Genomic DNA, 461373 nt, shown 5'->3' on the forward strand with positions numbered 1-461373 from the left:
GCCTCCCAGAACCGCTCCCGCACCCAATCTGCCAACCCGCCGCCCGGCGGTACACCACGACCACGAAACCCCGTCTGCAAACCCATAAAAGCAACACCCTTCGAATCACGGTGTTGCAGCCACCACTTGAGTCTGAGCCGCTGCGCGAGTACGAACCCGCACACTCGCGCTCAGAACCTGTGTCGGTACTCGCGCAGCGGCACCCGGCCGTCGGCCGCCAGGACACCTTCGGCGCGCAGTCGTTCCAGCTGACGGGTGGCCAGATGCGGGGCCGGTCGACCCGACGCGGTGATCACGCGGTGCCAGGGCAGATCCGACGAATCCGTGCGCATGATCCAGCCGACGATCCGCGGGCTGGAAAGACCTGCCGCATCGGCGATGTCGCCGTACGTCGACACCCGCCCCGCCGGGATCGCAGCGACCAGCCCGCGCACTGTCTCCACCTGTTCCTCGGTCACCGCGGGCATGGCTACCCCAGCCGTTCCCGGATCAGCGCGGCCGTGTCGGCCGGCTTCGCCACCGGCACCATGTGATCGCAATCCCAGTCCAGCAGCGTGAAATCCGCACCCAGATGCGCGGCCAGCCCGTCGATCAACGCTTCCCGCGCGTACGGTGGGTCGGTGCGGGTCGCGCGCACCAAAGCGGTGGGGGTTCCCTTGCGCGGCAGGGCAACCGGCCTGGCGAGTTCGCTCCAGTAGGCCATCATCGCCGGGATGCTGATGCGCCAGCCCCAGCGACCGCCGGGCAGCTCGACCAGATGCTCGTCGAGTTCACGCTCCAACTCGGCGGGCTCGACCTCACCCCACGAACCGTTGACCTTCTCGTCGCGTGCCTCGCCACGGTCCGGGTAATCCGGCGAGGCCATCATGTTGTCGGCGATGTCGCGCATCCATTCCCCGTCGAGCTCGACCGCCGGATCCAACAACACCAGCCCACTGACGAGATCGGGGTGAGCGGCCGCCAGATTCAGTGCGACGGCACCGCCGAACGAATGCCCCACGACGAGCGTCGGGCCGTCCAGCAGGCCCGACAGCGCCGCCACATTCGCGTCCAGCGTCCACGGCGCGGCCCACGACGACCGGCCATGCCCGATCAGATCGGGTGCGACGATCGAGAATTCGGCCAGGTGCCGGGTTGCCAGCGTCTTCCAGCGCCGGCCATGACCGGTCAACCCGTGAACGAGCAAGGCCTGTGGAGACCCCGGCGGGCCGAAACGGTGTATGTGCAAAACATCGGCTGACACCCTGTCGATGCTAGATAGCCGCTACTTGTCGGTCCCTTCTGGTGTCATCCTTTCCATGACCGCACAACACGTCGAGTCCGTATCGCCGGCGGGCACTGCCCTGCTCGAATCGGGGCGCAGCGGTGTGGTGCGCCTGCTCGGCGGGCCCGGCACCGGCAAGAGCTCGCTGTTGCTGAGCACCGCTGTCGAGCACATCGTGGCGGGCACCGACCCGGAATCGGTTCTGCTGTTGACCGGTTCGGCCCGGCTGCGCACGGCCGCACGCGCCGCCATCACAGCACGACTGCTGGGCGCGGGCGAACAGGGCGTCGTGCGTGAGCCGCTGGTCCGCACGGTGCACTCGTACGCGTTCGCGGTGCTGCGGCTGGCCGCACAGCGCAACGGCGATCCGCCGCCCCGGTTGATCACGAGTGCCGAGCAGGACGGCATCATCCGCGAGCTGCTGGCCGGTGATCTCGAGGACGGCCCGAACTCGCCGGTCGGCTGGCCCGAGCAGCTGTGGCCCGCGCTGAGCACGGCGGGCTTCGCCACCGAGCTGCGCGACCTGATGGCGCGGTGCACCGAGCGCGGGGTGGATCCGATTGCCCTGCAACGCCTCGGCCGTGCCGCTCGGCGGCCGGAATGGCTGGCCGCGGGCCGGTTCGCCCAAGCCTACGAGCAGATCATGCTGCTGCGCTCCGCGGTGGGAATGGCCGCCCCTCAGGCCACCGTGCCCGCCTTGGGAGCCGCCGAGCTCGTCGGCGCCGCCTTGGAGGCGCTGGGCACCGACGCCGAGCTGCTGTCCGCCGAACGTGCCCGCATCAAGCTGCTGTTGGTCGACGACGCGCAGCACCTCGATCCACAGGCCGCCCTTCTCGTTCGGGTTCTGGCGGCAGGCGCCGGCCTCACCGTCATCGCAGGCGACCCCGACCAATCCGTATTCGGTTACCGCGGTGCCGATCCGGTGCTGTTGCGCGACGACACCCACCCGGCCATCACCCTCACCGAATCGCACCGCTGCGCGCCCGCGATCGCGTCGGCCATCTCCGGGCTCGCGCAGCGGTTGCCCGGTGTCGGCGCCACCCGGGCACTGACCGGAAACCCAGAAACCGATGGCACGGTGAGCATGCGGCTGGCCGCGTCCCCGCATGCCGAAGGCGCGCTGATCGCCGATGCCCTGCGCCGTGCGCATCTGGTCGACGGGGTGCCCTGGTCGCAGATGGCCGTCATCGTCCGATCGGTACCGCGTGCCGGCGCCTCGCTCGCGCGTGCCCTGACCGCGGCGGGAGTGCCCGTGCAGGAACGGGCCACCGGTGTGCCGCTCGCGCATCAGCCCGCCGTCGCGGCGATGCTGACGGTGCTCAGCGCCACCGCGGCAGGCGGCCTGGACGCCGACGGCGCGCTGAATCTGCTCACCGGGCCCATCGGCCGGGTCGATCCGGTGACGCTGCGCCAACTGCGCCGGGCGCTGCGGCGCGCCGACGGCTCAACGCCGCCAAAGGATTTCGGCCAGTTGCTGATCGAGGCGATCGATGCCGATCCGGACGGGTTGTCGGCCGAGCTGCTGCGGCCGTTGCGGCGGCTGCGTTCGGTACTGACCGCCGCACGCCGCAGCGCGGCCGACGGCGCCGATCCTCGGTTCACACTGTGGCAGGCCTGGCACGCAAGTGGATTGCAGCGTCGGTGGCTGGCGGCCAGTGAGCGCGGGGGAAGTACGGCCGTGCAGGCCGATCGCGACCTGGACGCGGTGACAGCCCTGTTCGACGTCACCGACCAGTACGTGAACCGGACCGCGGGGGCCTCGCTGGGCGGCTTGGTCGACCACGTGACACGTCTCGGCGCTCCGGCAGGTGACGACACGCGTCAGGACTATGCGGTCGCGGTCCTCAGTGCGCACGCCGCGCTCGGCGGCGAGTGGGAGTTCGTGGTCATCGCCGGTGTGCAGGAAGGATTGTGGCCCAACACCGTTCCCCGCGGCGGCGTGCTCGGCACCCAGCACCTGGTGGATGTGCTCGACGGAGTGGCGACGCCGGCGGATCGCGCGGTGTCGACGCGGGCGCCGCTGCTGGCCGAGGAGCGGCGACTGCTGATGGCGGCGATGGGCCGCGCCCGCAGCCGCCTGTTGGTCACCGCGGTCGACAGCGACGCCGGTGACGAATCCTTGCTGCCCTCGCCGTTCTGCACCGAATTGGCCGAGCTGGCCACCGAGCCGGTGCCCCAGCCGCCGTTGATCGCGCCCCGCGTGCTGGCGCCCTCGGCGCTGGTCGGCCGGCTGCGGGCGGTGGTCTGCGCTCCCGCAGGCGCGGTCGACGACGATTCGCGGGCCTGCGCGGCAACACAATTGGCCCGGCTGGCCGCAGCGGGCGTGCCCGGCGCCGACCCGGCCCAATGGCACGCGATGACTCCGCTGTCCACCGAGGAGCCGTTGTGGTCGGAAACGGATGGCGCGGTCGCGCCCGTTGTCTCGCTGTCGCCGTCGACGTTGCAGATGCTCACCGACTGCCCGTTGCGCTGGCTGCTCGAACGTCATGGCGGCAGCGACGGCCGCGATGTGCGGTCCACGGTGGGGTCACTGTTGCACGCGCTCGTCGCCGACTCGCACAAAACCGAGAGTCAACTGGTCAACGAGCTCGAAAAGGTATGGAGCCAGCTGCCTTACGAGGCGCAGTGGTATTCGGACAACGAGCTGGAGCGCCACCGCGCGATGCTCGAGACGTTCACCCGCTGGCGCGCCGAGACCCGGCGTGAGCTCACCGAGGTCGGCACCGAGATCGACGTCGACGGTGTCATCGTCGAGCCGGAGGATGGCGCGCCCGGAGTCCGGGTGCGGGGCCGGCTCGATCGCCTCGAACGCGACGAGGCGGGTCGGCTCGTGGTGGTCGATCTCAAGACCGGCAAGAGCCCGGTGACCAAGGACGACGCGCAGAGTCATGCGCAGCTGGCCATGTATCAGCTCGCCGTGGCAGCCGGGCTGCTATCCGACGGGGACGAGCCGGGCGGTGGGCGATTGGTCTACCTCGGTAAGGCCGGTGCCGCCGGCGCGACCGAACGTGAGCAGGACCCGATGGCACCCGCGACCCGGACCGAGTGGTTGGAGTCGGTACGGCAGGCGGCTTCCGCGACGGCGGGCCCGCAGTTCCTCGCGCGCGTCAACGACGGCTGCTCGAACTGCCCGGTGCGGTCGAGCTGCCCGGCACAATCTGGGGAAGGACGGTCATGACCGCTGCGATCTCCGCGCCGGCCGGCGCTCGGTACAGCCCGGCCGAATTGTCCAAAGCGCTGGGCCTTTTCCCGCCCACCGACGAGCAGGCCGCCGTGATCGCCGCGCCGCCAGGCCCGCTCGTGGTGATCGCCGGTGCCGGGGCAGGCAAGACCGAGACGATGGCGGCGCGCGTCGTCTGGCTGGTCGCCAACGGGTTCGCCACGCCGTCGCAGGTGCTCGGCCTGACGTTCACGCGCAAGGCGGCGGGGCAGTTGCTGCGCCGGGTCCGGACGCGGCTGGCCCGGCTGGCCGGCGCGGGGCTGGCGCCGGTGTCCGGCGTCGCCGACGAAGCCGCTGAGTCCGTGACAGTCGGCACCTACCATGCGTTCGCCGGCACGCTGCTGCGCGAGCACGGCCTGCTGTTGCCGGTCGAGCCGGATACCCGCCTACTGAGCGAGACCGAGCTGTGGCAGCTGGCCTTCGAGGTGGTGTGCGCACATCCGGGCGAGCTCGCCACCGACAAGACTCCCGCGGCGGTCACGGCGATGGTGTTGCGGCTGGCCGGCGCGCTGGCAGAGCATCTGGTCGACACCGACCAGCTCCGCGACACGCACGTCGAACTCGAACGGCTCGTGCACACCCTTCCCGCCGGGCCGTACCAGCGCGACCGCGGGCCGAGCCAGTGGCTGCTGAAGATGTTGGCCACTCAGACCGAACGCACCGAGCTGGTGCCGTTGATCGACGCTCTGCATGAGCGGATGCGCGCCGACAAGGTGATGGATTTCGGGATGCAGATGGCGGCCGCGGCCCAGCTGGCGGCGCGATTCCCGCAGGTCGGCGAGCAGCTGCGCGAGCGTTACCGGGTGGTGCTGCTCGATGAATACCAGGACACCGGTCACGCCCAGCGGGTGGCGTTGTCGGCCCTGTTCGGCGGCGGGGCCGACGACGGCTTGGCGCTGACTGCCGTGGGCGATCCGATCCAGTCGATCTACGGCTGGCGCGGTGCGTCGGCGACGAATCTGCCGCGGTTCACCACCGATTTCCCGTACTCCGACGGCACCCCCGCGCCCACGCTCGAACTGCGTACGAGTTGGCGCAATCCGCCGAGCACTCTGCATGTGGCGAACGCGGTGTCGGCCGAGGCGCGGCAGCGCTCGGTCGCGGTGCGCGCGCTGCTGCCCCGTCCCGACGCCGACCCGGGCACGATCCGGTGTGCGCTGCTGTCCGACGTTGTGTCCGAACGTGATTGGGTGGCCGACCACCTGGCGCGGATCTATCACGACGCCACCGGTCGCGGCGTCGCCGCGCCGACCGCGGCGGTGTTGGTGCGGCGCAACGCCGACGCCGCGCCGATGGCTGCTGCGCTCACCGCTCGCGGCGTGCCGGTCGAGGTGGTCGGCGTGGCGGGCCTCTTGGCGGTGCCCGAGGTCGCCGATCTGGTGGCCATGCTGCGGCTCGTGGCAGATCCGACTGCGGGGTCGGCCGTCATGCGTGTTCTCACCGGACCGCGGTGGCGGTTCGGAGCCCGCGACATCGCGGCGTTGTGGCGGCGCGCGGTCGAACTCGACGACCGGCAGGCGGGGGAGCTGAGCACCGCCGACATCGTCGCGCAGGCCGCGCCCGACGCCGACGCGGCCTGCCTGGCCGATGCGATCTGCGATCCCGGTGCGCCCGAACAGTATTCGGCCACCGGTTATCAGCGCATCGTGGCGCTGAGCCGGGAGCTGACCATACTGCGCGCGCACCTGAGCCATCCGCTGCCCGAACTGGTCGCCGAGGTTCGACGGGTCCTCGGCCTCGACGCCGAAGCGCGCGCGGCCCGGCCCGTGACGTCGGGATGGGCCGGCACCGAGCACCTCGACCGGTTCGGCGATCTGGTGGCGGATTTCGCCAGCAGGCCCAGCGCTTCGGTGCTGGCATTGCTGGCCTATCTGGACGCCGCGATGGAGGTGGAGAACGGTCTGGCCCCCGCCGAACTGACCGTCTCGCACGACCGCGTGCAGATCCTCACCGTGCACGCCGCCAAAGGGCTCGAGTGGCAAGTGGTCGCGGTGCCGCACCTGAGTGGCCGGGTGTTTCCGTCGACGGCGCAGGCCCGGACGTGGCTGACCGATGCCGCGGATCTGCCGCCGCTGCTGCGCGGGGACCGGGCAACAGTCTCCGAGATCGGTGTGCCGGTACTCGACACCTCGGACGTCAACGACCGGAAGATCTTGTCGGACAAGATTTCCGATCACAAGCGCAGTCTCGATCAGCGTCGCGTCGACGAGGAGCGCCGGCTGCTCTATGTCGCGATCACCCGCGCCGAGGACACCCTGCTGCTGTCGGGTCATCACTGGGGTGCGACCGAGAGCAAGCCCCGCGGGCCCTCGGAGTTCCTGTGCGAGCTCAAGGCCATCATCGACGAGGCCGCCGCCGAAGGGCTGCCGTGCGGCGAGATCGAGCACTGGGCGGCCGATCCGGCAGCCGGTGAGCAGAACCCGTTGCGCGACAAGGCTGTCGAAGCGATGTGGCCGGCCGTGGCCGCCAATGGCGCGGATGTCGGCGGCGGCGCCGAGCTGGTGACCCGCGCGATGGCCGGTGACCTCGAGTCAGGCGCCGACCGCGAAGACTGGGCCGCCGACGTCGACGCGTTGCTGGCCGAGCGCGACCGCGGGCCGCAGTCCGTCGTGGCGGAACTGCCCGGTCAACTGTCGGTCAGCACCCTGGTCGAGCTGAGCCGTGACCCCAAGGCGGCGCGGGAGCGGCTACGTCGGCGGCTACCCCAACGGCCCGATCCGCACGCCTTGCTGGGCACCGCATTCCACGAGTGGGTGCAGCGGTTCTTCCACGCCGAGCGGTTGTTCGACCTCGACGATCTACCGGGCGCGGTGGACAGCGACAGCGGACGGGCGTGCGCCGAGGACCTCGCCGATCTGCAGGACGCGTTCGTCAAGTCTCGCTGGGCGGCGCGCACACCGGTCGAGGTGGAGGTTCCGTTCGACATGGTGATCGGGGAGACCCGCAAGACCATCGTGCGCGGCCGCATCGATGCCGTGTTCACCGAGCCCGACGGCACCACGACGGTGGTGGACTGGAAGACCGGCGAACCTCCGGCCACTCCAGAAGCGATGGCACAGGCCGCTATTCAGCTCGCGGTGTACCGGCTGGCATGGGCCGCGCTGCGGGGTTGCCCGCCGGAATCGGTGCGGGCGGCGTTCCACTACGTGCGTTCCGGCCAGACCGTCAGTCCCGACTCGCTGCCCGGCCCGGACGAACTGGAGGCACTGTTGGCCGAGCAGCCGGAGTAGGTCCGCTCAGGAGTTGCGATAGACCTTGAGTGCCGTGGTGATCATCGGGATCTGCAGCGGCAGCCGGGCGATCGCGCCGATGCGCATCGGCCACGGCTTGTCCCACCACAGCCGCACCATGTTGACGTTGCCCGGGAACACCGCGACGAACAGGGCCACGGCGGCCAGCGCCCCCAGTCGGCGAGTGCGTGGCGCGGCCAGCAGTGCACCCGTGGCCAGTTCGCCGACGCCCGAGGCGTACGTGTAGAACCGGGCACTGCCGGGCAGCTCGGCCGGGATGATGGAGTCGAACGGTTTTGGTGCGACGAAGTGCAGAACTCCCATGCCGAGCAGAAGCCCGGAGAGTCGGCGCGCGGTCGGTGCCACGGAGATCTGCTGAGGCGAAGGTGCGGTCATGGTTACATTGTGGCGTGCGTCTGCTCGGACCGATCCCGGCGCTATCCGGGTCCTGGGTGAATAGTTCGCGTGGCTAAAGGCAGGCTGCGGCGCCGGCTCGCCGCCATCGACCCCAACCTGACCTCGCGGCCGGACGCCGCGCTCGTCGACGTGCTGCGGATTCCCGAGCCGTTCGTCAGCCCGGGGCGCAAGATCGCGATGCGTGTCATGTATGCGCTGGGGGCGCTGTTCGCCGCCGTCTTGATCGTCTACCTCGACCGGCACGGCTACCGCGACATCGAAAGCGCGCCGGACGAGAACAACCCGCTGTCGTTCCTGGACTGCCTCTACTACGCGACCGTGTCGCTGTCGACGACCGGCTACGGCGACATCACGCCCTACACCGAGTCGGCGCGGCTGGTCAACGTCCTCGTGATCACGCCGCTGCGGGTGGCTTTCCTGATCGTCCTCATCGGTACCACGGTGGAAACGCTGACCACCCAGTCGCGGCAGGCGCTGAAGATCCAGCGATGGAGGAGCAGAGTGCGTAACCACACCGTCGTCATCGGATACGGCACCAAGGGCCGCACCGCGGTCGCCGCCATGGTCGGTGACGAGGTTGCGCCGGCCGACATCGTCGTCGTCGACGAAAGCCTTTCTGCGCTGGAACGCGCCCGCAGCGCCGGACTGGTCACCGTGCACGGAGACGCCACCAAGTCCGACATCCTGCGGTTGGCCAGTGCCCAGCACGCGAAGGCGATCATCGTCGCGACCGACGACGATGCGAGCGCCGTCCTGGTGACGCTGACCGCGCGCGAACTCGCCCCGAAAGCCAAGATCATCGCCGCGGCGCGCGAAGCCGAGAACCAGCATCTGCTCAGACAGTCCGGCGCCGATTCCACCGTGGTGTCCTCCGAGACGGCCGGCCGCCTGCTGGGTATCGCGACCCAGACGCCCAGCGTGGTGGAGATGATGGAAGATCTGCTGACGCCCGACGCCGGGTTCGCCATCGCCGAACGTGAGGTCAGCCCGAAGGAGGAGGGCGGCTCACCGCGGCACCTGCACGACATCGTGCTCGGCGTGGTCCGCGAAGGCCGCCTGGTCCGGGTCGACGCGCCGGAGGTGGATGCCTTGGAGGCTGGGGACCGGTTGCTCTACATCCGCAGTGCGGACGCCGAACGATGACCGATCGCCGGTCTTTCAGTCTCCGTAACGTCCCGCTGTTGTCCCGCATCGGTGCTGACCGCGCCGACACCGTGCGCACCGATGTCGACGCCGCATTGGCCGGTTGGCCGGATGCGCTGCTCCTGCGGGTGGACCGGCGCAATCAGGTGCTGATCTCGGGAGGGCGGGTGGTGCTGGGCAAGGCGATTGCCTACGCCGAGAAGCCGCCTGAGAACGCGGTGTTCCTGGGTCGCCTCTATGACGGCCCGCACGTGTGGGCGGTGCGTGCCGCGCTCGAAGGGCCCGAGGACCCCAGCGAGGAAACCCAGGTGTTGGATCTGCGCCGTGCCGGTCAGGTTTTCGACGACACGAGCGCTCAGCTCGTGGCAACCGCAACTGCCCTGCTCAACTGGCATGACCATGCGCGCTTCAGCCCTGTCGACGGCGCGGTGACCAAGCCGGCGCGGAGCGGCTGGGCGCGAGTCAACCCCGACAACGGTCACGAGGAATTTCCCCGCATCGACGCGGCCGTGATCTGTTTGGTGCACGACGGTCATGACCGGGCGGTGCTTGCCCGTCAAGCGGTGTGGCCGGAGCGGCTGTTTTCGATCCTGGCCGGTTTCGTGGAGGCGGGCGAGTCCTTCGAGACGTGCGTGCAGCGCGAGATCGCGGAGGAGATCGGGCTGACGGTCACCGATGTGCAGTACCTGGGCAGTCAGCCGTGGCCGTTCCCGCGTTCGCTGATGGTCGGGTTCCACGCGATCGGCGACCCGGAGCAGCCATTCTCCTTCAACGACGGCGAGATCGCCGAGGCTGAGTGGTTCACGCGCGCCGAGATCCGCGAGGCACTCGACCACGGCGACTGGAACAGTGAGTCGCCGTCACGGTTTCTGCTGCCCGGATCGATCTCCATCGCACGCGAGATCATCGAATCCTGGGCTGCCCTCGACTGACCGCACGGTCTACGGCTCGGCGAGCGCGACCTCCCTCAACAGGCGCCGGGCCTGGTCGTGATTGATGTTGAGTCGACTCGACACCACCTCGACCCAAGACCGAGCGCCCAGCGCTGCAGGTGTCGTGAGCGCCTTCAGCCGGGCAATGGCTTGGACCTTGGCTGCATGTGCCTCTTTGACCCGACGGTCGTAGTAGGCGATGCCTTCGCGTAATTGCTCGTCACTGAGTGACGACAACGAAGCGCTGTCGTAATCGCGCCATTGGAAATCCATCATGCATCGAACATTAGTTCGATGGACCGACAAGTTGGTCGATGTGACGGGGCGACTTAGCCCAGCTTCGCTTTGACCTGCTTGATGCTCGGGTTGGTCAGCGTCGACCCGTCGGCGAACTTCACGGTCGGCACGACGTGGTTTCCGCCGTTCACCGAACCCACGAATTCCGCTGCACTCGGATCGGCCTCGATGTCGATCTCGGTGTAGGGAATGCCTTCGGCCTTCAGCGCGGTCTTGAGCCGCGAGCAGTAGCCGCACCACGTCGTGGTGTACATGGTCAGCGCCGTGGATGAAGCAGTCATAGTCCTGACAACGTAACCGAATGCCCGGGTATGCCGGTATCCGCGGTCAACCGGTCTGCCGTGCCGACCACTGCCGGGCCTGGTCGGTCAAGATCGCGGTCAGCTCGTCGCGACGTGAGGAAATCTCCTCGTGCGTCGAGATGATGCCCACGGCCGCGACGGTCTTGTCGTTTTCGCGCACGGCGATGGAAATGCCGTCGCCGTGCTCGGAAGCATTGGGCGCCGCGCAGACTCCCGTCTGCTCGATCTGTGGCAGCGTCGCGAAGAAGCGGTCGATCAGCGGCCGCTCGGCGTCCTCCACGCCCCTCAGGTAGGCCCACTGATCACGCTTGTCCATGCCGGCGAGCAGGACCCAGCCCGCCGAGGTGCGGATCAGCGACCGCTGCACATAGTTCTCGGCGAGGTAGGCGAACCGTGGGTCCGATGAGCAGTAGTCGACGTAAAAGATGTTGGGGCCGACGGCAATCGACAGCACGGTCGTCAGCCCGGACCGCTCGTGGATGTGCGACAGATCGGTGTGGGTGACGGTCGACACCGGTTGGCGTCCCGCCATGCGATTGAGCAGATATGGGGCGCTGCCGAGCACGTATCGGCGGTTGTGCTCGTCGAGGTAGCCGGTCGCGACGAGTCCGTTGACCAGTCCCTGCACTGAGCTGACCGGTGCGCCAAGCTTTTTGGCGATCTCGCTCAGTGTGGTACCGCCGTGGGCGCGCGCCGCGAACTCCAGGATCTCTGCGACCCGGTCGACGGTGCGATGCCTCGCACGGGGTTTCGCGTCGGATGGCTGTGTCACGGGCGGTCCTCTCGCTGGTGCCACAATCGTACTGTCTATGTATATACGTAAAATAATCCGCTATTGCGTAAATCTCCGCCAACTGCGATAGTTTCCGTGCCGCCCGTCACAGCGAAAGGACCTTTCGATGCACATCACACCCGGCGCTCTGGCAGGTCTGCGGGTGATCGATCTGACGACGGTGATCATGGGTCCGTTCGCGACGGCGACGCTCGCGGACCTCGGTGCCGAGGTCATCAAGGTGGAAAACCTCGACGGCGACATGAGTCGCGACATCGGTGCCCGCCGGCACGAGGGCATGGGTGCGCTCACGATGAATCTGCAGCGCAACAAACGCAGCATCGCCGTCGATCTCGGTAGTGCCGAAGGCCGGCGGATTCTCGATGACCTGGTGCGCGATGCCGATGTGCTCGTGACCAATCTGCGACCCCGCTCACGCGACAAACTCGGCATCACCTACGAACGGATGTCCGCGCTCAACCCCGGCCTCATCCTGTGCACGGCGCAGGCGTACGGATCGCAGACGGCCTACCGCGACTATCCCGCCTACGACGACATCGTCCAGGCCGCATCGGGCGCCGCGAAACTGTCCGAACTCGTCGATGGCGCTCCGCGGTACGCGCCCTATGTCATCGCCGATAAGGTGGTCGCGCTCTACATCGTCATCGCCGTGCTCGCGGCTGCGATGGAGAAGAAGGTCACCGGCCTGGGCCAGGCAGTCGATGTGCCCATGGTCGACGCGATGATCGGGTTCAACCTGGTCGAGCATCTCGGCGGGCATACGTTTGCTCCCGCCGAGGCGGACTTCGGCTGGACGAGAGTACTGACACCCGAGCGCGTCCCGCACCGAACGGCCGACGGCTGGATCTGCATCATGCCGTACTCCGCACAGAACTGGCGCGACTTCTTCACCGCGGCCGGCCGCCCTGACCTGGTCGACCACCCGCGCTACGCCACGGTCGACGACCGGCACCGTCACATGGGCGAACTGCTCACGGCGGTCCGCGAAGCCGCCCCGAGCAGGACGACCGGGGAATGGCTGAAAATCTGCGAAGCACACGGCATCCCGGCGTCCGATCTGCTCGACCTCGCCGATGCCCACAACGACGACTACGTCACGGGTCAGGAACTGCTCGCCAAGCACACACACCCCACCGAGGGGGACTACTACGCCACGCGGACGCCGTTCGCGATGTCGCGCACCCCGGTGCGGTTGCGGCGACACGCCCCACTGCTCGGCCAGGACACCGCCGAAATCCTCGGCGGCCTCGGCTATCCGGAGGCCGAGATCGCCGCGCTTCTCGATGCCGGCGTCGTGAAAGCCACTTCAACGGTCGCATCGACGGCGACCCAGGGAACGGAGTGAACATGACCAGACTCGTGCCACCGGTGGCCGGTGATCCGCACGACTTGGACGAATTGCGGCTCGAAGTGCGGCAATTCGTCACCGAGCAGCAGCGGTCCGGCAAGATCGGACGTTACGCCGACAGCTGGCTGACGGGCTGGGACGAGGACTTCAGCCGGGCACTGGCCGCGCGGGGCTGGCTCGGCATGACCGTGCCGATCGAATACGGCGGTCACGGCCGAAGCCATCAGGAACGGTTCGTCGTCACCGAGGAACTCCTGGCCGCCGGTGCGCCCGTGGGCGCCCACTGGATCGCCGACCGCCAGATCGTGCCGTCGTTGCTGAAGTACGGCACCGAGGTGCAGAAGCGAAAGTTCCTGCCTGCCATCGCCAAAGGTGAATGCTACTTCGGCATCGGCATGAGTGAGCCGGACTCCGGGTCGGACCTCGCCAGCGTGCGAACCAAGGCCGTGCAGACCGACGGCGGCTGGCAGCTCACCGGCACCAAGGTGTGGACCTCGGGCGCACACCTGGCCCACGCGTTCATCTGCCTGGCCCGCACCGCGCCCGTCGACCCCGCACACCGCCACGACGGACTGAGCCAGTTCATCGTCGACTTGCGCGCGCCCGGCGTCGACATCCGCCCCATCATCTCGATGAACGGCAAGCACCATTTCAACGAGGTCATCCTCGACGACACGTTCGTGCCCGACGACATGGTGTTCGGCACGATCGGCAACGGTTGGCAACAGGTGACGTCGGAGCTCAGCTTCGAACGCAGTGGCCCGGAACGCTTTCTGTCGACGTTTCCGTTGCTGGCCGACGTCGCGGGGCACATGGCCGATGGAACTCTGGCCCGGCACACCGATCTGGGTCGCTACGTGGCACGCATCGCCGGGCTTCATCAGATGTCGATCGCGGTCGCCGGCGCGTTGGAGCGCCATGAACCCGCCGATACCGCCGCTGCAGTCGTGAAGGTGCTCGGTACTTCCACCGAGGGCGACATCGCCGATTTCGCCGACCTGCTCGGTGAGACCGACGACGACGCGTACAACGTCATGCTCGCCGATGCCGTGGTTCAACGGCCCGGGTTCACGCTGCGCGGCGGTACCAACGAGATTTTGCGTGGTGTGATCGCGCGGGGATTGGGGTTGCGCTGATGAGCGCTTGCGCGAAGAAGAGAGGGCGCTGATGAAGAGCGTTGACGCCGAACTGGTCAACATGATGTCTGCGGTGTTCGCCACTCACCGCGAGCGGTACGAACCCGGGCACGGCCTGGACGAATTGTGGGGTCAGTTGAGCGAACTCGGCCTCGTGCGGCTGACCGGATCGGAGGAGTCCGGCGGGAGCGGGGCCGGCTGGCCCGAAGCTGCCGAGTTGTTGCGTGCCGCGGCGTGGCACGGCGTGAGTGCCCCGTTGGCCGAACACGATCTGCTGGCCTGCTGGCTGTTGGAGACGGCCGGTCTGCCGGTGGATGATTCGCGGCGGACGGCGTGCGTGCTCGACGACGGCAGCGCCCGCGGCGTGCCGTGGGCATCGACTGCCGAGCGGCTCGTCATCGTCTGGCACGACGGAGCGTCCTATCGCGTCGAAGATGTGGCAGCCGATTCGGTGTCGGTCAACAGCGGCGAAAACGGTGCGGGTGAACCGCGAGATGAGGTCCGTGTCGACACCGCGGGTCTCACCGGTACGCCCCTGCCTGACAACGTGATCCGGCAGTGGCATCTGCGCGCGGCGTTGGTTCGTGCGATCCAGGTGTGTGCGGTGCTCGACCGGATCTTGGAGTCGTCGGTCGCCCACGCGATCGAGCGCACTCAGTTCGGCAGGCCGCTGGCGAAGTTTCAGGCCGTGCAGAACCTCGTCGCCGACATCGCCGCCGAAGCGGCTCTGGCGCGTGCGGCCACCGACGGCGCCCTGGCCGAGGCGCTGCGCAGCGACTGGGGTTCGCCGAACCTGGAGTTCCTTGTCGCCGTTGCTCGTTCGTGTGCAGGGCACGCCGCATCGGTGGTTGTGCGCAACGCGCATCAGGTGCACGGCGCCATCGGCACCACCCGCGAACACCGCCTGCACGAGTTCACCAAACCCGCACTGTCCTGGCGTTCGGAGTACGGCTCCGTACAGCACTGGGACGACAAGCTGACCGATTTCGCCACTGCCGCCGGCGCCGAGGGGCTGTGGGCCCTGACGACCGCGACCGCAGCCCGCCAGTAAGGACATCAGCATGACGACTCACACCGAGCCGCAGCACTCACGCGGCTACTACCTGCGGATGGTGATCGCAGGTTCGATCGGCAACATGATCGAGTGGTACGACTGGTTCGTCTACACCACGTTCGCGATCTACTTCGCCGGACAATTCTTTCCCAAGGGCGACACCACGGCGCAATTGCTCAACACCGCAGCGATTTTCGCGGTGGGCTTCCTGGCTCGCCCACTCGGCGGCTGGCTGCTGGGACGGTTGAGCGACCGCAGCGGCCGCAAGGCCGGTCTGACCATCACCGTCACGATGATGTCGTTCAGCGCGCTTCTCATCGCGGTCGCGCCGAGCCATGCCACTGCCGGGTATGTGGGCGCGGCAATGCTGCTCATCGCCCGTATCCTGCAGGGCCTTTCGGTCGGCGGCGAGTATGCGACATCGGCGGCCTACCTCACCGAGGTGTCGAAGAAGGGCTGGCGGGGCCTGGGCGCCAGTTTCCAGTACATCTCGGTCACGCTCGGTCAGATCGCCGGTGTGCTGCTGCTGGTGATCCTGCAGTTCGTCCTCACCGACGAACAGCTCAACGACTGGGGTTGGCGCATCCCGTTCGTCATCGGCGCGGTCGCCGCCGTCGCCGTGTTCTACCTGCGCCGCGGTATGCACGAGACCGATGCGTACTCGACTGTGGAGCAACAGGATTCGCGCAACCGCCGCGGCACCCTGGCCGAGGTGTGGAAACACCGCAAGGCTGCGTTCCTGGTGCTGACGCTCACGCTCGGCGGTTCGGTCGCCTATTACACCTACACCACCTACCTGTCGAGCTATCTGGTTAACAGCGTCGGACTGTCGAAGGAGGACGCGGCGCGCGTCAACTTCATCGCGCTTGTGGTGTTCCTGTTCCTGCTGCCGCTCGGCGGCTACATCTCCGACAAGGTCGGCCGCAGGCCGGTGCTCATCTTCTTCGGCCTGGGCACCACGTTGTTCACCTACCCGATCCTGCAGGGCATGCAGAACCAGCCGACCTGGTTGTGGTGTCTGGCCTACACGCTGCTGGGTCTGCTGTTCGTCGCCGGGTATTCGTCGGTCAACGCGGTGGTCAAAGCGGAGCTGTTCCCGACCGAGGTCCGCACCGTCGGCGTCGCGATCCCGTACAACATCGCCCAGGCGGTGTTCGGCGGGACGGCGTCCTACGTCGCCCTCGCACTGCGCGACGCCGGCCACGAACCCTGGTTCTTCGTCTACGTCTCGGTCTGCGCGGCCATCTCGCTCGTGACCTACTTGGTGATGCGCGAGACCCGTGACGTCGAACTGATCGCCGAGCCCTCGAAATCCACTGCCTCCGAGGCCCGGTCCTCGGCCAAAGTCTAGAAAGTCACACGATGTCTGATCTGGAGTACACCGTCGCCGACCAGGTCGGCACGATCCTGCTGAACCGTCCGCACCGCAAGAACGCCTTCACCCTCGACATGCTCGACCGGTGGGCCGAGGCGTTGCGCTCGGCACGCACCGATCCGGATGTGCGCGTCGTGCTGGTCACCGGCGCCGGCGGTGCGTTCTGTTCGGGCGTGGATCTCGACGACTTCGCTGAGATCACCACAACTCTCGGCCGTCAGCAGGTGCTGCAGGACCGGGTGCACCGGGTGGCGGCGGCCGCCCTCGACCTCGACAAGCCCCTGATCGCCGCGGTGGACGGCGTCGCGGTCGGCGCAGGCATGGACATGGCGCTGGCCTGCGATCTGCGATTGGCCTCGACCCGGGCCCGGTTTTCGGAAGGCTACGTGCGGGTCGGCCTGATTCCCGGCGACGGCGGCGCGCATCTGCTGCCGCGCATCGTGGGGCAAGCCCGCGCGCTGGAGTTGCTGTGGACCGGACGTTTTGTCGAGGCCGATGAAGCCCTGTCGCTCGGCCTGGTGTTGTCGCTACACAGCCCGGCCGACTTCCCGGCCGCGGTCGATGACCTGTGCCGCCGACTGGCCGCCGGACCACCGGTGGCGATCCGCGCCATCAAACGCTTGGTGCGCAGCGGCGAGCGCGTCGACTTCCTCACCTCGCTGTCGATGGTGGCTGCCGAGCAGGCCGTCGTGCAGTCCACCGCGGATTCCGCCGAAGCGGTTGCCGCGTTCCTGGAGAAGCGCAAGCCGGTGTTCACCGGCCGCTGACTGGGTCCTACCGGGACCGGATTCCCGATTGAGTGGCGCACGCCACATTGGGGTTAGGCATTCGGCATGCGTGGAACCCAGGGGGTCAGTTACCGAAGGGGACGCACACATGACTGAGGACAGCAAGGCTGACCAGGCACGCAAAGGTTTCATCGACTCGGTCAAGGGAACCGCGAAAGAGGTCGTCGGTGCCGTGACCGGAAACGACTCACTGACCGCGGAAGGCCAGCTGGAAAAGGCCGAAGCCAAGGAACGCAGGGAAGCCAGCCGGATCGAGGCGGTCGCGGACGCCGAGGCCAAGCAGGCGCAGGCGGAGGCCGAGCAAGCCAGGACAGACGCCGCCCGTGAGCGGATTGCGGCCAAAACCGAGGCTGCGGCCGCCGAGTACGCCGCGCAGGCCGAGAAGGTCGCGCAGAAGCAGGCCGCCGAGCGTGCCGCGCATCGCGATGCCGAACGCGAGAAGTCGCGGGCCGATGTCGAGGCACAGCGTGACGTGGAGCAGGCCAAGGCCGAGGAGCGGTTGGACGTCGCAGCGGCCCGCGAAGAAGTCGTCGAGGCGGTCGAAGACCATCAGGACGCCGTCAAGGAATCGGCAAGCGCCCGAGCGGAAGCCGACCGCAAGCGGCGGGCAGCCGAGAAATTGACCGACGAAGCCGACCTGCCCTGAGGCCTGGCGGGAACCCGACAATCAGGAGTGACAAGTGAGAATCACCGAAGTTCCTATCGCGGTGCTGCGATTCCAGTACCAACTCGCCCGGCTGCCGCTCCAGTTCATCGAGGATCAGGTGGTCACTCGCATGGACTCCGAAGCGCCCGCCCGACTCTTCTACGAGCGCTCACTCGGCATGCTCGATGTCACGGTCGGCGGCGCGCTGGGAGCGCCGGAGCTGGAGAAGCGGGGCGCGGCACTGATCGAGCGCAGCGATGCGCTTCGCCAGGCAGCTCAACTCGATGCCGAGGCGACCGCGAACGTCGAACAGGCGGATGCCGATGTCAAGAGCGCCCGCACGCGCGCGAAAGACGAACAGGAACAGGCCCGCAAGGACAAGGAGCAGGCGGTCAAAGAGGCACGCTCCACCGCGCTCCAGAAGAAGACCGCCGCGACCGAAGCCGCCCAGAAGCGCACTGCCGCCGCCAAGAAGCGGGCCGACGAAGTCGCTGCCAAGCGCACCCAAGCCGCCGAGACCGCCAAACAGCAGGAGGAGGCGGTGATTCGCGCAGCCGAGCAGGCCGAGACCATGGTCGCGCGAGCCAAGGCCAACGATGCGCAGGACAAGCGCGCCGACGCAGCGGCCAAGCGGGCGCGTGCCGACGACATGGACGACCTGGCCGACGCCGAGAAGCAGAAGCGTCAGGAAGAACGGGCGACCGACTGACGCCCCGCGTTGTCGACCACCGGCGACCGAATATCGTCGGTGGTCACAGCGAGGAGGCGCCTGATGAGTTCGACGAAGCTGACGGCCGAAGAAGAGACCATCGTCAAGACGGTCCACAATTTCGTGGAGAAGCAGGTCAAGCCGGTCGTTCGGGAACTTGAGCACGCCAACACCTATCCCGAAGAGCTGATCGAGACCATGAAGGAGATCGGTGTCTTCGGGCTCGCGATCCCGGAGCCCTACGGTTTTGGCGCGGTGTCGATGCCGTGCTACGTGCAGGTCGCCGAGGAGTTGGCGCGCGGCTGGATGAGTTTGGCCGGCGCGATGGGCGGCCATACCGTGGTGTCGAAGTTGTTGCTGCTGTTCGGCACCGAGGACCAGAAGCAGAAGTATCTGCCGCGGATGGCGACCGGTGAACTGCGCGCCACGATGGCGCTCACCGAACCCGGCGGCGGATCGGACCTGCAGGCGATGCGGACCGTGGCACGCCGCGGGAACGAAGCCGGGGACGGCTATGTCATCAACGGCAGCAAGACCTGGATCTCGAATGCCCGTCGCTCGGATCTCGTTGCGCTGCTGTGCAAAACGGATCCCGACGCGCATCCTCCCCACAAGGGCGTGTCGATCCTCCTGGTCGAGAAGGTGCCGGGCTTCGAGATCTCGAAGGACCTGCCCAAGCTCGGCTACAAGGGCGTCGAGAGCTGCGAGCTGAACTTCACCGACTGCCACGTGCCTGCGGATGCGTTGTTGGGCACCGAAGAGGGCCGGGGGTTCGCGCAGATGATGAAGGGACTCGAGGTGGGCCGGTTGCAGGTGGCTGCCCGCGCCACCGGGGTGGCGCGGGCGGCATTCGAGGACGCGCTGCGCTACGCGCAGGACCGGGAAAGCTTCGGCAAGCCCATCTGGCAGCACCAGTCGGTGGGAAACCTGTTGGCGGACATGGGAACCAAGCTCTATGCCGCCCGGTCGCTGCTGTTGAGCGCCGCCGAGAAGTTCGACGCAGGCGAGCGCTGCGACATGGAGGCAGGCATGGCCAAGCTGTTCGCGTCCGAGACGGCGATGCAGATCGCGCTCGACGCCGTGCGGGTGCACGGCGGCTACGGCTACTCGACCGAATACGACGTGGAGCGGTACTTCCGGGACGCGCCCCTGATGATCGTCGGCGAGGGGACCAACGAGATTCAGCGCAACGTCATCGCCAAGCAGTTGGTCGCGCGCGGCGGTCTCGACATCTACTGACGGTCCCGGGTGAGCAGTGCGCGCGTGCGGGCGGGCGCGGTCGCGGGCAGGTCGGCGAGGATGTCGGCAAGGGTGACGCCGTCGAGGCTCGCGCGCCACGCCTGGTGAGCGTCGGCCATTTTGACCGCGAGAATGCACGTGTGCCGGCACCAGCTGGCAGGCAGTGCGCCGCGGCCCTGTTTGCGGATCTCGCGGCATTCGTACGGCGCTGACGCCCCGTCGACCGCCTCGACGATCTGTAGCAGCGTGATGTCGGAGGCCGCCCGGCCGAGCCGAAATCCGCCGCGCGGACCCGTCGTCGCGGCGAGCACGCCCGCGCGGGTCAGCGCCTGCAACTGCTTGGCCAGATAGGCCGCCGGAAGATCGAAGTACTCGGCGAGATCGGCCGCCGACGCGGTCGCGCCCGGCTCCAGCTGCGCCAGCGATGTCGCGCAATGCAGCGCCCACTCCGTGGCTACGGGAAGTTTCACAGCCCGTATTCTATTACAGCTATTAAGGATCTCTATTGTCCGAGATAACGACCGAAGGAGTGATCATGCGAATCGCAGTTGCGGGAGCGACCGGAAACATCGGCGCCCGGGTGGTGAGGGCCCTGGAAGCATCGGGCCACGACGTCGTGCCCATCAGCCGTGCCCGCGGCGTCGACCTGACGACGGGCGACGGCCTCGACGCCGCGTTGGCCGGTGTGCAAGCTGTCGTCGACGCCATCAGCGCCCCGCCCACCGACCGGGACAGCACTGTGGACTACCTCGGCACGGCCACCGCGAACCTGCTCGCCGCCGAGGAGCGCGCGGGCGTCGGGCATCACGTCCTGTTGTCGATCGTCGGTATTCACGCGATCGAGGGCAATCCGCACTACGCGGGTAAGCGCGAGCAGGAGCGGCTCATCGAGGCCGGCCCGGTGCCGTGGACGATCGTGCCCGCGACGCAGTTCCACGATTTCGCCGAGATGGTGGTGGGCTGGACCGCACAGGACGGCCCCGATGGCGTCACCGCCCCGATCGCCCCTCTTCTCGTTCAGCCGATCGACCCCGATGACGTCGCCGCGGTCCTGGCCGAGGTCGCCACCGGCGCGCCGCAGGGCCGGTACGCCGACGTCGCCGGTCCGCAGACACAGGATCTCGTCGACATGGCGCGCCGCACGTTGGCTGCGCGCGGGCGTGACGTCACGCTCGTGCCGACGTGGTCGGCCGTGTTCGGCCTGGACATGTCCGGCAACGCGTTGCTGCCCGGGGACGGCGCGCGCATCGCCCCGACTACGTTCGACGAGTGGTTGGCGCGGCTGTAGAACGGCACGGCGGGCCGCGATGTCGGCCGCCCCTGCCATGATGGGAGCCATGCCGTTGGAGGCTCCTCCCTCAACCCTGAGCGATCTGGACGATGAGCAGCGGGAGGCGGTGCTGGCTGCCCGTGGCCCGGTGTGCGTGCTGGCCGGGGCGGGTACCGGCAAGACCCGCACGATCACCCGCCGGATCGCCCATCTGGTTGCGGCCGGGCATGTCGCCGCCAGCCAGGTGCTGGCGGTGACCTTCACCGCGCGCGCGGCCGGTGAGATGCGGGGTCGGCTGCGTGTGCTCGGCCAGGAATCCGGGGTCGGCACCGGGGCCGTGCAGGCGGTGACGTTTCACGCCGCCGCGCGGCGCCAGCTGCAGTACTTCTGGCCGCGGCTCGTCGGCGATATCGGCTGGGAGTTGCTCGACAGCAAGTTCTCCGTCGTCGCCCAGGCGGCCAGCCGGTCCGGGATGCAGCCGAGCACCGATGACGTGCGCGACCTCGCGGGCGAAATCGAATGGGCCAAGGCGTCTTTGATCACGCCGGAGGCATACGGCGCGGCCGTCGCGAAGGCCGGCCGCGACATTCCGTTCGACGCCGCGAGAGTCGCGGCGGTCTACGCCGACTACGAGGCGCTCAAGGCCCGCCGTGACGGATCGGCCCTGCTGGATTTCGATGACCTGCTGCTGCACACCGCCGCGGCCATCGAGAACGACCCCGCGGTCGCGCAGGAGTTCCGCGACCGCTATCGCTGCTTCGTCGTCGACGAGTATCAGGACGTCACCCCGTTACAGCAGCGGGTGCTCGACGCCTGGTTGGGGGACCGGGACGATCTCACCGTCGTCGGCGACGCCAACCAGACCATCTACTCGTTCACCGGGGCCACGCCGCGCTACCTCCTCGACTTCTCCCGGCGGTTCCCCGACGCCGCCGTCGTGCGGCTGGAACGTGACTACCGCTCCACCCCTCAGGTGGTGTCGCTGGCCAACCGGGTGATCGCGGCGGCGCGTGGCCGGATGGCCGGAAGCAAGCTGCATCTGGTGGGGCAGCGTGATCCAGGCCCGGTGCCGACGTTCTCCGAGTACTCCGACGAGGTGGCCGAAGCCAACGCGGTGGCCAAGGCGATCAAGAAGCTGATCGAATCCGGTACGGCCCCGGCCGAGATCGCGGTCCTGTACCGGATCAACGCGCAGTCCGAGGTGTATGAGGAGGCGCTGACCGAGGCAGGCATCGCGTTCCAGGTGCGTGGCGGGGAAGGGTTCTTCAGCCGTCAGGAGATCCGCCAGGCGCTCGTCGCGCTACAGCGCAACGCCGATCGGGAGGCCGGTCCGGCGGAGCTGCCCGCTCTCGTGCGCGAGCTCCTGGAGCCGTTGGGACTGACGGCCGAACCACCGTCGGGCACGCGCGCCCGCGAACGCTGGGAAGCCCTGACCGCGCTGGCGGAATTGGTCGACGAAGAGGTCGCGGTGCGGCCCGACCTCGACCTGCGCGCGCTCGTCGCCGAACTGCGTCAGCGCGCCGACGCCCGGCATCCACCCGTCGTGCAGGGCGTGACGCTGGCCTCGCTGCACGCGGCGAAGGGGCTGGAGTGGGACGCGGTGTTCCTCGTCGGCCTGGCCGACGGCACGCTGCCGATCTCGCACGCACTCGCGCACGGCCCCGACAGCGAGCCGGTCGAGGAGGAGCGCAGGCTGCTCTACGTCGGTGTCACGCGGGCGCGCGTGCATCTGGCGCTGAGCTGGGCCTTGGCACGCACCCCTGGCGGGCGGCAAGGGCGTCGCCCTTCGCGGTTCCTCAACGGCATCGCACCGCAGACGCAGGGGTCGAAGTCGACCGGGCCCGACCGGCCCCGTCGTCAGCGCGGCCCCGCTCCGCGCTGTCGGGTGTGCAACGCGACGCTGACCACGCCATCGGCGATCATGCTGCGGCGGTGCGAGACCTGCCCGGCCAATCTCGATGAGCAGCTGCTCGCCGAACTCAAGGACTGGCGCCTGCGCGTCTCCAAGGAGATGAAGGTGCCCGCGTTCGTGGTGTTCACCGACAACACGCTGATCGCCATCGCCGAAACACTGCCGACCGACGACGCGGCCCTCGTCGCCATCCCCGGTATCGGCGCCCGAAAACTCGAGCAGTACGGCCAGGACGTACTGGAGTTGGTCAAAGCCCGCCAGGAATCGTAAAGATCGTGCCAAAACCGCAGGTAGAAAATAGGTTGTGCGATCCGGCTGTTAGGCTTTAGCCTCAAGATCACACTCAGGCGACGAGACGGAAGGAGGGTGCCCGCAATCATGGATATCAACATCACGTTCAGCGGTGTAGCGGTTGCAGGCATGCCGGCGTCCTTCCGTGCGGTTGAAACCGTCGCCAAAGCGGCTTACTTCGTGCCGCAGAGGCTCGCCGAGCACCCCACCGCACATGCCGCTGGCGCTGGATGGCCGGCCGCTGCTGCCGTTGCACCGCAGCGCAAGCGCCGCCCCGCCGCCGCGAACCGCGCGTCCGTGGATTGGAGCCCTCTTTAGGTAGAGCTCCATCACCCGCCGAAATGGCCACGGACCCGCAGTCAACCCGGATCCGTGGCCATATTTGTCGGTAACCCCGAGAAACCTGGTCGCAGATCCAACAACTTCTCCGACAAACAACGACCAGGAAGTAGGGGGACAAGCACATGTCCATTGCGATGAGCGCTCCGGGGATGAGCGTCGCGCCGGTGACATGCGAAGAGCGGCTGCCGGCGGTGCCGTGCCACATCGGTGATCCGGATCTGTGGTTCGCCGAAAGCCCCGTCGAACTCGAGCGCGCGAAGGCGCTGTGCACGGATTGCCCGATCCGGCGCGAATGCCTGTCTGCCGCGCTGGAACGGCAGGAGCCGTGGGGTGTTTGGGGCGGCGAGATCCTCGACCGCGGCACCATCGTGGCGCGCAAGCGGCCGCGTGGGCGTCCGCGTAAGGTCGCGGCGGCCTGACACCGGTAACGGCGCCGGGTGCGGATACGCACCCGGCGCCGTTTCGTGCGTTCACCCGATACCGGCGATACGGGCGACGGTCAGTGCGGCGGTGAGCCGTAACAGGTCGCGGGGACGCGAAATTCGCAGTCCGGTCAGTTCTTCGAGCCGATGGATTCGCTGCTGAACCGTGTTGGGATGCAGGTGAAGAACAGCCGCGGCGGCCCGGCGGTCGAGATTGTGATCGAGCAGGATGCGCGCGGTTCGCAGCAGCTCCGTCGACCGGTCACGGTCGTAGTCCAGGGCCGAACCCAGTACCGCAGAGGCGAATTCGCGCAGCCGCCGCGGATCGTCCAGTTGCAGCAGCAGATGTTCGATCGCGACGTCCTGCAGGTCGATGACACGGGAACCGCCGTCGTCTGCGGCGAGCCCGAGCACCCCGCGCAACGTGCGGTAGACGCCGGGAAGCTCGCCAGGTTCGGCCGCGGGCGCGACGGCGGCGATCGTGCGTTCGATACTTCCTGTGGCGGTGAGGGTTTCGACGAGCCGGGCCGCGGCATCGTCGGTGTGGAGTCCGGCCGAGTGTGCATCACGCGGCCAGACGAGAATCAGATCCCCGCGATAGATCGCCGCGAGCGGCCGTGGCGTCACCTGGGCGATGAGCCGGTCCGCAGCGGCGAGCATCCGTTCGGTGGCCGGCCTGCCCGCGGATGCCCGCGCATCGACGCACCGCAGTCCCAGTAGCAGGTGCTCGCCGGAGAGGTCCCAGCCGAGCCGGCGGGCCCGGTCGAGCAACCCGTCGATATCGGTGCCGTCCGAACTGAGCAGATCGGCCACGAGCGATCCCCGAAGTCGTTGCTCCACTTCGGCTGCCGTGCGTGCGCGCAACAGTTCGAGCGCCGCGACCACCGCGGTGTGCTCGATCGCCCGCACATCGAGCCCGCTGAGGACGTGGCGCTGTGCGTCGACGTGAATGTGGGCCACGACGGCGCCGTCGAGGACGACACCGGCCACCGTGGTGTCGTCGATGCCGACGACCTGGCCGCGTACGAGGTCGTCGGACGCGGGAGTGCTGGGACTCGGCCCCGCCCAGCCTGCCGCGGCGAGCGTTTCCCGGTAGACGTCTGTGATGAGCACGGCCCGTCCGAGCAACTCGGCGAGGGCCTGCGCGACGCCCGTGAGACCCTCGCCCCGCAGCGCGGTCGCCGTCAGCAACTCGTGCACCTCCTGGGCGCGGCGCAGCTCGCGGATCGTGTTCTGCTCGCTGGCGCGCAGCTGCGCGGTGCCCAGCGCGATCGCAACCTGGGTCGCCAGTGTCGTCACGAGACTGATCTCGGCCGCATCGAATCGATGCGGCAACGCGTGATAGCCGTTGAGTGCTCCGACGACGTGACCTGCGCGCCGCAGCGGAACCGAGATCAATGCGCGGTAGCCCTGTTCGTGTGCGACACCGCCCCACGCGAAGCCGGGATAGGCCTCGATGTCCTCGATCGCGACGACGTCGCCGGTCCGGTAGGCGATGCTCGTCGGTGCCTCGTCATCGCCGCGGACGTCGAGCAGGATGGGCCGATCCGCGTTCACCTGGGCGATGTATTCGGCCGAGAGCCCGTGTGAGCCGACGATCGTGAGGGCGCGGCCGCTGGCATCCGGGAGGAACGCCGCGCAGAAGTCGTATCCGAGCAATGTGCACGCCGTGCGCGTGACGCGGTCGAGCAGATCGGCGACCGGTTCGTCGCTTCCGACGGCCTCGCCGATGCTGGCCAGCGCGTCGAGCCAACGCTCCAGGGGCGGGCCGACTGGCGATGTTTCAGCAGACACAACGGACAGCATAAGAGTGTGTGGCCAGACATTGTCGGTGGTTGCGTTTTCCCGGATCGTTGGGGTGCGACGGTGACAGCCGTCACAGACGGTGATCAAGGAGGTTCTCCGTTGCGAAACCCACTACGCGGCCGACGGCTCCGGTCCGTGCTCGCATGGGGACTGGCGGCAGTGACGGTGGCGGGCACCGCCGGCTGCGCAGCCGGCCTCGGCGGCCCGGCCTCGTCACGCGCCGCGCAAGACGGCGTCATCCGCTTCACGTTCGCGCCCGATCCGGTCTGGGACTACATGAACGACACCGGGCTGCTCGAGGAGTTCGAGCAGCAGAACGGCGTGCGGATCGAGACGAGCGCGACATGGGACGAGTTCGGCCTGTTCGCCGGCGGCCACGCCGACATCATCTCGTCAGCGTCGTTCGAGGTGCCCGGCCTCGAGGAGCAGACCGAGCGCGACACCGTGGTGATCGGGCGCTACAACTCCGAGCGCAGCCGAATCCTGGTGCGCGCAGACGATCCCGCGCAATCGCTCGCCGATCTGAAAGGCAAACGACTCGGGGTGTTCACCACGGTGTCGGGCACGCTGGTGTGGAGCGCCCTCGTCAAGGAACTGCACGATCTCGATCTGCGCAGTGGGGGAGGCGATTTCGACCTCGTCGTGGCCGATATCCAGAACCTGTCGAACCTGTTGGCGCGCGGCGAGATCGACGCGTGCATCTGCTACCCGGATCTGTCCGCACGCGAACTGAGAGAGCAGACCGTGCGCCCGCTCTACGACGGGAAATCCTCGGCCGAGTTGTTCGCCGAAACGAACGCGCCCGGCCACGACGGCCCGATGGGCAACGTTTTCGTCGCGCGACGCGACTGGGTCGAGAACCACCCCCGCGAGGTGTCGGAGTTCCTCGATCTGTGGAACCGCGGGCTGGCCGAATGGCGCGCGCACCGCGACGAGATCATCGAACGCTACCCGCAGCATTTCGCCGTCGAATCGCCTGTCGACATCGCGTTCATGAAAGATTATGTCGCCCAGCACGACTGGGTGGTCGACGATGTCCGATTCGACGAGCAGTGGGCCACCGACGAGAGTTCGATCTTCGACCTGATGCGCAAGACCGGGGTCATCGGTGACGACGTCAAGGACCCGGACTTCCTGCCGACCGAAGGAGTCGACAAGTGACCCAATCATCGACCATCGCCCCACCCGAACCCGAGTCGGCCGCGCCAGCCCGAACCCGGAAGCCGTCTGTCGCCGGCGGGTCGCGTGGGCCGGCCCGGTGGATGACCTCGCTCATCTCGCTGGCGGCGGCGGTCTGCGCCTGGGCCGCGGTCGCCGCCTGGATCGACGACCCCATCGTGCCCTCGCCGGGCGAGGTGTTCGGCCGCGTCGTCGCGATCACGATGTCGGGGGAGGCGGTCACCAACTTCGCTTCCAGCATCGGCAAGATCGCCGTCGGATTCGCGCTGGCCATGATCGGCGGCCTGGTCGTCGGATTCCTCATGGGCCGAAGCTCGTTCATGACCTCGTACTTCTCGTTGCCGTTGTTCGTCATCGGCAACATGCCCGGGCTGACGTACGCGGTGTTCGGCCTGCTGATCTTCGGCGTCGGCGCGACCGGGCCGATCGTCGTGTCCGCGCTCGTGGCGCTGCCGTTCATCGCGATGAACGTCGCCGAGGGTGTGCGGTCGGTGGACGGCAAGCTGCTCGACATGTGCCGCGCGTTCGAACGCAACCGGTGGGACATCGCGCGCCACCTCTACCTGCCAGCCCTGGTGACGTTCGTATTCGCCGGTGTGCGTTACGGATTCGCGATGGCCTGGAAGGTCGAGGCGCTCACCGAGGTGTTCGGCGCGCGCGACGGTGTCGGCTTCATGATCCGCCGCGCCTACCAGGAGTTCCAGGTCGACGACATGCTGGCCTGGACCATGCTGTTCATCGTCGCGATGATCCTCATCGAACGCGCACTGGCCCATCTGGAGAACCGGTTCTTCGCCTGGCGGAAGGAAATCGCATGACCACCAGCGCACTGCCGGTACAGTTCCGGCGCCGGGTCAAAGCCCACACCTCGTCAGCGATCGCCGTGCTGGCCGCGGTGGCCACGCTCGTCGCCGGATGGCAGGTCGCCGTCGTCGTCGGCAACCGGGTTCCGTCCCCGGCCGACACCCTCGACCGGTTGGCCGCCGAGCAGGCGGCAGGTCAGCTGTGGCACCAACTCGCCATCAGCACCAACAGATTTCTGCTCGGCCTGGCGCTCGCCCTCGTCGTCGGTGCGGCGCTCGGCGTACTGATGGGATTGTCGCGGTTGGCCGATCTCGCCTTCTCCGACCTCACGATGGCCGGGTTGGCGATCCCCGCGGTGATCTGGGCGCTGTTGACCACCATGTGGTTCGGATTCGGTTGGCTCACACCGGTTACCACGGTTTTCCTGTCCGGCTTGCCGTTCGTCGTCGTCAACATCGCCAAGGCGACCCGTGCGGTGCCTGCCGATCTGGTGCTCATGGCGCGCGCATTCGGGGTGCCGCGGGTGCAGGTGCTGCGGCAGGTCGTGGCGCCCGCCGTCGCCGGCTCCAGTGTGGCGGCCGTGCGGTTCGCGATCATGAGCGCCTGGAACGGGCTGCTGTTGGCCGAGTGGTTCGGCTCCACGTCCGGCGTGGGCTGGCGCTCGCGCTACTGGTACGACGCCAACCAACTCGACGGTTTCTTCGCGTGGGTGCTCGTATTCGTGCTGCTGCTCGTCATCGCCGATCAGCTGATCCTCGGCCCGCTCGAGCGCTACGTCACCCGCTGGCGCTCGGCCTGATCCCTTCCCAACGAAAGCGAGACATCACATGGCATCCATCGAAGTTCGCAGCCTGGTCAAGGATTTCCATGACCGGCACGGCCATCGCACCTGCGTGCTCAACGGTATCGACCTGACCATCTCCGGCGAGACCTTCGTATCGGTCGTCGGGCCGTCCGGCAGCGGCAAGACCACGCTGCTCAACATCGTCTCCGGCATCGAGACCCACACGTCGGGATCGGTCCGTTTGCGCTCGGGCGAGCGGGATGCCCGCGTCGGGTACGTGTTCCAGGATCCGCGACTGCTGCCGTGGCGCACCGTCATGGGCAACCTCGGATTCGTCCAGCGCGAGCGCGACGGCTGGGAGCAGCGTGCGCAGCACTACCTCGACCTGGTCGGCCTCGGTCACGTCGGTGAGCGTTATCCCGCACAGCTTTCCGGCGGGCAGCAACAGCGCATCGGCATCGCCAGGGCCTTCTCCGTCGAGCCCGATGTGCTGTTGATGGACGAACCGTTCAGCCACCTCGACGCCATGACCTCGCGCACGCTGCGCGAGCACCTGGAACGGATCTGGCTGGAGACGCGCCGCACGGTCATGTTCGTGACCCACGACGTGACCGAGGCCGTGCAGCTCTCCGACCGGATCGTGGTGCTGGCCCCCGGTGGACGGATCCACGAGATCATCGAGGTCGACCTGCCCCGGCCGCGACGCGCATCCGACCCGGCGGTGGCGGTGCTGCAAGCCGAAGTGCTCGCCCGCTTCGAGGCACTGGAGGTCGCGGCATGAGCGTCGACGTGCACGCACACTGGCTGCCCGAGGAGCTGTTCTCACTGCCTCCCGGCTCACCGGTTCCGCCGTTGAACGGCCGTGACGGGCAACTGCATCTGGGTGACCTGCCGTTGTCCATCGAGACCGCGGCGATGAGCGACGCCGACCGCGTGCTCGCCGACACCGATGCGGCCGGGCTCGCGTCGCGGGTGCTGTCGGCGCCGCCGTTCGCGTTCCCGGTGGCCGACGCGGCCGGTGTGGCCGAATACGTCGGGTCGTTCAACGAGCACCTGGCGCGCGTGTGCCGCGACAGCGATGGCCGGCTGCTCGGGCTCGGCCTGGTGTCGCTGCACGATCCCGCCGCGGCGGCCGCACAGATGGATACGATCAAACGTTCGGAGTTGTTGCGCGGCATCGCCGTACCACCGCTCTTGGGTGCGACGACGTTCGATGCCGGACCGCTGCGCGAGGTGGTCGAGATCGCGGCCGACCGCGGACTGGCCGTGCTGGTGCACCCGATGCAGCTGCCGCGACCGGAGTGGTCGTCGTACTACCTGGCGAACCTGATCGGCAATCCGACCGAGACGGCAACCGCGGCAGCGGCATTGGTGCTCGGCGGCGTCCTCGACAAGCTGCCCGACCTTCGCATCTGCCTGTTGCACGGCGGTGGCTGCGCACCGGCGCTGCTCGGCCGCTGGCAGCACGGTTGGCAGCAGCGGGCCGATGTGCGCAGCGGCGGCGGCCGTCCGCCGGCCGAGGGCTTCGCCGGATTGTGGTTCGACACCCTGACCCATGACGGGCCGACGCTGGAACTGCTACGGGCACATGCCGATCCGGACCATCTGATGTGCGGCAGCGATTACCCGTTCGACATGGGTGTGGCCCGTCCGCTGGAACTTCCGCGCGCCGCAGGGCTCACCGACGACCTGCTGGCACGCAACGCACGCCGATTCCTCGGCCTCGACGAAGGAGAGACACATGCCTGAGCACATCGACCGCGGCTCGACCCGGCAGGACTGGAGTGGGCACCGCGCCCTGGTCATCGGCGGTTCGATCGGTGGCCTGACGACGGCATTGTTGTTGCGCCGCCTGGGCTTTGACGTGTCGGTGTTCGAACGGACCCCCACCGCACTCGAGCACCGCGGCGGCGGCATCGTCCTGCAGCCAGACACGTTGCGCTGGTTCGCCGAGTGCAGCACACAGCATCCCGAACAGGTCAGCACGGCCACCGAATACGTCCAGTATCTCGACGCTGCCAATGGTGTGCTCCATCGCGCGGCGGCCCCGTGGCGCTACACGTCGTGGGGCACGTTCTACCGGGCCCTGCTCGCCGACTTCGGAACAGCCGACTATCACCTCGGCGAATATGCCGCCGGATTCGACGAAGATGCCGACGGCGTCGAGGTGCGCTTCGCGTCCGGTCGCCGCGAGCGCGGTGACCTCGTCGTGTTCGCCGACGGCATCACCTCGCCGAGCCGGCGGCGAATCTCACCCGGCACCGATCTGGTGTACTCCGGCTACGTGGGCTGGCGCGGCACCGTGCCGGAATCCGAGGTGTCACGCGAAACCTTTGAGCTGATGCGTGATTCGATCACCTACAGCGTCGCGCCCCACACGCACATCGTCATCTACCCGATCCCGTCCCACGACGGTGGCCTCGCGGTCGGCGAGCGGTTGCTCAACTACGTCTGGTATCGCAATGTCGCCGAAGGTCACGAGCTCGACGAACTGATGACCGACACCCGCGGATTTCCCACCAAGGTGTCACTTCACGCGGGCCAGGTTCAGGATCGCTTCGTCGGCGAAATGCGCTCGGCAGCAACAGAGTTGCTGGCTCCGGCGGCGGCCGAGGTCGTCAACCGCACCGAGCAGCCGTACCTGCAGGCGGTATACGACGCCGGCGTCGACCGGATGGCGTTGGGCCGAGTCGCGCTGATCGGCGATGCTGCCAGTGCCGCGCGGCCCCATGCGGCGGCCGGCACGGCGAAGGCAGCGGCCAATGCGTGGGCGTTGTTCGACGCACTCGCCGACTCCGGTGACATCGCCGAGGCGCTCGCGAAATGGGAGCCGGGACAACTCGAACTCGGGCAACGGCTCCTGCGTCGGGTCAAGGACATGGGCACCCGGTCACAGGTCTCGTGCACCTGGACGCCCGGCGACCCGGATCTGCGGTTCGGCCTGTACGGGCCGGGCCGGTAACAACGAAAGGACGAAAAGTTGACCAGCACACACGAATACCTGACCGACGCGCCACTCGCGGGCACCCTCGTGGCCACCGACTTCGAGGGCTGGACACCCGAGCTGCGGGCCGAGTTCGACACCCACGCCCACGACGGGCATGTCGGGTCACGGCTGCTCAGCCAGAACGAACGCGTGCGAGTGTGGGAGATCCGGCTGGCACCGGGGGAGCGGTTCCACGCCCACCGCCATGTGCTCGACTACTTCTGGACCGCGGTCAACGCCGGCCGCAGCCGTCAACACACCGCCGACGGCACCACCCGCGAAGTGTCCTACGCCGCCGGTGAAACCCGCCACTTCCACTTCGTCGAGGGCGAATTCCTCCTCCACGACATCGAGAACGTCGGGTCAGACGATTTGGTGTTCACCACCGTCGAGCATCTCGACTCAGCCAATCGTCCGCTGTCGCTGTAGGTTTCGCTCGGCTGCGGGCGCCTGCGCGCCGTTGGCGTGCGTGCCGGGGTCTGGTTTGCCCGCCATTGTCACGCTGGAGTGGCTCGGGTGGCCGGGTGTCACTCTGGTGTGACAACGGCGGGTGTGCCGGGGTGTTGTGTGGTGTGCCCGCTGCCGTTTGTCACGCTGGAGTGGCTCGGGTGGTCGGGTGTCACTCTGGCGTGACAGTGGCGGGTGTGCCGGGGTGTTGTGTGGTGTGCTCGCTGCTGTTTGTCACGCTGGAGTGGCTCGGGTGGTCGGGTGTCACTCTGGCGTGACAGTGGCGGGTGTGCCGGGGTGTTGTGTGGTGTGCTCGCTGCTGTTTGTCACGCTGGAGTGGCTCGGGTGGTCGGGTGTCACTCTGGCGTGACAGTGGCGGGTGTGCCGGGGTGTTGTGTGGTGTGCTCGCTGCTGTTTGTCACGCTGGAGTGGCTCGGGTGGTCGGGTGTCACTCTGGCGTGACAGTGGCGGGTGTGCCGGGGTGTTGTGTGGTGTGCTCGCTGCTGTTTGTCACGCTGGAGTGGCTCGGGGGGTCGGGTGTCACTCTGGCGTGACAGTGGCGGGTGTGCCGGGGTGTTGTGTGGTGTGCTCGCTGCTGTTTGTCACGCTGGAGTGGCTCGGGTGGTCGGGTGTCACTCTGGCGTGACAGTGGCGGGTGTGCCGGGGTGTTGTGTGGTGTGCTCGCTGCTGTTTGTCACGCTGGAGTGGCTCGGGTGGCCGGGTGTTACTCTGGCGTGACAATCGCGGGCCAGCCGAGCAACCGCAGCCAAGCGCAAGCACGCAAGCAAAACGCAAGCACACCAGGCAGGCGCGCAAAGACCAGCTAGGCCGCTTCCTCGGCGAAGCCCGGAACCAATTCTGTGGCAATGGCTTTCACTGGCACATGGGCGTCTAGTTGGCAGCAGATCGCGATCGTCGATGCGATCACGCGCAATGGGATCGCGAGGTTGGGCGGCAGATCGAGTTGGCGGGCCATCTTGATCTGGGCGACCGAGTTGTCCATCTGGCCGGCGGCCATCCGCTGGATCCACCGGCGGGTGTAGTGGAAGACGTCGACCTCGATGGGTTCGACGTACTGGCGCAGCATGTCGTCGACTTCCTGCACCGAAACCTGTTGGCCCTTCTGGATGAAGCCGGCGCCTTCCATGACCGGGATCAGCTGGTCGTAGTCCTTGTCGCGGGCCAGCCGGATCGTCAAGCCGAGCGAGGGCGGGAATCCGCCGGGCAACGGTGCGACGGCGCCGAAGTCGATGACGCCCATGCGGCCGTCGGGCAGCAGCATGAAATTGCCGGGATGCGCGTCGCCGTGCATCATGTCGAGCCGCGCCGGCGCCCCGAAGGTGAGTTCGGTGAGGCGCGTGCCCATCAGATCGCGCTGTTCGGGCGTGCCCTCGCGGATGATCACGGACATCGGGATGCCGTCCATCCATTCGGCGATAACGACTTTCGGCGCGCTCGCGATGACGGCGGGGACGGCGAAGTGCGGGTCGTTGCGATAGGCCTTGGCGAACGCACGCTGGTTGTCGGCTTCCAGCCGGTAGTCCAGCTCCATCTCGGTGCGTTCGATGAGCTCGTCGACCACGCCTTGGATGTCGGCGCCGGGCGCGAGTTGCTTGAACACGCCGACGAGCCGCTGGATGGTCTTGAGGTCGGCGCGCAATGCCTCGTCCGCACCGGGGTACTGGATCTTGACGGCGACCTCGCGGCCGTCCGACCAGATGCCCTTGTGCACCTGGCCGATGCTGGCCGAGGCCACCGGAGTGTCGTCGAACGAGGTGAACCGGTCACGCCACTTGGTGCCCAGCTGCGCGTCGAGGACGCGATGCACCTTGGCCGCCGGCAGCGGGGGAGCGTCTTTCTGCAGTTTGGTGAGTGCCTCGCGATACGGTTTGCCGTATTGCTCGGGGATGGCGGCTTCCATCACTGACAGCGCCTGGCCCACCTTCATGGCGCCGCCCTTGAGCTCGCCCAGAACGGTGAACAATTGCTGAGCGGCCTTGTCCATCAGCTCAGCGGTGACTTCATCCTTGGACTTGCCGGTCAGGCGTTTGCCGAAGCCCAACGCGGCGCGGCCGGCCATGCCGACGGGCAGGCTAGCCAGCTTCGCATTTCGGGCGACGCTTCCCCGTTTGATGTCAGACACCAGACCATCATCCACGACTCGGCTGAACGGCCCACAACCAACTGGCAACATTCGTTTTCAACAGGGGCACTCCGGATGCCGTGACCAGCGGCGCGCGACGATCGAGTAGCCGTCGGCGTCGAGTTCGAGCGTGGTGTTCAGGGTCGGCGGCGGATCGGTTGCGGGCGCGGCGGCGTCGCCGACGGCGCGAATCACGAGATCGACCTGACGCAGCGCGAGCGCGGCGGTGGCCAGGAGAGTGGCGCGGTTCGCGCTGCCAACCGCCCCGCGCAACTGTGCGGCGACCGCGGGCCAGGCCGCGTCTTTGTCGCTGCGGTGCAGGTCAGCGCATTGCAGGCAGCTGGTCACGCCGGGCAGGACCAGTGGACCGACGAGTCCGGCGCCATCCCGTACCCGGACGGGAAGGTGTGCGACGCCGGTGCGGTGCAGCTCGCGCACCACGCGCGGTTCGGTGATCAGGTAGTCGGCCAGCACCACCAGATCGGTCTGATCGGGGACCGCCGCCGCGTGTGGCTGGGCGCTGCGCCGGACTCTGGCGCCCGAGCAGCGCAACGCACTGGCCATCAGCTCCGACAGCGGTCCTCGGCCGTGGATGCGAATCGATGCCGTGCGCGCCGGGGGTGCAGGAGGGACGGTGAGCAGCGCCGCTGCGGCGAGCGCGGCGATCACCTCGTCGAGCGCTGCGCTGTCAGGAAAGCCGAACTGCGCTGCCGCAGTGGTCAAGTCGTCCCGGCTGATCCCGGCCTGCAGTGCCCGCAGCAGGGCGGCGAGCTGGCTTTGCGTCGTTCCTGCCGGTGGGTGCACGAGCACCGCGCGCCGCGGATCCCAGCCGATCTGAACTGCGCCGTCGGGCCGCAGCAATACCGGCTTGTCCGCCGCCAACACATAGCGCGCCGTCATGCGACGACTCTGCCATGTCCAGCGGGTGTGGCGATTCAGTTATCCACAGGCACAAGTCGGCGTCAGTTGTCGGGCTTGTCTTCGCCCTTTTCCGGGCCCTCGTCAGGGCCCTTGCCCTGTTCCTTCTCCAGGTCGGCCAGGCCCTGTTCGAAAGCCTGCTCCAAGGCGCTGTCGATGCCGCTCGTGTCGCCGCCGACCATCCGGTCGATGAATCCGGCGGGTTCGTCGAGATCGGACGAGTTCGGCAGCAGGTCGGGGTGTTGCCACACGCCGTCGCGGGCATCGGAGCCGACGGCCTCGGTCAGCCGTTCCCACAAGGCAGCGGCTTCCCGCATCTTGCGGGGGCGCAGTTCGAGGCCGACGAGCGTGGCGAAGGTCTGTTCGGCCGGGCCGCCGGTCGCACGGCGCCGCCGCAGGGTCTCCGACAGTGCCGACGTGCCGGGGATGCGGTCGCCGAGTGCAGCGCTGACGACGGTCTGCACCCAGCCCTCGATGAGCGCGAGCAGAGTTTCGAGCCGCTCCAGCGCGGCCTCCTGCTCGGGTGTGGCCTTCGGCTCGAAGATGCCCTGGTTGAGCAGCTGCTCCATCTCCGACGGATCGCTCAGCGACGCTGGGTTGAACCCGCGGGCGAAGTCCTCGATGCCCGACATGTCGACCTTCATGCCCTTGGCGAACGCCTCGACGGCACCGAGGAGCTGGCTCGACAGCCACGGCACGTGGCTGAACAGCCGGTGGTGGGCGGCTTCGCGAGCGGCCAGGAATGTCAGGATCTCGCTGCGTGGGCGTTCGAGCCCCTCGGCCAGCGATTCGACCGCTTCCGGCATCAGCGCGGCCACGCCCTTGGGTCCCAAGGGAAGCCCGATGTCGGTGGAGGTCAACACTTCTCGCGACAACTTGCCCAACGCCTGCCCGAGCTGCGAGCCGAACGCCATGCCGCCCATCTGCGACATCATGGCCAGCAGCGGCCCCGCCATGCTCCTGGCTTCCTCGGGCAGCGCCGAGGCCCAGACCGCCGAAATCTGCTCGGCCACCGGATCACACAACCGCTTCCAGGTCTCCAGCGTGTTGTCGAGCCAGTCGCTGGGCGTCCAGGCCACGGCCTTCGTCGTACCCTCGGGCAACGGCGTCACCCCGTCGAGCCACGTCTCGGCCAACCGGACGGCGTCGGCCACCGCGCCACGGGTCTTCTCCGGCACCGGCGCCACGAAGCCGATCGAGCTCGACGCCAACTGCCGGGCCAGGTCGTAGTTCACCGGCCCCGACTTGCCGCCGGCCATCGCGCCGCCCGCGCCGCTGAACATCTCGCCGAGCTTGGTGAAGATCTGGCCGAGGTCGCCCATGTTGAAGTTGCCCCCGGCCGTGCCGAAGCCGAACGGATCCGACCCCGGACCAGGTCCGGGATTGGTCGGGCCGGACCCCGAATCGGGGTCCTTTTTGGGCTTGTCTTTGTCGGGGTCATCCCCGGCGGAGAAGCCGAAGGGCAGGTCAGCCATACCCTCAACGGTACTCATGCCGGGGTGTCCGCGTGCCCGTGCGGGTCACGCTCTAAGTGAACCTGTAACCGCAGGCTTTACTGTGGGCGGCGTGAACAGGCGGATTTTGACGCTGCTGGTCGCGCTGGTGCCCCTCGTGGCGTTCGGCGTGCTGCTGTCGGTGGTGAAGGTTCCCTTCGTGTCGCTGGGGCCCGGTCCGACGTTCGACACCCTCGGCGAGGTCGAAGGCAAGCAGGTGGTCGACATCGAGGGGCCGGACGCGAATGTCCACCCCACGACGGGGCATCTGAACATGACGACGGTGTCGCAGCGCGACGGTCTGACGCTGGGGCAGGCGCTCACGCTGTGGATGTCGGGTCGCGAGCAGCTGGTCCCGCGCGACCTCGTCTATCCGCCGGACAAGTCCAAGGACGAGATCGACGAGGAGAACACCGCCGATTTCAAGAGCTCCGAGGATAGTGCCGAATACGCCGCACTGTCCTTCCTGAAGTACCCGATGGCGGTGACGGTGCAGGGCGTCACCGATCCCGGGCCGTCGGCGGGCAAGCTGCACGACGGTGACGCGATCGACGGAGTCAACGGCAAGCCCGTCGCCAACCTCGACGAATTCCAGGCCATCCTCAAGGCCACCAAGCCGGGCGACACGCTCGTCATCGACTACCGCCGCAAGAACGCCCCGGCCGGTGTCGCCACCATCACGCTCGGCGACAACCCCGACCGTGACTACGGCTATCTGGGCATCGGGGTGCTCGACGCGCCATGGGCGCCGTTCGACATCGACTTCAACTTGGCCAACATCGGCGGGCCGTCGGCGGGCCTCATGTTCAGCCTGGCCGTTGTCGACAAGCTGACCACCGGCGATCTCAACGACGGCAAGTTCGTCGCGGGCACCGGAACCATCACCGGGGACGGCAAGGTCGGGTCGATCGGCGGCATCACCCACAAGATGCTCGCCGCCAGGGAGGCCGGCGCCACGGTGTTTCTGGTGCCCGCCGACAACTGCACGGAGGCCCGTTCGGCACCGCAGGACGGGCTGGAGTTGGTGAAGGTGGAAACCCTCACCGGAGCCGTCGACGCCTTGCACACGCTTTCCGCTGGTGGCGAACCTCCTCGCTGCTGAGCCGCATGTCGTCGGCACATGACTAGAGTTGTAGAAAATCGGTCGGGCCGCATGGGGCTCGTCACGTTTCGAAGAATCTGAGACTGGAGTTGACGAGTGGGTATGCGGCCCGCGGCAAGGATGCCGAAGCTGACGCGACGTAGCCGGATTCTCATCGGCCTGGCACTGGTCGCGGTGCTGCTGTTGCTCATCGGGCCGAGGTTCATCGACACCTATGTCGACTGGCTGTGGTTCGGCGAGCTCGGGTACCGGTCGGTGTTCACCACCGTCCTGGCCACCCGGATCATCGTGTTCCTCGTGGTGTCGGTGCTGATCGGCGCGATCGTCTTCGCCGGCCTGGCCCTGGCCTACCGGACCCGTCCGGTCTTCGTGCCGACGGCAGGCCCCAACGACCCGGTGGCCCGCTACCGCACCACCGTGATGGCGCGGCTGCGGCTGTTCGGCATCGGCATTCCGGTCTTCATCGGGCTGCTCGCCGGCATCGTCGCGCAGAGCTACTGGGTGCGCATCCAGCTGTTCCTGCACGGCGGCGATTTCGGCGTCACCGATCCGCAGTTCGGCAAGGACCTCGGCTTCTATGCATTCGATCTGCCGTTCTACCGGCTGGTGCTGAGCTACCTGTTCGTGGCGACGTTCCTGGCGTTCGTCGCGAACCTGCTGGGCCACTACCTGTTCGGCGGCATCCGGCTGACCGGTCGCACCGGTGCGCTCAGCCGCGCCGCGCGCATCCAGCTCATCAGCCTGGTCGGCACGCTCATCCTGCTCAAGGCGTTCGCCTACTGGCTGGACCGCTACGAGCTGCTCAGCAACACCCGCGCGGCCAAGCCGTTCACCGGTGCCGGCTACACCGACATCAATGCCGTGCTGCCGGCCAAGCTCATCATGCTGGCCATCGCGGTGATCTGTGCGGTGGCGGTGTTCTCGGCAATCGTGCTGCGGGATCTGCGGATTCCGGCGATCGGCGTGGCGCTGCTGCTGCTGAGCTCGCTCGTGGTGGGTGCGGGCTGGCCGCTGATCGTCGAGCAGTTCAGCGTCAAGCCCAACGCCGCGCAGAAGGAGAGCGAGTACATCAGTCGCAGCATCGCGGCGACCAGGCAGGCGTACGGGCTGACCGACGAGACCGTGACGTATCGCAACTACGAGAGCAGCGGTCAGACGACGGCGGCCCAGGTCGCCGCCGACCGGGCGACCACGTCGAACATCCGGCTGCTCGACCCGACGATCGTCAGCCCCGCCTTCACACAGTTCCAGCAGGGCAAGAACTTCTACTTCTTCCCCGACCAGCTGGCGATGGACCGCTATGTCGGCCCGGACGGCAATCTGCGTGACTTCGTGGTCGCGGCCCGTGAGCTCAACCCGGACCGGTTGATCGACAACCAGCGCGACTGGATCAACCGCCACACCGTCTACACCCACGGCAACGGCTTCATCGCCTCGCCGGCCAACACGGTGCGCGGAATCGCCAACGACCCCAACCAGAACGGCGGCTACCCCGAGTTCCTGGCCAGCGTGGTTGGCGCCAACGGCAGTGTCGTGTCGCCCGGCCCGGCCCCGCTCGATCAGCCGCGGGTCTACTTCGGCCCGGTCATCGCGAACACGCCCGCCGACTACGCGATCGTCGGCAAGAACGGCGATGTCGACCGCGAGTACGACTACGAGACCAACACCGAGACCAAGAACTACACCTACACCGGCAGCGGCGGTGTGCCGATCGGCAACTGGCTGACGCGCAGCGTCTTCGCCGCGAAGTTCGCCGAACGGAACTTCTTGTTCTCCAACGTGATCGGCGAGAACAGCAAGATCCTGTTCAACCGTGACCCGGCCGAGCGCGTCGAGGCGGTGGCGCCGTGGCTGACCACCGACACGAGCGTGTACCCGGCGATCGTGAACAAGCGGATGGTGTGGATCGTCGACGGCTACACGACCCTCGACAACTATCCGTATTCGGAGTTGACCACGCTGTCGAGCGCGACGGCCGACTCCAACGAGGTCGCGGTCAACCGGCTCGCACCCGACAAGCAGGTTTCCTACATCCGCAACTCGGTGAAGGCCACCGTCGACGCCTACGACGGCACGGTCACGCTCTACGCCCAGGACGAGAACGATCCGGTGCTGCAGGCGTGGATGAAGGTGTTCCCCGACACCGTCAAGCCGAAGGCCGACATCTCCAAGGAGTTGCAGGACCACCTGCGTTACCCCGAGGACCTGTTCAAGGTGCAGCGGGCCCTGCTGGCCAAGTACCACGTGGACAACCCGATCACGTTCTTCTCGGCGCAGGACTTCTGGGACGTGCCGCTCGACCCGAACCCGACGGCAAGCAGCTTCCAGCCGCCGTACTACATCGTCGCGAGAGACCTTGCGAGCAACGATAATTCGTCGTCGTTCCAGTTGACCAGCGCACTCAACCGGTTCCAGCGTGACTTCCTGGCGGCCTATGTGAGTGCGAGCTCGGACCCGTCGACGTACGGCAAGCTCACCGTGTTGACAATTCCGGGCCAGGTCAACGGTCCGAAGTTGGCGTTCAACGCGATCAGCACCGACACCGCGGTCAGCCAGGACCTCGGTGTGATCGGCCGCGACAACCAGAACCGGATCCGGTGGGGCAACCTGCTCACGCTGCCGGTGGCCGACGGCGGTCTGCTCTACGTCGCGCCGGTGTACGCGTCGCCGGGCGCCAGTGATGCGGCCTCGTCGTACCCGCGCCTGATCCGCGTCGCGATGCTGTACAACGACCGAGTCGGATACGGCCCGACGGTCGGCGACGCGCTGACCGAGCTGTTCGGCCCTGGCGCCGCGGCCACCGCGACGAACGTCGCCCCGACCGACGGCCGGCCGCAGGCCGCACCGCAGCAGGCGCCGACCGACGGGCAGGCGCCCGCCGCGCAACCGCCTGCCGACCAGGACGGCAGGCCGGCCCAGGCCCCGCCGCCGGCAGCCGCGGTGCCACCGAGTGGTCCGGTGCAGCTCTCCGGGCCGAAAGCCGCGGCGCTGCAGGAAGTCCAGTCGGCGCTGACCGCCGCGCAGGAAGCACAGCGCAGCGGTGACTTCGCCGAGTACGGCGAGGCGTTGCAGCGCCTCGACGACGCGATGAAGAAGTTCGACAGCACGCGCTAACTTCGCACCGCGAGCGACCGTGTTTGTACGCCGACACTCCGTGTCCGGGCGTACAACCACGGTCGCTCGCGCGGCCGGACGCTGACATTTACGATGCCCCGGTGCACTATCGCGTGCTGGGGCCGTTGCAGGTGGTGCACGGAGGCTCGCCCGTCGACATCGGCGCGCCCAAACAGCGTGCCGTGCTGGCGATGCTCCTGCTTGCCGACGGCCGTGTCGTTTCCGTCGATCGCCTGATCGACGCCGTGTGGGGCGACGACCCACCGGCGAGCGCGACGGCCAGCTTGCAGGCCTACATCTCGAACCTTCGCCGGGCGCTGCGCGACGAAACGGCCGTATCGCCGATCGTGCGTCAACCCCCCGGCTACTTTCTCGACGTTCCGGCGGATGCCGTCGATCTCACGGTGTTCGCATCGGGGTGCGCGCAGGCCGCCGCGGCGGTGGAGGAGGCCCGCTGGGCCGACGCGCTGACCGCCGCCGACGACGCACTGGCGTTGTGGCGCGGCAACTTTCTCGACGACCTGCGGGATCAGGAGTGGGTTACCGAGGACGCCGCCCGTGCCGCCGAGATGCGCACCGAGTGTGTCGATCACCGCATCACCGCGTTGCTGGCGCTCGGGCGCGTACCCGCGGCGCTGGCCGCCGTCGTGGAGCTGCGCGCGGCCGAGCCGCTGTCCGACCGCGCCTGCTGGTTGCACATGCTGACGCTCTACCGGTCCGGCCGCGCTTCGGACGCGCTCGAATCCTATGGGCGCTACGCCCGACTGCTCGATGACGAACTCGGCCTCGCACCGGGAACGGAGGTACGCGCGCTGCAAACCGCGATTCTGCGCCAGGCACCGGAGTTGGCGGCGTGGCCGCGGTCTCCCGAATGGACCGGTGCGGGCGAGGTCCACACACCAGCGGGCCCGATGCCGCCGCCTCCGGCAACCGAGGTGCGGCGTGCGGTGATGATCGGGCGGGATCGCGAATTATCCGTGGCCGCAGACCTTCTCGCCGATGTCCGGGCGGGGGAGACCCGCTGGCTGGTGCTGTCCGGCCCGCCGGGTATCGGCAAGACCCGCCTGGCCGAGGAGATCGACGATCGGTTCGATGCCGGGGCGATCTGGGTGACGTGCCCCGACGAGCAGGCTCCGCCGTGGTGGCCGATGCGCCAACTGGTCCGCGGCCTGGGCGCTGATCCCGACGAGGTGCTGGAGGTACCGCCGCACGCCGACCCCGACACCGCGCGGTTCCGCGTCTATGAGCGCGTACAGACGCTGTTGGAACAGGCACGACGGCCGGTGGTCGTCGTGATCGACGATGTGCAATGGGCGGATTCGACGTCGGCGGCCTGTCTGGCCTACATCGCCGGTGCGCTGTGGGGACATCCGGTCGCGGTGCTGCTGACGGTCCGCGACGGCGAGCACAGCGCCGAGGTGTCCCGCCTGTTGGCGACGGTCGCCCGCGGCGAAGGCAATCGCCACCTCGTGCTGTCCTCGTTGTCGTCTGAAGACGTTGCCGCACTTGCCAATCAGATCGCCGAGGACGGAGTCGACGACGACGAGGCACACGTGCTGGCGGAACGGACCGGTGGAAACCCGTTCTTCGTCTCGGAGTACGCACGGCTACCGCGCGCCGAGCGCGGCGAGATACCGGTCGCGGTCAAGTCGGTGCTCGAGCGCCGACTCGCCGGACTCGACCCGGCCGTGCTCGGCGTGCTGCGCGTGGCCGCGATCATCGGTGACGCGATCGACGCCGACGCCGTTCCGGTGCTGGCGCAAGTGGCGGGTCTGGATTTCGACAGTCTCGCAGACCATCTCGACGCCGCAGCCGACGAACGCATCATCGTGAGTGCGCATTCGGGTGACGGCTATGCGTTCGCCCATGGGCTCCTACGCGAGCACCTTGTCGCCGACCTGCCGGCGCTCCGCCGCCAACGGTTACACGCGCAAGTGGCAAAGGTTCTGGCCGACAGCGCATCCGAGGATGCGGTGCCGCGGCGGGCTCAGCACCTGGTGGCCGCGCAGCCGTTGGCCGATCCGCAGGACGTGGTCGCAGCTTGCCGGCTGGCCGCCGAGCAGGCGACCGCGCGCTGGAGCTCGGACATCGCCGCCAACTGGTGGCAGGCCGCGCTGGACGCCTACGACCGGCTGCCCGCGACCTCACGCAGCGATACCGAGCGTGACGCGCTGACCGTGGCGATGCTGGAAGCGCATTCACGCGCCGGCCGTGGCCGGTTGGTGCTCGACACCGTGGAACGTCACCTTGCCGACGCGCTGCGCAGCGAGCGGGCCGAGACGGCGGGCCGGGTCGCGAGTGCGCTGCTGCGGGCCAGTGGGGGCTGGCCGTGGCTGGCTCCCGGCGATGATTCCGGCGCGCTGCTGGCGTTGCTGGAACGTGCGGCGCGGATGGCCGACGCGCATCCGGCCGCAGGCGCGCGTGTGCTCGCTGCGCTCGCCGTCGGTCTCTGCTACCACCCGGATCCGGCACTGGCCGCCGGGCACCTCGACCGGGCCGAGCAATTGGCCGACAGCACAGGCGATCCCGACATCATCGCCGATGTCGTGATGGGCCGCCTGATCACCTACTCCGGCGTGGCCTCCTTCAGCCGCCAGACGTTCGACTGGATCGCGCGGTTGAACTCCTTGCGCCACACCAGGTCCCGGGAGGACGCGGTGATCGCGCACTCGGTTGCGACGATGGCTGCCATGACGCTGGCCGACGTCTCGCTCGCCGAACACCATCTGCGAGCCGGCGTCGAGGGCAGTGAAGAACTGCAACTTCCCGTGCTGCGGGCCCAATTACGGTGGATGGAAGCAGTATTGGCGATGTGGCACGGCGACTTCGCCGAAGCGCAACGGCACCACGCGATCGCCGCGCACGTCCATGAGCAGACCGAGCTCTACGTCGCGGGTAGCGGGCTCGTCGCGGTCGTGACACTGCTGCGCGAACAGGGCGGACCGATCGGGCCGGGTTGGTCAGCCCTGCACGCCAGTAGCGAGACCGGCGGCCAGAGCATGGAGGCGCTCGTCCACACCGCGCTGCTCACGATCGACACCGGTTCACGCGCCGAGGCCGTCGCGCGGCTCGACGGCTGGCTCGCCGACGGGAATCGCGCCGAGGTGTGGACCACCCTCGGCCATCTGACCTGGCTCGCACATCTGGCGGCCGATCATGAACTGACTGAGTACGCGACGCCGCTGTTGGCCGCACTCGAACCGTTCATCGACTGCATCGCGGTGATCGGCCAGGTCGGCCTTGCCGGACCGGTTTCGTTGGCGACGGCGCGCCTGCACGCACTACAAGGCGACCGCGAGCGGGCACTGGCGGACCTGGCCCGGGCCGAGGACATCGGCCGCCGCCACGGCGGCAACCCCACACTGCTGCGGTGCGCGCTGTTGTCCTGCCAGCTCGACGACGATGGGCCGGCCCGCCGCGAGGCGGCACACACAGTCGCGCGCCAAGCCGAGGCACTCGGCATGCGCGGCATCGCCGCCCGCGCGCTGCTGATCACTTGACACCGCGAGCGACCGTGTCTGTACGCCGACACTCCGTGTCCGGGCGTACAAACCCGGTCGCTCGCGCGGCATCGGCTTGCCACATTCTTGAGCTCGGCGCCAAGGGAAAGCCAAGCGGGCCGAGCGATGCTGTGCGCAACTCGCCTGGACTGCTTGGAGGACATCCGATGACCCTGACCGACCTGCCGCACGACGGACTTGCCGACGCCCTCGGTGAACTGCGCACCCACGTCGCTGCACCCGTCGCGCTGCCCGGCGAAGCCGGCTACGAACGCGCCACCCCGTGGAACGTGGCCGCAGCCGTCGAGCCCGGCGCGGTCGTCCTGGCGACTTCCGCCTACGACATCGCCAACACCGTGCGCTTCGCGGCAGCGCGCGGCCTGCGGGTCGCCGTGCAGGCCACCGGCCACGGCGCTCTTGCCGTCACCCGCGACACCATTCTCGTCGTCACATCCGGAATGACCAGCTGCACAGTCGATCCGGCCACCCGCACCGCCCGAGTCGCGGCCGGCGCCAAATGGCAGCACGTGCTCGACGCGGCCGCGCCACACGGCCTCGCCGGATTGTGCGGATCCTCACCCAACGTCGGCGTCGTCGGATTCCTCACCGGCAGCGGGATCGGGCCTCTGGTCCGCACCGTCGGTGTGTCGTCGGACTACGTACGCTCCTTCGAGTTGGTCACCGGGAAGGGGCAATTGCTGCGCGCGACGCCCGACGAGAACGCCGAGCTGTTCTGGGGGCTGCGTGGTGGCAAGTCAACGCTCGGCATCGTCGCCGCGGTCGAGATCGACTTGCTGCCGATCCCCGAATTCTATGGCGGTGCACTCTATTTCGACGGCGCCGACGCGGCGGCCGTGCTACGGACGTGGAGCGGCTGGTCGGCCGCGTTGCCCGACTCGATCAACACATCCATGTGCCTGCAACAACTTCCGCCGCTGCCCGGTGTGCCCGAGCCGTTGTCCGGACGGTTGACCGTCGCGGTGCGCTACACGGCGGTTGGGGACTTCGCGCGCGCCGAGCGGCTGTTGGAGCCCATGCGCGCGGTCGCGACGCCTTTGCTGGATACCGTTGCCGTGCAACCCTATGCGGCCATCGGCGCCGTGCACGCCGACCCGGTCGATCCCATGCCGATCTACGAACATCAGACACTGCTGCGTGAGTTCAACGCTGATGCCGTCGACGTCATGTTGGCCGCGGCAGGCCCGGACACCGGATCCGTCCAGACGATCGTGGAAGTGAGAATGCTCGGCGGCGCTCTCACGCGTGAGCCCCGTCACCGCAGTGCCTTCTGCCACCGCGACGCCGCCTATGCGGTGACGATCATCGGTGTGCCCGTCCCACCCGTCGCCGACGAAGTCTGCGGGCAGGCGCAGGCCCTCGTGGCCGCACTCGCGCCATGGTCCACCGGCGGTCAGCTGCCGAACTTCGCGCCATCGCACGATGCGGGCCGGGCCGCACGCGTCTATGACGAGGACACTCGGCACTGGCTGGCCGCGCTCGCCGACCGTCACGACCCTGCGGGGGTGTTCCGGTGCGGCCAAGTCGTCCGGTTCATCGAGTGATTTCCGGGCAAAAACACCCACTGACCATACGATTTGGAGCACGCCACACGCCCCCGGTAACCTTGTGTTCACCGACGCGGGGTGGAGCAGCTCGGTAGCTCGCTGGGCTCATAACCCAGAGGTCGCAGGTTCGAATCCTGTCCCCGCTACTAGCGAGAATGGCCCTCGGACGAAAGTCCGAGGGCCATTTTCTATGGGCTGGTGAATGGATCTGTGAACATCACATCTCTCACTACTGGCTACCGACGTCGCCAATCCTAAAGTCCAGCAGCATCGCCGGATTCGATCCCGGGGCGAGCTTGTCGCGCTGGAAACTGCGGCGCAGTGCGGCACGCCTGGCCGGCTGACTCGATACCGCCGCCACGATTCGAAATCACGCAGCAGAAACCGGGAATACTTCTGGCGTCGAAAAGGGCGTCGTGCGCCGAATCCGGGGTCGTCGCAGACAGGTTGACGCGTTCTCTCGTTAGTATCTAGTGCCTGACCCGAGTGGTTGTCCGCAGCGCGGGCATCCACCGCTGACCTTCATTTCTCCCTCTTCGGACTCTGAGCCGGGCACGATCGCAACGAGTGCATTCATGCAGGCGTTGCCGTGCTGTTTCACTCGGTGCACAGGCGGTTGCTGCCTTGTCCATCCGACATAATGCATGAAGATGTGCCGCTTATCGATATCGCGGAGGGTAGTGGGGGTCGAAAAGCAGGCGATGTAGATGTGCTCGGGGTGATCGCGGCAGTCGATACGACAGCGTGAGCGCGCAAGCGGCAGCACATCGCCGTAATTGGTTTCGGCAAATGGGGTGATCTCGGGAAGTCGTGGAAGCGCTGTCAATGGGGCACGGTCCCAGACCCGAAGCGGGTCTGGACCGTTCGTGGATAGGTCCCGAATCAGGATGTCGACATGTTCCCGATTCTTGCCGGCACCTGGCGCTGTTCGTGAAAGGTACTGGGCGAGCGCGGCTTTGATCCTCGACTCCCACTCATTGTCCGTCGACTTTCTGCACCTGCAGGGAGTGTAGAACCGGGCGTCGGGTCCGTAGGACCCCTCGTAGGTAGCGACCCGCGTCTTGCAGAACCGACAGATGAGCCCTCGGACCTGGCGGCTGGCACGGGCTGTGTCGAGAACCATCGCGTGGCAATCAAGGCAGACCATGCACCGTCCATCGAGCACCCCGAGCAGCGTATCGAGTTGCTCGGGTCCGATACCGTACCTCGACGCCCTGTGCGCGCGTGTCCGCGGCGACGAATTTGCCAGACAGCCGCCGATGCACCAAGCATGATCGTGGCCTTCTGTCGTCGGCGGCGTCTGCATTTTTGTACGATATCGATCTCTTCCGACAACCCGGCTGAGCTGGAGAGAAACATGCTGGCCAGCTAATTGGGCAACCACTAGTCTCCGCCTCAATCGCTTCGCATCATCCCTCAGGTTGGACTACTCGAAGCGTGCTGGCCTTGACAGAGTGACTCCCCGAATGTCGTGTAAATGCACGAACGCATGGTCTCCGCTGAACTGTCGATAGAGCACCCCCACACGGCTCTCAGCTGGCGTGGTAAACGGGTGACGACTGGCGGGTGTGGTGCCCAAGGACGCGGGCGAGAAACGCTGGTTTGAACCGGGCGTTGGGGGTCGCTGATTTTCGTCAGACGCAGTTGGCGCGCCGTCATGTCGGAAATCAACGCCGCGCGCGTTGACGACTCGTGGCTCACAGTGCCGAATCGCGCTTTAGCGATGTTTACGATACCGATAGGCCCTGCTGCGCGGCTGCGACCGTGGTTCTGCCGTGGACTTGTCGACCGGATTACCGGCCAGATGCACCACCGGTACGTACCGTCAGGTGCTTATGAGTGTGGACTGGGCCGGGTTAGACCAACTAACTTTTGATCGCGTCGTCGAAGCGCTCGTGCGAGACCGGTTCGGTGCAGGTGTCCGCGCGGTCAACGGCAAGGGCGGCGATGAGGGCATCGACATCGAGATCCGGCTCGAATACGACATTGTCTGGATCCTGCAGCTCAAGTTCTATCCTGGCGGCTTCTCGTCGGAACATCGAAAGCGCCGCCGAGAGATCGCTAATTCCTACCACCGAGCTGAGCAACATCGTCCGGCGATCTGGTCGCTGGTTGTCCCAGAGTTGTGCACGCCGGGTGAACAGAAGTGGGTCACCGCTCTGAACGACGGGAAATCCTCACCGCACATCACGGTCATCGACCGGGATGATCTTGATGCCTGGTTGGGTGCGGCCCCACATATTGATCAGTGGGCACAACGCAACGTCAATTCCGAGTTGGAGCGTCTCGCCAAGATATTCGGCCAGGAGAAAGCCGCGATACTCGGCGGTGTGTCGGACGTATTGGCCCGCGTGCGCGACCTCGGCGGTGTCGTGAACTCCCTCGATCTGGATTGGGCCGTTGACTTCGCCCACCAGGGCGGTAGGAGTTCGGTCATTGTGCGGCCGCGCCACCCCGGTGCGCCGGTGACCAATCCGGTCACGTTCGCGGTGGAGGTCGGCGAACTGGACGCGGAGCTTGAGAGGGTGGTGATGAGCAACCTCGGATATGCGACATCAGAGACGGTGCATCTTCCGGCGGAGGTAGTCCGCTCGGTGCATATCTCTGGCGGCCCCTTTCAAGCTGGTGAATACCCGCCAGGTCCAGTACAGTTTGTCACCAGGCCAGGCGGCCCGGGGCGGGGAAAACAGCTGGAATTCAAAACCTTTCACGAAGGAAGCCTGGTCGGCACCTTCGAAGGAATCATCACCCACGCCGCGCCTGGCCCTATCGGCGGCACTATCGAAGCTGACTTCAGCGGCGGACATCTTAAGGCGCGTCTACGGCTCCCGCACCATGGCAACACCACAACGTTGAGCGACATGCCCGGACCGGGGTTTGAGATGGCGCTCGACTTCGACGCGCAGCCACCGAGTGTGGTCGCAGACGTGCTCTCCACAGCGCGCATGCTGCGGCTAGCCAGCCGTGTTGAGATCCGAGTGCAAGGTGCGCTCCTTACAGCCGTAAAGCCCACCTACACGCCCGATAGCGACGACGCCGAGATGATCGCTATTGAAGAGTTCGCCGGCGATCTCGCAGTGATCCAACGCCACACCAACAGCCACTTCACCATGCCAACGGAGATGCGGCCGGGTGAACGGGTCAAAGCGCGCGTGGCGCGGCTGCTGGCGGAAAACTACATCGTTGCGTCACCGCGGGCCCCGCGATTGACGCTCGAGATGAGCGGCGACGACACACCCGGCCTGCGAGAGATGTTGAGCCGGCCGCAGCAACCGATACTGTGGCCAGCGGGGCCGTTCACCGAAACCCTCGCTGGACGAGAATTACTGATCGGCGACGTGTACGTGGTGGGACGCCGAGCCGCCATCCTCAATGGCGCAGAAGCGATTGCGGCATTGGACTCTGGTACTGCCCAGGGGTTCAAGGTGATTCTGGAACCGGTCGACGAACCGTACTTCTATCTCACGCTCGCTAACGTCGATCAGACGCAGATCAACAGCCGGTACCTCGCTGCCTGGAGTCTCTACGGTATCGACCAGCCGGGTCTGCCTCCGGAACTCACTGATCCCAATGCGTGATGGACTGGTCGTGGGTAACGAATGCGGGGCTACTGTTGGACCCAGCCGGCGGTCGAGTCGTAGCGTCCGGACTATGGCCAAGATCGAGTCACGAAGCGACGTTCGCCGCAAGGTCCGCGAAGCGCAGACCAGAGCCCAACAAGAACGGCTGAAGCGGGAAACCCGACAACCGCGAGGACATGGTCGCGTTTCTGTTGGCCGAGCAGAAGTTGCAGGCCGTCGATGACTGGGAGACAGAGCACGTCGCCCAGGTGCGCGGTGAGGCCGAGCAGCGCCGTCACGAACAGCGCGTGGAAGGCGCAAAAGCCTTGGCGCGCATGAAGGGGCGGGAGAAACCATCAAAGACATCGCCGCACTGGGCGGCGTGCGGGAGAAATTGGTCCGCAGCTTCCTCAAACTGGCGGCTACGACGCCAGCGGTTCGGGAGGCCGCCGGCGTCGGTTCGCAGGCACTAGGTTTCGCCGATGGAAAGGCGGCTTCGCAAGTGCACCGCAAGCAGTGAGTGACCGGATCGAAGATGATGAGATGGTCGTGTAGTGCGACGTTTTCGGGATGACGTTCTATGACACATCGTGCTCGCCGAGCTCACGCTTGGGATAGCTGCCGGTTGCCGACTCAGCGGCCTAGGTGTGGCGTACGTCGATCAATCGCGTGAGCACGCTTCCATGCGAGCGTTGGAGCGGCCGGCGGACGAGCCGCGTTTTCGATTAACCGTAGATTGATCTGGTTCAATTTTCGGGTCGCGCGTTGACTGCAGACAACACCCAGGTGTTGTTGGAGCTTCTGTACTCCTGGCAGACGCCGTCGTAGTCGTCCGGAACGGTAATCCATTCGCCCTCCGCGGGGACTCGTCGCTTGACCACATGTCCGTCAACCACCATCGATAGTTCGAGTTGCCATAAGACAGCCTCAGCCGAGGCGGCGCCCGAGACTCGCAGGACGAGTGGCTGGTCGGAGCAGACGCTGAACAGCGGATCGATTCGGGTTTCTTTCGGGAAGTTGCTCGAGTCGATGCATCGCACGCGTTTTGTGTTCAGGTCGATTTCGAGTGAGATTGCGACGATTGGGCCGCCGAGCGCCTGCTTCAGTGCAATGCCGGACACTTGGTGTGCGATCCGCGTGTGTACGGCGATGCCATCGATCACCACAGAGGTGCCATGCTTTGGCTGGACTATGACGGAGAACTCGCCCACTCCGATGGGTAGAGCCCGATTGCGCTTGATCCATCGAGCGGCCGGTCTTGTGTTGTTGACGATCTCATCGGGCGATGGTGGCGAGCATTGCTTAACGTTAACGGCATGAGGAACGAACAGCGAGTACGTCGAGGATGACTGCTTCACGGTGATAGACACGCCGTAGTCGCGTGATGTCGTCCGATACAGGAATCCCGCGCCGGCGCCGAAGGCTTTGGCAGCCGCGAAAACTATCGATGGTTCCATCTTTCGACTGTAACGGTGTTGACGTCGCCAAATGGCTTCGGCGCTCAAAGTTGTCGAGCTCATGGCGACGAAAAATCAACCGGTTGCCCGGCATCGACCTCGGCCTGCGCCACCCAGCGCCGCACTGATTCCCTACCAACACCAACCTGACTTGCCACCGCCTCACAGACAGTGGTCAACGACGGATGCTCCTGCTGAATCTCTGCAACCAGCCGCACCGCCCGCTCACGCAGGGCAGGATCGATCTTCTTCGGTATGCCGTTCATCCTTCCGGACCAAAACAGCAGCGGCATCAAACCTCGGACGGTTAAGCCGCAGATGGCGTGTACAGGGCAGCCGATAGCGACGTGTTCGCGGCAAATCGCGTCGGTTTCTTGGTCGTGTTGTGCTCACGGGCGACCAGATATTGGGGCGCGGCCAGCGACGACACGACCAAGTCGGGGATGTGGCTTACGATCGCAGTATGCGGAGGTTGGGTGGAGTACGGAACCCGTTTCCCCCGGAAGCGGAGAGGGATCGAGTGCCCGGGCGGGAAGCGGAGCTGGCCGGCAGAGCCGGCGAGTTCGGGCCGCGGGGCCTGATTGTTCGGGACCCGTACGCCTCGCAGCTGCTCAACGGCGACAAGATCTGGGAAATCCGCGGCCGGCCGACCCAAATTCGGGGCCCGGTCGTCATCGTCAAGCAAGGTACCGGCAAGGCGTATGGGATTGCGAACCTGGTGCGTGTTCTGGGGCCTCTAGATCTCGATGATTTGGTGACCGCTGCGGAGGTTACCTCCGAGGAGCGCGACGAACTGCGACGCGACGGGCTTCCGTACAAGAAGACTTACGCGTACGTTTTCACCAACCCGCAATGGTTCGAGCATCCGATTTCTTACCGGCACCCGAACGGGGCGGTGACTTGGGTTCGACTGCCGGATTTGGATTTGGACGACGTTGAGTATGTTGCGCCTTCTGAGCGCGAGCTGGTCTGACTTTCTGGTCTCTCTGCTGGACGATCTCGCACCGCTGGGTTTCGCTGGGGAGCGGTCAGGAGAGCAGGTTTCGGTCACCCTCACTCAGCCGGCCACACTCGAAGAGAGCGCAACCTTTTGGGATCAAGCGCACCAGCATCGTCACCTCACGGTGATCACACAACACGCGGAGACGATTCTTGAGTTCGAGGCTCGCCACGCCGATGTCTTCGCTCAGATGAGGGTTTTTCAGCCCAGCGCTATTAGGCCGGTGTTGGAGATCGTTGACTTTTCCGACAGGCGACACCGTGCCATCGTGGAGTATCTCGGGTTATGCCAGTCGGTTATGTCGCGCCGACGTGTAGGACGACAGATGGGGTTGTTGGTCTGGGACCATGGGCAGACGGCGCATCGTCCGCTGATCGGCGCCGCGGTGTTGGCCAGCCCGCGCTACTCACAGCGCCTACGTGACGGGTACTTAGGGTGGGCGCCACATTATCCTAAGACCAGTGCGCGTCACGATCCGCACGAAACCAGCGTGCGGGAAGCCGGTCTCGGGCGGATGATGCAGCTGTCGATGGCGTATGCTCTGCCGCCCTATTCGCTGCTGTCTGGCTCGCGGCTGATTGCCATGGCGCCGTTCACCGACGTTGGGCAAGAGGCCTTCGCCGGTGCGTGCCGTCACGAGGAAGACCCGGACCTGGCCGCTGTGGTGACGACGACAGGCAAGGGACCAAGCGGATTTCCGTTCCGCAATCAGCGGATCGGCCAATTGTCGAATCGGACGATCGAGGCCGACAGCCAGGCACGCGGAGACGTCTTCGCCCACATTAGACCCTATGGGAGTTCGGCGTTGTATGCCTCGTTCGAGGACCTCGTATCGTCTGGGACCGTCCGCATGGCTTGCGACCTGATGAGAACCGAAGAGCCTAAGCAGTTCTCGTCAGCCAAACATGTTGAGCGGATGTCGATGTCGTATTGTCTGAAGCGCCTTAGTCTGTCCCGCGACATCTTCCGGGGCAATGAGATGGGCGTTCACATCGGCATGCTGGGCGCCGAAACCCGAGCGCATCTTGCTGATGGGACACCGCGGCCGCACGGCCAGCGCCCGCGTCTGGATTGGGACACCGTGGTGGCGGTCTGGACTCAGCGATTTCTTCCGGCCTCCGATGGCGTCGCCGAAGCCGCTGATGAGAAAGATCGGGTCCAGCACCTCGCCGCGCGGCGTCGACGCAACGCACGAGGAAAGAGTTGCCGACAGAGCGAGATCCTGTTGTCTAGCCAGCTGCCGCAGTGAGGAGTGTGCGGTGTTGGTGGTCGCCGGCTAGCCACCGTGAGGTCCGAGCTTGATCTTTCTCGTCCACATGAAGTAGCCGATTGCGACAACAATGACGCCGCTAATCCCGATGCCGATCTTGACCGGGTTCGACGCGGCGATGGTGGCGCCGACGAGCACGAGGGTGAGTCCGCCGAGGAGCAGCACGATTGCCGTGAGCATCCGGAGTACCGGTTTGTGGATATCCAGGCTCAATGTGCACATCGAGCCTGGCGGGTAGGACGTTCCCCGGCTCTGGCATTGGGTCTCCAGATGAAGCCCTGCGTAGCGGTGTCGGATGGCGAAGTCCGTTGTGATGGAGAAGTTCTCATGCATCGGAGCGTTCGGACGATAGTCCCTTGGATGTGCCGGGAGCTTGAGTAACGCGGCGTGGTCGTCATGGGGCACCAATGCGACCTTGGCGTCCCCGGGCACCTTTGGGGTCAGCCCTTCGGGCACGTAGGTTTGGACGGTCAAAGTGTAGGTATTGTCCTCCTGGAGCCGGTAGTCGCGATTCCAATCGGCGACCTTATCGCGCCTGTTGCGCGGGCGATCCCTAAGGGACACCGGTCTTTTGGTGTGCGCACCGCGTCTGACTTTTGCTTCGGTGATTTCTTGTACGCGCCAGAAGACGTCGTCAGCGAACTGGGTGGGCAGTTTGACCAGTTGGTCGACGACCTGCACCCAGCGGTCTTGGGTGTCGCTGATGAGACGCGGGGCCTGAGACACCACTGTGTCGGGGAGCAGTGACACCCAGTTGTATTGGGTCTCTCGGTCACCGAATGGAAGCGAGTTTGCGGCTTCGAGTGCCCGAACGAGTGCTTCCACTGCGGGTTCTGCGGGATCGATGAATCCTTTGACGGCGAGGCGGAAGCTGAAGGAGTCAGACTGCGGATCTAGTTGGTTACCGCGCTGGACCGCTTCGATAGTCGCCGATCGCGTGGGCACGAATACGCTGTCGTCCCAGGACAGCATCTCGTCGGGATCTCTTACGGATCCCTTTTGGAAACTGCGTTTCTGCCCATACATGAGTAGTGCGGGCAGAGGTAGCCGTGAGGGGTCTTCGGCGAGTTCATCGAACGTTCTCTCCGCACTTGGAGCGAACAGGCGCCGCGAATACTCGTAGGTGATGGCCGCCATTGGGGGCAGCGCCAGCACTTCGTGGACGTCGCCGTAGTAGCGCGCCTGGGTACTAGTGTCGAACACTACGAAGAACGGCGAAGGGTTGGCATTCGGCATAGTTATCTCCGATCGCAGCGCTGCTCGGACAAGTTCTACCAGGCAGGCATTCGGCACGAGCCGCTCATTGCCTATATCGGCCCTGTTATCTAACGGCCGGGTGCCCTCAGGTGCTGGCGTGCGGATATCCTGGGGATCGTGAGAGCCGACCGTTATGTGTCGCGGGTGGACCGCTTGCTGGCTTCGGCGGTGACGATTTTCCGGACGCTGCACTCACGTCGATCACCTTCGGCTAGTAAGCCCACATCCAGTCACGCCCGATGCGAGACTCTCGACGAACGATCTCTGCAATCTGTGGAGTCGTTACTTCAGCAAGGTTGAACCTGCCGAACGACAGACCACCACTCGTGGGATAGGTGTTGGTAATCCTTAACCCATCCGCCAGCGGTTGGAGCGTCGGATCATTGATAGCCAACTTAGACCACAGTGACCCGATGAAGTGAGTGAGAGGCGATAGCGGCTGCGGGTCGTCATACTTGTGCCGCATACCCGAGAGGACAAAGGCTTCCGTGCCAATCAGTTGGTGCACGAGCTGATCCGAATTCTTCAAGAGCTTCTCGGGTATTACGGACGTTGACCGACTCCAGTATCCGAGGTCTGCGATACACAGCATGTCCAGGCCTTCACGTGGAGCGTTCACCTTGTCGCGATCGCGCTCATTTAATAGATTCTTGATCTTCTCTTTCGGGTCGGGTGCGCTCTTCCATTCATGTGATTCGCCCAGTAGCCCGAAAAACACAGGCGGCGCTAAATGATGACGGACCGTCTGATCGCGTACCTTCATTCCGCGTCGGAGGACCATGCCATCCTCGTAAGCTTCATCGAGAGCTTTCCGGGTGATCGTGCGCTTGACGCTGAATGCCGCCGCTAGACCTGAGGCAAGGACGCTGGCTTTCTTCCGTAGGCCGCTCGGGTAGTGCGGGTAATAGACGACGAGATCCTGCTCCTTCGTGACCGCAGGTCCATCCTCGGTTTCGAGAAGTATGTATTTGCGCTTGCCGATCTCATATTGCGGCGGCAGCCAGTCGGCCAAGACTTCCTCCCAACGCGACTCGACTCGATGGCCTGCCTGCTGAATGTTTTTCGGCTGGCGAGCGAGGTCCTGCTCACGTTCGTACGACTCCACGATGGAGTTGTTCACGTCTTCAAGCCACTGATGATGCTCGTGATCCATCGGGCGATCGTAATTAGCAGTGCCGACAATCACTGATACAGACCAGTCCGAATTGAGCTCTTCGTGTAGCGGCCCAGCCTATGCTTCGCCCCTGCCTCGGCGTATGGCAAGTGAGACGTTCCGGCAGTAGCAGCGCGACCAGCGCATGGCCCCGTACATCGTTCCGATTAACCAGTTTGTCTCGGCGCTTCAAGACCCAGCTCAAGGTCGGCGGCTGCCGGAAGGTTATCCTGGCGCACGCCGGAACCGATGCGCTTGTGATCTAGGTGCTGGGCGATCCCGGGGCGGGGCCTCCCGAGACTCAGGGCTGGACGGGTTCAGGTACGCGCGTCGATAACGATGATCCGACGGCGCGGCGGCAGCTCGAACTGTTTGAGTAGTCCGGCACCTCGCTCCGCTGTGTTCTTCCCTTAACACCTACCCGTGGTACATCAACCGCGCGCCCAATGCAGCCGAGCGCGCTGCCGGTGGTGCGGTTGCTCAAGTTGGTCGAGCTGGCCCAGGACTGCCGCGTTGTGCTAGTGCAGGGCAAAGGCTGCCGATGTTGGCCACGGATCCTCAAGCCCAACCCAGGCTGAGCGCGATCGAAGGATCGAGGCAGCGGTCAGTATTCATCCCGGCCGGCGGGCACTGTGGGCCTCGTTGCCTGGGCCAACCGCCGTGCTGACTGCATGTGGCGTCTGTGCGGGGTGCCTGCCCTCCACAGGTTATGTAGCAATGAGCGCCGACCGCACTCCCTACGCACCCACCGCAGGGGTGTGAACGGTTTTGTGAAGGAAACGTGGCTGAACTCCTGAGATCGGGCCGTATCAGGTGAGACGGGTGAGAACCACGAACCGGCATCGACTTGCGGATACGAGAAGCTGAAGCGGCATGAGACAGCCACCGGCTAGGGTCATAACCCAGAGGTCGCAGGTTCGAATCCTGTCCCCGCTACTAGCGAGAATGGCCCTCGGACGAAAGTCCGGGGGCCATTTTCCATGGGCTGCGTACTCAACTCAGCGTGGGCGTACGCGCGACGCGCATAGAACCGCGTTGAGCCACAGGCCTATTCATCGGCACAAGAGCTACCGCGCCATCTCAAGCATGCCCGCGTCGAGGCTGACTCGCGGTTGGTACCCGAGATCTGCACGCGCTGCGCTGATGTCGTAGATGCGGTCGCGGCCCATGGTGGCGATGAGCCAGTTGGTGAGCGGCGGTGGCGTGCGTCGGCGGAGAAGGCGGGCAGTGCCGTCCATGATTGCTGCGAGCGGCGCGGCGATCGCGAGTGGGATGCTGCGGCTGCCGGCGATGTCGACGCCTTGCGTGTCGAGGAGTGCGGTGAAGAAGTCGCGGACCGGCATCGGGTTGCCGTCGGTGATGTAGTAGACGCCACCGTCGCGACCGCGCGTGAGCGACAGCACGACGGTGTCGGCGAGGTTGTCGACGTGGACGTAGTCCATGAGATGGCGGCCACCGTCGATCCACATCCATTGCCCTTTCTTGGCGGCCTCGACCGCGTCGGCGATCGTGGTGAGCCCCGAACCCCAGATGAAGGGCGGGCGCAGGATCACCAGGCTCATGCCCGGTGTAGTGACGCTGCGTAATGCGTTCTCGGTGGCGAGTTTGACGCGGCTGTAGGCGATGTTGGGTGTGCCGTTGTCGGTGTTCTCGTCGACCACGGTGGCGCGTTGGCTGCCGATGGAGACGCCCGCGGCGCTGATGAGTACGAACCGGGACACTCCGGCCTGTGCGGCCGCGGCGTGCAAGGCGACGGTCGGTTCGTGGTTGTCGGTGCGGAAACCGTCATCGGGCCCCCAGAACTCCATGCGGGCCGCGGCATGCACGACGGCCTCGACATCTCGCAAGCGATCGAGCCAAACCGCCGGGCTGCGACCGGACAGTTCGGCCAGGTCACCGCGTACGGGCTCGGCACCCGCATCGGTCACCGTCCGCGCGCTGGCAGTCGATCGGGCCAGCGCCAGGACGGTGTGACCCTCAGCCCGTAACTGGCGGATCACGTGTTGGCCCACGAAGCCGCTTCCGCCGGTCAGGAAGATACGCATGAAAGACTCCTCATCATCGATGGCGATGCATTCGCATAGATGTATCGAAACCAATACATCGATATAGATATATTGACGTGAATGCATCGACGCGTCAAGACATGCGCGAAGAAAGGTGCGAGATGGCAAAACAAACCGACGGCAAGAACATGGAGCCGTCGGCGGTCGAACTCGCCGACACGTTCGGCCGGGTCGCGAAGATCCTCGGCCGCAGGTTCGACGAGCGACTGGCCGAGGTCGGCGTGTCCGTCCCGCGGGCACGGGTACTTGCGGAGGTCGTGCGGCTGGGGCCCATCCGCGTCACCGATGTCGGTGCGGCAGTCGGCATCGCGCAAGGCACGGCCTCGACGCTGCTTGAGGCGCTCGTGCGTGATGGGCTCGTGGCGCGTTCCGAGGACTCCGCCGATCGGCGCGTAACAAAGATGGTCGCGACTCCGAAAGGCGTGCAGCAGGCAGAGTTATGGCTGCGGGCCTACGAGGCCGCCGCCGAGGAGTTGTTCGCGCCGCTTCCGCGATCCCGCTGGACCGAACTCGTCGACATCATGTCGCTCCTCAGCAGCCAGGACTGAGCGCCACTGCGCGAAAAACGATTTTCGGCCCCAAGGTTTCACACATACCCTGGGGAGCCGCGCAGACGAAGTCGGGGGAGTAGGGAGAGGTAATGACGACGGGCCCGAGCACGGGGGAGACGGTGACGTTGCAGCGTCCCCAGCCGAGCGCCAATGTGATCATCGCGCTGCTGGTCGGTTCGGCGTTCGTGATGATCCTCAACGAGACGATCATGAGCGTCGCGTTGCCTGCCCTGATCGTCGATCTCGACATTGCCGCCAGCACCGCGCAATGGCTGACGAGCGGCTTCCTGCTGACGATGGCCGTGGTGATCCCGATGTCGGGCTCGCTGCTGCAACGCTTTCCGGTGCGCGGCATCTACCTGACGTCGATGGGCTTGTTCTGCACCGGCACATTGGTGGCCGCGCTCGCGCCCGGTTTCGCGGTCCTGCTGGTGGGCCGGATCGTGCAGGCGTGCGGTACCGCCGTGATGGTGCCGTTGCTCATGACGACGGTCATGACGCTGATTCCCGCTGAACGGCGTGGGCAGACGATGGGCACCATTTCCATCGTCATCGCCGTCGCGCCGGCAATCGGGCCCACCTTGTCGGGGTTCATCCTCGGTTCGCTCAACTGGCGCTGGATGTTCTGGATCGTGCTGCCCATCGCGCTTGTGGCGCTGACGGCCGGCCTGACGTGGCTGCGTGTCGACGACGAGAAACAGGAGCCCACACCGATCGACGCCGTCTCGGTACCGTTGTCGGCGATTGCCTTCGCGGGCTTGGTGTTCGGGCTCTCGCTGATGGGTGAGTCAAGTCACGGCGAGCAGAGCGTACCCGCGTGGGTACCGATGACGGTGGGCGCCGTTGCGATGGTTCTGTTCGGCGCGCGGCAGGTGCAGTTGCAGCGACGTGATCGCGCGTTCCTCGACCTGCGCCCGTTCACCTACCGACGGTTCTCGGTGTCACTGGCGCTCGTGATTCTCGGCTTCATGGGTCTGTTCGGCGCGATCATCATGGTGCCGCTCTATGTCCAGGATGTGTTGGGGCAGAGCGCGTTGGCCGCAGGTCTGACGAGCCTGCCGGGCGGTGTGCTGATGGGGTTGGCCGGCCCGATCGTCGGCCGCGCCTATGACCGTCACGGTGCTCGGCTGCTCGTCGTGCCGGGTTCGGTGCTGTTGTGCGCGTCACTGTGGGGTTTCACGATCCTGTCGGCGGCGTCCCCGATCTGGGAACTGATCATCGTGCAGACGATCATGATGGTGGGCCTGTCGATGATGTTCACGCCGTTGATGACCGACGCGCTCGCCGTCCTGCCCGACCGGCTCTACTCGCACGGCAGCGCCATCCTGACGACGCTGCAACAGGTCGCAGGCGCAGCCGGTACGGCGTTGTTCGTGACGGTCATGACCAAGGCTTCGCAGTCCGGCGGAGCCCCGGATCTGCCTGGGGTGCATGCGGCTTTCCTGGTCGCGGCGATCATCAGCATCGCGGCCGTCATCGCGGCGTTCTTCACCGCGCCGCGCCCGAGCCCGGCCGGTGGTACGCCGACCCACTAGGAAAGAGGCGTTGTGCCCATCGGTTTGATCTCGGCGATCCCGCAGGAACTGGCTCACTTTCGCAGCGTGATGGGCGATGTCCGCGGTGAGGACATCGCTCACACGCGCTTCGAAACCGGGACGCTCGACGGCTGTGAGATCGTCCTCGCCGAGACGGGTATGGGCAAGGTCAACGCGGCCGTGGTCACGACCGTTCTGGCGCACCGGTTCGGTTGCCGCACAGTCGTTTTCTCCGGTGTCGCCGGCGGGTTGGATCCGCAGCTGCATGTCGGGGATGTGGTGATCGCGGACCGGCTCATCCAATACGACGCCGGCCTCATCGAGGACGAGCGGTTGCAGACCTACCAGCCCGGTCACGTGCCGTTCATCAACCCGACCGATCGTCTGGGTTACGACGTTGACAGCGCGGTGCTGGAGAAGGTCAAACAGGCGTTGCGTGGCCTTGAGCTGCCGCCGTTGTCGCGGCGTGCCGGCGGGCGCGGGAGAGCGGCCCAGCTCGTGTACGGCACCGTCCTGTCCGGTGACCAGTACCTGCACAGCGAGCCCACTCGTATACGGCTGCACGATGAATTCGGCGGGCGCGCAATCGAGATGGAGGGCGGTGCGGTGGCCCAGGTGTGTGAGGCGTTCGGGATCGGTTGGCTGGTGATCCGGGCACTGTCAGACCTCGCCGGCCAGGACTCTCAGTTCGAGTTCAACCAGTTCGCGGGTGAGGTGGCCGCCTCGTCGGCGATAGTGCTGCGCACACTGTTACCCGTGCTCTGATTCTGCCGACTCATCTCCAGTTCCAGACGGACATGTCGTCCGGCGGGTACTGCTGGCAGATGTCGGTGGTGTTGGCGGCGACGCCCTTGTTGTTGAAGAACAGCTTTGCCCAGTTGGGCCAGCGCCAGGCCATGCTCTCGTAGAACGCATTGGTGGCCGTGTTCTCGGAGTACTGGCGACGTCCGGCGTAGTCCAGCGAGAAGAACCAATGGATCCGGTCTCGGGCGCCTTGTTGATCGGCGGCAGGTTTGTTGTTGTAGTCGATCATGTAGCGCTCGTAGTAGACCGGTTCGACGTCGCGCGCGGCCGCCATGATCTGCTCGGCCGTGCACGGCGTCTTGAGGATCCGATTCGGAATCGGGTAATCGTCGGTGGCATCGGCCGACGCCACCCCGGGCGCCGCCGAAAGTGCCACCACCGCAGCCAGACCCGCGATCAGCCGCTTACCCACGAGCTGCCAGCTGTTCCAACACCACTCGCTTCTCCGGGCAGTAGTAGTTGACGGCAGTGCCGAGGAACTGCCACGCCTGCTCCGTGGTGCTGTCCTTGTCGAGTTGATCGGACACGAACTTCGCCGACTCATGGGCGTCGGCGTCGACACCCTGATACATCCGCTTGCACGTCAACTTCCCGATCCACGCGTTGTAATCCCTCGGCCCGTAGATCCCGTGGGTGTGCAACTCGTTGGCGAAGTCGGTGTCCGGGTCCGCATAGGCCGGTGCCGACAACGCCAGAGCCGTTGCTGCACAGGCGATCGCCGCTGCCGCAAGACGCTTCATCAGACGACCGCCTCCTGGGGATCGCGCTGGATCGGCTTCGGCCAGGGCTGTGGTACCGGCCGAGGCCGCACCCGCAGTGGCCACCAGAACCAGCGCCCGAGCAGTGCCGCCAGTGACGGTGTCATGAGCGAGCGCACCACGAGCGTGTCGAACAACAACCCGAGACCGATCGTCGTACCCACCTGGCCGATCACGATCAGATCGCTGACCGCCATGGACATCATGGTGAAGGCGAACACGAGACCGGCGGCCGTGACCACGGATCCGGTGCCGGCCATGGATCGGATGATCCCGGTGTGTAACCCGGCGTGGATCTCCTCCTTCATGCGGGACACCAGCAGCAGGTTGTAGTCCGCACCGACGGCCAGCAACACGATCACCGACATCGGCAACACCATCCAGTGCAACGGGATACCGATCAAGTGCTGCCAGATCAGGACCGAGAGGCCGAACGAAGCACCGAGGCTCAGTACAACGGTCCCGACGATGACGGCAGCGGCCGCGATCGCTCTGGTCAGCACAACCATGATGAGGAAGATGAGGACCAAAGAGGCGACCGCTGCGATGAGTAGGTCGTAGTCGGCACCCTGCTGCATGTCCTTGTACATGGCCGCAGTGCCGCCCACGTACACCGTCGACCCTTCAAGGGGAGTGCCCTTGATGGCGTCGGCGGCAGCGATCTTGAGCGGTTCGATATGCGCGGTGCCTTCTTCGGTCAGCGGATCGCCTTGGTGGAACACGGTGAACCGCACCGCATGTCCGTCTGGCGACAGGAACAGCTTGATACCGCGCTGGAAATCGGCCGTCCCGAAGGCTTCGGGCGGCAGATAGAAGAACTCGTCGTTGAGCGACGCGTCAAATGCCTGCCCCATCGCCGTCTGGTTGTTCTGGTTGGCGATGTTCTGATCCTGCTGGGCCTTTTGAGCCTGGTACTGGTTCAGCAAATACTGCTTCTGGTTCTTCATCGTCTGGATCATCGCCGGCATCACAGCCGCCATCTGAGGCGTCAGCTCTGCCATGCGGTGCAGATCCGGGACGATATCCGCGAAATCGTCTGACATCGTGCTGATGCCGTCCAGCGCGTCGAAGATCGACCGGAGCGAATGGCACATCGGGATGTCGAAGCAGTGCGGTTCCCAATAGAAGTAATTGCGCAGCGGGCGGAACTGATCGTCGAAATCGGCGAGGTGGTCACGCACCTCGTCAAGGTTCTGCGAGGTCTTGTCCATCTTGTCGGCCATGCTGCGGGTGACCTCTGCCAGCTGCAGTGTGATGCCGTAGAGCTTCTCCTGGGAGTCAATGGTCGTCTGCAGCTCGTTGGCCTGCTTGAGCGTGTTGTCCAGGACCTTCTGCTGGTAATCGTTGTTCATCAAAGTGCCTGTGCCGCTTTGGCTCATCGAGTAAGGCAGCGACGCGTGCTCGATGGGCTTGCCGTCCGGCCGGGTGATGGTCTGCACCTGGGCGATGCCGTGCACGCGGGCCATGGCCTTGGCGATCTTGTCGATCACCAGGAAATCAGCCGGGTTGCGCAGGTCATGGTCGGTCTCCACCATCACCAGTTCAGGGTTCATCTTGGCTTCGGAGAAGTGCCGCGTGGCCGCGGCCATGCCGACATTCGCCGGAATGTCGGCGGGCAGGAAGATCCGGTCGTTGTAGGTCGTGTGGTAACCCGGCAGCGTCAAAAGGCCGACGAGGGCAAGTACCACAGCCATGACCAGAACCGCACCGGGCCAACGGACCACGGCCGCACCGACCCGCCGCCAGCCGCGGGCCCGGTCCATGCGTTTGGGGTCGAGAACTTTGCCGAACCGGGTGACGATAGAGATGAGCGCGGGCCCCATCGTCAACGCCGCGGCAACCACGATGGCCATGCCGATCGACAACGGGATACCCATGGTCTGGAAGTACGGCAACCGGGTGAAGTGCAAGCACAGTGTGGCGCCGGCGATGGTCAGACCCGAGGCCAGCACGACATGCGCGGTGCCGTGGAACATCGTGTAGTAGGCCGATTCTTTGTCCTCGCCGATCCGGCGAGCCTCCTGATATCTGCCTATCAGGAAGATCGCGTAGTCGGTGGCCGCTGCGATCGCCAGCGTCACCACCATGTTGGTGGCGAACGTGGTGAGGCCGAACACATTGTGATAGCCCAGGAACGCGACGAGGCCGCGCGCTGAGGACAATCCGACCACCACCATGAAGAGCGTGATGACCACGGTGATGATGGACCGGTACACAACGAGCAACATCACGGTGATGACCGCGAAGGTCAGCATTTCGATCGTTCTCATGCTGGCATCGCCGACGGCATTCTGGTCCGTCGTCGTCGCGGCCGGGCCGGTGACGTAGGCCTTGACACCAGGGGGAGCCGGGGTGCTGTTGACAATATTGCGAACTGCTTCCACCGACTCGTTGGCCAGCGTCTCGCCCTGGTCGCCCGCGATGTACACCTGGACGTAGCTCGCCTTGCCGTCGATGCTCTGTGCGCCCGCGGCGGTCAGCGTGTCGCCCCAGAAATCCTGCACATGCTGAATGTGTTTGGTATCGGCACGCAGGGTCCGGACCATCTCGTCGTAGAACGCGTGGGCATCCGCGCCCAGCGGATTCTCGCCCTCCAGCACGATCATCACCGAGCTGCTGGTGTCGTACTCGTCGAACACCTTGCCGACGTGCTTGGTCGCGATGAGTGCGGGTGCGTCGTTGGGGCTCATCGACACCGCGCGCATCTTGCCGACTTCTTCGAGCTGTGGCACAACGGTGTTGAGCAGCCCAACGATGACCAGCCAGCCGAGGACGATCGGGATCGAGAAGGTGCGGATGAACCGCGGTAGCCAAGGCCGCGCCGAGTGGCGCGCCGGAGGAATGGAGTCGGTCGGGGTTTCGTCGGTGAACGTGCTCATGCGCGATCCGCCTTCGGGTCCTCGCTGATGCTCATGCGGCCTTCACCAAGCAATACGTCGCAGCGTTCACGCCGTGCGCCGTCCTTTCGTCTTTGACCTCGTCGTCGACGGTGACCCGGCAGCTGATCGAATCACCGTTGCCCTGCACCATGAGGTTGGGCTGTACGGACGGGATCGTCGTCTCCAATCGGAGGGTCCACGGCAAGCTGGCGGATTCGACTCGCTGCGGCAGGCCCTGTAGATCCATGTAATTGACGGTCGCTGTCGTGCCGGTGCCGAAAACCTCGTAGACGACAACCTTGGGATTGAACTTCTGTGCGGTATCGGCTCCCACCGGCGTCACCACTGCCCCATCTGAGCCGAACACCGACCGCAGGTTGCTCACGGCCACGGCGCCGATGGCGATGGCGACCACGATGAGAATCGGTAACCACGCGCGTTTGACTACGGCGTTCACGGATGCGTCCGTCTGTGCGAAGCGGCGCGGTGTCCGGAAATGGTTTTGCGCACAGGACGGCGCTCCGGGACGACGGTCACAGTCGAGCCTTTCCATATGGGTCCGCGGCCGGCCGGGACGGGACGTGTTAGCTAGGTAACCTAAACGGAAAAAGTGGATCGAGTCAATCCACTTATGATGATCATCACCTAAACTTGCGGGTCATGACCACCTATGAGCCTCAGCGCGCATTGCGAAAGGATGCGGAGCGCAACCGGCAGCGCGTGCTCGACGCCGCGCGCGAGCTGTTCGCCGAAAAGGGTCTCGAGGCGACGCTCAATGACGTGGCGCGTCACGCCAATGTCGGTGTGGGCACGGTGTACCGGCGATTCGCCACGAAGGAGGAACTGCTCGACGCGGTCTTCGAGGACGGTATCGACCAGGTTGTCGCCCTCGCGGAATCCGCTCTGGAGTACGAAGATTCGTGGGACGGGTTCGTGTGGTTCGTCGAGCACATGTGCGAACTGACGGCCACCGACCGCGGCCTGCGCGAGATGGTCTACAGCAAGGCCTACGGCGGCTGTGGGGTCGAGTCGTCGCGGCTGCGCCTCATCCCGCCGATCTCGAAACTGGTCGAACGCGCCCGCAATGATGGCCACCTGCGGCCCGATGTGGAACATACGGACATGCCGATCTTGGGCCTGCTGGCCGGCACTGTGAGCGAGTGGTCCGGCCACGTCAAACCCGAACTGTGGCGACGGTATGTCGCATTGTTGCTCGAAGGCATGCGCCGACGGGACGGGCAGCCTCGGCTGCAAGTCGAAGCACTCTGCGAGGAGCGGATGGAAGCCGCGATGCAGGGGTGGCGCCCCGCTGGGTGCCCGATGCAAAGCTGACGCACACAACCGCAGCGGCGATTTCGCCGTCTTCGCTTGACGCGGCTCGGCGAGCGTGTATGTTCAGTCGTGTTATTCCCATTTGGAAGTAACTGACTCGTCACGCCACGGAAGGTGCGACATGGCCCGCCATTGAAGCGCCTGTGGCACAAGCGGATTCAACGATTGTCGGTATCCGGTCCCATCCGCCCGAAGGAGCTCATCGTGCCGCCACCCACCGATGCCGAGTACTTCGACCTCGGCGACTTCACCCTCCAGAGCGGTTTCACGTTGCGCAACGCGCGCCTCGCGTACAAGACCTACGGCACGCTGAACGACGACAAGTCCAACGTGATCGTCTATCCCACTTGGTATTCGGGCTGGCACACGGACAACGAATGGTTGATCGGCACCGACAAGGCGCTCAACCCCGACGAGTGGTTCATCATCGTCCCCAACATGCTGGGAAACGGACTGTCGTCGTCGCCGTCGAACACTCCGGCACCATACGATCGGGCCCGCTTCCCGGCGGTGACGTTCCACGACCAGGTAGAGGCACAGCACAAGCTCGTCACCGAGAAGTTCGGGATATCCACGATCGCGCTCGTCACGGGATGGTCGATGGGTGCGGGCCAGACCTACCAGTGGGCGGTCAGCCACCCGGAGATGGTGCAACGCGCGGCACCGTTCTGTGGTTCGAGTATCACGGCGCCGCACAACAAGGTGTTCCTGGAATCGCTCATCTGCGCGCTCACCGCGGACGCCGCGTGGGCCGACGGCGATTACTCGCCGGAGTCGCTTCCCATCAAGGGTTTGCGGGCATTCGCTCGCGTGTACTCCGGCTGGGGATTCTCGCAGGCGTTCTACTGGGAAGAAACGTGGCGCGAGCTCGGCTTCACGTCATTCGACGACTTCCTCTACGGATTCTGGGAGAACTTCTTCCGCGACGGACGCGACCCCAACAATCTCATCGCGATGCTGCGCACCTGGCACAGCGGAAACGTCGGCAACACACCGGGTTTCGGCGGTGACGTCGAGAAAGCGCTGGCTTCGATCAAATGCCCGTTGCTGGCGATGCCTGCCGAGAAGGACCTGTACTTCCCGCCCGAGGACGAACAGTGGGCGAGCCAGTTCATCGCGCACGGTGAGGTACGGGTCATCCCCGGTGTCTGGGGCCACTTCGCCGGGGGCGGAGCGAACCCCGTCGACACAGCGTTCATCGATGCGGGCATCCGCGACCTGATGTCGAAGCCGGGTTATTCGCCCGCGGGCTGATTCGCATGGCCTGAGCCCATCTCAGGGCACAATCGACCACGTGCGAAAAGTCGTCGTCATCACCGGGGCAGGAAGCGGAATCGGACGGGCCACGGCGCGGGTGCTGCTGGACGCCGGCCACGATGTCGTCCTGGCCGGTCGGCGTGCCGACCGGTTGTCCGAAACAGCGCTGAACCGGCCCGACGCCCGGATAGTGCCGACCGACGTCACGGATGTCGGGTCGGTTGAGGCACTGTTCGCAGACGCGGTCGCGACATTCGGACGAGTCGATGTGTTGTTCAACAACGCCGGAGTGTTCGGGCCGTCGGCCTCCGTCGCGGACATCGACGATGAGCACTGGCACGCCACGTGGCGCACGAATGTCGATGGGGCGGTGTTCTGCGCGCGCGAGGCCGCACGGGTCATGGCGGGGCAGCTGCCGCGCGGTGGGCGGATCATCAACAACGGCTCGCTGTCGGCACACCGGCCCCGCCCGAACAGCTTGGCCTACACGGTCACCAAACACGCGATCAGCGGGCTGACCGCGTCGATGTTGTTGGATTTACGTGACATTGACATCTGCGTGACGCAGATCGACATCGGCAATGCCGCCACCGATATGACCGCAGGCTTCGGCAACCAGACCCGGCAAGCCGACGGAAGTCTCGCTGCGGAGCCGACTTTCGATGTCGAGCATGTCGCGCGCGCTGTCGCGCATCTCGTCGATCTGCCGTTGGAGGTGTCTGTCCCGTCGCTGACCGTGATGGCGCGGGCGATGCCGTACTTCGGCCGCGGCTGACGTGGGGGACGCGTGACTGCGCACTTCGTCGTCAACTGTTCGACGTTGTTCACCGATCTTCCGGTGCTGCGACGTCCGCAAGCCGCGCGCGACGCGGGCTTCGAAGCCATCGAGTTCTGGTGGCCGTTCGCCGATGCGGTACCTGGCGACACCGAGGTCGACGCGTTCGTGCGGGCAGTCTCAGACGCGGGGGTCACGCTCACGGCACTAAACTTCGCAGGCGGCGACATGGCGGCGGGGGAGCGGGGGTTGGTGTCAGATCCCCGACAGCGCAACGTGTTCCGCGACAACGTCGACACAGCGATCGGCATCGCGGAACGACTCGGCACCACGGCGTTCAACGCGCTCTACGGAAATCGCCTCGACGGCGTAGATCCACGTCAGCACGATGAGGTCGCCGTCGAAAACCTCGCGTACGCGGGCCGCGTGGCCGAACGCGTGGGCGCGGCCGTCTTGGTCGAACCCCTCAGCGGTGTCGCCGCCTACCCGCTGCGCACGGCCGCCGATGTCATCGCCGTGATCGATCGCGTCCGCGATGCCGAAGCAGTCACCACGCTGCGGCTCCTCGCGGACCTGTATCACCTGCACGTCAACGGCGACGACCTCGGCACCGTGATCGACAATTACATCCACCGCATCGGCCATGTTCAGATTGCCGACGCGCCCGGGCGTGGTGAACCGGGCTCCGGCAACATCGATTTCGCTGGACATCTCGCGCATCTGAAAAACCGTGGATATCGCGGAAACGTCAGCCTGGAGTACTTTGCCACCGGCCCGGATCCATTCGCGTGGCTACCACCGTCGCGGCGTGGCGCGAGTCCCTGGAGCTGAAACAGCCCTTTGAATGCATAGATGCAGTCCGTACGGTCGGGCATATGCATGTGTACAACCTGGCTTTCGAATGGACGGACACCAATCGACATTGGCTCATCGAAGTACCCGTGCGGATCGTCGCGTACATCGTCATCGCACTGATCGCGCGCTATGTGCTGCACCGGCTGATCGACCGGGCCACCACCGGCCGACCGCACAAGGCCGGCACGGCGCCCGACCAGGAGAAAACCAAGCCGCCGCTGCTGCGGCATTTACGCGATCGCACCCCGAAAGCGGCCAGCGGTCAGCGGATCGCCGAGCGACGCCAGCAGCGCGCGCAGACGATCGGATCCGTCCTCAAGTCGACGGTGTCGATCGTCCTGCTGGTCTGGGTCGTCCTGACGGTCCTCAACGTCCTCGGCGTCAACATCGCGCCGTTCATCGCGTCGGCCGGTGTGGTCGGGCTCGCGATCGGCTTCGGTGCGCAAAACCTCGTGCGTGATTTCGTCACCGGTGTATTCATGCTGCTCGAAGATCAGTACGGCGTCGGCGACAACGTCGACCTCGGCGACGCCGTGGGTGAGGTGCAGAGTGTCGGCCTGCGGATCACGACCGTCCGCGACATCGACGGCACGCTCTGGTACGTGCGCAACGGTGAGATCGCGCGCGTGGGGAACATGAGTCAGGAGTACGCCGTCGCGCGCATCGAGGTGCCGGTCGCGTTGACCGCTGACATCGATCGGGCCGAAGAGGTCGCAGTCGAGGCCGCCGAAGCCGCCATCGCCGACCCGTCGTTGGCCAACAAGGTGCTGGGCAAGCCCGAGATGCTCGGCGTGCAGGAACTGTCCCCCGACCTTCTCAAGTTGCGGATGACCGTGAAGACTAAGCCCAACGCGCAATGGGCGGTGCAGCGCAAGCTTCGCCGCGAGGTCTTACGGTCGTATGACGAGCACGGGATCGACCTGCCCTATCCCAGCGGGCGGTTCCAAGCCGTGGTCGGGGGATGACGGCACCCCGGAAAACAACAGAGCCGGGGCCTGTGGGCCACCGGCTCTGTAAGGCGAATCTGTCGCGTCAGCGACGAGCTTCCTCAAGCTCGTACCGCTGGGCCACTGCGATCAACTCTTCGCGGACCGTCGAGTCGGGCAGTGCGCTGATCCGTGCATACAGGCGCCGCCGATTGTTGGCACGCTTCATATTTGCGCGAAACTGCGCGAACGGCATTTCTTCTCACTCCTCGTAAAGCTCCCCGGATCGCGGGGAACCGTTTGATTCCATCGCCCACAGGCTGGGGGTCTCCCAAAATGTGGAACACTCCGATCCTCCTTGTTAATTCTGAGTAAAGCAACTTTCCCGATGTGAGTTTCACTACAGCACTTTGCGGTTCTGAAATCGCGTGCCATTTCGACTGTGTCGCCGCCACTTTCAGATTGAAATGTCGCGCAGGTCACTTACGATGACTATCGCATTACCGCACAACGCCATTCGACTGACCGAGGCCACTACTTCGCTGCGCGCACGGCATCCACGGCGGCCTGCACGCCGATGCCGGCGTCGATCATCGGCTCGGTCGACCGCAGTGTGCGGCACAACACGAACGCCCCCTCGAGAGCGGTCAGCGTGATCGCCGCCAAGCGCCGGCTCTGCTCGGAGGTGAGCTCAAGTTGCATGAACCAGTCCGCGAGCCGCGCCAGCCAGCTCTCGAACACCTCCGCGGCTTCAACGCGCAGCCGTTCGTTGGTGCTCGCCACTTCCAGGGCGATGGTCTCGATCGAACACGCCTCGCTGTAGTCCTGGGATTCCAGGAGCCGGCCCGCGTTCTCGAACAGCTGTGGGATGCCGTCGGCCGGGTCGGTCTGCGCGAGCTGTGCACTGACCAACTCGCCGTACCGCACCCCCTCGCACCGGATGACCTCAACGCTGATCGATTCCTTGCCGCCGGGGAAGTGGTGATAGATCGAACCGAAGGGCGCGCGGGAGGCCCTCGAGATCTGTTTGAGTCCGGTGGCTGCCATGCCCTGGCGCCGGTACAGCTCCGCCGTCGCTTCCAAGATCCGGTCGCGGGTCCCGATATCGGCCATGGCATCTGTCCTTGCGCGTGGTATCGGGACAGCATATCGTCAACTGAGTAGAACGATCTTTCTAGGAGCGTCGAATGCCCACGGTCGACCTGCCTGCGGGACCCGTCGCTTACGAAGACACCGGTGGTGACGGCCCCGTCCTCGTCTTCGGCCACGGCCTGCTCATGGACGGCAGGCAATGGCGCAAGGTCCTGCCGTTGCTTCCCGGGTACCGCTGCATTACCCCGACGCTTCCGATGGGGGCGCACACCACACCGATGAACGACGACGCGGTCCTGACCGAAGTCGGCATGGCCCACATCCTCGCCGACTTCCTCGACGCCCTCAGCCTCGACGACGTGACGCTGGTCCTCAACGACTGGGGCGGAGGGCAATTCGTGATCTCGGAAGGTCGCGACAAGAGGGTGGGCAAGCTGGTGCTCGCATCCTGCACGGCGTTCGACAACTACCCGCCCAAGCCGGCACGTCCGGCAGCGCTGCTGTGCCGTATGCCGGGCGGGGGATGGCTGCTGAGCAGAATGTTCGGCACGAAGTTCTTCCGGCGCAGCCGTCGGGCCTATGGCGCGATGAGCAAGAAGGGACTGCCCGACTCCCTGTACGACGACTGGTTCCGGCCCGCTGTCGAGAACCCGGCGATTCGCCGCGACCTCGTCAAGTTCGCGACCGGCGCCCCCTCGCGCCGCCGGCTGCTCGAAATGTCCGAGCAGATGCGGACATTCACCCGACCCGTGCTCGTCGTCTGGGCGCGCGAAGACCTGATGATGCCGCTTGAGCACGCGGACCGCCTGATGGCGCTCTATCCCGACGCCACCAAAATCGTCATCGACGACTCGTGGACGCTCGTTCCCGAGGATCAGCCCGAAGCGATGGCAAAAGCGTTGCGGGAGTTCGTACCGTGATCCGACTCCGGCCTCAGCGCGCGCCGCGGCGGAGTTGAGAATCCAACTGCCGCATCAACTCACCGACTCGGCCACCACCGTCCGGCGCGGGCGGGAAGCGGCGGAGGACGGCGACGACGGTCGGCGTCGCTCGCTTCGCCGCCTCATCGAGGTGAGCGGCACCGACGGCGGGATCCCCGCCCGTGACGAGTTCAGCCGCGCGTGCCGCGAATGCGCCTGCCCCGACAATGTGTTTCACTTGCGTGGCCTTCGCCAAGGGATGTAGGTAGGCGGCTCCGGCGGCGCACATCGCTGCCATCGCCGCTTCCCGCGCCGCGGCGTCGTCGGTCTCCTTGGCCGCGCGGAGTGCCGCCCATGCGGTATCGCGCAGCGCTTTCCCGCGGCGCCCGCCCCGCGCGAAATCCCACGCAGCCTCGATCGCCGCACGCGGGCGCGTGTCGTCGGGACGATCGGCCTGAAAGATCTCGAGGACGACCTCCGCGCAGCCGGCGGCGAACGCCGTAACCTCACGGAGGTCCGGCACGCTCAGGACGATATCGGTCGCGTCGGAGGTCATGACGCCATTGTGAGTCAATGCGAAACGGCCCAGGAGCGGACTCCGGGCCGTTTCGTCGGGCGACTTCGTCGGGCCTTACGCCGTCGGAACCTTGCGCGCCTCGGCCTTCTGTGGGATGGCATCGCTGAAGGGTGCGGTGCTGCGGTCGTGTAGCGGGTGAATCGTCATGTACACCAACCCGATTCCCACGACGACGACCGCAGACAACGCGACGATCCAGTTGTCGTACCACGGGGCGTCCGGGGTGCGGGGCCAGGCCATGTTGATCATCGCGGTGACGCCGTAGGCGAGGGCCGCGATGTTGACCGGCAGACCCCATTTGCCGAGCGTGTACTTGCCGCTGGGCACCCAGCCTTTGAGGCGGGCCCGCAGGGCGGCGAGCACCACCATCTGGAATCCGAGGTAGATGCCGAAGGCCGCGAAGCTGATGATCTTGGTGATCGCGTCGGTCGACACCTTCGAACCGATCACGATCACGGCCGGCACCAAAGCCGCGAGCAGCAGCGCATACGGCGGGACGTGGCGCGTTGCCGAGAACTTCTTGAGCAGCGAGCTGCCCATGATCATGCCGTCGCGGCCGTACGAGTAGGCCAGCCGGCTCGCCGCGGCCTGCAGGCTCATCGCGCAGGACAGGAACGAGATCAGCACGATGACGAGGATGACCTTGGAGCCCACCGGGCCGAACGCCTCGTTGAGCACGGTGCTCACCGGGTCGGTGTCCTCGCCGGCGATGACGGCGGGGATGTCGGCGACCGCCAGCACCAGGGCGAGACAGACGAAGGTCGCGGCGGCGCCACCGATGTAGATCGTGCGGCGCATGGCCTTGGGGATGAGACGTCCCGGATTGGGAACCTCTTCGGCGACATCGCCACAGGCCTCGAAACCGTAGTACTGGAAGACGCCGATCAGTGCCGCGGCGGCGAAGGCCCACAGGTAGTTACCGTCGCCACCGGCACCGAAGCTGTCGAACAGGACACCGAGGTTATGGTGGCGGTGGGCGATGAGCAGCCAGCCGCCCACGATCAGCGCGCCGATGATCTCGGCGCTGAAGCCGATAATCGCCGCTTTGGCAAGGACTTTCGTGCCCATGAAGTTGACGGCCGTGGCCAGTGCCAGCAGGGCGAGGGCGAATGCGATGGTGTTGTTCACGGTCGCTTCGAACCCGAATGTCGCGGCGATGAACGGGCCCGCGCCGTAGACCACGGAGGCGATGGTGACGAGCAGTGCCACCAGGTAGACCCAGCCGGTCATCCATGCGTATCGACGGCCCCACAGTCGCCGGGCCCACGGATACACGCCGCCCGCGACCGGGAACTGCGCGACGATCTCGCTGAAGATCAGTGCGACCAGCAGCTGGCCGACGCCGACGATGAGGAAGCTCCAGATCATCGGCGGTCCGCCGGTCGCCAAGGCGAACGCGAACAGCGTGTAGACGCCGACAACCGGGGACAAGTAGGTGAAGCCGAGCGAGAAGTTCGCCCACGGGCTCATGTCGCGCTTGAACTCCGACTTGTAGCCGAGAGCGTGCAGATGCGCGGCGTCGTCCTCATCGTGGTACGAGTAATACCCCTCGTCGGGGCGGTCTGGGCTGGAGGTTGACATCGCCCTACTTTCTTGGGTGATTGAGGTCACTGTAGTGAAGTAGTGCGAAAAACTACAGTCCTATTGTTTAACCGGCAACCGGAACGGCAGAATTTGTTCAAAATCGGGTAGATTGCCGACGACGGACCCTCCAGGGAGGGTGTTCGCGGAGGAGGAGCGCCGGTGTCGTCGTTGTCACCCCTCGTCGCGCCAGAGGCCCCGGTGGGCCGGGCCGACGAGATCGTGCAGCGCATCACCGAGGCGATCCATCTGGGGTTGCTCGACGACGGTGAGCGGCTGCCGGTCGAGGTCGACCTGGCCGCCCAGTTCGGTGTCGCACCCATGACCGTGCGGGAAGCGCTGGCCACTCTGCGCGAACAGGAGTTGGTCGAGACGCGGCGCGGACGCAGCGGTGGATCGTTCGTGCGGCGGCCCGCGGGCCCGCCTGTCGACCAGCTCGCCGCGCGGCTGTCTGCGATGAGTGCCTCGGACCTGCGTGATCTGTTCGACGAACACACCGCGATCGCCGGCCAGGCGGCCCGGCTCGCGGCCGAACGGGCGGCCCCGTATGTGGTGCGTCGGCTCTTCGCCTTCACCGATCAACTCGACTCGGCCACCACATTGGGCGACCGCATCCGCGCCGACAGCCGGTTTCACATCGAGGTGGCCGTGGCCTCCCAATCGGCACGGCTGGCGCGCCGGGAAGCCAACCTACAGGCCGAGGTGGCGGGCCTGATCTGGCTGCCGATCGGCCCGCCGATAGACGTCGGCGCCTATGTCGAGGAGCTGCACGCGATCGCCGCGGCGGTGGCCGCCGAGAACCCGCTCGAGGCGCGTCGCCTTGCCGAAGACCATGTGATGGGCCAGCTTCCGCGTCTGACTTCGGTCCATCTCGACCTGACGACCCAGGAATCCGCCGGATGATCGACGACACGCTGGCACACCGCCTCGCCGAGCAGGCATCGCAGCCCTTGGAGCCGATCTATGCGCTGCTCGGCCGCATCGCCGAGGTGGTCCTGCGCAGCCGCCCGCCCCGCGCCGCGCTGACCGAGGGCCACTTCAGTGGACTGCAGCGCATGCTCGCCGAGCTTCTGCAGGACGAGCGGGGCGTGTGGGGCATGGGTTTCATCGCGGCCCCGTTCGTCGTCGAAGGCCGTGAGCGCTATCTGGCCTGGTGGCAGCGACGCGACGACCGAGTGGCCCGCCTGCGCCTCAACTTCGACCCGACGAGCGTCGACGTCTACGACTACCTGCAGATGGACTGGTATCAGCTCGCGCTGCGAGGTCAGGCGCGCGTGGCCTACGGCCCCTATGTCGACTACAGCGGGTCGGACATGTACACGATCACCGCGACGATTCCGATCGTCGCCGACGACGGGACCTTCCTCGGGGTGGCGGGCGCTGATCTGGTGGTCGGCGACGTCGAACGCAAGCTGCTCGAGGTGCTGCGGCAGACGAGCGAGGACGCCGTCGTGATCAGCACCGAACGGCGGGTCATCGCCGCGAACACGCCCCGCTGGATCGTCGGTTCACGGCTTCCCGCCATGCCCACCGCGGGCCCGGCGGGCGATTCGTCGGCATTCCGCGAGGTGGCCGAGATGCCGTTGGGCATCGGCTGGGTTCTGGCGATCGCCTGGCCCGAAGCCCGCTGAGACGAGCGCTGAAACCGGCGGTGAACTCTTCGTAATCGGCACTTAACGACGAACTCGCATTCACCTATTGACATTAAGAATCTACTTCTAGAGTATTTAGTGACCATTCGGTCCCGAGATCTCGGAGGTAATCCCGATGTCGTCCACCACCCTCGGCCCCGTCCCCGTCTTCGACGTCGCCGATCCGGCGTTCTCCATCACGTCGGCCGAGGTGCACGAGGCCCGCGAGCAGAGCTGGTATGCCACCACCCCGTACGGCATCGCGGTGCTGCGCTACGAGCAGGTCAGCCGCCTGCTCAAACACCCGAAGCTGCGGCAGGGCAGCGTCGCCTGGCCTGCGCACAACGGCGTGACCGAGGGTCCGTTCGCCGAGTGGTTCGCCAGCTGGATCCTCAACAAAGAGGGCGAAGAGCACCACCGGCTGCGCCGGCTCATGAACCCCGCGTTCTCGCCCAAACTCATCGGTGGTCTGGTGCCGAGATTCCAGGCGCTGGCCAACGAGCTCATCGACAACTTCGCCGAGCCGGATCGCTGCGAATTCGTGAGCGAGTTCGCCGAACCGTATGCCGCTCGGGTGATCGCGATCATGCTCGGCATTCCCGAGGACGAGTGGCGGATCATCTCCACCGAATCGGTGACGATCGGGCTCGCGCTGGGCGTGACGCTGCGCGAGGACCTACCCAAGATCGAGGCCGCGTTGCAGCGGCTCTACACCTACTGTGACGCCCTCATCGCCGATCGCCGGAAGAACCCGCGCGACGACTTCGTCACCGCACTGGTCAACGCGTCACGCCCCGAAGACGGCAGGCTCAGTGACACCGAGTTGCGAGATGCCATGGTGCTCTTGATCTTCGGCGGATTCGACACGACCCGCAACCAGCTCGGCCTCGCGATGCAGACCTTCATGGCCAATCTGGAGCAGTGGCGGCTGCTCGCCGACCGGCCCGACCTCGGCGGCAAGGCCGTCGAGGAGGTCATGCGGGTCAACCCGACCGTTCGGTGGGTGACGCGAGAAGTGCTGGAAGACTTCGAGTACGAAGGCGCGATGCTCACGGCGGGCACCACCGTCCATCTCTACAGCGAGTCGGCAGGCACCGACCCCCGCGTGTTCGAGCCGGGCTTCGACATCACCGCTGAGCGTAAACCGCACTTCGGGTTCGGCGGCGGCGCCCATCACTGCCTCGGACACTTCGTGGCCCGCTCGGATATGAGCGAGGCCCTGCCCCTGCTGGCCCGCCGGCTGCGCGAACCCTATGAATTGCCCGGTGCCACCTGGTTGCCCGACTCGGGCAACACCGGGCCGATCCAGCTGCCCATCGGCTTCACCCCAGCCCCCTGACCGAACAGCACGAAAGGACTTTCCATGCGCGTCACCGTCGATCTCTCGCTCTGCCAGGACCATGGCCAGTGCGCCATCGCCGCCCCCGCCGTCTTCACGATGAACGACGACGGAAAGCTCGAATTCAACGGCAACCCCGATGATTCCGAGCGCGACTACGTCGAGGAAGCCGCGGACGTCTGCCCGGCCCAGGCCATCTTCATCGAGGACTGATGTCGGCCCCGCGTCACGTCGCCGTCGTCGGCGGCTCGCTGGCCGGCCTGCGGGCTGCCGAGCAACTGCGCGCGCTCGGCCACACCGGACCCATCACGGTGTTCTCCGCCGAGCAGCACTTTCCCTACAACCGCCCGCCGCTGTCGAAAGAGGCTCTCGCCAACCCTGATTCGGTGGCACCCGACGAGCTGGCCGGGCGTCTGGCCTTCCGCCGCCGGGCGAGTGTGGCCGACGTCGACTTCCGCTTCGGCGCGTACGTGCGGGGCGCCGACCTCGGCGCCCACACCATCACGGTCGACTCCGGCGAGACCGTGTCCTACGACGGGCTCGTGGTCGCGACCGGGTTGCGGCCGCGCCGGCTCACCGTGCCCGGCCCCGAGCGGGGACGCCACGTGCTGCGCACCGTCGAAGATTGCCTCGGCCTGCGCAATGCGTTGCTGGCCCACCGCCGTGTCGTCGTCGTCGGCGGCGGGTTCATCGGCTGCGAGGTGGCGGGAACCCTGAGCGCACTCGGACACCACGTGACCGTCGTCGAACCGGTCGGCCCACCGATGCAGCGCGTCCTGGGCACCGAACTGGCCACCGCGATCCAGCGCCACCACACCGCCAAGGGCATCGACTTCGTCATCGGAACCGGGGTTGCCGCGTTCACCGGCGACGAGGTTGTCACCGGCGTCGAACTCGGAACCGGCGAAACCTTGTCCGCCGACGTCGTGGTCGAGGCCGTCGGATCGGTCTGCAACGTCGAGTGGCTCGACGGCCATGGGCTCGACCTCAGCGACGGTGTCCTGACCGACAACCATCTCGCGGTCGTCGGGGCCGCCGATGCCGTCGCAGTCGGAGATCTCGCCCGCTTTCCCAACCCGCTCTTCGACGACGTGGCCCGCCGCGTCGAGCACTGGTCGATTCCGAGCGACACCGCCAAACGGGCCGCGGCGACCCTGTCCGGACGACTGGCCGGCGAGCCCGACGACACCACGCCGTTCGCACCCATTCCGGCGTTCTGGAGCGATCAGCTAGACCTGCGTCTGCAGAGCTACGGATCGCCCGCTCTCGCCGACGAAATCCGTTTCGACGAAGGCACTCTCGACGACATCACCGGCGGCGTCATCGCGACCTACCACCGCGACGACCGGCATGTCGGGACGATCGCCGTCAACCTCAGCCCCGCACGGTGCCGCGTGCTCCGTGAAGCCTTCACCGCCGTCGACGTGACGGCGTGAGAACTTCCGATCCCTTCCCAACAAAGAGGTGACCCGATGACTACGACACCACTCGACTCGCATCGCCAGACGAACGCCACCAGTCCCGATCTCGCCGCGGCCCTGGAGACGATCGCCGACCGCGGCGTGGAATTCGTGTATTTCCAGGCGATCACGATCACCGGCCGGGTGGTCGGCAAGGTCGCCCCGGCCCGGCACTTCGAACGGCTGGCGACCAAGGGCGTACAACAGCACCAGACCGCAGTCGCCAACCTGCAGGGCACCCGCGAGGGCGTGCTCCTCGCCGGCGGCGTGAACGCCCCCGAATACACCGCGGTCCCGGACCTGGAGACCTTCGCGGTGCTGCCCTGGGACACCACGTTCGCCCGGGTGTTCTGCCGGCTCTACGAGCCCGACCACCTGGCCGAGGGTACCGGCGCCGAATTCGCCTGCGACACCCGAGGTTTGCTGCGACGCATGCATACCGCGTTCATCGACCGCACCGGGCTGGAACTGCGCACCGGCTGCGAACCCGAGATGACATGGCAGGGCGAGGGTTTGGAGGCAAGCTTCCGGCCCGGATCGAGCCCGGCGTATCACATCGAGCACCTCGAGCGGAACCGGCCGATCGTCAAGAGGGTGATCGAGTACGCGCAGGCGCTCGGTCTGGACATGATCGAAGGCGACTACGAAGACGAGTTCCAGGTTGAGCTCAACTTCATGTACGACCGCGCCGATCTCACCGCCGACCGGCTGACTACCTACCGCCAGATCTGCAAGCAGGTGGCGCGCGAACTCGGTATCCACGCGAGCTTCATGCCCAAACCGGCCACCGGGATGATGGGCAACGGCTGCCACCACAACTTCAGCTTCTGGCGCGACGATGTCAACGTGCTCGCCGATCCGGGAGTCACCGAGCTGCACCTGTCCGAGATCGGCCGGCACGCACTCGGCGGACTGCTGGCGCACACGGCCGGCGCCATGCTCGTCAACGGTTCGACCGTCAACTCCTACAAGCGGTATTGGGACGCAGGGCAGTTCGCGCCGTCGCGGATCAACTGGGGACTGGACAACAAGACCTGCACGGTCCGGTTGTCGGCCAACGGCCGCCTTGAGTACAAGCTGCCCGACGCGAGTGTGAACCCCTACCTGTCGCACGCGGTGATCCTCGCGGCTTGCGAGGACGGGATGAAGAACGCCATCGACCCGGGACAGCCGACACAGGGCTCGTCATACGACACCACGCAGGACACACGGTTCCCCGCCCTGCCGCTGACGCTGGGTGAGGCCATCGATGCTTTCCGGGCCGACGAGGTGCTGACGCAGGCCTTCGGACCGAAGTTGTCGGATCTGCTCATCGACTTCCATGCCGATGAGTGGGCTCGATTCTGTGGATACGTCACTGATTGGGAGCGCGATATGTACTGGGATGACACGCCGTGAGCGCCACGCTGAGGCTGGCTTGCCTCGACGCCGAAGCACCGCCGCTGTTTTCGCTGTGGACGCCGGAGCACGGCCGCACGGGCTACGAACCCGGCGTCGCCGAAGCGCTGGGCGCCGAACTCGGCCGGCCCGTCGAGTGGGTACGGGTGCCGTGGGTCGACATGATCCCCGCCGTGCAACGCGGCGACGCCGACGCGGTGCTGTGCGGTCAGGGCATCACGGCCGACCGGCAGGCGCAGGTCGACTTCACCCGGCCGTATGCGATCTTCCACGAAGGGGTGTTGGTCCGGCGAGGTGCCGACATCCACACACCCGAGGATCTCGTGGGCCGCAAGGTCGCGGCGATCGAGAACAGCACCAACATGGCGCTCGTCGAAACCTTCACCGGCGCAGTGCCGGTGGCGTTCGGCCCCGGCTCCGACGACGTGTACGCCGACATGCTGGCCGCATTGCTCGCCAAGGACGTCGACGCGGTGGTCGACGACGACGTGGTGTTCGTCCCGCTCGGCACGACCCACCCCGACTACGAACTGGCCTTCACGGTGCAGACCGCCAACAAGTGGGGGATCGCGGTCGCCAAGGACCGGCCGGACACGTTGGCCGAACTCGACGGGGCACTCGGCCGGCTGATCGATTCGGGACGCCTGCACGAGGTATGGAAGGAATGGCTGCCGACCCTCGACTATCCGTTCGGCGGGTCGCAGTGATCAGACCGCTGGTCGCCGTCATCGGCCGGCGGGCCGTGCAGGTGCCGATCCTACGCTTCTCGGCAACCCTTGCCGCCGAAGCCATCTGTGAAGCGGTGTGGGCGGCGGGCGGCGAGCCCGTCGTCCTGCATGGCCCCGCCGCCGATCCGGTGGCCGAATTGCCGGTCCGCTTGGCGGCTTTCGACGGCGTTCTGCTTCCGGGCGGCGCCGACATCGAACCCGGCCGCTACGGGCAGGAACCCGCCGACGAGACGCACGATACGGTGGCGTTTCAGGACGACTTCGATCTCGGCGTCACCCGTGCCGTCATCGAACTCGACATGCCGACGCTGGCCATCTGCCGGGGTATGCAAGTGCTCAACGTCGCGCTCGGCGGCAGTCTCACGCAGCACGTGCGCGAAACGAACACCCCGCACCACAACGCTATTCACGACGTCGAGGTCGTGACGGGCTCGCGACTGCACGCCATCGTCGGTTGCGAGAGCATTGCGGTGTCGTCCTACCATCATCAGGCACTGGACCGATTGGGCACCGATTTGACGGTGACTGCCGTCGCCGCCGACGGCATCGTCGAGGCGGTCGAGCACCGGCGGTCCGACATCGTCGCGGTCCAGTGGCATCCCGAGGACCGAAATGCCACATCGGACACCGACGCCGCACTGTTCGCCGATCTGGTCGATCGTGCCCGCAAACGAAAGGAAACCAAGTGAGCAGCCCTCAGTCCGCGGCAGACCGGGTGAGCCGTCAAGACGTCACCCCGGATGTGGCGATGCCGCAGACGCCCCGTGCCCACGTGTGCGTGCTGGCCTCGCTCAACTTCCCGGACATCAGCGCCGAGGACGTCGCGCTCATCCGCCGGTTCACGCGCCTCGCATTGACAACGTTGATCGAGCTCGGCGCGTCGTACGAGCTGTGGGACACCACCGAAGCGCTCGGCAACCCTTCGGCTGCAGCAGAATTCGACGGTCTCCTGCTGCTGGGTGGGGGTGACATCGACGGTTCGTGCTACGGCGTCAGCACGCCGAACCCGAAGGCGTACGGTGTCGACGCGCGTGCCGACCGCGACGCGTTCGCCGCGATTGCCGCCGCGGAGGCCGCCGAACGTCCGATATTCGGAATCTGCCGAGGCTCGCAACTGCTCAATGTCGCGCGAGGCGGCACCATCATTCCCGACATCGTCGACTACAAACTGCATCACGGCGCACCCGGCGAACCCGAGTTCGTCGACGAGCCGATCGACATCGTTGCGGGCACGCGACTGGCGTCGATCCTCGATGCCGAGCGGATCACCGGGCGGTCCGGCCATCACCAGGCGGTCGACCGTTTGGGCGAAGGACTCGTCGTGGCCGCTCGCGCGTTGGACGGCATCGTCGAAGGCATCGAGGACCCATCGCGCTTCTACCTCGGCGTGCAGTGGCATCCCGAAGACGAATACGGACCGGAAGCCGACCGGCTGCGGTTGTTCAGTGCGTTCGTCTCCGCCGCGGAGCAGGCTCGGCAGGGGAGGGTGGCCGCGGTGGCTTCTGCGGCAGTGAGCGAGTAAGACTGCACCTGTGGCGATCACTGCACGGGACCTGGCTCAAGTCGAGAGCCTTGGCCTGTCGTTGGTCGCCGGAACGCGGGCCGCCGACCGCGAAATCTCCTGGGCGCACGCGATCGAGCTCGCCGACCCCACCCCGTACCTCGCGGGGGGCGAGCTCGTGATGACGACGGGTATCAACATCGGGGCTGACGCCGCTGCACAAGCCGAATACGTCGCGCGACTGGCAGCGGCAGGCACCGCTGCGCTCGCCGTCGACACGGGCACGACCTTCACCGATGTGCCGGCCGGTGTGCGCGCCGCCGGTGAACAGGCCGGCATCCCGGTGCTGAAGGTGCCCGCCTCGACACCGTTCATCGCGATCGCGCGGGTGGTGATCGATGCGCTCAAGGCCGACGAGCTGCGCTCGGTCCAACAGGTCGTCGACCACCAGGAAGTGCTCGCCCGCGCGACGTTGCGGGGCGGCATCCCCAGCGTGGTGAGTGCACTCGCGGACTGCTTGTCGGCGACCGTCGTCGTCGTCGACACCGACAACACCGTGCTGGCCGCCGCAGGCGCCGAACAGGAGCGGCTGATCGGGGTGCTGACCGAGTCGGTTCCACCGGGCCGCCGGCACGGCGGCTACGTGACCGCTGACGACGACGCCTTCGTCACGATCCAAAACCTCAGGGCCGCCCAACCGGTGCGCGGTCAGCTAGCGGTGCGGTCGGCGGGGCCGATGACCAACTCGGACCGCCTGCTCGTGGCGCACGCGGTGTCCCTCATCTCGATCGCGATCGAGAAGCCGGCACGAGTGAGCGACGCCGAACAACTGTTACGCACCGCGGTGACGCGTGAACTGTTGTGTGGCTCCGGGTCGGTGGACAGTGCGGTGTTGCGCTACTTCGGTTTTGAGCCGGACAGCGACGTCGTCGTGGCGGTGTTCAACAGCGTGGGGCCGGTCCTGGATGCCGAACAAGCGCTGGGTCGGCTGCTGAGCAGCTTCCTGATGGCGCCGATCGGCGACGAACTCGTGATCGTGCTGCCGGCCGACGGCAGCCGGCGCCGGTTTCTCAACATCATCTCCGACGACGAGTTGCCACCAGGCGGCGGAGCCAGCCTGCCCGTCCGGATCTCGGATGTCACTGTGGCTCTGGAGCAAGCGCGTCTCGCGGCGCGGTCGGGTTCCGGTTTCACCGAGTTCGGCGAATTAGGCGCCTACGGCGTGCTTCTCGGCGGCCGCAGTAGCGCCGAGCTCCGGGTGCTCGCGACTCCCGTGGAACCTCTCGTTGGTGACGAATTGGTCGATACGCTCGAGGCGTTCCTGCGGCGCAATGGCCAGGTCGAGGCCGCCGCATTGGATCTCGGGGTCCACCGGCACACCCTGCGCAATCGCCTGCGCCGCATCAGTGAGGTTTTGGGCGATGACCTCGAATCCGCGGACAGCCGGGCGCAACTCTGGTTGGCGCTCAAGGCGCGACGGCTGCTCGCGAGCCGGCGGTCCGGCTAGATCTGTCGGGTGAGCCCAGGCCCACCAGGTTCGGACCTCTTTGTGCTGCACTGTGACGAACGTGCAGGCTCTTGCGCCCGGAATGCGGCGACATCGCAACAGGCTGCACGCTCGTCACAGGAATCGGCCCAGCACATATCGACATCCCCGCAGGCGCCGTCTCCCCAGGACCTATCCCAGTGCAGGCGGCCCGCTGCGGTAAGTGACCGGAGTCGCCGACAACGTGACCGGGTTCGCCACCTGCGGGGTGGGCGAATCGGGCACCGACACCTCGGCCTCGATCCCGAGCTCACGGGCGAACGCGAACGCTTCGGCGAGGTCGTTGATCGGGCCCGCCGGCACGCCCACCGCGGTCAACACGGTGTACCAGTGGTCGGCGCCGTTGCTCTTCAACTCGGTTTCGATCAGCGCGCACAACGCATCGCGGTTCGCCACGCGTTGGGGATTCGACGAGAACCGGGGATCGTCGGCAAGCTCGGGGCTGCCGATGGCGGCGGCGAAAGCGCGGAACTGCTTGTCGTTTCCGACGGCGATCGCGATGGGCCGGTCGGCGGTGTCGAAGGTTTGGTAGGGCGCGATGCTGGGATGACGGTTACCCATGATCTGCGGCACCGCGCCTGCCCCGAGGTATCCCGAGGCCTGATTCACCATGGACGACAACAAGACCGACAACAGGTTGGTGTCGACGCGCTGCCCCTCGCCGGTGCGGTTGCGGTGGTTCAGCGCGGCCAGGATGCCGCTCAACGCGTGCAGGCCCGACAGGACATCCACCAGCGCCACACCGGTTTTGGTGGGATCGCCCGGTTCGGTGCCGGTCACGCTCATCAAACCGCCTACGGCCTGCACCAGCAGGTCATACCCGGGTAGGTCAGCACCGCCGTCGCGGCCGAATCCGGTGATCGAGCAGTAGATGACATCCGGACGGATCGCGCGGAGATCGTCGTACCCGAGCCCGAGTTTCTCCATGGTCCCCGGCCGGAAGTTCTCCACCACGATGTCGGCCCCGGCCACCAGGTCGCGGGCCCGGTGCACATCAGCCGGATCGGTCAGGTCCAGCACCAGAGATCGTTTGTTGCGGTTCACGGCGTTGAAATACGTTGCCACGCCGGCCGAATCGTATGGCGGTCCCCACTGGCGCGTGTCGTCGCCGACGCCGGGGCGTTCGACTTTGATGACCTCGGCGCCGAAGTCACCCAGCATCATCGTCGCGTACGGGCCCGCGAGCACCCGGCTGAAATCCACCACGACCACGCCGTCGAGCGCGCCAGTCATGCGCCTGCCTTTCCACCGCGCAGATACACCGTGGTGGTGTGGGTGAAGAACTCGCGAGCCGCGCCACCCTGTTCTTTCGGACCGAGCCCGCTCTTCTTCGCCCCGCCGAACGGGACGTGTGGATCAGCGCCCGCCGACTCGGAGTTGATGTGCAACACTCCGACGTCGATGTGGTCGACGGCCTGCAACGCCCGCGTGACGTCCTGGGTGAACACCGCTGCCGACAGCCCGAATTCGCTGTCGTTGGCCAAGGCGAACGCCTCATCGGCATCGCCGGCCCGTTTGACGGCGACTACGGGGCCGAACAGCTCCTCGGTCCAGACGTCCGCGGATGTGCCGTTGAGCTCGACGACCGTCGGAGGAATGAAGTAGCCCTCGGCGAGCGGACCGTCGGTGTAGGGCACACCGCCGGCCACCAGCGTGGCGCCCTGAGCGGCGGCGGTGTCGATGCCCGTCGAGATCGACTTGTGTGCGGAATCGTTGACGACGGGGCCCATCTGCGTCGCATCGTCGGTCGGGTCGCCGACGGTGAGCGCCCGCGCCCGCTCGGCCAGTACGGCCAGGAACCGGTCGGCGATCGCGTCGGTGACGATCAATCGCGATGTGGCCGTGCACTTCTGGCCCGTCGACCGGAACGCACCCAGCATCACCTGTTCGACGGCGAGGTCGAGGTCGGCGTCATCGAGCACCACCGCGGCGTTCTTGCCGCCCATCTCGGCCTGCACCGGGACACCGCGCGCGGCAGCGGCTGAGGCGATTTGGCGCCCGATTCCGGTGGACCCGGTGAAGGTGATGGCGTCGATGCCGGTGTGGCCGACGATCGCATCGCCGATGGCCGAGCCGCCGACGAGCAGGTTGAGCACGCCGGCAGGAAGCCCGGCGGCCGTCAGCGCCTCGGCAAGCCGCATCGCCAGCAGCGGAACGGTGCTCGCGGGCTTCCACACCACGGTGTTGCCGTACACCAGAGCAGGCGCGATCTTCCACGCCGGGATGGCGATGGGGAAGTTGAACGGCGTGATCACCCCGACGACACCAATGGGCTTGCGCGTCACCAGGATCTGTTCACCGGTCCGCGGTGAGGCGAAGATCTCGCCGGCCTGACGATCGCCCTCGTTGCCGTAGTAGCGCAGGATCTGCGCGGCCCGGCGGACTTCGCCCACGCCCTCGGCGCGCGTCTTGCCTTCCTCGGTTGCCAGCTCAAGACCCCACGCCTCGGCGTTGCGGTCGGCCACGTCAGCGGCGGCGAGCAGCACCGCGCCGCGCTGGTGGATCGGCGTGGCCGCCCACGCGGCGAACGCCTCGCCGGCGGCGGACACGGCCGCGTCGACATCGGATGCGACGGCGCCGGCGCCCTCGGCCACGACGATGCTGGGGCGGGCCGGGTTCAGGCTGCGCAGTTCACCGCCGCTGCCCGTCAACCACTCGCCGCCGATGAGGTGCTGGATCTGTGCGCTCATCAGTGCGTTCTCCTCTTCGCGCAAGCGCTCATCAGCGAAAGGCCGCCTGACCGGTCAGTGCCTTACCGATGGAGAGCAGATGCATCTCGCTCGTGCCCTCATAGGTCAGCACCGATTCCAGGTTGTTTGCGTGCCGCAGCGGCGAGTACTCCAACGTGATTCCGCTGCCGCCCAACAAGGTTCGGCATTCGCGGGCGATCGCGAGGGCTTCGCGGACATTGTTGAGCTTGCCCAGCGACACCTGCTCGGGACGCACACCTTCGGCATCCTTGATGCGGCCCAGGTGGATCGCGAGCAGCATGCCCTTGCCGAGCTCGACCGTCATGTTGGCGAGCTTCTCCTGCGAGAGCTGGAAACTCGACAGCGGCCGGTCGAACACCTCGCGGGACTGCGCGTAGGCGATCGCGGTTTCCAGGCTGTCGCGGGCCGCGCCGAGCGAGCCGAACACGATGCCGAAGCGGGCCTCGTTGAGGCAGGACAGCGGCGCGCTGAGCCCTTCGGCAAGCGGCAGCTGTGCCGATGCGGGCAGGCGGACGTTGTCGAGCACCAGCTCGGAGGTCACCGAAGCCCGCAGCGAGAGCTTGCGGTGGATCTCGTTGGCGGTGAATCCCGGAGTGTCGGTGGGGACGAGGAAACCCCGGATGCCGTCGTCGGTCTGCGCCCACACGGTCGCCACGTCGGCGAGATTGCCGTTGGTGATCCACATCTTGGTGCCGTTGAGCACCCAGTCGCTGCCGTCACGGCGAGCACGCGTACGCATGCCGGCCGGGTTGGAGCCGAAATCGGGCTCGGTCAGGCCGAAGCAGCCGATCGCGTCGCCGGTCGCCAGTCGGGGCAGCCATTCGTTCTTCTGCTCTTCGGATCCGTAGCGGTGGATCGAGAACATCGACAGCGAGCCCTGCACCGACACGAAACTGCGGAAACCGCTGTCACCGGCTTCGAGCTCCATGCAGGCCAGGCCGTAGCTGACGGCATTGGTGCCGGCGCAGCCGTAGCCCTCCAGATGCATGCCGAGGACGCCCAGCTTGCCGAATTCCTTGCCGAGTTCTTTTGGCAGCGTTGCCGATTCGAACCACTGCTCGACGTTGGGCTTGAGCTGGGTGTCGACGAACTTGCGGACCGTGGCGGCGATGTCGCGCTCGTCTTCGTCGAGCAGCCGGTCGGTGTCGAACAACTCGAGCGGCGCGTAGGTGGCCTTCTTGGCCGGTGCTGTTGTAGCGGTCATGGTCAACTCCTTGTCAGAGATTCGCAAAGCCGTCGCGTACGACCTCGAAGGCCTCGGCGAGCAGGTCGTCGGAAATGGTCAGCGGTGGCAGGAAGCGTAGGACATTGCCGAAAGTTCCTGCCGTCAAGGTCAATACCCCGTTGGCCTGGCAGTGCCGCGTAAGTGCGGCAACGGCCTCGCGGTTGGGTTCGCGCGTGCGGGGCTGCACCAGCTCGGCGGCGATCATGGCGCCGCGGCCACGGATGTCGCCGATGACGTCGGTGGTGGCGGCGATCTCGCGCAGTTGTCGGACCATCAGATCGCCGATCGCGCGGGCGCGCTCGATCAGACCGCCCGTCTCGATCTCCTCGAACACACCGAGTGCGGCGGCGCACGCGACCGGGTTGCCGCTGTAGGTGCCGCCGATGCCGCCCGCGTGTGCGGCGTCCATGATGTCGGCGCGGCCGGTGACCGCGGCCAGCGGCATACCGCCGGCCAGTCCCTTGGCCGTGGTGATCAGGTCGGGCACCAGGCCTTCGTGTTCGCAGGCGAACCAGGCGCCGGTGCGGGCGATGCCCGTCTGAACCTCGTCGGCGACAAGCAGGATCCCGCGGTCGCGGCAGAAGTCGGCCACCTTCGCGAGGAACCCTTCGGCCGGCACGATGAACCCGCCCTCGCCCTGGATGGGTTCGACCACAACGCAGGCGACGGCGTCGGCGCCGAGCTGGGCGTCGACGAGCTGGGTGAACTGGCTGAAGGCTTCGGCGGCGCAATTCTCGGGTCCCGACGGCCACCGGTACGGGTAGGCCATCGGTGCCCGGTACACCTCGGGGGCGAATGGCCCGAACCCGTGCTTGTACGGCTGGTTCTTGGCCGTCATGGTCATGGTCAGCAACGAGCGGCCGTGGAACGCATGGTCGAACACCACGACCGCTGGGCGGCCGGTGGCCGCGCGCGCGTATTTGACGGCGTTCTCGACAGCTTCGCTGCCGGTGTTGAACAGCGCGGTGCGCTTCTCGTGGTCACCCGGCGTGTGCCGGTTCAACGCCTCGGCGACCTCGATGTACGGCTCGTACGGGGTGGCCAGAAAGCACGTGTGGGTGTACTGCGCGAGCTGCGCGGCCGCCTTGGAGACGACGGCCGGCGCGGCATTGCCGACGGTGGTGACGGCGATGCCGCTGCCGAGGTCGATGAAGGAGTTGTCGTCCACGTCGACCACGACACCGCCGCCTGCCGCGGCCACGTACACCCCGGCCGCGCTCGCCAGCCCGGCCGGCAGTGCCGCTGCGCGGCGTTCGGCCAGTTCGAGCGAGCGGGGGCCGGGTATGTCGGTGCGGACGCGGCGCACTTGCTGCAGTGCGGGTCCGCCCACCAGAGACGCAGTCATGCGTCCAGGCTAGGCCCGCCTACCCGATCAGCCGATGGCCGATCCGTACAGCTCAGGAGTGAAGGCTGTCCAACCTGGCGATAGCGGGTCGGGTGCCACCCTTCGGCCAGACCGTCGAGCCCGGCTTACGAGCCTCGCGGCGGATGCCCCAAAGCGTGCCCTTGGTGACCGCCTCCTTGAGCGAGCCGGCGATGCGGCTGCCGATCCGGCCGCCGAGATAGATGTTGACCGGGCTGTCGTCTTTGCGGGTGAGCTGGAAATGCGCTGCTCGCCGGCCCAGGCCGACATTGGTGGCCATGTACGCCAGGCTGAGCAGGCCGGGCTCGACGCCGGCGATACGGCTGAGGACCGTGTCCGCAGCGGTGGCGGCCGTCGGACCTGCCGTATAGCAGCTCATCCGCAGCGGTTGTCCCGACGGGGCGACCGCGTCGCCTGCCGCCACGATGCGGTCGTCGTCGACGCTGGTCAGTGTTTCGTCGGTCAGCAGCCTGCCCAACGGGTCGGTGCGCAGCCCACTGCGCACGGCGAGATCGGGTACACCGAACCCCGCGGTCCACACCGTGACGGCGCTCGGCAGGTCGGTGCCGTCGGCAAGCACCACACTGTCGGGGCGCACCTCGGCCACCACGCCGGACTCGACCACACCGACACCGTGTTTGGTCAGCCAGTTGGCGACCGAGCGCCGGGCGGGTTCGGAGAACGACGGAGCGAGCTTGCCGCCGCAGGCCAGGATGACCTTGTGGCCCTGTTCGGCGAGTTCGGCCGCCGTCTCGATCCCGGTGAGGCCACCGCCGACGACGGTGATCCAGGCGTCCGGGCCCAGGTCGGCGATGGCGCTGCGAAGCCGGGCGGCGTGCTCCAATTCCGCTAGGGGATAAGCGAACTCGGCGGCGCCGGGAACCGTTGCCGGAGTGGCGCCCGTGCTGCCGACCGCGTAGACGAGGTAGTCGTAGGTGAGCGCGCGGCCCGAGGCCAGATGCACTGTCCGCGCGGACGCGTCGATACGGTCGGCGTTGTCGACCACCAGATCGACCCGGCGGCCCAGAAGCGCGCCGTAGTCGGCCGTGGCGTCGCCGGTGCCCGCGGCGAACTGGTGCAATCGCAGGCGCTGGACGAATCGCGGGCGCGGATTGACGAGCGTGATGTCGATATCGCTGTTCTGCTGCAGCCGGTTGGCCGCCAGTGTTCCGGCATAGCCACCGCCGATGACGACGACGTGCGTGCGGGCGTTCATGGTGTCTCCTGTCCTCACGGGTTTCGTGCACACCAGATGCCGCCCACCGCCGAACTGTGACACGGTGTGACGGGAGTCACTGTCATGTCTCGGCGGAGCGCACACACGGGTTACCGTGACTGCATGAGCGGCCAGCGAGTTCCCGGAGGCGTCGTGCACAACCTTCCCGCGGACCTGCGGGAGGCGCTGATCGGCAACGGCACGGCCCTGGCGGCGTGGAAGGACATCACGCCGCTCGCGCGCAACGAGTTCATCTGCTGGGTCGAAGACGCCAAGCAGCAGGCGACTCGTGAGCGCCGGATCCGGCGCACCCAGGAGGAATTGGAGGAGGGCATGCGCCGGCCGTGCTGCTGGCCCGGCTGCAAGCACCGCGAGCGCAACGGCCGCTAGCGGTCGACCGCGGCTCTCCGCCGCAGGATGTTCTCGGGCCACCAGAACCAGCGACCGGTAAGGGACGCGATGGCGGGGATGACATAGGAGCGCACGATCAGGGTGTCCAGGAAGAGGCCGATGCCGACGACGGTGCCGATCTGGGCGATGTTGTGGGCCGAACTGGCGAGCATGCCGAACATCGTGAGCCCGAAGACAAGTCCGGCGGTGGTGACGACGCCACCGGTGTTGACCATGGATCGGATGATGCCGGTTTTGATCCCCGCGGGAAGCTCTTCTTTGAAGCGCGCGACCAGCAGTAGGTTGTAATCGGCGCCGACGGCGACCAGGAACGTGAATGCTATCGGCGCGACCGACCAGTGCAGCGGATTGTCCAGCAGGTGCTGCCAGATGAGGATCGACAGCCCGAGCGCGGACAGATAAGCGATTGCCACCGTTGAGATCACGGTGATCGCCGCCACCAGACTGCGCAACAGGATCAGGATCACGCAGAACACGAACGCGAACGCGGCGACCACGCTGGTGGTGAAGTCCTCCTCGGTGAAGGCTTCCAGATTGAGCAGCGTGCCGCCGGGCCCGCCGACGCTCACGGTGCTGCCGGCCAGCGATGTGCCCTTCATCGCCTGCAGCGCAGTCGGAACCAGTTCGGCGGCCACGTCCATGGCTTCCCGGCTGAAGCCTTCCATCTCCGGTGTGACGATCATGCGGGTGACCTTGCCGTCGGCCGAGAAGAACAACGGCAGGGCGCGATGAAACAGCGGGCTTTCGAACGCCTGGCTCGGCAGGAAGAAGAACTCGTTCGGAGTGCCCTCGGCGAAGGTGTCACGAATTTCGTTGGTGAACTCGGTGATCTGCGAGATCTGGGGGATGAGCACACCGAGCGCGGCCTGCAACGGTGAGATCAGCTGTGTCAGCTGGTCGACGAACGATGTGAGGCTTCCGATCTGGGTCGACAACTGGGGCAGCGTCGACGATGCCGTGCGAGCGCCGTCGGCCAGTCCGGTGATCGGCGCGTTGATGCGGTCGACGTCGTCGAGGAGCGCGAACCCGGTGAGCACCGATTGGCACGGTGCCAGGGTTTGGCAATTGGGCAGCGAGCCGATGAACTGCCGTGCCGGTTCGGCCGTGCCGCGGATGTCAGCGAGTTTCGTTGTCACATCGGTGAGCTGTGACTGCAACTGCGCAGCACTGTCGTTGACCCGGTCGAAGCCTTGATTGGTGTCGGTCAACGCTTTTCGCGCGCCCGAGATCGTCCCGTTCAGCCGGCCGAGAAGTGCGCCGAGCGCGTTGAGATCGTCGAGCCGTTGCGTCAGCAGCGACGTGATCTGGTCGATGCGGTTGCCGATGTATCCGGCCTGATTGGGCAGGGTCGCCTGCTCCAGTGGTACGCCGAGCGGGCGGGTGATGCCTTGGACGTTGTCGATGCCGCGGATCTGCAGGATCGCGTTGGTGACCTTGGCCAGTGCGAGCAGATCGGCCGGGTTGCGCATGTCATGATCGGCTTCGATCAGAAACAGACTGGGCGCCATGATGTTCGGTGGAAAATGGCGGTCGGCCGCGGCGAACCCGAGGTTCGCCGGGGTGTCGCCGGGCTGCGTGATGCGCTCGTTGTAGCTGACACGCAGTGTGGGCACCAGCAGCATCAGCACGATGAGAACCGACATCGCACCCACCAGGACGGGGCCCGGCCAGCGGACGACCGTGGTGGCGATGCGCCGCCACCGCCGCAGCGACGGTTGAGGTTTGGGTTCGAAGAATCCCAGGCGGCTGCCGAGCGCGAGCAGGGCAGGGCCGAGCGTCAGGGCGGCGGCCAGTGTCGCCGCGATGCCGATCGTGCAGGGCAGACCCGCCGTGCTGAAAATCGCCAGGCGCGTCACGCACATGCACGCCGTCGCACCGGCGACCGTGATCCCGGAAGCCAGGATGATGTGCTGTGTGCCGCGCATCGCGGTGTAGTAGGCACTGGCCGGGTCTTCCCCGGCGCGACGGGCTTCTTGGTACCGGCCGAGCAGGAAGATGCCGTAATCGGTTCCGGCGCCGAGGACGATGACCAACAGCAGCGCGGACGCGAAGATGGACACGCCGATGATTCCGTGGTCGCCGAGGAATGCGACGAGTGGCCGCGCGACAGCGATGCCCATGCCCACGGTCAAGAGCGGAAGCGCCACGGTGATCGGTGAGCGGTAGACCCAGAACAGGATGATGGCGATCAAGGCGGCGCAGGTCACCATGATGATCAGAATCGAATCGTTGATCTCGACCAGTTCGTCGTTGACGATCGCCGACGGCCCGGTGACATGCACCTGGATGCCTGGCGGAGCGGGCATGCCGGCGATGGTGTCGCGCACCGCCTGCGTCGACTCCATGGCCAGCGCCGTGCCCATGTTCCCGGCCAGATTCACCAGCGTGTAGGCACTCTTGCCGTCAGCGCTCTCGTTGGCCGCCGCGAAGTCGGGCTCCGACCACAGGTCCAATGCCGACACGACGTGTTCGGTGTCGGCGGTGAGCGTGGCCAAGAGCTTGTCGTGATACTCGTGGGCCTGCGAGCCGAGCGGCTTGTCACCTTCCAGCAGCACGTAGACGAAGTTGTTGGTACCCGTCTGCCCGAAGTACTGGCCCATCTTCGAAATCGCCTGCACCGACGGGGCGTCGTCGGGCAGGAAGGACCGGGCGTGCTCCTTGATGACGGTTTCCAGTTGCGGTACCGCAAGATTCAGCGCCCCCGCAAGCGCGACCCAGCACACGATGACCGGGATCGCCAACACATAGAGCGCGTGGGCGAACCGGGGCCGTCCCGGTTCGCGGCGGAATCGATTGCGGTCGAACAGAAGTGCGAGTTCGTTGCGCACGTCGTCGATCTTCATGACACCAGCACCTGGCAGTTCACGGCTCCCGGTTGGGTTTCCGACTGACGCTGATCGCGCACCGCGCCGTCGATCACGATCCGGCAGGTCAGGCCGCCTGCCTCGGACTGCGCGATCACGCCGCCCGTCACAGTGAGGCTGCGGGTCTCCAACTGCAGTGTCCACGGCAGCGCCACGGTGGTGTTCCGGGCAAACCCGGACTCATCGAGATACGACACCGTCGTCGGCGCCCCGACGGGTCCTTGCACCTCGTAACTGATCACTTTCACCCGTGATTCGGCCATCGAGGCCGGGCGGCTCGAGTGACCGATGGCGAGATCGGGGATATGGCTCAACCTCAGGCTGGCGATGAACAAGCCGGTGGCGGCCAATACGAGCACGACCGTGATCGGCACCCATCGTTGTCGCATCGGCAAACCCCCAGCCGCCTCGCGTCAGTACAGCCTCCAGCTATACCGATCGGTCTACGTTTGTTTACGGCAAAGTAGTAGACCGATCGTGATAGTGTCAATGGGCTGTCGGGGGACGAACAAGAAGGGCTCCACCGTGGCCGTACGAGACCGCCTCATTGCCAGCGCTATTGGGTTGATGCGCCGGCATGGCGTCGCGGGCACCGGAATCTCCGAACTCATCGACCAAGCCGGCATCGCGCGCCGTTCGTTGTATCTGAACTTTCCGGGCGGCAAGGCCGAGCTGCTCGCCGAGGCGACCGCGGTGGCCGGCCACACCATCACGCAGACCGTCACCGCGCTGTCCGGGCACGGGCCGGTACGTGCCCTTCAGACGTTCATCCAGGGATGGCGTGACATGCTCGCCGACAGCGAATTCACCGCGGGCTGCCCGATTGTCGCAGCGGCGTTGGGGCGCACCGAAGCCCCCGAAGTGGCAGAAGCCTCGGGGCAGGTCTTCACCGAGTGGGAGCGCAAGCTCACCGACGAGTTCTGCGCCGCCGACATCGAACCGGCGACGGCCCAAGATCTCGCCACCACGACGCTCGCCGCCGTCGAAGGCGCCATCGTGATGGCGATCGCCACCCAGACGGTCACACCGCTCGATCGCGTCGGGCGGGTGCTCACGGAGTTGATCGGACAGCACGTCGACGTCAGATGACCGCGATGAGCGGTCCGGCCGCCGGGCCGCTGCGGTCGTTATGCTCTGTGCGGCGAAAGGCGCAGGAAACTTCACCGTGCAGACGACACAAACACATTCAGTTCCCACCCAGCCCATCGAGCGGACGAGACGCGACGACCTGACCGGTTTGGCCGGCGTCGCCGTGCTTTTGGTGGTCGTCTGCGGTGTCTGGTTCGGACGGGCGTCCAGTGGCATCGACGTGCTGCTGGTCCTCGCGGGATATGTGGTCGGGGACCGCGTGCTGCGCACCCTCGGCACTGCGCGTGCGGTCGGATTGCGCGACGACTTGGCCTGGGCGGCCCGAAGGCTTTTGCCCGCACTGGTTCTCGTGCTTGCGGTGTCCGCGGCGTTGACGGTGATCGTGCAACCGCAAACGCGTTGGGAGGCGTTCGCCGATCAGACCCTGGCGAGTCTGGGTTTCCACCAGAATTGGTTGTTGATCTGGACGGCAAGCGACTACCTGCAGGCCAGTGAGGCGGTAACGCCACTTCAGCACATGTGGATCGTGTCGCTCGCGGGGCAATTCGTGGTCTTCATGCTCGTACTCGCCGGGATGGTGACCCTCGCAACCGTACGGGCCGGTCACCGCCATCGGCGGAAACTCTTCGTGGCGGCAGCAGCTTCGGCGATGATCGCGTCGTTCGGCTACGCCGTTGTCGAGCACACGGGCGATCAGTTGACCGCCTACTACAGCACCCTCACCCGGGCATGGGAGCCGTTGGCCGGTGTCATGTCCGCGGCGGTTGCGTCGCGCATTCACTGGCCGCGCTCGCTGCGTGCGGTCACCGCGGCCGTCGGGTTGTCGGCAATTGTGTTGTGTGGCCTGCTGGTAAACGGAGCCGTGCCGTACCCGAGCATGTGGTCGCTGATATCGGTCGGTGCGACGGTGGTGATCAACCTCAGCGGCGCGCAGGGTGTCACGACGGCGAACGAATTCCTCGGCAGCCCAGCGTTGGTGGCATTGGGATGGCTGGCTTATCCGGCGTATCTGTGGCATTGGCCGTTGCTGATCTTCTGGCTCGCCCACACCAACAACGATGCCGTCGGACTCGTCGACGGCGGCGTCGTCATCGTGCTGACGGTCGTGGTGGCCTACCTGACCACGCGCCTGCGTCCGGCGAGGCTGCTCTCGGGCTCGTTGATCCTTCTCGCCGTCGTGGTGCTCGCCGGCCTGTCGATGGGCTGGCGCGGGCACGTCGCCCAAGCCCGCTCCAACGGCGTGGAGCTGACGACGTTGTCGGCGCGGGACTATCCGGGCGCACACGCGTTGCTCGACCAGCGCAGGGTTGCCAAGCTGCCGATGCGTCCCACTGCGTTGGAGGCGTCGGGCGACGTGCCGCCGTCCACCGTCGACGCATGTGTCACGGGATTCGACGGCTCGGATGTCGTCAGTTGCGTATACGGCAATCCCAAGGCGCACCGCACCATTGCGTTGGCCGGGGGATCGCATTCAGAGCATTGGCTCACCGCTCTGCACCTGATCGGGCGACAACACGGCTTCAAGGTGACGACGTATTTGAAGTTGGGCTGCCCGCTCACCACCAAGGAGGTGCCGCTCATCGCAGGGCCGTTCGAGCCCTACCCGTCGTGCCGGGCGTGGTCGGACAATGCGCTGGCGCGCATCATCGCCGACCGGCCGGACTATGTGTTCTTCACGACCACCCGGCCGATACTCAACGGCCCAGGCGATTACGTACCCGATTACTACCTCGGTATCTGGGATGAGTTGTCCGCCAACGGAATTCCCATGCTTGGGATACGGGATACACCGTGGATGCTGCGCGAGGGCATGTTCTTCTCGCCCGTCGACTGTCTGTCCGCGGGCGGCGACGCCGACACCTGCGGGTCGCCCCGCCAGGAAGCGCTGGCCGGCCGCAATCCCACACTGGATCACCTCGCCGACCATCCGTTGTTAAAGCCGCTCGACCTCAGTGACGCAGTCTGTCGCGAGGACATCTGCCGGGCCGTCGAGGGTAACGTGCTGATCTATCACGACGCCCACCACCTGTCCGCGACGTATGTGCGGACGCTCGCCGACGAACTCGCCCGTCAACTCTCGGACGCCACGAGGTGGTGGTGAGGGTGCCGCGCACCCGCGCCGGTTAGGGTTCGACCTTCCCCTGTGACGCACTGTGCCGAACGTGCAGGCTTTTGCGCTCAGCGATCGAGATCGCCACAACAGGTTGCACGTTCGCCACAGGAATCGCATCAGCGCATGCCCATGGATCGAACGCGGCCAACGAGCTTGTTTATATTGTGGGTGTGTGCTCATAATGTGAGTGAGCCGTAGATCACACCGCACTGTGTCAGTGATGTGACCCACCGGCTGGCAAGAGTCGATGTAGGGAGTTCGCCCATGTCACACACCGCAGTGTTGATCAATACCGCGGTCGCGATCCTCGCCGTTGTCGTGATGATCGTGAAGTTCAAGTTCAACCCCGTGGTATCGCTCGTGATCGGGTCCGCCTATCTCGGGTTGGCGGTCGGTCTCGGTGTCGAAAAGACCATCGAAGCCATCACGGTCGGATTCGGCGACATCATGGCCGAGGTCGGGTTGCTGATCGCCTTCGGTGTCCTCATGGGAGCGATCCTGCAGCAGACCGGAGCCATCGAGCGTCTCGTCGAGATGCTGCTGCGCCTGTTCGGCCCGAAGCGGATGCCGTATGCGATGTCGCTGACGATCGCAACCGCTCTGCAGTCGATCTTCCTCGACGTTCTCCTCGTCATCTCGGCGCCGCTGGCGCGCAACCTCGCCAAGCGCATCGGCAAGAACGGCACCGCACGGATGGCCGTGGCGATGGCGATCGGCCTGGAGTGCGGCATCGTTCTCACGGTTCCCGGGGTGGGCGCGCTCGCGCTGGCCGGACTGCTCGGTGTGCCGCTCGGCAAGATGCTGCTGTTCGGTGTGTGCCTCGTGATCCCGACGGTCGCGATCTCGGTGGCCATCATGTCGTTCCTGTTCAACCGCGGCTGGTGGGACGCCGACCGCGACGAGCAACCGTTCCTTGGTGATGAGCCGACCACCGACGAGGCCGGTGACACCGACGCCGACGCGACCGGCGGCGTGGCGGTCAAGACGACGACGACACCTCGCACGCAAACCCCGCTGCTCGTGTTGTTCGCCCCGATGCTCGCCGCGCTGGTCCTCATCGCGACCGGCGCGATCCTCGACGCGGCCGAAATCCACAATCCCATTGTCAAATTCGTGTCCTCGCCGGTCATCGCGCTGCTGATCGGTCTGGTCGGCACGAGTTTCGTCGGCCGTCACGCGCTGGGAGCCGAGCCGATCCAGAAGGCGATCGCGACGGGCTTCAAGGAGAGTGGGCAGATCCTCATCCTGACCGGTGTGGGTGGTTCGCTCGCCGCGACCATCAAGGCCGCCGGTCTCGGCGACATCCTCGGTGAGTACTTCACCGCCAGCACCGCGGCCCCGCTGTTGGTGGTGTGGGCGATCGCCGCGGCGCTGCACATCGCGGTCGGCTCGGTCACCATCTCGGCGATCACCTCGGCCGGGATCCTGGCCCCCGTCGCCCCGATCATCGGTCTGGACCCGGTGCTCATCGCGCTGGCCGCCGGTGCGGGCTCACTGTTCGCCGTCCACGTCACCAGCAACACGTTCTGGCTGCTGCAGTCGCTGATGGGGCAGTCCACCCGCGGTGCGCTCAAGACCGTGACGGTCGGCGTGTCGGTGGCCTCTGTCGTCGCGATCCTGCTGATCCTGCCGGCCAGCCTCCTGTTCTGATAGCTACGGAAAGACCATGACTGACAACGATATTCGAGTTATTCGCCCTCTCGCCGGTGTGCGGGTGCTCGAGCTGGGCAACTACATCGCCGCACCGACCGCGGGCCGGATGCTCGCCGATTTCGGAGCCGAGGTCATCAAGGTCGAACGCCCGGTCACCGGTGACGAGTTGCGCAACTGGAGGCTCTACGCCGGCACCACATCGATGCTGTACCGCACGATCAACCGCAACAAGAAGTCGATCGTCCTCGATCTGAAGACCGAGCAGGGCCGGGGCGTCGTGCTCGATCTGCTCAAGCGCTGCGATGTCCTGCTGGAGAACTTCCGGCCCGGCACGCTCGAGAAGTGGGGGCTCGGACCAGAACAACTCGATGAGGCGAATCCGAATCTGGTGATCACGCGCATCTCGGCGTTCGGCCAGACCGGTCCGCTCGCCCAGCGGCCCGGCTTCGCGGCCGTCGCCGAAGCCTACGGCGGGTTACGCGAACTGGTCGGCGATCCCGACCGCCCGCCGGTGCGCACCGGGGTGTCCATCGGTGACTCGATTGCAGGTATCTACGCCGCGTTCGGCACCGTCATGGCGCTCTTTCAGCGCGAGCGCACGACTGTGCCGCTGGAGCAACGCATCGTCGACGTCGCACTCAACGAGGCGATTCTGTCGGTGATGGAATCACTGGTCCCGGACTATCTGGCCTACGGCGTCAAGCGGCAGCGCGTCGGCGGTCGGATGGAGGGCATCGCACCGAGCAATGCCTACCCGTGCGCGGACGGCACCAGCATCATCGTCGCGGGCAACGGCGACGCGATCTACCAGCGTTACATGACCACGATCGGCCGCCCGGATCTCGCCGCCGATCCCGACTTGCAGACCAACGCCGGACGTTGGCAGCGTCGCGACGAACTCGACGCCGCGATCGCCGAATGGTCGAGCCGGCTCACGCGCGACGAAGCGCTCAAGCTGCTCGACGAGGCCGGGGTGCCGTCCGGGCCGATCTACACGGCCGCCGACATCTGCGACGACGAACAGTACGAGTCGCGAAACATGATCCAGCACTTCGAAGTCGACACCGGTGGCGCCGAACCGCAATCGGTCGGATTCCCCGGCATCGTGCCGGTCATCGGCGGCGCATCGCTGCCCATTCGCAGCGTGGGACCCGACCTCGGCGAGCATACCCACGAGGTGTTGTCGAACCTGCTGGGTCTCGACGACGATGAAATCGGAGCTCTCACATGACCATTCCGCAGCCCCGTTCATACACCCCGCAAGCCGAGCTGCGCGATGTGACGTTGCGCGACGGCCTGCAGCTGACCGCCAAGATGCTGCCCACCGAGCTCAAGGTCGAAGTCATCCGTGAGCTGCTGGCGATCGGCGTACCGGCTCTCGAGATCGGTTCGATGGCCCGGCCCGATCTCGTGCCGCCGCTCGCCGACACCCTCGACGTCGTGTCGGCGTTGACGCCAGAGGAACTGGACAAGTGCTGGATCTGGGTGGCCACCCCGAGGCACGTCGAGAAGGCGGCAGCGGCGGGTGCGCGTCACTTCCAGTACTGCTTTTCGGCATCGGACTCCCACAACAAGGCCAACATCGGCCGCAACACCGAGACCAGCGTCGCGGCGATGCCCGACGCCGTGCGCATCGCGTCCGAAGCGGGCGGCTCGATCCAGCTGTGCATCGCGACCGCGTTCACCTGCCCGTTCGAAGGGCTCATCGACCCACGGCGAGTGTGGGCGATCGCGGCGGACCCGCGCACCGACGGTGCGAGTGACGTCGTCGTGTGCGACACCATCGGCCAGGCCATCCCCACCCAGGTCGGCGATCTGATTCGCGGCCTGGCCACGTCGAATGCCGAGCGCCGCATCGTTTTTCACGGCCACGACACGTGGGGCCTCGGCGTGGCCAACAGCTTGGCGGCCATCGACGCCGGTGCGACGATGGTCGACGGCTCCCTCGGCGGCCTCGGCGGTTGCCCGTTCGCGCCGGGTGCCAGCGGCAACACGTCGAGTGAGGACCTGCTGTTCGCCTTACGGCCGCACTGGCTGACCCCGGATTCGTTGGCGTCGCTTGTGCGCCTGTCCGAGAAGGTCCTCGCCGAGATCGGTGAACCGAATCGGTCGAAGACCGCGCAGGGCGCGCGGTCGAGTGCCACCGCATTCCCGTGGGTCATCGGTGGGGCAGCCGCGGAGAGCACTGTCTGAACACCGCGTCCGGCACGAGCGGTTGGGTAGATTCACGGCATGGCCAAGGAAGACGTGGATTCGTCCGGCAAACAGCAGACCCTGTTGGTGCTGGCGAAGATCACCGAGATCCTCAATGCGTTCACCTTGGCACGGCCTGCGATGACCCTCGGGGAGATCCAACAGGCCACCGGGCTTCCGACCTCGACCGTTCAGCGCCTGGTCAGCAACATGGTCGCGCAGGGCATGCTGGACCGCATCGGCGACCAGATCCGCATCGGGATCCGGATGTCGTACTGGGCGGCCACCGCGCGCAAGGACGTCGACGTTCTGGCAGTGGTCAATCCGGTTCTGAAGGAAGTCCGCGACAAGACGGGCGAGACCGCATGCTTCTTCACGGTGGAGCAGAACTTCCGGGTGTGCGTCGCCGTCGCCGAAACCCATCACGCGCTTCGCCGGGACATGTACGTCGGCAAAGTCATTCCGCTGCACGTGGGTTCGGCCTCGCGCGTGCTGCTCGCGTGGGACCCCGACCTCGCCAGACGCATTCTGAGCGCACCCTTGGAGCCGATGACCGAAGGGACCGTCACGAGTGCCGACGAGCTGGCCGGTCTGATCGCGGCCACCCGGTCCGACGGCTACGCCATCACGGCGGGGGAGCGTGAGGACTCCGCGTCCGGACTGTCCGCGCCGGTATTCGACTCTGCGGGCGACATTCTCGGGGCGCTGACGGTGAGCGGTCCCACGGTCCGCATGCCACGCGAGCAATGCGAGGCCTGGGTCGACCTGGTGGTCGGCTATGCCGAGCAGATCACCAGGACGCTGGGTGGCCGGCCACCGCAGTGAACCGCTGATGGTTTTGTGCAATGCGGCACGGAATTCGAAGGCGCTCGATGAGCGCGTCTCCTACGGTCGTCACGCGTCCTGTGAAAAGGCGTCGAGGACGCGCTACCCGGTCGCCCGGTTGACCTCCGTGGTGTGACTGGGTTCTGCCCTCGGGCGGAGAGCACAAAGCGGCCCCGGATTTCTCCGGGGCCGCTTTGGTGTCGTGAGATGTGGGCGAAGCTCTACTCGACCACGAAGACGGGGATCAGTCGGTCGGTCTTCGTCTGGTATTCGGCGTAGGGCGGGTAGGCCTCGACAGCGAGCTTCCACCAGTGTTCGCGCTCGTCACCTTCGAGCTCACGGGCGGTCAGGTCCTTGGCGACCTTGTCGCCGTCCTGCACCGTCACGGTCGGGTTGGCCTTGACGTTGAAGTACCACGACGGGTGCTGGGGATCGCCACCCTTCGACGCGACCATGGCGTAGCGGCCGTTTTCCTCGACGCGCATCAGCGGTACATAGCGCTTCTTACCGGACTTCGCGCCCGTGGTGGTGAACAGGACGATGGGCCGGTCCAAAACCTCGACCCCGTCGGTGGTGCCCTGCTCCAAGATGCGTTCGGTCTGCTCGCGAACCCAATCGGTGGGGCTCAACTCGGCGTGTTCAGTCACGCATCGCGCAACACGCGCGACCCTCTCCATATTCCCTCCTGCACGCGCCCGGCCATTCGCACGTCGATGGCCAGCAAGACCAGGGCCAACACCGCCAACGCCGCGCCGATCCACGGCACGGCCGGGTATCCGAGACCCGCGGTCAGGGCGATCCCGGCCACCCACGGTCCGACGCTGATGCCGACGTTGAACGACGCCACGTTGCCGGCGGCGGTCAGCGTCGGAGCGGACGGCGCAAGCGCGAACACCCGCGAGTTGAGGGCGGGGTTGGTCCCGAAGCCCGCGAAGCCGAGCAGGCACGCGAGCGCGCTGACGGCGGTGACGTGGCGGGTGGTGAGTGCGAGTGCCACGAGCACAACCAGCAGGGTCGTGAAACCGGCCGCGAGCGTCGCGCGCGGCCAGCGGTCGGCCACCTGGCCACCCACCGCCATGCCGACGAGCGCGCCCAACCCGTACCCGAGCAATACGGCGGGCACCCACTGCGGCTGCAGCCCGCTCGTCGTGATCAGCATGGCGGCCAGGTAGGTGAATGTGCCGAGCAGCGCCGCCGTCGAGACCGCGGTCATGGCATAGGACAGCCACAGCCGCGGCACGGCGAGCCCGCGAAGCTCGTCGCCGATACGCGGTTCGGTGTCCGGGCGGGTGTCGGGCACCGCGGCGAGCACGGCGCCCGCGGCGACACAGGACAGTGCGGCCACCGCCCAGAACGCGCCGCGCCAACCGAGGTGCTGGCCGATCCAGGTGCCGGCGGGCAGACCGATGACCGTGGCGACCGTGAGCCCGCCGGCGACGATGCTCATGGCCCGGCCGCGTCGCTCGGCACCGACCAGTGCCATCGCGGTCCCGGCGCCGACCGCCCAGAACCCGGCGTACACGAACGCTGCGACGAACCGAGCGGTCATCAGCACCGCGTACGAACTGCTCAGGGCGCTGACGATGTGCGCGACGACGAAGATCGCCAGAAACGCGACCATCGCACGGCGGCGGGACCACCGCAGGGTGGCGATCGCGAGAACTGGTGCACCGACGAGCATTCCGAGCGCGAACACCGAAACCAGAAGGCCCGCCTGAGGAATCGTCACACCGAGGTCGGCTGACATCTCGGGCAGCAGGCCGGCGAGCATGAGTTCGCTTGTTCCCTGGGCGAAGATCGCCAGGCCGATGATCCAGATCGCGACCGGCATCAGAGCATCGACCCGCCGCTCGCGTCGATCCATTGGCCGGTGACCCATCGCGCGTCGTCGGACGCGAGGAAGGCGACGATGTCGGCGATGTCGTCGGGTCGAGCGACGCGGTTGAACGGAGACTGCGCCGCGACCGTCGCGCGGCCTTCCGGAGTGGCGAGCCGGGCCGCGTTCATGTCGGTGTCGGTACTTCCCGGGCCCACCGCGTTGACGGTGATGTTGCGGGCGGCGAGTTGTTTGGCCAGCGTCGCGGTGAACGAGTCGATCGCTGCCTTGCTCATCGCGTACGTCATCAATTCGGGTATGCGGGAACCGTGCGTGAAGCGCGTCGAGAGATTGACGATGCGGCCGTTGTCCCGAAGCCGCGTCAACCCGTGCTGGGTGACGAAGAACGGCGCTTTGGTGTTCACGGCGAAGATCTCGTCATAGGCGGGTTCGGCGACGTCGGTGAATGCGACCCGCCTGCCGAGGATTCCGGCGTTGTTCACCAGGATGTCCACGCCGTCGGCGTGCGCATCGAACGCGGACCACAGGGCAGCCGCGTCACCGGGGACACCGAGTTTGGCCTGCACCGCGAACGCGTCGCCGCCGCTGTCGATGATGTCTTGCACGGTCTGCTTCGCGGCGTCGGCGCTCGCGCCGTAGTGCACGCCGACCCGCGCGCCGTCGCGGGCCAGCCGCAAGGCGATCGCACGGCCGATCCCGCGGCTGGCACCCGTCACCAGTGCAGTTCTGCCAGTAAGAGCGGACACGCTGAATCCTTTCTTTAGCGAGTGATACAAAATTCGACGCTAGCACATTATCTAGCGACCGCTATAGAATGGCGGGCATGGCACCGGTGCGCGGGCGTCCCCGCTCTTTCGATCGCGATGCCGCCCTCGACAAGGCCATCCGGCTGTTCTGGGAGCGCGGTTTCGAGGCGACGTCGACGCGTGACCTCAGTAGCGCGCTCGGCGTCGGAATCCCCAGCATCTACGCGGCTTTCGGTGACAAGCAGCAGCTGTTCACCGAAGCCGTGGAGGTCTACGACACCCGTTACGGCGGATTCATCGAAGCCGCGCTGACCGAAGAACCGAGCGCGCGTTGGGCCGTCGCGCGGATCCTCACCGAGGCGCCCGGGCGCTATACCCGGCGCGGACTGCCGAGCGGGTGCCTCGTTGTGAGCGGCGACGACGGCACTGCCGACGAGGCGGTGAAAGCATGCCTGCGCCGCATCCGCCGCCAGAAAACGGACATGCTCGCCGACAAGATTCGCACCGACATCGCCGCCGGCGACCTACCTGACGACACCGATGCCCGAGCACTGGCGCAATACGTGATGACCACGCTCAGCGGTATCGCGCAGGCTGCGTCCGACGGCACGTCGCGGGCCATGCTCGACCGCGTCGCGGCGATCGCGCTGCGTGCCTTCCCATGACCCCTGCACCGCGAGCGACCGTGTCTGCCCGTAGACACGCCGCGAAATAGCGGTGTTTTGCGGTCGCTCGTCGGCGTGCGAGAACGTCAGCTCCGGTTGTAGATGCCGAGCGCGATCGTCAGCGCGGTTTCGTTGCACTGTTCGTCGGTCAACGGCAGATCGCCCATCATCGCCACGCTCCACGACATCGTCAGCAGAGCCTGGCGCGCATGGAACACCGCGAGGGGATCGTGGTCGGGTGCGGTCATCGCGTCCGCGACCGCGCGGAACTGATAGCGCAAGTCGGTACCGATGCCAAGCCGATTGAACGCGGCATAGTTCTCGTTCATGAATCGCGTCATGGCCCGACCGGTGCCGTGCAGCACCGCGCCGTAGCGGCGAAGGATCTCGCGGCCGGTGCGCTTGCCGGGCGGTTGGCCGGCGGCCCAGGACAAGATGTCGTCCACGCCGGTGCGCAGATCGTCCGACAGGCTCACCACGATGTCTTCCTTGGCGGAAAAGTGATAGTAGATCGCCGCTTTGGTGATGCCGAGTTGTTCGGCGATCTGCCGGATGGAGGTCTGGTCATAGCCATGGGTCGAGAACAGATCCAGCGCGACGGATCGGATCTTGTCTCGTGTGTCGGTGCGGCGACCCGCCACGGCCGGGCTCCCATCATTACTTGACGACCGGTCAGCAATGAGCCTAGCGTTGCGGCCAGGCGATCAATACTTACCGGCCGTCAAGTAATGACATGGACCAGGGGGACCCATGACAACGCGATCACTACCCGAGATCTTGAACGGCGCGCCGTTGACGGCTGTGGGCGTCGCGGTCATCAGGGCCAGAGAATCCGCGCGTGCCGACCGGCTGTACGACGATCCCTATGCGCGCCGGTTCGTCGAGGCGGCCGAACAGGCGTATCTGAGTCCCAATGCACCCGCGGGGGCGGCCGAGACCTGGGGGTCGGTGCTGCGCCTGGCCGATGTCATGTACGAGCCCCGCACCCTGGGGGTGCGGATCGCCGACGATGCGTTGCTGCAGGCGGCGGCCGAGGGTCGCACCCAGATCGTGCTGTTGGGTGCGGGTCTGGACACCCACGCATACCGGCTGTCCTGGCCGAGGGCTGTGCACCTCTTCGAAATCGATCTGCCGCAACTGTTCGCGTTCAAAGAGCAGGTGCTCGAAGGGATCCGGCCGGCGTGTGATCGACACGTCGTACCCGCAGATCTGGGCGGCAGCGAGTGGCCGAAAGTCCTTCTCGACAGTGGTTTTCAGCCGGAAGTCCCCACCCATTGGGTGGATCACGCGTTGATGACCCTGCCCACCGACGTGGCCCGGGCGGGGGTTCGCGCCGTGACCGAGCTCTCGGCTCCGGGTAGCCGGTATGGCTTTCCGGTCATGGCCGGTGCCGCGTTCCGCAACACCCTGCGGTCTGTGGCGGCCGAGGGCCTGTATCGGGATATGCCGAACACCGAGCGGGGACTTGGTGAGGATGCCCGGGAGTGGCTTGAGAGCATCGGTTGGACAACGTCTTTCAAATCCACAGCTGAACTGACCGAAGGATATCCGCGCCAGGTCGCTGCCGAAGACTCCGGCGGACACGTCGTCGCGACCCGGCGCGGATAACCGGTGACACCTCCACAGGACACCGGATGTCCTGTAGTGGATATGTCACACTGTCAGGCGTGGCACCGACGACTGCTGAGCAATCATGAGCGCACTGCTGCGTGCCGTGCGTCAACAGCGGGGGATGACGCTCGATGAACTGGCCGAGGCCACCGGCTTGACGAAGAGTTACCTGTCGAAGATCGAACGGCAGCGCTCCACACCGTCCATCGCCGTTGCGATGAAGGTCGCGCGGGTCCTCGAGGTCGACGTGGCTCAACTCTTCGCCGAGGACCCGGCCACCGCGACGTTGTCGGTAAACCGCGCCGACGAACGGCCGGACGCCCGTTACCACGCTGTCGCGTCCGCCATGCTCGGGAAAACGATGTCGCCGTTCATCGTTCGCCCGACACTCCGGTTCGCCGAGCATCCGCATCCAGCCCATGCCGGCCAGGAAATGGTCTTCGTGCACCGCGGGACAGTCGAATTGCGCTACGAGGACCAGCTGGTGACGCTCGAGGCCGGCGACAGCGCCTACTTCGACGCCTCCCGCCCGCACCAGCTGCGTCAACGGGGGAGTGCCCCGAGTGAGGTGCTGGTCGTGACTCACACGGAGTACCCCCGTAACCGCTGAATCCGGTCAGCAATTGAGGCTGACATGGACGGTGTGGATGGGCTCGAGGTCGGGCAAACCGTGGATCGTGACGGTCTTTGCCTGAGGGCGCACCGCACTGACTCGGCGGGCCGGTGCCGACCTTGTCAGGTGCTTCATCTCGGTTCTCCTCGTTGTTCGCATTGACAACGCAGGGGCGATGATAGGACACAAAGTGTCCTTCCGGTAGTCACCAACCTCCGGCGGACGGGTGCAGATCCGTCGGGTGGGAAACAATCTTGACTGAAGGACACAAAGTGTCCTAACGTCGGCGGTGTGTCACCGACCGCGAAATACTGGAAAGGGGCTCCCCATGACGAGCACACTTGGTGATTCGAAGCAGGTCTTGATGCAACGCGCCCTCGACGGACTAGCGAATCACATCGAGGACTCTGCGCTGACCATCCGGCAGAAACTTGCGCTGACGTGCCGGGCGCTGTTCGACGCCGGTCATGATTCAGGCCTGGCCGGTCAGATCACCGCGCGCGCCGAAGCGCCGGGAACCTATTACACGCAACGTCTCGGTCTTGGTTTCGACGAGATCACCGACGAGAACCTGCTGCTCGTCGACGAGGACCTCAATGTTCTCGACGGCAGCGGAATGGCCAACCCCGCCAACCGTTTCCATTCCTGGATCTATCGTGCCCGCCCGGACGTGCAATGCATCGTCCACACGCATCCGTTCCATGTGGCGGCGCTGTCGATGTTGGAGGTTCCGCTGAAGGTGTCGCAGATGGACATCGCCCCGCTCTACGACGACTGCGCGTTCCTCGCCGATTGGCCGGGTGTGCCCGTCGGCAACGAGGAAGGCGAGATCATCAGCGCGGCGCTGGGCGACAAGAAAGCCATTCTGCTGGCCCACCACGGACATGTGGTGGCAGGCGCGAGCGTCGAGGAGGCGTGCTCGCTGGCGATGCTGATCGAACGCGGCGCCAAACTGCAGCTCGCCGCGATGGCCGCAGGCACCGTGGCCGACCTTCCGCCCCGGCTGGCCCGCGAAGCCCACGACTGGACGCTTCGTCCCAAACGCAGCCAGGCCAACTTCGCCTACTACGCGCGGCGTGCCCTCGTCCGCCATCCCGACGCGATCACCAACTAGACCCGAGCCGAAAGAGAGAAGCAAATGTCCACGAACGAAATCCACGGCATCCTCGCCTATCCCGTCACGCCGTTCACCGCGGACAACGACGTCGACACCGGAAAACTGGCCGCACTCGTCGAACGCTTGGTGGCCGATGGCGCGCACGGGATCGTTCCGCTCGGCAGCACCGGCGAGTCCGCCTACCTCACCGAGGCCGAGTTCGACGCCGTCGTCGACACCACGATTGGCGTGGTGGGCCGTCGCGTGCCGGTCATCATCGGCGCGTCCGATCTGACCACCGCCAACACCATTCGTCGCGCACAGTATGCCGAGCGCGCCGGTGCCGACGCGGTGATGGTGGTGCCGATCTCGTACTGGAAGCTGTCGGAGCGTGAACTCCGTCAGCACTATGCGGCGATCGGCGCAGCCATCGGCATTCCCATCATGGTGTACAACAACCCGGCGACCAGCGGCATCGACATGAGCCCGGAACTGCTGGTGTCGATGTTCGACGACATCGACAACGTGACGATGGTCAAGGAGTCGACCGGAGATCTATCGCGCATGCAGCGGATCGCCGAGCTCAGCGACGGGCAGCTGCCGTTCTACAACGGCAACAACCCGTTGGCGCTCAAGGCATTCAACGCGGGGGCCAAGGGCTGGTGCACCGCGGCGCCGAACCTGCGCCCACAGCCCTGCCTCGACCTCTACGAGGCGGTCCGCGCCGGTGACGGCCCTCGTGCTGAAGCGTTGTACGAGGAGATGCGGCCGTTGCTGGAGTTCATCGTGGCCGGCGGGTTGCCGACGACGGTCAAAGCCGGCCTCGAGCTGCTCGGCCAAGGTATGGGCGATCCCCGCCCGCCGCTGCTCCCGCTCGACGTCGACAGCCGGGCACAACTCAGCCGTCTACTGACCACCGCGTAATCCGGACGGTTGGCCGGAGGAGAATTCGGTTCATGAGTCACCCGACCGCTTACCCGCAGGCTCGCACCGTCGCCGACTTCACCCACAACCTCCGTGAGGTCGGTGAGCGGATCGAGGCCGCGCTGCAACGGGCCGGCCGCGAGCCCGGCGACGTGCGGCTGTTGCCGGTGAGCAAGACGGTCGACGAGGATCGGCTGCGACTCGCGGCCGCCGCCGGGTGCACGATGTTCGGGGAGAACAAGGTGCAGGAGGCCAAACGCAAGTGGCGCAACCTGTCCGACCTCGACGTGCAGTGGTCGGTGATCGGCCACCTCCAGACCAACAAGGCCAAGGACGTCGCGGAGTTCGCCGCGGAGTTCCAGGCGCTCGACAACGCGCGGGCGGCGCAAGCCCTCGATCGGCGCCTGCAGACCCTGGGTCGCTCTCTCGACGTCTTTGTCCAGGTCAACACCTCGGGTGAGGACTCGAAATACGGCTTGGCGCCCGACGACGTGATCGGGTTCCTGCGGACACTGCCGAGCTACAGCGCGCTACGCGTTCGCGGGCTCATGACCATCGCCGTCTTGAGTTCCGATGTCGAGCGCATCCGGCCCTGCTTCGCATTACTGCGTAAGTTGCGCGATCACGCACGCGAACTCGACGTCGTCGGACCCGGCGAACTGTCGATGGGTATGTCCGGTGACTACGAGGTCGCGATCGAGGAAGGCGCGACGTGCGTGCGGGTCGGGCAGGCGATATTCGGCGCCCGCGCGACTCCGGACAGCCACTACTGGCCCACCAGCCAGTAGCACCGGACTCACCGCAGCTTCAGCACCACCTTGCCCTTGGCGGTCCGATTCTCAAGGGACGCAATGGCTTCGGCGGCCTGCTCCAGTGGATACACTTCGGGTTGCGGTGCCGCGACGGCTCCGGAGGCCAACAGCGGTTCGAGCTCGGCCCACTGCTCGGCGAGGTAGCCGGGATGCGAGAAGCTCCATGCACCCCAACCGGCACCGACCACGTCGACGTTGTTGAGCAGTAGGCGGTTGACCTTGACGGTGGGAATCTCACCACCGGTGAAGCCGACCACCAAGAGTCGCCCGCCGACCGCGAGCGAGCGCAGGGAATCGGTGAAGCGGTCACCGCCAACGGGGTCGAGGACGATGTCGACGCCCCGCCCACCGGTGAGTTCTTTGACCGCGTCGCGAAACCCGTCGGCCAGAACCACGTCGGAAGCTCCTGCGCTCCTGGCGATTTCCGCCTTCTCCTCGGTGGACACCACCGCGATGGTGCGTGACGCGCCCAGCGCGGGCGCCAGTCGCAGCGCGGAGGTGCCGATGCCACCGGCCGCGCCGTGCACCAAAACCGTCTCGCCCTGCGCGAGTCTGCCGCGGGTACGCAGCGCGAACTGCACCGTCAGGTCGTTGAACAGAATGCCCGCACCGGCCTCGAACGACACCGCATCGGGCAGCTTGAACACCCGATCGGCAGGTAGCGCAACCACTTCGGCCATCCCGCCGGACAACATCGTCAGACCGAGTACTCGGTCACCGGCCGCCACGTGCGCATCGGCCGGTGCGCTGCGCACCACGCCGGCGATCTCGGCGCCGGGGCTGAACGGCAACTCCGGCTTGTACTGGTAGAGCCCGCGGGTCAGCAGCGCGTCGGGAAACGCCACCCCGGCGGCGTGGACGTCGATGACGACGGCGTCGTCGCCTGCCGGCTCGTCCACGTCGGCCACCTGCACCGCATCGGGACCGTCGAGCCGGGTGATCAGTGCTGCACGCATGAGGGCCTTCCTGTTGTCGTCGTGCCACATTCTGCCCGGAACCGATTGTGACAGGTGTCAAGTTTGTCGCTTAACATCACCGGATGCTCACTGCCCGCGCCGCGGTCCTGCTCGACGCCGGAGCCGATCCGCAATTGACCGACGTGCAGATACGCCCGCCGGTCGAGGACGAAGTGCTCGTCAAGATCGATGCGGTGGGCATCTGCCACACCGACGTCAGTGTGGCTGCACGCTTCCGCAAGCTGCCGATGGTGTTCGGACACGAGGGAGCGGGGGCTGTCGTCGAGGTCGGCCCGAAGGCGCGGCGGCGGGTTGGCGAACGGGTGGTGCTGACCTTCGCGAGCTGCGGAGCCTGCGCGAACTGCGCCGCCGACCGTCCGGCCTACTGCGACCAGTCCACGGACCTCAACATGCGTGGCAGCCGCCGCGACGAGTCCAGCGCGCTGTGGCTGGACGGCGCACCGGTCGGCGGCGGCTTCTTCGGTCAGTCCAGTTTCGCCACGTACGCGATCGCCGGAAGCCGCAACGCCGTCGTCGTACCCGAATCGATCGATCCCGCGCTGGCCGCCCCGCTCGGCTGCAGTGTGCAGACCGGCGTCGGCGCGGTGCTCAACGTGCTCGCATCGCGACCCGAGGACGCGGTCGTCGTGTTCGGCGCTGGCGCGGTCGGCTTGTCGGCCGTCATGGGTGCCCGCATCGCGGGGTGCCGGGCCATCGTCGCGGTCGACCCCATCGAGCAACGGCGCGCGCTCGCAACAGAATTGGGCGCGACCGCCACCGTCGATCCGACCGCCACCGATGCTACGGCCGCGGTGCTCGAGTTGACGGGGGGAGCGGCGGGCGCCGTCGACACCACTGCGCGGCCCGACGTCATCGCGTCGGCCGTCGCGGTCTTGCGATCCCGCGGGACGCTGGCGCTGCTGGGCTTGGGCGCGCTGACCGCCGAGCTTCCCGTCGCCGTCATCATGGGCCGGGGCCTGACGGTGCGCGGGGTGGTGGAGGGCGACAGCGAGCCGCATACCTTCATCCCGCGGCTCGTCGATTTCTACCGAACTGGCGAACTGCCGCTCGACAAATTGGTCACGTCGTACCCCTTCGGCGACTTCGACCGGGTGTGGGCCGCTGCCAAGGCCGGTGAGGTGGTCAAACCAGTGTTGGTTACCGAGCGGTAGGATCGCACGACCAGGCAACGAAGCCGATGAACGGAGCATCCATGTCTCTTCCCCAGCTACCTTCCGGACGCACCGTCGAGGTGCGTGCCGTCGATGGGGTCAAGCTGCACGCAGAGGTATTCGGGCCGGAGGATGGCTATCCGATCGTGCTGGCACACGGCATCACGTGCGCCATCGAAGTCTGGGCTCATCAGATCGCCGACCTGGCCGGCGATTACCGGGTCATCGCCTATGACCACCGCGGGCACGGCCGCAGCGAGACGCCCCGCAGCCGCAACCGCTACAGCCTCAACCACCTGGCCGCCGACCTGGACGCGGTGCTCGACGCCACGCTGAATCCTGGCGAGCACGCTGTCATCGCCGGTCATTCGATGGGCGGGATCGCGATCACGTCGTGGTCGCAGCGCTACCCGAACCGTGTTCAGTCGTGCGCGGACGCCGTCGCCCTGATCAACACCAGCACCGGCGACCTGCTGCGCGACGTGCAGCTGGCCCAGGTGCCCGCCCGCCTGACGGCGACCCGGATCCGCACCGCCGGGACGGTGTTGCGGACATTCGGCAGCACCCGCATGCCGAAGATGGCCGAGGGGCCCAACAAGCGCTTCGTCGCGCAGCTCGCGGTCGGCCGGGACGCCGAGCCGTGGGTCGCCGACTTCGTCTACCAACTGTTCGCCGCGACACCGCCGGTCGGCCGCGGAGCCTGGACGCGCGTACTCGTCGACAACCTCGGCCCCAAGCACATCTCGCTACGCAACCTCACGGTGCCGACGCTCGTGATCGGCAGCGCGAAAGACCGGTTGCTGCCGATCAACGCGTCGCGGCGCATCGCCGCCGACGCCCCCAATCTGGCCGGGTTCGTCGAGTTGGGCGGCGGGCACTGCGCAATCCTCGAACGCCCCGACGACGTCAATGCTCAGTTGCGGTCACTGGCCGAGTCGGTGACGGCCACACAGCGGATCAGCTAGACAGCCGCTCGGCCACCTCGCCGGCCGCCCGGCGGCCGGAGCGCACGGCGCCGTCGAGGAATCCGGTCCAGGCGTCGGCGGTTTCCGTGCCCGCCCAATAGATGGCGTCGACGGGCCGGCGCAACCACTGCCCGTAGCGTGTCCATGACCCCGGCGGTACTGCCGCCGTCGGTCCGCCGGGTGCGAATTCTTCTGTGCCCCAACAATGATCGACGTAGTCGATGGGATTGAGCGCGGCGTCGCCGAACAAGGCGGCGAACCCGGCGAGTGCCTGCTCGCGGCGCTGCTCTGGCGGCAGCTCGTCGAACGACCGGGAGTCGGTGAAGCCGAGCAGGATGCCAGGGCCGTCGTCGCCGGGGCTGACATCGAACGTGATGAACACCGGACCCTCGTCGGAGAGCGCCTCGCCCGAACAGCCGTTGGCGCGCCAGTACGGGCGGTCATAGGCCGCGTACGCCTTGCTCAGGCTGCCCTGCGGCCAGTGCGCCGCCAACTTGTCATAGTGCTCGGGCAGCGGCGGGTCGAACTCGATACCCGAGCGGTGTTGCGGTGCGATCGCCACGATCACCGCCCGAGCGCTCACATGGCCGTCCGGGCAGCTGACCGCCACCGTCCCGTCGGCGAGCCGCTCGATTCGCTCGACGGGCGCCTTCAGCACGACGCGGTCGCCCAGCTCGTCGGCCATACGCACGGCGATCTGCTGAGTGCCCTCGGGGAACCGGTCCTGCTGCGCACCGCCCCTGACGTCGAGCAGCCGGTCCAGCCCACCGGCAGCCTTCACGTAGCGCACGGCGTGCAGCATCGACACCGCCTCCGGTTCGGCGCCCCACGTGACCCGCGACATGATGGCCATCAGGTTCCGCGTCGACGCGCTCGCATGCAGCGAGCGCAGCCACCGTTCCAAGCTGATCTTGTCGAGCTTGTGCGCCTGGGGGCCGCTCCATGGCTCGTCGACGCGGATACCGCGGCACAAGCGCTCGAACCGCCACTGGATGCGGGACACGTCGAGCAGTTCCAGGATCGACAGGCGCGGGATCGTGCTGCGGTAGGACCGCACCTTGCCGTGCCAGCGGATCAGGTTCTTGCCGCGGCTGTGGGTGGGGACGGTCTGGCAGCCGAGTTCGGCGGCGAGAGCCAGGACGGCATCCTGGGTCGGGCCGACGAACGTGCCGCCCATGTCCACCGGCACCCCGGCGACCGTGGCGGTCGACGAGCGGCCACCCACCCGGTCGCGGCCCTCGAGCACCACCACCTTGTGGCCGAGGCGGACCAATTCGCGGGCGGCCGAGAGCCCGGCGAAGCCTGCTCCCACGATGACGACATCGGCACTCGGTGGAATGCTCACGTGACTAGGCTCTCACGGCGTGAAGGTCATGACGGCGTTGTTCGGGCCGATGGATGCAATTGAGCGGGCGCAAGCCCTGCGCGAGGCCGGGGCGAGCGGGGTGTTCACGTTCGAAGGCCCGCACGATGTGTTCGCGCCGCTGACTCTGGCCGCCACGGTGGGTGGACTCGACCTCATGACCAATGTGGCAATCGCATTTCCGCGCAACCCGATTCATCTGGCACACCAGGCGATCGACCACCAGCTGCTGTCCGGCGGCCGGTTCACCCTCGGACTGGGCACGCAGATCCGCACGCAGATCGAGAAACGGTTCGGCGCCGACTTCGACCGGCCGGTGGCCAGAATGAGCGAACTCATCGGGGCGCTGCGAGCCATCTTCGCCGCATGGCAAACCGGCGAGCGGCTTGATTTCCGCGGCGAGTTCTACCGGCACACGCTCATGACGCCCACGTTCAGCCCCGGCGCCAACCCGTACGGTCCGCCACCGATCTACGTCGGTGCGCTCGGGCCTCGGCTCACCCGCGCCACCGCCGAGCTGGCCGACGGCCTGCTGGTGATGCCGTTCGGCTCCAAGCGGTTCTTGAACGAGGTGACGATGCCTGCGGTGCGTGCCGGCCTGGCCGCCGCGAACCGCGATCCGGACGCCTTCGCCGTCGTGCCGGAGATCATTGTGTCGGTCGGCGACGACCACGACGCGGCACGCCGGCTGCTGGCGTTCTACGGGTCCACCCCGGCGTATCGGCCGGTGCTCGACGTGCACGGCTGGGGTGAGTTGCAGCCCGAGTTGAACGCGCTGTCCAAGCAGGGCCGCTGGCTGGAGATGGGTTCGCTGATCGACGACAAGGTGCTGCACACCATCGCGGCATGCGGTAGCCCCGCCGAGATCGCCACACACATCGCCGATCGGGTCGCCGGTGTGTCGGACCGGATCTGTCTGTACCAGCCCGGTCCGATCGCGGTGGATTCGCTCGCGCAGATCGTTGACGCGCTGGCCACCTGAGCACCTAATGTGGTGGTACGCAGCGGGACCAAAGGAGGTTCGCCATGGGTGCCAACGAGCCGGGAGACCCGGAATATTCGGACGTGCTCATCGTCGGCGCGGGCATATCGGGATTGGGCGCGGCCTACCGCATCCACGAGAAATGCCCAGGGTTGACCTACACGCTGCTGGAACGCCGTGCACGCATCGGCGGCACCTGGGACCTGTTCCGCTATCCGGGCATTCGGTCCGACAGCGACATCTTCACGCTGAGTTACCCGTACGAGCCGTGGACCCGGCCCGAGAACGTGGCCGACGGCGCCGATATTCGCGAATACCTCACGCAGACAGCCCACAAGCACGGCATCGACCGTCATATCCGGTTCAACACCCATGTGCTGTCGGCGGATTGGGACTCGGCCACCGATACCTGGACCCTGCACACCGAACGGGACGGTGAAGCCAAGGACTACCGCGCGCGGTTCGTGTTCTTCGGTACCGGTTATTACAACTACGACGAGCCGTACACCCCGGAGTTCCCCGGCATCGAGAACTTCCGCGGCGACGTCGTGCACCCGCAGTTCTGGCCCGAGTCGCTGGACTACACCGGCAAGCGCGTCGTCGTCATCGGTAGCGGCGCCACGGCCATCAGCCTGATCCCGGCGCTCGCCAAACAGGCCGGGCACGTGACGATGCTGCAGCGTTCACCGACCTACATGATGTCGATGGCCCGGATCGACCTGATGGTGCAGGCCATCCGGAAAATATTGCCGCGCAGGCTGTCTCATCAAGTCGTGCGGTTCCGCAACGCGATGGTGCACGTGTTGATGTACTTCTTCTTCCGCAAGGCGCCCAAGGCGGGGCGGTGGCTGATCCGCAACCGGAACACGGCCGCGCTGCCGCCGGGTTACCCGGTCGACGTCCATTTCAAGCCGCGCTACAACCCCTGGGATCAGCGCATGTGCCTTGTCCTCGACGGCGACCTGTTCGAGCACATCAGCGACGGCCGTACCGAAGTGGTGACCGATCACATCGACCACGTCGACGCCGACGGCATCGTCCTCAAGTCCGGCAACCGCATCGACGCCGACGTGATCGTCACCGCCACCGGGCTGCAACTCCAGGCACTCGGCGGTATCGCACTGCGGGTCGACGGCACCGAGGTCAAGCCGACCGAACGGTTCGTTTACAAAGAATTCCTCCTCGAAGATGTCCCCAACATGGCGTGGTGCATCGGCTACACCAACGCGTCATGGACGCTGCGCGCCGACATGACGGCACGTGCGGTCGCGAAGCTGTTGGCGTACATGGGTTCTCACGGCTACACCCATGCCTACCCGCACAAGGGCGCGGTCCCCATGCCGGAGAAACGGACGTGGGACCTCGAGGCGGGCTACATCCAGCGATCCGAACATGCGTTGCCGCGCTCCGGAACCCGACGTCCATGGCACGTCCGCCACAACTACATTCTCGATGCCATCGACCACCGGTTCGACCGCATCGAGGAGTCGATGGTCTTCGGCCGCGCCCCCGCCGCGCAGTCCGTCGCCTAGTTTTTTCTGGGTGCTTGGCACCGCGGGTGCCTTGGGGCGTTGGCACCGCGAGCGACCGTGTTTGTACGCCGACACGCCGTGAATCCCCGACATTCAGCGGTCGCTCGTCACGGTATCCGGACCGTCAAGCCCGTCGCGAGAAGCTGTGTCGCAGAAAGCCCGAACGTCGTCTTGAACCGGTCGGCGAGGTGTGACGGGCTGGCGAAGCCCGCCGCGACGGCGGCAGTGGTGAGGTTCCGCCCGGCAGCGATCTCGGCGCCCGCCCGTAACAGCCGACTCCACAGCCGGTAGCGGCGCAGACTCGAACCGATCTCCTGCCGGAACAGATGCAGGAACCGCGATTCGGACAGTCCCACCGTCGCCGCCAGCTCGCGGGCCGACACATCAGCGGCAGGATCTTCGCGAATCTGCTTGGCGGCCACCTCAATACGTGGATCGATATCGTGCACCGCCGATGGCGCCGCCGTGTCCAACCAGCGCAGTGCGGCACGGTCGTCGTCCGGTGGTACCAGCAGCAGGTCCTCGGCCCGGTGGCCGACCCCAATGCCGTGATGCGTCGCGTCGAACTGCTGCCGGCACGATGCCGCGCGGTGTGAGGCTGGATCCAGGTAGCAGGACACGAGGGGTCCGGTCATCACGAGGTGATGGGTCAATCGCGGTGGGATCAGCACCGTCCGCGCGACGACCATCTCGCCATCGACAATCACCGTCAACGGCGCGTCGACGCCTACTGCCAGACACCACACCGATCCGGAGTGCGGTTCCAACCCCAGGCCGGGCCCGGAGTAAAGAGCCTGCCCCGGCCACAGCCACACCGCCGGATAGCAGGTTTGTGGAAGCGCTGACATGGATTCAGTCTGCATGCTGATCGGACAACTGATCAGGAGGCTACCGTGGTTGTCGCAGTGATCGTCGTCGGGGTGTTCTTCCTCGGCATGGGTGTGTACGCGTTGGCCGCTCCGCAGGCGATGCTGCGTCCGTTCGACTACACGCTCAAAACGGGGGCGTCTCGTGCGGAAGTGCGTGGTGTGTATGGCGGTTTCGGCCTCGCGATCTCGGCGGTGCTGGCCTATGCGGCCGCCACGCCGGGGGACATACGGACGGGGATCCTCGTTACCGTCGGCGCTGCCCTGGCCGGAATGGCAGTCGGCCGTAGCGTCTCGGCGATTTTCGATGAACGGACCGCGTTCTACCCCAACTGGTTCTACTGCTTGGTCGAGGTCGTCGGTGCGGCGGCCTTGTTCTGGGCGGCGTGATGGCTTGGGCGAGTGTGCTTAGGGCTTGGCGCGGTTGTCACGCCAGAGTGACGTGGGTGGTCGAGAGTCACGCTGGCGTGACAATGGGCGGGGGATAGGCCCGTCAAGCGTGTGCTTAGGGTGCAGTTGTCACGCCAGAGTGACGCGCGCGGTCGAGCGCCACGCTAGCGTGACAATCCGCGGAAAAGTGACAATCCGCGAAAACTTGCAATCACGCAGCTATGGCGCGACCGTCAACCAGTCGGCAAAACCTGACGGATCATGCCGCCCGAGCGCGCCATGCTCGAACAGCCCCCAACCCTCGGCCGGCGGAGTATCGCCTTCTGTGCACACCGCACGGCCGACATGGTCGATGACGCCGAACCCGGACCGGCCGATGATCGCCGGATCGTTCATGTCGTAGGTGAGTCGCTCGGTGAACTTCTCGCCCTTCCACACGCCGTGAATCCAGTCGGAGTCGCCGCCGTAGCCGCCGCCGACGTGAATCGGCACGGGCAGTTTGGATTCCACGTCGAACCGGACGGGCGAACCGTCGGCTGCGGTGGCGTCGATCGTGGCCCCGGTGGGAATACGAGTTCCCGACCGGTAGTGAATCTTGATGCGCGGCCAACCAAGCTGCTCGATACGGCCGTCCTTCCAGATCCTCGTGCAGTCGTTGAGCGATCGGAACCCGTTTGGCTCCTCCTGGATGATGATGACGATCGAGAACTCGTCGAACGCCATCGGCACGTACAGCCACCACATGCCCTCGAACGGTGGATCGGCGGGTCGGCCCGCGGGCTCGGCCTCACCGATCGGGCGGATGCCCCATGACCGGTCGCGTGATCCGATCCAGCTGGCGGGGTCGACGGCGATGCGCTCGCCGTCGATCGTCAAATGTCCGCTCCACGAACCAAATTGAGCGAACCGCTGAGCGTTCAGGGTGACTCGGTTACCCGAGCGCAGGATGTGCGGTTGTTCCTGGACGACGTCGAACAACCCGTTCCACGCGAAATCGGCCGAGATGCCCTCGGTCTCGTCGAGTGTGATACGCAGCTTGTGCAGCGGTTGCTCGACGTCGACGCGGTAGCCCATCACGTGCTGGTTGAGCCGGTCCTGGTCGATCGCATCGGACAGATGCACAGCGGTCTGGGTGTCGCCGCGGCGCACCAGCAGAAACGCATCCTTCACCCCGAGGTTCGGGTAATAGCCGATGCCCGTGATGACGAAGATGTCGCCGGTGCGGTCATGCGCGTTGAAGTATGAGCGGTCGTAGAAGTTCCGGTCGGACGAGCCTGGCCACGCGATCGGCTGCGGAACCTGGTGTACCGGAAACTCATCCATCGGCCCGAGCATCTAGGACTCCTCGATCAGTCGGCGCAGCAGAGACGCGTGGTAGAAGGTCGACTCGACGTCGTCGGGCTTTTCCATCTCGCCGAACCGCACCCTGCGGGCCGACGTTCGCATGAACACGCAACACCAGATCACCCCGGAGTAGATGTAGAACCACTTCAGGTCGCCGAGCCGGGCGCCGGTCAGTTCCTGGTAGGTGGCCCGCACATCGTCCTCGCGCATGACATCGGGCAGTCCGGGCAGCCCGGCCAAGCCGGACAGTTCCTGGAACACCATGTGCGCGAAGATGATCCAGGCCACGTCGAGTTCACGGGGGCCGACGGTGGCCATCTCCCAGTCCAGCACCGCGACCGGCCGGAAGTCGTCGTAGAGCACGTTGCCGATGCGTGAATCACCCCATGCCAGCACCGGTTCGGAGGCGGCGACGTCCTCCGGGAAGTGCTCTTGGAGCCATGCCAGCGCCTGTTCGACCAGCGGGGAACGCCCGATGTCGGGGACGGAGAACTCGTACCATTCCTTGAGCCAGCCGAAGTGCCGGTGCAGCGGGGTGTCGCCGGGCGGGTCCACTTCGGTGAGGAACCCGAACCGGTTCTGCGCGTCGGGAATCGAATGCAGCTTGGCCAGCACGGCTACAGTGCTGTCCTGAAGTTCGCGACGCCGTTCGGCCGGTGCGTCGAAGAACCAGTTGTCGCCGAACGTATAGGGCATCACGTCGGGCGGCACGACGCCGTCGACACGGTCCATGAGGAAGAACGGCGTCCCCAGCACCGCGCCGGTGGTCTCCAGCCAGCGCACCCGCGGGACCGGGACGTCGGTGAGTTCGGCGACCTGACGCATCAGCTCGAATTGGTGATCGAGCCGGTACGACGAGAACACCGGGACGTCCTCGTCGGTCGGTGCGACGCGCGCGACGAGGCGCTGCTCGACGGGTGAGCCGTCCTCGTCCCAGCGTGCGGTGAGCAGGATGGTCTCCGACGACATGCCGTTGGAATCCACCCCGCTCTCGACGGTGACCTGTGGGTTGGCCCCGCCGGGCAACACCGTCGAGAGCCAGTCCGCCAGAGCGACCGGCAGGGTGGTGACGTCGCGACTCGAATGCTGCAGGCGGCTGACATCTTCGACAGCCGGTTCATGTGCCATGCGATTCTTCCTTACGACCGCAATTACGATACTGTTAGTAGCGTTATGAAAGCAGAGCCATCAATCGTTGGCAAGACTGCCGGCGCAGGACGTCCCCGCGACCCACGTATCGACGCTGCCATATTGCGCGCCACCGCGGATCTGCTTGTGGAAATCGGTTATTCGAACGTCACGATGGGCGCCGTCGCGGAACGGGCCCAGACCACGAAGACAGCGCTGTACCGGCGCTGGTCGAGTAAGGCCGAGCTCGTCCATGAAGCGGTGTTCCCCGCCGCCCCGACCGCGCTTGCCACGCCCGCCGGCGACATCGCCGCCGACGTCCGCGCGATGATCGGCGCGGCTCGCGACGTGTTCACCAGCCCGGTGGTGCGCGCCGCGTTGCCCGGGTTGGTGGCCGACGTCGCCGCGGATGCGGATCTCAACGCCCGGGTGATGGGTCGGTTCACCGACATGTTCGCCGCCGTACGGGAGCGCATCGTTGACGGCATCGCACGCGGCGAGGTCCACGCCGACGTGGACCCTGATCGGCTGGTCGAGATCATCGGCGGGGCCACCATGCTGCGGATGCTGCTGTGGCCCGATCGGGACCTCGACGACGACTGGGTGGCGCAGACCGCGGCGATCGTGGTGCATGGCGTCACCAAGGGTTGACCTCAATCACTGTTCAGGTTTCACACTGGACGTGTGAACGCGAAAGATGAACAGGACATCAAGGCCGTCATCGCCGCGACCACCGATTTGTGGATCGCGCACGATATGGACCGGTGGGGTGAGTACTTCACCGACGACTCCGATTTCGTCGCGCACAGCGGGCGGTGGTGGACCTCGCGGGACGCCAACGTCGCCGGCCATAAAGACGTCCCGGAATCCGTTGTCGCACAAAAGCGCAACTACCGCCAGCAGGTCGTCTCGGTCGCCGACGTGGCGCCGGGTGCGGTGCTGGTACACACGCACTGGTCTTGGCCCGACCATGTGCAGCCCGGAGCGGATGCGCAGGACCGGTCCGGCATCATTACCTATGTAATGGTCAAGCGGAACGGCCAGTGGCTGATCCGCGCCGCCCACAACACCCGAGTGAGCCAGCCATGAATATCCAGCCCTTTCCGACAGATTGGCGTACTGCACTGGTCCTGGTGCCGCATCCCGACGACCCCGAATACGGAATCGGTGCGGCCGTGGCGAAATGGACGACTGAGGGCAAGTCCGTCCATTACGCGCTCGCATCACGCGGAGAGGCCGGTATCGCGGGAATGCCCGCCGAACAGGCCGGTCCGATACGCGAAGGTGAGCAGCGACGGTCCGCGGCGATCGTCGGGGTCGATGACGTGGTGTTCTGGGACTTCCCGGACAGCGCCATTCGCAACACTCCCGAACTGCGCGCCAAGATCGCCGAAACCATCACCGCGATCGCTCCCGATCTCGTCATCACCATTTACAGCGGGCCGAGTTGGGCTCCCGACGCACCCAACCAAAGCGATCACATCGAGTTCTCGCATGCCGTCGCGGCGGCTTTTGACAGCTTGGCCGCGCCGCCGCGGTGGCTGTTCGAGAACGGTCCGGAACCCACCCACGGCGAGGTGATCGACGACTATGTCGACGTCGCCGTGGATTCTCTTGCCGCGCACAAGGTTTACCTGGAGGTGCTCGACCCCGGCACACCCGTCATCGAGCAGGCACGTCGGCAGGTGGACATGTCGACACCGAAGAATTCCGAATTGGGCGGGCGCATCGCCGAGTTCATCCTCAAGCGACACCGCTGAGCGAACGTACGATCAGACGGTGCGTGCAGTCGTCTATCCCGAGGTCGGCGTGGTACCGGCAGTTGTCGACGTGGCCGACCCGGAGTGTGCCGACGATGGGGTGATCGTCGAGGTGGCGGCCACGGGGGTGTGCCGTTCGGATTGGCACGCCTGGCGCGGACACGATCCGGTGGAGTTGCCGATCATTCCCGGGCATGAATTCGCCGGTGTGATCGCGGCGGTGGGCGCCGACGTGTCCGGCTGGCAGGTCGGCGATCGGGTGACCACACCCTTCGTGCTCGGCTGCGGCCGCTGCGAATTCTGCCTCGCCGGTGACGCGCAGGTGTGTCCCGATCAGCTGCAGCCCGGTTTCACTCTGCCGGGCACGTTCGCGCAGCAGGTGGCGGTACCGCGTGCTCAGTTCAACCTCGTGCGCCTGCCCGACACCGTCTCGTTCGTCGCGGCAGCGTCGCTCGGGTGCCGGTTCGCCACGTCGTTCCGCGCGGTGGTGACACACGGACGGGTGCAGCCGGGGCAGTGGGTGGCGGTCCACGGCTGTGGCGGGGTTGGTTTGTCGGCGGTGATGATCGCGAAAGCGTTCGGAGCCAAGGTCATCGCGATTGACGTCAGCGCCGAGGCGCTGGCGATCGCTGGGCGCCTCGGCGCCGACGAGCTCGTCAATGGCGACGAAACCCCCGACACGGCAACCGAAATCGTGCGGCGAACCGGTGGCGTGCACATCGGGATCGATGCCGTCGGTCATCCCGCCCTCGCCGCGGCGTCGGTTTCCTCACTGCGCCGACGCGGCCGGCACATCCAGGTAGGCCTGCTGCTCGGAGCGGCCGCCCAGACCGCGTTCCCGATGGACCGGGTGATCGCGCAGGAGTTGGCGATCCTCGGATCGCACGGGATGCCTGCCGTCGACTATCCCGCGATGCTCGAACTCCTCGCGTCGGGTGCCCTGGATCCCGAGCAATTGGTGACACGCCGGATCGGACTCGACGGCGCCGGTGCTGCACTGGCGGATATGGACAACCCTGCCGGGCAGGGCATGACGATCATCGAACCGGGTGCTTAGCCGCCAATCTGGTTCCTGTTGCGTTGTGTGACGGCCCGGTACTGGTCGCCGAGTGCATCGAAGTCGCGTTTCTGGGCGCCGGCGATCTCCTGTTCGGCGGCCAGTGCGGGCGAGATGACGGGATCGGTGCCACGCACGTAGATCTCCTTGAGCCCGGCCATGATCGGACCGGGCACCTCCGCGATCTGACCGGCCAGTTCGAGGGCCCGATCCAGGAGTAGCGAGTGAGGAACCACCTCGGTCACCAGACCGAGGCGTTCGGCGCGCACCGCGTCGACAACCTCACCGGTCATCGACAGCCGGCGTGCCATCGCGGCCCCCACCACATGGGGAAGCCGAGCCGTCATACCGCCGCCCGGCAGGATGCCCACCCGAGCATGGGTGTCGGCGAACACGGCGCGCTCGGAGGCGATCAGGAAGTCACATCCCAACGCCATTTCCAGCCCGCCGGTGAACGTCGCACCGTTGATCGCCCCGATGATCGGTGTGCGCATCTGACCGGTCTTGGTGATGCAGTTGTGCGTCTGGAACCGCTCGAAATACTCGAGGCCGAGCGACTGCGCCTGCTTGAGGTCGATCCCCGCGCAGAAGGCGGGATCGGTTCCGGTCAAGACGACCGCCCGGACCGCCTCATCGGAATCGGCGGCGTCGAGCGCCATGTACAGCGCCTCGATCAACTCCGCGCCCAGCGCGTTACGCGCCTCCGGACGGTTCATCGTCACTACGCGGACGGCGCCGTGGTCGGCGGTCAGCAGGATGGTCATGGATCGAACGTAGCCCTCGGTCGCACGACCAGACGCTGAGGCACCCTGGATTGCGCATTCCCGGGTGCCTGCGCGTCTGCTCGCGCAGGGAAGGTTCAGCGCAGGAACGCCTCGGCGTTGTTGGCGAGGTCCAGCAATGGTTGTGGCAGTGCGCCGAGCACGAAGGTGACTGCCGCGGTGACGGTGACGACGGCGGTCGTGAGCCCGCTCGGCACCACCACCTCGGGTGCGTCGTCGGGCGGGTCGGTGAAGAACATCAACACGATCACCCGGACGTAGAAGTAGGCCGCGACCGCGCTGGCGATCACGCCGACGATCACCAACGGAATCGCCCCGCCTTCGCCCGCTGCCTTGAACACCGCGAACTTGCTGACGAATCCGCTCGTCAACGGGATACCGGCGAAGGCCAGCAGGAACAACGAAAACACTACGCCCACAAGAGGATAGCGGCGGCCCAGCCCCGCCCACGCCGACATCGCGGTCTCCTCGTCGCCGGCGGCGTTGCGCACGAGCCCCACCACCGCGAACGCGCCGAGTGTACTGAACCCGTAGGCGAACAGATAGAACAGCGTTGACGACACCCCGGCGGCATTGGCGGCGATCACGCCGGTGAGGATGAACCCCGAGTGCGCGACCGCCGAATACGCCAGCATGCGCTTCACGTCGTTCTGGGTGACCGCGGTGACGGTGCCGACCACCATGGTAAGGATCGCGATCGCCCACAGCACCGGCCGCCAATCGTCGCGTAGCTGGGGGAGCGCGACATAGAAGATACGCAGCATCGCGCCGAACGCCGCGATTTTGGTGGCGGCCGCCATGAACGCGGTGATCGCGGTGGGCGCTCCCTGGTACACGTCGGGTATCCACGAATGAAATGGCACCGCACCGACTTTGAACAACACCCCGACCAGCAGCAGACCCACGCCGATTAGCGCCAGCGGTGTGTTGCCGGCACCGGCATCGACCGCGTCGGCGATTCCGCCCAGGTCCAGCGTGCCCGAGTAGCCGTACAGCATCGCCGCGCCGTACAGGAAGAACGCCGACGAGAATGCGCCGAGCAGAAAGTATTTGAGCGCAGCTTCCTGTGACAGCAGCCGGCGCCGGCGGGCCAGCCCGCACAGCAGGTACAGCGGCAGCGACAGCACCTCGAGCGCGATGAACATGGTCAGCAGATCGTCGGCCGCCGGGAACAGCAGCATGCCGCCGATCGCGAACATGGTCAGCGGGAACACCTCGGTCTGCATCACACCGGTCTTGGTGGCGAGCTGCTCGGCGACGCTGCCGGCCACCGCCGAGGCCTGCGGCGTGAACCCGTCCAAACCTCGTGCACCGTCGGCTGTTTGGCTGACCTTCTCCCGTTCGGCGATCAGCAGGATTCCGAGAATGCCGACCAACGCGATCGTGCCTTGCAGAAACAGCGCAGGCGCGTCGAGCACGACCGCGCCCAGCACCGCCGGCTTGCCCGCCGTGCCGTGCAGGTCGCGGGCCACCAGCACCACGGCCACCACTGCCGCGACCAAGCCGCCCAGGGCGATGGTCACCTGGGCGGCGTAACGGGCTTGGCGGGGTGCGAACGCTTCGATGAGTACGCCGAGGACCGCCACGCCGAACACGATCAGCATGGGGGAGAGCAGGCCGTACTCGATGCTGGGTGTGACCATGTCTAGCGTCCCCCCTCTGCCACGGTCGGGGCACTCGGCGGTGGATCGGTCTCACCGATCGTGGTCATGGTGTGCTCGACGGCCGGGTTGATCACGTCGAGTGCGGGCTTGGGGTAGATGCCGAGCACGAGCAACAGGGCGATCAACGGTGCCACCACGACGAGTTCGCGCGGCACCAGATCGCGGATCCGATGCTCACCGTCCGCGAGGCCGTCGCGCACCGGGCCGGTCATCATCCGCTGATAAGTCCACAGAATGTAGACGGCCGAGAGTACGAGGGCTGTCGCGGCGAACACCGCGAGAACCGGATATCGCGTGAATGTCCCGATGAGAACCAGGAACTCGCTGATGAACGGCGCCAGCCCGGGCAGCGAGAGGGTGGCCAGGCCGGCGACCAGGAAGGTCCCGGCCAGCACCGGCGCCACTTTCTGGACTCCGCCGTAGGCGTCGATCAGGCGGGTGCCACGCCGGGACACGAGGAAACCAGCGATGAGGAACAGTGCGGCCGTGGATATTCCGTGGTTGACCATGTAGAGCGTCGAACCGGACTGTCCCTGACTGGTCATCACGAAGATCCCGAGGATGATGAACCCGAAATGCGATATCGACGTGTAGGCGATCAACCGCATGACGTCGACCTGACCGATCGCCAGGATTGCGCCGTACACGATGCCGATCACCGCCAACGTGATCACGACGGGACGGAAATATGTTGATGCGTCCGGGAACAACTGCAGGCAGTAGCGCAACATGCCGAACGTGCCGACCTTGTCCATGATCGCCATCATCAGCACCGCACTGGCCGGCGTGGCCTCCACTGCCGCGTCGGGCAGCCATCGGTGGAACGGCCACAGCGGTGCCTTGACCGCGAACGCGAACATGAAGCCGAGGAACAGGAAATTCGCGACGGCCGGGCTGATCACCATCTCACCGGATGAGACAGCCGCGACGATCTCGCGGAAGTCGAACGTCCCTGACGCGAACGCGTCGCTGCCCGCGGTCACCACGTACAGCCCGATCACCGCGGCCAGCATGACCAATCCACCGAACAGGTTGTACAGCAGGAACTTCACGGCCGCTCTGGACCGGTTCTCGCCGCCGAAGCCCCCGATCAGGAAGTACATCGGGATGAGCATCGCTTCGAAGAACACATAGAACAGCAGGATGTCCAGCGCGACCAGGGACATGAGCACCATGCCCTCGACGGCGAGCGTGAGTGCAAGGTAGGCCTGCACCGACCGGCCCGCCAACCCGGACTGCCCGGCGGCGTCGTTCCAGCCGGCGACGATCAGCAGCGGCACCAGGACGACGGTCAGCACGATCAGAGCCAGGGCGATGCCGTCGACCCCCAGGATGTACCCGGTCCCGAACGACGGTATCCAGCGGTGGGATTCGACGAACTGGTACTGCTCGCCGGCCGGATCGAAACCGACTGCGATCACGATGGTGAGGCCAAGGGCCGCCACCGAGATCGCCAGTGCGAGCCACTTGGCCAATGTCCGCTGGGCAGCAGGCAACAGCATGACGACTGCGGCTCCGATGGTCGGGGTCGCCCACAAGGCCGTCAGCCACGGGAAGGAATTCACCACAGTCGGACCGCCAGGATCGCCGCCACCACCAGGGCCGCGCCGCCGAGCATGGACAGCGCGTAACTTCGGGCGAACCCGGTCTGCAACTGCCGCAGGCCGTTCGAGGTTCGGCTCACCAGTGCGGCCAGCCCACCGGCGGCCCCGTCCACGCCCTTGTCGTCGACCACCACCATCGCCGCGGTCAAGGCCTGGCCACCCCGCATGAACACCGCCTCGTTGAATGCGTCGCCGTAGAGGTCGCGGCGCGCGGCCACGGTCAACTCCGAACCCTCCGGAATCTCGACCGGCACGGCCTGCTGCGCGTACATCCGGTAAGCCACGGCGATACCGATCGCCACGACTGCGAGCACCACGATGGTGACGACCCATACCGGGACCGCGTGATGGGCCTCGTGCGTGCCGACGACCGGTTCGAGCCAGTGCGACAGCGTGCCGCCGATGGCCAGTGCGCCACCTGAGACCACCGAGCCGATGGCCAGCAGGATCATTGGCCAAGTCATGACGGTAGGTGCCTCATGCGGATGTGCGCCGTCGGCCCAGCGCTTTTCACCGAAGAAGGTCATCAGCATGACGCGCGTCATGTAGAACGCCGTGATGCCCGCGCCCAATATGGCTGCACCGCCGAGGATTACGCCGCGGACACCGCCCGCACCCAGCGCGGCCTCGATGATGCCGTCTTTGGAGAAGAACCCGGCCAGCGGTGGCACGCCGATGATCGCGAGATATCCCAGGCCGAATGTCGCGAACGTTATCGGCAGGGCCTTGCGCAGGCCGCCGTAGCGGCGCATGTTGACCTCGTCGTCCATCGCGTGCATGACCGAGCCGGCGCCGAGGAACAGGCCGGCCTTGAAGAAGCCGTGCGTGAGCAGGTGCATGATCGCGAACGCGTATCCGGCCGGGCCGAGCCCGGCGGCGAGCACCATGTAGCCGATCTGGCTCATGGTCGAGGCGGCAAGGGCTTTCTTGATGTCGTCCTTCGCGCAGCCGATGATCGCGCCGAACAACAACGTGACCGCACCCACGAGCACGACGCCGGTCTGGGCCGCCGGCGCCAGATCGAAGATGGGCCCCGACCGCACGATCAGATAGACACCGGCTGTCACCATGGTGGCCGCGTGGATGAGCGCCGACACCGGTGTCGGACCTTCCATCGCGTCGCCGAGCCAGGACTGCAGCGGGACCTGGGCGGACTTGCCGCAGGCGCCGAGCAGCAGGAGCAGACCGATCGCGGTGAGTGTCGGTTCGGCGAGTGCCGGGGCGGATCCGAACACGGCGGCGAACGAGATCGAGCCGACGGAGGCGAACATGACCATCAGTGCGATGGCCAATCCCATATCGCCGACGCGGTTGACGATGAACGCCTTCTTGGCCGCGGTGGCGGCTGACGGCTTGTGCGACCAGAACCCGATCAGCAGGTAGGACGCCAGGCCGACACCTTCCCACCCGGCGTACAGGCCCAGGTAGTTGTCGGCGAGAACCAGCAGCAGCATGGCGGCGAGGAACAGGTTCAGATACGCGAAAAACCTTCTCCGGTCCGGATCGTGGGCCATGTAGCCGACCGAGTAGATGTGAATCAGCGAGCCCACCCCGGTGATCAACAGCACGAAACACATCGACAGTTCGTCGAGTTGCAGGCCGAAGTCGACCTGGAGGCCGGCCACCGGAACCCACGAGAACAGATTCTCGTGGACCGCGCGGTCCTCCCCGTGGCGCCCCAGCATGTCGACGAACAACAACGCGCCCACGACGAACGACGAGAGCGCGGCGGCGCAACCCAGCAGGTGCCCCCACCGGTCCGCGCGCCGGCCGGCCAGCAGCAGGATCGCTGCGCCCGTGATCGGCAGGTCGATCAGCAACCACACTGGAAGTGACATGGCGCCCTTAGTTCTTCAGCAGACTGGCGTCGTCGACCGAGGCCGACCGGCGGGTGCGGAAGATCGTCATGATGATGGCCAGGCCGATGACGACTTCGCACGCGGCGACCACCATGGTGAAGAACGCCACTACCTGACCGTCGAGGTGGCCGTGCATACGGGAGAATGCCACGAAGGCCAGGTTGGCCGCGTTGAGCATCAGCTCGACGCACATGAACATCACGATGGCGTTGCGCCGCAACAGAACCCCCGCCGCACCGATGGTGAACAGAAGCGCCGACAGATACAGGTAGTTGTCGGGATTCATCCTGGCATCACCCCTCCCCGTTCCTCGAATTGCTCATCGCCCGCTGCGGAAGGATCGAGCTGACCGATATCGCGGCGTCCGAACCGTCGGGCAGCCGCGCCGGGATGTCGACGGCATTGTGCCGCGCATAGACGCCGGGATTCGGCAACGGTGTCGGGTGTCCGCCGCCCTGGAATCGCTCGACGGCCAGCTCCCGCTGAGTTTTGCGGCGTTCGAAGCGCTCGCGGTGCGCGAGCACCATCGCCCCGAGTGCTGCGGTGATCAGCAGCGTGCTGGTCAACTCGAACGCCCACAGGTAGCGCGTGAAGATCAGTGCTGCCAGGCCTTCCACGTTGCCGCCGGCGTTGGCCTCGGCCAGGCCGGTGAACCCGGCGACCGAGACGTTGCCGATGCCCGCGATCAGGAGCACTCCGAAACCCACTCCGGCGGCCAGTGCCGCGACGCGCTGCCCGCGCAGGGTTTCCACGAGTGACTCCGACAGATCGACGCCGATGAGCATGAGCACGAACAAGAACAGCATCATGACGGCGCCGGTGTAGACGACGATCTGCACGACACCGAGGAACAGCGCGTCCTGGGCGATGTAGAGCACGGCGAGCACGATCATCGTGCACGCCAGAAACACCGCCGAGTACACGGCTTTCGGCGCGGCCACCACCCCGATCGCCCCGAGCACCGCGACCGCCCCGAGAATCCAGAACAGCACGGCCTCGGAGGTCGACGTGCGGGCCACACCGTCGACGGCGGCGAGCCGCGAAACATGCTCCGCCAGCAGCACCACCTCCGGCGTCATCGAACGTCCTCCGTGATCGGGGTGATCTTGCCCAGGTAGTAGTCGTCATCGGTGCTGCCGGGCGCCATCTCATGCGGCGGTGCCTGCATGCCCGGCTGCAGGGGAGCGAGCAGCTTGTCCTTGCCCCAGATCAGATCGGCCCGGTTGTCGTCGGCCATCTCGTATTCGTTGGTCATCGTCAACGCCCTGGTGGGGCAGGCTTCGATGCACAACCCGCAGCCGATGCAGCGCAGGTAGTTGATCTGGTACACCCGGCCGTAGCGTTCGCCGGGCGAAAAGCGTTCGCCCGCTGCGTTGTCGGCGCCTTCGACGAAGATCGCATCGGCCGGGCAGGCCCAGGCACACAATTCGCATCCGATGCACTTCTCCAGCCCATCGGGATATCGATTGAGCTGGTGGCGGCCGTGATAGCGCGGCGCGACCGGTCCGGGTTTCTCGGGATACTCCTCGGTGAGCGGCTTTTTGAACATCGAACCGAACGTCACCGCGAACCCAGCGAGCGCGTCGAGGAACTTAGGCATCAGCGGTCTCCTTGCTGGCAGCCGGCAGCGGTGGCACGGGATAGGCCCCCGAACTCTGCTGCGGCACCGGTTGAACAGTTCTGCGGCGCAGGGCTTTCCACAACGCCCAGGCAAGCACGACGATCGCGATCACGGCTGACGTGACCAGCCAGGTCGCCCAGTTGTGGTAGCCGTGTTCGCGCAGGCTGTGCGTGGTCGCGACGATCATGATCCAGGCCAGTGACACGGGTATGAGGACCTTCCAGCCCAGTGCCATGAACTGGTCGTAGCGCAGCCGGGGCAGTGTCGCGCGCAGCCAGATGTAGAAGAACATGAACGCCCACACCTTCGCGGTGAACCACAGCAGCGCCCACCAGCCGCTGTCGGCGCCGTCGATCATGTTGAATGGGAACGGTGCGTGCCACCCGCCGAGGAACATCGTCGTGGCGAGGGCCGAGACCGTGGTCATGTTGACGTACTCGGCGAGCATGAACATCGCGAACTTCAGCGACGAGTACTCGGTGTGGAATCCGCCGACGAGCTCACCCTCGGCTTCGGGCAGATCGAATGGGGCCCGGTTTGTTTCGCCGACCATCGACGTCACGTACACCAGGAATGACGGCAGCAGCAGGAAGACGAACCACGTACCGTCCTGCGCGGCGACGATGCCCGACGTCGACATCGTGCCCGCGTAGAGGAACACCGCGGCGAATGACAACGCCATCGCGATCTCATAGGAGATCACCTGCGCGCTCGAGCGCAGGCCGCCCAGCAGGGGATAGGTGGAGCCCGATGCCCAGCCGGCCAGCACGATGCCGTATACGCCGATCGAGGTGACCGCAAGGATGTAGAGCACCGCCACCGACAGGTCCGTCAACTGCAGCGGGGTGCGATGCCCGAACACCGACACCTCGCCGCCCATCGGGATGACCGCGAACGCCATGAACGCGGGGATCACCGAGATGACCGGGGCCAGTAGGTAAATGGGCTTGTCCACCCCGGCCGGGGTGAGGCCCTCTTTCAGCGCGAGCTTGATGCCGTCGGCCAGCGATTGGAGCAGGCCCCACGGGCCGACGCGGTTGGGGCCGGGCCGCATCTGCATGCGGCCCAGGACTTTACGTTCGATCAGAATCGCCGACAGCACCGTCAGGAGCAGGAACACGAAGATTGCGAGTGCTTTGGCGAGGATCAGCCACCACGGGTCGTGGCCGAACAGCGTCGGGTCCGGATGTGTCATGAGGTGGCCCGTCCGATCGATACCAGGGCGCCTGCCGTCACCCCGAGTTGGGCGTGCACGGCCGAGCCGGGGGAGTTCATCGGCAGCCACACCACGCGGTCGGCCATGTCGGTGATCGCCAGCGGCAGCGTGATCGCACCGCGGTCAGTGCTGACTGTCACCGGATCGCCATCGGCCGCGCCGATTTCGGCGGCGGTCGCCGCGGAGAGCCGCGCGACGGCCGGCCTGGCGGTTCCGGCCAGGTGCGGTTCACCGTCTTGCAGCCGGCCTGCGTCGAGCAGCATGCGCCAGCTGGCAAGTACCGCCTGACCGGGTCCGGGCTCGACCGGCTCGGCCGACGGCACCGTTGGTGCGGGTGCGCGCGCGCCGGTCCATGCCCCGAGACGGGTCAGTTCGGCGTCGGCGGCATCTGCGGTCGTGAGGCCGAGGTCGACGCCGATTTCGTCGGCGAGATAGTGCAGCACCCGCAGGTCCGGTATGGCGTTGGACTGCAGCGACGGCTTGAACGGCCGGAATCGGCCCTCCCAGTTGACGTATGCACCGGCCTTCTCCACCACCGGTGCGACGGGGAACACCACGTCGGCCAGATCGGTGACCGCGCTCTCGCGCAACTCGAGGCTCACCACGAACGGCGTCATGCGCAACGCGCTGAGTGCCAGCTCAGGATCGGGCAGATCGGCGATGTCGACGCCGCCGATCAGCAGGGCCGCGAGGTTGCCGTCGGCGGCTGCGGCGAGGATCTCGGCGCCGTCACGCCCTGGCGATCCCGGCAATTCTCCGGTGTTCCAGGCGTCGGCGGTCTGTGCGCGGGCGGTCGCATCGGCGACCGGACGGCCGCCGGGCAGCAGATTGGGCAGCGCACCGGCTTCCACTGCGCCACGCTCGCCGGCTCGCCGCGGAATCCACGCGAGCCGGGCACCGGTGCCGGCCGCAAGCCGCACGGCGGCGGACAACGCGCCCGGTGAGGTGGCCAGCCGTTCGCCGACGAGGATGACCGCACCCGGCCGGCGCAGCCGGTCGTCGTCGGCGAGGCTGTCCAGGGCCGCGGCTTCGCCGCCGGGCGCGGCGGGGATCAACGTGCCCGCCATCTTCGTCAGCCCGCGACTGGCGAACGGCGCCACCGACAGCACCCGAACCCCGTTCTTGCGGGCACCTTTGCGCAGCCGCAGGAACACGATCGGCGATTCTTCTTCGGGCTCGAAACCGGCAAGCAGCACCGTCGGCGCCTGTTCGAGTTCCGCGTAGCGCAGCGCCATCGCCGTACCGGCCACCTGCGCGGCCAGGAATTCGGCCTCCTCCGCGGAGTGCGGGCGCGAACGGAAGTCGATGTCGTTGGTGTTGAGCACCATCCGAGTGAATTTCGAGTACGCGTACGCATCCTGGACGGTGCACCGACCACCCACGAGCACGCCGGTGCTACCGGCCGCCGCGAGGAGTCCCGCTCCCGCCACACCGAGCGCTTCCGACCACGACGCCGGACGCAATGCCCCGTTGTCCCGCAGCAGCGGTGTGGTGATCCGATCGCCGACAGTCGCATAGGTGAAGGCCCAGCGGCCCTTGTCGCAGTTCCACTCCTCGTTGACCTCGGGATCGTCACCGGCCAACCGGCGCATGACTTTTCCACGCCGGTGGTCGGTGCGCTGCGCGCATCCCGACGCGCAGTGCTCGCACACGCTCGGACTCGAGACGAGGTCGAAGGGGCGGGCCCGGAACCGGTACGCGGTGCCGGTCAGTGCGCCCACGGGGCAGATCTGAACGGTGTTGCCGGAGAAATAAGACTGGAACGGCTCGCCGGGCGCGATGCCGACCTGCTGCAGCGCCCCTCGTTCGAGCAAGTCGATGAACGGATCGCCGGCGATCTGTGCCGAAAACCGCGTGCAGCGGGCGCACAGAACGCACCGCTCGCGGTCCAGCAGCACCTGGGACGAGATGTTGATCGGTTTGGGGAAGGTCCGTTTGACGTCTTCGAACCGGGTCTCCGGACGCCCGTTGGACATCGCCTGGTTCTGCAGCGGACATTCGCCGCCCTTGTCGCAGACCGGGCAGTCCAGGGGATGATTGATCAGCAGCAGCTCCATCACCCCGCGCTGCGCCTTGTCGGCGGCCTCGGAGCTGAACTGGGTGCGCACCACCATGTCCGGCATGACGGTGGTGGTGCACGACGCCATCGGTTTGCGCTGACCTTCGACCTCGACCAGGCACTGCCGGCACGCCCCGACCGGATCGAGAAGGGGGTGATCGCAGAACCGGGGAATCTGGACGCCCATCAGCTCGGCGGCGCGGATCACCAACGTGCCCTTGGGAACGCTGATCTCATGCCCGTCGATGGTCAGCGACACCATTTCCACCGGCGGGCTGTCCTTGGTCGGTTCGGCCAGCGTCATCGACGTGCCCCCTTTCCCTGCGCGAGAAGACGCGTGGGTACCCCTACCGGCGGCGTTTCGGGTACCTGCGTGTCTGCTCGCCGAATGAACATCTACACACCGACCTCTTCGGTCGCCATCAACGTCGAGGCGTGTGGATCGAATGGGCACCCGCCGCTCAGATGCGCCACGTATTCGTCGCGGAAGTGCTTGATGGACGACATGATCGGGCTCGCAGCGCCATCACCCAACGCGCAGAACGACTTGCCGAAGATCGTGTCGGAGATGTCCAGCAGCTTGTCGATGTCGGCCTCGGACGCTCCACCGATTCCCCGGTCGCTGCGCTCCTGCCCGCCGGACCCGTTCTCCAGCCGCGCATAGATCTGTGCGAGCCAGTAGGTGCCTTCGCGGCACGGCGTGCACTTGCCGCAGGATTCGTGCGCGTAGAACTGAGTCCAGCGGCGCACGGCCCGCACCACACACGTCGTCTCGTCGAAGATCTGTAATGCCTTGGTGCCCAGCATGGAACCCACCGACGCCATGCCTTCGTAATCCAGTGGCACGTCGAGATGTTCACCGGTCAGCAGCGGCGTCGAGGATCCGCCCGGTGTCCAGAACTTCAGGGTGTGTCCCGTTCGGATGCCACCGGCATAGCCGAGGAGTTCGCGCAGCGTGATGCCGAGCGGCGCCTCGTACTGTCCGGGCCGATTGACATGGCCCGACAGCGAATACAACGTGAAACCAGGGGATTTCTCCGATCCCATGGAGCGGAACCAGTCGACTCCGTTGACCAGGATGGGTGGGACGCTCGCGATGGATTCGACGTTGTTGACCACGGTCGGGCAGGCGTACAGGCCGGCGACGGCCGGGAACGGCGGCCGCAGACGAGGTTGTCCGCGCCGGCCTTCCAGGGAATCCAGCAGCGCGGTCTCCTCGCCGCAGATGTACGCGCCCGCGCCGGCGTGGACCGTCAGCTCCAGGTCGAACCCGGAATCGAGGATGTTCGAGCCGAGATACCCGGCGTCGTAGGCCTCGGCGACCGCGGCCTGCAGGCGCCGCAACACCGGAACCACCTCGCCGCGCACATAGATGAACGCGTGCTTGGCGCGGATCGCGTACGCCGCGATGATCACGCCCTCGATCAGGAAGTGCGGAGTGGTCAGCAGCAGCGGAATGTCTTTGCAGGTGCCGGGTTCGGACTCGTCGGCGTTGACCACCAGGTAATGCGGCTTCGCGCCGGCCCCTTCGTCGCCCTGGGGGATGAACGACCACTTCGTGCCGGTGGGGAATCCGGCGCCCCCACGGCCGCGCAGGCCGGAATCCTTCACGAGCGCGATCACATCGTCGGGTGCCATCGACAGGGCACGCTGCAACCCCTGATAGCCGTCGTGACGGCGGTAGGTGTCCAACGTCCACGGATCGGGTTCGTCCCAGAACCGGCTGAGTACCGGCGTCAGTGCGGTCATGAGCGCGAATCCGTTGCGTCCGGGTCGGTTTCGGTGGTGTTGGGCTCTGGCGGCACGGTCGCGGACGGCCCGGGCGCCGGCGCGTCCTGCGTGGCCTCCGCGGCCACCTGCTCGTCGTCGACGGTCTCCTCCGAGGACGCGGATGCGTTGCTGTCGGGTGCCGTCATGCCGCGTTCCCGCGCGACGCGCAGGCCCGCGAGTGTGGCATCGCCTGGCGCGCCGCCGGGTACGCGGGGGTCACCCAGCCCGGCCAGCGTGCGTGCGGTCTCGCGAAAGTTGCACAACGGCGCGCCGCGACTGGGTGCCGGTGCGTCACCGCTGCGCAGCCCGTCGACGAGATCGCGCGCCGACGAAGGAGTCTGGTTGTCGTAGAACTCCCAGTTGACCATCACGACCGGCGCGTAATCACAGGCGGCATTGCATTCGATGTGCTCGAGCGTGACCCGACCGTCGGCAGTCGTCTGTCCGGCGTGGATGTCCAGATGATCCTGCAGCGCGTCCAAAATCGCGTCGCCGCCCATGATCGCGCACAGCGTGTTGGTGCACACGCCGACGAGGTAATCGCCGGTAGGTGTGCGCCGGTACATCGAGTAGAACGTGGCCACCGCGGTGACCTCGGCCTCGGTCAGGCTCAATTGGTCGGCGCAGAAAGCGATTCCGGCGGGTGTCAGGTACCCGTCCTCGGCCTGCACGAGGTGCAGCAGGGGAAGCAGGGCTGATCGGGCATCAGGGTAGCGGGCGGTGATCTGCTCGGCGTCGGCGCGCAGGCGAGTCGTCACATCGTCGGGATATGCCACGGGCCCGTTGATCGGCGGGCCCGCTTCGTCGGGGCGCTGCCCCAGTTCCAGGAACACTTCTGTCACCTGTCAACCCCTCCCATGACCGGGTCGATCGACGCCACCGCCGCGATCGCGTCGGCCACCATGCCGCCTTCGCACATCGCCGCCACGGCTTGCAGGTTGGTGAACGACGGGTCGCGATAGTGCACCCGATACGGCCGGGTTCCGCCGTCGGAGACCATGTGCACCCCGAGCTCGCCACGCGGCGATTCCACCGCGACGTAGACCTGACCCGCCGGCACCCGGATGCCTTCGGTGACGAGTTTGAAGTGGTGTATCAGCCCCTCCATCGAGCGGCCCATGATCCGGGCGATGTGTTCGGGCGAGTTGCCCAAACCGTCCGGGCCGAGCTTGAGATCGGCAGGCCACGCCAGCTTCTTGTCGGTGATCATCACCGGTCCCGGGCCGAGCCGCTCCAACTTGTCCACGCACTGCTCGACGATCTTGAGCGACTCCCGCATTTCCTTCACACGAATGATGTAGCGGCCGTAGGAGTCACACCGGTCGTCGGTGATGACGTCGAATTCGTAGTTTTCGTAACCACAGTACGGTTGCGCCTTGCGCAGATCGTGTGGCAGGCCGGTGGATCGCAGCACCGGGCCCGTGATGCCGAGCGCGATGCAGCCGGTGAGGTCGAGGTAGCCCACGTCGACGGTGCGGGCCTTCCAGATGTAGTTCTCGTTGAGCAGATTCTCCAAGTCGCGCAGACGTTTCGGGAGCAGCTTGAGAAGGTCGCGTACCTGGCCGATCGCCTCGTCGGGCAGGTCGGCGGCCAGGCCGCCGGGCCGGATGTAGGCGTGGTTCATCCGCAACCCGGTGATGGTCTCGAAGACCCGCAGAATCTCCTCGCGTTCGCGGAAACCGTAGAACATCGCGCTCATCGCGCCGAGTTCCATCCCGCCGGTTGCCAATGCCACGAGGTGCGAGCTGATCCGGTTGAGCTCCATGAGCATCACGCGGATGACGCTGGCGCGCTCGGGGATGTCGTCGGTGATGCCGAGCAGCTTCTCGACCCCGAGGCAGTACGCGGTCTCGTTGAAAAACGGTGAGAGGTAATCCATCCGGGTGACGAACGTGACACCCTGGGTCCAGTTGCGGTATTCGAGGTTCTTCTCGATGCCGGTATGCAGATAGCCGATGCCACAACGGGCTTCGGTGATGATCTCGCCTTCGATTTCGAGGATCAGCCGGAGGACCCCGTGTGTCGACGGGTGCTGGGGGCCCATGTTGACGACGATCCGCTCGCCGGCCTGGGCGGCGGCGCTCGACCGGGCCGCGGCCACCACCTCGTCCCAGTCCGCGCCGCCCACGACGACGACTTTTTCTCCGCCCTCGGGCGGCATGGTTGAGGTGCTCATCAGTTGTAGGACCTCCGCTGATCTGGCGGTGGGATCTGGGCGCCGTGGTACTCCACCGGAATTCCGCCCAGCGGATAGTCTTTGCGCTGCGGATGGCCCACCCAGTCGTCGGGCATCTCGATGCGGGTCAGTGCCGGATGGCCGTCGAAGACGATGCCGAAGAAGTCGTAGGTCTCGCGTTCGTGCCAGTCGGTGGTGGGGTAGATCGCGTACAGCGACGGTATGTGCGGATCGGCGTCGGGTGCGGCGACTTCCAGCCTGATCCGCCGGTTGTGCGTGATCGACATCAGCGGATACACCGCATGGAGTTCGCGGCCGGTGTCGTCGGGATAGTGCACGCCGCTCACCCCGAGGCACAACTCGAAACGCAGGGCGGGATCGTCACGCAACACGCTTGCCACCGCGGGCAGTTGGACACGACTCACTTCGAGGGTCAACTCGTCGCGGTACACCACCACGCGCTCGATCGACACGGCGTAGCGTTCCTCGCCGAGGACCGCGGCCAGTTGGTCGACCACCTCGTCGAAGTAGCTGCCGTACGGCCGGGGAGAACTCCCCGGGAGGGCCACCGGACGGACGAGGCGTCCGTAGCCGGACGTGTCACCGGTGCCCTTGGCGCCGAACATGCCCCGCCGCACACCGATCACCTCGGGCGTGTCGCCGATCCCGTTCCGGATGCCGTTGGTGCCGTTGGAGGATTCGTTGGAGGTACTCACCGCAGCAACCCCTTGAGCTCGATGGTCGGGGTGACGGAGAGCGCGGCCTGTTCGGCTTCGCGGATGGCTTCCGCTCGGTTCACCCCGAGCGGCATCTGCTGAATCTTGTCGTGCAGCTTGAGAATTGCATGCAGCAGCATCTCCGGGCGGGGCGGGCAGCCGGGTAGGTAGATGTCCACCGGGACCACGTGGTCGACACCCTGGACTACCGCATAGTTGTTGAACATGCCGCCCGACGACGCGCACACACCCATCGCCAACACCCATTTCGGCTCGGCCATCTGGTCATAGATCTGCCGCAGTACCGGCGCCATCTTCTGGCTGACCCGGCCCGCGACGATCATGAGATCGGCCTGCCGCGGGGTGGCCGAGAACCGTTCCATGCCGAACCTGGCGATGTCGAACCGCGGCCCCGCCGTGGACATCATCTCGATCGCACAGCAGGCCAGGCCGAAAGTCGCGGGCCAAAGCGAGCCTTTGCGGACGTATCCGGCAACCGTCTCGACCGTCGACAGCAGGATCCCGCCGGGCAGCCGTTCCTCTAGTCCCAATTCAGGCCTCCTCGGCGCCAGACGTACGCGTACGCCACGAAGACTGTCAGCATGAACAACAGCATCTCCACCAGCGCGAACAGGCCGAGACTGTCGAACGCGACGGCCCACGGGTAGAGGAAGACGATCTCGATGTCGAACACGATGAACAACATCGCCGTGAGGTAGTAGCGGATCGGCATCCGTTGGCCGGTGGCCCCGGCCGCGCCGGCCGGCATCGGCTCGATACCGCATTCGTAGGCTTCGAGTTTGGCCCGGTTGTAGCGCCTGGGTCCGATGACGAGGGCGATCACCACGGACACGACGGCAAAGGCAGCCGCTATCGCTCCGAGAACCAGGATCGGCGTGTAGAGATTCATGCCTCGCGGTCGCTCCCTCGGTGGGCTGTCGATGTGAGCTAACCCACAGCCTAGCGAGGTTTGCGGCCCGTGCCACATATTTTGGTTAGTATCGTTTCATACCGCGGCAGCGCACAGCTGCGCCACAGCCGTGCCGTGAAGAACCAACGGCTACAGGGTAATTCGCTGGAATTACTGAACCGGGGCGCGCAACAGGCGCACGACCGCGTCGCCCAGCCGGATCGGATCGATCGGGTGGGGGACAGCGGCTTCGGCGCGCGACCAGCTCGCGAGCCAGGCATCGTCGGGACGTCCGGTGAGCACCAGGATGGGCGGGCACACGTCGAGTTCGTCCTTGAGTTGCTTGGCGACACCCATACCGCCGGCGGGTGTGGCTTCGCCGTCGAGGATCGCCAGGTCGAATCCGCCGGCGTCCATCTGCGAAATCACCATCGGCGCGGTGGCCACCTCGACGTAGGTGAGCTCCGGCAGATCGGGGTGGACGCGTTTGCCCAGCGCGAGTCGCACCTGTTCGCGGGTGCGTGGGTTGTCGCTGTACACAAGGATGCGCAGCGGCGCGGGGCCGGCCATGCCGCCGATGCTACTGCGTGCCGGGTCGGCGATCGGGCAACTCGCCGAATCCTGTTGCGCCGCTTCAGGCCCGGACGAATACCAACGTCGCTGACAGTGCGGTCGCCGGTCCGACCATGCCGAGCAGGTTGCCCGAAACGCCGAATTCGCCGCGGTCGACCGTGCACTGCCCGGCCAGTTGCACCGCGCCGTCGTCCAGAACCTGCACGCTGACCGGCAATTCGATCGGCCGCGTCGCACCCCGAACGGTCAATGTCGCTGCCAGCCGGGCATCGGCCGGACCCGACGGCTGCGCGTCGCTCACCTCGACGGTGATCTCCGGGTGATGGTCGACGTCGAAGAAATCGGCGGAGCGCAGGTGCTCGTCGCGCTTGCGGATTCCGGTTCGCAGCGACGCCGCGTTGATCACCACCCGGCCGCTCACCCCGCCGTTTGCCCGGCCTTCGCCGCGGAACTCGGCAAATCTGCCGGTCACGGTTGCCAAACCCCACATGGTCTTGTTGCGGAAGGTCACCGTGGACCGGTCAGGGGCCAGGGTCCAGTTGCCCGCACTGGCGGTGAGGATGTCCTGCAGCGTCGTCATGTTGCCTCCGTGGTGAACTCAGCCGAGCAGTGGTGCGATGTCCTTGGGGTCGAAGTACTCGTCGATGCGATGGATCAAACCGTCGGGTCTCACCTTGATCACGATGCAGACCCGCAGCGCGATCGACGCACCGTCGCGCCCGGTCGCGTGTACGACATGCTGCTGCACGAATCCACCGTCGAAAACCTGCCGGTCGAGCACCTCGTAGCGGCGCTCGGTGGTGGCGTCGATGAACCAGTCGATGACCCGCAGGGCGCGGGCGCGTTCGTTGTCGCTGCGGTCCCCGGAATGCCACACCGTGACATCGTCGGCCCACATCCCGGCGATCGTGGCGCGGTCGCTGCGTTCGATCGCGTCGAACAACCGATCGGCAACCTGGTCGATGGCCTCAGCGTCGGTAACGGGCATCAGTTCACCTTCCCCGGCTGGTGCTTGACCTCAAGCGACATTGAGGTTGAAGACTTGGTCCATGGATACGACACCGGCACTCTCCCTGTTCGATGAAGCGTACGAGTCCCGCACCGCCCCGTGGGTGATCGGCGAGCCGCAACCTGCGATCGTCGAACTGGAACGGCGCGGCTTGATCCGCGGCAAGGTGCTCGATGCGGGCTGCGGGACGGGTGAACACACGATGCTGCTGACGCGCCTCGGCTACGACGTGCTCGGCATCGACTTCTCGCCGCAGGCGATTGCTCAGGCTCGCGAGAACGCAGCTCAACGTGGCGTCGACGCCCGTTTTGCGGTTGCCGACGCGACGCGGTTGGATGCCGAGCCGGGTTACGACACGATCATCGACAGCGCGCTGTTCCACATTTTCGACGACACCGACCGGCCTGCGTATGTCGCGAGCTTGCACACGGCGTGCCGGCCCGGCGGGTATGTCCACGTGCTGGCACTGTCCGACGCCGGGCGCGGCTTCGGGCCCGAGGTCAGCGAGGACGTCATCCGCGGTGCGTTCGCCGACGGCTGGGAGCTCGAGGCGCTGGACACCACGACCTACCGCGGGGTGGTCGGCCCGGCCCAGACCGAGGCCATCGGTCTGCCGGCGGGCTCGCATGTCGACGAGCCCGCGTGGCTCGCGCGAGCACGCCGGCTTTGAGCGCTCAGGGCACGTCATAGCCCGGGTGTGCGGCCGCCAACCGCTGCCGTACCAGCACGCGTAGACATGCGGTGACGTCCTCGGCGCGGTCGTCGAGTTCGCCGGACCTGATGGCTGACGCGAGCGCAGCCTCGCCGGAAAAGCCGAGCTCAGCCAGGGCGGCATCGCAGTCGACCGGATCACCGGCGAGCAATTCGCGTTCGACCATGCGCAGCGCGTTGGCCGCGACACGGGCGTGGAAATTGACCGCTCCGCCGGTCTCGGCGCGGACCTCGGTCTCGAGGAACTCGGCCACCGCGGCGACGAGTTCGGCGGCCGTGGGCCGGCCGTATCGGTCACTCATGGCGCGCTCCCGTCCAGCAGGTCGAGCAGATCCCACTCCGTTTCGCAGACCCGGCGCCCGATGGTCGCCAACTCCACCGACCTGGTCTGGCCGCTGAGATGGCGTTCGGCCTGGTAACGGCAGATGATCCCCCAGCGCAGGGTCGCCTGCACGAGCCACCAGCGGATCGCAGCGCGGTCGAGCGGCATCCCGCCGGCCTCTTCGTAGGCGGTCAGGAAACTCTCGATGCTGCCGAGCCCGCCTGCGCCCATGGATTGCGGCGCCCCGAACCGCCATGCGCGGATGCAGAACCAGGCCAGGTCTTCGTACACCTCACCCAGGTGGACGAGCTCCCAGTCCAGTACCGCGGCCAAGTCGGAGCCCTCGACGATCAGATTGCCCATCCGGAAGTCGCCGTGGACCAACCGATGTGGTGACGGCGGCGGCCGGTTGGCCGCCAGCCAGCGAAACGCCCACTCGAAAGTCGCTGTGGTGTCGCCCATCTCGTCGAGCTGACCGCGCCACTGGGCCAGCTGGTCCTGTTCGGACAAACCGGGCAGCTCCGGTGGTTCTGCTCGGTGGATCGCGGTGAGGGCATGCGCGCATTGGGCGAGCAGCTCGGCGCGCCCGGCGTCGTCGAGCTGACGCTGGATGCGCCGCACGATCGTCTCCCCGGCGATGAAATCGCAGATGAGATACGGATTGCCCAGCGCGCCAGCCGAATTGTCGGCGACGAGGACATGGGGGACGGGTGCGCCTGCCGCAGCGGCTGCGCGCTGCGTGCCCGCCTCCAACTCCATGCCGGCGTGGATTTCGTCGGGCGGTCCGGTGCGCAGGATCAGCGCACGACGTACCGAGGACGTGACGGCATCGAACGACCACGTCGTGCGGCTGGCGCCGCCAGTGAGTTCACGCAGGTTCTCGACGGCCACGTCCGGGCCGAGCACCGGCGCGAGCACCTTGGCCAGCGCACCCGGCAGGTCGGTCACTTCGCGGCCTTGCCGAACCCGAAGAGCCGCTGCGCGACCCGGCGCATCTGGATCTCCTCGGCGCCCTCGGTGATCCGGTAGCGGCGATGATGGCGGTAGATGTGTTCGAACGGCTCATGGCGGCTGTAGCCGATGCCGCCGTGCACCTGCATCGCCCGGTCGGCCGCCTCGCACACCAACCGGTTGGCGCGGTAATTGGCCATCGACACCTTGTCCGACACTTCCATGTGGTGGTTGGCGTCCAGCTGGGCTGCGGCGTACCGCACGAGCAACCGCACCATCTGTGCTTCGGTCTGCAACTCGACAAGCGGCCACTGGACCGCCTGGTTGACCGCCAGTGGCTTGCCGAACACGACGCGGTCACCGGCGTAGGCGACGGCGCGGTCGATGCAGTACTGGGCGGCCCCCAGGCTGCTCGCGGCCTGGCGAATTCGGTTCTCGTGCAAGAAGGTCTGGCCGACCTCGAGCCCTCGGTCGACCTCGCCGAGCACCGCGTCGCCAGGAACCCGGACGTCCTTGAGCTCGACCTCGCCGTGGTCGGTGGGCATGTTGAACGTCCACCAGTAGAAGGGGACATTAAAGCCCGGCGCATCGGTCGGGACGAGGAACGCCGTGATTCCACGGGCCTGGCCCGGCTCACCGGACGTGCGCGCGAAGATGAGGTCGTGGGTAGCCCGGTGCACGCCGGTGTTCCAGCGCTTGGTGCCGTTGATGATCCAGCCGTCCCCGTCGGCCACCGCGGTGGTCTCCAGCCAGGTGGCATCCGAGCCGTGGCCGGGCTCGGTCAGCCCGAAGGCCATCGAGCGCTTGCCGGTCAGCATCGCCTCCACCCATTCGCTCTTCTGCGCTTCGGTGCCGAACCGGTCCATCATGATGACCTGTGGGAAGTTCCCGACGATCGACGACTCGTCCTGCAGATCGTTGTGCAGGCCAAGACCCTTGTGCGCGAGGTGTTCCCGGATCACCGCCATGTCGAGGTTGCTGCCGTCCCGGCCGCCGAACCGGGTGGGCAGCCCATACCGCAGCCAGCCCGCGGCGTCGGCGCGCCGACGCATCTCGTCGAGGAGGTCCTCCCACTCCCGCCGGGGTATGCCACCGTTCTCCCAGTCGGTGCGGGCGTATTCGCGCCGCTGGTCGAAGTACTGGATGTGTTCGCGTTCGAGCGGCTTGATCTCCGCCTCGATGAACGCGTCCATCTCCGTGAGCAGACCTGGAAGATGTTCTGGTAGAGCGAAATCCACGGTGGTCTCTCTTCCTGGCTTCAGAAGCCGTACAGGGTTTTCTTCCAGATCTTCGACAACGTGGTGATGGCCTCGGAGTCGGTGAGTTCGATGCCGAGCGTGGAGGGACCCACGAACACCGTGGTGAAGTTCTCGAACAGCAACGCGATCGCCGCCGCCACGTGTTGTGGATTCAGGTCTTTGGCGTGGCCGTGTTCCTGTGCGCGCTCGACCGACGCGGCGACGATGTCGATACCGAAGCGGCGGAACTCGTTCTGCACGTCGGCGAACCGTTGCTGGGTCGCGGCCAACTGCGCGACGGCGATCATGATGCCGATGTTCTGTTTGAAGATGTTCCAGTAGCCGGTGACGACGGCTGTGAAGAACTCGGTGTCGTCAGGGGAGTCCGGCAGGTGCAGGTTGAGTCCGGACGGTTCGACGACGTCGTGGAGGAACGATTCGGCGAGTGCCGCCAGCAGATCCTCTTTGTCGTCGAAATAGCGGTAGAACACCGCCGGGCTCTTGCCTGCCGCGGATGTGATGTCGGCGAGGGTCGTGCCGTGAAAGCCCCTTTCGGCGAACAGCTTCCGGGCGGCCAGCTCGATCGCCGAGCGGGTCTGGCGTCCCTTGGAACTCAGTTCACCGGCAGCCATGGCGGGTTCAGACCAGGATCCGGTCACCGGCGCGCAGTAGCGCGCTGGGTAGGTCGTGCCCGACGGCTCGCTGAGCCACCCGAGCCGCGTCGATGGCCGCGGTCAGGTCGACGTCGACACCGATGCCGCAGTCCCGCAACAGATACACCAGATCCTCGGTGGCGATGTTGCCGCTGGCTCCCGGCGCGAAGGGGCAGCCGCCCAGACCGCCCACCGATGCGTCCAGGCGGGTCACCCCGGCCTGTACCGCGGCGTAGGCACTCGCCAGGCCACAACCCCGGGTGTTGTGGAAGTGCGCGCCGAGCGGTGTCGCGCCCAGCAGCGGTGTGACGGCGGCGACGAGGTCGGTGACCCGTTTCGGCGTCGCGGTGCCGATGGTGTCGGCCACCGCGATGCGGTCGACGCCGAGATCGACGGCCGCGGAGACGATATCGAGCACGCGGTGCTGCGGCGTCGGGCCGTCGAACGGGCAGTCCCACGCGGTGGCGACGATGACTTCGATCGAGGCGTCACTGTCGTGCGCGATGCGCGTGACGTCGGCTATCGCGATGGTCGCCTCGGCAGTCGACCGCCCGACGTTGGCGCGACTGTGGCTGTCGGCCGCCGACACCACATACTCGATCGAGCTCAACCCCGCGGCGATCGCGCGTTTCGCACCGTTCGGGCTCGCCACGAGCGCCGAGAACTCCACGGCGGGGAACCGGTGCAGTTCTGCGGCCAGTTCTGCCGCGTCGGCCAGTGCGGGCACCTTCGACGGCGACACGAACGCCGTCGCCTCGATCTCCTTCACCCCCGCCGCGACGATAGCCTCGAGGATCTCGATCTTGGCGGCCAAGGGAATCGGATCCTCGATCTGCAGGCCGTCGCGCAGGCAGACCTCGCGGATGTCGACGTGGGCGGGCAGGTTCATCACAGCACCCCCTCGGCGCGTAGGGATTCGAGCTCGTCGGCGCTGCGCCCCAGCAGCCCGCGATACACCTCGTCGTTGTGCTGCCCCGGCCGGGCCGGACCCGCGTTGCGGATGCTGCCGGGTGATTCGGAGAGCACGGGGACGATGCCCGGACCCTTGACGGCCCGTTCGACGCGTTCGTCCCAGTGATCGGCGATCATGCCGCGGGCCTGCAGTTGCGGGTCGTCGACCACCTCGGCAACGGTGTTGATCGGGCCGCTGATCACCCCGGCCTCCGACAGCGTGGCGATGATCTCGCCGGGTTCGCGTTCGGCCGCCCAGGCGCCGATGATCTTGTCCAGCTCGTCCTGATTGCGGCCACGCGCAAGGTGATTGGCGAACCGCTCGTCGGTGGCCAGCTCCGGGCGGCCCATCGCCTCGCACAGCCGCCGGAAAACGGTGTCCTGGTTCGCCGCGATGACCACCCAGCTGCCGTTGGCGCTCTGGTAGATGTTCGACGGCGCGATACCCTCCAGCCGGGTGCCCGACGGACCGCGAACCACGCCACCGACGTCGTAGTCGGGGATGGTGGATTCCTGGATGGCCAAACATGATTCGGTCAGTGCGGTGTCGACGATCTGGCCCTCACCGGTGACGGTACGCCGGTAGAGCGCGGCCAGCGCACCCTGTGCGGCGAACATTCCGGCCAGGCTGTCACCCAACGACAAAGCAAGTCGCGGGGGAGGGCCGCCGGGAAAGCCGTTCATATGCCGCAGCCCGCTCGCGGCCTCGGCCACCGAGGCGTATCCGGCCTTGCCCGCGTCCGGTCCGGTCTGCCCGTAACCGGACACCCGAACCAGGATGATGCCCTTGTTCCGTTCCCGCAGAACGTCGTAGCCGAGGTTCCACTTCTCCAGCGTGCCGGGCCGGAAGTTCTCGACGATGATGTCGGAGCGCTCGACGAGGTCGAGGAAAATCTCGCGCCCCCGCGGAGCACGGAGATCGAGGGTGACGGCTTTTTTGTTGCGGGCGTGCACCGTCCAGAAGAAGTGATGCCCGTCGAGTTCGGCTTGACCCCAGGTGCGCAGTGGGTCAGGCGTTTTCGGCAGCTCGATCTTGATGACCTCGGCCCCCATGTCGCCGAGCAGCCGCCCGGCGAACGGCCCGGAGATCAGGGTGCCGAGTTCGATGACCCTGACCCCGTCCAGCGCTCCGGTGCTCACTGTGCCGAAACCCCGGGCGTCGCGGTTCCACCCGCCGATGAAAACCCGTGCCGGTGCAGCCAGTCGGTACAGACTTCGACGGCCTGGCGCAGCTTGTCGCGCTGGTCCGGCCCGGAGTAGTAGTGGTTGGCGCCGGGAATCTCGTGCATCTCCTTGTCCGGGTGTCCGATCGCCTCGTACAGGCGGCGGGTGTGGCTCGGCGTGCAGGCGTCATCGGCGAGATTGCCGATGACGAGAGCCGGAACCGCGATGTCCGGGCCTGCCTTGACCGCGTCGCCGTTCGCGTCGTCGTAGCTCCACTGCGAGAGCCAGCTGCGCAATGTGCAGAACCGCGCCAGTCCGACCGGGCTCATGTTCACCACCTGAGGATCGCCCAGATAGCAGGTTCCCGGGGTGCGTTCGTTCGGATCGACCGTCGGGTCGAGCCAGCGCGGGTCGGCCATCGTGCCGTGCACCACGAACGCGAACTCGTCATCGGGCCGGCCGGCTGCCTTGAGTTCGGCGAGTTTGTCCTTGACCCACTTGGTGATCCGCCGGTTCCGCGCGATCTGCGCCTGGTGATAGCGCTCCAGGAACTCTGGTGTGTAGGGGGGCTGGTTCGGGTTGTCGGGGTTGTAGAGGTCGAGCTCTGGGTCGCGTTTGGTCGGGTCGTTCTCATCGAGGATCGACGCGTCCATCCATTCGGTCATGGTGCCGTGTCTGCTGATGTGCGCGGCCAGCAACATGATCCCGTCGGCGGGGATCAAACCGAGCTTGGTCAGGTCGGGACCGTCGCCCGACGGGCTCGCCGTGACGGTCGGATGCTGCGCCTGTTGCTGATAGAACACCGAAAGTGAGCCGCCGCCGCTCCAGCCGGCGAGCACCACCTTCTCGTAGCCCAGGCGGTTCTTGGCGTCCTTGATGCATTCACCGAGATCCTCGACCACCTTTTCCATCAGCAACGCGGAGTCGGTTCCGCGGAACCGGCTGTTGCAGTAGATGACGTGATGTCCGGCGCGGGCCAGCGCGTTGATCATCGGCAGGTAGGCGCCGCCGCCGATCGGGTGCATGAACACGAGTACGGTGTCACTCGGCCTCGCCTTGGGCTTCAGCAGATAGCTTTCCAGGACCACCAGCTCGGCGACGCCGCCATAGACGTCACGCACGGACGAATTGTTCTGGTAGGCCACCAGATAGGGGATGCGGTCGTACTCGAATCTCACAGGCGCTTCGGTGGTGGTCATGTCTAGTGCTGCCCCAGATCGTTGGCCAGAATCTCAGCGGACGGGACGAGTCGACGGCGCGTGTCGATCGCGATCACCGACCAGTCCACCCGGTCATATTCGTCGAACTTGCGGCGAGCCCGCTCCCGCGCCTTCTCCGGTGCGCCGTGATGGACTCCTTGTGGCGCATGGGAAATCAGACCCGGCGGCATCGGGATGCCGTACAGCGAGCCGGCATGGAAGAACGCGATCTCGTCGTAGTCGACGTTGCGGTGATACCACGGAGTGCGTTCGGTGCCCGGCACACTTTCGGCGGGTTTGGGCAGAAAGTTCATCACGTACACCCCGGTTGCCTGCATGAACAGGTGCACCGTCGGCGGCAGGTGCACGCTTTCGGACGTGATGACGGTGTAGTCCTCGATGTTGAAGGTGAACGGGAAGTTGTCGCCGCGCCACCCTTCCACGTCGAGCGGATTATGTTGGTAGAACAGAGAAGTCGGGCCTCCTTCATGGATGAGCCGGACCTCGTACTCATCGCGGCCGTCGTCGTCGATCGGTGCCGGCTCGGGGATGGTGACCTGTGCGGGATCGAACGGGAAGTGGCGACCAAGAGTCCCGGCCGGCGGTACGCGGAAATCGTCGGTCGCCTGGATCATGAGCCACGTGGACTCCGCGTCGGGCACCTGGCGGAACGTGCAGGCCTTGGGGATGTACACCCAGTCGCCCTCGCGGTAGCGCAACGGCCCGAACTCGGTCTCGAGCAAGCCGGAACCCTTGTGAACGAACAGCAGCAGATCGCCGTCGACATAGCGGACGAAAAACGGCATCTCCTCGCCGCGTCGGCTCAGCAGCACCTGGCAGTCGGCGTTGGAGAACATCAGCAGTGGGCCGCCGTGAGCGTCGGTGCTGTCGCTGGGCTTGAGCTCACTGGACAGCACGTCGGTGGGGCGCAGAGGGCCCACGGTCCGGTAGGCGGTCGGATCGTTGCGGCGGTACATGTTCGCGGTGCGGCCGACGAATCCTCCGCGGCCGAGTTCGTCATCCTTGAGGCCGTCGAGATCAGCGTGTATTCGCTTGGGCGTCTTGCCTTTGCGGAGGTGAACGAAGGATTCCATGCCAGCTCCTGAGCATTTTCTGAGGGAGTTCACGGCGAAAACTGAAAGTGACTTTACTTTTTGTTTCGGTGCTGGGCAAGACTGTTTCGGGATTCGACTCTGGCGCGCTCGTGGCCCTCCGTCGGGCGTCGTACAGTGCTTCGCGCGAGAGATCCGACCCCGGCCGGCCGGTGTCCTACAGCAATCCGTGTGCGCGAAAGATCCGGTCATAGATCTCGCGGATCACGGGCTGCTTGCGCAGGTTGTAATCCATCACGTGGCCGCCGCCGGGCGCGGCGGATCGTTTGGCCTGCTCGTATCGCATCCGATCGTCGGGATGAATGCGCAGCCAGTCGCGAAACAACTTGTGCCGGATCGTCTCCGGGCAATCGGGCCCGAAGACGTGAAGATTCACCCGCGGATGGTCGAGACGCAGGCAGCGGTGCTCGTGCCAGCCGGGTTCGCGGATGGTCAGGCGATAGCCGACGGTCTGCAGCCTGGGGACGTATGCCTCTTCGTCGCGAGCGTCGGCGACTGTGAGATCGATGTCGATCACGTCCTTGGCGGCCAGGCCAGGAACCGCGGTCGAGCCGACGTGTTCGAGGTCGAGCAAGTCCGAGCCCATCGCCGCCCGGATGTCGGCCGCCAACGTGTCGTAGCGGGCCGGCCACTGCGGGTTGTACGGCACGAGTTCGATCAACTCGGGCGACGGTGGCCCCTCGACCCACGGGTTCTCGTCGGGGTCGGGATCGTGGTGGCGGGTGATCTGTTCAGGCGTTGGCACTCGATCGAGGCTATGCGATTCAAACCATGGCGATCGGGGAGATCTTCATGCCGACCGAGAGCGCGCCGGCGAGTTCGCGGCTGGTGTCGTAATCGAAGATCACGTGTCCGGAGAGCACACCGACGTCACGGCTGATCCGCTGCAGCGGATTGGCGAGGAAGTGTGCGCTTGCTCCGGACGACGCCAGCAGGAGCGCGATGACGGCTTTCGACTCGTGGACGATGTGGGCCGCGGCCAGTCGCGCCTGACCCCGGACGTCGCGTGACACCGGGTCGCCGGTCGCCAGGATGTCCTCGATCTGTCCGACGGTGTCGGCCAACAGCCCACGCAACGCCCGAAGTCGCACCCGCGCCTCGCCGAGATGTGCCTGGGCGGCCGGCTTGTCCTTCTGTTTCACCCCTTCGTATGCGATCACACGTTGGGCCAGTCGTTCGGCGTAGACGTCGGTGGCGCGTTCGGCACTACCGAGGGCGGGCATCGCCGCCAGCAGGGCGAGCGCGGGGACCATGGGCCAGCGGTAGGTGGCCGCATGGTGGATCTTCGCGCCGAGCGCGGTACCGGAATAGATGTCGACGACGCGTACGAGCCGGTGCTCGGGCACGAAGACGTCGGTGATGACCACATCGTTGGACCCGGTGGCCCGCATCCCGTCGGTGTGCCACACGTCCTCGACGCGGATCTCGGAGGCGGGCAGCAAGGCCAGAGCGGGATATATCGCGTCGTCCGGCCCGCACAGTGCGCCGACCATGATCCAGTTGGCGTTCATCACGCCCGTCGCCCACGACCATCGTCCGGTGAGACGTACGCCGCCGTCGGCGGGAACGCCGCGTCCGGTGGGTGCGAGCGGGGCCGGGGCCAGGAACGGCCGGGTCGCGTACGCCTCGGCCTGGGCCTGCTCGTCGAACAACGCCAGCATCCAGTTGTGCAGCGCGTAGAAGCCGATGGTCCACGCGCTCGACGCGCAGCCGTGCGCCATGCGCCGGACCGGGTCGAGGATGGCTCCGAAATCCGCCTGTTCCCCGCCATAGCGCGCGGGCACCAATAGATCAGTGAATCCGGACTCGGCGAGGTCGGTGACGGTCGCGTGGGGCAGCTGCCGTAGTTCCTCGGCTTCGCGGGCCCGATCGGCCAATCGCGCGACGAATTCATCCGTGATCGACGACGCCACGGAGGTGCTGGAGGTCATGGCCGGAACGTACCATACTTTTTAGTATGGTCAGGCGGCATACGTATTCGGCGACGATCGGATAACCCTCCGGACACCACTTGTGAACGGATCAGAATCGACGGTTCGGCGACAGCCGCGGCACGCTCGGCGAAGTATCGGCATTTCCCCAGGCAGCGGCCCTGCCGGCCGGGGGACGGCGGGTCGGCGCGCGCCTTTTGTTTTCGACAGATGCGCTGCTCGACGGCGCGCCGCGGGTTTTCCCTAATTGCAGCCCCATGATTTACTCATGGCGCAACAACTGAATTCTCTCGGTCCGCTCTTCCGAGGCACCGGCTCAGTCGAGCGGGCGCGACGCCGCAGTGAAACCATCGCTGCGGTGCCGCTGAATGATCGATGATCGCGCCTCAGGCGTAATGACCGGATGACGGATGGATTCGCAGTATGACCTTCATTGACAAGATTCGTGGCCGTTGGGCGCGCCGGATGACGGTGGCGGCCATGGCAGCCCTGCTGCTGCCTGGCTTGATCGGCGTTGTCGGCGGATCGGCGACCGCGGGAGCCTTCTCCCGCCCGGGTCTGCCGGTTGAGTACCTGATGGTCCCGTCGCCGTCGATGGGCCGCGACATCAAGGTTCAGTTCCAGAGCGGTGGGCCGGGTTCGCACGCGGTGTACCTGCTCGACGGCCTGCGGGCACAGGACGACTACAACGGCTGGGACATCAACACCAACGCCTTCGAGATGTTCCTCGACTCGGGCCTGTCGGTGGTCATGCCCGTCGGTGGCCAGTCGAGCTTCTACAGCGACTGGTACAACCAGGCGTGCGGCAAGGCCGGTTGCACCACGTACAAGTGGGAGACCTTCCTGACCAGCGAGCTGCCGAACTGGCTGGCCGCCAACCGCGACGTCGCAGCGACGGGTAACGCCGCTGTCGGCCTGTCGATGGCCGGCTCCGCCGCGCTGATCCTGGCGACCTACCACCCCGACCGGTTCATCTACGCCGGTTCGATGTCGGGCTTCCTGAACCCCTCCGAGGGCTGGTGGCCGTTCCTGATCAACATCTCCATGGGTGACGCCGGTGGCTACAAGGCCAACGACATGTGGGGCCGGACCGAAGACCCGAACAGCGCCTGGAAGCGCAACGACCCGATGCTGCAGATCCCGACGCTGGTGGCCAACAACACCCGCCTGTGGATCTACTGCGGTAACGGCCAGCCCAACGAGCTCGGCGGCGGCGACCTGCCTGCCACCTTCCTTGAGGGCCTGACCATCCGCACCAACATCACCTTCCGCGACAACTACATCGCCGCGGGCGGCAACAACGGCGTGTTCAACTTCCCGGATGCCGGTACCCACAACTGGGCGTACTGGGGTCAGCAGTTGCAGGCCATGGTTCCGGACCTGCAGCGGGTCCTGGGCTAACCTCACGCGATAACGAAATCGCCCAGAACACCAAGTGTTCTGGGCGATTTCGTTTGTGCGGAACTCTCAGAACCCGCCGGCCACCTTCACCACGGCACGGCCGGCATAGCGGCCGGCGCGCACCTCGTCGAGCACGCCCACCACGTCCTTGACGTCCACTTCGTGCGTGACGTCGTCGAGGTGGCGTGGCTTGAGCGGCCCGCCGAGCTGCTCCCACAGCGCCCGCCGCGGCCCGATCGGCATGAGCACCGAGTCGATCCCGAGAAGGGCGGCGCCGCGCAGGATGAACGGCATCACGGTCGTGTTGAGCGCCGCCCCGCCGGTGAGGCCGCTTGCCGCGACCGCGCCACCGTACTGCAGCGTGCTCAGCACGTCGGCCAGCGTCGCACCGCCCACGCAGTCCACCGCACCCGCCCACTGCGCCTTGCCCAGCGGCCGCGGTTTGGCGGCCGGATCGGCGGGCAGCCTGCCGATCACGTCCGCGGCCCCCAGCGCCCGCAACTCATCGGCCCGTTCGGCCTTACCTGTCGACGCCACGACGTGATAGCCCGCGGCGGCGAGCAAATCCACGCTCACCGAGCCGACGCCGCCCGTCGCGCCGGTCACCACTATCGGCCCGTCCTGCGGCGTGATGCCGCGGTCTGCCAGCGCCTGCACACTCATCGCCGCGGTGAACCCGGCGGTGCCGATGGCGGCGCCCTCGCGCGGGGTCAGGGCGCCCAACGCGACCACCTGATCGGCGGGGAGGCGGGCGTATTCGGCGTAGCCGCCGTGGTGGCCGGTGCCGATCTGGTAGCCGTGGGCGAGGACGAGGTCGCCGGGTTTGAACTCGCCGGAGTCCGAGGCCACCACCTCACCGGTCAGGTCGATACCCGGCACGATCGGATAATCGCGGACCACACCGCCATTCGGCGTCAGCGCCAGCGCGTCCTTGAAGTTGACGCTGGAATACAGCACCCGGACGGTCACCTCACCCGGGGGAAGATCCGACTCCTCCAGGGTCTCGACTGACGCGGTGATGCGGTCGTCGTCTTGCCGTGCGATGAGCGCCTGAAACGTGTCCATACCGCCCACCCTATTGGCCGAGCAGACGTGAAAGTACCCGGTTTCCATGGAAACCGGGCACCTCAGCGTCTGCTCGCGCAGAAGGAAGGACTACTTCAGTTCGGCCGAGGACAGGCCGAGCAGGCGGCGGGCGACCACCAGCTGCTGGATTTGCTGGGTGCCCTCGAAGATGTCGAGGATCTTGGAGTCGCGGGCCCACTTCTCCAGCAGGGTCTGCTCGGAATAGCCGGTGGTTCCGGCCATTTCGACGGCCTTGAGGGTGATGTCGCTGGCCACCCGGGCCGCCTTGGCCTTACCCATCGAGGCCTCTTTGGAGTTGGGGATGCTGTTGTCGGCCTGCCATGCCGAACGCACCGTCAACAGGTAGCCGGCCTCCCAGTCCGCTTCCATCCGAAGGAACTCCGCGGCCGCGGCGCTCTGCGCGTGTGCCGGCTTGTCGTAGGAGATCTCCACACCGGCGTCGGTGAGGATCGCGCGCAGATCCTCCAGTGCCGCGCGGGCGATGCCGACCGCCATGGCCGCCACGATCGGCCGGGTGTTGTCGAAGGTCTCCATGACCCCGGCAAAACCCTTCTCCACGTGGATCTCGGGATCGCCGAGCAGGTTGTCCTTGGGGATGCGGGCGTTCTCGAACCGGAGCACCGCGGTGTCCGAAGCCTTGATGCCGAGCTTGTGCTCGAGACGCTCGACGGTGACGCCGGGATGTTCGCGCGGCACGATGAACGACTTGATCGCCGCCCGGCCCAGCGACTTGTCCAGGGTCGCCCACACCACGATGTGAGTGGCCCGCGAACCGGCGGTGACGAAGATCTTCTCGCCGTTGATCACATACTCGTCGCCGTCGAGCACCGCGGTGGTGGACACCGCTGCCGAGTCGGAGCCGAAGCCCGGTTCGGTGATGGCCATCGCGGCCCAGACGTCCTTGCCGAGCCGTTCGAGCTGCTCGGGCGTCGCCACCGACGAGATCGCGGCATTGCCGAGACCCTGCCGCGGCACCGAGAGCAGCAGGGCCACATCGCCCCAACTGATCTCCAGCGCGTTCAGCAGCGCGGACATGTTGGCGCCGTTGACGGTTGTCTTGTTGCCGTGGCCGTTGGCGTCGTCGCGAAATGCCTCGGCACCCGCGAACGAGATGGTCTTGGCGCTCGAGATTCCCTCGAACAGGTTGGCCAGGGTGTCGAGCTCGACGGGGTAGGCGTGCTCGGCGAGGTCATACTTGCGCGAGATCGGGCGAAGCATCTCGGCGGCGCCCTGATGGCCCTTCTCGATGACTGCCTGGAGCTTGCGGGGCATTTCCAGATTGATTGCCATGATTCGTCTTTCGCTTAGAGGACCACGACACCCTCGGCGACGCCGATGGCCCGCAGATCGCGGTACCAGCGCTCGACCGGGTGTTCCTTGGTGTAACCGTGACCGCCGAGGAGCTGCACGCCGTCCAGGCCGATCTGCATGCCCTTGTCCGTGCCGAACTTGCGGGCCAGCGCGGCCTCACGGGCGAACGGGAGGCCCTGCTCGGCGCGTGCGGCGCCGCGCCAGGTGATCAGCCGCAGGCCGTCGAGCTCGATGGCGATGTTGGCCGTCATGAACGCCACCGACTGGCGGTGGGCGATGGGCTCGCCGAAAGCCTGGCGTTCCTTGATGTAGGGGATCACGTAGTCGAGCACCGCGTGCGAGGTGCCGACCGCCAGCGCGGCCCAGCCCAGCCGTGACAGGGCGATGGCCTCGGAGTAGTCCTGATCGGACGCGCCGTCCTCGCCAAGCCGGGCGCTGAGCGGCACGGCCACATTGTCGAGCTCGACCTGGCCGAGTGCGGCGGCCCGGATCCCCATGCTCGGATCGGCCTTGACGGTCAAGCCCGCAGACGAGGCCTCGACGATGAACAACGCCGGCTTGCCGTTGAGTTGTGCTGCCACGATGAACAATTCGGCGTCGGCGGCGGCGGGCACCAGTGACTTGACGCCGGACAGCCGGTAGCCGCTCGGGGTTCGGACCGCGGTGGTCTTGAGTGCGGTGGGATCGAACAGGGCGTGCGGCTCGGCGATCGCCACGCAGGCTTGCGGGACGTTCTCGCCTGCGAACTCCTTGAGGTAGGTGGCCTGCTGATCGGCGCTGCCCCAGTGGGTCAGGGCGGACGCGACGCCGCCGGGTGCGAGGATCGGCAGCGCCAGCCCCATGTCGCCGTATGCGAGCGCCTCGGCGACCAGGGCGTTCGTCACCGTGCTGCGGTGCTCGGCGATGCCGTCGAAGTCCTCGGGGACGTTGACGGCGGTGATGCCGAGCTCGGCGGCCTTGGCGATCAGATCCGCCGGGTAGGCCGCGGCGTCGTCGGCGTCGTGGGCGGCAGGCCGCAGGATCTCCTCGGCGAACTCGCTGACGGTCTCGACGATCATCTTCTGGTCGTCGTCAGGCGTCAGATCGAACAGGTCGGCACTGCCCGCCTTGAGCCTGGTGGGCTCCTTGCCGAGCCCCTGGATCTTCTTGAACTGCCGGGTCGACGCGCCCGCGACTGAAAATACCTGCTTCACACCGTATTTCAGGCCGCGGTTGAGCGGGTCGCGCAGTCCGTAGCGATCCAGGAACTCCTGGCCGACGATGGGGGTGATCAGCGCCAACCCGATGTCGGTCGCTGTCCGCTTGTGCTTTTGCAGGCCCACGGCGCTTTGCTGGCCGGAGCGGGTGGGACGAGTTGCAGAGCCGTTCTTGGACGGCAGGGTGTTGGTCATGTCAGCTGCCTCTGGTGGTAGTGGCGACGCTTCTGACCGTATCTTACTCCGGAGTAAGATACGGTGGCGCTGTTACCAACCTCACAACTACCGACTGACAACACGGTGAGACTGCGCACGGGGTCGTGATCCCCGCCGAACCACAGCCCGGTGCGCAGTTTGAACGCGAAAACCCGCGTCGGCCGTCAGTCGGCGGACAGCCTGTCCAGCACGGCGCCGTGCAGCAGACCGTTGGTGGCCAGCGCACTGCCGCCGTGCGGGCCCGCCTGGCCGTCCATGCTCGTGAACGTGCCGCCGGCCTCGCGGATCAGGATGTCGAGCGGCGCGATGTCCCACAGCTTCACCTCGGGTTCGCACGCGATATCGACCGCGCCCTCGGCCACCATGCAGTACGACCAGAAGTCGCCGTAGGCCCGAACCCGCCACACCGCGTCGGTCAGATCGACGAAGCGCTGCCGACGGTCCTCCCACCCGGTCGTCAGGTCCGAGTACGACAGGCTCGCCGATTCCAGATCCTTGACGCCGGACACCGTCAGTTTGCGGGTCACGCCGCCGAACGAGCCGAACGCGCCCTCGCCCTGCCCGGCCCACCACCGGCGCGCCAGGGCAGGCGCGCTCACCACGCCGACCACGGGAACTCCGTCGGCGATGAGCGCGATCAGCGTGCACCACACCGGGACCCCGCGCACGAAGTTCTTGGTGCCGTCGATCGGATCGATGACCCACTGCCGGCCGCTGAAAGTCGTTGTACCGCCGAACTCTTCGCCGAACACCGCATCGTCGGGACGCGTCGCGGCCAACGCCTCGCGCAGCGCTTCCTCGGCGCCGCGATCGGCATCGGTGACCGGTGTGAGATCGGGTTTGGTCTCGACATGCAGATCCATCGCACCGAACCGGTCCATGGTGAGTGCGTCGGCCTGATCGGCCAGGGCCAGTGCCAATGTCATGTCATCTGCGACGGTCGTCATGGGAGCAGTCCTACCATGGCGGGGTGTGGGAATTCGGCATGCTCGTGTTGCTCGTCGGTGCGCTCGTGTTGCTGCTCGCGCCTCGGATCATGCGGCGCCGCGGAATCGGCGGTGAACTGGCGAACGGCACCTTGCTGGTGACGGGGGTGAGCCCGCGGCCGGACGCGACGGGGGAGCAGTTCGTCACCATCACCGGCGTCATCAACGGGCCGACCGTCCGAGAGCACGTCGTGTATCAGCAGATGGCGGTCGACGTGAACGAATGGCCCACGATGGGCTCACTCTTCCCGGTGGTGTACTCGCCGAAAAACCCCGACAAGTGGGCGTTCGCGCCGGCGGACCCGCCACCGGCACCACACGAACCGCCGCCCGTCTGACCGCGGAACTGCATTCCCGGTCGTTACCGGCGCCGCGCAACAGCCGTGACGTCAGTGTGGGCGTTCAGCGGCGTTCAGCCGTGCCCGATCCGCAACAACTCCGCCACACTCGCGAGCTTCACGCGCGGCCGGCCCGTCGGCTCCCCGGCGGCCCGCTCGTGCGAATCGATGAGCTTCCAATGGTCGCCGGTGACGAGTTTGGGCTGACGTTCCAACAGCCACGCGACGAGTTTCTCGTCGTGGTCGGGCCCGAAGTCGCGTAGCTCGCGGGAGTGCAGATCGTCGAGCAAGGTGTTGACGGTGTCCTGCGAGTCCTTCTTGTTGCTGCCGATCACGCCCGACGGACCGCGCTTGATCCAGCCGACCACGTACTCGTTGGCGCTGCCGTCGACACGGCCGTCGGTGTGGGGGATGGTGCCCGACCGTTCGTCGAACGGCAGGCCCGGAGTGGGCACACCGCGGTAGCCGACCGCACGGACCACCAACTGGACCGGCAACTCTTCGCGGTCGCCGGTGTCCTTGGCGACCACTCGTCCGTCGGCGTCGCGCACAAGTTCGTTGCGGCCCAACACGATCGATTCGACTCGCCCGTCACCCCGCAGTTCGATCGGCGAGGTGCGGAACCGGAACACGATGCGCCGCTTGGCGCCTCGCGGTTCTTGTTCGGCATAGCCCCGCAACACTTTGATGTTCTGTTTGACGGTCTTGCCCGCCGCTTCGAGGTCTTCGTCGGTGATGTCGGCGAAGTCGGCGGGGTCGAGGATGACGTCGACGTCGTCGAGCCCGTCGAGATCGTGCAGCTCACGCAACTCCAGCGTCGTGAACGTGGCCTGCAGGGGCCCACGACGCCCGACGACGACGACCTCCTCCATGCCCTGGGCGCCCAACGACTCCAGGGCGTGGTCGGCGATGTCGGTGTTGGCCAGCGCCTTCGGATCACTCACGAGGATGCGGGCCACGTCGAGGGCGACGTTGCCGTTGCCCACGACGACCGCGCGACCGCCCGACAAGTTCGGTGCCATCTCACCGAAATGCGGGTGGGCGTTGTACCAGCCGACGAAATCGACGGCCGCGACGCTGCCCGGCAAGTCCTCGCCCGGTATCTTCAGTGCGCGATCGGACTGTGCGCCCACCGCGTACACCACGGCGTCGTACTGCTCGGCCAGTTCGGCGGCCTGCACGTGCTCGCCGACGGCGATGTTGCCGAAGAAGCGGAACCGGGGATCGGCCGCCGTCTTCTCGAACTGGGCGCTGATCGACTTGATCTTGGGATGGTCGGGCGCGACCCCGGACCGCACCAGACCCCACGGGGTCGGCAGCATCTCAAGCATGTCGACGCGCACATCTCGGTCGGCGTCAGGGGATTCGGCAAACTTCAGCAGTGATGCGGCAGCAAAGAAACCCGAAGGTCCTGAGCCGACGATCGCCACGTGGTATGGGCGCATCTTGGGCATGTAGTGCCTTACTCATCAACGACAATCGCTCGCCCTGCCACGCGCAAGGGGCCGTCGCGACGCGGCAGGGCCGGGTACACCCCGATGCTAAACGCGGAGGCGTCGCCCTGCCGCCGGTCGGGAAGAACTGCCTCGACCGGTACCCTGAACCGTTGTGGATCCAGACCGTCAAGCCGATATCGCCGCACTCGACACCACTCTGACAACGGTGGAGCGGGTGCTCGACGTGGATGGTCTGCGCGGCCGGATCGAGAGGCTCGAGGCCGAAGCGTCGGACCCGAACCTGTGGGACGACCAGACCCGCGCGCAGAAGGTGACCAGTGAGCTGTCGCATGCGCAGGGCGAACTGCGCCGCGTCGAGGACCTGCGCAGCCGGCTCGACGACCTCCCGGTGCTCTATGAGCTGGCATCGGAAGAAGGCGGTGCGGACGAGCTCGCCGAGGCCGACGCCGAGCGCAAGAAGCTGCGCGAGGACATCGAGGCGATGGAAGTGCGCACGCTGCTGTCGGGGGAGTACGACGAACGCGAAGCCGTTGTCACCATCCGATCGGGTGCCGGCGGCGTCGACGCCGCCGACTGGGCCGAGATGTTGATGCGCATGTACATCCGCTGGGCCGAACAGCACAAGTACCCGGTCGAGGTGTTCGATACGTCGTACGCCGAAGAAGCGGGCATCAAGAGCGCGACCTTCGCGGTGCACGCGCCGTTCGCCTACGGCACACTCTCGGTCGAGCAGGGCACCCACCGGCTGGTGCGGATCAGCCCGTTCGACAACCAGAGCCGCCGCCAGACGTCGTTCGCCGATGTCGAGGTACTGCCGGTGGTGGAGACCACCGACCACATCGACATCCCGGAAACCGACGTGCGTGTCGACGTGTACCGCTCGTCGGGTCCGGGCGGGCAGTCGGTCAACACCACCGACTCCGCTGTTCGACTCACCCACATCCCGACCGGTATCGTGGTGACCTGCCAGAACGAGAAGTCGCAGCTGCAGAACAAGGTCTCGGCGATGCGGGTTCTCCAAGCAAAGTTGCTGGAGCGCAAGCGCTTAGAAGAACGTGCAGAGCTCGACGCGTTGAAGGGCGACGGCGGCAGTTCCTGGGGCAACCAGATGCGCTCCTACGTTTTGCATCCGTACCAGATGGTGAAGGACTTGCGCACCGAGTTCGAGGTCGGCAACCCGGCAGCGGTACTCGACGGAGACATCGACGGATTCCTGGAGGCAGGGATCAGATGGCGCAACAGAAAAGATGACGATTAATACTCTGGCCTCCGACTGGGCCGCCACCACGCTCGCCTTCCCCATGGCCGAACGCTGGCACGACTTCTGGCACGGCGAGATCGGCGCCTGGATCCTGACCAAGGGTCTGCGGATCGCACTGCTGCTCATCGGTGCGTTGCTCGCCGCCCGCTTCATCAACTGGGCGGCGCAGCGGGTCGTGCGGCGCATCGACGCGGAGTATGAGGAAAGCGATCAGCTGGTGCGCTCGGAGAGCGCCAAGCACCGGCAAGCCCTCGCATCGGTGATCTCGTGGGTGTCGGTCGCGTTGTTGTTCGTCATCGTGCTGGTCGAGGTGACCGACGTGCTGGCGGTGCCGATCGCCTCACTGGTCGCGCCCGCGGCGGTGCTCGGCGCCGCCCTCGGTTTCGGTGCGCAACGCATCGTCCAGGATCTGCTCGCCGGGTTCTTCATCATCACCGAGAAGCAGTACGGCTTCGGTGACCTGGTCAGGTTGACGATCGGGGCGGCCAACGAAGCCGAGGGCACCGTCGAGGACGTCACTCTGCGCGTCACCAAGCTGCGCTCGTCCGAAGGGGAGATGTACACCGTCCCCAACGGCCAGATCGTCAAGGCACTGAACCTGTCCAAGGACTGGGCGCGGTCGGTCGTCGACATCCCGGTGCCGGTGGGCGCCGATCTCAACCTCGTCAACGACGTGCTCAACGAGGTCGCGGAGAAGGCCGCCGAGGACCGTGAGCTGTCGAAGCTGGTGTTGGACAAGCCGCAGCTGATGGGTGTCGAGAGCATCGGCGTCGACACCGTGAACCTGCGGATGGTCGCACGCACGCTGCCCGGCAAACAGTTCGAGGTGGGCAGGCGGCTGCGCGTGCGGGTCGTGCGGGCCCTGCGCCGGGCGGGCATCGTGACCGCGTCCGACGGTTCTGTCGCCGCCGCGGGCGACATCGTGCATCCGGTCGCCGTCGCCGAGGTGCAGAAAGCTGCACCACCGGCCGCGTCCGAGGAGCAGAAGAAGTGAAGTTCGACCTGAGTGCGGTCACCAACGGAGCCGCGCGCCTGTGGCGCAGCCGCCTCGGCAGGCTGCGGACGTCCACGCTCGTCCTGATCGTGGCGTTCGTCGCGCTGTCGTGGGTGCAGCAGAACTATGCGCCCAAGCCGGCGAGCACCGAGTCGCCCGCGACGCAGGTCGTTCCGCCCGGATTCGTGCCCGACCCGGATTACACGTGGGTGCCGCGCACGAACGTCGCGCCGCCGCGCACCACCACGTCGACGACGACTCCGACGACGACACCGGAAACCACCACGACGACCGAGGAGACACCCACCACGACGTCGCCGACGGAGACCACGAGCCCGACAAGCCCGACGACCACAACACCAGGGCCGCAGACCACGGTAGTCGACCCCGACGGACCCGGCCTGCTGCCGCCGATCACGCTGCCGGTTTTCCCTGGCCCCGCGCCGCAGACGCCCGCGGGCCAGCCGCAAATCGCCGACGAACCGGTGGCACCGGCAGCGCCGCGGTAGCTTGGCTCGCTCTATTAGTTCGCACCGCTACACTGGCGTGCCGTGATGATCACCCTCGACCACGTGACGAAGCAGTACAAGTCTTCGGCGCGCCCAGCACTCGACGATGTCTCGTTGAAGATCGACAAGGGTGAGTTCGTCTTCCTCATCGGCCCGTCGGGGTCGGGCAAGTCGACGTTCATGCGGCTGCTGCTGGCGGCCGAGCATCCGACGGCCGGCGACATCCGGGTGTCGAAGTTCCACGTCAACAAGCTGCGCGACCGGCACATCCCGAGCCTGCGTCAGGTGATCGGGTGTGTGTTCCAGGACTTCCGGTTGCTGCAGCAGAAGACGGTGTTCGAGAACGTGGCGTTCGCCCTCGAGGTGATCGGCAAGCGTTCCGACGTCATCAACCGGGTCGTGCCGGACGTGTTGGAGATGGTCGGCTTGTCCGGCAAGGCCAACCGCCTGCCCAGCGAGCTCTCCGGTGGTGAGCAGCAGCGTGTGGCGATCGCCCGGGCGTTCGTCAACCGCCCGCTCGTGCTGATCGCCGACGAGCCCACCGGCAACCTGGACCCCGAGACCAGCAAGGACATCATGGATCTGCTTGAGCGGATCAACCGCACCGGGACAACGGTGCTGATGGCCACCCACGACCATCACATCGTCGACTCCATGCGGCAGCGGGTCGTCGAACTCGAACTCGGCCGGCTGATTCGTGATGAGCAGCGCGGTGTCTACGGAATGGATCGCTAAGTGCGCTTCGGCTTTCTCGTCAATGAAGTTCTGACCGGGCTTCGTCGCAACGTCACCATGACGGTCGCGATGATCTTGACCACGGCGATCTCCATCGGCCTGTTCGGCGGTGGTCTGCTGGTGGTGCGGCTCGCCGACCAGTCGCGCGACATCTATCTGGACCGGGTCGAGAGTCAGGTGTTCCTGACCGACGACATCTCGGCCAACGACGCCACGTGCGACTCGGACGCGTGCAAGGCGCTGTACCGCGAGATCGACGACCGTGACGACGTGAGGTCGCTGCGGTTCCTCAACCGCGAGCAGGCCTACGACGATGCGATCAAGAAGTTCCCGCAGTACAAGGACGTCGCAGGCAAGGACGCGTTCCCGGCCTCGTTCATCGTCAAGCTGAATGACCCCGAGCAGCACGAGGCGTTCGACAAGGCGATGGTCGGGCAGCCCGGCGTGCTCAACGTGCTCAACCAGAAGGACCTGATCGACCGGTTGTTCGCGGTGCTCGACGGCCTCAGTAGCGCGGCGTTCGCCGTCGCGCTCGTGCAGGCGATCGGCGCGGTGCTGCTGATCGCCAACATGGTCCAAGTCGCGGCCTACACGCGCCGAACCGAGATCGGCATCATGCGGCTGGTCGGCGCGACCAGGTGGTACACCCAGCTACCGTTCCTCGTGGAGGCGATGCTCGCGGCCCTGATCGGTGTCGTCATCGCCGTCGTGGGATTGATCGTGGTGCGGGCGGTGTTCCTGGAGAAGGCGCTCGACCAGTTCTATCAAGCGAATCTGATCGCCAGAATCGACTACGCCGACATCCTCTATATCTCGCCGATACTGTTGTTCGTCGGCGTGGCAATGGCCGGTGTCACCGCGTATGTCACCCTGAGGCTTTACGTACGAAGGTAATTGTGACCAAGAAGTCCAGCCCCGCCGGCAACAAACAGATTGTGGCAAGCAATCGCAAGGCGCGGCACAACTACACCATTCTCGACACCTACGAGGCCGGCATCGCCCTGATGGGCACCGAGGTGAAGAGCCTGCGCGAGGGCCAGGCATCGCTCGCCGACGCGTTCGCGACCGTCGACGACGGCGAGATCTGGCTGCGCAATGTCCACATCGCCGAGTATCACCACGGCACCTGGACCAACCACGCGCCGCGGCGCAACCGCAAACTCCTGCTGCACCGCAAACAGATCGACAACCTCATCGGCAAAATCCGCGACGGCAACCTCACCTTGGTGCCGCTGTCGATGTACTTCTCCGACGGCAAGGTCAAGGTCGAGCTCGCGCTGGCCCGCGGTAAACAAGCCCACGACAAACGCCACGACATGGCCAAACGCGACGCCGAACGGGAAGTGATCCGCGAACTCGGCCGCCGCGCGAAAGGGATGTAACCCCGCCACCCCGCACCGCGAGCGACCGTGTCTGTACGCCGACACGCCGTCAATCCTCGGCATTTTGCGGTCACTCACCGGCCGCGAGCGACACGGAATAATCACTTGGCATTCCCGGTTGAGACTGGCGTACCATTGATTGTCCTGCCGAAAGTCGGCAGGGATGCGAGGGGCTGATCGGTTTCGACTTCGCGCATCGAATCAAGGGAAGCGTGCCGGTGCAGGCAAGAGACCACCGTAAGCGTCGTTGCAACCAATTAAGCGCCGATTCCAATCAGCGCGACTACGCCCTCGCTGCCTAAGCGACGGCTGGTCTGTCAGACCGGGAGCGCCCTCGGCCCGGACCCTGGCATCAGCTAGAGGGACCCACCCACGGGTTCGGTCGCGGAACCCGTGGGGACATCAAACAGCGACTGGGATCGTCATCTCGGCTTGTTCGCGTGACCGGGAGATCCGAGTAGAGGCATAGCGAACTGCGCACGGAGAAGCCTCGAGGACATGCCGTAGGACCCGGGTTCAATTCCCGGCAGCTCCACCGAGAAGATGCAGGTCAGGGACACAGTCCCTGATCTGTTTTCTTTTGTCCTCCCCGCCCGGTGCGGGGCAGGGCGAGACACCGCAAAGCATCCACAGCCATCGTTGCTGGAAACACGTTAGATTGAGACGTGTTTTCTCGCCGCTTACACAGCCCCCGGTCGGGCAGTACGCGGTCAAGTGGTCGCTGGGTCGGGCTTGGCGCTACTGCACTTTTCGCCGCGGGCATGCTGCTCGTGGCACCGAGCACGCCGCAGGCGTCTGCCGCCGACTGCGCCGACGCGGAGGTCATCTTCGCGCGCGGCACGGATGAGCCGCCGGGTCTCGGCCGTGTCGGCGCTGCCTTCGTCGATTCCCTGCGTAAGCAGACCGCCGGCATGGACATCGACACGTACGCGGTCGACTACAAGGCCGGCAAGCTGCAGCTGAGCGGTGGTGACGGCGCGAAAGACGCGATCTCCCACATCAAGTCCACGGTGTCGTCCTGCCCTGACACCAAGATCGTGTTGGGCGGCTACTCGCAGGGTGCGAGCGTGATCAACATCGTCGCCGGCAACCAACTGGGCGGCATCACGTGGGCCGATCCTCTTCCGGCCCAGTACGCGACCAACGTTGCGGCGGTCGCGACCTTCGGTGACGTGGCCACCCGCACGGGGGAATCGCTGGCGAGCCGAAGCACGCTGCTCAGCTCCAAGGCGATCGACCTGTGCAACCCCAATGACCCGATCTGCCACGCCGGTCCGGGCAACGAGTGGAGCGGACACACCGACGGGTACGTTCCCGTATACACCACCCAGGCAGCGGTTTTCGTTGCGGCCAAGTTGCTCGCCGGGTTCGGACAGACGCTGCCCGGGTATGGGCCGGACCTCGGGTACGGCCCGGCGAGCCCCGCGTACGGACCGCCGACGGGATACGGCCCCGGGACGCCGGGGTACGACCCGAACACGACGCTGCACGGCCCGCCGCCGGGGTACGTTCCGGAGACACCGGGATACGGCCTGCAGCCACCCGGGTCTGTCCCGTCGACAACCGCGCCTGCGACGCCGTCTCCGGAAGTCGGATTGGTCTCCGCGGTTCGCTGACGCGGCGGCCGCCGTCAAACAGCGGCAGAGGCGCGGACGACACAGGAAGTGATCGAACTGATCTCGGCGGAACGGGAATTCACGGCGTACGGCCCATCGCATTTGGTCGTGCTCGCAATATTCGCGATCGGCGCGGCGTTGCTGGTCTGGTTCGGACGTCGGCAGACCGATTCGCAAGCCCGGCTGTTCGGCCGCGTCCTGGCGGTGTTGATTGTCGTGGCGTTCGGCGTGGCGCTGGTCTACAAACTGATCCGGCCGAATCTCGAGACGTCGATACCGCTGCAGCTGTGCGATATCGCGGAACTTATGGCGGCCTATGCGTTGTGGTCGCGGCGGCAATGGGCGTTTGTGCTCACCTATTACTGGGGCCTCGTGCTGAGCTCGCAGGCGCTGCTCACACCGGACGTGGGCACGCCGGAGGAAGGTGCACCGGATTTCCCCCACCATCTGTTCCTGACGTTCTTCACGCTGCACGTCCTCGTCGTCTGGGCGGCCATCTATCTCACGTGGGGCAGGCGGATGCGCCCGACGTGGGTCCACTATCGCTTCGCGGTGGTCGTGACCCTGGCGTGGGTGGCCTTCACCTTCACGTTCAACGCCATCACCGGAACCAACTACGGCTACCTCAACAGAAAGCCACCAACGGCGTCCATCCTCGACGTGCTGGGCCCGTGGCCGATCTACCTGCTGAGCGAGGTCGCGGTCGTGCTCGTCGTGTGGGCGCTGATGACCTGGCCGTGGGAGCGGATGCGTCGGCACTCCGAGAAGAGTGCGACCGCGGTCTGAGCCCCTTTGGCTTTCTCAGCGCCAAGGCCACCCAAGCGTGGAACCATCGCAACGGTGACCGTGGTTCTTGCATTGCGTTGTGCCGACGGAGTCGTGATGGGCTCGGATGGCTCACCGACCCGGGCCGCGGCCTGAGCTATCCCGCGCAGAAGCTACATCCGTTGGGCAAGCGCGCGGCTTGGGGCGGCAGTGGGTCGCGCGCCGTCCTCTACGATCTGGAGCGCATTTTCAGCGCCGAGCCCGATGCCATCCTGGAGGCCGACGACGTCGGCCGGGCCCTACAGCAGCGCACCGTGCCGGTGCTCAAGCACCACTACGAGAACTTCATCGAAGACGTGCCCGCCGCGAAGTCCGCGGGCGCGACGCCGTCCACCTATGTGCTCGCGGCAGGCTTCACGGCCGACCGGCCTTTCATCGTCGATATCGACCCGCACGGTCTGATCGGGCATCACGAGGAGACCGGCTTTCAAGCCGTCGGTAGCGGAGCGCCGATGGCGCAGCAGGCGTACGCGCTGCTCGCGAACTTCCGGATGATCGAACGCGGCGTCGATTACGGCTTGGTCGCGGCTCTGCGGGTGCTCGATGCACTGGACGCGTCGTCGCCCAGTGTCGGCGGCCCTATGGACCTTTGCCGAATCACCGCCGACGAGGCCCGCCACCTCGATCCCGAAGCAATCAACGATGTCCGCGACCTGGTCGGCCGCTGGTTCAAGCTCGAGGAACACGCCCTCGACACGTTGTTCGACTGAACCACGATTCCCGTTTGCGCGGCCTGGGTATTCCAGCCACGTGCGGACCTTGCCGCACGTCGTGCGGTGGGGTTCATCATGGTGGGTTGGCTCGATCGACTGCAGCGGCGGAGCCGCGTCGCCGGCTTCCTGATCGCCGTCGTGTACAAGTACGTCGACGACCAAGGTAGCTACCTGGCCGCGCTCATCACGTATTACGCGTTCGTATCGCTGTTTCCGGCACTGCTGCTGCTGACCACCGTGTTGGGCGTCGTGCTGGTGGGCCGTCCCGATCTGCAGGAGCAGATCCTGCAATCGGCCGTCGCGCAATTCCCGGTCATAGGTGACCAACTCGGGCAACCCCAAGGGCTCAGTGGCGGGACGATCGGGGTGGTCATCGGCATCGCGGGCGCGCTGTACGGCGGTCTCGGCGTCGGGCAGGCCGTGCAGAACGCGATGGACACGCTGTGGGCGGTGCCGCGCAACAACAGACGCGATCCGATCCGGGCGCGGCTGCTCAGCTTCCTCCTGCTTCTGGTCCTCGGCACAGCGCTGATAGCGACGACGATTCTCGCGGCCGTCGGGCGCGCGTCGGCGTCGTTCGGAATCGCCGGACGCGTGGGCATCGTTGTGGTCTCGGTACTGATCAACGCCGGCGTGTGCCTCATCGTCTTCCGGTTCGCGACGGCAAGGACTGTGACGTTCCGGCAAGCCGCGCCGGGTGCCTTTCTGGCAGCGGTCATCTGGCAGCTTCTGCAGTGGTTCGGTGCCGTTTACGTCGCGCAGATCATCAAGACGTCGAGCGCCACCAACAGTGTGTTCGCACTTGTGCTCGGCCTGTTGGCGTTCCTGTACCTCGTCGCGACGACGTTGCTGCTGTGCGCCGAAGCGAATGTGGTGGCCGCCGACCACTTGTATCCACGTGCGCTGCTGACTCCGTTCACGGACAACGTGAAGCTGACCCGCGGTGACCGCAAGACTTACACAGGTCAGGCTAAAGCGCAGCGCGCCAAAGGGTTTCAGCGTATCGACGTCAGCTTCGACGATCGCCGGCCCAAAGACGGGGGAAGCTAGTCTTGCGCACGGCGAGCGCGGGCGCGGCGTTTGCCCTCGTGCATGGCGGCGACTCGGGCCACCGGGATGGTGTGGCCTTGTTTGATGAGATCGCTCGGCAGCCGCTGGGGCGCGGGCATCGAGTCCCACCACGACGGCCGGCCCGCCAGCGCGTCGAGCGCGGTGTGAACCGTGAAATCAGTTGGCTTGACGTGCTTTAATTCCGCCCACTCCACCGGGAACGAAACCGGCAGGCCTGGGCGCAGGCGGGGACTGTAGGCCGCGGCGACGGTCGCGCCACCGGACCGCGTCGAATCCACGAACACCTTTCCATGCCGGTCCTCGACGATGAATGCCGTTGTCGCGATGGACGGGTCGAGCGCCTCGGTCCGGGCGGCAAGTGCGCGGGTGGCCGCGGCGACGTCGTCGACGGGGGAGCCGGCGTCGATCGGCACGAACACATGCAAGCCGCGTGATCCGCTCGTCTTGACCGCGCCTGCCAAACCACAATCCGCGAGCGCCTGCCGCACCAGGTACGCGACGGCGACGACTCCGGAGAAGTCTCCTCCGGCAGGCGGGTCGAGATCGAGCACAAGATGAGTTGGCCGGTAGATGTCGTCGGCAAGGCCGAGCGCGGGGTGATATTCGACGGCGCGCTGATTGGCGAGCCACAGCAGTGTGCGTCGGTCGTTGCACACCGCGTAGTGGATCTCGCGTTTGGACGCCTCGGCCCAGATCGGAACTCGTGGCACCCACTCCGGGGTGTATTTCGGAATGTTCTTCTGAATGAAAGGTTTTTGCCCACGCAAGATTCTGAGCACCGTGAGTGGGCGGTCGGCGAGGACCGGCAGCAGATGCTCGGCGACGCCGTCCAGGTAATCCACCAGATCCCGCTTGGTGGCCCCGGCATCCGGCGCCAGCGGTTCGTCCAGATTCGTCAGGCTCACCCCGGCGCGCTGCTCTCCGACGCTCATGATGCAACCCTACGGATTCGAAACACCGCCGGGCACAGACCGATCTGGCGCCCAACGTTGGCTTGTGTGCGAGATTTCGCTGAAATGTCGCACACAAGCCAACGCTCGCGGGTCAACGCAGGCTCTTGATCGACAGCTGAAACTGCCCGCTTGCGAATGCAAATCGTGCGCAAGCGGGCAGTGCCCATATAGGCGTCGTGAACCCGCGCGCCGGCCACGGCAGTGCATGGTCACGCGCGGATAGCGTCCTGGATCAGGCGGTTACTTGTCTTTGCGTCCAGGGCGTGGCGGTGGCGGCGGCTGTGCCTTGGTGGTCGGCGAGAACTTGCCGCCCTTCTTCGGGTCGTACGTTCCTTTCTCGGCCATGGTGACCTCCTTTTCGTTCGACCAACTTCCACGCTAGCGAAGGATTCGAGACCCGGTTGCGGAACGGTTGATTGCACACGCGACACGCCGACCATGACTTATCCGGTTGCGACACGATCACGGATACATCTCTATCAATGCATCACTGGGCACAGCAGCCTCTTTGATCACTATCGTCACACCTGCTAACTGTTGACGTCTCTGCGGCGTCCCCTCTGGGAAGGTGTGACATGTCGCGACGTCCTCCACTCACCTCCAAGTCGGTGGCGACGGCGGCTGCCATCGGACTGACGGTCGCGATCGGCGTTGCCGCGCCGGCCGCCGCCGAACCGTGCACCGGTGCCGCCGCGGCGGTGCAACCGCCGGCGGCACCGAACGCCGCCGCCACCCCGGCCTTGCCCGGTGGTCTGCCGCGCGGACACCGGCCCGCCGGTGCGAACGAAGCAGCGCCGTTGCCCAGGCTGGGACAGCTGTCGCGGGCGCTACTCAATGCGCTGTCGCCGCGTTCCGCGCCGGTGCGCCAGCAAGCGCAAGTGCTACCGCCACAGCCGGTTCCGCAACCGCAGCCTGGCGTTCAGAACACTCAACCGGTGCCGAACGTCGCTCAGCCTGCGCCCAATCCGGCTCCCGCACCGCCATCGCCGCCCGGTACGACACTTGTCGGCTGGGTCACCGGACCGGAGAGCCCGAACGACACGGTCAAACGCTTCGCGATCACGGGCACCGATCTCGGGATCATGTGGGACAACGGCGATCCCAATGCCCATCAGGTACTGATGGCCTTCGGCGACACCTACGGGTATTGCAGTGTCCGCGGCCAGCAATGGCGCTACAACGTGCTCTTCCGCAGCCAGGACGGTGCGTTGTCGAAAACCATCAGCGTGCCCAACGGCGCTGCGGCCAACAAGTATTCGGGCTCGCCGGTGTGGGGTCCTGGCCTGTCCAAGCAGATCATCAACAGCACGAAGTGGGCGGCGACCGAGAAGGGGATCATTCCGACCGCCGGCGTCGCCGTCGGAACGACGCAGTACCTCAACTTCATGTCGATCAGGAACTGGGACAGCGACGGTCGGTGGACCACGAACTACTCGGCGATCGCCGTCTCCCCGGACAACGGTGAGAACTGGGGCGTCTATCCCGGTACGGTTCGCACGCCGGCGGACGGCAGCGTCGCGGGTGCGCGGTATGTGCGGGGCAACGAGAACTTCCAGCAGGGCGCGTTCCTGAAGCCGGGACCGGGTGATCCGTACCTCTATACGTTCGGGACACCTTCGGGGCGCGGCGGTGCGGCCTACATCGCGCGGGTGCTGCCAGGTTATGTGCCCGACTTGACGAAGTACGAGTACTTCAACGCTCCGTCGAACTCCTGGGTCCCTCGGGATCCAGGCGCTGCGACACCGGTGATACCGGGCCCAGTCAGTGAGATGTCGGCCCAGTACAACACGTATCTGAAGCAATACCTGGTGCTCTACGGCAACGGTGCCAACGACGTCGTGATGCGGACCGCGCCGACCCCGCAAGGCCCGTGGAGCCCTGAGCAACTGCTCATTCCGTCGTCGCAGTACCCGGGCGGGATCTACGCACCGTTCCTGCACCCGTGGTCGACCGGCAAGGAGCTGTACTACAACCTGTCGCTCTGGTCGGCCTACAACGTCATGTTGATGAAGACCGTCCTGCCTTGACGATTCGCTGACCGCGCAGCGACACGAGCAGGGCGTCGAGCCCGTATTCGAACACCGCGTCGTAGTCGGTCGGCGACTGCAGCGCTTCGACAAGTTCCTGATCGGGCCACTCCGCGGTCCACAAGGAAGGATCCTCTTCCTGGTGCGCGGGCCCGCGAACGGCCGAGAACTGCATGACCGCAGAGGAAATCACGTGCACCTCGACGGCGCGCAGCGCGAGCGCCGCATCGGTTCCCGAGATCCCGAGTTCGGCGAGCTGGGCCGCCAGACGTTGCTGGACCGGCAGGAACAACGTGGGTGTGCGGTCGCGTTCGTGGGCGAGTGCGAGAAGGTGCTGGCGTTCGATCAGCAACCTGCGCTGAGTTCTCGCGAGTGAGGCGATGCGCTCCAGCGGCCCGGTGCCGTCCATGGGCAGATTGGCCATCTCACCGAGCAGACGATCGACCAGGCTGTCGAACAGTTTGTCGCGTCCCCCGACATGCCAGTAGATCGACGTGACGGCAACGCCCAAGCGTTCGGCCAGGCCGCGCATCGAAAACCCGGCCACGCCATCGCGTTCGATGAGCACCGCGGCGGTGTCGAGGATGAGCTCGGCGTCGACGGTGTTCGGGCCGGCCTTCCGTTTTCCGCTCATGTACCCGTCCCGGTGGGGAGTGCGTCCTTCGGCGGTTGGAGATATCGCTCAAGGTTGCGGTGCACGTTGATGATTCGCCGTTCCTCGCCGGACAACACGAGGTGGGTGAAACCGGGCGCGGGGGAGTAGTAGCGCTCGGCCGGTATCAGGGTGGGCCGCTCGGGTGGGATGCCGATCGCGTCCTCGCGCCGAGGGCGAGCCGCCTGGCTGACGCTCTCATCGGTGTGCATCGCCATGGGAACTCCTCCATGAGATGGGATCAAAGTCGGCGCGGGCGTTCTGTAACGGTGTTACATTGCCACCGTAGCGGCCGGCAGGCATCCAAGGGAGTAAACGTGTTCGATCTGAAGATCACGGGCGGCACCGTCGTCGATGGCACCGGCGCCGACAGATTCACCGCTGACGTGGCACTCAAGGACGGAAAGATCGTCGAGGTCCGCCGTCGTGGCCCCGGCGACCCGCCGGTCGCGGGGGATGCCGTCGAAACGATCGACGCCACGGGCAAGATCGTCGCACCCGGATTCGTCGACATCCACACGCACTACGACGGCCAGGTCAGCTGGGACGACGTGCTCGAGCCGTCGAGCAACCACGGGGTGACCACGGTCGTCGCGGGCAACTGCGGCGTGGGCTTCGCACCCGTGCGCCCCGGGCAGGAGCAATGGCTCATCGAGTTGATGGAGGGTGTCGAGGACATCCCGGGTACCGCGTTGACCGAAGGCATCACCTGGGGTTGGGAGAGTTACGCCGAATACCTCGACGTGATCGGCAAGCGTGAACTCGCGGTCGACATCGGCAGCCAGATCGCGCACGGAACCGTGCGGGCCTATGCGATGGGGGAGCGCGGCGCACGCAACGAGCCCGCGACTCCGGAGGACATCGCGGCGATGAGCCGATTGGTCCGGGAGGCGGCCGAGGCCGGGGCGCTGGGCTTTTCGTCATCGCGCACGCTGGCCCATCGAGCGATGGACGGCGAGCCGGTGCCGGGAACGTTCGCCGCGGAAGAAGAACTGTTCGCCCTCGGCCGCGCGATGGCCGCCGGTGGCGGCGCGGTGTTCGAGCTCGCCCCTCAGGGCGCGGCGGGCGAGGACATCGTGGCGCCGAAGAAAGAACTGGAGTGGATGCAGCGCCTCGGCGCCGAGATCGACTGTGCGTTGAGCTTCGCGCTGATCCAGGTGGACGCCGATCCCAAGCTCTGGCGCGAGCAATTGGACATCTCGGCGGCGGCCCACGAGAAGGGTGCCCGCCTGCACCCGCAGGTGGCCGCCCGGCCGTTCGGGATGTTGCTCGGATTCCCCGGCCATCATGCGTTCACACATCGCCCGACCTACCGCAAGCTCAAGGCCGAATGCACTCGCGAGGAACTGGCAGCCCGCCTTGCCGAACCCGCCGTGCGCTCGGCGATCCTGTCCGAAGACGACCTGCCCATCGACCCGAATGTGTTGTTCGACGGGATGTTCGCGCTGGCGCAGTATTCGGCGGAGCGGTTGTACGCGCTCGGTGAGCCGCCCGACTACGAACCCACCGCCGAGCGCACCGTCGCGGCGATCGCACGTGAACGCGGCGAGGATGTCTTGGCGACGATGTACGACCTGATGCTGGAAGCAGATGCCGGGTCGATGTTGATGCTGCCGATGTTCAACTACGCCGACGGCAATCATGACGCGATCCGCGAGATGATGACCCACCCGGCGGCTGTGCTTGGGCTCTCCGACGGCGGCGCGCACTGCAGCATGATCTGCGACGCGTCCTATCCCACGTTCCTGCTGACACATTGGGCGCGGGACCGGCATCGCGGTGAGAAGTTGCCGCTGGAATACGTCATTCGCAAGCAATCCCACGACACCGCACAGCTTTTCGGCTTGTCCGACCGCGGCGTGATCGCCGTCGGGAAGAAGGCCGACGTCAACGTCATCGACTTGGACGCGCTGACATTGCACGCCCCGCGGATGGCCTATGACCTGCCTGCCGGGGGCCACCGGCTGGTCCAGGGCGCGTCCGGCTACGCCGCCACGATCGTCAACGGCGTCGTCACGCGCCGCGATGGCGCCGACACCGGCGCGCGACCGGGCCGGCTGGTGCGCGGAGCACGCTGAACGACATCGTCAACGTGTTCCTCCAAGGCGTCACCGCCCGCCATCGACCGGTTGAGCCAGGATCGCGCCACCCAGCCAGCGTCTGATGAAGCGCCGCAACTCATCTCGGGACCGGGACGACTCGTTCGGTGCGACGAAGAACGACATCATCACGCGTAGCGTGAACTCGACGAGTTCGCGTTGCGCCGACTCGTCATAGCCGTACTTGTCCCAGTCGACGTCGAATCGCGTCAGCATCCGCATGCCGAAGGTCTGGGCCTCATCGGACGCCAGATTGCCGGAATGCGAATGCAGGTAGGGCTCTGAGAGCAGAATTCCGAGATGAGGCGTTCGGGTGACTTCCTCCAGTGTGAAGACAACCCCTTCGGCCATTGCTTCCGCCGGATCGGTGATCCCGCGGACAGCCTCGGCGAGCCGGTCGAAGAATCCGTCGACCGAGGCCAGCGCGGCCGCATGCATGAGCGAATCGGCCGTGGGGAAGTAGCGGTACACCGTCTGCCGGATGACGCCGAGTGACGCGGCGACGTCGGCGATGCTGACGTCGGAGCCCGTCTCGGAGATCAGCTTGACCGCGGCATCGACGATGCGCGCGGTGGCCTCTTCGTCGCTGCTCGGTGGGCGCCCGTCCCACCCACGCCTACGCGCCACCGACCAGATCTCCTGCCAACGACATTGCTGCAGGATATCGCCCCGGCCGTTGACGATCGGCGTCTCGTGAAGTAATCATACAACCACTGCGAGTTTTGTATGATCACTTCGATCGAACGAAGGTGCTCGATGACAGACCTGATAGTGCGGAAGATGCGGTTCGCGTTCGCCGACCACCACGTCCCGTTCCTGTGGAACGAAACCAACCCGGCTTTTTCGAGCATGGCCAACGCGGTGTCATTCCTGGCCATCGCCTTCGAGAAGATGATCGGCCACATGATCACCGAGGCCATGCCGCACATCACCAACCCCGAGATCGCCGAGGAGGCACAGGCTTTCGTCCGGCAGGAGGGCCAGCATTCGATGGCCCACCGTCAGCACGCGAAGGGCCTCATCAAGAGCTATCCCGCGCTGAAAGAGACACTCGACGAGGTGACGCGCGCGTTCGACCACCTGACGGCCAACACGCCCCTGAAATACCGGCTGGCCTACACGGCCGATCTCGAGGCGACGTTCACGCCGGTGTTCAAACTGATGCTCGATCACGACGACACGCTGTTCGCTCCCGGGGACGACCGCGTTGCGTCGCTGTTCCTGTGGCATTTCGTCGAGGAGGTCGAGCATCGCAGCTCGGCATTGATCATCTACGACGCGGTGGTCGACGATCCGTGGTACCGCATGCGGGTGGCGCCGTCGATCTTCAAGCACGTGTGGGGCGCGCTACGGATCGCCTGTGAAGGCTTCAACCAGCATGTCCCGCTCGAGGAGCGCAAGATCGACGCACTGTCGATGTTCGGCATGCAGGCCAAGAAAAAGGCACTGATGCAACGACTTCCGTTCATCGATGTCGCCAACGACGGGCCGTTCGCCAATGCCTTCGGCCACCTGCCCGTCCGTGAGATGCTCACCGCGCTGAGCGGCGTCGTGCGCAGTCAGATCCCGGGCCACAACCCAGCCCACGAGAAACTGCCGGCGTTGGCCAACGAATGGTTCGCCCGTTACGAAGCCGGATATGAGGTCACCCAGTGGTACACCGCGGGGAAGAAGGACACCGCCAATGTCTGACCTGTGCACCCCGACGTTCGCCGATCTGGCAGCGCGACTTGGCTTTTCCTGTGACACCGCGGGCGGCCTCGTCGAGTTCCGCAACCCCTTCGGCCTGGAGAACTGGACGCTGCCCGTCCTGGAACTCACCGTGATCGTCGGGGCGGTGCTCGCCCTGGTCTATGCGATCACCAGGCTGCGCCGCCACAACGACCCGACCAACCTCGTGCTGTGGTTCGGCGCGATCGCATATTTGTTGATCATCGAACCGCCCCTGTACTTCCCGGGTGCGTTCGGCATCAGCGAGTACGTCGATACGATGTTCGCCCACAACGTGTTCACCGTCGACTTCCTCTGGGGCCGGCTGCCGCTCTACATCGTCGCGATCTATCCGATGATGGCGACCGTGGCGTTCGAGGTCGTCCGCACCCTGGGGGTTTTCCGGCGATACGGTGCGTTGGTGGGTGCGGTCTGTGTTGGATTCGTCCACCACGCGTTCTATGAGATCTTCGACCATCTGGGACCGCAATTGCGTTGGTGGGAGTGGACTTTGGACCACCCGATGAATCAGCCGTTCTTCGATTCGGTTCCGCTGCCCAGCGTTGTCGTGTTCGCCGCCCTGTGGCCGATGTCGCTGGCGTTCTGCGTGCAGATCTTTGTCGGCCGCTACGTGGACGAGGGCAAGACTTTCACCGGACCGCAGCTGCTGTGGCGGACGATCGTCGTCGGCGTGCTGGCATCGATCGGAACCGCGGTGCTTCCCATGCCCGCGACGATCGGCGCGGCTATCTCCGGCAGCACCGCGGTCGGCGGGTTCATCTACGCCGCCGAGCTCGTGGTGCTCAGCGTGGTGGCGATACCGGTCCTCATCAGGCAGTGGTCGGCGGTGCGTCACCAACCGACCGAGCCGTACTCGAACCCGCTCATTCTGCGCTATGCCGTTGTTTACCTGGGTGTCATGGCTGTCCTGTGGGTGACGGCCCTTCCGGCGTACTTCGGCGCCGTCGACGGTGTCACCGCCGACGGCGATCCGATCGGCAGCCTCTGGTACACCGTGGCGTGCCTGGTGATCGCGGGGTTGTCCATCGCGGCGGCGGCGACCGCAACCAACGCTGCCCGCCGAGACTGCGCAGAGATCGCAACTGTCGGCGAAAACGCGATCTGAGCGCAGGCTCGCGCGGATGGGGCACAATTGCGGAGGTGCCGACACCGCCGCAACGCCCAGGGCAGCCTGGCTGGCGCGGGCAGGGGCGTCCGCCGTCTGACCCGGCCACCCGGCGGTTGCCTCGTGCCGGCCGGCCGGAACCGCCCACCGAGCAACTCCGGGCGCGTTACCGGCCGCCCGACGCGGCGACAGAGAAGATCGCGCGGCCCCGCCCGCCCGAAGCGGCGACCGAGAAGATGACGCGGCCCGCCGCCTCACCTTTGCGAGGTGGTCAGCGCCGCAATCGGCAAACCATCATTCTCGTCGTCGTCATCGCGTTGGCCGCGGTGGTCGGCGGTCTGGCCGCCGCCGAACTGTACGCGCGGCACCGGGCAGGCAATCTCCTCGTCGCGGTGGCCGAGTGCGTGGTGCAGGATTCGGCGTCGGTGTCGTTCGGCGTGAACCCGCCTTTCCTCTGGCAGCACATCACCGGTCACTACACCAACATCTCGGTGGACACCGGAGGCGCGAGGGTTCAAGAAGCCGAGGGCATGACCGCCGACGTGACACTCGAAGACATCCGGCTGCAGGGTACGGCGGACTCCAAGGGCACCATCGGATCGCTCAACGCAACGCTGGCCTGGACGGCGGCCGGCATCAAAGACACTGTCGCCGCCAACCTGCCCGGCGTGGGCAGCCTGGTGACGGGGGTGAGCACGGACCCCGCCGCCGGCACCATAACCCTGGAGGCCGCAGGCGATACGCGAATCACCGCGCAGCCTGTCGTCGCCGACGGCGACCTCAACCTGCAGGTGCTCGACGTCACCGGTCCGTTCTCGAAAGAGACCGTGCAGACGGCGCTGAACGAACTGACCACAAAGCTCAACGACAACTACCCCCTCGGGATTCATGCTGACAGCGTCGCGGTCACCGATTCCGGCGTCGTCGGAAAGTTCTCCAGCCAGGATGCGAAGATCCCCAACGACGACTCCGAACCCTGCTTCGAGCGGCTCTGACCAGGCCGGGTGACCACCCGAAAATTGACGTTTCTGCAGACAAGTAGCGGGTATTCCGCCGTGCAGGAGGTCTGGAAATGCCTACGTGGAGTTGGATTGCAATAGCAGTGGTCGTCGCGATCATCGTCATCCTGGCGTTGATCGTCGCCGTGTCGATGAGCCGTCACAAACGGTCGGAGCGGCTGCGAGACCAGTTCGGTCCGGAGTACGAGCGCGCCGTCGACGCGACCGGTGACGAACGTGCCGCGGAAAAGGAGCTTCTTGCGCGTCAACGCAAGCGGAAGAAGCTCGACATCGTCGAGTTGAGCCCGGAGTCACGAGCGAGGTACGCCCAGGCCTGGGCGGCCACACAAGCCGGCTTCGTCGACAACCCGTCACGTGCGGTGGACGAAGCCGATCGGCTCGTGACCGAGGTGATGAACGAACGCGGTTATCCGGTAAACGATTTCGAACAACAAGCGGCCGACATCTCGGTCGATCATCCCAAGGTCGTCGAGCACTACCGGGCCGCACACATCCTGCAGATGGCGCAGGCGCAGGGTGACATCGGCACCGAGGCCCAACGGGAGGCGATCGTCCACTATCGAGCGCTTTTCGAACAGTTGCTGGGCGGCGCGGAGCAGGGTCTTCACGCCGACGAGCAGCGTCGTCCCGTCGCCGAGCAGCGTCACGATGTCCCGCCTGCCGACTCGCCGAAGGAGGCGCGCGCATGACCACCCACGAGCGGCCGATGTCGACCGCGCAACCGGGACTCCAGGACGCCGACGCCTCGGACGGCCAGGTCCGCGACACCGGCACGCCCGCACAGCCGGCCGGTGATCAGGTCCTGGAGGACAACACCTTGCTGTTCGCCGACGAACATCGCTCCGGACTACAGTCGCGCTGGGATGAAGTCCAGGCCGCATTCGTCGACGATCCGAAGCAGTGCGTTCAGAAGGCGGACAACCTGGTGGCCGAAGTGGTCGAGCAGCTCACCGCTAGCTTTGCCGACACGCGGTCGCACCTGGAGGCGCAATGGGCGCGTGGTGAGGACGCCTCGACGGAGGATCTTCGCCTGGCGCTCAAGCGGTATCGCGATTTCTTCCAGCGGTTGCTGTCGGTCTGAGGATTCGGCTAAAGGCTCTCGATGATGGCGTTCTTGATGGCCTCGGAGTTCGTGCCGAAGACCGCCTGAACGCTGTTGCCGACTTCGACGACGCCCGCGGCGCCGAGAGCCTTCAGCCGGTCTTGATCGACCTTGCTCTTGTCGGCGACTTCCATGCGCAGGCGCGTGATGCAGGCGTCGACGTTGACCAGGTTGTCGCGCCCCCCGAACGCCGCGATGATCTGCTCGGCCTGGGTTTCGGCGCGCGCGGGCGCGGTCAGCGTGCCGCCGGCGGTGACGGCCGTGGTCGACTCGTCGCCTTCGCCGAGGTTCGCCGCTTCGTCGGCCTCGAATTCCGATTCGGGTTCGCGTCCCGGTGTGCGCATGTTCCACTTCGTGATCGCGACGTAGAACAGCACGAAATAGACGACGAAGAACACCGCGCCCATCGCGATGAGCAGCCAGATGTTCTTCGCCGCGGGCGCCCCGCCGTAGAGCAACAGGTCGATGAGCCCGGCCGAGAACGAGAAGCCCAGATGGATGTCGAGCAGATACGCGATCGCGAGCGACAGTCCGGTGAGCACGGCGTGGATGACGTACAGCGGGAACGCCACGAACATGAACGCGAACTCCAGCGGTTCGGTGACGCCCGTGAGGAACGCGGTGAGTGCCGCGGCCGACAGGATGCCGACGGCGAGTTTGCGTTGCTTTCTGTTGGCGGCCAAGATCATCGCGAGCGCGGCCGCGGGCAACCCGAACATCAGCACGGGGTAGAAACCTGAGGTGAGAATGCCCGCGGTCGGGTCGCCTGCGGCGAACCGGGTGAGCTCGCCGGTGACGACCTCGCCGTCGGCGGTCTGGTAGTCGCCGTAGATGAACCACACGTACGAATTCGGAATGTGGTGCAGCCCCAGGGGAATCAGCATGCGGTTGGCGAAGCCGTACACAAACGCGCCCAATGCGCCGCTGCCGCCGATGAACTTGCCGAGCGCTGTCAGACCGGCATCGAAGATCGGGTAGAAGTAGCTCATCAGGAAGGCGATGAACAAGCTCGCCAGTGACACCACGATCGGGACGAACCTTCTGCCGCCGAAGAATCCGAGATACGACGGCAGCTGGATGGTGTGGTAGCGGTCGAACAGCCATGCGGTCAGCAGGCCGACGACGATGCCCGCGAACACGCTGTAGTTGATCAACGCCTGCTCGCCTGCCTTGTCCACCTCGCCCGCCAGCACGATCGGCGACATGGTCTCGAACACCGCATCCATTACGAGATAGCCCACGACGGCGGCCAGTGCGGTCGAACCGTCGGCCTTGCGCGCGAACCCGATCGCGACGCCGACGGCGAAGAGCAGCGGCAGGTTACTGAAGAGCGCGTCACCTGCCGCGCTCATCGCCTTGAAGAACGGGCCGATGACCGGTGACTCGATGCGGCCCAACAAGTCGGGCTGGCCGAGTCGCAGCAGGATGCCTGCGGCGGGCAACACCGCGATGGGCAGCATGAGGCTCTTGCCGAGCCGCTGCAGCTGGGCGAACCCCGGTATGCGCACCCGGGTGTTGGTCTGTGCGCCTTGCGGTTTCGTTGTGCTGTTCATCGCATCATCCCCCTTCCGGTCACGTATCGCGACCCGCCGCCCAAGCTGAGCGGAAGCTTAGACGAGAACATGCGCAGAAGAGGCGAAGTCCAGTCCATCGCGCTCGTATTGTTGAAACACGAGCAAAGGAGTCACGACCGTGAGCACAACCCAGGTATTGGCCCCCGTCGCCGGTCGGGCCGTCGCACTCGCCGATGTGGACGACCCCGTGTTCTCGGCGGGCATGGTGGGTTACGGCGCGGCGGTGGATCCTCCGCATGGGGTGGTCGACGCGGTGGCCCCGGTCAGCGGCAGGATCCTCAAACTGATGCCGCATGCGTACGTCGTGATGACGCCCGACAACGTGGGTGTGCTGGTCCATCTCGGCCTGGACACCGTGCAGCTCAACGGCGAGGGGTTCACCACCCGCCTGAGCCAGGGCGACGACGTCACCGCGGGCGATGTCGTCATCACTTATGACGTCGGCGCAGTCGTGGTCAAAGGCCTCAATCCGATCGTCCCGGTGGTGGTCATGGACGAACGCGAACCCGGCAACATCGTGCCATCGCGAGCGGTGGCCGCCGGGTCCGACATCGACTCCGGCACCGAACTTTTCGTCGCGAACAAGTAGATGGAAGTCATCATCCTCCCCGATGCCGAGCAGATCGGCACCGTCGCCGCGGATGCGATCGGCGCACTGCTCGGCCGCAAACCGAATGCGGTCCTCGGCTTGGCCACCGGATCTTCGCCGTTGGCCATCTACGACGAATTGGTGTCGCGCTACGACGCCGGGCTCATCTCATTCCGGCAGGCCCGGGGCTTCACCCTCGACGAATATGTCGGCCTGCCCGAAGATCATCCCGAGCGATACCGCAATGTCATCGACACCGTGTTCGTCTCGCGCGTCGACTTCGCGCCCGGCGCGGTTACCGGCCCCGACGGCCTGGCCGCGGACATACCCGCGGCCTGCGCGGCATTCGAGGAGGCGATCAACGACGCGGGCGGCGTCGACCTGCAGATCCTCGGGATCGGCACCGACGGACACATCGCGTTCAACGAACCGGGGTCCTCCCTCGGATCTCGTACCCGGATCAAAACACTGACCAGACAGACCCGACTCGACAACGCCCGGTTCTTCGACGGCGATCCCGGCAAGGTGCCCACGCACTGCTTGACGCAAGGGTTGGCCACGATCATGGCGGCCCGTCATCTGATCCTCGTGGCCACGGGCCGCAGCAAGGCAGAAGCCGTGCACCATCTGGTCGAGGGCGCGGTCAGCGCGATGTGGCCGGCGACCGTACTCCAACACCATCCGCACGTGACGGTGTTGCTCGACGATGCCGCGGCGCAGCGTCTGCAGCTCGTCGACTACTACCGCGAGACCTACCGCGCCAAGCCGGAATGGCAGGGCCTCTGAGTGCTGTTGACCGCTGACACCGTGCTCACCGGCACAGAACTGTTGCGGCCCGGGTGGATCGATGTCGCGCATGGCGTCGTGACGGCCACCGGCGTAGGCATCCCGCCGCGCGCGGCGGACCGACACCTCGGCGCGGTGACGGTGGTGCCGGGCTTCGTCGACACGCACGTCCACGGCGGGGGAGGAGGAAACTTCTCGGCGGCGTCGACCCGCGAAACGTCCGCTGCGGTGGACCTGCATCGTCGGCACGGCACGACGACACTCGTGGCGTCCTTGGTCACCGCCGCCCCCGACGAACTTCTGCGCCAGGTCACCCAATTGGCAGGAGACGTCCGCAACGGCCTGATCGATGGAATCCACCTGGAAGGTCCGTGGCTTTCGGTCAAACGGTGCGGCGCGCATCAACCCGCACTCATGCGGGATCCGGACCCGGCGGAGATCGATCGTGTGCTGACAGCGAGCGCCGGCACCATCCGGATGGTCACCATCGCGCCGGAACGCGATGGCGCACTCGCCGCGATCGCTCAGTTCATCGAGGCGGGTGCGGTGGCTGCGGTCGGCCACACCGAGGCGACATATGAACAGACACGGGCCGCCATCGCGGCAGGCGCGACCGTGGGTACGCACCTGTTCAACGCGATGCGTGCGATCGATCGCCGTGAGCCGGGCCCTGTCATCGCGCTGGTGGAGGACGAGCGGGTGACCGTCGAGGTAATCACCGACGGCGTGCACGTCGCCCCGGCGATTTACCGGCACATCACGCAAAGCGTTGGTGCGCAACGGCTGTCGATGATCACCGACGCGATGGCCGCGACCGGCATGTCCGACGGTGTCTACCGCCTCGGGCCGCTCGCGATCGACGTGGTGGCCGGGGTCGCGCGAGTTGCGGGAACCGACACGATCGCAGGCAGCACCGCGACGATGGACCAGCTGTTCCGATTCGCCGTCGCCCACTGTGGCCTCGCCGGAGACGAGGCGCTGATGTTGGCCGTGCGGCAGTCTTCGCTCAACCCGGCCCGAGCGCTGGGGCTGCCGGACGCCGGGCTCGTGCCGGGCAGCCCGGCCGATCTTGTGGTGTTGGACTCGGCCTTCACTGTCGTGGCGGTGCTGCGTCACGGCGCATGGGTGGTCGAGCCGACGGAGTAACCGCCCCGCGGAAGTGGTTTCGGCCGCAAGGATCCGGGATGCGGCAGCCCTAAAACACCGATACAAATATTTGCGGGAGCGTAAAGTCGGTCCGGCACAACGGGCTCACGTTGGGGGTTGCTGGTGTCGGGTTGGCCGTTCGTCGCGCGGGGAGTGGAACTCAGCGAGGCTTCGCTCGCGTTGCGTGATGGATCCCGTGGGGTCGTGCTCGCCGGGCCTGCCGGTGTGGGCAAGACCGCGCTCGCCCGCGCGCTCGCCGACGAACTGGAAGCCGACGGCTGCCCGACGCGCTTTGTTCTCGGCACCGAGACCGGACAGGCCGTGCCGTTCGGCGCCTTCCACCACGCGCTGAAGTTGTCCGATGCGCACGAACCGACGGTCATGCTCGCCGCGGCCCACCAAGCGCTGTCGTCCGAGCCGAACCTCGTCATCGTGGTCGATGACGCCCATCATCTCGACCCGTTGTCGGCGTTGCTCGTCCAGCAGCTCGCCGTGCACGGGTCGACGAAGTTGATCGTCACGATCCGTTCCGGTGAGACCCCGTCGGATGCGGTGACCGCGCTGTGGAAAGAACAGTTGCTGCTGCGGCTGGACATCGAACCGTTCACTCGGACCCAGACGGCTCAGCTGGTCTCGGCGGTCCTCGACGGCGAGGTCGACGACCGGGCCGTCGCAGAACTGCACCGGTTCTCGTCCGGCAGCCCGCTGTATCTGCGTGGCGTGCTCATGGCGGCAATCAGTGATGGCGTACTGGTGCGCGACCACAACCGCTGGCGGCTGCGTGGCGAGTTACGTCCCAGCGCAGATCTTCACGAGCTCGTGGCGACGCGCCTCGACGCGCTCGCCGACGACGAACGCGAGGTCGTGGAAGTGGTTTCGACGGCTGAGGTGGTCGACTGGGATGTTCTCCTCGGGATCTGCGGAGCCGACGCGCTCGCGCGTGCCGAGCGGCGGGGTGCGGTTCAGGTCACGACCGACGCCGCGCACACCCTGGTGCAACCGGGTCATCCGATCATCGGCGAGGTCACGAGGCGCCGCTGCCCGGTCGCGCGGGCGCGCCTGATCAACACGATTCTCGCCCAGCATCTTTCGGAACATCTGTGCACGACGGGTAAGGGTCCCGCCGCGGACGTGCGGGCCAGGATCCAACTGGCCCGGATCATGACCCGTGCCGACGTGCCCCCGGATACGTGCGCCATCACCGACGCCGCCGCCAGCGCTGTGACCATGTCGAATCTCGTTCTCGGCGAGGAACTTGCGCGGTTCTCGCTTGAGCACGGCGGCGGTGTGCACGCCGCCATCGTGCTCGCCGATGCGATCAGCTGGCAGGGCCGCGGCCAGGAGGCCGAAGACCTGCTGGCGCGATATGAGCCCGACCACGACGACGAGTTCACCGTGGCGCGGTGGGGCTGCCTGCGCGCGGCAAACCTGTTTTTCGGTTGCGGACGACTGGAGCCCGCCCGGTCGGTGCTGGCCGCCGTTCGCGAGCGGGTGCAGTCCGACCAGATGCTGAGCCTCGTCGTCTCGATGGAGGTGGCGTTCGCGTTCTTCTCCGGCGATATGCCCGCTGCCATTGCGCTCGGTGCGCAGGCACTGGAAACGGACATGTTGCCGCCCGCCACGTTGTGGGCCGCGCTCGCCACGGCGGGCGCGTTCGCGCTGTCCGGTCGGTTCGGTGAGGTGGCCGCTGCGGTGGCGGCCGGCGAGCGGGCGGCCGAGCAATGCGAATCCGGGCCACAGCGTTACTCGCTGGCCCTCGCCGACGTGCTCGCCGGCACCGGTTCGGGACAGCTGAGCAGCGCGCAACACGTCTGCGATCGGTATGCCGGCGCCGCGGCCGCTGCGCTGCAGGCCGATTCGATCGTGACCGCCCTGACCGGCAAGGTGGAACTGACGCGGGGACGCCTGCCGCAGGCTTGCGAGGTGTTGCAGGCATCGGTGTGGACGATGTCGGACGGACTTCCGCCGGGCTGGCTGATGCTCGTCGCCGCGTGGCTTGCGCAGGGCGAGGCGGCCCGCGGCAATGTCGACGCCGCCGCGGCCGCGCTCGCCCGAGCCGAAGCCGCCTACGGGCCGCAAGTCGACGTGTTCGTACCCGAACTGGAGCTGGCCCGCTCGTGGTTGGCGGCCGCGACCGGCGAGACCACGGTCGCCCAGCAGCACGCGCTGCGTGCCGCGCAGATCGCCGGCTCCGGCGGCATGCGCGCGGTCGAACTCACCGCATTGCACACTGCGCTGCGGTTCGGCGACCGGTCACACCATGCGCGGATTCAGCAGTTGGCCGAACAGCTGGACTGCCCGCTGGCCGACACCATCGCCGCGCACAGCCGCGGTCTGAGCGAGCACGACGGGGTGCTGCTCACCCAAGCCGCCGAGGAGTTCGAGCACCTCGGGGCGCTGATCCTTGCCGGTGACGCGGCTGCTCATGCCGCGCGCGAGCACGGCCGTGCGGGCCGTCGGGGCAGCGAGCTCGAAGCGGCGACCCGAGCGCACTGGCTGGCCAGTCAATGCGGGGCGGTCACGCCGGCACTTCGCTGTGCCGCCGATCCGTTGCCGCTCACCGACCGGGAATGGGAGATCGCCAATCTGGTCGGGGTCGGGCTGAGCAACCGGCAGATCGCCGACCGGCTGTGCCTGTCCGTCCGTACCGTGGACGGCCACCTCTACCGCATGTTCGCCAAGCTCGGCGTCGAGGACCGCGACCAACTGTCGCGGCTGGTGCGCTTCCGGCCGGCGACCTGATCAGCCGAGCTGCTCGCGCACCGCGGCGGCACTGTCGGCCGACAGTGCCGATTCGGCTGCCCCCTCGGCCTGTCGCCGGTCGACGCTCCGCACCGCTTCCTTGGTCGCGGGTATGGCCGGGGGAGTGACACTCAACGCGTCGACGCCGAGTCCGATGAGAAGCGTGGTGGCACGCTCGTCGGCGGCGAACTCACCGCACACCGACACCGACGCGTGTCCGGCCGCGCCGCGGCAGGTCGCGGCGATCAGGCGCAGCAGCCCCGGATCGAACGTGTCGCCGATGGTCGCGACGGCGTCGTTGTTGCGGTCGGCGGCCAGCGCGTACTGCGTCAGATCGTTCGTGCCGATGGACAGGAAGTCGACGTGGCGGGCGAATGCCGCGGATTTCAGTGCCGCGGCGGGCACTTCGACCATCATGCCCACCTGCAGCCCCGTCGGCGGTCGCGGCCCGGCACGCCGTACCGCCTCGTCGAGTGACCGGCGCGCGGCGAGCAGCTCGTCGAGCGTGCTGACCATCGGGAACATCACGCTCACCGGAGTCTGTTGTGCGAGCCGGGCCACGGCCAACAACTGGTCGGACAGCAGTTCAGGATGGGCCAGCGCGAGCCGGATGCCCCGCACGCCGAGGTAGGGGTTGAGCTCGGCCGGCGTGGGCAGGAACTCGAGAGGTTTGTCGCCGCCGACATCGAGGGTGCGCAGCGTAATACGCTTGCCGTCAAGCGATTCGGCGATCTTGCGGTATACCGCGAGTTGTTCGTCGACATCGGGTGCCTGCGCGCGCCCCAGGAACAGGAACTCGGTTCGGATCAGGCCTGCGAAGTCGGCGCCCTGGGATGCGGCGGCCCGCGCGTCGTCGACCGAGCCGATATTGGCGCCCACGCCGATGGTCACACCGTCGCGGGTGACCGCCGGTTCGGCTGCGCGGGCCCGGGCCTCGCGTTGACGCCGCGCCGATAGCGTGACCCTGGTCTGGAAGTCCTCGCGGACATCGTCGGCCGGGTCGACGATGAATTCGCCCCGGGTTCCGTCGACGGCGACAGTGGTCCCGTCCGGTATCGCGAGCACGCCGGGACCGGCTCCGACCACCACCGGAATCCCTTTGGCGCGCAGCAGGATCACGTTGTGGGCGTGTGGGCTGCCGAACGCCAGCAGGACCGCGGCGACGCGGTTCGGGTCGAGTTCGGCGGCCTCGGCCGGGGTGAGGTCGCTGGTCACCAACACACCGCTGGCCGAGGCCGAGCCTGCTGCGGTGCCCAGTATGGCGCGCAGCACCTGATCGCCGACCGCGCGGACATCCTCGGCCCTGGCCTGCTGATACGGGTCGGGCAGTGCGGCGAACTGCGCGGCCAGCTCGGACACTTCCGCCGACCAGGCGGCTGCGGCGTTGTGGCCCTTGTCGATTCGCTGCCGGGCACCGCCGAGCAGCGCGTCGTCGTCGAGCAGTAGTAGGTGAGCGTCGAATATTGATGCCTCGTCCTCGCCGACCTCACGTGCGGTCCTGGCCCGTAACGTGGTGATGGCGCGGCGCACCTCGGCGATTGCGGTGCCGAGCCGGCGCCATTCGACCGTCGGCTCCTCGCCAGGGGTGTCCGGGACCGAGATCGCGCCTGCGCGTGTGGAATACGCCGGGCCGATACCGAGGCCGGGTCCCGCGCCGATGGGCTCGTGCGACGTGGCGGGAGCCGGCGCCGATGGCGCGTCGGCCGTCGACTCGTCGAAGTTGCGGGCGGCCAGCGCGAGAATGTGGTCGAGGGCCTCGGCGGCCTGACTGCCCGACACGGCGATTTCGACCTCGTCACCGCAGCGCACCCCGAGCGTGGCGATCGCCGACAGGCTGCCGGCATCGACCCACGGTGACCCGGTGCGCTGGTTACGGATTCGGACGCGGGCATCGCGGCGTCGCACCTCACCCGCGAGCCGGGCGGCGGGGCGGGCGTGCAGCCCGTGCGGGTTGGCGACGACGAAGGTGCGCGTGAGCTCGTCGGCACCCGCGGCCATGTCGGTCGCCGGCGCCGGCGCTGCTTGACCGAGATGTGCGATCTTGCCTGCCAGCGCTCCGGACGCCTCGGCGGCGACCTCGGCTGCCGAGGCCCCGCCCGCCGCCGCGACCGCGGCCACCACCAAGCCCTCCACCAACGGTGCCGGGCAGAGCACGGTGCGGGCCCGGGCCTCGTCGTCGAGCAGTTCCAGTGCGAGTTCGGCAGACAGCACCGCGCTGCCGAGGTCCATCAGCACCACTGCGCCGTCACCGGTATCGGCGCCGGTCACGGCGTCGAGAATCTCGGCGGCATCGGTTCCGAACGTGGTCTCGTCAAGACCGGCCGCGACCGCGATGCGAATCTGCTTGCCGTGCAGCATTTCCTGCGCCAGTGCCACGGCAGCGCGGGCCAGCGGGCGGCTGTGGGATACGACGACCAGACCAACTGTCACGTCGCGCTCCCGCCTGCCACCGTGGCCGCGGCGGCGATCAGCAGCGCGGCCGATGTCGCCCCCGGGTCGACGTGTCCCACGCTGCGCTGCCCGAGGTAGCTCGCGCGCCCTTTGCGGGCGACCATCGATTCGGTGGCGTCCCTGCCCTTTTCGGCAGCTGCGGACGCGGCGGCCAGACCCTCTGCCAGGCTCGCGCCCGAGGACAGCGCAGCGTCCAGCGCGTCGAGCGCGGGCGCCAAGGCGTCGAACATGGTCTTGTCGCCGGCCTCAGCGCGTCCGCGCTGCACGACGCCGTCGACACCGGCTCGCAATGCCTTGGCGAAGTCTGCATCGCTCACCGCGTCACCGGAACCCAGTGCGGGTGCCATTCTCAGGAAGAACGTGCCGTAAAGCGGGCCACTGGCTCCGCCAACGGATTTCACGAGCGTCATGCCGACCTGCTTGCACAGGGCCGCCATGTCGGCCGGCGCCGACTCGTCGAAGGCCGCAATCACCGCTGTCATCCCGCGCTCCATGTTGATGCCATGGTCGGCATCGCCGATGGCCGCGTCGAGATCGCTGAGATTCTGTGCGTTGTCGGCGATGACCCGGGCGTATTCGCGGATCCATTCGGTGAGTGTGGTCAAATCCATGTCAGCATCCCTTCCGTAGCGCGGGCGTGTTCACCGGGTGATCCCACAGCCGCAGCAGCTCGTCGTCGGCCTTCAATACCGTCACCGAACAACCCGCCATGTCCAGGCTGGTGATGTAGGGGCCCACCAGGGAGCGTGCGATCCGGACCCCGGCTTTGTCCAGGATGGCCGCGAATTCCGAATACATGACGTACAACTCGATGAGCGGCGTTGCGCCCATGCTGTTGACGAACAAGATGACCCCGTCCTCCCCGGCGAAGTCGAGGTCGGCCAGGACGGGCTCGGCCATCAGTTCGGCGACCGCCCGCGCCGGTTGGATCGGCACTCGCTGACGGCCGGGTTCGCCGTGGATTCCGATGCCGACCTCGATCTCGGTTTCGGGAAGGTCGAAGGTGGGATGGCCGACCGCGGGCACGGTGCACGAGGTCAGGGCCACACCCATGCTGCGGGATGCGGCGTTGACCCGGCGCGCGACATCGGCGACCTCGGCCAGCGACCGGCCCTGCTCGGCGGCAGCGCCTGCGATCTTTTCGACCAGCACGGTCGCGCCGACGCCGCGCCGTCCGGCGGTGTAGGTGCTGTCCTGCACCGCGACATCGTCGTCGACGATCACCGACTCGACCGTGATGCCTTCCGCGGCAGCGAGTTCGGCGGCCATCTCGAAGTTCATCACGTCGCCGGTGTAGTTCTTGACGATGTGCAGTACCCCCGCGCCACTGTCGACGTTCTTCGTCGCCTCCAGCATCTGATCCGGCACCGGCGAGGTGAACACCTCACCGGCGCAGGCGGCGTCGAGCATGCCCGCGCCGACGAACCCGCCGTGGAGTGGCTCGTGCCCCGACCCGCCTCCCGAGATGAGGCCGACCTTGCCGGCCACCGGCGCAGCGCCGCGGTAGACGATGCGGTTGGCGTGGTCGATGCGCAGTTCCGGATGAGCAATGGCCATGCCGCGCAGGGCTTCACCGATCACGTCGGCGGGATCGTTGATGAGCTTTTTCATGGTGGGCGTCCTCAGGCTGCGGTGGTGGTCTGGGCGGGGGCGGGTGCGGCGGCCGGCGGGGCGTCGGCGCGGGTTCGGGAGATGGCGACGTAGGCTAGTGCCGCCAGGGCGCCGGCGAGGAATTCGGCGGCGAGGTATACGGGCAGTTGGTTCCACGACACCGAACCGCCTGCGATCTGTTGGACCAACATGGGGCCGAATGTGCGGGCAGGGTTGATCGAGGCGCCGGTGGTCGGTGCCACCGGGATGATCGCGGCGAACACCACGAGGCCGATCGCGACGCCGGCGAAGCCCGCGGTGGCCTTGCGGTGTATCACGCCGAAAACGGTGAACACGAGAATGAACGTACCCACGAACTCGGCGAAAAACGCCTGTACTGCGCTGATGTCGGCGGTGTAGGTCGCGATGCCGAGTCCGGCGTCACGGGCCGCAGTGCCGAGAACGCCGATGATCGCGGCCGCACCCGCGATCGCACCGAGCACTTGTGCGCCGATGTACGCCGGGACACGGGACCACGGGAACTGGCCGGTGACAGCGAGTCCGAGCGTGACAGCCGGGTTGATGTGATTGCCGGATATGTGTCCGAGCGCGTAGATCGTCGCCACCACGACCGTCGCGAAAGCGAACGAGATCATGCCCAGGTCGGCCATGGTGAACGGGGCATCGCCGTTGACGATGATCGTCGCAGGCACCGATCCGACCCCCACGAAGACCAAGAAGGCGGTTCCGAATGCCTCGGCCGCCAGTTTCTGGATTAACGAGGGTTCGTCCATGACGTTCTCCTGGAGTGTGAGTCGACCATCTCGGATGTCATTCGACAATGTCGAATGTGATCTGGAACATACGCTTATGCTTCGGTGAGCACAAGAGCCGAGTCGAAGGGGGCAGCGATGATCCAGGCGGTGGATCGTGCGCTCCGCATCCTCACGGTGCTGGGCGGCGGGCGGCGGATGAGCCTGGGCGAGATCGCCGCCGCGATCGAACTCGCGCCGTCGACCGTGCACGGCCTGGTGCGCACGCTGCTCGCGCACGGCATGGTCCAGCAGGAGCTCGACAGTGGCCGTTACCGGCTCGGCCCGGCGACGCTGCGGCTGGGCAACGTCTACCTGGACACGCTCGAACTCCGCTCGCGCGTGACGATTTGGGCTGAGAACCTCGCGCGGCGGACCGGCTGCGCGGTTCGGACCGGGGTACTGCTGTTCGACGAGGTCGTTGTCGTCGCCCACGAACCGCGACCGGACGGAACCCGGCAGATGCCGGAAGTCGGGATCGTCATACCGGCGCACGCGAGCGCGCTCGGCAAGGCCCTGCTCGCGTTCCAGGCGGAGCGGCCGCCGGTGACATCGCTGCGCAGCATGACGGGTGAGACCATGACCGATCCGGCGGCCTTGGCCGATCAGCTCGTGCAGGTGCGGGCGACGGGTATCGCCACCGAAGCCGAAGAAGCGGTGCTAGGCGAATGTTCGGCGGCCGCAGCGGTTTTCGACACGACCGCCGAGGCGGTCGGCGCGATCAGCTTGGTCGTGCCCGCCGCGCGGTGGCCGCTCGAACCCGACGCGCTCGACGCATTGCGCGATACCGCCCGCACCATCTCCCGGGAACTGGGCGCGCCGGTGTGGCCGCCGCGCCCTGACGCGCCGTAGGCCTACTCGGGTTCCTGGCTGCTCGAGCGACCGCCGACGTAGTCGAGCAGGCTCGGATCGATCGAGGTGAATCGGTCGACTTCTTCGCCGCCGTCACAGCGCAGGAGCGCGACGGTGAGGCCGTCTTTGGTTCGCGCGATCACCTGCCAGTGGCCCCCCGAGTCCTCCCAGCGCTGCAGATCGGCGACGCGATCTTCACTCATCCTTCTACGATGGCACGCCATGGGGGATGAGCGGCAGGTGCGATTGGCGCGGGTCTATGAACAGCCCGAACCCGGCGAGGGAACTCGGGTCCTGGCCGACCGCCTGTGGCCCCGTGGCATGCGGAAAACCGATCCGCGGGCCGGCACGTGGTTACCCGGTGTGGCACCCTCCACCGAACTTCGCCGCTGGTATGACCACACGCCGGAGCGGTTCGACGAGTTCGCCGAGCGCTATGCCGAGGAACTGTCGGCACCCGCGGGCGCCGCGCCACTGGAAGAGCTGCGGGAGATGCTGCGCGACGGGCCGGTCACGCTCGTGACGGCCACCCGCGAGCTCGAACTGAGTCACTTGACCGTGCTCGCCAAACTCCTGGTCTGACGCGTGACGGGCCGGAGGAAGGTAAACCTATCCTCACTGGCTACGGTAGGCTCGGCGCTCAAATGACCGAGATCGATGAGGCGCTTGAACCTGTTCTGAAGCGCGAGCTGACGGATATTGCCGATGCGGTGCGTGTTGTCCCGGCACCGCCCATACCGGTGGTGGCCGAGCCGTACGGCATTCGGCTGGCGGACGCGGACGCCGACGCCGAGATGGTGTCGGAGTGGATGAACCGCCCGCACCTGGTGGAGGCCTGGGAGTACGACTGGCCGCCGGAGCGTTGGCGGCGTTATCTGCAGGCGCAGCTCGATGGTGAATACTCGCGGCCGTTGATCGCGAGCTTCAAGGGCACACCCGCCGGCTACATCGAGGTTTATCGCGCCGCGAAAGATTCGATTGCGCCGCGCTACGACGCCGATCCGCACGACATCGGCGTGCATGCCGCGATCGCCGATCTGAATCTCGTGAACAAGGGCATCGCCCCGTTCCTGCTGCCCAAGGTTGTGGCCAGCGTGTTCGAGCTCGATCCGAACTGCAGGCGCATCATGTTCGATCCCGATCACCGCAACACCGGAGCGCGCCGCGTCTGCGAGTGGGCCGGTTGCACGTTCCTCGGCGAACACGACATGTCCAACCGGCGCATGGCGCTGTACGCGCTGCCGCGCACGCCGGCCTGACTCCCGGCGAACAGACGCGCAGGTACCCAAGAACGCTCGTTCTCGGGTACCTACGTGTCTGTTCGCCGAAGGGAACTCAGTCCTGCCCGAACTCGGCGTATCCCTCGTAGTCGGGTTTCATGGCCGCGGCCACCAACTCCCACAGCACTTCGTCGGTGCCGCCGCCAACCCGCGCCAACTTCATGTCGCGCCACCACTTGCCCAGCGGTGTCTCGTCGACGAGATAGCCCGAGCCGCCGAAGATGTGCATGCACTCGGAGAGCACCTCTTCGCCGAGCCGGGCCGCGGTGACCTTGATGGCTGCCGCGGCACGCAGGTCGAGCTTGCCGCCGGCGGCGATCCCGGCCAGCCCGTGGCGCAGCAGGTCCACCCGCGCCTGGAGGTCGGCCATCCGCATCCGCAGCGCCTGGTGCTCATACAGCGTGTGGCCGAACTGGCGCCGTTTCATCATGCGGGCCAAGGTGATTCCGAGGACGCGCTGTGCTCCGGCGGCCACCTGACCGGCGATCGACATGCGTTCGTGCGCCAAGCCCCACGAGATCGCAGCCAGCCCGGTGCCGGCCCGGGCCACGAGCGCGTCGGCGGGCACCCAGGTGTCGATGTGCACCGCGGCCGTGTCGAGGGGTCCGGCGCCGACTTTGCGGTACGGCGTCTGCACCTCGACCTGCGCGGTGGGGACGGCGATGACGACGACGTTGCCGTGCCGGCTGGTCGGATCGTGATCGACGCTGCGCGCCACCACCATGATGTGGTCGGCGATCGGTGACAGCGAGACGAACTTCTTGATGCCCTTGATCTCGAAACCGTCCCGGGCCGTGCGCACTTCGGTCTCGACGATCTGCAGATCGGAGCCGCCGGATTCTTCCGATGCGCCGATGCACAGCACCGCTTCGCCGCGGACAGCCTGCTCGCAGATGGTGCGCAGGTAGTCGTTCTTGCCGAAGCGGCGCAGGATCGAGATCGCCGAGTCGTGCAGGCTCACGCCGACGCCGATGCCCGCCGAACCGGTGCGGCCCAGTGAGAATGCGAGCTCGATCAGCTTGGCGACATCGGGTTGTTGACCGTCACCCCACTTCTCGGTGAACACGCCGTTGCGGCCGAGGTGTTCGATGAGTTGGCGCGGAAAGCGTTCGGTCTCTTCGGCTTCCGCGGTCCAGGCCTTGACCTGGTCGTCGAAGACCCGGTCGAGCAGATCGCGGTATTCGTCGATCGTGGTGGTGGCCGGTGTCCGTTCCGCTGTGGTCGGTGTTGTCGCGGTCATGACTTCACACTCTCCAGATGTTGTTTGACCTCCAGTCGGCGCAGCTTGCCCGAGGAGGTTCGTGGTAGTGAGCCGGGCGGTAGGAACACCACATCTGCCGGCACCACACCACATTCGGATGCCACCCGCTGCACCACTTCGCTGCGGGCGCCGGCCTCGTCGGTGCCGCGGAACTCCGCGGCGATCACCAGTCCCGGCCGTACGGCGCGCTCGTTGGTTCCCACGGCCACCACCGCGCCTTCGCGAACACCCTTCACCTGGGCGGCAATCCGCTCGATCTCGGTGGGGAAGATGTTGCGCCCGGCCACGGTGATCAGCTCCTTCTTCCGGCCGCAGATCACCAGCCCGCCATCGACGAAGTAGCCGAGGTCGCCCGTCGGGAACCAGTCGTCGCGGTTGAGTGGCGGCTCGCCCCGGTATCCCGACATCATCGAGGAGCCGCGGATCTCGAGTTCGCCCACCTCGCGGTCGGAGATGCCGGCGTTGTCGGCACTGGGCCGCAGCCGCATCTCCATGCCCGGGATGGCCTGCCCGAGGACCGCCAGCTGTTGCATGTTGGAACCGTTTTCCGTCTCGACCTTGATCTCGTCGATCTGAAGTCCGACACCGGGAACGGGAATCGTAACCGCGCAGTTGGATTCGGCAAGGCCGTAGGACGGGCACAGACTGCCCGGGTCGAAGCCGAATCGGGCCAGCTCGCTGCCGAACCGAGCCGTACCCTCACAGTCGACCGGCTCCCCGCCGTTGAGCGCGAACCGCAGCGACGAGAGATCGACGTCGACGAGCCGTCGCGTGTACTTGCCGATCAGGCCGTACGCCATGTTCGGTGCCGCGGTCAGCGTGGCCCGGCTTTCGGTCAGCCAATGCACCCAGCTGAACGGTGAGCCCGCGAACGCCGTCGTGGGTGCCTGCCATACCTCACAGCCCGCGAACACCCCGGTGAGGAGGAAGGTCAGGCCCATGTCGTGGTAAAGCGGCAACCACGAGCAGCCGACATCGTTGCGCGACAAGCTGATTCGTTCGCCGAGGCCGCGCAGGTTGGCCAGCACGGCGTCGGGAGCGATCTGCGCCGTGCGTGGCACTCCGGTCGAACCGGCGGTGCCCTGCAGGACCGCGAACTCGCTCGCCGGTGCACCGAGGTTCAGCGTGGACGAGCGCTTGTCGTGGGCGACCTCGGTGTCGTCGTGGATCACCAGTGTGGTTTCGCCGCCGCGCAGTTGTTCCAGATACTTGCCGTGGCTGAACACCGTGCCCACGCCGATGCCGGCGAGGCGGTTCAGCGTCGACTGTGCCCACTGGCCGGGATCCGAGCCGCGCACCGGTCCGGGCAGAATCGACAGCGCCGCACCGGATACCAGGGTGCCGATGATGGCGGCGATGGCTTCTACGGTCGGTTCGGCGACGACGCCGACGGCCGAGGACCCGTCCTGCCCGATCCGCTCTGCGACATTCTCCGCACGCGCGTACACCTGGCCCCACGGATGGCGGCTCCAGGTGCGGGCTTCGGAGTCGAAAACGACGAGATCGGCGCTGCTGGACGTCAGCGACTCCGCCAGTACTGCAGCCAGCGGGTTCACTGGTTACTCTGGGCGGCGGGCACTTTCGCCAGGATGGCGGCCTCCAGATCGCCCACGGTGTCGCAGCTCAGCAGGTCTTCTTCGGAAAGCGCCACGCCGAGCTTGTCTTCGATCGCCACCATGCCGACGGCGAATGCCACCGAGTCGAGGCCGACATCGTCGACGAGCCGCGAGTCCCGGGTCACCCTGCGGATGTCGACATTCATGTCGTCGCGCAAGATCTCGGTGAGGGCGGCGCTGATCGCTTCAGGGGATGTTGACTGCATGGGTTGGGACGGTACACCTGAAAGTAAAGTTAGGCTAGGCTTACATCAAGCTGTGAGGCTCCTGAAAGAATGCTGGGAACTCAGTAGTCGTATCGGCCGAGATCGGTGCTGCCGGAGCGGTATCCGGCATCGACCGTCGTCGCCGACGGAACCAATTCGGCGGTCACGAGGCCGTGATCGGCGGTGAGTGCGTCCACGATGTCGAACGTCGCGGCGATGCGGTCCGGGGTGTCCACCACGACCGTGGTCACCGGAACCTGGCGACCGAATTGAAACAACCTGTCGCCGTGAGGTTTCCCGTCACCGTTGAACCCCCAGACGCCACGCAACACGGTTGCGCCTCCGGCGGCGCCGGATTCCAACAGTCTGCGCACGATGGCCCGGTGGATGGGCACACCGCCGTGCAACGCGGTCTCGGACGTGTGGATCATGAGTTTCTGCCACCGCGCCCGGCCCTGCTTGTCTTGCCCCGGAAGCGCTTTCGGTCGACTCAATAGTTCGCCGTTGCTCTTGCACAGCTGCGCGCGTTCGACGGTGAACAGCGGCTCCGCCAACAGCTCGGCCAATTCTCCGAGCACCGCGGCAACCTGATCACCGGTCCCGATCGCGACGATCATCATCGGCACATCGGCGTTGGGGCTCAAGAATCGGGCGCGGCGCCGCTGTCCGTGCTCGGTGCCATCGACACCGAGGAACACGGTGGCACCGGCGAACCCGTGGCGATGCAGCACCGCGCAGACGGCGCGATATGCCGGCGTGCCCGCGACGCGGTGGTGGCGGCCGACATAGATGGTCAGTTTGGCCGTCTCGGGTACGGCCGCCGGTGATCCGGCGCTCACCAGGACAGCGCGCTCGAGGGTGATGAGCCCGCGGGGGACCATCTCGACTGCTCGGTCGGCCAGTGCCGAAATCTTGTCGGCGGTGTCGACCGCCGCGATCGCCACCGGCGGATCCTCGGACATGCTCAGCGTCTCGTCGCTGCGCAGCTGGCGGCGCGGACCGAAGCTGGCGATGCCGCGCAGCATGACACTGGTGGCGACGTCAGCCTCGCCGAACAGGTCGAGCAGTGCGTCGGCGGCGAACCGCCGCCCGTGGCGCTGCCGTTCGCCGAAGTAGGCGGTCAGCTTGAGGTGGTCTGCGCTCACAGCCGACCGCCCAACCACATGCCCAACCATGCAGCGGTCAGACCCAGTGCGACGCTGACCACGATGTTGGCGGCCGCGGGCCAGACTTGACGTTCCTCGGTGAGGCGCTGGGTTTCCAACATCCAAGTGGAGAACGTGGTGTACGAGCCGACGAAACCGGTGCCCACCAGGAGTGCGGTATGCGGGCTGAGCGCCAGCCCGGCGAGAAAACCGAGCAACAGCGCACCACTGATGTTCACGACGAGGGTGCCGAACGGGAAGCCGCGCTTGAGTCGCGTCGAGACGGCTCGGTCGATCAAGAACCGGCAGACCGCGCCGGCCCCACCGAGGAGCGCAACGCCGGTCCACACCAGTGCGGTTGTCATGCGCGCACACTCACCCGCCGCACCACGGCGGTGCCGATGACCACTGCGAGCAATCCTGCGACGATGCTGGCCGCCGTATAACCCGCGGCCAGCGCCCAATGCCCGTGTTCGATCATCGTTATGGTCTCGACCTGCATCGTCGAGAACGTGGTCAAACCGCCGCAGAAACCGGTGCCCAGCAGCGGCCTGCGGTAACTCGACACCGGCAGGCGTTCCAGCAGCCGGGTGGTGAAATAACCCAACAAAAATGCGCCGACGATGTTGACGCAGAACGTCGGCCACGGCCACCGGCCGGGATCGGGAGCCAGAAGCGTCTCAAGGCCGGCGCGGGCCAGCGTGCCCAGGGCGCCGCCGACGAACACGGCGGCAAGCTCTCGTGGGTCGTGGCCGAACATCCGAAACACGGAGTAAAAGTATGGCGGCAACTCGGCGACTGCCGCGCACCGACATTCGCCAGGGAGCAGAATCGAGATCATGGCTGCCAATCCACGAGCCGGACAACCGGCACAACCCGAGGATCTCATCGACGTCGCACAGGTGGTGACCGCCTATTACACCAAGCGACCCGACCCGGAGGACGTGGCGCAGCAGGTGGTGTTCGGCACGTCGGGGCATCGCGGTTCGAGCTTGGACGCGGCGTTCAACGAAGCTCACATCCTCGCCACCACACAGGCCATCGTCGAGTACCGCGCGGCGCAGGGCACCACCGGCCCGTTGTTCATCGGCCGCGACACCCATGCCTTGTCGGAGCCGGCGTGGGCGTCGGCGCTGGAGGTTCTCGCCGCCAACGACGTTGTGGCGATGATTGATTCGGCCGATCGCTACACGCCGACGCCTGCGGTCAGCCACGCGATTCTGACGTTCAACCGGGGCCGAGGCTCCGGCAGTACATCCTCCTCGCGTGCGGGCGACCTGGCTGATGGAATCGTCGTCACCCCGTCCCACAACCCGCCGCGCGACGGTGGGTTCAAGTACAACCCGCCCAACGGCGGGCCCGCCGACACCGATGCGACGGGCGCCATCGCCAAGCGGGCCAACGAGATTCTGCGTGACGGGCTCAAGCCGGTGAAACGCATGCCGCTGGCCCGTGCCCTGCAGACCGCGCAACGCCACGACTATCTCGACGCGTACGTCTCGGATCTGCCGAATGTCGTCGACCTGCATGCGATCCGTGCCGAGGGCATCCGGATCGGCGCCGACCCGCTCGGCGGGGCCAGCGTCGACTACTGGGGCGCGATCGCCGAACGGCACAACCTCGACCTCACCGTGGTCAATCCGCTCGTCGATGCGACGTGGCGGTTCATGACACTCGACACCGACGGCAAGATCCGGATGGACTGCAGCTCGCCGAATGCGATGGCCTCGCTGATCGCCAACCGGGAGAGCTATCAGATCGCCACCGGCAACGACGCCGACTCCGACCGGCACGGCATCGTCACGCCGGACGGCGGTCTGCTCAACCCGAACCATTACCTCGCCGTCGCGATCGACTATCTGTACACGCACCGGCCGAATTGGCCGGGCAGCACCGCGGTGGGCAAGACCGCGGTCAGCAGTTCGATCATCGACCGGGTGGTCGGCGGGCTGGAGCGAAAGCTCGTGGAGGTTCCGGTCGGGTTCAAGTGGTTCGTGGACGGGCTGATCTGCGGCAGCATCGGGTTCGGCGGCGAGGAGAGTGCCGGCGCGTCGTTCCTGCGCACCGACGGCTCGGTGTGGACCACCGACAAGGACGGCATCATCCTGGCGTTGCTGGCCTCGGAGATCCTCGCCGTCACCGGTTCGACGCCGTCGCAGCGCTACGCCGAACTCGCCGAACGCTACGGGGCGCCGACCTACGCCCGCATCGATGCGCCCGCCGACCGCGAGCAGAAGGCGCGGCTGGCCAAACTGTCGCCCGAGCAGGTGGCCGCCACCGAACTCGCCGGTGAGCCGATCACCGCGAAACTCACCGCCGCGCCCGGCAACGGCGCCGCGCTTGGCGGGCTGAAGGTGACGACCGAGAACGCGTGGTTTGCCGCCCGGCCGTCGGGCACCGAGGACGTCTACAAGATCTACGCCGAGTCGTTCCGCGGTGCCGACCATCTGGCAGAGGTGCAGCAGGCCGCCAAGGATGTGGTTAATACAGTCATCGGGTGAGTATTCAGCGAGAAGCGCAGCGGGATCGCGCGTGAGTTCCGTAGCGGAGGGTGACTGTTCCAGCCAGACCAAGCCGAACCTGCCCGGTGAAGTCTGGGTCCTGATCGTCGCGAATGCGGTGATCGCCCTCGGCTACGGTGTCGTCGCGCCGGTGCTGCCGTCCTACGCACGGCACTTCGGTGTCAGCATCAGCGCCGCGACCTTCGTCATCACCGCGTTCGCCCTGATGCGGCTGTGTTTCGCACCGGCGACCGGCATGCTGATCCAGCGCATGGGGGAGCGGCGGATCTACGTCAACGGGCTCGTCATCGTGGCCTTGTCCACCGGCGCCTGCGCCTTCGCACAGACCTATTGGCAGTTGCTGCTCTTCCGGTCGTTGGGCGGGATCGGCTCGACCATGTTCTTCATCTCGGCGCTCGGACTGATGATCCGGGTGAGTCCAGAAGACGCCCGTGGCCGCGTGGCCGGGATGTTCTCGTCGGCGTTTCTGGTCGGCTCGGTCGGCGGGCCGGTGCTCGGCAGCCTCACCGCAGGGCTCGGGCTGAGCGCGCCGTTCCTGATCTACGGCGCAGCCCTGCTCGTCGCGGCGGCCGTCGTGTTCATCAGCCTGCGTCACTCGTCGTTGGCCGCGCCCGACCCGGAGGAGGGCGACAAGGTCACGTTGCGCACCGCGCTGCGCAACCGGGCGTACCGCGCCGCGCTGCTGTCGAACTTCGCCACCGGATGGTCGGCTTTCGGCCTGCGGATCGCGCTCGTGCCGCTGTTCATCGCCGAGGTGTTCCACCGTGGTGCCGGCATGGCCGGGCTGGCCCTGGCCACGTTCGCGATCGGCAACGTGTCCGCCGTGATCCCTAGCGGCTACCTGTCCGACCGGGTGGGCCGGAAGATGCTGCTGATCGTCGGGCTCACGGCGGCGGGGATCTCGACGGTGCTCGTGGGCTTCACCGATGGTCTGACGCTGTTCCTCGTCAGCGCCTATATCGCGGGCTTCGCGACCGGCATCTTCACGTCGCCACAGCAGGCCGCGGTCGCCGACATCATCGGCAACAAGGCCCGCGGCGGCACGGCAGTCGCGACATTCCAGATGATGGCCGACGTCGGTTCGATCGGCGGTTCACTGCTCGTCGGCTTGATCGCGCAGTACCTCTCGTTCTCGTGGGCGTTCGTGATCAGCGGGGCGATCCTCCTCCTGGCCGCCCTGGGCTGGACATTTGCGCCCGAGACCCGCCCACGGCCGCCCGCGGAGCACACTCCGGCCCGCGCGCTCGGTCCAGAGGCCGGCGGCGAGGTCCCCTGACCAGCGATTTTGAACCAGGGGTAGCCGTGGTGTAACTTCGATGAGCACGACATCAGGGGCTATGGCGCAGCTGGTAGCGCACCACACTGGCAGTGTGGGGGTCAGGGGTTCGAGTCCCCTTAGCTCCACCCAAGAGACGACCATCGAACCCTTGATGGTCGAATATGTCCTCGGACGTAGGGATTCCTCGCCTGTGTGACGGCCTGGATCAGTGACGGTGGCGGTTTCGATGATCTCGAACAGTTCCGTGTGCTTGGCGCTGGCCATCGGTTGTTTTTCGGATGTGTCCAGGATGATGCGCTCGAAAAACGCCTGGTTGAAGTCACGACGGAGATTTCCGGGCGCCTGTGCGTACGCGGTAGCGCACTGGCTGATGATCCGTAGCACCTTCTCGATCATGGTCGCGTAGTCGATGGCAGCGGAGTTGAGTAGTGTCTGCTGCTGTTCGATCTGAGCTAGTTGTGAAGCGAGCGCGGTCTGCTTGTCGCGGGCGATGTCGCGCGGAACGGTACCGTCCATCGCCAGTTCGGCCCACTTGAGTCGCTCGCGCTTGATGTCGGCGACGCGACGTTGTAGCAGAGTCCGCTCTTGTGAGGATTGGGCGTCGTGCGCTGTCAGATCGTCGAGGAGGCCGGCCCGGATTGTCTCCAGGCTTGAGGCGGGGATTTTCGTGCCGGCCCACAACGACACGATGGCTGTTTCGACGCGTTCATCTGTCATGTAGGGGAGGTCGCAGCCGTTCTTGCGGTTGTGCCGGCCGCCGCAGAACCAGTAGGCGTATTTGCCGCCGTGCCTGCCCGTGGAGATGGCGTAGAGCAGTTTCGCGCCGCATCGACCGCAGTACAGTGAGCCGGCCAGGTAGTGCTGGCGCCGGTAGGACCGCTCACCGGATTGACGGTGTGCACTGAGGACCTGTTGCACGTGCTCGAATGTCGCTGTATCGATGAGAGGTTCGTGCTTGCCTGGGTATTCAACGCCTTCCCAGCTGACGTAGCCCAAGTAGTAGCGGTTGCGCAGGACGTTGTGCAGCTTGTTCGCCGGGAGCGGTCGCGCGGCTCGCTTCGCGGTCGAGCGTTGGCGCAGTCCCCGAGCTTCAAGTACGTCGGCGAGGTTGTACAAGCTCCAATCACCGGTGGCGTACTGCTCGAAGGCCCACACGATGTGTGGTGCGCGTTCTGGATCGGTACGCACGGTGCGGATTTCGTGGCCGTCGATGGTCTCGCGAACGTTGAGGTAGCCGATCGGTGCGACGGTGGGCGTGCCGCCGTTCTTCGCTTTCTGTCGCGCACCTTTGGCGACTTCGTTGGCGAGGTTTCGGCTGTAGAACTCGGCAATGCTTGACATGATGCCGTGGAGAAGTAGCCCACTCGGCGTTGTGTCGATGTTTTCCGTGACGCTGACAAGTGCGCATCCCGCGGCCTGGAGCGCAAGGTTGATTTGGACGTCGTCGGCGCGGTTTCGCGCCAGGCGGTCGACTTTGTGGACGATGACGTAGGTCGTTGGGTTGTGTGCGATGTGGGCCAACATGCGTTGCAGCGCCGGGCGTCCCACCGATCTTGCCGATTCGCCCGCGTCCACGAATTCTTCGATCACGGTCGCGCCCAACGATTCTGCCTTGCGCCGACAGGCATCTCGCTGCGCGGGGATAGAAAACCCTTCGGCTTCGTTGCCGCGCGTAGCTTGCTCGCGGGTACTCACCCGGAGGTATACGACCGCAGTTTTCACTGTGTCTCCTGTTCGTGGTCACTGGGATTGGGTAATACGCTGGTCTGATCGTCAGTTGTGGAGTGGGCCTACATCGACGCGTTCCGGTTGACGGCTATTCGTGACGGCTACGTAGCCAAGCAGGTGCGTGTTTGTGCGTGCTCGTAGTTGTGTGATTACAGAGGTCAGAGAGTGTCTGTCGCCTAGCATTTTTCTCCTCTTAAGCAGGGTGTCGAGGGTTCGAGCCCCTCCTGGCCCTCCAGAGATGATTGATGTACTGGTGACAACAGATTCGGCGATTGACGGCTGAATTTGACGGCTACGGCCACTGTCATCGGATGTAACGAGTAGCGCTTGACCAAGTCGGTCGAGCGCTGTTTGTTGTGTGGCGGTGTTGGCATGTTGGTAGATCTGCTGGGTTGTCGAGATGTGGGCGTGGCCGAGAATGAGTTGCGCATCGCGGGCGGGTGCGCCGAGGTCTTTGAGCAGGGTGGCGGTCATGTGCCGTAGATCGTGGACGCGTATGCGGCGCAGTCCAGCCCGTTCGCGAAGCGCGTGGAATGCCCGCACGAAGTTGCGCGGCCAGAGTGGCGAGCCGGCGGTCGTCGTCACCACCAGATTCCATGTGTTGGCTGCAGTGTTCTGTCGCGCTTGATGTCGTGCCAGCACCGTCCGCAGTATCGGTAGCAGTGGCAGGTCGCGCTTGCCCGCACTGGTTTTCACCGGACCGACCTGGAGCTGTCCGCCGATCTGTTGGAGTTGTTGGCGGATATGAATTTCGTTGCGGTCCCAGTCGACATCGCTCCATCGGAGGCCGAGCATTTCACCGCGGCGCAGTCCGAGGATCATCAGCAGGAGGTAGGCCGGGAACAAGGCGTCGTTTCTGGCTTGTGCGAGGAAGCGTGACGCTTCAGCGGCAGTCCAGGGTGTGCGGTCCTTTTTCTCCCACGCGGGGAGTTCGACCAAGCGAGCGACGTTGCGGGTGACCAATTCTTCGCGCATGGCGCGGGTGAGTGCGGCGCTCAGGACGGTTCGAGTGGCGCGCACCGTTCGAACCGAGTGGCCGTCGGCCAGTTGTCGGTTCAGGATCATTTGCAGTTCGGCGACGGATAGTCGCAGCAGCGGCTTCATGCCGAGTCGGGGTTTGAGGTGGTTTCTGATTACTGACTCGTAGAGTTCAATTGTCCTTGGTCGCAATGTGAGCGGTGCCACTTCGCGCATCCAGTAGTCAAGGTATGCCGCGATTGTCCATGATCGCTCCGGTACGGGCACGCCGCGCTGCGAGGTGGCCAGATATTCGTTCAACCGCGTGTGGGCTTCGCTTCGCGTTTTGCCGTAGACCCGTATGCGGCGGCGCCCACCGCTGGCGGTCGGCAGGTATGCGGCGCCTTCCCATCGCCCGTCTTTTCTCCGGTAGATGGTGCCTTCGCCGGTCGGTCGCCGCCCCGTCATGGGGCTTCTCCAGCGTGGCGCAGGGTGAGGACGAAGCGGTCGATTTCGGCGCGTGCGACAAAGCGGCGGCGGCCAATTGTCACGGTTGCGAGACTGCGTTGGTGGATAAGTCGGTAGAAACTCCAGCGGCTGATGCGAAGTTGGTTGCATGCTTCTGGGACCGTCAACAGTTCCTCGTGTCGATCCGTGAGTTCGAGTTGTGACAGGTAGTGCGCCAACTGCGTGTCGTCGAGTGCCTGGCCGTCAGCAAGTCGAAGTGCCGATTCGCCAAGAACCCGGAGGAGCCTGCGTGTTTGGGCGTCAATGCTGGCAGTGTCAGAGGGGCTACTGGCCCGGTGTTGCTTGATGTGGTCGGTGTTCATGCCGGCAGCGCTCCTTCCTCCGCTGAATCGCTGCGAGTATCTGGCGGAGGCAGTTCGACTTCGTTGTCGGCGATGAATGGGAGTGGTGCGGGCAGGTGGCGCAGGTGGTGGTGTTCGACGAGGCCGGTTTGTGTGAGTCGCCGACCGATGGTGGTTTCGCTGACTTGGAAGGTGTCGGCGAGTTCGCCGGTGGTGCGGATGCCGTTGTCCCACAGGGTCTTGAGGAAGGTGCGCGGGACGAGCAGGCAGTCGGCGAAGTAGTCGGCGACTTGTTCGGCTTGGGCGTCGGGGCTGGTGCGGCGGGTGCCGCGGTAGAGCATTGCTTGTCGGCCGTGGTCGATGATGTGTTTGAATTCGTGGGCCAGGGTGTAGCGGATGCGGGTCGGCGATTCGGCGCGTGAGAGCTGGATGACCCAGACTTGGCGGTTGGCGTCCCAGAAGCTGGCGCCCCAGAAGAGCTGGCCGATGTATTCGACGGTGATTTTGGGTAGGTCACTGATGATCTCGGTGGGGACGGGTCCGGCGGTGATGCCGTGTAGTTTGAGCAGCCGGTTGGCTTGGCGTTCGGCGATGCGCAGGGATTCGGCGAACGGTATGCGTCCGTGCGTGGGGATGAGGCTGCGCAGAGTGCCAAGCACGCTCCTGGTTGTTGGTTGTTGATGCTGATCCACGTACCCTCCTTCCACCCTGTGGGGTTGTTGTCTCGTTTGTTGTTCGGTTGTTATTCGTCTTCGCCGTCGATCGGTCCGGCGCGCTGGTCGAAGCTGATGCCGTAGCGCCGGGCGACGTCGGTGAAGTGGGCTTCGATCTCGTTGACCGCGGCTGGTGGCAGTTGGCGGTATTTGGTGCGCAGGTAGGGGCGCATGGTCGGCAGTTCCTGCGCGGCTACCCAGCCGGCGGCGGCGAACAGGTCGCTGGCCGGGATACCGAGCGCGTCACCGATGGCCTGCAGTGTCTCGGCCTTGGGGCTGACGGTCGTGCCGGTTTCGATGTGCCAGACCGTTGCGACGTCCAGACCGGCGCGCCGTGCCAGTTCGGCAACGCTGAGTCCCAATGCTTGCCGCTTGCGCATTACGATGTCAGTCAGGCGGGTGTGTTGTTTTGGTGTCATTTGCGTTGCCTCCGTTCATATTTCCCATTTTACGTCCGTTCATTGAATTGGTTCAATGCCAATTGACAATTTGACAACGTAAATCCATTGACGGACAAAGGATTTCCTTACCTCGCCGGTGGTCAAGTGCTGCTGTCGAACACCCAGATCCCGCCGCTGGGATCGGGCGTCACGTAGATGGCGCCGGATAGCGTCATGTCGCGGGCCATGGCGGCGGTGTCGATGCGGGCGTAGGGCTGTATGGCCTCGGGCAGTTTCTCCAGTTCCTCGGTGTAGCCGAGGTCGTCGGCGACCTGTTCGGCGTAGTCCTGGACGGAGTCGTAGTGGCCGAGGTAGGCCTCGGCGAAGTCGTCGAACCGTTCGGGTTCGGCTTCGTGGACATCGGCCCAGGCTGAGAATGCGTTGCCGTATTGGCGGATGCCGCGTGCGATGCGGGCGACCAGTTCGAGCGAGTCGTATTCGTGGATACGGCAGACGCCGAAGTCTTCGTAGTCGTGGATGGCGAATTCTTCGGCGTCGGGCTGGCGTGAGGTCGCCAGCATCGCTGCGACGTCGGCGTGCAGCTGGGCGGGGTCGCGGGCGGCGTCGATCCATCGGCCGTGCAGGACGCCGTTGTTGTAGTCGGCCAGGCTGGCGACGTAGATGGCCGGCGACGGCCGCGGTTCGCTGTCGTGTTCAGGCCCGGTGTCCGGCTCGTGGTCTGGATGCGGTGTGGGTGGTTGGTCATGCATGCTCACCTCCTTTCGTGGCATTGGTTGTTGTCGGCCCGGGCGGGAAACAGCGAGCGTGGTTGGCTCATGCTGTTCCCGTCCGGGGCCGATGTGAGCAGGCCCGGGTTGGGCGCTGCTAGGTGGCATCGCCTCCCTTCTGAGTGCGGCGGCTGGGCCGCGCTCCCTCGGCACCGCTGCTCGATGCGTCGGCATCGAACAGGGTGGCGATGGCCTGCTGGCGGGCCGCTGCTTCACGCTCGATTTCGGCGCGGGCGGCGGCTGCCCGGCTTTTGAGATCGGGATCGTCTTTGGCGCGAGCGATGTGCTCGGCAATGGCGATCTGAATCTCGTCGGTGATCGTGCCCTCGCGCAGCTGGGCAATGAAGCTCAGCTGCGCGTGCACGTCCGGCTTGAGCCGGATGCCAAGGGTTTTGACGCCCTTGACGGTGTCGTCCGGTGTGGACATAGCGACCTCCTCGGTGCGCTGCGGCCGGTAAACGCAGGCTGCGTTTACGGGTACGGCCGCATGACACCGACGAGGCCCCGCACTCATGCGGCAGCCTCCGCGTCCGTGGGCTGATGACGTGGGCGGGACCGGTTCTCGGCGATCCGCTGCCGGGCCAGGGCGGCGAAGTCGGGGTTGAGTTCGATGCCGAGCCAGTCGCGGCCGAGATTGTCGGCGGCGACGGCGGTGGTGCCGCTGCCAATGAACGGGTCGAGCACCAGCCCGGGCTCTGGGTCCGCGCGGCAGTCGCAGGTCGGGCCGAGCGCACCGCGTACCGCGGTGGCGCCGAGCGGGCGTACGAGGCGGCGGCGCCAGGGACGGCGGCAGGCGTGGCAGCGGGCTTCGGGGCAGCCAGCGGTGATGGCGCGGGTGGCGAGGGCCAGCGGGAAGGCGGCGTGGTGTCCGCGGTAGCCGGCGGTGGCCATGGTCCAGACGTCGCCGGGGTTTTTGCCCAGCGGGTGGCCGACGCGCCCGGCGGCTTTGAGTGCGTCGAGGCCGGTGGCGGTGTCGCTGTTGGGTCCGCGCCAGCCTTCGGGCGGCCGGGTGACCGTGTACGGGCGGCCAAGGCGGGAGCGGTGCGGCACGCGGATGGCGTCGAGGTCGAAGAAATACTGCGGTTGTTGGGCCAGGACGTAGACGTATTCGTAGGTGGCGGCCAGGCGGTCGGTGACGCTGATCGGCATCGGATTGGGTTTGGCCCAGACGATCTTGTTGCGCAGGATCCAGCCCGAGGCGTGTAGCCGCAGCGCCAGCCGCTCGGGTCCGAGCAGCAGGCTTTTGCGCGGCGCGCCCTGCGACGGATGGCTGGCGTAGGTGTCGCCGAGGTTGAGCCACAGGGTGCCGGTCGGGACTAGCACGCGGCGGGCGTCGGTCAGGATGGCTGCCAGCCGCCCGACCCACTGTTCGACGGTGGGTTCCAGGCCGATCTGGTTGTCGTGCTGGTAGTTGCGCAGCCGGAAGTACGGCGGACTGGTCAGCAGCATGTCGACTGACGCGTCGGGCAGACGGCGCAGCTGATCGAGCGCGTCGCCCACCAAAATCTCGGCGCGCGGTGGGGCCGTAAACCGGGTGCGGTTCATTGCTGGCCTCCGGGCTGCAGTGTCGGGATCAGTTGCTGGGGCGCGATAACGCGGAACAGGCGCGGCGGCAGGGTGCGGTCGGCGGCGATGGCGTCGCGCAGGGCGGCGCGGCGGGTCTCGGCCTTGTCGGGGTTGCGGTGGGTGACGCTCCAGATGACAATCGGAAAGCCGCCGCTGTCGTGTTGTTCGATGCCGCTGCGGCGGTAGGTCTCGTAGTCGTGGCATTTGCGCAGCAGCGTCGGCATGCTTTCGCTGCCCAGGTCGACCTCGATGAACCAGGCGCGCGCCAGGTCTTCGCCGGCGCCGGTCTCGGCGTACAGGTCGGCCTTGAGGACCTGCGCTGCGCCACCGGTCCCGGGATAGCGCCGCCACGCGGCCGGTTCGACCGTGCAGACCTCCAGCTCCAAGGGGCCGCGGCGGTCTGCCTCGATCAGCTCGAGGTGGGTGTCGGCGACGGCCAGGCGGTGTCGCACGAACCGCTCGCTGGGTTCGCGAGGGCGGCGTGTGGTGCGGCCGGTGCGGCCGCGCAGCAGTTGGTCGCCGACGACGTCGAGGTAATGGATCATGCCGTCCGATCCGGCGCGCACGCCGCCGATACGCCGTTCCAACGCGCCGAGCAGTCGCCACTCCCGCAGGCGCTCCAGGGTGCGGCGGGCGATGCGCGGACCGGACGTGGCGGCATGGTCGGCGAAATGCAGGACCGTGATTTGGCGGCCGGTCAGGAATTGGTGTTCGGCGACCGACCGCAGGATGGCATGGTCGCGGTCGCTGAGACGCGACGCGAGGGCAGCCAGGTCGGTGGGTCGGGTACGGTGCGGCGTGGCGGGCGGTGTGGTGCCCCGTGGGGCACCATCATTCGCCGACCCTAACCGGTCCGCTACGGCATCTGCCTGCGGAGATTGAGGGGCGATGGCTGCTGCGATCGGGTGAGCGATCGGGTGACTGCCGGTCGTCGCTTCGCCACCGCCCCTTTCCCCAACCCCGTGCTTCGTGGTATCCGGCACGGTCATTGCGCTGCCCTCCGACGGCGCGGCTGGCCGATCTCGCTGTCCGGGTCACCGGTGGTAGCGGTGTCGAGCAGGGCGGCAAAGCCGGCTTCGATCTCGTCGAGCGGTTGGCCGTAGCGTTGCAGGCTGCGGCGGCGGATGTCGTCGGGGTCGCTGGTCGGCTCGGGCGGGCGGCGGGTAATCCCCGAGGCCCAGGGCTGCACGGTGTTGTTGCGGACCAGGCTGGCGTAGACGTGGTGGGCGGGCAGACTGCTGAAATCTTCAGGCGTGAGGACGGATTGGCCGGCGGCCATGTCTTTGGCGTCACCGGCGTGCAGTTGAAAGCAGATCCGCGAGCGGGCGTTGTTTTTGAAGGCGTCGAGCATGGCCGGCGGCAACTGTTTTTGGTACTGGTGGGCCAGATGAAAGCCCGCGCCCAGGCTGCGGGCGGTGGCCAAGGCGTCACCGAGGTCAGTGGGCAGTTTCAAGTAGTCCTGGACTTCGTCGATGTAGATCATCACTGGATCGCGGCTGGCTTCCGGGGTCCCGGCGCGTTCGCGGATGGCCTGCCACAGCTCGGCCAGCACCAGCGCGCCGAGCAGCTGGGCGTTTTCGGGGCCGAGGACGCCTTTTTGCAGCGGCACCAGCAGCACCTTCTTCTCCCGCAGCACTTGGCGGACATTGAATTTCGGGTTGCGCTGAGCCAGCACGGCCCGCAGCTGTTTGCTCAGCAGCGGGCGCAGCTTGTTGCTCAGCGGCGCGACCGTCGAGGCCAGCGCGTCGGGCGACAAACTGTCGAACCACTGCCAAAACGGCCCGGCGGCGAACGGGTCGTCGCGGATCGCCTGCTGGGTCAGCGAGCGGCGAAAACCCGGATTGGTCAGCAGCAGCGGCAGCATGACCAGTGATGCGTCGCGGCGACGGGCCAGCACCTCCAGGCAATTGCGCAGGATGTCCGACGAGCGGGGGCCAAGACTGTCGCCGTAAAGCGCTTTGAAGGTGCCGAACAGACTGTCGGCCACCACGTCGGAGGTGCGGCCGTAGCGGTTCCGGCCGTCGAGCGGATTGATCCCAACCGGCGCCTGCGACAACGGATCAAGCAGCACCACATCGTCGCGGCGCTCGGCCGGGATGCGGGCCAACACGTCGGCGACCAGGTCTTTGGGTTCGATGACCACCACCGGGCGACCGGCCGTGAGGTCCTGCACGATCATGTTCAGCAGCAGGGTGGACTTGCCGGTGCCGTTGGGGCCGATGACCCAGGTGTGGCGCAGCGCGTCGGTGACGTTGTAGCCGATGGCCGAGGTGGTGCCGGGCGCATCGGCGTCGGCGATCACCCGGACACCGGCCGCCACCGCCGGGGTCGGGAGGACCGGGCGGGGGTGGCGCGGCGGCTGCCCCGGAAGCGGCTCGTCGCGGTCGTTGATCGGCCAGCCCGACAGCCGCGCCACTTCGGTCACGGTCAGCGGCTGCGACGGCGTGAACCCCGACCAGCTGGCCCGCGGGCGGTTGAGCCGGTCAGGCTTTTCCGGCCGCAATCGCAGGTGCACACCCGGCGCTTCGACCGTCCCGATAGCCGCCGCCAACCCGAGCAGCAGCACCCGGCGGCGCTCAGCGGTGACAGCGTGCACACCGATGCGCAGCGTCGCGGCAAAGGCGTGCTGGCCCAACTTGCGTACCAGCGCCTGGCGGGCCTCGCCGTCGCGTTCGACTCGGATACCGTGCAGCAGCTTTGACACCACCGGTTGATCGGCGCGCTGCGGCCGGGCCGGGGCCAGGCGAGGCTGGCGGCGCGGGCCGAGCACGATCTGGATGGCGAGCCGCTCGCCGCGCCCGACGCTGGTCAGGGCGTGCAGGATGGAGCGGCCCGAGGCCAGCGCGTCCGAGGGCTCCAGCGGCCGCGCGGTGGTGCTCAGGCGCAGCCGGCGGGCCGTGCTCACCCGCTGGCGGTCGCCGGGATCGGCACTGGTGACAACGGCCCCGGCGACCAGCTGTTCGACGGATCGGCGCACCGCTTGGGCGTGGCGCAGTTGGCTGCCCACCAGATATTCGACGCCGCTATCGTCGGCGCGGGCCTCCAGAATCAGTTGCGGCGCATGCCGTTCAGCGGCCCAGTGGCGCAGCAGGCCGAAGGCCGACAGTTCGGGCAACTGCTGGAGGAAAAACAGCTGCTGCCAGACCAGCGAGCCCGCATGCAGGGGTATTTCGGGCGGCTCAGTCATCGCTCACCTCCGCAGGATCAGCGGCGGCGGACGGATCGGCCGGTGGATCGGTCTCGACGGTCAGCGCGGCCTGGGCGGCCTTGGCTTCGGCGTCGAGTTCGGCTTCGCGCAGCGCCAGGGCGATGACGGCGCGGCTGAGCTTGCGCAAGTCGGGCGGGTCACGGCGGACACTGCGAATACTGATGTGCCGCTCGGCTTTTGGTCGTCCGCGGGTGCCGCGGCGATAGTTGGGGCGTCCGGTTTTCGACATAGCTGTCCTCCTTTCTGAATTACGCGATTTGATGACGATGAAGCTTTGAACGAATTCAAAGCGCGTCTGGACTTACTATCGTTTGAATTGATTCAAAGCTCAATAGCGTTGGCGCATAACACAACACCGACCGGAACGAAGGCTCTCGGGAACAAATCGCACTGTCTCACCAGCGATCCCGCCATGTACGAAATACAACAACCGCGCCGATCACCAGCCCGACAAGCGCCGCGATCCCCACCACCAGCATGAGCGTCGGCAAGACCGCTTCAAGCAACGAGGCCGCGCAGTAAAGGGCGAACGCGGCGATCAACAGACTGACGCAGCCCCCAACCAACCGATCCAGCCAACCCCCGCCCCCGCTCATGGCGTACCGCCGTGGCGCAGCTCGTCCAGCAGTCCGTGGTCGAAACCAGCTGTCACGCAGCCGGTCACGAAGCGGCGCTGATCGAGCGGGAAGCGCTGCGCGAACGCCTGCACGTAGGCCTGCCCAGTCAGATCGGCATGCAGCAGCCGCCACACCAGCGACCCCGGCGCGTGTCCGGCCGCTTCGAGTTCGCCCAGATGCCACAGCGACAGCTCCAGCTCATCGACCAACCCGAAATCAAGCCGGCGCCGGACATGATTGATGTCGTGCCAAAAGCGCAGCGCCCCATTGACTTCCGGACGCCCGTAGATCACATCGTCACTGTTTTCCGACGAGATCGGCAGCGGGCAGCCCGTCGCGAGGCTGCGGGCGTACGCCGCGGTCAGCGCCGGGTAGGCGTTCGGCGCATCCGGCACCAGCACGTAGCCGAACCCCACCTCGTCTTCCGTCTGGCGGGCCGCCTGCTCGATGAACCGGCCCAACACCTCGCTCGCCTCGGCCAGCTCACCGCCGCCAGCCGCCCGGCGGTCATTGCCGGCGGTCACCTCGCGGCCTCCGCCCGGATACGGCGCTCCGTGGCGGCATAGCTCCGCGCTACGCGCACCAGACCGGGCAGCGCCGCCACCAGGATGGCCACTGCCAGCCGGCATTCGCGGGCCCAGGGGCGGACAGCGGAACGATGTGTCAGCAATCGGTCCAGCCCGACCAGCACCAGGGCGTAGACGGCAGAGGCCGCAAGACAGACGGCCGGGAATGTCAGCAGCGGGCTCATCATGACGGCCACCGTTCCAGCCAGGCCAGCGTGTCCCCGGCAATCGCTGCCAGGTGCTGGTGCACGTGCCCGGTACTGGCCGGAGCCATGTCGCGGTGCACCGAGACCACGCTGTGCAGATCCGATAGCGCGGCCGTAATGATCTGGACTGCCCGACGGGCAACGTGTTCGGCGACGATCGGGTGGTCGCCGTGCGGGACGACGATCCGCTGCTCGTGCGGACGCCGCGACGGGCCGGTCACAGCCGGCCAATCTCGCTGGCAGCCGCCACCGTGAACTGGTCGACCAACAGATCGGTGCGCGCCATGACCTTCGGGTCGCCGCCGCTCTGGAAGGCCGCCTCACGGGACAGCGCCCCCACCAGCTGGGTGGCCACCAATGTGGCGTAGCCCTTGGCCTGGATACGGGCGCCGGTCACCAGGCCCTCGATCAGCTCCTCACCCTCGCGGTGGGCAAGCGTGCGGGCCTGCGCGCGGCTGAGGCCATGCGGCGACCTGGCTGTCGGCAGCCAGGAACTCTTGCGGGCAATGTCGTTCGGGGACATCAGATAACTCCTCGGGGTGTCGTTTCAGTAGGACACCTCGATTCAATGCGAGCGATACTGGCCTCGTCACTGACACAAAACTGACAGGGGGCCAGCCATCGCCGAGCTGAAAGACCCCGTGCGCGATCAGCTGGTGACGGAGCTGCGTGCGATCCGCAAGATGCCCGGGAAGCCGGCTATCGAGCGGCTCAGCGGCATGAACGAACTGGTCGAAGCGCTCGGCATGGGCGACGTCGCACGCGCATGGGCACGGCTGGAGCGCCTGCACCAGGAGTACGGCAGCGACCCGGAAACCGACATCGGGGCGTACTTCTACCTCGCGGGATGGGACGTTGGCCGCGACTCGCTCGAACAGCGAATCGGTGAGTACGCAAACAAATTCGCCTGCGACAAGCGCACCGCCCGGCGGCGCGGCGACCGGGGCGCCCGCAAGCTCGCCACGATCATCCGCGACCGCTCGGAATCCAAACGGCCCTGGGGCCTAATCGCCCTGTACCAATCCGGGGCCACGGTCGACTTCATCGTCCGGCTGATGATGGCCTACGAGTCTTGGCGACCCGCCGACATCCGGCTCAACGGCACCGACATCGCCGATCCCACGTTCACCATGCACAAGAACCCCGACGTCACCGGCGGCTACTACCACCAGCTGATCGCCGAAGCCGTGCCGCTGGACATGTCTGTCGCCAAGGGCGGCACCATGGCCTCGATGGTCGTGCACTGGCCAATGCCGGTATGGCCGACATGGCAGACAGCCGCGCACCTTGCTGATCCGCGATTCGCAGTTTGGACACGGACGTATCGGGATCGGGGCGTTGAGCTTCGGCTGGCGATGTCACATCGAGTATCGGTCAGAGAAAACGCGATTGTGGATCTGAGCCCAGGTAGGAGCGCCCCCTAGTGGCGGACATGCCGGCCTCAGTGGCAGCTGGGGGTGGCCGAGTCACAGATGAATCGCATTTATTGATAAGGCAATTACTTTTGGGTTGACGAGTCTGAGCATCACTTCGAGGGCTAGAGTCGACTAGTGTTAAATCCTTGTTAGACGCGAAGCGAGATGCGTACTCGAAAAGCCGGGGCAACCTATACTTTGCGAGCTGTGCTCTTACCGGGCGGCGATAATTCGAGACCACCGCGAGAAACAAAGGGGGAGGCTTGGACGGCGCTATTGGGGATCGTCAAGCGCGAATCCAACTGAGTGGAGATCGAACCGCCGACATCTATTTCACAGCTCAAGCACCACCGGGCGATGAGGATGAAGGGCAGCAGTATGCAGGCTTAGCGCAAAAAGTAGTTACGCTTACCCAGCAGCAGGCGGGAAACGCGCTTCGCGCGGCGGCTGCGGTCGTGGTGCTTGCCGATACTGAGTTCAAAGCTGCCGGATTAGGGGGCACTTCTGCTTCAATCGAGATGGGATTGGACCTCACAGTGGGCGGCGATGTGAAGATCGCCCAAGGATCTGCAAAGTCAACACTAAAAGTGAAGCTTGATTGGACTATCTAGGTATGAGTGGTAATGGTATTCAGGTACCTGCGGGAGTCGGCCGGTTGTTGTCCTCCGACAAATCAATGACTGTCGGAGGATTTGTTATAGTCCGTGATGGATTGGCATTCACCTGCAGCCATGTCGTGAACGACGCACTAGGTCGCGACAGAAAGTCAGGGCGAACCCCCACGCATCAAGATCAGATGACGGGGATCATTCAATCGAATGGCACTGAAGTCGAACTCAGCCTAACGGTCGACAAATGGAGTTCTCCGCGCAGCGGTGATATTGTCGCACTTAATGTCGGAACCGATCTCAATATTGATCTTCCCACGCCATTTCTGTTTAATGATGACGCCATAATCGGCGCGCATGTCACTAGCTATGGGTTTCCAAATGGTTATCCGCAGGGGCTGTGGGGTGAAGGTCGAGTCGTTAAGTCGTTTACGAATGGGCGGTTGCAAATCAACCATTTGGGCGATGGTGCCGTCGCCATAGCTCCAGGGTTCAGTGGAAGTGGTGTATGGAGTGATCGAGGCTCTCTCATCGGAATTGTGGCAACTGCGGACGAAAGGCGAGATGTAGCTGGTGTCGTAGATATCGCAACACTGTTTGCTTTCCTAGAGCCGCAAGGAAATGCGGGGGCTAGATCGACGATCCCGTGGATGGTTCGCCACTTCTATATGGCTACGCTGACGGCATTTCTGCACGACCTCTATAATGCAAGCGAGGATGGCATTGGCGATGATGTATGTGCTATGGTTAAGGAAACTTTAGACAGGACTGGAACTAATCTGTCGGGATATGATTACGTTGATGAAAATAACGGGGCGGAATGGACTGAAAGTCCGCTGGACGTACTCGAGGCATTTAGGGAGGAGTATTCCCGTTGGAACGACGCAAAGACGCACGATGGTCGGTTGACGTCACACCGTGTCATACTCCGGCATCGGCGTAATCTAACACGGCGACTACGGGTTGCACTAAACCCCGCAATATATAAAGATGAGTACGGTGCGTCAGATGTGATCGAACTTTTCGAACCATTCTCTCGCCTTGCCCGCAGTCATCCCGCAATCTTTGCAAACGTGCGGCGGAAGGTAAACGACAAAGGTTTAGTGGCTGTAAGGCGGGGTTTGTAAATAAGCGTCAAAAAGGAGCTCGGGCAGCCAGTGTGGTACGTTGCCGTAATGGGCTGCGTCCTGAAGCACTTCGAAGGCGTAAGCTACAACTTTCGGATCGGAGTTCGCAAGCAGGGCTCGCCAGGACTCAACAATGTCGTTTGCGGCGTCGTTGAATTCTATTCTGCAGCGTCCTAAGTCATATATCTCTCGCCTGGTGCGGTCGCTTACGGATTCTAGTGGAATTACGTTAGACGGCAAATCGGGAGCAGATTGTTCATCGCTCAATTGGGTTGATTGAAAATTGTTGATGCGTTCCATGGATGCGGCACTCTGGCGCGGATTATGACGCATGCCATGCGCGATGTCAAGATCAACGGCAAAGTCTAGGCTATACTGTGATGCTGCGGAGAAAACGCCGCGACGGTGCCGAGTCATCGTCAGATCGCGATGGGTAAGGCCTGTTGTTCCTCGCGCGAGTTGCGGAGGAGACACTTAGCCGTAATAGTTGCCATGACAACCTCCCGATTCGCTGACCCGATTATTGCACGTAACACGCGGAATGGGTGGAACAATATCTCCCGGCGCGGCGCTTCACTGAGGATAGCGGTTGGTCCGAAATCTCGTGGAGTGAGCTGTGAAAGTAGTTGCCGAAGTGACATTCGGGCAACAATGTTGGTCCGATCAACAAGCTGGCGCCCGCTATCCGCCAGACACGGTGGCGGCAATGCAGGCAACCCGAGCATCCTGCGTTCCGGTCGTTCTGGGGCACAGGCGGGATGCCACGCCGATCGTCGGCAAAGGTGGATTCAGCCGCTCAGCAGATTGCCGCCCGCTCCGCCGAGTGCGCCGATGGCTACCTGGTAGCCAATGGATTTGAAGCCGAGTGCGAGTTGTTTGAGCTTGCTGCGCTGATCATCCGGACGGTCTGCGTCGTCGGCAGCGTCGTGTAGCGCACCGACGAGACGATCCAGCAGATTCTCTGGAGAGGGCCACGCACCGGACACTTGGAGCGCTGCACGTGTCGGGGCGCCGACGTCGACGATGATGCCCTGCGCAGTGTCCGTCACGTCGTCTAGAAGCGACGGGCGGGTGTTGAGCCTGCGTAAGGCTCGCTGCACGCTGTCCTCGTCAAATCCCGTGCGGTGCTCGATGTCTCGCGCGGACACCGGGTCACCGGTCTCTTCGTAGAGATCAACGATGGCGCGTAGCACCGGGAGATCGCGGGTGGTCCAGGTTTCGGCTGTCGTGTGCTGGTCCATGGTTGTCAGGCTCCTGGGTTTGCGTCGTAGTGCATGGCGCGTCCCAGCTGAAGGACGGCATCGGCATCGATCGGGTACTGGGCGTTTCCGCGCGTGAAGATGACCACGCGTGCATCGGGCTCACCGACAACGGCGAGCGCGGCGGTTGTGACCGTGCCGTCGGTGCCGGTGATCTCTAAAGACGCCAACTCGCCTGGCAGATTGGGCCCCACCCAGTATTTCGCCGAGCATGTCACCTTGCCGGCACCGAGTGTGTTGATGAACTCGCGCGTCAGAGCTTGCGACAGTGCCATGTTGCTGGCCGACCGCGGCAGGCCGGTCATCGCATAGGTGACATGTCCGATCGGCGATACGTCGATGACGCCGACGCGTTGCTGATCATCGCGCGGAAATGACCCGCCAGCGATGACCTCTCGTGGCCAGTCGCTGTCAACGGTAGCCGAAGCCGAACTGTTGCCGACGTATCGCATCGGCAGGCCGGGAACCTGGAAGCCATCGGTCGTGAGAGCGGGTGTCGATCCGTCGTCGGTGATCAAGATTCGTTGCTGCGAGGCGCAGATGCCTCCCCATGCGTCGGTGCTTACCGTTTGGATTTGGGGCCACATGCGGTGTCCGATAAAGACGCCGGCCGCGACGAATGCAACCATGGCGAGTGCCGGAAATATATAAGCCAGGTACTTATTCACTGTGGGTATTCCGTATCTGTTGTAGTCCGGGTTCGCCCGGGTGGGCCTGTGGCGTGCGGAAGGCAACACAGGCCCACGCGAGGACCGGAAGGGATTGCTGCAATGGTGTGGTGGCCGCTGTTGGGCCGCAATTGATCGCTAGAGACTGGGAGCTTCGCGCTTGCCTGAGCGCCGTGTAGCGCCAGGCAACCACGGCGGCTGGCGATGCCATCGGTGACGGCGGACGAAGTCGGTTTCCGCGACGTCGTGGTCAGCGAGGGCGCTGCCGACGTGTTGCGGTTCGAGCTGGACCCGGTGAAGGTCGCCGACGGCGGCCTTCACCGAGCAGCCCGATCCGATCAGCCCTTCGGCGGGTACGGGTCGTTGCCCGGCGGCACGGTGTTGGAATCGCGAATCTTGCCGTCGCGCCGATGGACTCGCACTTCGCCGCCGCCGCTGTTGCGCACGATCTCGGCTGCGCGCCCTGCCGCTTCGCGCTGCGTGTCGGTGTGCGCGCTGGCCCGGCTGGCGCCGGGCTTTTTGACGTCCCAGCCGCCGTTCGGATTCGGCACGACGTGTCGGCTGTTGGGTGTGCGGTGCTTCGCCATTTGTGTGTGCTCCTTGCACTGATCGGCACGGTTGTTCCGTGCATGGCGAAGTCCAAGGTCGGGCAATCGGCGGGTTGCCGTTACCCCCAGCGCGCGCTGGTGCTACCGTCGAGGCCTGCCTGCCAAGCAGCCAAGAAGGTTCCAGACCAAGGACTCCGGTCCAGGCCACCTTGGTCTGGACTTCTTGGATCATATGTCCTGGTAACGACGAAATAGCGAACCTGCAACGGCTCCGACACCGAGTCGCTGGGGATAGGCTGTGGATTGCCCGCACTCAACCTGGGGATAGGTATCCATATATGCAGGTCAGCGGACCGACTACTGAGAGTTACATCAGTGTAGTTCGGTGTGCATAGATTCCTGGGACGCCCGAGTCGCGTCGGCGTGTCGCGCGATTCCGCTTGCGAGCGGTTTCGCGTGCTCCGGCAGCGCCGCCAGCCGCGCCCATGAGCCCTGTGTGTGCCGCTGAACGATCAGAAGAGGAAGAAACCCCCGCGAATCAAGACATGTGCTGCCCAAAAGTTCACGTCCATGTCATTCCGTAGGATCCACCTCATGGCAGCTCCCGCGGCTGCCCATTCAGCAGACCGGTTATAACCGCGTCGAGCCGGTAGTGGTCGTATTCCGCCTCGATGCCTGCCACCCGGCGGCGTGCGACATCGGTCAGATACCAGTACAAGGTGCGTGATCCGTCGGGTCCGTGTTGTTGTGCCAGACGTCGTGCGTCGTCGATCGGAAATAGCCATGCCAAGTCCCGGGACAGGTCGACACCGGCCAGCCACTGCGCTTTGCATGCGTCCGGGAAGATCCACGCCAGTGTTGGATGACCGGTACCGCCGGCTGGTGCGGGGTTGAGCACTGATTTGACTTGAATTGTCGCGGCTTCCTGAGCGCCGGGCACGCACATCACTAAGTCGATGCCGGAGTCGGTGGTGAGCCGGGCGCTGTCGATGCCGCGCTTGAGTAGCTGGTACTGGATGAACAGCTCGCCCGCCGCACCGATGGCCTGCGTTCCCAGTTTCGCCGATGTCGTCACGGCCGGTTCCCTTCAATCATGTATCGAGACAGCGCGTGGTGCGGGCCGTCGAATCTAGTTCGTGTCGTTGCGGGAGAACGTTTTTCGGTCACGTTCGCGTGGGCTGCCGGGGACATAGAACTTGGCGAACCAGGGTTCGGGCCGGTTTGAGATGGCGGTCGGTTTTTGCAGGAGTAGTGGTTGTCGGGGTGTGGTGTTTCGGCGGCGGCCTTCGGCTTCGCGCATGCGGTTGCGGAAGTTGAGGTGGTCGAACACTCGGATGGCTTCGATGGCGTAGGCGATGGCGACGCGTTGATCCTCGATGACGATCAGGTGGTCGCCGTTGTTGCGTTCACCGGCCGGCGAAAAGTTGCTTGACCCGGTGTAGACCTTGGCCGTTGGCTTGTCGAAGTCGATGACGACGAATTTGTGGTGGATGTTGATGCCTTTGCCGCCCGACCATTCTGATTTGAACGGTTCGGGGGCATGTTTGGACAGGTAGGCGAAGTCCACCAAGCCGGTTTCGCCGCCCGGCTTCTTGATTTCCATGCCGCCGCTCTTGTTGACCACGCCGTAGCTGAAAAGCGGCTTATCCATGAGGCGGTCGAGAGCCTGGCGCACCGCCCCGGAGGTGGTCTGGTTCATGAAGGCGAACGAGTACAGCACCGAGGAGGTGGCCTGGTCGATGTCGCCGCCCACCGGTGCTAGGGACAGTTCGGGCTGACTGTGGGGGGAGAAGCACAGCCGCACGGCGGGACGGTTGGGGTGCTGCACGGTGTGCCAGACCTTGGCGAAATCGGTGGCGGCGAAGCCTCCCATGTCGGTGAAGGCCAACGCGAACATGTCAGAGAACAAGCCGGCGATGGCAGTATCGGTGAAGACGTACATGTTGTTGGCCTGAATGTAGAGGCCGCGGAAGGAGAAGTTGGTCGAGCCGCCGAGGACTCGGTGCGGTACACCGTTGCGGTGAGCGATGAACACCTTGTTGTGCTGCAGGTTTCTGAAATGGCCGCGGTGGACGTTCTTGGTGCCGGCACTGCGGCGCAGCCGGGCTGCAGCCTTGGTTTCGGCGCTGGCGCGTTCGCCGTGTTCGGCCGAATCGTCGATGATGATGCGCAGCCGGGAGCCGAGTTGTTCAAGGCGGCCGACGATGTCGGGTTCGTTGAGGTCGTAGGCCATCGCGTCGATGGTCACGGCGTTATCGGCGATGGCGTCGTCTAGGAACTCGAACAGCAGCTTGGCGGCTTCGAAACCGAGCCATTCATAGATGTTTTCGGCTCGGCTGGCAATGGCGGCTTTGCGATCGGCGAATGCCAGTCCTTGGCTGGCCTCGGCGGGCAGCAGGTCCTCGTTAGCCAGTCCCAGCGACACCTTCTTGTCTTCAAAGGCTTGCGATGATGCGAAGTTTCGGGCGAACCCGATATCAAGGAAGCCGTCGATGGTGACGGGGCCGAGATCAATCGGCAGTTCGATCTGGAGTCCGGCGACGAGCTGGCCGTCGCTGGGCATGTGCATCTTGGTGATCCGGTAGGTGTAGAGGCCGGGGCGCGGCTGCCACGGGAAGTGCACCCACCGGTAGGTCTGCAGCGGGGCTTCGGTGGTGGGATGGGTGCGGTCGCCGCTGACCGGATCGGCCGGATTGAACGACAGCCGATTATGCAGTGTCACGAATTCGGTGCCGCCCGGCTCGCGGTACTCGACGGCAAACCCGACAAAATCCGGTTCGGGGTCATCGACGTCAAAGCCCAGCAGACACATCGACTCGCCGCGCCAGAGCCTGACCCGGAAACCGGCAACCTCGTTGAAACTCGACGTCGCGTTCATGACCGAGCCCCCATCCCCGCCGAGCGCCGCAATCCGCCGTACTCGTGCTGTCCGCCCCTACGACTGGGGTCAGGATAAAGTCACTGGCGCGATGGGCCGCGTGAAATCACACAACAGCTCGGTTAACGGTGGGAAAACAGCGGAGTTCGTCACCGAGCTATCTCGATGATCGCGTGCGTGGTCCCGTTCTGGGGCATTTCAGGTCAACGCTAAAGCGGACGTCGCGTGTTAAAACGGGCCGTGCCTTGCGCAACAGTAATGGGCGCAAGCGTGTGGCGCCGAGAGATGTCGGCCCCTTCGCGGACACTGCAGGCATGAATCTTCTCTACAGCATCCCCGGCATGATCATTTCCACGTCCGTCAGCGTGATCGTTGCGGCATTGCTGACGTACGGCGGCAAGTGGGTCCGGGATAGGGCCGTGACTCGTCGTGAACGGCGACAGATACTTGACGACCAGGACTTGGCTGACCGGCTGCCGGTGGACTCAACTGCCCGAAAGCACCTTGAGGCCGCGATTCAAGAACGGGTTATCGCGCTCTCTTATCGTTCGGCGTTCAGCACGGCGTCTGCGGCTATATGGGGTGCAGGCCTGGTGATGGCCGCTCTGCTTGCCCTGCAGATTCTGGTTATTGCCGACTCCGATGTGCCCAACAAGATGGAGCTTGTCGTCCGGCAGTCCGAAATTATGCTGCTCATGTTTGTGGTGATCGAAGCCATTTTTATCGCTACTGCGGTGTGGGATCGGAATGCGATAACGAAGCGTCGTGCGACGTACTTTACGACCGGCGAATACCCCAACATCTTCGACGTGGAACGGAGTGCGATCCGGCGCGCGTTGAAGAGGAGAGTTCGTGGTGTGGTCAGGGCGGTGCGCTCGTTCCCTCCACTTCGCGGTTTCCGCTCGATCGACTTCGGGGACGTTTTTCGGCGTTCAAGGACAGCGCCAGAGTCTTCGTAAGCGCGGGTTCATGTCCTACTACAGCTCGCTCAGCAGTTCCTTCACGGCGTCGATGACCAGCGATGCCGTCTCACCGCTGATCTCGCACCCACTCCGTCCTCCATCACCGATATAGACCCATGTCATTGGCGAGTCGTCTCTGGCGTGCATGGCGACGCTGATCGTGATGCCCACCGCCGCTTCCCCGCCTGGCAGGTCGATCGCCGCGCCGCTCGCGCCGATGGCATCCGTCCATGGACCAGTGCCGTCCTGGCGGCGTGACACTAGTGCGATGCCGGGAACTAGCGCGGTGCGCGAGACGTGGCGACGATTGTCGTCCTCGATCTCGTCGTGGTTCGCGATGCACCAGGCCGGGCAGGATTCGGGACGTTCGTCGTCGGGGACATCATTTGGCATGGTGTGTCGCCTCTCGTTCGGCCGGTCTGCCCAAATGTCCAGACCGTCGATGTCAGCCGGCCGGGCGGGGCCGGTTTGGGAGGGGCGAGGGTATCCGAGGACGGGCGGGTTGGGAAGGCGCAATTTGCGGCCGATTCGTGTTGTTAGGCAGCGGGTTTCGCGAATGCAGCCGGAACGAAACATCGCCACGCGCGTCAGCGTCGATCTGCATATCAGTTGTCGCGACCTGTGGCCCGCATGGCTGCCGGGCCACGCGGCGTGCCGGTGGTGCTTCATCCTGCTGGATTCGTTCCGGGCGGATAAGATTAGACCTAGCAAATACTGCTGGCATTGCCGCAGCTTGCGACTCCCCGGCGCGGTGGCTGGGCAAGGCGCGCGCATACGATCAGTACCACCTGGGGGTATTGAGCAATGGCAACCCGTATCCTCCTTCTCTCGTTCTGGCTCATGGTGGCCGTCGTTGGCTACGCCGACAAGCTGTTCTGGTTGGTGGCCCTGAGCTTGGCGGCCTTCGTGATCAACGCCGCTATGGCCGTCAGCCGCTGGACTGCCACCCGGCCTGGCCGCGTATAAGGGCTGGCCCGACCGTCGAGCGAGACCGCGCGGCCCGTGATGCAATCAGGTGCGAACGGTATCTCGGTGTCTGGAGGTGGCGTGTGCCGGTCGGTGAGACGCAGCAGGCCATTGCCGAACTGGCCCGGCGCGACGGCATCGAGTTGGTAGCGCAGTCAGTGCCGTGGCTGAACCGGCGCGGGCATCTGGGCCTGCCGGACGGTGCTGTCGACCGGGCGGTCGTCTCTGCGCTGGAGCGGATGTACTGCGGGTTGGGCGGTGACCTGGCCCTGCTGGCGAGCGCACCGGACACGCCGCTGCGCGGTGATTTCCAGCATCCCGACACGGGCACGTTGATCGAAGTTGATGAGTCACAGCACTTTACGTCGTTTCGGCTGCAGACGTTCGCCCTGTATCCGGCAGGCACGCCGCTCGGCTTTGACGCCGGCCACTACCTGGCCACCTGTGGGCTGTGGCGACGCTCGGCTGACGGCTATTTTCGGGCCAAGGCGGCGCGCGGGTTTGGGGCCGGGGGCCGTCAGCGGCAGCGGGCGTACTACGACGCCCTGCGCGACCTGGCTACTCCGGCAATGGGCTTGCCACCGTTGATCAGAATTGAAGCGGCCGACCGTGATCCGGTTGATGCCTATCGCCGCCACCGCGATCGGCTGCGGGCGGCTCTGGGTGTGTAGTTCCAGCGGATATCGATTGCGTCGAGCACCGTCATGCGGGTCATCGGCCGAACTGAAGTGTAATGACGCTGTCGTGGTGTAGATGTGCCCGCGGCGGAATCTGAGTGGGCGATCCGGTGCTGATCCTCGGGGGCTTTGTCGATACCGCCCCGTCCAACCCATCGACCGCAGCAGCGGCTCAGCCTCCATCCAGTATTTTTCGACCAGATCCAGCATCACGATGTCGGTCGGTGGGCGGATGTCTTAGCCGCTGGTGCGGCGGAACTCTCCGGAGAACATGCCTCGACACTGAAGACAACGAGGATCGCGATCGTGGCCTCGGATTAGCATTCTCGAAACTCTCCCGAGAACCATGTTCGTTCATGTTTCTTAGGCGATGGCAAGGACTTCCGCTGCAATTGGATTGCCCCGTTTGTGGAGCCGCCGCCCTGGCGGGAAACGCAAGAACCGCCAGGGCGGCGGCGGAATTGGGCTGGAGAGTAGCCCGCGCTTGAGCGTAGCGGCTATGGCGGTGGATTGCAGGTGGTGTGGCGTGCGCACGATATGGCGTCGCCCCCAGTCTCGATTCGACAGGGGGCGACTCGGTCAAGCGTGGTTAGGCGCTGGTGGCCATGTGGATATGTGCCACGCGATGTCGTGCGTGTTTCTCGACAAACAGGAAGAGGAAATCACGGATCGGACGCTGGTCAAACCGGGCGTGCGCCGCGCTGACCGCTGCCTCGACTTGGGTGGGCATGACCTCGGGGAATTCCAGAGCCAGTCGGCGGGTGACGTCTGTCAGCGCTGTCTGCTCGGCTGCCTTGCTCATCGTTTACCAGCATCCATGGCGGCCCGGTCGCCGTCAACGAGTGCCTCGGTGAACAGTTGGATTACCTCGTCGGGGCATGGAATTAGGGTGGTTGCGCGGGCGCGGACGGAGTGGCGGTGCCACGATGAGCCCATGTCCGATCCGAACGTGGGCTCAGGCTGCGGTGTTGATTGCCGCGCTCACCGAGCAGGTACGTGAGATGACCCCCGAAGCTGCTGAGCGCTGAACGCCAAGCCGACAGCCGCCATGCGGTCGGAGCACGAAGGATGCGCCAGGTTGCTGATGAGTTTCGCCGCGACATGGCCAGGCCCAGTTCCTTATCGCAAGACTGCGCCAACAACTCCTCGACGCCGATCAACTGGCACCGGCCCTGAACACGTAGTCGGACATCAGCATTCCAAAATCTGCTGCGATTGCCCGGGATCGCCGCATCGGGTGGACGGCCAATGACGGCGCATCGTCGCCAGATGAGCCGCTGAGCACCTCGACGTCTTGGCAGTTGCTGCGAGGCAGCCGAGGTAGCATTGGAGCCCCGGATGCGATCGGCACTCTGGACGGTCAACGCGACCGCATCAGCTATATCGAGCGCCCGATCCGCAGTCCAGATTACATTCGACCGACCCACCTTGAAGCGGCGCCTGGCAGTTGAGTCATGAGGTGTCCTGCGCGGGCATCAGAATCCGCACGCACCCAAAATCTCTAGCACGTGCTTTCGTTCTCAGCGGTACGTGAATCGGGTGCCTGCGCCCTTGAGGCTGTGTCGCCGCATATTTGTCTGTTGTTCAGGTGTGTGAGATGTGGATTTTGGCTACCGTCATGCAGATTTGGATGATCTTTCCGGTTGCGCCAAACGGCATCGAGGATGGGGGAGCGGTTGAGTGTCGATCGATACTGGGCTAGCTATCGTCGGCTTGGTCTGCAGTGTTCTGTTTGCGCCGCCTACCTTGAATTCGGCCGTCTTTCACTTCAACCGCACGAAAGCGGCGAAACTGCTCCGTCTGCGCCGGGATGGCGGGGTCTGCGTTATTGCGACGACTGCGATCCCCAAGGCTGAAAAAGACAACGGCGGATTGGTTGGCGTAAAACGTGATCTTGTGCCAGAGGGAGATGTCCTTGCGATCGCGCCAGCGATAGCGATGCTGAGTCACTTTTTTCGGCGCAAGGAGATTCTGCTCTACACGAGTGACCACATTCACACGCGGTTGAACAAGGACATGATTGTGTTGGGTAGCCCTGCTGCCAATAGGTATTCGGCTCGATTCTTCGAGGATAATTCGTTCTGTGAACGTGGCCATTTCCTCGTCGATGTTCCGCACGGGACGATTACCTGTGGCTCAGTCGACGTCGTGCGCGAGTTCAATGTGAAACCGCGCCCTTCAGGCATTCCCGAACGGGACTTCTTCTTCATCGCGACCGCGCCCGGGCCCTACGACCACCACCGGGCTTGGGTGATCGGCGGACTGACGACCTACGGTACCGCAGCAGCGGCGACGATCCTGTTCGAGGAACTCCTGCGATGGCCTAAGTCATACGCCCGCGACGCGCGCCAAGCGTTATTGGCGAACCGCGGAATCGTATTCGGTGAATGCGAATTGAATCACGATGGCATTCTGACGCATTGGAAGCTCCACTCATCATATTCTCGACAATAATGGAGTTGTGTGTTTCAATGGAATTCGTATGAAAGTTGCTGCCCTTATCGGCGACCCAGTTCAGCATAGTGTTGCGCCCTATTTGCATGAATATCTCGCCCGTCTCCTACATATCGAATTCCGCTATGTGAAGCTCGCCGTATCTGCAGACCGTCTTGGTGGCGCAGCCGCTTCAATGCGCCAGCTTGGGTTCGTCGGCTACAACGTGACGATTCCCCACAAAGAAGATATCGGCGTATACCTCGATGTCATCGATGACGTCGCATCGGAGATGGGCGCGGTGAACACCGTAATCATCGACGGCAAGCGAGCAATCGGTACCAACACCGACTGGATCGGCATCGCCAAGGGACTTGTGCATCATGGGCACCCAACCAAAGTTGGCAAAGACCGGTCGGCGGTGGTGCTTGGTAGCGGCGGCGCTGCACGAGCAGCTATCTATGCACTTAACAGCCTTGGGTATGCGAAAATCACGGTTTTTTACCTCGAACCCGAGGATGCCAAGACGGCGCGACTACGAACGCGTGCCGAAGCAGGCAGCGGCTTCACTTTAGAAACCTACGACAGCGTTGACAGGGCGATCGCGAAGGCGGACGTCGTTTGCAACATGACATCAGCCGGCATGCACGGAAACGACCCGGCCCCGTTCGACCTTGCAAGAATTGCCGACATCGACCTGAACGGCAAGTGGTTCTTCGATGCAGTCTTCAACCCACTCGACACGCCATTTCTTCAAGCTGGCGCCCGTGGCGGTGCGATGTGCGTCGATGGCTTATGGATGATGATCTACCAGGGCATTCCGGCGTTCGAATCATGGACAAACCGTCAACTTACGCTGAAGACGAATGACCTGATCGAACTTCATCGCATTCTGCGGCATGCCCTCGCTGACGTTTAAGTGCCATTCCAGGATTCGATTCGGCGAGTGTTTCACCTATCCGGCTCTACGGATCGCGGTTCACTACGGGCTCCGTTTGATCTGCAGGTAGAGGTGGCGCTCGGCCTGATCACCGATCGGAGAGCACGGCAATGGCGCCGAGTACCCCGACTACAAGGAGCATGCCGACACCGACTCCCAACGCGGCGGCGACCTTGCTCAGCAGTTGGGCCACGAAAGCGACGAAACCGAGCACAACCAGCGGTCCGATGCAAACGATCCAGCCTTTGGCCGATCGTGGTTGGAGGTCGAGCGTGACGGCCGCGATACTGAATGCCAGTGCGGACAGGGCAGTGATGCCGAGCCAGATGAGAAAAGCCGCGCCCGGTCCGGCATGTTCGTAGAGGGCGGTCAGCCGGTCCCATGACCACCATGCGGTCAGCACGGCGACGAGCGTTGAGCCGGCCGCAAGCGCCAGGCTGGCGGTCGGATCGTCTTCGTGGATCACGTCTGCGGCTGCCAGGATGGCGATCCGGATCGCGGTCAACAGCAGGAAGGCCGCGAGCAGCGCCAACAGCCAGTACCCACTCCACTGCATGGTGCTCCATTGGTGCGTGTCTTGGTAAGAGTCGAGTTCCCCGTACATGATCCGCACGGTAGCGGCATGGACCGACAAGTTTCGGTCTCGTGGCGGTTCGCCGGATCAGTCTCGGTGTATCGATATGTGTCGCGACCGGCGTGTATCAGCTATCGCACGGCCTGGCGGGATGATCGGCAGTCCCGGGCGGGTGGAGGCCGCGCGGGACTGCCGATCATTGGGGGAGACCGCTGATCTGGGGCAATTCCGCCACAATCGCCGGATCAGCGGCAGGGCCAGGGAGGAGGGGGTTTTCGCAAACTGGCCCTGGCGTCAATAGTAACGGCAGGGGCCGTTAGCTGCAGGTGATGACCCCGGCCTTGCCCGCCTGGCCCTTGGAGCAGATGACCCCGGCTTCGCCGTCGATGACCGGCAGTTCGGCCGGGTTGCCGTCCTTGACGAAAATCGGTGCGCCGCTGGAGCTGTCGCCGCCCAGCACGGCTTGTTGCTCGGCGATGCGTTCCTCGCCGACGCCGCTCATCACCTCACCGCGTTCGCCGCTGCGGATGATCGGTGTGCCGGGTGAGGCTGGCTCGTCGTCGGCCATGGCGCCAGCCAGTGGCGTGAGTGTCGTCACGGCAGCAGCGATGCCGAAGACGGTCGCGGCCCGGCCGATGGCGGTTCGCCAGGCCGTCTGGCGGCCGGTCTGCGTGGTGGCGCGCCCGGTTTTTGGGCGCGCGGAAGTAAGCGTGGCCTGCACGGCCACCCTCCTTTCTCCCCTGGTCAGGGGCAAAAACAACGGTTGAGAACCCGTCCTGGTGGCCGGTCAGGCCATCGTAAGGGTCAATACGTCCTAGTGCAATAAATATCGGATTGAAACGACCGGGGTAAATACAGCGCAGTATGATCGACCTAAGAGCTGTGCGCTCTGGCCTATTCGGGATAGGCCGTATGGGGTTGAGACATGCCCGCCGACCGCGCCAAGGAGGCGCATAACGACACCACCCGTCTCTTCGGCGAACGGGTGCGTGAGCGACGGCAAGAACTGGGCCTGAGCCAAGAGGCGGCCGCCGACCGCATCGACATCCACTGGAGCGCGCTGGGCAAGATCGAACGCGGCCAGCGCAGCCTGCGCCTGGAAACCATCCTCAAAATCGCCGCCGGACTCGACATCGACGCCGGGAAGCTGATCAGCGGGCTGCCGCTGGCGGAAGGGTCGTCGTCTACGGATTAGGGCCTGGCGGTCGCAAATCGTGTCGAACGTGCCATCCGATCGGGCATCGTGAGAGCTGAGACCGTCGCTTGTGGTGATGACAGAGTTCTCCCGAAGGCGGAAATTCGTGAATCCGGCACCCAGCCGGGAATGGTAAATTGTGCTCCAGCAAACTGACAGGTGCGCCGTCTTGCATTGCGGGGGTGGTTTCGATGGCGAAAGATCTGCGGGTTGACGTGGACGCCTTGCGTATGGCTTCTGACCATGTTGACGTGGCGGCTGATGGTCTGCGGACTGATCACGGATCGGCGAACGAACGCATCGGGACAGCCCAGACCGGCTGGATCGGTGCGAGCGGGGCTGCCTTGGCCGCTGCGGCCACCAAGTGGGAAGAAGAGTCGGCCGCCCACTACGCCGACATCATTGGGCACGCCGCCGACCTCCGGTCCGCCGGTGCGCGTTATGTGACGACCGATGACGATGGGGCCACCGATATCGAGGGCACTGCCGCGGCTATGGGGCTGTAGATCGTGACAGTGTCGTTGTCCGATGTTCAGCAGTGGGATCCTGAACAGATCGATGAGGTGTCCGACGCGCTGGCGCACCGGGCTCGCACCAGCGGCCAAACCGCTGAAACCTTGCGCAATTTGCAGGTTTTCGAGAAGTGGGACGGCGATGCCGGCGAGGCGGCCAAGCAAGCGATTGAAAAGTCAGCGACGAAATTGGAGGTGTCCGCCAAGGACGCCTTCCTGGTTTCGATGGGTGCGCAGAAGGCCGCCGAGGACGCGCGGACGGTCAAGAATGATCTCAAGAGCATTCTGGATGATGCGGCCGCGTCGCCGGCTGTTCAGATTGACATGGCAACCAACACGGTGACGCCGCCGGATACAACCGGGTGGGAAGAGGAAGAGGTCAACGCACTGGCGGACAAGATCGCCGACCTCGAAAATCGGATTGTGGCGGTACTGGCTGCAGCCGAGGAGACCGATGGCGATTTGGCGCGGGTACTGACGGCCGCAACAGGTGGGGATCCAGAGCTTCCAGGTGAACAGGGCGCCGAGGACGCGCAATCCATGCAGGACGGACAGCTGACTCCTGAAGAGTCGGCGCGGCTGGAGGAGAACACCACGCTGACGCCGGAACAGTTGGATGCCCTGGCGCGCGGCAATCTGGTGCTGCCGGCCAGTCAGCTGGAGTATCTGAATCAGTTGTCGCGTTCGCTTGACGGCAAGAGCACAGAGGAAATCCGACAGCTCATGGATAACCTTGGCGTAGACGGGGACCGGTTGCAGGATGCGTTGCAACTGGTGTCCAACGAGCACGTCAGCGCGGCGGGCGCGGACGCGTCACTCAAGCCGGGCGATGCGGGATATGTGCCGCTAAAGGGTAGTTTCGACGCGCTCCCCGAGGCGATGCGGCGCGATCTGACCAAGTACCCGTTGCAGTGGGAGAATTCGCCCCTGGGTGCCTACCCGAAGGCGCGGCCCGAGTTGCTTGACCTCGCCTCGATCGTGGAACGAGGCAATCCGGCATTGCAGCAAGGCTCATCGCTGGATCAGGCCATGCTCAAACAGTCCGAAATCATGCTCAATGAAACGACGAAACTCCCCTCACAGGACTTGGTGCCGTTCGCCAAGGGCCAGGTCGATCCCGCGTTGCAGGCGATGCTGTCGGCGGCAGGACGCGATCAGATCGCGCTCCACGAGGCGCTGCTTGGAGCAGACGGCCACAGGCCGAACGACAAGATGATCGAGAACCTGTTTACCCGGCAATGGGGTGACGACGGGGCCGCTGCTTCCGGTCTGTTGACCGGCCTTGCGCCGGTTGCCAATCCCGCCGATTTGACGGATCCCACCCAGGTGGCGCAGGCCACCCGGGCCGGAGAGATCATGCATGCGGTCGATTATTGGGCCGGAGACAACGCGCCCAAGCTGCTCAACATCGACGGCACTGACGGGCAATCGCTGGGGCAGGTCAATCCCGAACTCGCCAAGGGTCTTGCCGAGGCGAACGTTCCCTATATCGATGACATGCTCGGCAATAAGCTCGACAAGACCGTGGGCTTCGATCCGCTCGATGATCTGATGAACCCAGAGATGCCAGTAACCCGTGATCTGTTTGCGGTGATGGACACCAACAAGGAGGCCGCTGGGATTCTCAACGCCCAGGCGTATTTGAACGGCATCCAGTATGAGGACAACTTCGAAAAGTCCATCATCGATGGCGGAAGCATCGATGTGGCCGACTTGCATTCAGCGGGCACCATGCGGGGAGTGATTGACACTGCCGCCAACATTGCCGACAACGACGCGATTGCCTACGGCAACCTCCAAGAGGTGCGAGCCCATGAAAGCCGGGGCGAATGGTTCGACATGGCGAAGAAGCTCGGCGGACAAATACCCGGCGTCAAGGAACTCCTCGACAGCATCGGCAAGATGCCGGGTGACCCGATGAAGGACCTCTTCGTCGGGGATCTCCCCAAACCTGACCCAGCAAAAGGGATCACAGTCAGCACGTCCGAAGCTCTGCAGTACTCGGTAGCAACCGAACTGCTCAAGAACAACGTCGGGAACGTGAGTGCATTTTCTGAATACAACCTGGTCGATCCCGACACAGGTCAACTCAAAGAACTTAACAATAGGACGATCGGCGACTTCCGCAATGCGTTTCTCGAATACTTCACCGATATCGATCCGAAGGTGACGTTAAGCATGAATGAATATCAGACCGCTTACGGCCAAGCGCATCCCAGCGCAGACAGCCATACCGGCGAGTGAGCAACACCGCGGCGCGATGGGCGGGTCTCTGCGGTGTGTTGCTGATGGCTTTGACACTTAGCTCCTGCCGCTCTGGAGAGAGTTCCCCACCGCCACCGACCGAACCGGCGTTTGCCAATTGGCCCCAAACACTTGATGGGTTCCGATTCCGCTGGACCGCAGAACCTGGCATCGACCTGCTGTCGGGCCCGGCGGTGCCACTGCGCGCCTACCTGGAGTCGCATCGCGTTGGCGATCTAACTTCCAACGTCGATGACGCGTACCCCGGTTTCAGCCGCGCGGTTCCCGCGGTGGGAAAAGCGATCGATGAGTCCTCATCCAGGCTGCCGTTTCAGCTGTGGGATATCCAGCCGGCGACCGAGCCCGCGTTGGCATACAGCCAGCCCACGCGGTTTTTTGGCAACGAATACTTCCATGTTCTCCACCTCGCACCGATCGACGGCGGGTACCGCGCCTACGTCTGCGACGGTCTCTACAACACCTTCCGAGAGAACGCTGAGCCTCACGAGTACGTTCCCGTCTACGCGCCGACTGAGGACGATCCGGATGTGGATGCTTGGGCGGTCAAAGTCTGGCGCGTGGAACTCACCGACACACCGCCTACACCTGACGCACCCGCTGAGGTTGCGACACCCCAAAAGGGCCCCAACCCTGCGCCGCTAGGAGACGTCTTCGGACCGTGGCGCATTACCGGCGCCAGCCCTAATACGTCGTGGGGAGCCACTGATGGCTCCGACGCAAATGCTGGTGCCGATCCGGCGCTTCCTCAACTCAAACAACAATGCCGCGACCGCATGCCACACGACGCGGCCCAGCGCCATGCCATCTACACCAGCCGGCTCGACAACCCGCCTACACCAAAACCGGCCGTGCCCGGCTGGCCGGACAACGTGGCATGAAACGGGATCTGCGGATAACGGCCCTTGCGCGGCTGTGCGCGGTCGTGTTGGTAGTCGCGTTGGCGGGCTGTCATAACGGCTCCGCTAAGCAATCCGCTGATTGGCCAGACACATTGGATGGCTTCCGATTTCGGTGGAGCGCAGAGCCAAGCATCGATCTTGCATCGGGTCCCGGGGTGCCGCTGCGGGCGTATCTGGAGTCACACCGTGTCGGGGACATGACTCGCAGCCCCGACGATGTGTACCCCGGATTCGATCGTGCCGTACTCGCGACAGGCAAGCTCATGAACGATCCAGGGCCCGATCTGCCGTACGAGATATGGAACATCCAGCCCGCGACTGAACCTCTGCTCGGTGACGCCCAAAAGTACTATGGAAACGAGTATTTCCATGTTCTTAATCTCGCGCCGATCGATGGCGGCTACCGTGCCTACGTCTGCGACGGCCTGTACAACGTCTTCCGCGAGGGCGATGACTCGTACGTGTCAGTTATCAAACCGACGGAGAACAACGTCATACAAGGCGCGACCGACCCTGACCGCTTCGGCGTGAAACTCTGGCGTGTCGAACTCAGTGACCAGAATTCGGGCGAGGAACATCCTGCGTCGGTGGCTCTTTCCCAGAAGGGGCCGAACCCTGCGCCTGCCAATGATGTCTTCGGGCCATGGCGCATCACCGGTGCCAGCCCCGATGCGTTGTGGGGGTCACAGGACGCACCCGACTCCACTCCCGGCGGCTGGGGGAGAGGCGAGTTGTATAACGAACTCAACCAGCAGTGCCTCGACCGGATGCCACACGACGCATCACAACGTCACGACATCTACACCAACCAACTCGACACGCCGCCATCCGCAGAGCCGGCCCTGCCTGGCTGGCCAAGTAACTTGCTATTAGCCAGTCGATCTCGGCTGGGGATCTGACGATGGGTCTTCATATGACGGTGCTCGTGCTTGTGGCCGTCATGACTGCTCCGTGCTCGCCCGCAGCCAGTTGACCCGACACCGCACGCTCCCTCCGTGCAGACGAGAGCGACCATCATTCCGGGAGGTCCTATGGAACCCACGCCCACGGTGCCGAACCCCAAGATCCCGACCAGCCAACAAGAAGCGCAGGACACCGTCCTGAGGTACCTGCAGACGCTGGACACGTTGCCACCCGGCAACAGCTTGGACGGCTCGCGTCACCGCATCGGCCACATGGACAAGCACTGCGAGGCCAACCCCGCTGGGCCGGATTCCCCCGTCCACGTGGAGGATTGGCGCGATATCAAGCTGCTGCCCGGCACGGATTACGACGCAGTCATCGCCCGGACCGGCGAGATCTGGCAGCAATGGGCCTGGCAGGTCATCGAACGCGACGGCTTCGAGAAGCCCACCGGCCTCGGCTATACGCCAGACGGCTACATCCTTCATCTCGAAGCGAGAAACAAGGTCGGCGCAACGTCGTTTCTAATCGGTTCGTCGCCGTGCTACCCGGGCAGCCTGCGCACCAATATTCCGCGCAATCCACCACTGCTTGATCAGCAACAGTCGGCGCGCTGGACGGCTCGATGAGTGGTTTCGCGAGGGTTCGCCCGGGGGCGTCATGACGACAATTGCCCGCTTTGGTGGCGACGGTCATTTGTCACCCATTGGTTGCGGATTGATTCGGTCGAGGAAATCCGGCAGCTGGTTCCAGCTGTCTATCCATATCGTGTTGACGTCTAAGGATCGCAAGTAGCGTTCCTTCACCGGGTTGCGCCGGCCCTGCACCGTGTAGGAGGCAGGCACGTTCATCCCGTAGACCAGGCGGATGTCGTCGTGCAGCAGATTGAAATTGGGATCGCTCAGGCTGAAGCCGACAAACAAGAAGGCGGTCTCCGTCATCTCACCACGAAGGAAGTCGAGCATTTCCTTTCGGTCGGCACGTGCCCTGGCATAGTCGCTACGGGTCAAGACGATCGTGTCTGGGCGATCGATCGTCCCGTGCAATTTGACCAGATGCTGGGCGGGTCGCTCCGCGCGTCGAGCCCTGAACTCTGCCTCGGTGCTGCTGACCCGGAGTTGTTGACCAGCCTCCAGGTATGCGTCCTCAATGAGCTCGTCGTAGTTCGTGGTGAACAACAGGGGAAGCCTTAGCCGAACGAGTGCCGCATGGCTCGGGGTTGTCTGGACGGATTGGTGGCGTCTGCCATCGAACTGCGCACCGAGGAACTCGCGGTAGTTTGCTTCGCCGACGGTCTGGCGAAACAGCTGCGCACAGTCGAGCGCGCCTTCTTCGATGAAAAAGGTACGGAGTGCGTTGTGCTCTGAAGAATCGGAGTGGTTCAGGATCTCGCGGCACATTCGGCTGACCAATAGCGGCCACGATGGCATTGGGCGGTCATCGTCATCTGGCCGAAGCCCTTCGAAGGGCCAGTCTGGTGGCCACCACCGGTAGTTGCCGTAGTCGAACTGAGTGCGGCTGCCTTGCCGTGCCGCGCCGAACGAGAGTCCGGCACCCAGGAAGATGAGTAATCGTCCGTCGTCGGCTACCACTGTCCGTAGGCGGTGCAGCAATCCGGCATTGCCCGGGTCATCATACCATTCGTCCGTCACGTCTGTGATTGTGGTCGCACAAATGATCGTCTGTCTCGGATTGTGACCTATGAGGATTACCACCCAGGTGGTTCATCTCTCGCTGAGGAGGCACTTTGTCGACGAGATGCCCCAGCTTTACGCAGGGCGAGTTCCTGTGCGCTCGGCTTGTTACGAACGAGACGGCCGCCAGCAACCGCGACGGCACCCATTTCAAGCACTCACGCCGATGCCGTGGATGCGCCACGGAGATGTGAGGACATGACCAGCCAGAAGAAACAAAACGGGACGTATCATCAGACCGGCTATGTCCTGCTTGGGACACGCGCGACGGTTTGCCTGACGATGGAGCTGTATGAGTAGTGCCAAACGAATCAGCCCGGCGATCCTCCCAGCTCTGAAGGAAGCTCTATTACAGGCATTCTGGTACAAGAACGATCTGCGCGCATTCCTGATGTCTTGTGTCAGTGAGCGAGCGATTGTCGCGCAGCTGGATTGGGGTGTGGGCGTATACAAGCGAAATATCATCGCGCAACTTGTCGATTCGCTCGCAGCGGACCAGCACAGGCATTTTGACGACCTCCTGAGTATTTTGATCGCAACATCTGAGATCAAGGACCCGTCATATCTGAAGTCGGTCGAGGACGGCGATCGAAAATACGCGGCGGCAATCGCTGCACTTGAATCGTTACGCAAGCAGGTCGAGCCGCACCTGAAGTTACGGAGTGATGCCGAGCGTGCCGCACAGCGACGGGAGCGAGACCGGCTGCAGGCTGAGGCTGATCGCGCCACCAAAGAGCAGCTGGAATCTTTGAAGGCTGATTTCTACAAGATTGTGCAGCTCGCCGCGCAAGCACGTGGATACGCGCTCGAAAAATTTCTTACGCAGTTATTTTCGGTTTTCGATATTGACGCTAAAGGCTCATTCAGAATCACGGGTGAACAGATCGATGGCGCGTTTACTCATGAAGGCACCGAATATATTCTCGAAGCGCGCTGGCGGGATGGCCTTACTCCCGGGGGCGATCTGGACTCGTTCGAAGGAAAAGTCGGCCGCAAGCTTGACAATACCCTCGGGCTGTTCATTTCCATGAACGGCTTCCAGGACACCGCGATAACTCTACATTCCAACCGGCGGTCGACATTGATCCTTATGACCGGTGCTGATTTGAATGCGGTTGTTGACGGCCGGGTCGGGCTGCCTTCGTTGCTTACCAGGAAGCGCCAGCATGCGGCCCGGACGGGTGAGATTTTGATCGAGGCGTACAACATGCTGAGTGGGTAGAGTCTCGGATGATTGCGGATAAGTAAGGCGCGGCTGTAAGCATTCCGAAAAGCCAACATCTATAAAATTTCCTTCGATTGAAGTGATTATTGCGGTTCGCCCAACTGGGTAAATTCGGCACTTGGCATTTCTCGCTGGAAAGCATCTATTCATGCCCCTTAATCGGAATTCCCTGGCATTCTCGCTGGGGTATTGCAAGTATGTCGCGTACTTTGACGGTAGGCAGATTGGAGCACCTGCACAATACTTTAATCTGGACCGATAGTGATCGGTGCCCACTCGATCACCTGCCTAGGCGCTGCGCGGGCTTAACGCGATTCGCATGCATGGGACCAGCGCATTCGCTCCGTATGACCATGGATCCTCTATGGATTCACCAATAAGAGTAAATACCCCCGGAAAGCTATTGCTTTCCGGGGGTATCTGGCCTTCGGATGACCAGATTGTCAATGTGGCGATACAAGGATGGCAAGAGGTATGAGACTCATTGCGATACCAGCCACACCAAGCTTCAGGGGCAGGTCAATCGCGTCGCTGCATGCGCTTGCTATAGCGCCGATGAACGTGAAAAAAACGACCATACCGATCAGCGCCTGGGCGTCACTCATGGGGCCTCCAATACTCATTGAGTTGCCCTCATCGGATTGCTGAGAGCTCCAAAGCTTTTACGTTCCCGGTAAGTTCTTGGAGCTCCCAACAATTTGTCGTGTTGCCGCATGAATAGTTATAGGTTATTATGCGTATATAGTCAACCTGGATATTAAGTCGAATAGAGGGGGCGTATGGAGCCCAACGATAAGCCCGAACCGGAACCGCCCGCTGCAAATCGTGCAGGCGCTGAACCACCGGAGAAAACAATGAAGGACAGGATCGTCGCAGGGGCGGCTTTCATCGGGAGTCTCTATGTCACGGTGTGCGTGATCTGGTTCGTAATTGCCACGAATTTCGATCTAAATGACGGAGTACTTGCCGGGGGCGGAATTGCACTACTTGGATTCGCGATTGCCGCCTACGTTAACATATACAGAGAGGCAATTGGTGCAAGGACGCTGACGCGAAAGATCATTGCGCGTGCGGTTTCTCTTGCTTGTGTCGCCGTTATTCTGGTTGCATCTGTCGATATTAGCATCTCGGACCATTCAGCAGATTCGATCGCAAGTTCCTTATCGGCAATAAACTATGACTACTACCACTACTACACCTACGGCTACCCCTACTACCGCGAGTGATGCGGCAACTCATCGCACCCTAAAGGCGGATAGTAGACCTGATGATCCCAGCCCCTCCGTTTGGCAAGAAGGTTCGCAGGCGGCTTAGTCAACCTGAGTTACTCCGATGTCTAGCAGCAGTTTCGTCTCGGGTCAGGGCTTCGAAAGCCATGACGTTCCTTTCGTTAAAAGTTTGTTATTCGAACTGAACTCAGGTGGGTTTGATTTTGTCTCATGACGATAACAAATGGAAGTGATCCAGCAGAAGTGGGAATGGTTGGACTCGACTGAGGAATTCCATTCAATAGAGCATGAATTGTGCACTTCGGTATTGACTTTTCAATATACCGCGGTCGGATGACTGAGACGCCGATGCAGGCGGCCAAACTTCAAACGGCCTCATCGAGGGGGTCGGCAAGCTCTGGGAAAGCTGGGGGATGGCAAGTCATTGAATGCGATGGTTATGAGAAGCCGAACCGCTTCGGCTACGCAACCCGACGGCTAAGTCCTTAAGTTCACCGCTGCCTATCCGCCGAGCATCATCGGCGCGTCGCCGTGCTTCCCCGGTAACCTGCGGCAGGATGACATCCCGCGCAATCCGCCAATCATCACGCAGCAACCCTCGTGAACTCTGAACGGCTACCGAACTGTTCTCGAGAGCGCCAATAACGTTACTGGGCGAGCTTTTCCAGATAGTCGTCGGCGAAGTCGGTGGTGATTTTGACCCAGAGTGGCATGTGGTCTGAGATTTGCCAGGTGCGCCATTTCCGGTAGAAGGCTTCGTCGTCGGCCTGGTCGTCGCCGGGCTCGGGGTTCTTGTCTTTGATGGCGCGCCAGTCGGTTTCGTAGACGGCGATGTCCTCGTCGCGGAAGACGTGCTCGTATGGCCGGATGATGCCGCCGCCGGTGACTTCAAAGCGTTTGTCTTTGACCCGTACCGCAATCTGGTCGTAGTAATGATCGTCCTCGCGTCGGACGGCGTCGCCGTCGATGGCGTCGGGCACGTCGAACCCCTTGCTGGCGAGCGCTTTCATGGTTTCGTGTTTGGGGCTGACGACGTTGAAATCGCCGAGGAGGATGTAATTTTCGACCTGGGTCGGACCCAGCCGCCCGCCCTCTTCCTCGGTGGCTTCCTTCACGTCTTTGACCTCTTTGTCTTGGCGTTTGGCGAAAAACGCCATCAGGCGTTTGATCTCCTCGATCCGGCGTTGCAGCGCCGCGCCGGATTCCGATCCGTAGAAGATGTGCACGGTGCAGAGGCTGAACTTGAACCAGCCCGATTGGAAGGCCACGAGGAAGGGAGAGCGCGCGAATTGCCGGCCGCGCTCGACGGCGGGCGCGTCGCCGGGCTTGAGTGCGGCGTCGGCGCGCGAGACGATGGTCTGGCCCTCGGGCAGCACGACTTCACCGGCGATCTTGCGGAAGAAGACCTTGTCCTTGTCGAACAGGAACGCCATCCGCTCGTTGTTGCCGCTGCTGCCTTCGGTGGCGTCGGTGACGATGTAGTCCCAGCCGCCGCCCAGGATCTTCATGATGTCCTGCAAGGGTCTGAGGTCGCGGTTGATCTCCTGGACTGCCACGAGGTCGAAGCTGCTGATCACTTCGGCCAGGTAGTACAGCGATTCCAGTTTGCGGGGGCCGAAGCCGAACTTGTTGCCATCGAAGTCGCGAATGTTCCAGGTCGCCAACAGCAGTGAGTGATCGGACCGCTGCTCGCGTATCGGTGCCAGCCCTTCGCGCAGGGCGAGCAGCCGTTCGGCGCACCGCCGCAAACCGGCTTCGTCTTCGCCGAACTTGCGCCGCATTCCAGCATAGATATTGGACATTGCAAGTAACCTTTCCCTGACCCGGCGGCCGGAATGCTGCGAATCGGTCATTTCGCAGCGGAACCGGTTTATTGCGTGCGAACCTACGCCGATAACGGCACAATCAAACCGGCAATTGAATAAGACTCTGGACAAAGTTTTGGCGACACATCGGCTCGATTCGCAGCAATGAACACCAGGAGAACGCCACGAAAATGCGGGGCGGCCAAATAGCGTCGCATTGCTTGCGTCGCAGCGAAGGGGGATTGCGGTGAATCAGCCAGCCGGGGAAGGCACCAGCCGAATCGTGATCTGTCTCGACGGTACCGCCAATCAGATCGGCGCCGGTAACCCGTCCAACGTCGCCAAGCTGTTCGCGATGCTCAACAAGGACAACCCGGACACGCAGCTGGCCTACTACGACCCCGGTGTGGGCACCTTGGCTCCCGCTGCGGCGTTGACCCCGGCCCGCCGCACTGTTTCGCTGCTGTATACGCGCGCCGTCGGGTCGGGACTTAAGGCCAACGTCGCCGAGGCCTACCAGTATCTGATGCACCATTGGCGTCCCGGCGACGCCATCTACGTGTTCGGCTTCAGCCGCGGCGCCTACACCGCGCGGGCGCTGGCCGGAATGTTGCTGCGCCCCGGGCTGCTGCGGCCAGGATCGGACAATCTGGTGCCGTATGCGGTCGAGAAATACGCCATTAACCGTGATTTCAAAGACGACGAATACGCCCAGTGGGCGCGCTTCGCCGAGGCGTTCTGCTGGGCGACTGACAACGAACCGCTTTTTTCTGACATCAAACACAACAATCCGCGCCAGGTGTGGCGATACGCCGTGCCGGTCGCCTACATGGGTTTATGGGACACGGTTAAAGCCGCCGGTTTTCTGCGGTTCGGTAATCTGCGTTGGCCCTACACCCGCACGGTGCCGAACGTCGCCCGTATCCGTCACGCGGTCTCCATCGACGAGCGGCGACGTCCCTACCGCGAATACCTCGTCGACAACCACCCCAACGGGCTGGAAGAGCAGTGGTTTGCCGGTGTCCACGCCGACGTCGGGGGCACCTTCGAGCCCGACCACGAACTCGCCACCATCGCCTTGAAATGGGTCACCGACGGCGCCATTCCCGCCCTCGACATCGACCCGGAGCGCTACGCCGAATACTGCACGGTGGACCAGGATTTCGCCACCGGCACCATCCATGACAACGGCCTGCTCTGGCTGCTCGCCGGAAGCCGCAGACGGCCGCTACCGCCGGATGGCATCCTGCATCCCAGCGTCCTCTGCCGGATGCAAGACGACCCGACGTATCTGCCCGACCGTCCCAGACTGTCTATCGGTCCGCCAGACTGGACCATCCCGCGTCTCTGATGTTGAGCGTGGAGATACTTCTCGGATCCGCTTGGCGCTGCTGCCACTTCAAAAGTCTCCATGCGGGAGGGTATGCAGCTGCCTTAGAAACCGTTATGTCTGGAGCTGGTTGTCGCAACCACGCGGTTTGCGCGACCATGGGCTGCATGCGACTACATCTGCGGGCAGATGCTATCCACACATCTAAAGATTCTGTGAGCAGTGATTACACTCGGGATATGAGCGTGGCCTCCGAGGCGCGTCCGGTGTAAATCAATCACCGTTCCTCTGTGTACCGATGGAATGTCGCCGAGAGTCCTCGTCGCACGCCAGTAGCACGTTCACTCGGGTGTGGCGGCTGTAAAAGACCGCCACACCCGAGAGGAAACGCCCCTAGCTGTTCGGATGTGTTGGTTCCGCGTCTATCCGGACGCTGGGCAGGTCGTTGCTGGTGGAAGATCCCCGATGTTCCACTGCGCGATGCTGCCAGTCTCGGTGGCGCCGAACATCTTTCGCTCTCCGATCAGCGTGATGCTGGTGGGTACCGTCTTCGGGGGAACGGTGAAGGCGATGTCGCCCTTGGCATTCCCCGTCACTGACGATCCAAGAGGTGGACCGACCATATCGATTGTCGGGAGGGTCTCATTGTCGATCGGTATGGCGTTCTCGGTTTGAACCTGCCAGTAGCCGGTCGGTACCGCCCCTTTGGACGCGGTGACTTCGACGTGGAACACCAACCGCCGCGTGCCGTCGAGTTGCGCACATACGATGGGCGTCGCGCCGACAGTGACGGTTCCTTCGAAGCTGTCATCCTTGGTGCCCCACGAGTCGTCATTACCGTTGACCTGGTTCGAAGACCCGAGCGGTGCTGGCAGCGGCTGGGCCGCCGGCTTGTCGCTGCTGGTTGCAGTGCCGCAGGCGGCGAGTAGGACGGCAGTTCCAGCCACTATTGCGGTGACGGTGCCCTGCGAGATATTGGCAGATGCCATGTGTCATTCCTTCCATGTGCGCAGGTCAGGGCCTGCTAGCTGCAGAAAGGGATGGCAGCGCATCGGCGCGCCCCGGTTTGGCGGGTGTGCGCGACACTGGTACCTTGAGGTTCTGCCGCCATGCAGACTCAAGAGCCCCAGGAACGCCGCCGCCAGGCGTCGGGCCTGGGGCTTTTCTGTAGCTGACGAGAATGTTAGCGGTGAAGCCCGACACAATCGGGCAAGAAAAGCCTCCAATTCGCGAGGCTTCCGAACGCGGCTGTGGAATGTTAGGACGCCATGGTCTGTGGACACAACCGCAAAATCAATGGTCAACAGGGCATTTCCGGCTGTGGATAACCTGTTAGCCGACCTGGGGACTGATTTAATGTTAGACGATTGCCAGACCGTGATATTGGATTGCCGCCCGGCGTGTCGCTTTGAGTGTCGCGCCTGGCAGCGCGGGTACGGTTCGACCGTGAGGGGATAGCCGCCGCCAGCTGAGCGGATTGCAGTAGCAATGCAGCGGTGAAGGCCGAACGTTTGCGACACGACCGTCAACGGCTTGACGAGTCGTTAGTGTGCGCCTCGTCACAATCATTCGCGGAGGAGGCTGCCTGCCGATCCGCGAGCGATTCAGACTGAGCGGCATGCGCTCAGGTTTTCCTGGCGATAAAGGCCAATGGCCGCGCTGCCTTCGGCGTAGCTCTCGGCAGGGCGCAGTACGTATCCAGGTGGAATGTCTCCGTTCCGGTGATAAGTAGTGAACAGTTGGGCAGCTTCTACGGCGTCGAAAAGCTCGGCGCGGCTCACTATTTCGGCGCTTCCAGACGAAGTGATCGGCACGTCGAGTGTCGGGGTGCCGTCGTGTGGGTGGCCGACGATGGAGCGTACCCAGATCGCACCTGACTGCTGGATGTCCGGCTGACAGATCTCGACAGCCATCTCGTCGGCGCGACCGACCGCCCGGATGTATCCCATCGGGTGGCTTGGACCGTGTTCGGCGACTGCGCCGCCGTGCGGCAGTGCGTAGAGCAGGATGAACCAGTTCTCAGCTCCGTCGAGTGAGCGCAGCGCGGCGAGGAACTGTTGCGGCCCAGCTTCGCGGCCCATGGTTTGCGCGATATCGCCGCAAAAGACCATCACGTGGGTCGGAACTCCCATGGCGCCTACTTTATGCGGACCTGTTCCGGCGTTCGGAGGGCAGTCAAAAGCGTGCGCGTTACGGGGTCCGGATCGGGGAAAGCGCTGGTACCGGTTGGATGCGTAGGAGTGAGATTCGCCTGCCGATGCGTGGCGTGCGTCATTTCCCTGCCGGTTGGATGGGCGAGCATAGCTGCCAGTCATTTCCGGCTTTTTCGAAGTTCATGGTCCGTGTCTTGGACTGTTCGGAATCGGTTCCGAAGGAGAACCGTGTGGTGACCCGGGCGCTAGCGCTGTTCCCCTCGACTTTGAGGTCATCGACTTTGACGATGTCGATGATGGTGTTCTCGCGCACGACAGTCAGGAGCGCGGTACCGAATGCTTCCTGATCTTGACGGATGACCGCATCGACGAGTTGGGTGATTGTCTGTTCTGAGGACCGGGGATAGTCGGCAGTCAGCTGCTCGCTGAGTGCGTCGGCGAAGCCGTCGGCTGCGATTTGTTCCGCTGTGGCTAGCGACTGTACGGGTGGAACCGGGACTGTGGGTTCAGACACGCTGGCGCGGTACTGGGGGCAGGTGAGATCGGCGAGCGTTTTGGTGTCTGACGCCTCTCCGGCGGTCTTCACTTGGTCGATGAGGTCTTGTATGGCGGCTTTGTCGTCTTGGGCGGGTTGGGAACCCGTCTCGGGGTGTGGTTGTCCGCAGGCCGCGAGTAGCAGTAGAGGTAATGCGGCTGCCGTGCCGATACGCGTTCGCGCTGCGCGGGACTTAATGTGCATGGTTCGGGTTACCTGGGTTAGTCGGCAGTGATGGACAGCTTGTTTTCGAGCTGGTCGATGTCGTCGGCGATGCCGTCGATTTGGGATTCGGTGGCGCGCACGGTCCATTGCACGAGGAAGTCTTTTCCGGCGCCGGCTGCGATGATATAGCGGTTGTACACGTGGAACTCGTTGCCCTCGTTGCGGTACGTGCCTTCGATGAATGAAGACGGGAAACCGGAGTAGTCATCGAGTGAGGCGCGGATTCGGTGCCATTCAGGCAGCCGTTCGGCATCGACGAATCCGTAGCTGACGACTTGTTGTGGGTCTACGGGTCCGCTGAGTTGGCCGACCATGAGGATGGCGCGGGGGATGTACTCGCCTTCCGGGACGTCTTTTTTTCCGAAGATCTGAAACGCGCCGCCGGTGTCGCCGGCCTCTTCGGGGGCGGCTTTGACCCATCCGGATGGCTCGGCCACACTCACATGAATTCCGGAGAGCGTTTCTTCGGTCTGCCAGGTGATTTGTATGCCTTGTTGTTCCAGAAACTGGAAGATGGTCATATCGGTCGGTGTTGCTGGTAGCGCTGACGTCGCTGTTGTTGTCGACGACGCGATGGTGGTGGATGGTGTCGCTGGTGTCCTGTCGTTGGCTGATGAGCACGCTGCTGCGGATGGCAGCAAGGCTGCGGCGACAGCGGCCGAGATCGCTGCGTATTTCAGGCTTTTCAACGTGGCCCCTTCAAAGTGGTTCGTGAGACGGCGTGTTTTAGGTGTCGATGAACCGCGTGGTGCGGCTGTGCATTCGCTTCGGTCCAGGTTACGGTGACAGGCCTACCGATCTCATGAAGGACGATCCGGCGTTGCTGACCGCTCCTTTGAGCGTTCCGCTGGCGACGTCGACGGCGTTGGTCGCGGCGCCTTGACCGAAAACCTGGTCAAATTTTGATCGCGCGGCATCAGCCAATACCGAGGTGGTTATCCGAATAACGTTACCGACGGTGTCCACCGTGCGTTCGACTTCGGGGGTGAAGACGTGTTTTTCCACGGCGTCAGGATCGATGGCCATCGTTTGTGATACTTTCCCGCCAAGCCCCCAGGTGCGGCCATACTTGCCCTTAATGAGGAGTTTGCCGCCTTCAAACCCGAGGTTCCATTCGCTCGCAGCGCCGGCCCCTGCCTGCACTTCGGCGGTGCCTGAATACTTGAGCACATCGTTTTCGTACTTGAGGTTGAACTCTTGGGCGGCCCCGGCGAACACGTCGGCTCCACCACCCGCGTGGTCGATGGTGACCTGGCCTTTCACCCCGACCATGCCGTTGGTGTCCACCTTCAGGTTGCTGTTTGGTGGGGCGTAGAGATCTTTGTGGGTCTTGACTGCGTATGCTTCGGCGCTCGCGTTGAGCTGGACTCCTTGGGTGCCGAGGGTGCCCTTGATCGAATAGTCGTAACCCCCGACCTTCACGCTTTTCTGTGGATTGCCAAAGGTTTTCAGTGCACTGTCTTGTCCTTTGGCAATCTCGACTGAGAACTTGGTATCGGTCTTGAACTCGTTTTTTGGAGATCCCCACGTTGATCCGCTGCTGGTGCCGCCTGACCGACTCTCCGACGGCGACGATGACGAACCTTGCGCTGTGGAGCCGGTATCGCTGCGGCGATTGTTGGCCGCATCGCGGCTGGCGTGTTCCTGCTGTCGCTGCTGGCTCTTATCGATCTCGGTCGGCTTGCGGTTAGACGAGTTGTTTGACGATTCGCTCTTCCGGTTCGCCCGCCGCTGTGCCTTCTTCTGTTGACGCTGTTGACGCTGCTTCTGTTGTTGCTTTTTCTTCTTTTTCTTTTTCTTCTTCTTGTTTTCGAGAGCGACGTATCCGCGGGAATCGCTCGCGGACCCAGAGGTAGTTCCAGACACGTTGTGGGTAGCAACCGTCGGGTGCTCGCGAGCAGCCACCGGCCGCCACGGCTGAACGTACAGCGCCGCACCAGCGACGAGCGCGACGGTAACAAGTCCAGCCACGTAGGTGACAGCAACTGCGACCCAGAAGCTTGGCCTGCGGCCGTGGCAAATATCTGAAGGCAAGCCCGTTACCTCGGCGCGCGTGTCAGCGTCCCAGCGCGCAGATTGACCAACCCCCACATCGTCCCCCTTGCCCAACATTGCTGGCGATGTTCCCAGCTTGGTTGTGTAGGAGTTATAGCAAACTGCATGCGAGCTGTCTAGCGGCCGTGTCGGGAGTGCGTACCTCGCCTACAAGTCGTGTATGAGCTGGATCTTGCTGTAGCCCACTGACCACATGGGCGAAGTCTGCGGTGAACAGAGCAAAATTATCGCAGGCGACACCACCGGCTGGCGGCGCACGAGTTGATTAACTGAGGATGGAACAGGGGCCAGGAGTGCGTGCAGCGTCAATGGCGCACGCAATGCCTATGCTGATGAGCCGACAGCAAGCTCGGTAGGGTAAGTGAAACCGAGCTGCCAGCCACCGACGACTGAGAGCCGCTACAGGTGCAGGAGTATGCGCCGTCCACGCAACCTGGGACTCCATGTGACTGACATAGCGGGACATCGGCGGACGCCAGGAAGCGGAGGCAGGGGACCGTGAACACGCATGTACTCGAATACAACGGCGGGTCAACGATCGTGTCCATCGGCAGCAACAGGGGGCGTTGGGCCTTCGACCGCCCCTTGCGCAACCGGGACGGCAAGGAGAGATGGGGGCTCATGTTGTGGGCGCTGCCACCAGGATTCGACGACAAAGTGCCGGTCAAAGATCTCCCGCTCACCGAGTTCCTCCAAGCCGGCGGCAGCGCCGAGGCAATGTCCCTGCAGATCAAGAAACCCGGCGGACAGCAATGGGGAGCTGATTACGTCAAGTACGCCGTCGGGCACCCGCATCCCGACGAGGAAAAACCAGCCGTCGACGTCGAAATTGAGCTCCCGCAAGAAACGTTGCACGTCACCACATTCGAAGTCTTCAATGCCGAAGAAGCCGCCGACCTCTTCTACGCCTACTACGCCACCGGCGACATCCCACACGACTACACCCTGCGCCCTCTAGAGGCATACACCGCCGACCGCCGCATCATCGACATACCAAGCTGAAGACTGAAAGCCGGAAATGCCTTCGCCGACTGAGCAACTCGCCACGAACCTCGCTGACGAAGCTGAACTCCTCACCGAGGAAGACCTGTCCCCGGATGAACACGCACAGGTGCCTGCGTGGTGGCTGGAGTGCAGCGGGTTAGATGAGCATGCGGCGATGGCGACCGCCCTCGACGAGTGGCACCGCGTCATTCCCGGACGCTTACCGCTGACCGAAGCACTGTTTCGGTCACGCAGCGCCGGCGTGCACCTCGCACGACTGCACCGTAGCGGGCGCCGGGGAGCGGGTGGCGCGGCCATCGTCTTGGTGTACGCGCTGCATAGCGAAACCGGCGATGGCACCGACGATCCCTACACCTGTTGGTATGGGTACCCGAACAGCCCGACGTTGTCGAACGACCGCATCGACCTCAGCAAGCTGCCGGTCGGCGTCCAGGACTTCTACACCCAACTGCACGGCCACTTTCACCTGGGCGGATCTGGATCCACTGGCATCATTCCGTGTCACGAGATCTTCACCCTTGATGGTGCTCCAGAAAAGTGGGAATTCGTCCATAGCGCCAGCGCAAAGCCCAAGCCCAGCAACATGATCCCGGTATTGCTCGACAACTCCGGCAGTGCGTGTATCGAACTGACCGACAACACCAACGACGACGATATCGACGGATGGATCTTGTACGACTCAACACTTGTGCACGGTGGACCAATGTGGGCCGTCATCGACGATCGCATCGTCAAAAAGACCGACCTGTAGCCGCAACCCGGATCTGGATCCTGCCAGGCGCGGCGATACGCTCCTTCGAAAACGTAAGTGGCAGAAGGGATTCGTTCGAGGCCTCCGTGAGCCCGACGGTCACCACTCATCGTACATTTCCCAATTTTCCAGGCCCATTCCGTCAGCTTAGGAATTCGATTCCCACCAGAGATTCGGTGTACAGTATCGCTGCAATCGAGGGGAACGAAGCCGATGCGACAAAGGAGTTGAGGTTCATGGCCGAGCGCATAGTGCGGCAACTTATTGACGATATCGACGGCAGCGAGATCCCCGAAGGCAGCGGCGAGCGGGTCGAATTCTCCTTCCGCGGCGTGGATTACCACATCGACTTATCGTCGGCGAACGTCGCCAAGTTGGAGAAGGCAATCAAACCGTACGTTGAAGCGGCCGCCAAGGTGCGCGGCTCACGGGGCCGGCGCCCGAAAACGAGCAGTGTTGCCAGCGTGCCCAGTGCCAAGGAACAACTGGCCGCGATCCGCGCTTGGGCTCGAAAGCACGGTTACGACGTGTCTGACCGGGGCCGGATCAAGGCCGAGGTTGTGGAGGCCTTCGAGGCGGCGCACTAGCCTGCGGTCGTAAGGGGATTGCGTTGCACGACAACGCCGATGCGGATTCGCCAGCCGCCGCAATTGACGAGTGGTGGCCGCTTCTACACGAAGAGATTCGGCGTTGGATGGTCAACAACTTCTGGTCGCCAGTGTCGGAATATTCGGTGGACGAGATCACCCGTCTTGGCGGGCCGGAACGGACTCATCCGTTCTGGGACCAGCGCGATGGGGAGTTCTATCTGCCTGCGGAGGCGGTGCGGTGGATTATCGGGTGTCCCGACTTCGACCGGTTGAAGCTGCCCAAAGAGCCAGACCCACGGGCCGCGTACTTCCGGCGCGGATGGCCACATCGCCGTCGGGGATACGCCTGACGATCTGCCCTATATCGCGGCCCAGACTGATCCCGAGTTGGCAGCCGAAGTCTTCCGCAAGTCCAACGAGTTCAAGATTGCCAACACCACCAGGCTGCTTGGCGCAGGTGCCGACGTCAATGCGACCGATGATGAAGGCCTAAAGCCGCTGCCTGCCGCGACAGCGTCGACGTCGTTCGACTGTTACTGGATGCCGGGGCGGACGCGAACGCGGCCGATAACAAAGGCGAAACGCCGCTCTACAAAGCGGTCAGGAATAGCACTGCTGGTGGCAATACAACGGCTTCGGAATAGTCGGTATCGCCGGCGACTGCGTGACGCCGATATACAGACTGGGTGAACGTCCTTATGTACCGGGCACACAGGGGGCACATTAACAACGAGCTAGCACACGATCTTGCGAGGGATGCCGCGACGGCGATGATGGACGGCAGACAACCCGACACGGAAAACGCCAGCTGTCTTGCGCGACGGCGTCGCTGGCACGATCTCCTAACCCATCTCACTTGTGCCATGGCCATCTCCACGGCATCCGAAGGGGATACCAACGACCTGTTGCGCGGATAATTCTCTCGGCTTCCTTTGGATTCAAGTGAGTGACCAACGCGGAGAACGTCAGCCATGCACAAAATGGCGCCACCATAGTCGCGGCAATAGTGATTGCGTAGCCCGTAGCGGTCATGGCGCAGACCGTAGACCTTTCTGGCGTACTGCGACACTCACCCTGTTAGCAATTCTGTCCACAACGCCGCTGAACGCCCATCCGCCCTGTGGATAACGAGCTTCTAGCCATCCTTGAACTGCAGCATGTCGGCTGTTTACCGAGGTCAGGCTCAAGTGTGGATAAACATCCAAGTTCGTTCGGCGTGTCGTATGGTTTGCCACTTCGGGCGTGTCGCGTCAGGCAGAAATGTGCTAGCGAATAGCGACAGTTCCCACCGGACTAGGTCTAGAGTCGCTCTCAATCTCGGATCATCCGGGTTGAGACCTTGAGCGTTGAGCGCTTCGCGTTCTTCGTCATCCATACCGAGTAGACGCTGGGGAGCGCTTGGCGGTTTCATCGAAATTCTTTGGCATGGTGGGCCATCGCCCAGTAGGTCCAGGACTGCGGACCGTCATGCGAGCGATGATCGGAACCCGTCTGTTATGGGTGATTCTTCGGTGCAGTGATTTCAAGGCCGCGCGACAGGCCCCATTGCTGAAGATTTTCCATGAGCGGGGAGCTGGCGTTCGTCAGTCGAAGCGACCCGTCCGGCCGTAAGAGCATCGGCTCGACAACGCCGAACTCACCCAGAATGTCTGCGGCGAGTGCGTGGGCAGCGATCACCGTCGCGCGTGGAGTTTGTGCTGTCAATTCATCTAGGGATGCCGAAACCGAAGCGGCATGAGTTTGTCTACCGCCCAGAACAAGTGAGCCCTCAGGTTGGAAGTAGTCGACGGAGTCTTCGAGATAGCGCTTCGGCGTGCGTTCTGGGGCCATCACACGGGTGCGCATGGGCACGTCGTGAGGACCAGTCTGCTGCGGTAGCAATTGTTGCGCCTTGATTAGGCATTCTCCCGAAGCGCCGCAGTCGATCGCGCGGTGGCTCAGGAAGAGGAGCAGTTCCAAGAGCAGGTGCTCCATATGGTCCTGACGAATCTCATCGGGGTTGTTGCTCACGCTACGGGTGTCTGGTGGCGGTGACGCGAAGAACGAGGCCGCGAACCCTCCACCGTCGTAATGCAGTTCAGCGTGGGGATGTTTAGACAGGCCGTTGTACGGTCTGGTCTGCGTTGCGATTGCGCGTCGGATACCGGGTATCAGTTTGGTTTGGTGTTCGTGAAAGCATGTCTGGGCATACGGTGGGAACTCGCGGGGCCACCGTTGGATAAAGCTTTGTTCGCTGGCGAGCGCCGCCGATCCCACACCCCGCTCACCTCTCCCTCTGGGCACGATCGACACTGCGAGCCATGGCGCCAGAAAGAGGGCGATCCGCGACACGCCTTCGGCGTGGATTGTGTCCAACCGGTCGATACTCTCTGCTGCACTTGCTTGCCGGTCCCGATAGCGTGCGGCGACCTCATACTCACTCAGGTAGTGAGTCGTGCGGCCGAGGCGGATCGGATAGTGCAACGGACCGTCGGGATGGTCTCGGACCGCGTGTGGTGCATCGGAACTGTGGGGGACGGTGATTAGCAGGTAGCCGAGCCCGTCCCCGGCCGGTATCTCGCGTATATCGACCTCATGGAGCAAGGGGCTCACTCGGTTGCCCAAAGCTTGCGAGACTCGTTCGGAGGATTTGGGTGAAACCTTGAACGGCTTGGCCTCAACGGCGCGTCCCGAACTGTTTTCGCGGACCCCGATGATGATGACTCCGCCGCGAGTGTTGGCGAGCGCTGCCACATCCTTTGCGATTTCGAAATTCTTGTCTTTGGGGTAGTCGGCTTCCTTCCAGTCGAGGTCGAGGTCCTCGACCTCTCCACGCTGGATCGCTGAATGGACCGCAGGGGCATCTAGATCGGCGATGTCGACGCCGAAGACTGAGCACAGGCGGGGAAAGCGTGGCACTGATCCAGCGTGCCAATTTGTGAACAAAGAAGTCGGTAGCGACGCCACGGTGTGATGTAGATCATATTACATCTGGGTAATGGAGTCGCAGACCGGTGGGACGCCCTTCGTGCGTGGCCGAGGCGTCTGACAACGCTCCCGTGTGGTGCCCTGCAGCACCGGGATGCCGTGAGAGTATGGGGTAGTCCAGATTAGGGGGCATGAATGGCCAGCGGCTTCAAGATAAACAAGCAGGGCATCCGGCAGATGACCCGGGAGATCGAGCGGGAGTTCGCTAAGAACCCGGTACGGGTTCCGCTGCAGGCTGATACTTCTGGAGTGCAGTTGCCGCCCGCGACGACGGTCAACAACTACAACGGTCCGGTTGTCACCGTAACTGGCGACCATGCTCAACTCGCATGGAACAACCAGGATGTCACCCAGACCCGGGCGAGCACTGAGCAGGTGGCGCCCGGGTACGAGGAATTGGCTGACCTTGTAACTCGGCTTCTGGCCAGCACGCACCGGTTTAGTCTCGAAGCTGAGGACGAGGTGGAGCTACGCGCCAACAGCGACGCAGTCCTACGCGAGGTGGTCAAAACCAACCCGGACGGAAGCTTTGTTAGACGTGGTGTCACTATGCTAAAAGGCCTACTGGCCCCCATTGCATCGGGCATCAGCAAGGCGGTCACGGAAGAGTCCGCCGGTGTGGCCCAGCAGATGATCGAGTCTTTGGGTAACGCGCTGCCGTCGTGAGGTATGCCGGGTCCGGCCGCGTGTCGCCGGGCTGGACGAAGATACTGACCGATGCGGCCTCTTTTTGTGTTTCAAGTCTTCGTGCGTTTCTGCCACGTACTAGTCCCGTCCCCTGTTATACAACGCCCATCGGTACATCTAGGCGTTCGCAACGGAGGGGGCAATGGCGGCTGTCGATCGGTACCGACCTGATGCGAATCGAATCTTTCTAAATGTTTCACCAACCCATCACGTGCGTCTATGTCATAATTAACCTACTAAGCGGAGATAACGAAGTGATAGAGGCCAATTCAACGGAGCGTGCCTTGGGGCGGGATCGCGTGTGAAAGTTCGTTACTTACATCTCGAGAATTTCCGCGGCATCCAAGAGGGTGAAGTTCACTTTCAGCAGCACACTCTTCTAGTAGGTGGAAATAATGCCGGCAAGTCGACCATTTGCGAGGCTATTGATTTAGTGCTCGGGCCCGAGCGTCTGTATCGGCGACCAGTCATTGACGAGCATGATTTTTTCCTTGGCAATTACATCGATGACGAAGGCAACCCGATCACTGTACGAATCGAGGTGGTCCTCACCGGCTTGAATGCCGAGGAGCAACGTCGGTTTGGCGATCACCACCTGCGACTCTGGGATAATGCAACTGGAGCTTTCATCGATGATGAAGCTGGCGGAGCGGAACGCGCAGAGTCAGAGACAGTCGAATGGGGCCTTCCTGTTTGCTTCATCGGACGATACGACAAGGAAGAAGACGACTTTGTCGGTGATACGTTCTTCTCGCATCCAGAACCTATCGCCGATGAGACTGATCCTGGTGATTTATCGTCGCTTGGCGGTGGTTTATCTGGCTTTCGCCGTTCACACAAGCGCCTTGTTGGCTATGTGTATCTACGCGCCCTTCGCACAGGTTCACGAGCCCTGAGCCTGCAGCGAGGATCCTTGCTCGACACCATCCTTCAGCTCGGAGGTGAAGGCTCAGCGGAAATGTGGAAGGACACTCTGAATCACTTGCAGACGCTAGACCCTGCTATTGGTGATATTCCGCAACTTCAGACGGTCCGTGACAGTATCAAAGAAAAGCTCGGCCAGTTTGTGAATCTTGCTCCGGGAGATGATTCTGCGGCTTTCTTCGCTTCGGATCTGACGCGACAACATCTACGAGAGGTTGTAAGGCTGTTTGTTGCAACTCAGCCGAGCGAGCACTTGGTTCCCTATGGCCGCCAGGGGACGGGCTCGATCAACCTGTTGGTATTCGCCCTTCTGACTATTATCGCTGATCTCAAAGGGACCCACTCGGTGATATTTGCAATGGAAGAGCCCGAGATTGCGCTGCCTCCGCATACACAGCGACGAGTGACGCGCTATGTCCTCCAGCAGATGGGCCAGGCGATCGTGACATCGCACTCGACTCCCGTCATCGAGCAGTTTGAGCCTGACAGCATTGTCATGCTGCATCGGGACGGATCCAAGCTGGCGAGTGCGCTCATCGACTCGACCAAGGTCAAGCGCAAGACGTACTTGTCGAACAGGCGTCAATTCGCAGAAGCGATACTCGCGCGCAGTGTGTTAGTGGTCGAAGGGTCGACCGAGGGTGTTGTTTTTCCGGCGGTGTCAACGGTTCTTGAGCGTGTCAGAGCGGGTTATACACATCTCGACTTCGCCGGTATATCAATGTTCACGTGTTCGGGCGATGGTGAGGTGGACCGATTTGGCCCGGTATTCAAGGCGCTTGGAAAAAAGACCTACGGTGCCTGCGATAAACCGAATGCAACCCCGTCAGCGGAGGTTGTCGCTAATCGTGCTGAGTTTGATCGGTTCTGGGAATCACCAGAATCAGGGATTGAGGATGTTCTCGTCAACGCCATACCAGTGCCGACGCTTCGGAAATTTCTTGACCTCGTATCAACGCGAGCGGACTACCCAACAAGGTTACCGTACAACCCGGCAGCGTCGGATGATGAGATAAGCAAGCTAACGTTCAAAGTTCTGAAGGCCCGAAAAGGTGAGGCATTTGCCTACGCTGCGATGTTGATTGAGCAATGCGATACTGAGGCCGAACTCCCACAAGAGCTGGTAGCCATATTAGTAGCGATCGATGAAGATCTCCGTGCAGAGCCAGAGGCCATCCCTGCTGCAGAAGAACTCCCAGCATCGCCAGAGGGCGAATGACTTTCGAGCTGGCGGGTCAAGCGCGAGAGGCCTACGACCAAGATGGCCGGGTTATGGTGCTTGGTGGCCCTGGCTCGGGAAAAACGACTCTTTCGCTGCTCAAAACGCAGCGTCTGATACCCACCCTGGAGCCTGGACAACAGATCCTCTTTCTGAGCTTTTCGCGTGCAGCCGTACGCCAGGTGATGTTGCGATGTCGCGATGTGCTTACAGCAGCAGAACGCACCCACATTTCGGTTCAGACGTACCATGCCTTCTGTATGGATATTCTTCGCGCACACGGACGGCTCTTGACGGGTAGTCCTGCACGAATCCTGTTCCCGGATCGAGAGAAGATCGCGAAAACTAACTTTCAAGGTGATGACTGGGATAACGAACGTCGCAGACTGGCCAACGAGGAAGGCGTCTACGTATTTGATCAGTTTGCGAGTGGCGCTGCTAGCTTGATCGGTGGTATACCGAAGGTTACAAAGCTAGTAGCCGATCGGTTTCCTGTCATCATCCTCGACGAGTTCCAGGACACAAGCGATGCTCAATGGGAACTTGTTCAAGCGCTCGCTCTCCGAAGCAACGTCATCATTCTGGCCGATCCTGACCAACGAATCTTCGAGTACGACGACAACGTCGACCCCGACCGACTCAACCATGTTCGCCAAATCCTTGGTCCAGCGGAGTTCGATCTCGGCGGAGAGAACCACCGAAGTCCCGACGCCGGAATACTCCAGTTCGCCGACGCCATCCTTCGCAATCGAACACTCCCTGTAACCTCAGATGTAATTGTTAGGACGGTCTATCCGCGAGCGCTCGAGTCTACAACGCACGCGGCGGTCGTCTGGCTCTTCTCGGAGCTCCGCAAGAAAGGGATTGAACGGCCCAATATTGCAGTGCTTACACGCGCGAACGCCTTGGTTTCCGATGTATCCAGCTGGCTAAGTAGCACGAGGACGTACAACGGCATACAGCTCAAACCCGTATCGCACGACGTTCTCTGGGACGCAGAAGTCACAGCAGCCGCTGCGCAGGTTGTTGCATCAATACTGGAATGGCCGCTGCGCGATTCGAAGGAAGGTGTTATGCGGACATTCTCTGCGGTTGCGAATTTCTACGAAGTCAAGAATGCGCTCAAGGTGACCGCCAGCGCTGCTGCAGCGCGTGACAGTTATCGAACCAACGCCGAACTCCTAGCCGCCGGCAAGAACGTGCGACTGAAGAGTGCCAAGCAGCTCATTGCCTTAAGAGAGAACGGGTTTGAATTGCGAGGTGATCCCGCATCCGATTGGAAACTCGCTCGGGACGTAATCGCAGCCGCAGGCGTTCAGGACATTATTCAGGCCGTTAGGTTCGTTCGACTGTTTGGCGCTACAGACGAGATCGGCGGTCGTCTCGCAGAGCAGTGGGATCGCTCAGGTGGCTACGACAATGCAGTCGAACTCGTACGTAGGACCCTCGATCAGGGCCGCATCACATCAGAGCTGCGCGAACCTCAGGGCTGCATTCTGATGAACGTTCACAAATCGAAAGGAAAGGAGTTCGACGGGGTCATCATCGTCGAGGGTCATTACAGAAGCACCTTCTACGACAGGCGCGAGGATCCACCCCACATGTCTGGTCGCCGGCTCCTTCGTGTCGCGGTGACTCGGGCTCGTCACAAGGTAGTCATCGTTCGCCCCAACAGCACTCTGCCGCTGATCAACCCGTGAATTCCAGGGTCGACCTCGGGCACCAACCCATTCATAGTTGAACCGATCCAGGGCTACCAAGTCCGGGTTCGAATCATCGGCCTGGCCGCAGTAACCGATCTATGTGCTCCCTCACGTACGGTTTCGATAGTTCTCCCATCAGGCCCACGTTTTGAAGCCCGCGTTCAGCGGGCTTTTTCATTGGGTGGACGTGGCGCCGTCTGGTCACATGCGTAACACCGGTAACGCCAGGACAAGGCGAAGTGCTTTCTCAAGTGCGATATCGCGGGTGATATCGCGACGCCGAATACCTTCCGCGGATCTGGCTGATGCTCTCAGGTTCGAGGGCCGGCTCCTACGCCGTTCGTGCCGCGGCATCCTGCACCGCAATTCGGTACCGGGCAGCGCGCTCCACGAGGTTGAGATCGGAAGCGTCGAGCGGAATCTGGTGCGTGGTGAACACATCGACGACAGCATCGAATCTCCGCATGAGGCGGTGTGCGTCGATGCCGAACCGCGCGAACGACGCGTCGTTGGCTGGTACGGAGCGCGGCGTCCGGTCGAGCACGAAGGTGAGTATTTCTCGGTCGTACCAGTCGAGGTGCATCGTCGTCTCCTTGTTCCGTGGGGGACGTATCGCCGGCGCAGACACCTGCGTCAGCATTCGACGTAGTTGACGGGAACGTTCACTGCGAGGCCGCCCGTGGAGGTCTCTTTGTATTTCGAGCTCATGTCGGCACCGGTCGTGCGCATCGTCTCGATCACCTGGTCGAGCGAGACGCGGTGGGTGCCGTCGCCGCGCAGGGCCATCCGGGCCGCGTTGATCGCCTTGCCGGCAGATATCGCATTGCGTTCGATGCAGGGGATCTGGACGAGACCTTCGATCGGGTCACATGTCAGCCCGAGACTGTGTTCCATCGCGATTTCGGCCGCGTTCTCCACCTGTTCTGGTGTGCCGCCGAGGATTTCGGCGAGGCCCGCGGCGGCCATCGAAGCCGCGGAGCCAACTTCGCCTTGGCAGCCGACCTCCGCCCCGGATATAGAGGCGCGCTCTTTGTAGAGCGAGCCGATGGCGCCGGCGGCCAACAGGAAACGAATCGCGGTGTCGTCCGGATCGTGCTGGCCCGCTGGGGTGTAGTGCACGGCGTAGTGCAGCACGGCAGGCACGATACCGGCGGCACCGTTCGTCGGGGCGGTGACAATTCGTCCGCCGGAGGCGTTTTCCTCGTTGACCGCGAGTGCGACGAGATTCACCCAGTCTTCGGCGAATTCGGGTCGCCTCTCCGGATCCTCCTGGCTGAGACGGTCGTACCAGTCCTTCGCGCGTCGCCGCACGTGCAGCGAACCGGGGAGAAGGCCGTCGCGCGCGATCCCGCGCTGTTCGCAGTCCACCATCACGTCGCGAATGTGCAGTAGCCGCTGGTGAATTTCGGTGACGGGGCGATTCTGCCGCTCGATGTGGCGCATCAACTCGCTGATGCTGCAGCTGTGCTGGTGGCAGAGCTCGAGCATCTCTTTTGCCGAGCTGAACGCGAGACCGCGGCCGGATGCGGTTGCCGCGGGCGGTGCTTGGCTCTCGGCCTCGGTGACGACGAAGCCGCCGCCGATCGAGAAGTAGGTCTCACGGTGCAATTCGGCGCCATCGGAATCCAACGCCGTCAGTGTCATGCCGTTGGGATGGAACGGCAGAATGGTCAACGGCCGCAGGGTCATGTCCTGCTCGGTGAACGCGATCTCGCGGGATCCGCCGAATGCGATTCGGCCGGTGGATCGCATGGCCTCGATGCGTTGTTCCATGACGTCGGTCTCGATCTCTTCGGGCAGATAGCCCTCGAGACCGAGTAGCACCGCGGTCATCGTGCCGTGACCGGCACCGGTTGCCGCCAATGACCCGTACAGATCGACGCTCACGTCGGCAACTTCGTCGAACGCACCCAGCGTGCGCAGATCCGCGACGAACCTGGCTGCAGCGCGCATCGGTCCGACGGTGTGTGAACTCGATGGCCCGATGCCGATGGAGAACAGCTCGAACACACTGATCGTCATAGGTTGATCCCTCCCTTCTGATCGCCCGTTGCGGAGGGCGGCAAGCCCTGATCAGCATGTGATATATAAGTCTGCAAAAAATGGTAGGTCAGGCTGTGGGCGAGGTCAACACACGCCGAGGCGCGGGCCGGTCTGCCGCACCCGCAAGGGGGACGTCCACGGCGGCCAGGTGCAGGAACGATCCGGTCACCACGATGGGCCCGTCGCCCAGGTCCATGGCGGTCGCGATGGCCGCCACGGGATCGGCGACGGCGATCGCGCGGAGGCCGCGCGCACGAGCTCGTTCGGCCAGGCACGCGGCAGGAAGGGACGGTGCGATCGGGCCCGGGCCGTCCTCGGGTATCTGCGTGGCGACGATGTGGGCTGCGACGGGTGTGACGGCAGCCAACACCGACTGGAGGTCCTTGTCGGCCTTGCCGGCCAACACCCAGGTGGCGCGCCGACCCGGATAGAGCGCGCGCACGGTGTCGACGAGCGCCATGAGTTTGACGTTGTTGTGCGCTCCGTCGAGGATCACGTCGCGGTCGTTCACGACGTGGCGCTCGAACCTGCCGGGCAGCCAGGCCCGGGCCAGGCCGGTGCGCACCGCGGACTGATCGAGCGTCCACGCATCGCGGGCCGCGAGATAACGCGCGGCCCGCAGCGCAAGGGCTGCGTTCACGCCTTGATGGCGTCCTTGCAGCCCCAGCCGAAAATCGCCCGCGTCGGTGTGCAGCACGGTGCCGTCCGGGCCCACCGCGCAGGAAACATGCTGTGGGTCAAGGAGGTCCAGGGAGCATCGGCGTACGTGTGCCGTGGCGGCGATCGTATCCCGGACGCTGGCCTGAGGATGGCGCAAGACGACTCCGTGGCCGTCGGTGGGCAAGATTCCTGCTTTGTGCGTGGCGATTTCGGCCACGGTCTCGCCCAGCAGGCGCGTGTGATCGATGCCGATCCGGGTGATCACGGCCAGCTTGTCGGGCCGCGTGATCGTATTGGTTGCATCGAGCAACCCACCGATGCCGGTTTCGATGACCGCGTAATCGAGCGATCTGGCCGCGAACGTACTGAACGCGACCGCATTGGCGGCTTCGAAGAATGTTGGTGTGCTCAACGATGTCCGGGCCACCGCGTCGACAGCCGGGACGAGGCCGCGGACAGTGGCGACGAACTCCATGGGTGGCAACGGGACCCCATCGATCTGGACCCGCTCGAGAATTGAACGCACATGCGGAGAGACATGGGTGCCGACGCGAAAGCCGTGCGCCATCAAGATGCTCGACACGAACGCGCAGACCGAGCCCTTGCCTGCGGTACCGGCCACGTGGACGGTGCGCAGGGCGTCTTGCGGTGAACCCAGTCGACGAAACAACGCGGCCGCGCGAGACAAGCCGACGCTCTTCGAGCCTCTTGGGAGCCGGTACAGGTAATCGCTCGCAGCCCCGAGCGTTGGTAGGTCGGCCGCCTCGCGGCGAAGAAACCCGGTCATGGGGCAATTCTAATATACTAGTCAATCATCAGTTGATATATTAGTCGCATGATCACCGGAGCTCAGGAGCGTCACCGATGGTCCAGACGCTGCTGATCGACAACTACGACTCGTTCACGTACAACTTGGCCGAGTTGCTGACCAAGGTGAACGGACATGCGCCGGTCGTCGTGACCAACGATGCGCCATGGAATTCTCTGGACCTTCACGCTTTCGACAACATCGTGGTATCGCCCGGCCCGGGGAGTCCGACCGTTGCCGCGGACTTCGGCATCTCCGAGCAGGTGATGAACGGGTCGGGATTGCCGGTGCTCGGGGTGTGCCTGGGGCACCAGGGACTGTGTTCGGCGTTCGGCGCTCGGATCGTGCGGGCCCCTCACCCGATGCACGGCAGGCTTTCGCGGATCCGTCACGCCGGGCGCGACCTGTTCGCGGGGCTGCCCTGCCCGATGTCGGTCGTGCGCTATCACTCACTCGTCGCCGTGGGTCTGCCCGATGAACTCGAAGTTCTGGCACGCACCGACGACGGACTCGTGATGGGTGTGCGGCATCGTGACAGGCCGCTGTGGGGTGTGCAGTTCCATCCGGAATCCATCGCCGCAGAACACGGCGAAACCCTCTTGGCCAACTTCCGTGATCTCAGTGTCGCGGCCAACGCCGCCGGCCGGCCCAAGAGGACGACTTCGGTTCCGTATGAGCAGGCACGCCAGTCGCTGCCGACGCCCACGGATTTCGTTGTCACGCACCGACGTCTCGAGTGCGAACCGGACCCGGGGCGCCTGTACCGGAAGCTGTTCGCGGGGCGCCGCGGCGCGTTCTGGCTCGACCGGAGATCCGCTGAGCCAGGCTGCCGCTACACGGTGATGGGCGACGCCACGGGCCCGCGCGCCGAATACCTCACCTACGACGTCGCGACCCGCCAGGTGAGTACCGAGTCCCGGGGTGTGACAACGGTGCGTCGAGTCTCGTCGCTGTTCGACCATCTGAAACTCACGCTGCTAGATCGTGCGGTACGTCGTGACCCGGACTTGCCGTTCGACTTCCACCTCGGCTACGTGGGCTATTTGGGTTATGAACTCAAAGCCGAGACGGGCGGCAGCCCCGCGCACCATTCGCCATATCCCGATGCTGCGCTCGTGTTCGCCGACCGGGCCGTGGTGATCGATCACGAAAACCATTGCAGCTTTCTGCTTTCGATGAGCGACGACGACGCTCAGTGGTGCGACCGGACTGCCGCGGCACTGCTCGCCGCCGGACGGCCGGCCGATCGAGGCGTCGGCACGGAGGTGATCGCCGGGAGGAAAGACACCCCGATCGCGTTGCGACTCGGCGCCGACGAGTATCGCGCCAGAATCGAAGAAAGCCTGGATCTGATCAGGGCCGGCCAAACATACGAGGTGTGCCTGACCACCACGGCGCGGTTCGACCGCGCGGTCGATCATCTGGCGGTTTTCGATCGCGTGCGCGCACTGAACCCGGTGCCGCACGCGGCCCTGCTCGAGTTTCCCGGCATCGCGGTGATCAGCGCATCGCCAGAGCGGTTCGTTCGGATTCGGCCGGATCGCAGCATCGAGTCGAAACCGATCAAAGGCACCCGGCCCAGAGGCGACACGCCCGCAGCGGATCGTGCGCTGAGCGCGGCGCTGTATGCCAGCGAGAAGGAGCGCGCCGAGAATCTGATGATCGTCGATCTGGTGCGCAACGACCTGTCTCGCGTGTGTGAGCCGGGATCGGTCGACGTCCCGCGACTGTTCGACGTGGAGACGTACGCGTCTGTCCATCAATTGGTGTCAACGGTGCGCGGCGTCCTACGCGGCGATGCTCATCCGGTCGATGCGCTTCGTGCGCTGTTTCCGGCCGGTTCGATGACCGGTGCGCCCAAGGTGCGGACGATGGAAATCCTCGATCGGCTTGAGGCGGCACCGCGCGGCGTGTACTCCGGTGCGCTCGGTTACCTGTCGCTGTCGGGCGCTGTCGACCTGTCGGTCGTGATTCGAACCATGGTGGCGAGCGCCTCTGGCGTCGAATTCGGTGTCGGCGGAGCGATCACCGCGTTGTCTGATCCCACCGAGGAGTACGCCGAGATTCTCGTGAAAGCTGTGTCCTCGCAACGTGTTCTGACAGACGAGGCGCCGTCGCGTCCATCCGGCGAGTTCGGGCCGTCGCCGCAACAGGCGCAGCCCGACTGGCACTTGACCGCCGACCGCGTGTGACATACATTACTCACATGTTGACGTGTTAGAGAGCACGACAAATATTTCAGAAGGTCAATCTGGTATGACAACGCAGCTCATCGACCCGCTCCTGCAGCCCTTTCAGCTGAAGAACATCACTCTGCGTAACCGGGTGGTGAGCACGTCGCACGAGCCGTCCTACACCGAGGACGGCATGCCCAAGCGCCGTTATCGCCTCTACCACGAGGAGAAGGCCAAGGGCGGGGTCTCGCTGACGATGATGGGCGGGTCGGCGGTGGTCGCACCCGACAGTCCAGCGGCCTTCGGCAACCTGCACGTGTACAAGGACGAGATCGTGCCGTGGCTGCGCGAGTTGGCCTACGGCGTGCATGAAAACGGCGCAGCGGTCATGTGCCAGATCACCCATCTCGGCCGTCGCACGAGCAATTACGACGGTGACTGGCTGCCGGTCATCGCGCCGTCGGCGATACGTGAACCGGCCCATCGCTCGTTTCCCAAAGTGGCCGAGGAATGGGATATGGACCGCATCGTGCGCGCCTATGCCGACGCCACCGCGCGCTGCCGGGAAGCCGGACTCGACGGCATCGAACTCGAGGCCTACACGCACCTGTTGGACGCGTTCTGGTCGCCGCTGACCAACCATCGCGACGACGAGTACGGCAGGGGTAGCCTTGAAGACCGGCTTCGCTTCCCGCTGAGGGTGATTCGCGCGGTACGCGAAGCGGCGGGGCCGGATTTCGCCGTCGGTGTCCGCATGTCGCTCGACGAGAACGAGCCCGGTGGTCTGCGCTATGACGAGGGTCTGGAGATCGCCAAGCGTGTGGTGGCCGAGGGCATCGACTTCATCAGTGTGATCAAGGGTTACATGGCCAGCGATGAAGCCCTTTCGCGGGTCATCCCGCCGATGGGCACGCCCGTTGCGCCGCATCTGGAATTCGCCGGCCAGGTCAAGCAGGCGCTGTCGATTCCGGTCATGCATGCGGCACGCATCAACGACGTCGCCACGGCGCGGCATGCCATTCGCGATGGGCTGCTCGACCTCGTCGGAATGACACGCGCCCACATCGCAGATCCGCACATCGTCGCGAAAATCCAGGCGGGCGAGGAAGACCGCATTCGCCCCTGCGTCGGTGCCAGCTACTGCCTCGACGAGATCTATCAGAACCGTGACGCGAAGTGCGTGCACAACGCGTCGACCGGGCGGGAAGACCGCATGCCGCATCACATTCCCGCGGCCACCGGACCGGCACGGACGGCGGTGGTCATCGGGGCGGGGCCGGCCGGCCTGGAAGCCGCTCGCGTACTTGGCGAACGTGGCCACCGGGTGACCGTGTTCGAGGCGGCTGATGCGCCGGGTGGCCAGATCCGCCTGGCCGCCTCCGCTCCGCGGCGGCGCGATCTCATCAGCATCATCGACTGGCGACTGGCCGAGTGCAAGCTGCTCGACGTCGACATCCGGACCAACACGTACGCCGACGTCGACGAGGTTATGGCCGAGAACCCCGATGTCGTGGTGGTCGCGACCGGAGGCCTCCCGAACGGCGAATTCCTCACCGAGGGAGCGGGTTTGGTCACCGACGCCTGGGACGTGCTGTGCGGGGCGGTGCGACCACGCGGGCAGGTGCTGTTCTATGACGACAACGGCGGGCACCCCGGTATGGATGCGGCTGAAGTGCTCGCCAACAGTGGCGCGCAGGTCGAGTTCGTCACGCCGGAGCGGATTTTGGCGCCCGATGTGGGCGGCGTGAACTATCCCGGCTACTTCAAGGTTTTCGCCGAACGCGATGTGCGGGTGACCCTCAACGAGCGCCTCACTGGCGTGCGCCGTAAAGGCGGCCGCCTAGAGGTGGATCTGCACAACGAATACGCCCACGCAACACGGCAGCGTGTTGTCGATCATGTCGTCGTCGAGCACGGGACGTTGCCGTCCGACGATCTCTATTTCTCACTGGTGGGCGGGTCGTCGAATCTCGGCGAGGTGGATCAACAGGCCCTGCTCGATCTCCGTCCGCAGGAAGTCGTCCGCAATCCAGAAGGCGGCTACCAGCTTTTCCGGATCGGTGACGCCGTCGCCAGTCGCAACATTCACGCGGCGATCTATGACGCGTTCCGGCTGTGCATCGTTCTGTGATCGTTCGCCGGTAAGGCGACAACTAATATACTAGACATTAACGGACTGATATAGCAGACTGTGCTGTATTGCCACCGAGCATGCTTTGGCGGATCCCGTCCGGGCCGCTGTCCATCACCGGTACTTGCGGCTCGAATCGCTGCACGAACAAGGAGTGTTCCCATGCCACAACAAGTTCGAGGCGTCATCGCCCGCTCGAAGGGCGCGCCCGTTGAGGTTGCCACCATCACGATTCCCGATCCCGGGCCCGGTGAAGTGGTGGTGCGGGTGCAGGCCTGCGGCGTGTGCCATACCGACCTCACCTACCGCGAAGGCGGGATCAACGACGAGTTCCCGTTCCTGCTCGGTCACGAGGCTGCCGGCGTCGTTGAAGAAGTCGGAACCGGGGTCAGCTCCGTCGCTGTCGGCGACTTCGTGATCCTCAATTGGCGCGCGGTGTGCGGTCAGTGCCGGGCCTGTAAGCGAGGCCGCCCGCAGTACTGCTTCGACACCCACAACGCCGCGCAGAAAATGACCTTGGGCGACGGCACCGAGTTGACTCCCGCTCTGGGGATCGGTGCGTTCGCTGAGAAGACCCTGGTCCATGCGGGCCAGTGCACCAAGGTCGATCCCGACGCCGACCCCGCGGTGGTGGGCCTACTGGGCTGTGGTGTGATGGCCGGGCTCGGTGCCGCGGTCAACACCGGCAACGTCTCTCGCGGCGATTCGGTCGCGGTCATCGGCTGTGGCGGCGTCGGTGACGCCGCGATCATGGGGGCTCGTCTTGCCGGTGCGGGCACGATCATCGCGATCGACCGCGACCCGCGAAAGTTGGAGTGGGCCAAGGAACTCGGTGCCACACACACCGTCAATGCGACCGAGGCCGACACGGTTGAGGCAGTCCAAGAGCTGACCGGCGGGTTCGGCGCCGACGTGGTGATCGATGCGGTGGGCCGCCCGGAAACGTGGAAACAGGCGTTCTACGCTCGCGACCTGGCCGGAACGGTGGTGCTGGTCGGCGTGCCGACCCCGGACATGACGCTGGACATGCCGTTGATCGACTTCTTTTCTCGCGGTGGGGCATTGAAGTCGTCGTGGTATGGCGACTGCCTGCCCGAACGGGATTTCCCGACCCTGGTGGATCTCTATCAACAGGGTCGGCTGCCGCTGGAGCGCTTTGTCTCCGAACGGATCAAGCTCGATGAGGTCGAAGACGCTTTCCACACGATGCACGAGGGCAAGGTGTTGCGTTCGGTGGTCGTGCTGTGAGCGGCACGCTTCGCATCGACCGCGTCGTCACCTCGGGGACCTTCAGCCTCGATGGCGGGACGTGGGATGTCGACAACAACGTCTGGGTCGTCGGCGATGACGACGAGGTCGTCATCGTCGACGCCGCGCACACCGCGGGCCAGATCGTCGAAGCCGTGGCCGGACGCAACGTCGTCGCGGTGGTGGTCACGCACGGCCATGACGATCATGTCACGGTCGCGCCGGAACTGGCGCACACCCTGCATGCGCCGATCCTTCTGCATCCCGGTGATGACATGTTGTGGAAGGCCAGCCATCCCGAGGAGAAGTACTGGAATCTTGACGCCGATCAGCGCATCGGCGTCGCCGGTACCGAGATCCAGGTAATCCACACACCGGGGCACTCACCGGGTTCTGTGTGCCTGTACCTGCCCGAGGCGGGTGAGCTGTTCTCCGGTGACACGTTGTTCAACGGTGGCCCGGGCGCGACCGGACGCTCCTACAGCGACTTTCCGACAATCATCGATTCCATCCGGTCGTCGCTGTTGACCTTGCCCGAGGACACGCGTGTGCACACCGGTCACGGTGACCACACTACGATCGGTTCCGAGGCGCCCCACTTGGCCGAGTGGATCGCGCGGGGGCACTGAGACTCTCGGCCATCGGCGCAACGGATTCGACTGTCCACCAGTCGCGTCGCGGGAACGCCGGAGCACCGCGCCCATACGACGTCAGAACATCTTGCGGATGTCGTCCTCGAACTCGCGGACGTGCGCTTCGGCCAGCGTTCGGGCGCGGGCGCCGTCGCGGTCCAGGATCGCTTGCAGAACCTCAGCTTGGCCGTGAACGTGGTGATCGAGATCGGGGAGACGTTCGTTGGCCAGGTTCCACATTCGCAGCGACAGATCGAGGGTCTGCGTGAGGGTGTCGAGAAGGTAGGGGTTGTGCGCCATGCGGTGCACGGCGCGATGTACCGCGACGTCGAGGTTGAGCAGTGCGTCCGGATCGGTGCACGCCTCCAATTCGTTGAGAAGTTCCCGTAGTTCGAGTCGTTCCTCATAGGTGGCCTCGCTCGCCGCGCGCTCGGCGGCCAGCCCTTCGAGGCGTTCCCGCATGTCGCACAGTGCCTCTAGATCCGTGGGATGCAAGTCAGCCGCAAAGCTGCCGCTGCGGGGGTAGACGACCACGAGTCTGCGGTATGCGAGCCGTTTTATCGCTTCGCGCACCGGCGTTCGCCCGACGCCGAGTTCGGCGGCGAGCTGCTCCTCTTCGATGGGGGCTCCCGGCGCGATCTCCAACGAGACGATCTTGTCCCGGATGGCGTCGTAGGCCTGGTCGGACAGCAGTGGGCTGGAGCTGGATTGCTTGGCCGGCGTGCGGGCCGAGCGTGCACCGGCCATACCGGGCCACCTCCTGCGAGATACACAGTGCGACTGAATTGAGATGTCAGAGACTACCGACGCTACATCAGTTGCGGATACTTCGGGGCGGCGGCTCGCGTTGCGTTCACCAGGCGCATGACGGCTACCGCGTCGACCGTGGCAGCCACATCGTGGACGCGCAAGATCGAGGCTCCCTGCTGCGCGGCGATCACCGCGGCCGCCACCGAGGCCGGAAGGCGGTCGGCGACATCGCGGTCGGTGATCACGCCGAGCATGCTCTTACGTGACAGGCCGGCCATGACCGGGTAGCCGAGGTCGGCGAACGAGCGCAGCGCGACGAGCAAGGACAGATTGTGTGTGAGGGTCTTGCCGAATCCGAAGCCGGGATCGATCACGATGTGTTCGGCAGCGATTCCCGCCGACCGGCACACCTCGATCCGCGCGCGCAGGAATCGGTGGACCTGCCCGACCACGTTGTAGTAACTCGGTGCGGTCTGCATGGTTTCGGGCTCACCCTGCATGCATCAGACAGACCGGTACCTGAAGGCCTGCCGCAGCTTCGAGGGCGCCCGGTCGCTGCAACGCACGGACATCGTTGATCATCACCGCTCCGGCGGCGACCGCTTCGCGCATCACTTCGGGGCGGGAGGTGTCGACGGAGATCGGCACGGAGCTCGTGCCCGCGAGAGCCTCGACGACCGGGATCACGCGATCGATCTCCTCGGCCACCGACGGCGGGCGAGATCCCGGTCGCGTGGACTCGCCTCCGATGTCGAGCATGTCGGCGCCCTCAGCGACGAGGCTGCGGGCGTAGTCGACCGCTTGCATTGGTCCGTCGAACCGCCCGCCGTCGTAGAACGAATCGGGAGTGACGTTGACGATGCCGCACACGAGCAGGTCGGCGCCGGCGAGGCGGCGGACGAGTCCGTCCCGGGTGCCGGAAAAGACTTGGGCGGCAGGTGGTGTAGGTGTCATGGCGCAGCGTCCGGTGCTTACCAGTCGACGCCGAACTCCTCGACGGCGTCGATGAGCCAGTCGGCCAAATAGCCTGCGAACGACGAACGCACGAGGATCCGATAGTCGGTTCCCTTGTCATTTAACGGGATCAAGACGACAGCTGCGAGCGCGAGCATGGTCTGGGCTGCAGAGCCCCGTCCGAATACCGTTGGATGCAGGTCCAGTGCGCAGCCCTTGGCGAGGACGTCGCGGGCATGGGCGCCGCGCAACCGCACGGAGGTGCGCTGCGCGGACACGTCGACCGATACCCCGCCGTACTCGGCGACGGCCGCGTGCAGACGCGTCTCCAGCGCTTCGCCGTCGAGGGCCGTCGATGTCACCAGCCATTCGTCCGGGCCGAACCAGATGACGGTCGAATCGGTGCCCTCGCTGCACGTCGACGGCGTGGTCGGCAATGCGGTGCCTAGCACGCGGGCTGCGGCAGATGCCCCGGCGCCGGAGGGATCCACCCACAGGTCGACCATGGTGACGAACGGTTCTTCGGTGATGGCCGCTTCGGCAGGCAGCGCGGCGAATCGGGTTGCCCACTTCTGCAACGGGCTACGGCGGGTGAGGGTGTCAGCCATCGCGGCGTGCTCCTTCGGGATCGACGAGTACGGAGCCGGTGACTTCGACGGGCACCAGGGCTCCGTCGACCACGGCGGTAAGGGTGTCCCCGAGGCGGGCATGGCCGCCCTTGACCAGTGCCAGCGCGAACGGGCGGGCCAGTTCGGCGCTGCGGTAGCTCGATGTCACGTGGCCGAGCATCGGGACCGGCGGCGGTGGTAGGACGCCACCGGACGGCGTCTCGATGATCTGGGCTCCCTCGGGCAATACCGTTTGTGCGTCGACGGGCAGTAACCCGACGAACTGCTTGCGTAACGGGTTGAGGTTCTCGCTTCGGGTGAAGGACCGCTTGCCGATGAAATCGGGCTTCTTCTTCGAGACCGCCCAACTCATGCCGAGGTCCTGCGGGGTGACGGTGCCGTCGGTGTCTTGGCCGATGATCGGATAGCCCTTCTCGGCGCGCAATACATGCATCGTCTCCGTGCCGTACGGAGTGATCGCGTATGGACCACCGGCGGCGATCAGGCGCTCCCACACCGCGGTTGCGTACCACCCCGTGACGTTGACCTCGTAGGCGAGTTCACCCGAGAAGCTGACCCGACCGATCCTGACGTGCACCCCGTCGAGGCTCGTGTCCCGCCAGGCCATGAACGGAAAGGCGTCGTTGCTCACGTCGAGGTCACCGAATACCGCACCGATCACGTCGCGGGATTTCGGGCCGACCACCGGGAAGGTGTGCCACTGTTCGGTCACCGACGTCAGGCGCACCCGCAGGTGCGGCCACTCGGTCTGCAGCCATTCCTCCATCCATTCGAGGATGTGTGCCGCACCACCGGTGGTGGTGAACACCTGATACCGGTCCTCGGCCAGCCGCATCACGGTGCCGTCGTCGATGACCATGCCGTCGACACCGCACATCACGCCGTAGCGCACCATTCCCACTTTGAGGGTGCTCATCATGTTGGTGTAGAGCAGGTCGAGGAACATCCCGGCGTCGGGGCCCTGGACGTCGATCTTGCCGAGCGTGGAGCCGTCGAGGATGCCGACTCCGTTTCGGACAGCCGCACATTCGCGCAACACGGCCGATTCCATGTCTTCGCCGGGAAGCGGGTAGTAGCGAGGGCGCTTCCATTGGCCGACGTCCTCGAATACCGCACCCTGGGCCACATGCCAATCGTGTACTGCGGTAACGCGTTCCGGATCGAACAGCCGGCCGCGGCTCCGTCCGGCGAGTGCGGCGAATGCGACCGGCGTATAGGGCGGGCGGAATGTGGTGACGCCGAGATTTTCCATCGGGACACCGAGCAGCTCAGAGGTGATCCCGGATGCGACGACACCGGACGTCTTGCCCTGATCGTGTGCGGTGCCGATTGTGGTGTAGCGCTTGATGTGTTCCATCGAGCGCATGCCCGCGCCCACTGCGCGGATCAGATCGGCCACCGTGGCATCGCGCTGGACGTCGACGAACTGGCTTGCCGCGGCATCTGGGTCGGCTACGCGCCACAGCACCAGGCTGGGCTCGGTCACCGGCACGGGATCGGACTCGCCGGCAAGGGGTTTCGCGGTGGGCGTGAAGCCGAGCTCGGCAAGTGCCCGCTCGGCGGCCTGACGCCCGTCGCGCAGGCAGCCCGGCAGGTCGAAGACCCCATTGGACGAACCCGCCACGCCGACGCCGTCGAGTTGCTCGCCCGGCACGAAAGCGCCGAGACTGTCGTCGTAGCGCAGCTTTCCGCGTACCTGGCTGAACAGATGCACGGCCGGATTCCAGCCACCGCTGACCAGCAACACATCGCAGGCCACCTCCTCGGGCGCACCGTCGGGTCCCGATACCAATGCCGCCGATACGCGAGTGTCGCCACGGGTGCCGCTCACCACCGAGCCGATCCGGATGTCGATGCCACGCGCGGCGCATGCCTCGCGCAGATGCGGCGCGACGTCCGCGCGGGCGTCGACGATCGCGCTGATCGTCACACCGGCGTCATGCAGGTCGAGCGCTGCCGCGTAAGCACTGTCGTTGGTGGTGAACACGACGGCCCGCTCGCCGACCGTGACGCCGTACCGGTGCAGGAATGTGCGGGCGCCGTTGGCCAGCATGATTCCAGGTCGGTCGTTGTCGGTGAACACGACGGGGCGTTCGTGCGCGCCGGCGGCCACCACAACGTGCCGGGCCCGGATCCGCCACACGCGTTGGCGACTGACCCCGACTGGCGCTTCGGCCCCCAAATGGTCGGTGCACCGCTGCAGCGCCAGGACGAAGCCGTCGTCGTAGTGTCCGAACGCCGTGGTGCGTTGAAGATGGACGACATCGGGATACGCGGCGAGCTCGGTCACGGCATCGGCCACCCAGTCCAGCGCGGGCCGGCCGTCGATGGTGTCGGCGCTGCCGAGCAGCGCGCCGCCCGCCTCGCTCTGTTCATCGATCAGCACCACGCGTGCCCCGGCGCGGGCCGCGGTCAAGGCAGCCGCGAGGCCGGCCGGTCCGGCACCGGCGATGAGTACGTCGGCGTGCACGTGCGTCGCGTCGTACTTGGCGGTGTCGGGGATGTCGGCGAGCCGACCTTGGCCGGGAATGCCGCGCGCGACGAGACCGTCGAACAGCTCGACCGTCGTCGCGAGCAACATGGGCTCTGGGAACGGATGCTCGATCTGGACCAGGCCACCGGTGTCCTCGGCCCAGGCCGAGGTGAAACCGCGGGGGCGCCCCAGTTTGATGCTCGTGGTGACCTGGTGGATGCCGTTGGCGAGCAGCGCTGAGGCCAGCGTGTCACCGGCGTGACCGGTCAGTTCCCGGTCGTTGAAGGTGAAGCGGTACACCGTATCCCGGTCGATACGGCCGCCGTCTGCAGTGCGGAATGGTGCGTCCATCAGATCTCCCTCGATTCCCCGGTCGCTGCGCTCTTGCCCGCCGTCGGTCTCTGCTCGTCCAGGCGGTAGACACGGTGGAATCGGTAGGTGGCGGTGTCGCGAATCGCGTTGAACCACCGGCGGCAGCCCGCGCTGTGGGCCCAGCGTTCGGCGAACATGCCTTTGGGGTTGTTGCGGAAGAACACGTAGTGCGCCCATTCCTCGTCGGAAAGCGCCTGCGGATCCTCCGGATAGACCACGTGGGCTTCGCCGCCGTAATGGAACTCGGTTTCCTCTCGCGGTCCGCACCACGGACATTCGATGAGTTGCATTGTGAATTCTCCGCTTTCAGTGCGCTACGCCGGCGGCGCCGTGCTCGTCCACCAGCGCGCCGGTGACGAATCGGTCGAGGGTGAACGGGGCGATGTACTCGTGGGCGGTGTCGTTGGCGATCGTGTCGGCCAGGCACCAGCCGAGACCGGGGGTGACCTTGAAACCGCCGGTGCCCCAGCCCGCGTTGAGATAGAGGTTCTCGTAACCGGCGCGCCCCACGATCGGCGACGCGTCGGGGCAGACGTCGACGATGCCCGCCCAGGTGCGCAGCAGATGCGCACGCGCGAACACCGGGAACAACTCCACGGCCGCGGCCATCTGGCGCTCGATGATGTGGAAAGCGCCGCGCTGGCCGTATCCGTTGTAGGAATCGACGCCGGCACCCATCACGAGTTCGCCCTTGTGCGCCTGGGAGACGTAAACGTGTACGGCGTTCGACATCACGACTGTCGGGTGCACGGGCTCGAGCAGTTCGGACACCAATGCCTGCAAGGGATGACTCTGCAACGGGGTGCGGATGCCGAGCATGTCGGTCAGCGTCGAAGTGTGGCCGGCCGCGCACAGCGCGACCTGTCCGGCCGCGATGTCGCCGCGTGTGGTGCGTACCCCGGTCACCCGATCGCCGTCGGTGGCGAACCCCGTGACCTCACAGTTCTGGATGATGTCGATACCGGCCTCGTCCGCCCGTCGGGCGAATCCCCATGCGACGTAGTCGTGTTTCGCGATACCGGCGCGGGGCTGGTACGTCGCGCCGAGGACGGGGTACCGGATGTCGTCGGAGATGTTGACGATCGGGCACAGATCCTTGACCTCTTTGGGCTCCACCCATTCGGCGTCGATCCCGTTGAGCTTGTTGGCCTCGACGCGGCGGACGCTGTCGCGCACATCCTGCAGGCTGTGTGCCAGGTTGAGTACACCGCGCTGGCTGAACAGGATCGGGTACTCGAGATCTTCCTCGAGGCCCTCCCACAGTTTCAGCGCGTGCTCGTAGATTCGGGCGCTCTCGTCCCACAGGTAGTTCGACCGGATCAGCGTGGTGTTGCGGGCCATGTTGCCGCCCGCGAGCCAACCCCGCTCGAGCACCGCCACATTCGTGATGCCGTGGTTGCGTGCGAGGTAGTGCGCGGTGGCCAGACCGTGGCCCCCGCCACCGACGATGACCACGTCGTAGGACTTCTTGGGCTCCGGTGTACGCCAGAGGAATTCGGGGTGATCCGGCAGGTGGGCCCCTGGTGCAGGGGCTGTCGGCAATGTCACAGCGAAGCCTCCGTGAGGTCCGGGTAGAGCGGAAAACGCTGAGCAAGGAGGTCGACGCGGGCACGCAGATCGTCGAGCGCGGCCTCGTCGGTGTCGGGTCGTAACGCAAGGCTGATGATGTCGGCCACCTCGCGGAAGCCATCGAGATCGAATCCCCGCGTCGCCAGTGCCGCAGTGCCGATTCGCACTCCCGAGCTGACCATCGGCGGCCGCGGATCGAACGGAACGGCATTGCGGTTCACGGTGATTCCCACCCGGTGCAGCCGATCCTCGGCCTGCTTGCCGTCGAGTTCGGAAGCGCGCAGATCGACCAGCACCAGATGGACCTCGGTACCGCCCGACACCACATTGATCCCCGCGGCCCGCGAATCGTCTTGCAGCAGACGGTCGGCCAGAATCTTGGCCCCGTCCAGCGTGCGCTGCTGCCGCTCGCGGAACTCCGGCTGGGCGGCCAGCTTGAACGAGACCGCCTTGGCGGCGATCACATGCTCGAGCGGCCCGCCCTGTTGCCCGGGGAACACCGACGAATTGATCTTCTTCGCCAGTGCCTCGTCGTTGGTCAGGATGATGCCGCCGCGCGGCCCGCCGAGGGTCTTGTGCGTCGTCGAGGTGACCACGTGCGCATGCGGCACGGGGGAGGGGTGCAGTCCGGCAGCGACCAGCCCGGCGAAATGGGCCATGTCGACCATCAGGTAGGCGCCGACTTCGTCTGCGATACGCCGGAATTCGGCGAAATTGAGCTGACGCGGATAGGCCGACCACCCGGCGAGAATCAGCTTGGGCCTGCGCTCGTGTGCCAGGCGCTCAACCTCCGCCATGTCGACCAGGTGATCGTCCTCGGACACGTGGTAGGCCGCGACGTCGTAGAGCTTGCCCGAGAAGTTCAGCTTCATGCCGTGCGTGAGATGGCCGCCGTGCGGGAGGGCCAGGCCCAGGATCGTGTCACCGGGCGACAGCAGGGCGGCCATCACCGCTTCGTTGGCCTGCGCGCCCGAATGTGGCTGCACATTGGCGTAGGCGGCGCCGAACAGACTTTTGAGCCGGTCGATCGCGAGCTGCTCGGTGACGTCGACATGCTCGCAGCCGCCGTAGTAACGCCGCCCGGGGTAACCCTCGGCGTACTTGTTCGTCATCACCGAGCCCTGCGCCTGCATCACCGCCATCGGGGCGAAGTTCTCACTCGCGATCATTTCCAGCGTGCTCTGCTGCCGGAGTAATTCGGCGGCGATGGCCTGGTGGACGTCGGGATCAAGGCTCGCCAACGCCTCGCTGAGAATCGGGTTGGCGGCCGGCGCTGCTGTTGTTCGGGCGGTGTCGACGGTCATTTTCGCCTCTCTGGCATCCAGTTGATTGGTGACTGATATATCAACTGTGGGATAGATTATGATCAGAACGCGACCACGTCAATAGGACGGGTCGAACGTGACCCGAGAGGCGGGACCGGTGATGACATTGACGGATCTGGCGTTGCCCGAAACCGATGCGCGGGCCGAGACGGCGGCAGATCGGGCGTACGAGATCGTGCGCGAGCGCATCGTCATGCTCGACATCCGACCGGGCGAACCCATCAACGACGACAATCTGGCCGCCGAACTCGGCGTGGGACGCACGCCGGTGCGCGAGGCCCTCAAACGGCTTGAGCGCGACCGCCTCGTGATCGCCTATCCGCGTCGTGGCACCTTTGCCACAGCCGTGGATATGACCGATCTCGCCGACATCTCCGAAATTCGCAAGCAGTTGGAACCGACCGCAGCGGCCAGGGCCGCCCGAACGGCCTCGGCGGAGGCTCGGGCGCGGCTTGAAGCGCTCATCGCGGGCATCGTCGAGATCGAAGACACCGACGATCCGCGCGAGGTGCTGCGACACGACGTGCGCGTGCATCGTGAGATCTACCGCTCGTCGGGCAATCCGCATCTTGAGCAGATTCTGGTGAGCCTCGACGCCCACGCCACCCGGATCTGGTGTCTGTTCCTGGATCGCCTTCCCGGTGTCGCCGACCACGTTCGTGAACATGCGCAGCTGATGGAGGCCATCGTCGCCGGCGACGAGGCCACCGCGGCATCACTGACCCTCGCGCACGTCATCGGGTTCGAACGCGCAATCCGGGCACTGCTGTAACCGTTCGCGGGGCCGTCATGGCGGCTATGTACCCGCCGCGATATCCCGCGCTCCTGATATATCATTATCCCGTCACCGCCAGGTCAGTTGCTGGACTGGCGCTTGTCTGTGTCGGGAAGGACTTCGGGCGTGAGTGTTCTAGGGATAGAGGCGTTCGACACGGTCGATCGCGAGGCGCTGTCGTTCGCCGACCAGGCCTACCTGGTGATCCGTGACAAGCTCATCATGCTCGATATCCGTCCCAACGACGCCATCGTCGAGAGCGACCTGGCCGCGGAGTTGAAGCTCGGCCGTACTCCCGTGCGGGAGGCGCTCAAACGGCTGGAGGCGGATCGGCTGGTCGTATCCTTCCCTCGCCGTGGCACATTCGCCACTGGCGTCGATGTGGCCGATCTTCGCCATATCTCGCAGATCCGGGTGAATCTCGAACCCGTCGCCGCGCGCTCGGCGGCCGAGAATGCCTCGCCCGCGGTGCGCACGCATCTTCTCGAGCTCGCTGACCGGACCGCCGCGCTCAACATCGACAACATCGATCGTGACGAACTCATGCGGTGGGATCTGGGAGTGCACCGTGCCATCTACCGCGCCACGGGGAACCCTCATCTCGAAGATGTCTTGGTGCGGTACGACAATCTCGCGACCCGAATCTTCTGCCTGTTCCTCGACCGGCTGCCCACGGTGGCCCGCCATGTGGGTGAACACACAGACCTGTTGCGCACCATCGCCGCCGGGAAAGCCGATGCCGCGGCCAAGATCGCGCTCGACCATGTGATCGGTTTCGAGCAAGCCGTACGCGCGGTTGTCTGAGGCTGCGGCGTCGCGCCGTTGCAGTGCCGCGCAGCTCAACTGAATACGACCGTGCGGTGTCCGTGCAGCAAGACCCTGTTCTCGCAATGCCAGCGAACGGCCCGCGACAACGCCAACGCCTCAGCGTCCTGACCGACAGTGGCCAGCCGGGTCGGATCGAACGAGTGGTCGATCCGGATGACTTCCTGCTCGATGATCGGACCCTCATCGAGATCTGACGTCACGTAATGCGCGGTGGCGCCGACGAGTTTCACGCCGCGGTCGAACGCCTGGTGGTAGGGCTTCGCGCCCTTGAACCCGGGCAGGAATGAATGGTGAATGTTGATCGCGCGGCCGCGCAGCGCCTGGCAGGCTTCGTCGGAGAGCACCTGCATGTAGCGTGCGAGAACCACGAGATCCGCGTCGAGTTCATCGACGAGCGCGAGCAGTCTCGCCTCAGCCTGCGGTTTGGTCGCCGGGGTGACCGGTATGTGCGTGAACGGCAGCCCTGCTGCCTCGGCCATCGGCCGCAGCGTCTCGTGATTGGACACCACCGCAACCAGCTCGCCACCCAGAGTCCCTGCACGCCAACGGAATATGAGATCGTTGAGGCAGTGTCCCATCTTCGAGACCATCACCACCACTCTGGGCTGTTCGGTATCGACGAAGCGGAAGGACATGCCGAAATCGGCGGCCACCGAAGCGAACTCTCCCGTCAACTGCGCCACGTCGACGCCGTCGCCGCAGACGAATGTCGTACGGAGGAAAAAGGCCTGGCTGCGGGTGTCATCGAACTGTTGATGCTCGGCGATGTCACAACCCCGTGCGAACAGGAACGAGCTCACGGCATGGACGATCCCTGGCCGCTGCGGGCAGCTCAAGGTGAGGGTGAAGTTCTGGGTCATGATGTCTCCTGAAGATTCATGGCGGTCACACGCTGACGGCGGAACCGATGTCCGCGCGAATGGCGTCGGTGAGATTCGTTGCCGCAGTGACAGTGTTCGCGAGGAGCAGTGCTGTGGTCACCGGTCCCACCCCGCCGGGAACCGGTGTCAACCCGCCGGCATGCCCCTCGACGGCGGCTGCGTCGACATCGCCGAGCAGGCGGCCGTCGGCGGTGGCTGTGGTCCCGACATCGATGACGATCGCACCTTCACCGATGTGATCGGTTGTGAGCAAGCCGGGAACGCCGACTGCTGCGACCACCACGTCGGCACGGCTGGTCTGGGCCGCCAGGTCTGTCGTGTGACGGTGGCAGATGGTCACCGTCGCATCGCGCTGGACGAGCATGTGCGCCACGGGGGTGCCGACGACGATCGAACGTCCCACCACCGCAGCGGTTTTCCCGCGCAGGTCGACGCTGTGATGATCGAGCAACGTGAGGACGGCTTGCGCGGTGGCGGGCGCGAACGCCCGCTGGCCGGTGAACAGCCGCCCGAGACTCACCGGGTTCGTCCCGTCGATGTCTTTGTCCGGAGCGATCGCCGAGCGCAAACCAGCCAGGTCCGTGCCGCGGGGGAGCGGTGTCTGCAGGATCACGCCGTGAACGTCGGGATCGGCGCTGAGTCCGGCGAGGACCGACCCTATTTCTGCCGTCCCTGCCGTTGGGCCGAGATCGGCGATGTCACATGCGATTCCGGTGCGTTTGGCCGCGCCGGCGATGGACCGCACGTACCAGGCTGTCGATTCGTCGTCGGTTGCGGTGACAACCGCGAGCTTTGGGACGACCCCATACTCGGCGAGAGTTGCGGCACGCGACGCCACGTCGGAACGGATGGCGGTCGCCAGATCGGACCCGCTGAGCGCTGTGGTCATGATGTCAACAACTTCCGGACATGGGCGGTTATGGTGTCTGCGCGTACGAGGAGTTCATCCACTTGGTTCATTTCCTGGGCCAACGAGGCCCGGATCGAGTGGTCGGTGATGCTCGACAGGTTGATCTCGACGTTGACGCGGGCCGTCGTCGCCGCTGCCCGAGCGGCGTCGGCCGCCGCGGCGACGTCACTGATCACGTTCGAGTTGGCCACCGGGAGTAGCTGTTCGGCCAGGCCGAGCACCTCGGCAGCCGTGCGGGCCACATCGGCAGGTACGGCCGCAGCTCGTTGCGCCGCGGCCGATATCGCCAAAAACCGTGCCTTCTGCTCTGGCTCAGTGCTTTTCGGCAACCGGTAGGCATCGATCACACTGCGGAAGGCCGCCATGTCCTCGTCGACGAGTCGAAGCGCACGGGTCCGTGCCGCGTCGGCACGCTCGCACACCGTTTTCACGAGATCCTCGTGTTCGGCATACCGAGGGCCCACGGTATAGCGGGCGACCATGGACACCAGTGCCGCTGCTTGACCGAGGTGCAACGCCGCCGTGGCACCGCCGCCGGGCGCGGGGACCTTCGCCGCGAGCGCATCGAGAAACCCGGCGATCGTGTCGGTTTGGGTCATGAGCGGATCTTTTTCATCTCGGGATCGACAAGTGGTTCGGCCACCACGGTCGCCGGAACCCGGCGATCGAAGTACTGGATCTCGACGCTCGTTCCGGGCGCCGCCGTCGCCGGTAGCCAGGCGTAGGCGATCGGCATTCCGATGGTGTGCCCGAACGCTGCGCTGGTGACGTATCCGGCGGGCACGCCGTCGACGAACACCGGCTCTGAGCCCAGCACGACGGTGCGCCCGTCGTCGACAGTCAGGCACGCCAGGCGCCGCTCGACGGTGTCGTCGGAGACCCCGGAGAGCGCGTCGCGTCCGATGAACTCGGCTTTTTGGGCTCGTACGGCGAATCCGAGCCCGGCCTCGTACGGATTGTGTTCGGTGGTCATGTCGGTACCCCATGACCGGTAACCCTTTTCGAGCCGGAGACTGTTGAACGCTGCGCGTCCTGCGGCGATGACGCCGTGGCGCTGACCTTCTGCCCACAGAGCATCCCAGAGTCGCAGCCCGTTGTCGGCGGAAGTGTAGAGCTCCCAACCTAGTTCGCCGACGTACGACAACCGCATCGCGGTGACGGGAACTCCGCCGATCCGAACCTGTTTCGCCCGGAAGTACTTGAACGCGTCGTTGGAGAAGTCGTCGCGGCTCAGCGCGGAGACCAGGTCGCGGGCGCGTGGTCCCCACAGTCCGATGCAGCAGGTGCCGCCCGTGATGTCGCGGATCGTGACACTTCCGTCGTCGGGTGCCTGCCTACGGAAGTAGTCCAGATCGAGGTTCCCGTTGGCGCCCACCTGGAAGGAGTCCGCCGTGAGGCGTGCGACCGTCAGGTCACTGCGCACGCCTCCGGAGTTGTCCAGTGCGAGTGTGTAAGTGACCGAGCCGATGGACTTGTCCATCTTGCCCGTGGTCGTACGCTCCAGAAGGTCCAGCGCTCCCGGGCCGGAGATCTCAAGCCGCTTGAGTGGTGTCATGTCATAGAGCGCCACCGCGGTGCGTGTGCGCCAGGCTTCTGCAGCGGCGATCGGCGAATGGAACATCGCGGCCCAGTGGTCGCGCGCAGGCGGCTGCCACTCCGCGGGGAGTTGGTCGACCAGCGCAGCGTTGGCTTCGAACCAATGCGGACGTTCCCAGCCGTGGCTTTCGAGGAACATCGCGCCGAGTTCTCTTTGGCGGGCATGGAACGGGCTGACCCGGATGTTGCGCGGAGACTCCTTGGGCTGCAGCGGATGCAGGATGTCGTAGATCTCGATGAAGTTCTGCTGGGCCGTCTCGCTGACATAGTCGGGGTCGAGCTGGATGTCCTCGAAGCGGTGCACATCGCAGCCGTGCAGTTCGACCTCGGACCTTCCGTCGATCAACAGCTGGGCAACCGCGCGTGCGACACCGGCGGAGTGTGTGACCCAAACGGCCTCGGCGATCCAGAACCCGGCAACATCCGGCGATTCACCGATCAACGGTCCACCGTCAGGCGTGAAGGAGAAGATGCCGTTGAAGCCGGATTCGACTTTGGCGGTCTGCAAGCAGGGCAGCAGTTTCTGGCACTGCTCCCACGCCGGCGCGAAATCCTCCTCGGTGAATGCCAGCATCGAAGGCATTGCGTCCGCGGTGATTTCCCCTTCGGGAAGCTCCATTGTGGAGACCGGCATCGGCCGATGCGCATAGGAGCCGATGCCGAGACGGTCCACATGCTCGCGGAAGTACAGATCCTGGTCCTGGTGACGCAGGATCGGGAAACCGGCCTCGGAAAGTTCGGTGTTGCGTCCGACGAGTTCGGGAATCTGGTCGGTCTTGGCGTACTGGTGTGCCAACGGAAGCAGCGGAACGTCCATACCGATCAGGGCGCCCAGGTCCGGGCCCCAGAATCCGCCGCACGACACCACGATGTCAGCGGCAACGACACCGGTCGAGGTGGCCACGCCGGTGACTCTGCCGCCGGAATGTTCGATGCCGACCACTTTCGTCGAGCCCTGGAAGACCGCCCCGCGACTCTGTGCACGTCGGGTCAGCGCCACGACGACCCGCGCCGCCTTCGCCAGCCCGTCCGTCTCCACGTACAGGCCACCGAGAATGCGGTCGGCGTCGAGGAGCGGGTGAAGCTTGGCGCACTCCTGCGGGTCGATGACCCTCCCGCTGACACCCCACGAGGTCGCCCACCCTTGCTTGCGATGCAGGTCGGCCAATCGTTGTTCGGTCGTTGCCACTTCGAGGCCGCCGACAGGGTTGAAGCACCATTGTCCGTCGACGTCGAGCGACAGGAACTTCTCCGCCGTATAGCTCGCGAACGTGGTCATCGTTTTCGACGGGCTTGTCTGGAACACGAGTCCCGGTGCGTGCGAGGTCGATCCGCCGGTCAGCGGTAGCGGGCCCTGGTCGAGCACGGTCACCCGGTCCCAACCGCGTGCGGTGAGCTCGTCGGCCAGGTTCGTGCCGACGATGCCGGCTCCGATGATCACGACGCGTGGTGATCCCATGAGCGTTGGTCTCCTAGTTCGGTTCGACGGAGATGCAGTGGAGTCGCCGCGACCGGTAGCAGGCTGTCCGACGACGAAAATTGATCATCAACTGATATATTAAGAGTAGGAGATGCGCCGCTCTGTGGCAACCCTTCGACGCGCATTGCGCAACTTGTTGCCTGCTCGGCAACGCGCGGGCATGTCTGGGTATCGTTAGGGCATGAGCAACGGGAGCTCTGAAGCCGGCAGTGGTGGCGTGCAGTCGGTCGACCGTGCTCTATACGCGTTGGAGATCCTGGCGCGCCGCGGCGAGACCGGGGTCACCGAACTCGCTGCGGACATCGGCGTGCACAAATCGACAGCGTCCCGGCTGCTCGGAGCCCTCGAAGATCGCGAACTGGTCGAACAAGCATATGAGCGCGGGAAGTACCGGCTGGGCTTCGGCATCTTGCGTCTTGCCAACGCGGTCTCGGGTCGGCTCGATGTCACTCAGCAGGGTCGTGAGATCTGCGAGCGGCTGGCCGCCGATGTGGGCGAGACGGTCAATGTCGCGGTGTTGCGCTCCCATTTCGCGGTGAATGTGGATCAGGCTCGCGGACCGTCCGCGGTCGGGACCCAGAATTGGGTGGGTGCGCTCACTCCGCTGCATGCGACGTCGAGCGGCAAGGTTCTGTTGGCGTTCATGCCGACGGAAACGCGGCGTCAATTGCTGGAGGATGCGGGGCTCACCCGGTTCACGGAGCACACGATCACCTCCTTCGAGGACCTCGACGAGCAATTGGACTCCGTTGCGCGCGATGGGTATGTCGTCGCGCTCGAAGAGCTTGAGCATGGACTCAACGCTGTTGCCGCGCCTATTCGCGACCACACGGGCGCGGTGATCGCGGCTCTCAGTGTGTCGGGGCCGGTGTATCGCCTCAGTGAAGAGCGCGCACGCGAGATTGTTCCGGCGGTGGTGGAGGCCGCTGAGACCATCGGCCACCGCATGGGTTACCAAGGCTGACGATTACGGCCGGCGAACGGTCGGAGTGGCTTCGGCATGGCACGGTCTGACGTTTGCAGCAACTCGCGGTGAACCGGCCGTAACAAATATTTTTCATGTAGCAGTCGCATATTACTGATGCGCGATCTAATATATCAGTACATGGCCGCTGAATGTCAGGCAGCTCCAGACAACGGTGGCCACGTGAGACGTGCAAGCCCGGGCGATGATGCTCGGGTCGGGCGTCCAGTATGGGAAGAGCTTTGAGCCTCTTCGCATCGGGTGGCGTCGGTGTGTGGTGTCGCGCAGAGATGGAAGATCGCCCAGCGCACGCGCATACCCTTTGATGTATGTGATCGGCAACATATTCGACACGATTAGTGGCGCAAGCCACTTTCAGATGGAGCCTCGCCCACTGGTCGCCCCACGCAGGCGGTCTGCACAGGCGTTCAGCCTCAGGAGTTTGACGTGACACGACAGAAAGACGGTTCGCTCGAAGCCGAGATCAAGGCGCGGCTTCATGAGACGTTTCCGGGGCCGGGCATCCCCATACCTGAAGGGCAGGACGACGACGAGCTCGATGTACCGCTGTGTGCTCGGCGAGCCGTCACCGACAAGGCCGTGTTCGGGGTCGCCGCCGTCCTGGTGCTCGTCATCCTCGGCTGGGGCTTGATCTGGCCGGCATCGTTCCAATCCACAATGGCCACGCTCCTGGATTGGGTGGTCGGCAACCTCGGCTGGCTGTTCATCATCACCGCGACTTGCTTTGTCCTGTTCGCGGTTTGGCTTGCGATGAGCCGGTACGGTCGCATTCCGCTCGGCGCCGATGACGAGAAGCCCGAGTTCCACACCGTCAGCTGGATCGCGATGATGTTCAGCGCCGGTATGGGTATCGGCCTGATCTTCTGGGGTGTCACCGAACCGCTGACACATTTTGTCAATCCGCCTCCCGGACTGGCGGATTCGAAGGCGGGCACCGCGCTCGCCACCTCGTTGTTCCACTGGGGATTCCACCCGTGGTCGATGTACGCGGTGGTCGGCCTGTCGATCGCCTACGGCAGCTACCGGATGGGCCGCCGGCAGCTCATCAGTTCATCGTTTGCATCGCTGCTCGGTATCAGGCGGGTCGAAGGCCCGATCGGGAAACTCATCGACATCCTCGCCATCTTCGCCACCATGTTCGGCACCGCCGCCTCACTCGGGCTCGGCGCCCTTCAGATCGGTTCGGGTATCGAGGTCGTCGGCTGGGTCGAACAAGCAGGCACGTTGCTGTTGGTGACCGTGGTCGGGTTGCTCACCTTCGCATTCGTCGCCTCTGCGGTGTCCGGCGTTTCGCGCGGCATTCAGTGGCTGTCGAACATCAACATGGTGCTCGCACTGATCCTTGCCGTGTTCGTATTCGTGTTGGGGCCAACCGTTTTCATCCTCAATCTGCTGCCCACTGCCCTCGGTGACTACGCTGCGAATCTCGCGGCAATGTCGGCTCGTTCAGCGGCCGACGGTCCTGAGACCGAGGCCTGGTTGTCGACGTGGACCATCTTCTACTGGGCGTGGTGGATCTCGTGGACACCCTTCGTGGGTATGTTCCTGGCCCGCATCAGTCGGGGCCGGACGATTCGCCAGTTCGTCGTCGGCGTGATTTTTGTGCCCACCACCGTGAGCCTGATCTGGTTCGTCATTTTCGGCGGCGCGGGCATCGGCCAGCAGCGCGACGCCATCGACGTGTACGGCACGGGCGAGCCGGAATCGACGTTGTTCGGCATGCTCGACCACCTACCGTTGGCCGGATTGTCATCGCTACTCGTCATGGCGCTCGTGGCGATCTTCTTCGTTTCCGGTGCGGACGCCGCGTCGATGGTGATGGGGACACTGTCGCAAAGCGGGTCGCTGTTCCCATCGCGGTGGGCAGTTGCCTTCTGGGGCCTGAGTACCGGCGCGGTGGCGGCCCTGATGCTGTGGGCGGGCGGCAACGACGCGCTCAACGGCCTGCAGACCATGACGATCATCGTCGCTGCGCCGTTCGTCTTCGTGATGGTCGGCATGTGTGTATCGCTCTATCTGGACGTGTCCCGCGATCCCCTGATCACCGGCGCGCGCGAAACCGTCCCCAGCGGACAAAAGTAACCCGATCGGACGTCGCGGGTACCTGCCTCGCGGTGAAAACCGGCGAGGCTGGTGCGTCGTCCTTTGCCGCATCCGCAGTCGCGCGTCGAATCCTCGGTCGGCCCGCTGACGTCGGCATTTGCCTGTTCAACATCCAACATCCGTCCTATTGACAGGGCCTGTGACTAGGCCCACACTGTTGCGTAATACGAATTCTGTTTCTCTATACGCACCAATCCGCGAGTGAGAGGCCCGCACCATGCTCGAGATCTGTCCGCTTTCGGAGTTGCCACCCGGCGAGGCGCGTCGGGTCGAAGCCGATCCGCCCATCGCGGTGTTCCACACCGAAGACGGCGAGGTGTTCGCGATCGATGACACGTGTTCGCATCAGGACGCGTCACTGGCAGACGGTTGGTTGGAAGGCTGCGAGGTTGAGTGCCCGCTGCACGCGTCGCGGTTCAACCTTCGGACCGGTGCCGTGGATGCGCCGCCGGCGAAACTACCGGTCCGCACGCATGCAGTGGTGGTCCAAGACGGGATCATTCGCGTCGAACTGAGCAACGACAAGCCGAACCTGCCACCCGACATCCGCGCGCGCCTGGCCGAAGGCAGCAACTCGTGAAGCACATCGCTATCGTCGGTGCGTCACTGGCCGGTCTGTCGGCGGCTCGCGCCCTGCGGGCCAAAGGATTTGACGGACGCGTGACTGTCGTCGGCGACGAGACGAGGCGACCGTACGACCGGCCTCCGCTGTCGAAGGAATTCCTTTCCGGGACCATGACCGAGGCGGACTTGGCGCTCGAGTCCGACGACGACGATCTCGATGCGGAATGGCGGCTCGGCGCTGCCGCGACCAAGCTTGACACCTCTTGCGGCGCTGTCGAACTCGCCGATGGAACCCGGGTGCAGGCCGATGGGGTGGTGATCGCCACCGGTTCGCGTGCGCGGCGGTGGCCCGGATGCGAAGCCATGACCGGTGTCCACGTGATCCGCACGGTCGACGACGCCGTCGCGTTGCGGGACGATCTTCGTCCCGGCGCCCGGCTGGTCGTCATCGGCGCCGGATTCATCGGCGCAGAAGTGGCGTCGACCGCGAGAAAGCTGGGACTGGACGTGACGATCGTCGAGGCCGCCCCGACGCCGTTGCAGGTCCAGCTGGGCCAGCGGCTGGGGGCCGTTGTCGCGGCCGCGCACACGGCGAACGGGACGAACCTGATCTGCGGCGTGGGCGTTGCCGGCCTTACCGGTCAGCATCGCGTCCTTCGGGGCGAGGGTGCGACGGGACGCGTCACCGGTGTCGATCTCACCGACGGGCGCCATCTGCCCGCCGACGTCGTGGTGGTCGGAATCGGCGGTATCCCCAACATCGAATGGCTCGCGGGCACCGGTCTGGAGCTCGGCAACGGCGTGCTGTGCGGATCCCACGGCCAGACAACGATTCCCAACGTCGTCGCGGTCGGGGATTGCGCGGCTTGGCTTGACGCCTCCACCGGTGCGGTGCACCGCGTCGAGCACTGGACCGGCGCGCTGGAACGACCGGCGATCGCGGTCACCACGTTGCTCTCCGGCGGACTCGACCACGGCGTGCCCGTGAAGCCGCCGTACTTCTGGTCCGACCAGTACGGCTCCCGGATTCAATTCGCCGGCATAGCCCGTCCCGACGACGAGATCACCATCGAGGAAGGCAGCTGCGACGACCACTGCTTCCTGGCTGCATACCGCCGTGACGGCCGCGTCGTCGCGGTCCTCGGCGTCGATCAGCCGCGTCTGTTCACCCGATGGCGGCGTCAGCTCGCCACCGCGCCCACAACCGTCTAGACCCAGCCCACCAACCAAGAACCAGAGGAGTCAAGTGACAACGCCAGCTACCACGTTGCCCGAGAGTCTCATCTCGACCCTGGCCGGCCACTACTACACGCACCCCGAGGTCTTCGCGCTCGAGCAGGAGAAGATCTTCGAAACGATGTGGTTCTGCGTCGTGCGGGCGTCGGATCTGGACAAACCAGGCGCCTTCAAAACGGTGCAGGTCGGCCGTGAGAGCGTTCTGGTGACCAGATCACGCAAGGGCGACGTCAACGCATTCTTCAACCTGTGCAGGCATCGGGGTGCCCGGCTGTGTACGGAAGACAGCGGCGAGGTCAAGCGTGCGTTCCAATGCCCTTACCACGCATGGACTTACGATCTCGACGGCAAGCTGGTCGCCGCGCCGAACCTGACCAAGATGCCCGACATCGACCGCGTGGAATACGGACTACGCAAGATCGCGGTCAAGGAATGGCTGGGGTATGTGTGGGTCTGCCTTGCCGACGAGCCGCCGTCGTTCGAAGACACCGTCATGCAAGAGATCGTCGACCGCCTGGGTGACGTCGAATCCATCGATCACTACACCGTTGCCGATCTGAGCGTGGGCCGCCGGATCGTCTACGACGTCAAGGCCAACTGGAAGCTCATCATCGAGAACTTCATGGAGTGTTACCACTGCGCCACGATCCATCCGGAACTGACTGAGGTTCTGCCCGAGTTCGCCGACGGCTACGCCGCGCAGTACTACGTCGGCCATGGCGCCGAATTCGGCGAGGACGTCAAGGGATTCACCGTCGACGGATCCGAAGGGCTCGACCATATCCCCGGTGTGACGGAAGAGCAGGACCGCCGCTACTACGCCATCACCGTCCGTCCGCAGGTGTTCGTCAACCTCGTGCCCGACCACGTGATCGTGCACCGGATGTTCCCCATGGCCGCCGATCGCACAATCGTGGAGTGTGACTGGCTGTACCTGCCGCACGTCGTCGAATCGGGCCGAGACGTCAGCCGGTCGGTGGAGCTGTTTCACCGGGTCAATCAGCAGGACTTCGATGCGTGTGAACGTTGCCAGCCCGCAATGGATTCGCGAGTCTATCGTGACGGCGGCGTGCTGGTGCCCAGCGAGCACCACATCGGGGCGTTCCACGACTGGTTGCGCGACAAGCTCGCCGTGTGAAGTCTGCCTGCCGGTCCGGCGATCCAGCCGGGTCTGCAGGCGGGCGGCGCTCGGCGCGGTGTCCGGCGAGTACGGCGCCTGGGGCGGAGAGGCCCGTCGGGCCGGCACACCATCAAGGAAGGCATCGGCCCCGGTGGGCAACTGGGGTCGATGCCGTTCCTCGCGCGAATCTCAGCGGAAGCGATCAGGTTGGCGCCCAAGCATTTCGGTGACGCCGGCAGATGGGTCGGCCGGGCCCGGAATGAAAATGCGACAATTTGATCCGCCATTGATCGCCACTAAATATATTAATCGGCTATGAGATCGAGCTGAGGCCGAGAGGGGTGACTGTGCTCGGCCTCACAAGTGTGAAGTGGACCCGCCGAACGCGGTGCCGGCCGGTAAGCCGAGGAGGCAACGTTGAACACAGAACCAGATCTGCTGATCGGGTCGCAGTGGCGCCACGCCGCCGACGGTGGGGTGCGAAAGATCGTCAATCCCGCGAACGGCACGGTGATCGCCACGGTCGACGAGGCCACCCATGACGACGCCCTGGCCGCGGTGGCCGCGGCGCGCACGACCTTCGACGCGGGGGAGTGGCCGGCGACGCCGGTGTCCGAGCGCGCGGCGCTGCTCGATCGGATCGCCGACCTGCTCGTGCGAGACAAGGAGTCCCTTGCCGAACTGGAGACCGCCGACACCGGCAAAACCCTGGCCGAGAGTCGGATTGACATCGACGACGTCGTCTCGGTGTTTCGATACTACGCACGGCTGGTGGCGACCCAGGCCGATCGGTTGGTGGATGTGGGCGACGCAGGTGTGATCAGTCGCGTGGTGCGCGAGCCCATCGGGGTGTGCGTGCTCATCGCGCCGTGGAACTACCCGCTGCTGCAGATCTCCTGGAAGATCGCGCCGGCGCTGGCCGCGGGATGCACCATGGTCGCCAAGCCCAGCGAGGTGACACCGCTGTCCACGATCGCGTTCGTACGGTTGGCGCAGGAGGCCGGCGTGCCCGCGGGCGTGCTCAATCTGATCCAGGGCAGCGGGGCGGCCGTGGGTGCGGCGCTCACCGACAATCCCGACGTCGACTTCATCTCGTTCACCGGCGGTCTGACCACGGGACAGTACATCGCGAGGAGTGCCGCCGACCATGTCAGCAAGGTGGCGCTCGAACTCGGCGGAAAGAATCCGCACATCGTGTTTGCCGACATCGGAACGGGAGATGCCTGGGAGGCCGCCGTGGACCAGGTGCTCACCGGGGTGTTCCTGCACTCGGGCCAGGTGTGCTCGGCGGGAACCCGGCTGATCGTCGAGGAGTCTATCGCCGACGACTTCGTCGCCGCGCTCGCCGAGCGGGCAGCGGCCATCCGGATGGGCGACGGCACCGACCCGGCGAGTGAGACCGGGCCGCTGGTTTCCAAGCAGCACCTCGAGAAGGTGGAATCCTATGTGGCCCTCGGTATTTCAGAGGGTGCGAAGCTGATCGTCGGAGGTGCCCGGCCGAGCGATCCGGCGCTGGGCGACGGTTACTTCTACCTACCGACGATTTTCGACCGGTGCGATCGCTCGATGCGGATCGTGTCGGAGGAAACCTTCGGTCCGATTCTCACGGTGGAGCGATTCACCGACGAGGCCGAGGCGATCATGCTCGGCAATGACACGCAGTACGGTCTCGCGGCGGGGGTACGGACCTCCGATCCGGCGCGGGGCGAACGTGTGGTGCGCGCACTGCGGCACGGCACGGTGTGGCTGAACGACTTCGGGTACTACACCGCCGCGGCGGAGTGGGGCGGATTCGGGAAGTCCGGCAACGGCCGTGAGCTGGGGCCCAGCGGTCTCGCGGAATACCAAGAACTCAAACACATCTGGCAGAACACCGAGCCTAAGCCTGCGGGCTGGTTCGGTGCGCGCAACGACGGCTAGAGACAGGGACATCATGACGCGCAACGTGACTGATGCGGAAAGTGACAGCGGCGGTCTCGAGGATTTCGGCTACAAGGAATCCCTGGACCGCAGCATCGGCAAATTCGCGAGTTTCGCCGCGGGAGTCAGCTATATCTCCATCCTGACCGGCACTTTCCAGCTCTTCTACGTGGGTTTCGGCAACGCCGGACCCGCATATCTGTGGTCATGGCCCATGGTGTTCATCGGGCAGATGGCCGTCGCGCTGTGCTTCATGGAGCTCTCCGCGAAATACCCGGTGGCGGGTTCGGTCTACAACTGGTCCAAGAAACTCGGCAGCCGGCTGGTCGGCTGGAGTTCCGGTTGGCTGATGCTGACCGCGTCGATCGTCACATTGTCAGCGGTCGTCCTGGCGTTGCAGCTCAATCTGCCGCGGTTGTGGAGCGGCTTCCAGATCGTCGGCGACGGCACCGGTCAATACGATTTCGCCGCCAACGCCATCATCCTCGGCGTCATCCTGATCGCGTTCACCACGACGGTCAACGCGTTCGGTGTGCGCCTCATGGCGATGATCAACAGCGCCGGCGTGTTCATCGAACTGATCGCAGCGGTGCTGATCGCCGTCATCCTCGCGTTCAACATCAAACGCGGGCCCGACGTGTTTTTCTCGACGCACGGTTACGGCGCGGATCTGCCCGGCGGCTTCATGGGTGCATTCTTGGTGGCCTCGCTCGCGTCGCTGTACGTGATGTACGGGTTCGACACCGCAAGCTCGCTGGGTGAGGAAACCGTCGAGCCGCGCCGCACCGCACCAAAGGCGATCCTGCGCGCGATCCTGGCCTCATTCGTGATCGGCGGCGCGATCCTGGTGTTCGCCGTCATGTCGGCGCCTGACCTCAATGATCCACTTCTGGGCAGCCCCGAAGGCAGCCTGCAGTACATCGTCGAACAGGTCATGTGGGGCCCGCTCGGCAAGATCTTCCTGATCTGCATCGTGGTGGCGGTGACGGTGTGCTCGCTGGCCGTGCACACCGCGGCGATCCGGCTCACGTTCGCGATGGCTCGCGACAACGCGCTGCCGTTCGGCGAGAAGCTCGCGCGCGTGCATCCGAAGACCCAGGCACCTGTTGTCCCGGCCATCGTGATCGGGGTGATCTCGGCGCTGATCCTGGTGGTCAACCTCGGCCAGCCCAAGGTGTTCACGGTGCTGACGTCCATCGCCATCATCATGATCTACCTCGCGTACCTGATGGTCACCGGGCCGATGCTCAAGAAGCGTCTGCAAGGTCAGTGGCCGCCGGCCGATCTCAAAGAGGGCAACTACTTCACCATGGGCCGTTGGGGTTTGGCGGTCAACATCTTCGCGGTTCTGTGGGGTGTCGGGATGGCGATCAACCTCGCGTGGCCCCGCGTCGCCATCTACGGCGACCCCTGGTACAACACGTGGGGCGCCTTCGTCTACATCGGCATCATTCTCGGCCTCGGCCTGCTCTGGTACTTCGTCAAGGGACGCAACCACATTGGCACGCTGGCCTCCCATGCGGCGGTGATCGGAGAATCACCGGTCAACAGTCCCGTGCCGAAGCCCGACGACAAACCCATAACGAACCAGATCGACAGCGTGCACTGACGCCAATCTTCCTTTACCAGTTCACTTTCAAGGAGTTGATCCAATCATGGTCGATACTCAGCCGGCGCCGAACTCTACCTACGACTACGTGGTGGCCGGCGGTGGCACCGCGGGTTGTATCGTCGCTGCACGACTGTCGGAGGATCCGAACGTCAGAGTGTGTCTGCTGGAGGCCGGGCCCTCGGACGTGGATGACCGCAACATCCTCGAACTGGCGGCTTGGATGCATCTGCTCGATTCGGGCTACGACTGGGACTACCCGGTCGAGCCCCAGGAAAAGGGCAACTCCTTCATGCGCCACGCCCGCGCGAAGGTGCTGGGCGGATGTTCTTCGCACAATTCCTGTATCGCATTCTGGCCGCCGGCGGAGGGTCTGGACGAGTGGGTGAAGATGGGCGCGACCGGCTGGAGTGCCGCCGAGATCCTGCCGCTGGTGGCCCGAGTCGAGAACAACGACGCCCCTGGTGATTTCCACGGTCGCTCCGGACCGGTGCGGTTGCGTGACGTACCGCCCAACGACCCGTGCGGCGCGGCCGTGCTGGAGGCGGCCGCCATGGTCGGTATGCCCACCGTGGCGTTCAACCGGGGCGAGACGGTGCGCAACGGCGCCGGCTGGTTCCAGATCAACGCGGCCGAGGACGGCACGAGGATGTCGTCCTCACACGCCTATCTGCATCCGGTCCTGGGCCAGCGGTCCAATCTCGACGTGCGTACGGGTTGCTGGGTGTCGGAGATCCTGTTCGACGACCAGAACAACGCCACCGGGGTGCGCTACCAGCGGCCCGACCTCACCGGGTACGACACCGTGTCGGCGAGCCGTGAGGTGATCGTCACTGCCGGCGCCATCGACACGCCGAAGCTTTTGATGCTCTCGGGAATCGGCCCGGCCGAACATCTTCGGGAGTTCGGGATCGCGGTACGCGCTGATTCGCGGGGCGTGGGTTCGAACCTCGACGACCACGTCGAGGGCCTGGTGTTCTGGGAGGCCTCGCAGCCCATGGTGCGTACGTCGACACAGTGGTGGGAGATCGGGCTGTTCACCACCGTCGACGAGGGCCTGCTCCAGCCGGACCTGATGATGCACTACGGCAGTGTCCCGTTCGACATGAACACGTTGCGGCATGGATACCCGACCACCGACAACGGGTTCTGTCTCACACCGAATGTCACACAGGGACATTCACGTGGCACAGTGCGGCTGCGCAGCCGCGACTTCCGGGACCGGCCGAAGGTCGACCCGCGCTACTTCACCGATCCCGACGGCTACGACGAACGGATCATGCTCGCCGGTGTCAAGCTGGCGCGCGAGATTGCCGAGCAGGCGCCACTGCGCGCATGGGTGGCCCGTGAGCTTGCGCCAGGGCCCGACGCCGTCACCGACGACGAGTTGCTCGACTACGTCCATCGCACCCACAACACGGTGTACCACCCGGCGGGTACGGCCCGCATGGGTGCGGTCGATGACCCGATGGCAGTCCTGGATCCGCAGTTGCGGGTCAAGGGAGTCTCGCGGTTGCGGGTCGTCGACGCCTCGGCGATGCCGAAGCTGCCCGCCGTGAACCCGAACATCACCGTGATGACGATGGCGGAGAAATGCGTCGATCTGCTTCGCGTGACCTGACGTCAGGCACGATGGCTGAGTGACTGCATCTTCCGGATCGGCGGGATCTCCGGGGGCGCTGGCGGCTTTCCTGGGCGCGCACCCGCCGTTCCAGACCGCCAGTGACGCCGAGCTGCGTGAACTGGCGGCGGCTTCGTCGCTGGAGCACTACGAGGCTGGTGCGCTGATCGAGGACTTCTCCCGGCGCGTCCCTGACGACATCTGGATGGTCCAGTCGGGTTCGGTCTCGCTCCGGGCGGTCGACGACGGCCAGGTGTTCGACACCATCGAGCCCGGAGGAATTTTCGGGTACGTCGCAATGCTCACCGGCGGCGGCATCGAATTCCTTGCCCGCGCAACCGAACCCACGGCCGCCATCCGGCTGCCCGGGGAACTGGTGCGCGCGCAGTTCGCCAAGCCGGCCGGACTGCGGTTCCTCGCGTCGTCTGCCACACCGCAGACGCACGCTCCGCTGGTGGTGGCGAGCGATTCGCGGCCCGTCGGGGAACTGGTGCGCGGTGACGTGCTGATCGTCGATCCCGGGGTGTCGGTGCGCGAAGCCGTCGTGCAGATGACCGAACGCCGCGTGTCCTATGCCTTGATCCGGTTACCCGACGGCGGCGTCGGCATCTTCACCGACCGCGACCTACGGTCCCGGGTGGTGGCCGCGGGACTCCCGGTCACCGTCGACATCACCGAAGTGATGAGTGCGCCCGCACAAACCGTGACGGCCGACCGGACCGCGGAGACGGTGCTGCTCGACATGCTCGAGCGTGGGCTGCGGCATATGCCGGTGACCTCGCCGCGCGGCGAGGTGGTCGGGGTGCTCGAAGACGCCGACCTGCTGGCAGCGTCGGCACGGCAGAGCTTCATACTGCGCCGGGCGATCGCGCAGGCGCCGGACGCCGCCGCACTGCAGTTGCTCGGCCCCGAGGTCACTCAGATCGCGGTGAACCTGTTTCGCAACGGGACCAAGGCTTCGGCCGCCAGCAGCATCGCGTCGATCGTGCTGGATGCGTTGGTACGCAAAGCACTTGATTTCGCGCTGGCCGAGGCGGCGCCGGGGCCTACACAGGGGCAGTTCGCGTGGCTCACGCTCGGCAGCATCGCCCGGCGCGAGGCCATGCCGTCATCGGACGTCGACAGTGCACTCAGCTGGAGCGACGCGTGCGACGCCGAATGCGCCCAGTTGCGTGCCGTCGCGGCACGCACACACGCCATTCTCGACGGCTGCGGCTTGCCCGCCGACAGCAACGGCGCGGTCGCTTCGAAAATGGCGTTCGCCAGGTCGGCCTCCGATTGGGCCCGCGCCGCCGAACGCTGGCTCGACGATCCCTTGCGCGGCAAGGGTTTGATCCTGTCCTCGCTGTTGATCGACGGGCGGGTGGTGTGGGGGAATACCGCGCTGCACACAGTGCCCAAGGTATTCCGGCGGATCCGCGACACCCACCCGAACGCGCTACGGCTGCAACTGCTCGATGCCTTGTCCGGCAAGGTACGGACGTGGTCGTTGCGTGATGTGCTATCGCGGCGTGGCGGCACCTTCGATCTGAAGACCCATGCGGTGACTCCGATCGTGAACCTGGCCCGGTGGGGTGGTCTGACAGCTGATGTGACCTCGGCGTCGACGCCGGCCCGGCTCGCTGCGGCAGCCGGCTCCGGAGCGCTGACCGGTCGCGATTCCCGCACGCTTACCGAGGTTTTCGTGATGCTGCAGCGCATCAGGATGGCCCATCAGGTCGACTTGATCGCCGACAGTCGCACGCCCAACGATGTGGTCACCATCGGTGAGCTTTCGCCGCTGAACCGCAGCCTGCTCAGTGAGGGGCTGCGGGAAATCGCCGCGGTGCAACGCCGGGCGAGACAGACCGGAACCCACTCGACCCTCAGTTGAACGGGCTGCCCGGCTATCGCGCCACCTCGTTGACCAGGCGGGCGTCGAGGTTGTCGTACCAGCGCATCGCCCAGCGAGCGTCGCCGAGCGCGGTGTGGCGGTGACTGGCACCCGGGGGCCGCACGCCGCACTGCTGAGACAGCCGGACGTGATCCGTTTCCGGAATGCGGCCGCATCTTCGGATGATGCGTGCTGCCATCGGAACGACGTCGACGACATCGGGGCACCATGCCGGGCTCAGGTGGTGGCGCGCCAGCATGGTCGTCAGACAGTACGTGTCGAAGCTCGGCACTACACCGACAATGGTCGCGTCCAGCGTCCATTCGCGAACGATCGCCGCGGCGTCACGCTCGCGGTACACCGAAGGCAGGTGGATGGATCCGTACACCACCTGGGGGTGCCGACTCGAGAATCGGCTGATGCGCAGGCCTGCGGGTTCGGCCGCGGCGAGATCGAGATCGGCCACGTCGATGTACAGCACGATCCGGGTGTCGCCCGCATCGTCACGGCGAATCAGGGCGATCTCCCATGGTTGCCGGTCTCTGTGCAGGCCGGTCGTCTCTGTATCGAGGAAGACCAGAGGACGCATCTGCGCAGCCTATCCTCAGCGGGCTGACTGTCGGCCCAGTTCTTGGAGTTCGGCGACGATGCATGCGGTCGGGGTGAATTAGCCCCCGGGTTTGGGCTCGGCGATGACGATCGGTTGGATCGGGCGACTGGCCCCCCTTTGTGGCAGCCGCAACATCCCTGAAGCTCTCGGCAAAGTCTTGGCGTGCGCAGAACGTCTTCTCAGCACACCCTCAGCGAACACGGGCACCTTGGAGGAGAGCGCGGCGCGGCCGCGCAGCTCGTCGTCGACTTTTAGAGGAAGAAGAACGTACGCCATGACGCATCGGCCAGAGTACCCGCCGTCTCCGGACAATTATGGGGCGGCTCCGGGACATCGTGCGAGAAAGCAGTATCCGAGCCCGTGGTCGCGGGAAGGCTATCGGAGGTACGGCGGTGCGCACGCCATCTCGCAGCCGCCGTTCCCGGAAGGATCCGCGGATATCGATGACACACAACGCATCCCGGTGCAATTCCCCCATGATGATCAGCCGCAGAAGCGATCCCGGAGCCGCGTCGGCGCGCTCGTCGCAGGCATGGCTGCCGTTGCGGTGACGTCTGGTGCGGTGGCGGGCATCGCGGTGGTCAACCACGAAGCTCAGCCGGCGGCAAACTCCGCGACACCGGCAGCGACCGCGCCGCAGCCGGCTGACGTCCCGCGGCTTCCCGCGGCGGCAGCGCCGAACGGTTCGGTCGAGCAGGTCTCGGCGAAGGTACTGCCGAGCGTGGTGAAGCTGCAGATCGACCTTGGCCAGGGAAGTGCCGAGGGGTCGGGCATCGTCATCAGCCCGGACGGCATGATCCTCACCAACAATCACGTGGTGGCCGCGGCCAAAGAGGCTGCCTCGCAACAAGGCTCGCTGCCCGGCTTCGGTGGGCCGATGGGCTCGGACGGCCAGGATCCGTTCGGCGGCCTGTTCGGTCCCGGATCGGACACGCCGACGGCGCGCACTGCTGCGGCTCCGCAGGCCACGGTCACCTTCTCGGATGGTCGCACCGCGCCGTTCACCGTGATCGGGACGGACCCGGCCGATGACCTGGCCGTGGTCCGCGCCGAGGGGGTTTCGGGACTCACCCCGATCGCGATCGGATCGTCGAAGGACCTCAAGGTCGGCCAGGACGTCGTGGCGATCGGCTCCCCGCTGGGACTGCAGGGCACCGTGACGACGGGCATCATCAGCGCCCTGGACCGTCCCGTGGCCACCGGTGACGAGGAGACGGGCCAGGCCTCGGTGATGAACGCGATCCAGACGGATGCCGCGATCAACCCGGGTAACTCCGGCGGTGCCCTGGTGAACATGAACGGCGAGTTGATCGGCGTCAACTCGGCAATCGCGTCCCTCGGCGGCGGACAGGGTTCCGGTGGGGCGCAAAGCGGTTCGATCGGATTGGGTTTCGCGATACCGGTGGACCAGGCCAAACGCATTGCCGACGAACTGATCTCGACGGGCACGGTCCAGCACGCGTCGCTGGGCGTGCAGCTCAGCACTGCTGGCGGTGCCAACGGCGCCGCGATCGCCGGTGTCGCCAACGGTGGCCCGGCCGCGCAGGCGGGGCTGCGCAGCGGGATGGTCATCACCAAGATCGACGACCGTCCGATCGACGGGCCGGAAGCGCTCATCGCCGCGGTCCGGTCGAAGGCCCCCGGCGACCAGGTGACGTTGACGTACGAAGATCCGTCGGGCGACTCGCAGACCACCCAGATCACGCTCGGGGCCGTGCAGGCCTGATTCGCGCGTGCCTTGGTCTCGCGCGTCACGCCAGTGTGGCTGTCGGCCTCGACAGCCACACTGGCGTGACAACGGCGAGGCGAACCTCGAAGAAACGGCGACCGGAACAATTGGGTACCGGGCCTCGTTGACTAACGGTCGCGAGCCCGCACCCACGGATGGCTATGGGAAAGAATAAGGAGGAGCAACTGCTCCGTTCCCCTTCCAACGTATAGCGGACAGGGGGGCTTGCGGCAAGGCCGGGGTGATGGCGCAAAATCGCTGGCCGGAGCCGGACGCGGACAGATGGGATAACGAGAAGCACGTGTCGAATCGAGAGTACGAAGACGAACTGCAGTCCGAGCGCAACTACGTGGCCGGGTTGTATGCGCGACTCGATGCCGATCGTGCTGACGCCAAGCGCCGGTACCAGGACGCGCTGCGGAGCCCGGTCGACGCCCAGGACGGCGGGGCGTTCGTGGGCCGCGACGCCGAGGTGCGCGCCATGGCCAAGGAGATGCAGCGACTCGACGTCGCCGACAACGGCCTGTGCTTCGGCCGGTTGGAAACCGTTGAGGGCGAACATCTCTACATCGGCCGTCTCGGCATTCTCGACCGTGACAACGACTACGAGCCGTTGCTGCTCGACTGGCGTGCGCCGCTCGCGCGCGCCTTCTACGTCGCGACGGCCGCGAGCCCCGAGAACATGCGCCGCCGTCGCCAATTCCACACGCGTGGCCGGCGGGTGATGGATTTCACCGACGAGATCCTCGGCAGGCCGACCGGGGCCGAACTCGGCGATGAGCGCGACGGCCCGGGAGATGCCGCGCTGCTGGCCGCGGTTAACGCCCCGCGCGGTGAGGGCATGCGTGACATCGTCGCGACGATCCAAGCCGAGCAGGACGAGATCATCCGGTTCGATCACTCCGGGGTGCTGGTGATCGAGGGCGGTCCCGGCACCGGCAAGACCGTGGTCGCGCTGCATCGCGTCGCCTACCTGCTCTACACCCAGCGCAAGCAGATGGAGCGGCACGGGGTGCTCGTGGTCGGGCCGAGCCCGGCGTTCCTGAACCACATCGGCCGCGTGCTGCCGTCGCTGGGTGAGTCGCAGGCCGTGTTCATGACGACAGGTGACTTCGTGCCTGGCCTTCGCGTGACGGCCGAGGACACGCCGGCTGCGGCACGGCTGAAGGGTTCGTTGAAGATCCTCGACGTGCTCGCCGCGGCGGTCGCGGACCGCCAGGAACTGCCGGAGGATCCAATCCCGATCAACCTCTCGGACGTCACGGTGCAGATCGACGCCGAGACCGCGAAGTGGGCCAGGGACGAGGCGCGTAAAACGGGCCTGCCGCACAACGAGGCCCGCGCCGAATTCGTCGACGTCGTCACGTACGTGGTCATCGAACGGGCCGTCGCCCGGATCGGCCGGGGGTGGCTGACCCGCGAGGACAAGCACGCGTGGGAGCAGATGCGCGCCGACGTGCTCAATGAGCTCGAAGACCACGAACAGTTCGCCGCCGCACTCGACAGGTTGTGGCCGGTGCTGACGCCGGAAAACGTTCTGGCAGAACTGTATACGTCACACGAGCGGCTGCGGGCCGCGGGTGCCGACGAGGCCCTGTGGCGGTCCGACGGCGAAGCGTGGACAGTGTCGGACGTACCGCTGCTCGACGAGCTCGTCGACCTGCTGGGGCGTGACAAGGCCGCGGACCTGGCCGCCGAGCGGGAACGGCGGGTCGAGGAGGCGTACGCCGCGGGCGTGCTCGAACTGATGGTCGCCCGTGAGGATCTGATGGACGACGAGGACCGCCTGCTCGCCGGCGACCTGCTCGCCGCCGAGGATCTCGCGGAGCGCTTCCAGGAACGCGACAACCGTGAACTCGACGAACGAGCCGCTGCGGACCGTGACTGGACCTACGGGCACGTCGTGGTCGACGAGGCCCAGGAACTGTCGGAGATGGACTGGCGGGTACTCATGCGCCGTTGCCCGCGCCGGTCGTTCACGATCGTCGGCGATCTCGCCCAACGCCGGTCCGCGGCGGGGGCGACGTCGTGGGATCAGATGCTGCAGCCCTACGTGCCCAATCGGTGGGTGTACCGGTCGTTGACCGTGAATTACCGCACCCCCGCGGAGATCATGGCAATCGCCGCCGCGGTGCTCGCCGAATTCGCCCCGGATGCGCAGCCGCCGGAATCGGTTCGCGCGTGCGGTGTGATGCCGTGGTCACGACAGGTTTCGGGCGATGAACTCGCCTCTGCCATAGCCGAATTCAACCAGGACGAAGCCGGGCGCGAGGGCACCTGCGTCGTGATCGGCCCACCGGGAGTGCCTGGCACGGTACCGGCCTCGGAGACCAAGGGTCTGGAGTTCGACGCCGTGTTGGTGGTCGAGCCCGAACGCATCCTCGCCGACGGGCCGCGCGGCGCGGCCGAACTCTACGTCGCGCTCACGCGGGCAACACAGCGCCTCGGCGTCCTGCACGTGGGTCCGCTGCCGCAGGCGCTGAGCGGCCTGGTCGCGATCAGTCCGGATGGCCGTACTCGTCGAACCAGTACGCAAGCTTGCCCCGTCGACTGACGGCCCGCAGCCGAGCCTCTGCGGCAGCGCGGGTTCTGCTGGTCGTGACGATCAGCAGTTCGTCGCCCACCGCGATGCGCGTGTCTGGCAGCGGGACGAACGTGTGACCGTTGCGGATGATCAGGGTGATGACCGCGGGGTCGGGCAGTCGCAGTTCGAGAATCGTGACGTTGTGTAGTCGCGATCCCGGGCGCACCGTCATGGTCAGCAGGTCCGCGTCGATCACGTCCAGCGGTGCGGCTTCCACCTGAATCTCGCGGGTGTTATCCCGGCTCACCAGGCCGAGCCCATGCGCGACGATCCGCAGGCTGGGTGCCTGCACCAGGGTGAAGATCACCACGAGGACGAAGACGATGTTGAGCAGCCGGTAACTGTCGGGGACGCCCGCGACGATCGGAAAGGTCGCGAGCACGACGGGGACGGCGCCGCGCAGCCCGGCCCAGGACAGGAAAAGCTGTTCGCGAAACGGGATTCGAAAGGCGACGAGCGACAGCATCACCGACAGCGGCCGGGCGACCAGGAGCAGGACGAGGCCGATCACGATCGCCGGGATGATGTCGGAGCCCAGATCGTGCGGGTTCACCAGCAGGCCCAGCAGCACGAAGAGTCCGATCTGTGCGAGCCAGCCGACGCCCTCGGCGAACGATCGGGTCGCCGACCGGTGTGGCAGCCCGGAGTTGGCCAGCACCACCGCGGCCAGATACGCGGCGATGAAGCCGCTGGCGTGCGCACTGCCTGCGGCCGCGAACGCGACGAGCCCCAGCCCGAACGTCGCGATCGGGTACAGACCGGAGGCCGGCAATGCGATACGACGAAGGGCCTGCGCTCCGACGAATCCGACCGCAAGACCGAGCGCGATGCCGGCGAGCAGTTCGTAGATGAGGTCGGTGACCGCGCCCTCCGGATCCAATACGAACGGCACCACGCTGAACATCAGCACGAGGATCACCGCGGGCGCGTCGTTGAACCCCGATTCGGCCTCGAGCAGCCCTGCCAGGCGGCGGGGCAGCGGCAGTACGCGCAGGACCGAGAACACCGCCGCGGCATCGGTCGACGCGACGATCGCGCCCAGCAACAACGCGAGCTGCCAGTGCATGTCCAACAGCAGATGAGCCCCGACCGCGGTGACGAGTGTGCTGATGAGGACCCCGAGGGTGGCCAGCGAGGCCGCGGGAGCCAACACCTGGCGGATGTCGGAATACCGCGTGGTCAAACCGCCTTCGACGAGGATCACCGCGAGTGCCGCAGTACAGACGTTCCTCGCCAGTTCGACGTTGTCGAAGTCCAGCCCGATACCGTCCACGCCGAGCACGACACCGACCAGAAGGAACAACAGAAGGCTCGGAAATCCGACCTTGGTTGCCACGCGCGTGCCGACGATGCTCGCGAGCAGCACAAGGCCGCCCACCAACAGGGTGAGGTACAGCTGATTCAAGCTCATTGTGCGGTCAGTTAATCACCGACCAAGCGCATCGGGTGGGCGGTGCGGATAGGTCAAAATGACTGAGTGGCGGAACGAAAGATGCGCATCGGGGTTGCGGGTGCGGGCAACGTGGGTCGTTCCGTCGCGCGCGAGTTGTTGGTTTACGGCCACAAGGTCCTGCTGATCGAACGGGAGCGGCGCAGTTTCGAGCCGCAGACCGTGCCCGCCGCCGACTGGTTGCTGGCCGACGCCTGCGAACTCTCCGCGCTGGAGGAGGCGGGCACCGAAACGTGCGACGTGCTCATCGCGGCGACCGGCGACGACAAGGCCAACCTGGTGGTCGGGCTCCTCGCCAAGTCCGAGTTCGGGGTGCCTCGCGTGGTGGCCCGCATCAACGACATCCGCAATCAGTGGCTGTTCAGCCGGCAGTGGGGCATCGATGTGGCGGTATCGACACCGGGCGCGCTGGTCGCCGGTGTCGAGGGCGCGATCGACGTCGGACACCTGGTGCGGTTGATGGGGCTGCGCGAGGGCCGGGCAGAACTGACCAAACTCACGCTGCCCGAAGACAACCCGGTGGTGGGGCAACGAGTGGACCGGTTGGATCTGCCGGCCGACACCGCACTGGTCACGGTGGTCCGGGGCAGCAAGGTCATCCTGCCGAAACCCGACGATGTGCTGGAAGCCGGCGACGAGATGTTGTTCGTGGCCAATCGCTCGTCGGAAAGCTCACTGCTGGCCGCGATCCACGGTCGCGAGTTCCTTCGTGAGGTGATCGGCGACGACGCGTGACCGCCGTTCTACCCTCGTGCCATGGATGCCACCGAGGACGCACCGCCCGCTCCGGAGAAGCGACTGGTCATCAGGGTCAATTCGAACGCCAAGATGTCCCGGGGCAAGGCCGCCGCGCACGCCGTTCACGCGGCGCTCAAGCTCTACGGCATCGAGTACGAACATCCGGTGATCGTCATCGGGGGAAAGCCGGACGAGATCCTGGCGCAGACGGTGCACATCCGTGATGCCGGACGGACCGAGCTCGAGCCCGGCACCCTGACCGCGGGCGCGAGCTGGGAGTGGCGCGACCGCGCCGAACCAGATCCCACGCAATAGCCCGTCAGTCAACATATTTCGGCACCCACGGCGTCACGCGGGGAATCCACCGGGGAACATTCTGCCGGTATGCCTCGTATTCCGCACCGAACCGGCGGAGTAGATGTGGCTCCTCGACGGTGGGGATGGCAATCGTGACGATCGTGCAGAACAGCACGAACCAACCGAACAACCACGGCGAGGCGGTCGCGACTGCGGTCCCGAGTTGGATCGAGAACACGGCCGTCATCATCGGATTACGGACGTATCGATAGGGACCACGCAGCACCAGGTGAACCGGTGAACCGATCGCCAGCGTGCCTTCACCGACACGGTCGAACAGCACGACCGTCCACACCAGAAACCAGAGCCCGAGCCCGATCAGAGTGGCCCCCGCGAGCGCGAGCAGCAGGCCTTCCGTCGTGCCCAGATCGGGTGCTTTCACCTCGGTGAGCTGGGCAATCACCGCCGGTATGAACACCGTCATCGTCGCAGGGGCGATCAGCACCGAAATCAGATGCCGCCACCACAGCCGTCGCTTCGTCATCATCGGATCCTTTCTTCAACCGTTGTTGAAGAAAAACGCTACGCCGCCGGGGTGCGAAAGGTCAACGCTTGTTGAAGTAAACTTCGGAGCATGTCGGAGACCCGGCGCAGCGGCCGGTGGCGGACCGGCCAGCAGAGCAGACAACGCGTCATCGACGCCGCGCGCGAGCGCTTCATGCGTGACGGCTACGAAAAAGCGACGGTCCGGGGCATCGCTGCCGCGGCCGGCGTGGACGTCGCGATGGTGTACTACTTCTTCGGCAACAAGGAAGGCTTGTTCACCGCGTCGGTGCTCGACACCCCCGAGCATCCGCTGCACCAGTTGGCACATCTGCTCGACGACGGTCCCGACGACATCGGTGCGCGACTCGTGCGGGACTTCATCCAACGGTGGGACGAGGGGGCGTCGTTCGACCCGCTGCTCACGGTCTGGCGGTCGGCAGCCATACAGCCGTTGGCGCGCAAGCTGTTACACGATTCCCTCGCCGGACCGGTGGCAGAGCGGGTTTCGGCTCAGTTCGGCGTGACCGACGCCGAGCTGCGCGTCGAACTGGTGACGACGCATCTGGTGGGCCTGGCGTTCGCGCGCTATCAGCTCAAGATCGAACCACTGGCTTCGGCGAGTGCCGATGAATTGGTCGAGTGGGTTGGGCCGACGATGCAGCGTTACCTGACCGAGCCAAAATAGGTGACCTCATATCTCGCGGTCCCGCAGGCAATTTCGCAGGATCGGAATGAACGGTCGCGGATCTGGTGGTCCGTCACGCCGAAAGGGCAGCGAGTCGCGGGACGCGGTGATCCAATCGGCGCGCGAGACGTCGGTCAGGCACAACCGTCGGCCGGCTCGGACGGTGATCAGGTGCAATAGCAGGGTTCCGGTGCGGCCGTTGCCGTCCCGGAACGGATGAATCTGGTTGTAGACAGCGTAAATTCGGGCGAGCCGATAAGCGAGCTCGCCGCGGTCGAGGGCGGCCGCCGCTCCGGCCAGCGACTCGATGTCGCTCTGCAGCGCCCGCAGCGCGCGTGGGATGCGTACGCACGAGCCGAACGTGCTGTCGCCGCGGCGGAGTTCGACGATACGCGGCTCGCCGGCCCACGCGTACACGTCACCGAACACGTGCTGGTGCAACCTTCGGGCGTCGAGGTCATGGTCTTCGGGTCGTAGGTGAACCTGCACAATCCGGCCCGCTGTGGCCACGAACTCGAGCCGGGTCAGCGTCGGGGCGTCATGGACGCCGAAATTGTTGCGCAGCACCGTGGTACCCGGGATGAGATAAGGCTTGCGCCGTGCAAAGAGCGGCCGCCGGTACCGGTGGATCTCGTGCGGCAGATGGCGTCCGAGATATTGCCCGAAAGTGACTGCCCCCGTGGCGAGTTCGGTGAGATCGGAAACCTCCGCAGAAGTGGGCCGCCAACCTTCGAGGCGTTCTGCGGCAAGTGTCTGTGCGAGCGCATGACGCTCGCGCGTGCTCACCACTCCGAAAACGTCGACGTCGACGCCAGATAGTCGAGTTTGCGCCGGACGCCGTTGAGTTCGCGGCCGATGCTGCGCAGCGCGGTGCGGTCCTGGGGCGAGAGCTCCGACAAGTCGGTGCGATCGTCGACAGGCCCATGCGGTGTCCAGCGGGTGGCGCGTAACCGCCAGCGGATGCTCGAGCCGATCGCGTAACACTTCTCCAGTGCCTTGGCATCGTCTTCGTCGAGGTAGCGGCTGCCTGCCGCGTCGCGAATCCGCTCGCTCGTCGGCAGTGCCGTCGAGCCGCAACTGAGTGCGGCCCAGCGTGCGATGCGCACCACCGGGTCGACGGCCGCGTACTTGACGTCCACCCCGCTCTCGCCGGTGGTCAGCACCCGCAGTCGGGACGGGACCTGGCTACGGGCATGCGTCGCATCTTGCAACATGGCCGCCAACGCGCCGGGATGCCGGCGGGCCGCGACACCGAGCCGGCCGCGCAGGTCAGGTCCATCGGTGACCGGGACGGCATCGGCGAGCAGTCCCATCATCACCACGCCGCGGTCGGCCGAAGCGTCGGCGGTCCACGTGTCGATTCCGGCGGTCCACTCGTGCGCGGAGCGGTTGAACCGGGCCCGCGCCGCGGTCGCGCCCTTCGCGTCGGCGGGAAAGCCGCACTCGGCGAGGAGGTCGTGAACTTCGATCGCATGGCCGAGGCCGGCATCCGGCGGGGCGGTGTCCGCGCGTACGAAGAGGGTGTCGAGGTCCGAACCCGGCAGCGCGTCGCCTCGTCCGATGCTGCCCGACGCGTACCAGGTTCCTGCTGCCGCAGGGGACAGGGTCCGCGCGGCGCTGGCAAGCGCCGACCGTCCGAGGGCCGACCAGGCGGCCGCGACGGTCGCTGCGCCCGTGCGGGTTTCGAGCAGGTGGCGGACCTCGTCGTGCGCTGACCGGCACGCCGTCAGCAGCGCTTGTGCACTGCCTGCCGCCGCCACCTCGCGCTGCGCGCGTTCCAGCAGACCCTCGGGCATACCGGCGATTCTGACAGGCCAGACCGCCGTGAGGTTTCGGCAACCAAATCCTTACCGGCGGCTACATGAACGAAACATCCGGGTGACGCTCACGACATGCGCAAACGGTTATCTGTCGTCTGACAGTTAAGCCCGTGGCGGCAGCGCCCCAACCCGAGAGAAACGCTTATGACCAGCAGCGCAACGGCGCCGGGATCCGACGTGTCGGACGGTCACTCCGGCGATCACCAGGACCTGGCCGAGTTTGGTTATGACCAGCAGTTGCACCGCAGGCTCGGCAAGTTCGAGTCGTTTGCGGCGGGCTTCTCGTTCGTCTCGATCCTGACGACGATCTTCCAGTTGTTCGGCCTCGGGTTCGGGTTCGGCGGGCCGGCGTTCTTCTGGACGTGGCCCGCGGTGTTCCTCGGCCAGTTCCTCGTCGCGCTCTGTTTCGCAGAACTCGCCGCGCGCTACCCGATCTCGGGGGCCATCTACCAGTGGTCGCGGCGGATGGGCGGCGAGGTGGTCGGTTGGTTCGGCGGCTGGTTCATGATCCTGGCGCAGATCGTCACCGCCTCGGCCGCCGCGATCGCGCTGCAGGTGGTGTTGCCGTCGATCTGGTCCGGGTTCCAGATCATCGGCGACGATCCGGCGCTGACCTCGCCGAGCGGCGCGGCCAACGCGGTACTGCTCGGCACGGTGCTGCTCGTGGTCACCACGACGATCAACTGCCTTGGCGTGAAATGGATGTCACGTGTCAACAGCGCGGGTGTCGTCTGCGAGATCGTCGGCGTCATCGCCGTCATCGGGGTGTTTTTCACCCACGCCCAGCGCGGACCGCAGGTGGTGTTCGACACCGGCCATGCCGGCGGGCAGCCCGGCTACATCTGGGCCTGGATCGTGTCCGGTCTGATGGCGGCGTACGTGATGGTCGGCTTCGGCTCGGCCGGTGAGCTTGCCGAGGAAACCCGCAACCCACGCCGGGTCGCACCGCGCACCATTCGTCTTGCGCTTTCGGTGTCGGCGCTCGGTGGCGGGCTGATGATTCTCGGCGCGCTGATGGCCGCGCCGAGCCTGACCGACGGCCGGCTGGCCACCGAGGGACTGCCGTACGTGCTCGACACGGTGCTCTCCTCGCCGTGGGGCACGGTCCTGCTGATCGACGTCTGCATCGCGATCATGATCTGCACGTTGGCAATTCAGACCGCCGCGTCCCGACTGATGTTCTCGATGGCCCGCGATGACCGCCTGCCGGCGTCGGCGATCCTGTCCCGCGTCAACGGGCGCACCGGTACCCCGATCTGGCCGTCGGTGCTCATCGGCGTGCTGTGCATCGCGGTGCTCCTGGTCAACATGGGCAACTCGGCGATCTTCGCGACTCTGGCCAGCGTCTGCATCATCCTGATCTACCTGGCCTATCTGCTGGTGACCGCGCCGCTGCTGTATCGCCGCCTCAAAGGCTGGCCCGCGCAGCGCAACCAGGTGGATGCCGAAGGGCTGCCGCTGTTCTCACTCGGCCGGTTCGGCCTCGTGGTGAACGTGCTCGCCGTCGCCTACGGCGCGCTGATGATCGTCAATCTGGGCTGGCCCCGCGCCGAGATCTTCAACCCGACCGGGGAACTGCCGATCCTGCAATGGGCGGGGCCGCTCAGCATCGCGGCCGCCGTGCTGCTCGGCGCGCTGTGCTTCCCACGCGGCAAGACCCACCCCAAGCCCGTCACGATTGGAGCCTGAATGTCCACCACCACAGAGACATCCACAACCGCGGGTGCGCGTGAACACGCGCGCGCTCAAGCAACAGCGATCACCGACTCGATGCCGGTGGTTCCCGCGTCGAGCTGGCCGTCGCCGCCCGACGGGATCGCCGCCGAGAAGCTGACGTGGGCCGAAACGGTTCCCGGTGGCCGCTACACCACCAAGGTGCTCGCGCGCGGAACCCGGCTGCGGCTGCGTGACCTGCACGGCACGGCGTGCGCGCACCTGCTGCTCTGGCGTGCCGACGCACCATGGGAGCGGCTCAACGTCGCCGACACCGTGAAAGTGCCCTGGCAGGCGTATCTTTCGTCCGGACACCCCCTGCTCAGCGATCAGGGCCGCGTGCTCGCGACCATCGTCTCGGACACCTCGGGCCATCATGACGCGGTCTGCGGCGCCACCACGCTGTCCGGCAACAACGCGAAATACGGTGCGGGAAGCCCGGAATCGACCAGCCCGGCCGGACGCGAACTGCTGGTGCTTGCCGCGCTCAAGAACGGCCTGACCCGGCGGGACGTGGCGCCGAGCGTGTCGTTCTTTCACGGCGTGCGGGTACAACCCGACGGGGCGTTGGTGTCGACCGGATCGGCAGGCGCGGGAACGGCCGTCGAACTGCTCCTGCACCTGCCGCTGATCGTCGCCATCGCCAATACCGCACACCCACTCGATCCGGCGCCGACCTTCGACGTGGGCTCACTTGAGGTGCTGGCGTGGTCCGCACCCGACGACCTCGCCGAGATCGGTGCCCACCTCACCGATCGGGACCCCGAATACCAACGTGCCTATCTCAATTCCGAAGATGTCTGGAGTGCCCGATGACCGCGACAATCGTTGACGAAATCGTCGCCCCTCGGGGGCCATGGTCGAAGATCGTGACGGCCGGAGACGTGTTGACCATCATCGACCTGCACGGAAACCAGGCCGTCGACACCCTGTTCTACGGTGCCGACGATCACGGTGTCCGATACAGTGCGCCCGCCACCGTCGCCGCGCAAGGCAACATCTTCCTGACCACCGGATCGGTACTGCGCGACAGTGATGGCGAGCCCATGCTCACGATCATCGACGACGAAGTCGGCAACCACGACACGCTCGGTGGCGCATGCTCGCAGGAGTCCAACACCCTGCGCTACGGCCACCACACCAAACACCAGCACGCCTGTGTGGAGAACTTCATCGGCGAGGGTGCGCGGTGGGGCCTGACGAAGGCCGACATCGTCAGCAACATCAACTTCTTCATGAATGTGCCCGTCGATCCCGACGGATCGCTTGGCATCGTGGACGGGCTGTCTGCTCCCGGCAAGAAGTTGTCGTTGCGTGCCGAGATCGACACCCTCGTGCTCGTCTCGAACTGCCCGCAGATCAACAACCCCTGCAACGGATTCGACCCGACGGCGGTGCGGATGGTTGTGACCCGCTCATGACGAGCGGTATCGAGGTCATCCGCCCCGGCATGGCCACCACGGTCCAGGACTGGCCGGGCCGCATCGGATACTGGCAGGTCGGCGTACCGCCCTCCGGACCGATGGACGACGTGTCCTTCCGGCTCGCCAACATCGCGGTGGGCAATCCAGAGGGCGCGCCGGGTCTGGAAGCCACGATGGGTGGCCCGGCACTGCGTTTCGACACCGACACGTGGGTGTGCGTAGCAGGCGCGCCGGCCCCGGTGACCGTCGATGGCCGACGGGTCCCGCAGTGGGAGCCGGTGTTGGTCGAGGCCGGTCAGGTGCTCGACGTCGGTATGGTCGACGGTCCAGGCCTGCGCATCTACCTCGCCGTGGGCGGCGGCCTCGCTGCCGACGAATACCTCGGCAGCGCAGCGACATTCACGCTGGGCCGGTTCGGTGGCCATGAAGGTCGCGTGCTGTGTGCCGGCGACAAACTGGAAACTGCCGGCACGCCGGCGGGCAGGCGCCGGCGCATTCTGTTCGACGAGCTGCCGGCCATCGGCAAGCACTGGTTCGTCGCCGTGACCGTCGGTCCGCACTCGGCTCCCGAGTTCTTCACGCGCGACGACATCGACACCCTGCTCAGCCACGACTACGAAGTGCACTTCAACTCCGACCGCACCGGTGTCCGGCTCATCGGGCCGAAGCCGGAGTGGGCCCGTCCCGACGGCGGCGAGGCCGGGCTGCATCCGTCGAACATCCACGACAACGCGTACTCGGTAGGCTCGCTCGATTTCACCGGCGACACCCCGATCCTGCTCGGCCCCGACGGACCCAGCCTGGGCGGCTTCGTCTGTCCGGTCACGGTTACGGCCGCCGACCGCTGGAAGCTGGGTCAGCTGGCCCCGGGTGCCACGGTGCGGTTCGTGCCGGTGCGGGCCGAGGCGGCGCCGCCCATCGCGACGGTCGGACGTGAGCGGCGTGCCTTCATCCCCGCCGTGTTCTCCGCGGGCGGCGACCAGGACAACGGAATTCTCGCCCGCACAACATCATCGGACGAAACCACGAACGTCACCTACCGCCGGATCGGGGACGACAACGTCCTCGTCGAGTACGGCGAGATGCGCCTCGACCTGGCGTTGCGTGCACGTGCCCATGCACTGCACGCCGCGCTGGAACAGCACCGGCCGGACGGCCTGATCGATCTCACACCCGGTGTGCGATCGCTGCAGGTCAAGGTGGATTCGGGGCGGCTCCCGTTGTCGACGCTGGTGCCGATGCTCATCGAGATCGAGGCGTCATTGCCCGCCGCGCAGGAGCTCGTCGTGCCCAGCCGAACGGTCCGGCTCCCACTGAGCTGGGACGATCCGGCCACGCGTGAAGCGATCGAACGTTACATGCACGGCGTGCGGGCCGATGCCCCGTGGTGCCCGTGGAACATCGAGTTCATCCGGCGGATGAACGGCCTGGCCTCCACTGACGACGTGCACCGGATCGTCTACGACGCCGAGTATCTCGTGCTCGGGCTCGGCGACGTCTACCTCGGCGCGCCGGTCGCCACACCGCTGGATCCGCGCCACCGCCTGGTGACCACGAAGTACAACCCGGCCCGCACGTGGACGCCCGAGAACGCGGTGGGTATCGGTGGCGCCTATCTGTGCATCTACGGCATGGAGGGGCCGGGCGGCTACCAATTCGTCGGTCGGACAACGCAGATCTGGCATCATCGGCATCCGCTCGCCGCACAGGGATTCGAACCGCAGCACCCGTGGTTGTTGCGGTTCTTCGACCGGATCCAGTGGTACCCCGTGTCAGCCGAGGAGTTGTCGGATCTGCGCGCCGACATGGCGGCAGGCCGCGGTCAGGTCGAGATCACCGACGGCGTGTTCTCGCTCGCCGAGCACGAGGAGTTCCTCGCCGCCAACGCCGACGACATCGCCGCCACCCGCGCCACGATGGAGGCCGCGCGGGCCGAGGAACGCGAACGTTGGGCGGCCGCAGGAGAATTCGTGAGAAAGGAGTCCGCATGATGCGCATCGCCGACATCTACGGCCGGATCGAGCAGAGCGGGCGCAGCGAAGTCTTCATCCATCTGCGTCCACAGGATGACGTTGAGGCCGAATATCGCGCAGCCGAGGGCCCGTTGGCCGGTCTGGTGCTGGCGGTCAAAGACAACGTCGACGTCGCCGGGGTACCGACGACGGCGGCCTGCCCCGGATTCAGTTACACCCCCGATGCCGACGCACCGGTCGTCTCCGCTCTCAAGGCGGCCGGTGCCGTCGTCATCGGCAAGACAAACCTCGACCAGTTCGCGACCGGACTCGTCGGAACCCGTAGTCCCTATGGGCCCGTGCGGGATTCACGTCGTCCCGACTACATCTCCGGCGGCTCGAGCTCCGGGTCGGCGGTGGCGGTCGCGTTGGGCTTCACCGACATCGCGATCGGCACCGACACCGCAGGATCGGGCCGGGTACCTGCCGGGCTGCAGGGCATCGTTGGGATCAAGCCGACGATCGGTGTGGTGTCCACGGCCGGTGTGGTGCCGGCATGTGCGAGCTACGACTGTGTGACGGTCTTCGCCAGAGACTTGAGCACGGCACAGCAGGCGATGGCGGTCATGAGTGCCGGTGCTCCGCAACGCCATTGGCCACCGGACACGCCCCTCGCCGCCGCATCGGCTCCGCGTGTCGCGGTACCCGAACAGCTTCCCGAACTGGATACGGACTGGCGTGCTGCGTTCGGCGCGGCGGTGCGCCAGGCGCAGGCGGCCGGATTTGAGACCGTGCCGATCGCGATGGACGCGTTCTTCGCGGCGGCCGATCTGCTGTACAACGGCGCGCTCGTCGCCGAAAGATACGATGCGGTAGGCGAATTCGTCACCACCGCAGAAGCAGGCGCTGCTCTCGACCCGACTGTGACGGCTATCGTCACGGCCGGTGGTTCCTACTCGGCGGCCGATCTGCTGCGCGACCGCCGTCGAGTAGAGCAACTGCGGCATGAGGCATTTGCACAACTGGCCGGCTGCGATGCCCTGCTCGTGCCGACGGCACCCGCACATCCGACAATCGCCGAGGTCGCCGCCGATCCCATCGCGGTGAACACCCGCATGGGGCGATACACCAACTTCTGCAACCTGTTCGACATGTGTGCCATCGCGGTTCCCGCCGGCACGGTGTCCGACGGTGCCCAGTTCGGTGTCACGCTCTTGGCGCCGGCATTCCATGACGGTGTGGTCGCTGATCTGGCGGCACGTTTCCTCGCAGAACCGGCGGGTGCGGCCTGGCCGGAATTCGCAGGGGCGCCCGTCACCGAACTCGCGGTGTTCGGCGCCCACCTGCGCGGGCAGCCCTTGGAGCATCAACTCACCGAACGTGGAGCGCGGTGGGCCGGGCCGCTCGCGACCGCACCGCGATACCGGTTGTTCGCACTCGACACGGTTCCGCCCAAGCCGGGGCTCGTGCGCGCCGACGACGGCGGTGCGGCGATCGTAGGGGAGCGGTGGGTGCTCTCAACCGCGGCGCTCGGCGAGTTCCTCGCTGAGCTCCCCGCCCCGATGCAGCTGGGCAAGGTCGAACTCGATGACGGCAGCTGGGTCACGGGCTTCGGCTGCGACCATGTCGCGCCGGCGCACGGTCGCGATATCACGGAATTCGGAGGATGGCTGGCAGCGCAAACCCGGGTCTGACTGGGTTGTGGATCGCCCGACGCTCGCGATTGTCACGCCAGCGTGACGTAGGCGCCCGATTGTCACGCCAGCGTGGTTGACGTGCGATTGTCACGCCAGCGTGACGCAGGCGCGCCAATGCCACGCCAGCGTGACATTGGCGGGCGTGGGTAGCTGCTAAGCCTCGGGCACGATCAACGCGACCATGGTCTCGAGTTGGCGGGCCATCTGCCGATAACTCATCGCTCCGGTCTGGGCCTGCAGCAACGCGCCCCAGAACACCGACTCCAGCGTCGCGAGCACTTCGGGCCATGCGCCCGCGCCGAGGGCGGTCGAGATGCGTCGCCGCACCTCGGCGACGATCCGTGACCGGACGTCGGCGACAGCGTCGTCGTCGCTGCGAACGAGGGCCTCGGTGCATGCACGCGCCAGGCGGGGTTCGTCGGCCAAGAGCAGCGTGATCGCCGAGAGCTGCTCGCTGACTCGGGTGGCGTGGTTTGCGGCGGGATCGATGACGAGCGGCAACACCGAGAGTCGGTGCAGGTAGAGCTCGGCGAACACCACCTCGACCGTCGGGAAATGGGCGCACAGGGTTGCCGGTGCCATCTTGGCGCGTGCGGCCAGCGCCGGTACCGAGACGTCGCTTTGCGTGTCGAGCAGTTGTGCGGCCGCACCGAAGACCCGCTGGTAGGTGTGCGTGCGTTGGGCATGCGCGTCGCGCAGACGAGTGACAGTGGTCACCGCTGAACTGGACATGTGTCCAGGGTATGGCGCATCTGGGCGCATGGCAATGCCTTGATCAAAGTCGCGGTCAATCACTGCTTTTCGGTGCAAGCGTAGGTCGCCGGGCCTCATAGATCCGCGACTGGGAATCGGGAGTTCCAATTCTGCATGTGCAAACCGGACAGGTGTCCAGTAAGCTTGCCGATCGTTGAGAGGGGGCCGCGTGGCTTATGTGATCACCCAGAACTGCTGCAAAGACGCCAGCTGCGTACCGGTGTGCCCGGTGGACTGCATCCGTCCGGCCGACGGATCCGGAGAGTTCAGCGGCAGCGAGATGCTCTACATCGACCCCGAGTCGTGCATCGACTGCGGGGCCTGCTTCGAAGAGTGCCCCGTCGGCGCGATCCACTACGAGGAAGACCTGCCCGACGAGCTGCGGCGGTTCAAGGACCTCAACGCCGAGTACTTCGAGCGGCATCCTCTTCAGCCCGACACGACGCCGGCGCGCGCGTCCCGACCGGGCGTCGCGGCGGGCGCGCTGCGGGTGGCGATCGTCGGTTCTGGCCCGGCGGCCTGCTACGCGGCCGCCGAACTCATCGAAGTCGACGGCGTGGAGATCAATCTCTTCGAGCGCCTGCCGACACCGTTCGGTTTGATCCGCGCCGGGGTGGCGCCGGACCATCAGCACACCAAGTCAGTGGTCGGCATCTTCGATCGGATGTTCACCAACCCTCGGTTCACGTGCCACTTCAATGTCGAGATCGGCAGAGACGTCAGCCACGACGAACTGTTGGCGCACCACCACGCCGTCATCTACGCCGTCGGCGCCGCAGACAGTCGCCGGCTCGGCATCCCGGGTGAGGAGCTGGCGGGCAATCACCCGGCCGCGGATTTCGTCGGCTGGTACAACGGCCACCCCGACCACGCCGGGCACACATTCGACTTGTCCACCGAGCGTGCGGTCATCGTGGGCAACGGCAATGTCGCCCTGGACGTCGCCCGCGTGCTGTTGATGAGTCGCGATGCGCTTGCGGCGACGGACATCGCGGAACATACGCTGGAAGCGTTGGCCGACAGTGCAATCGACGAGGTTGTCGTGATCGCCCGGCGCGGTATCCGTGACGCGGCGTTCTCGGTCGGCGAGTTCGCGGCCCTGGGGCATCTCGACGGCATCGACGTCGTGATAGATCCCGCCGACCTGCCGGACACCGACGAGGACGACGATGTCGAAACCTCGTTCAAGCTGAGAGTCGCCCGCGAATACGCACACCGCGAACACGTTGCGGGTAACAAGCGCATCGTGTTCCGATTCGACACGTCACCGGTTGCCGTCGTTGGCGAACATCGCGCAGAAGGACTGGAGGTGCGAAGCGACCGGTACGGCACAGATTTGATCGAGACGTCGCTCATCCTGCGTTCGATCGGGTACCGCGGGCAGCCGATCGACGGCCTGCCCTACGACGAGCGCACCGGGACGGTGCCCAACGATGCGGGCCGGGTCATCGACGGTGCGGCGGGAACCTACGTCACGGGGTGGATCAAACGCGGCCCCCGCGGTGTCATCGGCACCAATCGGCTGTGCGCCGAACAGACCGTCGCCCAGTTGTGGGCGGACTTCGACGCCGGCGTGCTCGCGCGGGAGATCGATGACAGCGAATCGTTGACCGCGCTGCTGACCCGCCGCGGGTGCGAGGCGGTGGGCTGGTCCGGCTGGCGCGCCATCGACGCTGCCGAACGCTCTCGTGGCGAGCAGGAGGCCCGCCCGCGGATCAAGTTCGTCACGATCGACGAACTGCTCACCGCGGGCCGGCCCGGGTAGGTTCGGCGAGCTCGGGCTCCGGTTCGCGTGGCTTGCGGGTGGCGAGTACCGATCCGGTGAGGATGAGTGCGAGGCCGGCGACGTTCCATGCGGTCAACGGCTCACCCAGCACGATGACCCCTGCGGCCAGTGCTACCGCGGGGTTGACGTAGGTGAAGACCAGCGCCCGTGCGGCGCCGACCTCCCGGATGAGCGCGAAGAACACGATGAAAGCCAGCGCCGTGCAGATGACCGCGAGCGCGGCGAGCGCGAAAAGCACGCGTTCGGACGGCATTTCGTCGGGCCACGTCAAGGCGGCCGGGGTCGCGTAGATGAGCGCGGCGACCGTCAGGCACGCGGCGGTCAAGGGAAGCGTCGGAACGTCACCCAGATAGCGGGCCGCCACCAGCGGCGCGATCGCGTAGCACGTCGCCACCAGCAGAACCTCGGCGATCGGCCAGGCGTGCCCACCGGCCAGGCCGGGCCCGGCGAGCACCGCAACGCCGGACAGCCCGACACCGAGGCCGACGATCCGCTTGGCGCCCAGCCGTTCGCCGCCGGTCACGCGATCGAGCGCCGCGGCGATGATCGGCGCAGCAGCGATGAGCAAGCCCGTCATCGAACTGCTCAGATGCCGTTCGGCGTCGGTTAACAACAGCCAGGCGGCGATGATCTCGAAGAACGCGAAAGCCAACACCGGTTTCCAATGCCGCAGAACCGGAGCCCAGGCCACGCGCGACATCGCCAATGGCAGCAGCACGGCAGCGCCGACCGCGGTGCGGGCCAGGACCAGAACCGGTACCGAAACCCCTTCGACCGCGATTTTGATCAGCAGGTACGGAATGCCCCAGATAATGCTCATCGCGCCGAACAGCAACCAGCCGCGAAAGCTCACCGTTCCACCCTACGGGCGGTGCCAAGCGGTTTTATCCAGCGACCAGGTCGAGTGCGATGTCCACGAGCATGTCCTCCTGGCCGCCGACCATCCCGCGGCGACCGGCCTCTTCGAGCAGCGAGCGGGCATCGACACCGTAGCGCTCCGCCGCAGCCTCGGCGTGGCGCAGAAAGCTCGAATACACCCCCGCGTATCCGAGGGTCAGCGTTTCGCGGTCCACCCGGACCGGCCGGTCCTGCAGGGGGCGCACGATGTCGTCGGCGGCGTCTTCGAGAGCATGCAGGTCGCAGCCGTGCCGCCAGCCCAGTTTGTCGGCAGCCGCGACGAACACCTCGAGCGGTGCGTTGCCTGCCCCGGCGCCCATGCCCGTCAGCGACGCGTCGACCCGGTTGGCGCCATGCTCGACGGCGACGATCGAGTTCGCCACGCCCAGCGACAGATTGTGATGGGCGTGAATCCCGATCTCAGTGGTGGGGGACAGGACTTCGCGGAGCGCGTCCACCCGGTCGGCGACGTCTCGCATGGTCATGGCGCCACCCGAGTCGACGACGTAAACACATGTGGCTCCGTAGCTCTCCATCAGTTCGGCCTGACCGGCCAGCTGTGCCGGCGTGGCCATGTGGCTCATCATCAGGAAGCCGATGGTGTCCATGCCGAGGTCACGCGCAGCCGCGATGTGCTGGGCCGAGATGTCGGCTTCGGTGCAATGGGTGGCGACGCGCACGACGGTGGCGCCGGCGCGGTGGGCGTCCCTGAGGTTGTGCACGCTGCCGATGCCGGGCAACAACAACGTCGCCACCCGGGCGTTGCGGACGGTCCCGGCGACGGCTTCGATCCACTCCAGGTCGGTGTGTGCCCCGAAACCGTAGATGCAGCTCGATCCGCCGAGACCGTCGCCGTGGGCGACCTCGATGGAATCCACCCCGGCGGAGTCAAGTGCGGCGGCGATGGTGGTCACCTGGTCGAGGCGGTACTGGTGGCGCACCGCATGCATGCCGTCCCGCAGCGTGACGTCGCTGACGTACAAGTCGTGAATCATGATGGTGTGATCGCGCTTTCAGAGGTGGCGATGCGTTCGGCGGTGGCTTTGGCGGCCGAGGTCATGATGTCGAGGTTGCCTGCATAGGCGGGCAGGTAATGCGCGGCACCCGTGACTTCGAGCATCACCGTCACGCGGGTCCCGGTGAACTTTCCGGTTTCCGGGATGTACAGCGGCCGCGCGGCACTGAACGTCTCGAACTGGACGCGTTGTTTGAGTCGGTATCCCGGCACGTAGCCGCCGACCCTGTCGGCCATGGCCGCGACGTCGCTCTCGATGGTGTGCTGATCGGTGTCACCGTCGACGAGGCAGTACACGGTGTTGCGCATCAGGACCGGCGGGTCGGCCGGATTGAGAATCATCACCGCCTTGCTCCGCTGCGCGCCGCCGACGATGCGCAGTGCCGCAGAGGTGGTTTCGGTGAACTCGTCGATGTTGGCGCGGGTGCCGGGACCCGCCGACCGCGACGAGATGGACGAGATGATCTCGGCGTACGACACCATGCCCGACTGTGCGACAGCGGCCACGATCGGCACGGTGGCCTGGCCGCCGCAGGTCACCATGTTGAGGTTGGGCGCGTCGAGGTGCTCCTCGATGTTCACCACCGGCACGCAGTAGGGGCCGAGGGCGGCCGGGGTGAGATCGATCATCCGGACGCCGTGCTTGGCCAGCCGGGCCCAGTTGGTGGGATGTGCGCCCGCTGACGTGGCGTCGAAAACCAGTTTGACGTCCCCGAATTCGGGCATCGCGAGCAGCCCCTCGACGCCGTCGGCTGTGGTGGGCACCCCGAGGCGGGCGGCCCGCGCCAGACCGTCGGACTGCGGATCGATACCGGCCATCGCGACCACGGCCAGCGGCCCGTCGGCGCGCAGGATCTTGATCATCAGATCCGTGCCGATGTTGCCCGAGCCGACGATGGCGACCGGATAGCGGCTCATCGGCTGTCCCGATCGTTGACCAGGCGACGGGCCGCATCGATCACATTGCGCGCGTGCAACTCGAACAATGCGATCAGATCCACCGAATCGCCGCCGATCTCCTTGGCGATGAACAGACCGTCGGCGCCGGCGATGGTGTAGGTGGCCAGGTGGTGGACCTGGGCGTCGCTCAGGTCCGGTGCCCAGTCCAGGATTGTGTCGACGAGTTGGGTGTACGCCTGAACGCGTGCCTGCAGGAACATGGCCCGGGCGCGTGGCTCGACGGGGCGGCGCTCCAGGGCGAGCATGAGCCCGAGCCGGATGAAGTCGGGGGATTCGACCAACGCCTTGGCGACGTTTGCGCCGAATGCGGTGGCTCGCTCTTCGGCGGTCCCTTCGGCCGGCACCTGCCAAGCCTCGAGCCAGGTCCCGAAGCTGCGCTCGATCACCGCCGCGATCAAGTCGTCTTTGTCCTTGAAATGCCAGTAGATCGAGCTGGCCGGCAACCCGCACTTCTTGCTGACCAACGCGATGCTGGTGCCTTCATAGCCGCGCTCGGCAGCGATTTCGGTGGCGGCGTCGAGGATCCGTTCCCGCGACTGCTCGCCATCGAGGCGACGACGGCGCGGCTTGGGCTGCTCATCAGCGGGCATCTGGACTCCCGTCACAATTCCTATTGACTCTGTAGCGATCACTACATTACCGTAGCGATCACTACAGGACAACCCTCGATGACGAGAGAGACCACCGTGACTGCAGACCTCTACGACGTGGCGGTGATCGGGTATGGGCCTACCGGCGCCACCGCGGCCAACCTGTTGGGCCGACAGGGATTGAAAGTGCTTGTCATCGAGCGTGATCCAGACGTATACGGCAGGGCCCGGGCGATCAGCACCGATGAAGAGGTGCTGCGCATCTGGCAGTCGGTCGGCCTGGCAGACCGGCTGCAGCAGGACATGCTGCCCGACCGGCCCGTGGCGTTCGTCGACGCCGACGGCGTGCCTTTCATCGAGACGACGATCTTCGCGCGCGGTTCGGGCCACCCGGCTCAGCAGTTCCTCTACCAGCCCGCGGTCGACCATGTCCTGCGCGAGGGGGTGGAGCGCTTCGACACCGTCGAGGTGCTGCTCGAACACGAATGCCTACGGGTGCTGGCCAAATCGGATCACGTCGAGCTGATGCTGGCCGACCTTCGCACCGACACCTTCAAGAGGGTTCGAGCCTCCTACGTCATCGCCGCCGACGGCGGATCCTCCCCGACACGCGGGCAGTTGGGCATCGGGTATGCGGGCAACACCTATGCCGAACGATGGGTCGTCATCGACACCAAGGTGCTCAGGGAATGGGATGCCCACGACCGGCTTCGGTTCCACTGCAATCCGGACCGTCCCACCGTCGACTGCCCGACGCCACTGGGGCACCACCGCTGGGAGTACCCGGCCCGGGCCGGTGAGGACGAGCAGAAATTGGTAAGCGAGCGCGAGATCTGGAAGGTGCTGGGGGATCAGGGCATCACGCCCGCCGACGTCGAGATCCTGCGGGCCGTGGTCTACAGCCATCATGTCCGGGTTGCCGACCGCTGGCGGGTGGGCCGCATCTTCCTCGCCGGCGACGCGGCCCACGCCATGCCGCCGTGGATCGGCCAGGGTATGTCGGCGGGTGTCCGTGACGCGGCCAACCTGTGCTGGAAACTCGCCGCGGTGCTCGCCGGCGGGGCACCCGATGCCCTCCTGGATTCCTATGAGGCCGAACGCAAACCGCACGTCGTCGAAGTCACCCGCCGCGCCTGCCTCGTCGGCCGCGTGATCACCGAGCGCAACCGGGTGATCGCCGCCATCCGCAACCACATCCTGCGCGCACTGACCAAGCTGCCCGGGGTATTGCGCGGCGGTCAGAAGCTCTATTGGATCCCGGACGCGCGCTACGACGACGGGTTCTTCGCCCGGTCCGGAAATGACGCGGCCGGTTGGCAGATCCCACAGCCGTGGGTGATCGACGACGCGGGCGCGACGGTGCGACTCGACGAGGTCGTGGCCGGGCGCTGGACGGTGCTGCACTTGGGCGTGGCCCCGGCGGGCGTGCGGGCCTGGACCGAGCTGGGCGTGCCTGCCATCGCGTTGGCCGGTCCCGAGGACGCCCCGGGGCCCGGATCGGTCCGCGACATCGACGGCACGCTCATCGCCTGGCTGCAAGGCAAGAAGATCGCAGCCGCGGTGCTGCGCCCCGACGGATTCATCTACGCCGCAGCCGAATCCGGTCGGCGGATACCCCCACCACCAGCCGGCTACGAGCTGGCACCGACCAGAACTGGAGCCCACGCATGACCACCATCGAACTTGCCGAACACACCGTGACGGTCGTCGGCCGGCCGATCTTCTATACCGAAGCGGGCACCGGTCCCGCCGTGGTGATGCTGCACGGCGGCGGGCCGGGAGCGTCCGGGGTGTCCAACTACGGCCGCAACATCGATGCTCTCGCCGCGCATTTCCGGGTCATCGTGCCGGACATGCCCGGCTACGGGCGGTCGGCCAAGGGGGTCGACAAGGCCGACCCATTCGGGTTCCTGGCCGACATGATCCGGGGCCTGCTCGACGAACTGGGTATCGAGACAGCGCATCTGATCGGCAACTCATACGGCGGCGCCGCGGCTTTACGGCTGGCACTGGACACTCCCCAGCGGGTGGACAAGCTGGTGCTCATGGGCCCCGGCGGCATCGGCACCACGCGCGCACTGCCGACCGCGGGTCTGGGCAGCCTGCTGTCCTATTACACCGGCGACGGGCCCAGTCGCGAGAAGCTGACCGCCTTCATCCGCAATTACCTGGTATACGACGGTAATTCGGTACCAGAGGATCTGATCGACCTGCGGTACCAGGCGTCCATCGATCCCGAGGTGGTGGCCGATCCGCCGTTGACCCGCCCGTCCGGACCGAAAGCGTTGCGCACACTGTGGCGGATGGACCTCACCCGCGACAGCCGACTCAAGACGCTACCGACGCCCACGCTGATCCTGTGGGGGCGCGACGACAAGGTGAACCGGCCCTCTGGCGGCCCGATGCTGCTCAACGCCATGCTCAATGCCGAATTGGTGATGACCTCGCACACCGGCCACTGGATGCAGTGGGAACGCGCCGAGTTGTTCAATGAACTCGTCACCGAATTCCTCGGCCCGGACTCAAAGCTCGCTCATGTCTAGCGTGTTCGGCAACGTCCACCTCGGCTATGTCGTCATCGAAACCGAAAAGTTCAGCGATTGGCGACGTTTCGGCCGGGACGCGATCGGTATGCACCTCGACGACGCCTTGCCCGATGTCCTCCGGTTCCGGCTCGACGACCACGAATGCCGTTTCCTGTTGCAGCGCGGACCGGCCGAGGATGTCACGGCACTCGGCTGGCAGCTAGACGACCACGCCACGTTCGATGACATCGTCGCCCGCGTGGTGAACCGCGGTGTACCGGTGACCCAGGGCAGCGCAGAGGAAACGGCTCTGCGTGGGGTCGAACGTCTGGTGCGGTTCCCTGGGCCGAATGGGTTGGCCCAGGAGATCTTCACCCGCGCCTGCCCTGCCGTCACACCACTGCGGATGACCGCGCACGGAGGATTCGTGACCGGTGCCGGCGGTATGGGTCACGTCGCTATCGCCACGAAGAAGCCGCACCAGATGCACGGTTACTACCACACCGTCTTCGACGCCCGGTTGTCCGATTACATCGACGAGACCATCAGCGGTGTCAAATTCAAGATCCGGTTTCTGCGGGTCAACGAGCGCCACCACTCGGTGGCCATCGCCGCGGTCAACCGGCTGCCGGTCAACCCGATCCGCACCCGGGTCCAGCACCTCAACATCCAGGTCGCTGAACTCGACGACATGGCCATGTCGTATCGGCGCGTCAAGGCACTCGGGTTTGGGATGGCTTTGGGAGTCGGCCAGCACACCAACGACAAGGAGCTGTCCTACTACGCGATGACGCCGTCGGGTTTTGAATGGGAGGTGGGATGGAATCCGCTGGTCGTCGACGAGGCGACCTGGGAGCCCACCACGCATCAGGGCATCAGCATCTGGGGCCATACCCCGGAAGGGCAGACGATCATCGACAAACTCGCCCAGTTCAAGACCGGCGCCCGCTCGCTGCTGCGGGCCGAGGACAGCGTCCCGGCGCTCGCCGGTGCCCGCATCACCGACCGCTAGGGAGCAAAAGTCATGAACCGAATCGATACCCATCACCACATGCTTCCGGCCGATTATCGAAAGGCCCTGCAGAAGGCAGGGATCGACGAAGCCGGCGGACGCGCCTTACCGGATTGGAGTCCGGAAGCCTCGTTGCAGACCATGGCCGAACTCGACATCGCCACGGCGGTGCTGTCGGTGTCGACCCCGGGCACCACCTTCCTGCCGAAAGCGGCCGACGCCGCGGCATTGGCCGGTGACGTCAACGACTACGGTGCCGAACTGGTGGCGTCCCGGCCGGACCGGTTCGGCTTCTTCGCCACCGTGCCGATGCCGCATGTTGACGCCGCGGTCGCCGAGGCGGTGCGAGCGCTCGACCAACTCCATGCCGACGGTGTAGTGCTGTTGGCCAACAACGCCGGAACCTATCTCGGTGAGGACGGCCAGGACGAACTGTGGGCGGCGCTCGACGCCCGGTCCGCGGTGGTGTTCGTCCACCCGGCCGAACTGCCGGGCCCAACGGTTCCCGGTATCGTTCCCTTCGCCGCCGACTTCCTGCTCGACACCACCCGTGCGGCCTACCTGTTGGTGCGCAATGGAGTACGGCGCAAATATCCGAACATCAAATTCATCCTGAGCCACGCGGGCGGGTTCGTCCCGTATGCCTCACACCGCATGGCGGTGGCCATCATGGGGGACACCGGACGCAGTCCGGCCGACATCCTCGACGACTTCGCGAGCTTCTACTTCGACACCGCGCTGTCGTCGAGCGCCGCCGCCCTGCCCACCCTGCTGGCTTTCGCCAAGCCCGGCCACATCACGTTCGGCTCGGACTGGCCCTTTGCGCCACTCCCCGCCAGCCAGCTCTTCGCCGCTGGTTTGGACACGTACGACGGTCTCGATGTGAGCACCCGCAACGCCATCAACCGCACCAACGCGCTGGCGCTGTTGCCCAGGCTCGGTACCGCGTCTGCGCCGACGCCGTCGTCGCCGCTGGATCAGATACGCCACCACGCCACGCGTGCGGTGATGCGCGGTGTGGCGCGGCTGATCAATACCAAGTAGTCAATGCTTCTATGGCCGCGTCAGCTCCGCGTATCGAGTGACGTGGTAGTCGGTCGAACCGAACTCGTATTGCATCGCCGTGAGCCGCTTGAAATAGTGGCCGATCGCGAGTTCCTCGGTCATGCCCATCCCGCCGTGCAGTTGCACCGCGTTCTGGCCGACGAAGCGGGCGGCCCGGCCCACCGTCGCCTTGGCGGCCGACACCGCTTTGGCTCGCGCGGCGGGTTCGGCGTCCAGGTTCAATACCGCCAGATAGACGGCGGCGGCGGCTTGTTCGACCTCCATGTGCATGTCCACCATGCGGTGCTGCAGCGCCTGAAAATTGCCGATCGGCTGGCCGAACTGCTGGCGCTGCTTGCAGTACTCGACGGTGTCGGCGAGGACCTTGCGCATCCCGCCGACGGCTTCCGCGCACACCGCCGCCGCACCTTCGTCGCGGGCCAGGTCCAGCGAGGGCCAGGCCCGGCCTTCTTCGCCCAACAGCGCGTCGCCCGGCAACCGGAGGCCGTCGAAGGTCAGATCCGACGCCCTGCGGTCGTCCACGGTGCGGTAGTGGTGTGCCGTGAAACCGCCGGCCGCCGCGCCCAAATCCACGAGGAACAGCGAGATCCCGTCGGCGTCGCCGCGTTCCCCCGAGGTACGCGCCGTGACCAGCAGGTGGGTCGCGAGCGGGGCGCTCACGGCCATGATCTTCGTGCCTTGGAGCACCCAGTCGTCACCATCGCGCCGAGCGGTCGTGGCGACGTCGCGCCAGTTGTCCCCGGACGCCGGCTCGGTAGCCGCGAGTGCGACGACGGCTGCCCCGGCGACCAGGCCCTCCAGGAGTGTCTGGGCGCCTTCGGTGCCCGCCCGGTGCAGCAGGCCACCCGCGACCACCACGGTGTCCACGAACGGTTCGACGACCAGCGCGTGCCCCAGCGTCTCGGCGATGACCATCGCCTCGACCGGTCCGCCGCCGATACCGCCTGCTTCCTCGGGCAGGGTCGCGCCGAGGATGCCGAGCTCGTCGGCGAATCCGCGCCAGATCTCCGGTTGCCAGCCGGCGCCCAACTTGGCCGCGGATCGGCTCGATTGCAGGTCATAGCGGCTGGACAGGAACTTGCTGAGCCCGTCGCGCAACAGTTCCTGTTCCTTGGTCAGGTTGAAGTCCATCACTGGTTCCTGTCAGAGTCCGAGTGCTGCTTTGGCGAGGATGTTTCGCTGAATCTCATTGCTGCCGGCGTAGATTGAGCCGGCCCGGTCGTTGAAGTACCGCAGCGGTGCCACGGCCTGCCATGGCTCGCCGCTGACATATCCGTCCGCCGGGGGCTCGTACTCGGCGATCGGGCCGCCCGGGCACGTCGCATGCGGTTGATAGGCGCGGCCACGCGGGCCTGCGGCCTCCATGGACAGCTCGGTCAGCGTCTGGCTCAGTTCGGTGGCCAGAACCTTGAGCATGGACGACGCGGTGCCCGGGTTGCGTCCTTCGGCCACTGCCGCGAGCACTTGGTACTCGAGGATCTCCAACACGTCGGTGCGGATCCGGGCGTCGGCGAGCTTGCGGCTGAACGCCGGATCGTCGATCAGCCTGCCGCCACTCGGACCCGGCTGATCTGCGGCCGCCCCTGCGATTTCCTCGGCGAGCACCTGCAGCGCCGGTGCGGACGCGCCGCCGCCTCGCTCGAATTCGAGTAGGTACTTCGCGACCGTCCAACCATCGTCGATCGTGCCGATCACATTGGATTTGGGCACTCGTACCTCGTCGAAGAAGACCTGGTTCTGGACTTCCTCGCCGGACGTCATGACGAGCGGCCGGATCTCGATCCCCGGTGCGGACATGTCGATCAGCACGAACGTGATGCCCTGCTGCTTCTTGCCCGTGCGGGAAGTGCGGACCAGGGCGAACATCCAGTTCGCCTCGCGCGCGTGCGTGGTCCAGATCTTGCTGCCGGTGCAGACGAGGTCATCGCCGTCGGAGATTGCGGACATGGACAGCGCGGCCAGATCCGAGCCGGCCTCGGGTTCCGAATAGCCTTGGCAGAAGAACACCTCACCGGTCAGGATGCGGGGGAGGAAGTATTCCTTCTGCGCGTCGGTGCCGAACGCGATGATCGCGTGGGCCACCATCCGAATACCCATGGGGGACAACGATGGTGCGCCGGCCAACGTCGATTCTCTGCTGAAGATGTAGTGCTGGGTCAGGCTCCAGTCGCAGCCGCCGTGCTCGACCGGCCAGGCCGGCGCGGCCCAGCCCCGCTCATGCAGGATCGCCTGCCAGGCCATGCTGGCATCGTGGTCGGCATAGACGCTCGTCATCAACCGACCGGCGCGCCGTAGTTCGGGAGTCAGCTTCTGCGCGAGAAAGTCGCGCACTTCGTCGCGGAACTCCTGGTCGGATTTCGACCACTTCAGGTCCATGCCTGCCCCTGTCTGCCGATGTCCCCACAGAGTAAACCTAGTTACCCATGTGGCGTGCACCACCCCGGCTGAGCGCGGACACTGTTGCCTGGCGAACCGAAGTCGCTGGCCACGGCTGGTAACCAGCGCAGCCGAGCGGCAATAATCGGAGGCGTGGAGCGGCGACAGAACGGTCAGGGCACAGACTCACCGATGGCACTTCTGCGGCAAATGCCTGCGCTCGTCGTTTTGGAGCGGTTTCCAGTACCGGTCCTCGCAATCGCGGCGGACGGAGCTATCCTCTTCGCCAACAGTGCTTTTGCCGAGATGGTCGGGCACAGCGCCGATGCGGTCAACGCCATGAATTTTGCTGACATCTTCCATTCGCTACCCGCGGACGAGTCGGCGGTATCGGTCGTGCGTGCACATGCCGATCTGATCGTCGAGTTGGTTCATCGGGATGGCTCGATCGTGCGCGCCAGAATGAGTAAGTCGGCATTGTTGCGTGGCGACGATCCCGTAGCGCTCGCGACGTTCCAGGACCTCACCGAGCGGTTGTGGGTGGACGAGCTGTGACGTCGTGTCCTAATCGGGGGCCGGTGGGGACCGCCGAAGGGACTCACGCGCCAGAAACTCGCGGAAGTAGCCGAGCGATTCCTCGCTGACGATCGACGGCAGCAACAACTCCCAAGTGCGCGCGACCCGCTGCCGCAGATCGAGGTCTGTCACGCCGGCGCGAGACAGCGCTTCGGCGCCGAGGACCGAACCCAGGATGACGTCGGCGACGGCCTGGACGTCCAGATCCGTCCGAAGGTCGCCTTCCGCGGCCGCCTTGCCCATCTGCTCGGTCAATTCGTCCAGCCAGCTCGTGTAGATACGTTTGGCGACCTCGTTGATCCCGGTGAACGTGCGCAGCAACTGGATACCGATCTCCGCCACCTTGTCGGTGCGGCTGAAATCGCACACCACGAACATCCCGTGGATGATGTTCTCGAGTGCGGGCGACGCCGATTCGGTGATGGAGCGAAGGGCGGCCAGCATGGTGGCCCCGCTCTCGTCGATGATGGCCTCCGCCAACGATTCCTTGGAGTCGAAGTGGTAGTAGAGGGCACCCTTCGTCATCTCGGCTCGCTCGATGATCTCACCCAATCCCGTTGCCGGGTAACCCATCTCGCTGAACACGTCGACGGCGGCGGTGATGATCTTGCGTCTGGTTATCCCGGAACGGGCTTGGCGTGGCATGTCGATGTCTCGGACGGTCCGGTCAGCCTGACCCGGTGCGGGCGGTCGTGTCGAGATCGGGTTCGTCGCGGCCGAGCGGCGAAGCCTTGCGTATCGTCAACGCGGTGCGCCGCCGGATGAACTGGCTGAGGTAGCCGAGTCGGTCGGGATTGGCGAAGCCGGGGAGGACCAGGTTCCAGTTCTGTTCGAGGTCGGTGAGAAAACGCTGCGGATCGTCGAGGTCGCTGGTCTGACGGGTGCCGAGATACATCGACACCAGCAGTCTCGCAACCGTCCGGGGATCGCTGTCGTCGACGATGTCACCTTCGTCGACGGCCCGTCGCGCGATGTCGGTGAAGCCGTGTATCCAGGCGTCCAGCACGCGCGGTCCCAGCCCGTCGGTGCGGCCGATGGACTCGACCAGATTCAGGCCCGCGCGCGCCATGGTGTCACCGATGTCTTCGGCGGCGACCAGGCACGTGATGTCGACGAGCGTCTCCAGTCCGGACAGGTTGCGCGCCAACACCTCGTCGACGGCGATGCGCGACTGCTCGGCGCGGTGGTCGACGATCGACGATGCCAACGCATGCTTGGACCGGAAGTGGAAGTAGAGCGCGCCTTTGGTCACCGCGGCGTCGGCCAAGATGTCGTCGAGGCTGACCAGGCTGTATGGCTTGCGGGCGAACTGGCCGGCCGCGGCTTGAAGGATCTGAAGCCGGGTGAGGTGTGCTCGGCGGTCGAGCTGCTCGGTCACCAACCAACCTCGAAATCCTTGCGACTGCAATGTCGGGCGAAAATGCGGATCCCGCCGGGTGCGGGGTACGGCAATTCTTTCATCTGGTCTTCCTGACGCAGACACGCCAGCGGTCGTGTCCTCATTGGCCTCGCCGTGGCCTTGAAATACTCAAAGTCACCGTGGGGCGTGCATAACATTCTAAAGGTATGTAAGGTGCGTAGCGTGATAACTCTTGGTTCGCCGTGGCTGAGCCGAGCAGCGTTGGATCGCGCCCCCGCTGCCGGCACTGCGTCGTACCGTGCAACATCGCCGTCGGCGATCGCGCAGAGTTATCCTGTGTGCGTTGCCATGGCCTGCACCGGCAATCCCCCTCGAATCCCGGTGCGGGCCGTGGCAACCTCAATCCCACGGTTTCCGATTCCATATCCGGCTGCCCCGACACGCGTGCCGGACAATGCGTCAGCCACCCAACATCCGCTGGTCAACAGCGCTGTTTCGGTGTCCCTTCTGAGACGCATGCCAGGGCTGACCGCCGGCACCGCGCTCACTCGCGATGGCTCGGGACGTCGATAGATGATGTGGGACGACGAAGTCGACGTAATTTGCTGTGGCACGGGCTTCGGTGGTCTGGCCACTGCGATCGCGGCGACCGACGCCGGCCTCGACGTGTTCGTGGCGCGGCCCGGTCAGCCAGCTGTGAACACGACGCCGGGCGCGTGGCTGGGCGAGGGGATCGACGATCCTGAAACCCGCGAATATTTCGACGGGCTCACCGAAGACTTGGGTCCGCGAGCGACCGCCGCACCCGACGCCGATGTGACGATCCGGGTCATGGATGACCTGAAACCAGCTGAGCTCAGCGTCCCCGTCGCACCGTTCTACGGTGCTCGCCTCAGGGACTGGGCGTCGCGGTGTCTGCTATCACCCTACGGTGTGCTCTACACCCGGATTCTGGACCGCGGAACCACTCCGATGAGGACTCCGACCGGCGCCGAGATCGACGTCAAAGTCATCGGTGCGATCGAACCCGACCGCGGGATCAGCGCGTCATCGGCAGTCAACGAGTGGCTGCTGGATCAGACCCGCAAGCGCGGTATTCAGATATCCGACGGCACCTCGCTGGAGCGCATCGTGTTCGAGGAAGGCGAGATCGTGGGGGCGGTGCTCACGACCGCCGACGGTCCACTAGCGCTGCGGGCCCACCATGGCTTGGCGATCGCCATGCCCAGCCGGCACATCGCCGGCCGCGCCCACAAGCTTGCCGAGCACGGGCACTCGCTGCACATCGCGCTCGTGGGCGACAGCGCGAGCAGATTCGGCCGAGTCGAACTGCTCGCCACCGACGCCGCCAAACCACAACGGTCGGGCTACTGCCGGGTCACCCGTCTACACGATGGACTGCACGATGCGGGACGCTCACATACGCGGGGCGGCCGAGAAGTGCACGGGTACCCGCCCCTTGGCTAGCAGCGTCTGCATTTCGCTGCCCAGAATCGGCTTGGACAGCAGGAAACCCTGCGCGCGATAACACCCGTGCCGCAACAGCGTGAGCGCGGCTCGTTCGGTTTCCACACCTTCGGCCACCAGCTGTAGACCGAAGGCTCCGGCCAGGGCGATCACAGCCCGCACGATCGGCAGGTCACCGGGGTTGGAGCCGAGTTCGGCCACGAAGCTGCGGTCGATCTTGAGGGTGTCGACCGGAAGCGACTTCAACAACGACAGCACGCTGTACCCGGTCCCGAAATCGTCGATGGCGACCTGCACTCCGACGTTGTGCAAGCCGGTGAGGGTCGTGCGGGTCGTCTCGATGTCCTGGACCACAACGCTTTCGGTGATCTCCAGGCACACCGACCCACGGGGCAGACCGAACTCGCTCATGATGCTCGCCACCGACTCGACGAACCCGTCCGTCACCAGCTGAACCGGCGACACGTTGATCCGCAGCACGATGTTGCGGCCCACGCCGTTGGCGCGCCAGCGGGAAAACTCGGCGCACGCCGTCCGCAACACCCAGCGGCCCAACTCGCCCGCCAGGTTGATCGATTCCGCCACGCCGATGAACGAATCCGGCGCCAGCAAGCCTCGGGTCGGATGCTGCCAGCGGACCAGCGCTTCGGCGGCCAGTACCTCGCCGGTGCGCATGTCGATCTCGGGCAGGTAGTGCAGCAGCAGCGCGCCGCCCTCGATCACGCTCTGCAGATGAAGCTCGATGTCGTTGCGGAAATCGATCTCCATCGCCATCGCGTCGGAGAACACGGTGACCTTGTTGCCGCCCGAGCTCTTGGCGGTCAGAACCGCGTGGTCGGCGCGGTTGAGCACATCCGACGTCGAGTCCCGGCCCGGGATGCCTTCGGCCAGACCGATACTGACCGTGCGGGTGAGCATCTCCCCGTCGACGGTCACCCGTTCGCGCAGCACCGACTGCAGCCGGTAGGCGAGCGCGGTCGCCGCCTCGGCCGACATCGGAGCCGCGGGAACGACGACGAACTCGTCGCCGCCGAGCCGCGCGATGAGTTTGGGCTGGTCGTCGCCGCGCTGGAGTCGCTGGGCCAGGATGCTGATGAACGCATCGCCGGCGGTGTGGCCCAGGTAGTCGTTGATCGCCTTCAACCGGTCGAGGTCGAAGAACAACACCGACACCGGGCCCGGCTGTCCCGGGGCCAACCGGGCCTCCAGATGCGCCATGAGCGCGCGGCGGTTGTGCAGCCCCGTGAGATGGTCGTGGTCGGCGAGGTAGCGCAGCCGTTCTTCGGCCTCGATACGGGCCTGCACTTGCGCGAACAGCGAGGCGATCGCCTTCAGCGCGTTGAGCTCGGCGGGCTGCCACTCGCGGTCGCCGAACTTGACGAAGCCCAGCACGCCGGTGGTGACGTCGCCCGACAGCAACGGCACACATGCCATCGACGTGCTCGGGATGTGCCGCCCCGCCTCGATGGTGCGCTGGTAGTCGTCGGTGGCCGGCTCGGGCCGGAACACCGCCGGCTCCTTGAGATGCTCGGCCATCGCGAACACCGGGTCGGCGTCGGCGAAGTGGATGACGGCGATGGGATCGGTCGGCGAGTCCAGGGGACGCGGCGGCCACTCGGCGACCAACCGTGTTGCGTGTGCGCGATGGTCGTTGTGGCGCAGAAAGCTCACGTCGACGTCGAAGAAGGACACCAGTTCGGCCAGTACCTGCTGACTGACCGGCACCGAGGTTGCCGCGTCGACCGCCATCAGCTGCGTGGCGACCGACGTGACAAGAAAGTCCAGGCTGCCTGGCACCCAACTACCTCCGGTCTTCCTCAGCCGTACTGCGGCGTCTGACCCGGCAGATGGGCCCGGCGCCGACTGCGTACGGAGGGGCGTGGTGCGAAGGACAACCTGAGCACCAACGCCTGCGATTCGTCGCGCTCGGTCGTGGTCAACCTGCGGAAAGAGTACTGCAGATCACGCAGCGTCCCGGCGTGGGCTGCGGACAACTCTTCGAGGTCACGATCGTCGTGGGCATACAGGAACACCGGCGACACCGGTTGGACGGCAAGCCCGTTCTGCTGCGCGGCCACCCACACCGACTCCACGGCCGAGCCCGCTTGCGCGTAGTCGGTCAGCCGGCGTCCCGGCACCGAAACGACCGCGAGGGCAGAACTCGACGTCACCCGCTCGTAGGTGTCGTCACCGAGCGCCGCCCCGGCGTCCCAGTCCGACAGCTTTGCCATGACGTCAGGTCGGCGCAGGATGTCGAGCAGCACCAGGTCGGCGGGATCGAGCCCGAGCGTCGTCACGTCGATACCGGAGTCCTGGGCCGGGTCGCCGGGCCAACGCAGTTCGGAGATCATCTCCCGGTGCAGCGTGGGGGTGAGATAGCGGATGCGGTCGGTTGCGGCGAGAAGACCTGCCGCCGTTTCGATATCGGCCCGGCTGTCGAGAACCGTCAGCCTGGCGCCTTCCCGAACGGCTGCCGAGCGCAGCGTCTGGAGCACCTCCGCCCCGATCGGCGCAGCGGTTCCGCGTAGCCGATTGGTCTCGCGCTGCAGCATCGGTTCATACAGCGCCGCCAACTCCGGAGCCGCGCCGGGGGCCAGTTGCATGGTGCCGTAGAGCGGCGTGCCTTCGTCACCACGCGACCACTCGATCTGGCCCGCCAGCCCGTGTGCGGCCGCCGCGACCCGGGCGTTGAACGCCGCCGCGCCCAATGCCACCGCGCTGCCCCGATAGCCCACGTCCATCGTGGTGGTGTACTTGATCGCCAACCGCAGACTGAGCCGGGTATCGCTTGAGTCGATGTGCCACGGTTGGACGTTGCCTCCCGACGGGGCACGTGCGGCGGCCATCGCGATGATCCCGGCCACGTCGGTCGGCTCATCCGCAAGCTGGTCGTCGTCGTGCTTCGGCTGCTCGGATCGCGAGGTCAGCGGGTCGTCTATCCGGTCGAGCGTGTCGGCGATGTCCACCCGCACCCGGCCGGATCGCATCGGCTCGCCCAGCCCGATACGCCGGACGGCGTCCGCCACGACGGTGGCGCCGAGGATCACCTCCGCGGCCAGTTGCGGCCAGGTCGTCAACGTTTTGCCGACCTCGACCAGCGACGCGGCCATGCGCGGCGACAGCTGCGGGGCGTCGAGTATCCGCAGTACGTGCGGCACCTTGTCCTTGCTGCTCAGACCCGCCAGCTGTGCGGTTTCGATATCGCCGAGCAGGCCGTGCAGAATCGGCCGCGTCGGGTCCAGGTCGAACCGCTCCACGTCGAGCAGGCCCCGGTCGGCGGTCGCCATCAGCACCGGCAGGTGCCGGGCCCGGGCCGCCTCGCGCACAAGGACTTTCGCGTCGAGCGAATCGCATTCCTCGACCACGACGTCCAGGCCGGCGACGAACTCGTCGATCGTCTCCGGCCGAGCACCGCCGAGGTCGACCCGAACCGGTAGATACGGGTCTATCTCGGCGATTCTGCGGGCAGTCACCACGGCCTTGTTGACGCCGAGGTCGAACACGGTTCCAGGCACCCTGTTGAGGTTGGGCAACTCCAACTCGTCGAAGTCGGTGAGCCGCAACTCCCCGCAAAGGCCTTCTGCGGCAAGGTTGTATGCGATGGCGTGGCCCACGCTGAGACCGATGACGCCGACCTTCAGCTTCGCCAGACGCTGTTGTTCGGCGGCGCTGATGAGGTTGCGGTTGCGGTCCAGGCGCAGTCGGTGAAATGCCCGCGGGCCGACGACGTGCACCACGCAGCGCCGCCACGGGTAGTACGCCCATCGCGTCGGCTCATCGAGGATGTCCGCCTCGACCGCAGGCACGAGCTCGGCGAGCGCGTCCTGTTGCTGCCCGCAGTTGTCGATGACGGTGATCCGTGGATCGGCACGCAGCTTCTCCAGGGTGCTGACACCGGCGGCGCTGTCGGTGCCGATGATGACGGCACGGTGCGACGCGTTGTCGTCGATGTCGGTGAGATCGTTGTTGTCGGTCATTGCCCTGCCGCGGTAGAAGTGTCGGTGTCGTCGCTGTCGTCCAGCCGGGGCCCCACCCGCTGGGCTTCGGTAAAGTAGGACGAAAGTTGTTTGGGGTCAGCATGATTGGCGAACGTTCGGCGATCCCACCACATCATCTTCGTCTGGTAGCGCTCATCCGGGTACGGCGTTGCCGGAATCTTGGCGGCCAACACCCCACCCGATGACAGCCAGCGCTTGAGCACATAGGCCGCCGCGGTCGCCATCGCGAACTGCGTGTTGAGCAGCGTCATGGAGTGCAGCGGCATCCGTGCCAGCGTGTCGGTGAGCGCGCGACTCTGATCCGGGTCATCGCAGACCCAGGCGGTCTTCATCTCGACGACACCGAAGGGCAGCCGGTCGGCCACCATCTTGCGCACCGCATCGAGCCCGGCCTGTCCGCTCCATTCGACGACCGCATGGCATTCTTCGGTCTTCTGGTAAGGGCCCTTGGCGCGTAGACCGCCGACGACGCGTCCCGCGTCGTTGATTCCGACGCAGAACAACGCGGTATCAGTACCGGTGTGCAGTGCCTCCATATCGAGGGCCCGCTCAACACCATGCTTACGATAGTTCCGTTCGGCGCCGCGGACGTATTCCGACCACAGTTCGCGCTCCATACCGGGCTCGGCCACCACGATCGTGCATTCGCTTCCGGGATCCCACCAGCTGGGGCTTTTTGCCAGAGTGACGGGGGAGCGGCCTGCGGCATCGAGATGAGGAGCGGTCATGTGGTGTCCATTTCGTCCGGTCAGCCGTACCCCCGACTGGTACGGCTGATTTGGTGCGCAGCACGGTTGTGCGAATACGCGACATGAGTATCCCGCCGGTAAGCGTTGTAATTCCAGCTAGCCGAGAAAGCTTGTCCAGCGGCGTGTTGAATTTCCCCGGCCCACGGCCCATTTACCCGCATGCACATGCGATTTTGGCAAATTCGAGAGTCGCGATAAATGGCGTTTACGACGCATAATCGTCGGAGATAGCAAATTTTCATATTGACGCTGGCGTCGAATGTTCTTTGTCGGCGTCCGTTTCGGCCGGTTTTGCTGTCCTCGCTCGAGCCAGCGCTTCGCGACGTTCTGGACGAACGTGAACTCGAATGGGCTCTACGCGGTCGACTGCACGGCGGATCGGTAAATGGCGATGTCTTCTTCGCGGTTTTCGGAACGCCCGGCGTACGGCCGGTTCTGCTACCCGAGCCCACGTCGGGTGAGAATCTGGTGGTGATGGCGCAGGAGTATCCGAAAGTAAACGCCCTGCCGGCCCACGACATGGGCCGGTTGCTGCTGCGGTGTGCCGACCGGCCGGGGCTGGTCGCTGCCATCAGTAGCTTCCTCACCGGGGCCGGCGCGAACATCGTGTCGTTGGACCAACATTCCACCGAGCAGTCCGGTGGCACGTTCATCCAGCGCACGATCTTTCACCTCCCCGGCCTCACCGCGGTGCGCGACGGGCTCGAACGCGATTTCCGTGAGCGGGTTGCGACTCCATTCGACATGGATTTCCGGCTGACAGAGGCGTCCAAACCCAAGCGAGTGGCGTTGATGGCGTCGCGCGAGGACCACTGCCTGTTGGATCTGCTGTGGCGTAACCGGCGGGGCGAGCTGGATATGTCGGTGGTGATGGTGATTTCGAACCATCCCGACCTCGCCGAGCAGGTCCGGGCGTTCGGAGTTCCGTTCCTCTATGTGCCGGCCACGAAAGAGAACCGGGCCGAGGCCGAACAACGACTCCTGGACCTGTTGCGGGGCAATGTCGACCTGGTGGTGCTCGCCCGGTACATGCAGATCCTCACCCCGGAGTTCCTCGACGCGGTGGGTTGTCCGTTGATCAACATCCATCATTCGTTCCTGCCTGCGTTCATCGGTGCGGCGCCGTACCGCCGGGCCAAGGAGCGCGGGGTCAAACTCGTCGGCGCGACAGCGCATTACGTCACCGAGGATCTCGACGAAGGGCCGATCATCGAGCAGGACGTGGTGCGGGTGGATCACCGCCACACGGTCGACGATCTGGTGCGGCTCGGTGCCGATGTCGAACGGCTGGTGTTGTCGCGAGCAGTGCTGTGGCACTGTGAGGACCGCGTAATCCGGTTTGGGAACCAAACGGTGGTCTTCTGACCACGGTTCGAGAGGAGTGACGGTGAAGGTCTTCAACAATCTCGATGAACTGGTCGCGGCGGCGGGCAGCGAGCTCGGGCCGACCGACTGGATGGAGATCACCCAGGATCGGGTGAATCTGTTCGCCGATGCCACCGACGACCACCAGTGGATCCATGTCGACCCCGACAAGGCCGCCGGCGGCCCCTTCGGCGGGACGATCGCGCACGGCCTGCTCACGCTGTCACTGTTGCCGCATTTCACCCATCAGCTCTATCGAGTCGACAACGTCACCATGGCGATCAACTACGGCTACAACAAGGTTCGCTTCATCACGCCCGTCCGGGTGGGTGCCAAGGTGCGGGCTCGTGCACACATCGCCGACGTCGCCAAGCTCGACGGGGCCGTGCAGGCCACGATGACCGTGACGGTCGAGATCGACGGTTCGGACAAGCCGGCCGCGGTCGCGGAGTCCATCATTCGGTTCATCGGCTGATCTCCTTCGCGAGCAGACGCCGCGGTACCCGGAAATTGGCTTTCTCGGGTACGGCCGCGTCTGCTCGCGGCGCTTCTGACAGTTGTCAGAATTCATTGACGTCCGTCAAATCGCGCTGTTAGTGTGCTGCATCACAACGTGAGGAGCACTTGTGTCGCAGCAATCGGCGCCACGGACCGCGATCATCGGGGCGGGCATCAGCGGGCTCACCGCCGGCAAGATGCTCAAGGACTACCGCGTGCCCTACACGACGTTCGAGAACTCGGACCGCATCGGCGGAAACTGGGCTTTCGGCAACCCCAACGGACACAGCAGCGCCTACCGGTCCCTGCACATCGACACGAGCAAGCATCGATTGTCGTTCAAGGACTTTCCGATGCCCGAGCACTACCCGTCGTTCCCGCACCACTCCGATATCAAGGCATATCTGGACGCCTACGCGGACGCGTTCGGCCTGCTCGACAACATCGAGTTCAACAACGGCGTCGTGCATGCGTGGCGGGCCGACGGCGGCGGGTGGGAGATCGAGGATCAGGCGGGTGCGCGGCGCCGGTTCGACCTGCTCGTCGTCGCCAACGGTCATCACTGGGATCCCCGGCTGCCGGATTTCCCCGGTACCTTCACCGGCCAGACGATCCACTCGCACCACTACATCGACCCCACGTCACCGCTTGAGCTCACCGGCAAGCGGATCCTGATCGTCGGCATCGGCAACAGTGCCGCCGACATCACCGTGGAGCTGTCCTCCAAAGCCCTGCAGAACCAGGTCACGCTGTCGACCCGGTCGAGCGCCTGGATCGTGCCGAAATACATTGCGGGACAGCCTGGCGACAAGTTCTTTCGCACGACGCCGTATCTGCCGTTGTCCTGGCAGCGCAGGGCGGCACAGCTGATCGCGCCCATGCTCGGCACGGATCCGACGGCCTACGGTCTGCCCGCCCCGAATCACAAACTGTTCGAAGCACATCCGACCCAGTCGGTGGAACTGCCGCTGCGGCTCGGATCGGGTGATGTCACGCCGAAGCCGAATGTGACCCGCCTCGACGGTGACACCGTGCACTTCGAGGACGGCACCAGCGGGGTATTCGACGCGATCGTGTACGCGACTGGATACAACATCACGTTCCCCTTCTTCGATCCTGACGTCGTCAGCGCTCCCGACAACCACATCCGGCTCTACAAACGGATGTTCAAACCGGGTGTCGAGGACTTGGTGTTCATCGGGTTCGCACAAGCGATCCCGACGCTGTTCCCCTTCGTCGAATGTCAGTCCCGACTGCTGGCGGCCTATGCGGTCGGTCGTTATGCGCTCCCGTCGGTGGCCGAGATGGAACGTGTGATCGACGCCGATCAGCAACTGCACGCAGGGCACTGCACCGATCGGCCCCGCCACACCCAGCAGGTGGACTACTTCTATTACGAGCACGATATCCAGAAACGCGAGTTGCCGGCCGGCGCGAGAAGGGCCAAGGTCGCATGAAGCCTGACGTTCTCACCTTCTACTCCGAAGGTGAGCAGTGCAGCGCATGGCATTTCCCCGGCGTCGGAGACGGTTTCGCCGGGGCGGCGGGCCGCCCGGTGGTGGTGATGGCGCATGGCTTCGGAGGTACGAAGGACTCCGGCCTCCAGCCGTTCGCGGAGCGGTTCAGCGCTGCCGGTCTGGATGTGCTGGCGTTCGACTACCGCGGCTTCGGTGCCTCGGAAGGCTTTCCGCGGCAGAGCGTTTCGGTCGATCGCCAGCTCGCCGACTACGCCGCCGCGGTCAGTGCGGCACAACGTCTGCCTGGCGTGGACGCCGCGCGCGTGGTGTTGTGGGGTTCGTCCTTCTCGGGCAGCCATGTGCTGCGTACGGCGGCGCGATGCAACGATGTCGCCGGCGTCATCGCGATGACCCCGCTGACCAGCGGGCTGGCCGCGAGCCGAGCCGCGGTGGCCCATCGCGACGTTGGTTCGGCATTGCGCTGGACGCTGGTTGGGCTCAAGAGCCGCGTGGCTGTGGCACGGGGTGGTGCTCCGGCGTTGATGCCGTTGGCCGCGCCGCCCGGCGAGCCTGGCGCACTGGCCCTCGACGGCGCGTACGAGAGCTATCTGTCGATAGCGGGCCCCACGTGGCGCAACGAGGTCGATGCCGGTATCGGCATGGAACTCATACGTATTCGCACCGCCGCGGCCGCCAAGAGCCTGAAATGCCCGGTGCTGGTGCAGATCGCCGACTTCGACCGGTTCGTCCCGGCGGACTCGGTGGTCAAGACAGCGGTGCAGGCCAGGGCTCAGGTGCACCACTATCCATGCGACCACTTCGACGTCTGGCCGGGTCACGACTGGTTCGACACCGCGGTCGAGGATCAGCTGCGGTTCCTCACCCGTTCCTTAGCCGGCGCGAGCAGACGCGTGGGTACCCAAATTGCAGCAGATGCGGGTACCTAGGTGTCTGCTCGCGAGTGGTAGAGCGAGAAACGGCCGTTCGCCGTAGCCGGCCAAACCGGCCGCGAGCGTTTCGGCGAAGTCTGCGGTCATCCGGTCAGAACTGTGTGGAGCCCAGGTCGACCGCGACCCGGCTGGCGGTGACGAACCTTGATTCATCGCTGGCCAGCCATACCGCGGCGTCGGCGATGTCCTCCGGCTCGGCGATGAAGTCCGGCAGGAACGGCGTGACCATGTTCATCAGACCGGGATTCGTCTCATTGGCCCGGTTCAGCGCAGCCATCATGTCACCGGTGCCCATCGGGGTGTTGACCGCGCCGGGATGCAGGCTGTTGACCCGGATCTTGTGCTTGCCGAGTTCGGCCGCGAACGCCCGGGCCAGGCCGGTGACCCCGTGCTTGCTGGCGGTGTAGTGAACCATGAACGGCTGCATCTTGATTCCGGCCGCTGAGCTGATGAGGATGATCGAGCCGCCGCGGCCGCCGTCGATGATGTGCTGAGCGCCCGCCATCACGGTGTTCCAGGTGCCGGTCAGGTTGATGTCGATGACATCGCGAAAAGACTGGGGCGTGGTCTCGTTCCAGGCTTCGGGGACGGTGATGCCCGCGTTGGCGACGATGATGTCGAGCCGGCCGAACTCGGCCACGCCCTTGTCGACCACTGCCCGCAGGGCGTCGACGTCGCGGGTGTCGGCGGCGGCACCCAAGATTCGCCTGCCGGTGGCTTCTACCAGGCGCACGGTTTCAGCGAGGTCCTCCGGCGTGGCCGAGTCGTAGGGCACGCTCGGCGGGAGGGGTCCGGCGATGTCGACCGCGATGATGTCGGCGCCTTCCTTGGCCATCCGCACCGCATGAGCACGGCCCTGTCCGCGGGCCGCTCCGGTGATGAAGGCGACTTTTCCGGTGAGCCGTTCGGTCATTTCTGCGCTCCTTTGACAAGGTTCGAACCGATGATGAGGCGTTGGATCTCGCTCGTGCCCTCGTAGAGGCGCAGGAGCCGAACTTCCCGATAGATCCGCTCCACCGGAACCTCGCGCATATACCCGGTGCCGCCATGGATCTGGACTGCGAGATCAGCGACATTGCCGGCCATCTCAGTGCAGAAGAGCTTGGCCGCCGAAGGCGCGATGCGTCGGTCTTCACCGGACACCCACTTCTCGGCGGCATCTCGCACCAACGCCCGCCCGGCGAGGACCCCGGTCTGCTGGTCGGCGATCATCGCCTGGACCAGCTGAAAACTGCCGATCGGTTGACCGCCCTGCGTGGCGGCCGCAGCGTATGCGACCGATTCATCGAGTGCGCGCTGCGCGGTGCCGACGGCCAAGGCGGCGATGTGCACGCGGCCGCGGGCCAGTGACGTCATGGCGGCCCGGTAACCGACATCTTCACTGCCGCCCACGAGCGCGCCTGCCGGGACACGAACGTCGGTGAAGCTGACGTCGGCGGTCCACGCGCCTTCCTGGCCCATCTTGGCGTCTTTCGTGCCGACTTCGACACCTTCGGCGTCGGCCGGTACGAGGAACACCGCGATACCGGGGCCGGCCTCGTCTGCCGGGCGCGTGCGAGCGAACACGACGAACAGATTCGCGGTGGGTGCGTTGGTGATGAAGCGCTTCTGGCCGCTGATGATCCAGTGGTCCCCATCGCGAATGGCCTTCGTGCGCAAGCCCGCCGGGTTTGACCCGGCGCCGGGCTCGGTGAGCGCGAAGGATGCGACGACGTCCCCGGACGCGATGCCCTCCAGCCACTGGGTCTTCTGCTCGTCGGTGCCGAAGCCGACCAGCACCTGACCCGCGATGCCGTTGTTGGTGCCGAACATCGAGCGCAGCGCGAGTGAGGTGTATCCGAATTCCATTGCCAGCTCGACGTCCTGGGCCAGGTTGAGCCCCAGACCGCCCCACTGCTGGGGGATGGCGTAGCCGAACAGGCCCATCTTCTTGGCCTGGTCGCGCAGATCGTCGGGGACCGCATCGGTAGCGAGGATTTCGTTCTCTCGCGGGACGACGGTAGTCCGGATGAAGCTGCGGGTCTGCGCCAGGATCTCCTGGAAATCCTCGCTGCTGACTTCGGTCACAGATTTGACTCCTTCGCTTCATCGCACCAGGGGGTCGCGGATCGCCAATATCGTATATGAAATATGATTCCGGCTTGACGGTGCCCCGGCTTCGAGAGTTAGGACAGGTGATCAGGTGTCATTGCTGACCGGTCAGACTGCGGTGGTTACAGGTGGAGCCCAGGGTCTGGGCCATGCCATCGCGAAACGCTTCATCGCCGAGGGTGCCCGAGTGGTACTCGGCGACCTCAACCTCGACGCCACCGAGGCCGCGGCCCAAGAGCTCGGCGGGGCCGAGGTCGCAACGGCCGTGCGTTGCGACGTCACGTCCGCATCCGACGTGCAGGCTCTCGTCGACGCGGCCGTACAAAGCTTCGGCGGGCTGGACATCATGGTCAACAACGCAGGTATCACCCGCGACGCGACCCTGCGCAAGATGACCGAAGAGCAGTTCGATCAGGTCATTGCCGTGCACCTCAAAGGCACCTGGAACGGCACGAAGTCGGCCGCAGCGATCATGCGCGAGAACAAGCGCGGCGCGATCGTAAACATGTCGTCGATCTCTGGCAAGGTCGGGCTGATCGGACAAACGAACTACTCGGCGGCCAAGGCCGGCATCGTCGGAATGACCAAAGCGTCGGCCAAGGAACTCGCGCATCTGGGCGTGCGGGTGAACGCGATCCAGCCCGGCCTCATCCGGTCGGCGATGACCGAGGCCATGCCACAACGTATCTGGGACCAGAAACTTGCCGAGGTGCCGATGGGGCGGGCCGGTGAGCCCGATGAGGTCGCCAAGGTCGCGCTGTTCCTCGCCAGTGACCTGTCGTCGTACATGACGGGCACCGTGCTCGAGGTGACCGGTGGGCGGTACGTATGACAACGCGCGACGCCGTCATCTGTGAACCCGTCCGGACTCCGATCGGCCGCTACGGCGGCATGTTTCAATCCCTGACCGCGGTCGAGCTCGGTGTCACCGCGCTCAAGGGCCTGCTGGCGCGCACCGGTGTCGCACCCGAACAGATACAGGATGTGATTCTCGGGCACTGCTATCCGAACAGTGAGGCACCGGCGATCGGTCGCGTCGTGGCTCTCGATGCCGGACTGCCCGTGACGGTTCCGGGCATGCAGGTGGACCGGCGATGCGGCTCGGGTCTGCAGGCCGTGATCCAAGCCTGCCTGCAGGTGCGCAGCGGCGACAACGATCTGGTGGTCGCGGGCGGCGCGGAGAGCATGAGCAACGTCGCCTTCTACTCGACCGACATGCGATGGGGCGCAGCGCGAACGGGCGTGCAGATCCACGACGGACTCGCGCGCGGACGCACGACGGCAGGAGGGCAGTTCTATCCCGTGCCCGGCGGCATGTTGGAGACCGCGGAGAACCTGCGCCGCGAATACGGGATCACCCGGACCGAGCAGGATGAGCTCGCGGTGCGATCGCACCAACGGGCGGTGGCCGCCCAGGCCGAAGGCGTGCTGGCCGAGGAGATCATCCCGGTGACGGTCCGCACCCGAAAAGGCGAGGAAACGGTCAACACCGACGAGCATCCGCGGGCCGACACCACGGTCGAGGCATTGGCCAGACTCAAACCTGTTCTCCTGAAACAAGACCCCGAGTCCACTGTGACGGCGGGCAACTCGAGCGGCCAGAACGATGCGGCCTCGATGTGCATCGTCACGACGCCGGACAAGGCTGCCGAACTCGGACTGAGACCCCTTGTGCGACTGGTGTCGTGGGGTTCGGCAGGCGTCGCCCCGAACGTGATGGGCATCGGTCCGGTTCCGGCCACCGAGGTCGCGCTGGCGAAAGCCGGCCTGCAGCTGAGTGATATCGACCTGATCGAACTCAACGAGGCCTTCGCAGCGCAGGCGCTCGCGGTGATGAAGGAATGGAAGTTCGGCGCGGCCGATCACGAGCGCACCAACGTCCGCGGATCGGGGATTTCGCTCGGGCACCCGGTGGGCGCCACCGGCGGCCGGATGCTCGCCACGCTGGCGCGCGAACTGCACCGCCGCGACGCCCGCTACGGGCTCGAGACGATGTGCATCGGCGGCGGGCAGGGGCTGGCTGCCGTTTTCGAGAGGGTGGCATCGTGACCAGGCTCGCCCAGACGCTCGGGCTCACCGAGTTCCAGACCGAGATCGTTTCGACCGTACGGCGATTCGTCGACAAAGAGATCATCCCCGCCGCCCAGGAGCTCGAGCACTCCGACACCTATCCGCAGGCCATCGTCGACCAGATGAAAGAGATGGGACTGTTCGGGTTGATGATTCCCGAGGAGTACGGCGGCCTCGGCGAATCCCTGCTGACCTATGCCCTGTGTGTCGAAGAACTCGCCCGCGGCTGGATGAGCGTGTCCGGGGTGATCAACACCCACTTCATCGTCGCCTACATGATCCGCCAGCACGGCACCGACGATCAGAAGCAGAAGTTCCTGCCGCGCATGGCCACCGGTGAGACCCGAGGTGCGTTCTCGATGTCTGAGCCCGAGCTCGGCTCGGACGTAGCCGCGATTCGCACCCGCGCCACCAAGCAGGCCGACGGCGACTACGTGATCGACGGCCAGAAGATGTGGCTGACGAACGGTGGCAGCTCGACACTGGTGGCCGCGTTGGTGCGGACCGACGAGGGTGCCGACAAACCACACCGCAACCTGACGGCGTTCCTCGTCGAAAAGCCGACAGGTTTCGGCGAAGTCGTTCCGGGACTGGTGATTCCCGGCAAGCTCGACAAGCTCGGCTACAAGGGCATCGACACCACCGAGTTGATCTTCGACGGATACCACGCCAATGCCGATGACGTTCTCGGCGGCGTGACGGGGCAGGGCTTCTTCCAGATGATGGACGGCGTCGAGGTCGGGCGGGTCAATGTGTCCGCGCGCGCATGCGGCGTCGGTATCCGGGCCTTCGAGCTCGCGGTGCGTTACGCGCAGCAGCGCCAGACCTTTGGCAAGCCCATCGCCGAACATCAGGCGGTGGCGTTCCAGTTGGCCGAGATGGCAACCAAAGTCGAGGCCGCCCATCTCATGATGGTCAACGCGGCACGGCTCAAGGACTCCGGCGAACGCAACGACGTGGCCGCGGGCATGGCGAAATATCTTGCCAGCGAGTTCTGCTCGGAGGTCACCCAGCAGAGCTTCCGGATCCACGGCGGCTACGGGTATTCCAAGGAATACGAGATCGAGCGGTTGATGCGGGACGCGCCGTTCCTGCTGATCGGCGAGGGCACCAGCGAGATCCAGAAGAACATCATCAGCAAGCGCCTGCTTGCCGACTACCGGATCTGACACATGACCGTCCCGGATTTCGCCGCCCGCCCACAGCTCGCCGAAGACGTGGCGCGTTTGATCCGTCGGCGGATATTCGACGGCACTTACCCGGCGGGTAACTACATACGGCTCGAACAGCTCGCAGCCGAGCTGGGCATCAGCGTGACGCCGGTGCGCGAAGCCCTGTTCGGGCTGCGGGCCGAAGGTCTGCTCACCCAGCAACCCCGCCGCGGATTCGTGGTGCTTCCGGTCACGCGACGCGACATCGACGACGTGGCCGGGGTGCAGGCTCACATCGGCGGGCAGCTGGCGGCCCGCGCCGCAGGGCAGATCAGCGACGGCCAACTCGATGAACTCGAGCGGATCCAGCGTGAGCTCGAAGATGCCTACACGAAAAACGATCACGAACGTGCTGTGCGCCTCAACCATGCCTTTCACCGTGGTGTCAATCTCGCCGCGGAGTCGCCGAAGCTCGCGCAGCTGATGTCCCAGATCACCCGCTACGCATTGGAATCGGTATACCCGACCGTCGAGGGCTGGCCCGAACAGTCGACGCATGACCATCGGCGCATCCTCGAGGCGCTCAAGGTGCGTGACGGGGATCAGGCACGCGAGGCCATGTCGGAGCATCTGTGTGCAGCATCGAAGCCGCTGACCGACCATCTCGCGCGGCTCGGCGTGCTGGAATAGGACTTTCGGGCTGGGGGTGAATGTGCGAGCGCAAACGGTGGTGGCCGACGACGGCACCCTGCTGCACGTCGGCGTCACCGGAGCGGGGCCGGACGTTGTGGTGCTGTCCGGTGGACCGGGGTGTGTCCACTACCTCGAAGACGACACACTCGCGCCACGCGGGATGCGAGCGTGGTTTCCCGAGCCGAGAGGTGTCGCGCGCTCTGCGGGTGGCCCGCACGACCTCGCACAGGCGGTGTCCGATCTCGAATCGGTACGGCGATCGCAACGGATCGACAGATGGGTGGTGCTCGGCCATTCGTGGGGGTCCGATCTGGCCGTGCGCTACGCGCTTGACCATCCAGACCGGGTCGCCTCGGTCGTTGGCGTCGCCGGACACGGATTGCACAAGGACCGAACCTGGTCGCAAGCATACGAGGCGGCGCGCCATCTCGAAGCCGATCTGCAAATCCCTTGGGAGCCGGCGATTCACGCCGCATTGACCGCATCGTTCGTGCAGTGGATACACGAACCGGACTTGCTCCGCCGACTGGCCGACTCCGATGTACCCATGACGTTTCTCGCCGCTCAACACGACATCCGTCCACCATGGCCCCTGCGCCAACTCGCCGCCTTGGTGCGGCATGGCCGGTTCGAGGAAATACCCGACGTCGGCCACAACCTGTGGTCAACCGATCCGGACGTGTGGGTCGACCACATCACCAGGGCTTGCCGCTGGGCGCACTGACCGACGCTGGGGTTTACGCAGCGGGCATTCCGAATGCTTGTCGGGCGGCGTCGACAGTTTGTTGTAGTAGGACCGCGATGGTGGTGGGTCCGACCCCTCCGGGTACCGGAGTGATGAGCCTGGCTCTCTCAGCGGCCGAAGCGTATTCGACGTCACCGATGTTGCCGGGGTTGTAGCCCGCGTCGATGACGACAGCGGCCGGCTTGATCCAAGTGCCCTTGATGAGTTCGGGTTGTCCGACAGCGGCGATGACGATGTCTCCGTCAGCGACAATCCGAGGCAGGTCGGTGGTTCGCGTGTGGCAGTACGTGACTGTGGCGTTTCGGGCCAGCAGCAGCATCCCGACCGGCTTGCCCAGGATGGGGCTCCGGCCGACGACGACCGCGTGCAAGCCCGTGGGATCGACGTCGTAGGCATCGAGCAAGTGGATGATGCCGGCCGGGGTGCAGGCCTGGAACCCGCGTTCACCCAAGGCCATTGCGGCGAATGACGCCATGGTCACTCCGTCGACGTCTTTGGAAGGGGTGATGGCTTCAAAGACGGCACGTTCGTCGACATGCGCAGGCATCGGGTGCTGGACCAGAATGCCGTCAACAGTGCCGTCGTCAGAAAGCCCCTTCACCACGGCGACGACGTCGTTGGTCGTCGCGGCCGCGGAAATGTGATGGCTCCGTGAGTCCAGGCCGGTGGTGCGGCAGCGGTTGGCCTTCATGCGCACATATGTGTGAGAGGCGGGGTCGTCACCGACGAGTACCGTTGCGAGGCACGGCTTTCGGCCTGACTGCTTTTCGAAGGCGGCGGCTTGTCGGCGGGTGTGGGCGAGGATCTCGGCAGCGACGTGTACGCCATCGATGATTGTGGCGGGCATGGGTGTCCTCCTCAAGGTGAGGAGCACCCAGGCGGTCGATGCTTCCGTGCTCGGCTTCCCGGTGGTGTTCCACCTGCGCCAGTCGCCAACGCGACTCTACCGCTGCCGGGCGACGCGGGACGGCCGAGGCAACGTACGGTAATACTTACAGTCGACCATTCGACGAAAGTGGGTGAGCGATGCCGGGTGTGCTCGACGGGATCCGGGTGCTCGACTACGGGCGCTTCATCGCGGCGCCGTGGTGCAGCGCGATCCTGGCGGACATGGGCGCCGACGTGCTTCGGGTCGAGAAGCGCGAAGGTGGCGAGGACCGATGGGTGCAAGCTGTCACCGAAAGCGGCGAGGGTGGGACGTTCCTGCAGTGCAACCGCAACAAGCGATCGCTGACGCTGGACTCGACGAAACCCGAAGGCGCCGAGATCACCCGGCGACTCGTGGCTCGGTCCGACATCGTGATCGCCAACATGCCTGCCGCCGGGATGCGGGCGAGTGGGCTCGACTACGACACCCTGAAGGCCGCCAAGCCGGACATCATTCTGGCGAGCGCCACCGCGTACGGCGAGGGCGGCCCGTACAGCGACCGGATCGGCTTCGACGGTGCCGGCCAGGTGATGTCGGGCGCGGTGTACCGGCAGGGTCTGCCCGAGCAGCCGATTCGAACTGTGGTGCCCTACGCGGACTTCGGTACCGCTCTCACACTGACGATCGGTGTGATGATGGCCCTCTACCACCGCGACCGAACCGGGAAGGGCCAGCATGTCGAAGGTGCGCTGCTGCCCACCGCGCTCATGTTGTCGAACGCCTTCCTGATCGAGCGCGAGTTGCTCCAGGTCGACAAACCTCGGATGGGCAATCGCGGCGCCTCGGTCGCGCCGTGCGACCTGTACCGCACCTCGGACGGCGAGTGGGTGCTGCTGCAGGTGGCCGGCCAGCCGATGTTCAAACGCTGGTGCCGGTTGGTGGGTCGCGAAGAACTTTTCAACGATCCGCGGTTCTCCGACGACGACTCACGCTGGCAGCACGGCGACTACCTCAACGACATCATGCAGTCCTGGTGCGCCGACAAGACCAAGGCCGAAGTGCTGCAGTTGCTGGAGCGGGCGAAAATGCCGGCCGCTCCGCTCCATTCGACGCAGGACGTCCTCGACGATCCACACGTACAAGCGATGGGTTATCTGCAACGGGTGCCATTTCCGGGAGCCGCCCGCGACGTACCGATCGTCGAGACCCCGTTCCGGATGTCGGCGACGCCGGGAACCATCCGCCATCGCGCTCCGCTTCTCGGCGAGCACACCGACGAGGTGCTCGATGAACTCGGCTACGGTGCCGATCAAATCGCGAAGCTGCGGGCGAACGCGATCGTGTGAATCCGTCGAGATTGCGCACAGGGTCGTGAAGTTCGTGAAACAACAGCCCTGAGCGCAGTATCAACCTCGCGTCAACATCGCGCGCAGTCGGTTGTTGTCGACCTTGCCGGTCGGCCCGCGCGGCACGGCCTCCTCGTCGGTGAGCAGTAGCCACACCGTGGGCACCTTGAACGTGCTCATGGCCTCCCGCGCGGCCGCCCGCAGGGGCTCAACTGATGAGAAGTCGGACACCACGGCCGCACCCACCCGATTGCGTTCACCATCAGGAACATTGGTGACAAATGCGGCCCGCACACCCTTGATCCCACGCAGGGCGCGCTGCACCTCGCTCGGGTATACGGTGGCGCCACGGACCTTCAACATGTCGTCGGATCTGCCGTGGTAGAACAGGAATCCGTCGGCGTCGAGATGGCCGCGGTCGCCGGTGGGGTAGTAGCCGTCCGGGGTGAACACGTCTTCGCGGCTGCGACGGCAGATGCTTCGCATGACGTGTCGGCCGCGGATCTGGATCTCGCCGACCGCACCGGCGGGCAGCGCCGAACCCGTGTCGGCATCGACGATGCGGACATCCATGCCGGCGAACGGTTTACCGCAGCTGCCCCAAGCCGACCGCGGCATGTCGGTATCGGCCGGATAGCCGCAGTACGGCCCGAACGATTCGGTCATCCCGAACAACGATGCTCGCGCACCCGGCTGCGATCGCAGGTGAGGCGGCAGCAGTGCCTCAAGACTTCCCGGCTGCAGCGCCGACAGGTCAGCACCGTCGGCATGGCGCGCCAACGCCTCAGCTTGTTCGGGCCAGCCCCGAAACAGCGTGACACGTTCTCGCTGAAGAAGTTCCAGCGTCGATTCAGGGTTTGGGATGGGCTCGGTCACCAAGGTCGCACCGGCGAGCAACACCGACAGGATTCCCGCCCCGAGGCCGCCGACCCAGAAGAACGGCATCGGCAGGTACAGCCGCGTCGCAGCTGTGATGCACCGGGCGTCCAGTCCGGACCGGACGGCGCCCAGCGCGTTCGCGTGCGAGTGCATGACGCCTTTGGGCGGTCCGCTGCTCCCGGAGGTGAACATGATGACCAACGAGTCGCTGGGGCGCACGGTTGCGGTCAGTGCGTCGACCCGGTCGGCATCGGGCCCAGCCAGCGCCAGTGCTTCGGCGTCGGTCCAGACCTCACGCAGTGCCGGGAGTTGCGCACGGTCTACCGGGTATCGGCGGCCCCGGAATTCGTCAACTGAGATCAGGAATTGCACGGACGCCATCCGCAACTGTGCGGTGAGCTCGGCTGGGGACAACAGCGTGCTCAACGGAACCAGGACCGCGCCGATCCGAGTCACGGCGATCGCGATCTGCACCCAATCTGCTCCGTTGGGCATGATCAAGCCGACCCGCGTGCCCTTGCCGATACCGGCGGCCAAGAATCCGCCCGCCAAAGCTCGTGTGTGGGAGTTCAATTCGGCATAGTTGAGTCGAGTGCTCGGGTCGATCGCCATCGTCTTGTCGGGTGTGGCGGCCGCATGGGATCGGACCAGCGCATCGATCGTGTCAACCATCGAACAACCCCGCCAACCTCGCCATGTCGACCTTGCCGCTGGACAGCACGGGCAGCTGGGCCGGGCGGATCACCGCGAAGCGTCTGGGCACCTTGTACGCCGACAGCTCGTCGCGCAACGCGGTGCGAATGGCAGCCTCATCGAACGTGGATGGATCTTCCATCACCATCACTGCCGCCACGACCTGCCCGCGCTCGGCATCCGGCAGCCCGACGACATGGACGGCGCTACAGTGCAACAGGTTGGCGAGCGCCCTCTCCACCTCGGCTGGTGGGACGTTGGCGCCCGCCGTCTTGATCATCGCGCCGGCACGGCCCAGAAAGTAATAGAACCCGTCGTCGTCGACGCGCACGAGATCGCCGGTGTGGAACCAACCATCGGCGTCGAAGCAGTCCTCGCGGTTGCGACCGTAGTAGCCCAGCATGACGTACGGCCCACGGATACACAGTTCGCCTGAGGCGAGCACCTTCGTCTCGAAACCAGGTGCGGGGCGGCCATAGGATCCGCGCCGGTGTTCGGGTTGATCGCTGTCGTCGGCGTCGACGAGTACGACGCTGCCCGCCTCGGTCATGCCGAGCATGTTGTGGCGCAGCTCGGGATCGGCGGGCCTGGCATCGGGCGCCATGATCGGGTACAGGTTGCCACGACGCATCGACGACAGATCGCGATGAGCGAAGCTCGGATGGCGGGTCAGATGGGCGATGCCCGCGGCGAAACCGTTTGTCAGCGTCGGCTTCTCGGACTCCAGGAGGTCCAGCGTCGCGCCCGCGTCGGTGGCGTTCGAACAGATCAGGGTCGCGCCGGCGACCATGGTGGCCAGCAAGCCGAACGCGAAGCCGCCGACCCAGAAGAACGGCGAATTGCAAAACAGCCGGTCCGGCGCGGAGAACCCGCGAATCGCGTTGAGGTTGCGTTGATGTGCCAGCAGCCCGTTGTGGGAGTGGACGACGCCTTTGGGCGCCCCGGTCGAGCCGGAGGTATAGATGACCGCCAACGGATCGCAGCCGTCGACGTCGGCTTCGAGACCGGCGATGTCCGGCTCGTGAGCCTCGGGCTGCTCGAACAGCACGTGTCGCAGGCACGGTGCGTAACCGACTTCAGCCAACCGCTCTCCATAATCATGATTCCGGAAGGACCGCGCCGACAGCATGATCGCGACGTCGCTGTCGAGCACTTGTGTCCGTAGCTCAGTAGACGTGAGAAACGTCGAGAACGGCACCACGACCGCGCCGATTCGCGCCGCGGCCAGCATGGCGACCACGAATTCGACACCGTTGGGATACAGCAGGCCGACATGGGTACCTTTGCCTGCACCGAGAGCCGCGAGCCCGCGGGCCAACCGCGCCGAGCGGGCCTCGGCTTCGGTATAGCTGACGCGAGTGTCGTCGCAGATCAGCAACGGGTGATCGCCCCGGCCGCGGAGACCTGCGAGCAGGTCGACGAGCGACTCAGACACCGGCCGCTAACTGGTCGCGGACGGCGCCCAGATCGGCCTTGCCAGAGGGAGTCCGGGGAATCGTCTCGACGATCGCGATCCTGGCCGGTATCTCGTACCGGGCCAGGCGGCCCCGCAGATACTCGGTCAGCTCACCCGGGGACGCGTCCGTCCGTAGCTCGACCATGGCCACCGGCGTTTCCCCCAACCGCTCGTCCGGCCACCCGATCACGGCGGCGCCACGTACCGCGGGATGGCTTTCGAGCGCCGTGCGGACATCGTCGGGCATCACCTTGAAGCCGCCGCGGATGATGGCCTGATCGGCACGCCCCAGAATCCACACGAATCCGTCGCTGTCGATGCGGGCGAGGTCGGTGGTGCGCAACCAGCCCGAGGTCGGGTCGAGCTGCGCGGGTTTGACCTCCAGCAGGCCCTGTCGGTCGGGCCCGAGTGGGTTGCCGCCGTCGTCGACGACGCGCAACTGTGCACCCGGATTGGCGCGACCGACGCTGCCCCGTTTGGCTTTCCAGTACTTCTGGTGGTCGGCGAGCGTCCAGCTGGTGACTCCGCCACCGAATTCCGTTGCCGCATAGGAGGTCAGCACCGGTATGCCGAACTTCTCGGTGAACGCGTCGGCGTCGTCGGCCGACAACGGCGCGGTGCCGGACGTGACGACGCGGATACTGGCCAGGTCGTCGCGGGTGAGATCGGAGTGCAGCACCATGCGCAGTGCCGCCGGGACCAGCGACACCGCGCGGGGCCGGTGTTCGCGCACCGCGGCGGCCCAGCGCTCGAGGTCGAACTTCGGCAGCAGCACAAACGGACGCGCCTCGGCGATGCACAGCAGGACCCGGAACACCCCGCCGACATGTACGAGCGGCGAGTTGACGATCGCGACCCCGCGCCGCAATTCGGTGGGGGTGGGCGATGTCTCGGGTTCGCGGCCCATGACGCTGCGGGCAAGCATGTCGTAGGTGAGGTCGACTCGCTTAGGCGGGCCGGTGGTGCCGCTCGTGAGCATCCACACCGCCACACCAGGCCGGCCGGCGTCAGCGACCGGTGCCGTGGCGGCGCTGACCACCGGTGGGCTGTCCAGATCGGAGATCGCGACGGTCGTCGTCGCCGGTGACGGTGTCACCAGGGTGGCGATGTCTTCGGCGAGACCCACGATGAGCGGCAGCGCCATGTCCGCGATGTCGGTGCGCGTCCGGTCGTCGCCCCGCGACGGATTGATGACGACGACGGTTGCGCCGGCGGCCAACACGCCGAGCAGGGCGGCGACGTGCGCCGGTTGGTTGCGCAGCATGATGCCGACCCGGCCCGAGCCCGCGAGCGCGCCGACGCGGCGGGCCAAACCGGCGACCTGTCCCCACGTACACCATCGCCCGTCGTATTGGACGGCCGCCGCCGCCGGATCCAGGTCGAAGACGTCATCGATGCGCTGCGAAAGCGGATGGACCATCAGCGGATCCGTGGTGCCGGCTTGGAGGGCTTGAGCTCGGCCAATTCCGCCTTGGCGATCGGATTGCCCAACCGGGTGTAGATCAAGCCCTGATCCATGGCGGCCCGGTACGGTTTGTCGAGAGATTCCCAGATCGCCTTGACGGTGCCCTGTGTGGCGGTCGGAGGTTTGGCGGCGATGGTCGCCGCGATCTCGTGTGCGCGCGCCCAGAGGTCGTCGCGAGCCACCACCTCGGTGACCAGTCCGATGCGTAGTGCGGTGCCGGCGCAAACCCGTTCGTCGTTGCCCATCAACGCGATTCGCAGCGTGTCGCCGAGGCCGACCCGTCGCATCAGCCCGACCGGCTCGAGTGCGGACACGAGGCCCGCGCTGACGTGGGAGTCGAAGAACGTGGCGTCCTGTGAGCAGATGACCACATCGGCCTCGTTGACGAAATACAGTGCGCCCGCTGTGCACATCCCCTGGACGGCGCACACCACGGGCTTCCACATCTTCTGCCACTTCGGACTGAGCAGCTCACCCGGATCCTCGTGATTCCACACGATATTCGGTTGCCCATAACTCGATTTCACATCGAGCCCGGCGCTGAACGCCCGGTCGCCTGCCGCGCGCAGCACCACGGCGTTGATGCCCTCGTCCGCCTTGATCGTCTGCCAGACATCGCGCATCTCTTCGCACATCGTGCGGTTGAACGAGTTGAGCGCCTCCGGTCGGTTGAGCGTGACGGTCGCGACGCGCGAATCGTGATCGAGGTCGAGCAGGATGGTTTCGAAAGTCATCGGCACCGCCAGTTCGGCGCACGCTTCTCCACAAACGCCAGCGGACCCTCCTGGGCGTCTTCCGTGCGGACCACCCGTTCGCGGAATGTCTCGGCCAGAATCTCGCCTTCCAGTAGTGGCAGGTCGAGCGTCTTGTGAATGGCCAGCCTGGTGCCCCGTACCGCGAGGGGCGCATTGGAGTTGACGATGTCGGCAATCTCGTGTGCCCGTTGCAGCAGCTTGTCGTGTTCGACGACCTCGGTCACCATGCCGAGTTCGTAGGCGCGTTCTGCGCTCATCCGTTCGTGCTTGCCCGTCAACGCCATTCGCAGGGCGACCGAACGCGGCAGCGCGCGGGCCAGGCGCACCATCTCGCGCGCGGCGACCAAGCCGATGCTGACGTGTGGGTCGAAGAAGGTCGCCTTGTCGGATGCGATCACGATGTCGCCGGTGGTCACCCAGTCGAGCCCGGCGCCGCAGCAGATGCCGTTGATGGCCGCCAGCACCGGTTTGGCCATCCGGCGAAACGGGGGAGTGCCCTCTTGCGGTGCCTCCCACTGGTCATAGGTGGACAGGTAGGGCCGTTCGTAGATGACCCTGCCGTCCTCCGGAATTTCTTTGACGTCGGCGCCCGTGCAAAACGCCCGGCCCGTGGCCGTGACGATCATCAGCCAGATGTTGTCGTCGTTCTCGGCTTCGTCGTACGCCGCGCGCAGTTCGTTGATCATGTGCGGGGACAACGCGTTGAGCGCCTCGGGGCGGTTCAGCGTGATGGTCGCTTTGTGCCCGTCGACCTCGTATTTGATGGTGTCGTAGGTCATGCGTTCCTTTCAACGTCCTCGGAAGTCCGGGTCGCGACGCTCCCGGAACGCCGCGAGTCCCTCTTTGAAATCACCGGTGCGGCAGGACAGTTCGAGGTTGGACAGTTCCTGGTTCATCGACTGGGTCAGGGTGGCGTGCTGGCTGTAGACGATGGCCTGTTTGGCGAGGCCGAGCGCGACGGTGGGGCCGTTCGCCAGCCGGGCCAGGAGTTCGTCGGCGGCGGCATCGAGTTCGCCTGCGGGGACGGCGTCGTGAATCAGCCCCCAGTCGGCCGCCTGTGTGCCACTCACCTTCTCGCCGAGCAGCAGCATGCGCCTGGCCCTGGTCACTCCGGCCAGCCGCGGCAACAGCCACGTCGCGCCCGAATCCGGGCTGAACCCTCGGCTCAGAAACGGCTCCCAGAACGTGGCGTCGGCGTCGGCGATCGTGAAATCCGCCGCCAAGGCGAGGTTGCAGCCGAGCCCGACGGCCCAGCCGCGCACCGTGCAGATCACCGGTAGTTGGATGGTCGCCACGAGTTCGATGACGCGGTGTGCGGTGTGGGGGACGCGCCGGACCAAGTCACCCGTGCGGGGGCGCTGCCCGCCGCTGTTGGTGGCCACCCAGTCTGCGCCGGTGCAGAAATCGCCGCCCGCGCCGGTGATCGCGATCGCACGCAGAGAATCGTCGCTCGCGGCGGCGGTGAGAACAGTGACGAGATCGTCGATCATCCGATGGCTCAAGGAATTCCGTCGATCTGGACGGTCGAGAACGACGCGCAGGACGTCGCCGTCGCGGGATGTGGAAACCGCCTCGTCGTTCACGGTCGACCCGCCTCCATATCCATACAGTTGCCCATACAGTAGACGATGCGATTACTATCCTGTACAAGTTAGCAAGGAAAAGCCGTCGGCGGAACAGTGGAGGAACGGGTGCCGGCACACCGGATACGCCAACCGCGGGTCGCCGAGGTCGTCGCGTCGAAACTGCGTGACGACATCCTGTCCGGCAGGTTGTGCGAAGGCGACATCCTGCCGACGCAGGAGAGTCTGTTTCAGCAGTTCGGTGTGAGTCCGCCTGCGCTGCGCGAGGCTATCCATCTGTTGGAGACCGACGGATTGGTCTCGGTGCGCCGCGGCAACATGGGCGGGGCGGTGATCCGGCAGCCGTCGGCCGAGCGAACCGCGCACATGATCAGCATGGTTTTGCAGTCCCGCGCCGCCACGCCGGCCGATGTCAGCGAGGCCCTGTTGCACATGGAGCCGATCTGCGCGGGTATGTGCGCGGCTCGGGCGGATCGGGCCACCGAGGTGGTGCCGTACCTACAGGCTGAAATCGACTTCCAGACCGCAGAATTCGGTGACACGTCGCGGTACGTGGCCAACGCTCGCAGGTTCCACGAGGTGCTGGTGGCGCGGTGTGGCAACGAATCCATGATTCTGCTCATCGGATCGCTGGAGTTGATCTGGTCGACGCACGAATCGTCGGTGTGGGGCGGCGAAGTCGACGCCGGGATGAACGAGAAGACGATGGGGGCCGCGTTGCGCGACCATCAACGTTTGCTCGACGCCATCGCCGACGGCGACTCCGCCCGCGCCGCCAAGCTCGCGGCTGACCACTTGACCACGGCACGCCGCACCACGCTGGCGGCCGGTACCGACAAAACCATTGAAGCGAGGCTGATTTCGAATGACCGATGACCGCGTGCTGTTCGAGGTCGACGACGATCGCCGTATCGCCACCATCACGTTCAACAACCCGAAACAGCGCAACTCCTACGATGCGGCGATGCGCGACGAAATCGCCCGATATCTGGACATCGTCGCCGAAGACGACGACATCACCGTGGTACTGCTGCGCGGCGCCGAGGGGGTGTTCAGTACCGGGGCTGACATGAACAACGCCTACGGCTGGTACGGCGATGAGCGCCATCGCCACGAACAAACGGGCGACCAGAAACAAGCCACACAGAAGAGATCCCGCCCGAGTCAGCGGCGGCGCCTCACCGTCGACCGCAAATCGTTCGGGTTCTACCACAACTTCATGGGCTTCCCGAAGGTCACGGTCGGTGAGATCAGCGGCTACGCACTCGGCGGCGGATTCGAAATGGCTTTGATGACAGACATATCCGTGATCGCAAGGGACACGAGGATCGGGATGCCGGCCACCCGGTTCCTCGGCCCGGCGCTGGGCAGCCTGCACATGTTCTTCCACCGTCTCGGGCCGGTGCTGGCGCGGCGGATGCTGCTGACCGGCGACATCATCGAGGCCGGATCGATCGAGCATCTGGGTGTCTTCACCGACACGTGCGACGCCGGCGACGTGGGTGCTCGGGCGCGGTACTGGGCGCAGAAGGCCGCCAAAATGCCCGCCGATGGCGTCGTCATCGCCAAGGAAGCGTTCCGGCTGGTCGAGCAGAGTCAGTCGTATCAGGGCGAGGAGGTCGCGAGCTACATCTTTCATGCCTACGGCACGAACCTGCAGTTCTCACCGGGGGAGTTCAACTTCGTCAAGACCCGTGCCCAGCACGGAACCAAGGAGGCGTTCCGGCTGCGCGACGAGCACTTCCACGTGCCGGAGCCGCGATGACAGACGCACTACCGGCAGGCGTACGGTAGCTGATAGGGTTTACATAAATGGCGCATAACGTAAAGGTGGAACTATGCCAACACCCGTCATAGTCGGTGCGGCTCGCACGGCCATCGGCCGGTCCTTCAAGGGCACGCTTGTCAACACACCGCCAGAAGCTCTGATCACCACGGTGCTGCCCGAGGTCGTGCGTCGTGCCGGAATCGCCCCGGAGGCGATCGATGACCTGATCTTCGCCGAATCCAATTACGGCGGCGGCGATATCGCGCGCTATGCGGCCGACGCCCTTGGCTGGCAGTCGGTCCCGGGCCAGTCCGTCAACCGGCATTGCGCGGGCAGCCTGACGTCGATCGGCAATGCCTCGGCTCAGATCGCTTCGGGCATGGAACGAGTACTGGTGGCCGGCGGTGTGCAGTCGCTGTCCTCTTCACCGCTGATGAAATGGCGCGTGCCCGGGCCGGAGTTGACGTTCATCGAGCCGTGGATGACGCCGACGCATGTAGAGACGCCCGACGCTCCGATGCGCGACATGTCGATCACGGTCGGCTGGAACACCGCGCAGGCCGTCGGAATCACCCGCGAGGAAATGGACGCCTGGGCAGCCCGGTCACATCAGCGCGCGATCGCGGCCATCGACGCGGGCAAGTTCCTCGATGAGATCGTGCCGCTCAAGGTGACCCAGCCCGACGGCTCGGTGACCGAGTTCAGCGTCGACGAGCATCCGCGTCGCGGCACCACGGCCGAGAAGCTGGCCGAGCTCAAGGTCCTGCATCCGGAGATCGAAGGATTCTCCATCACCGCGGGCAACAGCAGCGGCACCAACGATGCTGCCGCTGCTGTCGCGCTCGTCGACGCCGACTATGCCGCAGCGGAAAACCTCGGCGTGCTGGCCACGGTGAAGGCCTGGGGCGCGGTCGGAGTGGCAGCACGGGACACCGGCTTGGGCGGAGTCAACGTGATCGGCAAGGTTCTCGACCGGGCCGGCCTCAAGCCGTCCGACGTCGCGCTCTGGGAGATCAACGAGGCGTTCGCGTCAGTGCCCATCGCGGCGTGCCGCGAGTACGGCCTCGACGAGGAGCTGGTGAACTTCTCCGGAAGTGGTTGCAGCCTCGGACACCCGATCGCCGCATCGGGTGCCCGCATGGTCACCACGCTGGTCTACGAACTGCAACGCCGCGGCGGCGGTTTCGGCGTGGCCGCGATGTGCGCAGGCGGCGGTCAGGGCGGCGCGGTCGTCATCGAGGTCTAGCGTCGAGTCAGCTGGCTGCGGCCTTGCGCTTCGCGGGGGCCTTCTTGGCCTTGGCGGTGCCCGCCGCGTTCGACTCGATCAGCCGGGCGGCGTGGTCGAGGATGCACTCGAGCCCGTATTCGAAGTTCTTCTCGTCGGCCGCGCCGATGCGATGGCCCTCGCTGGTCACTTGCGCCAGCAGCGGGGTGACCTCGGGGTCGATGATCATGGTCTCTTCGTAGTCCCCGGGCGCGTTGTCGTTGGCCCGGTTCTTCTCGTAGAGGCGGTGCAGCACGACCGAACCGCGGACGTGCACCGACACCGCCGAATAGGTGTCGAACGCGTCCTCAACCGAGAGCCCGGCCTCGACCAGACCGGCGATCGCGGTTTCCATCTCCTGCACGCCGAGTCGCGCGGCCCGCGGGCTCAGCGCCGACCTGATGAGAATGAGGTCGCACAGAATGGGGTTGCCCATGAACGCTTTCCGCATGGTCCGGGCGTGGTTGGCGAGTGACTCGCGCCAGTCCTTGGCCTCGACGTACGGCGTGGCGACGACGAATTCCCGTAGCGCCCGGTCGGTCATCGCGTTGAGCAGATCGTCCTTCTTGCGGAAGTACCAGTAGATGCTGGTGACACCCACGCCGAGGTGCTTGCCGAGCAACGGCATGCTGAGGTTGTCGATCGACACCTGCTCGGCCAGTTCGAAAGCACCCTTGATTATGTCGTCGGGATTGATGGAACCGCGTTCGCGCCGTTGGCGTTTCTCAGCGGTCGGTTGCTTTGCCACTACGGGCACCTCCATCAAAATCGATACTGCTCAAGCAGTCCCGCGCCGCGGGCCGATATCACCGAATTTACCGTCGGCTACCGCCTGAACTGCGCCTATGGACGCGTGTCGTCGGGTGTTGTCACCGTCAACCTTACCGGTAGCCATCCCGTCGCTCCGCTCTACGGTTGCCCTCGGCACGTCGCTGCGGTACTGAGTGCGGGGGCTCGGGTTTGTACTGTAATCCCTATAGTAGGCTTTTCGGCGGTTATCGGACCGCGAGCGAAGGGGCAACGGTGTCGGATGTAGTTCTGCGGGAGCGTCGAGGTAGAACGCTCATTATCACGATCAATCGGCCGGAAGCGCGTAATGCCTTCAACCTGGCCGTGGCCCAGGGTCTGGCCGAGGCCATGGACGAACTCGACGCGACGCCCGAGCTCTCCGTGGGGATCATCACAGGCGCCGGCGGCAACTTCTGCGCGGGCATGGACCTCAAGGCCTTCGCGTCGGGCGAGGTGCCCCACGTACCCGGCCGTGGAATCGGGTTCACCGAACAGCCGCCGCGCAAGCCGCTCATCGCCGCCGTCGAGGGCTATGCACTGGCCGGCGGTACGGAGATCGTGTTGGCCACCGACCTCGTGGTGGCTTCCAAGGTCGCCAAGTTCGGCATACCCGAGGTCAAGCGCGGACTCGTCGCGGCAGGCGGTGGCCTGTTGCGGCTGCCGCACCGCATCCCGTACCAGAAGGCACTCGAGCTCGCGCTCACCGGCGACAACTTCACCGCCGAGGAGGCTGCCGCGTGGGGCTTCGTCAACAAACTGACCGAACCCGGTGAGGCGTTGACGGGCGCCATCGAGTTGGCCGAACGCATCACCGCGAACGGCCCGCTGGCGGTCGCGGTCACCAAGGAGATCATCGTCAAGTCCGCCGGATGGTCGGAGGACGAGATGTGGAAGAAGCAGGGCGAGTTGATCATGCCGGTGTTCTCGTCCAAGGACGCGATCGAAGGCGCGACGGCATTCGCCGAGAAACGCGCCCCTAATTGGACCGGTTCCTAGCCGGCACGCGATGGACCTCGGTTTCGAAGGCGCGGCCACTGTCGTTGTCGGCGGTGGCCGCGGAATGGGTTTCGCGACGGCGCAGTGTCTGGCCGACGACGGAGCGAAAGTGGCACTCGTCGGGCGTTCCAAGGACGTCCTCGACGCTGCTGCAGCAGATCTGGCACGGAGGGGCAGCCCGGATGCGATGGCCATCGTCGCCGATACGGGCGACCAAGCCCAGGTCGAGTGCGCGTTCGCCGAGATCGGTGAGCGATGGGACGGTGAGCTCAACGCACTCATCAACACGGTAGGGCCGGGCGCGGCGGGCAACTTCGAACAGTTGACCGACGAACAATGGCAAGAGGCGTTCGACGCCGGGTTGATGGGCATGGTGCGCTGCGTCCGGGCGGCACTGCCGTTGCTACGCAAGGCGGAATGGGCCCGGATCGTCAACTTCTCCGCCCATTCGACTCAACGGCAGAGCACCCGCCTGCCTGCCTACACGGCGGCCAAAGCCGCGGTGAACAGCGTGTCGAAGAACCTCTCGCTGCTGCTGGCCAAGGACGAGATCATGGTGAACGTGCTGTCGCCGGGCAGCATATCGTCGGAAGCGCTTCTGGGATGGGCTGATTCAGTCGGCATCGACGGCTCCGACCCGTACCGGCTGATGACTGCGATCGACGAGCATTTCGGCCATCCCGCACATTTGCCGCGCGCCGGCCTGCCCGATGAGATCGGCCCCGTGGCAGCCTTTCTCGCGTCCCGGCGCAACTCCTACATGACGGGTGCGAACGTCAACGTCGACGGCGGTTCAGACTACGTCTAGAGGGGTGCACATGGCGACAGCCGCAGAAGCTCGGGACTGGGCGCGCGTCGCCCTACGGGGTATCGGCGATTCCCTCTACACACCGTTCAGCGGGGCCCATGGCGACGACATCGACTGGGCTGCCTACCGCGCCCTGGTGCGTTATTGCGTGGCCGATCTCGGCCACGCGATGCTCTGGTGTACAAGCGGATTGGCCGAGTTCTGGGCGCTGACCCTCGCGGATCGCAAGCAACTGCTCGAAGTCGCGATCGACGAGGGTCGCCGGGCGAACCCGAATGTCGTCATCCAGGCGTGCACGGCAGCGACGTCGGCCAAGGACTGCCTCGAACTGACTCGGCACGCGCAGGAGGTCGGCGCCGACATCGTCTACATCCAGACCCCGATGATGGAAACGCACGGCGGTGAAGGGGTACTGAGGTTCTTCCGCTACATCGCCGAACGCACCGATATCGCGCTGGGCATGTTCAACTCGCCGTCGTCGGGCTACGTGCTGACACCGGCCGAGGAAGCGCGCATTGCGGAGGAGATCCCGGCGGTGTGCGCGACCAAGGAAGGTGCGTTCCGGCCTGCGGCCAGCCGGATGCTGCATGAACTCGCGCCCGAGCTCCTCGTCTGGGAATGCGATCGGACGGTCTACCGCGCGGGCTGGCTGCGCGACGGAATCGTGTGCCCGGCGCAACTGGGCACGGCGGGGTACCTCTACGAAACCCCACAGCAGCCGATCTTCAGCCAGTACTGGGACCTCGTCCTCGCCGACATGCTGATCGAGGCGATGGACTTCGCCCGCGACAGCGGGCTGGACCAGTTCGACCTCGACGTGGGGCCATGGTTCACCTGCTATCCGGGCCGCGCCGACTATTTCACGCACTGGGCGGGCGCATTCAAGTACGCCGCGTCGGTGCTGGGCCTGCCGATCGGTGACTACCCGCATTCGCGGCCTCCGCAAGCTGTGCTGCCCGACGTGGCGAAGGACCAGATCGCCGCTGCCTATCGCAGGCTCGGTCTGATCCCGCACTGACGGTCCTTTTCCCAGGTCGCGGCCTAATTGCAGATCGTGTCCGCGCTTGCGGAATGCTCTACCGATAGGTATACAGTATGTGTGCCTGAACGAGAGGTGGCCCGCGTATGACCCTCGCCGACGACGGTGTCACCACGGAGGCCGTGCTCTATGGCGTAAACGACCGTGGTGTCGCCACCATCACGCTCAACCGGCCGGACCGCTTGAACTCCTGGGGAGCCGACATCTCGGCCGGCGTGTACGCGGCATTCGACCGTGCCGAGGGAGACCCCGATGTGCGGGCCATCGTGCTGACCGGAACCGGCAGGGGGTTCTGCGCCGGTGCCTACATGGGATCGATGGCAGCGCTTGGCGAATCGATCGATGGCGACACCGACGTCAGCAAGATCGTGGGTGAACGGCATCCGCATTTCCTCACCGCGTTGCGTAAGCCCGTCATCGCCGCGATCAACGGCGCATGTGTGGGCATCGGCCTGACCCACGCGTTGATGTGCGACGTGCGATTCGCTGCCGCCGGCGCCAAGTTCGCCACCGCGTTCCCGCGTCGCGGTCTGATCGGCGAGTACGGGATCACCTGGATCCTGCCGCGACTGGCCGGCTGGGGCGCGGCGGCCGACCTGCTGTTGAGTGGCCGGACGTTCATCGCCGAAGAGGCCGCACAGCTGGGGCTCGTGAAAGAGGTTGTGCCACCAGAAGATCTGCTGGGACGGGCGTTGGAATACGCCGAAGATCTGGCCCGTAACTGTTCGCCCGCGTCGATGGCGGTGATCAAACGCCAGCTCTACGGCGACGCCAACGACGACGTGACTGACGTCAGCGCCCGCGCCGAGACGCGCATGCACGAATCCATGGTGCGGCCCGACCTGATCGAGGGCATCACCGCCTTTTTCGAGAAGCGGCCGCCGAACTTCCCGCCACTGACCGAGCTTTGAAAGGTTGATGAAATGACCGACACACCAGAGCGTTTGCCGTACCTGGCCGTCGACGTCGACAACCACTATTACGAACCGCTCGACGCCTTCACCCGGCACCTGCCCAAGGAATTCCGCAGCCGTGGCGTGCAGATGGTCCAGGACGGCAAGCGGACCCTCGCGGTGATGGGTGGGACCGTCAACCACTTCATCCCCAACCCGACCTTCGACCCCATCATCGAGCCTGGCTGCCTGGATCTCCTGTTTCGAGGTGAGATCCCCGAGGGCGTCGATCCCGCCTCGCTGATGAAGGTCGACCGCCTGTCCGACCATCCCGAGTACCAGAACCGCGATGCGCGGCTCGAGGTGCTCGACCGGCAGCGCCTCGAAACCGTGTTCATGCTCCCAACTTTCGCGTGCGGCGTGGAGGAGGGACTCAAACACGATATCGAGGCCACCATGGCCTCGGTGCACGCCTTCAACCTGTGGCTCGACGAGGACTGGGGTTTCGACCGGCCCGACGGCCGTTTCGTGTCGGCTCCCATCATCTCGCTGGCCGATCCGGTCAAGGCGGCCGAGGAAGTCGAATTCGTGCTCGGTCGCGGCGCCAAGCTCGTGTGCGTGCGCCCGGCCCCGGTGCCCGGCGAGGTCAGGCCACGGTCACTGGGCGACACGCTGCACGACCCGGTGTGGGCCAGGCTGGCCGAGGCCGGTGTCCCGGTGGTGTTCCACCTGTCGGACTCCGGGTACATGGCGGTCCCGGCATTGTGGGGCGGCAGCGGTGTCTTCAAGGGATTCGGCAAGCGGGATCCGCTCGACATGGTGATCATGGACGACCGCGCGATACACGACACGATGGCCTCGATGATCGTGCACCAGGTGTTCACCCGGCATCCCAAGCTCAAGGTGGCCAGCATCGAGAACGGCTCCTACTTCGTGTACCGCTTGATCAAGCGCCTGAAGAAAGCGGCCAACAACGCGCCGTACCACTTCAAGGAAGATCCGGTGGAGCAGCTCAGGACCAACGTGTGGATCGCGCCCTACTACGAGGACGACGTGAAGCTGCTCGCCGACACCATCGGCGTCGACAAGATTCTGTTCGGCTCGGACTGGCCGCACGGTGAGGGGCTCGCCGACCCGACGACCTTCACCGCCGATATCCCGCAGTTCCCCGAGTTCAGCCTCGAAGATACCCGAAAAGTGATGAGGGACAACGCATTACAACTGCTCGGAGATGTCACCCGCACCGCGCCCGGTGTGTCGCATCTGGTGTCGGTGTAGCAGCCACCATGGCCGAATGGACGATCGGTGCCGTCGTCGACGCGATCGCCGAAGCGGTGCCGGACCGGGAGATGACGGTGTGCGGCGCGCGCCGCACGACATTCGCGCAGGGCGCCGACCGGACGCGGCGGCTGGCCAACTTCCTGTCCGGCCACGGGCTGGGTGCGCACCGCGAACGCGGCGAACTCGATCGCTGGGAGTGCGGACAGGACCGTGTCGCACTGATCATGCACAACGACCAATACCCCGACATGGTAATCGGCTGCCTGAAAGCGCGCACCGTCCCGGTCAACGTCAATTACTACTACTCGCCGCGCGAAGTGGCCGAACTGCTCGCCTACCTTCAGCCGCGCGCGGTGATCTGTCACCGGTCGCTGGGCGCGAAGTTCGCCGACGTGCTGCCACCACCTGGCGCGCAGCTGCTCATCTCGGTCGATGACGGGCCCGGGCCCGACCTTCCGGGTGCGGTGGGCTTGGAACATGCGTTGGCTGAGTCAGGTTCGAACTGCACGCCGCAAGCGTCCCCCGATGATCTGCTGATGATCTGTACCGGTGGAACCACCGGCCGGCCCAAGGGTGTCATGTGGCGGCAGGCCGACATCTATGTGTCCTCGATGAACGGCGCCGACCACGCCGCGGTGTCGGAAATCCACGACAAGGTCGCCAACGCGGGCCCGCCGTGGTTCGCCGTGTCACCGTTGATGCATGCCGCCGGCATGTGGACGGCCTTCTCCGGACTGCTCTCCGGACAGACCGTCGTATTGCACGACACCAAACCGAAATTCGACCCGAGCGCGGTGCTGGAAACCGCCGAGCGCGAAAAAGTCGGGCTGATGACCATGGTCGGCGATGCGTACGCGGCGCCGATTGTCGAAGAACTCGGCAGGCGGTCCTACGATCTGTCCTCGCTGTTCGCCATCGGCACCGGGGGCGCGGCAACCAACCTCAAGCACCAGCGCGCGCTGCTCGACCACATCCCGCAGATCACCCTGATCAACGGGTTCGGTTCTTCGGAGACGGGCAACATGGGGTTCGGGCACAGCCGGCGCGGCACACACGCCGAGACGTTCCAGCTGCGTACCGGCGGACTGGTGCTGGCCGAAGACTATTCGCGATTCCTCCGGCCGGGCGAGGTCGCGGTGGGGTGGGTGGCGCGCAATGGTCGGATTCCCCTGGGCTACTTCAACGACCCCGATGCCACCGCGAAGACCTTTCCCGAGGTCGAGGGTCAGCGCGTGGTCATATCCGGTGACCGGGCCGCGTTGGACGCCGACGGCACATTGCGGTTGTACGGGCGCGACTCACTGGTGATCAACACCGGCGGCGAAAAGGTCTTCGTCGAAGAAGTCGAAGAGGCACTGCGGGCGCATCCGGATGTCTCCGATGCGCTCGTGGTCGGCCGGCCGAGTGAGCGGTGGGGCGAGGAGATCGTGGCGCTGGTCGCACTGCGCGGTGGTTCTGCGGTCACGGGCGATGCGCTGCGGGAACACTGTTCGTCGCGGTTGGCGCGGTTCAAGTGCCCCAAGGATGTGCTGTTCGTCGATCAAGTCCGCAGGCTCGGCAACGGCAAGGCCGATTACCGCTGGGCCAAGTCTCACGCCGCACGTGACGACGGGAAGGTTCGAGCATGACTCCCAAAGTGATTGACTGCCTGGCCAATGTGCACTTCGGCGAGACGCAGAATCAGCCGACGTTCATGAAGAAGGTGCGCGACGACTACTTCAAGGGTCCCAAGTCGATGTATGACCCGATCGACCTGTCGGAACTCCTCGACGAGATGGACACCCACGGTGTGCAGAAAGCGATCCTGATGGATTCGCTGGCCAAACCATCGGTGACGGCGCGCAAGTTCGTCGAGGCGCACCCGGAGCGGTTCGCCCTGGCGATGGGTGGAGTCAACCTGTTGCGCCCGATCCCGTCGCTGCGTGACCTCGCCGCGGCAGCCAAAGACCTACCGGTCGCCTATGCCGTTGTGGGGCCGAGCTTCTGGGCCGATGGGCAGTATCCGCCGAGCGATGCGGTGTACTACCCGCTCTACACGAAATGTGCCGAACTCGAGCTGCCGCTGTGCGTCAACACCGGGATTCCGGGACCACCGATCCCAGGCGAGGTGCAGAACCCCATCCACCTCGACCGGGTGTGCGTGCGGTTCCCCGAACTCAAGCTGTGCATGATCCACGGGGCCGACCCGTGGTGGGACATCGCGATTCGCATGTTGATCAAGTACCAGAACCTGCGGCTGATGACGTCGGCGTGGTCGCCGAAACGATTGCCGGAGAGCCTGTTGCACTTCATGCGCACCCGTGGACACACCAAGATCATCTTCGCGTCGGACTTCCCGGTGCTGCGGATGCAGCGCGTGGTGCCGGAGGCGTTGGCACTCGACCTACCGCCCGAAGTCCTCGACAACTACCTCTACAACAACGCCGCGGAGTTCTTCTTCGGCGAGGAGAAGGAGATCTGAATGGATCGTTTCGAGTTGCGCAGGCTGGATTACAGCCTGACCGAGGACCACGTCGATCTGCAGACCGCGTACAAGCAGTTCTTCAAGACCCACTGCTCGATCGACACCGTCCGCGCCGCCGAGCCAAGCGGATTCGACAAGAGCCTGTGGGAGCGGTTGTGCGCCATGGGCGCAACGACGATGGCACTGCCGGAATCGGTTGGTGGTGACGGCGCGACGCTCGTCGACCTGACATTGGTGGCGGAGGAACTCGGCCGCTCGCTGGCACCGGTGCCATGGATCGACCACGTCGTCGCGGCACGACTCCTCGCGGCGCTCGGCGGGATGGAGTCCGACGACATCCTCAACGGAACACAGCTCGTCGCTTTCGACCCGCAGCAAGTGGCGCCCGCCGGCACTCGGCTGATCCCCGCCGGATCCATCGCCGACCACATCATCGTCCGAGACGGCAGCGACGTCGTGCGGCTGACCTTCGGCACCCGCCCAGCCAAGGTCGACAACATCGGCAAACTGCCGATGGCCTGGGTGGACCCGGCGGCCGCGGACAGCCGCACCATCGTCGCAAGCGGGCCGGATGCGCTCGCCGCCTACCAGCGCGCGTTGGACGAATGGCGGCTGCTCACCGCTGCGGCGTTGGTGGGTCTGGTCGAGGAGACCATGACGATCGCCGCGGAGTTCGCCAAAACCCGCTATACGCTGGGCGTTCCGATCTCCACGCTGCAGGCGATATCGCACCCGCTGGCCAACATGGCGATCACGGTCGAGGGCGGGCGCGGACTCTCGCGTCGCGCGGCGTGGTTTCTCGACAACGAACCCGACGAGCGTCCCGAACTCGCACCATCGGCGTTCGTGTTCATGGCCGAGGAGGCCTCGAAGGCCGCCACGATGGCCGTCCACATCCAAGGCGGCCTCGGCGTCTCGGCAGAAGCCGCCGCGACCGCCTACCTCGTCCGGGCCCGAGGCTGGGCGCTCGCAGGGGGAGATCCTGCCGCCACCGCCGTTCACATCGCCGGAATCGTCGCCGCACGCGAAAGCAAGGACTAGACATGGATTTCTCACGGGTCGAGCTCTCCGCGGAGGACGCCGCGTTCCGCGACGAGGTGCGCAGCTTTCTGGCCGCCCAGGTGACCGAGGACGTCATCCGGCGGGACCGGGAAACCGGCGACAACTTCGACGAGGGCGTGCATCTGGCGCTCGGAGCGGCCGGCTACCTGGAAAAGGAGTGGAAGGCCGAGGCGGATGGTGGGTTCAGCCGGGTACGCCGCCGGATCTGGGAACTGGAGAAGCGGCGCGCCGAAGTGCCATGGGTGACATGGGGCACCACGGCGATGGTGGCCCGTTCGGTCGCCAAATTCGGATCACCCGAACTCAAGGACGAGGTCATGCCTCGAGTGTTCGACGGCACCGTACGACTCTGTCTGGGCTACACCGAACCCGAGGGTGGTTCGGACGTCGCAACGTGCAAGACGCGGGCCGTGCGCGACGGCGACGCTTGGATCATCAACGGCTCGAAGATGTTCACCACCGGCGCGCACAACTGCCAGTACGTCTTCCTGATCACCAACACCGACCCCGAAGCGCCGAAACACAAGAGCCTGACCATGTTTCTGGTTCCGCTCGACTCGCCGGGCATCGAGATCCAGGGCATCCGGACCGTGGACGGTGACCGTACCAACATCGTCTACTACAGCGATGTGCGCGTCGACGACAAGTATCGGCTGGGCGAGGTCAACGGCGGCTGGGCGGTGGTCCGCGAGCCACTCGACGCCGAACACGGCGCGGTGGCCGCGTCTGTCGACGGACTGGCCGACGTGTCGATCATGATGCACCAGGCCGGGTTCATGGCCGAGGCTGCCGACAACGTCGCCGCGTTGGTGGGGCAACCAGATGCGAACGGCCGCCGTGGTATTGACGACACCTCCGTGGCATACCGGCTGGGCCGTAGCCACGCGCGAATGGAGGTGGCGCTGTCCAGCCCGAGCATCTTCGGTCGGGTCGCAATCGCCCAAACGATGCGTGATATCGCTCCGGACCTCATGGACATCGCCGGTTCGGTATCCGCGCTGCCGATCGGGGCCGACGGGGGAGTCGACGATCGCAGCGAGTACGTGTACCGATTCGCGCCGCTGGTGGGCATCTACGGCGGCACGCTCGAGGTGTTCCGCAACATGATCGGGCAATACGTGCTCGGGCTCGGCAAGCCGAACTATTCGCCGCCGAAGGCGAAGGCGCCCTAGCGCCAGCAGACGCGTAGGTACCCGAGAACGCGCGTTCTCGGGTACCTACGTGTCTGTTCGGCAGTGAACGGCGGCTTCAGGCGTGCTCCCGGTGGCGTGAGACTTTCTCGCGGTTTCCGCAGATCTGCATGCTGCACCAACGGCGCTTGCCGCCGCGTGACGTGTCGAGGAACAGCCATTCGCAGCGAGGGCAGGAGCGTAGCCTTTCGCGAGGCAGGCTGTAAAAGCCTTCGATCGAGAGCATCGCCAGGACGGCCGCGACGGCGTCGGGGTCTCGCCAAAGAGCAAGGGCCAGTCGGGGCCTCGTGCCGTCCAGTTTGATCGCATTACCGGCAAGCCCGCGTGCGGCTGACGTGAAGAGAACACTCAACGCCTCCGCCGCGGGCGCCCTGTCCGCCGCGATCGCCCCGAAGATCGCGGCCGATGCCTCCCGCGCCGCGTGAACCTGCTGCACGAACGGTTCATCTGATATGCCGGAGACTGCCGCGGCCTCGCGAGCGCTGGCAAGCCCCGACGCTTTGAACCAGTTTCCGATGTCGCGGGCCGATTTCAGCAACTCGTTGTCGGGTTCGGGCACGCGCCGGTCGAACACGGCATTCGCGAGGTCGAGGGCGGGGTGTCCGCCGACGAAGTGCTCGGGTACCCATTTCGTCTCTGCGTCCGACACCGATGTAACCCCATTTCGCATGTTTAGCAGTTACGGCGAACGGTAACCGCTATAACGACCTTATCCGGTAGGCGGTGCGGCCGCCACGTCCGACAAGGAGAAACAGGAAATGCACAGCTCGCGCCACAAGACCCGTCACGAAACGATCGATGTCCACGGCTTGGACATCTTCCACCGGCATGCCGGAGACCCGAACATGCCGACAGTCCTCCTGCTGCACGGCTATCCGAACTCGTCTTACGCCTATCGCAACCTCATCGAGCCGTTGGCGGAATCCGCCTATGTCGTTGCGCCGGATCTGCCGGGCTCCGGATTCTCCTCCGCGCCCTCCGGAGACGCATTCGACTACACCTTCGAGAACCTCGCCGACACGGTCGACGCCTTCCTCGATGCGCTGGGTGTCGACAGGTTCTTCCTGTTCGTCACGGATTTCGGGACGCCCGTCGGCTACCACCTCGCCACGCGCCGGCCGGACCGGATCCGTGGCCTGATCGTGCAGAACGGCAATACCCACGACGAGGGGCTCGGGCCGGACTGGGACGCTCCGAAGGCATACTTCGCCGATCCCACCGAGGAGAACCGGGCAAAGCTCACCGAATGGATGAATTTCGAGACAACCCGATACCAGTACATCGGCAACCAGCCCGAGCGCGTGGCATGCCTCTATCCTCCCGAGGGCTGGCACCTGGACTGGGAGCGCCTGTCGCGGCCGGGAATCACCGACATTCAGTTCCAGATCTTCTCCGACTACGGGTCACACATCGCGCGATTCCCGACCATCAGGTCCTACCACCGCGATCACCAGCCGCCCTGCCTTCTGTTGTGGGGCAGGCACGATCCGTTCTTCGATCTCAACGAAATCATGGCCTACAACGAGGTTCTCGAGTCGCTGGAGATCCACGTCTTCGAAAGCGGCCATCAGCTGTTGGAAACCCATCCCCACGAATGTGCCGATCTCATCGCCCGTTTCATGCTCGATGTCGAGGCCGGACGGCTGTGAGGACTGCGCCGGAGATTCACTCACCCATGCTCAGCGGTGAACCAGGCGCGATTCGGAATCGCCTGCCGACAGCTGGCGGTTGAGCTGATCACCTTCGATGTCGAGATCGGGAAGGACCCGCTCAAGGCGTTTGGGCAGCCACCAGGCATGATCGCCGAGCATCGACATCACGGCCGGCACCACGGTCATCCGCACGACGAAGGCGTCGGTCAGGACACCGAAGGCCAGCGCGAAGCCGATCTGCTTGATCATCGGGTCGGCGTTGAACACGAAGCCGGCGAACACCGACATCATGATGACGGCCGCTGCGACGACGACGCGGCTCGCCTGGGCGAACCCGTGGGTTACGGCGGCGTCGCCGCGGTGCCCGTGCACATGCGCTTCCTTCATCGACGACACCAGGAACACCTCGTAATCCATTGCGAGCCCGTAGAGGACGCCGACCACGATGATCGGCAGCAGGCTCAGGATCGGCCCGGTGGCGCTGAGGCCGAACAGCTCCTGGAACCAGCCCCATTGGAACAGCGCGGTGGTGGCGCCGAATGTGGCGAGCACACTCAGCAGGAATCCGAGGGTGGCCTTGACCGGCACGGCGATCGAGCGGAACACGACCAGCAGGACCAGCAATGAGAGGCCGACCACGACACCGATGTACAGCGGCACGGCCTCGGCGAGTCGGTCTGTGGTGTCGACACCCATCGCGGTGATGCCGGTGACACCCAGGTCGACGTTGCGCAGTTCGGCCAGCGGACCGGCGTGCGCGCGGATGTCACGGACGAGCTGTGCGGTCGCGTCGTCGGTGGGGCCGTCGGCCGGGACCACCGAGAACAACGCGAATTCCTCGTCGTCACTGACCTTTTGCAGGCTCACCGATTCGACGCCGGGCAGACGCTGGAGGTCGCCGTTGGTGCTCACCAGATCGGCGGTCGACAGCTTGGTGTTGCCGGCCGCCGGCTCGGCGACCACGATCAGCGGGCCGTTGTAGCCGTCGCCGTAGTGGGTGGCGACCAGGTCGTAGCTCTCGCGCTGTGGCGTGCCCTCGTTGTAGCTGGAGCCCGCGGGCAGCCCGAGAGACATGTTCAGTGCGGGAAGGGCCAGCAGTGCGGCGACGACGACACCGCCAATCGCGACCGGCACGCGGTGGCGCAGCACGGCGCTGACCCAGGCCGTCGCGAAGCGGTGATTCGAATTGTCTTGTGAGGATTGGTTGTTGCGAGCCTTCTCGGAGCAGATCCGCTCACCGACGAGTCCGAGCAGCGCGGGCAGCAGGGTCAGTGATGCGATGACCGCGACGACCACGGTGCCTGCCGCGGCGAGCGCCATCGGCGTCAGCAGGGAGATCCCGACCACAGTCAGCGCGACGAGCGCGATGACCACCGTCGTACCCGCGAAAACCACGGCGCTGCCCGCAGTGCCGATCGCACGGCCGGCCGCCTCGGCGGCACTCAAGCCCTTGTCGAGGATCAGGCGACGCTGCCGGTTGACGATGAACATCGCGTAGTCGATGCCGACGGCGAGGCCGAGCATCAATGCCAGAACTGCGGTCATCGACTGCATGTTGACCAAATGCGAGAACAGGAACGTTGCGCCGACACCGATGGCAACCGAGCTGAGCGCGGTGGCCAGCGGCAGGCCCGCGGCGACCAGCGAGCCGAGCGTGATGATCAGCACGAGTGCGGCGACCGCCAAGCCGATGACCTCGCCTGCGCCGACGAGTTCGGGCATTTCGACCATGCTCGCCGAGGGCAGCACGTTGATGTCGGTGTGTGCCACCGCGTCACGCGCGGCGTCGACGGTGTGCTCGACCGTGCCGGTGGGCAGCTCGGCTGTTTGCTTGTCGAACTGGAACTGGTACAGCGCAGCCGCACCGTCGGCGGAAATCAGGACGCCTGGTACCGGCTGTCCGTTCATGACCAACGGCCGAGGGGCGTCTGCGGCTGCCGGCGCGGCGGTCTGCGTCTTGGCGATCGCTGCCGACGCGGCCAGCGTCGGGCTTGCCGGACCTTTGGCGAGTTCGGCCTGGGCCAGCTTGGCCGGATCGAGCACGTGGTCGGTATGCGAAACAGCGTCGACCGCACGCAGCAGTGCGGCGCGGTTGTCGCCGTCATCCATGCGCTGACCCTCGGGCGCGGCGAAGGCGATCAGGCCTTGCCCTCCGGACGATTCCGGCATGCGCTGCGCCAGGTCGTCGATCACCTCTTGAGCGGGCGTGCCGTTGATGCGCATCTCGTTGGAGATCTTCGGCGGGTTGAGTACGAGGAACCCGGCCACGACCCCGATCAGCGCCAACCAGCTGCCGATGACGAGCCATGGGCGGCCGAACGCGAAGCGTCCCAGGCGGTATAGAAAGGTCGACATATAAGTGAGAGTAGGCTCCCAATATGGGAGTCAGCTATCATTTGTTGCCAAGCCCACCACCGGCGTACGGGCATGACCTACGCCACGTCCGTTGAACTGGAGAAATGACCGCACGTACCGATCGTCGCCGTTCAGACGCATACGCCAACGAAAGTCGAATCATCGCCGCCGCGCGCGAGATCTTCGCCGCCGACGGGGCGGCCGCCACGCTGACGCAGGTGGCGGCTCGTGCCGGGGTGGGTAATGCGACGTTGTATCGCCATTTCCCGAATCGGCAGGCGCTCGCTGCGGCGGTGTATGAGGACGTTTTCGCGACCGAGATCGAGCCGGTGGTCATGGAGTTGGTCGACAGTGACGCGCCCCGCGAGGCGTTCATCGACGTCATAGAGCGCATGGCCGAGCTCATGTACGCGCAGCGTCCGTTGCTGCCGTCGTTGGACCACCTGACCGAGCTCACGTCCCGGCTGTTCGGCAGGAAGCGTGAACTTCTCGAGGCGGTGGTGCGGCGGGGCCAGGAAGTGGGTGAGCTACGCACCGATCTCACTGTCGAGGATGTGCCCACGTTCGTCGCGATGGTGACGGCGGCCTCCGTCGCACTCGAGCAGCCCCCGGCACTACGGCGCCGCTATCTGAGCCTCATGCTCGACGCGCTCAACCCGGCCGATGCCCAACCGCTGCCGCCGTTGCCCTAGGCGCCGGCCAATACGGGAGGTTTGGCGGCCTCGGGGTCGGGGTTGGCGATCGGCAGGCCCATGAACCGTCGAGCGTTGTCACCCATGAAGTCGTAGGTCCGTCGCCGATCCATGCCCTCGGCGTATTTCCAGAATCCCTTGGGCTCGGCCAGCCCCTCCGGGTGTGGGTAATCCGAGCCGAACAGCACGCGGTCCCAGCCGACCGTCTCGACCACGTCCGACACACAGCCCTCCCAGAACGGGCTGACCCAGATGTTGCGCCGAAACACGTCATGCGGGTGTTCGGGGAAGTTCTGCGGCATTTTCTTGTACAGATCGGCGAAATCGTGGAACAGCGGGAAAATCCAACTGCTGCCGTTCTCGACGCTCGCGATACGGAGTTTGGGGAATCGCGTCAGCGTGCCGTGGCAGATCAGCGCGGTGATCATGTCGGCGATTTCGCGGTGGCCCAGCACCATCCAGCGAAAGGCGCTCTGGGTCATGAAGTTCTGCGTGGACGGCGGCTCCCACTTGCCGACGTAGTCGTCGAGCGGCGGGAAGCTGGCATGTAGCACGATCGGCAGCCCGGCGGCCTCGACGTCGCGCCAGAACGGGTCGAATTCCGGAAGCGCGGGGGAGCGCCACCCGTGCAGACCGTTGACCGGGCCAGGCTTGATCAATGCGACCTTGGCGCCGTTGGCCAAGATGTATTCCAATTCTCGTTGCGCCGCATCGACTTCGGACAAGTTGATGATCGGCGTGGAGAACACCCGGTTGTCGAAGTTGTAGGTCCAGTGCTCGAGGATCCACTCGTTGAGCGCGTGGATGATCGCGAGTGTCAGCTGTGGGTCATCGGCGCTCGAGTGCTCGACGAGGCTGCCCACCGTCGGGTAGTTGAGCGCCTCGACGACGCCCTGGCGGTCGAGTTCGGCGATGCGGTCCTCGGGGTTGCGGGTGGCCGCGGGCGCCTCGATGGCCTTGCCCTGCATCTCGCGCAAGGTCAGTCCCTCGGTGTTCTCACCGGCGAAGAACTTCTCGTGCGCGCCTGGCGCGGCGACCCGCTCGAACGTCGGGTTGGGGATGAAGTCGGTGACCCGGTTGTTGATCACGACTCGGGTCTGGCGGCCGATCTGGGCGTACTGGACGGCACGCCGGTAGCGCTCGGGAAGAAACTTCGTCAGCGCATCGCCGGTCTCGTACATGTGCTGATCGGCATCGAATATCGGTGCGTCCCTGAACTGTTCAGCCACGTCCGTGGGTTCCTTTCTCCCGCGAGCAGACGCGCGGGTACCCCGGAAAACGCATTCCGAGGTACCTGCGCGTCTGCTCGGCCATCAAAGTGTCAGGACTGTTGCGCCGGCAGTGCCTGGCGCGCCGTAGAGTTGAGCGAATCCGACCTTCGGTTCACCGGGCACCTGGCGGTCGCCGGCTTCGCCGCGGAGCTGGCGCACGAGTTCGTGGATCTGGCGCAGGCCCGATGCTCCGATCGGTTCCCCGTTGGCGATGAGCCCGCCGTCGGTGTTGACCGGAAGCGATCCGCCGATCTCGGTGGCACCGTCGGCCAGCAGCTTCTCCTGGTCGCCGTCGGCGCAGAAGCCGCACTCGGCCATGTGGATGATCTCGGCGCCGGCGTCGGTGTCCTGCAATTGCACGATGTCGACGTCTTCCGGTGCGACACCGGCCTTCTCGAATGCGGCACGTGCGGCGTACACCGTCGGCGCGACATCCTCTTCGACGGGCGCGCACGTGGTGTTGACCTCGTAGGCGCCGTAGCGGCGCGTGCGGACCTCCACGGCTTTCAGATAGACCGGCTTGTCGGTGTAGCGGTGCGCGATGTCTGCCCGGCACATCACCACCGCGGCGGCGCCTTCGTCGGGTGCGCAGAACATGTATTGGGTCAGCGGGTAATTGAGCATGGTCGAGTTGAGGATGTCGTCCTCACTGATCGGCTTGCGCCGGAAGGCGTTCGGGTTCAGCGCCCCGTTGCGGAAGTTCTTGGCCGCGACCCTGGCCAAGGTGCGCTGGGAGATGTTGTGGTCGTGCAGATAGCGGTTGGCCTTCATGCCGAAGAACTGCGTGGTGAGATACTGGCCGTTCTCGGCGTACCAGCTCGGCATCCCCACCAGTGCGGGATCCTCGGTGAACGCGCCGCGCGGGTGCTTGTCGAGGCCGACGGCGATGCCGATGTCGTAGTCGCCGAGCCGAATTCCGTCGGCGCACGCCTTGGTGGCGCTGGCTGCGGTGGCGCACGCGTTGAACACATTGGTGAACGGAATCCCCGACAGGCCGACCATGCCGACGATGGCGTCCGGGTTGGCCACCGTCCAACTGCCGCCGGTGGCGGCGCCGATGTCCTTCCACTCCACGCCGGCGTCGGCGACCGCGGCGAAGATCGCGTCGACACCCATCTGCATGGCGGACTTGCCCTCGAATCGGCCGAACGGGTGGATGCCGACTCCGATGATGGCGACGTCGTTGATCATTTGTCGGTCCCTTGTGGTGTGAAGGCGAAGGTGATGATGAGCTGGGGGTTCTCCTCGGGCCAGGTGGAGATCTCCGGCGCCAAAGCCTTCTGCATACGTCGAATCCTCCCTGTTCAACCGAAACGGTGAAGCAACTGTAACTCTTACAGTAACCTAGTCCCGGTGATCGAGGGCAAGGCCGAGCACAAAGCCACGTTCTGCCGAATCTGCGAGCCGTTGTGCGGCATGATCGCCACCGTCGAGGACGGCCGGTTGACCGCATTGCGGCCGGACAAGGACCATCCGCTGTCGGCAGGCTTCGCGTGCCAGAAGGGCATCGCGTTCGCCGAGGTGGTCAACGATCCCGACCGCGTCACCACACCGTTGCGCCGGACCGATTCCGGATTCGTGCCCGTTGGCTGGGACGAAGCGCTCGACGACATCGCGGCCAGGCTCACGCGCATCCACCGCAGGCACGGTTCTGGTGCGGTGGCCTGGTACATGGGCAATCCCGCGGCGTTCAGCTACTCGCATCTGTTCGCGGCCATCGCGTTCGCCAAGGGGATCGGTCCGGACAGTCATTTCTTCAGCTCGTCGACCCAGGACACGAGCAGTCGGCTGCTGGCCAACCAATTCCTCTACGGTGCACCGTTTCCGGTGCCGATACCCGATCTGATGCGCACCGACCTGCTGGTCATGCTCGGTGCGAACCCCGTGGTGTCGCACGGGAGCTTCCTGACGGCGCCGCGCATCAAGGACCGCATGCACGACATCGTCAAGCGCGGCGGACGTGTCGTCGTCGTCGATCCAAGACGAAGCGAGACGGCCGCCCAATTCGAATGGTTCGGCATCGTTCCCGACTCCGACGCGTACCTGCTGCTGTCGCTGCTGCACGTGCTGTTCACCGAAGGCCTCGTCGATCGGCTCGCCCGCGCACAGGCCGGCGGGCTGGACTGGCTGCAGGCGCAGTGCGCGCCGTTCAGCCCGGAGGCCACGAGTCGCCGCACCGGCATCCCCGCCGACACTGTGCGAGCGTTGGCGCGTGACCTCGCGGGCACCGAACGTGCCGCCGTCTACGGGCGACTCGGCACGTGCGTCGGCCGCAGCGGCACGCTCACCACCTACCTGATCGACGCGGTCAACCTCGCCGCGGGCAACCTCGACGTCCCCGGCGGCAGTGTCTTCAGCACCCTCGGAATGCCCGGGCAGAAGTGGGGTTCGATGGCGATGGGCGCGTCGCTTCGGCGCAGCTACCGGCGCAAACGCACGCGCGTCGGCGGCTTCCGCTCGGTCATCGGCGCCGAGCCCGCCGCGCTGATGGCCAAGGAGATCTCCACGCCGGGCCGGCGACAGATCAAGGCGATGTTCATCAGCGCGGGCAACCCCGTGCTGTCGGTACCCAACGGCGACGAACTCGAGGCGGCGTTCGCCGAACTCGACCTGTCGGTGGGCTTGGATCTTTACGTCAACGAGACGACCGCGCACTGCGACTACGTGCTGCCGGTCACCTCGATGTACGAACGCGACGACTTCGCGGTGACGTTCCAGATGTTCCAGGCGACCCCGTTCCGGCAGGCGACCGATGCCGTCGTGGCGCCGCCCGGTCAGGCGCGCACCGAATGGGACATCATCGCCGACTTGATCGGCCGAACCGCCATCCGCACACCGGTTTTCACCGCGTTGCGATGGGCCGCCAAGGTCGCTGCCCGCCGGGGCAAGCGGCTGAGCCCCCGTCCGGCGATCGACGTGATGATTCGGCTGTCGGAGGGCGGAGACCGGTTCGGACTTCGCCGCGGCGGGTTGACGTTTCGCCGGCTGATCGATCGTCACCCGCACGGCGTGGTGGTCGCACCCGAGATTCGTACCGGAGTACTGGGAGCCGTGGTGGTGTACCCGAAGGGGCGGGTTCGGCTTGCCCACGAAGACATCGCCACGGAGATCTCGGCCCTCGCAACGCGGAGCCAGCCGCCCGGTTACCCGTTGCGGATGATCGGCATGCGGGAGCCGCGCTCGGAGAACTCGTGGCTGCACAACTCACCGCTGCTGATGCGGGGCAAGCGGGTTCAGTATGCGCTCATGCATGCCGATGACGCGGCCGCACGGCAGTTGTCGGACGGTGACGAGGTATGTGTGCGGTCGCCGTACGGCCAGATCGCCATTGCTGTTTCGCTGACCACCGATATCGTTCCGGGAACGGTGGCCATCCCGCACGGCTGGGGGCACAAGGGCAGCGGTGGCTGGCAGATCGCCAACCGGGCCGGCGGGGCCAATGTCAACAGACTGATGTCCAGCGACCCGGCCGATGTCGAAGCATTGGCCGGAATGTCGTGGCTGACCGGGGTGCCAGTGCAGGTGGAGCCGTCCCGTTCCTGATACCGTAAGCATTACGGTTACGAGGTGCTCTGGAGGTAGTCGTGAGTGAAGCCGTGGCCGCAGCCACGAGCGTGGACGTCGGTGTTCGTGCGGCCGGCCGCGCCGAGAAACGAATGTTGATCGACGGCGTGCTGTTGGCCGCTGCGTCGGGCGCTGAGTTCGACAACATCAGTCCCGCAACAGGTCTCGTCCTCGGTCAGACGTCGGCGGCAGGTCCAGAGGACATGGACAAGGCGATCTCGGCGGCACGCCGTGCGTTCGACGAGTCGGACTGGTCGACCAATCGCACGCTGCGACAGCGTGCGCTGCTTCAGTTGCAGGACGCACTGGAGGACGAAAAGGAAGACCTGCGTGAGGAATTGATCGCCGAGGTGGGGTGCCCGGTGATGACGACGCAGAACGCGCAGCTCGACTGGCCGCTCGCCGACGCGCTCCACTATCCGTCGAAGCTGATCGATGAGTTCGAGTGGGAACGCACCCTCGGCGACGGAGGCCTGTTCGGCGAGCGCAACGCCCGCACCGTCGTCAAGGAGCCGGTCGGCGTGGTCGCGGCCATCACGCCGTCCAATTTTCCGATCGAAGTCATCCTCAACAAGCTCGGTCCGGCGCTGGCCGCGGGTAATACCGTGGTGCTCAAACCGGATCCCAACACGCCATGGAATGCGACGCGGATCGGACGGCTCATCGCCGAGCGCACCGACATCCCACCCGGGGTCGTCAACGTGGTGCCAACGCCGTCCAACGAGGTCGCCGGATTGCTCGGCACCGATCCCCGGGTCGACATGGTGTCGTTCACGGGTTCGACGGCGGTCGGCAAGCACCTCATGCGGATGGGTGCCGACACCATGAAGCGCACTTTCCTTGAGCTGGGCGGCAAGTCGGCGATGATCGTGCTCGACGACGCCAACCCCGCGCACATCATCCCGGGTGCGGTCGGCGCGTGCGTGCACGCCGGCCAGGCGTGTGCGGCCAACACCCGCATGCTCGTGCACCGATCGCTGTTCGAAGAGGCCGTCGCCAACGTGACGATGGCGTTCGGCGGGGTTCCCGTCGGCGACCCCGCACTGCCCACCACGCTGGTCGGTCCGGTGATCAGCGCGGCGCAGAAACAGCGCGTGTTGGACGCGTGCGATCACGCTCGCCGCGACGGCGCTGAGATCGTGGTCGGCGGAGGCGCGTTCGAAGATCTGCCACCCCATCTCGCCGACGGCCACTTCGTGGCGCCCACGGTGATCGTCGGTGCCGATCCGCGCTCGGCGATCGCGCAGGACGAGGTGTTCGGACCGGTGCTCGTCATGATCCCGTTCGATGACGACGGCGACGCGGTGCGGCTGGCCAATGACAGCGCGTTCGGACTCGCGGGCGCGGTGGTCTCTGCGTCGGCGGAACGCGCCATGGGCATCGCCCGACGGATACGCACCGGAGCCATCGGTGTCAACGGCGGCATGTACTACGGGGCCGACGCACCGTTCGGCGGCTACAAGAACAGCGGCGTCGGCCGGCAGTGCGGCATCGAAGGCTTCGCGCAGTACACCGAGACCAAGACCATCGGGTGGCGGCGACCGCGAGGGCAGGGCTGATCTCCCGCGAGCAGACGCTGGTGTACCCGCAATCAAGAGTTTTCGGGTACCGCCGCGTCTGTTCGCGACAACTGTTGAGCGCGATCGAGGATGCTGTCGAGGATATGGTCGAAGTTCGCGTCGTCGGCCATGCCGATCCGATAGCCGTGGCCGGGTATCGACGAGATCAGCGGCATGGACTCGGGATCGAGGACCTGCTCCCAGTATTCGCGGGGGAGCTGAGTTTTCGTCGACTTGGTCGCGAGCCGGTGCAGGACTGCTGAGCTACGGACGAGAACCGAAATCGCGGTATAGGTCTCGAGAGCCTGGTGTGGCGTCAGGCCGGCGCGCACCAGCGCGGCCACGGGTTGCTCGATCTTCTCCAGCGCGTGTCGCGCGGCGGGGGTGCTGCCGGTGCCGCGGATCAGGATCAGATCGCACAGGATCGGGTTGCGCTGGAACGTCTCCCGCATCCGATGCGCGTGTGCGCGTAAGGATTCGCGCCATGAGCCGGCGTCGATGGACAGCACGCTGAAGTCGTATTCGGTGAGCGCACGCTCGGTCATCGCATCGAGCAGGTCGTCCTTACGGCGGAAGTACCAGTAGATGCTGGTGACGCCCACGTCGAGGTGCTTGGCGAGTTGCGGCATGCTGAGGTTGTCGACCGACACCTCATGCGCGATATCGAATGCGCCGCGCAGGATCTCGTCGACGCTGATCGAACCGCGTTCCCGCCGCGGACGTCCGCCATTTGTCGCGGGTGTGGCCATGTCAGACGTGTCTCAGGCGACCGGTTCGAATGTGACCGGTATGGCGGTGGGGGACCGGAACGGTTGGCCGAAGATGTGCGGGTCGTCGTCGGTGACGAGCCGGATGTCGGTGACTCGGTTGAGCAGGCTTTCCATCGCGACCCGGGTCTCCATCCGCGCCAGATGCAGACCCATGCAGGTGTGTTCGCCTGCGGCAAACGTGATGTGGGGAACGCGTTTACGGAAGATGTCGAATTCCTCGGCACGCTCCCAGCGTTTTTCGTCGCGGTTGGCCGATCCGATGCAGACGTCGATCACCGCACCCGCCGGGAGCTCGACACCCTCCAGTACGGTGTCCTGGTTGGCGGACCGCTGCACCGTGGTCAGCGGGGTCTCGTACCGTAGCCCTTCCTCGATCGCCTGACCGATGAGCTCATGATCGTTCTGCACGGCGGTGAATTGTTCGGGATGGGTGAGCAGCAGGTAGAGCAGATTGCCCGACGACCGATACGTGGTTTCCAGCCCGGCGGGCAGCAGCAGCCTCAGAAACGAGTAGATGGCCTCGTCGGTCAGCTTCTCGCCGTCGATCTCGGCCGTGACCAGGTCGCCGATGATGTCGTCGGTGGGCTTGGACCGGCGCCGTTCGATCTGGGTGATGAAGTAGTCCTTCAACGCGGCCGAGGCCTCGAACGCGCGCTTGTACTTGACGGTGTAGCTGATCAATTCGACCGCACGCTGACGGAACCACGGCAGGTCCTCTTCGGGCAGGCCAAGTAACTTCGAGATCACCCGGGTGGGGAACTCGAATGTGTAATCACGGACGAGATCGGCGCTGCCCGCCGAGACGAACTCGTCGACAAGCGCTTCACAGATCGGCCGCACGATCTCGGGCTCCCAGCGCTGCAACGACCTTGCCTTGAATGCCGCCGAGACCAGGTTGCGGTGATCGCGATGCGTCTTGCCTTCCATCGCGAGGATGCTCGGCCCGATGAACAACCCGATGGTGCTGTCATAGATCTTCGAATTGAAGGTTTTGCCGTCCCGGAACACTGTGTTGACGGCGTCGAACGATACTGCGGCGTACTGATGCTCGGGCAGCATCGAGGCCGGTGTCTTGGACCAGTCCATCACCGATCCGCGGAACACCCCGTGCTCGGCGCGGTGCCGGGCGAAGATCGGATACGGATCGCGCAGGAGGTTGTCCGCGGCTTCTCTGACGGATTCTTTCGGGCTGTCCTGCACTTGGCTCTCCACTGCTCACCCCGCAACTCGCAACCGACCGACTGTGCCAAGAATATTACTGTAATTCTTACAGTAAGAAAATCGAAGCGCGTTTTGCGTCCTCAGAGCGCTATCGGGACACCGCCCGTCATGGCCGCGATGAAGCCGGCGTCGACCTGGATGTCCTGGCCGTTGATCCATCGCGATTCCGGGGACGCCAAGAACGCGATCAGGGGCACGACGTCGTCGACCGTGGCATGCCTGCCGACCGTCGACCGCACCATGTCGAGGACGTCCTTGCCCATGGTCTGCTCGAAGTCGGCGAGGATGGGCGTCTCGACGGGGCCCGGGCTCACCGTGTTGACGCGCACCCCGTACTTGCTCCATGCCGGGCCCGCGATCCGCTTGGCGAACAGGATCGCGGCCTGCTTGGAGGTTGTGTACACGGGGAAATCCGGGTCCTGGCCGGCCTGCCACCGTTCCACATCCTCACCCGCGGTGAGCTCGAGCAATCCGGTCAGGATGTCGATGCGCTGCTCCCAGCCGAGTGCCGCCGTCGAGGCGACCCCGATGATGGACCCGCCCTGACGCAACAGCGGCAGCATCCCTTCGGTCATCAGCCGCATGCCCAGGTAGTTGACCCGCAGGACATCGGCTGGGGGCGCGGTGCCCGGAACGCCGGCCACATGTGCGAGGACGTCCCAGCCGCCGCCGATCTCGCCGAGGAGTGCCGTGATGCTGTGCGCGTCGCGCAGGTCGCACGTGAGGTGCTGTGACGCCGGAGTGTTGTTGGGGCGCAGGTCGACTGCGAGCACGTGGTCGCCGCGGTCGTGGAAGTGCGCCGCCGCGGCGGCGCCGATTCCGGATCCGGCTCCGACGACTACGACCCTGCGCGCGGTTTCCGACATGCCACCATTCCTCACTGAAGTTACGACAGTAGGGAAAACTGTAAACAATTCCGGTTGGGCGGACAAACATATTCGTCGTGGCTGCCCGGTGCTACCGTTAGCCTTACCGGATGGTCCTACAGACTTCGAGGAGGAGCCGCCACCGATGAGCGCGATCGAAGAACGTACGGCCGTGGGCTCTCGGCCGACCGGGCTCGGCGGCCTACTCGCGGTGCAGCGCGAAGCCTTCATCGCAGACGGTCCGCCGGATGTTGCGCTGCGCCGCAACCGGATTGACCGCTTGATGGCCATGATTCTCGACAACTGCGAGGACTTCGTCAGCGCCACCGCGTCCGACTATGGTTCACGGTCGAAGTCAGCGGCGTTCTTCGCCGAGATACTCGGCATGATCTCGGTGATCGAACACACCAGATCCAATGTGCCGCAATGGATGCGCTCCACCAGGCTGATGCGGGCAGCCCGGCTGGCGCGGTTGCGTGCCGAGGTGGTGCCGTCACCTCTCGGCGTGGTGGGAATCATCGGGCCGTGGAACTTCCCTGTGCAGCTGACAGTGCTGCCAGCGGCTGCGGCCTTCGCGGCAGGCAACCGCGTGATGATCAAGATGTCGGAGGTCACCCCGAACACCGCTGAACTGATGGCGGCCACCGCGCCGCGGTATTTCGACGAGCGTGAGCTCGCGATCGTCACGGGCGGGGCAGACGTGGCAGCCGAATTCGCCGGCTTGCCGTTCGACCACCTTTTCTTCACGGGTTCACCGGCGATCGGGGCGCTCGTGCAGCAAGCGGCGGCCCGCAACCTCGTCCCGGTCACGCTCGAACTCGGCGGCAAGAATCCGGTGGTCGTGGCGCCCGGTGCCGATATCGCTCGGGCGGCGAGCCGAATCGCCCAGGGCCGTATGGTCAACGGTGGCCAGGTGTGTGTGTGCCCGGATTACGTTTTCGTTCCCGACGCGCGCGTCGACCAGTTCGCCGACGTCGCGCGCCGGACTTTGAGTTCGATGTTCCCGACCATCGTGGACAACGGCGATTACTGCTCGTCGGTCAATCAGGCCAACTTCGACCGGATCGTCGGCCTGATCTCCGACGCCCGGGCACATGGTGCCCGCATCGATTCCGTCGTCCCCGCCGGGGAGACCCTGCCCGATCCGGTGTCGCGAAAGATCGCACCGACCATCATCCGCGACGTCGATGACCGCATGCGCATCGCCGAAGAGGAAGTGTTCGGACCCGTTCTCGCGGTACGCGGCTACTCGGCTCTCACCGACGCGATCGACTACATCAACGCGCGCCCGTCGCCGTTGGTGGCGTACTGGTTCGGACCAGACGACGACGACTTCCGCCGTTTCGTCGCGCGCACGCGCAGTGGTGGAGTCGCCCGCAACGACTTTGCCGCCCACATGATTCCGTCGTCAGCTCCGTTCGGTGGAGTCGGCCGCAGCGGAATGGGCGCCTACCACGGCAAGGCCGGGTTCGACGCGTTCAGCCACTACCGCACGGTTGTGGGCAGCGACCTGCCGTTCAGCATCACCGCGCGCGCCGCCCAGCCGTTCACCGCTTCGATGCGGGTCAGCGCCGATCTCGCGCTGCGCCGGGCCCGCAGCCGAACCAGCAGTCGTCTCAGGAAGTTTCGCTGACCGCCTGCTCGCGGGCCCATCGATAGTCGGCTTTGCCTGCTGGGCTGCGCTCGATCGACGGCCGGAACACCACGGCCTTGGGCAGTTTATAGCGGGCGATGGACTTCTCGGCGTGGCGGACGAGCTCGTCGGCATCTACCGGCGTTGCATCGTCGGCCAACGCGACGATCGCGACCACTTCCTGTCCCCACCGTTCGCTCGGGCGGCCGGCCACCACGACATCGCGAACCGCGGCATGCGATGCGATGGCCGCCTCGACCTCCTCGGCGAAGATCTTCTCGCCGCCGGAGTTGATGGTGACCGACTCCCGCCCGAGCAGCTCGATGATGCCGCTGTCGAGGTGGCGCGCCCGGTCGCCGGGAACCGCATACCGCACCTCGTCGATCACCGGGAATGTCGCGGCCGTCTTGGCGGCGTCGCCTTTGTAGCCGAGGGGGACGTAGCCTCGCTGCGCGAGCCACCCCAGGCCGTCGTGGCCGGGCGCGAGGACCGCGGTGAAATCCTCGGTGACGACACAGGTGTCGGGGCCAGGGTTGAACGTGCCGGTCGAGACTGCACCGGGTGCCGACATGTGGCTCATCTGCGCACCGGTTTCCGACGATCCCACCCCGTCCACCACGATGAGATTCGGTTTGGCATCGATGAGTTGCTGCTTCACATGCGGCGTCAGTTGGGCTCCGCCGTTGGCGACGACTGAGAGCGTCGACACGTCGGCGATCCCACTGCGGATGGCATCGACGAGAGGCCGGGCCATGGCGTCGCCCACGACCGTTGCGACCAGGACCTGCTCGCGTTCGATGGTGCGCACGACGTCATCGACGTCGAATCGGTCGACGACACTGGGGAACACCAGCGTCTGTCCGGTGGTCACCGCGGTCATCGCGGCCCATTGAGCCGCGCCGTGGATCAGCGGCGGCAGGATCATCAACTTGGTGCCCGGGTTCTCTGCTGCCCTGGTGACGATCTCATCGACCGACTGCGCTTTGTCGCCGGTCATCATGTTCCGGCCACCGAATGCGGTCATGAAGATGTCATGCTGGCGCCACAGCACGCCCTTGGGCATCCCTGTGGTGCCGCCGGTGTAGAGGACGTAGAGATCGTCGGGGGAGGGCTCGACAGGCGGAGGAGCGGCGTCGCGCGTGACGACGGACTCGTAGTCGACCGCACCGTACAGCAGGTCGTTGCCGGAGTCGTCGGCGATCTGGATGAGCACCCGCAGTGCGGGCAGCTCCGGCAGGATTTCGGCGACCCGGGGCGCGAACGTCGCATGGTAGACGAGTGCGGTGGCCCCGGAATCGTCCAGCAGATACTGCAGTTCGTTCTTGACGTAGCGATAGTTGACGTTGAACGGGGCGACCCTGGCGCGGAACGACCCGAGCATCGACTCGACGTACTCGGGCCCGTTGTGGGCGTAGATGCCGAGCAGATCCTGGCCCACCTCGTGGCCGGGCAGGGCGCCGCGCTCGGTGTGGGCGCCCAGTCCCCGGGAATGCAGGTAGGCGGCGAGCCGGTTCGATCGTTCGACGATCTGGCGGTACGTGTAGTGCCGGTTGCCCTGGGCGATGAGCGGGCGGTCCGGGATGGCGGCGGCGACGGCTTCGGCTACAGCTGGGACGGTGAACAGCACATGGTCTCCTTGAGTGGGTCAGCGCTGCCAAGCCTGCAGCAGTTCATCTGTGGTGGTGACGGTAGCCAGCAGGGCCAGGGTGTTGTCAATGACCGCATCGGCATACGCGGTGGGTATCCCGGCGACGGCATCTCGGGGAAGCACCACGCGGTACCCGGCATTGACCGCATCCATCACCAGGTTGATGATCGCGACATTCACCGAAACCCCGACGGCCACGATCGTCGTCACGCCGAGGTTGCGCAGGATCGGATCGAGATCGGTGCCACCCATGGGGCCAAGGCCGTGCCACCGCGACAACACGAGATCGGTTGGTTCCGGACCGAATTCGGGTAACAACGTGGCGCCGGGGTGCCGGGCACGATGCCGACATCGGCGCGGCCGATGGCGAAGATCTTGGCGTTGTGGTTGGAGCCGAGCCCGTCCTGGCGCCGCTGGACCAGGCAGTGCACAACGTGCGCGGACGCCGCGCGGGCTGCCGGCAACAGTCGCCCGATGTTGGGTAGTGCGACCCGTCGCGCTTCGTCGGCGAGTGCGGCGAGTCCGGCATCGGGGCCGACCACTGCTCCCTGACATTCCTGCGTGACGATCGCGGTGTGCCCGGGTGCGACGAGCGCTCTCAGGTCAGGCTTCATACGTGGACGGGTACGTCGGCCGGCGGTACCTCATAGAACTGCGTGGCCCACTTGCGCATGGCCATATAGGGTTTCGCGTCGATCTTCGCCAGTGGCGGATGCTCGACGTACTTCTGGTAACGCCAGATGTCGCAGTCCTCCCACACGGTTTTGAGAAACTGCTTTTCGACCTGTTTGCGCACCTGTTCTGGCGGGATGTCGGAAGTCTCGCCGGGGAGCTTGGGCCACCAGATCGAATAGAACATGTCCGACACCTCATCGTCGACCGGTGTGCAGGCGAAGATCAGCCGGTGATTCGACGAGCCTTCGAACGCGCTCATCGCAAAGCCGAGCCCGGAGAAGTGGCTGTGAATACGCAGTGCCATCTTGTCGGGATCGTCGCTGCGTGCATCGGGCCAGCCGGTGAGAAACCGCCATTCCTCGTCCACGTGCTCCCAATGCAGGCACACCGGCGTCACGGTGGCGCCGTGCACGTAGCGGAAATGTGAACTGTCCGGGCCGTTTTCAGCGACGATCTGCGGGTGCACCGGGATGGCGTCGGCACGGCTGGAGAACTCGGGGTAGGGCCGGTAGTAGGCATTCGGGTCGGTCTCGAACTGCGGAAACTTGTGAAAGATGTCGGGCAGCTCCCACTGCGGCGGCTTCCCGTCGGGCTGGTACCACATGAAGATGCACCCATATTGCTCCTTGACCGGGTACGACCGCAGTCGCAGGCCGCGGTTGGGACGGTCGGGCTGATAGGGAATGTAGGTGTTGTTGCCCTCCGGTCCCCACCGCCACCCGTGGAACGGGCATTCGACGCAGTCGCCGACGACCTTGCCGCCGTGCCCGATGTGGGCGCCGAGATGCTTGCAGTGCGCTTCCAACACATGCAACTCGCCGGCCTCGTCGCGATACGCCGCCAGGTCTTCGCCGAAGTACTTCAGCGCCTTGACGTCACCGACCTCGAACTCGGCTGACCAGCCGATCATGAACCAGCCGGTGACCTTCCAGGTGAACGGCACCTTCATGCCAGCTGCCTCCCGTGTTCCATTGCTCCCGCGATAGGTACGGAAGACATTACAGTATAGGTTTCCACAGGCGAAAGCATCGGGTAGCGTTCGACGCGAGAAACGCGAGGAGGCCCCATGACCGATGACATCGAGGCGATCAAGAAGCTCAAGGCGCGCTATTGCCGGTTCCTGGACACCAAGGACATCGACGCGTGGCGGGCGCTGTTCGCCGAGGATGTCGTCGTCACGCTGGACATGGCCGTCTCGACAGGCGGGGCCGACCCGCAGACCGCGCCGCCGTTGAACGGCTTCGACGAGTTCTTTCCGGTGGTCTGGGGCGGCGTCGAACACGCAGCGACCGTGCACCACTGTCACACCCCCGAGATCGACCTGACTTCTGAGACGACGGCGACGGGCATCTGGGCGATGGAGGACATGTTGTTCTTCGCCGACGGCAGCGAACTCCACGGGGCGGGCCACTATCACGAGACGTACGAAAAGCGTGACGGCACATGGCAGATCACGAGCCTGCACCTCACGCGGACTTTGTTGAAGTTCAAGAGCGCCTAGTTCGACATGTCCCGTTCCGCCGCGCTACTGTAATCATTACCGTAACATCCTTTGCCGACCGCTCGATGGGACGGAGCAGCGATGGGACGCAAGGTGCTCGTGATGGGCGCGAGTGGCAACGTGGGCGCATGCGTCACCCGCCGACTGGTCGAACGCGGAGACGACGTGCGCGTACTTCTTCGCCACACCAGCTCCACGAAGGGCATCGACGGTCTCGAAGTCGAGCGGCACTACGGCGACATCTTCGACACCGACGCCGTGGCGGCCGCGATGGAGGACCGTGAAGTCGTCTTCTACTGCGTGGTCGACACCCGGGCTCATCTGACGGATCCGGCGCCGTTGTTCGCCACGAATGTCGAGGGCCTGCGTAACGTTCTCGACGCCGCGCTGCAGGCCGACCTGCGGCGTTTCGTCTTCCTGAGCACCATCGGCACGATCGCCGTTGGGCGCAACGGTGCGACGGTCGACGAAGACACGCCGTTCAACTGGGCCGGGAAGGGCGGGCCCTACATCGAATCCCGCCGGGCAGCCGAAGATCTCGTGCTGTCCTACGCCGCCGAGCGGGGGCTGCCCGCGGTGGCGATGTGCGTGTCGAATCCGTACGGCCCACCGGATTGGCAGCCGAAACAGGGCGCCCTGATCGCGATGGCCGCGTTCGGCAAGACGCCGGTCTACATCCGAGGCGTCGGAGCCGAAGTCGTGGGTATCGACGATGCCGCCGAGGCACTCATCCTGGCCGCCGAGCACGGCCGGATCGGCGAGCGCTACATCGTCTCCGAAAGCTACATGACACAGCGGGAGATGTTCACCGCGGCGGCCGAGGCCGTGGGGGCTAAGCCGCCGAGGTTCGGCGTTCCGATGGCGTTGGTCTACGCGTTCGGCTGGCTGGCGGGCATGTCGAATCGACTGTTCGGAACCGACTTTCCGATGAACCTGACGGCCGCGAGGCTGCTCTGGATGACGTCGCCTGCCGATCACAGCAAGGCGGCCAGGGATCTGGGCTGGAAGCCTTCGCCGACGGCCGAATCCATCGCCCGTGCCGCCCAGTTCTACGTCGAGCGGAAAAATCGCCGAGAGAAGGTCATCGATCTGTGACAGCTTCCGATTACGACGTCATTGTCATCGGCGCCGGTTTCTCCGGACTGTACGCGTTGCACCTGCTCCGAGAGCTCGGTCTACGTGTGCGGGTGTTCGAGAAGGCCGATGACGTCGGCGGCACGTGGTTGTTCAACAGATATCCGGGCGCTCGATGCGATATCGAGAGCATCGAGTATTCCTACAGCTTCTCCGACGACATCCAGCAGGAGTGGGTGTGGACCGAGACCATGCCGGCCCAGCCCGAGATCGAGGCGTACCTGAACTTCGTCGCGGACCGGCTCGATCTGCGGCGCGACATCGCGTTCGACACCGAAGTCGTCGCGATGACGTTCGATGAGACCGATGCGGCATGGACGCTGGAAACCGTAGGGGGTCACTCCTTCACGGCCTCCTTCGTCGTGGCCGCCACGGGCATCCTGTCAGTGCCGTTGGAGCCTGAAATCCCGGGGATGGCGCAGTTCACCGGGACATCGCTGTTCACGAGCCGTTGGCCGCGGGATGGCTACGATCTGAGCGGTAAACGTGTCGGTGTCATCGGGACCGGATCCACCGGCGTGCAGCTCATACCCGTGGTGGCCCGAGAGGCTGCGCAGCTCACGGTGTTTCAGCGTTCGCCCGCCTATACGTTGCCCTGGCGGGTGCGGCCGTTCGAGCCGGGCGAACTCGACCAACTGAAGGCCGATTACGACCAGATTCGCGCAGCTCAGCGCGAGCATCCGGTGGGTGCCGCGCGGCTGAGCGCGTTCTCGGTTCTACTCGACATGCTCGGCAGGCCCCCGGTGAAATCGGCTTCCCGGGAGGAACGACTGCGCGCCGTCGAGGAGGGCGGCGTGATGGGAGCGTTGAACTGGGGCGACGTCTTCTTCGACATCGAGGCGAATCGGATGGCCGCTCAGCTGTACGGGGAAGCGGTGGCGCGGATCGTCGACGATCCCGACGTGGCAGCCGCGTTGACGCCGAGCCATCCGTTCGCCTGCAAGCGGCCGATCATCGATCAGGGCTACTACGAGACGTTCAACCGAGACAACGTCGCGCTCGTCGATCTCCGCAGAGGCGCGATCCGCGAGGTGACGGCTACCGGCATCGCCACTGAACAAGGGGATTACGCACTGGACGTGATCGTGTACGCCACCGGCTTCGACGCGATGACAGGTGCGCTGAGCCGGATCGACGTGCGGGGCCGGGCGGGTTTGGTCTTGGGCGACTACTGGGCCGAGGAAGGCCCGCTGTCCTACCTGGGGCTGGCGGTGGCCGGGTTTCCGAACCTGTTCACCGTGCAGGGGCCGGGCAGCCCGTCGGCCGCAACGAACTTCGTCACGGCGCTCGAGCAGCACGTTGACTGGATCGGCGACTGTATCGCCTACCTGCTCGCGAACGCGCACCGCACCATCGAGGCGACCGCCGAAGCGCAGCGCGCCTGGATCGAACACGCGACGGCCCTGGTGGCATCGACCGTGCTGGTGCATCCCAGCTGCAATTCCTGGTACAACGGCGGAAACGTCCCCGGGAAGAAACGGATGTACATGGGCTACACCGGAGGCATCCCGGAGTACCGGCGCCGCTGTGACGAGATCGCCGCGGCGGGTTACAAGGGCTTCACCCTTGCGTAGAGCGGGCCAGATCGTCTGGGAACTCGGCGGGGTGCTGCCGCGGTCGGTGGCCGCGCTGCGCAACTCGCGCGATTGGAACGCGCTGTCGTTGTGTGGCCTGCGCCAGCTCGGCGAGGTCGCGCTCGACGAACTGGTGGTTACCGGGATGACGCTGACCGGCCCGCCGCCGCAATTGCCGCGGCCGCTGGCCGACTACGGAGCCGCGGCGGATGAACTCGCCCCGCTCGGCATCGACGGCGCACATGTTTCTCCGGAACCCTTGGAGATCACCGAGATTCGGCGGGCCACGTTCGGGTCACTGAAGTTCGAGGAACTCACGTTCGAGCATGAGCCACACTTACCCGCATCGGTGCTCGCGGACGGGCACGGTGGTGTCGCGACTGCCCGGGCTCGGTTGTACCGGTCGGGCGATGACACGCGACCCTGGCTGATCTGGGTGCACGGCGCCGGGCAGGGTGATGCGATGGATCTGATGGTGGCGCGGGCACGACGCCTGCAGACCCAACTCGGCTGGAATGTCGCCCTGCCCGTTCAGCCGGGCCACGGTGTGCGGCGCCGGTCGTGGCCCGAGTACCCGGCTCGCGATCCGTTGGCGAACGTCGCGGGCATGATGCGCGCGGTGTCGGAGGTCCGTGCGCTGATCGGCTGGCTCGTACCGCAATCGACGGCGATCGCACTGGGTGGCCTGTCGCTGGGAAGTGCGGTGGCAGCACTGGTCTCCCATCTCGACGACCGGGTTGGCGCGGTCGCGGTGTACACGCCGATCCTGGGTCTCAACACCATGATCGGCATGCATCTGGGGCGCTGGGGGAGGGCGGGCCGTGAAGCGGGGGCGCTGCTGCAGTCGGACACGATCGCGGCGCTGACCTCGGTCGTCGATCCGCTTCACACCGTGCCGCAGACGGAGCGTCGGCTCATCGTCGGGGCGTGGCACGACCGGATGGCGATGCGTGATTCAGCACTGGCGTTGCATGAGCGGTGGGGCGGCGAACTGCATTGGCATGACGGCAGCCATGTGGGGCACCTGTTCTCGGCTGGTGTGTGCGCGGCGACGGAACGGTTTCTCGGCTCAAGCGCCGTAGTGTGAAACGATCCGGGTACGAACGCAATTGAGCTCGTGGTCGAGGTCATGCGCTTCGGGTAGCACCACCCACTGGAAGGCAATGCCGAACACCGAGGACGTGATGTCCTGTCGTGCCGTGTCGACGTCGATATCTGGCCGGATCGAGCCGTCCCGGATGCCGTGGTGTAAGCCGGCCTCGATCTTGACTGCTGCACCGCTGAGTTGTGTTCGGACTGCGTCGCGGAGCGGCGACGTCGTCTTGACGGCTTCGAATGCGGACACGAACATCGCCCGCATCAGCGACGGATCCTCGGCATGAATCTCCTGGATGCGGTCGAAGTGCGCGAGCACCTGTTGAAGTCCGGTGGCGCCGGGTTCGGGATCGGGGTTCAAGCGCACGACATACGTCTGCTGGAAGGCGTCGAGGATCGCGTCCTTGCTGCCGTAGCGAGCGTGCACCATGGCCCGGCTGTATCCGGCGCGCCGGCCGATCTCGGCGGCGGTCGTTGCTTCCCAGCCTTTTTCGACGATGAGCTCGGCCGCCGCCAGCAGCAGGCGGCGCGATGACAGTTCGACGCGTTCCGGTTGGGTCAGGCGGGACGGCACCCTTGCATATTAGACGCTCGACAACTAACTTATTTGTTCAGCGTCAACTTTCTTTCATCGGAGGTCGCGGATGACTTCAGCCATGGCGGCCATCCCGTCGACCATCGACGAGGTCACGCCGGCGTGGCTGACGGATGCACTGCCCGGACCGGCCGTCGTCACGGCCGTGCAAGCCGAACGGATCGCCGAGGACAGCGGCTTCTCCGCGCTGCTCTACCGCTTGCACCTGACCGGAAATCGTGCCGTCCCTTCAACTTTGATCGTCAAGCTGCCCGCCGAATCAGAAGCGCGCGGCGCGATGGAGCTGCTGGGCGGTTACCGCAAGGAATTGGAGTTCTACCGGAAGGTGGCCCCAGCCGCGCCCATCTCGACCGCACGCTGCCACGTCGCACGAATCGCCGAGGGATCGGCCGATTTCGTGCTGGTGCTGGAGGACCTGCGCGACTGGGAGAATGCAGACCACCTCGCCGGGCTGTCGGTCGAGCGGGCCCGCCTGTGTATCGGCCAACTGGCCGGCTTGCACGCCTGGTCCGTGTGCGGCGCGGACGACTCGGTGCTCGAAGCTTATCCGGTGGTGGACAACCCCATCACGCGCCAACTCTTCCTGCCGGTATTCGCGCCGGCGTGGCAGGTGTACCTCGATCACACGAGCCAGCCTGTGCCGCAAGCGGTGTCAGAATTCGCCGAGCGGTTCGCCGAGCTGGCTCCGCACGCGCTGACGGCGCTCTCCGAGCGAACCATGTTGCTGCACGGCGACATCCGTGCCGACAACATGTTCTTCCGGGAACCCGAGCTCAAGATCGTCGACTTCCAGATGGCCGTCAGGGGATGTGGCGTCGCCGACATCGCCTACCTGGTGAGTCAGGGCCTACCCGCCGAGAAGAGGAGTGGCAACGACGAGTCGTTGGTGCGTGAGTACCTCGGGCATCTGACCCGGCACGGCGTCACGGACTACTCGTTCGGTGAAGCATGGCGCCAATACCGATTCGGTGTCGCGTATCTGATGATCCTGCCGGTCATCACGCTGATCGGCTGGGATGCGTTGCCGGAACGGTCGCGCCGGCTGTGCTTGACATTGGTCGACCGCGCGGTCGCGGCCATCGATGACATCAAAGCGTTGGAGGTGTTCGAATGACGCGCACGGCGCGCGAGGTCGTCGAACTGTACAACCTGGTGGTGTGGAACCAGCAGGATTTTGCACTGGCCGATGAGCTGATGGGCGAGACTGTCATCCGCCACGACGTGGGCGAGGCGCAGACGCTCACCCACCAGCAGGCGGTGCAGCGGATCGTCGACCACTGCGACATGTTCGAGAAGATCCGCTTCGATCTCAATCTGGTGGTGGCCGGTGACGACGGCGAACATGTCGTGATCGTCTATGAATCACCGATGACCCTCGAAGACGGCACGGAAATGACCATCAGCAGCATGGAGATCTTTCGGGTGCGCGACGGGCGGATCACCGAAGTCTGGAATTGCGGCTACAAACAAGGAGTTTGGGCGTGAGCACCGACGTACTCGACGAACTGGGCTACTACCTGCTGGCCGGTGCCGGCGGTGAAGGACCTGCCACCCTGATGGACGAGGCCCGCCGTGGCGAGGAACTCGGTTTCGGCACCGCCTTCATCTCCGAGCGGTGGAACGTCAAAGAGGCGTCCTCGCTCGTCGGTGCGGCGTGCGCGGTCACCAGCCGTATGCAGATCGCCACCGCGGCAACGAATCACAACACCCGCCACCCCTTGATCACCGGATCGTGGGCCACCACGATGCACCGACTGTCCGGCGGCCGGTTCACCCTCGGCATCGGCCGGGGCATCGCCGCGATGTACAACGCATTCGGAGTACCGGCGGTCACCACCGCCCAGATGGAGGACTTCGCGAAGGTCATGCGCAGGCTCTGGCACGGCGAGGTGATCTTCAACCACGATGGTCCGATCGGCAAGTACCAGGTGCTGTTCCTCGACCCGGATTTCAACGAGGACATCCGGTTGGCGATCGTGGCCTTCGGGCCGCAGACCCTCGCGCTGGGCGGGCGCAAATTCGATGACGTCATCCTGCACACCTATTTCACCCCCGAGACGCTGCAGCGAGCCGTCAAGACCGTCAAGGAGGCCGCCGAACAGGCGGGCCGTGATCCCGACAGCGTTCGCGTGTGGTCGTGTTTCGCGACGGTCGGCGACCACCTGCCCGAGGAGCTGAGGCTCAAGAAGACCGTCGCCCGGCTGGCCACCTACCTGCAAGGTTATGGCGACCTCATGGTCAGCACCAACAACTGGGATCCTGCAGTGCTGCAACGCTTCCGCGAGGATCCGGTGGTGACTTCGATCCCGGGCGGCATCGATCACAAGGCCACGCCCGAGCAGATCGAGCACATCGCGAGCCTGATTCCCGACGAGTGGCTGGAACCGTCGGCAACCGGCTCGGCCCGGCAGTGCGTCGATCGCATCCGCAAGGAGTTCGCCTACGGCGCCGACGCGGTGATCATGCACGGCGCCACACCCGACGAACTCGAGCCGATCGTCACCGAGTACCGGGCTACTCGGGACCCAGCGGGATCGTGACCGACAGGGTGGTGCCGTCGCCGGGCGGGCTGGAAATCTCCAGCCGGCCCGATAGTGCTTCCACCCGATCCTTGAGGCCGATCAGTCCGGAGCCCGCGCCGGAGACCGCCCCACCGATTCCGTCGTCGGCGATGCATACGGTGAGTTGGTCGTCGGTTGCTGCCGCGCGCACGGTCACCTCGTCGGCGGACGCGTGCTTTGCCGCGTTCGTGAGCGCCTCGGCCACGACGTAATACGCTGCCACCTCGACCGATTCAGGTAGTCGCCGGTCCACGTCAAGATCGAGGATGACCGGTATTGACGATCGTCGTGCCAGGGTCTTCAGCGCAGGCCCCAGCCCGCCCTTCGACAAGATCGCGGGGTGAATGCCACGCGAGAGTTCCTGCAGATCGGCGTAGAGGCCCGCGAGTCCGTCGACCACATGCGACATCTGGTCGTGCAGCGCCGACTCTTCGGGGGGCAGCGACGCCTGTACGGCGCGCAGTTCGAGCCCAAGCGAGACGATCCGCTGCTGGGCTCCGTCGTGCAGATCCCGCTCGAACCCGCGTCGGGCCTGGTCGGCCGCCGCGACGATACGCGCCCGGGACGCGGTGATCTCGGCGCGGGACTCGGCATTGAAGATGGCGGTGGAAACCAGGTCGGCGAAATCGCCTATGCGGACCTCGGTTCCAGGAGGCATCGGTTGGTCTCGAGAGGTGCCCGCCATGAGGGCACCCCAGATCCGCCCGTCGACCGTTACCGGGGCACCGACGCCTGCCCGGACGCCGAATCCGCGCAGCCGGTCAGCGATCTCGCTTTCGACACCGTCATAGGAGTCGAATCGGGCCGGTTCACGACTGTGCAGAATCCGGGCGGCGAGGCTGTCGCCGTGCAGCGAAAGGCGTTCGCCGACAACCAGTCGGCTACTGGACTCGGTGTCGAGCGCGGCGACCACGACGCAGGTGTTGTCCGGCTCGTACCGGATCAGCGTCGCGTGGGTCATGCCCAGCCCGACCGACAACTCGGTGACGGCGCGAGGGTAGACATCGGCCGGCGCCGCGCCGCGCGCCACCAACGTCGCCACGCGCCGCAATGCGGTCTGCTGCTCGACGAGGGCACGTCGTTCGGTCACGTCGCGGCCCGCCCCGAACAGCAGGCCGTTGTCGGAGACGACGCTCCATTGAAACCAGCGGATCTCGCCGTCGTTGCGGACACATCGGTTCTCGAACCGGGCTTCACGCTGGTCGGTTTGCAACTCATCGAGGATGCGCCGGGTGTGATCACGGTCGTCGGGGTGGACCAGGTCGAGGAACGGCCGCGTCGTCAACTCGGTACGCGAATAACCCAACGTCCGAACGAATGCCGGGTTGATCCGGGTCAGCGTGTGATGGTCACTGATATAGAGCAATTCGGAGGCAACGGCGAAGAAACGTTCCAACTCCTGCCGGCTCGTCTCCAGTTCGGCGGTCATTCGTTCGCGGTCTCTCGCGGCAATCAGCAGTGCCTCCAAGGACGGAACCATCCGCTGCCATCGGCGTAGTGTCTCGACCCCCAGCTCGGCAGGGACCAGCAACGTGCCGATCCGGTTGCCTCCGTCGCGAAGTGGGATCGCGGTCTGGGCGCCGTCGGGCTCGACGCGCCCGAGCGCGAGCGTCACCTCGCCTACATCGAGCACTTGTGCCATGCGCCGCCCGGCGCGGTCGAGCGCGTGCGCGAGGTCGCCTGCACCCAGCATCAGCCGCGCGAGCTCGGCCGACAGGTCGGCTTCGCGACGTCGTTGCTCTGACTCCTGTGCGCGCAACCTCGCCTGACCGGCCAACACGTTGGCCAACAAGGCGAGGGGCAGAAAGACGAACACCGCGGGGGCCAGGCTGTCGGCGCCTTCGAGATGGAAATAGACGTAGACGAGAGCACTCACGAGCGATGTCGCGACCGCCAACGGAAAACTCCAGCCGGCCGAGATGACCAGAACCCCCAACAGGAAGATCGCGCCGAACGCGTTCTCCGGTGCCACGCGCTTGAGCTGGAACACCAGCAGCGTCTCGCCGATGATGAATGCGGCGGCCACCAACACGCCCCACCGCAGCGGGCGGGCGGTGGGCCGCACGACGAACGTCAGCAGCCGCTGCGGTAACGATGGCAAGCGGCTGTCCGGGCTGTCGAGGGATGCTGGCACCGGCCGATGGTAGTTCGCGCTGTTGGAAACTTCCGGCTAACGGTAGTGCCGCCGGTTTGCTGATCTGCGAAGCTCGACATATGTGTGCATGGGGAGGGCCGCAATGCGTTGTCTGATCGTCGATGACAGCGCGCAGTTTCGTGCCGCCGCGAGCGCGATGCTCGAGCGTGCGGGTATCACCGTCGACGTCGCGTCCGACGGGGCCGAAGCCGTGCGGTGCTACCGGGCGCACCCGCCGGACGTCACGCTGGTAGACGTCGACCTCGGCGTCGAGAGCGGATTCGACGTCGCCGAGCAACTGCACCGGACCGAACCCCCGGGAGCACCGGTGATCCTCATCTCAACCCACGACGAACAGGACCTCGCCGACATGATCGCGGCCAGTTGCGCAGTCGGGTTCCTGCCGAAGATCGCGTTGTCGCCCGACGCGATCCATCGCATGATCGAGGCATAAGCCTTCGGTATCAGATTGGCAGAGTGCGGTTTTCGTATCCCGCCACTTTCAACGTATAGCGCACCCCCGGTCTTGTGGCAAGCCCCCCATCGTGCTGCAGAATCTCCCAGCCGAGGCCAGAACCTGCAGGAATCGGTGTTCTGAGTGACGTGGGATTGGGGGATTCATGATCGATGTGATCATTGCCGGTGCCGGGCCGACCGGGTTGATGCTCGGCTGCGAGTTGCGGCTACACGGTGTCAACGTCGTCGTGCTGGAGCGAGACACCGAGCCGACGAAAGTGGTCCGCTCCCTGGGCCTGCATGCCCGCAGCATCGAGGTGATGGACCAGCGCGGCCTGTTGGAGCGGTTTCTCGCGGTCGGCCGGCAGCATCCGCTCGGCGGCTTCTTCGCCGCGATCCGCAAGCCCGCGCCCCAGCTGCTCGACACCGCACACGCCTATGTCCTCGGCATACCGCAGACCATCAGCGACCACCTGTTGACCGAACGAGCGGTCGAACTCGGGGTCGACATACGCCGCGGCCACGAGCTGGTCGGGCTGAGCCAGGACGAGCACGGCGTGCGCGTCGAGGTGGCCGGACCGCTGGACAGCGCCACGCTGCGCGCACGGTATCTGGTCGGCTGTGACGGCGGCCGGAGCACGGTCCGCAAACTGCTCGGCATCGGCTTTCCCGGTGAACCCGCGACGGTCGAGACCCTGATCGGGGCGGTCGAGGTCGGGGTGTCACCGGAGACGTTGGGCGCGGTGGTGGCGGAAGCCCGGAAAACCCAGATCCGGTTCGGCGCGATGCCGCTCCACGACGGCGCGTACCGAATCGTCGTCCCCGCCGACGGCCTGGCCGAAGACCGCAGCGCGGCGCCGACCCTCGACGAGTTCAAGAGGCAATTGCGGGCGACCGCGGGTACCGACCTCGGCGTGCACACGCCGCGCTGGCTGTCACGTTTCGGCGACGCCACCCGCTTGGCCGATCGGTACCGAGTAGGTCGAGTGTTGTTGGCCGGCGACGCCGCGCATGTCCATCCGCCTGCCGGCGGGCAGGGGCTCAACCTCGGTATCCAGGACGCGTTCAACCTCGGCTGGAAACTCGCTGCCGAGATCAACGGGTGGGCGCCGAGCGGTCTGCTGGACACCTACGAGGTCGAGCGCCGTCCGGTGGCGGCCGACGTGCTGGAGAACACCCGCGCTCAGATGACGTTGATGTCGCTGGACCCGGGCGCACAGGCGGTCCGCCGGTTGGTGGCCGAGCTCATGGACTTCGACGAGGTGAACCGGCACCTGACCGAGAAGATCATCGCGACCGCCATTCGTTACGACTTCGGCGACGGGCACGACCTCCTCGGTCGGCGGCTGCGTGACATCCGATTGCACCGGGGCCGCCTCTACGAACACATGCACACCGGCCGGGGGCTGCTACTCGACCAGACCGGCCGGCTTTCCGTCGCCGGCTGGGGTGATCGCGTCGATCGGGTCGCTGACGGCAGCGACGAGCTGGCCGAACCCGCGGTGCTGCTGCGGCCGGACGGGCACGTCGCGTGGGTCGGCGACGATCAGCAGGATCTACGACGGGTGCTGGCCAGGTGGTTCGGCGGGGCGTGACGCACATTCGGCGCGCGTGGTCAATGGTGGCTAGCAGGAGTCCAGGTATCCGGCCAGCGTGCGGCGGAAATGGCGGTCAGCATTGACGACTCGATACCCGTCGGCCAGCGAAGGTGATAGCACGCCGCAGCGGCGCCAACGGCTATCGCAGAGGAGACCGCGGACATGACCACGTCACTGACCCACAGCATCCACGCCGCCTCTCTACTCGACGGTGAGCTCGTCGAGGAGACCGACCACGGTTCGATCCGCCGTCTGACCGCGGACAACTTCCCGATCCTGCAAGGCCTTTCGATCAAGCGCCTGGTGCTCAACCCGGGCGCCATGCGCACGCCGCACTGGCATGCCAACGCCAACGAGCTCACGTACTGTGTGTCCGGCGCGGCGCTCGTCAGCGTGCTCGACTCCGGCAGCCAGTTCGCCAGTTTCACGATCAAGGCCGGCGAGATGTTCCACATCGATTCGGGCTCGCTGCACCACATCGAGAACATCGGACCCGACCCCGCCGAATTCATCATCACGTTCCGCCACGAGCGGCCCGAGGACTTCGGCCTCGCCGGTGCATTCGGCGCCATGACCGATGCGGTGCTCGGCAACACCTACGACCTCGATGCCGCGGACTTCACGGCGATCCGCCGAAATCTGGTCGACCGCTCGATCGTCGCGCGCACCGGTGACGCCGCGGTGCCGTCCACGGCGCACTTCAACGATCCGCACAAGTTCGGCGTCGAGGACATGACGCCGCCGGTGCAGGCCGCCGTCGGATCGGCGCGCACCGCCCGCGTCCAGTTCTGGCCCGCACTCAAAGACTTGTCGATGTATTCGCTGCGCATCCGCGAAGACGGTATGCGGGAACCGCACTGGCACCCGACGACCGCTGAGATGGGCTATGTGCAGAGCGGTTCCGCGCGCATGACGGTGATGGATCCTGACGGCACCCTGGACACGTGGTACCTCAACCAGGGCGACGTCTACTTCATCCCGCGGGCTTATCCCCACCACATCGAAGTGTTCGATGCACCCGAGTGGCATTTCCTGATCTTCTTCGATCAGCCGTTCCCGGCTGACATCGGTTACCGCACGTCGATCAGCGCCTATTCGCGTGAGGTGCTCGCGGCGACGTTCAACACACACATCGATGACTTGCCGAACTTCCCCTTCACCAAGTCCGATCCGCTGATCGTCAACCGGCACAACCCGCTGGACCGCTAGATGGCTGACGTCGAAGTCGGCCGGCCGGTGAACCGCGTCGAGGGCCGCGACAAGGTCACCGGCAAGGCGGTCTACACCGCTGACACGTCTGTCGCGGAGGTGACCTACGCGGCGCTGGTGCAGTCGGAAATCGCGTGCGGCACAGTCACCGAGGAGTCGCTGCGTCACGGCACGCGCATGGCCGCCGAAGCACCGGGCGTACTGCACGTGCTGACCCCGCTCAACTGTCCACCGCTGCATGCGCTTCCGGACGAGCTCACTGCGGATTTCCCGATGGAACGACGCCCGCCGCTGTCGGATCTATCGGTCCACTACGTGGGCCAGCACATGGCACTCGTGGTTGCCGACACCCCGGAGAATGCGGTGGCGGCCGCCGAGCGGATCAAGCTCGACTATGTCGTCGAGCCTGCCCGCATCGGCATGGCGGATGTACCGGACGACGATCGCTACCAGCCCGATCACTTCGTCAAACTGGTCGACGAGAAGCTGCAGGACCGCCGGGGCAGTGCCGACGAACCCGACGGCGGCACGAAGGTGTGCGCGTATTTCCGCACCCCGGTCAATGCGCATTACCCGATCGAACTCTCCGCGACGATCGCCGAGTGGTCGGGCGAGGACCTGACCGTCCACGACGCCACCCGCTGGATTGCGGGCGAACGCCGGGTGCTGGCTTGCTATCTCGGAATCGACGAGGACCGGATCAGGGTCCTGTCACCGTTGGTCGGTGGGGCATTCGGCTCCAAGAGCTTTCTGTGGATGCACGTCGTGCTGTGCGCCGTCGCCGCCCGGGCCGTCGGACGCCCGGTCAAACTGGTGCTCACGCGGGCCCAGATGTTCACCTCGACCGGACATCGTCCCCGCACCGAGCAGCGGGTGTCGCTCGTGGCCGACGAGCACGGGACACTGCTCAGCACCGAACAACACACCCTGACCGAGACGTCGCCGGTGGCCCATTTCTGCGAGCCCGTCGGCTTGTCGGCACGGTTCCTGTATCGCTCACCGCGGCTGGTGACCACGCATACGGTTGCCCCGATCAACGGTGCGACACCATGTTTCATGCGTGGCCCCGGCGAGGCGCCGGGCCTGTTCGCGCTCGAATCGGCGATCGACCAGCTGGCATACGCCTGCGGCGTCGATCCGCTGGCATTCCGGTTGGCCAACGACCCCGACTACGACCAGACCAACGGTAAACCGTGGTCGGGCAAGCACGTGCGGGACTGCTTCGTGGACGGCGCCGAGCGGTTCGGCTGGGCACGACGGCCGATGGCACCGCGGTCCATGAGCCGAGACGGCGTCCTGGTCGGCTGGGGCATGGCGACCGCCACCTATCCGGGGCGGCGGATGCCCGCCGGATGCGGGGTCACCACCGCCGACGGCGTGGTCCGATTCGCGTCGGCCACCCATGAGATCGGCACCGGCGTGCGGACCGTGATGACCCAGGTGGCCGCCGACGCCACCGGATTGCCTTTGAGCGCAGTCTCTTTCGCGACAGGTGATTCTGAATTTCCGTCGGCGCCCTACAGTGGGGCGTCACAGACGACCGCCACCGTCGGTTCGGCCGTGCACCGTGCCGGCACGGAATGGAAGCGACGGCTGCTGTCCTGGTTGTCGAGTCTGGACGGCGCGACGGCACTGGACGTCCGCGACGGTCTGATCGTGTGCGAGGGGCGCACCGTGGCAACGGTGGCCGACGTACTGCGCGACGGCGGTACCGCGTTGGCGGAGATGCTGACCTTCACCGTCACGAGCGACGGCGGCGCCCACGACAGCGCGGTGTCGCAATCGTTCGGCGCGCACTTCTGTGAGGTCGAAGTCGACGAGGCGATCGGCCGCGCCACCGTCACCCGCTGGGTTTCGATGCTCGACTGCGGGCGGGTGCTCAACCCCAAACTGGCCCGCAATCAGGTGATGGGCGGCGTCATCTTCGGACTGGGGATGGCACTGCTCGAGCAGGTGCCCTACGACGCGCGGACCGCCCAGTTGATCGGGGAGTACTACGTGCCGACGCACGCCGACATCCCGGAATTCGACATCGCCTTCGTCGACACCGCCGACTACGGCCTCGATCCGATCGGAGTACGCGGCATCGGCGAGATCGGCGCGTGCGGAGTGCCCGCCGCGATCGCCAACGCCATCTTCCACGCCACCGGAAAAAGGCTGCGTGACCTGCCGATCACGCTCGAAATGTTGATGGGAGAACAATGATGACCGGATTGTTGATCGAGCTGAACGTGAACGGCAAGCGCTACTCCGTGCACGCGGACGTGCGCACCACGCTGCTGGACTTGTTGCGCGAACGGCTGCATCTGACGGGCACCAAGAAAGGGTGCGACCACGGCCTGTGCGGAGCGTGCACCGTAGACGTCGACGGCGAACGGGTGCTGAGCTGCCTGACCCTCGCGGCGTCGGTTGCGGGCAGCTCGGTGGACACCGTCGAAGGTCTTGCCGATGGCGACGAACTCGCGCACATTCAACAGGCGTTCGTCGATCACGACGCATTCCAGTGCGGTTACTGCACGTCTGGCCAACTCTCGTCGGCTCAGGCGATGTTGCGCGAACACGCCCGCGGCGATCTGTCCGCCGAATCGTTTTGCACCACCGACATGACATCGCCGCCATGCCTGACGCACCGCGAGATCCGAGAGCGCATGGCAGGCAACATCTGCCGGTGCGGAGCGTACGCGAACATCGTCGCCGCGATCCAGGACGTCGCCGCGCGATGAGAACCTTCGAATTCCGCCACGCCGCGAGCGTCAACGATGCCATCGAGTCGGCGGCCTCGGGTGCCAGGTACTACGCGGGTGGGACCAATTTGCTCGACCTCATGAAGAACGGTGTGGAAAAGCCGGATTCGCTGGTCGACATCGGCAGGTTGGGCTTGCGCTCCATCTCGTCGACCCCATCCGGCGGTGTGCTCATCGAATCCGGAGCCACCAACAGTGCGGTCGCCAACCACCCGTTGATCCGCGCCCAGTATCCGGTGCTGTCGCAGGCCATCCTGTCCGGGGCCACCACGCAGCTACGCAACATGGCGACCGTCGGGGGCAATCTCATGCAGCGGACCCGCTGCCCGTACTTCATGGACACGGTGTTCGACCACTGCAACAAGCGCAAGCCGGGATCGGGCTGTGCGGCACTCGGCGGATTCAACCGCGAACATGCCTTGTTCGGGGCCAGTGCCGCGTGCGTTGCGGTGCATCCCAGCGATATGGCGGTGGCGTTGACGATGCTCGACGCGACAGTGCACGTCATGGGGCCCGACGGCCCGAGAAGCATTGCGATCGCCGACTTCTTCGTGCTGCCCGGCCACCATCCGCATCGCGAGAACACGCTTCGGCCCGCCGAGCTGATCACCGGTGTCGAGTTGCCACGATCGGTATTCGGCTCCAGCAGTTGGTATCTCAAGGTCCGTGACCGGCACAGCTACGCCTTCGCGCTGGTGTCGGTCGCGGCGGGCCTGCAGATAGAAGACGGTGTGATCCGCGCTGCTGTGATGGCACTGGGCGGGGTGGCCGCCAAGCCATGGCGCGTGCGCGAAGCCGAGCGCAGCCTGATCGGCGAACCGGCTGACGAGGAAAGTTACCGGTATGCCGCCGATCTGCTGATGACCGGTGCCGAACCGTTGAGCGAGAACGGCTTCAAGGTGCTGCTCGGCGCCAACAGCGTCGTGCGTGCGCTCACCGTGGCGGCGTCACGGCATGATCAGCGTACGTGAGACGGGCTCGGCAACCGCCTGGCGACTGAATATGCCGTGCTGCAGCGTGACCAGCAGTGCATTGCGGGTTTCCTCGGGGGAGATGAGCTCGTCGAAACCGAGGTGGCCCGCCGACCGGAAGGACGCCTCTAGCTCCATACGCTTGAGCACCTCGGAGTAGTCCTCGCCGGCATGCGTCGCGGCACTGAGCGCCGCCGCGCCCATCGCGCCCATGGTCGCACCCGGATAGGCGAACGTCGCGACCTGATCGTCGAAACCCAACAGCGACATCACCATCGAGCCAAATCCGAACGCCTTGCGGAGTGTCACATGCAGTTTGAGCGTCGTGGCCGCGGTCTGGGCGGCGAACATTCGCGCGCCGCTGCGCAGCACCCCACTGCGCTCGGACTGGCTGCCGGGGAGCATGCCCGGATTGTCGGCGAGAAACACGATGGGCAGATGAAACGAGTCGGCGACGGTGATGAAATGCGCGGCCTTGTCGGCCGCGTCGGCGTCGATCGACCCGGCCAGCACCTGCGGCTGGTTGGCCACCACGGCAACCGGATAACCACCGAGATGGGCCAGCGCGCAGATGATCGCGCGGCCGAACCTCGGCTGTACCTCGAACCAGTCTGGGCGATCGAAGATCTCGTCGAGTACCGCGCGCATGTCATAGATGTGGCGGTTGTCGCGCGAGACGATGTCGAGAATCTCGGGGGTCAGCCGCGGCTCGGCGGTGTCGTCGGCGAGCCGGGTCGGGGGATAGGACCACGCGCTCGACGGGAAATACGAGAGGTAGCGCCGGATGTCGTCGATGGCCGTTTCGTCGTCCTCGGCGTAGTTGTGGATCACGCCGCTCGGCAACGCCACGTCGGGGCCGCCCAGATCCTCTTTCGAGATGTCCTCGCCCGTCGACTCTTTGACGACCGGTGGGCCCGCCGTGAAGATCGCGCCCTGACGACTCATGATCGTGAAGTCGCACACCGGTGCGACGAGTGCGCCGTGGCCGGCCGAGGGCCCGAGGATCGCCGATACGGTGGGCACCTTGCCTGAACACTTCGCCTGGGCGATCAGATCGGTCGGCGTTCGGCCATAGTGTTCTCCGCTGGGGCGAAAACCCGCACCTTCCAACAACATCACGAGGGGAATCTTGTTGCGCAGGGCCAATTCGGCGAGGCGGTACCGCTTGGCGTTCCCGCCGGGCCCGATGCTGCCCGCCAGCGTGGTGAAGTCCTCGGCGCCCACCATCACCGGTGTTCCCTCGATGCGGCCCGAGCCTGCGACCAGTCCGTCCGCCGCGATTTCGCCACCGACGAGCGTGCCGAATTCCTGAAAAGTGCCCTCGTCCAGTAGGCGCGCGATCCGCGCGCGGGCGTCGAGCTTGCCCTTGCCGCGGTGCCTGGCGAGGCGCTCGGGACCGCCCATGCCGTACGCATGCTTGCGTCGGCGGGCGAGGTCCTCCAGCGTTTCCTTCCACTCCGGGTCGTTCGTCATGCCGCGTCCTTCGGTCGTGGTTCGCCAACGGATGTCAAGCCTACCGCCGTTGACCATACTGAATTGCTTACTGTAGCGTCTGCGGTCATGGGTGACGGTACCGCGTCCGGCCTCAAGATCGACCGGGGCGTTCCCAGTGACCTGGGGCGCGTTCCCGAAGTGGCTGCGGCACTGGAGCGCCAGGGCTACGACGGCTGCTGGACCGGCGAGCTCAGCCACGATCCTTTTCTCCCGCTGTTGCTGGCCGCCGAACACACACGGCGGCTGAGATCGGCACGAGCATCGCCGTCGCGTTCGCCCGCAGTCCGATGACTGTTGCCAACCTCGGCTGGGATCTGCAGGCCTATTCGCAGGGTCGCTTCATTCTCGGCCTGGGGTCGCAGATCCAGCCGCACATCGAGAAGCGGTTCAGCATGCCCTGGAGCCATCCGGTGCGCCGTATGCGTGAGTACATCCTGGCGCTGCATGCGATCTGGGACTGCTGGCACGACGGTACGCCCTTGAGGTTTGCCGGCGAGTTCTACACGCACACGTTGATGACCCCGATGTTCACCCCGGAGGTCCACCCGCACGGCGTGCCCAAGGTGTTCGTCGCCGCGGTCGGTGAAGCCATGACCGAGATGTGCGGCGAGGTTGCCGACGGCGTGCTGGCCCACGCCTTCACCACAAGGCGCCATCTCGACGAGGTCACCATCCCGGCGCTGGAGCGTGGCATCAAGAACGCGGGCCGCGCACGTGACGACATCGCGGTGTCGTGTCCGGTGTTCGTGGTGACCGGCGAGGACGAGTCCCAGATGCGGGCCGCGGCGGAGCCGGTACGCAAACAGCTCGCCTTCTACGCGTCGACGCCGGCCTATCGGAAGGTGCTCGAACTGCATGGTTGGGGTGAGCTTCAGACCGAGTTGCACAGGCTGTCGAAAGCCGGTGAGTGGGATGTGATGGGAACACTGATCGATGACGACGTGCTCGAGGCGTTTGCCGTCGTCGCACCTCTCGACACCTTGGCGGCAGCGTTGCACCGCCGCTGTGCGGGCGCTATCGACCGCGTCCTGCCGAGCTTTCCCGCCGCCGTCCCGCAGTCCACGGTGACGGCCGTTCTACAGGAACTGAGGAGTTGTCCGTGAGCACACGCGTTATCGACGAGGCCGCACAGGCATTCGCCACGCCGTCGGCCTACGCCGACGAAGCGAAATTCCATGCGGCCCTGACCCATCTGCGGGCCAACGCGCCGGTGTCATGGGTCGAGGTACCGACGTACAAGCCCTTCTGGGCGATCACCAAGCACGCCGACATCATGGCGATCGAACGGGCCAACGACGTCTTCACCAACTCGCCCCGGCCCGTGTTGATGACGAGCGAGAACGATGACAACCAAGCCGCCGTCGGAGTGCGCACCCTGATCCACATGGACGATCCCGAGCACCGTGTCATGCGGGCGATCGGCGCGGACTGGTTCCGTCCGAAAGCCATGCGCGCGTTGAAGGTCCGCGTCGACGAACTGGCCAGAATTCACGTCGACAAGATGGCGGAGGCGGGTGGCGAGTGCGACTTCGCGCAAGAGGTCGCGGTCAACTATCCGCTGTATGTGATCATGTCGCTGCTCGGGGTGCCCGAGGCCGATTTCCCGTTGATGCTCAAGCTCACCCAGGAACTGTTCGGCAGCGACGACGACGAATACCAGCGCGACTCAGGGGATTCCATGACCGCGCTGATCGAGATGTTCCAGTACTTCACCGCGCTGACCGCATCGCGACGCGACAACCCGACCGACGACCTCGCGTCGGCGATCGCGAATGCCCGCGTCGACGGTGAGCCACTCAACGACATCGAGACGGTGTCCTACTATGCGATCGTGGCGGCCGCCGGGCACGACACCACAAGCGCGACCATATCCGGTGGCATGCTCGCGCTGCTTCAAAACCCCGACGAGATGGCACGGTTGAAGGCAGAACCGGGATTGATGGCGTCGGCGACCGAGGAGATGATCCGCTGGGTGACGCCGGTGAAGGCGTTCATGCGCACCGCCGCCGTCGACACCGTGGTGCGCGACGTGCCGATTGCGGCGGGGGAGTCGGTATTGCTGTCGTACCCGTCGGGCAACCGCGACGAGGAGGTCTTCGATGACCCGTTCCGGTTCGACGTCGGGCGGGAACCCAACAAACATGTGGCGTTCGGCTACGGCGTGCACTTCTGCCTCGGCGCTGCGCTCGCCCGCATGGAGATCAACAGCTTCTTCAGTGAGCTGATGCCGCGGCTGGATTCGATCGAATTGACCGGGCCGGCTCAGCACACCGCGACGACGTTCGTGGGCGGGCTCAAGCACCTTCCGGTGCGCTACACATTGCGCTAGAGGTCACCGAAACCGACGCTGTGGTCGAGGTTTTCACAAAACTTCGACCACAGCGTCGGCTTCGGCATGGTGCCGCTACTCGCTACCCGAGTTACCGCGCGCCGCGGCGTGCAGTGCGTCGCCGCGGGTGCCCTTCTCGTGATGGCTCAACGCCCGGATCGACACGTCGTGGCCTTCGGCGGCCTCGCGCAGCGCGCCGACGGTGGCCTGTTCCCGCGAGATGTGGCTGAACGGATCGAATGAGTACCACCGCATGGCATTCTCGTACGTCATCTTGTTGATCTCGTCGTCGGGCACGTTGTTCTCGGTCAGCACCTCCCACAGCTCCTCGGGCGCGCCGGGCCACATCGAGTCGCTGTGCGGGTAATCGGCTTCCCAGCAGATGTTGTCGATGCCGATCTTGTTGCGCAGCGCCACGCCCACCGGATCGGAGATGAAGCACGTCAGGAAGTGGTCACGGAACACCTCACTGGGCAACTTGCCGCCGAAGTTCTGATGCGTCCAGGTCGAGTGCATCTCGTAGGTGCGATCGACACGCTCGAGGAAGTACGGAATCCATCCGGTGCCACCCTCGCTGAGCCCGATCTTGAGATCCGGATAGTCCTTGATGGGCTTGGACCACAACAGATCTGCCGCCGCCTGCACGATGTTCATCGGCTGGAGCGTGATCATCACGTCCAGTGGCGCGTCCGGGGCGGTGATCGCGAGCTTGCCCGAGGACCCGATGTGCACGTTGAGCACGGTGTTGGTGTCGCACAATGCTTTCCACAGGGGCGTCCAGTAATCGTCGTGGAAACTCGGATATCCCATGGCCGCTGGGTTCTCGGTGAACGTGAGCGCGTGCACGCCTTTCTTCGACACCCGCCGCACCTCGTCGGCGCAGGCCTCGGCATCCCAGATCACCGGAAGCGCCATCGGGATGAAGCGGGCCGGGTAGGCGCCGCACCATTCGTCGATGTGCCAGTCGTTGTAGGCCTGCACGAGTGCGAGCGAGAACTCGGGATCCTCGGTGGCGAACAGGCGCCCGGCGAAGCCGGGGAAGGACGGGAAGCAGATCGAGCCGAGGATGCCGCCGGCGTTCATGTCCTTGACCCGCTCGTCGACGTTGTAACAGCCCTTACGGATCTCGTCGAGGCCCTGGGGCTCGAGGCCGTATTCCTCCTTGGGCCGGCCCGCCACCGCGTTGAGTGCCACGTTGGGGATGACGATGTCGCGGAACTGCCATGTATCCGAGCCATCGGGGTTGTGAACGAGACGTGGCGCCTCGTCGACGTACTTCTTCGGCAGGTGATTCTTGAACATGTCAGGCGGTTCGACGATGTGATCGTCAACGCTGATCAGGATCATGTCGTCTTTGTTCACGGGCGCGCTCCATTCACGACGGCCTTACCGTATGGGCGACAGTTTAGCGGAATGTCGTCCTGGCAGGACAGGTGATCGCGCAGATTCGACCCGTCAGCAGCAGCGTGCCGACGGGTTCGCATCCGTGTTGCGGTGGCGCATCTTCCAGTAGTCGCGCTCGGAGAGCACCGGCTCACCGGGATGGGTGCGGGCCCGGTGCTCGACGTACCGCCGATAGTGGTTGTCACCCATCAATGTGCCCCAGTACCAGCCGATTTGGCGTGCGGCCGCGCGTGCGCGCCCGGCAATGCGTCCCACTGTTTACCCACCTCCTTTTCCGCCGAAGTCGGGATCAGGCCGGATGGTGCGAAGATGCGCGATGGCACGGGCTCGTCCTCGGTCATCGGTTTACCGGTGCCTTGAATCGCTCTGAGGGCCACGATGACACCGGCCACGAACACGATGATCACGAGCAGCGCGAACACGATTGACAGGGTGCCCTGGATGAACGTGTTGCGGATGACGTCGCTGATCTCATCGGGATTCTTCGCCGCCCCGAACGTCGTCGCACCCGCGTCCTGCGCCTCGCGATAACGGAAATGCTGCGTCCAGTACCCCACCCGGGGATCGCCGGAGAAGATCTTCTGCCAGGACGCCGTCAGCGTGACGATGAGATCCCACACCAGCGGAATCGCGGGAATCCACGCCCATTTCAGCAAGCCCTTCTTGATGACCACCACGGTGACCACGGTCAGCGCGATCGCGGCCAGAAGCTGGTTCGCGATGCCGAACAACGGGAAAAGGGTATTGATGCCGCCGAGCGGATCGGTGACACCCATCAGCAAGATGCTGCCCCAGCCTGCGACCACCAGCACGCTGCAGATCCAGGCGCCGACGCGCCAGCTCGGATCCTTGAGCTTGCGCAGCGGCCCCCCGAGGTTGCTCAGGCCGTCCGACAACATGAACCGGGCCACCCGGGTGCCGGCGTCGACGGTGGTGAGAATGAACAGCGCTTCGAACATGATCGCGAAGTGATACCAGAAGGCCTTGAGCCCTTCGCCGCCGAAGACCTGATGGAGCACCTCGGATATGCCGATCGCCAGTGTCGGGGCGCCGCCGGTGCGCGACACGATCGACTCCTCGCCGACGTCTTCGGCGGCCTGGGTGATCTGCTCGGGCGTGATGTCGGGCCCGGACAATCCGAGGCTGTTGGCATAGGCGGCTGCGGTTTCCGCCGTGCCACCGGTCTGGGCCGTCGGTGCGTTGAGGGTGAAGTACAGATGCTGGTTGAGGATCGCCGCGGTGATCAGTGCCATGATCGCGACGAACGACTCGGTGAGCATGCCGCCGTAGCCGATGAGCCGCATCTGGCTTTCCTTCTCCACCAACTTCGGTGTGGTGCCCGACGAGATCAGGGCATGGAAGCCCGACAGGGCACCGCAGGCAATGGTGATGAACAGGAAGGGGAACAGCGAACCTGCGAACACCGGGCCGTCGCCGCGTGTGGCGAAGTCGGAGATCGCGGGGGCCTGCATGACGGGTTGGGCGATGAGGATGCCGATCGCGAGCAGCGCGATGGTGCCCACCTTCATGAACGTGGACAGGTAGTCGCGGGGCGCCAGCAGCAGCCAGACCGGCAGCACCGAGGCGGCGAAGCCGTAGATGATGAGGCACCAAGACAGCGTCACCTTCGACAGGGTGAACCAGTCTGCACCCCAGTCTGTTTCGGCAACCCAGCCGCCGGCGACGACTGCGAGCAGCAGCAGGGCGACACCGATGAGCGACACCTCAGACACCCGGCCGGGGCGCAGGAAGCGCAGGTACACACCCATGAACAGCGCGATGGGGATCGTCATCGCAATCGAGAAGACGCCCCACGGGCTCTCGGCGAGCGCGCCGACCACCACCAGCGCCAGCACCGCGAGCAGAATCACCATGATGGCCAGGACGCCGACGATCGCGGCCACGCCACCGACGGCGCCGAGTTCGTCGCGGGCCATCTGACCCAGCGACCGGCCACGGCGGCGGGTCGAGATCGACAGCACGAGATAGTCCTGCACACAACCGGCCAGCACCGCACCGATGATGATCCAGATCGTGCCGGGCAGATAACCCATCTGCATCGCCAGGACCGGGCCGACGAGCGGGCCTGCGCCGGCGATCGCGGCGAAGTGATGACCGAACAGCACCCGGCGGTCGGTCGGCATGTAATCGGTGCCGTTCTCGAAAAGCTCGGCCGGAGTGGCGTTGTCGTCACGGGGCTTGACGATCTTCATCTCGATCAGCCGCGCGTAGAACCGGAATCCGATGACGTAGGTACAGATCGCGGCGATCACGAACCAGACCGCGTTGACCGTTTCCCCGCGGAAGAACGCGATGACGGCCCAGGCCACCGCACCCACCAGTGCGATGATCGCGAAGATGATCTTGTGCTTGGTGGTGATCGGCGAGCGGTCGATGATCGCCACCGGCGGCAGATCTTTGTCCGTGCGGATATAGGTGATGTCGCCGTCGTGCTCCTCGATGCGATCCGCCGTTGGGGCATCAGGTGTAGCCACGGTCTCTCCTCGCTGGCCCGGTGTCGTGTGCGTATCGATTCCGATCCTTGCATCGCACGAAACGATGCGGCTGTAATTCCCGGTATCGAGTGTTATCCGCCGCGTTCGTAGAATGCGCGGACGGTGTCGACCGTATCGGCCTCGGCCGGCGCCTTGTCGTCGCGGTATCGCAGGACCCGCGCGAATCGCAATGCCATCCCGCCCGGATACCGCGTGGATTTCTGCACACCGTCGAATGCGATCTCGACGACCTGCTCGGGCCGCACCTTGACGACGTAGCCGTCGGTCGGGCCGTCGGCCAGCTCGGTGAAGCGGGTCGTCTGCCAATCGAGCATGGCGTCGGTCATGCCCTTGAACGTCTTGCCCAACATGACGAAACCGCCGGTGGCCGGATCCCGGGCGCCCAGATGGATATTCGACAGTTTGCCGGTGCGTCGACCCGAGCCCCACTCGACGGCGAGGACCACCAGATCCAGAGTGTGCACAGGCTTGACCTTCAGCCAGCCCGCACCCCGCCGGCCGGCTTCGTACGGTGCCGTCGGCGACTTCGCCATCACGCCTTCGTGCCCGGCAGCCAAGGTGCGGTCGAGGAATTCTTGTGCCGCGCCGGCTTCCGTCGTCACCAGGCGGTCGACGCGCTGCGCATCCGGCACGATCGCGTCGAGTGCCGCGAGCCGCTCGTGGGTGGGCAGGTCGAGCAGATCCCGACCGTCGACATGCAACAGGTCGAAGAAGAACACCGACAGCGGCTCGAGATCGCGCGGGTTCTTGCTGCCGAACCTGGCTGCGGTGACCTGAAATCGGTGCGGGCGACCGTCCGGGCGCAACGCGATGGCTTCGGCGTCGGCGATCAGCTCGTTGGCCGGAAGTGCCCGCGTCGCCTCGACCACCTCGGGCAGGCGCGAGGTTACGTCGTCGAGGCTGCGGGTGTAGACCGACACCTCGGCGCCCTTGCGGTGGATCTGTACCCGTGCGCCGTCGAGCTTCGCCTCCAGAACGGCTTTGCCGCCAAGCCGTTCCAGCGCATCAGCGACGCCGGTCGCGGTCTGCGCGAGCATCGGCCCGACCGGGCGGCCGACCTGCAAACGGAACTCCTCAAGGGCGGCGCTGCCTCCCGTGAGCGCCGCGGCGGCGACCGCGGGCAGGTCACCGGCCAGCATGGCCGCGCGCCGGACCTCGGGCGCGGGGATGCCCGAGGCCTTGGCGACGGCATCGGCCATGACCCCGGCCAGCGCGCCCTGGCGCAACTCGCCGCCGAGCAACCGGCGCAGGAACGTCTGCTCGGTGTCGGTGGCCGTGCTGAACAGATCGCGTACGAGTTCGGCCCGCCGGGCCTGCGAACCCTTGCCGGAGACGCCACCGATCTCGCTGAAGCAGGCATCGACGTCGACGACGGTCAGCGTGGCTGTCGCCGCGGGCGCGGGCAGCGAACGCAACGCCGCCCAACCGACCCCGATCTGGCGCTGCGGCAGTTCGCCGGACAGCCACGACACGGTGACCGCCACGGCCCGGGCATCGCCGTCGCCGGCGACGTGGGTCAGCAGTGTGGCGATGCGGCCGATCTTCGCCAGCCGCGCCGAAGCCGCCGCGACGTCGGTGGAGGCGGCAGCGACTTCGGCGAGCAACATCCCCTCAGCGTGCCACGGTGCTCAGACATCGCCGAGGGCTTCGGCGAGCACCTCGGCCTGTGAGCGCAGATCGGCTGCTTGGGTGTGGTGACCGCCTGCGGTGTATTGCTCTGCGGCGGCGAGGCGTTCGTCGATCTCGGCCTGAATCAGGTCGCGGATCTCGCCGTCGGTGAGTTCGCGTCGGGCGACCTCTCCCGCGCCGAGGCCCGACAGTGCGCCTGCGACGGGCCCGTCCATGTTCGCGTCGAGCGTGACGGCGTCGGGCGTCTCGGCGTTGTCGATCGCGCTCAGCGCCGAGCGGATCGCCGCGACGCGTGCGGTGTCACGCGCCTTGCGCGCTGACAGCAGGGACTGACGGAGCGTGTCGCGCCATTGCTGTGCCGGTGTCATGGCACGCCAACCTATGCGATGTGTTGCGCCGTGAGCGACCGCTTTTGCACGGCGAAATGCGGCGTGGCGCCGTACAGACACGGTCGCTCGCGGTGCGGGGTGATCAGAGGGGTGATCAGGCCACGTCGAAGGTGACGGTGTGCCAGCCGGTCGCGCCGTCGGGGACGGGGTCGGCGCGATCCGGGGTCTGCACCGCGCCGGTGTTGTCGGTGGCGCGCACCGTGATTGTGTGCGCACCGGTTTCGGTGGCCGTCCAGTCGAAGCTCCACAACCGCCAGGTGTCAGCGGAGTAGGCAGCGCCCAACTCGGCCGCCGCCCAGTCGCCTTGCCGGTTCGGGCCGTCGATCTTGACCTCGACGGTGCGCACGCCGCGATTCTGGGCCCACGCGACGCCACCGAAGCGGACCGGCTCGCGGCTGACCTCCTGGCCGTCGCGGGGGACGTCGATGCGCGACTCGGTCTTGATCGGGCCGTGCGCGGCCCAGCCGAGCTTGGTCCAGTACGCCTCGGCGCGGTCGAATCGGGTCAGCTCCAGATCGACCACCCACTTGGTCGCCGACACGTAGCCGTACAGCCCGGGCACCACGAGCCTGGCCGGATAACCGTGCTTGGGCGGCAGTGGCTCGCCGTTCATGCCGATCACCAGCAGCGCGTCGCGGTCGTCGGTGAGTGCTTGCACCGGTGTGCCCGCGGTGAATCCGTCGATCGACGTCGAGAGCACCATGTCGGCATCCGGCGACACGCCGGCCTCGGCGAGTAGATCGCGGACGCGGTAGCCGGTCCAGCGGGCGGTCGAGATCAAGTCGCCGCCAACGACGTTGGACACGCACGTGAGGGTGACGACCTTTTCGACGACCTCGAACCGCTCCAGGTCGGCGAACCGGTAGACGACTTCGCGGTCGGTCATGCCGTGGATGCGCAGTGCCCAGTCGGCGCGGCTGAGCTGCGGCACGCTCAACGCGGTGTCGATCCGGTAGAACTGCGGCGTCGGGGTGATGAACGACGGCAGCGCCACATCCGCCGGTTGCACGGTCGGCGGTACGGGCGGTGCGGGAACCGCCGCGCGCGGCAGCGCGAACGCGTTGCGGTCGTCGGCCACCGATGCGGCGAGCCGCGACAGCACGGCGCCCGCCACACCCGTCACCGCGCCCGCGGTCAGAAACCCGAGGGTGATGAGTGAGAGCCGCCGGCCCGGGTCGAACCCGTCGTCGGGTTCGGAGTTCGCGGGCGGATCGCCGAATCGGCCCGACGTGAGCAGGCGCAGCACCGCGATACCGCACACCGCTCCGACGAGGGTCGGCACGATCGCCCACCCCGACGCGCCAGGGCGCGACAGCACGGCCGCGCAGCCGAGCACACCGCCGAGGCCGATCGCGATGCTGCCCACCGGCACCCTGCGGGTTTCCCACGGGGCGGTGAGCGCGGCGATCACCGCGATGACCGCGAGCACGAGCAGCGTCAGCACCAGTTTGTCCGCAGTGCCGAATGTCGTGATGGCCCATTCCTTCACCGGGCCCGGTGTCAGGTCGATGACGGCCGAGCCGACCGCCGTGCGCGCGTCGGCGGCGGGTCCGAACGGCACGGCGACGATCTCGGCGACGCCGAGTGCGACGGCCGCGGCGGCGACGCCGGCCATCGGTGCCGCGGGACGGGTGCGATCCGGGGCCGGAGTGCTGAGCCCGCGATCTGCCATGGTCAAAACCTACCGCCGCGGCCGGCGTGCAGACCTTACGAAGTCGTGACATGTGCGTTTGCGCGCGGCTAGAACCCGAAAGCCTTACCGGAAGCCTTCATGGGTTAAGTTACTTTACGATTTCGGTCATTTTTGGAAAGGGAGCTAGATGGAGATCGAAGGCAAGAAGGCTGTCGTTGTCGGCGGCGCGTCGGGCTTCGGCCGGGCCACCGCGGAGGCGCTGGCCAAGCGTGGTGCCAGCGTCGCGGTGCTGGACCGGCCGCAGTCGAAGGGTCAGGAAGTGGCCGATCAGATCGGTGGCTCGTTCTTCGAGGTCGACGTCACCGACTTCGCGGGCACCGAAGAGACTCTGCAGCGCGCAGTCGACGCATTGGGCGGCCTGCACATCGCGGTGACGACGGCGGGCGGTGGCATCGGCGAACGCACGATCAAGAAGGACGGCCCGCACAGCCTCGATTCGTTCCGGGCGAGCATCGACCTCAACCTCATCGGCACGTTCAACATCAGCCGGCTCGCGGCGTGGCACATGAGCAAGAACGAACCGGTCGACGCCGAGGCCGAGGAACGCGGCGTCATCATCAACACCGCCTCGATCGCGGCGTTCGAGGGCCAGATCGGTCAGGTCGCCTATACCGCGTCCAAGGCCGCGATCGCCGGTATGTGCCTGACCATGGCACGTGACCTCGGAAGCTTGGGCATTCGCGCGCTGGCGATCGCGCCGAGCCTGTTCGCGACGGGCCTCACCGAGGGCATCCCGGACGAGTTCGCCAACGTGCTGACCAAGGACGCCGCGTTCCCCAAGCGGCTGGGCCGGCCCGAGGAGTACGCCAAACTCGCGGTGGCGATCGTGGAGAACGCGATGCTCAACGGCCAGTGCATCCGCTTGGACGCCGGCCAGCGCTTCGCCCCCAAGTAGGGGCGGCCGCGCTACGCTTCGGCCATGGCGACTGTCGCTGATCACGTCATCTCTGCGCTCAAGATCAGCGGCGTCCGCCGGGTCTACGGGCTTCCCGGCGACAGCCTCAACGGATTCACCGACGCCATTCGCCGCAGCGGTGACATCTCGTGGGAACACGTTCGCCACGAGGAGTCGGCGGCGTTCGCTGCCGCCGCCGACGCCGGCCTGACCGGGCAACTGGCGGTGTGTGCGGGCAGTTGCGGTCCGGGCAATCTGCATCTGATCAACGGCCTGTTCGACGCGCACCGCAGCCGCGTACCGGTGCTGGCGATCGCCGCGCACATTCCGCGCACCGAGATCGGGTCGGAGTATTTCCAGGAGACCCACCCGCAGGACCTGTTCCGCGAGTGCAGCGTCTATTGCGAACTCGTCAGCACCCCGGAGATGGCGCCGCGCATCCTGCAGATGGCCATGCGCGCCGCGGTAGAGGAGAACGGCGTCGCCGTCGTCGTCATCCCCGGTGAGATCTTCTTGCAGCGAGCCGCCGAGACCGAGTGGGCACTGCGGCCGGTGCTGCCGACCCGCTCGGTGATGCGCCCCGACGACGAGTCGCTGCGCCGGGCCGCCGACATCCTCAACGCCGCCAGGCACGTCACCATCCTCGGCGGGGCGGGCGTGGCCGGATCGCATGACGCGCTGATCCAACTCGCCACGATGCTGGAGGCGCCCATCGTGCATGCGTTGCGCGGCAAGGAGTTCATCGAATACGACAACCCGTTCGACGTCGGGATGACCGGGCTGCTCGGGTTCGCCTCCGGCTACAAGGCCATCAAGGAGGCCGACACACTGCTGATGCTCGGCACCGACTTCCCGTATCAGCAGTTCTATCCCGAGGGCGCCAAAATCATCCAGGTCGACATCCGCGGCCGCAACCTCGGCAGGCGAACCCCGATCGACCTCGGCCTGCGCGGAACCGTCAAAGACACACTGGCCGCGCTCATGCCGCTGCTGCGACCCAAACAGGACCGCGAACACCTCGAGCGGGCGCTGTCGCACTACCGCAAGACCCGCAAATCGCTCGACGCCCTTGCGGTCAACGACCGCGACCGCACCCCGATCCGGCCCGAATACGTTGCGGGCCTTGCCAACCGGCTCGCGGCCGACGACGCCGTGTTCACCTGCGACGTCGGATCGCCGGTGGTGTGGGCGGCGCGATACCTGACGATGAACGGCAGGCGCCGCCTCATCGGCTCGTTCAACCACGGCACGATGGCGAACGCCCTGCCGCACGCCATCGGTGCGCAGACCGCGTTCCCCAACCGGCAGGTGGTTGCGCTGGCCGGTGACGGTGGCTTGACGATGCTGTTCGGCGAACTCGTCACGCTCATCCAGAACCGCCTGCCGGTCAAGCTGATCGTCTTCAACAACTCGTCGCTGAACTTCGTCGAACTGGAGATGAAGGCGGCAGGCATCGTCACGTTCGGTACCGATCTGGTGAACCCGGACTTCGCGGCGGTCGCGCAGTCGATGGGTGTCTTCGGCAGGCGGGTGACCGAACCGGGCCACCTCGAAACAGCGCTGCGCGACGCGTTCGCCCACGACGGGCCGGCCGTCGTCGACGTCGTCACCGCACGCCAAGAGCTCTCGATACCCCCGGCGATCACCGCCGAACAGGCCAAAGGCTTTTCGTTGTACGCGATCCGCACCATCCTGGCCGGCCGCGCCGACGAACTACTCGATCTCGTCAGTACCAACGTCGCGCGCCGGCTGCTGGACTGAGCGCTCAGGCCGGTCTCGGGATCGCCGCCGACAGGCTCTGTCCGAGCCACTTCGGGATGGCGCGACGGACTTCGGCGGGCCCCGAGAGTGCGACGGTTCCGTCGAGCACCGCATGCGACCAGCCGACATCGCCCCGCCAGATGCGGGTGAGCGTGGCGAGGGTGGTTTCGACCGTGCCGGTGACGTCATAGCCGGGATCGAAGTCGCACACATCGGCCTGCCCGTCGGCGACCACCAACCACCAACGCGACGCCTTCGGTGCCACACCGTCGAGAATGAACGCGACGGTGGTGCGTGTGCGTGGCCAGTCGTCGATGGGAATCGTGCGGCGCATGTCCCAGAAGAGCAGGTGCGGGTCGAGGTCTTCCTCGCCGAGGTCGCCGATCCACCGCACCCCCCAGGCGCCGAGCGCATCGACGACACCGGCCAGCTCCCGCCCGCACGGCGTGAGGGAATACGTTGCCCGGCCGTCGATCTCGCTGCGTTCGATGACGCCGGCGCGGGTGAGCGACTTGAGTCGCTTCGACAACAGGGCAGGCGACATCTTCGGCACGCCCCGGCGCAGATCGTTGAAATGGGTGCTGCCCAGCAGCAGCTCACGGACCACGAGCAGGGTCCAACGCTCATCGAGAAGTTCCATGGCCTTGGCCACGGGGCAGAACTGACCGTAGGTCGACATCGGCGACACCTCCAGGAGACCCTGCGCATAAGTACACCGCTGATAGCCGCCGAAGCCAATACAGATTTTGAACCACCCCTGGTACAGATCTGGTACTGGACCGCGTGGGCCGCCGGCGTGACGATGGTCGCAACCGTCTGAGAGGAGCCCTCCCGTGAACTCCGTGATATCCGATCGTGAGATAGCGGCCAAACATCGCGCCATGTGGGCGTCCGGCGACTATCCGAAACTCGCGGCCGAACTCGTATCGCCACTCGGCCCCGTCCTTGTGAAAGCCTGCGGCATCGGCCCGGGCGACCGGGTGCTCGACGTGGCCGCCGGGACCGGGAACGCGGCGATCCCCGCCGCGCAGACCGGCGCCAGCGTCATCGCCAGTGACCTGTGTCCGGAGCTACTCGAGCATGGCCGCGCGCTGGCTGCCGAGCGCGGCGTCGAACTCGAATGGCGGGAGGCCAACGCACATCAATTGCCGTTCGGGGACGACGAATTCGATGTCGTCATGTCGTGCATCGGCGTCATGTTCGCGCCGTTCCACCAGCAGGCCGCCGACGAATTGATCCGGGTGTGCAAACCGGGCGGCAGGCTGGGGGTGCTCAGCTGGACCCCCGAGGGGCACATCGGGCGGCTGTTCGCGACGATGAAAGCCTATGTGCCCGCGCCGCCGCCCGGCGCGCAGCCGCCTCCGCTGTGGGGCCAAGAGGACCATGTGCGTGGGCTGCTCGGCGACCGGGTCGGCGATGTCGTCACCGAACGGCGCACGCTGACCGTCGACCACTTCGCCGACGGCGCCGCCTTCCGCGATTACTTCAAGTCCGTGTACGGGCCCACGATCGCGGCGTACCGCAACATCGAGGGAAATGAGGACCGCGTCGCGGCGCTCGACGCCGACATCGCGCGGATCGGCGATGATTTCCTCCAGGGTGGCTCGACGATGGAGTGGGAGTACTTGTTGGTGACCGCCCGCAAGAACTGAAGGACTGCTGGCACGATGTCTGCATGCCCGGTGATGTGCAGCAGCTGCCAACGTTGAGCGATACCGATCAGGCCGCGCTTCAGCGGTGGGTTCGGGCGCAGGGAATCGGGTCCCGGGTGACCGATGTGGCGCCGCTGACCGGGGGAACGCAGAACATCGTCGTGCGGCTGCACCTGGACGGACGGCCGATGGTGCTGCGCCGCCCACCCGTGCATCCCCGCCCCACGAGCGACAAGACGATGATGCGTGAGATCGCCGTGCTGCGCACCCTGGCCGGGTCGGGCGTTCCCCATCCCGGCTTCATCGCCGGCTGCACCGACCTCGACGTGCTCGGCGTGGTGTTCTACCTGATGGAAGAGGTTGACGGCTTCAACCCCGGGAACGAAGTGGCGCCGGCGTACCAGGATGCGGGTATGCGCCACCGCGTCGGCCTGTCATACGCGGGCAGTTTGGCGCAGCTCGGGAACGTGGCGTGGGAGAACAGCGAGCTTGCGGCGATCCGGCGGCCGGGATCCTTTCTGGCACGCCAGGTTCCGCAGTTTCTGAAGCTGCTGGAGAGCTACCGCCACGACGACTACCAGCCCGAATCGCTGACGGACGTGGGCGAGCTGGCTCGGTGGTTGGAAGACAACCGGCCACCGGACGGTGAGCCGGGCATCATGCACGGCGACGCGCACCTCAACAATGTGCTGCTGCGGCGTGAGGTGCCCGAGCTCGCCGCGTTCATCGACTGGGAGATGTGCACGGTCGGTGATCCACTGCTCGATCTGGGCTGGATGCTGGTGTGCTGGCCCCACGACCCCAATCCGATAAACGCCGGGGCTGCGCTTGCGGCACTGGGCGATCTGGCGGGCCGCGGTGAGCTGCTCGATGCGTACCGCGATGCCGGGGGACGCGAAACCTCAAGGCTCGACTGGTATGTGGCGCTGGCGTGCTTCAAGCTCGGCATCGTCATCGAGGGCACCTGGTCGCGTTACCTGGCCGGGCAGGCCAGCCGCGAAGCCGGTGAGCAGTTGCATGCGTCGGCCGAGAACCTCATCGCGCTCGGCACGCGGGTGACCAAGGGCGACAGTCCCTTCAGCTGACTTTTCTCCCGCGAGCAGACGCTGCCGTACCCAGGAAGGCGCTTTCCCGGGTACCGGAGTGTCTGCTCGCGCGGGAGTCAGTAGGCGTCGAGGGCGAGTTTGACCGCCAGCGTCACCCCAGCCGCGCCAATGAGCACCCGCAGCGGCGTCGCGGGAGCATGCCGCACGACGATCGGACCGAGCCGGCTGCCGATCAGGCATCCGACACCCAGCGGCGCCACCGCAGCCCAGTGCACCGGCGCGAATACCGCGAACGCGAGCGCTGCGACCGAGTTCGCGACCCCGAGGAGGACGTTCTTGCCCGCGTTGGCATGCGGTAGCGTCGCACCGCCCGCCCGCAACAACAGGGCCAACAACAGCACACCGGCCGCAGCGCCGAAATAGCCGCCGTAGATGGTGATCAAGAAGATCGCGCCGGCCTCGACCAGAACCTTGATCATGTGATCGCGATGGCTGGCGACCCGGGCTTCGCGATGTTCCTTGCGCGGCAGCAAGATTGCCACCGACGCGAACGCGAGTAGGAACGGCACCACCTTCTCGAAGCCCTCGGCCGGGGTACACAGCAGTAGCGCCGCACCGGCCGCGCCCCCGATTGCGGCAATCGGAATGACGCGTTTGAGCCACGCACCCTGGCCCGCCAGTTCGGGCCGCGATCCCCACACCGAGCCGATGCCGTTGAACACCATCGCCACGGTGTTGGTCACATTCGCCGTCACCGGTGGCAAGCCGACCAACAGCAAGGCGGGATAGGTGGCCACCGACGCCAGCCCGGCGATGCTGCCGGCCAGTCCACCGGCGATCCCGGCGACGAACAGCAGCGCGATGTCCGCGAAGGTCATGCGCTGGTCTGAGCGATGCGGATGCGGGGGAGCATCCCCGATACGCTACTGGCCTGACACAGGCCGCCTGACGGCCGGTCCGGCTACTTGGCGAAGTTCGCTGTGATGCGTTGTTGCAGGTAGTCTTTCGCGCTGATCGGTGGATACTTCCGGTGCGGGCCCGCGATCATGACCTCGCTGTTGGCCTGAGCGAAGAATGCGATGCTGTAGCGCGCTCCGCGGTGCTCATCAGGTCCGGGGCTGCGCACACGGTGAAAGTTCGACGGCAGCGCATCGTCACTCCACCGCATCAGCATGTCGCCGATATTGCAGGTGATCACGTCGTCGTACGGTTCGATCGGCGTCCACTCCTGCTCGGCGGACTCTTTGCCCGGGCACACCTGCAAGCCGCCCTGGCCGGCGCGCTGGAACAGCAGTGTGAGGCAGTCGAAGTCGGTGTGGGCCCCCGCCCGCCACATTCCGTCGAGGTCGGCGTCGGCCGGCACGGCGAAGTAGTGCAACAGTCGGAGCGTGCTCTGGTAGGTCGCGGACGAAGGATCGTGGGCGCGCGTGAAGAAGTCACGGTCGAAGCCCAGCTTGTCGGCGAAGAGCGAGAGCAGCTCCATCGCCAATGCCCAGCACTTGTGCTCGAAGTCCAGCATCGTCTCCCGGAACCCGGCCAGTTCCTCGGCAGTCGGCCACAGCCCGTCCATGTCGGACAGGCTGACCTGGTAGGACTCCTTCTGGTCGGGTGTTCCGACCGAGGGGCGGATCTGCGTCAGGCTCTCCCAGCCGGAGTTGAACCGCTTCGGCCGGCGTGCCTTGACCTCGTCGGGCAGTGCGAAGAACGCCTCGGCCATCGCGAACGCGCGCCCCACGTCGTCCAGGTCGATACCGTGGTCGACGACCTGGAAGAAACCGATATCGGTAGCTGCCGACCACAATTCGTCGGCAATGTCGGCGCGCCGGGTATCGAGGCCGGCCAGGGAGATGCGCCGGACCTCGCGGGCTCGTTCGGTGCCCAGCCCGCCCATACCGCGCTCACGCTGCAGTTCGGTCATGTCAGATGTCATCGAAAGATGCCTCTCAAGTTGTCGTGGCGCCGTCAGCCGATGGAGATGGACTTGTCGGTGAACTGGTTGGTGAAAAGGTCTGCGGCGGAGGTGGTGTCGGGGACGTCGTTGCCGGTGGCCGCGAGCACCGGTCGGAGGTCATCGACGTTGCGCTGCACGCGGGCCTCGTTGTAGACGCCGAACGCACCGCTGTCCTCGTTGGCCATCAGCCCCTTGTCCGTGAGCAGCTTCGCGCTGTAGGCCGCCTCGGCCTCGGTGTAGGGGGAGTACGTGGGATCCTGCCCGACCACGTCGACGATGACCTTGTTGGTTTCCTCCGGCGCGGCGACGTAGTCGACGCCGGATTGTTGGATGATGGGAACGAGCTTCTGCAGGCACGGTGCGAACTGCTGTAGGCGGTCGGCGCGGACGACGACGTTGGATGCGTAGATGTCATAGCCGACGTCTTTGATGAGCCCGTAGGCGACCGGCCGGCTCCAGGCCGGGGTGTCGAACTCATAGGTGTAGGGCTCCGAATTCGCAAAACCTTGCTGTGCGAACGTCGGGTCGCCGACGAAGCGCGACGGCGCCCCGTCATAACTGGTGTCGATCTGCGATTGCTTCAGCAGGCCCTTGCTCACCATCCACTGCGGGAAGATCTGGTCCTTGGACACCACGACGGTGGTGTCTGTTTTGCCGATGTCGGCCACCGACGACCACTGCGGGTGGCTCTGCGGATCCCACATCAGGATGGCGGGACTGTACTTCAGCAGCGGCGTCACGCCGACGACCGGCTGTTTGGCGGCGGCGGCGATCAACTGATCGCCGTGCACGATGCCCAGCATCGCCGAATCATCCACGTACATCTGGGATGTCACGGACTGAAAGCCGATGGCGGGGCCACCGGACTTCAGTGTCAACTCCACGCCGGTGTCCAAGCCGCCGGCCACCAGCGGACCGGTCACCGACTTGCCGTCAGTGTCGACGCGGTAGCCCGGGCCCAGCATCGCGAACACCGCGCCCATGTCGGACTGTGGCTGCCACTGCAGTTGGATTCCGATGTTCTCCGGACAGACATCGGCGAGATTCGGGCCGCCGGCCGTCGGCGCGGATTGTGGTGCCTCGCCGGCATTCTCGGATGTGTAGGCGCATGCCGACGTGACGAGAGCGGCAACGGCAAGAGTAATGGCACCGGCGCGGCGGGTGGACTTCGGCACGGGCTCTCCTCGGGATTGGTTTGGGGATGCGGTCACGCTCGCAACCGTGGATTACATGCAGTCACCTCTTTCGTTTCATTCGTGTTACCGATCGCCCCGGCAGTTGCGGACGCCTGGAATGCCTTGAAAAGCCCAGTATCTCGGCCACTTGCTTACGTGTCTGTAACGCAGGGCAACGCGGACGTCATGCATGTAATCAATTCTGGGCCTACGCAGACGACAACGTGTTGCATGCAGATCGGAGAGTTCCGAAGTGCCCCTTGCCCCGTTCAAGCGCCCCGTCCGACAGTTGGCCGACCCGATGCATGAGGGCGACGCGAGCCGGCTCACCCGCAATCTGCGCGTTCTCTTCGCCGATGTGACCAAGCGCTTTTCCACCGGCACCGTCGCCATCGACCGCGTCGATCTGGAGATCGAACGTGGATCCTTCGTCGCAGTGGTCGGGCCCTCGGGCTGCGGCAAGTCCACGTTGTTGCGGATGGCGGCGGGACTGGAACGGCCCACCACCGGCTCGGTCGCCCTCGATACCGATTCGGTGGGATTCATCTTCCAGGAACCGACCCTGCTGCCGTGGCGTACGGTGCGCGCCAATGTCGAGTTGTCCGCAGAGCTCGGCAAAATACCCCGATCGGACACCAAACGACGTGCCGCCGAGGCGATTTCGACAGTCGGCCTGCAACAGTTCGCCGACCAGTTGCCGAACTCCCTGTCCGGCGGCATGAAGATGCGGGTTTCGCTCGCCCGAGCCCTGACCCTCTCACCTCAGCTGATGCTGCTCGACGAGCCGTTCGGTGCCCTCGACGAGATGACGCGGCTGGACATGCAGGTGGAACTGCAACGCCTCTACACCCAACAGCAATTCACGGCCATGTTCGTCACGCACTCGGTCGCCGAGGCGGTGTACCTGGCCAACCGGGTGGTCGTGATGACCCCGCGACCCGGCCGCATCGCCGGCGTCATCGACATCGACTTCCCCTATCCGCGTACGCCCGACCTGCGCTTCGACGCGCGCTTCACCGGATACGTGGAACAGGTTTCGGGCATGCTGCATGGGAGGGAACGATGACCGCGATCGGAACCCTGCTCGGCGCGTCGGTGCGGCCCCGCAGCCTCACCTTGGCCCCATCCCGGACCGGTCGAAAAGGCCGGCGAATGGTGATCGCGGTGGGTTACCCGCTGCTGTCCCTTCTCGGCGCCCTGGCGGCGTGGTCGGCGGTCAGCTACGGGATCCTCTCGCCGCAACGGCGTTTCCTGCTGCCGCCGCCCATCGATGTGCTGCGTGATTCGCTGCTCAACCCGGTTGCGCTGCGGCCGATGCTGGCCGCGTTGTCGGTCACCGCCCAAGTGACCGCGGTCGGATTCCTCGTCGCGGTCGTGGTCGGCGTCGGCACCGGAATACTCATGAGCCAGGCCCGCTGGATCGAACGGATCATCTACCCGTATGCGGTGGTGATCCAGGTGATTCCGATCCTGGCGATCGTCCCGCTGATCGGCCTGTGGTTCGGCTACGGCATGGCGGCGCGCACCCTGGTGTGCGTGCTGATCGCGGTGTTCCCGATCATCACCAACACCCATTTCGGGATCCGGTCGGTGAACCGGGGCCTGCACGAACTGTTCACCCTGTCGGGCGCGTCGCGCTGGGACCGGCTGGTGAAACTCGAACTGCGCGCGGCACTCCCGACGATCCTGACCGGTATCACCACCGCCTCCGGCCTCGTGGTGGTGGGCGCCATCATCGGCGACATGTTCTTCGCGAAAGGCCAGCCCGGCATCGGCACGCTTCTCGACGTGTACCGCGGCCGTCTGCAATCCGACGATCTCATCGCCGCGATCGTGCTCGCCTCCGTGTTCGGTGTGCTGGTTTTCGGCGCGATGCGCGTCTTCACCCGGTGGGCCGTGGGCAGCTGGCACGAATCCGCACAACGTCTCTGACCGACCTACGAGCAAAGGAACCACCATGACCACGCGCGAATTCGCGGTGCCCGTGATCGACATCGCCCCCTACCTTCGCGGCGGCGACGCCACGTCGGACGCCGAATGCGCCCGGGTGGCACGAGAATTCGACGCCGCGTGCCGCGAGCCCGGATTCATGCAGATCTTCGGGCACGGACTGGACCCCGAAACGGTCACCGGACTGACGGCGGCGCTCGACGAGTTCTTCGCGCTGCCACTCGATGTCAAGAAGCGGTATCGCCGCGATCCGGCCGCCAACCGCGGTTATTCCCCGCCGAAGAGCGAATCGTTGAGCATGAGCCTGGGCATCGCGGCGGCCAACAAGATGAACGACTACTACGAGGCCTACACCGTCGGCACCGAAGCGTCGTCGTTTCCGGATCACGACCTGCCCGAGAACGGCTATGCCGCCAACAACTGGCCGGAGGCAGCACCGGGATTCCAGCCCGGGGTGATGCAGTACTTCACCCGAGCGCAGGACCTCGCGCGGATTCTCATGCGGGTGGTCACCGACGCGCTCGGCTTGTCGAATGGCTATTTCGACCCGATGATCGACCATTCGATCGAGGTGTTGAAGATGAACAATTTCGCTCTGCCAGAAGGGGATACCGAGTTCGCCGGTGACCTCACCGGCATGGGTGCACACTCGGATTTCGGCATCCTGACGATCCTGTGGGCCGATCAGGTGCCGGGGCTGCAGGTGCTCGACCGCGACGGTGGGTGGCACGATGTGATGCCCATCGACGGCGCGCTGTTGATCAACCTCGGCGACGCCATGGCGCGTTGGACGAACGACCGGTGGATGTCGACGATCCATCGGGTCGACCCGCCGGTGCGTGACGGGCGTATCCAGCGCCGCCGGTCTGCCGCGTTCTTCTTCGACGGCAACTACGACGCGGTGCTCGAAGCGCTGCCGGGCACGTTGGCACCGGGTGAGGTTGGGTATGAGCCGATCACCGTGGCCGAGAACATCGCGATGAAGGTGGCTGGTCTGCGTACCGGTGTGGCGCCGGAGGCGTCCCTGCGGGAGGCGGCGCGGGTCGCGGCTGCGAGTGATCGGCGGTGACGGACCCTGATCGGACCCTGCTCAACGACTCGGTCCACGATGCCTTGCAGGAGCTGATCTTCAGCGGTGAGCTGCCGCCGGGCAGCCCGCTGAGCGTGCCGGCCCTGGCGGCGCGGCTCAACGTGAGCCGCACCCCGGTCCGGGAAGCCGTGCAGCAGTTGATCTATGAGGGGCTGGCCACCCACACCCGCAACGCCGGGGCCAGGGTTGCCTCGCTGGACGCCGCCGCTGTCAAAGGGGTCTTCGAAGTCCGCGAGGTTCTCGACGGCCTTGCGGCGCACAGTGCCACACTGATGGCCGGCCGCGCCACCGTCGAGCAGCTGACGAAAATGGTGCAGGTACAACGAGATCTGCTCGACGAGCCGCCGGACCAACGTCGCGACGCGGCCCTGGACCTGCAGTTCCACACACTGATCCGCGAGACGTCGGCCAACCGTTCGCTGTGTGACGCGCTGGCGCGGCTCGACGGTCAGGCGCATCTGTACCGCTCCGACATGTGGGTCACCGAACTCAACCGGCGCCTGGCGGTCGCCGAGCACGAGCGCATCGTCACGGCGATCGAGGCCGGCGACGCCGAAGGCGCCCGCGCGGCCGCCAGCGCCCATGTCGCCGGACTGTACGTGCGCACCCGCAGGTCATGAGGATGATGAAAGAGCAATCACCCAAACAGGTTTCACTACTGGCCGGGGCGACCCTCATCGACGGATCGGTGGTCGACGTCGAACTCGGACGCGACGGTGACCACGCCGTCGTCACCCGGGTGACACCCGCCGCCGCCGACCGAGATGACGAGGCGACCGTCGACTTGCGCGGCTATCTGCTGATGACCGCGCCGGCCGAACCGCATGCCCATTTGGACAAGGCGCTGTCCTGGGACACGTTGCGCCCGCAACTCACCGATCTGCACGGCGCGATCGCCAGCTGGCGGCAGGGCTCGGCGGCCTTCGGCGAGGAGTCGTTCCGCGACCGTGCGGCGACCGCGGCACTTGCCTTGGTGCGCAACGGAACCACCGCGGTGCGCACCCACGTCGACATTCTTCCCACCGGCGATCCGCTGCGCGGTGTGCGCGCGGTCGCGGCGGTGCGCGAGCAACTACGCCACCTGATCGACATCGAGATCGTGGCCCTGCTCAAGGACTACTCCGGCGCCGACCTGCTGCACGCCGCCCTCGACGCCGGCGCCGACCTCGTCGGTGGATCACCGCACAGCACCGCCGACCCCCACGCCGAGTTGGGCCGCCTGCTCGACGTCGCCGAACAACGCGGGGTGGGCGCCGACCTGCACACCGACGAATTCCTGGTTGGCGATCACCACACCATCGCGCAGTACGCGCAGCGGGCGCGCTGCTGGCCCGCCGACCGGATCCGCACCGCCAGTCACTGCACCCGGCTGGGCACCATGACCGCCGACGAGTTGGCCGGGCTTCTGCCGCGCGTGGCCGAGTCCGGCATCGGCGTGGTCGCCAACCCCATCACGAACCTGTACCTGCAGGGGCGCGACCACCCGGTCGCGACACCGCGGGGACTCACCGCGATCGCGGCGCTGCGGGAGGCCGGGGTGCCCGTCGCGGCGGGCGCCGACAATGTGCGCGACCCGTTCAACCCGCTGGGGCGCAGCGACGCGCTGGAGACCGCGGCGCTGGCCGTGATCGCCGGCCACGTTCATCCGGAGGTCGCCATCGCGATGGTGACCGACGACGCGCGGCGCGTGATGGGGCTGCCCGCCGCCGGACCCCGGCCGGGTGCGCGCGCGGAACTGCTGGCCGTGCGGGGCGCGGGATTGCTCGAGGTGTTGGCGACGGCCCCCGCCGACCGCGTGGTGATCCATGACGGCGCGGTGGTGTCGGTCAGCGAGACCAGAACGTGGACCGCCTGTACGGCGTGAAAATGTTTGCGTCACTGCTGGAGCGGCGCCTAAGATCGCCAACGTGCCGAGGCGACTCGTAGTAGCAACCCGCAGCGGGGTCTGATCTGACCGACCCCTCGCTGTGGGTCGTCGCTACTCGTCGGTCATCCTCTGAGCAGAGAAGACCGGCACATGTTTCCTTCTTCAACACCCCAGGCCCCGTCGTTCGCGGCCAACTTCACCGCCCCGCTGCCACGTGATCTGCGCTCCCTGGGCGACACCATCTGCTGGGACGCGTTCCTGGCAGAATTCGCTCCCAGCGCGGGACCACTGCGGTTGGGCCATTGGACCTGCACCGACAATGCCGACCGGTTGGGACCGCAGGCCCGCAGATATCGGGCCACTCTGGCCATCGGCGACACCATCAGCACCTCGACCGCAGCCGCCAGCGGACCGGTGGCGGCGTTGACCGAGATGCTGTATCAGCGCGGCATCGCCGTCGAGACCACGTCGTTTCACCAATTGCCGACCGGCGGGCAGACCGCCACGTTCATCAAGGGCAGCGACGGCGTGCACACCCAGTGGGCGATGGGTCTGGCCGACGATCCGGAGCAGTCGGCACTGCGTGCCGTGATCGCCTGCGCCAACCGGTTGTTGGCCGCAACCTGATTGCCCGCTTGGCCGCGGAGACCTACTGCAGTGGTCGCAGCACGATCGGCATGCCGTCGATCGGCACGGGCATGCCGCCGTAGTCGTAGCGCGGCTTGTAGCCGGGGTGTGCGAGCTCCAACCGGTACCGGCGCAGCAGCCGGTGCATGACGGTCTTGATCTCCAACTGGCCGAACACCATGCCGATGCACTTGTGCGCGCCGCCGCCGAACGGCGCGAACGCATAGCGGTGCTTCTTGTGCTCGTTGCGTGGCTCGGCGAAGCGCTCCGGGTCGAATCGTTCGGGATCGGTCCACAACTCCGGCAGCCGATGGTTGATCGACGGCCAGGTGACAACGCTCGTGCCGGCCGGGATGAAGTAGCCCAGCAGATCGGTATCGCGCACGGCCTGACGGAAGTTGAACGGCAGCGGCGTCATCATCCGCAGTGCCTCGTTGACCACGAGGTCGTACATCTCCAGCTTGTCGAGCGCCTCGATGTCCAGCGGACCGTCGCCGATGCGCTCGGATTCCTCCCGCAGCCGGTCCTGCCACTCGGGGTTGGCGGCCAGGTGGTAGGCCATCGTCGTCATCGTGGACGTGGAGGTGTCGTGCGCGGCCATCATGAGGAAGATCATGTGGCTGACGATCTGATCGTCGGTGAAGCTCTGGCCGTCCTCGTCGGCCGCGTGGCACAGCACGCTGAACATGTCGGTGCTCTCCGATCGCCGCTTCTCGGTGATGCGGCTGGAGAAGTAATCCTCGAGAGTCTTGCGTGCCTTGAGCCCGCGCCACCAGGTCAGCGGCGGTACCGGCTTGCGCACGATCGCGTTGCCGGCGCGCGTGGTGGTGGTGAACGCGTGGTTGACCGTGGTGACCAGGGCGCGGTCGGTGCCCGCGGGAACGCCCATGAACACCTCGGACGCGATGTCGAGCGTGAGCTCCTTGATCGCCGGGTGGAACAGGAACCGCGGGTCGTTGGCCACCCAGTCGTCGGCCAGCACGGCCGAGGCCACCGAGTCGATGTGGGAGACGTAGCCGGTGAGCCGGGTGCGCGTGAACGCCTCCTGCATGATCCGGCGATGGAACATGTGCTCGTCGAAGTCGAGCAGCATCAGCCCGCCTTCGAAGAACGGCCCGATGACCGGATCCCACGCGCGCTGCGAGAAGTCCTTGTTGCGGTTGGAGAACACGGCCTGCGTGGCATCGGGGCCCAGCGCCATGACCGATGACAGCGCGGGCGACTGCGCGTAGTAGATCGGCCCGTACTTGCGGTACAGCTCCAAGATGAAGTCGGGGCCGCCGCGGAAGATCTCGATCATGTGGCCGATGATCGGCAAACCGGCGTCGCCGACGATCGGTTTGAGGCCGCTGCCTGCCGGCGGCTCGGCGAACACGAACTGCTCCCACTCCTTGGCCTTGAGCCGCTTCTCGACCGCACCCATGCCGGGCATGGTGTTCGGCGTCGGGGTGAACCGGCGCTTCGCCTGGTCGAGAAGATAGTGCGGGGTGCTGATCGTGGCCATATACCGCTCCTGACGTTGCTGACGCTGCAAGTCTGTGGTGGAAGTCACCTGTGACCCCCATCCTGAATGCCACACTTGACGCATGTCAAGTTTTGTTCTGGCGTGCCGCGGTGCAAAGGTTTAATGCCATGACCGCCGAATCTCTACCCGAGGGCAGCAACGGCCCCGTCGGCGCACCCGCGTCCCCGCAGGCCCGCCGAAGCCGGGGCGACCGGCAACGCGACGCGATCGTCAAAGCCGTACGGGAACTGCTGGAGAAGGAGTCGTTCGCCGACCTGTCGGTCAGCACCATCAGCGAGCGCGCGGGCGTGGCGCGGTCGGGGTTCTATTTCTACTTCGACTCGAAGTACGCGGTGCTCGCGGTGATCCTTGCTGATGCGATGGAAGAACTTGCCGCGCTGACCCACGACTACGCACCGCGCGAACCGGGGGAGACACCCGCGGCGTTCGCGAAGCGCATGGTCGGCAGCGCGGCCGCGGTGTTCGCGACCAACGACCCGATCATGTCGGCCTGCACGGTCGCGCAGAACACCGATGCCCAGATCCGGGAGTTGATGAACGACTTCGAAGACGTCGTCATCGGCAAGATCGTGGGCCTCATCGAACAGGACGAGGGCGCGCGCCCCATCTCCGACGACCTGCCTGCGCTCGTTCGCACCCTGACCGCGACGACCGCGATGACGCTCTCGCACGACTCGGCCTTCGTCGGGCGGGATACCGATCCCGGCCGCGCCCTCGAGATCGTCGAGCGGCTGTGGCTCAACGCACTGTGGGGTGGCCTGCCCGAATAACGCCGCGGGTAAGGTCACCGCTATGGCGCAGGGGAGCGACGTCCGGGAGCACTTTCGCGGGAAACGGTGCTTCGTCACCGGTGCGGCGAGCGGAATTGGACGCGCCACCGCACTCGCGCTCGCCGCCCAGGGTGCCGAGCTGTACCTGACCGACCGCGACGACGAAGGGCTCGCACAGACGGTCGCCGATGCCCGCGCGCTCGGCGCGCAGGTGCCCGAGCACCGGGTACTCGACATCTCCGATTACGACGAGGTGGCGGCGTTCGCCAAAGACATCCATGCCGCGCATGCGCCCATGGACGTGGTGATGAACATCGCCGGGGTATCGGCATGGGGCACGGTCGACCGGCTCAGCCACGAGCAGTGGCGCTCGATGATCGACATCAACCTGATGGGCCCGATCCATGTGATCGAGACGTTCCTGCCGCCGATGGTCGAGGCTCGCCGGGGCGGACATCTCGTCAACGTGTCCTCGGCGGCCGGGCTCGTCGCGCTGCCGTGGCACAGTGCCTACAGCGCCAGCAAGTATGGGCTGCGCGGGCTGAGTGAAGTGCTGCGCTTCGATCTGGCACGCCATCGCATCGGGGTGTCGGTGGTGGTGCCCGGAGCTGTGAAAACCGGTCTGGTGCAGACGGTGCAGATCGCCGGGGTCGACCGGGAAGACCCGAACGTCCAGAAGTGGGTGGACCGGTTCGCCGGCCATGCCATCTCACCGGAGAAGGCCGCCGCCAAGATTCTGGCGGGCGTGCGCCGCAACCGGTTCTTGATCTACACCTCGTCCGACATCCGGGCGCTGTACACGTTCAAGCGGGTCGCGTGGTGGCCCTACAGCGTCGCGATGCGTCAAGTAAATGTCTTGTTCAGCCGCGCGCTGCGGCCAAAACCTGTGCAGCGCTAGCGTTTACCCCAATGCCACGAGGGAGTGGTCAACATGCCCAGCCCACTGACCTTCGTCTCGCCCCACTGTTTGTAGAGCTCGATCTCCACCGCTGTGCCGCGGTCCTCGTCGGCGACCGGTGTGGTGCCGAGGAATTCCAGCAGTGCGCGGGAGTGGGTGACCACCACGACCTGCGTCTGGGTTGCGGCGGTGCTGATCAGCGTGGCCAGTGGCCGCACGAGATCGGGGTGCAGCGAGGTCTCGGGTTCGTTGAGGACCATGAGCGACGGTGGCCTGCGGCTCAGCAGCGCAGCTGCCCACAGCAGGAAACGCAGTGTGCCGTCGGACAATTCGGCAGCGCGCAGCGGCCGTAGCATCCCGCGCTGCCGTAGCTGCAGGTCGAACAACCCGTCGGTGACCGCGACCGAGATCTCGGCGCCGTCGAAGGCCTCGGCCACGGCGCGCTCCAGATCGCCGAGCTCGGCCTCGATGATGGTCTGCACGGCGGCGGCGAGATCCGAGCCGTCGTCGGCGAGCACCGGCGTGCGGGTGCCGACGTGCGGCCTGCGCGCGGGTGCGCCCGCGTCGACCCGAAAGCCGTCGTAGAATCGCCAGTCGCGCAAGCGGTCGGAGACCGCCGACAGCTCCGGAAGGGCGTGCGGGTGCGCGTACTCGGCGAGCACGCTGCGATAGGCCGGCAGGGACCGGCTCAGCTCGTCGAACCCGCGTCCCGACTGTGCGGCCGCCTCGGCGAACTCACGCGTGCGGCGCACCAATGTCGAACTCGGCCGCAGCACCGGCCCGGCGAACACGACCTCACGCTTGATCTCGGGGTCGAGCGCAAATGCCGACGGCCTGCCTCCCGATCCGGCCATCTGCGGCAGGCCCAGGTCTACGAGATAGCCGAAATCATCTGCGGCGAAACCCAATTCGAGTGAAACCGGCCGGGTCCTTGTGGTGCCCTGGGCCTCCTCGGCCGGTTGCTCGGGGCCGGCCCACAACACCGATTGCAGCCCGCCCTCGCGCGCGAGCGATCCGATCACCTGCCCGCGACCGCAGTCCGCCAGTAGTCGCAGCGCACGGTAGATCGAGGACTTCCCGGTGCCGTTCGCGCCCGTGATCACCGTGAGATCCGTGAGCGGCAGGATCACCTCACGCAGTGAGCGGTAGCCCCGAACGGCGATGGTCTGCAGCATGAGTCGAGGTTATTGGCCGTCACCGACAACTGGTTCGGTGGTCTGCTCCATGGCCAGCTCGAGCCGGACCCCAAGCAGCCGGATCGGCCGGTCGAGCTCGAACTGGTCGAGCACCGCCAGCGCGGTGTCGGTGATCACGCCGCGGTCCGTGGTCGGTGCGGGCAGCTTGCGGATCTTGGTCCGGGTGTAGAAGGTCTTGGTTCGAACGGTCACCGCCACCCGGGTGACGATGCGGTGCTGTTCGACCACCTCGGCCAGCGTGCGGTGCGCCAGTTCCACGACGGCAGCATCGATCTCACTGCGATCGGTCAGATCTTGGGCGAACGTCACGACATGACTTCGCGAACGTGGCACCCATGGTTCGGAGCTGACCTCGGTATCGCCGCCGCCCTTGGCGAGTAACAGAATCCACAAACCCGTGCTGGGCCCGAATGCCGCCGTCAGCACCGCGGCATCGGTCGCGGCCAGGTCGGCGACCGTGCTGATGCCCATGGTGGCAAGCTTTTTCGTGGTCTTGGGCCCCACGCCCCACAAAGCGTCGGGCGGGCGGTCACCCATCACCGCCATCCAGTTGTCTTCGGTGAGCACGTATACGCCTGCCGGTTTGGCCAAGCCGGTCGCCACCTTGGCGCGTTGCTTGTTGTCGCTGATGCCCACCGAGCAGGACAGTCCCGTCTCGGCGGCGATCACGGTGCGTATCCGCTCGGCCAGCTCGACCGGATCGGTGACATCCGCGCCGAGGTAGGCCTCGTCCCAGCCCCACACCTCCAGCGGGTGGCCGAGGTCGCGCAGCAGGCCCATGACCTGTTCGGAGGCTTCGTCATAAGCGGCCGGGTCCGAAGGGAGGAAGGTGGCATCCGGGCACCGCCGCGCCGCGGTACGCAGCGGCATGCCGGCGTGGACGCCGTACTCCCTGGCCTGATACGACGCGCAGGTCACCACCTTGCGCGGTTCGGTGGGGTCACCGCTGCCGCCGACGATGACCGGCAGGCCTTCCAACTCCGGGTGGCGACGCAGCTCCACCGACGCCAGGAACTGGTCCAGGTCGACGTGAAGCACCCAGCTGGTCATCGCGCTAGTGGCCACACAACTTACGGGCGGTGTCCTCCCAGGCCGCCGCCAGTTCATCGAGGGTTCGGCCGCGATCGGCCGTCTGATGCGCCACGTAGTCGGCGTCCAGCAGGGCGATCAAGGCATCGGTCTGTGCATCCAGGTCGCCCGTGGTGCCTGCCGCTTCGAGCAGCATCCGCACGTGCGACCGGTGCAACATGAACGGGCCCGCGAACCGCATCTGCGGGTCCCGCACCGCATCGGACAGCAGGGCCTGGTGACACTGCACGAATCTCAGGCGCTCGCGGCCGTAGGCCAGCAGTCGGTCGAGAGGCGGCGCGCCGGGGCCAAGCGGCGGAGGGCCGAACATGAACGCTTCCTGCTGGGCCGTCTCGTCCTCGTCCAGGAGCACCATCATCAGGCCGGCTCGACTGCCGAAACGGCGAAACAGCGTGCCCTTCCCGACACCGGCGGCCACCGCGATATCGTCGGTGCTCACCGCGTCCGGTCCACGTTCGGCGATCAGCTTGCGTGCGGCGTCGAGCAGGAGGGCCCGGTTGCGGGCGGCGTCACCACGTTCGTGTGGCATCGCGTCGGTGACCGCGAGCTTGGTCGGGCGGTCGGAGGCTGCCACCCTTGCACTTTAACTCAGGGGGAATTAATCGGACCACGGTCCGGTTGATGGGTGGGGCGATCGGAAAGACCGGCTCAGAGGAAAGGGAACGCGAACATGGCCGATATCAAGGTGCTGGTGCTGGTGGGGAGCCTGCGCGCGGCGTCGATCAACCGACAGCTCGCCGAACTCGCCGTCGAGACGGCGCCCGACGGCGTGGATCTGCGGATTTTCGACCGGTTGGCGGAGCTGCCGTTCTACAACGAGGACATCGACACGCAGGACGTCGCCGAACCCGTCGCCGCGCTGCGGGAAGCGGCGGCCGGCGCTGACGCCGCGCTCGTCGTGACGCCCGAATACAACGGCACCATCCCGGCCGTGCTGAAGAACGCGATCGACTGGCTGTCGCGGCCGTACGGCAACGGCGCACTCAAGGAGAAGCCGGTGGCCGTGATCGGCGCCGCCCTCGGCCAGTACGGCGGGGTGTGGGCGCACGATGAGACGCGCAAGTCGTTGGGTATCGCGGGCCCGCGGGTGGTCGAGGACCTCAAGCTCTCCATCCCGGCCAAGGTGTTCGACGGCAAGCATCCGCGCGAGAACGCCGAGGTTGCCGCGAACCTGCGTGATGTCGTCGGCAAGCTGGCCGCCGAGGTCGGCTGAGCCGACGATCTGACCGGCGTCGGCTGAGCCTGCTCATTCAGGCCGTGCGCAGGCTGCCGCCGTCGATCACGTATTCGGCGCCGGTGATGTAGGCGGCGCGATCCGAGACCAGGAATCCGACGAGTTCGGCGACGTCGCGCGGGCGTCCGGGTGCGCCAAGTGGGATGCCGCCGATCGAATCCATGATCGCGCGGCGCGCGGCGGGCAGGTCGACGCCGTTCAGCTCTGCCAGGGTTGCCGCCATCGCGTGGGCGGATTCTGTCTCGATGTAGCCCGGTGACACCGCGATGACGCGAATGCCGCTGGGCGCCAACTCGTTCGACAACGCCTTGCTGTAATTGGCGAGTGCGGCCTTGGCGGCTGCGTACGGCACGGTGGTCGGCAGTGGCGAGTGGCGCTGGATCGAGGTCACGTGCACGATCACGCCGCTGCCCCGGTCGACCATGCCGGGGACCAGGAGCCGATCGAGCCGGACGGCGCCGAAGAAATTCTGGTTGAACGTCGACAGCCAGTCGTCGTCGGTGAGGGTCGCGGTCGGACCGTCGTGCTGACCCGACCCGCCGGCGTTGTGCACGACGATGTCCGCCCCGCCCCACCGTGTGACGACTTCGGCCGCTGCCGTCGCGACGCCCTGTGGGGTCGCGATGTCGGCCACCACCAGTTCGTCGGCGGGGTGGTCGTCGGATGCGGTCCGCGCCACCGCGACGACAGTCGCTCCGGCCTCGCGGAGGCGTTCGACGATGGCGCGGCCGATGCCGCGGGTGCCGCCGGTCACCACGGCTCGCTTGCCGTGCAGATCTTGCGGGGTGGACACGTGTGTTGGCATGTCGTTCGCCTCGGGTTGTAGCGGCGCTATAGAGTTACTATAGCGATGTGAAAGGCAACGCGAAGGACCGGCTGTTGCGGGCGGCCGCCGAACTGCTCGATGCCGCCCCCGGTGAACCGGTGTCCACTCGGGCGGTGTGCGAGCGGGCCGGCGTGGCGGCGCCGACGCTGTATCACCACTTCGGCAGCAAGCAGGGCCTGTTGGATGCGGTCGTCGAGTTCGGGCTCGGCCAGTACGCCGCGCAGGGCGATGCCGACGACGATCCGGTCTCCGACTTGAGGCGCGGCTGGGACCAGCACGTCCAGTACGGATTGGACCATCCCGCGTTCTATGTCCTGTTGTACGGCGGGATCGCGCCCGGCCGGCCGTGCAAGGTCACCGCTGTCGCCCAGGTGCAGCTGACCCGGCTGCTCGAGCGGGCCGAGCGGCGGGGCCTGCTGCGGGTGCCGGTGGACGAGGCCGCCGAACAGATCGTCGCGGCCAATGTCGGCGTGACGTTGCAGTTGATCGCCGAGCCGGCCGGCGCTGCCGATCTGGGGCTGTCGGTGGCGCTGCGAGAGAACGTCCTCGCCGGCCTGCTCGTCACCTCCGCGCCGGAACGCGGGCCGGTGTCGGAGGTCGCACAGGCCGCTGCCGCGCTCGCTGACGCGCTCGCCGGGCCCGGCGGCGGTGGGCCGTCGTTGAGCGATGGCGAACGGGTGCTTCTCGGCGAGTGGTTGTCAAGGCTGTCGCGGACTTGACAACCGCACGGACGCTTTGCTGCGTGCCGGTTTCGGCCCGATGGTTGTCGGTGCCTGGTGGTAGACACCTCTATATAGGGCGACACGGCCTTGCGCCCGGTGTGCGACACGCCGGGGGCGAGGCGGCCGGCAAGCTTACGACCTGGGAATTTCAAAAATGTTATTCAGAACATGTTGTATGGCTTCGGATGGCGGGCCACTAGGTGTAGTGTCTGTGAGACCGACAGGCCACCACAGTTCGGGAGCCCGCCGGAGCGCAGCGAATCCGGCGGAGTCGGTTTCAGAACCGGCCGGAGAGCGGCCTCGGGCAGCAGGAATTTTGGCGGCCCGGCGGTCGCTGATGTATAGCGAGATGCAGTACCTGACCAGTTGCCAGTCACTGTCTAGATTTCTTCACTTACCGCAAGAGGAGCCGTACCGAAGATGACCGTCACCGTGTACACCAAGCCCGCATGCGTGCAGTGCAACGCCACCTACAAGGCGCTGGACAAGCAGGGCATCGCCTACGAGAAGGTCGACATCACCCTCGACAGCGAGGCCCGCGACTACGTCATGGCGCTGGGCTACCTGCAGGCGCCTGTCGTGGTGGCCGGCAACGAACACTGGTCGGGCTTCCGTCCGGACCGCATCAAGGCGCTCAGCTCCGCAGCGGTCAGCGCATAGACATAAGGCAGTAACAACCGGGGGAGAGGATGAGGACAGATGGCCAATCTCGTCTACTTCTCCAGCGTCTCGGAGAACACCCATCGTTTCGTCGAGAAGCTGGGCCTCCCCGCCATCCGGATCCCGCTGCACGGCCGCATCGAGGTGGACGAACCCTACGTCCTGATCCTGCCGACCTACGGCGGTGGCCGTGCGACCCCGGACATCAATGACGGTGGCTACGTTCCCAAACAGGTCATCGCGTTCCTCAACAACGAACACAATCGGTCGTTGATCCGCGGCGTCATCGCCGCGGGCAACAACAACTTCGGTGCGGAGTTCGCCTACGCGGGCAATGTGGTCTCGCGCAAGTGCGGTGTGCCGTACCTCTATCGCTTCGAACTCATGGGAACCCCGGACGACGTGGCTGCCGTCCGCGCGGGCTTGGAAGACTTTTGGAAGGACCAGACGTGCCACCAACCGTCACAGCTGCAGAGCCTGTAAGCGACAGCACGCACGCGCTCCCCGGGGAGACCGACTACCACGCCCTGAACGCGATGCTGAATCTGTACGACAAAGACGGCAAGATTCAGTTCGACAAAGACAAGCAGGCCGCGCGCGAGTACTTCCTGCAGCACGTCAACCAGAACACGGTCTTCTTCCACAGCCAGGACGAGAAGCTCGACTACCTGATCGAGAAGAACTACTACGAGCGCGAGGTGCTCGACCAGTACAGCCGCAACTTCGTCAAGGGGCTGCTGGATCGCGCCTACGCCAAGAAGTTCCGGTTCCCGACGTTCCTCGGTGCCTTCAAGTACTACACGAGCTACACGCTCAAGACCTTCGACGGCAAGCGTTACCTGGAGCGGTTCGAGGACCGCGTCGTCATGGTCGCGCTGACGCTCGCCGCCGGTGACACCGAACTGGCCGAGAAGCTGGTCGACGAGATCATCGACGGACGGTTCCAGCCGGCGACGCCGACGTTCCTCAACTCGGGCAAGAAGCAGCGCGGCGAGCCGGTGTCGTGCTTCCTGCTGCGCATCGAGGACAACATGGAGTCCATCGGGCGCTCGATCAACTCGGCACTGCAGTTGTCCAAGCGCGGTGGCGGAGTTGCCTTGCTGCTCACCAACATTCGTGAGCACGGCGCGCCGATCAAGAACATCGAGAACCAGAGCTCGGGCGTCATCCCGATCATGAAGCTGCTGGAGGACTCGTTCTCCTACGCCAATCAGCTCGGGGCGCGTCAGGGCGCCGGCGCGGTGTACCTGCACGCGCATCATCCCGACATCTACCGGTTTCTCGACACCAAGCGCGAGAACGCCGACGAGAAGATCCGGATCAAGACGCTCTCGCTGGGCGTGGTGATCCCGGACATCACGTTCGAGTTGGCCAAGAAGAACGAGGACATGTACCTCTTCTCGCCGTACGACGTCGAACGCGTCTACGGCGTCCCGTTCGCCGACATCTCGGTCACCGAGAAGTACTACGAGATGGTCGACAACGCACAGATCCGCAAGACCAAGATCAAGGCGCGCGAGTTCTTCCAGACGCTGGCCGAGCTGCAGTTCGAGTCGGGTTACCCCTACATCATGTTCGAGGACACGGTGAACCGGGCCAACCCGATCGACGGCAAGATCACCCACAGCAACCTGTGCTCGGAGATCCTGCAGGTGTCGACGCCGTCGGTGTTCAACGACGATCTGTCCTACGCCAAGGTGGGCAAGGACATCTCGTGCAACCTCGGCTCGCTCAACATCGCCAAGGCCATGGATTCGCCGGACTTCGCGCAGACCATCGAGGTCGCGATCCGGGCGCTGACGGCAGTGAGCGATCAGACCCACATCTGGTCGGTGCCGTCGATCGAGCAGGGCAACAACAGCTCGCACGCGATCGGGCTCGGGCAGATGAACCTGCACGGGTACCTCGCCCGCGAGCGGATCTTCTACGGGTCCGAAGAGGGCATCGACTTCACCAACATCTACTTCTACACCGTGCTGTTCCATGCCCTGAGGGCATCGAATCTCATTGCCATCGAACGTGATACGCGTTTCGGCGGCTTCGAGAAGTCCAAGTACGCCTCAGGTGAGTTCTTCGACAAGTACACCGAGCAGGTGTGGGAGCCGAAGACCGACAAGGTGCGGCAGCTCTTCGCCGACGCCGGGATCCACATCCCGACGCAGGATGATTGGAAGCAGCTGAAGGAGTCGGTGCAGAAGCACGGCATCTACAACCAGAACCTGCAGGCGGTTCCGCCGACCGGGTCGATCTCCTACATCAACCACTCGACGTCGTCGATCCACCCGGTCGCATCGAAGATCGAGATCCGCAAGGAAGGCAAGATCGGTCGCGTCTACTATCCGGCGCCGTACCTGACGAACGACAACCTGGAGTATTACCAGGACGCGTACGAGATCGGGTACGAGAAGATCATCGACACCTATGCGGCGGCCACCCAACACGTGGATCAGGGGCTCAGCCTGACGCTGTTCTTCAAAGACACCGCCAACACGCGCGACGTCAACAAGGCGCAGATCTACGCCTGGCGCAAGGGAATCAAGACGCTCTACTACATCCGCCTACGCCAGATGGCTTTGGAAGGCACCGAGGTCGAAAACTGCGTCAGTTGCATGTTGTGATCTGAGCTGGCGTGCTGCGCGAGCGTGGGCACTATGCACGCGTTAGCTCGAATTGGCGTGCACAAGGCCCACGCTCGACGTGTCTGTTAGTCGCGAGCCTGCTCCGCACGCACGGCCTTCAGGCGGCGTTCTTCGCTCAGCACATTCTGGTAGCTCTCCCGTTCGGCGACCAGCCAGTCCGGCTTCTCCTCGAGCAGCTGATTGATCTGCTCGGTGGTGAGTGCCTCGGTAACCCCGCCGCGCGCGAGACCCGCGATCGAGACACCGAGCTTGGCCGCCACCAGATTCTTGGGGTGCGGCCCGTTCTTGCGGAGATCCTTGAGCCACTGCGGCGGATCGGCTTGCAGCGCCGCGAGCTCGGCGCGCGTGATCGCATTCTCCTGGAACTCGGCTGGCGTCGCCGGCAAGTACACGTCCAGCTTCTTCGCCGCCGTGGCGGGTTTCATGGACTGCGCATTCGGCCTGCTCATGCTGGTCCCTCGCAAGCGTCGCTCATGGCCTCAGCCTATCGGTAGCCTGAGGCGGTGACCCAGTCGTCGCTCACCCTCGGGTACGTCCCGGGCGGGACGCCCGCGAAGTGGGCCCGGATCTGGGCGGAGCGCCATCCCAACGTTCCCCTGCAGTTGTGCGCCGTGGATGCGGCCGATGCGGCAGACGCGGTGCGGGCCGGCACCGTCGACGTGGCGTTGTTGCGGCTGCCCGCCGACACATCGGGGCTTGCAGTCATCCCGCTGTATGAGGAGACGACGGTGGCCGTGGTGCCGACCGATCACCTTCTCACTGCCGATGATGAGATCACCGCCGCGGACCTCGACGGTGAGTCGACGTTGCTTCCGCTCGACAACGTCGTCACCTGGTCGGCCCCGGGTTCCCCGCTTGAGCACCGACCCGACACCACGAAGGACGCAATAGAACTCGTTGCCGCTGGAATGGGCGTGGTCGTCGTTCCGCAGTCGCTGGCGCGGCTGTATCACCGCAAAGACCTCACATACCGCCCGATCACCGACGCGCCCGCGTGCCCCGTCGCGCTGGCTTTCCCGGAGGGCCCGCAGTCGCCGCTCGTCGAGGAGTTCATCGGTGTTGTGCGTGGCCGCAAACCGAGTTCGTCGCGGGGGCAGGCCGAGCCCGCTCCGAAACGCACCGCACGGGAGAAGACGCTGGCGAAGCAGGCTGCCCGCGCCGCGGCGGGAAAGGTCGCCCGTAAGCCGAGTCGAACTCAACGCGGTCGACGCTGATCAGCCAGATGGCTTCCGAGGGAAGCGAAGTGGCGGGTTTGCACAGGTCATGACCGCTTGCGTTGGCAATTTTCGTGAAACGTTTCAAAACCGGCGGGCTTTCGCTAAGGTCCGTCGAGGAATCGCTTCATGTGTCCCCGACCACAGCCGTGGCGGGTGTGGCGCTCGCGGTGGCAGCACGGGCGTCGTCAGGCAACGAAAGGCCAAAGATGACAGTGTCCACCGCACCGACCACGGCGCCCTTCTTCAGCCGCGAGCGCATCATCGCGCCGCCGGGCTGGAGTCGATGGCTGGTGCCGCCGGCGGCATTGTCGATCCATCTGTCCGTCGGCGCGGCTTATTCGTGGAGCGTGTTCAAGAAGCCGCTCGAGGGAGCGCTCGGCATCTCCGGCACGCTGAGCGCCCTGCCGTTCACGATCGGGATCGTCATGCTCGGGCTGTCGGCCGCGGTCTTCGGCACCTGGGTCGACCGCAACGGGCCGCGGATGGCCATGTTCGCGGCGATGTGCTGCTTCTGCGGTGGATGGCTCGTCGGTGCCGCCGGGCTTGCCCTGGGCCAGTACTGGCTGGTGCTGCTGGGCTACGGCGTGCTGGGCGGGATCGGTTGGGGCATCGGTTACATCTCGCCGGTTTCCACGCTGATCAAGTGGTTCCCGGACAAGCCGGGAATGGCGACCGGGCTGGCGATCATGGGCTTCGGCGGCGGCGCGCTCATCGCGTCACCGTGGTCGACGGCGATGCTGGGCGCGTTCGGCACCGACACCGCCGGGATCGCGAAAACCTTTGTCGTACACGGATTGGCCTATGCGGTCTTCATGTCGTTGGGCTGGCTTCTCGTGCGGGTGCCCCGGCCGGATTGGCGGCCGACGGGCTGGACGCCACCGCCGGTGCAGGCGGGGTCGATCGTGACCGGCGGGCAGGTATCGGCAGGCAACGCGGTCAAGACCCCACAGTTCTGGCTGCTGTGGGTGGTCTTGTGCTTCAACGTGACTGCCGGCATCGGCATCCTGGAGAAGGCTTCGCCGATCTACCAGGACTACTTCCCGATGGCGGGCGCGGCGGCGGGTGCGTTGGCTGCCGCGGCGGCCGGATATGTGGCGATGCTGTCGCTGGGCAACATGCTCGGCCGTATCGGCTGGTCGAGCCTGTCGGATGTGATCGGCCGCAAGAACGCCTACCGGCTCTACCTGGGTGTGGGTGCGCTGCTCTACCTGACGATCACGGTGATGGAGAACTCCAACAAGCTGATCTTCCTGATCGCCACCATCCTGATCCTGTCGTTCTATGGTGCGGGTTTCGCCACCGTCCCCGCGTATCTGCGGGATCTGTTCGGCACGTTCCAGGTCGGCGCGATCCACGGCCGGCTGCTCACCGCGTGGTCGGCAGCGGGAATTCTCGGACCGATCATCGTGAACTCGGTCGCCGACAGTCAGGCCGCGGCGGGCAAAGACGGCCCGGCGCTCTACACCGTGTCATTCTCGATCATGATCGGGCTGCTCGTGATCGCGCTGGTGTGCAATGAGCTGATCCGCCCGGTGTCCTCGAAATGGCATGAACCGGAAGGCAATCCGGCGAAGTCCGTCGCGAAGGAGGTGGCCCGGTGAACGAGCCTGCTGTCGAGTATCACGAGTACACACCGACGGTCCCCAAGGCCTACATCGCACTCGCATGGCTGTGGGTCGTGGTGCCGTTCGGATACGGCGCCTACCAACTGCTGCTCAAAGTCGGGCAGTTGTTCGGCTGACACCGAGGACTTGCCGGCGAAAATCACTGGAGACCCACGCCGCGAGTTGTCACGCTCGAGTGCATGATCGCCCATCTGCATTCGTCACCGAGCGACTTCGGCGCGGTAACGGGTGCGCTGTACGGCGCGGACCCGGTGCTGTTCACCTCCGAGCTGACGACGCTGCGCACCGAGCCATGGCCGGCAGATCAAGTCCTGCTCTCGGTGTCGAACGGTGGCACCGTCGCCGGTGCGGCCGTGCAGATACGCGAGTCGGTGCTGTTGGTCAGTGGTCTGCCTCCGGACGCCTCGCGGTCGGCGGCCGATGCACTCGCATCAGCGAATGCTCAGCTGTTGGGTGTGCGCGGAACCCCCGCTAACGCAACGGCTTTCACTCGGGCTTGGCGTGCGGTCACCGGGGTTGCGGCCCGCAGATCGTCGGAAGACGTGCTGTATCGCCTGGGTGTACTCACGCCGCCGACCGGGGTCCCCGGCAACTGGCGGCTCGCGGCAGATCCCGACGCCGAGCTCTTCGAACGTTGGCTCGACGCGTTCTATGTCGATGCGTTCGGCGCCGAGCCGAACATCGAGGCGAACCGCGGCATGCTCGCGTCGGTTCGCGCTGCCGGTGGCCACGTCCTGTTGTGGTCTGTCGGAGATGTGCCGGTCAGCATGGCGCGGCTGCATCCGGCTGTGCTCGGCACGTCGCGCATCGGTCCGGTCTACACGCCCAGCGAGCACCGCGGCCACGGCTATGCCGCCGCGGTCACCTCCGCGGCAGCGCAGTTCGCGCGTGACCGCGGGGTGAGCGATGTCGTGCTGTTCGCCGATGCCGCAAACGCCGTGTCCAACGGCGTCTACAAACGCATCGGCTTTGTGCCCGTCGCCGAGAACGTCCGGTATGCGCTCAGCCCCGATCGCCGCCGCTGACTTCCAGGACGGTGCCGGTGATGTAGCTGGCGTCGTCGGATGCCATGAAAAGGATTGGCGCCACCTGCTCTTCGATGCTGCTGTACCGCTTGAGGAACGTGCTCTGGGTGCTTTGCACGACGGTTTCCTCATGCCACCGAATCTCGTCGTCGGTCAGCGGATCGGGATTGCGGGGAATGCCTCCGGGCGGTGCCGCGGTTCCGCCGGGGGCGGTGGCGACGACGCGAATGCCCTTGCTCGCCGCTTCGAACGCGAGCGACGCGGTGAGCGCGTTGACGCCGCCCTTTGCGGCCGCATACGGCACGCGGTTGATGCTGCGGGTGGCGTTCGACGACACGTTGACGATGACTCCGTGGCCACGTTCGATCATGGACGGCAGGGCCGCGCGCGCACACCACAGCGTCGGCAACAGCGAGCGATGCAGTTCGGCGAGGATCTGTTGCTCCTCGTAGAACTCGTACGGTTTTCGCCAGATGGTCCCGCCGACATTGTTGACCAGAATGTCGATCCGGCCGAACTCGGCGATCGCGGACTGCATCAGATCGCATGCGCCGCTGTAGGTTTCGAGATCACACACGAAACCGCGCGCTGCGCTGCCCGCCGATGAGATCTCGTCACTGGCGCCGTGGACGCGGTCGGATCTGTCGGCGAGCACGACGGCTCCGCCCTCCGCGGCGATACCGCACGCGACGCCTTTGCCGATACCCTGCGCCGCACCCGTGACAACGGCAACCTTGCCCGTGAAGCGCATCACCGGCTCTCCACCGCGACCGCGGACTCACCGGTTGCCTCGGGCGAGGACAAGCCGGGGTGCTGCGGGCGCAGCATCAACGTCGCGAGCGCGGCGATGGCCAGCGGAACGGCGATCAAGCCGAAGTAGCCGCCCACCCCGAAGCTGCCCAGCAGCCAGCCGCCGAGTGCTGAACCGATGATCGAACCGGTGCGGCCCACGCCGATGGAGAAGCCGGTTGCGGTGCCGCGCAGCTGAGTCGGATACGTCTCGGCGATCAGGTAGTTCAGCACCAGCTGTTGACCGCCGATGCCGAGCCCGGCCACCGCGATCAAGGCGAACGTCAACGTCCAGTTCGAGCCACTCACCGCGAGGCCCAGCGCCACCGCGATCCCGAGGCCGAACATGCCGAGCAGCAGCCGGCGGATCGGCACACGGGACAGCAATGCGGTTACCAGGAACGAGAAGACGATGAACGCGCCGTTGACCACGATGGTGCCCGATGCGGCCTGTTCTTTCGACAGCCCGGCCTGGTGCAGGGCCGTCGGGGTCCACTGCAGCAACAGGAACCACGCGATCCAGTTCGCGAGATAGATCGCGCAGATCGTGATGGTCGAGGTGCGGTAGTCCGAGGCGAACAGCGCGCGGACCGAGCCGGCATTCTGCTCGCGCTGCTCGGCCGCGAGGATCGCGTCGTCGGGGATGGACGCCCCGGTGATCCGGCGCAGCAGCTCCCGGGCTTTGTCCTGGCTCGCGGCGTCATCGCGGGTCGCGAGATAACTCGGGGACTCGGGCAGGAAGACGACGACGATGGCCAGCAGAAGCAGCGGCAGCAGGCCGCCGAGGAGGAAGATGCCGCGCCAGCCGAGGGCCGGAAGCCAGGCCGCCGCCACCACGCCGCCGAGCATCGCGCCGCCGGGCAGGCCCAACAAGACCAGCGTCATCGACAGTTTCCGGGACCGCTCGGGGCTGTATTCCGCCGCGAGAGCCAGCAGTGACGGCGTCGCACCACCCATGCCCAGGCCGATGAGGAACCGCAGCAGCACGATCTGCCACGGGGCCTGCGCGAACGCGCCGAGCAGCGAGAAGAAGCCGAAGATGGAGAGCGCCAACAGGATTGCCCGCTTGCGGCCGATGCGGTCACCGATCGATCCCAGCGTGATGGCGCCCAGAGCCATGCCGACCGTGCTCGCGGTGATCACCGCGGTCATCTCGGCGGTCGCCATGGAGAATTCCTCGGCGATCGACGATCCGATGAACGCGATCGACTGGGTGTCGAAGCCGTCGAGGAGGGCGATGGCGAAACACAAGCCGACGACACCCCAGCGCTTGAGATTCATGGGGGTGTCGTCGATGACCGATTGCACGCGAATCAGTGACGACGGCATGGCGTGGCCTTTCTGAAACAAGAGCCTGTGAACAAGGCCTCAAGTAGGGCACAGAGTGAGGCGCCGTCTCTATAGTGAGCGCTGGAAGTCTCGCGATACGGGACTAATAAGTGCCATCGCCCGATTGAGACGCTATTTTGTTCCTGATCCCGGGACAAGTGAGGAGCTGAGCATCGACGTCGAACCCATCGGCGAGCATCTGTCCTCGCTGGACTCCGGCCTGCGGGTGATGACGATGTTCGTCAACTCCGACAGCATCAACGTCACGTCGGTGGCGCGGGAACTGTCGTGCTCGCGCTCGAGCGCGTACCGCATCCTCAACACCCTGCGCAACAGGGGCATCGTGATCCTTGGGCCGACGGGCCGCGGGTATTTTCCCGGACCGGTGCTGCTCGACCTGGCTCGCCCGCGTGGACTCGACCTCGATGACCGCACGCGCCTGCTGCCCGTGCTGCGGCGTGCCGTCGACCTCACCGGCGAGACCGTCCATGTCGCGACCCTGGTGGGTACCCAGGTGTTGTTCTTCGACGGGATAGAGCCCGACCGGCCCGTGCGCGCGACGCTGCAACAGGGGTATTTGCGTCCGGCACATGCCATTTCGGCGGGCAAGTTGTTGCTGTCCCAGCTCACCGACGATCAGGTGCGCGCCCTGTACCCGGCGCAGCAACTCGCCAAGGTCACCCCGTGGACCATCGACACGGTGACAGGTCTGCTCGACGAGTTGGCCACCATTCGCCGTACCGGCCAAGCCTTCAGCAGGCAGGAAGCGGCGGTCGGGTTGTGCGGGACAGCCGTGGCGCTGCCGGGCCGATCGTGGCGCGAGCGAGTCGCGCTGTGTGCCACCGTCCCGCACGATCGTGGCGACGACGCCGGCCTGCTGGCGACGCAGGCAGGCCTGCTCGAGGCGGCCGCAGGGCTGACATAGACGAATGGCCAGTCATGACACGCAGAAAGCGAAAAAGCGTGTCACAACTGGCCATTCGGCACAGACGGCTACTTGATGGTGTGCTGTGGGCCCTGGGCCTTCTTGTAGAGAGCCTTGAGCATCCGGTCGCGGAACGCGGCGTTGTCGATCAGCTTGACGCCTGCATCGGCCAGCTTCGGGTAGCCGATCAGCTTGTGCATGTAGCGGCCACGCCGGTACTCCCGACCCCACGCGGCTTCCATGCGCTGCGCGTAGTTCGTGAAGTCGTCGGGCCCGCCGTTCTGCAGCGCCGCGATCGCGCACTCACCGGCGGCCAGCCCGGACTCGAGCGCCTTGGAGATGCCCGCGCCCGAGGCCGGCTTGCCCGCACCCAGCGAGTCGCCGGTGAACAGCACACCCGGACGCCATGGCGGCCATGCCGTGAAGCCCATCGGCAATCGCCACGCCCGCACGCTCTTGTTCTTCTTGAGCTCTTCGATCGGCGGCAGCTCCCACTCGGCGGGCAGGGTCCGCAGGAACTCGCCGAGGAACTGGGTGGCGTTGATCGACTGCCAGTTCTTGTAGGAGTTCACATAGCCGAGGCCGATGTTGAAGATGCCGTTGCCCATCGGGAACACCCAGCCGTAGCCGGGCAGCTGGTCGCCCTGGAACATCAGCTTGAGGTAGATGTCGAGGCTGTCCGAATCGGCACGGTTGGCGTGCATCTCCGAGCGGATCGCGATCGCGGAGTAGCCGTTGTACTCCGAGTCGATCTTGAGTGCGCGCTTGATCGGGGAGTAGGCGCCGTCGGCGGCGATGACGGCGTCGCCGAACACCTTCTCGCCGCTCTTGAGCACCACGCCGACGACGCGGCCGTCGGCGTCGAACTCGGGCCCGGCCACCTCGGCGCCCTGCCGCACCTCGGCGCCAGCCGATTCGGCGTGCTTGAGCAGCACCGTGTCCAGATGGGTCCGGCTGACGGTATGGCCGTGATCGGGCATCCCGGGGCGCCGCGGGAACGACAGCTCCCACGCGCTCGGGCTGAACACCGTCACCCGGTTGACCCGGTGATAGGTGGCGACCTCGTCGGCCAGTCCCATCTTCTGCAGATAGCTCACCGCGCGTGCGGTCAGTCCGTCGCCGCACGGCTTGTCGCGGGGAAACTCCGCTTTGTCCAGGACGACCACCTTGGCGCCGGTCTGAGCGGCCTGCCATGCGGCGGCCGACCCCGATGGGCCACCTCCGGCGATGACCAGGTCGTATCGCTGCGTCATGAGCCTCGTCTCGTTCGTTGAGTGTCGCAGAGATAGTACCCAAGCAAGATGTACCCAGCTTGCCGGGAGAAATCCCCGGGTCAGCGGCACCGTCAGGCGTGTTACTGCGCGGTCTGAGCAGGTCAGCGCCACCAGGCGAGTACAGTGATCGCGTGCGACGAGGGTCGAGGACACATTCCAGCAGCGAGGCGGGCGTCAAGGTCGACGCCCGCAGCGAGCGCTGGCGTGAACACCGCAAGAAGGTGCGGTCCGAGATCGTCGACGCCGCGTTCCGGGCGATCGACCGCCTCGGCCCCGAGCTGAGCCTGAGGGAAATCGCCGAAGAAGCCGGGACTGCGAAACCGAAGATCTACCGCCACTTCGCCGACAAATCCGACCTGTTCCAGGCGATCGGGGAGCGGCTGCGCGACATGCTGTGGTCGGCGATCTTCCCGTCGATCAACCTGGCCGCCGACCCGGCCCGCGAGGTCATCCGGCGCAGCGTCGAGCAGTACGTGCAGCTTGTCGACCAGCACCCCAACGTGCTGCGGTTCCTGATCCAGGGCCGATTTGCCGAGCAGAGCGAATCGACCATGCGGGCGCTCAACGAGGGGCGGGGCATCACGCTGGCGATGGCCGACATGTTCTCCAACGAGCTCCGGGAGATGGAACTCGACGGGGCGGCGATCGAGCTGGCCGCGTTCGCGACGTTCGGCGCCGCGGCGTCGGCCACCGACTGGTGGCTGGGCACCAAAGAGGACAGCCCGCGGCGGATGCCGATCGACGAATTCGTCGCGCACCTGACCACGATCATGGTCGGCTCGATCAACGGCACCTGCGAGCTGCTCGGCATCTGGATCGACCCCGATCTTCCGCTCCACGAAGGTGTGCAGCGCCGCGAACACGTGGGCTGATCGACCACCTCACCGGCGCGTTGACAGCCGAGCACTGGGGCCGGAAACTGGCAAATAGCCGGTACCGGCGTTCCCGGGAAAGGATCTGACTATGACGGCTGCCGAACAGGCCGCTGCCAGCCAGCAACCCGTGCAGACCCGCGCGCTGATCATCGGCAGCGGCTTCTCCGGGCTGGGCATGGCCATCGAGCTGCAACAGCGCGGCGTTGACTTCCTGATTCTGGAGAAGGCCGACGAGATCGGCGGCACCTGGCGCGACAACACCTATCCGGGCTGCGCGTGTGACATCCCGTCGCACATGTACTCGTTCTCGTTCGAGCCGAAGGCCGACTGGAGCTACATGTGGTCCTTCCAGCCCGAGATCCAGGATTACCTGCTGGGCGTGACGGCGAAGTACGGGCTGCGCCGCTACATCACCTTCGGCGCGCACGTCGACCGCGCGCACTGGGACGACGACGAGTTGCGCTGGCACGTGTTCACCAAGGACGGGCGCGAGTACGTCGCACAGTTCCTCGTCTCGGGCGCCGGTGGCCTGCACATCCCGCAGATCCCGGACATCGAGGGTCGCGACCAATTCGCCGGTGCCGCATTCCATTCCGCGGAATGGGATCACAGTGTCGACATCCGCGGTAAGCGGGTGGCGGTCGTTGGCACCGGTGCGAGCGCCATCCAGATCGTGCCGGAGATCGTCAAGGACGTCGCCGAGTTGCATCTCTACCAGCGGACTCCGGCGTGGGTGATGCCGCGGGTCAACAACAGGTTCCCGCTGTGGCTGCGCCGCGTGTTCAGCTACGTGCCGGGCACCCGCGCGCTGCTGCGCGCGGGGATCTACTGGATCCACGAGGGCGTCGGCTTCGCCATGACCAAGCAGCCCCGGCTGCTCAAGATCGGCGAGATGATGGGCCGCTACAACATCAACCGCAGCATCAAAGACCCCGAGCTGCGCCGCAAGCTCACCCCGGACTACCGCGCGGGCTGCAAGCGCATCCTCAACTCCGACACCTACTATCGCGGCATCGCGAACCCGAAGACGCAGGTGATCACCGAGCGCATCGCCCGGATGACCCCGACCGGCATCGTCACCGCCGACGGCGTCGAGCACCCCGTCGACGTCGTGGTGTGGGCGACCGGATTCCACGTGACCGACTCCTACACCTACGTCGACATCAAGGGGGCAGGCGGCGAGGACCTCGTCGACCGCTGGAACCGGGAGGGCATCCAGGCGCACCGCGGCATCGCCGTCGCCGGCATGCCCAACCTGTTCTTCCTGCTCGGGCCGAACACCGCGCTCGGGCACAACTCGGTGGTCTTCATGATCGAGTCGCAGATCCGCTACGTCGGCCAGGCGATCGCGGCCGTCGACAAGGCCGGCGCCGCCGCGCTCGCGCCGAGCCGCCGCGCGCAGGACGAGTTCAACGCCGGACTGCAGCACGATCTCACCGGCACGGTGTGGAGCACCGGAGGTTGCCGGAGCTGGTACCTCGACGAGCACGGCGTCAACCGCACGCTCTGGAGCGGCATGACCTGGCAGTACTGGCTGGCAACGCGCTCGCTGGACCCGTCGGAGTTCGATTTCTACGACACGGAGCGCGACACGAAAACACAAGGTGTTGCGGTCACGACCGGTGGCTGACCCCAGGGGTAGTGTCGGTGGTGCCGTCCGGCAAACACAACGACCTGGTGGAATGGGGTTCTGGTGAGCGAAGGCATGAAGCTGATCGACCGCGTCTCAGCGATCAACTGGAACCGGCTCCAGGACGAAAAGGACGCCGAGGTCTGGGATCGGCTGACCGGTAACTTCTGGTTGCCGGAGAAGGTCCCGGTGTCCAACGACATCCCGTCGTGGGGGACTCTCACCGAACACGAGAAGCAGCTGACGATGCGGGTGTTCACGGGCCTCACGCTGCTCGACACCATCCAAGGCACCGTCGGCGCCGTGAGCCTCATCCCGGATGCGCTCACGCCCCATGAGGAAGCCGTCTACACCAACATCGCGTTCATGGAGTCCGTGCACGCCCGCAGCTACAGCAACATCTTCTCGACGCTGTGCTCGACCGCCGAGATCGACGACGCGTTCCGCTGGTCGGAGGAGAACCCGAACCTGCAGCGCAAGGCCGAGATCGTCATGCAGTACTACAAGGGCGACGAGCCGCTCAAGCGCAAGGTGGCCTCCACGCTCCTGGAGAGCTTCCTGTTCTACTCGGGCTTCTACCTGCCGATGTACTGGTCGAGCCGGGCCAAGCTGACCAACACCGCCGACATGATCCGGCTGATCATCCGCGACGAGGCCGTGCACGGCTACTACATCGGCTACAAGTTCCAGCGCGGATTGGCCCTCGTCGACGACGCCAAGCGCCAGGAACTCAAGGACTACACGTACGAGCTGCTGTTCGAGCTCTACGACAACGAGGTCGAGTACACGCAGGACCTCTACGACGGCGTCGGGCTCACCGAAGACGTCAAGAAGTTCCTGCGCTACAACGCCAACAAGGCGTTGATGAACCTCGGCTACGAGGCGCTGTTCCCGCGTGACGAGACCGACGTGAACCCGGCGATCCTGTCGGCGCTGAGCCCCAACGCCGACGAGAACCACGACTTCTTCTCGGGTTCCGGTTCTTCGTATGTGATCGGTAAGGCCGTCAACACCGAAGACGAGGACTGGGACTTCTAGTTCCAGCGCGACCAGACGCGTAGGTACCCGAAATCAACGATTTTCGGGTACCCACGCGTCTGCTCGGCGGTGCTCAGCGGCCCCGCGCCGGCTGAGCGGCCGTCGACGCCGATGACGACGGCACCGTCGACGGCCGCTCGATGATCGTCGAATTGCGGCCGCCCACACGGTAACTCGCCCCGCGGTGTTCGTCGGCGAGCCGGTCGCCGTGGCCCAGCAGCTTGTTGCGCAGGCTGCCCGGCGCATAGCTGGACTGGTAGGCGCCCCGCGCGGTCAGCACCGGGACCACGTGGGAGATGAAGTCGGCGAATGAGCCGGGCGTGATGGCGTAGGCGAGATTGAAGCCGTCGACGTCGGTTTCGTCGACCCACTCCTGCAGGGTATCGGCCACCCGGACGCCGGAGCCGACGATGCGCGGACCCATGCCGCCGATCTCGCCCCATTCGGCGATGTCGCGCACGTTCCACTCGCCACCCTTGTCCGAAGCGGACTGAAAAGCCTTGACCGCGGACAGGATTGCGTTCGAATCGACGTTGCCGATCGGCTCGTCGAGGCCGTAGCGGGCGAGGTCCACGCCCATCCAGCCGGACATGAACACCAGTGCGCCCTCCGGATCCCCGTAGGAGAGGTACTCGGCGTGCTTGGCGTGGGCTTCCTCGTCGGTCTCGCCGGTGATGACCGTGGTGAGATTGAAGATCTTGGCCGAGTAGGGATCGCGGCCGGCCAGCTCGAGCTCGGAGCGGATCGTCGAAACCGTCTCGCGCAGAATGGCTTTGGTCGGCGCGGCGGTGAAGATCGCCTCGGCGTTCTCGGCGGCGAACCGGACTCCGCGTGGCGACGAGCCGGCCTGATAGATCACCGGGGTGCGCTGCGGTGACGGTTCGGCGAGATGAACGCCCGGAACGCTGAAATGTTCACCGGCATGGCCGATGTGGTGCACCTTGGCCGGGTCGGTGAACACGCCGCGCTCGGCGTCGCGCACGACGGCGTCGTCCTCCCACGAGCCTTCCCACAGCTTGTAGAGCACTTCGAGATACTCGTCGGCGTGGTCGTAGCGCGCGTCGTGCGCGGGCTGGTCGGTCTGGCCCATGTTGCGGGCCGCGGCAGGCAGATACCCAGTGACGATGTTCCAGCCGATGCGGCCGTTGGTGAGGTGGTCGAGCGTCGACATGCGCCGCGCGAACGGATACGGATGCTCGAAGCCGGTGCCGGTGGTGATGCCGAAGCCCAGATTCTCGGTCACCAGCGCCATGGCCGAGACCAGCAGCATCGGATCGCCCACCGGGATCTGTGCCGCCTGGCGGATGGCGGCCTCGTCGCTGGCGCCGTAGACGTCGTAGGTGCCGAGCACGTCGGCGATGAACAACCCGTCAAATCGGCCGCGCTCCAACAACTTCGCGAGCTCGGTCCAGTAGGTGATGTCCTTGTAGCGCCAGGACTGGTCGTCGGGATGTCGCCACAGCCCGGGGGATTGGTGGGCGACGCAGTTCATGTCGAAGGCGTTGAAACGGATCACGCGGGTCACCGCGCCGAGGATGCCGGGTGACCGCGGTGATTTCACCGGTTGTGTTCAGCGGGATTGTTTCTCGCGGTGAACGACGGGTGAAGGGGCGACCAACTGTCGGCCCTCGAGTGGTGCGCTCACCGCCCACCCACCAAACTGGCGCAGTGACCACACAGTCGCTGGTGATCTCGATCCTGAACTGGTTGCGTGCCGGATATCCCGAGGGTGTCCCCGGCGACGACCGCGTGCCGCTGTTGGCGTTGCTGCGCGCCACCCCGTTGACCGATGAACAGGTCAAAGAGGTGGTGCGGAATCTCACCGCCGACGGTTCGACAGCGCTCGTCGACGGCTCGATCGATCATGACGAGATCGCGGCCTTCATCGCCGAGGTGTCGCACCACGACGCCGGCCCGGAGAACATCAACCGGGTAGCGGCCAAACTGGCCGCCGCGGGTTGGCCCCTGGCCGGCGTCGAGCGCGAAACCGTCTGAGTACTAACCCCGCAGCGATGCGGTGTCGATGACGAACCGGTAGCGCACGTCACTGGCGAGCACGCGCTCGTAGGCCTCGTTGATGTAGTCGGGCGCGATGACCTCGATCTCGGGCAGCGCGTCGTGCTCGGCGCAGAAATCGAGCATCTCCTGGGTCTCGGCGATGCCGCCGATCATCGACCCGGACAGGCTGCGTCGCATACCGGCCAGCGGGAACGGCGGCACCTCCATGGCGTGCTCGGGCATACCGAGTTCGACGAGCGTGCCGTCGACCTTGAGCAGGCCGAGGTAGGCGCCGAGGTCGAGGTTGGCCGACACGGTGTTGAGGATCAGGTCGAACGATCCGCGCAGCTTCTTGAAGGTGTCCGGATCGGCGGTCGCGTAGTAGTGGCTGGCGCCCAGACGCAGGCCGTCTTCCATCTTCTTGAGTGACTGGCTCAGCACGGTGACCTCCGCGCCCATCGCCTTGGCCAGCTTGACGGCCATGTGGCCGAGCCCGCCGAGACCGATCACGGCGACCGACTTGCCGGGGCCGGCATTCCAGTGCCGCAGCGGGGAGTAGGTGGTGATGCCTGCGCACAGCAGCGGAGCGGCCGCGTCGAGCGGGATGCTGTCGGGGATGCGCAGCACGTAGTTCTCGTCGACGACGGTGGCGCCGCTGTAGCCGCCGAACGTCGGGGTGCCGTCGCGCTCGGTCGAGTTGTAGGTGGCGATCATGCCGGTTCCGGTGCAGTACTGCTCCAGGCCGGCCTTGCAGTTGTCGCATTCACGACAGGAGTCGACGAAACAGCCGACGCCGACGTGATCGCCGACTTTGTACTTGGTGACCTCGGAACCCACCTCGGTCACCACACCGGCGATCTCGTGGCCGGGGACAACGGGGTAGTTGGGCGTGCCCCACTCACCCTTGACGGTGTGGATGTCGGAATGGCAGATCCCGGCGAAATGGATGTCGAAAGCTACGTCGTGCGGGCCGACCTCGCGGCGCTTGATCGTGGTCTTGGTCAGTGGCTCGGTCGCCGAGTTCGCGGCGTAGGCGGAAACAGTGCTCATCAAAGCCCTCTTTTATCGTCGTCAGTGCATACTTCTGGGGACATTAGCCCAGTTAACTGGCGCCTGCTGAACACAGCAGAGCCCGTATGAGAAACGACGAGGCGCGTAGCGCTAATCCCGGCTTTCGCTGTGACCTTGGTCCCGGCTACCTGGCTACAGGCTGGGCGCGCGGAACGATCCGTTGAACGACACGCGCTCGACGCTGACCAGGCCGGCCAACGTGTAGGGGTCGCGGTCGATGATGCTCTGGGCTTCCTCGGCGCTGATGTCGCCGGTGATCAGGACGGCACCGGTCGGTGTTTCCTGACGGCCGGCCAACAGGATGCGCCCCGCGGCCACTTCCTCCTCGAGCCAGGCGATATGGGCGGGCCGGGTCTGCTCGACGACGTCGAGCGGCTTCAGGTATGTCGTGGTGAGTACGTGGAACACGCTGCGAGATTAGTTGATCGGTGCGTTGACCCAGCGCAGGTCGTCGAGGATCCCGCGTGCGGCCACGATGTTCTGCCCGGTCTGCCACACCTCGTTGTTGACCACGAACACCCGGTTGTCGCGCGCGGCCGACAGCGCACGCCATGCGTCGCTGTCGAGGATCGCGGTGGCGTTGTCCCTGGCCGCCGCAGACGCGAACGAGACGTAGACGATGTCGGCGTCGGCGATCGAGTAGTCGGCGTCCGACGTGCTCAGCTCCTCGTACGGCTTGTCGGTGAACCGTTGGGCCGCAGGGCGATCCAGGCCGACCGCGGCCAGCACGCTGCCGGGGAAGTTTTCGGCGCCGTACACGCGCACGGTGTTCTCGGTCAGCTGCACCACCGATGCCTGGAAGTGGGCGGCGTCGTTGTCGGCACCGGTCTTGCGGGCCGCATCGTCGAACTTCTCGATCAGGTCGTCGGCAGCACCGGCGCGTCCGGTCGATGCCCCCACCGCGCGCAGGGTGTCGCGCCAGTCGGCGCCGGGCGTGCCGGTGAACACGGTCGGCGCGATCGCCGCCAGCGCCCCGAACGACGACGGCGTCAGCGCCTGCGACCCCAGGATCAGGTCGGGTTTCGCCGCCTCGATCGCGGCGAGGTCGGGGGCGCCGCGGGTACCTGCCGGTGCCACCTCGTGGACGACGGTGCCCAGGTATGAGGGCTGGGTGGTCGAACCGTCCGGAAGCGCCGCCGCGACGATGCGCGCTTGCAGGCCGAGCGCGCACAGGGCATCGAGCTGGTCGCCGGACAACACCACGATGCGCTGCGGATCGCCGCGCAGCTCGGTCGTCTCGGGGATGTCGGCGCCTCTCGCGTTGCGGACCTCGCGGGGCGCCGGATCGGCGGGCGCCGGGTCCGGTGCACAGGATTCGTCGGGCCTGCGCTGGTTGCCGAGCACGCCGGCGTCGGCGATCTTGGTCACACTGGTGCTCATCGACGGCTGGCTCGCCGGCGTGGCGTCTTCCGAACCGCACCCGCTGCCCAGCGTCACGGCTGCGACAGTCAACAGGGCGCTTGCCAGTGCGCGGTTCCTCAGCACGGGGCGACGTTAACACTCGGCCGCTTGCGGCTGGTCAGGGCTTCGTCCGGGGCAGGTGCCCGGCCAGTACGACACTTTGTAGGACCCACGGGCACGCATGTCGCGGGGAGAGTTAGGATTCAGTTCGATAAGCGGGATTTCCCGACGAATCTTTGGAGGACCTCTTGGTAGCCGAAGCGCCCCCAATCGGAGAACTCGAGGCACGTCGTCCGTTTCCGGAACGTATGGGCCCCAAGGGGAACTTGATCTACAACCTGATCACCACCACCGATCACAAGCTGATCGGCATCATGTACTGCGTTGCGTGCTTCGCGTTCTTCGCGATCGGTGGCCTGATGGCGCTGTTCATGCGTACCGAGCTGGCGATGCCGGGTCTGCAGTTCCTGTCCAACGAGCAGTTCAACCAGCTGTTCACCATGCACGGCACGGTGATGCTGCTGTTCTACGCGACGCCCATCGTGTTCGGCTTCGCCAACCTGGTGCTGCCGCTGCAGATCGGTGCGCCCGACGTGGCGTTCCCGCGCCTCAACGCGTTTTCGTTCTGGCTGTTCCTGTTCGGCGCGCTGATCGCGATCGCCGGCTTCATCACCCCTGGCGGTGCCGCTGACTTCGGCTGGACGGCGTACTCACCGCTGACCGACGCGATCCACTCGCCCGGTGCCGGTGGCGACCTGTGGATCATGGGTCTGGCCGTCGGTGGCCTCGGCACGATCCTCGGTGGCGTCAACATGGTCACCACCGTGGTGTGCATGCGCGCACCCGGCATGACGATGTTCCGCATGCCGGTGTTCACCTGGAACATCCTGGTGACCTCGATCCTGGTGCTGCTGGCCTTTCCGCTGCTGACCGCCGCGCTGTTCGGCCTGGCCGCCGACCGCCACCTGGGTGCCCACATCTACGACCCGGCCAACGGCGGTGTGCTGTTGTGGCAGCACCTGTTCTGGTTCTTCGGCCACCCCGAGGTGTACATCATCGCGTTGCCGTTCTTCGGCATCGTCTCCGAGATCTTCCCGGTGTTCAGCCGCAAGCCCATCTTCGGTTACACCACCCTGATCTACGCCACCATCAGCATCGCGGCGCTGTCGGTCGCGGTGTGGGCGCACCACATGTATGCCACCGGCGCGGTGCTGCTGCCGTTCTTCTCGTTCATGACGTTCCTGATCGCGGTCCCGACCGGCATCAAGTTCTTCAACTGGATCGGCACGATGTGGAAGGGCCAGTTGACGTTCGAGACACCGATGCTGTTCTCGGTCGGCTTCCTCATCACGTTCCTGCTGGGTGGCCTGTCCGGCGTGCTGCTGGCCAGCCCGCCGCTGGACTTCCACGTCACCGACAGCTACTTCGTCATCGCGCACTTCCACTACGTGCTCTTCGGCACCATCGTGTTCGCCACCTACGCGGGCATCTACTTCTGGTTCCCGAAGATGACGGGCCGCCTGCTCGACGAGCGGCTGGGCAAGCTGCACTTCTGGCTGACGTTCATCGGCTTCCACACCACGTTCCTGGTGCAGCACTGGGTGGGTGACGAGGGCATGCCGCGTCGCTACGCCGACTACCTGCCCAGCGACGGGTTCACGACGCTCAACGTCATCTCGACCATCGGCGCGTTCATCCTCGGTGTGTCGGTGCTGCCGTTCGCCTGGAACGTCTTCAAGAGCTGGCGCTACGGCGAGCCGGTCACGGTCGACGATCCGTGGGGCTACGGCAACTCGTTGGAGTGGGCGACCTCCTGCCCGCCGCCGCGGCACAACTTCACCGAGCTGCCGCGCATCCGGTCGGAGCGTCCGGCGTTCGAGCTGCACTACCCGCACATGGTCGAGCGGATGCGTGCCGAGGCCCACGTGGGCCGGTCGCATCACCCCGAGCTCGAAACCGCGGACAAGTCCAGTTGACGGTAGGCGGCATCCGGGGGAGGTGAGTCGGAAGGTGCCTTCGCCTATCGGTCCTTCGCGCGAGCGCTCATCGGTTCTGATCACCGTCACCGGCGTCGATCAACCAGGCGTCACCTCGGCCCTGTTCGAGGTGCTGTCCCGCCACAAGGTGGAACTGCGCAACGTCGAACAGGTCGTCATCCGCGGCCGGCTCACCTTGGGTGTGCTGGTCGCGGTGCCTGCTGACATCGCTGACGGAGACGGCCTGCGCAGCGACGTCGAGGCCGCCATACACGGCGTCGGTCTCGACGTCGTGATCGAGCGCAGCGACGACCTTCCGGTGATGCGGGAGCCGTCCACGCACACGATCGTGGTGCTGGGCCGCCCCATCACGGCGGGTGCGTTCAGTGTGGTGGCCCGGGCAGTAGCCGAACTGGGCGTCAACATCGACTTCATCCGCGGAGTCTCGGACTATCCGGTGACCGGCCTTGAGCTTCGCGTCTCCGTGCCGTCAGGAGCCGCGTACGGGCAGCTGCAGACCGCGCTCGCGAAGGTCGCGGTCGACGAGGGTGTCGACATCGCGCTGGAGGATTACAGCCTGTCGCGCCGGGCCAAGCGGCTCATCGTCTTCGACGTCGACTCCACGCTGATCCAGGGCGAGGTGATCGAGATGCTCGCCGCGCGGGTGGGCGCGGAGGCTGCGGTCGCCGAGGTCACCGAGGCGGCCATGCGCGGCGAACTGGACTTCGCCGAGTCGTTGCACCGCCGAGTCGCGACGCTGGCCGGGTTGCCTGCCGAGGTACTCGACGACGTGGCCGAGCAGCTCGAGCTGACGCCCGGCGCACGCACGACCATCCGAACCCTGCGGCGGCTGGGCTTTCACTGCGGCGTGGTGTCCGGCGGTTTCCGCCAGGTGATCGAGCCACTCGCGCACGAGTTGATGCTCGACTACGTCGCGGCCAACGAGCTCGAGATCGTCGACGGCAAGCTCACCGGACGCGTGATCGGATCCGTCATCGACCGGCCGGGTAAAGCCAAGGCGCTGCGCGACTTCGCCCAACAGGTCGGTGTGCCGATGGAGCAGACCGTGGCCGTCGGTGACGGCGCCAACGACATCGACATGCTGGCGGCAGCCGGGCTGGGTGTCGCGTTCAACGCCAAGCCCGCACTGCGCGAGGTCGCCGACGCATCGCTGAGCCACCCCTACCTCGACACCGTGTTGTTCATCCTCGGCATCACGCGCGGTGAGATCGAGGCGGCCGACGCCGTCGACGGTGTGGTGCGACGCGTCGACATCCCGGACGACTGACGTAGGCTTAGCCCGTGATGACGGTCAAGCACGCGATTCTGGTTGGTGGTTTCGCAGTCGCAGCGGTCCTCGGACTGGTGGCAGTCGCGGCACCGGCCGAGGCCAAGCGTTGCCCGTCGGGCACCGTTCAGTCGAAGTTCGAAGGCGTATGCGTCAAGGGTGCGTCGGGCGGCGGGCTCGTGCCCGTGCTGCCGCCGAGCGGCGGGGGCCCCGTGATCGGCGGGCAGCCCGGTGGTCTGGCGACCGTGAACGGCATCCCGTGCACCAAGGAGCACTACGGCACCTGCCTGGCGATGACCCAGCAGCCGTAGCGGCCCGCTACACGACCAAAGCCTGCTGCTGCGGTTCGACCGTGCCGGTGATGCTGTGCCAGGCCCGGACCAGGAGTTCGACGGCTTCTTCGAGTTGCGGTTCGGGTAACGCGTAGGGCAATCGGACGAAGCGCTCCAGCGTGCCGTCCACACCGAACCGGGGGCCCGCAGGCAGATCGACACCCATGCGCGAGGCCGCGGCCGCCAACGCGGTGCTCATCGGGGCGGGCAGCTTGATCCACAGCGACATACCGCCGCGGCCGGGACCCGGCTGCCAATCCGGCAGTTCGCGCGCCAGCAGCGAGACCAGGAACTGCCTGCGAGCGCGGATCAGCTCCCGGCGTTCCGGCAGCACCTCGTCCCGCGTGGCGAGCAGCCTTGCCGCCGCGAGTTGTTCGAGGATCGACGTTCCGAGGTCAACGGAGGGCCGGATGGCGGCTATGGTCGCCAGCGTGGCGCGCTCGGCGCGGATCCAGCCGACCCGCAAGCCGCCCCAGAACGACTTCGACATCGAGCCGACCGTGAGCACCAGGTCATGGCGTCCCACCGCCGCGGCGAGCGGCTCGGGCGGTGCCTCGTCCATCCACATGTCGATGATCGATTCGTCGACGATGGTTCGGGTGCGCGTGTCGGAGATGATCTGCCCCAACCGTTTCCGATCCTCGGCGGGCATGATGAAGCCGGTCGGATTGTGGTTGTCGGGAATGAGGTAGGCCAGGCTCGGTGCAAGCTGGCGCAGGGCAGCATGCACGGCATCCAACTCCCACCCGTCCTCGGTGAGTGCGACCGGCACGGCGCGGGCGCCGGCAGTTGAGATCGCCGACAGCGCACCGTGATAGGTGGGTTGCTCGACCAGCACCCGATCGCCCGGCTGGGTGTGCGTCGCGAGGATCAGGCCGATCGCGTGTTGCGCGCCGCTGGTCACCATGATCTGGCTGGGGTCGGTGGGAAGGCCACGTGCGCAATATCTTTCGGCGATCGCCGCGCGGAGTGCGCTGACGCCCATCAACTCGTGGCCGGGCTCCTGCAGATAGGGCGGAATGTCCTTCGCGGCCTCGGCGAACGCCTCGAGGACCGGGGTGCTCGGTGCGGCGAGCGCTGCTGCGGCGAGGTTCACGGTCGGGGTGCCCGCCTCGGCGGGCACCTGGGGGCGGACCGGCAACGCCGTGGTGCTGCGGGCGCCGCGGCGGGCGTTGAGGTAGCCGTCCTCACGCAGCTGGGCGAACGCCGCGGTGACCGTGGTGCGCGATACCCGCAGGGCCTCGGCCAGGGCTCGCTCGCTGGGCAGGCGCGAACCGACCGGAACCCGGCCGTCGACGATGAGCAACCGGATCGCGTCCGCGAGGCCGAGATACGCCGGTCCACTCATACTGGACGTGCGCCAGTTTCCGAGTTCGCGGGCCAAAAGGTCCACATCGAGCGCTCTGGCAGCCATGTCTGGACTCATAATGATGCCAGTATCCGCCAACTGGCTATTGATGAGCAAGCCAGATCGCCAGATTATCGGGATATGCGAACAAATTGGCTTTCTCGACTGGCCGAATCCCTGGCGAATACGTTCAGGTGGCCCGGCCTCAACGGCAGCTTCGACTATGCGGACCGCGACGAAGAGCGCATGCGCCGCGAGCTGGAGCTGATCCGGCTGCGTTTCCAGCACCATTCATGAGGGCCGCGGTCACTCGCGGGACGCTGCTGATAACTGGCCTGATCGGGTACGGCTTCTCGATGGGCATGATGGTCCGCGCCGGGCTCGGCCTGGACCCGTGGGATGTCTTCCATCAGGGCCTGACCCGCCACACCCCGATGACCATCGGCATCGCTTCGGCGGTCGTCGGGGTGGTCGTGTTGTTGGCGTGGATCCCGCTGCGTAACCGGCCGGGGATCGGCACCGTCGCCAACGTCATCGTCATCGCCGTCACGGTCGATGCGACGCTCGCACTGCTGCCGGCGCCGTCGGCCATGCCGGCGCGCATCGCGATGATGGTGGGTGCCGTGGTGCTCAATGCCGTCGCCACGGTCCTCTACATCGGCGCAGGCCTCGGACCCGGTCCGCGCGACGGTCTGATGACCGGCCTCGTCGCGCGTACCGGTTTGTCGGTTCGGTTGGTTCGCACCGCCATCGAGGCGACCGTGCTGGTGATCGGCTGGCTTTTGGGCGGCACCGTCGGCGTCGGGACGGTCGTCTACGCGTTCGGCATCGGACCGCTCGTGCAGCTGTTTCTGCGACTTATGCCACGTCGCATACTTTTCCACGACTTCAGCGGTGGCGACCGAGCCCGTCGGGAACGCGTCACTACGATGAGCGAGTGCCCACAACCGGAGAAGACGCAGCCGACGGTTTCCACGACGAAGACCTGCTGATCGACTTCGCCAGGGTGACGCTGCGCCGGGGCGGCAACACCCTGGTGGGGCCCGTCACCTGGGCGGTTGAACTCGACGAACGCTGGGTGGTCATCGGGCCGAACGGCGCGGGCAAGACCTCACTGCTGCGCATCGCCGCAGCGCAGGAACATCCCTCTTCTGGTACCGCCTATGTGCTCGGTGAACGGCTCGGCCGCACCGACATGTCCGAGCTGCGTTCCCGCGTCGGCTTGAGCAGTTCCGCACTGTCCCAACGGATTCCCGACGGCGAGATCGTGCGCGACCTCGTGGTGTCGGCCGGATACGCGGTGCTCGGCCGGTGGCGCGAGAGCTATGAAGAGGTCGACTACGCGCAGGCCGTCGACATGCTCGAAAGCGTGGGCGCCGAGCATCTCGCCGAGCGCGCCTACGGCACGTTGTCCGAAGGCGAGCGCAAGCGAGTGCTGATCGCTCGGTCGTTGATGACCGATCCGGAGCTGCTGCTGCTCGACGAACCCGCGGCCGGGCTCGACCTCGGCGGGCGCGAGGAACTCGTGGCGAGATTGACCGATCTGGCCGCCGACGCGGACGCGCCGGCCATGGTGTTGGTCACCCACCATGTCGAGGAGATCCCACTAGGGTTCACCCACGGCCTGATTCTGTCCGAAGGCAAGGTCGTTGCGTCGGGTCTGTTGACCGACGTGTTGACTGCAGAGAATCTGTCCAAGGCGTTCGGCCAGTCGATCGCGCTGGATGTGATCGACGGACGGTACTTTGCGCGTCGGGTCAGGAGCCGCGCAGCGCACAGGAGGCGAGATTGACCAGTAACGATGAGCGCTTGCGCGAGGACCCGGCCGGTACGGATCCACTGGTGCCGCGGCCTGCGGCGACGGTGATGTTGGTCCGTGACACGGCCGAGGGAATCAAAGTTTTCTTGATGCGCAGGCATGCGGCGATGGATTTCGTCGCCGGTGTCATGGTGTTCCCGGGCGGTGGCGTCGACGATCGCGATCGCAACGCCGACATCGCCTGGTTCGGTCCGGAGCCGGCGTGGTGGGCTCAGCGGCTCGGCGTCGACATCGGCCTGGCCGAAGCGCTCGTGTGTGCGGCCGCCCGGGAAACGTTCGAGGAGTCGGGCGTGCTGTTCGCGGGCCCGGCCGACGATCCCGACGGAATCGTCCGCGACGCCTCGGTGTACGGCGACGCGCGGGCCGCCCTGGCCAACCATTCGTTGTCGTTCGCGGACTTCCTGCGCGACGAGAAGCTCGTCCTACGGGCCGATCTGCTGCGGCCGTGGGCCAACTGGGTGACGCCCAAAGAGGAACGCACACGTCGCTACGACACCTACTTCTTCGTCGGCGCCCTGCCGGAGGGGCAGCGGGCCGACGGCGAGAACACCGAGAGCGACCAGGCGTTCTGGAGCACTCCGCAAGCGGGGCTCGACGACTTCGAAGCAGGCCGCAGCTTCCTGTTGCCGCCGACCTGGACCCAGTTGGACTCGCTGAACGGCCGTACGGTCGCAGAGGTCCTCGCGGTCGAGCGCAAGATCGTGGCGATTGAGCCCAGCCTGGCGGTCGGCGGCGGGAACTGGGAGATCGAGTTCTTCGACAGTGAGCGGTACAACGCCGCGCGGAATCACCGGTCGCCATGAATGAATTTGTCAGCGTCGTGATCGGGGCCGTGCCGGAGCAGTCCGGGGTGGCGACCTTGCTGCTGTCGCGGCCGCCGACCAACGCCCTCACGCGGCAGATCTACCGCGAGATCTCGTCGGCCGCCGCCGAGCTCGCCGAACGCGCCGATGTGGCCGCCGTGATCCTGTTCGGCGGCCATGAGATCTTCTGCGCCGGCGACGACGTGCCCGAACTGCGCACCCTCGACGTCGAGGAGGAGGCCGCGGCCGACCACGCGCTGCAACGCTGCATCGAGGCCGTGGCCGCCATCCCCAAACCCACCGTGGCGGCTATCACCGGCTATGCCCTGGGCAGTGGGCTGACGTTGGCGCTCGCCGCGGATTGGCGCGTGAGCGGTGACAACGTCAAGTTCGGCTCGACCGAGATTCTGGCCGGCCTCGCGCCCCGGGGTGGGGGCGGCACGCGGCTGGCGGGTGCCATCGGGCCCAGCAAAGCCAAAGAGCTGGTGTTCAGCGGACGCTTCGTCGGTGCCGAGGAAGCACTGGGGTTGGGCCTGATCGACGAGATGGTGGCGCCCGACCACGTCTTCGACGCCGCCCTGGCGTGGGCGCGACGCTTCGTCGACCATCCGGTCGATGTGCTGGCCGCGGCAAAGGCCGCCGTCGACCGGGTCGTGGACCGGCCCTGACGCGCATTGGACAACGGCCGTTAGGCTGCCCTTCATGACGGAAACGAAGGAACCCGGCACCGACTTCGATGCGCCGGTCGATGCGGCTGGCATGCCGGCTCCTAACCCCCACGCGACGGCCGAACAGGTCGAGGCCGCGATGCATGACAGCAAGCTCGCCCAGGTCCTCTACCACGACTGGGAGGCCGAGACTTACGACGAGAAATGGTCGATCTCCTATGAC

The 461373-nt window shown here is 65.6% G+C and carries 431 protein-coding genes, 2 tRNA genes, 1 other RNA gene, 6 pseudogenes and 1 riboswitch (1 of these 441 only partly in view); of the genes and pseudogenes, 238 read left to right on the forward strand and 202 right to left on the reverse strand.

The window, feature by feature from the left end:
• Window positions 1–170: 170 nt before the first annotated feature.
• Both AWC31_RS14425 and AWC31_RS14430 read right to left on the reverse strand, forming a co-directional pair.
• Complete coding sequence (locus AWC31_RS14425) at window positions 171–467, reverse strand: MGMT family protein (protein ID WP_085144884.1); 297 nt, start codon at window positions 465–467, stop codon at window positions 171–173.
• A gap of 2 nt (window positions 468–469) precedes the next feature.
• Window positions 470–1243, reverse strand: coding sequence for an alpha/beta fold hydrolase (locus AWC31_RS14430; protein ID WP_085144885.1), 774 nt, complete (start codon window positions 1241–1243; stop codon window positions 470–472).
• 55 nt (window positions 1244–1298) lie between these two features.
• On the opposite strand from AWC31_RS14430, the gene AWC31_RS14435 reads away from it, so the two are divergent.
• On the forward strand, window positions 1299–4442 hold the full coding sequence (locus AWC31_RS14435) for an ATP-dependent helicase (protein ID WP_085144886.1): 3144 nt from the start codon (window positions 1299–1301) through the stop codon (window positions 4440–4442).
• Window positions 4439–7714 carry an ATP-dependent helicase gene (locus AWC31_RS14440; protein ID WP_085144887.1) on the forward strand — a complete coding sequence of 1092 codons (3276 nt, stop codon included), beginning with the start codon at window positions 4439–4441 and terminating at the stop codon, window positions 7712–7714. Before AWC31_RS14435 ends, AWC31_RS14440 begins: the two co-directional genes overlap by 4 nt.
• A 6-nt stretch (window positions 7715–7720) precedes the next feature.
• On the opposite strand, the gene AWC31_RS14445 is transcribed toward AWC31_RS14440, so the two are convergent.
• On the reverse strand, window positions 7721–8110 hold the full coding sequence (locus AWC31_RS14445) for a DoxX family protein (RefSeq protein WP_067854426.1): 390 nt from the start codon (window positions 8108–8110) through the stop codon (window positions 7721–7723).
• Between the two features lie 69 nt (window positions 8111–8179).
• Between AWC31_RS14445 and AWC31_RS14450 the strand changes: the two genes are divergently transcribed.
• Both AWC31_RS14450 and nudC read left to right on the forward strand, forming a co-directional pair.
• On the forward strand, window positions 8180–9274 hold the full coding sequence (locus tag AWC31_RS14450; RefSeq protein WP_067854423.1) for an NAD-binding protein: 1095 nt from the start codon (window positions 8180–8182) through the stop codon (window positions 9272–9274).
• Window positions 9271–10206 (forward strand): NAD(+) diphosphatase, encoded by a 936-nt coding sequence (nudC, locus tag AWC31_RS14455; RefSeq protein WP_085144888.1) that lies wholly within the window; start codon window positions 9271–9273, stop codon window positions 10204–10206. Before AWC31_RS14450 ends, nudC begins: the two co-directional genes overlap by 4 nt.
• 9 nt (window positions 10207–10215) lie before the next feature.
• On the opposite strand, the gene AWC31_RS14460 is transcribed toward nudC, so the two are convergent.
• The 3 genes from AWC31_RS14460 to AWC31_RS14470 are packed head-to-tail and all read right to left on the reverse strand — an operon-like array spanning window position 10216 to window position 11577.
• Window positions 10216–10482, reverse strand: a complete 267-nt coding sequence (locus AWC31_RS14460; protein ID WP_085144889.1) for a hypothetical protein — start codon at window positions 10480–10482, stop codon at window positions 10216–10218.
• A gap of 53 nt (window positions 10483–10535) precedes the next feature.
• Window positions 10536–10784: a mycoredoxin Mrx1 gene (gene mrx1, locus AWC31_RS14465; protein ID WP_067854415.1), complete on the reverse strand. Its 249-nt coding sequence runs from the start codon at window positions 10782–10784 to the stop codon at window positions 10536–10538.
• 46 nt (window positions 10785–10830) lie between these two features.
• Window positions 10831–11577 carry an IclR family transcriptional regulator gene (locus AWC31_RS14470; RefSeq protein ID WP_085144890.1) on the reverse strand — a complete coding sequence of 249 codons (747 nt, stop codon included), beginning with the start codon at window positions 11575–11577 and terminating at the stop codon, window positions 10831–10833.
• 127 nt (window positions 11578–11704) lie between these two features.
• Here AWC31_RS14470 and AWC31_RS14475 point away from each other — a divergent pair, with 127 nt between their 5' ends.
• From AWC31_RS14475 to AWC31_RS14510, 8 genes are all read left to right on the forward strand, one after another.
• Window positions 11705–12943, forward strand: a complete 1239-nt coding sequence (locus AWC31_RS14475; RefSeq protein WP_085144891.1) for a CaiB/BaiF CoA transferase family protein — start codon at window positions 11705–11707, stop codon at window positions 12941–12943.
• A complete protein-coding gene (locus AWC31_RS14480) occupies window positions 12940–14082 on the forward strand; it encodes an acyl-CoA dehydrogenase family protein (protein WP_067854412.1) in 1143 nt (380 codons plus the stop codon). Before AWC31_RS14475 ends, AWC31_RS14480 begins: the two co-directional genes overlap by 4 nt.
• 7 nt (window positions 14083–14089) lie before the next feature.
• Window positions 14090–15133 carry an acyl-CoA dehydrogenase family protein gene (locus tag AWC31_RS14485; protein WP_337360656.1) on the forward strand — a complete coding sequence of 348 codons (1044 nt, stop codon included), beginning with the start codon at window positions 14090–14092 and terminating at the stop codon, window positions 15131–15133.
• A 10-nt stretch (window positions 15134–15143) separates the two neighbouring features.
• Window positions 15144–16487 carry an MFS transporter gene (locus tag AWC31_RS14490; RefSeq protein WP_085144892.1) on the forward strand — a complete coding sequence of 448 codons (1344 nt, stop codon included), beginning with the start codon at window positions 15144–15146 and terminating at the stop codon, window positions 16485–16487.
• Window positions 16488–16498: 11 nt separating this feature from the next.
• Window positions 16499–17278: an enoyl-CoA hydratase/isomerase family protein gene (locus AWC31_RS14495; RefSeq protein WP_085144893.1), complete on the forward strand. Its 780-nt coding sequence runs from the start codon at window positions 16499–16501 to the stop codon at window positions 17276–17278.
• Window positions 17279–17387: 109 nt separating this feature from the next.
• Complete coding sequence (locus AWC31_RS14500) at window positions 17388–17945, forward strand: CsbD family protein (RefSeq protein WP_085144894.1); 558 nt, start codon at window positions 17388–17390, stop codon at window positions 17943–17945.
• Window positions 17946–17979: 34 nt separating this feature from the next.
• Window positions 17980–18654 (forward strand): IF2 family translation initiation factor, encoded by a 675-nt coding sequence (locus tag AWC31_RS14505; protein ID WP_085144895.1) that lies wholly within the window; start codon window positions 17980–17982, stop codon window positions 18652–18654.
• Window positions 18655–18717: 63 nt separating this feature from the next.
• Window positions 18718–19893: an acyl-CoA dehydrogenase family protein gene (locus AWC31_RS14510; protein WP_085144896.1), complete on the forward strand. Its 1176-nt coding sequence runs from the start codon at window positions 18718–18720 to the stop codon at window positions 19891–19893.
• Here the strand turns inward: AWC31_RS14510 and AWC31_RS14515 are convergent.
• Entirely contained in the window at window positions 19887–20363 is a 477-nt protein-coding gene (locus AWC31_RS14515) for an RrF2 family transcriptional regulator (RefSeq protein ID WP_085144897.1), read from the reverse strand. The two genes, AWC31_RS14510 and AWC31_RS14515, sit on opposite strands and share 7 nt — an antisense overlap.
• Window positions 20364–20428: 65 nt before the next feature.
• Here AWC31_RS14515 and AWC31_RS14520 point away from each other — a divergent pair, with 65 nt between their 5' ends.
• From AWC31_RS14520 to AWC31_RS14530, 4 genes are all read left to right on the forward strand, one after another.
• On the forward strand, window positions 20429–21181 hold the full coding sequence (locus AWC31_RS14520; protein WP_085145453.1) for an SDR family oxidoreductase: 753 nt from the start codon (window positions 20429–20431) through the stop codon (window positions 21179–21181).
• Between the two features lie 19 nt (window positions 21182–21200).
• Entirely contained in the window at window positions 21201–23345 is a 2145-nt protein-coding gene (locus AWC31_RS14525; RefSeq protein ID WP_085144898.1) for an ATP-dependent DNA helicase UvrD2, read from the forward strand.
• 108 nt (window positions 23346–23453) lie between these two features.
• Complete coding sequence (locus AWC31_RS37145; protein WP_131807581.1) at window positions 23454–23684, forward strand: hypothetical protein; 231 nt, start codon at window positions 23454–23456, stop codon at window positions 23682–23684.
• Window positions 23685–23830: 146 nt separating this feature from the next.
• Window positions 23831–24127, forward strand: coding sequence for a WhiB family transcriptional regulator (locus AWC31_RS14530; RefSeq protein WP_110775093.1), 297 nt, complete (start codon window positions 23831–23833; stop codon window positions 24125–24127).
• Between the two features lie 51 nt (window positions 24128–24178).
• Here the strand turns inward: AWC31_RS14530 and AWC31_RS14535 are convergent, their stop codons facing one another.
• Window positions 24179–25924: a helix-turn-helix domain-containing protein gene (locus tag AWC31_RS14535; protein ID WP_165765968.1), complete on the reverse strand. Its 1746-nt coding sequence runs from the start codon at window positions 25922–25924 to the stop codon at window positions 24179–24181.
• Window positions 25925–26035: 111 nt separating this feature from the next.
• Between AWC31_RS14535 and AWC31_RS14540 the strand changes: the two genes are divergently transcribed.
• The 7 genes from AWC31_RS14540 to AWC31_RS14570 are packed head-to-tail and all read left to right on the forward strand — an operon-like array spanning window position 26036 to window position 32118.
• Window positions 26036–27097: an ABC transporter substrate-binding protein gene (locus AWC31_RS14540; protein ID WP_085145454.1), complete on the forward strand. Its 1062-nt coding sequence runs from the start codon at window positions 26036–26038 to the stop codon at window positions 27095–27097.
• On the forward strand, window positions 27094–27933 hold the full coding sequence (locus tag AWC31_RS14545) for an ABC transporter permease (RefSeq protein WP_234816858.1): 840 nt from the start codon (window positions 27094–27096) through the stop codon (window positions 27931–27933). The genes AWC31_RS14540 and AWC31_RS14545 overlap by 4 nt, the downstream gene beginning before the upstream one ends.
• On the forward strand, window positions 27930–28718 hold the full coding sequence (locus AWC31_RS14550; RefSeq protein WP_085144901.1) for an ABC transporter permease: 789 nt from the start codon (window positions 27930–27932) through the stop codon (window positions 28716–28718). Before AWC31_RS14545 ends, AWC31_RS14550 begins: the two co-directional genes overlap by 4 nt.
• A gap of 28 nt (window positions 28719–28746) precedes the next feature.
• The gene (locus tag AWC31_RS14555) at window positions 28747–29484 is read left to right on the forward strand and encodes an ABC transporter ATP-binding protein (protein WP_085144902.1); all 738 of its coding nucleotides are present in this window, start codon (window positions 28747–28749) and stop codon (window positions 29482–29484) included.
• Window positions 29481–30452, forward strand: coding sequence for an amidohydrolase family protein (locus AWC31_RS14560; protein WP_085144903.1), 972 nt, complete (start codon window positions 29481–29483; stop codon window positions 30450–30452). Before AWC31_RS14555 ends, AWC31_RS14560 begins: the two co-directional genes overlap by 4 nt.
• Window positions 30445–31665 carry an FAD binding domain-containing protein gene (locus tag AWC31_RS14565; RefSeq protein WP_085144904.1) on the forward strand — a complete coding sequence of 407 codons (1221 nt, stop codon included), beginning with the start codon at window positions 30445–30447 and terminating at the stop codon, window positions 31663–31665. The genes AWC31_RS14560 and AWC31_RS14565 overlap by 8 nt, the downstream gene beginning before the upstream one ends.
• Window positions 31666–31683: 18 nt before the next feature.
• A complete protein-coding gene (locus tag AWC31_RS14570; protein ID WP_085144905.1) occupies window positions 31684–32118 on the forward strand; it encodes a cupin domain-containing protein in 435 nt (144 codons plus the stop codon).
• An 841-nt stretch (window positions 32119–32959) separates the two neighbouring features.
• Here the strand turns inward: AWC31_RS14570 and AWC31_RS14575 are convergent.
• From AWC31_RS14575 to AWC31_RS14585, 3 genes are all read right to left on the reverse strand, one after another.
• Window positions 32960–34294 carry a macrolide-binding ATPase MABP-1 gene (locus AWC31_RS14575; RefSeq protein ID WP_085144906.1) on the reverse strand — a complete coding sequence of 445 codons (1335 nt, stop codon included), beginning with the start codon at window positions 34292–34294 and terminating at the stop codon, window positions 32960–32962.
• A 42-nt stretch (window positions 34295–34336) separates the two neighbouring features.
• Window positions 34337–35179, reverse strand: coding sequence for a cyclodehydratase (locus AWC31_RS14580; protein ID WP_085144907.1), 843 nt, complete (start codon window positions 35177–35179; stop codon window positions 34337–34339).
• A 62-nt stretch (window positions 35180–35241) separates the two neighbouring features.
• Window positions 35242–36672: a zinc-dependent metalloprotease gene (locus tag AWC31_RS14585; protein ID WP_085144908.1), complete on the reverse strand. Its 1431-nt coding sequence runs from the start codon at window positions 36670–36672 to the stop codon at window positions 35242–35244.
• A gap of 91 nt (window positions 36673–36763) precedes the next feature.
• Here AWC31_RS14585 and AWC31_RS14590 point away from each other — a divergent pair, with 91 nt between their 5' ends.
• The 6 genes from AWC31_RS14590 (at window position 36764) to AWC31_RS14615 (ending at window position 49549) form a co-directional block, all read left to right on the forward strand.
• Window positions 36764–37792: a YlbL family protein gene (locus AWC31_RS14590; protein WP_067856411.1), complete on the forward strand. Its 1029-nt coding sequence runs from the start codon at window positions 36764–36766 to the stop codon at window positions 37790–37792.
• 96 nt (window positions 37793–37888) lie between these two features.
• Entirely contained in the window at window positions 37889–40906 is a 3018-nt protein-coding gene (locus AWC31_RS14595; RefSeq protein ID WP_085144909.1) for a UPF0182 family protein, read from the forward strand.
• Window positions 40907–41007: 101 nt separating this feature from the next.
• The gene (locus AWC31_RS14600; protein WP_234816859.1) at window positions 41008–44406 is read left to right on the forward strand and encodes an ATP-binding protein; all 3399 of its coding nucleotides are present in this window, start codon (window positions 41008–41010) and stop codon (window positions 44404–44406) included.
• Between the two features lie 167 nt (window positions 44407–44573).
• Window positions 44574–45968 (forward strand): FAD-binding oxidoreductase, encoded by a 1395-nt coding sequence (locus AWC31_RS14605; protein WP_085144910.1) that lies wholly within the window; start codon window positions 44574–44576, stop codon window positions 45966–45968.
• 75 nt (window positions 45969–46043) lie between these two features.
• Window positions 46044–46117 (forward strand) — tRNA-Met (locus AWC31_RS14610).
• A gap of 1689 nt (window positions 46118–47806) precedes the next feature.
• Complete coding sequence (locus AWC31_RS14615; protein ID WP_165765969.1) at window positions 47807–49549, forward strand: hypothetical protein; 1743 nt, start codon at window positions 47807–47809, stop codon at window positions 49547–49549.
• Window positions 49550–50277: 728 nt separating this feature from the next.
• Here the strand turns inward: AWC31_RS14615 and AWC31_RS37150 are convergent.
• Window positions 50278–50988, reverse strand: a complete 711-nt coding sequence (locus tag AWC31_RS37150; RefSeq protein ID WP_133060162.1) for a hypothetical protein — start codon at window positions 50986–50988, stop codon at window positions 50278–50280.
• A gap of 86 nt (window positions 50989–51074) precedes the next feature.
• Window positions 51075–51245, reverse strand: a pseudogene (locus AWC31_RS14625) (IS3-like element ISPfr13 family transposase); the annotation flags it as partial.
• Window positions 51246–51508: 263 nt separating this feature from the next.
• Between AWC31_RS14625 and AWC31_RS14630 the strand changes: the two are divergent.
• Entirely contained in the window at window positions 51509–51961 is a 453-nt protein-coding gene (locus AWC31_RS14630) for an ASCH domain-containing protein (protein WP_165765970.1), read from the forward strand.
• Window positions 51930–53237, forward strand: coding sequence for a Druantia anti-phage system protein DruA (locus tag AWC31_RS14635; RefSeq protein ID WP_085144915.1), 1308 nt, complete (start codon window positions 51930–51932; stop codon window positions 53235–53237). Before AWC31_RS14630 ends, AWC31_RS14635 begins: the two co-directional genes overlap by 32 nt.
• 27 nt (window positions 53238–53264) lie before the next feature.
• Here the strand turns inward: AWC31_RS14635 and AWC31_RS14640 are convergent, their stop codons facing one another.
• The 3 genes from AWC31_RS14640 to AWC31_RS14650 form a co-directional block, all read right to left on the reverse strand.
• Window positions 53265–54494, reverse strand: coding sequence for a hypothetical protein (locus tag AWC31_RS14640; RefSeq protein ID WP_085144916.1), 1230 nt, complete (start codon window positions 54492–54494; stop codon window positions 53265–53267).
• Between the two features lie 232 nt (window positions 54495–54726).
• Entirely contained in the window at window positions 54727–55668 is a 942-nt protein-coding gene (locus tag AWC31_RS14645; protein WP_085144917.1) for a DUF6602 domain-containing protein, read from the reverse strand.
• A 1067-nt stretch (window positions 55669–56735) separates the two neighbouring features.
• Window positions 56736–57713 carry an NAD-dependent epimerase/dehydratase family protein gene (locus AWC31_RS14650; RefSeq protein WP_085144918.1) on the reverse strand — a complete coding sequence of 326 codons (978 nt, stop codon included), beginning with the start codon at window positions 57711–57713 and terminating at the stop codon, window positions 56736–56738.
• Between the two features lie 122 nt (window positions 57714–57835).
• On the opposite strand from AWC31_RS14650, the gene AWC31_RS14655 reads away from it, so the two are divergent.
• From AWC31_RS14655 to AWC31_RS14665, 3 genes are all read left to right on the forward strand, one after another.
• Window positions 57836–58282: a MarR family winged helix-turn-helix transcriptional regulator gene (locus tag AWC31_RS14655; RefSeq protein ID WP_207626360.1), complete on the forward strand. Its 447-nt coding sequence runs from the start codon at window positions 57836–57838 to the stop codon at window positions 58280–58282.
• Window positions 58283–58374: 92 nt separating this feature from the next.
• Complete coding sequence (locus AWC31_RS14660) at window positions 58375–59820, forward strand: DHA2 family efflux MFS transporter permease subunit (protein WP_067856440.1); 1446 nt, start codon at window positions 58375–58377, stop codon at window positions 59818–59820.
• A 12-nt stretch (window positions 59821–59832) separates the two neighbouring features.
• Window positions 59833–60585, forward strand: coding sequence for a 5'-methylthioadenosine/adenosylhomocysteine nucleosidase (locus AWC31_RS14665; protein ID WP_085144919.1), 753 nt, complete (start codon window positions 59833–59835; stop codon window positions 60583–60585).
• A 10-nt stretch (window positions 60586–60595) separates the two neighbouring features.
• On the opposite strand, the gene AWC31_RS14670 is transcribed toward AWC31_RS14665, so the two are convergent.
• From AWC31_RS14670 to AWC31_RS14685, 4 genes are read right to left on the reverse strand one after another with little or no spacing between them, the layout of a single operon-like run.
• The gene (locus tag AWC31_RS14670; protein WP_085144920.1) at window positions 60596–61036 is read right to left on the reverse strand and encodes a DUF5078 domain-containing protein; all 441 of its coding nucleotides are present in this window, start codon (window positions 61034–61036) and stop codon (window positions 60596–60598) included.
• Complete coding sequence (locus AWC31_RS37855; RefSeq protein ID WP_085144921.1) at window positions 61029–61364, reverse strand: DUF732 domain-containing protein; 336 nt, start codon at window positions 61362–61364, stop codon at window positions 61029–61031. Before AWC31_RS37855 ends, AWC31_RS14670 begins: the two co-directional genes overlap by 8 nt.
• The gene (locus tag AWC31_RS14680; protein ID WP_085144922.1) at window positions 61364–64261 is read right to left on the reverse strand and encodes an MMPL/RND family transporter; all 2898 of its coding nucleotides are present in this window, start codon (window positions 64259–64261) and stop codon (window positions 61364–61366) included. Before AWC31_RS14680 ends, AWC31_RS37855 begins: the two co-directional genes overlap by 1 nt.
• A gap of 31 nt (window positions 64262–64292) precedes the next feature.
• A complete protein-coding gene (locus tag AWC31_RS14685; RefSeq protein ID WP_067856458.1) occupies window positions 64293–64718 on the reverse strand; it encodes an MmpS family transport accessory protein in 426 nt (141 codons plus the stop codon).
• A gap of 203 nt (window positions 64719–64921) precedes the next feature.
• Here AWC31_RS14685 and AWC31_RS14690 point away from each other — a divergent pair, with 203 nt between their 5' ends.
• The 5 genes from AWC31_RS14690 (at window position 64922) to AWC31_RS14710 (ending at window position 69445) form a co-directional block, all read left to right on the forward strand.
• Window positions 64922–65593 carry a TetR/AcrR family transcriptional regulator gene (locus tag AWC31_RS14690; protein ID WP_067856462.1) on the forward strand — a complete coding sequence of 224 codons (672 nt, stop codon included), beginning with the start codon at window positions 64922–64924 and terminating at the stop codon, window positions 65591–65593.
• 204 nt (window positions 65594–65797) lie between these two features.
• A complete protein-coding gene (locus AWC31_RS14695; protein WP_085145458.1) occupies window positions 65798–66847 on the forward strand; it encodes an alpha/beta fold hydrolase in 1050 nt (349 codons plus the stop codon).
• A gap of 31 nt (window positions 66848–66878) precedes the next feature.
• Entirely contained in the window at window positions 66879–67625 is a 747-nt protein-coding gene (locus AWC31_RS14700; RefSeq protein WP_110775097.1) for an SDR family oxidoreductase, read from the forward strand.
• Between the two features lie 12 nt (window positions 67626–67637).
• Window positions 67638–68456 (forward strand): hydroxypyruvate isomerase family protein, encoded by an 819-nt coding sequence (locus tag AWC31_RS14705; RefSeq protein ID WP_234816860.1) that lies wholly within the window; start codon window positions 67638–67640, stop codon window positions 68454–68456.
• Window positions 68457–68500: 44 nt separating this feature from the next.
• Window positions 68501–69445: a mechanosensitive ion channel family protein gene (locus tag AWC31_RS14710; RefSeq protein WP_085144924.1), complete on the forward strand. Its 945-nt coding sequence runs from the start codon at window positions 68501–68503 to the stop codon at window positions 69443–69445.
• A gap of 67 nt (window positions 69446–69512) precedes the next feature.
• Here the strand turns inward: AWC31_RS14710 and AWC31_RS36855 are convergent, their stop codons facing one another.
• Both AWC31_RS36855 and AWC31_RS14715 read right to left on the reverse strand, forming a co-directional pair.
• Window positions 69513–69662: a hypothetical protein gene (locus AWC31_RS36855; protein WP_110775098.1), complete on the reverse strand. Its 150-nt coding sequence runs from the start codon at window positions 69660–69662 to the stop codon at window positions 69513–69515.
• A 278-nt stretch (window positions 69663–69940) separates the two neighbouring features.
• Complete coding sequence (locus AWC31_RS14715; RefSeq protein ID WP_085144925.1) at window positions 69941–70519, reverse strand: TetR/AcrR family transcriptional regulator; 579 nt, start codon at window positions 70517–70519, stop codon at window positions 69941–69943.
• Between the two features lie 74 nt (window positions 70520–70593).
• Between AWC31_RS14715 and AWC31_RS14720 the strand changes: the two genes are divergently transcribed.
• Window positions 70594–71418 carry an alpha/beta fold hydrolase gene (locus AWC31_RS14720; RefSeq protein ID WP_085144926.1) on the forward strand — a complete coding sequence of 275 codons (825 nt, stop codon included), beginning with the start codon at window positions 70594–70596 and terminating at the stop codon, window positions 71416–71418.
• 13 nt (window positions 71419–71431) lie between these two features.
• Here the strand turns inward: AWC31_RS14720 and AWC31_RS14725 are convergent, their stop codons facing one another.
• Both AWC31_RS14725 and AWC31_RS14730 read right to left on the reverse strand, forming a co-directional pair.
• A complete protein-coding gene (locus tag AWC31_RS14725) occupies window positions 71432–71974 on the reverse strand; it encodes a putative immunity protein (RefSeq protein WP_085144927.1) in 543 nt (180 codons plus the stop codon).
• A gap of 75 nt (window positions 71975–72049) precedes the next feature.
• The gene (locus AWC31_RS14730; RefSeq protein ID WP_085144928.1) at window positions 72050–73576 is read right to left on the reverse strand and encodes an APC family permease; all 1527 of its coding nucleotides are present in this window, start codon (window positions 73574–73576) and stop codon (window positions 72050–72052) included.
• 162 nt (window positions 73577–73738) lie between these two features.
• Between AWC31_RS14730 and AWC31_RS14735 the strand changes: the two genes are divergently transcribed.
• The 10 genes from AWC31_RS14735 (at window position 73739) to AWC31_RS14780 (ending at window position 83140) form a co-directional block, all read left to right on the forward strand.
• The gene (locus AWC31_RS14735) at window positions 73739–74479 is read left to right on the forward strand and encodes a FadR/GntR family transcriptional regulator (protein ID WP_067856484.1); all 741 of its coding nucleotides are present in this window, start codon (window positions 73739–73741) and stop codon (window positions 74477–74479) included.
• Window positions 74476–75207: a PDC sensor domain-containing protein gene (locus AWC31_RS14740; RefSeq protein WP_067856487.1), complete on the forward strand. Its 732-nt coding sequence runs from the start codon at window positions 74476–74478 to the stop codon at window positions 75205–75207. The genes AWC31_RS14735 and AWC31_RS14740 overlap by 4 nt, the downstream gene beginning before the upstream one ends.
• Window positions 75208–75343: 136 nt before the next feature.
• Complete coding sequence (locus AWC31_RS14745) at window positions 75344–76546, forward strand: cytochrome P450 (protein WP_067856490.1); 1203 nt, start codon at window positions 75344–75346, stop codon at window positions 76544–76546.
• Window positions 76547–76570: 24 nt separating this feature from the next.
• Complete coding sequence (locus AWC31_RS14750) at window positions 76571–76759, forward strand: ferredoxin (protein WP_067856493.1); 189 nt, start codon at window positions 76571–76573, stop codon at window positions 76757–76759.
• Window positions 76759–77982, forward strand: a complete 1224-nt coding sequence (locus AWC31_RS14755; protein ID WP_085144929.1) for an NAD(P)/FAD-dependent oxidoreductase — start codon at window positions 76759–76761, stop codon at window positions 77980–77982. The genes AWC31_RS14750 and AWC31_RS14755 overlap by 1 nt, the downstream gene beginning before the upstream one ends.
• A 36-nt stretch (window positions 77983–78018) precedes the next feature.
• Window positions 78019–79404: a glutamine synthetase family protein gene (locus AWC31_RS14760; protein ID WP_085144930.1), complete on the forward strand. Its 1386-nt coding sequence runs from the start codon at window positions 78019–78021 to the stop codon at window positions 79402–79404.
• A complete protein-coding gene (locus AWC31_RS14765) occupies window positions 79401–80111 on the forward strand; it encodes an ABC transporter substrate-binding protein (RefSeq protein WP_085144931.1) in 711 nt (236 codons plus the stop codon). Before AWC31_RS14760 ends, AWC31_RS14765 begins: the two co-directional genes overlap by 4 nt.
• Window positions 80108–80821 (forward strand): gamma-glutamyl-gamma-aminobutyrate hydrolase family protein, encoded by a 714-nt coding sequence (locus tag AWC31_RS14770; protein WP_207626361.1) that lies wholly within the window; start codon window positions 80108–80110, stop codon window positions 80819–80821. The genes AWC31_RS14765 and AWC31_RS14770 overlap by 4 nt, the downstream gene beginning before the upstream one ends.
• On the forward strand, window positions 80818–81654 hold the full coding sequence (locus tag AWC31_RS14775; RefSeq protein ID WP_234816861.1) for a gamma-glutamyl-gamma-aminobutyrate hydrolase family protein: 837 nt from the start codon (window positions 80818–80820) through the stop codon (window positions 81652–81654). The genes AWC31_RS14770 and AWC31_RS14775 overlap by 4 nt, the downstream gene beginning before the upstream one ends.
• A gap of 10 nt (window positions 81655–81664) precedes the next feature.
• A complete protein-coding gene (locus tag AWC31_RS14780) occupies window positions 81665–83140 on the forward strand; it encodes a PucR family transcriptional regulator (protein WP_067856508.1) in 1476 nt (491 codons plus the stop codon).
• A gap of 171 nt (window positions 83141–83311) precedes the next feature.
• Here the strand turns inward: AWC31_RS14780 and AWC31_RS14785 are convergent, their stop codons facing one another.
• Genes AWC31_RS14785 through AWC31_RS14805 form a run of 5 tightly spaced genes read right to left on the reverse strand, consistent with a single transcriptional unit; the run spans window position 83312 to window position 89694 of the window.
• Window positions 83312–84412 carry a CaiB/BaiF CoA transferase family protein gene (locus tag AWC31_RS14785; protein WP_085144933.1) on the reverse strand — a complete coding sequence of 367 codons (1101 nt, stop codon included), beginning with the start codon at window positions 84410–84412 and terminating at the stop codon, window positions 83312–83314.
• Window positions 84409–85869 carry an aldehyde dehydrogenase family protein gene (locus AWC31_RS14790; protein WP_085145461.1) on the reverse strand — a complete coding sequence of 487 codons (1461 nt, stop codon included), beginning with the start codon at window positions 85867–85869 and terminating at the stop codon, window positions 84409–84411. The genes AWC31_RS14785 and AWC31_RS14790 overlap by 4 nt, the downstream gene beginning before the upstream one ends.
• A gap of 31 nt (window positions 85870–85900) precedes the next feature.
• Entirely contained in the window at window positions 85901–87094 is a 1194-nt protein-coding gene (locus AWC31_RS14795; protein ID WP_067856516.1) for an acyl-CoA dehydrogenase family protein, read from the reverse strand.
• 13 nt (window positions 87095–87107) lie between these two features.
• Entirely contained in the window at window positions 87108–88460 is a 1353-nt protein-coding gene (gene gabT / locus AWC31_RS14800) for a 4-aminobutyrate--2-oxoglutarate transaminase (RefSeq protein ID WP_085144934.1), read from the reverse strand.
• Window positions 88461–88512: 52 nt separating this feature from the next.
• Complete coding sequence (locus tag AWC31_RS14805; RefSeq protein ID WP_085144935.1) at window positions 88513–89694, reverse strand: NAD(P)/FAD-dependent oxidoreductase; 1182 nt, start codon at window positions 89692–89694, stop codon at window positions 88513–88515.
• A 123-nt stretch (window positions 89695–89817) separates the two neighbouring features.
• On the opposite strand from AWC31_RS14805, the gene AWC31_RS14810 reads away from it, so the two are divergent.
• The gene (locus tag AWC31_RS14810) at window positions 89818–90084 is read left to right on the forward strand and encodes a YdeI/OmpD-associated family protein (RefSeq protein WP_085144936.1); all 267 of its coding nucleotides are present in this window, start codon (window positions 89818–89820) and stop codon (window positions 90082–90084) included.
• Here AWC31_RS14810 and AWC31_RS14815 read toward each other — a convergent pair.
• Window positions 90081–92948: an MMPL/RND family transporter gene (locus AWC31_RS14815; protein WP_085144937.1), complete on the reverse strand. Its 2868-nt coding sequence runs from the start codon at window positions 92946–92948 to the stop codon at window positions 90081–90083. The two genes, AWC31_RS14810 and AWC31_RS14815, sit on opposite strands and share 4 nt — an antisense overlap.
• Window positions 92945–93358 (reverse strand): MmpS family transport accessory protein, encoded by a 414-nt coding sequence (locus AWC31_RS14820; RefSeq protein WP_085144938.1) that lies wholly within the window; start codon window positions 93356–93358, stop codon window positions 92945–92947. Before AWC31_RS14820 ends, AWC31_RS14815 begins: the two co-directional genes overlap by 4 nt.
• Window positions 93359–93458: 100 nt before the next feature.
• On the opposite strand from AWC31_RS14820, the gene AWC31_RS14825 reads away from it, so the two are divergent.
• The 6 genes from AWC31_RS14825 to AWC31_RS14850 all read left to right on the forward strand — a co-directional run bounded on the left by AWC31_RS14825 (window position 93459) and on the right by AWC31_RS14850 (window position 100842).
• Window positions 93459–94058, forward strand: coding sequence for a TetR/AcrR family transcriptional regulator (locus AWC31_RS14825; RefSeq protein ID WP_264051717.1), 600 nt, complete (start codon window positions 93459–93461; stop codon window positions 94056–94058).
• A 76-nt stretch (window positions 94059–94134) separates the two neighbouring features.
• Window positions 94135–96159 (forward strand): acyltransferase family protein, encoded by a 2025-nt coding sequence (locus tag AWC31_RS14830; protein ID WP_085145462.1) that lies wholly within the window; start codon window positions 94135–94137, stop codon window positions 96157–96159.
• Window positions 96160–96435: 276 nt separating this feature from the next.
• Window positions 96436–97821 (forward strand): GntP family permease, encoded by a 1386-nt coding sequence (locus tag AWC31_RS14835; RefSeq protein WP_067856532.1) that lies wholly within the window; start codon window positions 96436–96438, stop codon window positions 97819–97821.
• 16 nt (window positions 97822–97837) lie between these two features.
• The gene (locus tag AWC31_RS14840) at window positions 97838–99055 is read left to right on the forward strand and encodes a CaiB/BaiF CoA transferase family protein (protein WP_085144939.1); all 1218 of its coding nucleotides are present in this window, start codon (window positions 97838–97840) and stop codon (window positions 99053–99055) included.
• Complete coding sequence (locus AWC31_RS14845) at window positions 99052–100017, forward strand: hydroxymethylglutaryl-CoA lyase-like TIM-barrel protein (RefSeq protein ID WP_067856538.1); 966 nt, start codon at window positions 99052–99054, stop codon at window positions 100015–100017. The genes AWC31_RS14840 and AWC31_RS14845 overlap by 4 nt, the downstream gene beginning before the upstream one ends.
• Window positions 100018–100056: 39 nt before the next feature.
• A complete protein-coding gene (locus tag AWC31_RS14850) occupies window positions 100057–100842 on the forward strand; it encodes an IclR family transcriptional regulator (RefSeq protein ID WP_067856541.1) in 786 nt (261 codons plus the stop codon).
• A gap of 221 nt (window positions 100843–101063) precedes the next feature.
• Here AWC31_RS14850 and AWC31_RS14855 read toward each other — a convergent pair whose 3' ends face one another.
• Genes AWC31_RS14855 through AWC31_RS14865 form a run of 3 tightly spaced genes read right to left on the reverse strand, consistent with a single transcriptional unit; the run spans window position 101064 to window position 103425 of the window.
• Window positions 101064–101489, reverse strand: a complete 426-nt coding sequence (locus tag AWC31_RS14855; RefSeq protein WP_374214013.1) for a nitroreductase family deazaflavin-dependent oxidoreductase — start codon at window positions 101487–101489, stop codon at window positions 101064–101066.
• Window positions 101486–102673: a Cmx/CmrA family chloramphenicol efflux MFS transporter gene (locus AWC31_RS14860; RefSeq protein ID WP_085144940.1), complete on the reverse strand. Its 1188-nt coding sequence runs from the start codon at window positions 102671–102673 to the stop codon at window positions 101486–101488. Before AWC31_RS14860 ends, AWC31_RS14855 begins: the two co-directional genes overlap by 4 nt.
• On the reverse strand, window positions 102673–103425 hold the full coding sequence (locus tag AWC31_RS14865) for an SDR family oxidoreductase (protein WP_085144941.1): 753 nt from the start codon (window positions 103423–103425) through the stop codon (window positions 102673–102675). Before AWC31_RS14865 ends, AWC31_RS14860 begins: the two co-directional genes overlap by 1 nt.
• Window positions 103426–103502: 77 nt before the next feature.
• Here AWC31_RS14865 and AWC31_RS14870 point away from each other — a divergent pair, with 77 nt between their 5' ends.
• Window positions 103503–104090: a TetR/AcrR family transcriptional regulator gene (locus AWC31_RS14870; RefSeq protein ID WP_085145463.1), complete on the forward strand. Its 588-nt coding sequence runs from the start codon at window positions 103503–103505 to the stop codon at window positions 104088–104090.
• Window positions 104091–104176: 86 nt separating this feature from the next.
• On the opposite strand, the gene AWC31_RS14875 is transcribed toward AWC31_RS14870, so the two are convergent.
• Window positions 104177–104731: a TetR/AcrR family transcriptional regulator gene (locus AWC31_RS14875; RefSeq protein ID WP_067856551.1), complete on the reverse strand. Its 555-nt coding sequence runs from the start codon at window positions 104729–104731 to the stop codon at window positions 104177–104179.
• Between the two features lie 109 nt (window positions 104732–104840).
• Here AWC31_RS14875 and AWC31_RS14880 point away from each other — a divergent pair, with 109 nt between their 5' ends.
• The 5 genes from AWC31_RS14880 (at window position 104841) to AWC31_RS14900 (ending at window position 109122) form a co-directional block, all read left to right on the forward strand.
• Window positions 104841–105698 (forward strand): SAM-dependent methyltransferase, encoded by an 858-nt coding sequence (locus tag AWC31_RS14880; protein ID WP_234816862.1) that lies wholly within the window; start codon window positions 104841–104843, stop codon window positions 105696–105698.
• 85 nt (window positions 105699–105783) lie between these two features.
• A complete protein-coding gene (locus tag AWC31_RS14885) occupies window positions 105784–106311 on the forward strand; it encodes a helix-turn-helix domain-containing protein (RefSeq protein ID WP_085144942.1) in 528 nt (175 codons plus the stop codon).
• A gap of 331 nt (window positions 106312–106642) precedes the next feature.
• Window positions 106643–107428 (forward strand): aldolase, encoded by a 786-nt coding sequence (locus AWC31_RS14890; RefSeq protein WP_085144943.1) that lies wholly within the window; start codon window positions 106643–106645, stop codon window positions 107426–107428.
• Between the two features lie 24 nt (window positions 107429–107452).
• Complete coding sequence (locus AWC31_RS14895; protein ID WP_085144944.1) at window positions 107453–108334, forward strand: dihydrodipicolinate synthase family protein; 882 nt, start codon at window positions 107453–107455, stop codon at window positions 108332–108334.
• 32 nt (window positions 108335–108366) lie between these two features.
• Window positions 108367–109122, forward strand: a complete 756-nt coding sequence (locus AWC31_RS14900; RefSeq protein WP_085144945.1) for a YggS family pyridoxal phosphate-dependent enzyme — start codon at window positions 108367–108369, stop codon at window positions 109120–109122.
• Between the two features lie 8 nt (window positions 109123–109130).
• Here AWC31_RS14900 and AWC31_RS14905 read toward each other — a convergent pair whose 3' ends face one another.
• Window positions 109131–110102, reverse strand: a complete 972-nt coding sequence (locus tag AWC31_RS14905; protein WP_085145465.1) for an NADPH:quinone oxidoreductase family protein — start codon at window positions 110100–110102, stop codon at window positions 109131–109133.
• A gap of 83 nt (window positions 110103–110185) precedes the next feature.
• Here AWC31_RS14905 and AWC31_RS14910 point away from each other — a divergent pair, with 83 nt between their 5' ends.
• Together AWC31_RS14910 and AWC31_RS14915 are read left to right on the forward strand one after the other, a co-directional pair.
• On the forward strand, window positions 110186–111274 hold the full coding sequence (locus tag AWC31_RS14910) for an NAD(P)-dependent alcohol dehydrogenase (protein ID WP_085144946.1): 1089 nt from the start codon (window positions 110186–110188) through the stop codon (window positions 111272–111274).
• Window positions 111275–111315: 41 nt separating this feature from the next.
• On the forward strand, window positions 111316–112239 hold the full coding sequence (locus AWC31_RS14915) for an alpha/beta fold hydrolase (protein ID WP_085145466.1): 924 nt from the start codon (window positions 111316–111318) through the stop codon (window positions 112237–112239).
• Here AWC31_RS14915 and AWC31_RS14920 read toward each other — a convergent pair.
• Entirely contained in the window at window positions 112232–113584 is a 1353-nt protein-coding gene (locus tag AWC31_RS14920; RefSeq protein ID WP_085144947.1) for a flavin monoamine oxidase family protein, read from the reverse strand. The genes AWC31_RS14915 and AWC31_RS14920 overlap by 8 nt on opposite strands.
• A gap of 28 nt (window positions 113585–113612) precedes the next feature.
• Here AWC31_RS14920 and AWC31_RS14925 point away from each other — a divergent pair, with 28 nt between their 5' ends.
• Window positions 113613–114584: an LLM class F420-dependent oxidoreductase gene (locus AWC31_RS14925; RefSeq protein WP_085145467.1), complete on the forward strand. Its 972-nt coding sequence runs from the start codon at window positions 113613–113615 to the stop codon at window positions 114582–114584.
• A gap of 44 nt (window positions 114585–114628) precedes the next feature.
• Window positions 114629–116116, forward strand: a complete 1488-nt coding sequence (locus tag AWC31_RS14930; protein ID WP_085144948.1) for a flavin-containing monooxygenase — start codon at window positions 114629–114631, stop codon at window positions 116114–116116.
• A 107-nt stretch (window positions 116117–116223) separates the two neighbouring features.
• Here the strand turns inward: AWC31_RS14930 and AWC31_RS14935 are convergent, their stop codons facing one another.
• Entirely contained in the window at window positions 116224–116964 is a 741-nt protein-coding gene (locus tag AWC31_RS14935) for an AraC family transcriptional regulator (RefSeq protein WP_234816863.1), read from the reverse strand.
• Between the two features lie 45 nt (window positions 116965–117009).
• Here AWC31_RS14935 and AWC31_RS14940 point away from each other — a divergent pair, with 45 nt between their 5' ends.
• Window positions 117010–117372, forward strand: a complete 363-nt coding sequence (locus AWC31_RS14940) for a DUF4345 domain-containing protein (RefSeq protein WP_085144950.1) — start codon at window positions 117010–117012, stop codon at window positions 117370–117372.
• Between the two features lie 219 nt (window positions 117373–117591).
• Here AWC31_RS14940 and AWC31_RS14945 read toward each other — a convergent pair whose 3' ends face one another.
• Window positions 117592–118707, reverse strand: a complete 1116-nt coding sequence (locus tag AWC31_RS14945) for an Rv3169 family protein (protein ID WP_085144951.1) — start codon at window positions 118705–118707, stop codon at window positions 117592–117594.
• Window positions 118708–119844: a phosphotransferase family protein gene (locus AWC31_RS14950; RefSeq protein ID WP_085144952.1), complete on the reverse strand. Its 1137-nt coding sequence runs from the start codon at window positions 119842–119844 to the stop codon at window positions 118708–118710.
• Between the two features lie 45 nt (window positions 119845–119889).
• Between AWC31_RS14950 and AWC31_RS14955 the strand changes: the two genes are divergently transcribed.
• Genes AWC31_RS14955 through AWC31_RS14970 form a run of 4 tightly spaced genes read left to right on the forward strand, consistent with a single transcriptional unit; the run spans window position 119890 to window position 122661 of the window.
• Window positions 119890–120495: a TetR/AcrR family transcriptional regulator gene (locus AWC31_RS14955; protein WP_067856591.1), complete on the forward strand. Its 606-nt coding sequence runs from the start codon at window positions 119890–119892 to the stop codon at window positions 120493–120495.
• Window positions 120496–120528: 33 nt separating this feature from the next.
• A complete protein-coding gene (locus AWC31_RS14960) occupies window positions 120529–120933 on the forward strand; it encodes a YybH family protein (protein WP_085144953.1) in 405 nt (134 codons plus the stop codon).
• On the forward strand, window positions 120930–121604 hold the full coding sequence (locus tag AWC31_RS14965; protein ID WP_085144954.1) for a PIG-L deacetylase family protein: 675 nt from the start codon (window positions 120930–120932) through the stop codon (window positions 121602–121604). Before AWC31_RS14960 ends, AWC31_RS14965 begins: the two co-directional genes overlap by 4 nt.
• A gap of 19 nt (window positions 121605–121623) precedes the next feature.
• Window positions 121624–122661: a zinc-dependent alcohol dehydrogenase family protein gene (locus AWC31_RS14970; RefSeq protein ID WP_085144955.1), complete on the forward strand. Its 1038-nt coding sequence runs from the start codon at window positions 121624–121626 to the stop codon at window positions 122659–122661.
• On the opposite strand, the gene AWC31_RS14975 is transcribed toward AWC31_RS14970, so the two are convergent.
• The 18 genes from AWC31_RS14975 to AWC31_RS15060 all read right to left on the reverse strand — a co-directional run bounded on the left by AWC31_RS14975 (window position 122658) and on the right by AWC31_RS15060 (window position 140599).
• Window positions 122658–123425 carry an enoyl-CoA hydratase gene (locus AWC31_RS14975; RefSeq protein WP_085144956.1) on the reverse strand — a complete coding sequence of 256 codons (768 nt, stop codon included), beginning with the start codon at window positions 123423–123425 and terminating at the stop codon, window positions 122658–122660. The genes AWC31_RS14970 and AWC31_RS14975 overlap by 4 nt on opposite strands.
• Before the next feature lie 95 nt (window positions 123426–123520).
• Window positions 123521–125086, reverse strand: a complete 1566-nt coding sequence (gene nuoN / locus AWC31_RS14980) for an NADH-quinone oxidoreductase subunit NuoN (RefSeq protein ID WP_085144957.1) — start codon at window positions 125084–125086, stop codon at window positions 123521–123523.
• Window positions 125087–125088: 2 nt separating this feature from the next.
• Window positions 125089–126675: an NADH-quinone oxidoreductase subunit M gene (locus AWC31_RS14985; protein ID WP_085144958.1), complete on the reverse strand. Its 1587-nt coding sequence runs from the start codon at window positions 126673–126675 to the stop codon at window positions 125089–125091.
• Entirely contained in the window at window positions 126669–128549 is a 1881-nt protein-coding gene (gene nuoL / locus AWC31_RS14990) for an NADH-quinone oxidoreductase subunit L (protein ID WP_085144959.1), read from the reverse strand. The genes AWC31_RS14985 and nuoL overlap by 7 nt, the downstream gene beginning before the upstream one ends.
• A gap of 7 nt (window positions 128550–128556) precedes the next feature.
• A complete protein-coding gene (gene nuoK / locus AWC31_RS14995) occupies window positions 128557–128856 on the reverse strand; it encodes an NADH-quinone oxidoreductase subunit NuoK (protein WP_085144960.1) in 300 nt (99 codons plus the stop codon).
• A 7-nt stretch (window positions 128857–128863) separates the two neighbouring features.
• Window positions 128864–129649: an NADH-quinone oxidoreductase subunit J gene (locus tag AWC31_RS15000; protein WP_085144961.1), complete on the reverse strand. Its 786-nt coding sequence runs from the start codon at window positions 129647–129649 to the stop codon at window positions 128864–128866.
• A complete protein-coding gene (gene nuoI / locus AWC31_RS15005) occupies window positions 129646–130170 on the reverse strand; it encodes an NADH-quinone oxidoreductase subunit NuoI (protein WP_085144962.1) in 525 nt (174 codons plus the stop codon). Before nuoI ends, AWC31_RS15000 begins: the two co-directional genes overlap by 4 nt.
• Window positions 130163–131386, reverse strand: a complete 1224-nt coding sequence (nuoH, locus tag AWC31_RS15010) for an NADH-quinone oxidoreductase subunit NuoH (RefSeq protein ID WP_085144963.1) — start codon at window positions 131384–131386, stop codon at window positions 130163–130165. The genes nuoI and nuoH overlap by 8 nt, the downstream gene beginning before the upstream one ends.
• A complete protein-coding gene (locus AWC31_RS15015; protein WP_085144964.1) occupies window positions 131383–133770 on the reverse strand; it encodes an NADH-quinone oxidoreductase subunit G in 2388 nt (795 codons plus the stop codon). Before AWC31_RS15015 ends, nuoH begins: the two co-directional genes overlap by 4 nt.
• Window positions 133771–133862: 92 nt before the next feature.
• Complete coding sequence (gene nuoF, locus AWC31_RS15020) at window positions 133863–135215, reverse strand: NADH-quinone oxidoreductase subunit NuoF (RefSeq protein WP_085144965.1); 1353 nt, start codon at window positions 135213–135215, stop codon at window positions 133863–133865.
• Entirely contained in the window at window positions 135212–136078 is an 867-nt protein-coding gene (nuoE, locus tag AWC31_RS15025) for an NADH-quinone oxidoreductase subunit NuoE (RefSeq protein ID WP_067856629.1), read from the reverse strand. The genes nuoF and nuoE overlap by 4 nt, the downstream gene beginning before the upstream one ends.
• The gene (gene nuoD / locus AWC31_RS15030; protein WP_085144966.1) at window positions 136075–137412 is read right to left on the reverse strand and encodes an NADH dehydrogenase (quinone) subunit D; all 1338 of its coding nucleotides are present in this window, start codon (window positions 137410–137412) and stop codon (window positions 136075–136077) included. The genes nuoE and nuoD overlap by 4 nt, the downstream gene beginning before the upstream one ends.
• Window positions 137412–138128, reverse strand: a complete 717-nt coding sequence (locus tag AWC31_RS15035) for an NADH-quinone oxidoreductase subunit C (RefSeq protein ID WP_085144967.1) — start codon at window positions 138126–138128, stop codon at window positions 137412–137414. Before AWC31_RS15035 ends, nuoD begins: the two co-directional genes overlap by 1 nt.
• Window positions 138125–138679, reverse strand: coding sequence for a NuoB/complex I 20 kDa subunit family protein (locus tag AWC31_RS15040; protein WP_067856638.1), 555 nt, complete (start codon window positions 138677–138679; stop codon window positions 138125–138127). Before AWC31_RS15040 ends, AWC31_RS15035 begins: the two co-directional genes overlap by 4 nt.
• A complete protein-coding gene (locus AWC31_RS15045) occupies window positions 138670–139038 on the reverse strand; it encodes an NADH-quinone oxidoreductase subunit A (protein ID WP_067856642.1) in 369 nt (122 codons plus the stop codon). The genes AWC31_RS15040 and AWC31_RS15045 overlap by 10 nt, the downstream gene beginning before the upstream one ends.
• Window positions 139039–139209: 171 nt before the next feature.
• The gene (locus AWC31_RS15050; RefSeq protein WP_067856644.1) at window positions 139210–139608 is read right to left on the reverse strand and encodes an Rv3143 family two-component system response regulator; all 399 of its coding nucleotides are present in this window, start codon (window positions 139606–139608) and stop codon (window positions 139210–139212) included.
• A gap of 64 nt (window positions 139609–139672) precedes the next feature.
• Entirely contained in the window at window positions 139673–140191 is a 519-nt protein-coding gene (locus AWC31_RS15055; protein WP_085144968.1) for a YceI family protein, read from the reverse strand.
• Between the two features lie 18 nt (window positions 140192–140209).
• Window positions 140210–140599, reverse strand: a complete 390-nt coding sequence (locus AWC31_RS15060) for a nuclear transport factor 2 family protein (protein WP_085144969.1) — start codon at window positions 140597–140599, stop codon at window positions 140210–140212.
• Between the two features lie 61 nt (window positions 140600–140660).
• Between AWC31_RS15060 and AWC31_RS15065 the strand changes: the two genes are divergently transcribed.
• Window positions 140661–141290 carry a class I SAM-dependent methyltransferase gene (locus AWC31_RS15065; RefSeq protein ID WP_067856653.1) on the forward strand — a complete coding sequence of 210 codons (630 nt, stop codon included), beginning with the start codon at window positions 140661–140663 and terminating at the stop codon, window positions 141288–141290.
• 4 nt (window positions 141291–141294) lie between these two features.
• Here AWC31_RS15065 and AWC31_RS15070 read toward each other — a convergent pair whose 3' ends face one another.
• The 10 genes from AWC31_RS15070 to AWC31_RS15115 form a co-directional block, all read right to left on the reverse strand.
• Window positions 141295–141633: a DUF6285 domain-containing protein gene (locus AWC31_RS15070; protein ID WP_085144970.1), complete on the reverse strand. Its 339-nt coding sequence runs from the start codon at window positions 141631–141633 to the stop codon at window positions 141295–141297.
• A complete protein-coding gene (locus AWC31_RS15075) occupies window positions 141630–142592 on the reverse strand; it encodes a phosphotransferase family protein (RefSeq protein ID WP_085145468.1) in 963 nt (320 codons plus the stop codon). The genes AWC31_RS15070 and AWC31_RS15075 overlap by 4 nt, the downstream gene beginning before the upstream one ends.
• A gap of 5 nt (window positions 142593–142597) precedes the next feature.
• The gene (locus tag AWC31_RS15080) at window positions 142598–143842 is read right to left on the reverse strand and encodes an acyl-CoA dehydrogenase family protein (protein WP_085144971.1); all 1245 of its coding nucleotides are present in this window, start codon (window positions 143840–143842) and stop codon (window positions 142598–142600) included.
• 20 nt (window positions 143843–143862) lie between these two features.
• On the reverse strand, window positions 143863–144474 hold the full coding sequence (locus AWC31_RS15085) for a TetR/AcrR family transcriptional regulator (protein ID WP_085144972.1): 612 nt from the start codon (window positions 144472–144474) through the stop codon (window positions 143863–143865).
• 7 nt (window positions 144475–144481) lie between these two features.
• On the reverse strand, window positions 144482–145384 hold the full coding sequence (locus AWC31_RS15090) for a hydroxymethylglutaryl-CoA lyase (protein WP_085145469.1): 903 nt from the start codon (window positions 145382–145384) through the stop codon (window positions 144482–144484).
• A complete protein-coding gene (locus AWC31_RS15095; protein ID WP_085144973.1) occupies window positions 145384–146586 on the reverse strand; it encodes a CaiB/BaiF CoA transferase family protein in 1203 nt (400 codons plus the stop codon). Before AWC31_RS15095 ends, AWC31_RS15090 begins: the two co-directional genes overlap by 1 nt.
• A complete protein-coding gene (locus tag AWC31_RS15100; RefSeq protein WP_085144974.1) occupies window positions 146583–147809 on the reverse strand; it encodes an alpha/beta hydrolase family protein in 1227 nt (408 codons plus the stop codon). Before AWC31_RS15100 ends, AWC31_RS15095 begins: the two co-directional genes overlap by 4 nt.
• A 2-nt stretch (window positions 147810–147811) precedes the next feature.
• A complete protein-coding gene (locus AWC31_RS15105; RefSeq protein ID WP_085144975.1) occupies window positions 147812–148903 on the reverse strand; it encodes a homogentisate 1,2-dioxygenase in 1092 nt (363 codons plus the stop codon).
• 175 nt (window positions 148904–149078) lie between these two features.
• The gene (locus AWC31_RS15110) at window positions 149079–149666 is read right to left on the reverse strand and encodes a GrpB family protein (protein WP_085144976.1); all 588 of its coding nucleotides are present in this window, start codon (window positions 149664–149666) and stop codon (window positions 149079–149081) included.
• A 19-nt stretch (window positions 149667–149685) separates the two neighbouring features.
• Window positions 149686–150852, reverse strand: a complete 1167-nt coding sequence (locus AWC31_RS15115) for an acyl-CoA dehydrogenase family protein (protein WP_085144977.1) — start codon at window positions 150850–150852, stop codon at window positions 149686–149688.
• Window positions 150853–151275: 423 nt separating this feature from the next.
• On the opposite strand from AWC31_RS15115, the gene AWC31_RS15120 reads away from it, so the two are divergent.
• A complete protein-coding gene (locus AWC31_RS15120) occupies window positions 151276–152253 on the forward strand; it encodes an esterase family protein (protein ID WP_067856681.1) in 978 nt (325 codons plus the stop codon).
• A 66-nt stretch (window positions 152254–152319) separates the two neighbouring features.
• Here AWC31_RS15120 and AWC31_RS15125 read toward each other — a convergent pair whose 3' ends face one another.
• From AWC31_RS15125 to hisN, 4 genes are all read right to left on the reverse strand, one after another.
• Entirely contained in the window at window positions 152320–153318 is a 999-nt protein-coding gene (locus AWC31_RS15125; protein ID WP_085144978.1) for an oxidoreductase, read from the reverse strand.
• Between the two features lie 90 nt (window positions 153319–153408).
• On the reverse strand, window positions 153409–154629 hold the full coding sequence (locus tag AWC31_RS15130; RefSeq protein WP_085144979.1) for an acyl-CoA dehydrogenase family protein: 1221 nt from the start codon (window positions 154627–154629) through the stop codon (window positions 153409–153411).
• A 14-nt stretch (window positions 154630–154643) separates the two neighbouring features.
• A complete protein-coding gene (locus tag AWC31_RS15135; protein ID WP_085144980.1) occupies window positions 154644–156041 on the reverse strand; it encodes an acyl-CoA dehydrogenase family protein in 1398 nt (465 codons plus the stop codon).
• A gap of 185 nt (window positions 156042–156226) precedes the next feature.
• Window positions 156227–157009, reverse strand: a complete 783-nt coding sequence (gene hisN, locus AWC31_RS15140; protein WP_085144981.1) for a histidinol-phosphatase — start codon at window positions 157007–157009, stop codon at window positions 156227–156229.
• A 23-nt stretch (window positions 157010–157032) separates the two neighbouring features.
• On the opposite strand from hisN, the gene AWC31_RS15145 reads away from it, so the two are divergent.
• Window positions 157033–157386, forward strand: coding sequence for a hypothetical protein (locus AWC31_RS15145; protein WP_067857411.1), 354 nt, complete (start codon window positions 157033–157035; stop codon window positions 157384–157386).
• A 74-nt stretch (window positions 157387–157460) separates the two neighbouring features.
• Here the strand turns inward: AWC31_RS15145 and AWC31_RS15150 are convergent, their stop codons facing one another.
• Entirely contained in the window at window positions 157461–158840 is a 1380-nt protein-coding gene (locus tag AWC31_RS15150) for an FAD-dependent oxidoreductase (protein ID WP_085144982.1), read from the reverse strand.
• 154 nt (window positions 158841–158994) lie between these two features.
• Here AWC31_RS15150 and prfB point away from each other — a divergent pair, with 154 nt between their 5' ends.
• The 11 genes from prfB to AWC31_RS15205 all read left to right on the forward strand — a co-directional run bounded on the left by prfB (window position 158995) and on the right by AWC31_RS15205 (window position 167928).
• Window positions 158995–160101, forward strand: a complete 1107-nt coding sequence (gene prfB / locus AWC31_RS15155) for a peptide chain release factor 2 (protein ID WP_067857417.1) — start codon at window positions 158995–158997, stop codon at window positions 160099–160101.
• Window positions 160091–161098: a mechanosensitive ion channel family protein gene (locus tag AWC31_RS15160; protein ID WP_085144983.1), complete on the forward strand. Its 1008-nt coding sequence runs from the start codon at window positions 160091–160093 to the stop codon at window positions 161096–161098. The genes prfB and AWC31_RS15160 overlap by 11 nt, the downstream gene beginning before the upstream one ends.
• Entirely contained in the window at window positions 161095–161607 is a 513-nt protein-coding gene (locus AWC31_RS15165; RefSeq protein WP_085144984.1) for an Rv3103c family proline-rich protein, read from the forward strand. Before AWC31_RS15160 ends, AWC31_RS15165 begins: the two co-directional genes overlap by 4 nt.
• Before the next feature lie 45 nt (window positions 161608–161652).
• Window positions 161653–162342, forward strand: a complete 690-nt coding sequence (gene ftsE / locus AWC31_RS15170) for a cell division ATP-binding protein FtsE (RefSeq protein ID WP_067857426.1) — start codon at window positions 161653–161655, stop codon at window positions 162340–162342.
• On the forward strand, window positions 162343–163236 hold the full coding sequence (gene ftsX / locus AWC31_RS15175; RefSeq protein WP_067857429.1) for a permease-like cell division protein FtsX: 894 nt from the start codon (window positions 162343–162345) through the stop codon (window positions 163234–163236). It abuts the gene before it with no gap.
• A gap of 2 nt (window positions 163237–163238) precedes the next feature.
• Window positions 163239–163724, forward strand: coding sequence for an SsrA-binding protein SmpB (smpB, locus tag AWC31_RS15180; protein WP_067857432.1), 486 nt, complete (start codon window positions 163239–163241; stop codon window positions 163722–163724).
• Window positions 163725–163893: 169 nt separating this feature from the next.
• Window positions 163894–164262: a transfer-messenger RNA gene (gene ssrA, locus AWC31_RS15185) on the forward strand.
• A 223-nt stretch (window positions 164263–164485) separates the two neighbouring features.
• Window positions 164486–165340: a cutinase family protein gene (locus AWC31_RS15190; protein WP_067857436.1), complete on the forward strand. Its 855-nt coding sequence runs from the start codon at window positions 164486–164488 to the stop codon at window positions 165338–165340.
• A 57-nt stretch (window positions 165341–165397) separates the two neighbouring features.
• Window positions 165398–166126, forward strand: a complete 729-nt coding sequence (locus AWC31_RS15195) for a YwaF family protein (protein ID WP_085145470.1) — start codon at window positions 165398–165400, stop codon at window positions 166124–166126.
• Between the two features lie 77 nt (window positions 166127–166203).
• Complete coding sequence (locus tag AWC31_RS15200) at window positions 166204–166875, forward strand: Ntn hydrolase family protein (RefSeq protein ID WP_234816864.1); 672 nt, start codon at window positions 166204–166206, stop codon at window positions 166873–166875.
• 78 nt (window positions 166876–166953) lie between these two features.
• Window positions 166954–167928 (forward strand): YihY/virulence factor BrkB family protein, encoded by a 975-nt coding sequence (locus AWC31_RS15205; protein WP_085145471.1) that lies wholly within the window; start codon window positions 166954–166956, stop codon window positions 167926–167928.
• Here AWC31_RS15205 and AWC31_RS15210 read toward each other — a convergent pair.
• The gene (locus tag AWC31_RS15210) at window positions 167925–168881 is read right to left on the reverse strand and encodes a DNA polymerase domain-containing protein (RefSeq protein ID WP_085144985.1); all 957 of its coding nucleotides are present in this window, start codon (window positions 168879–168881) and stop codon (window positions 167925–167927) included. The genes AWC31_RS15205 and AWC31_RS15210 overlap by 4 nt on opposite strands.
• 596 nt (window positions 168882–169477) lie before the next feature.
• Between AWC31_RS15210 and AWC31_RS15220 the strand changes: the two genes are divergently transcribed.
• Entirely contained in the window at window positions 169478–170929 is a 1452-nt protein-coding gene (locus AWC31_RS15220) for a glycoside hydrolase family 183 protein (RefSeq protein WP_110775101.1), read from the forward strand.
• Here AWC31_RS15220 and AWC31_RS15225 read toward each other — a convergent pair.
• A complete protein-coding gene (locus AWC31_RS15225; RefSeq protein ID WP_085144986.1) occupies window positions 170901–171563 on the reverse strand; it encodes a TetR/AcrR family transcriptional regulator in 663 nt (220 codons plus the stop codon). The genes AWC31_RS15220 and AWC31_RS15225 overlap by 29 nt on opposite strands.
• Window positions 171560–171799, reverse strand: a complete 240-nt coding sequence (locus tag AWC31_RS15230) for a hypothetical protein (RefSeq protein WP_085144987.1) — start codon at window positions 171797–171799, stop codon at window positions 171560–171562. The genes AWC31_RS15225 and AWC31_RS15230 overlap by 4 nt, the downstream gene beginning before the upstream one ends.
• Before the next feature lie 99 nt (window positions 171800–171898).
• On the opposite strand from AWC31_RS15230, the gene AWC31_RS15235 reads away from it, so the two are divergent.
• Window positions 171899–173659: an N-acyl-D-amino-acid deacylase family protein gene (locus tag AWC31_RS15235; RefSeq protein ID WP_085144988.1), complete on the forward strand. Its 1761-nt coding sequence runs from the start codon at window positions 171899–171901 to the stop codon at window positions 173657–173659.
• A 30-nt stretch (window positions 173660–173689) separates the two neighbouring features.
• Here the strand turns inward: AWC31_RS15235 and AWC31_RS15240 are convergent, their stop codons facing one another.
• The gene (locus AWC31_RS15240) at window positions 173690–174307 is read right to left on the reverse strand and encodes a TetR/AcrR family transcriptional regulator (RefSeq protein WP_085144989.1); all 618 of its coding nucleotides are present in this window, start codon (window positions 174305–174307) and stop codon (window positions 173690–173692) included.
• A gap of 129 nt (window positions 174308–174436) precedes the next feature.
• Between AWC31_RS15240 and AWC31_RS15245 the strand changes: the two genes are divergently transcribed.
• The 5 genes from AWC31_RS15245 to AWC31_RS15265 all read left to right on the forward strand — a co-directional run bounded on the left by AWC31_RS15245 (window position 174437) and on the right by AWC31_RS15265 (window position 178616).
• The gene (locus tag AWC31_RS15245) at window positions 174437–175372 is read left to right on the forward strand and encodes a metal-dependent hydrolase (protein ID WP_085144990.1); all 936 of its coding nucleotides are present in this window, start codon (window positions 174437–174439) and stop codon (window positions 175370–175372) included.
• Window positions 175365–176516 (forward strand): hypothetical protein, encoded by a 1152-nt coding sequence (locus tag AWC31_RS15250; RefSeq protein WP_085144991.1) that lies wholly within the window; start codon window positions 175365–175367, stop codon window positions 176514–176516. The genes AWC31_RS15245 and AWC31_RS15250 overlap by 8 nt, the downstream gene beginning before the upstream one ends.
• Before the next feature lie 35 nt (window positions 176517–176551).
• The gene (locus tag AWC31_RS15255) at window positions 176552–177511 is read left to right on the forward strand and encodes an LmeA family phospholipid-binding protein (RefSeq protein ID WP_165765971.1); all 960 of its coding nucleotides are present in this window, start codon (window positions 176552–176554) and stop codon (window positions 177509–177511) included.
• 77 nt (window positions 177512–177588) lie between these two features.
• Entirely contained in the window at window positions 177589–178224 is a 636-nt protein-coding gene (locus AWC31_RS15260) for a hypothetical protein (protein ID WP_085144992.1), read from the forward strand.
• Window positions 178221–178616 carry a hypothetical protein gene (locus AWC31_RS15265; protein WP_085144993.1) on the forward strand — a complete coding sequence of 132 codons (396 nt, stop codon included), beginning with the start codon at window positions 178221–178223 and terminating at the stop codon, window positions 178614–178616. The genes AWC31_RS15260 and AWC31_RS15265 overlap by 4 nt, the downstream gene beginning before the upstream one ends.
• A gap of 8 nt (window positions 178617–178624) precedes the next feature.
• Here AWC31_RS15265 and AWC31_RS15270 read toward each other — a convergent pair whose 3' ends face one another.
• A complete protein-coding gene (locus AWC31_RS15270; RefSeq protein WP_085144994.1) occupies window positions 178625–180190 on the reverse strand; it encodes a PTS transporter subunit EIIC in 1566 nt (521 codons plus the stop codon).
• 139 nt (window positions 180191–180329) lie between these two features.
• Between AWC31_RS15270 and AWC31_RS15275 the strand changes: the two genes are divergently transcribed.
• The 4 genes from AWC31_RS15275 to AWC31_RS15290 all read left to right on the forward strand — a co-directional run bounded on the left by AWC31_RS15275 (window position 180330) and on the right by AWC31_RS15290 (window position 185474).
• The gene (locus AWC31_RS15275; protein WP_085144995.1) at window positions 180330–180800 is read left to right on the forward strand and encodes a PTS sugar transporter subunit IIA; all 471 of its coding nucleotides are present in this window, start codon (window positions 180330–180332) and stop codon (window positions 180798–180800) included.
• Window positions 180801–181586: a glucosamine-6-phosphate deaminase gene (gene nagB / locus AWC31_RS15280; RefSeq protein ID WP_085144996.1), complete on the forward strand. Its 786-nt coding sequence runs from the start codon at window positions 180801–180803 to the stop codon at window positions 181584–181586.
• On the forward strand, window positions 181587–182732 hold the full coding sequence (gene nagA, locus AWC31_RS15285; protein ID WP_085144997.1) for an N-acetylglucosamine-6-phosphate deacetylase: 1146 nt from the start codon (window positions 181587–181589) through the stop codon (window positions 182730–182732).
• Window positions 182733–182855: 123 nt separating this feature from the next.
• Complete coding sequence (locus AWC31_RS15290) at window positions 182856–185474, forward strand: helix-turn-helix transcriptional regulator (RefSeq protein WP_085145474.1); 2619 nt, start codon at window positions 182856–182858, stop codon at window positions 185472–185474.
• Here AWC31_RS15290 and ptsP read toward each other — a convergent pair whose 3' ends face one another.
• From ptsP to AWC31_RS15310, 4 genes are read right to left on the reverse strand one after another with little or no spacing between them, the layout of a single operon-like run.
• On the reverse strand, window positions 185475–187904 hold the full coding sequence (gene ptsP / locus AWC31_RS15295; protein ID WP_085144998.1) for a phosphoenolpyruvate--protein phosphotransferase: 2430 nt from the start codon (window positions 187902–187904) through the stop codon (window positions 185475–185477).
• The gene (gene dhaL, locus AWC31_RS15300) at window positions 187901–188536 is read right to left on the reverse strand and encodes a dihydroxyacetone kinase subunit DhaL (protein ID WP_085144999.1); all 636 of its coding nucleotides are present in this window, start codon (window positions 188534–188536) and stop codon (window positions 187901–187903) included. Before dhaL ends, ptsP begins: the two co-directional genes overlap by 4 nt.
• Before the next feature lies 1 nt (window position 188537).
• Window positions 188538–189536: a dihydroxyacetone kinase subunit DhaK gene (gene dhaK, locus AWC31_RS15305; RefSeq protein WP_085145000.1), complete on the reverse strand. Its 999-nt coding sequence runs from the start codon at window positions 189534–189536 to the stop codon at window positions 188538–188540.
• Window positions 189537–189547: 11 nt separating this feature from the next.
• Entirely contained in the window at window positions 189548–190309 is a 762-nt protein-coding gene (locus AWC31_RS15310; RefSeq protein WP_085145001.1) for an MIP/aquaporin family protein, read from the reverse strand.
• A 117-nt stretch (window positions 190310–190426) separates the two neighbouring features.
• Here AWC31_RS15310 and AWC31_RS15315 point away from each other — a divergent pair, with 117 nt between their 5' ends.
• Window positions 190427–191179, forward strand: coding sequence for an IclR family transcriptional regulator (locus AWC31_RS15315; RefSeq protein ID WP_085145002.1), 753 nt, complete (start codon window positions 190427–190429; stop codon window positions 191177–191179).
• Window positions 191180–191181: 2 nt separating this feature from the next.
• Here the strand turns inward: AWC31_RS15315 and AWC31_RS15320 are convergent, their stop codons facing one another.
• The gene (locus tag AWC31_RS15320; protein ID WP_067857495.1) at window positions 191182–191382 is read right to left on the reverse strand and encodes a hypothetical protein; all 201 of its coding nucleotides are present in this window, start codon (window positions 191380–191382) and stop codon (window positions 191182–191184) included.
• A gap of 19 nt (window positions 191383–191401) precedes the next feature.
• Here AWC31_RS15320 and AWC31_RS15325 point away from each other — a divergent pair, with 19 nt between their 5' ends.
• Together AWC31_RS15325 and AWC31_RS15330 are read left to right on the forward strand one after the other, a co-directional pair.
• Entirely contained in the window at window positions 191402–191761 is a 360-nt protein-coding gene (locus AWC31_RS15325) for a DUF488 domain-containing protein (RefSeq protein ID WP_085145003.1), read from the forward strand.
• Between the two features lie 62 nt (window positions 191762–191823).
• On the forward strand, window positions 191824–192438 hold the full coding sequence (locus AWC31_RS15330; RefSeq protein WP_085145004.1) for a GNAT family N-acetyltransferase: 615 nt from the start codon (window positions 191824–191826) through the stop codon (window positions 192436–192438).
• A 76-nt stretch (window positions 192439–192514) separates the two neighbouring features.
• Here AWC31_RS15330 and mbtN read toward each other — a convergent pair whose 3' ends face one another.
• The 6 genes from mbtN to crcB (AWC31_RS15360) form a co-directional block, all read right to left on the reverse strand.
• Window positions 192515–193699: a mycobactin biosynthesis acyl-ACP dehydrogenase MbtN gene (mbtN, locus tag AWC31_RS15335; RefSeq protein WP_067857504.1), complete on the reverse strand. Its 1185-nt coding sequence runs from the start codon at window positions 193697–193699 to the stop codon at window positions 192515–192517.
• Complete coding sequence (gene mbtM / locus AWC31_RS15340; RefSeq protein WP_207626376.1) at window positions 193696–195267, reverse strand: long-chain-fatty acid--ACP ligase MbtM; 1572 nt, start codon at window positions 195265–195267, stop codon at window positions 193696–193698. Before mbtM ends, mbtN begins: the two co-directional genes overlap by 4 nt.
• Window positions 195268–195272: 5 nt before the next feature.
• Window positions 195273–195542 carry a mycobactin biosynthesis acyl carrier protein MbtL gene (locus AWC31_RS15345; protein ID WP_085145006.1) on the reverse strand — a complete coding sequence of 90 codons (270 nt, stop codon included), beginning with the start codon at window positions 195540–195542 and terminating at the stop codon, window positions 195273–195275.
• Window positions 195543–195622: 80 nt separating this feature from the next.
• Window positions 195623–196687 carry a putative PII-like signaling protein gene (locus AWC31_RS15350; protein ID WP_234816866.1) on the reverse strand — a complete coding sequence of 355 codons (1065 nt, stop codon included), beginning with the start codon at window positions 196685–196687 and terminating at the stop codon, window positions 195623–195625.
• Window positions 196684–197052, reverse strand: coding sequence for a fluoride efflux transporter CrcB (gene crcB, locus AWC31_RS15355; protein ID WP_067857518.1), 369 nt, complete (start codon window positions 197050–197052; stop codon window positions 196684–196686). The genes AWC31_RS15350 and crcB (AWC31_RS15355) overlap by 4 nt, the downstream gene beginning before the upstream one ends.
• On the reverse strand, window positions 197049–197447 hold the full coding sequence (gene crcB, locus AWC31_RS15360; RefSeq protein WP_067857676.1) for a fluoride efflux transporter CrcB: 399 nt from the start codon (window positions 197445–197447) through the stop codon (window positions 197049–197051). The genes crcB (AWC31_RS15355) and crcB (AWC31_RS15360) overlap by 4 nt, the downstream gene beginning before the upstream one ends.
• A gap of 79 nt (window positions 197448–197526) precedes the next feature.
• Between crcB (AWC31_RS15360) and pgm the strand changes: the two genes are divergently transcribed.
• The 4 genes from pgm (at window position 197527) to AWC31_RS15380 (ending at window position 200869) form a co-directional block, all read left to right on the forward strand.
• Entirely contained in the window at window positions 197527–199188 is a 1662-nt protein-coding gene (pgm, locus tag AWC31_RS15365; RefSeq protein WP_085145008.1) for a phosphoglucomutase (alpha-D-glucose-1,6-bisphosphate-dependent), read from the forward strand.
• 31 nt (window positions 199189–199219) lie between these two features.
• Window positions 199220–200485 (forward strand): MFS transporter, encoded by a 1266-nt coding sequence (locus AWC31_RS15370; protein WP_085145009.1) that lies wholly within the window; start codon window positions 199220–199222, stop codon window positions 200483–200485.
• Window positions 200486–200540: 55 nt separating this feature from the next.
• Window positions 200541–200613, forward strand: a tRNA-Ala gene (locus AWC31_RS15375).
• A 67-nt stretch (window positions 200614–200680) separates the two neighbouring features.
• Entirely contained in the window at window positions 200681–200869 is a 189-nt protein-coding gene (locus AWC31_RS15380) for a hypothetical protein (protein WP_085145010.1), read from the forward strand.
• 312 nt (window positions 200870–201181) lie between these two features.
• Here AWC31_RS15380 and AWC31_RS38290 read toward each other — a convergent pair.
• From AWC31_RS38290 to AWC31_RS15465, 16 genes and pseudogenes are all read right to left on the reverse strand, one after another.
• Window positions 201182–202210 (reverse strand): annotated as a pseudogene (locus AWC31_RS38290) (recombinase family protein); the annotation flags it as partial.
• 51 nt (window positions 202211–202261) lie between these two features.
• Window positions 202262–203641 (reverse strand): tyrosine-type recombinase/integrase, encoded by a 1380-nt coding sequence (locus AWC31_RS15395; protein ID WP_085145011.1) that lies wholly within the window; start codon window positions 203639–203641, stop codon window positions 202262–202264.
• A complete protein-coding gene (locus AWC31_RS15400) occupies window positions 203638–204003 on the reverse strand; it encodes a helix-turn-helix domain-containing protein (protein ID WP_085145012.1) in 366 nt (121 codons plus the stop codon). Before AWC31_RS15400 ends, AWC31_RS15395 begins: the two co-directional genes overlap by 4 nt.
• Window positions 204000–204674: an ImmA/IrrE family metallo-endopeptidase gene (locus AWC31_RS15405; RefSeq protein ID WP_085145013.1), complete on the reverse strand. Its 675-nt coding sequence runs from the start codon at window positions 204672–204674 to the stop codon at window positions 204000–204002. Before AWC31_RS15405 ends, AWC31_RS15400 begins: the two co-directional genes overlap by 4 nt.
• Window positions 204675–204724: 50 nt before the next feature.
• A complete protein-coding gene (locus tag AWC31_RS15410; protein WP_234816868.1) occupies window positions 204725–205075 on the reverse strand; it encodes a helix-turn-helix domain-containing protein in 351 nt (116 codons plus the stop codon).
• A gap of 161 nt (window positions 205076–205236) precedes the next feature.
• Window positions 205237–205845, reverse strand: a complete 609-nt coding sequence (locus tag AWC31_RS15415; protein ID WP_085145015.1) for an antirestriction protein ArdA — start codon at window positions 205843–205845, stop codon at window positions 205237–205239.
• A gap of 115 nt (window positions 205846–205960) precedes the next feature.
• On the reverse strand, window positions 205961–206290 hold the full coding sequence (locus AWC31_RS15420) for a hypothetical protein (RefSeq protein ID WP_085145016.1): 330 nt from the start codon (window positions 206288–206290) through the stop codon (window positions 205961–205963).
• 83 nt (window positions 206291–206373) lie between these two features.
• The gene (locus AWC31_RS15425) at window positions 206374–207408 is read right to left on the reverse strand and encodes a DNA-methyltransferase (RefSeq protein WP_085145017.1); all 1035 of its coding nucleotides are present in this window, start codon (window positions 207406–207408) and stop codon (window positions 206374–206376) included.
• The gene (locus AWC31_RS15430) at window positions 207405–208418 is read right to left on the reverse strand and encodes a replication-relaxation family protein (protein ID WP_085145018.1); all 1014 of its coding nucleotides are present in this window, start codon (window positions 208416–208418) and stop codon (window positions 207405–207407) included. The genes AWC31_RS15425 and AWC31_RS15430 overlap by 4 nt, the downstream gene beginning before the upstream one ends.
• Complete coding sequence (locus AWC31_RS15435) at window positions 208415–210616, reverse strand: type IV secretory system conjugative DNA transfer family protein (protein ID WP_085145019.1); 2202 nt, start codon at window positions 210614–210616, stop codon at window positions 208415–208417. Before AWC31_RS15435 ends, AWC31_RS15430 begins: the two co-directional genes overlap by 4 nt.
• Window positions 210609–210866 carry a hypothetical protein gene (locus AWC31_RS15440; RefSeq protein ID WP_085145020.1) on the reverse strand — a complete coding sequence of 86 codons (258 nt, stop codon included), beginning with the start codon at window positions 210864–210866 and terminating at the stop codon, window positions 210609–210611. Before AWC31_RS15440 ends, AWC31_RS15435 begins: the two co-directional genes overlap by 8 nt.
• Window positions 210867–211032: 166 nt before the next feature.
• Window positions 211033–211179, reverse strand: coding sequence for a hypothetical protein (locus AWC31_RS15445; protein WP_234816869.1), 147 nt, complete (start codon window positions 211177–211179; stop codon window positions 211033–211035).
• A gap of 50 nt (window positions 211180–211229) precedes the next feature.
• Complete coding sequence (locus AWC31_RS15450; RefSeq protein WP_085145022.1) at window positions 211230–211778, reverse strand: hypothetical protein; 549 nt, start codon at window positions 211776–211778, stop codon at window positions 211230–211232.
• Window positions 211775–212008, reverse strand: a complete 234-nt coding sequence (locus tag AWC31_RS15455) for a hypothetical protein (protein ID WP_133060165.1) — start codon at window positions 212006–212008, stop codon at window positions 211775–211777. The genes AWC31_RS15450 and AWC31_RS15455 overlap by 4 nt, the downstream gene beginning before the upstream one ends.
• Window positions 212005–212247 carry a hypothetical protein gene (locus tag AWC31_RS15460; protein ID WP_085145024.1) on the reverse strand — a complete coding sequence of 81 codons (243 nt, stop codon included), beginning with the start codon at window positions 212245–212247 and terminating at the stop codon, window positions 212005–212007. Before AWC31_RS15460 ends, AWC31_RS15455 begins: the two co-directional genes overlap by 4 nt.
• On the reverse strand, window positions 212244–212549 hold the full coding sequence (locus AWC31_RS15465) for a hypothetical protein (protein ID WP_085145025.1): 306 nt from the start codon (window positions 212547–212549) through the stop codon (window positions 212244–212246). The genes AWC31_RS15460 and AWC31_RS15465 overlap by 4 nt, the downstream gene beginning before the upstream one ends.
• 133 nt (window positions 212550–212682) lie before the next feature.
• Here AWC31_RS15465 and AWC31_RS15470 point away from each other — a divergent pair, with 133 nt between their 5' ends.
• The 3 genes from AWC31_RS15470 to AWC31_RS15475 all read left to right on the forward strand — a co-directional run bounded on the left by AWC31_RS15470 (window position 212683) and on the right by AWC31_RS15475 (window position 215176).
• Window positions 212683–213450: a hypothetical protein gene (locus AWC31_RS15470; protein WP_133060166.1), complete on the forward strand. Its 768-nt coding sequence runs from the start codon at window positions 212683–212685 to the stop codon at window positions 213448–213450.
• Window positions 213451–213704: 254 nt separating this feature from the next.
• Window positions 213705–214052, forward strand: coding sequence for a CU044_2847 family protein (locus tag AWC31_RS37155; protein WP_133060167.1), 348 nt, complete (start codon window positions 213705–213707; stop codon window positions 214050–214052).
• A 2-nt stretch (window positions 214053–214054) separates the two neighbouring features.
• The gene (locus AWC31_RS15475; protein ID WP_085145027.1) at window positions 214055–215176 is read left to right on the forward strand and encodes a S1 family peptidase; all 1122 of its coding nucleotides are present in this window, start codon (window positions 214055–214057) and stop codon (window positions 215174–215176) included.
• Here AWC31_RS15475 and AWC31_RS37160 read toward each other — a convergent pair.
• The 6 genes from AWC31_RS37160 to AWC31_RS15500 all read right to left on the reverse strand — a co-directional run bounded on the left by AWC31_RS37160 (window position 215150) and on the right by AWC31_RS15500 (window position 220529).
• Window positions 215150–215650: a hypothetical protein gene (locus AWC31_RS37160; protein WP_133060168.1), complete on the reverse strand. Its 501-nt coding sequence runs from the start codon at window positions 215648–215650 to the stop codon at window positions 215150–215152. The two genes, AWC31_RS15475 and AWC31_RS37160, sit on opposite strands and share 27 nt — an antisense overlap.
• A 314-nt stretch (window positions 215651–215964) precedes the next feature.
• Window positions 215965–216417 carry a hypothetical protein gene (locus AWC31_RS15480; protein ID WP_085145028.1) on the reverse strand — a complete coding sequence of 151 codons (453 nt, stop codon included), beginning with the start codon at window positions 216415–216417 and terminating at the stop codon, window positions 215965–215967.
• A 5-nt stretch (window positions 216418–216422) separates the two neighbouring features.
• Window positions 216423–216953: a hypothetical protein gene (locus AWC31_RS15485; protein WP_234816870.1), complete on the reverse strand. Its 531-nt coding sequence runs from the start codon at window positions 216951–216953 to the stop codon at window positions 216423–216425.
• Between the two features lie 488 nt (window positions 216954–217441).
• Window positions 217442–217690, reverse strand: coding sequence for a DUF2188 domain-containing protein (locus tag AWC31_RS15490; RefSeq protein ID WP_085145029.1), 249 nt, complete (start codon window positions 217688–217690; stop codon window positions 217442–217444).
• Window positions 217691–218243: 553 nt separating this feature from the next.
• Window positions 218244–218726 carry a carbohydrate kinase family protein gene (locus AWC31_RS15495; protein WP_085145030.1) on the reverse strand — a complete coding sequence of 161 codons (483 nt, stop codon included), beginning with the start codon at window positions 218724–218726 and terminating at the stop codon, window positions 218244–218246.
• A 54-nt stretch (window positions 218727–218780) separates the two neighbouring features.
• A complete protein-coding gene (locus AWC31_RS15500; RefSeq protein WP_085145031.1) occupies window positions 218781–220529 on the reverse strand; it encodes a phospholipase D-like domain-containing protein in 1749 nt (582 codons plus the stop codon).
• 314 nt (window positions 220530–220843) lie between these two features.
• Between AWC31_RS15500 and AWC31_RS15505 the strand changes: the two genes are divergently transcribed.
• Window positions 220844–221488, forward strand: coding sequence for a hypothetical protein (locus tag AWC31_RS15505; protein ID WP_085145032.1), 645 nt, complete (start codon window positions 220844–220846; stop codon window positions 221486–221488).
• Between the two features lie 18 nt (window positions 221489–221506).
• Here the strand turns inward: AWC31_RS15505 and AWC31_RS15510 are convergent, their stop codons facing one another.
• Entirely contained in the window at window positions 221507–221884 is a 378-nt protein-coding gene (locus tag AWC31_RS15510; RefSeq protein ID WP_085145033.1) for a hypothetical protein, read from the reverse strand.
• Window positions 221885–222295: 411 nt separating this feature from the next.
• Between AWC31_RS15510 and AWC31_RS37415 the strand changes: the two genes are divergently transcribed.
• Together AWC31_RS37415 and AWC31_RS15515 are read left to right on the forward strand one after the other, a co-directional pair.
• Complete coding sequence (locus AWC31_RS37415; protein WP_165765972.1) at window positions 222296–222457, forward strand: hypothetical protein; 162 nt, start codon at window positions 222296–222298, stop codon at window positions 222455–222457.
• Window positions 222458–222540: 83 nt separating this feature from the next.
• Window positions 222541–223128: a DUF7255 family protein gene (locus AWC31_RS15515; protein WP_085145034.1), complete on the forward strand. Its 588-nt coding sequence runs from the start codon at window positions 222541–222543 to the stop codon at window positions 223126–223128.
• A gap of 595 nt (window positions 223129–223723) precedes the next feature.
• On the opposite strand, the gene AWC31_RS15520 is transcribed toward AWC31_RS15515, so the two are convergent.
• Window positions 223724–223936, reverse strand: coding sequence for a three-helix bundle dimerization domain-containing protein (locus AWC31_RS15520; RefSeq protein WP_085145035.1), 213 nt, complete (start codon window positions 223934–223936; stop codon window positions 223724–223726).
• A gap of 878 nt (window positions 223937–224814) precedes the next feature.
• On the opposite strand from AWC31_RS15520, the gene AWC31_RS15525 reads away from it, so the two are divergent.
• Together AWC31_RS15525 and AWC31_RS15530 are read left to right on the forward strand one after the other, a co-directional pair.
• A complete protein-coding gene (locus tag AWC31_RS15525; protein ID WP_085145036.1) occupies window positions 224815–225588 on the forward strand; it encodes a hypothetical protein in 774 nt (257 codons plus the stop codon).
• Between the two features lie 28 nt (window positions 225589–225616).
• Window positions 225617–226486 (forward strand): shikimate dehydrogenase family protein, encoded by an 870-nt coding sequence (locus AWC31_RS15530; protein ID WP_085145037.1) that lies wholly within the window; start codon window positions 225617–225619, stop codon window positions 226484–226486.
• A gap of 109 nt (window positions 226487–226595) precedes the next feature.
• Here AWC31_RS15530 and AWC31_RS15535 read toward each other — a convergent pair whose 3' ends face one another.
• Both AWC31_RS15535 and AWC31_RS15540 read right to left on the reverse strand, forming a co-directional pair.
• Entirely contained in the window at window positions 226596–227111 is a 516-nt protein-coding gene (locus AWC31_RS15535; protein WP_133060169.1) for a hypothetical protein, read from the reverse strand.
• A gap of 286 nt (window positions 227112–227397) precedes the next feature.
• The gene (locus AWC31_RS15540) at window positions 227398–227808 is read right to left on the reverse strand and encodes a hypothetical protein (protein WP_085145039.1); all 411 of its coding nucleotides are present in this window, start codon (window positions 227806–227808) and stop codon (window positions 227398–227400) included.
• A 198-nt stretch (window positions 227809–228006) separates the two neighbouring features.
• On the opposite strand from AWC31_RS15540, the gene AWC31_RS15545 reads away from it, so the two are divergent.
• The 6 genes from AWC31_RS15545 (at window position 228007) to AWC31_RS15570 (ending at window position 233484) form a co-directional block, all read left to right on the forward strand.
• Complete coding sequence (locus tag AWC31_RS15545; protein ID WP_085145040.1) at window positions 228007–228276, forward strand: helix-turn-helix domain-containing protein; 270 nt, start codon at window positions 228007–228009, stop codon at window positions 228274–228276.
• A 191-nt stretch (window positions 228277–228467) separates the two neighbouring features.
• Window positions 228468–228782 (forward strand): WXG100 family type VII secretion target, encoded by a 315-nt coding sequence (locus AWC31_RS15550; protein WP_133060171.1) that lies wholly within the window; start codon window positions 228468–228470, stop codon window positions 228780–228782.
• 3 nt (window positions 228783–228785) lie between these two features.
• A complete protein-coding gene (locus AWC31_RS15555) occupies window positions 228786–231032 on the forward strand; it encodes a TPR repeat domain-containing protein (RefSeq protein WP_085145042.1) in 2247 nt (748 codons plus the stop codon).
• 44 nt (window positions 231033–231076) lie between these two features.
• On the forward strand, window positions 231077–231931 hold the full coding sequence (locus AWC31_RS15560; protein ID WP_165765973.1) for a hypothetical protein: 855 nt from the start codon (window positions 231077–231079) through the stop codon (window positions 231929–231931).
• Between the two features lie 218 nt (window positions 231932–232149).
• On the forward strand, window positions 232150–232851 hold the full coding sequence (locus AWC31_RS15565) for a hypothetical protein (RefSeq protein ID WP_133060173.1): 702 nt from the start codon (window positions 232150–232152) through the stop codon (window positions 232849–232851).
• Window positions 232852–232983: 132 nt separating this feature from the next.
• Window positions 232984–233484 (forward strand): hypothetical protein, encoded by a 501-nt coding sequence (locus AWC31_RS15570; RefSeq protein WP_085145045.1) that lies wholly within the window; start codon window positions 232984–232986, stop codon window positions 233482–233484.
• A gap of 63 nt (window positions 233485–233547) precedes the next feature.
• Here AWC31_RS15570 and AWC31_RS15575 read toward each other — a convergent pair whose 3' ends face one another.
• On the reverse strand, window positions 233548–234507 hold the full coding sequence (locus AWC31_RS15575; protein ID WP_085145046.1) for an SIR2 family NAD-dependent protein deacylase: 960 nt from the start codon (window positions 234505–234507) through the stop codon (window positions 233548–233550).
• Window positions 234508–234841: 334 nt separating this feature from the next.
• Here AWC31_RS15575 and AWC31_RS15580 point away from each other — a divergent pair, with 334 nt between their 5' ends.
• Window positions 234842–235771 carry a hypothetical protein gene (locus AWC31_RS15580; RefSeq protein ID WP_085145047.1) on the forward strand — a complete coding sequence of 310 codons (930 nt, stop codon included), beginning with the start codon at window positions 234842–234844 and terminating at the stop codon, window positions 235769–235771.
• A 446-nt stretch (window positions 235772–236217) separates the two neighbouring features.
• Here AWC31_RS15580 and AWC31_RS37420 read toward each other — a convergent pair whose 3' ends face one another.
• Window positions 236218–236379, reverse strand: a complete 162-nt coding sequence (locus AWC31_RS37420; RefSeq protein WP_165765974.1) for a hypothetical protein — start codon at window positions 236377–236379, stop codon at window positions 236218–236220.
• Window positions 236380–236553: 174 nt separating this feature from the next.
• On the opposite strand from AWC31_RS37420, the gene AWC31_RS15585 reads away from it, so the two are divergent.
• A complete protein-coding gene (locus AWC31_RS15585) occupies window positions 236554–237000 on the forward strand; it encodes a hypothetical protein (protein ID WP_133060174.1) in 447 nt (148 codons plus the stop codon).
• Window positions 237001–237650: 650 nt separating this feature from the next.
• Here the strand turns inward: AWC31_RS15585 and AWC31_RS15595 are convergent.
• A complete protein-coding gene (locus AWC31_RS15595) occupies window positions 237651–238940 on the reverse strand; it encodes an endonuclease/exonuclease/phosphatase family protein (RefSeq protein ID WP_207626362.1) in 1290 nt (429 codons plus the stop codon).
• Window positions 238941–239055: 115 nt separating this feature from the next.
• On the opposite strand from AWC31_RS15595, the gene AWC31_RS15600 reads away from it, so the two are divergent.
• Window positions 239056–240159 (forward strand): T6SS phospholipase effector Tle1-like catalytic domain-containing protein, encoded by a 1104-nt coding sequence (locus tag AWC31_RS15600; RefSeq protein WP_085145050.1) that lies wholly within the window; start codon window positions 239056–239058, stop codon window positions 240157–240159.
• Between the two features lie 401 nt (window positions 240160–240560).
• Here the strand turns inward: AWC31_RS15600 and AWC31_RS15605 are convergent, their stop codons facing one another.
• From AWC31_RS15605 to AWC31_RS37165, 5 genes are all read right to left on the reverse strand, one after another.
• A complete protein-coding gene (locus tag AWC31_RS15605; protein ID WP_085145051.1) occupies window positions 240561–241127 on the reverse strand; it encodes a hypothetical protein in 567 nt (188 codons plus the stop codon).
• A gap of 615 nt (window positions 241128–241742) precedes the next feature.
• On the reverse strand, window positions 241743–242270 hold the full coding sequence (locus AWC31_RS15610) for a hypothetical protein (protein ID WP_085145052.1): 528 nt from the start codon (window positions 242268–242270) through the stop codon (window positions 241743–241745).
• A 139-nt stretch (window positions 242271–242409) separates the two neighbouring features.
• Complete coding sequence (locus tag AWC31_RS15615; protein WP_085145053.1) at window positions 242410–242877, reverse strand: hypothetical protein; 468 nt, start codon at window positions 242875–242877, stop codon at window positions 242410–242412.
• Window positions 242878–243047: 170 nt separating this feature from the next.
• The gene (locus tag AWC31_RS15620; RefSeq protein WP_133060175.1) at window positions 243048–243740 is read right to left on the reverse strand and encodes an LpqN/LpqT family lipoprotein; all 693 of its coding nucleotides are present in this window, start codon (window positions 243738–243740) and stop codon (window positions 243048–243050) included.
• An 88-nt stretch (window positions 243741–243828) separates the two neighbouring features.
• A complete protein-coding gene (locus AWC31_RS37165) occupies window positions 243829–245163 on the reverse strand; it encodes a hypothetical protein (protein WP_133060176.1) in 1335 nt (444 codons plus the stop codon).
• Between the two features lie 441 nt (window positions 245164–245604).
• On the opposite strand from AWC31_RS37165, the gene AWC31_RS15630 reads away from it, so the two are divergent.
• The 5 genes and pseudogenes from AWC31_RS15630 to AWC31_RS38295 form a co-directional block, all read left to right on the forward strand.
• On the forward strand, window positions 245605–246108 hold the full coding sequence (locus AWC31_RS15630) for a hypothetical protein (protein WP_085145056.1): 504 nt from the start codon (window positions 245605–245607) through the stop codon (window positions 246106–246108).
• Between the two features lie 157 nt (window positions 246109–246265).
• Window positions 246266–246862: a hypothetical protein gene (locus AWC31_RS15635; protein WP_133060177.1), complete on the forward strand. Its 597-nt coding sequence runs from the start codon at window positions 246266–246268 to the stop codon at window positions 246860–246862.
• A 236-nt stretch (window positions 246863–247098) separates the two neighbouring features.
• Window positions 247099–247449 carry a histone-like nucleoid-structuring protein Lsr2 gene (locus AWC31_RS15640; RefSeq protein ID WP_085145476.1) on the forward strand — a complete coding sequence of 117 codons (351 nt, stop codon included), beginning with the start codon at window positions 247099–247101 and terminating at the stop codon, window positions 247447–247449.
• Window positions 247450–247472: 23 nt separating this feature from the next.
• Window positions 247473–247802, forward strand: coding sequence for a hypothetical protein (locus tag AWC31_RS15645; RefSeq protein ID WP_085145058.1), 330 nt, complete (start codon window positions 247473–247475; stop codon window positions 247800–247802).
• A 156-nt stretch (window positions 247803–247958) separates the two neighbouring features.
• Window positions 247959–248096, forward strand: a pseudogene (locus AWC31_RS38295) (ankyrin repeat domain-containing protein); the annotation flags it as partial.
• 850 nt (window positions 248097–248946) lie between these two features.
• Here the strand turns inward: AWC31_RS38295 and AWC31_RS15655 are convergent.
• The gene (locus tag AWC31_RS15655; RefSeq protein ID WP_165765975.1) at window positions 248947–250350 is read right to left on the reverse strand and encodes an AlbA family DNA-binding domain-containing protein; all 1404 of its coding nucleotides are present in this window, start codon (window positions 250348–250350) and stop codon (window positions 248947–248949) included.
• Window positions 250351–250554: 204 nt separating this feature from the next.
• On the opposite strand from AWC31_RS15655, the gene AWC31_RS15660 reads away from it, so the two are divergent.
• The 3 genes from AWC31_RS15660 to AWC31_RS15670 all read left to right on the forward strand — a co-directional run bounded on the left by AWC31_RS15660 (window position 250555) and on the right by AWC31_RS15670 (window position 254949).
• Window positions 250555–251085: a hypothetical protein gene (locus AWC31_RS15660; RefSeq protein WP_085145060.1), complete on the forward strand. Its 531-nt coding sequence runs from the start codon at window positions 250555–250557 to the stop codon at window positions 251083–251085.
• 322 nt (window positions 251086–251407) lie between these two features.
• Window positions 251408–253249 (forward strand): ATP-dependent nuclease, encoded by a 1842-nt coding sequence (locus tag AWC31_RS15665; RefSeq protein ID WP_085145061.1) that lies wholly within the window; start codon window positions 251408–251410, stop codon window positions 253247–253249.
• Window positions 253246–254949 carry a UvrD-helicase domain-containing protein gene (locus AWC31_RS15670; RefSeq protein ID WP_085145062.1) on the forward strand — a complete coding sequence of 568 codons (1704 nt, stop codon included), beginning with the start codon at window positions 253246–253248 and terminating at the stop codon, window positions 254947–254949. The genes AWC31_RS15665 and AWC31_RS15670 overlap by 4 nt, the downstream gene beginning before the upstream one ends.
• Window positions 254950–255283: 334 nt before the next feature.
• On the opposite strand, the gene AWC31_RS15675 is transcribed toward AWC31_RS15670, so the two are convergent.
• The 3 genes from AWC31_RS15675 to AWC31_RS15685 all read right to left on the reverse strand — a co-directional run bounded on the left by AWC31_RS15675 (window position 255284) and on the right by AWC31_RS15685 (window position 258442).
• A complete protein-coding gene (locus AWC31_RS15675; RefSeq protein ID WP_234816872.1) occupies window positions 255284–255535 on the reverse strand; it encodes a hypothetical protein in 252 nt (83 codons plus the stop codon).
• A 50-nt stretch (window positions 255536–255585) separates the two neighbouring features.
• The gene (locus AWC31_RS15680; protein ID WP_085145064.1) at window positions 255586–256974 is read right to left on the reverse strand and encodes an L-serine ammonia-lyase; all 1389 of its coding nucleotides are present in this window, start codon (window positions 256972–256974) and stop codon (window positions 255586–255588) included.
• Window positions 256975–257062: 88 nt separating this feature from the next.
• A complete protein-coding gene (locus AWC31_RS15685) occupies window positions 257063–258442 on the reverse strand; it encodes a bifunctional folylpolyglutamate synthase/dihydrofolate synthase (RefSeq protein WP_085145065.1) in 1380 nt (459 codons plus the stop codon).
• A gap of 77 nt (window positions 258443–258519) precedes the next feature.
• Here AWC31_RS15685 and pabB point away from each other — a divergent pair, with 77 nt between their 5' ends.
• The 4 genes from pabB (at window position 258520) to AWC31_RS15705 (ending at window position 264645) form a co-directional block, all read left to right on the forward strand.
• The gene (gene pabB, locus AWC31_RS15690) at window positions 258520–260655 is read left to right on the forward strand and encodes an aminodeoxychorismate synthase component I (protein ID WP_085145066.1); all 2136 of its coding nucleotides are present in this window, start codon (window positions 258520–258522) and stop codon (window positions 260653–260655) included.
• A gap of 64 nt (window positions 260656–260719) precedes the next feature.
• Window positions 260720–262768: an NADH:flavin oxidoreductase gene (locus AWC31_RS15695; protein ID WP_085145067.1), complete on the forward strand. Its 2049-nt coding sequence runs from the start codon at window positions 260720–260722 to the stop codon at window positions 262766–262768.
• Window positions 262769–262930: 162 nt separating this feature from the next.
• Complete coding sequence (locus AWC31_RS15700) at window positions 262931–264016, forward strand: S-(hydroxymethyl)mycothiol dehydrogenase (RefSeq protein WP_085145068.1); 1086 nt, start codon at window positions 262931–262933, stop codon at window positions 264014–264016.
• Window positions 264013–264645, forward strand: a complete 633-nt coding sequence (locus tag AWC31_RS15705; RefSeq protein WP_085145069.1) for an MBL fold metallo-hydrolase — start codon at window positions 264013–264015, stop codon at window positions 264643–264645. Before AWC31_RS15700 ends, AWC31_RS15705 begins: the two co-directional genes overlap by 4 nt.
• A gap of 81 nt (window positions 264646–264726) precedes the next feature.
• Here AWC31_RS15705 and AWC31_RS15710 read toward each other — a convergent pair whose 3' ends face one another.
• The 7 genes and pseudogenes from AWC31_RS15710 to glyA all read right to left on the reverse strand — a co-directional run bounded on the left by AWC31_RS15710 (window position 264727) and on the right by glyA (window position 272699).
• Window positions 264727–265395: a GntR family transcriptional regulator gene (locus AWC31_RS15710; RefSeq protein ID WP_085145070.1), complete on the reverse strand. Its 669-nt coding sequence runs from the start codon at window positions 265393–265395 to the stop codon at window positions 264727–264729.
• 62 nt (window positions 265396–265457) lie between these two features.
• Window positions 265458–266352, reverse strand: a pseudogene (gene folP / locus AWC31_RS38300) (dihydropteroate synthase).
• 17 nt (window positions 266353–266369) lie between these two features.
• Entirely contained in the window at window positions 266370–266960 is a 591-nt protein-coding gene (locus AWC31_RS15720; protein WP_085145071.1) for a sarcosine oxidase subunit gamma, read from the reverse strand.
• Window positions 266953–269805 carry a 2Fe-2S iron-sulfur cluster-binding protein gene (locus AWC31_RS15725; RefSeq protein WP_085145072.1) on the reverse strand — a complete coding sequence of 951 codons (2853 nt, stop codon included), beginning with the start codon at window positions 269803–269805 and terminating at the stop codon, window positions 266953–266955. The genes AWC31_RS15720 and AWC31_RS15725 overlap by 8 nt, the downstream gene beginning before the upstream one ends.
• Window positions 269805–270116 (reverse strand): sarcosine oxidase subunit delta, encoded by a 312-nt coding sequence (locus tag AWC31_RS15730; RefSeq protein WP_085145073.1) that lies wholly within the window; start codon window positions 270114–270116, stop codon window positions 269805–269807. The genes AWC31_RS15725 and AWC31_RS15730 overlap by 1 nt, the downstream gene beginning before the upstream one ends.
• Before the next feature lie 16 nt (window positions 270117–270132).
• Entirely contained in the window at window positions 270133–271374 is a 1242-nt protein-coding gene (locus tag AWC31_RS15735; RefSeq protein ID WP_085145074.1) for a sarcosine oxidase subunit beta family protein, read from the reverse strand.
• Window positions 271371–272699, reverse strand: coding sequence for a serine hydroxymethyltransferase (gene glyA, locus AWC31_RS15740; RefSeq protein WP_085145075.1), 1329 nt, complete (start codon window positions 272697–272699; stop codon window positions 271371–271373). The genes AWC31_RS15735 and glyA overlap by 4 nt, the downstream gene beginning before the upstream one ends.
• Window positions 272700–272820: 121 nt before the next feature.
• On the opposite strand from glyA, the gene AWC31_RS15745 reads away from it, so the two are divergent.
• Window positions 272821–273492, forward strand: a complete 672-nt coding sequence (locus AWC31_RS15745; RefSeq protein WP_085145076.1) for a GntR family transcriptional regulator — start codon at window positions 272821–272823, stop codon at window positions 273490–273492.
• Between the two features lie 129 nt (window positions 273493–273621).
• The gene (locus AWC31_RS15750) at window positions 273622–274299 is read left to right on the forward strand and encodes a GntR family transcriptional regulator (protein WP_085145077.1); all 678 of its coding nucleotides are present in this window, start codon (window positions 273622–273624) and stop codon (window positions 274297–274299) included.
• 35 nt (window positions 274300–274334) lie between these two features.
• On the opposite strand, the gene purU (AWC31_RS15755) is transcribed toward AWC31_RS15750, so the two are convergent.
• From purU (AWC31_RS15755) to AWC31_RS15770, 4 genes are read right to left on the reverse strand one after another with little or no spacing between them, the layout of a single operon-like run.
• Entirely contained in the window at window positions 274335–275183 is an 849-nt protein-coding gene (gene purU / locus AWC31_RS15755) for a formyltetrahydrofolate deformylase (RefSeq protein WP_085145078.1), read from the reverse strand.
• A gap of 25 nt (window positions 275184–275208) precedes the next feature.
• Window positions 275209–276093: a bifunctional 5,10-methylenetetrahydrofolate dehydrogenase/5,10-methenyltetrahydrofolate cyclohydrolase gene (locus AWC31_RS15760; protein ID WP_085145079.1), complete on the reverse strand. Its 885-nt coding sequence runs from the start codon at window positions 276091–276093 to the stop codon at window positions 275209–275211.
• Complete coding sequence (locus AWC31_RS15765) at window positions 276090–276713, reverse strand: cyclodeaminase/cyclohydrolase family protein (protein ID WP_085145080.1); 624 nt, start codon at window positions 276711–276713, stop codon at window positions 276090–276092. Before AWC31_RS15765 ends, AWC31_RS15760 begins: the two co-directional genes overlap by 4 nt.
• Window positions 276710–279169 (reverse strand): GcvT family protein, encoded by a 2460-nt coding sequence (locus tag AWC31_RS15770; protein ID WP_085145081.1) that lies wholly within the window; start codon window positions 279167–279169, stop codon window positions 276710–276712. Before AWC31_RS15770 ends, AWC31_RS15765 begins: the two co-directional genes overlap by 4 nt.
• A 202-nt stretch (window positions 279170–279371) precedes the next feature.
• Between AWC31_RS15770 and AWC31_RS15775 the strand changes: the two genes are divergently transcribed.
• The 9 genes from AWC31_RS15775 to AWC31_RS15815 all read left to right on the forward strand — a co-directional run bounded on the left by AWC31_RS15775 (window position 279372) and on the right by AWC31_RS15815 (window position 292221).
• A complete protein-coding gene (locus AWC31_RS15775) occupies window positions 279372–280154 on the forward strand; it encodes an IclR family transcriptional regulator (RefSeq protein WP_085145082.1) in 783 nt (260 codons plus the stop codon).
• 567 nt (window positions 280155–280721) lie between these two features.
• Window positions 280722–282257 carry a BCCT family transporter gene (locus AWC31_RS15780; protein WP_234816899.1) on the forward strand — a complete coding sequence of 512 codons (1536 nt, stop codon included), beginning with the start codon at window positions 280722–280724 and terminating at the stop codon, window positions 282255–282257.
• A gap of 238 nt (window positions 282258–282495) precedes the next feature.
• Window positions 282496–282858 carry a bifunctional 3-phenylpropionate/cinnamic acid dioxygenase ferredoxin subunit gene (locus AWC31_RS15785; protein ID WP_085145084.1) on the forward strand — a complete coding sequence of 121 codons (363 nt, stop codon included), beginning with the start codon at window positions 282496–282498 and terminating at the stop codon, window positions 282856–282858.
• Window positions 282855–284054, forward strand: coding sequence for an NAD(P)/FAD-dependent oxidoreductase (locus tag AWC31_RS15790; RefSeq protein ID WP_207626363.1), 1200 nt, complete (start codon window positions 282855–282857; stop codon window positions 284052–284054). The genes AWC31_RS15785 and AWC31_RS15790 overlap by 4 nt, the downstream gene beginning before the upstream one ends.
• Window positions 284055–284088: 34 nt before the next feature.
• Window positions 284089–285216 carry an aromatic ring-hydroxylating oxygenase subunit alpha gene (locus tag AWC31_RS15795; protein ID WP_085145085.1) on the forward strand — a complete coding sequence of 376 codons (1128 nt, stop codon included), beginning with the start codon at window positions 284089–284091 and terminating at the stop codon, window positions 285214–285216.
• Between the two features lie 399 nt (window positions 285217–285615).
• Window positions 285616–287118, forward strand: a complete 1503-nt coding sequence (locus AWC31_RS15800) for an aldehyde dehydrogenase family protein (RefSeq protein WP_085145086.1) — start codon at window positions 285616–285618, stop codon at window positions 287116–287118.
• A gap of 13 nt (window positions 287119–287131) precedes the next feature.
• Window positions 287132–288727: an APC family permease gene (locus AWC31_RS15805; protein ID WP_085145087.1), complete on the forward strand. Its 1596-nt coding sequence runs from the start codon at window positions 287132–287134 to the stop codon at window positions 288725–288727.
• A gap of 46 nt (window positions 288728–288773) precedes the next feature.
• On the forward strand, window positions 288774–290348 hold the full coding sequence (locus AWC31_RS15810) for a GMC family oxidoreductase (protein WP_085145088.1): 1575 nt from the start codon (window positions 288774–288776) through the stop codon (window positions 290346–290348).
• A 19-nt stretch (window positions 290349–290367) separates the two neighbouring features.
• Window positions 290368–292221, forward strand: coding sequence for a DUF294 nucleotidyltransferase-like domain-containing protein (locus AWC31_RS15815; protein ID WP_085145089.1), 1854 nt, complete (start codon window positions 290368–290370; stop codon window positions 292219–292221).
• Between the two features lie 13 nt (window positions 292222–292234).
• Here the strand turns inward: AWC31_RS15815 and AWC31_RS15820 are convergent, their stop codons facing one another.
• Window positions 292235–292810 (reverse strand): 3'-5' exonuclease family protein, encoded by a 576-nt coding sequence (locus AWC31_RS15820; protein ID WP_085145090.1) that lies wholly within the window; start codon window positions 292808–292810, stop codon window positions 292235–292237.
• 553 nt (window positions 292811–293363) lie between these two features.
• Here AWC31_RS15820 and AWC31_RS15830 point away from each other — a divergent pair.
• Together AWC31_RS15830 and helR are read left to right on the forward strand one after the other, a co-directional pair.
• Entirely contained in the window at window positions 293364–294557 is a 1194-nt protein-coding gene (locus AWC31_RS15830) for a trypsin-like peptidase domain-containing protein (protein WP_374214016.1), read from the forward strand.
• Between the two features lie 304 nt (window positions 294558–294861).
• Window positions 294862–297114, forward strand: coding sequence for an RNA polymerase recycling motor ATPase HelR (helR, locus tag AWC31_RS15835; protein WP_085145479.1), 2253 nt, complete (start codon window positions 294862–294864; stop codon window positions 297112–297114).
• Here the strand turns inward: helR and AWC31_RS15840 are convergent.
• Window positions 297059–298555, reverse strand: a complete 1497-nt coding sequence (locus AWC31_RS15840; RefSeq protein ID WP_067857527.1) for a potassium/proton antiporter — start codon at window positions 298553–298555, stop codon at window positions 297059–297061. The genes helR and AWC31_RS15840 overlap by 56 nt on opposite strands.
• 81 nt (window positions 298556–298636) lie before the next feature.
• Here AWC31_RS15840 and AWC31_RS15845 point away from each other — a divergent pair, with 81 nt between their 5' ends.
• Entirely contained in the window at window positions 298637–299329 is a 693-nt protein-coding gene (locus AWC31_RS15845; protein ID WP_085145480.1) for a potassium channel family protein, read from the forward strand.
• A 21-nt stretch (window positions 299330–299350) separates the two neighbouring features.
• Entirely contained in the window at window positions 299351–299647 is a 297-nt protein-coding gene (locus tag AWC31_RS15850) for a hypothetical protein (RefSeq protein WP_067857532.1), read from the forward strand.
• A 4-nt stretch (window positions 299648–299651) separates the two neighbouring features.
• On the opposite strand, the gene AWC31_RS15855 is transcribed toward AWC31_RS15850, so the two are convergent.
• The gene (locus AWC31_RS15855; protein ID WP_234816875.1) at window positions 299652–300173 is read right to left on the reverse strand and encodes a methyltransferase family protein; all 522 of its coding nucleotides are present in this window, start codon (window positions 300171–300173) and stop codon (window positions 299652–299654) included.
• A 90-nt stretch (window positions 300174–300263) separates the two neighbouring features.
• On the opposite strand from AWC31_RS15855, the gene AWC31_RS15860 reads away from it, so the two are divergent.
• Window positions 300264–300860: a TetR/AcrR family transcriptional regulator gene (locus tag AWC31_RS15860; RefSeq protein ID WP_085145094.1), complete on the forward strand. Its 597-nt coding sequence runs from the start codon at window positions 300264–300266 to the stop codon at window positions 300858–300860.
• A 6-nt stretch (window positions 300861–300866) separates the two neighbouring features.
• Here the strand turns inward: AWC31_RS15860 and AWC31_RS15865 are convergent, their stop codons facing one another.
• On the reverse strand, window positions 300867–301646 hold the full coding sequence (locus AWC31_RS15865; RefSeq protein WP_234816876.1) for a Fic family protein: 780 nt from the start codon (window positions 301644–301646) through the stop codon (window positions 300867–300869).
• Window positions 301643–302656, reverse strand: coding sequence for a putative nucleotidyltransferase substrate binding domain-containing protein (locus AWC31_RS15870; protein ID WP_085145096.1), 1014 nt, complete (start codon window positions 302654–302656; stop codon window positions 301643–301645). The genes AWC31_RS15865 and AWC31_RS15870 overlap by 4 nt, the downstream gene beginning before the upstream one ends.
• A gap of 168 nt (window positions 302657–302824) precedes the next feature.
• Here AWC31_RS15870 and AWC31_RS15875 point away from each other — a divergent pair, with 168 nt between their 5' ends.
• Genes AWC31_RS15875 through atzF form a run of 5 tightly spaced genes read left to right on the forward strand, consistent with a single transcriptional unit; the run spans window position 302825 to window position 309463 of the window.
• Window positions 302825–304369, forward strand: coding sequence for an amino acid permease (locus tag AWC31_RS15875; protein ID WP_085145097.1), 1545 nt, complete (start codon window positions 302825–302827; stop codon window positions 304367–304369).
• A complete protein-coding gene (locus AWC31_RS15880; protein ID WP_085145098.1) occupies window positions 304370–305209 on the forward strand; it encodes an urea amidolyase associated protein UAAP1 in 840 nt (279 codons plus the stop codon).
• Window positions 305206–305814, forward strand: coding sequence for an urea amidolyase associated protein UAAP2 (locus AWC31_RS15885; RefSeq protein WP_085145099.1), 609 nt, complete (start codon window positions 305206–305208; stop codon window positions 305812–305814). The genes AWC31_RS15880 and AWC31_RS15885 overlap by 4 nt, the downstream gene beginning before the upstream one ends.
• Window positions 305811–307808, forward strand: a complete 1998-nt coding sequence (locus AWC31_RS15890; protein WP_085145100.1) for a 5-oxoprolinase/urea amidolyase family protein — start codon at window positions 305811–305813, stop codon at window positions 307806–307808. Before AWC31_RS15885 ends, AWC31_RS15890 begins: the two co-directional genes overlap by 4 nt.
• Window positions 307805–309463: an allophanate hydrolase gene (gene atzF, locus AWC31_RS15895; protein WP_085145101.1), complete on the forward strand. Its 1659-nt coding sequence runs from the start codon at window positions 307805–307807 to the stop codon at window positions 309461–309463. The genes AWC31_RS15890 and atzF overlap by 4 nt, the downstream gene beginning before the upstream one ends.
• Window positions 309464–309619: 156 nt before the next feature.
• Here atzF and AWC31_RS15900 read toward each other — a convergent pair whose 3' ends face one another.
• A complete protein-coding gene (locus AWC31_RS15900; RefSeq protein ID WP_165765976.1) occupies window positions 309620–310198 on the reverse strand; it encodes a TetR family transcriptional regulator in 579 nt (192 codons plus the stop codon).
• 190 nt (window positions 310199–310388) lie between these two features.
• Here AWC31_RS15900 and AWC31_RS15905 point away from each other — a divergent pair, with 190 nt between their 5' ends.
• Window positions 310389–311984: an FAD-dependent oxidoreductase gene (locus AWC31_RS15905; RefSeq protein WP_085145102.1), complete on the forward strand. Its 1596-nt coding sequence runs from the start codon at window positions 310389–310391 to the stop codon at window positions 311982–311984.
• On the opposite strand, the gene AWC31_RS15910 is transcribed toward AWC31_RS15905, so the two are convergent.
• Genes AWC31_RS15910 through AWC31_RS15925 form a run of 4 tightly spaced genes read right to left on the reverse strand, consistent with a single transcriptional unit; the run spans window position 311962 to window position 315467 of the window.
• Window positions 311962–312858, reverse strand: coding sequence for a DMT family transporter (locus AWC31_RS15910; RefSeq protein ID WP_085145103.1), 897 nt, complete (start codon window positions 312856–312858; stop codon window positions 311962–311964). The two genes, AWC31_RS15905 and AWC31_RS15910, sit on opposite strands and share 23 nt — an antisense overlap.
• Before the next feature lie 31 nt (window positions 312859–312889).
• Complete coding sequence (gene dmpG / locus AWC31_RS15915) at window positions 312890–313897, reverse strand: 4-hydroxy-2-oxovalerate aldolase (RefSeq protein ID WP_085145104.1); 1008 nt, start codon at window positions 313895–313897, stop codon at window positions 312890–312892.
• On the reverse strand, window positions 313894–314835 hold the full coding sequence (locus tag AWC31_RS15920) for an acetaldehyde dehydrogenase (acetylating) (RefSeq protein ID WP_085145105.1): 942 nt from the start codon (window positions 314833–314835) through the stop codon (window positions 313894–313896). The genes dmpG and AWC31_RS15920 overlap by 4 nt, the downstream gene beginning before the upstream one ends.
• Window positions 314832–315467: a TetR/AcrR family transcriptional regulator gene (locus tag AWC31_RS15925; protein WP_085145106.1), complete on the reverse strand. Its 636-nt coding sequence runs from the start codon at window positions 315465–315467 to the stop codon at window positions 314832–314834. The genes AWC31_RS15920 and AWC31_RS15925 overlap by 4 nt, the downstream gene beginning before the upstream one ends.
• Before the next feature lie 78 nt (window positions 315468–315545).
• Here AWC31_RS15925 and AWC31_RS15930 point away from each other — a divergent pair, with 78 nt between their 5' ends.
• Genes AWC31_RS15930 through AWC31_RS15945 form a run of 4 tightly spaced genes read left to right on the forward strand, consistent with a single transcriptional unit; the run spans window position 315546 to window position 320048 of the window.
• Window positions 315546–317138, forward strand: a complete 1593-nt coding sequence (locus tag AWC31_RS15930; protein WP_110775104.1) for a bifunctional 3-(3-hydroxy-phenyl)propionate/3-hydroxycinnamic acid hydroxylase — start codon at window positions 315546–315548, stop codon at window positions 317136–317138.
• On the forward strand, window positions 317135–318010 hold the full coding sequence (locus AWC31_RS15935; RefSeq protein ID WP_085145108.1) for an alpha/beta fold hydrolase: 876 nt from the start codon (window positions 317135–317137) through the stop codon (window positions 318008–318010). Before AWC31_RS15930 ends, AWC31_RS15935 begins: the two co-directional genes overlap by 4 nt.
• Window positions 318003–319004, forward strand: a complete 1002-nt coding sequence (locus AWC31_RS15940) for a VOC family protein (RefSeq protein ID WP_110775105.1) — start codon at window positions 318003–318005, stop codon at window positions 319002–319004. Before AWC31_RS15935 ends, AWC31_RS15940 begins: the two co-directional genes overlap by 8 nt.
• Before the next feature lie 12 nt (window positions 319005–319016).
• Window positions 319017–320048 carry an amidohydrolase family protein gene (locus AWC31_RS15945; protein ID WP_085145110.1) on the forward strand — a complete coding sequence of 344 codons (1032 nt, stop codon included), beginning with the start codon at window positions 319017–319019 and terminating at the stop codon, window positions 320046–320048.
• A gap of 9 nt (window positions 320049–320057) precedes the next feature.
• Here the strand turns inward: AWC31_RS15945 and AWC31_RS15950 are convergent, their stop codons facing one another.
• Both AWC31_RS15950 and AWC31_RS15955 read right to left on the reverse strand, forming a co-directional pair.
• A complete protein-coding gene (locus AWC31_RS15950; protein ID WP_085145111.1) occupies window positions 320058–321200 on the reverse strand; it encodes an acyl-CoA dehydrogenase family protein in 1143 nt (380 codons plus the stop codon).
• A gap of 12 nt (window positions 321201–321212) precedes the next feature.
• On the reverse strand, window positions 321213–322445 hold the full coding sequence (locus AWC31_RS15955; protein ID WP_085145112.1) for an acyl-CoA dehydrogenase family protein: 1233 nt from the start codon (window positions 322443–322445) through the stop codon (window positions 321213–321215).
• Window positions 322446–322637: 192 nt separating this feature from the next.
• Between AWC31_RS15955 and AWC31_RS15960 the strand changes: the two genes are divergently transcribed.
• Entirely contained in the window at window positions 322638–323000 is a 363-nt protein-coding gene (locus AWC31_RS15960; RefSeq protein ID WP_207626365.1) for a PAS domain S-box protein, read from the forward strand.
• 9 nt (window positions 323001–323009) lie between these two features.
• On the opposite strand, the gene AWC31_RS15965 is transcribed toward AWC31_RS15960, so the two are convergent.
• Together AWC31_RS15965 and AWC31_RS15970 are read right to left on the reverse strand one after the other, a co-directional pair.
• Window positions 323010–323666: a ScbR family autoregulator-binding transcription factor gene (locus AWC31_RS15965; protein ID WP_085145114.1), complete on the reverse strand. Its 657-nt coding sequence runs from the start codon at window positions 323664–323666 to the stop codon at window positions 323010–323012.
• 22 nt (window positions 323667–323688) lie between these two features.
• Window positions 323689–324399, reverse strand: coding sequence for a TetR family transcriptional regulator (locus tag AWC31_RS15970; RefSeq protein ID WP_085145115.1), 711 nt, complete (start codon window positions 324397–324399; stop codon window positions 323689–323691).
• Between the two features lie 555 nt (window positions 324400–324954).
• On the opposite strand from AWC31_RS15970, the gene AWC31_RS15975 reads away from it, so the two are divergent.
• Complete coding sequence (locus AWC31_RS15975; protein WP_085145116.1) at window positions 324955–325848, forward strand: FAD-binding protein; 894 nt, start codon at window positions 324955–324957, stop codon at window positions 325846–325848.
• Here AWC31_RS15975 and AWC31_RS15980 read toward each other — a convergent pair.
• Genes AWC31_RS15980 through AWC31_RS15990 form a run of 3 tightly spaced genes read right to left on the reverse strand, consistent with a single transcriptional unit; the run spans window position 325798 to window position 330574 of the window.
• The gene (locus tag AWC31_RS15980; RefSeq protein ID WP_110775106.1) at window positions 325798–327645 is read right to left on the reverse strand and encodes a bifunctional diguanylate cyclase/phosphodiesterase; all 1848 of its coding nucleotides are present in this window, start codon (window positions 327643–327645) and stop codon (window positions 325798–325800) included. The genes AWC31_RS15975 and AWC31_RS15980 overlap by 51 nt on opposite strands.
• 20 nt (window positions 327646–327665) lie before the next feature.
• Window positions 327666–329825, reverse strand: a complete 2160-nt coding sequence (locus tag AWC31_RS15985) for an Rv1355c family protein (RefSeq protein ID WP_085145117.1) — start codon at window positions 329823–329825, stop codon at window positions 327666–327668.
• On the reverse strand, window positions 329822–330574 hold the full coding sequence (locus AWC31_RS15990) for a hypothetical protein (protein WP_085145118.1): 753 nt from the start codon (window positions 330572–330574) through the stop codon (window positions 329822–329824). Before AWC31_RS15990 ends, AWC31_RS15985 begins: the two co-directional genes overlap by 4 nt.
• Window positions 330575–331069: 495 nt before the next feature.
• Here AWC31_RS15990 and purU (AWC31_RS15995) point away from each other — a divergent pair, with 495 nt between their 5' ends.
• The 4 genes from purU (AWC31_RS15995) (at window position 331070) to AWC31_RS16010 (ending at window position 334862) form a co-directional block, all read left to right on the forward strand.
• A complete protein-coding gene (gene purU / locus AWC31_RS15995; protein WP_067857701.1) occupies window positions 331070–331960 on the forward strand; it encodes a formyltetrahydrofolate deformylase in 891 nt (296 codons plus the stop codon).
• Window positions 331961–331982: 22 nt separating this feature from the next.
• On the forward strand, window positions 331983–332435 hold the full coding sequence (locus AWC31_RS16000; protein WP_067857697.1) for a MaoC family dehydratase: 453 nt from the start codon (window positions 331983–331985) through the stop codon (window positions 332433–332435).
• A 151-nt stretch (window positions 332436–332586) separates the two neighbouring features.
• Window positions 332587–333915 carry a flavin-containing monooxygenase gene (locus AWC31_RS16005; RefSeq protein ID WP_085145119.1) on the forward strand — a complete coding sequence of 443 codons (1329 nt, stop codon included), beginning with the start codon at window positions 332587–332589 and terminating at the stop codon, window positions 333913–333915.
• On the forward strand, window positions 333912–334862 hold the full coding sequence (locus tag AWC31_RS16010) for an alpha/beta hydrolase (protein ID WP_085145120.1): 951 nt from the start codon (window positions 333912–333914) through the stop codon (window positions 334860–334862). Before AWC31_RS16005 ends, AWC31_RS16010 begins: the two co-directional genes overlap by 4 nt.
• A gap of 94 nt (window positions 334863–334956) precedes the next feature.
• On the opposite strand, the gene AWC31_RS16015 is transcribed toward AWC31_RS16010, so the two are convergent.
• Window positions 334957–335778, reverse strand: coding sequence for a mycofactocin-coupled SDR family oxidoreductase (locus AWC31_RS16015; protein ID WP_085145121.1), 822 nt, complete (start codon window positions 335776–335778; stop codon window positions 334957–334959).
• The gene (locus tag AWC31_RS16020; protein WP_085145122.1) at window positions 335775–336932 is read right to left on the reverse strand and encodes an acyl-CoA dehydrogenase family protein; all 1158 of its coding nucleotides are present in this window, start codon (window positions 336930–336932) and stop codon (window positions 335775–335777) included. Before AWC31_RS16020 ends, AWC31_RS16015 begins: the two co-directional genes overlap by 4 nt.
• A gap of 115 nt (window positions 336933–337047) precedes the next feature.
• Between AWC31_RS16020 and fabG the strand changes: the two genes are divergently transcribed.
• Genes fabG through AWC31_RS16045 form a run of 5 tightly spaced genes read left to right on the forward strand, consistent with a single transcriptional unit; the run spans window position 337048 to window position 341594 of the window.
• On the forward strand, window positions 337048–337788 hold the full coding sequence (gene fabG / locus AWC31_RS16025) for a 3-oxoacyl-ACP reductase FabG (RefSeq protein WP_085145123.1): 741 nt from the start codon (window positions 337048–337050) through the stop codon (window positions 337786–337788).
• The gene (locus tag AWC31_RS16030) at window positions 337785–339005 is read left to right on the forward strand and encodes an acetyl-CoA C-acetyltransferase (RefSeq protein ID WP_085145124.1); all 1221 of its coding nucleotides are present in this window, start codon (window positions 337785–337787) and stop codon (window positions 339003–339005) included. The genes fabG and AWC31_RS16030 overlap by 4 nt, the downstream gene beginning before the upstream one ends.
• Complete coding sequence (locus AWC31_RS16035; protein WP_085145125.1) at window positions 339002–340195, forward strand: acyl-CoA dehydrogenase family protein; 1194 nt, start codon at window positions 339002–339004, stop codon at window positions 340193–340195. The genes AWC31_RS16030 and AWC31_RS16035 overlap by 4 nt, the downstream gene beginning before the upstream one ends.
• Window positions 340196–340198: 3 nt before the next feature.
• A complete protein-coding gene (locus tag AWC31_RS16040; protein WP_085145126.1) occupies window positions 340199–340867 on the forward strand; it encodes a GntR family transcriptional regulator in 669 nt (222 codons plus the stop codon).
• Between the two features lie 22 nt (window positions 340868–340889).
• Complete coding sequence (locus AWC31_RS16045; RefSeq protein WP_234816877.1) at window positions 340890–341594, forward strand: alpha/beta fold hydrolase; 705 nt, start codon at window positions 340890–340892, stop codon at window positions 341592–341594.
• Window positions 341595–341607: 13 nt separating this feature from the next.
• Here AWC31_RS16045 and AWC31_RS16050 read toward each other — a convergent pair whose 3' ends face one another.
• On the reverse strand, window positions 341608–342462 hold the full coding sequence (locus AWC31_RS16050; RefSeq protein ID WP_085145128.1) for a bifunctional 5,10-methylenetetrahydrofolate dehydrogenase/5,10-methenyltetrahydrofolate cyclohydrolase: 855 nt from the start codon (window positions 342460–342462) through the stop codon (window positions 341608–341610).
• Window positions 342463–342480: 18 nt separating this feature from the next.
• Window positions 342481–342558, reverse strand: a riboswitch (ZMP/ZTP riboswitch).
• Window positions 342559–342641: 83 nt separating this feature from the next.
• Between AWC31_RS16050 and AWC31_RS16055 the strand changes: the two genes are divergently transcribed.
• The gene (locus AWC31_RS16055) at window positions 342642–343829 is read left to right on the forward strand and encodes a CaiB/BaiF CoA transferase family protein (RefSeq protein ID WP_085145129.1); all 1188 of its coding nucleotides are present in this window, start codon (window positions 342642–342644) and stop codon (window positions 343827–343829) included.
• A 60-nt stretch (window positions 343830–343889) separates the two neighbouring features.
• On the opposite strand, the gene AWC31_RS16060 is transcribed toward AWC31_RS16055, so the two are convergent.
• Genes AWC31_RS16060 through AWC31_RS16085 form a run of 6 tightly spaced genes read right to left on the reverse strand, consistent with a single transcriptional unit; the run spans window position 343890 to window position 350660 of the window.
• Window positions 343890–345380: a class I adenylate-forming enzyme family protein gene (locus AWC31_RS16060; protein WP_085145130.1), complete on the reverse strand. Its 1491-nt coding sequence runs from the start codon at window positions 345378–345380 to the stop codon at window positions 343890–343892.
• The gene (locus AWC31_RS16065) at window positions 345373–346836 is read right to left on the reverse strand and encodes a class I adenylate-forming enzyme family protein (RefSeq protein WP_085145131.1); all 1464 of its coding nucleotides are present in this window, start codon (window positions 346834–346836) and stop codon (window positions 345373–345375) included. Before AWC31_RS16065 ends, AWC31_RS16060 begins: the two co-directional genes overlap by 8 nt.
• Window positions 346829–348277, reverse strand: coding sequence for a class I adenylate-forming enzyme family protein (locus tag AWC31_RS16070; protein WP_085145132.1), 1449 nt, complete (start codon window positions 348275–348277; stop codon window positions 346829–346831). The genes AWC31_RS16065 and AWC31_RS16070 overlap by 8 nt, the downstream gene beginning before the upstream one ends.
• A complete protein-coding gene (locus AWC31_RS16075; protein ID WP_085145133.1) occupies window positions 348277–349056 on the reverse strand; it encodes an enoyl-CoA hydratase/isomerase family protein in 780 nt (259 codons plus the stop codon). Before AWC31_RS16075 ends, AWC31_RS16070 begins: the two co-directional genes overlap by 1 nt.
• A complete protein-coding gene (locus tag AWC31_RS16080) occupies window positions 349053–349856 on the reverse strand; it encodes an enoyl-CoA hydratase/isomerase family protein (protein ID WP_085145134.1) in 804 nt (267 codons plus the stop codon). The genes AWC31_RS16075 and AWC31_RS16080 overlap by 4 nt, the downstream gene beginning before the upstream one ends.
• Window positions 349857–349865: 9 nt before the next feature.
• Entirely contained in the window at window positions 349866–350660 is a 795-nt protein-coding gene (locus tag AWC31_RS16085) for an enoyl-CoA hydratase/isomerase family protein (RefSeq protein WP_085145135.1), read from the reverse strand.
• Window positions 350661–350768: 108 nt separating this feature from the next.
• On the opposite strand from AWC31_RS16085, the gene AWC31_RS16090 reads away from it, so the two are divergent.
• The 3 genes from AWC31_RS16090 (at window position 350769) to AWC31_RS16100 (ending at window position 353674) form a co-directional block, all read left to right on the forward strand.
• Complete coding sequence (locus AWC31_RS16090; protein WP_085145482.1) at window positions 350769–351536, forward strand: FadR/GntR family transcriptional regulator; 768 nt, start codon at window positions 350769–350771, stop codon at window positions 351534–351536.
• On the forward strand, window positions 351526–352425 hold the full coding sequence (locus tag AWC31_RS16095) for an enoyl-CoA hydratase/isomerase family protein (RefSeq protein ID WP_085145136.1): 900 nt from the start codon (window positions 351526–351528) through the stop codon (window positions 352423–352425). Before AWC31_RS16090 ends, AWC31_RS16095 begins: the two co-directional genes overlap by 11 nt.
• Before the next feature lie 73 nt (window positions 352426–352498).
• The gene (locus AWC31_RS16100; RefSeq protein WP_085145137.1) at window positions 352499–353674 is read left to right on the forward strand and encodes a thiolase family protein; all 1176 of its coding nucleotides are present in this window, start codon (window positions 352499–352501) and stop codon (window positions 353672–353674) included.
• 7 nt (window positions 353675–353681) lie between these two features.
• Here AWC31_RS16100 and AWC31_RS16105 read toward each other — a convergent pair whose 3' ends face one another.
• Window positions 353682–354455, reverse strand: coding sequence for a TetR/AcrR family transcriptional regulator (locus AWC31_RS16105; RefSeq protein WP_198539019.1), 774 nt, complete (start codon window positions 354453–354455; stop codon window positions 353682–353684).
• Window positions 354456–354715: 260 nt separating this feature from the next.
• Here AWC31_RS16105 and AWC31_RS16110 point away from each other — a divergent pair, with 260 nt between their 5' ends.
• The 9 genes from AWC31_RS16110 (at window position 354716) to AWC31_RS16150 (ending at window position 364196) form a co-directional block, all read left to right on the forward strand.
• Complete coding sequence (locus tag AWC31_RS16110) at window positions 354716–355477, forward strand: crotonase/enoyl-CoA hydratase family protein (protein ID WP_085145138.1); 762 nt, start codon at window positions 354716–354718, stop codon at window positions 355475–355477.
• A 10-nt stretch (window positions 355478–355487) separates the two neighbouring features.
• Entirely contained in the window at window positions 355488–356285 is a 798-nt protein-coding gene (locus AWC31_RS16115) for an SDR family NAD(P)-dependent oxidoreductase (protein WP_085145139.1), read from the forward strand.
• Window positions 356286–356295: 10 nt separating this feature from the next.
• The gene (locus AWC31_RS16120; protein ID WP_085145140.1) at window positions 356296–357303 is read left to right on the forward strand and encodes a dihydrodipicolinate synthase family protein; all 1008 of its coding nucleotides are present in this window, start codon (window positions 356296–356298) and stop codon (window positions 357301–357303) included.
• Between the two features lie 107 nt (window positions 357304–357410).
• Entirely contained in the window at window positions 357411–358235 is an 825-nt protein-coding gene (locus tag AWC31_RS16125) for an enoyl-CoA hydratase (protein WP_085145141.1), read from the forward strand.
• Between the two features lie 12 nt (window positions 358236–358247).
• Window positions 358248–359495, forward strand: a complete 1248-nt coding sequence (locus AWC31_RS16130) for an amidohydrolase family protein (RefSeq protein ID WP_085145142.1) — start codon at window positions 358248–358250, stop codon at window positions 359493–359495.
• A gap of 8 nt (window positions 359496–359503) precedes the next feature.
• On the forward strand, window positions 359504–361126 hold the full coding sequence (locus AWC31_RS16135; RefSeq protein ID WP_085145143.1) for an acyl-CoA synthetase: 1623 nt from the start codon (window positions 359504–359506) through the stop codon (window positions 361124–361126).
• The gene (locus AWC31_RS16140) at window positions 361123–361959 is read left to right on the forward strand and encodes an amidohydrolase family protein (RefSeq protein WP_085145144.1); all 837 of its coding nucleotides are present in this window, start codon (window positions 361123–361125) and stop codon (window positions 361957–361959) included. Before AWC31_RS16135 ends, AWC31_RS16140 begins: the two co-directional genes overlap by 4 nt.
• Window positions 361960–363003 carry an acyl-CoA dehydrogenase family protein gene (locus tag AWC31_RS16145; protein WP_085145145.1) on the forward strand — a complete coding sequence of 348 codons (1044 nt, stop codon included), beginning with the start codon at window positions 361960–361962 and terminating at the stop codon, window positions 363001–363003.
• 2 nt (window positions 363004–363005) lie between these two features.
• Window positions 363006–364196 carry an acyl-CoA dehydrogenase family protein gene (locus AWC31_RS16150; protein WP_085145146.1) on the forward strand — a complete coding sequence of 397 codons (1191 nt, stop codon included), beginning with the start codon at window positions 363006–363008 and terminating at the stop codon, window positions 364194–364196.
• Window positions 364197–364272: 76 nt separating this feature from the next.
• Here the strand turns inward: AWC31_RS16150 and AWC31_RS16155 are convergent, their stop codons facing one another.
• Window positions 364273–364884, reverse strand: coding sequence for a CGNR zinc finger domain-containing protein (locus tag AWC31_RS16155; protein WP_085145147.1), 612 nt, complete (start codon window positions 364882–364884; stop codon window positions 364273–364275).
• A gap of 88 nt (window positions 364885–364972) precedes the next feature.
• On the opposite strand from AWC31_RS16155, the gene AWC31_RS16160 reads away from it, so the two are divergent.
• The gene (locus AWC31_RS16160; protein WP_085145148.1) at window positions 364973–365863 is read left to right on the forward strand and encodes an alpha/beta fold hydrolase; all 891 of its coding nucleotides are present in this window, start codon (window positions 364973–364975) and stop codon (window positions 365861–365863) included.
• A 30-nt stretch (window positions 365864–365893) separates the two neighbouring features.
• Here the strand turns inward: AWC31_RS16160 and AWC31_RS16165 are convergent, their stop codons facing one another.
• Entirely contained in the window at window positions 365894–368221 is a 2328-nt protein-coding gene (locus tag AWC31_RS16165; protein WP_085145149.1) for an MMPL family transporter, read from the reverse strand.
• 104 nt (window positions 368222–368325) lie between these two features.
• On the opposite strand from AWC31_RS16165, the gene AWC31_RS16170 reads away from it, so the two are divergent.
• On the forward strand, window positions 368326–368913 hold the full coding sequence (locus AWC31_RS16170; RefSeq protein ID WP_085145150.1) for a TetR/AcrR family transcriptional regulator: 588 nt from the start codon (window positions 368326–368328) through the stop codon (window positions 368911–368913).
• On the opposite strand, the gene AWC31_RS16175 is transcribed toward AWC31_RS16170, so the two are convergent.
• Both AWC31_RS16175 and AWC31_RS16180 read right to left on the reverse strand, forming a co-directional pair.
• Entirely contained in the window at window positions 368910–370094 is a 1185-nt protein-coding gene (locus AWC31_RS16175; RefSeq protein ID WP_207626378.1) for an amidohydrolase family protein, read from the reverse strand. The two genes, AWC31_RS16170 and AWC31_RS16175, sit on opposite strands and share 4 nt — an antisense overlap.
• Before the next feature lie 132 nt (window positions 370095–370226).
• The gene (locus AWC31_RS16180) at window positions 370227–371372 is read right to left on the reverse strand and encodes a thiolase family protein (RefSeq protein WP_085145483.1); all 1146 of its coding nucleotides are present in this window, start codon (window positions 371370–371372) and stop codon (window positions 370227–370229) included.
• 165 nt (window positions 371373–371537) lie between these two features.
• Between AWC31_RS16180 and AWC31_RS16185 the strand changes: the two genes are divergently transcribed.
• Together AWC31_RS16185 and AWC31_RS16190 are read left to right on the forward strand one after the other, a co-directional pair.
• Entirely contained in the window at window positions 371538–373727 is a 2190-nt protein-coding gene (locus AWC31_RS16185; RefSeq protein WP_085145152.1) for a molybdopterin-containing oxidoreductase family protein, read from the forward strand.
• A gap of 41 nt (window positions 373728–373768) precedes the next feature.
• Window positions 373769–375307 carry an aldehyde dehydrogenase family protein gene (locus AWC31_RS16190; RefSeq protein ID WP_085145153.1) on the forward strand — a complete coding sequence of 513 codons (1539 nt, stop codon included), beginning with the start codon at window positions 373769–373771 and terminating at the stop codon, window positions 375305–375307.
• A 32-nt stretch (window positions 375308–375339) separates the two neighbouring features.
• Here AWC31_RS16190 and AWC31_RS16195 read toward each other — a convergent pair whose 3' ends face one another.
• The 3 genes from AWC31_RS16195 to AWC31_RS16205 form a co-directional block, all read right to left on the reverse strand.
• On the reverse strand, window positions 375340–376056 hold the full coding sequence (locus AWC31_RS16195; RefSeq protein ID WP_085145154.1) for a TetR/AcrR family transcriptional regulator: 717 nt from the start codon (window positions 376054–376056) through the stop codon (window positions 375340–375342).
• Between the two features lie 12 nt (window positions 376057–376068).
• Window positions 376069–377289, reverse strand: coding sequence for a cytochrome P450 (locus AWC31_RS16200; protein WP_085145155.1), 1221 nt, complete (start codon window positions 377287–377289; stop codon window positions 376069–376071).
• Between the two features lie 89 nt (window positions 377290–377378).
• Entirely contained in the window at window positions 377379–378164 is a 786-nt protein-coding gene (locus AWC31_RS16205) for an SDR family oxidoreductase (RefSeq protein ID WP_085145156.1), read from the reverse strand.
• 145 nt (window positions 378165–378309) lie between these two features.
• On the opposite strand from AWC31_RS16205, the gene AWC31_RS16210 reads away from it, so the two are divergent.
• Window positions 378310–379797 (forward strand): aldehyde dehydrogenase family protein, encoded by a 1488-nt coding sequence (locus AWC31_RS16210; protein ID WP_085145157.1) that lies wholly within the window; start codon window positions 378310–378312, stop codon window positions 379795–379797.
• Here AWC31_RS16210 and AWC31_RS16215 read toward each other — a convergent pair.
• From AWC31_RS16215 to AWC31_RS16225, 3 genes and pseudogenes are all read right to left on the reverse strand, one after another.
• Complete coding sequence (locus tag AWC31_RS16215; RefSeq protein WP_085145158.1) at window positions 379781–381424, reverse strand: medium-chain acyl-CoA ligase Mig; 1644 nt, start codon at window positions 381422–381424, stop codon at window positions 379781–379783. The genes AWC31_RS16210 and AWC31_RS16215 overlap by 17 nt on opposite strands.
• Before the next feature lie 18 nt (window positions 381425–381442).
• Window positions 381443–382059: pseudogene (locus tag AWC31_RS16220) on the reverse strand (cysteine hydrolase family protein).
• A complete protein-coding gene (locus AWC31_RS16225) occupies window positions 382056–383069 on the reverse strand; it encodes an aromatic ring-hydroxylating oxygenase subunit alpha (RefSeq protein ID WP_085145159.1) in 1014 nt (337 codons plus the stop codon). Before AWC31_RS16225 ends, AWC31_RS16220 begins: the two are co-directional and overlap by 4 nt.
• 117 nt (window positions 383070–383186) lie before the next feature.
• Here AWC31_RS16225 and AWC31_RS16230 point away from each other — a divergent pair, with 117 nt between their 5' ends.
• From AWC31_RS16230 to AWC31_RS16245, 4 genes are all read left to right on the forward strand, one after another.
• Window positions 383187–383621 carry a nuclear transport factor 2 family protein gene (locus tag AWC31_RS16230; RefSeq protein WP_085145160.1) on the forward strand — a complete coding sequence of 145 codons (435 nt, stop codon included), beginning with the start codon at window positions 383187–383189 and terminating at the stop codon, window positions 383619–383621.
• 81 nt (window positions 383622–383702) lie between these two features.
• Window positions 383703–384716: an NAD-dependent epimerase/dehydratase family protein gene (locus AWC31_RS16235; protein ID WP_085145161.1), complete on the forward strand. Its 1014-nt coding sequence runs from the start codon at window positions 383703–383705 to the stop codon at window positions 384714–384716.
• Complete coding sequence (locus AWC31_RS16240; RefSeq protein ID WP_085145162.1) at window positions 384713–386329, forward strand: flavin-containing monooxygenase; 1617 nt, start codon at window positions 384713–384715, stop codon at window positions 386327–386329. Before AWC31_RS16235 ends, AWC31_RS16240 begins: the two co-directional genes overlap by 4 nt.
• On the forward strand, window positions 386322–387416 hold the full coding sequence (locus AWC31_RS16245) for an alpha/beta hydrolase (RefSeq protein ID WP_085145163.1): 1095 nt from the start codon (window positions 386322–386324) through the stop codon (window positions 387414–387416). The genes AWC31_RS16240 and AWC31_RS16245 overlap by 8 nt, the downstream gene beginning before the upstream one ends.
• Here the strand turns inward: AWC31_RS16245 and AWC31_RS16250 are convergent.
• Window positions 387399–387998: a TetR/AcrR family transcriptional regulator gene (locus AWC31_RS16250; protein ID WP_085145164.1), complete on the reverse strand. Its 600-nt coding sequence runs from the start codon at window positions 387996–387998 to the stop codon at window positions 387399–387401. The two genes, AWC31_RS16245 and AWC31_RS16250, sit on opposite strands and share 18 nt — an antisense overlap.
• Before the next feature lie 70 nt (window positions 387999–388068).
• Here AWC31_RS16250 and AWC31_RS16255 point away from each other — a divergent pair, with 70 nt between their 5' ends.
• Genes AWC31_RS16255 through AWC31_RS16265 form a run of 3 tightly spaced genes read left to right on the forward strand, consistent with a single transcriptional unit; the run spans window position 388069 to window position 390559 of the window.
• Entirely contained in the window at window positions 388069–389133 is a 1065-nt protein-coding gene (locus AWC31_RS16255) for a phosphotransferase (RefSeq protein ID WP_085145165.1), read from the forward strand.
• Window positions 389130–389504, forward strand: a complete 375-nt coding sequence (locus tag AWC31_RS16260; protein WP_085145166.1) for a nuclear transport factor 2 family protein — start codon at window positions 389130–389132, stop codon at window positions 389502–389504. The genes AWC31_RS16255 and AWC31_RS16260 overlap by 4 nt, the downstream gene beginning before the upstream one ends.
• Entirely contained in the window at window positions 389501–390559 is a 1059-nt protein-coding gene (locus tag AWC31_RS16265; protein WP_085145485.1) for a TIGR03857 family LLM class F420-dependent oxidoreductase, read from the forward strand. The genes AWC31_RS16260 and AWC31_RS16265 overlap by 4 nt, the downstream gene beginning before the upstream one ends.
• Here AWC31_RS16265 and AWC31_RS16270 read toward each other — a convergent pair.
• On the reverse strand, window positions 390534–392624 hold the full coding sequence (locus tag AWC31_RS16270; protein ID WP_085145484.1) for a PAS domain-containing protein: 2091 nt from the start codon (window positions 392622–392624) through the stop codon (window positions 390534–390536). The two genes, AWC31_RS16265 and AWC31_RS16270, sit on opposite strands and share 26 nt — an antisense overlap.
• Before the next feature lie 193 nt (window positions 392625–392817).
• Here AWC31_RS16270 and AWC31_RS16275 point away from each other — a divergent pair, with 193 nt between their 5' ends.
• From AWC31_RS16275 to AWC31_RS16300, 6 genes are all read left to right on the forward strand, one after another.
• Window positions 392818–393168, forward strand: a complete 351-nt coding sequence (locus AWC31_RS16275; RefSeq protein ID WP_085145167.1) for a response regulator — start codon at window positions 392818–392820, stop codon at window positions 393166–393168.
• Window positions 393169–393334: 166 nt separating this feature from the next.
• Window positions 393335–394765 (forward strand): rifampin monooxygenase, encoded by a 1431-nt coding sequence (gene rox, locus AWC31_RS16280; protein ID WP_085145168.1) that lies wholly within the window; start codon window positions 393335–393337, stop codon window positions 394763–394765.
• Between the two features lie 165 nt (window positions 394766–394930).
• Window positions 394931–395977 (forward strand): cupin domain-containing protein, encoded by a 1047-nt coding sequence (locus tag AWC31_RS16285; RefSeq protein ID WP_085145169.1) that lies wholly within the window; start codon window positions 394931–394933, stop codon window positions 395975–395977.
• Window positions 395978–398182, forward strand: coding sequence for a xanthine dehydrogenase family protein molybdopterin-binding subunit (locus AWC31_RS16290; RefSeq protein ID WP_085145170.1), 2205 nt, complete (start codon window positions 395978–395980; stop codon window positions 398180–398182).
• Entirely contained in the window at window positions 398182–398700 is a 519-nt protein-coding gene (locus tag AWC31_RS16295; protein WP_085145171.1) for a (2Fe-2S)-binding protein, read from the forward strand. The genes AWC31_RS16290 and AWC31_RS16295 overlap by 1 nt, the downstream gene beginning before the upstream one ends.
• A complete protein-coding gene (locus tag AWC31_RS16300) occupies window positions 398697–399692 on the forward strand; it encodes an FAD binding domain-containing protein (protein WP_085145172.1) in 996 nt (331 codons plus the stop codon). The genes AWC31_RS16295 and AWC31_RS16300 overlap by 4 nt, the downstream gene beginning before the upstream one ends.
• Here the strand turns inward: AWC31_RS16300 and AWC31_RS16305 are convergent.
• Window positions 399669–401165 carry an acyl-CoA carboxylase subunit beta gene (locus AWC31_RS16305; protein WP_085145486.1) on the reverse strand — a complete coding sequence of 499 codons (1497 nt, stop codon included), beginning with the start codon at window positions 401163–401165 and terminating at the stop codon, window positions 399669–399671. The two genes, AWC31_RS16300 and AWC31_RS16305, sit on opposite strands and share 24 nt — an antisense overlap.
• An 87-nt stretch (window positions 401166–401252) precedes the next feature.
• On the opposite strand from AWC31_RS16305, the pseudogene AWC31_RS16310 reads away from it, so the two are divergent.
• Window positions 401253–402289 (forward strand): annotated as a pseudogene (locus tag AWC31_RS16310) (LLM class F420-dependent oxidoreductase).
• A gap of 11 nt (window positions 402290–402300) precedes the next feature.
• Window positions 402301–403515 carry a cytochrome P450 gene (locus tag AWC31_RS16315; RefSeq protein WP_198539014.1) on the forward strand — a complete coding sequence of 405 codons (1215 nt, stop codon included), beginning with the start codon at window positions 402301–402303 and terminating at the stop codon, window positions 403513–403515.
• Window positions 403516–403590: 75 nt separating this feature from the next.
• On the opposite strand, the gene AWC31_RS16320 is transcribed toward AWC31_RS16315, so the two are convergent.
• The 6 genes from AWC31_RS16320 to AWC31_RS16345 all read right to left on the reverse strand — a co-directional run bounded on the left by AWC31_RS16320 (window position 403591) and on the right by AWC31_RS16345 (window position 411068).
• Window positions 403591–404877, reverse strand: coding sequence for an amidohydrolase family protein (locus tag AWC31_RS16320; RefSeq protein ID WP_085145173.1), 1287 nt, complete (start codon window positions 404875–404877; stop codon window positions 403591–403593).
• Between the two features lie 93 nt (window positions 404878–404970).
• A complete protein-coding gene (locus AWC31_RS16325) occupies window positions 404971–405174 on the reverse strand; it encodes a YbdD/YjiX family protein (protein ID WP_085145174.1) in 204 nt (67 codons plus the stop codon).
• A complete protein-coding gene (locus AWC31_RS16330) occupies window positions 405108–407414 on the reverse strand; it encodes a carbon starvation CstA family protein (RefSeq protein ID WP_085145175.1) in 2307 nt (768 codons plus the stop codon). The genes AWC31_RS16325 and AWC31_RS16330 overlap by 67 nt, the downstream gene beginning before the upstream one ends.
• Window positions 407415–407506: 92 nt before the next feature.
• The gene (locus AWC31_RS16335; protein ID WP_085145176.1) at window positions 407507–409042 is read right to left on the reverse strand and encodes an ATP-dependent DNA ligase; all 1536 of its coding nucleotides are present in this window, start codon (window positions 409040–409042) and stop codon (window positions 407507–407509) included.
• A gap of 21 nt (window positions 409043–409063) precedes the next feature.
• Window positions 409064–409432 (reverse strand): GatB/YqeY domain-containing protein, encoded by a 369-nt coding sequence (locus AWC31_RS16340; protein WP_085145177.1) that lies wholly within the window; start codon window positions 409430–409432, stop codon window positions 409064–409066.
• Between the two features lie 115 nt (window positions 409433–409547).
• A complete protein-coding gene (locus AWC31_RS16345; RefSeq protein ID WP_085145487.1) occupies window positions 409548–411068 on the reverse strand; it encodes a molybdopterin-dependent oxidoreductase in 1521 nt (506 codons plus the stop codon).
• Between the two features lie 205 nt (window positions 411069–411273).
• On the opposite strand from AWC31_RS16345, the gene AWC31_RS16350 reads away from it, so the two are divergent.
• Together AWC31_RS16350 and poxB are read left to right on the forward strand one after the other, a co-directional pair.
• Window positions 411274–412041, forward strand: a complete 768-nt coding sequence (locus tag AWC31_RS16350; protein ID WP_067857157.1) for an SDR family NAD(P)-dependent oxidoreductase — start codon at window positions 411274–411276, stop codon at window positions 412039–412041.
• A 24-nt stretch (window positions 412042–412065) separates the two neighbouring features.
• On the forward strand, window positions 412066–413802 hold the full coding sequence (poxB, locus tag AWC31_RS16355; protein WP_085145178.1) for a ubiquinone-dependent pyruvate dehydrogenase: 1737 nt from the start codon (window positions 412066–412068) through the stop codon (window positions 413800–413802).
• A 4-nt stretch (window positions 413803–413806) separates the two neighbouring features.
• On the opposite strand, the gene AWC31_RS16360 is transcribed toward poxB, so the two are convergent.
• Window positions 413807–414481, reverse strand: a complete 675-nt coding sequence (locus AWC31_RS16360) for a winged helix-turn-helix transcriptional regulator (RefSeq protein ID WP_085145179.1) — start codon at window positions 414479–414481, stop codon at window positions 413807–413809.
• A 202-nt stretch (window positions 414482–414683) separates the two neighbouring features.
• Here AWC31_RS16360 and AWC31_RS16365 point away from each other — a divergent pair, with 202 nt between their 5' ends.
• Window positions 414684–415454 (forward strand): class I SAM-dependent methyltransferase, encoded by a 771-nt coding sequence (locus AWC31_RS16365; protein WP_085145180.1) that lies wholly within the window; start codon window positions 414684–414686, stop codon window positions 415452–415454.
• 23 nt (window positions 415455–415477) lie between these two features.
• Window positions 415478–416539, forward strand: a complete 1062-nt coding sequence (locus tag AWC31_RS16370) for a phosphotransferase family protein (RefSeq protein ID WP_085145181.1) — start codon at window positions 415478–415480, stop codon at window positions 416537–416539.
• Between the two features lie 77 nt (window positions 416540–416616).
• On the opposite strand, the gene AWC31_RS16375 is transcribed toward AWC31_RS16370, so the two are convergent.
• The 3 genes from AWC31_RS16375 to AWC31_RS16385 all read right to left on the reverse strand — a co-directional run bounded on the left by AWC31_RS16375 (window position 416617) and on the right by AWC31_RS16385 (window position 419626).
• Complete coding sequence (locus AWC31_RS16375) at window positions 416617–417378, reverse strand: sulfite exporter TauE/SafE family protein (protein WP_085145182.1); 762 nt, start codon at window positions 417376–417378, stop codon at window positions 416617–416619.
• An 83-nt stretch (window positions 417379–417461) separates the two neighbouring features.
• Window positions 417462–418430, reverse strand: a complete 969-nt coding sequence (locus AWC31_RS16380; protein ID WP_085145183.1) for an isopenicillin N synthase family dioxygenase — start codon at window positions 418428–418430, stop codon at window positions 417462–417464.
• Between the two features lie 32 nt (window positions 418431–418462).
• Entirely contained in the window at window positions 418463–419626 is a 1164-nt protein-coding gene (locus AWC31_RS16385) for a nitrate ABC transporter substrate-binding protein (protein ID WP_085145184.1), read from the reverse strand.
• Window positions 419627–419927: 301 nt separating this feature from the next.
• On the opposite strand from AWC31_RS16385, the gene AWC31_RS16390 reads away from it, so the two are divergent.
• The 6 genes from AWC31_RS16390 to AWC31_RS16415 all read left to right on the forward strand — a co-directional run bounded on the left by AWC31_RS16390 (window position 419928) and on the right by AWC31_RS16415 (window position 425160).
• Entirely contained in the window at window positions 419928–420692 is a 765-nt protein-coding gene (locus AWC31_RS16390) for an ABC transporter ATP-binding protein (protein WP_085145488.1), read from the forward strand.
• Entirely contained in the window at window positions 420689–421558 is an 870-nt protein-coding gene (locus AWC31_RS16395; RefSeq protein WP_085145185.1) for an ABC transporter permease, read from the forward strand. The genes AWC31_RS16390 and AWC31_RS16395 overlap by 4 nt, the downstream gene beginning before the upstream one ends.
• Window positions 421559–421583: 25 nt before the next feature.
• Window positions 421584–422645 carry an isopenicillin N synthase family dioxygenase gene (locus AWC31_RS16400; RefSeq protein ID WP_085145186.1) on the forward strand — a complete coding sequence of 354 codons (1062 nt, stop codon included), beginning with the start codon at window positions 421584–421586 and terminating at the stop codon, window positions 422643–422645.
• On the forward strand, window positions 422642–423286 hold the full coding sequence (locus AWC31_RS16405) for a GntR family transcriptional regulator (protein ID WP_085145187.1): 645 nt from the start codon (window positions 422642–422644) through the stop codon (window positions 423284–423286). The genes AWC31_RS16400 and AWC31_RS16405 overlap by 4 nt, the downstream gene beginning before the upstream one ends.
• Window positions 423283–424530: an amidohydrolase family protein gene (locus AWC31_RS16410; RefSeq protein ID WP_234816879.1), complete on the forward strand. Its 1248-nt coding sequence runs from the start codon at window positions 423283–423285 to the stop codon at window positions 424528–424530. The genes AWC31_RS16405 and AWC31_RS16410 overlap by 4 nt, the downstream gene beginning before the upstream one ends.
• Window positions 424531–424683: 153 nt before the next feature.
• Window positions 424684–425160 (forward strand): 2-isopropylmalate synthase, encoded by a 477-nt coding sequence (locus AWC31_RS16415; RefSeq protein ID WP_085145188.1) that lies wholly within the window; start codon window positions 424684–424686, stop codon window positions 425158–425160.
• 22 nt (window positions 425161–425182) lie between these two features.
• Here AWC31_RS16415 and AWC31_RS16420 read toward each other — a convergent pair whose 3' ends face one another.
• Window positions 425183–426664 carry a cytochrome P450 gene (locus AWC31_RS16420; RefSeq protein WP_085145189.1) on the reverse strand — a complete coding sequence of 494 codons (1482 nt, stop codon included), beginning with the start codon at window positions 426662–426664 and terminating at the stop codon, window positions 425183–425185.
• A 128-nt stretch (window positions 426665–426792) separates the two neighbouring features.
• On the opposite strand from AWC31_RS16420, the gene AWC31_RS16425 reads away from it, so the two are divergent.
• Together AWC31_RS16425 and AWC31_RS16430 are read left to right on the forward strand one after the other, a co-directional pair.
• Window positions 426793–427455 carry a TetR/AcrR family transcriptional regulator gene (locus tag AWC31_RS16425; RefSeq protein ID WP_067857196.1) on the forward strand — a complete coding sequence of 221 codons (663 nt, stop codon included), beginning with the start codon at window positions 426793–426795 and terminating at the stop codon, window positions 427453–427455.
• A 22-nt stretch (window positions 427456–427477) separates the two neighbouring features.
• Window positions 427478–428353, forward strand: a complete 876-nt coding sequence (locus AWC31_RS16430; protein ID WP_085145190.1) for an SDR family oxidoreductase — start codon at window positions 427478–427480, stop codon at window positions 428351–428353.
• Here the strand turns inward: AWC31_RS16430 and AWC31_RS16435 are convergent.
• Genes AWC31_RS16435 through AWC31_RS16445 form a run of 3 tightly spaced genes read right to left on the reverse strand, consistent with a single transcriptional unit; the run spans window position 428350 to window position 431212 of the window.
• On the reverse strand, window positions 428350–429528 hold the full coding sequence (locus AWC31_RS16435; protein ID WP_067857200.1) for an AAA family ATPase: 1179 nt from the start codon (window positions 429526–429528) through the stop codon (window positions 428350–428352). The genes AWC31_RS16430 and AWC31_RS16435 overlap by 4 nt on opposite strands.
• 9 nt (window positions 429529–429537) lie before the next feature.
• The gene (locus tag AWC31_RS16440; RefSeq protein WP_085145191.1) at window positions 429538–430599 is read right to left on the reverse strand and encodes a DNA polymerase IV; all 1062 of its coding nucleotides are present in this window, start codon (window positions 430597–430599) and stop codon (window positions 429538–429540) included.
• A 4-nt stretch (window positions 430600–430603) separates the two neighbouring features.
• On the reverse strand, window positions 430604–431212 hold the full coding sequence (locus tag AWC31_RS16445; RefSeq protein ID WP_067857206.1) for a TetR/AcrR family transcriptional regulator: 609 nt from the start codon (window positions 431210–431212) through the stop codon (window positions 430604–430606).
• A 96-nt stretch (window positions 431213–431308) separates the two neighbouring features.
• Here AWC31_RS16445 and AWC31_RS16450 point away from each other — a divergent pair, with 96 nt between their 5' ends.
• Window positions 431309–431851 carry an NADPH-dependent FMN reductase gene (locus tag AWC31_RS16450; protein WP_067857210.1) on the forward strand — a complete coding sequence of 181 codons (543 nt, stop codon included), beginning with the start codon at window positions 431309–431311 and terminating at the stop codon, window positions 431849–431851.
• 37 nt (window positions 431852–431888) lie between these two features.
• Here the strand turns inward: AWC31_RS16450 and AWC31_RS16455 are convergent, their stop codons facing one another.
• A complete protein-coding gene (locus AWC31_RS16455; protein WP_085145192.1) occupies window positions 431889–432677 on the reverse strand; it encodes an SDR family oxidoreductase in 789 nt (262 codons plus the stop codon).
• A gap of 47 nt (window positions 432678–432724) precedes the next feature.
• Between AWC31_RS16455 and AWC31_RS16460 the strand changes: the two genes are divergently transcribed.
• The 4 genes from AWC31_RS16460 (at window position 432725) to nrdE (ending at window position 436698) form a co-directional block, all read left to right on the forward strand.
• Complete coding sequence (locus tag AWC31_RS16460) at window positions 432725–433417, forward strand: TetR/AcrR family transcriptional regulator (RefSeq protein ID WP_085145193.1); 693 nt, start codon at window positions 432725–432727, stop codon at window positions 433415–433417.
• A 423-nt stretch (window positions 433418–433840) separates the two neighbouring features.
• A complete protein-coding gene (locus AWC31_RS16465; protein WP_067857222.1) occupies window positions 433841–434080 on the forward strand; it encodes a redoxin NrdH in 240 nt (79 codons plus the stop codon).
• Window positions 434081–434119: 39 nt separating this feature from the next.
• Complete coding sequence (nrdI, locus tag AWC31_RS16470) at window positions 434120–434563, forward strand: class Ib ribonucleoside-diphosphate reductase assembly flavoprotein NrdI (RefSeq protein WP_067857223.1); 444 nt, start codon at window positions 434120–434122, stop codon at window positions 434561–434563.
• Window positions 434530–436698 carry a class 1b ribonucleoside-diphosphate reductase subunit alpha gene (nrdE, locus tag AWC31_RS16475; protein ID WP_085145194.1) on the forward strand — a complete coding sequence of 723 codons (2169 nt, stop codon included), beginning with the start codon at window positions 434530–434532 and terminating at the stop codon, window positions 436696–436698. Before nrdI ends, nrdE begins: the two co-directional genes overlap by 34 nt.
• An 86-nt stretch (window positions 436699–436784) precedes the next feature.
• Here nrdE and AWC31_RS16480 read toward each other — a convergent pair whose 3' ends face one another.
• Window positions 436785–437168, reverse strand: a complete 384-nt coding sequence (locus tag AWC31_RS16480) for a DUF5997 family protein (protein ID WP_085145195.1) — start codon at window positions 437166–437168, stop codon at window positions 436785–436787.
• A 54-nt stretch (window positions 437169–437222) separates the two neighbouring features.
• Here AWC31_RS16480 and AWC31_RS16485 point away from each other — a divergent pair, with 54 nt between their 5' ends.
• The 4 genes from AWC31_RS16485 to AWC31_RS16495 all read left to right on the forward strand — a co-directional run bounded on the left by AWC31_RS16485 (window position 437223) and on the right by AWC31_RS16495 (window position 440586).
• Window positions 437223–437933 (forward strand): LysR family transcriptional regulator substrate-binding protein, encoded by a 711-nt coding sequence (locus AWC31_RS16485; protein WP_085145196.1) that lies wholly within the window; start codon window positions 437223–437225, stop codon window positions 437931–437933.
• A 209-nt stretch (window positions 437934–438142) separates the two neighbouring features.
• Complete coding sequence (locus tag AWC31_RS16490; RefSeq protein ID WP_085145490.1) at window positions 438143–439537, forward strand: OFA family MFS transporter; 1395 nt, start codon at window positions 438143–438145, stop codon at window positions 439535–439537.
• Window positions 439534–439677: an MFS transporter small subunit gene (locus AWC31_RS36865; RefSeq protein WP_110775112.1), complete on the forward strand. Its 144-nt coding sequence runs from the start codon at window positions 439534–439536 to the stop codon at window positions 439675–439677. The genes AWC31_RS16490 and AWC31_RS36865 overlap by 4 nt, the downstream gene beginning before the upstream one ends.
• A 63-nt stretch (window positions 439678–439740) precedes the next feature.
• On the forward strand, window positions 439741–440586 hold the full coding sequence (locus tag AWC31_RS16495) for a GNAT family N-acetyltransferase (RefSeq protein WP_067857238.1): 846 nt from the start codon (window positions 439741–439743) through the stop codon (window positions 440584–440586).
• On the opposite strand, the gene AWC31_RS16500 is transcribed toward AWC31_RS16495, so the two are convergent.
• Window positions 440564–441337, reverse strand: coding sequence for a 1,6-dihydroxycyclohexa-2,4-diene-1-carboxylate dehydrogenase (locus AWC31_RS16500; RefSeq protein ID WP_085145197.1), 774 nt, complete (start codon window positions 441335–441337; stop codon window positions 440564–440566). The genes AWC31_RS16495 and AWC31_RS16500 overlap by 23 nt on opposite strands.
• Window positions 441337–442704, reverse strand: coding sequence for an MFS transporter (locus AWC31_RS16505; protein ID WP_234816880.1), 1368 nt, complete (start codon window positions 442702–442704; stop codon window positions 441337–441339). Before AWC31_RS16505 ends, AWC31_RS16500 begins: the two co-directional genes overlap by 1 nt.
• Before the next feature lie 124 nt (window positions 442705–442828).
• Here AWC31_RS16505 and AWC31_RS16510 point away from each other — a divergent pair, with 124 nt between their 5' ends.
• Entirely contained in the window at window positions 442829–443629 is an 801-nt protein-coding gene (locus tag AWC31_RS16510; RefSeq protein WP_085145198.1) for an IclR family transcriptional regulator, read from the forward strand.
• Window positions 443630–443697: 68 nt separating this feature from the next.
• On the opposite strand, the gene AWC31_RS16515 is transcribed toward AWC31_RS16510, so the two are convergent.
• Complete coding sequence (locus tag AWC31_RS16515; protein WP_085145199.1) at window positions 443698–444882, reverse strand: NAD(P)/FAD-dependent oxidoreductase; 1185 nt, start codon at window positions 444880–444882, stop codon at window positions 443698–443700.
• Between the two features lie 152 nt (window positions 444883–445034).
• Here AWC31_RS16515 and AWC31_RS16520 point away from each other — a divergent pair, with 152 nt between their 5' ends.
• The 3 genes from AWC31_RS16520 to nrdF all read left to right on the forward strand — a co-directional run bounded on the left by AWC31_RS16520 (window position 445035) and on the right by nrdF (window position 448446).
• Window positions 445035–445775, forward strand: coding sequence for a TetR/AcrR family transcriptional regulator (locus tag AWC31_RS16520; RefSeq protein WP_067857253.1), 741 nt, complete (start codon window positions 445035–445037; stop codon window positions 445773–445775).
• 91 nt (window positions 445776–445866) lie between these two features.
• Complete coding sequence (locus AWC31_RS16525) at window positions 445867–447408, forward strand: flavin-containing monooxygenase (protein WP_085145200.1); 1542 nt, start codon at window positions 445867–445869, stop codon at window positions 447406–447408.
• A 75-nt stretch (window positions 447409–447483) separates the two neighbouring features.
• The gene (nrdF, locus tag AWC31_RS16530; RefSeq protein ID WP_085145201.1) at window positions 447484–448446 is read left to right on the forward strand and encodes a class 1b ribonucleoside-diphosphate reductase subunit beta; all 963 of its coding nucleotides are present in this window, start codon (window positions 447484–447486) and stop codon (window positions 448444–448446) included.
• A gap of 73 nt (window positions 448447–448519) precedes the next feature.
• On the opposite strand, the gene AWC31_RS16535 is transcribed toward nrdF, so the two are convergent.
• The gene (locus AWC31_RS16535; protein ID WP_085145492.1) at window positions 448520–449971 is read right to left on the reverse strand and encodes an LLM class flavin-dependent oxidoreductase; all 1452 of its coding nucleotides are present in this window, start codon (window positions 449969–449971) and stop codon (window positions 448520–448522) included.
• Between the two features lie 143 nt (window positions 449972–450114).
• Between AWC31_RS16535 and AWC31_RS16540 the strand changes: the two genes are divergently transcribed.
• Window positions 450115–450441, forward strand: coding sequence for a DUF3349 domain-containing protein (locus tag AWC31_RS16540; protein WP_085145202.1), 327 nt, complete (start codon window positions 450115–450117; stop codon window positions 450439–450441).
• A gap of 3 nt (window positions 450442–450444) precedes the next feature.
• On the opposite strand, the gene AWC31_RS16545 is transcribed toward AWC31_RS16540, so the two are convergent.
• From AWC31_RS16545 to AWC31_RS16555, 3 genes are all read right to left on the reverse strand, one after another.
• On the reverse strand, window positions 450445–451494 hold the full coding sequence (locus AWC31_RS16545) for an NAD(P)-dependent alcohol dehydrogenase (protein ID WP_085145203.1): 1050 nt from the start codon (window positions 451492–451494) through the stop codon (window positions 450445–450447).
• A gap of 153 nt (window positions 451495–451647) precedes the next feature.
• Window positions 451648–451923, reverse strand: a complete 276-nt coding sequence (locus AWC31_RS16550) for a YciI family protein (protein ID WP_085145204.1) — start codon at window positions 451921–451923, stop codon at window positions 451648–451650.
• A 9-nt stretch (window positions 451924–451932) separates the two neighbouring features.
• Window positions 451933–453000 carry an iron-siderophore ABC transporter substrate-binding protein gene (locus AWC31_RS16555; protein WP_085145205.1) on the reverse strand — a complete coding sequence of 356 codons (1068 nt, stop codon included), beginning with the start codon at window positions 452998–453000 and terminating at the stop codon, window positions 451933–451935.
• A 164-nt stretch (window positions 453001–453164) separates the two neighbouring features.
• On the opposite strand from AWC31_RS16555, the gene ctaD reads away from it, so the two are divergent.
• The 3 genes from ctaD to AWC31_RS16570 are packed head-to-tail and all read left to right on the forward strand — an operon-like array spanning window position 453165 to window position 456491.
• Window positions 453165–454892 (forward strand): aa3-type cytochrome oxidase subunit I, encoded by a 1728-nt coding sequence (gene ctaD, locus AWC31_RS16560; protein ID WP_067857392.1) that lies wholly within the window; start codon window positions 453165–453167, stop codon window positions 454890–454892.
• Window positions 454893–454926: 34 nt separating this feature from the next.
• Entirely contained in the window at window positions 454927–456180 is a 1254-nt protein-coding gene (gene serB, locus AWC31_RS16565; RefSeq protein ID WP_085145206.1) for a phosphoserine phosphatase SerB, read from the forward strand.
• A gap of 17 nt (window positions 456181–456197) precedes the next feature.
• Window positions 456198–456491, forward strand: a complete 294-nt coding sequence (locus AWC31_RS16570) for a hypothetical protein (RefSeq protein ID WP_234816881.1) — start codon at window positions 456198–456200, stop codon at window positions 456489–456491.
• A 7-nt stretch (window positions 456492–456498) separates the two neighbouring features.
• Here AWC31_RS16570 and yczR read toward each other — a convergent pair whose 3' ends face one another.
• Window positions 456499–457938, reverse strand: a complete 1440-nt coding sequence (gene yczR / locus AWC31_RS16575) for a MocR-like transcription factor YczR (protein WP_085145208.1) — start codon at window positions 457936–457938, stop codon at window positions 456499–456501.
• A gap of 63 nt (window positions 457939–458001) precedes the next feature.
• On the opposite strand from yczR, the gene AWC31_RS16580 reads away from it, so the two are divergent.
• From AWC31_RS16580 to AWC31_RS16605, 6 genes are all read left to right on the forward strand, one after another.
• Window positions 458002–458157 (forward strand): hypothetical protein, encoded by a 156-nt coding sequence (locus AWC31_RS16580; protein WP_234791010.1) that lies wholly within the window; start codon window positions 458002–458004, stop codon window positions 458155–458157.
• Window positions 458154–458852 carry a membrane protein YczE gene (gene yczE / locus AWC31_RS16585; RefSeq protein ID WP_085145209.1) on the forward strand — a complete coding sequence of 233 codons (699 nt, stop codon included), beginning with the start codon at window positions 458154–458156 and terminating at the stop codon, window positions 458850–458852. The genes AWC31_RS16580 and yczE overlap by 4 nt, the downstream gene beginning before the upstream one ends.
• Entirely contained in the window at window positions 458798–459652 is an 855-nt protein-coding gene (locus AWC31_RS16590; RefSeq protein ID WP_085145210.1) for an ABC transporter ATP-binding protein, read from the forward strand. The genes yczE and AWC31_RS16590 overlap by 55 nt, the downstream gene beginning before the upstream one ends.
• Window positions 459653–459726: 74 nt before the next feature.
• Complete coding sequence (locus AWC31_RS16595; protein ID WP_085145494.1) at window positions 459727–460482, forward strand: NUDIX hydrolase; 756 nt, start codon at window positions 459727–459729, stop codon at window positions 460480–460482.
• Window positions 460479–461150, forward strand: coding sequence for an enoyl-CoA hydratase (locus tag AWC31_RS16600; protein WP_085145211.1), 672 nt, complete (start codon window positions 460479–460481; stop codon window positions 461148–461150). Before AWC31_RS16595 ends, AWC31_RS16600 begins: the two co-directional genes overlap by 4 nt.
• 91 nt (window positions 461151–461241) lie before the next feature.
• Window positions 461242–461373, forward strand: partial view of a class I SAM-dependent methyltransferase gene (locus AWC31_RS16605; RefSeq protein ID WP_198539016.1) — the start only. The gene runs 825 nt beyond the window's last position; only the first 132 of its 957 coding nucleotides appear in the window; the start codon lies at window positions 461242–461244; the stop codon falls past the right edge of the window.

The organism is Mycolicibacterium wolinskyi (assembly GCF_002101965.1).
GTDB classification, from domain to species: domain Bacteria; phylum Actinomycetota; class Actinomycetes; order Mycobacteriales; family Mycobacteriaceae; genus Mycobacterium; species Mycobacterium wolinskyi.

Bases quoted from the DNA above. Each gene is read 5' to 3' on its own strand.
- AWC31_RS16285 (WP_085145169.1), top strand. From the start codon at position 394,931: ATGACCACGTCACTGACCCACAGCATCCACGCCGCCTCTCTACTCGAC.
- AWC31_RS15585 (WP_133060174.1), top strand. From the start codon at position 236,554: ATGGAGCCCAACGATAAGCCCGAACCGGAACCGCCCGCTGCAAATCGT.
- AWC31_RS14615 (WP_165765969.1), top strand. From the start codon at position 47,807: ATGAGTGTGGACTGGGCCGGGTTAGACCAACTAACTTTTGATCGCGTC.
- AWC31_RS14850 (WP_067856541.1), top strand. From the start codon at position 100,057: ATGGCCAAGGAAGACGTGGATTCGTCCGGCAAACAGCAGACCCTGTTG.
- AWC31_RS14925 (WP_085145467.1), top strand. From the start codon at position 113,613: ATGACGGCGTTGTTCGGGCCGATGGATGCAATTGAGCGGGCGCAAGCC.
- AWC31_RS16015 (WP_085145121.1), bottom strand. From the start codon at position 335,778: ATGACCGAACGGCTCACCGGAAAAGTCGCCTTCATCACCGGAGCGGCC.
- AWC31_RS16420 (WP_085145189.1), bottom strand. From the start codon at position 426,664: ATGGCCACGATCAGCACCCCGCACTATCTTCTCGACCAGGCGAAGCGC.
- glyA (WP_085145075.1), bottom strand. From the start codon at position 272,699: ATGACCGTCGACACCGCCCGAACAACAGCAGCGCCGGCCGCCAACCCG.
- dhaK (WP_085145000.1), bottom strand. From the start codon at position 189,536: ATGAAAAAGCTCATCAACGATCCCGCCGACGTGATCGGTGAAGCCCTG.
- AWC31_RS16300 (WP_085145172.1), top strand. From the start codon at position 398,697: ATGAGAACCTTCGAATTCCGCCACGCCGCGAGCGTCAACGATGCCATC.
- AWC31_RS14885 (WP_085144942.1), top strand. From the start codon at position 105,784: ATGAGCGCACTGCTGCGTGCCGTGCGTCAACAGCGGGGGATGACGCTC.
- AWC31_RS15050 (WP_067856644.1), bottom strand. From the start codon at position 139,608: ATGGCCGGCCCCGCGCCGCTGCGCATCCTTGTGTACAGCGACAACCCA.
- AWC31_RS15430 (WP_085145018.1), bottom strand. From the start codon at position 208,418: ATGACCGTGCCGGATACCACGAAGCACGGGGTTGGGGAAAGGGGCGGT.
- AWC31_RS15975 (WP_085145116.1), top strand. From the start codon at position 324,955: ATGATGTGGGACGACGAAGTCGACGTAATTTGCTGTGGCACGGGCTTC.
- AWC31_RS15775 (WP_085145082.1), top strand. From the start codon at position 279,372: ATGAGCAACGGGAGCTCTGAAGCCGGCAGTGGTGGCGTGCAGTCGGTC.
- AWC31_RS15680 (WP_085145064.1), bottom strand. From the start codon at position 256,974: ATGACGATCAGTGTGTTCGAGCTGTTCTCCATCGGCATCGGGCCATCG.
- AWC31_RS15060 (WP_085144969.1), bottom strand. From the start codon at position 140,599: ATGCCCGTTACCGACGCTGAGGCCATCGACCAGGTTGCCGATCGGTTG.
- AWC31_RS14710 (WP_085144924.1), top strand. From the start codon at position 68,501: ATGCATGTGTACAACCTGGCTTTCGAATGGACGGACACCAATCGACAT.
- AWC31_RS14740 (WP_067856487.1), top strand. From the start codon at position 74,476: ATGATCGACGACACGCTGGCACACCGCCTCGCCGAGCAGGCATCGCAG.
- ftsE (WP_067857426.1), top strand. From the start codon at position 161,653: ATGATCACCCTCGACCACGTGACGAAGCAGTACAAGTCTTCGGCGCGC.
- AWC31_RS15330 (WP_085145004.1), top strand. From the start codon at position 191,824: ATGACCGAGATCGATGAGGCGCTTGAACCTGTTCTGAAGCGCGAGCTG.
- AWC31_RS15105 (WP_085144975.1), bottom strand. From the start codon at position 148,903: ATGGAATCCTTCGTTCACCTCCGCAAAGGCAAGACGCCCAAGCGAATA.
- AWC31_RS15415 (WP_085145015.1), bottom strand. From the start codon at position 205,845: ATGCATGACCAACCACCCACACCGCATCCAGACCACGAGCCGGACACC.
- rox (WP_085145168.1), top strand. From the start codon at position 393,335: ATGATCGATGTGATCATTGCCGGTGCCGGGCCGACCGGGTTGATGCTC.
- AWC31_RS15605 (WP_085145051.1), bottom strand. From the start codon at position 241,127: ATGGCATCTGCCAATATCTCGCAGGGCACCGTCACCGCAATAGTGGCT.
- AWC31_RS15885 (WP_085145099.1), top strand. From the start codon at position 305,206: ATGACCGCGACAATCGTTGACGAAATCGTCGCCCCTCGGGGGCCATGG.
- AWC31_RS15000 (WP_085144961.1), bottom strand. From the start codon at position 129,649: ATGACGCCGGAGGTGGTGCTGCTGGCGGAGCATGTTTCGCGGCTCGCC.
- purU (WP_085145078.1), bottom strand. From the start codon at position 275,183: ATGACCCAGAACTTCACCCTCACCTTGAGCTGCCCGCAGCGGCCAGGG.
- AWC31_RS15770 (WP_085145081.1), bottom strand. From the start codon at position 279,169: ATGGGATCACCACGCGTCGTGATCATCGGAGCCGGCATCGTCGGCACG.
- yczE (WP_085145209.1), top strand. From the start codon at position 458,154: ATGAGGGCCGCGGTCACTCGCGGGACGCTGCTGATAACTGGCCTGATC.
- AWC31_RS15840 (WP_067857527.1), bottom strand. From the start codon at position 298,555: ATGAGCTTGAATCAGCTGTACCTCACCCTGTTGGTGGGCGGCCTTGTG.
- nagB (WP_085144996.1), top strand. From the start codon at position 180,801: ATGGAAGTCATCATCCTCCCCGATGCCGAGCAGATCGGCACCGTCGCC.
- AWC31_RS15570 (WP_085145045.1), top strand. From the start codon at position 232,984: ATGGAACCCACGCCCACGGTGCCGAACCCCAAGATCCCGACCAGCCAA.
- AWC31_RS16230 (WP_085145160.1), top strand. From the start codon at position 383,187: ATGACCGATGACATCGAGGCGATCAAGAAGCTCAAGGCGCGCTATTGC.
- AWC31_RS15550 (WP_133060171.1), top strand. From the start codon at position 228,468: ATGGCGAAAGATCTGCGGGTTGACGTGGACGCCTTGCGTATGGCTTCT.
- AWC31_RS16275 (WP_085145167.1), top strand. From the start codon at position 392,818: ATGCGTTGTCTGATCGTCGATGACAGCGCGCAGTTTCGTGCCGCCGCG.
- AWC31_RS16030 (WP_085145124.1), top strand. From the start codon at position 337,785: ATGACAACGCGCGACGCCGTCATCTGTGAACCCGTCCGGACTCCGATC.
- AWC31_RS15225 (WP_085144986.1), bottom strand. From the start codon at position 171,563: ATGAGCGGAAAACGGAAGGCCGGCCCGAACACCGTCGACGCCGAGCTC.
- AWC31_RS15745 (WP_085145076.1), top strand. From the start codon at position 272,821: ATGACATTGACGGATCTGGCGTTGCCCGAAACCGATGCGCGGGCCGAG.
- AWC31_RS15610 (WP_085145052.1), bottom strand. From the start codon at position 242,270: ATGGGAGTTCCGACCCACGTGATGGTCTTTTGCGGCGATATCGCGCAA.
- hisN (WP_085144981.1), bottom strand. From the start codon at position 157,009: ATGACGACCGTCGCAGATGACATGACATTGGCACTGGCCCTGGCCGAT.
- AWC31_RS14815 (WP_085144937.1), bottom strand. From the start codon at position 92,948: ATGAAGATCGACGACGTGCGCAACGAACTCGCACTTCTGTTCGACCGC.
- AWC31_RS16170 (WP_085145150.1), top strand. From the start codon at position 368,326: ATGACCGCACGTACCGATCGTCGCCGTTCAGACGCATACGCCAACGAA.
- AWC31_RS15545 (WP_085145040.1), top strand. From the start codon at position 228,007: ATGCCCGCCGACCGCGCCAAGGAGGCGCATAACGACACCACCCGTCTC.
- AWC31_RS15250 (WP_085144991.1), top strand. From the start codon at position 175,365: ATGTCTGACCTGTGCACCCCGACGTTCGCCGATCTGGCAGCGCGACTT.
- AWC31_RS15520 (WP_085145035.1), bottom strand. From the start codon at position 223,936: ATGAGCAAGGCAGCCGAGCAGACAGCGCTGACAGACGTCACCCGCCGA.
- nuoL (WP_085144959.1), bottom strand. From the start codon at position 128,549: ATGTCACTTCCAGTGTGGTTGCTGATCGACCTGCCGATCACGGGCGCA.
- AWC31_RS15725 (WP_085145072.1), bottom strand. From the start codon at position 269,805: ATGGACGCACCATTCCGCACTGCAGACGGCGGCCGTATCGACCGGGAT.
- AWC31_RS14785 (WP_085144933.1), bottom strand. From the start codon at position 84,412: ATGACTGGCGCGCTCGACGGCGTGGTCGTGGTGGATTTCAGCCGGGTG.
- AWC31_RS14955 (WP_067856591.1), top strand. From the start codon at position 119,890: ATGAAAGCAGAGCCATCAATCGTTGGCAAGACTGCCGGCGCAGGACGT.
- nuoF (WP_085144965.1), bottom strand. From the start codon at position 135,215: ATGACCGCACTGACGCCGGTACTCAGCCGGTTCTGGGACGAACCCGAT.
- AWC31_RS14755 (WP_085144929.1), top strand. From the start codon at position 76,759: ATGTCGGCCCCGCGTCACGTCGCCGTCGTCGGCGGCTCGCTGGCCGGC.
- pabB (WP_085145066.1), top strand. From the start codon at position 258,520: ATGGTCCAGACGCTGCTGATCGACAACTACGACTCGTTCACGTACAAC.
- AWC31_RS15190 (WP_067857436.1), top strand. From the start codon at position 164,486: ATGCTGCTCGTGGCACCGAGCACGCCGCAGGCGTCTGCCGCCGACTGC.
- AWC31_RS15510 (WP_085145033.1), bottom strand. From the start codon at position 221,884: ATGCCAAATGATGTCCCCGACGACGAACGTCCCGAATCCTGCCCGGCC.
- AWC31_RS16040 (WP_085145126.1), top strand. From the start codon at position 340,199: ATGACCGTCCCGGATTTCGCCGCCCGCCCACAGCTCGCCGAAGACGTG.
- AWC31_RS15920 (WP_085145105.1), bottom strand. From the start codon at position 314,835: ATGAGCCGCTATCCGGTCGCCATCGTCGGCTCGGGCAACATCGGCACG.
- AWC31_RS16120 (WP_085145140.1), top strand. From the start codon at position 356,296: ATGGCGACAGCCGCAGAAGCTCGGGACTGGGCGCGCGTCGCCCTACGG.
- AWC31_RS15730 (WP_085145073.1), bottom strand. From the start codon at position 270,116: ATGCAACTCATCGAATGTCCGTGGTGCGGACCGCGAGAGGAAACCGAG.
- AWC31_RS15480 (WP_085145028.1), bottom strand. From the start codon at position 216,417: ATGGACCAGCACACGACAGCCGAAACCTGGACCACCCGCGATCTCCCG.
- AWC31_RS14795 (WP_067856516.1), bottom strand. From the start codon at position 87,094: ATGACCGCTACAACAGCACCGGCCAAGAAGGCCACCTACGCGCCGCTC.
- AWC31_RS15205 (WP_085145471.1), top strand. From the start codon at position 166,954: ATGGTGGGTTGGCTCGATCGACTGCAGCGGCGGAGCCGCGTCGCCGGC.
- AWC31_RS14500 (WP_085144894.1), top strand. From the start codon at position 17,388: ATGACTGAGGACAGCAAGGCTGACCAGGCACGCAAAGGTTTCATCGAC.
- AWC31_RS15260 (WP_085144992.1), top strand. From the start codon at position 177,589: ATGCCTACGTGGAGTTGGATTGCAATAGCAGTGGTCGTCGCGATCATC.
- AWC31_RS16545 (WP_085145203.1), bottom strand. From the start codon at position 451,494: ATGAGCACTGTTTCCGCCTACGCCGCGAACTCGGCGACCGAGCCACTG.
- AWC31_RS15505 (WP_085145032.1), top strand. From the start codon at position 220,844: ATGAATCTTCTCTACAGCATCCCCGGCATGATCATTTCCACGTCCGTC.
- AWC31_RS14495 (WP_085144893.1), top strand. From the start codon at position 16,499: ATGTCTGATCTGGAGTACACCGTCGCCGACCAGGTCGGCACGATCCTG.
- AWC31_RS15785 (WP_085145084.1), top strand. From the start codon at position 282,496: ATGCTCGAGATCTGTCCGCTTTCGGAGTTGCCACCCGGCGAGGCGCGT.
- nrdI (WP_067857223.1), top strand. From the start codon at position 434,120: ATGGCCAATCTCGTCTACTTCTCCAGCGTCTCGGAGAACACCCATCGT.
- AWC31_RS15720 (WP_085145071.1), bottom strand. From the start codon at position 266,960: ATGGCTGACACCCTCACCCGCCGTAGCCCGTTGCAGAAGTGGGCAACC.
- AWC31_RS16055 (WP_085145129.1), top strand. From the start codon at position 342,642: ATGCCGGGTGTGCTCGACGGGATCCGGGTGCTCGACTACGGGCGCTTC.
- AWC31_RS16455 (WP_085145192.1), bottom strand. From the start codon at position 432,677: ATGCCAACACACGTGTCCACCCCGCAAGATCTGCACGGCAAGCGAGCC.
- AWC31_RS14640 (WP_085144916.1), bottom strand. From the start codon at position 54,494: ATGCCGAATGCCAACCCTTCGCCGTTCTTCGTAGTGTTCGACACTAGT.
- AWC31_RS14840 (WP_085144939.1), top strand. From the start codon at position 97,838: ATGACTGACAACGATATTCGAGTTATTCGCCCTCTCGCCGGTGTGCGG.
- AWC31_RS15270 (WP_085144994.1), bottom strand. From the start codon at position 180,190: ATGAACAGCACAACGAAACCGCAAGGCGCACAGACCAACACCCGGGTG.
- AWC31_RS16525 (WP_085145200.1), top strand. From the start codon at position 445,867: ATGACGGCTGCCGAACAGGCCGCTGCCAGCCAGCAACCCGTGCAGACC.
- AWC31_RS14820 (WP_085144938.1), bottom strand. From the start codon at position 93,358: ATGCGACAACGATGGGTGCCGATCACGGTCGTGCTCGTATTGGCCGCC.
- AWC31_RS16175 (WP_207626378.1), bottom strand. From the start codon at position 370,094: ATGTACGAGACCGGCGATGCGCTGACGAAGTTTCTTCCCGAGCGCTAC.
- AWC31_RS16100 (WP_085145137.1), top strand. From the start codon at position 352,499: ATGCCAACACCCGTCATAGTCGGTGCGGCTCGCACGGCCATCGGCCGG.
- AWC31_RS14530 (WP_110775093.1), top strand. From the start codon at position 23,831: ATGTCCATTGCGATGAGCGCTCCGGGGATGAGCGTCGCGCCGGTGACA.
- AWC31_RS14580 (WP_085144907.1), bottom strand. From the start codon at position 35,179: ATGACGGCGCGCTATGTGTTGGCGGCGGACAAGCCGGTATTGCTGCGG.
- mrx1 (WP_067854415.1), bottom strand. From the start codon at position 10,784: ATGACTGCTTCATCCACGGCGCTGACCATGTACACCACGACGTGGTGC.
- AWC31_RS14950 (WP_085144952.1), bottom strand. From the start codon at position 119,844: ATGGCACATGAACCGGCTGTCGAAGATGTCAGCCGCCTGCAGCATTCG.
- AWC31_RS15965 (WP_085145114.1), bottom strand. From the start codon at position 323,666: ATGCCACGCCAAGCCCGTTCCGGGATAACCAGACGCAAGATCATCACC.
- AWC31_RS14935 (WP_234816863.1), bottom strand. From the start codon at position 116,964: ATGTCAGCGCTTCCACAAACCTGCTATCCGGCGGTGTGGCTGTGGCCG.
- AWC31_RS16480 (WP_085145195.1), bottom strand. From the start codon at position 437,168: ATGAGCAGGCCGAATGCGCAGTCCATGAAACCCGCCACGGCGGCGAAG.
- AWC31_RS15090 (WP_085145469.1), bottom strand. From the start codon at position 145,384: ATGAACCTGCCCGCCCACGTCGACATCCGCGAGGTCTGCCTGCGCGAC.
- AWC31_RS14930 (WP_085144948.1), top strand. From the start codon at position 114,629: ATGGGTGCCAACGAGCCGGGAGACCCGGAATATTCGGACGTGCTCATC.
- AWC31_RS16295 (WP_085145171.1), top strand. From the start codon at position 398,182: ATGACCGGATTGTTGATCGAGCTGAACGTGAACGGCAAGCGCTACTCC.
- AWC31_RS14425 (WP_085144884.1), bottom strand. From the start codon at position 467: ATGCCCGCGGTGACCGAGGAACAGGTGGAGACAGTGCGCGGGCTGGTC.
- AWC31_RS15670 (WP_085145062.1), top strand. From the start codon at position 253,246: ATGACTTTCGAGCTGGCGGGTCAAGCGCGAGAGGCCTACGACCAAGAT.
- AWC31_RS14910 (WP_085144946.1), top strand. From the start codon at position 110,186: ATGCTCACTGCCCGCGCCGCGGTCCTGCTCGACGCCGGAGCCGATCCG.
- AWC31_RS16440 (WP_085145191.1), bottom strand. From the start codon at position 430,599: ATGACCAGCTGGGTGCTTCACGTCGACCTGGACCAGTTCCTGGCGTCG.
- AWC31_RS16115 (WP_085145139.1), top strand. From the start codon at position 355,488: ATGGACCTCGGTTTCGAAGGCGCGGCCACTGTCGTTGTCGGCGGTGGC.
- AWC31_RS14895 (WP_085144944.1), top strand. From the start codon at position 107,453: ATGTCCACGAACGAAATCCACGGCATCCTCGCCTATCCCGTCACGCCG.
- nuoD (WP_085144966.1), bottom strand. From the start codon at position 137,412: ATGAGCACCTCAACCATGCCGCCCGAGGGCGGAGAAAAAGTCGTCGTC.
- AWC31_RS15810 (WP_085145088.1), top strand. From the start codon at position 288,774: ATGGTCGATACTCAGCCGGCGCCGAACTCTACCTACGACTACGTGGTG.
- AWC31_RS37165 (WP_133060176.1), bottom strand. From the start codon at position 245,163: ATGTTGGGCAAGGGGGACGATGTGGGGGTTGGTCAATCTGCGCGCTGG.
- AWC31_RS15455 (WP_133060165.1), bottom strand. From the start codon at position 212,008: ATGATGAGCCCGCTGCTGACATTCCCGGCCGTCTGTCTTGCGGCCTCT.
- crcB (WP_067857518.1), bottom strand. From the start codon at position 197,052: ATGACAACCGCACTGGTGTGGACCGGCGTTGCGCTCCTCGGTGGGGCC.
- AWC31_RS16400 (WP_085145186.1), top strand. From the start codon at position 421,584: ATGACCACGCGCGAATTCGCGGTGCCCGTGATCGACATCGCCCCCTAC.
- AWC31_RS16050 (WP_085145128.1), bottom strand. From the start codon at position 342,462: ATGCCCGCCACAATCATCGATGGCGTACACGTCGCTGCCGAGATCCTC.
- AWC31_RS14760 (WP_085144930.1), top strand. From the start codon at position 78,019: ATGACTACGACACCACTCGACTCGCATCGCCAGACGAACGCCACCAGT.
- gabT (WP_085144934.1), bottom strand. From the start codon at position 88,460: ATGACTGCGTCTCTGGTGGGCGGACCCGCACTGCAGCAAGTGCGCCGC.
- nuoN (WP_085144957.1), bottom strand. From the start codon at position 125,086: ATGGTCACACCCAGCATCGAGTACGGCCTGCTCTCCCCCATGCTGATC.
- AWC31_RS15015 (WP_085144964.1), bottom strand. From the start codon at position 133,770: ATGACGCTGGCCGAACCGACCAAGGACAGCCCGCCGGTGGAAATGGTG.
- AWC31_RS14680 (WP_085144922.1), bottom strand. From the start codon at position 64,261: ATGAGCACGTTCACCGACGAAACCCCGACCGACTCCATTCCTCCGGCG.
- AWC31_RS37415 (WP_165765972.1), top strand. From the start codon at position 222,296: ATGGCAACCCGTATCCTCCTTCTCTCGTTCTGGCTCATGGTGGCCGTC.
- AWC31_RS15210 (WP_085144985.1), bottom strand. From the start codon at position 168,881: ATGAGCGTCGGAGAGCAGCGCGCCGGGGTGAGCCTGACGAATCTGGAC.
- AWC31_RS14660 (WP_067856440.1), top strand. From the start codon at position 58,375: ATGACGACGGGCCCGAGCACGGGGGAGACGGTGACGTTGCAGCGTCCC.
- AWC31_RS14650 (WP_085144918.1), bottom strand. From the start codon at position 57,713: ATGCGTATCTTCCTGACCGGCGGAAGCGGCTTCGTGGGCCAACACGTG.
- mbtN (WP_067857504.1), bottom strand. From the start codon at position 193,699: ATGACCGCGACAACACCGACCACAGCGGAACGGACACCGGCCACCACC.
- AWC31_RS16140 (WP_085145144.1), top strand. From the start codon at position 361,123: ATGACTCCCAAAGTGATTGACTGCCTGGCCAATGTGCACTTCGGCGAG.
- AWC31_RS16060 (WP_085145130.1), bottom strand. From the start codon at position 345,380: ATGGTTGACACGATCGATGCGCTGGTCCGATCCCATGCGGCCGCCACA.
- AWC31_RS16450 (WP_067857210.1), top strand. From the start codon at position 431,309: ATGGCCGATATCAAGGTGCTGGTGCTGGTGGGGAGCCTGCGCGCGGCG.
- AWC31_RS16490 (WP_085145490.1), top strand. From the start codon at position 438,143: ATGACAGTGTCCACCGCACCGACCACGGCGCCCTTCTTCAGCCGCGAG.
- AWC31_RS16360 (WP_085145179.1), bottom strand. From the start codon at position 414,481: ATGTCGACCTACGGTCAGTTCTGCCCCGTGGCCAAGGCCATGGAACTT.
- AWC31_RS15955 (WP_085145112.1), bottom strand. From the start codon at position 322,445: ATGGACCTGAAGTGGTCGAAATCCGACCAGGAGTTCCGCGACGAAGTG.
- AWC31_RS15070 (WP_085144970.1), bottom strand. From the start codon at position 141,633: ATGAGTGACCGATACGGCCGGCCCACGGCCGCCGAACTCGTCGCCGCG.
- AWC31_RS15700 (WP_085145068.1), top strand. From the start codon at position 262,931: ATGCCACAACAAGTTCGAGGCGTCATCGCCCGCTCGAAGGGCGCGCCC.
- AWC31_RS16160 (WP_085145148.1), top strand. From the start codon at position 364,973: ATGCACAGCTCGCGCCACAAGACCCGTCACGAAACGATCGATGTCCAC.
- AWC31_RS16580 (WP_234791010.1), top strand. From the start codon at position 458,002: ATGCGAACAAATTGGCTTTCTCGACTGGCCGAATCCCTGGCGAATACG.
- AWC31_RS16570 (WP_234816881.1), top strand. From the start codon at position 456,198: ATGACGGTCAAGCACGCGATTCTGGTTGGTGGTTTCGCAGTCGCAGCG.
- AWC31_RS14720 (WP_085144926.1), top strand. From the start codon at position 70,594: ATGCCCACGGTCGACCTGCCTGCGGGACCCGTCGCTTACGAAGACACC.
- AWC31_RS16075 (WP_085145133.1), bottom strand. From the start codon at position 349,056: ATGACTTTCGAAACCATCCTGCTCGACCTCGATCACGATTCGCGCGTC.
- poxB (WP_085145178.1), top strand. From the start codon at position 412,066: ATGGCGACTGTCGCTGATCACGTCATCTCTGCGCTCAAGATCAGCGGC.
- AWC31_RS15880 (WP_085145098.1), top strand. From the start codon at position 304,370: ATGTCCACCACCACAGAGACATCCACAACCGCGGGTGCGCGTGAACAC.
- AWC31_RS15500 (WP_085145031.1), bottom strand. From the start codon at position 220,529: ATGAACGCGACGTCGAGTTTCAACGAGGTTGCCGGTTTCCGGGTCAGG.
- AWC31_RS15410 (WP_234816868.1), bottom strand. From the start codon at position 205,075: ATGCGCAAGCGGCAAGCATTGGGACTCAGCGTTGCCGAACTGGCACGG.
- AWC31_RS16150 (WP_085145146.1), top strand. From the start codon at position 363,006: ATGGATTTCTCACGGGTCGAGCTCTCCGCGGAGGACGCCGCGTTCCGC.
- AWC31_RS16195 (WP_085145154.1), bottom strand. From the start codon at position 376,056: ATGGCCACACCCGCGACAAATGGCGGACGTCCGCGGCGGGAACGCGGT.
- AWC31_RS15345 (WP_085145006.1), bottom strand. From the start codon at position 195,542: ATGCAGTCAACATCCCCTGAAGCGATCAGCGCCGCCCTCACCGAGATC.
- AWC31_RS15400 (WP_085145012.1), bottom strand. From the start codon at position 204,003: ATGAACACCGACCACATCAAGCAACACCGGGCCAGTAGCCCCTCTGAC.
- AWC31_RS15760 (WP_085145079.1), bottom strand. From the start codon at position 276,093: ATGACCACAGCGCTCAGCGGGTCCGATCTGGCGACCGCCATCCGTTCC.
- AWC31_RS14905 (WP_085145465.1), bottom strand. From the start codon at position 110,102: ATGCGTGCAGCACTGATCACCCGGCTCGACGGTCCCGATGCGGTGCAG.
- AWC31_RS14460 (WP_085144889.1), bottom strand. From the start codon at position 10,482: ATGATGGATTTCCAATGGCGCGATTACGACAGCGCTTCGTTGTCGTCA.
- AWC31_RS16145 (WP_085145145.1), top strand. From the start codon at position 361,960: ATGGATCGTTTCGAGTTGCGCAGGCTGGATTACAGCCTGACCGAGGAC.
- AWC31_RS15130 (WP_085144979.1), bottom strand. From the start codon at position 154,629: ATGGCAATCAATCTGGAAATGCCCCGCAAGCTCCAGGCAGTCATCGAG.
- AWC31_RS15395 (WP_085145011.1), bottom strand. From the start codon at position 203,641: ATGACGGGGCGGCGACCGACCGGCGAAGGCACCATCTACCGGAGAAAA.
- AWC31_RS37420 (WP_165765974.1), bottom strand. From the start codon at position 236,379: ATGAGTGACGCCCAGGCGCTGATCGGTATGGTCGTTTTTTTCACGTTC.
- AWC31_RS14605 (WP_085144910.1), top strand. From the start codon at position 44,574: ATGACCCTGACCGACCTGCCGCACGACGGACTTGCCGACGCCCTCGGT.
- AWC31_RS15580 (WP_085145047.1), top strand. From the start codon at position 234,842: ATGAGTAGTGCCAAACGAATCAGCCCGGCGATCCTCCCAGCTCTGAAG.
- AWC31_RS16495 (WP_067857238.1), top strand. From the start codon at position 439,741: ATGATCGCCCATCTGCATTCGTCACCGAGCGACTTCGGCGCGGTAACG.
- dhaL (WP_085144999.1), bottom strand. From the start codon at position 188,536: ATGGATTTGACCACACTCACCGAATGGATCCGCGAATACGCCCGGGTC.
- AWC31_RS15945 (WP_085145110.1), top strand. From the start codon at position 319,017: ATGAACCGAATCGATACCCATCACCACATGCTTCCGGCCGATTATCGA.
- AWC31_RS14655 (WP_207626360.1), top strand. From the start codon at position 57,836: ATGGCAAAACAAACCGACGGCAAGAACATGGAGCCGTCGGCGGTCGAA.
- AWC31_RS15045 (WP_067856642.1), bottom strand. From the start codon at position 139,038: ATGAATCTCTACACGCCGATCCTGGTTCTCGGAGCGATAGCGGCTGCC.
- AWC31_RS15640 (WP_085145476.1), top strand. From the start codon at position 247,099: ATGGCCGAGCGCATAGTGCGGCAACTTATTGACGATATCGACGGCAGC.
- yczR (WP_085145208.1), bottom strand. From the start codon at position 457,938: ATGAGTCCAGACATGGCTGCCAGAGCGCTCGATGTGGACCTTTTGGCC.
- AWC31_RS15425 (WP_085145017.1), bottom strand. From the start codon at position 207,408: ATGAACCGCACCCGGTTTACGGCCCCACCGCGCGCCGAGATTTTGGTG.
- AWC31_RS15845 (WP_085145480.1), top strand. From the start codon at position 298,637: ATGCGCATCGGGGTTGCGGGTGCGGGCAACGTGGGTCGTTCCGTCGCG.
- nuoI (WP_085144962.1), bottom strand. From the start codon at position 130,170: ATGCCTAAGTTCCTCGACGCGCTCGCTGGGTTCGCGGTGACGTTCGGT.
- AWC31_RS14585 (WP_085144908.1), bottom strand. From the start codon at position 36,672: ATGGCTGACCTGCCCTTCGGCTTCTCCGCCGGGGATGACCCCGACAAA.
- AWC31_RS16370 (WP_085145181.1), top strand. From the start codon at position 415,478: ATGCCCGGTGATGTGCAGCAGCTGCCAACGTTGAGCGATACCGATCAG.
- AWC31_RS16600 (WP_085145211.1), top strand. From the start codon at position 460,479: ATGAATGAATTTGTCAGCGTCGTGATCGGGGCCGTGCCGGAGCAGTCC.
- AWC31_RS16515 (WP_085145199.1), bottom strand. From the start codon at position 444,882: ATGACGCAGCGATACGACCTGGTCATCGCCGGAGGTGGCCCATCGGGG.
- pgm (WP_085145008.1), top strand. From the start codon at position 197,527: ATGGCTGCCAATCCACGAGCCGGACAACCGGCACAACCCGAGGATCTC.
- AWC31_RS15870 (WP_085145096.1), bottom strand. From the start codon at position 302,656: ATGCCCGAGGGTCTGCTGGAACGCGCGCAGCGCGAGGTGGCGGCGGCA.
- AWC31_RS15065 (WP_067856653.1), top strand. From the start codon at position 140,661: ATGGATACGACACCGGCACTCTCCCTGTTCGATGAAGCGTACGAGTCC.
- AWC31_RS15120 (WP_067856681.1), top strand. From the start codon at position 151,276: ATGACCTTCATTGACAAGATTCGTGGCCGTTGGGCGCGCCGGATGACG.
- AWC31_RS16505 (WP_234816880.1), bottom strand. From the start codon at position 442,704: ATGCCGTCGTCACTGATTCGCGTGCAATCGGTCATCGACGACACCCCC.
- AWC31_RS16305 (WP_085145486.1), bottom strand. From the start codon at position 401,165: ATGACGAACGACCCGGAGTGGAAGGAAACGCTGGAGGACCTCGCCCGC.
- AWC31_RS14860 (WP_085144940.1), bottom strand. From the start codon at position 102,673: ATGCCGGTCGCGATCTGGATCATCGGCCTGGCGATCTTCGCCCAGGGA.
- AWC31_RS16425 (WP_067857196.1), top strand. From the start codon at position 426,793: ATGACCGCCGAATCTCTACCCGAGGGCAGCAACGGCCCCGTCGGCGCA.
- AWC31_RS15220 (WP_110775101.1), top strand. From the start codon at position 169,478: ATGTCGCGACGTCCTCCACTCACCTCCAAGTCGGTGGCGACGGCGGCT.
- AWC31_RS15565 (WP_133060173.1), top strand. From the start codon at position 232,150: ATGACTCGCAGCCCCGACGATGTGTACCCCGGATTCGATCGTGCCGTA.
- AWC31_RS14880 (WP_234816862.1), top strand. From the start codon at position 104,841: ATGACAACGCGATCACTACCCGAGATCTTGAACGGCGCGCCGTTGACG.
- AWC31_RS15960 (WP_207626365.1), top strand. From the start codon at position 322,638: ATGGCACTTCTGCGGCAAATGCCTGCGCTCGTCGTTTTGGAGCGGTTT.
- nrdF (WP_085145201.1), top strand. From the start codon at position 447,484: ATGAAGCTGATCGACCGCGTCTCAGCGATCAACTGGAACCGGCTCCAG.
- AWC31_RS14790 (WP_085145461.1), bottom strand. From the start codon at position 85,869: ATGAGCGCACAGATCCAGCACCTCATCGGCGGCGAGTGGTTGACGGGC.
- AWC31_RS15245 (WP_085144990.1), top strand. From the start codon at position 174,437: ATGACAGACCTGATAGTGCGGAAGATGCGGTTCGCGTTCGCCGACCAC.
- AWC31_RS15635 (WP_133060177.1), top strand. From the start codon at position 246,266: ATGGCGACCGCCCTCGACGAGTGGCACCGCGTCATTCCCGGACGCTTA.
- AWC31_RS16125 (WP_085145141.1), top strand. From the start codon at position 357,411: ATGACCCTCGCCGACGACGGTGTCACCACGGAGGCCGTGCTCTATGGC.
- AWC31_RS14730 (WP_085144928.1), bottom strand. From the start codon at position 73,576: ATGTCAACCTCCAGCCCAGACCGCCCCGACGAGGGGTATTACTCGTAC.
- AWC31_RS16380 (WP_085145183.1), bottom strand. From the start codon at position 418,430: ATGACATCTGACATGACCGAACTGCAGCGTGAGCGCGGTATGGGCGGG.
- AWC31_RS15435 (WP_085145019.1), bottom strand. From the start codon at position 210,616: ATGACTGAGCCGCCCGAAATACCCCTGCATGCGGGCTCGCTGGTCTGG.
- purU (WP_067857701.1), top strand. From the start codon at position 331,070: ATGGCGCAGGAGTATCCGAAAGTAAACGCCCTGCCGGCCCACGACATG.
- AWC31_RS16375 (WP_085145182.1), bottom strand. From the start codon at position 417,378: ATGACCTTCGCGGACATCGCGCTGCTGTTCGTCGCCGGGATCGCCGGT.
- AWC31_RS15890 (WP_085145100.1), top strand. From the start codon at position 305,811: ATGACGAGCGGTATCGAGGTCATCCGCCCCGGCATGGCCACCACGGTC.
- AWC31_RS16430 (WP_085145190.1), top strand. From the start codon at position 427,478: ATGGCGCAGGGGAGCGACGTCCGGGAGCACTTTCGCGGGAAACGGTGC.
- AWC31_RS14475 (WP_085144891.1), top strand. From the start codon at position 11,705: ATGCACATCACACCCGGCGCTCTGGCAGGTCTGCGGGTGATCGATCTG.
- AWC31_RS37855 (WP_085144921.1), bottom strand. From the start codon at position 61,364: ATGAAGCGTCTTGCGGCAGCGGCGATCGCCTGTGCAGCAACGGCTCTG.
- AWC31_RS15695 (WP_085145067.1), top strand. From the start codon at position 260,720: ATGACAACGCAGCTCATCGACCCGCTCCTGCAGCCCTTTCAGCTGAAG.
- AWC31_RS14560 (WP_085144903.1), top strand. From the start codon at position 29,481: ATGAGCGTCGACGTGCACGCACACTGGCTGCCCGAGGAGCTGTTCTCA.
- AWC31_RS15855 (WP_234816875.1), bottom strand. From the start codon at position 300,173: ATGACGAAGCGACGGCTGTGGTGGCGGCATCTGATTTCGGTGCTGATC.
- AWC31_RS15125 (WP_085144978.1), bottom strand. From the start codon at position 153,318: ATGGACACGTTTCAGGCGCTCATCGCACGGCAAGACGACGACCGCATC.
- AWC31_RS14825 (WP_264051717.1), top strand. From the start codon at position 93,459: ATGGGCTGTCGGGGGACGAACAAGAAGGGCTCCACCGTGGCCGTACGA.
- AWC31_RS15310 (WP_085145001.1), bottom strand. From the start codon at position 190,309: ATGGACGAACCCTCGTTAATCCAGAAACTGGCGGCCGAGGCATTCGGA.
- AWC31_RS14555 (WP_085144902.1), top strand. From the start codon at position 28,747: ATGGCATCCATCGAAGTTCGCAGCCTGGTCAAGGATTTCCATGACCGG.
- AWC31_RS15230 (WP_085144987.1), bottom strand. From the start codon at position 171,799: ATGGCGATGCACACCGATGAGAGCGTCAGCCAGGCGGCTCGCCCTCGG.
- AWC31_RS14635 (WP_085144915.1), top strand. From the start codon at position 51,930: ATGTTGCGCCTTCTGAGCGCGAGCTGGTCTGACTTTCTGGTCTCTCTG.
- AWC31_RS37150 (WP_133060162.1), bottom strand. From the start codon at position 50,988: ATGGAACCATCGATAGTTTTCGCGGCTGCCAAAGCCTTCGGCGCCGGC.
- crcB (WP_067857676.1), bottom strand. From the start codon at position 197,447: ATGTTCGGCCACGACCCACGAGAGCTTGCCGCCGTGTTCGTCGGCGGC.
- AWC31_RS14445 (WP_067854426.1), bottom strand. From the start codon at position 8,110: ATGACCGCACCTTCGCCTCAGCAGATCTCCGTGGCACCGACCGCGCGC.
- AWC31_RS16105 (WP_198539019.1), bottom strand. From the start codon at position 354,455: ATGGAGGTGCCCGTAGTGGCAAAGCAACCGACCGCTGAGAAACGCCAA.
- AWC31_RS15985 (WP_085145117.1), bottom strand. From the start codon at position 329,825: ATGACCGACAACAACGATCTCACCGACATCGACGACAACGCGTCGCAC.
- nuoH (WP_085144963.1), bottom strand. From the start codon at position 131,386: ATGACACATCCGGACCCGACGCTGTTCGGCCACGACCCGTGGTGGCTG.
- AWC31_RS15115 (WP_085144977.1), bottom strand. From the start codon at position 150,852: ATGACCTCCAGCACCTCCGTGGCGTCGTCGATCACGGATGAATTCGTC.
- AWC31_RS16465 (WP_067857222.1), top strand. From the start codon at position 433,841: ATGACCGTCACCGTGTACACCAAGCCCGCATGCGTGCAGTGCAACGCC.
- AWC31_RS15535 (WP_133060169.1), bottom strand. From the start codon at position 227,111: ATGTACGGGGAACTCGACTCTTACCAAGACACGCACCAATGGAGCACC.
- AWC31_RS15465 (WP_085145025.1), bottom strand. From the start codon at position 212,549: ATGTCCCCGAACGACATTGCCCGCAAGAGTTCCTGGCTGCCGACAGCC.
- AWC31_RS14835 (WP_067856532.1), top strand. From the start codon at position 96,436: ATGTCACACACCGCAGTGTTGATCAATACCGCGGTCGCGATCCTCGCC.
- AWC31_RS15765 (WP_085145080.1), bottom strand. From the start codon at position 276,713: ATGACCCAAACCGACACGATCGCCGGGTTTCTCGATGCGCTCGCGGCG.
- AWC31_RS16340 (WP_085145177.1), bottom strand. From the start codon at position 409,432: ATGACACCGGCACAGCAATGGCGCGACACGCTCCGTCAGTCCCTGCTG.
- AWC31_RS16155 (WP_085145147.1), bottom strand. From the start codon at position 364,884: ATGCGAAATGGGGTTACATCGGTGTCGGACGCAGAGACGAAATGGGTA.
- AWC31_RS15420 (WP_085145016.1), bottom strand. From the start codon at position 206,290: ATGTCCACACCGGACGACACCGTCAAGGGCGTCAAAACCCTTGGCATC.
- AWC31_RS16390 (WP_085145488.1), top strand. From the start codon at position 419,928: ATGCATGAGGGCGACGCGAGCCGGCTCACCCGCAATCTGCGCGTTCTC.
- AWC31_RS16595 (WP_085145494.1), top strand. From the start codon at position 459,727: ATGTTGGTCCGTGACACGGCCGAGGGAATCAAAGTTTTCTTGATGCGC.
- AWC31_RS14525 (WP_085144898.1), top strand. From the start codon at position 21,201: ATGTCGGCCGCCCCTGCCATGATGGGAGCCATGCCGTTGGAGGCTCCT.
- nuoK (WP_085144960.1), bottom strand. From the start codon at position 128,856: ATGAATCCCGACAACTACCTGTATCTGTCGGCGCTTCTGTTCACCATC.
- AWC31_RS14725 (WP_085144927.1), bottom strand. From the start codon at position 71,974: ATGACCTCCGACGCGACCGATATCGTCCTGAGCGTGCCGGACCTCCGT.
- AWC31_RS14805 (WP_085144935.1), bottom strand. From the start codon at position 89,694: ATGAACGCCCGCACGCACGTCGTCGTCATCGGCGGTGGCTATGCCGGA.
- atzF (WP_085145101.1), top strand. From the start codon at position 307,805: ATGATGCGCATCGCCGACATCTACGGCCGGATCGAGCAGAGCGGGCGC.
- AWC31_RS15135 (WP_085144980.1), bottom strand. From the start codon at position 156,041: ATGACCAACACCCTGCCGTCCAAGAACGGCTCTGCAACTCGTCCCACC.
- AWC31_RS15685 (WP_085145065.1), bottom strand. From the start codon at position 258,442: ATGACCGGGTTTCTTCGCCGCGAGGCGGCCGACCTACCAACGCTCGGG.
- AWC31_RS15530 (WP_085145037.1), top strand. From the start codon at position 225,617: ATGAAAGTTGCTGCCCTTATCGGCGACCCAGTTCAGCATAGTGTTGCG.
- AWC31_RS14915 (WP_085145466.1), top strand. From the start codon at position 111,316: ATGTCTCTTCCCCAGCTACCTTCCGGACGCACCGTCGAGGTGCGTGCC.
- AWC31_RS16290 (WP_085145170.1), top strand. From the start codon at position 395,978: ATGGCTGACGTCGAAGTCGGCCGGCCGGTGAACCGCGTCGAGGGCCGC.
- AWC31_RS15875 (WP_085145097.1), top strand. From the start codon at position 302,825: ATGACCAGCAGCGCAACGGCGCCGGGATCCGACGTGTCGGACGGTCAC.
- AWC31_RS37145 (WP_131807581.1), top strand. From the start codon at position 23,454: ATGGATATCAACATCACGTTCAGCGGTGTAGCGGTTGCAGGCATGCCG.
- AWC31_RS16080 (WP_085145134.1), bottom strand. From the start codon at position 349,856: ATGACCTACGACACCATCAAATACGAGGTCGACGGGCACAAAGCGACC.
- AWC31_RS15860 (WP_085145094.1), top strand. From the start codon at position 300,264: ATGTCGGAGACCCGGCGCAGCGGCCGGTGGCGGACCGGCCAGCAGAGC.
- AWC31_RS14965 (WP_085144954.1), top strand. From the start codon at position 120,930: ATGAATATCCAGCCCTTTCCGACAGATTGGCGTACTGCACTGGTCCTG.
- AWC31_RS15265 (WP_085144993.1), top strand. From the start codon at position 178,221: ATGACCACCCACGAGCGGCCGATGTCGACCGCGCAACCGGGACTCCAG.
- AWC31_RS16135 (WP_085145143.1), top strand. From the start codon at position 359,504: ATGGCCGAATGGACGATCGGTGCCGTCGTCGACGCGATCGCCGAAGCG.
- AWC31_RS15820 (WP_085145090.1), bottom strand. From the start codon at position 292,810: ATGCGTCCTCTGGTCTTCCTCGATACAGAGACGACCGGCCTGCACAGA.
- AWC31_RS16500 (WP_085145197.1), bottom strand. From the start codon at position 441,337: ATGCGCTTCACGGGCAAGGTTGCCGTTGTCACGGGTGCGGCGCAGGGT.
- AWC31_RS15935 (WP_085145108.1), top strand. From the start codon at position 317,135: ATGACCACCATCGAACTTGCCGAACACACCGTGACGGTCGTCGGCCGG.
- AWC31_RS15440 (WP_085145020.1), bottom strand. From the start codon at position 210,866: ATGTCGAAAACCGGACGCCCCAACTATCGCCGCGGCACCCGCGGACGA.
- AWC31_RS16010 (WP_085145120.1), top strand. From the start codon at position 333,912: ATGAAGCCTGACGTTCTCACCTTCTACTCCGAAGGTGAGCAGTGCAGC.
- AWC31_RS15560 (WP_165765973.1), top strand. From the start codon at position 231,077: ATGGCTTTGACACTTAGCTCCTGCCGCTCTGGAGAGAGTTCCCCACCG.
- AWC31_RS15660 (WP_085145060.1), top strand. From the start codon at position 250,555: ATGGCCAGCGGCTTCAAGATAAACAAGCAGGGCATCCGGCAGATGACC.
- dmpG (WP_085145104.1), bottom strand. From the start codon at position 313,897: ATGATTCACGACTTGTACGTCAGCGACGTCACGCTGCGGGACGGCATG.
- AWC31_RS16365 (WP_085145180.1), top strand. From the start codon at position 414,684: ATGTGGGCGTCCGGCGACTATCCGAAACTCGCGGCCGAACTCGTATCG.
- AWC31_RS36855 (WP_110775098.1), bottom strand. From the start codon at position 69,662: ATGCCGTTCGCGCAGTTTCGCGCAAATATGAAGCGTGCCAACAATCGG.
- AWC31_RS16165 (WP_085145149.1), bottom strand. From the start codon at position 368,221: ATGTCGACCTTTCTATACCGCCTGGGACGCTTCGCGTTCGGCCGCCCA.
- AWC31_RS15490 (WP_085145029.1), bottom strand. From the start codon at position 217,690: ATGGCGAAGCACCGCACACCCAACAGCCGACACGTCGTGCCGAATCCG.
- AWC31_RS14690 (WP_067856462.1), top strand. From the start codon at position 64,922: ATGACCACCTATGAGCCTCAGCGCGCATTGCGAAAGGATGCGGAGCGC.
- AWC31_RS16210 (WP_085145157.1), top strand. From the start codon at position 378,310: ATGAGCGCGATCGAAGAACGTACGGCCGTGGGCTCTCGGCCGACCGGG.
- AWC31_RS15055 (WP_085144968.1), bottom strand. From the start codon at position 140,191: ATGACGACGCTGCAGGACATCCTCACCGCCAGTGCGGGCAACTGGACC.
- AWC31_RS14845 (WP_067856538.1), top strand. From the start codon at position 99,052: ATGACCATTCCGCAGCCCCGTTCATACACCCCGCAAGCCGAGCTGCGC.
- AWC31_RS15900 (WP_165765976.1), bottom strand. From the start codon at position 310,198: ATGTCCAGTTCAGCGGTGACCACTGTCACTCGTCTGCGCGACGCGCAT.
- AWC31_RS16395 (WP_085145185.1), top strand. From the start codon at position 420,689: ATGACCGCGATCGGAACCCTGCTCGGCGCGTCGGTGCGGCCCCGCAGC.
- AWC31_RS15805 (WP_085145087.1), top strand. From the start codon at position 287,132: ATGACGCGCAACGTGACTGATGCGGAAAGTGACAGCGGCGGTCTCGAG.
- AWC31_RS14810 (WP_085144936.1), top strand. From the start codon at position 89,818: ATGAGCGGCCAGCGAGTTCCCGGAGGCGTCGTGCACAACCTTCCCGCG.
- AWC31_RS15325 (WP_085145003.1), top strand. From the start codon at position 191,402: ATGGGGGATGAGCGGCAGGTGCGATTGGCGCGGGTCTATGAACAGCCC.
- AWC31_RS14890 (WP_085144943.1), top strand. From the start codon at position 106,643: ATGACGAGCACACTTGGTGATTCGAAGCAGGTCTTGATGCAACGCGCC.
- AWC31_RS16410 (WP_234816879.1), top strand. From the start codon at position 423,283: ATGAGGATGATGAAAGAGCAATCACCCAAACAGGTTTCACTACTGGCC.
- AWC31_RS15675 (WP_234816872.1), bottom strand. From the start codon at position 255,535: ATGCACCTCGACTGGTACGACCGAGAAATACTCACCTTCGTGCTCGAC.
- AWC31_RS15830 (WP_374214016.1), top strand. From the start codon at position 293,364: ATGGCTGCCGTTGCGGTGACGTCTGGTGCGGTGGCGGGCATCGCGGTG.
- AWC31_RS16070 (WP_085145132.1), bottom strand. From the start codon at position 348,277: ATGGTCCATCCGCTTTCGCAGCGCATCGATGACGTCTTCGACCTGGAT.
- AWC31_RS14510 (WP_085144896.1), top strand. From the start codon at position 18,718: ATGAGTTCGACGAAGCTGACGGCCGAAGAAGAGACCATCGTCAAGACG.
- AWC31_RS14490 (WP_085144892.1), top strand. From the start codon at position 15,144: ATGACGACTCACACCGAGCCGCAGCACTCACGCGGCTACTACCTGCGG.
- AWC31_RS15150 (WP_085144982.1), bottom strand. From the start codon at position 158,840: ATGCCCAAGATGCGCCCATACCACGTGGCGATCGTCGGCTCAGGACCT.
- AWC31_RS15710 (WP_085145070.1), bottom strand. From the start codon at position 265,395: ATGGCCGGTGCACGCTCGGCCCGCACGCCGGCCAAGCAATCCAGCTCC.
- AWC31_RS15100 (WP_085144974.1), bottom strand. From the start codon at position 147,809: ATGACCACCACCGAAGCGCCTGTGAGATTCGAGTACGACCGCATCCCC.
- AWC31_RS14870 (WP_085145463.1), top strand. From the start codon at position 103,503: ATGGCACCGGTGCGCGGGCGTCCCCGCTCTTTCGATCGCGATGCCGCC.
- AWC31_RS14440 (WP_085144887.1), top strand. From the start codon at position 4,439: ATGACCGCTGCGATCTCCGCGCCGGCCGGCGCTCGGTACAGCCCGGCC.
- AWC31_RS16415 (WP_085145188.1), top strand. From the start codon at position 424,684: ATGTTTCCTTCTTCAACACCCCAGGCCCCGTCGTTCGCGGCCAACTTC.
- AWC31_RS16130 (WP_085145142.1), top strand. From the start codon at position 358,248: ATGACCGACACACCAGAGCGTTTGCCGTACCTGGCCGTCGACGTCGAC.
- AWC31_RS15925 (WP_085145106.1), bottom strand. From the start codon at position 315,467: ATGCCCGCTGATGAGCAGCCCAAGCCGCGCCGTCGTCGCCTCGATGGC.
- AWC31_RS15085 (WP_085144972.1), bottom strand. From the start codon at position 144,474: ATGGCTGCCGGTGAACTGAGTTCCAAGGGACGCCAGACCCGCTCGGCG.
- AWC31_RS16345 (WP_085145487.1), bottom strand. From the start codon at position 411,068: ATGGCCGGCGTCGCCGCCGCGGCCGTCGCACTCGGCGTCGCCGAGATC.
- AWC31_RS14750 (WP_067856493.1), top strand. From the start codon at position 76,571: ATGCGCGTCACCGTCGATCTCTCGCTCTGCCAGGACCATGGCCAGTGC.
- AWC31_RS16235 (WP_085145161.1), top strand. From the start codon at position 383,703: ATGGGACGCAAGGTGCTCGTGATGGGCGCGAGTGGCAACGTGGGCGCA.
- AWC31_RS16095 (WP_085145136.1), top strand. From the start codon at position 351,526: ATGACCGATGACCGCGTGCTGTTCGAGGTCGACGACGATCGCCGTATC.
- nudC (WP_085144888.1), top strand. From the start codon at position 9,271: ATGACCGATCGCCGGTCTTTCAGTCTCCGTAACGTCCCGCTGTTGTCC.
- AWC31_RS14520 (WP_085145453.1), top strand. From the start codon at position 20,429: ATGCGAATCGCAGTTGCGGGAGCGACCGGAAACATCGGCGCCCGGGTG.
- AWC31_RS16335 (WP_085145176.1), bottom strand. From the start codon at position 409,042: ATGTTGCTCGCCGAAGTCGCTGCCGCCTCCACCGACGTCGCGGCGGCT.
- AWC31_RS15940 (WP_110775105.1), top strand. From the start codon at position 318,003: ATGTCTAGCGTGTTCGGCAACGTCCACCTCGGCTATGTCGTCATCGAA.
- AWC31_RS14550 (WP_085144901.1), top strand. From the start codon at position 27,930: ATGACCACCAGCGCACTGCCGGTACAGTTCCGGCGCCGGGTCAAAGCC.
- AWC31_RS14645 (WP_085144917.1), bottom strand. From the start codon at position 55,668: ATGGATCACGAGCATCATCAGTGGCTTGAAGACGTGAACAACTCCATC.
- AWC31_RS15990 (WP_085145118.1), bottom strand. From the start codon at position 330,574: ATGACCGCTCCTCATCTCGATGCCGCAGGCCGCTCCCCCGTCACTCTG.
- AWC31_RS16255 (WP_085145165.1), top strand. From the start codon at position 388,069: ATGACTTCAGCCATGGCGGCCATCCCGTCGACCATCGACGAGGTCACG.
- AWC31_RS15315 (WP_085145002.1), top strand. From the start codon at position 190,427: ATGATCCAGGCGGTGGATCGTGCGCTCCGCATCCTCACGGTGCTGGGC.
- AWC31_RS16260 (WP_085145166.1), top strand. From the start codon at position 389,130: ATGACGCGCACGGCGCGCGAGGTCGTCGAACTGTACAACCTGGTGGTG.
- AWC31_RS16350 (WP_067857157.1), top strand. From the start codon at position 411,274: ATGGAGATCGAAGGCAAGAAGGCTGTCGTTGTCGGCGGCGCGTCGGGC.
- AWC31_RS15160 (WP_085144983.1), top strand. From the start codon at position 160,091: ATGACGATTAATACTCTGGCCTCCGACTGGGCCGCCACCACGCTCGCC.
- AWC31_RS15930 (WP_110775104.1), top strand. From the start codon at position 315,546: ATGACGAGAGAGACCACCGTGACTGCAGACCTCTACGACGTGGCGGTG.
- AWC31_RS14975 (WP_085144956.1), bottom strand. From the start codon at position 123,425: ATGACCATCCTGCTGACCGCCGACCACGGCGCCGTCCGCGTAGTGACG.
- AWC31_RS14715 (WP_085144925.1), bottom strand. From the start codon at position 70,519: ATGGCCGATATCGGGACCCGCGACCGGATCTTGGAAGCGACGGCGGAG.
- AWC31_RS15475 (WP_085145027.1), top strand. From the start codon at position 214,055: ATGAGTGGTAATGGTATTCAGGTACCTGCGGGAGTCGGCCGGTTGTTG.
- AWC31_RS14745 (WP_067856490.1), top strand. From the start codon at position 75,344: ATGTCGTCCACCACCCTCGGCCCCGTCCCCGTCTTCGACGTCGCCGAT.
- AWC31_RS16225 (WP_085145159.1), bottom strand. From the start codon at position 383,069: ATGAAGGTGCCGTTCACCTGGAAGGTCACCGGCTGGTTCATGATCGGC.
- AWC31_RS14945 (WP_085144951.1), bottom strand. From the start codon at position 118,707: ATGCTCGGGCCGATGGATGAGTTTCCGGTACACCAGGTTCCGCAGCCG.
- AWC31_RS15950 (WP_085145111.1), bottom strand. From the start codon at position 321,200: ATGGACTTCAACCTGACCAAGGAACAGGAACTGTTGCGCGACGGGCTC.
- AWC31_RS14435 (WP_085144886.1), top strand. From the start codon at position 1,299: ATGACCGCACAACACGTCGAGTCCGTATCGCCGGCGGGCACTGCCCTG.
- AWC31_RS15850 (WP_067857532.1), top strand. From the start codon at position 299,351: ATGGATGCCACCGAGGACGCACCGCCCGCTCCGGAGAAGCGACTGGTC.
- AWC31_RS14565 (WP_085144904.1), top strand. From the start codon at position 30,445: ATGCCTGAGCACATCGACCGCGGCTCGACCCGGCAGGACTGGAGTGGG.
- AWC31_RS16205 (WP_085145156.1), bottom strand. From the start codon at position 378,164: ATGTCGGAAACCGCGCGCAGGGTCGTAGTCGTCGGAGCCGGATCCGGA.
- AWC31_RS14900 (WP_085144945.1), top strand. From the start codon at position 108,367: ATGAGTCACCCGACCGCTTACCCGCAGGCTCGCACCGTCGCCGACTTC.
- AWC31_RS15320 (WP_067857495.1), bottom strand. From the start codon at position 191,382: ATGAGTGAAGATCGCGTCGCCGATCTGCAGCGCTGGGAGGACTCGGGG.
- AWC31_RS16435 (WP_067857200.1), bottom strand. From the start codon at position 429,528: ATGCTGCAGACCATCGCCGTTCGGGGCTACCGCTCACTGCGTGAGGTG.